We start from the raw sequence: 456,174 nt of genomic DNA, 5'->3' as shown, positions 1-456,174 counted from the left end.
CGCCCTCGTACCAAAACCGCATGGAGGCACATTCAGGATACGCCCCTATGGCATTTTTGAACGCCCGCATTTCTTCCATGGAAGAAAACAGCAAGAGCGCACGCCCCCCGGTTTTTTGCAGCAGCGCGACAGCCAGCTTCATTTTTTCCGCAAACGGCTGCGTACTGGACAGCGGCGGTACAAAAGCTTTCATCTGCTCCGCATAGTCGTACGGGGAGGCAACGGAAAACGACAAGTAGTCGGCAATGCCCAGGCTGTCCGCCATGTAGGCAAACGAATTTTCCACCGACAAAGTAGCCGACGAGAACACAATCGGCATGTTTTGCGAGAAAACGCGCTCCCGCAGCACTTCCTGCACCATCTTGGGCATGACGACCAAGGTCGGGCCTGTCCATTCTTCGCTCATCCAGGAAATGACCTGCTCGGGCTGCTGGAACAGGCCAAGAGCGAGCTGCATCATTTCCAGATGTTCCTCGACAATCCGCAGTTGAAAGTCGTCCAGCGAGTACAGACCGCTCTCCAGCGCCAGCTCTTCCTCAATCGAGCCGATCAGGCTCGTAAAGCGGTGAATCGCCGCAATCAGCTCGGGGTGAAACACGATTTCCTTGCGCGCGGAGCCTGCGACTGGCTTGCTCTCGGCGTTCAAGCGCGAAAACAGCTCCTCGCTCTGCGTGATCGCTTCTTCGATGGCGACAGCCAGCGACTCTCGGATTTCTCCTTGCAAAAGCCGCGTGATGATTTCTTCAAAGACGGCGTGGTTCAGCTTGTAGGTCAACGCCTTTTGCGCGGCAGGCTCCAGCAAATGCCCTTCGTCAAAAATGACCGAGCTGTGGCTTGGCAAAAGCGGCAGTTGTCCTCCCCGCTTTCGCGCCTCGTACGTCCAGACGTGCTCCATGTAAAAATCGTGCGAACAGATGATGAGATCGGCAGACTTGCGGTAGTGGTCACGCGACAGCGTCTGTCCGCACCGATGCTGCCTGTCGCAGACGAAACAGTCCTGGAACGCATCCCAGTTTATCTTGGCCCACTGCTGGTCGTTCAGTGCCGAATAAGCGCTGCGATCCCCGTACGGATAAAACGACTGGAGCGCTTCATGCGTGTGGACAAAGGACGGAAGCTCCTCGTAGATTTGCTGGAAAACGTCATCGCCATCCAGTTGGTGCCGGGCCTCGTCAAGCTTTCGCAAGCAAATGTACTGATCCGGCGATTTCCCCAGCCTGGCGTCAATCGTCAGGTTGAGATGCTTGGCCAGCTTGGCGATGTCCCCTTCCGGCTTCACCAGCTGTTCGATTAGCGATTCGTTGGCACAAGCGATGATCGCCGGCTTTCTCGTATAGCGGGCATAGCAAATCGCGTACAGCAGGTAGGCGAGCGTTTTGCCCGTCCCGACCCCTGCCTCGGCAAAAATGGTTCGCTTTTCCTGAAAGGCCCGTTCGAGCTGAAACGCCATGTAAATTTGCTCATCGCGCACCTCGAAGCCCGCCTCTGGCAAAATATCGTAAAAAACGTCCGCTACCCAGTCGCTCACCTGCGGGATGAACGGCTGGGCCGGATCGTGGGCAAAAGGATACCGTTCCACTTCAGACCTGCCTCCAATATGGGAAAAGAATGATCGTGCAATGATGCCAAAGTGTAATGATGACATGACTTGTGACGAAACACAAGACGTCAGGAGGGAAAACAGCATGATTCGTGGTAAGATGAGAAAGGAGCAACCAAGGAAAATGTAGGAGGGAATGAGACAATGGACAAGATTATGTTTATCGAAATCGGCATGGGAGTTGATCTCCACGGACAAAACGTCACGAAGGCAGCCGTTCGCGCTGTTCAAAACGCCATCCATCACAATTCGATGCCAGGACTGCGCTCCGTGCTGCCCGGCAACGATATTCACAATATGAAAGTCAACGTTCGCCTGGCGGTGCCAGCCGACCGCGACAAGCTCGATCTGGACACCGTTCGCGCCGAGCTGCCGTACGGAGAAGTGTCGTTTGAAGTCGTAGACGGCGGCATGCTGACGTCAAGCGGCGTCGTGATCGCGGAAAAAGAGGACAAAAACGATCTGGCTTACGTCGTCATTGCTTCTGTGGAAGTCGGCTACTAGGCCGAGTCGGGTTGGGTTGCAGCGACCGAAAAGGCAGTCAAGCTAAGCTTCTTACAGCAAATCCGGGTGGTGCTGGTAGCGTTCAAGGTCGATCTCCCCTGTTTCGGAGACGGCTACACCTTCGCCTTCCAGCAGCATTTTTTGCAACAGGATGGAATCGCGGTCGCGAAATCCGATTTTGCCTTTGGCATTGATGACCCTGTGCCACGGAAGTTTGTATTTTTGCGATAGGGAACGGAGAATCCGCACAATTTGTCTGGCTCCGCGCGGACTTCCCGCCAAGGCGGCGATCTGTCCGTACGTCATGACGCTGCCCTCTGGGATGCTGGCGATGATTTTTACGGCTCGCTCGGTAAATTCGGTCATGTCTTCGCTCCTATCTCTTTTCGAAAAAAGATGACGATGAAAAAGGCTTGTGACAGTTTCGCCAGCACAAGCCTTTTTTCCTGTCTGCCGTGTGTTGCTTCTGCACTTCAAAGCGCGTAAGATGCCGCAATCTGTCTGTTTCTGCGCTTTCCAAGGAAATTCTTTGGAAAAATAACCAGTATCTGAGAGCCGCGATGCAGCCTGTCTTGCTTGACAAAAGACATCACCAGCGCGTCGCTTTGTTTGCCAAGTCTCAGAGCGACGCAGTGCCGTGTCACGAACGTACGCTGCGAATGGTCACCCCTGCCGCATTAAGCGCCTGACGAATGCTTTGCGCAAATGCGAGCGAGTGGGCGCCGTCCCCGTGAATGCAGATCGTATCTGCGCGAATCGGCACGTCCACGCCCTGCAGCGACTGCACCTTGCCTTCCGTCACCATGCGTACGACCTGCGCAAGAGATTTGGCTTCCTCTGCGATCAGCGCGTCGGGCTGCGTCCGTGGCGTCAGCGTCCCATCCACCTGATACGTCCGGTCCGCGAATACTTCGTGCGCGGTGCGCAACCCGATTTTTTCCCCGGCCCGCGTCAATTCGCTGCCAGCCAATCCGAACAAAACAAGCTCCGGGTTGACCCGGTAGACCGCCTCGGCAATCGCCTCCGCCAGTGCAGGACGCACAGCAGCCATGTTGTACAAGGCGCCGTGCGGCTTGACGTGCTGCATGACGCCTCCTTCCGCCTGGACGAACGCTTGCAGAGCGCCGATCTGGTAGACGACCAGATCGTAGGCGTCCTGGGCGGAAATGTCCATGTTGCGACGGCCGAACCCGACCAGATCGGGCAGGCCGGGATGCGCCCCGATTGCCACTCGACTTTCCAGGGCCAGCTTCACCGTTTTGCGCATCGTGGAAGGGTCGCCCGCATGAAAGCCGCAGGCAATGTTCGCGGAGCTTATATACTGCAGGATCTCCTGATCGTTGCCCAGCTTATACGCACCAAAGCTCTCCCCCATGTCACAGTTCAAATCGACTACTTTCATACGCTCTGCCTCCATCCCGCGTTGATTTCGATTCCCAGCCTGATTTGTTGCAGCGCAGTTTCTTGCTCGTACAGCGCCTGCTGGGCTTCGCGCAAGGACACCTCCTGAAACTGCACGCGATCACCCGGCCGCAGCTGCGCCAGAATCGGCAAGTCGACCGTTGCTACGTGACCGATTTTCGGATAGCCGCCGACCGTTTGCCTGTCCGCGAGCAAAATGATCGGCTGACCGTTGGGCGGCACCTGAATGGTACCCGTAGAGACGGCAGCGGAAATCAGTTCCAGCGGCGACTCCAGCGCAAGCTCCGGTCCTTCCAGGCGATAGCCCATTCTGTCGGACTGCGCGGCAAGCTGATAAGACTGCGCGAAAAAATGCTGGCGGCTCTCCTTCGTAAAGTGATCGAACTCCGCTCCCCGCATGACCCGGACGACGGCTTCCTTCTGGTACGGAAAAACATGCGGCGGGACAAACCAGTCCATCTCGAAGCATCCGGCATGTTGTGCCATGCTTCTCGCTCTCAACTGCTCAGCGAAAAGCCTCCCCAATTCGCTCGGCTTGCCCGGCTGCAGCCGATCTTTTTCCCGCAGCGTCCTGCCCCAGGCACCGCCGAAGCCTGCCCGGACATTCGTGCTTCGACTTCCCATGACGGGTGGAACGTCCCAGCCGCCTGCGACAGCGAGGTAAGCGCGGCAGCCTTTTTTCGCATGGGCAAATTTCAGCGTGCTGCCTTTTTTTACCCAGACAGGACGGTTGTTGCGGATGCGTTTGCCGTCTACAGAAGGCTGCATGTCCGCCCCGCACACGGCGAGCAGCATATCCTCATGAAACAGCAGCACAGGCCCTTTTAGCGTCAGCTCCAATACAGCGGCGTTCGGATCGTTTCCAACGAGCAGGTTTGCCATGCGCATCGCCAGCGTATCCATCGCCCCGCCGACGATGATGCCGTGCCGCTGATAGCCGTATCGCCCCAAATCCTGGACCGTCGTGTACAAGCCTGGCGAGATGACTTCCATACTCATGGAGCCGTTCGCCCCCTTTTTTCGAATTCTTCCTGCGAAATCGGGCAAAAGCGGACGCGATCACCTGCGCGAAGCAGGCTCGGCGGCTGTTCTTCCGGGCGAAACAAACGCTCCGGTGTCCGACCGATAATGTGCCAGCCACCCGGACTTTCAATCGGGTACACGCCTGTCTGCTCTCCCCCGATGCCGACGCTTCCCGGCGCAATCGCGGTGCGCGGCGACTGCCTGCGCGGAGTGGCAATTCTTTTGTCCAATCCCCCCAAATAAGGAAAGCCCGGAGCAAAGCCGATCATATGCACGAGATACTCCTGTTCGGAGTGAATGCGGATGACTTCTTCCGGGGTGATGCCGTGATATGCAGCCACATCCGGCAGGTCAGGGCCATACACGCCGCCGTAACAAACGGGAATCTCCACCAGCCGCGGCGTCGTCTGTTCATCCGGGCGAATGTGCAGAAGCTTTTCTGCAAGCAGCGCCTTGAACCGTTCGTACGGCATGTCCGCTGCACGCGGATCGTACCACGCCACTGGATCGTAATAGACCGTAACAGTTGTGTAGCCCGGTACGTATTCGACCATTCCCGGCAGCGGATGCTCCTCCAAATAGTCGGCGAGCGCCTTTACTTTTTGCTGTGTCGCCTGGTCAATGGCGTCTCCGAGCTTGATGACAATCCCCGAGTCACCAAGTGGAGAAAAGTCAACGTGCTCCAATTTGCTCCCCCTTTTATTCCGATAATCGGTACAATTATTCCGTATTTTGGAGTAAAGGAAAAGAGGAGTCGCCCTCCTCTTCGTATTAGCTGATTTGTCCGCCACCTTCGACGATGTCTTGCTCATGGTGCAGCGCTGTTTCGATGGCGACTTGCAGTGCCCTGACGATTGTCTCTACCGACATGCTCGGCTGGCCAGGATGCATCGCTGCCTGCTCGGGCAAGTATGGAATGTGGATAAAACCGCCGCGGATCGTTGCCTTCTGCTGCGCGAGCGTATGCATCAATCCGTAAAAAAGGTGGTTGCACACAAACGTTCCTGCTGTTTGCGAAACGGAAGCAGGAATGCCGTTTGCCCTCATTGCCTTGACCATCGCTTTGATCGGCAGTGTGGACCAGTAAGCTGTGGGCCCGCCCTCCACAATCGGGGTGTCGATTGGCTGGTTTCCTTCATTGTCCGGAATCCGCGCATCGTCAACATTGATCGCCACACGTTCGACAGTGATGTCCGGTCGGCCGCCTGCCTGTCCAATGCAGAACACGAGATCAGGTTCCGTCTCGCGAATCGCTTGCTGCAAAAGCGCGATGGACTTGCCAAACACGGTTGGCACTTGTCTTGTCTCGATGCGATATTGTTCCGAACGGACCTCCGCCAGTCGCTTGACCGATTCCCATGCCGGGTTGACCGGCTCACCGCCAAATGGGTCAAAGCCTGTTACCAAAATGGTTTTCAATGTCACTCTCCCCCGTTCCTGCTATCTCTTTTTTTCAGTCAGCTACGCTTCGCTCGTCTCCAGCCGAGCGCCCTGGAAATGCGCTCAGCAGCCTCCGTCAGGTGAGCGATCAGCGCTGGCAGTCGCTCCTCGGTGAACCTCTCCTGCGGTCCAGCGATACTGATGCCTGCATGCAAACGGCCCATGTGGTCGAAAATGGGCACCGCAACCGCGACCGTATCGTTTTCCAACTCCGAATAGCTGATCGTGTACCCTTTTTCCCGCGCATCTGCCACTGCTTTTCGCAACTCGTCCCTGTCTGTGATCGTTCCGCGGCCAATCGGCACAAGCTCCACTTCGCGCAAATACTGCTCTCTTTCCCTTTCTTCCAGAAAAGACAAAATAATTCGCGAACAGGCCCCCGCATACAACGGCGATCTGCGCCCGATCTTCGTATAGAGCCGTACCGGGTGCGGCGTATCGAGCTTTTCGATATAGATCGCTTCTTTTCCGTCCCGGACGATGAGATTGACCGCCTCTTCCACTTTGTCCCGCAAGACGCTCATCTCCGGCAGAGCGATCTGGCGAATATCCAGTCGCTCAGCCACCAACTGGCCGAACTGCAAAAACAACAGCCCGAGTGAAAATTTGCCGTCCTCGCCCCGCTGCAAAAAGCCCATTCCTTCGAGCGAGCCGAGCATGCGATGGATCGACGTTTTTGGCATTTTGGTCAGTTCAACCATCTCGTTCAAGCTCAGTCTTTCGTGATCGATGAACAGATTGAGCAACTCCATCGACTTCACGACCGTTTTGTTCTGGTTTTGTATCATGGACTTCTCTATCCCCGCGATCTCGTTGTTTTTGTCCATTTTATCATTGATGCCTGGAAGAAAAAACAGCCGATGACTTGCCTACAGCGAGATAAAGTATAGAAGGAGAATGTTGAACGCAAGCAAAATCAGCGCTGTCGGGAACTGCACACGGATGACGTGGTTTTTGTCCTTCAAATCGAGCAAGGCGGCAGGTACGATGTTGAAATTCGCTGCCATCGGCGTCATCAGCGTGCCGCAGTAGCCTGCAAACATCCCGATTGCCGCCAGGTGGTTCGCATCGACGCCGAACTGGCCGATCAGCAGTGGAATGGCGATACCGGCTGTCATGACCGGGAAGGCAGCGAACGCATTACCCATAATCATCGTGAACAGCGCCATGCCTATGCAGTAAGCGAAGACGACCCAGAACAAAGAATGCGTCGGAATAATCTGCGCAACCAGATCAGAGACGACCGTTCCGACACCTGCGCTGGTAAAGATCGTTCCGAGCGTAGCCAGCATCTGCGGCAGTACAGCCGCCCAACTGATCGCTTCCAGCAAGCGCCGCGATTCTTTGACAGGTGTCAACGGGCTGCTTTTGGTGAGCGCCATCCCGATGAGCAGCGCGATCAATGTCGCAAGCCCCAAAGAGACGAGTGTAATGTTTTTCTGGTCGAGCACGAACAGCTCGCCGATTTTTACTTCCTTGAAACCGAGACTGCCGACAATGGTCAACAGCGGAATCAGCAGCGCTGGCACGAACAGCCAGTTGCCCAGCCGCTGGCGATTCTGCTGGCGTTCCTCGGCGGTGGCTTCGCCGTAGCTTCCCAGCTTCAGACCGCCCACCCCTGCGATCAGCACCATCACAATGACGATAAGTCCCATCACAAAAGGCGGGATGACACTGCCGAACAGTAAGGAAATTCCATAGAGCGCAAAAAACAGGCCAGAGGTGAAGCGGCGCGGATTTTTCCTGTCCACAAAGGTGTACAAGCTGCCGCCAAGCGCAATCAAACCGAGAAATACATAGATCCATTCCATCGAAATCCACATCGGTTATTCCTCCTTGCCTGTCGCTGTGTGCTTGCTGTTGCTCTGTACCAGCCGTCGGTCCAGCTTGCGGTCGAGCAAAATCAGGCGGATGCTTTGCACGACGAACGCGGCAATCGCGGTCGGAATGGCCCACATTGCCATTTGCAGCGGATCGGCCGGAATGTTGTTCTGGTCGAAAAAGCCTTTCATCAATAAAATTGCGCCAATCGCGATAAAGACGTCCTCGCCGAAAAACAAGCCAATGTTGTCGGCTGCCGCAGAGTGCGCGCGTATATTTTGCCGCACGTCGGCAGGGAGGTCTTTGCCGTACTTCGCCTCCGCCGCTCCTTCTGCCATCGGTGCGACGAGCGGCCGCACCATTTGCGCATGGCCGCCAAGCGAGGTCATGCCACACACGGCAGCGATCTCGCGAATAAACAAGTAGACGTTAATGATGCGGCCTGCCGTGGCGGCCTTGATTTTAGAAACAAGCGCTTCTGCCTGTTCACGCAGCCCGTATCGCTCCAATAGACCGATGACGGGCAAGGTGGCGATAAAAATCGCCATATAGCGGTTCGTCGTAAACGCAGTGCCGAATTGTTCGATGATTTCATAAAGCGGCTGCTTGGCGAGCAGTCCTGTGGCAAGCCCCGCGACCGTCACCACCAGGAGCGGATTGAGCCGCACAATGAACCCGATAATGACAATGGCAACACCGATTAATACCATGTTTGCAGTCTCCTTTCAAATGAGGGCGAATGGAAAGCGAAGCGTTTGGGTTCCACAGCTTGTCCAACCTCACTCGCCTTTCTTTTGTTCCGAATTTCGGAACTATAGTTTCATATTTGGATTAATCAAATCATAAATTCACAATGTCTAAAAAGCAAGAAAATTTCTGAAAACATAATCAGTTGCGTATGGCAGGCATGCAAAAAAAGCAAGCAACTGCTGCTTGCCTGTCCTGTTTGCGCCAGAATGGCCGATCCGGCCTCGCTCGCCGCTAGTGAATATTCTTTTTCTTGAACCGCCCTCCTGATACGTCGTGAATATGGCCGATGGCGAGAAAAGCGTTTGGGTCAATCTCTTCCACGATGGATTTGAGCTTGGCTTCTTCCAGCCGGGTGATGACACAAAAAATGACTTTTTTATCATCCCCGGTGTAGCCGCCCTCTCCACTCAAGTAGGTAATTCCCCGCCCCAGTCTGGCCGCCAGCGCATCCCCGATCTCGTCCGGAGCGTCACTGATAATCCAGACCGAGCGCGATTGATCGAGACCGACCATGGTCAAATCAATCATTTTGTACGCGATATAGTAGGCAATCAAAGAGTACATCGCCCGATCCCAGCCAAAGATGAAGCCTGCGCTGCCCAGGATGAAAATATTGAAAAACATGACGACTTCCCCGACGGAAAACGGACTTTTGCGCGTCAGCAAAATCGCGACGATCTCGGTGCCGTCCAACGAGCCGCCTGCGCGAATGACCAGCCCGACGCCAATCCCGATAATGATACCGCCAAAGACGGCAGACAGCAGCAAATCGTCGGTCAGGCTGGGCACGTGATGCAAATAATTCGTCCCGAGCGACATGACCGCTACCCCAAACAGCGTGGAGATCGCAAACGTTTTCCCGATCTGCTTGTAGCCGATCAACAGAAACGGCAGGTTGAACAGGAAGAGGAAAATCCCCAGCTTGATTCCGGTCAGGTGGGACATCATGATCGACAGACCTGTGACACCGCCGTCGATAATATTGTTTGGCACGAGAAAAATTTCCAGACCGACGGCAACCATAAACGCTCCGATGATAATCGCAAGCGCCCTTGTGATGATTCTGCGCTTTTTGGCCCGCTTGTGGGTAATCGGACCTGCTTTTTCGACATCCATGAAAATCATCCTTACCCATTTTTTTCTTTCCTGCATTCAGCTTTCCCCTCTTGCTCGCAAAATAGCCAGCCTGATTTCAGCTTTAAGCCAGTCCTGCGCCGACTACTGGTTGTGTCGGTGAAGCCCCGCGCCAAAACCGCTGTAGCGAGAGCATCCTCTGCCCTGCCCCCGCGGTCATCTTCCAGCTGTTCCGCGATTTTTTTGCTGGCTGTATATACGCCCGCTTTCTGACATACGTGTTAGCGAAGGAATCTTTTCGCGATCAATCTGTTGGAGAAGAGGTGAGTTGGCATGGCTCCCTACCCTTCGCTCGGAAAAAGCCCGATTGACCAGCTGTTTCTCGCGTACACAGGCTACAGCATCGGCACGGACGGCACTCCGCATTATCAGTTTTGGGAATGCACGGACTTTTTGCCCTTGCTCGTCCATATCGACCCTGCTACCGGGTTGGCAGACGGCAGCATGTTCACCGATTTTCTGTTTTTGGCTCTCGGGATTTTGAATCAGTCGGGGGAAGGACGCTTTCTGGCCCGCAGCGACAAGGCTCCGGCTGGCAGGAACGAATGGCTGCGGTACATGGATGAGCTTTTCCTCGGCGACCGGAATCTCGACGCGCTCTGTCAGGCCGTTCGTTGCTCGCCTTTGTCGCGCACGAACGTCTGGGTGGCCTTGCCATATCCGAATCCGCAACCGTTTGGCGACGATGCTTGCCGTATCCAGGCTGTCGTCGACTGGATGTGCCTGTTTTTGGACAGATGGGCGAAAAAGCCGTGGGGCGATTGCCTTTGCCTGAAAGGCTTTTACTGGCTGCAGGAAAGTCTGTACTTTCAAGGGCCTGCGCACGACGACCGCCAAGTCATCCGGACGGTCAACGATGCGATTCACGCCTGCAGACACGCGGGACAGCCGCTTCAAAGCATCTGGATTCCGTATCAGCAGGCAGCTGGCTGGAACGAGTGGGCACAGCTTGGCTTCGACCTCGCTTTTTTGCAGCCAAACTACTACTTCAACCCGAAAAAAAGCGTGGAAGCTTCCGCTGCCGCAAGCGAAGCAGCCGGAATGGGCGTTGAGATCGAGTTTGACCTTGGCGTCACCTACGATCAGGAAAAGCGCGAGCGGCTGCTTTCGTACTTGCGGGCCGGAGCTTCCGGCGGGACAGACGGGCAAGGAAACACCTTCGGACCTTTTCAGTACGATGCACCGCTCGCCTGGTACACGGGTGGCTGGTTTTTCGGGAAAAACGGACGCAAACAGGCGCTCGTCAGCTTGTACCAGTCCGGGGACCCGCTTTATCACGAGCTTTTCTGCTTTATAAACGGAATCACGCCGCCGTAACCGTGCTTGCTTTTTCCATTCGCCGATTTTTTGCGTTATAATGGAGGGATGATACTTCGTTCGGAGGACCAGAGCACATGTTGCAGAGAGAGTTGACACGGGAACAGGCGATAGCGGCTGGAGAGCAAGTCCTGCAAGGGATGGAGAGTACGATCATCGAACGCGGCTATTCGTACTTTTCGAGTGGAGTTGTTTTCAATACGCGCGTCGAAAACAACCGCTTCCTGTACAGTGATGTGCAAGGGACCCAGGTGTACCACGTCCGCCTCGATCTGGAGAATGTGCAAAACAGCACCTGTACCTGTCCGTATACCCGTCTTTGCAAGCATATCGCCGCCACTTTTTTTCAGATGTACAGCGTCTTTGAAAACCCGCGCCACTTTTTAGCCCGAGCGCAAAAGCCGCGCCGGGTGAACTTCTCTTCTGCCATGCTCATGCCGCGCTATCGTCCGGTAGCAAGCGAAGGGCACGGGAACGAGACGGCCCCTGTTTCCTCCCCGTTGACGGCAACCAGCTCCGTCCACGACTGGTGGACATTTTTCGAAAGCTGGACGCGCAATTTGCTATCCGCGATGGAATCGTACCGCGCTTCCTCCGAGATATTTTCCAGCTATCAAAACGTCCTGTCCGTCGCCTGGGGCTGGCCGCGGGAACGGGCCCAGTTGTTCCACATCCACGCCAATCTGTTTCATCTGCAAAAATTGCAGCAATACGTCAAAAGCTACCGCCAGTCCTGCTGGTATCCCGATTTGGCGAAAACGGCGGAACAACTGCTGGAGCAACTGGAGGGAGCGATCTACTTTGCTGATCGTCAGGCATTGCGGGCCGATCATCGTCCGGCGCTGGCCGAGACGGTGACGATCATGCAGAAATGGAAGGAAAACGACACTTCCTCCCTCTACTGGGTGTACGCCTACCGCATGTTGTGGTGGTCGCTGCTCACCGATCCGGATTGGGTCAAGCAAGAGGTGGAGACACTGGAGCAGGCAATGCAAACACCGAATGCTCCTGCTGCCGAGATTGAAAAATATCGGCTGCTGCGCGCCCACTTTTCTGTCATGGAAAACGAGGACGCGCTCGCCCTGCAAGTGTGGAAGCAGATTGGCTGCCTGCCATTGGCTTTTTACTTGCCGTACCTAAAAGCTTTCGCCCGCAACCAGGAATGGCAGCGCTTTCTCAACTGGACGGAGGCCCTGACCGATTTGATCGGATCGGCGGAAGACCAGCAATATCGCCTGATAATTGCCATCTGGCAAGAAGCGATGAAACAGGTCGGCCGCTCCGACGAGTGTGGACACATGTTAAAAAACTTCCTGCCGGGCAGCTTTTCCGAGTATGCGCTGCATTTGTACGAGGCAAAGCAGTTCAAACCATGGATCGATTTGCACATGTCCTATCAGGTGCCGCTTGCCGATGTTTCCTCCGTGCACCTGAAAGAAATCGAGGAAGCCGCGCCGTCCCTGTTGTATCCGTACTATATCCGCGAAATCAACCGCCTGATCCGCGAGCGCAACCGCACCGCCTATAAAGAGGCGATCAAGCTGTTGAAAAAAGTGCGCGCCATTTTCGCCAAAGCGAAGCAGGAGTCCGACTGGGAGCGCTTCGTGGACAAACTGTCCGCCAAGCACAACCGCCTGCGGGCTTTTCAGGAGGAGCTAAGGAGAGGAAATCTGTACCTATGAACACTGTTACAACCATGGTGCTATCAGCAGAGCTTCGCTCAGACGGTCGATTCCTCATTGCGGGAACGAACCCGAGCGGACATGCAATCGATCCGGAAGAGCTTGCCGCCGTGCTTTTTGCCTGGGATGAAGCCTCCAGCTACGGCACGTTCGTGGAAAAAAACGAGCAAGGATTGCTGCTCGGCCCGACAGAGGCGCTGTCGTTTTTCACCGCGCCGCCATGGCTGTTGCACCGGAATTACTCGGTTGACAGACGTTTTTCCGAATACCGGGACACCGCCGTTTTCCTGCAAAACACGCTGGCCGCAGGTGCGATCATCCCGGACTTTGCCGAGTGGAAGCAAGGGCGGTTTGGCTGGAGGGCGGAGCATGCGCCCGCCTGGTTTTCCCCCTGCGGCAACAAGTGGCTGTCGCACGTGCTGGAGGAAGCCGTCCACGCTCCCGGTGAGATCGGCCGCGCCTGGGATCAGCTCACCGCACAGTTTCCGGCGCTGCACGTCATGGGTGACGAGCTGTCTGTCCATTTGCAGGAGACAGAATGGCTGCAATCGATTGGCTGGCTTCCGGATGTGACGCCGTTTCGCACTTGCTTGCAAATTGTCGAGCCCGTGCACGATGCTGGCGAATGGCAGCTCCAGGTTTATTTGCAGGATCGGGAAGAACCGGATCGGCTGTTTGTAATCGAGCCGCATCAGCTCGGCGCACAAGACGGGCACACCGCGCGAATCCCGGTGGCATGGAAGGAGCACTGGCGACGTTTTCAAAGCGACCTGGCCAAATGCCGCAGCATTTTTCCCTGGCAACAAGCATCCGGCGCTGATGCACCTGGCGCGCTGCGCACCCGGCTGACCAACGAGGAAGCCTGGATTTTTCTTGCGTCCTGCAGCTTGCAGCTCGTTCAGTCGGGCATTCACGTCTTTTTGCCGGCGTGGTGGGAGCAAGTTCGCAAAGTCAGACCAAAGCTCAAGGCGAAGCTCTCCCCTAACGCCGGTGCGAGCAGACAGTCTTTTTTGGGCATCTCGCAGGTCATGGACTTTGAATGGAAGCTCGCGCTCGGCCCTGTCGAGCTCGACGAGAAAGAGTTTGCGGAGCTGGTTCGGCAAAAGCAGCGGCTGCTAAAAATCAGGGGGCATTGGGTACAGCTCACTCCTGCCCTGTTCGCTGAACTGCAGGAAGCGTTGAAAAAGACAAACGCAAAAAATGGCTTGACCTTGCGCGACGTCATGACCATGCACTTGATCGCAAATGTCGAGGGCGAAGAGCAGGATGGCGTCGACGATCCCGATGAGCCTTACCCGCTGACCGTGGAAGTCCAGCTCAACGCGCATTTGCAGGAGTTGATGCACCGCCTGCAGGAAACCAGAAAAATCCCGATTTTGCCGCAGCCGGACAGTTTTTGCGGCACGCTGCGCAAATACCAGCTCGAAGGAAGCTCGTGGCTGCTGTTTTTGCGCCAGTTCGGTCTGGGAGCGTGTCTCGCCGATGACATGGGCCTTGGGAAAACCGTGCAGTTTATCACCTATTTGCTGCATGTCAAAGCAGCGGAAACCGCTCAGCCGCCTTCGCTGCTCATCTGTCCGACCTCAGTCATCGGCAACTGGCAAAAGGAGCTGCAACGGTTCGCGCCTTCCTTGAAGGTGTTCATCCACTACGGAAACGCGCGGCCAAAAAAAGCAGACTTTGCCGCTGCCATCGCGGGCGTGGATCTCGTCATTACGTCCTATGCACTCTCCCACCTCGATGTTCAGGAGCTGTCCTCCATCACCTGGAATACGGTTTGTCTGGACGAGGCACAAAACATTAAAAACGCCTATACAAAGCAGGCGTCTGCCGTCCGGGACTTGAAGGCATGGCACCGGATCGCGCTCACCGGAACACCGATTGAAAACCGTCTGAGCGAGCTTTGGTCGATCTTTGATTTCCTCAACCCCGGCTATTTGGGCAGTCTCGGTGAATTTACCCAGCGCTTTGTCCAGCCGATTGAGCGCGACCGCGACCAGACACTGATCCAGACGGTGCAGCGGCTCATCCAGCCGTTCCTGCTGCGCCGCACCAAGACAGACCCGGCGATTCAACTGGACTTGCCGGAGAAAAACGAAAGCAAGGTGTACGTGCCGTTGACCCCGGAGCAAAGCGCTCTCTATGAAACCGCGATCCAGGACATGTTTGCCCGGATGGAAAACGTCTCCGCCATGGAACGGCGCGGCCTCATTCTGACGACATTGACGCGGCTCAAGCAGCTTTGCGACCATCCGGCGCTGATCCTGAACGAGATCACGACGGCGGATGAAGCAAGCCGCTCCCACAAGCTGGAGCGATTGCTGGAGCTGGTCGAGGAAATTCGGCACAAAAAGGAACGCTGCCTGATCTTTACGCAATACATTGAAATGGGCAACCTGCTCCAGCGCGTGTTGACGCGTGAAGGCTACGGCCCTGTTTACTTTTTGAACGGCGCCACCAAAAAAGAAAAACGGGACGAGATGATCGCCCGTTTTCAGGATGCCTCCCTCCCGGATGAGGAACGCGGCGCTATTTTCATTCTGTCCCTGCGCGCAGGCGGCACAGGCTTGAACCTGACGGAAGCGAACCACGTCATTCACGTCGACCGCTGGTGGAACCCCGCCGTGGAAAACCAGGCAACCGACCGGGCGTACCGCATCGGCCAGCGGCGGAATGTCCAGGTGTACAAATTCATTTCGCTCGGGACCATCGAGGAACGGATTGACGAAATGATGGAGCGCAAACTCTCGCTCAGCCAGCAGATTGTCGGCAGCGGGGAAAGCTGGATCACCGAGTTGTCGACGGCTGAACTTCGCGAGCTGTTCGCCCTGCGCCATGACTGGAACCATACGAAAGGATAGTGTCAGATGGAGTCTGTAAAAGAAACTACCCCCTCTTCTCCCCAAGCCAGAGAACACGAGAGAAAAGACCTGCCCGAAGCGTGGAAACGCTTTTTACAGGCAGTCCAAAGCCAGTTCTCCGGGCAAAAGCCGCCATCTGCCAAATAAACCACGCCAAAAAGTCCGATCCGCCTCGCCAGCCGATCGGACTTTTTGTGTGTTTGCTGCCGCCCCGCCGTACATCGCTACACACGATCTGGCCAAAGTCGTGCTCAGCGCCCTCATTTTCGGATGGCGAATGGCCCGCCTGCACTCCACCTGCTATATGAGTGAAACAGGTGAAAAGGTGTACGTCATTTCTGGGCAACTTTTTTTTGGCACGATGACACATTTTGTCGAGCAATTCGATGTTGCCAACGATCCCGGCCAGGTTGTCATTGATTTTTCCCGCTCGCATGTCTGGGATCTGTCCGCTGTGACCGCCATCTCCAAAGTCGTCGCCAAATACCGCGATGCCAATAAATTCGTACTCATCACAGGCTTGAATGAAGAAAGCAAACAGCTTGTGGATCGGCTTGGCCTCTCGGTTTTTGCCGGACATTGACCGATTAAGCCAGCCCCCTCTTCGCTCGGACAAGAGGGGGGTTTTTGCATGCGTCAGTCTCATTATGTGTACCCGTCAAGTTTTTCCTTATGCTATTTTTGCAATAGAACGATCACATTTCTTTATTAGTCAGCGCCAAAAACCAGTGCTAGAATAATCAATATCAAAATTCCTGCTTGGTAACGGCAAAGGTTGTGACAGAAAGATGGATTTTCCATGGAAGCGTAATTTGTTTGTGTTATGGGTCGGCGTCTTTTTCTGCAGCACAGCCTACTCGATCTCCATACCGTTCTTGCCCATCTTCCTCCACACGTCTTTGGGTGTTCACAATCATTTGGAAGCCTGGTCGGGAATCTCGTTTGGCATCACTTTTTTGGCAAGCGCCCTGATCTCGCCGTACTGGGGCTCGCTCGCGGACAAATACGGGCGGAAACCGATGTTGATCCGCTCCGGTTTTAGCCTGGCTTTGTTGTACTTCCTTACTTACTTTATTACAGACCCTTACCTTTTCCTGGTGCTGCGCGTGTTTCAAGGGCTGCTCGCTGGCTACGTACCAGCCGCGATCGCACTGGTCGCGACGAATACACCGGAAAAAAACGTCGGGTACGCTCTCGGGGTGATGGCAACCGCTGGAGCTACGGGCGGGATTGTCGGGCCGCTCGTCGGCGGAGTAGTCAGTCACCTCTGGGGAAACGCTGAGGCTTTTCTTTTCTCCGGCTGTGTCGTGCTCGTATCCGCGCTGATCGCGACCTTCCTCGTCAAGGAGACGAACATGAACCGTTCCGGCAGCCGCTCCAACGTGCGGGAAGACTTGCGGGCTGCCATCGCCAACCGCTCGCTCATGACGATTCTCGGCCTCAGCCTGATGGTCACGATCTCCGTCATGCTGCTGGAGCCGCTGTTGACCGTCTACGTGCTGCAGCTCGGGGCCTCGCAGCAGGAAGCCTCGCTCAGCGCCGGGATTATTTTCGCTGCCGTCGGGATAGCCACCGTAATCGCCGCCCCGCAATGGGGAAAACTTGGCGGCAAGATCGGCTACACGAAAATTTTGTTCATCGGCTTGCTGGGCGGTGCTGTCGGCAACCTGCTGCAAGTTTTTTTCACCAACCTGTACGGATTCGGGGTTTTGCGCTTCGCGTACGGTCTGTTTTTCGCTGCGGTCTACCCTTCGATCAACGCGCTGATCGTCAAAGTAACCGAACCCGAGTTTCGCGGCAGAGCCTTCAGTCTGAACCAGTCCGCCAACCAGCTCGCGACGATGCTTGGCCCTGTACTCGGTGGCGTGCTCGGTGGCGTCATCCCGATCCGCTACGTGTTCATTATCAACGGAATCGCCCTGCTCGCTACCGCCATCCTGATTCGCGCCAAAAAACAGGGGCTGGCCGGGAAGCACTCCCAAAAACAGTCCTCCGATCCGCAACTGGCCGCGAAATAACGGAATCGCACTACTCCACCAAAAAACTCCCTTTCGCTTCGTCAGACAAACACTTGCCTGACGATGGCAAAAGGGAGTTTTACGCTTGGGCGATAACGCCAAACCACCTTATGTCTGCTCAATCCCAATGTAAATCTTGACTTGGGCCTGATTCGGGTCGGCGCAGCTGACGCTGTCGTACCGTTCAAAATCCGCGACGAACGTCCGTTTGACGCCAGACTCCCTGGACCACGCCCAAATGTGCGCCCACGCCTCCTGAATGACCTCGACGATCGGGCCGACTCTGGTTGTAAAGACCGCATAGGTTGCGGCCGGGATCGTCTTTACGGTCAACTCGGCAGGCAGTTGGGCACCTGCTTCCACCTCAACGCCTACGAGCAAGGAGAACTCTCCCTGTTCATCACTTTCATAATCCGAGTATACGCCATAGACGACTCCCGGCTGTTTTTTCCCTGGTGTTCGCTCCAGATACCCTTGCTCGTAGTAACGGTGCCACAAAGGGCCGATTTTTCCGTTTGCTCCGCGTTCCGCCTCGTTCGTGGTACGAATTTGCAGGCCAGCTACACGCATTTCACCCAATCTGACAATCGTCGGATTCATCTGTATGCACGCTCCTGTTCAAAGAGTGGATTACATGCCTAGTATAGCTTTCCTACCTTGACACCTGTCTGTCAACGTTTCTCGTCTGTCTCGTATTTTGCCAACATGTTTTTCGCCGTATCCGCGATCCGCTTGCGGATAAAATCCGGTGCCAACACCTGTACGTTGTCGCCGTAGCTGAGCAGCATGCTCGTCAGCCACTCATCGTCGACCATTGTCGTGCGGACAGTCATCTCGCCGTTTGGCGCGGTTTCAATCGTTTGCGGATCAAACATGTCTCGCACCCGAACGTGGACACGCGGGGAAAATTGCAGCACGAGCGCGACTTTTTCCCCCTGATCCCACTCGTCCTGCCATTGCAGCGTTTCCACCTCGCAGTCATGGGCGGCGAAATGCTCCGGCAGCAGTTCCAGCTCCGCAATCCGCGACAGGCGGAACAGCCGAAACGCTTCCTTGCTTCGGCAAAAGGCGTACACGTACCAGACATAGCCTTTGATAATCAACCGCACTGGCTCGATGATCCGATTGCTCGCTTCTCCCTGTATTTTCGTGTAGACGATTCTCGTTCGCTGCCTGCTTTTGATCGCCTCGCGCAGCCTCGCTACCTTTTGTTCGATCGCTGGAGAGCTGCCCCACGGATTGAAGTCATAGACGACCGGATGAGCGTCTCCTGCAAGCCCCGGTGGAGCCGTCGCGAGCAATGCCTTGATTTTTTCCAACAACTGCCCGATCTGCTTGTCGTCTGTGGAGGAATGCACGCCTTTCAGCGCGGCAATAACCGCGACCAGTTCATTGGCGGAAAGGTATTGTCGGTCAATCGTAAAGTTTTCCATGATCTCGTAGCCGCCGCTTGTGCCAGGATAGGCGACAATCGGAATCCCCGCCGCGTTGATCGTCTCCAGGTCGCGGTAGACGGTGCGCAGCGATACCTCAAAGTGGTCGGCCAGCTCGCGGGCGCTCATCCGGCGTTTGTTCAACAGCATCATGACAATCGCCAGCAGTCGTTCTACTTTCAACTCTCGTTCCACCACCTTTTCGCTACTCCGCTACCGGAGCTTTTTTACGTGTAAAAAGGAGAATCCGCAGCGAAATCGCTATGCTGCAAATTCTCCTTTGCCCGTTTCTTTTACTTGTCCATTAGACTAGACGCCCATACGTCTGCGCTGGTTGTTCGGCTTTTTGGTCAACTGGCTTTTCATCGTCTGATTTTTCGCCTTCTGGTTCACCGGGTTGTTCGCTTTGGCCTGAGCCTGCTTTTTTTCCGCCAATTTGCGTCTGATCGCTTCCTGCAGGCTGATTTTGGGCTTTTCCGCTTGTGTGTCTAGTTCGTTTTGGTTAGGCTCCGTCATGCGTAGCATCTCCTCATAGAAAATGATTCTCTTCTATGTATTCTAGTGCAAGACAGAAGGTTGTGTCAGCAAAAATCTAGCTGTTTTGGGCGCGCAGCTGCATGTATTTGACCCCACTTGCCTGGTACTTCAAAATGTCCGCAAGAAGTTCTGCGAGATAGGCTCCCGCTTCAATCGGCTGCGTCCCGCCGCGATGAATATTCGAAACAACCGTTCGATCTGATTCTACGGTATTCGCGTCCGGTTTGTAGATCATGTACGCACTGAGACTTTCTGCCGTCGCAAGACCCGGTCTTTCCCCGATCAGGGAGAGGACAACTTTGCAGTTCACGATTTTGGCAACCTGATCCTGAATCCATACCCGTCCTTTGTGGATGAACACCGGCTTGCCCACGCTAATGTTGCGCATCGCAAGTCCTTGCAGCAGGGCGGGCAGCAAATCGGGAATCGTCGCTTCACAGGCAGACGTGCTCAGTCCGTCGGAGATAACGATCTGCACGTCCTTGTCTTTGTCGCCGTACTGTTCCAGCCATCTCACGGACTCATCGGACAAAAGCCGCCCCGATTCGAGGTCCATCAAATATTCCTGCATGCTCGTCGCCCGCGAATGCAACTCCGGAAGCTGCAGCTGCTGAAGCCACTCCGGGCTGATCGTTTTCATGACAGCATCCTGTGCCGCCGCCTGGTCGATGCGAAACTGCAAATAGCTCACCGTCTTCATTCTCGTGCCGGCACGGCCAATCCCGATGCGCGCCGGCGTTCTGGCCATTGCCCGCTCCAACGCTTCCGGGTTGTGCGGATTGTCTACGCCGCACACCTTTTGCTCGGGAAAGTGAATCACTTCCCCCGTCTTTTTGGCAAGCTCAGCCATGACCCGCTGGATCAGGTCATCCATGTTGATCTGCTTCATCATGTGTGCCCTCCCCCCTCGTTAATCGAACACCGATAAATCGCCCGCCCGCTCTGTCAGCCGTCCGTTTTCCATCAGTCCCATCTTTTCCAGCCATTTCTCAAATTCGCGCAGAGGACGCAGGCCCAGAAGCTCGCGGTAGCTGGCATCATCGTGGTAACTCGTATCCTGATAGCTGAGCATGACGTCGTCGCCGCCGGGCACGCCCATGTAAAAATTCGCTCCGGCGAGCACGGTCAGCATCCCGGCAATTTCCTGGTCGTTCTGGTCAGCGTGCATGTGATTGGTGTAGGTCGGGGCAATTCCCATCGGCAGGCCGTGCAGCTTGCCCATGAACAAATCTTCCAGATCGGCACGGATCATTTGTCTGCCGTCATACAGCGTCTCCGGCCCGATAAACCCGGAAACATTATTGACCATAAACGGCTTCCAGTGGCGGCAAAAGCCGTATGTGCGCGCCTCCAGCGTCTGCATGTCCACGCCCTCGTGCGCTTCCAGCGACACCTCCGAGCCTTGCCCGGTTTCAAAATACATCACGTTCGGTCCTGCAGCCGTGCCTTTTCGCAGCATCAGCTCCAGTGCTTCATCCAGCAAATCCTTGGAGACGCCAAACGCGTCATTCGCCCGCTGCGACCCAGCCAGGCTCTGGAACATCAAGGAGATCGGCGCCCCGTTGCGCAGCGCCTGCATCTGGGTAGTGATGTGGGCGAGTACACAGTTTTGCGTCGGGATTTCCCATTCCTTCATGAACTCGTAGGTCATTTTCAGCAGTTTGGTAACGCTTTCAACTGAGTCGTTGTTCGGATTGATCCCGATGACAGCATCGCCAGAGCCGTAGGACAGCCCTTCCTTGATCGAGGCGAGAATGCCCTCCGGATCGTCAGTCGGGTGGTTCGGCTGGCAGCGAAACGCCAGTCTGCCCGGTTCGCCGATAAGCGTGTTGCAGTACGCCTGGTGTCTCATTTTTTGCGAGGCCATCACCAGGTCGATGCTCGACATCAGCTTGGCTGTTGCGGCAATCATTTCACTCGTCAAGCCGCGGCTGATCCGGGTTAGCTCCGGCATGCCTGTCGAAAAGGACAAAATGTACTCGCGCAGCTCCCCGACTGTCCAGTTTTTGATTTCGTTGTAGATGGACAAGTTCAAATCGTCATAAATGACGCGGGTGACTTCGTCTTTTTCGTACGGAATCACCGGATTTTCATAAATGTCCTTTAGCTGCATCTCGCTCAGGACGACTTTGGCCGCCATCCGCTCCAGTGCGGAATTGGCTCCGATTTTACTCATGCGGTCGCCGGACTTCTCTTCGCTCGCTTTCGCCAGTACATCGCGAACGGATGTAAACTGGTAATGCTGTTTCCGGATGACACATGCCAATTTCATCTCGCTTCACTCGCTTTCTTTGGTAGGACTTCTTTCCTCACCGCCTGGCACAATGAGCGCGACATCAAAAAGGCGCTTGAAAAAGGAGACGACACCTCGTCTCATTCAAGCGCCATTGCTTTTGTTGCGATTCACTTTTTTACCGTATTCTGTTTTTCCAATAAAATCGTTTCCACTGCGGGCAGCAGCTCTTCCTCCATGACGGGCTTGACCAGATAGCCGCAGACGCCTTTTGTCTTCGCTTTTTCGATCATGTCTTTTTGGCTGTACGCCGTTAAAAACAAAATCGAGGCATCCGATTGCCCTCTGATAATCCCGGTAGCCGTCAATCCATCCATGACGGGCATTTTCACATCCATGATGATGAGGTGCGGGTCCCAAAGTTGCGTCAGAGAAACGGCTTCTTCGCCGTTTTTCCCGTCAGCCACAACGTTGTAGCCTTCTTCCTGCAACATCTCGACCAGGTCCATTCGCGTGATGGGGTCGTCATCTATAATGATGATTCGAAAACGATGACGCAAAGCTCCACCTCCCATGAAAGAGAATGGAAGTGCCAACTGCTCACCAAAAATGTCAAGCCTGCAACCGACGCCGTTGTCGGCTTTCTTGCAGCTGTTTGAATACTTTTATTATATCCATTATTTTGCGGCTTTTCCAGCCTGAATCCTGTCCGCTGCTTGCTCCGTTATTTTTTCCCGCAAGTCCGTGACCAGCTCGTGCATCGTGATGCTCTGCAAAATCGCTTCCATCGCATGCTGCGCACGATGCAAAACCAGCTCCAGAACGGACTGAATATTCGCTCCGACCGGACAGTCAGGATTCGGCTGCTCGTGAATATGAAAGAGCTGGCCTTCCTCCACGACCTCGACAGCGCGGTATACGTCGAGCAGTGTGATTTGCTCCAGCTCTTTGGCAAGCGTTGCGCCGCCCGCTCCGGCCCGGACGTGCACCAGTCCCGCTTTTTTCAGTTGGCCAAGCACCCGGCGGATAATGACCGGATTCGTGTTTACGCTGCCGGCAATCCATTCCGATGTATGGTGGGCATTGGCATCAATCGAAAGCAGGGATAAAATATGCACCGCAATCGAAAAACGGCTGCTGATTTTCATGGCGTTCACCCTTTCGTTGTGATGATTATAGTTACAACTACTTTGCGAAGTCAAGCTACGTCCCCTCATCTATCGCTGCATGTCCGGCGTTCGGCTGCTGTTTGGCTATTCCCGCAAGCCCCCATGCAAAAACTTCCGTCTCCCAAAAAGGTAAAGCCCGCTTCCATGCCGAAGTAGGCTATATACCTTAGAATGTTTGAGAAAGGATGACAAAACAAATGGACTGCATTTTTTGCAAAATCGTAAACGGGGATATTCCTTCCAAAAAAGTATACGAGGACGAGCATGTGCTGGCTTTTCACGACATTAACCCTGTCGCCCCCGTACATGTCCTGATGATCCCGAAAAAGCATATCCAGTCGGTCATGGCAATCGAGCCTGAGGACAAGGAACTGATCGGCCACCTGCACCTGGCCTTGCAAAAGGTAGCCGAAATCATGGAAGTGAAAGACGAGGGCTTCCGCGTCGTGACCAACATCGGTCAGCACGGGCAGCAAACCGTTTTCCACCTGCACTATCACCTGATTGGCGGCAGACAGTTGGAGTGGAAGTTCTAGCGCCGGAAATAACCTAAACGTTTTCTAGCGAGACGATGTGGCGGGCAATCCTTTCGCCGTGAAATCTGCCGTTTTCGATGAAGATGGCATTGGCGTGGTGGCCCGCCGCAATCACTCCCGCAATGTAGAGGCCGGGAATGTTCGTCTCCATCGTTTCCGGATCATGCACCGGAACCCCCGATTCCTCGTCCGTGTGCACCCCGAGCGAATGCAGGAACGTCCGGTCAGGGCGATAGCCGATCAGGGCGAAGACGTGGTCGTTTTCCAACGTGATCTGCCCCTCCGCTGTGTTGACGTGGATGACGCGCTCTTCAATCGAAGCGACAGTGGCTCCGAAGAACATCTGGATGCGCCCTTTTTTGACCAGGCTCTCGAAGACAGGCCGGGTCCACGCCTTCACCTTATCGGACAGCTCGGTTCTGCGGCAAATAACTGTCACCTGCGCTCCTGCGCGTTCCAGCTCCATTGCCGCATCGACAGCAGAGTTGTTGCCGCCCACGATGGCGACCTTCAAGCCGGCATACGGGTGTGCTTCCTTGTAAAAGGATGAAACTTTCGGCAAATCCTCGCCCGGCACGTTCAAGCGGTTCGGATTGTCAAAGTAGCCGGTGGCAATGACCAGCTTCCGCGTCTGATACAGATGTGTCTGGGAAAAGCGGTCTGTCGTCGCAACCTGAAAGCCTTCCTCTGTCTTTTTCGCTTCGGTGACTGTCTCGTATACATGAACCCGCAGCTTTTCGCGGGAAGCTACCAGCCGATAGTAATTGAGCGCTTCCTGTCGCGTCGGCTTTTCGTTGGCAGTGGCAAAAGGAATGCCGCCAATCTCCAGCAAATCCGGTGTGCTGTGGAACACCATGTACGTCGGATAGCGATAGATCGAATGCACGAGTGATCCTTTTTCGATGATAAGCGGATGGAGCCCTGCTCTTTTGCAGGCAATCGCTGCCGCCAGTCCACAAGGACCTCCGCCGATAATCAGTACGTCTTCCATTTCTCTTCCGCCTCGCTTTTTGTTTCTGTTGCGTTTCAATTTTATCATACCATATCGGAATTCCCCCTAAATCATTTTCCATCGCTCCTCCCCCACGATTACCAAAAAATGAGCAATGAAAGATTGGTTCTGTCTCCTTATACTGGATGTATGATGAAAAAACAAAACATACATATTTGGTTGGTTTCTCTGGCATTTCTGACATACTGCCTGACGCTGGCCGTCGGGGTTCCGGCGTCTACGGCATCCACGAACAGTCTGAAGGATATTGCCAACAGCTACGCCAAAGAGCAAATTCGCTCCTTGCACGAGGCTGGCGTGATCGCAGGGGATGAAAACGGCTACTTCCATCCGACGCGACCAGTCACGCGCGCCGAGTTTGTCGCGATGCTCACGCGGACGCTTGGCATCCAGCCAGTGACAGGCCAAATCGCGGCTTACGCCGATGTCCCGAAACAATCGTGGGCGTACGGGTCGGTCCAGGCGGCTGCTTCGCTGGGCATTGCCAACGGGATCAGTGCTACGGCTTTTGGGCCGCAGCGCACAATTTCCCGCGAGGAAGCCGCCGCGTTTCTGGTGCGCGCCCTGGAGCAAGACGCTTCGGCACAGACGACTGTCGCTGTGACAGATGCCGCTTCCATCTCCAACTGGGCAAAAGCTTCGGTAGCTAAAGCGATCCAGAAAAAATGGCTCGTCGGCTACCAGGGCAGCTTCCGCCCGCAAGCAGCTCTGTCGCGGGAAGAGACGGCTGTCATTTTGCAGCGCATTTTGGATGAGCTGAAAACAAAAAGCGCTGCCGACAAGCCGCTTGTATCGCTCGGCTGGCAATACCAGGCCACGACGGACGAGTTTATCGCGCAGGTCAAGAAAAGCGGTGTCAACACGCTGTCGCCGCGCTGGTACTTCCTGCAAAAAGACGGCACAGTCAGCGACTTTTCCGACGCCGCCCTGATCCACTGGGCGCATGCAAACGGCAAGCAGGTTTGGCCCCTGTTCGGAAACCGCTTCGACTCCGCTGCCACCCATGCCGCGCTCTCGAATGCGGACAAACGGAAGGCCATCGTCGCGAAACTGTCCGACTACGTGGACAAGTATCAGTTGGACGGGATCAACGTCGACTTTGAAGCATTTTCCCCGACAGATCGCAACAACTTCACCCTGTTCATCCAGGAGCTGTCGGCGGCGCTGCAAGCAAAAGGCGCTGTCGTCTCCGTCGATATTCCACCCGATACCAAAACGGATTGGAGTGAACCTTACGACTTTGCCAAACTGGCCAAATCTGCGGACTATTTGGTCGTCATGGCCTATGAGGAACATTGGGTGGGTGGCCCGAATGCAGGTTCAGTAGCCTCGCTGCCATGGCTGAAAAAAGTGATTGCCGACCTTTTGGACAAAATACCGGCACAGAAATTGATTGTCGGCCAGCCGCTCTATACACGCGACTGGTATCAGGCAAAAGGCAGCCTGCAATCGACAGACCTTGCGATTCCTGCCTCCTACCAGTTGCTCTCCCAGTACAGGGCAAGCACCGTCTGGGATGCGAGCATTGGACAATACCGCTCGACCTACCAGAAGCAAGGCGTAACCCATACGATCTGGCTGGAAGAAAGCCGCTCCATGGGCCTCAAGGTTCAGGCGAGTTTGCAGTGGCAGATCGCGGGACTGGCGTATTGGTACGTCGGCTCCGAGTCTACCGACATGTGGACCGCAATCGCCAACGCGATCAAGCTCAAGCAGGTGCGCTCCAAACTGTCCTGAACGATTGCTGCCGGAACGGATACAAAATGGAACGAAACGCCTCCGCTGTCCATAGACGCTGCGGAGGCGTTTTTTTTAGTCTGGCTGTACTCGCGAAAATGACTTCCAAACCGCGCTGCACACCAAATGCAAACGCCAAATCCCCCCTGTCCCTCCGGAAGAAAGTAGGCTTTTGCCTAGCGCAATTTTCGTTCCATATACATAGCGCCGTCGAGCGGATTGAAGATGTACGGCTCGATTTCATAAAAGCCGAAAGCGCGGTACAATGCCTGGGCGCTCGTCATCGTTGCCAGCGTATCGAGCCGCATGTAGTCGTAGGAAAGCTGCTCCGCTTTTTCAATAATCATCTGAACCAGCGTTTTCCCGATCTTCAAGCCGCGGTACTGATCGCGGACGTACAACCGCTTCATTTCGCAAATCCGCTCGGCGCTTTTGCGCACGGCAATGCAACCAGCCGCCTCCCCGTCCACGAGAGCGAGGAGCAGAGCGCCATCGGGGGCTGCGTACTTGCCGGGCAGTGCCTTGCACTCTTCCTCAAAATCCTGAAAGCCAAGGTCGAGGCCGAGCGATTCCGTATATTCGCGAAACAGTTGCTTGACTGCCTCCAGTTCTTCCCTGTTTTCTTCCGTCAAAAAGCGATACTCCACCATGCTTCTTCATCCTTTCCTCTCTGTCTTGTCGTGTCACTCTTTCTTGCTGTTGTGGACGATGTACGTCAGCAAATCGTCGCCTTGCCACATGGAATCCAGTGTTTCGTCGCCCAGCTTGGCGCTCACGACCTTGAGCATCATGTCGTGGCGGATGTATTCCTTTGCCAGCAAAACCAGCATCGGGTCGGTGGTCTGGATGGCCTGTGGCACGCGGCCGTCCATAAAGCTGCCGATCAGCACCTGTTTGTCGTCTGAAATGACGATCGTCAGCCTTTGGCCCATCCGCTGTCGCTCAATCGAGGACGAGTTTTGGCGATGATAGAAGGCGTGTCCAAAAGAACTCGTCTCCTGATCGGCAAAAAGGAGCGAAAACATGGTAACTCCCTGGGCAGCCGCTGCCTCGGCAGCGTCGCGCAAGTCGTCCAGCTCCTCATCCCACGCCGACAGCCACACCTCTTTTTTTGCCGAACGCAGCAAGCTCTGCACGGCCGCCAGGATGTTTGCCCGCTCCTCCATATGCTCGATCACATGAACCTCGACCGGCTTTTCCATGGCCGCAAGCTCTTGCTCCAGGTAGTCAATCGTCTCTTCGTGCTGCTTTTTCAGGTTGGCCATCAGCTCCTTGATCGGCACGGGACGATAAGTCGGTGGCTCTGTCCGCAGCTCGACAATCGCCTGCTTGCTCACCAGCTTGGCGATGACGGCATACACCATCGAGCGCGGCACTGCACTTTTTTTGCTGATCTCGTACCCGTTTAGCAGCGGCTCCTTCAGCAGCGTCACGTACACCTTCGCTTCATTTTTGGAAAAACCGATTTGCTCAAACTTGTCCAGTAACGCTTCCATGGCAACTCCTTTTAGTAGTAATAGATATTACAACTATAAAAGAACACGCGCTGCATTGCAATATCGTTTTGCTGCTGGATGCCCGATACGGCGCCCTTGGTCTTTCCATAAAAAAACCGCCGCTTTGCCTTTTTTCGCAAAGCGACGGTTTTGTCCCGTTATGGATGCTATTCGTTTAGCCGACTTGCTGCAGCAGCTTTCCCCGCAACTTGGTCAGCATGTCTTCGGTCATTTTGTCCAGATCGTACTCGGCTTTGAAGCCCCATTCGTTCATGGCAGCGGTGGCGTCAATCGAGTTTGGCCAGCTATCCGCAATCGCCTGACGCACCGGGTCTACCTCGTAGGAGAGAGTAAACTCCGGAATGTGCTTGCGAATCGCAGCCGCTACATCCTCTGGCTCGATGCTCATTGCGGTTACGTTGAACGCGTTGCGGTGAATCAGCTTGGAAGCGTCCGCTTCCATCAGGGTGATGATCGCGTTCAAGGCGTCAGGCATGTACATCATGTCCATGTACGTGCCTTTGGCAATGTAGGAAGTATAAGCGCCATCCAGAATCGCCTTGTAGTAGATGTCTACCGCATAGTCCGTCGTTCCACCGCCTGGAGGAGCCACGTAGGAAATCAGGCCGGGAAAACGGACGCCACGGGTGTCTACGCCGAATTTGTGGTAGTAGTAATCACACAGCAGCTCACCGGACACCTTGTTTACTCCGTACATGGTTGTAGGGCGTTGAATCGTGTCCTGCGGCGTGTTGTCTTTTGGCGTGGAAGGTCCGAAAGCGCCGATGGAGCTTGGCGTGAAAAACTGGCAGTTCAGCTCGCGCGCCACCTCCAGCGCATTGACCAGTCCGCCCATGTTCAGGTTCCAGGCGAGCAGCGGCTTCGCTTCGGCTGTAGCGGACAGCAGTGCGGCAAGGTGCATGATCGTATCTACATTGTGTGCTTTTGCCAGCTCAAACATGCGCTTGTCGTCTGTGACATCCAAAATTTCAAACGGCCCGGACTGTACCACTGGGTCGTCTTCTTTTTTGCGGATATCGGTCGCGACAACCTGGTCGGCTCCGTATACTTCGCGCAGTTTCATGATGAGCTCGGAACCGATTTGTCCCAATGCTCCCGTTACCAATATCTTTTTCATGACAGGATCCCCATTTCTTTTCCAACTTTTTCATAGATGCCAAGGGCGCGATCCAGCATTTCCTTGGTGTGGGCGGCAGTCGGCATGTTGCGCACGCGACCGGTTCCTTTTGGCACGGTCGGGAATACAATTGCCTTGGCGTACACACCTTCTTCGTAGAGGCGTTTGCTGAATTCCTGCGTCTTTTGCTCGTCACCGATGATGCAAGGCGTGATCGGTGTTTCGCTCTCCCCAATATCGAAGCCAAGCTCCTTCAAGCCTTTTTTCAAGTAGTGGCCGTTTTCCCACAGCTTGTCGTGCAGCTCTGTGCTGTTTTGCAAAATGTCGATGGCGGTAATGCAAGCCGCCACGTCTGCTGGCGTCAGTGCCGTCGAGAACAGGAACGGTCTGCTGCGCACCTTGAGCCAGTCGATCAGCTCCTTGCGTCCTGCTACGTAACCGCCAACTACGCCGATTGCCTTGGAGAGTGTGCCGATCTGGAAGTCGATTTTGTCGGACAAGCCAAAATGCTTGACGGTACCCGCACCTTTTCCAAGCACACCCGAGCCGTGGGCATCGTCGACATAGGTGATGAGGTCAAATTCTTCGGCAACCTCGACGATTTCCGGCAGCTTGGCAATATCGCCGTCCATCGAAAAGACGCCATCGGTGATGACCATCAGCTTTTTATATTTACCGGACTCTTTTGCTTCCTTCGCTTTGGCGCGAAGATCGTCAATATCCGAGTGGTTGAAGCGAATGATTTGCGCACGGGAGAGACGGCAGCCGTCAATAATCGAAGCGTGGTTCAGCTCGTCTGACAAAATCGCATCGTTCTTGTCCATGACAGCAGAGATGGCGGCCATGTTGCAGTTAAAGCCGGACTGATAGGCGATCGCTGCTTCTGTATGTTTGAAGGCAGCAAGTTTTTCTTCCAACTTCACGTGCAGATCGAGCGTACCATTGATGGTGCGAACCGCTCCGGCCCCTACCCCGTATTTTTGAGCTGCAGCAATCGCTGCATCCACCAGACGCTGGTCTGTCGCCAGTCCCAGGTAGTTGTTCGAGGACAGATTAATCAGTTCTTTTCCCGCAATTGTGATGACAGGGCCGTTTGCGCTTTGCAAAGGATCGATGACGTTGTACAAACCTTTGCTCTTCAAATCAGCCAGATTTTCATGTAAAAAGTGCTCCAATGTTTTGCTCGCCAACGAGAATCCCTCCAGCATCCAGCCATCGGGCCTTACACCTGTCCCATCGCGGAAGTAAATTCCACGAAAACAAATGTACACCCTACGCGGACGTATTTTTCTTGTATAAATCCCATGAAATCAACCTTTGTTACTGATAGATTACCACCACTTGCTTAAAATGTCCATACGACAAAGACATAAATGGTGGCGCTTTCAATAAAAAATGCTTACAGTTGCTCTTTCATAAGTTCTCCTTTTGCCGCGATCTTAGACAAAAACAAGCCACGCCCCTTCTGGTGAGAAACGGAGCGCGGCTCTGGTCTACTTTTTGACTTTTTCCGATTTGAGAATACCTGGCTTGCAGCCCGCCGTGCGGACAAGGCCGTTACCTTGGAACCGATGTGTCATCAACGACTCGACCGGCTGGCCCAGGCGAAAATGCTGATCGACCAACAGTTCCGCAGCCTCTGGCGTTACGTTCTGATACCAGATGCCTTCCGGATAGACGATCACGACACAGGCATCCTCACAGCGTCCGTTACAGCGCGTACGGGTTGTATGTACGTAATCGTCCAGCCCAGCCTTCGCAATCGCTTCCCGGATCGCCACAGTGACCTCTTCTCCCCCGCTGCGCATACAGCTTCCGCCATTGCAGAGCAGGACATGGTGGCGTGTCTTGGACAAATCCCATGTAGCCACTCTCCATCCCTCCCAAAAAATCGTAATCGTTACGCTTTATATACCTTCCTACTATACCTGCTCGCTCGCATGACTGTAAATAGCGCAGGCGGCAATTCCCAGATCCATTCCTTTTTGCTAGAATATATGTTCGTACACTACGATTACAAAATGACGGGTGGTAGATCACATGTCCGTAACGAAACAGCGAGATGCCTTGCAACTGCTCCAGACAATCGGATCGTATCCCTGGTATGTAGAAAAATTTATTGACCATAAAAAAACGAAAAAAAGCTCGCCTTCCACCTTGCTTGGCTATTTGCGCGACATCGCCTTTTTCTTTCGCTGGATGATGGCAGAAGGCTTGACTGCGGCGAAAGACATCAAGGACGTGTCCCTCTCCGACCTGAACGAACTGAAAAAGGAGACGGTGGAAAGCTACATCCTATATTTGCAGGAGTCGCACTTATACGAGCGCTCTGCTCTGCTCACCAATCCGACGCGCAGCGCGAAAAAAGAGTACAGCGACCGGACGATCAGCCGAAAAATTTCCAGCTTGAAGTCGTTGTTTCATTATTTGGCTGCGCTGGCCGAGGATGAAAACGGCGACGCGTATTTGCGGCGCAATGTGCTGGCGAAAATCGAGCTGGATGCGACTGAGCTGACGCCGCTGGCCCGCGCTCACGCCATCCGCGCGAAAATTTTGATCGACGAAGAAATTTACCAGTTTGTCGATTTTGTCTACAACGGCTATCTGGCCCACTGTGACACCGAGAAAAAGCGGCAATACCACTTGCAAAACCGCGACCGCGATACCGCCATGATCGCACTGATTCTCTCCGGCGGCTTTCGCGTCTCCGAGATCGTCAGTCTGGACTTGTCCGATATTGTCCTGGAAAAAAACCAGTTAAAAATGGTTCGCAAAGGAAAGAAGGAAGACGCCCCGTTTTTCAGCGACTGGGGGAAAGAGCATCTGAGCCGTTACCTGGCCGTGCGCGACAAATACTGCCCTGCCCCGCAAGAAACAGCGGTTTTCCTCGCCGTATCGCCAACGAAGCCACACGGCCACCGCATTGAGATTCGTTCCGTGCAAAAGCTGGTCAAAAAATACGCGAAAGCGTTCGGGATTCCCGACTTGTCCGTACATAAACTGCGTCACAGCTTCGCCACCCAGTTTTTGCGGCTGAACCCGGACCCGCATCAGCTGCAGGCCCAGCTTGGCCACTCCAAGATCGAAACGACAATGCAGTACGCCCACGTCCTGGAAGACGCGCTGGAAAAAGCGGTCAACCGCACGACCTGACGCCCCTTCAAAAACCGGATAGGACCAATCAGCTCCCGCTTCTTTTGCCAAAGCTGATTGGTCTTTTTGCTTGTGCGAATGTCCATGTTCGCTGGCTCCTACAACCCGGCTGATCTTTGCAGACGGTTGGCAATTTCGATAAAATCTTCGCGCGACACGCCCGGCGCAAACTCTTCCGGCAGCTCATCGAGGTCCGGAACCGGGCCGCCATCGGGAACCCCCTGAATGACTTCGGCCGTCGAGCCATCCGGCAAAGGCCCGCGCCAGATCAAGGCGATATCCTGATAATCCTGATCGCTGAACGTATACAGCTTGCGGTTCAGTCCCATCGCAATATACGGACGGGCAGCGTCGAACTGTTCGTTGTCGAGGTCGGGGATGGGCAGCATTTTCGTCAGGTCTACCCCTGTGGCGATTTCCAGCGCTTTGGCGTAGGCGACAATATGCACGCCGCCCCTGACCAGCAGGTAGCCGATCATCGCTCTCGCCGTCGGGTGATCGGTCATCTGGTACACCCTCATCTTGTGCGTCCGCGCTCCGCATTCGAGAAAAAAGTTGTGCAACAGATCGAGGACGAGATTGCCACTGGTGAAAACGTAATCGCCCATCCACGGTTTCCCCATCGAGTCCCCAGGCAGCGCTGTCTGTGCCGAAACAATAAAATGATAGGTGTTGCGCTTGTTCAGGCCGTTCGCCAGCGGCGTCGTATCGGGATCGCCCGGCCGCGTAATGCCTTTCATGCACAGGTTGATCGCATTGGACACCAGCTCGACATGGCCCACTTCTTCTGCCGTAATGCTGGCGACGAGGTCGTAAAACGGCTTCAGCTTGCGTTTGCCGCGAAAATTGAACGATTGGTACAAGTAGTTGTTCAGTGTCGACATTTCGCCAAAACGACCGCCCAACAGTTCCTGGACGGCCGCAGCGGCGTTGGCGTCTCCGTATTCCGGCTCTGGAAGCTCGATAGCCAATCTGTTGATTCTTGTAAACAACGCGATTCCCTCCCCCGTCATACTCCTACCTTTATTGTTTTATGTCGGGGCAAGGTTGTATCATGCCATCAACCCGGCATGACCCAGACGATTTGCTGGGTGCGCACGAAAAACATCGAGCCGCCCACGCGCAAAGCCACGTGATCCGGCATGACATGGACGACGTTGCCGCGAAGATTTCCCAGGGTCGTTTGAATGACGACATCGCGCTGTACCACGCTGAGCAACGTTTGATACAGAAACGGGTCAATCACCGTCGACATCGAAGGGGTGTTCGCCCCTGGCTGGGGTTGTTGGTAAGGATACGCACTCATGACGCTCTGGACTCCTTCCTGTAGTTCCTCACCTTACCTTATATGCAGCGCGAGACGCCTGGGTGAGTGCACAGGCCGTCTCGAATGGCGTCACTGGCCCGTGACCGTTTCAAGCATTGCCTTGTCCCGCGTCGATGTGGCGACCTGTTCCCGTCCAACCAGCATGATAGCCCGCATCTCCGTGCAACCTGCGGCTGCTTTTCCCACAAACAAAAACTCCCCTGCCAAATCGACAGAAGAGTTCTTCACCAGTTTCGTTTCACGTCTTATTGCTTCAACGCCGTCCGCTGTTCGCTGCTCTCCTTGGCCTTGACCACAACTTGCTGCTGCTTGGCCTGCTTGAGCGTCTCCTGATCGATGACGTGCAGCTCGGCCATTCTGTCCAGCACAACCTGCATGCGCGCCTGGGCTTTTTCCCCATGCTTCACGGGCGAATATGCTTCCGGCGCTTTCGGCAACGAAGCGAGAATCGCAGCTTCGCCCATGGTCAGCGGTGCATGCCCGCTCGACGCTTTGAGCGTTTTGCCAAAGTAAAACTGGGCCGCTTCCTCGATGCCATAGTGCCCATGCCCGAAGTAGATCACGTTCAGGTACATCTCCAACAGCTCTTTTTTGCTGTAGCGCTGCTCCAATTGCAAGGCAATCGCCATTTCCTTGATTTTTCTGCCAATCGTTTTGTCCTGGGTCAAAAACAGGTTGCGGGCCAACTGCATCGTGATCGTGCTGCCGCCCTGCACGTAGGCTCCCTCCTGCACATCTACCCAGATGGCCCGGGCCAGTCCGTACGGATCCACCCCGGAATGCTGCATGTAACGGTGGTCCTCAATCGCGACAAACGCCTTCCACACGTAGTCCGGCACCTCATCCAGCCTGACGTAGACACCTTGTGCCGGATGCTGCACCGCCGACAGCTTCCGCTCATCGATCCACAGGTTGCCTGCCCAGGTGAGAAAAAGCGGTGTCAGAACTGCCGCCACCAGCAAGGCGACGAGCGCGAGGCCGGCTCTTTTTTTCCAGGAAACGCCCCGTTTTTGCGAGCGTTCCCTGGCAATTGCTGCTGTATATGGATTCGCTTTTCCTCCTACCGGAACGGAAAGCTGGTTCATGCTGCATTCCCCCTTGCCTTGCTAGACAACTCTATTGTAGGGAATGCGCCTGTTTTCTCCCATCGAATCTGCTTACAGCAAGCTTACAATTTCGTAAGGCTCCAGGCTCTGGCTTATCAGGAGCGGAGTGTCCCGGCTTCCTGCTGGCGCAGCTCGACTCGTCTGATTTTGCCGGAGGTTGTCTTCGGCAGTTCCTGGACAAATTCGATCTTGCGCGGATATTTGTACGGAGCGGTCAACGTTTTCACGTGATCCTGCAGCTCCGAAACGAGTCCATCGGAAGGCGCATGGCCTTTTTTCAGGACGACAAATGCTTTCACCACATGCCCGCGCTCGGGATCGGGGCTTGCGACGGCCGCACATTCGGCTACGGCCGGATGCTTGACCAGTGCATCCTCCACCTCGAACGGACCGATGGTATACCCGCCGGAAATGATGATGTCATCCGAGCGGCCCTCGAACCAGATGTAGCCGTCCTCATCCATGCGCCCTTGATCGCCCGTCACGTACCAGTCGCCGCGGAATGCTTTTGCCGTGCGCTCGGGATCATCCAGGTAGCCTTTGAACAACGCCACAAGCTTGCGGTCAATCGCGATGTCCCCGACCTTGCCGACAGGCAGCTCGTGGCCCTCTTCGTCAATGATCGCAATGCGCACGACCGGAGATGGCTTGCCCATTGATCCTGGCTTTGGCTCCATGCCTACGAAGGTACCCACCAAAAGGGTGCTTTCCGTCTGTCCGTAACCGTCGCGCACTGTCACCTGGAACTCGCGGCGGAACGTATCGATCACTTCGCGGTTCAGCGGCTCCCCTGCCGAACATGCGGAGCGAAGCGCTTGCAGCTTGTACTGGCCCAGATCGGACACTTTGGCCATCAGTCGGTACTCGGTCGGCGTCGCACAGAGAACGGAAATCGGGTATTTTTGCAAAATCGCCCAATAGTTTTCGGCGACGAACCGTCCTTTGTACACAAACGCCGTCGCTCCCATGCCCAATGTGGAGACGAAGGGACTCCAGATCCATTTGGCCCAGCCAGGACCTGCTGTCGCCCAGACCAGATCGCCCTCGCGCACGTCGAGCCACTGCTTCGCCGCCACCGCCAGATGCGCGAACGGCCAGCCGTGGACGTGCATAACCCCTTTGGGACCGCCTGTCGTCCCGGACGTATAGGACAAAAAGGCCAGTTCATCTGCATCCGTGTCTACTGGCGTAAATTCCTCGGCTTGCCCCTCCATGATGTCCGGCAGAGCAACCCAGCCTTCTTTTCCTGCGCCTGTCGTCATGTAGTGCGTCAGACTTGGGCATTTACCGCGAGTCTGATCGACCTCGTCCATCGCGCCTTCGAAGCTGATGACAGCCTTGACCTTGGCGTGGTTCACCCGGTACTCGATGTCCTTGAAGCGCAGCATTTCCGACCCAGGCAAAATGACCGCGCCCAGCTTCAACAAAGCGAGGTACAGCCCGTACGCGAGTGTCCCGCGGGAGACGAGCACCAGCACCCGGTCCTTCGCCCCAATCCCGACGGAGCCAAGCGCATTCGCGATGCGATTGGAATAGCGACGCAGCTCTTCATAGGTCAGGATCCGTTCGTTCCCTTGCTCGTCCAGCTCCCAGACAGCGCGTCTCTCCGGATTTGTTCTGGCCCATTCATCCACTTGTGCGGCGAAATTGTACTTTGCTGGCATGTTCAATTGCAAGTGAAACACCTCCACGTTTTTTACGTATGTAGAAATAGAAGTTCTGCATTTTCTCAATATTTCCTCTTTATTCTCTATTCTAACAAAAAATGTTCCGCGGAGTATTACAAAAATTGGCAAGGGCAGCACCCGCAACGATTCGCAGCCATCCTGCGTCATACATAACAAAGGCTCTCATGCACAATGCACGAGAGCCGGCAGGAACGGTTTTTCCGTATACGGTTATGGAAAGCTTGCAATCCTACAGGACGCGCTTGATCTTGACGACGCGCTTCTCCCAGTTCGTTCCGTCGAACTTGGAATAGGTCACGCCAGGGCTTCCGTACGTGTGCAAAATTTTGCCGTTTCCGGCGTAGATCGCCACGTGTGTAATCCGGTCGGAGGAACTGTTGACAGAAGCTTTCATGAAGATCAGGTCGCCTTTTTGCAAGTTCTTCTTGGACACAGTCGTCCCTACGGTCGATTGCTGGCGGGAGTCGCGCGGCAACGTGATCCCCGCTTCCTTGAAGACGCGCTGCGTAAACGACGAGCAGTCAAACGTCTTGGTCGTGCTGCTGCTGGAGCCGTACTTGTACTTCGTACCCAAGTATTTCTCGCCGATCTTGATAACCTTGTCGGCCAGGTTGTTTACCGTTTGCTCCTGCTTGCTGCCGGAAGTGTCGGAAGAGCTTGTCTCCTCCAAAATGCGGCGTGCGCCGAGGAACTTCTTGCTGTATTCCGAATAGTTTTTCAGGACGACGGCATCTTCGCTTTGCGAGGAGTAGACAAATTGGTCATTGCCTATGTATATGCCCATAAATGTCGGGCTGCCTTTTCCGTTGGACGAGAAGAACACCAGGTCTCCCGGCTGCACGCTGTTTTTGGAGACACTTTTACCTGCCTTGTATAAGCTCGCAATCGTGCTGCCGATGGAAACCCCGATTTGCTTGTACGTGTACGTAGCCAGTTCTGCGGAGCCGAACTGTGTTGGACCTTTTGCTTTATATTCATAATCTTTCCCAATCAAGGATGTCGCGATCTTTACAACATCAGACTGTTTTGAATCTTGCGTCTTAGCGGCCGCCTGTTCAACTTGACCACCCATTAACAGGGACGTACTCAGCATGACTGCTACTGTTGACTTCAAAACCCAATCTCGTTTCGTCACTTTCTTTTCCTCCTTGTCATGTTGTGGCACCCGTCGTGGGTACATGGACAGATTACCCCAGGAGGAAACGGGAGGATAAGACCGTAAAATTTACCAATCATGGAATTAGTAGCATCGGACTAATCAAAAAACAAGTGTCACAACAGGTCACTCCTGCCTTTTAGTTCCATAGTACCAGACGCTATTGAGAATTGTTTTCAACGATGCTTTTCCAAGCAAAAACCCATCTTCTGCTTAATCCTGTCAGAAGATGGGTCTATTTGCCCGCCGCAACTGCCCGCTTTTATTTCAGTTTGGCCGTAAACTGGCCCCACTCTTCTTCGCCCCATTTGAGGGTCAGCACATCGCCATCTGCGACAGGCCCGACACCCGCAGGAGTCCCCGTGTAGATCACATCGCCCGCACCCAGACCGAAATGCTCGGCAATGTAGGCAATAATCGTCTCCAGATCAAAAATGACATCGCGAATATTTCCCCGCTGCACCTGCTCGCCGTTTTTTAGCAGGGAAAAGTCCGTTTGCTGCATCGCTGCAAGGCCCGGAAACGGGTGAAACGGCGTCAAGATTGCAGAACCGGGAAAGCCCTTGGCAAGCAGCCACGGATGACCTGCGCTCTTCAACTCGCTCTGCACATCGCGCAACGTAAAATCGATGCCAAGGGCGATTTTGTCGACCAGCTCGGCAAGCGTGCAGCCCGATTCATACGGCCGCGCCAGATGCACGACCAGTTCCGCTTCATAATGAAGCTCTCCGCGCGTGCCCGGCAGCTCGACCTCCTGTCCGTTCGTCACAGCCAGGGCGTGTGTCGGCTTGGCAAAAATCATCGGTTTTTTCGGTACGTCGTTTCCCAGTTCGGCCGCATGCAGTCGATAGTTCCGTCCTACACAGTAAATATTGCGGATCTGTTCCATTTTGTCCTCTCCTTATGCAGGCTTTTCGCTCTCACTTACTATATCATGGGAAAGAGGACAAAAGACAGCCGCTCACTTCTCACCAAAGCAGTTGTCATAGCCCGGCCAGAGCCTGGCGTTGCCGCGGGCCTCCACTTCAAACACCGTATCGCAGATCGCTTCCAGTGCGCTCTCCAAATCCGTCTCCGCCTCTGAGATCCACGTGAACCCGTAGCGAAGACGCACGGCCTGCTCGTTTTTTTCACAAAAGACAAACACAAGCTGCGGATGCTGCTCAATGACAGCTCTGCGCGCCTGAACGGTCGCGTCCAGCGAAAACAAGCCGTCCCACTCCGCGATGACATAGGTGGAGGTCACCTCGATCCAAAGGGCAGAGGAATCGTCTCTTCTGCCAAAAACAACGGCATCCTCCCGGTAAAATCCATAGCCCGAAGGAAGGGCGCCCTGCAGTCTGAATGCCATCCCGACAGGCAAATCTTCCGGCTTCAGCGCTGCGACAAGCCTTCCCGGCAGAAAATAATAGCCATCCTTTTGGCAAAAGCCCAGCGGCTCTCCCATGACGACGACGCGCTCATTATGCGGGTCGCCTGTCACCTGTACGTACATCACGGCACCTCCTTTTTCACCCAGTATGGTCAGGCATGCCTACCTCATAACCAATTATCGCTTTGAAACATCCATTATTTTACATTTTTTAAAGACAAAAAAACAGGAGGTACATCCCCATTGGGTGCCCCCCTGCTTTTGCGTTGTTGTCATGATGCGCGGACGATGGCGATGACGACATCGTTTTCGTTGTACGCCTTCGCTTTTATTTTGACGGGAAAATCGTATGGATTCTGGAATTGGAAATCCAGCAAGCCATAAGCTACCGTCGCGTCCTGGCCAGCCGGTACATAGCCCACCGACTTGCTGTGATTGTGCCGCTCCACCATCGTCATTCCCGCTTCTGCGGTCGCATTGTACAACGTGCTGGATACTTGGCAAATCCCGCCGCCGTAGTCATCGACAAGTTGTCCGTTCAAGATTGTGCCTGCCTTTTGCCAGCCGTCCTCTGCGATATTCGAGTTGCCTACTGCTTCATTATAGGAAAAGACCGCTTGCGGATCGATTTTTTGCTTGTTGATCTTTCTCAGCGCCTTCTTGATATTGTGCTTGCGCGCGTCAGAGCTGCCTTCCATCGTCGTATGGTAGAACCCAAGGACCTCGTTTTCCTCGATGTCCATTTTGTCCAAAAACATTTCACGCTGCTCTGCAGGGAAAAGTTCTTCTGTGCCCAAGGCAGATGCAGGAGTGGGAAGGACTGCTGTACACGCTGAAAACAGGAAAGCTGCTGTCATCACACTGACACCTGCGAACCGGAATTTGTTCATGCTCCTCTTCTCCCTCGTTTTTAATCGTGCTGTCTCTCTTCTCGGCTTGCAGAGAAGCTTTCAGTCAACGCCAGCCAGATCGTGTCGACCACAATGCTCGCCACTCTACTGTATCCCACGCATGACGCGGCGAGCAACCTGCAAATGTTGGGCAATTCAGAAAGACCAGGTGCGCAGCCAAACGGCGTCAGTCGTGCAAAATCTCCACATACCCTACTGTCCCGTGTACGCGGATGCGTTGCCCGTCTTTGATGAGCCGCGTGGCATTTTCCACGCCGACAACGGCCGGCAAGCCGTATTCACGCGCAATGACAGCCCCGTGGTCATCAGGCCGCCCACTTCCGTGACCAGACCTTTGATCGCTACAAACAAAGGGGTCCATCCTGGGTCGGTAAAAGTAGTGACCAATATATCCCCTTCTTCCAGATTCGCCTCTTCCATGTGTAAAATGACTCGGGCCCGCCCCTCGATCACTCCGGCAGAAACAGCGAGACCGGCAAGGGCATTGGCTGGCAAGCTTTCCCGCTTGTACTTGCCAGAGATGATTTCACCGTCAGACGTGATGACACGAGGCGGGGTCAGCTTTTCGAATAATCGATAGTCTTCCTTTCGCTTGTGGATGATCTGCTGGTCCAGCTCGTTCGTGCGCACCGCTTCGTGAAACTCTTCAAACGTAAGATAGTACACGTCTTCTTTTTCGTGAAGAACGCCCGCCTGGACGAGTTTTTCGGCTTCTTTCAGCAAAGCTTGCTTGTAGACAAAATAGCGACTCACGATGAAGTATTTGGGATATTCGCGATAACCAGTGAAGTTGCGAATGCGGTCAATCATTTGTTTCGTTTCTCTTGCTTTTTGTTCCCCGTCCGGCAATTGCCTGACTCGCTCGATCATCTCTTGTTCTTTTTTAAGCGCTTCCTGTCGCCCTTGCTCAAATTTCTCCTTGCCGGCATTCGGCGCAAAATTTTTGATGTTGCTCAAAATCATGGGGACGAGCATATACGGGTTTTCACACCAGCGCGTTCTCGTCAGATCAATTTCTCCGGCACTGCGCATACCGTATTTGTCGAGATAGGCCTGGATCGCGTCATGCGCCTTTTGTCCGCCCTCTACCTTTCGCAGTCCATCCATAAAGTGCTCCGCTTGTGCGTGCTGCAAATAGTCAACGACCTTTGGATAAGGGCGAATCACATCGGCAACATCGAGGAGCGCCAGCCCCATTTCCGACGTGATGTTGTTTGGCACAGATTGGGAAAGCGTGTCGGCTGCGTTTTTTTCACCCAGCCACTCGGACATTTTTTCGTTAATCCATGTCGCAGCATTGAGCGCAGTCATAATCACGCCCATGTTTTCGGGGACAAATAGCACCTGCTTTAACTGCCGAATGTCTTCGAGAATAAAGGAAAACAAGTCCGGCCCGGATTTCGTCTGGATGCTTTGCTTTGTCTTTTCCAGCGCCTTTTGATTTCGCGCAATCAACTCAGCCACGATGGCTGGATCGACTTCGCTCGGTGTTTTCAGACTGGCGGTGAGCCTGCCTGGGTTGCTGTTGCCGGGCGCCTGCGCTTTGTCATCTGCTAGTGTCAATGGGATATAATCTCGCTCGATGATCGCAAGCAGCGCGTCTTTGATAAGCGGATCCGATTGTCCCAATGTTTTTAGCAGCGTCTGCCTGCCGTCAGGGGAAGCGAGCATCTTTGTCACATCGACAAACAACCTTCCCCCCGCTTTGTGCATCGGTGCATTCGTCGTCAGCAAAAAAACAGACATGCCCAATGGCTTCAGCGGGTTGGTCATCATTTGTTGGTGGCCCACCGATACGTAGACGTGATCGCCTTGATCGTTCGCTTCCGGGATGGGGTACAAAGTCGTAATCGGGCGGCTCTGGACAATGGAAAACGTATCGTCAACGAGGCACCATTCAATATCTTGCGGACAGCCAAAATGAGCTTCGATCTGCCTTCCGATGCGTGCCAGTTGCAAAATTTGCGGGTCGGTAAGAGTTTGCACCTTTTGTCGCTCAGGTTCGATCTGCTCCGTCTGTGTTCCGCCTTCTTTTCGTCCGTAAATCGCCAGCGTTTTGGTCGCGATTTTCTTGCTGACGATGACTCCGTCTTTTACCTGATAACCATCAGCGGAGACAAGGCCAGAGACGAGTGCTTCGCCAAGTCCAAAGCTGGCGTCGATTGACAGCAGCTTCCGGTTGGCTGTAATCGGGTCGGCGGTAAATAGAATCCCGGAAGCTTGCGGGAACACCATCCTCTGTACGATGACGGATAGAGAAACATCGCGGTGGCCAATTCCGTTCTGCATCCGGTAAATGACCGCGCGATCCGTAAACAGCGAAGCCCAGCATTTGCTGATATGCTGCAAAATGGCTTCGATTCCGATTATGTTCAAATAGGTGTCCTGTTGACCAGCAAAAGAAGCGTGCGGCAAATCTTCCGCAGTCGCGCTTGAGCGCACGGCATAAGCGTGTTTTGCACCATAGCGTGAGAGATAGCGAGTCACGGCTTCTACTACATCGGCGGGAATTTCCGCTTCTCTGATAATTTGCCGAAGCTGCCTGCTGATTTCACGCACTTGCTCCCGGTCTTCTGTGCCAAGCCTTGACAGGCGATCCAGCAAAGCATGGTACGTCTCGTTTTGTGCGATCGCTTTTTGATAGGCCGCGGTTGTCACACAAAATCCTTCCGGGACTTGTATGCCGGGGATTTTCGATAGCTCACCCAGATTGATTCCTTTTCCGCCAACGAGCCACTGCGCCGTTTTTTCCATTTCCTGAAAACCAAGGATCAACGTGCTCATACCGATCTCCCCTAACCATTCCATTGTGAAAAAGCATTTGACAAGTGATTGCGCAGGTGATACAATTAAAGTGTAAGATGAGGTACTACTAACCATAAAAGAAAGCGCAGACTTGTGCTTCGATTATATCATCGTGTCTTTTTAGGCGCAATAAGAAAACCCTGAGTGAAGCTCCGGGTTTTTTTGCGTTAGCGGATATTTGAAAGCTTGTAGTCATAACCGAGCAAGCTGCAAATCTTGGCCGGTTTAAGCCTGCCCTGCCTGCCCATGCACAGGCGGGCGCTCAGAAAGCATCCAATAAGGGTCAGCCATGTCCAGATCATGAAAAGCAAAAAAGCTTTTGTTCTGCCGAAAAAGCAGCCCAAAAGCCTGTCGTCTACTCGTATGGTGCGGTCGAGAGGACTTGAACCTCCACGGTGTTGCCACCACTAGAACCTGAATCTAGCGCGTCTGCCAATTCCGCCACGACCGCATATGAAACACGTGGTGCCGGCGATAGGAATCGAACCCACAACCCCCTGATTACGATTCAGGTGCTCTACCAATTGAGCTACGCCGGCAAGTAATGATATTCGCCATTCGTTTATCAAAAGATGGCGGAGCTGACGGGACTCGAACCCGCGACCTCCGGTGTGACAGACCGGCGTGAACTCCAACTTCACCACAGCTCCATGTGGTTTTTTCCATTTTTTACTCACTATCGTGGGCACTTCTGTAATATAGCATGTTTTCTACCAACTTTGCAATAGTTTTTGAAAATTTTATTCTCCATCATTTTTTCATAGATTTACCATTGAAAATCCGTTAAAATTTTATCCAGATATGCAGAAAATAGTAGATTGGTGGAGACGATGATATGAAACTGACTTCGAAGCTACTCACCTCCCTCGCCCTCTTCACTCTGCTGCCTACTGCTGCTCACGCCTCCTCTGGAGTGTACGTAGTATCAGCAGGGGACACGTTGAGCAAAATTGCCCGTGAGCACCAGACTACGGTCAGCCAGCTCATGCAAGTGAACCAGCTGAAAACCGATCAGCTGTCGATTGGCCAGACTTTGGCTTTGCCTGAGGGAAGCCTGTCGGCAAGCGCTGGAGCCGATCTCCCTCTCGATGTGATAGCCGGCTCCAATCTTTCCGCCCAGAATGAGCCGGAAGAATTGACGGCTGGCGAAAAAGCTCGCGTGACAGCAGATGTGCTGAACGTGCGCAAAAAAGCGTCGACGGATGCGAAAGTGTTAGGCAAGCTGAAGTATGGCGACCTGGTTGAAGTCGTCGAGACTGGCAGCGAGTGGACCAAAATCGAGTTCGAAGATGATGAAGCCTACGTCTTCTCCGCTTACTTGAGTCCAAAGCTCGCCCCTGACCTTGTGTTTACAGGCGAAGTTGATTCCGCAAGCCTGCATCGTCTGGAAGCGATCTTTGAACCATTGCTCAAAACTCCGTATGTGACTGGAGGAACTACCCCGGACGGATTTGATTGCAGCGGCTTTACTTCCTACGTATTTAGCCGACTCGGAGTAACTCTTCCGCGCACATCCGAGGAACAATTCCGCGGTGGAACATCGGTTCCGCTGGAGCAGGCAATGCCGGGCGACCTGCTGTTTTATGATTCCCTTGGAAAAGGACGTGTATCCCACGTAGCGATTTACCTGGGGAACGGCACGATCGTCCATGCAAACGGCGAAGACGTACGCTATGGCAAAGTGGAGTACATGCACAAGCTGTATCCGTTTTACGGCGTGAAGCGCTACGTCGATTTCCAGTAGTTTGATCCCAACAAACAGCCCACACCTGTCTGCAGGTTGTGGGCTGTTTGCATGTGGGACTCGTATCAATGAATTTCCGAATGTTGTCCGGCCTGCGGAGGTGTCTGATTGCCCCCGATTTCGATTTTTCCCAAGGCCTGCTTCATCTTGTCGAGCTGAAGCTGGTAATCGCGTACAACTGTGGTGAGAACGCTGACCGACTCTTTAAAATCGGGTTCGCTACTGACCCTGTCGATGGCTCTATGTAGATGCAGCATTTTGTTCTCTGTTTCCCGCAGTAAGTCGAGTAACTGCAATCCGTTTACCACGTCATCACCTCATTTGCTTTTTTCTTACTGTTTCCCGCTCCGTCCGTTGCTATGCGTCAAAAAACGCCCGACTCGCTTATCGGGCGTTTTTTCCTGCAAGCTTACGCACGTGCTGCGGCAAGCTCTACAAACGTATCAATATCTTTTTCGATCAAGGCAAGCGAGCTGCGCCAGAAGTCAACCGAGCGCACGTCGACGTCCATGATGGCCGCCACATCCGCAATGTTCATTTTGCCTGTGACAGACAAAAGCTCGTCATATTGCTGGACGAACGCTTCGCCGCGCTTCACATACTCGGCGTACAGTCCTTTGGCAAACAGCAGGCCAAAGGCGTACGGGAAGTTGTAGAAGTTGAAGTCGGCACTATAGTAATGCGGCTTGCACACCCACATGTACGGATGCAGCACGGCATGGTTCAGCCCTTCTCCGTAGGCGTCTTTTTGCGCTTGCAGCATCAGCTCCTTCAGCTCGTTGACGGACAGGGAGCCTTCCGCGCGACGGGCAAATACGGCCGTTTCAAACAGGTAGCGGCTGTAAATATCGACGATGACCTGACCGGCGCCCGAGATGTCGTTTTCCAGGATCGAAAACGCTTCTTCGGGTGTCGCCTGGGCCAAAGCCGCCTTGGCGATAATCGTTTCGCACAGAATCGACGCGGTTTCGGCAATCGGCATCGGATAGTCGCTGTTGCAAAACGCTTCCTGGACGAGACATTCGCCATGGTAGCCATGTCCCAACTCATGCGCCAATGTGCTTACGTCACTGTAGCTGCCTGTGTAGTTGGCCATGATCCGGCTTTCCCCGACCATGTGCAGGTTGTAGCAAAACGCTCCGCCGCGTTTGCCTTCGCGAATCTCGGCGTCAATCCACTGGTTGTCAAAAGCGCGGGCAGCATAATTCGCCAGCTTTTCGCTGAAGCTGCCAAAATGCTTGACAATAAAATCGCGCGCTTCCTGATACGTGAAGCGCATGTCGGCTTCGCCCACCGGAGCGAACAGGTCGTAGAACGGCAAGCCGTTCTCGTGTCCGAGCAGCTTGGCTTTTGCCCGGAAGTATTTCGTAAAGGCCGGCAAGCTTTCTTTCATGGCCGTGAGCATCGCGTCGAGTGTCGCCTTGTCCATGCGCGAATCGAGCAATGTTTTTTCCAGGGGCGATTCATAGCCGCGCAGCTTGGCTACGGTGATGACCTCGCCCTTGATGCCGTTCAGGCACGCCGCAGACGATTCCTCGATCTTTTTGTAGGCGGCAAGCTCTGCCTCGTAGGCGGTTTTGCGAAGCGTTGCATCTTTTTCATACGCCATGTTGCGCACGACTGGCAGAGGAAGCTGTTTCGCCTCTCCGTCAACGGTGATGTCCACCAACAAGGTCGAGGTCAGCATTTCCTGCAGCTTCGTCCAGGCGTTGGAGCCTGTGTTTTTCATTTTCGCCAAAATGATCTCTTCTTTTTCGCTGAGCATGTACTTGCTCTTCTCGGACAGTTCGGTCAGCATGAAGCGATGGGTTTCCAGCAGCTCTGACTGGCCAATCAACTCGCTCAGGTTGTCCAGCTGGCCCAGCCATTTCTGGAACTGCACGCCCGGCTCCACCAGCTCGACGGACTGCTCCTGTACTTTCTCGATCAATTGCAGCGCTTTTTCGTTTTTCGCGTCTACGCTTGCCGCAAGCTCGCCAAACGCGTACAAGCGGTACTGCGTCTGCAAAATCGACGTCAGCCGGGTAATGTACGTCTCCATCTTCTGGACAGCGTCTTCGGGCGATTGCAGGCTCATTGCGGTCCAGTTCTTTAGCTCGTCCATTTCCCGACACAGTTTTTCCCAATCTTGCCTGCATTCCGGCGAGTCAAACGACGTGTACAAAACGTCCAAGTTCCAGCGCATGTTCATGAGTTCGGCCTCCTTATGCCTATGTATGCTATGTATCAGACTCTATTGTAAAAAAATTTAGATAGATTAAGCAAGTTTTTATAAAAAACATGCGCAAACAAGACGGCCAGGCAGACAAGGCAGTCGCAAGAGACATCGGGGATCATTTTCCCGGCTCCCCTTCTTCGGCCCTCTCTAGCATGACAGCCACTTCGGCTGGCGGCTTTCTCGTGCGGCGTCTTGCTTTGCGCTTCTTTTTGCGCAGCACAAACAAGGCAGTCAGCATGAAGGCCAGTGTCGCAAGCTGAATCGGTTGGGAGAGCTTTGCCTGGACCCAGCCGCTCATGCCGAGCAGATGGAGTAGGACGGCTAGGTAAAGAAGAATCGATGCGAGATTTTGCGCGTTCACTCTTTTTCACCCCTGTCTGGCCAGATCGGATGGGAGAAGAAAAACTCCCGTGAAGCCAGGCTGGTGAGCTCCACAGGAGTGTCGGTTCGTGCTGTGTACCGTTTTGGGATTAGATCGGCAGAAGCTCTACGCTTTCCTTGCTCTCAAGCTCTGCCACCATGTCCAGCCAAGCTTGCGGCTTTTGCGGCAGGACGGCGTAATAGCGCTTGAGGAAAGTGACGATCAGTTCTGCCTCCAGGCTCGTCTGCTCTTCATTCGTCGGCAGGAAGCCAAGGTCGAGTCCAGCTACTGCTTCACCATCGTTTTGCCAGGATGGATGCACATACGCGATATTCGTGCGCTTGTAGCCCAGATGGGAAAGAACTTCCCGGCGCACGAACGGGTCCATCGGCTTGATGCCGCCAAAGCTGTGCTCCTGCACACGGTACGGATCGTAAATTTCGGCAAACATGCCGTACAGTTCCTTGCCATTTTCCTTCGCCAGCGCGAGCAGGTCTTTTTGCCGCTCTCTCGCCAGAAAACGGCCTACGCCAAGCCCTTCCCGCCCGATAATGGTGAAGTCGGTCATGGCGACGTTCAGATCAGGATAGTAGCGGTATTCCGTAGCGCCGACTACCTCTCCTTCATGTACGGCCACAAATACGCGAATTCCCGGGTCTTCGAGCGGCTCTTTCCACAATTCGTAGGCGAGAACCTCCTCTGGCGGGAAAACTTCCTGCATCAAGCGGTGCATTTTGGCAAACAGCGGATTGTCAATATGTTGAATGCGTACAAATTCCATCGTGATTCATCCTCCTGGTTCTGAAAAATCGGTAATTCGTTCGTCGCCTAGCGTGCCAGAAACGGGTTTTTCCACTCCATCAGCACGGCGTAGTTGCGGGACTCCTCGTCCTCCAAATAGTTCGGCACAATTTGCACAGGCATCCGGCCACAACGCATGAGAAACGTAATGACCGGGTCTTTGACCTCTCCCGCTACCACGCGCTCGACGTATTGCTCCGGCGTCCACTCATCTGCATAACGGCCGTAACCAGGCATTCTTCCGCCGCCCAAAAGCCGTTTCAAGCCTTTTTGGACGACCAGCTCGTACATTGCCTGCATCATCAGTTGTCCGAGTCCGAGCTTGCGGTGGCTCGGCCGGATGCAGATGTCCACGATGTACAGCGTGTCCCCGTCTGGATCGTGGTTGCGGATGTAACCGTTGTCGGTCACATCTGCCCACTTGTGCTCCGGGTGGGCAGGGTCGAATTGCACGAGCAGTCCGGTCATCGAGCCTGCCAGAACACCGTCCACCTCCACGCAAATCGCGCCCTCGGGAAAAAGCGTGATGTGGTTGGTGAGCTGCTCCTGGTTCCACCACAGCTCGGAGGGAAACGGCGGCGGGAAGCTCTCCGCCTGAATCTGGATCAGCTCGAAAAAGTCGGAGCGGTTGTAGTTGCGGATGACAGCCTTGCGCGGCTTGTCCCCTTCAAACACATACAGTTCTTTGCGGTACATTTCCATCCTCCGTCTGTTCGCGAGATGCTAGCTCCAATCGGGATACAGGTCTGTGCGACGGTCGCGCCACGTTGTCACCGAGCCTTTTTCCCGCACTTCGTACAACAGCGACAGGTCGAGGTCGGCAGTCACGAGCATGTCCTGGTTGATTTCGCCCTCGGCAAGCACTCCGCGCGGCGGAAACGGCACATCGTTTGGCGTCAAAATCGCCGCCTGACCGAAGTTGGCGCGCATAAAGTCGACAGTCGGCAGCGAACCTACTGTCCCCGTCAGAACGACGTACACCTGATTTTCGATGGTGCGCGCATGGCTCGTGTAGCGTACGCGATGGAAAGCGTGGCGGTCGTCGGTGCAGGACGGACAGAAAATGACGTCTGCGCCGCGCGCCTTGGCGATGCGCACCCACTCGGGAAACTCGATGTCGTAGCAAATAATCAGCGCGACCTTGCCTTTGTCGGTTTCAAAAATTTGCAGCGAGTCGCCTGCCCCCATGTTCCAGCCTTTGATTTCCCATGGCGTGATGTGGATTTTCTTTTGCTGGCCCACCCGTCCGTCCGGGTAGAACAAAAAGGCGGTGTTGTACAGCTTACCGTTTTCCTCGATAATGTGCGTGCCGCCGATGAGGTGCATGTCGTACTTGGCCGCAAGCGAAGTAAAAAGCTGCACGTACCGCTCTGTAAAGGACGGCAACGCTGTAATCGGCAAAGCGTTTCCTTGTCCGTCGCCGATCGACATGAGCTGGGTGGTGAACAATTCCGGAAACAGCAAAAATTCGCTGTCGTACTCCTGGGCGTTACGAACGTAGTGCTCGACTTGATTGGCAAAATCTTCAAAGCTATGTATCGTATGCAGATGGTACTGCACTGTGGAGACGCGCATTTTCACAGCAATCTTCCTTCCTTTTTCCAGATGTCTAAAATATATCAAAAATGATCGGGAAAGTCTCTCTTTCCAGATAAACAAGTGCAAAGGCTGGACGTTGAGGCGACTGCTCAAGCGAAACAGGCAGTCCGTTCGTTTTTTACGTTACGTTCATCCCTTCGAAAGCTGGTATAATAGCTACGTGAGACATAGGAGGAATCCAGATGGATGAATGGTTGAACAAGCCTGTGAAAACGAAAGAGCGTCCGAAAAAGCGCGGAATCGTTGAATACATCGACGAGCAGTACATCGTCGTCTTTTTTACGGCTCCGCTGAAGGAACGCGTGATTTTTTCCAGCAAGGAGTCGTTTTTGAACAAAGTGGAGTTGCTGGAGGACGCGCCGTCCACACCCTAGCAGCCTGCTTTTTTACCCGCCAAAAAACCCGTATCCGGCACAACGATTGGTGCGCAGGATACGGGTTTTCGCTTTTACGCGTAGTGCTCTTCGCGAAGGCGCTTGATTTCTTCGCTGTCGAGGTACTCGTCGTAGGTCATCATCTTGTCGATCACGCCTTTTGGTGTGAACTCGATGATCCGGTTGGCGATCGTTTGCACGAACTGATGGTCGTGGGAGACGAACAGCACGGTTCCATCGAAGTCGATCAAGCCGTTGTTCAACGCCGTAATCGATTCCAGGTCCAGGTGGTTCGTCGGTTCGTCCATAATCAGCACGTTGGCGCCAGACAGCATCATTTTGGACAGCATGCAGCGAACCTTTTCGCCCCCGGACAGCACGTTCGCTTTTTTCAGCGCTTCGTCGCCCGAGAACAGCATGCGGCCAAGGAATCCGCGGATGAACGTCTCGTCTTGCTCCTTGGAGTATTGACGCAGCCAATCCACGAGGTTCAAATCTGTGTCGAAGTATTGGGCGTTGTCTTTCGGGAAGTACGCGCGGGAAGTGGTGACTCCCCATTCAAAAGAACCGCTGTCCGGCTCAACTTCGCCCATCAAAATCTGGAAGAAGGTCGTCTTTGCCAGCTCATTTGGTCCGACAAACGCTACCTTGTCCCCTTTGTTGATGACCAGATGGAGGTTTTCAAACAGCTTTTCGCCCTCCACTGTCTTGCTCAAGCCTTCAATCGAAAGCAGGTTTTTGCCCGCTTCGCGCTCCGGCTTGAAGTTGATGAACGGATATTTGCGGCTGGATGGACGGATGTCTTCCAGTGTAATTTTCTCCAGCAGCTTTTTGCGCGAGGTCGCTTGCTTCGACTTGGAAGCGTTGGCGGAGAAGCGCGCGATGAACTCCTGGAGCTCCTTCATCTTCTCTTCTTTTTTCTTGTTCTGTTCACGAGCCATCTTCAGCGCGAGCTGGCTGGATTCGTACCAGAAGTCGTAGTTACCCACGTACATTTGAATTTTGCCGAAGTCAATATCCGCGATGTGCGTACACACTTTGTTCAGGAAGTGACGGTCATGGGAAACGACGATGACGGTGTTTTCATAATCGGCCAGGAAGTTTTCCAGCCAGCGAATCGACTCAATATCCAAGTGGTTCGTCGGCTCGTCCAAAAGCAGAATGTGCGGGTTGCCAAACAGCGCTTGTGCGAGCAATACCCGTACTTTTTCCGTACCGGACAGGTCTTTCATCAGTTTGTCGTGCAGTTCGGTCGGGATGCCCAGACCAATCAGCAGGCTTGCTGCATCCGCTTCGGCCATCCAGCCGTTCAATTCTTCGAATTCCGCTTCCAGCTCTGAGGCGCGGTTGCCGTCCTCTTCGTTGAAGTCTTCTTTCATGTAGAGCGCCGTTTTTTCTTCCATGATCTCGTACAGGCGCTTGTGACCCATAATGACGGTTTTCAGAACTTCATACTCGTCAAACTCGAAATGGTTCTGCTTCAACACAGCGATCCGCTCGCCTGGTGTCACCGAAACGTGTCCGCTCGTCGGTTCAATCTCTCCGGAGAGAATCTTGAGAAATGTAGATTTCCCCGCACCGTTCGCACCGATGAGGCCGTAACAGTTACCAGGGGTAAACTTGATCGATACATCTTCAAACAGTGCGCGTTTGCCGTAGCGCAGCGTCACGTTCTGAGTGCTTATCATCGTCGCAATACCTGCCTTTTTTGAATCGTTCAAACACTTATCTTACCAGAGCCAACCTCATATTGCAAAAGAATTGCCGCTGCGACAAATCTCAGCCTGGACACTTTTCCTCATGGATTGTTGCAAAACCGGGAATGCTACCACTGTATTTCCACCCTAACGAAGAAAGAGGTCGTGACGATGTCCAAACACAACGGGGTCAAGAACGAGATGGGCAAAAAAGAAAATCCTTCCCAGACCCGCTCTTCGACAACGGTCGGCAAGGAAGAAACTCGCTCCAAGCAACGGGGCGAATAATCGTCCCCTTCCCGCACGAAAACCGGCCTGCCTTCTTGTGCAGACCGGTTTTGCCTTCGTTTTGTGTGAGCGTTCAAATGCTGATCTGCTGCGGAACGTAGACGCGCGTTGGCTTGATTGCTGGCGCGTTTTCCACAAAAATGGAGACGTTGTGCAGCGTCACGTACACCATACCGCCTTCGACCACGTTCAGTTCCAAAAACCGCTGACGGCTCATTTCCGCTTCAAACACTTCTTTCGTATCCAGCCGCTTCAATTCCAGGCGAACGAACGGGCCGAGTGGTGTAACCCGTTCGATTTGCGCCCGAACGGATGTGGTCGCGGTCGATTTCGGCGGGTGCAGCGACACTTCCACGTCATGCGGACGCATGTAGCCGACAGCCGGCCCTTCAAAATGAGCGTGCTCCGCCTCGAACTCCGCTTCCCCCAGTTTGATCCGTCCGTCCTGAATCCGCCCGTGAAACAGGTTGACGCGGCCAAGGAAACTGTAGACAAACGGGTTGGCAGGCTTGTGGTAAATTTCTTCGGGTGTGCCGACCTGCTCCACCCTGCCTTCATTCATGACGACGACGCGGTCTGCCAGCTCCATCGCTTCTTCCTGGTCGTGCGTCACGAACAAAATCGTCAGGCCGAGCTTTCCGTGCAAATGACGCAGCCAGCGCCGCAACTCCTGCCTGACTTTTGTGTCCAATGCGCCAAAAGGCTCATCCAGGAGCAAAAATTTCGGCTCCACCGCAAGCGCTCTGGCCAGTGCGACACGCTGTCGCTGTCCCCCGGACAATTGCGAAGGATAGCGATGCGCCAGCCCTTCCAGTTGCACCAACCGGAGCAGGGAATGCACTTTTTCGCGAATCTCTGCTTTGCTCGGCCTTGCTTTGCGGGGACGGACGGTCAGACCGAATGCGATGTTGTCAAAAATCGTCATGTGCCGAAACAGGGCGTAATGCTGGAACACAAAGCCAACTTGACGCTCGCGCACATCCCGGTTTGTATTGTCCTCGCCGTTAAACAGGATGCTCCCTTGCTGCGCCTGCTCCAGTCCGGCGATCAGCCGGAGCAGGGTCGTCTTGCCGGAGCCGGACGGGCCTAACAGCGCGACCAGTTCGCCTTCGGGAATGTGCAAATTGACATTTTGCAGCGCGGTAAAGTTTTTGTAAGTCTTCGAAATGTTGACAACCTCAATGCTCATCCTGCCCTCTCTCCTGACACGTCAAAGTGATCTTCCACTTCCACCTCGAACTGTCGCTCTGTTTTCCACTCGATCACGCTTTTTACGACGAGCGTAACCAGTGCCAGCACAGCGAGTAGCGTCGCGACCGAAAAAGCCGCAGCAAACTGGTATTCGTTGTACAAAATCTCCACGTGCAGAGGCAGCGTGTTGGTCATGCCGCGAATATGGCCGGAAACGACCGAGACAGCGCCAAATTCGCCCATCGCCCGGGCATTGCAGAGAATGACGCCATACAGTATGCCCCATTTCACATTCGGCAAGGTGACGCGCCAAAACGTTTTCCAGCCGCTCGCACCGAGCGACACGGCCGCTTCCTCTTCGTCCTTGCCCTGCGCCTCCATCACGGGGATCAGCTCGCGAGCGACAAACGGAAACGTGACAAAGGTCGTTGCCAGCACAATGCCCGGGACGGCGAAAATGATTTTCAGATCAAGCGTAGCCAACAACGGCGCGGCAATTCCCTCGCTGCCAAACAGGAGAACGAAAATCAGCCCGGCGATGACAGGCGACACTGCAAAGGGCAAATCAATCAGCGTCAGCAGCACATTTTTGCCGCGAAACGAAAACTTCGCGATGGCCCACGCAGCGGCGACGCCAAACGTGACGTTCAACGGCACGCTGATGGCGGCGACCAAAAGCGTCAATTTGACCGCCGACAGCGTTTCCGGGTCGGAAATGGCGGCGAAAAACACGTCTGCCCCCTGCTTGAACGCCTCGGTAAAGACGGCAATCAGCGGCAGGATGAGAAACAGTCCGAGAAACAGAAAAGCAACCGCGATCAAGCTCCAGCGCACGTAGGCTGGCTCCGTTACATGCTTCATTGGTCACACCCTCTATCGTGCCGCATCGAATTTGTTCATCCTCCATTGCAAGTAGTTAATCATCAGCAGCATGACAAACGAGGCAACGAGCATGACCGTCGCAATCGCTGTCGCGCCCGCGTAGTCGAACTGCTCCAGCTTTGTCATGATGAGCAGCGGCACAATTTCTGTCTTGAGCGGCATATTGCCGGAAATAAAGACGACAGAACCGTACTCGCCGAGCGCTCGGGCAAAAGCAAGGGCAAAGCCGGTAATGATCGCCGGCAGCAAATGGGGCAAAATGACGCGGGTAAACGTGTGAAAGCGTGTCGCCCCCAACGTCGCAGCCGCTTCCTCCATCTGCAGATCCCAGTCCTGCAAGACAGGCTGCACCGTCCGCACGACAAACGGCAGACCGATAAACGTCAAGGCCACCCAGATGCCGATTGGCGTATACGCGACTTTGATCCCCCACTCCGCCAAATACTGCCCGATCCACCCGTTTTCAGCGTAGATGGAGGTGAGCGCAATCCCGCCTACTGCTGTCGGCAAGGCAAACGGGAGGTCGACGATGCCGTCAATGATGCGTTTGCCGGGAAACTGGTAGCGGGTCAGCACCCAGGCGACCAGGACGCCGAATACGGCATTGACACAGGCGGCAAAAAAAGAAGTGAGAATACTGACGCGAATCGAAGCGAGCACGCGCGTATCGAGAATCGTGCCCACAAATTGTTCCCAGCTTAATGTGGAAGCTTTTAAAAAAAGGACCGACAGGGGGATCAGCACCAGCAGGCTCAAATAAATGATGGTGTAGCCCATCGTCATCCCGAAGCCCGGCAAAAACCCCCTGCGCGAAAATAATTTTTTCATGGAGCTGACTCCTCTGATGACAGGTTATGTTTTCTGGCGTTTACGGTTGGTACAGTTGATCGAAGACGCCCTGGTCGGAGAAATGCGTTTGCTGCGCCTTCGTCCACCCTCCGAACAGTTCGTCGATTGTGAACAGTTCGATTTCAGGGAACGCAGGTGTATGCGCCTTGAGCACTTCCTCAGAGCGAGGACGGTAGTAATTCTTCGCTGCGATTTCCTGTCCTTTCTTTGAATACAGGAACTGCAGGTACGCTTCGGCGACTTCTTTTGTCTTGTGCTTTTCCACGTATTTGTCAACGATGGCAACAGGCGGTTCGGCCAAAATGCTGATGGATGGATTGACAATCTCGAATTTGTCTTTGCCCAGTTCATTCACCGCGAGATACGCTTCGTTTTCCCAGGCGATCAGCACGTCGCCAATCCCCCGCTCGACAAAGGTAGTCGTCGAGCCGCGCGCACCAGAGTCAAGAACCGGAACATTATTGAACAGCGCCGCCACGAACTCCTTTGCCTTGGCTTCATCTCCCCCGTTCTTCTTGAGTGCATAGCCCCAGGCAGCGAGGTAGTTCCATCTGGCTCCCCCGGACGTTTTCGGGTTCGGTGTGATGACCGAGATGCCCGGTTTGACCAGATCGTCCCAATCCTTGATCTGTTTCGGATTACCTTTGCGCACCAGAAAAACGATGGTCGAGGTGTAGGGCGAACTGTTATCCGGCAGTCTTTTTTGCCAGTCGGCCGGAATCAGCTCTCGCTCGGCTAGGGCATCGATGTCATAAGCAAGCGCCAACGTGACGACATCCGCTTCCAGACCGTCGATGACCGAGCGGGATTGCTTGCCGGAGCCTCCGTGAGATTGCTTGACAGTAACCGATTGTCCGGTTTTCGCCTTCCACTCTTGGGCAAATTCCGTGTTAATCTCTTGGTAAAATTCTCTCGTCGGGTCGTAGGAGACATTGAGCAGCTCAACGGCTTGCGCGCTGCCTCCCGCCTCTGTCCCGCCCGTTTCTGTTCCTTGCGACGCAGCGGAGCATCCGCCCAAAGCGATCGCTAACGCGACAATTCCGATGCGTCTCAGACTGGAATGGATCTTGCCCTTTGTGGTGTTCATAGTGGTAACTCTCACTCCCCGTTTTTAATCTATACTATTTTACTCGGAATACTTTGATATTTAGATTATACCTGCCTTCCCCTCGCTGTCAATCCTATTTCCCATCCACTTTATGCCCCATAGGCGGGCGAGGTGAGCGCGAGCGGCAATCCAAATTCTCGGGATCAAGACTTTCCCTTGCGCCGCTGGTTTCTTTTGTGCAGGCTGAGGCCGCCGCGCTCTTGCGGGTCGGCGAACGCCTCGTCCAATCACCCGACGCGGACATCCGTCTCGCGCATTTTTTTGCTTTCGGTTATGATGAAAGGATAAAGGAGTGAAGGAACGTGATTACCGTCTATGTAAAACGTCCGCATGAACAGGCGGAGAAGCTCGACATTGCCGATACCAGCTCCTTGAGCGAACTGGTGGACGGCGACTTTGAAGTGGTGGTCGACGATCATTTGGAAGGAATTTCCTTGATTGTGAATGAAGATGGGCGCGGCGTGCTGGGAAACAATTTTCCAATTACCTTTGACGGCTATCTGGACTGGGTCTACGGTCCGTGCGTGTTCGTCAAAGCGGACGGCCGCTCGCTCACGGAGGAAGATATTAGCCGCATCGACCGCTTCCTTGCGTCCAAAGTGTAATCGCAGCTTGCTCGTAACATGAGCGCACAGCAAAAAGACCCCTGATCTGCCAGCAGATGCGCTGATTGCGCCAGCACACGCTGCTTCTCAGGGGTCTTTTTGTTTTTTGTGGATGGCGCCAGCTTTTGCTTAGCCGTTGATGCCGCTGCTGCCGAAGCCGCCTGTTCCTCTTTCCGTTTCATCCAGTTCGTCGACAACCTCAAATTGGGCAACAGGAACCAGTCCGATCACACCTTGCGCAATCCGGTCGCCTTTCTTGATGAAGTAGCTGTGCGCGTCCACTTCCTCAGCTACCTCCACTTCTTTTTCACTTGCATCCAGACATACTTTGCCGAGCTTGCCAGAAGGAATGCGGATGTTGTCCATCAATACGCACACCTCTCCGCGATAACCCGCATCGACAGTTCCCGGCGCATTCGAAAGGCGCAGCTTTGTCTTTGCGCCAATCCCGGAACGCGGGCGCACTTGCAGCTCATACCCTTCCGGCAAGGCAAAAGCAAGTCCGGTCGGGATTTTGGCAGACTGCCCCGGGGCAATAATCGTATCTTCCACCGCTACCAGATCAAATCCGGCGTCCATGGCACGCGCATATTGCGGGATCACGGCATCCGGATGCAGCTTTTTCAGTTTTACCTGCGCAACCAGGCGCTCATTTGTCAGCTTCATTCCAAGTCTCTCCTCATCTATCGCCTCATTAGCTGATTTCCTTCCATAGTGTACAAGATGTCCGGAAAGCTCGCCACTTTTTTGCCTGTTTTCGGCACGTTTTCATAGAACGCTCACAAATCCCTTTTCTTTTTTCTAGGTTTTTGCCCCCGGATTGTGCTATAATCACCGTTGCACCAAAAACTACAATGGAAAAAGAAAGGTGGAACTGTACCTTGCAAGTACAAAAGCCATATCGTGTGCTGCTTTACTACAAGTATACTCCAGTGGACAACTATGAGGAGTATGCTGCTGAACACTTGCAATTTTGCAAGGAGATTGGTCTGAAAGGACGGATTATCGTCGCCCCTGAGGGCATCAACGGAACGGTATCCGGTACCATTGAGCAGACAGATGCTTACATGGAGTATGTGCGAAAAGACCCGCGTTTTGCCGACATGTGGTTTAAAATAGACGAGGTGGACGGGCACGCGTTCAAAAAGATGTTCGTCCGCGCGAAAAAAGAACTGGTGACCTGGCGTCTGGAAAAAGATGTTGATCCAAACGTCAAAACCGGGAAATATTTGAGCCCAAAAGAATTTTACGAAATGATGCAGCAAGAGGACGTCGTGATCCTCGATGGCCGCAACTACTACGAATACGATCTCGGTCACTTCCGCGGCGCAATCCGTCCGGAAGTCGAGTCCTCCCGCGAGTTTCCTGAGTGGATCGCGAAAAACATGAGCCAATTCAAGGACAAAAAAGTCCTCACCTATTGCACAGGCGGTATTCGCTGCGAAAAGCTGACCGGCGTGCTGTTGGAACAAGGCTTTAAAGATGTGTACCAGCTCCATGGCGGAATCGTCACCTACGGTAAAGACCCGGAAGTAAAAGGCCGCCTGTGGGACGGAAAATGCTACGTGTTCGACGAGCGCATCTCCGTACCGATCAACCACACCGAAGAAGACGTAGTGATTGGCCGCTGCTACTACTGCGGTACTGTCGAAGACCGCTATGTAAACTGTGCGAATCCGTTCTGCAACAAGCAGCACTTCTGCTGCCCTGAGTGCGAGCAAAAATACAAACGTTCCTGCTCCGACGAATGCCGGGAGCATCCGCGCAACCGCTTCGTCGAGGAAGAAAAAGCGAAGCTGCAAGCTGCCGGAGCAAACGCATAACCCATCTAAAACCAGACAAGCTGACAGTCCTTTGTGGAGGTCAGCTTGTTTTTTTGTGCTTTCTCTCCCCTCACCTTGGATCTGTCCATCTTTCTGTTGTCTCTATGGATGCCTGGCGAGCGATGCGCGCAAGCTGAATAGCCGAAAGCGCAATCGCGCACATTTCTGCCAAACCGTCCATGACGGCGTCCGCTTTGGCAAACTTAATAAACAGACATAAAAAAACGCATCGAACCTACAGGTTCATGCGTTTTTTACATGGTCGCCGTTTCCTGCTCCGCTTTGCCAATTCTGTCCTGGAACAGCTTGCCGAGCTGGCCGATGTCCACTTCCCACTTTTCGTCCTTGTAGTAGACAGTCGCCTTCGTCTCTCCTTTTTTGCCCACGATGCGAATGCTGGCCGTCTTGACTTCATAGCTGCCATCCGGTTGAAACGTAATGTCGGCATCCTTCAGTTCGCTGTCCAGCACTGGAGTAATCGTCTTGTCCACCACTTCCTGGGTAGCTACCGCGGCTTGCCGCCCCATCTGAATGACTTCCTCCGGGCTGAACTGGAAGAACAGCACCAGCACCACTCCGAAAATAGCCGCAAGCGAAAGGATGCGGATCAAGCTGCGCACGACCCATTGTGCAGCCAAAATCACCACGATGATACAAACCGCAACGGGCCAGTAATCTTTTACGAGTTGAAGAACCTGCTCCATCCTCACCACTCCTTTACGATCCCATTTTCGCCAAAAACAGGCTGTCGCTAGTCAAAAAACAGGCGAGAAAATGTCGATTGTGCTGGGAAAGCAGAAAAAACCGCCGCAAAACTCGCAGACGGACCTTTTGACTTGGTGCGCCAGGCTCTTACATACAGGATTCGACCTCACGAGTAACGAGTCCTGCCCCCGAACGCAAAAAACGTGCCATCTCCATGCGAAGCTGCCGCACGCCTGCTTTTTGCCCCCCTCCTATTCCGGCTTCTCGCTTTTTCGCAGTTCATCCAGATAGCTGTACATCGTCACCTTGGAAATTTTCAATTCGGATGCCACTTTCTCCAGTGCGCCTTTAATCAAAAACACGCCCTTTTTGTCCATGAACTGGACGATTCGCAGCTTTTCGCTTTTGTCGATTTTCTCCACATCTTTTCCGGAGATCATTTGGGCAATTATTTTTTCCACGATCTCCCACACGTTTTGCACGCCGTCCACTTCTTCCCGCGCCGGCGGCTCCTCGTCCATGCGGATGAAGTCCTCGATGAACGCGCGTGTGTGGACCAGCGGCTGGATGTCGATGTTGATGCAAAAAGCGCCGATGGCCTCTCCTTTGGCATTGCGGATCAAGGCCGTCGTCGACTTGATCGCCCGCCCGTCCTCCGTCTCGGTGCGATAGTTGGCTACGACGTCATTTTGCAACTTTTGGGACAAAAGCACCTGTGTAAGGAGAGGATGGAACGATTCGCCGATGGCGCTGCCTGTTACGTGGTTGTTGGCGGTGTAAATAACCGAAGCTTGTGGCGAGCTCAAATCGTGCAAGACGACCTCGCAGTTTCTGCCGAAAGTCCGCGCTATGGCATCGGCAACCGGAATGTACCGTTTCAATTCCTCCGCATATTTCCCCATGCTTCCCGCTCCTTTCGTCCCTGACGTTAATGCAGATGCCTATAAATCATTAAGGGTATCGTATATTTTTTTCTTGGAAATGAAAAGAGGGATAGAATTTTTTATATATCAAGACTGTAGACAGACCACTACTGGTATTCCTGTTAGCTATACGTTTTCATTTTGCTTATCAGTGCAGATGAACAGAAAAATTTATTCGCAAACCTTATGCATATTTCTTGCTGTGCGCCGAATTTTTCTTCCATTTCCGCAGTCTGCATAAAGTAAAAAGAAACGCCGTCACACTGGGGACTGACCCCGCTCGGGCGACCGCGTTTCTTTTTGCGACTAGATGCTGCTCTGGTCATACTGCAAGCCTTTGGCATAATATTCTTCCTGAATGTGCGCTGGCACCAGGCTGCCCCCGGTCGCCCAGACGATATGGGTCGCGTTTGCCAGCTTGCCAGCAAGGCCATGCTGGTCAATGTAGCGCTGCCCGGCCGCGTGTGCAAGCAGGCGCACAGGTCCCGGCATGCCAGCCAGCGCAGACGGCTCCAGCCGCACAGACTCGCTGTCGCGCAGCGCCCGCAGCAATCGGTACAACTCCTCGTCTGCCACGGTGTAAACACCGCTGAGCAGCGATTCCATCACCTTGCCGACGAAACGGGATGGCCGCCCCACTGCCAGTCCGTCCGCTTCTGTCCTGTTGTCGATACCAAAGTCTTGCACGGCGACCTGGTCATGCAGGCCCGTCATCAGGCCGAGCAGCATACAAGGCGAATGTGTCGGCTCCGCAAAAAAGCAATGGACGTGATCGCCGTACACGAGCTTCAAGCCGTAGGCGACGCCGCCCGGTCCGCCGCCCACCCCGCACGGCAAGTACACGAAGAGCGGATGCTCGCTGTCGACCACAACCTGCTGCTCCTCCAACTGCTTTTGCAAACGTCTTGCGGCCACCGCGTAACCGAGAAACAGCCGTCTGGAATTTTCATCGTCAATAAAATAGCAATTTGGGTCGGCTTCCGCCTGTTTTCTGCCCTCTTCCACCGCTTTTCCGTAGTCGGACTGGTATTCGATCACTTGCACGCCCTTTGCGCGGAGCAGTTCCTTTTTCCAGGCTTTTGCATCTGCGGACATATGTACCGTCACCCGAAAGCCGAGCTTCGCACTGATGATCCCGATACTCAGTCCAAGATTGCCCGTCGACCCTACAGCGATGGAGTAGCGGGAAAACAGCTCGCGATACGAATCAGAGGCAAACACGGCGTAGTCCCTGTCAAGGGGCAATAGACCGTGCTTTCTGGCCAAATCCTCCGCGTGGGCGAGCACCTCGTAGATGCCGCCTCTCGCCTTGATGGAGCCTGCGATTGGCAGGTGGCTATCGCACTTCAGCAGGAGCCGTCCCGGAATTTCCTGTGCGAAGCGGGCCGCCAGCTCGTTTTGCATTTTGCCGATGGATACGAGCGGCGACTCGATCAACCCGCCTGCCTCGGCTGTTTCCGGAAATGCGCGTTGAATGAACGGCGCGAATCGGCGCAATCGTTCCTCCGCCTCGTGTATCTCATCGGCCGTCACCGACAGAGCCGCACGGGCGATGGGAGCATAGCCCGGGTTTGTCCAAAATACTTCCTTCGTCGCCATCATTTCGGACAATAACGGATACTCCCGCTTCCACTGCTCGATTGATTTTCCTGCTACTATCATACGGTTTTCCATCGCAATCGCCTCCATTTTTTGTTCCTGCTGCTCGCCAGGTTGCTTGTTCGCCCGGTGATGCGACCGGTGTGGTATACTTGCTCGGTCGCATCGTGACTGTATATATTTTTACCAGCTCATGCGTATCCGCATCGCAATTGGCACATTTTGCAAACTTTTTTCACGATTGTTATAATAGCACAAATACAAAGCTAGCCAATAGCAAGCAACGGCTGGAAGCTGGCAGGTCTATGCTGCAAAAGCAGACGAAGCCCCAGCCAAAAGGAGAGAAAAAAATGGAAATCAGAAAGCTGGCTCCGCACGAGGAGGCCCCCATGCCGCTGCTGTTGCTTGCAGATCCTTCGCCAAAATTGGTGGAAGACTACCTGCAAAGGGGACAGTGCTATGTCGCCGTCCAGGACGCGGCCGTCGTCGGGGTCTACGTCCTGCTTCCTACCCGCCCGGACACGATTGAGCTGGTCAATATCGCGGTGGATGAAGACCATCAAGGAAAAGGCATCGGCAAACAACTCGTTTTGCACGCCATCGAGGTAGCAAAGGCGTCCGGATACAAAACGATTGAGGTCGGCACAGGCAATTCCAGCCTGAATCAGCTCGCCCTGTACCAGAAATGCGGGTTTCGCATGACCTGGATCGACCGCGACTTTTTTCTCAGACATTACGAAGAATCGATCTATGAAAACGGCATTCTGTTGACGGATATGGTACGCCTCTCCCGAGATATTTGAAGGCTGGCCATATCGCCATCATTGCCCTATCAGAAAGGAATCCCATGTATACATACACGATCTGTTTTCTTAAGCATCAAAACGAGTTTCTGCTGTTGAATCGACGCAAACCGCCATTGATGGGCCGCTGGAACGGCGTCGGCGGCAAGCTCGCGCCAAACGAGTCACCGCTTGCCTGCGTTCTCCGCGAGGTATTCGAAGAAACCGGCATTCCGTTGACCTCCGCCCGCTACAAAGGAGTCGTCTCGTGGAAGCTCGACGGGAAGGTGCTTGGCGGAATGTACGCTTTCGTAGCCGAGCTTCCGGATGCATGGGAGCGTTTTGACACGCCCCGGCGAGTCGAGGAAGGCATTCTGGACTGGGTGACGCTGGACTGGATCTTGCACCCGGACAACGAAGGAATCGCGGAAAATGTCCCGCGTTTTTTACCGTATATGTTGGAAAACGACGAGCCTGTCGAGCACGCATTTACGTATGAAAGCGGCCGGGTGGTTGGCTACGAGCGCGCTTCGCTTCCGGAATTATCTCCATACCTGTTTGGTTGATTCCCTTACTATACACCTGAACTTACGAAAAAGTTATCGATTCCATGATTCGGTCGGTTAAATTCAGCCCTATCCAAGGATGTGATCCACATGGATAACAGTGTAATTTCATCGGTTTGTTTACGGAAAAATTGCCTGACTTTCTTTTTAATTATCTACATAGAATTTTTTATATACGCGTCTTATGATTTTATTCTTGTCTTGAGATAGCACTTAACAGCTACGTTCACTTGAATTAAAATCATCGGTTACTATCATTTGCAAAGAGGCTCTGTCTTGTTTTTAGTATGACGGAACAACGAGGGATACTCGTTCCCTTCTCTTTTGCTGTCCTTGCGCTTCTAGTGGCATAGTTCCATTGCTCCACTCACTTGTCGCAAGGACACACCGACTCAATAGTTTACATAACAATTATTATGTAAATTTAAATGCCGACTTTATTTTGGCCCACCCTCATCGTTTTAGAACTGACCCACCCGACAATTTTTTGGTGGTTAGGTGGTAGAGGAGAGAAAGGAATCACAGGCATCAGATCAGCAGCTTAGTTATTGGAGTAAAAAGGTAAAATAGCCGCACTGCCTGTGATGCGGATGCGGCTATATGCTGCAATGAAGTGTAGTTACATGGATTCTTCAACCGCCTCGCCCCACCCTTCCATTACCAGTTCTACAAATGCGTGAATGGTAATTTCATCAGAACGATCCTTGCGTGCAATTAAAAAGGTATCCAAAGTCTGATTAAAGCGATGCAAAGGAATGAGTTCTTCCTTTCTTATTTCCTCGCTAATGAATTCACCACTGATTATTCCGACACCTGTCCCATTGATAATTGCTTGCTTAATCGCTTCTTCACTGCCACTTTCAATTACAGCTTTCGGCGTTGGTATCTCTTCCATACAACGATCATACAGCCCATCAAGATGATAGCTCTCTTTATAGAGTAAGGGATACTTTTGCAGAATGGCGGAAAGGTCGTTGTTTTGATGGAGGTCTTTTCTAATGACCAATAGCAGCTCTTCTGCATCAAGCGAAACAAATTCCAGTTCTTCATTTCTATTTTGCCCGGCAATAATCCCCACATCTGCTTCACGAGAAGTGACCATTCGAATGACGTCTCCGCTGTTACAAGAGACCAGTTTTAACTTTACTTGCGGATGAAGTTTCACAAAGGTGTGGATAAGAATCGTCAAAAAATGAGTCCAATAGTATTCGGGCGCTGCTATAACCAATGTGCCATAGGGATCATGCAATCGGTTCAATGCTCTGTTCATTTCCTCTACACAGTCCAAGAGTCTATCTGCATGCTGTTTCAATACTTTTCCTGCCGGAGTCAAATACGTTTTCTTCCCAACCCGATGAAACAATGAGTGACCGATCTCCTGTTCCAGATTCCTTATATGCATAGTGATCGTCGGTTGCGTATATCCAAGAATCTCGGCAGCTTTCGTCTGATTCAGATGGGTAGCAACTACCTGGAAGGTTTTCAATGTTCGAAGTTCCATATTTCTCTTCTCCTTGGCCGTCTCTAAAAATTCGTGATAGTGACGATAACATACATCAATTGTTCTTATAATTAGACCCTATGCTAAAGTAAGACCAACAAGATTTCAATGTCTACAAAGGAGGAGCAGAATTGTTTCCATTTCGAATCATGAATCAGCAGAATGTAGAAAAATTATTGGATATGAAACAGGTAATCGAATTGGTTGAGCGTGCTTATTCGTTAAAGGCACAAAAAGAGGCCGCGTTGTTCCCGATGGTATTCCATGAATTTTCCCCAGGAAAAGCAGACATGGACATTAAATCAGGACATCTGATGGGAGCTGATATTTTCGGATTAAAACTCGTGTCATGGTTTGGGGATAATCCTTCCAAACAGTTGCCTCCCCTCACTGGTTTTGTGCTCGTACTCGACAGCCAAACAGGCGTCCCCATTGGGATGATGGGAGGAGAAGCAATCACCTTGATGCGGACAGGAGCAGCTGGTGGGATTGGTGCAAAGTATCTTGCAAGAAAAGAGTCTGAGCATTTACTTATCGTCGGAACAGGTCACTTAGCTCCTTATCAAATTATGTCAACGCTGATGCTCATGGAGCATATCAAGAAGGTGACGGTTTACAATCATCAATCATTGGAAAAAGCAACATCATTCTGCTCTTCACTATCAGCAAAATTAAAAGAAAAGTTTTTGTCTCCGTATAGGGAAAATCAGATGTTATTTGAGGAATACGCTTCTCGAATCGAACAAGTTGAATTTGTGGCAACTGACCAGATTCAGAAGGCAACAGGGGAAGCAGATATTATTATTACCGCAACTCCTTCTCGACAACCGATCATCCAAAAAGAATGGGTTCGGCCCGGAACACACTTTTCTTGCGTAGGGGCAGATATGGCGGGAAAACAGGAAATAGACGAAAGAATTTTCGCTTCTGCAAGAGTATTTGTTGATGATGTTGCCCAAGCTGTTCAGGTAGGAGAAACGGAGATACCGATCAAAAAAGGAATAATAGAAAAAGATAACATTCTTGCGGAAATTGGTAGTGTGATTCTCGGTACAACAACCGGCCGTCTTTCAGATGACGACATTACGATCTTTGATAGCACAGGGATCGCCCTGCAAGACTTGATTACGGCTGATTACATTTTAAAACAAGCGGAAGCAAAAGGAATCGGAATCGTTGCTAACCTGTAAGGGAGGATATGAATCATGAAAATCAAGTCTTTCTCCGTAGAAGAATGGATGAATGCATATGAAAAGAGCGCTACTTTTAATATTGCGGAAACATGTGTGGACTCCCTCACGTTAGAGGAACTCGTTACGTTAGATGGTTCAAACCCTGATGATTTTTTCCGTTCCCTCTATCCTCTTAAGTTAACCTATGGTCATATTGAGGGTTCTCCCGAGTTCAGGCAGCTAGTTGCGAACTTGTACACAACCATTAATCCTCATCAAGTTCTCGTCATGAATGGGGGAATTGGCGCCAACTTTTTAGTTTTTTACTCCCTTGTTCAACCTGGCGATCACGTAATTGCGGTGCATCCGACCTATCAGCAAATTTATGAGGTTCCTCAATCATTCGGTGCAACAGTAGACCTCTTGAAGCTACGCCCTGAAAATCATTTTCTCCCCGATCTGGACGAGTTGAAGTCTCTGATTAGACCGAACACGAAAATGATTTGTATTAATAATCCGAATAACCCTTCTGGTGCTTTATTGGAACGGGATATTCTGGAAAAAATCGTTGAGATTGCACGATCTTGTGGAGCTTATGTCCTTTGTGATGAAGTCTATCGGAACTTACTCCAAGATGATGACGCCGATGTCCCATCAATCGCTGATCTATATGAGAAGGGAATTAGCACATCAAGCGTTTCAAAAGCACTCTCTCTCGCAGGGCTTCGTCTTGGTTGGATTGTTGCTCCACAAGAGGTAATTGCGGAATGTATGAAGCACCGTGATTACACAACGATCAGTTGCGGGATGTTAGACGATATACTCGCTGTCCATGCACTGAAAAACTACGACAAGATTTTAAGGAGAAATCGCAAAATTGTGCGAGACAACCTTGCCCTCCTGGATGAATGGGTGAATAATGAAGAATCCTTCTCCTATGTAAAACCACGTGCGGGAACGACAGCTATGTTGAAATATGATTTTCCAGTCCCTTCTGTTACTTTTTGTACAGGTCTACTGGCGAATACTGGTGCATTTTTGACACCTGGTACGTGCTTTGATATGGATGGTTATGTTCGCATTGGTTATGCTTGCAGTACAGAAGTTTTACAAGCTGGACTTGAGCAGGTATCAGAGTATGTACGGAAAATGAAGTAATTCGTTACTCACTCCCCTCCCCCCACACGCACACCAAACAGCCGATGCTTCATCAGCTCGGCTGTTTCCTTCTCAGTGCGCCCAGGATGGGCGATAGCTCTAGGGTGTAAGTGCCGAACGGGGGTTGGCTGTACCAACTGTTTGCTTAGGTGTGTTTTGAATGTCGCCATCCAGTCCGAGATCGTTTTACCCATCCATGTTCAACATATTGAAACAATGGCGTCAAAAAATTGCACAAAAAGGCATGTTACTGGAAGTTTATACCCATCACATTCCAATGCCAGTTCGGCGTATGCTTCCATTTTATTTTCAAATAAAAGACCCTGTTTTCAGCATCATCATGTCAAATCTCTATCAACTGAACATGAATGGTGTTTGTCTCTTCGAATTTGGATGGTTTTTTGCTGAGGAAAGTACAAAGAGTTTTGCAGTGGATGGTTTAATCGATATAACATTGGATGGTTTGTTTTCATACTTTTTCTTTTATCATAGATAGCAAGTCGAGATTCAGTGAGGAGTGATCGCTCAGGCGAATATTAGCCTCTGAAAGCAAACGAATGGATGCCATGATTGCAGAGCTTTCCCATGATTACTCTGAAAAAATTTAATAATAAGGAGAACTTACTAAAATGAATAGAAGAGCTATATGTGTAGCAGTTGTCCAATCCGCACCTATTCTTTTTAACAAGCAATCATCCTTGGACAAAATTGTAAGGATGACGAAGGAAGCTGCTGGAAAAGGAGCTAATTTAGTTGTCTTTCCTGAAGTTTTCTTGCCGGGTTATCCGAGAGGGTTATACTTTGGTACACGTGTCGGGAGCCGGAATACCGCTGGACGAAGTGACTGGGAACGATACTGGGAAAATTCGATTGACGTACCTGGCGTAGAAACGGAGCTTCTAGGTGAGCTTGCCAGAGAGACCGGAGTCTATCTAGCTATAGGCGTCGTGGAACGGGATCGGGAATTCAGCAGAGGAACTTTATACAATTCCATTGTGTATATAGGCCCGGACGGGAATGTTCTGGGCAAACACAGAAAACTCGTGCCAACAGGTTCTGAGCGACTGTTATGGGGGCAAGGGGATGGAAGCACGCTAACGGTCATCGATACTCCCTTCGGAAGAATTGGCGGTTTGATTTGCTGGGAAAATTACATGCCGCTTGCTCGAACAGCCATGTACGCTCAAGGGATTGACATCTTTATTACTCCTACGGCAGATGCCCGAGACACCTGGCAGGCCACTATACAGCATATTGCCTGTGAAGGGCGTTGCTTTGTTATTTCCTGCAACCAGTTCGTGACTAAAGATACGTATCCGACAGACTTGGCTTGTTACGATGACATTAAGCAGGACCCCGACATTTTATGCAGAGGGGGCAGCGCCATCGTTGGACCACTTGGGGAATATATTGTGGAACCTCTTTATAATCAGGAAGGCATTCTGATTGCAAATCTGGATCTTTCCTTGGTCACGCAAAGCCGATATGACTTCGATGTGGTAGGCCATTACAGTCGTCCTGATGTATTCCAATTAATCGTCAATCGTCAGAAACAGGACATTGTTCGGGTTTCAAAAAAGGATGAGTGACGGCATACTGTTTGGAAAGAATTTTTGGAGATTTCCCCCAAAAAACTTCCTACTGCCTCCCCCCACACGCACACCAAACAGCCGATGCTTTCTCAGCTCGGCTGTTTCCTTCTCTTCCGTCTTCCCTACCGACTTGCCACTTTACGCTTCAAAAAAGGCTCCCGTCCTTCGCGCCCCTGTGTTTTCGCCAAATAGAGCGCGTACTCCAGCGGTCGCCGGATCGCCTGTCTGTACTGCTCAATTGCGCCCATTTCTCGGAAAATTTCCCGTGCAGGCTTCGGATTCACTTCGATCAACCAGGCGCGTCCGTCCACGTCGATCCCGATGTCCAACCCAAACTCGACCATGCGCCCGAAGTGATCCTCCAGCGTCAGCGCTGTCTGATACGCCAATTCCTCGCAGTCGCGGACAATCTGGGCAGTGCGATCCTCGCCGAAGCGCGGGCGCAGGAAATCAGACACCGGAACAGCTTTGCCTCCCCCGTGCAGGTTGGAGGTTGCGCTGCGCTCGCCGCCCACCCGTATGCCGTGCCCGGTGATGCTCCACTCGCCCTGTCCGTTTTTCTGGATCAATAGCCGCATGTCTACGGCGCGTGAAGGCACAAGCTGCAAGTTCAGTCCCTGCTGGACGATAAACTTCTCCTGCCTCGTCCAGCGGTCAGCCCAGCGCAGGACGGCGGATATGTCCGTGAAAAAGCTCTGCACCTTCGCCCGCTTCTTGTCGCGCCCCAGCAGCCGATAGCCGCCCCCGCGCTTCTCGATGGAAAAAAGATTGCGCCCGCCAGTACCATTTAGCGGCTTGACGTACAAAAGCGAATGCCGCCCCAGCATCTGGATGAGATTTTTTCTGTTATATAACAGAGTTTCCGGCAGCCAGCGATGCATGCGCGTATCTCGGTAAAGCACTTCGTGAACCCGCCATTTGTTCGCCAATCGATTGTTTGCGTATAAAAAATCGCTGGTGCGGCGAAAAGCAACGTAGTCTTTAAACGCTTGCGTCGGCGTATAGCGGTAGCGGTCGAATACAGCGTCAGGCCGAGGAAACAGGCGTCCCTGCCATTTGCCTTGCGCATCCAGGACGTATCCTCTCACCTGCTTGCCCGAAGCGAGTACATCCTTGGGCGAAAACAAAAAAACGGTGCAGCCCAGTTCTTGTCCTGCCTTGAGCAGTCGCCGGAAATAGGTCGGCTCTGCGAAGCGTTTGCCCTCCCGCCAAGTCAAGATGCCGATTGTGGGTCGTTTCATTCTTCCACCCTCTCTCGATTCCTCCTTGGCAGTTTATTCAGCAAGAGGGCAAATGGCGCTTATCGCAGCTTCTTTTCCAAGGCGAGCAGATCGAGCGGAAGCGGCGCGTGCACTTCCACGACTTCTCCCCCAAATGGATGCGCGAACGTCAGAACCGCAGCGTGCAGCGCCTGTCTTTTGACCAGATCGCGCTTGCCGCCGTACAGTTCGTCGCCGATGAGCGGATGGCCGATATGGCTCATGTGGACGCGAATCTGGTGCGTGCGTCCCGTCTCCAGCCTGCACTCCACCTTTGTCGCTGTCTTGTAGCGCTCCTTGACCTCGTAATGCGTGATGGCAGGATCGCCGTTTGGGGTCACGCGTCTGCGTGTCGCGTGATACCTGTCCTTGCCGATTGGTTCGTTGATCTTGCCGCTGCCTTTGGCCATTTGCCCCGAGACGAAGGCGATATACGTCCGCTTGATTTTGCGTTCGCGCAGCATTTCGTCCAGCAACGCAGACGCCCAGGCGTGCTTGGCGTACAGCACCACTCCGGAAGTATCCTGATCCAGTCTATGTACGTGGCGCACCTTCGCTTGCAGTCCCGTCCGGAAAAAATGCCCCGACACCAGATGATCCAGCGTCAGGTGATGATGCGGCTCGGTTGGATGCAGCAGCATGCCTGCTGGCTTGTTTACGACCAGCAGATGGTCGTCTTCATACAACACCTGCAGCGGCTCACTGGCAGGCGCAAGCCCCAGCGGCTCCGGCGGGCACATCCGCAGGCGAATCTCCTGTCCCTCTCTTGCCGGCACATGCTGGGCGACGGGTGCGCCGTCTACGAGCACTTCCTTATGTTGAAACAAAAGATGGACCTGCTTGCGCGGCAGCTTCCACACCTCGCGCAGCAGGTTCCCGAGCGGGATGGCGTCGTCGTCCGCCTGCAAGCGGGCAACGAGCCACTCTCCTTCTTTTTTCATTGATCGCATGGTCAATCTCCCTGCCTTATGCTCGTGCTGTTACGCCTCCTGGAGTCCGTTGTGCACCTGGACAGCGCGGTCGAGAAAATGCTCGATCTCCTCGCGGCTTTTTCCAAGCTTGCTGACAAAACGAATCAGTTCCTTGCCCTGGCTGAACGCGATGAAGCTAGGGATTCCGAACACATCGTACTTCTGCGACAGGTCTGGCAGCGTATCGCGATTGACCGCGACCATGTCCAATTGTTCCTTGTATTTTTCTTCGACTTCCGGCATGAACGGATCAATCCGGTGGCAATCCGGGCACCAATCGGTGAAAAACTTCACTACCACCGGCTTGCTGGATGCAATCGCCTGTTCAAATTCTGCTTCTGTCTTGATTTCTCTCATCTCGGAATCTTCCTTCCTACCTAGTATGATTTGGCAATAGTGTAGCACAAAGACTGCGCGTTTGTCGCATGCGCCCGACACTTCTTCCCGCAAGCTACAGGGCGCCGCCCTGCTCCACCAGACAGCGCACAAACGCTTCTGCCGGGCGGGACAATGGCTTGTCCTTGCGATAGGCGACGACAAGCGTCCGGTACGGCCTCGTCTCAAGCCGCACGTAGACAGGCGGCTCCAGCGTACCCGGTGCGAGTGTAATCATTTTCGGCGCAAATGACAACCCCATCCCGGCCGCCACAAGCGACTGGACCGTCTGGATGTTGGAGCTCTCAAACACGATGCGCGGCCGGAAGCCAGCCTGCTCGCACAGCCGCAGAGAAATCGTCCGGAAGCCCTGGCCTTCCTTGAGCAAAATGAACGGCTGATCCGCGAGGCGAGCCAGATCCACTTCCTTTTTGTCCGCCAGTGGATGATTCGGGGGAACGGCGAGAAAAATTTCTTCATTGATGGCTGGAATGATCTCCAGGGAAGGGTCGCTGATCGGCATCGTCAACAGACTGACATCGATTTTTCCCCGCACGAGCAATTGCTCCAGATGACTGGATGTTTCTTCCATCAGTTGCAGTTCGACCCCCGGAAACTGCTTGGTAAACGTGGGCAAAACGCGCGGCAGCACATACGCGCCTGTAATCGGCAGGCTGCCTACCAACAGCCGTCCGCTCTCTCCGACCGCATAAGCGCGCATTTCCCGCTCCAGCGCTTCGGACATGTCCACGAGTGTTTGGGCGACCTGCACGAACCGTTGGCCCGCGTCCGTCAGCTCGACGTGCTGGGGCAAACGATGGAACAGGCTAACCCCGAGTATTTTTTCCAGTTTGGCAATCTGCTGGCTAAGCGACGGCTGAGCCAGATGCAGACGGTTGGCTGCCCGCGAAAAGCTGCGTTCCTCCGCAACCGCGAGCACATAGCGAATCTGTCGTAACTCCATAAAAAACCTCCCGATAGGCAAAAGCTATCCTTCTCATAATTATTATATCTTTGAACTATTTCCTTTGCCATGATACAACCTTGTTAAGAGTTTTCGCACGAAGGAGGAAATCATTGATGAAACCCCGCACGATGTTTGAAAAGATTTGGGACAATCACGTGATTCACGAAGAAGCTGGAAAACCGACCCTTTTGTACATCGACCTGCACCTGGTGCACGAGGTCACTTCCCCGCAGGCGTTTGAAGGACTCCGTCTGGCAGGCCGCAAAGTACGCCGTCCTGATCTGACTTTTGCGACCATGGACCACAATGTGCCGACCGCGGACCGCTTCAATGTCAAAGACCCGATCTCCCGCCAGCAAATGGAGACGCTGACCGAAAACTGCCGCGAGTTCGGCATTACGCTCGCTGACCTGAACAGCCCGGACCAAGGGATCGTCCACGTCATCGGCCCGGAGCTTGGCCTGACTCATCCCGGCAAAACCATCGTCTGCGGCGACAGCCACACCTCCACGCACGGTGCTTTCGGCGCTCTCGCCTTCGGGATCGGGACGAGCGAGGTCGAACACGTCCTGGCGACACAATGCTTGCCGCAGCTGAAACCAAAAACGATGGAAGTCCGCGTGAACGGCGAGTTGCCATTTGGTGTCAGTGCAAAAGACTTAATTTTGGCCATTATCGCAAAATACGGAACTGACTTTGCGACCGGCTATGTCGTGGAATATACGGGCGAAGCCATCCGCAAGCTGACGATGGAAGAGCGCATGACCGTCTGCAACATGACGATCGAGGGCGGTGCACGCGCCGGGCTGATCGCGCCAGACCAGACGACTTTCGACTACCTGAAAGGCAGACGCTACGCTCCGCAAGGCGAAGACTTCCTCGCAGCCGTAGAACAGTGGAAGCAACTGTGCACAGACGAAGGCGCAACCTATGACGCCTGTGTAGAAATCGACGCGAGCACCATTGAGCCGCAAGTGACATGGGGAACAAGCCCTGGCATGGGAACGAACATTTCCGGTACCGTTCCAGACCCTGCGTCTTTTGAAACCGCGGCACAACGCAAAGCAGCGCAAGACGCGCTCGCCTACATGGATCTTGCTCCCGGCACACCGATCAGCGAAATCAAGATCGACCGTGTTTTCATCGGCTCCTGTACAAACGGCCGGATCGAAGACTTGCGCAAAGCAGCGGAAGTGGCAAAAGGACGCAAAGTCGCCCCTAACGTGCACGCCATGGTCGTCCCTGGCTCCCAGGCTGTCAAGCAGTTGGCAGAAGAAGAAGGCTTGCACCTCATCTTCCAGGAAGCGGGCTTTGACTGGCGCGAATCCGGATGCTCGATGTGCCTCGCGATGAACCCGGATGTCCTGTCGGAAGGAGAGCGCTGCGCTTCTACCTCCAACCGTAACTTCGAAGGTCGTCAGGGCCGCGGCGGACGTACGCACCTGGTCAGCCCGGAAATGGCGGCGGCAGCAGCAATTGCCGGCCACTTCGTAGACGTACGTGAATGGAAAAGAGAGAGCGTAAGCAAGGAGGTATTCCAATGAACCCATTTGTCGTCCATACCGGACTGGTCGCACCATTGGACCGTGTGAACGTAGATACAGACGCGATCATCCCGAAACAGTTCCTCAAGCGCATTGAACGCAGCGGCTTTGGCCAGTTTTTGTTCTACGAATGGCGTTTTGCGGCTGATGGCACGCCGATTGACTCGTTCGTTTTGAACCAGCCAGCGTACAAAGACTCGACCGTGCTTCTGGCCCGCAACAACTTCGGCTGCGGCTCGTCCCGCGAACACGCTCCTTGGGCCTTGCTGGACTACGGCTTCCGTTGTGTGATCGCTCCGTCTTTTGCGGACATTTTTTACAACAACTGCTTCAAAAACGGCATCCTGCCGATCAAGCTCAGCGAAGAACAGGTAGAGGAACTGTTCCAACGCGCACAAAGCCGCGAAAATTACGAGCTGACCATCGACCTTGAGCAGCAGGAAGTGCGCGACAGCGAAGGTCTCTCCTACCCGTTCGAGGTCGATCCGTATCGCCGCTACTGCCTGCTGAACGGGCTCGACGATATTGGCATCACGTTGCAGTACGAAGACAAAATCGCCGCTTACGAGGCTAGTCGTCAGGCTCGCTAAGCTGGCTCGCGAAAAAGTCCGTCTCATCACTCCTAAAACGAAGCGAAGGCATGCAAGCTGTTCATGCCTTCGCTTTTTTCATGGATCGCTCTCCTGTCCCTTCTTGTCTCACCAAAGTTGGCGGAGGTGCGAATCCACCTCCCCCACCAACCGAAGAGGGACTCTGTCACGTAAACGGGAGCATGTACCTAACGTGACCGCTTCGCGAGCAGAGCCATCGTCACCCTCCGAAACGATCAGTCGTGCAATAACAAGTACATATGCATCTCGTCGAGGTAGCGCTCCCCTGATTTCAGCGCCCGCTTTTCCAGACCGTACGGCAAAAAGCCCATTTTTTCGTAAAAGCGCACGGCGCTGTGGTTTGTCGTGACGACAGAAAGCTGTACCTGGTCGATGTCACCCCGCTGTCTCAGATAGGCCAGTTCCTCCTGCATCAGTACAGTTGCAACACCTGTTCCGCGATGCGCTTCGCGGACGTACATGGAGACGACGGAAGCCTTGTGTCTCGCTTTCAGTCCGCGTTGCCGGAAAAAGCCGATGATGCCCACCAGTTCGCCCGCGACAAAAGCGCCGAAATAGCCGCTGTCGCCCTCAGGCCCCTGGGAAAGCCGTTCCTGCCATTCGGCCATCGGGCGCCTGATTTCCTCTTCCCAGGTGGCGCCGAACGCATCCGGGTCGGTTTGCAGCCCTTCCAGCCTTACTTTGACGAATGCTTCTGTATCCTCAGGTCCCAATCGTCGTACTTCCATCTTTTGCTTCCCCTCTCCTGGCCCACTCATGATAGGAAAGAGTTGCCAGGCTTGCAAAGATTGCCGCAAGAAAACACCAGAAAATCCTGACGTTCGCTTGCTTACGCCAGCCCGGTCTGGGCAGGGTCTGTGAGGCCAAACGTCGCCATTGCCTGTTCACGCAGCTTGAACTTTTGAATTTTCCCGGACGCTGTCATCGGGTATTCGTCCACAAACTGAATGTAGCGCGGCGTCTTGAAGCGGGCGATTTTTCCTTCGCAGTATGCCAGCACTTCTTCTTCTGTCAATGTCTCTCCCGGCTTGACGCGGATGCAGGCCAGCACCTGCTCGCCGTACTTGGCGTCTGGCACGCCGACGATCTGGACGTCCAATATTTTCGGGTGGGTGTACAAAAACTCTTCGACTTCGCGCGGGTAGATGTTTTCCCCGCCGCGAATAATCATATCCTTCAGCCTGCCTGTAATCCGGTAGTACCCTTCCCCGTCTACAGTCGCCAGGTCGCCGGTATGCAGCCAGCCCTCTTCGTCGATGGCCTTTGCCGTCTGATCCGGCATGTTATAGTAGCCTTTCATCACCAAATACCCGCGTGTGCACAGCTCGCCCTGTACGCCTGGCGGGACAATCTCGCCCGTGGCCGGGTCGATGATTTTCGCCTCGACTCCTTCGTGTAGGCGGCCGACCGTAGACACCTTGCGCTCGATTGAATCCTCCGGCCGCGTCTGGGTGATGACAGGAGAAGCTTCGGTCTGTCCGTAGGCGATGGTAATGTCGCGGATGCCCATTTTGTCCACGACCTTTTTCATCACCTCGATGGGACACAAAGAGCCAGCCATGATGCCTGTACGCAGCGAACTGAGGTTCCGCTGTTCAAAAGTCGGATGGTTCAACTCTGAAATGAACATCGTTGGCACCCCGTAGAGCGCCGTACAGCGCTCGGCTTCGACAATCGACAGCACCAGTCCCGGATCAAAAGCAATCGCCGGAACCATCGTCGCTCCCGTCGCCACACAGGCGAGCGTGCCCATTACGCAGCCGAAGCAATGGAAAAACGGCACGGGGATGCAGACACGGTCTTCTCCCCCGAGTCGCTGGCATTCTGCGACCTTGATCGCGTTGTTGACGATATTGACATGGGACAGCATGACGCCTTTTGGAAAGCCTGTCGTCCCGGACGTGTACTGCATGTTGATGACGTCGTCGGGAGACAGCGACTCCTGGCGCAAACGTCGCTCTTCCTCGCTGACCAGTTCGGCTCGCGCAAGCAAATCTTTCCATAAGAACATGCCGGGCTGCCGTTCTTCGCCCAGGTAGATGACATTTCGCAAGTTCGGCAACCGCTTCGACTTGAGAGCGCCCGGCTCACACGTCGCAAGCTCCGGGCAAATCTCCCGGATCATCTCCAGGTAGTTGACGTCGCGATAGCCGTCGATCAAAATGAGCGTCGTCGACTCCGACTGGCGCAGCAAATATTCCAGCTCGTGGACGCGGTAGCTCGTGTTGACCGTCACCAGCACGCCGCCCATCTTGGCAGTCGCAAACTGCGAAATCACCCATTCGGGTACATTGGTCGCCCAGATGGCGATATGCTCGCCTTTTTGAATGCCGAGCGACATAAAGCCTCTTGCCGCCTGATTGCACACCTCCTGAAACTGGGCAAACGAATAGCGGAGCGACCGCTCATGATAGACCAGCGCTTCCTTTTCCCGATACAGACTGGCTGCCTCATCCAGCAAATCGCCAATCGTAATCATCCGCAGCATAACAGCACCCCCAAAACATTCAGACTATTCTATCTTTATTAACTAGGATTCGTTTTTTGCCATCATATTCCTGCCTGAACGAAAAAAAGAAAAGCGTCCCCCTGATCGGAACGCTTCTTTGTTCACTTCACGACAATTTTTTTCGTAGCTTCCACCTTGTACGGCAGATGGTTGCTGTAATTCAGCTCGACGCGAATCTCATGTTCGCCCTTCGGCAGCTTTTTCAAAATGAACTCCGGATGATAGATCATTCCTTTAGACTCGCCATTGAGGTACAGATGGGCGTGACCTTTGCCATAGACTGGCGTTTGCCCAAGCTCGCCGTTTTCCTGCACAAACTCGAAGTTTTGCGTCAAAAGCGATACTTCCGCTGTCGATCCATTCACCGTTATATCCATATTCAAAGATGGCTTGGCTGTACCGGCAGGCTGGCTGGGCGGCGCACTGGAATTGGTGCTGGCTGTTACACTCGCTTCACCTGGATGATAGGAGTCAGAGACGTGCAACGGATCTTTGACCAACAGCACGATTCCCGCCACCAGAACAACCAGGAAGACGATTCCGCCCAAAATGAGATTGCGCATACTGATAATAAAGACCTTCATGTCTCTACTCTCCCTTTCGCAAGTGCTTGTCACTTATTTGTACATGCATATGCGAGAGGAAAGAGAGTTAGAAGCAAAACTTTGTCAGCCGTCAGCGGTAGTTGATAAATTGCACCTCGATTGGCAAATCCGCCTTGCGAATCGCGCTGATAACCAGCTGCAGTTCATCCTTGCTTTTGCCTGTCACGCGAATTTGATCGTCCTGAATTTGCGTCTTTACTTTCAGCCCTGCCTCTTTAATGATGCTGTTGATCTTTTTGGCGTTGTCCTTGTCGATGCCCTGCACCAGCTTTACCCGCTGGCGCACGGTACCGCCCGCTGCCGGCTCGACTTTTCCGTAATCGAGATTTTTGATCGGCACATTCCGCTTGACCAGCTTGCCCAGCAAAATGTCTTTGACCTGGCTGAGCTTGAAGTCGTCGTCGGAAACGAGGATGAGCTCATCCTTTTCCAGCTTGATGCTGCTCTTGCTCCCCTTGAAATCGAAGCGATTCTCGATCTCCTTTATGGCAGTTTGAATGGCGTTGTTCACTTCGGACAAGTCTACTTTGGACACAATATCAAACGAGTTTTCCTTGCTCATGCGCATTACCTCCTACCCTTTTGCCTGTTCGGCGTTTTTTCGGTCATGCCCCTAAATCGCCCGAACCAATCCCCCGTCCACGAGGAAGGACTGACCCGTGACATAGCTGTTGGCAGGCGATGCCAAAAAAGTCACCATGCGCGCAAACTCATCAGGCTGGCCGTACCTGCCAACCGGAATTTGTTTTTCCCAGTTTTGCCGGACTTCATCAGCACTGACTCCCTGCGCATCCGCGCTCAGCCCATCGAGCTGCTGTACCCGGTCTGTCGCAATCCGTCCCGGACCGATTGTGTTGATGAGGATGCCATCTGGCCCCAGCTCAGCGGCAAGTGTCTTGGCCAGCCCCAGAACTCCCGTGCGAAACGTATTCGACAAAATCAGGTTTTCCAGCGGCTGCTTGAACGAAGAGGAAGCAAAATTGACGATTCGCCCGAACTGTCTGGCGCGCATGTGCGGCAAAACAGCGCGAATGGCGCGAACGTAGCTGAGCAGGTTCAGCTCAAAGGCGGAAATCCACTGCTCGTCAGTCAGCTGATCGAATTTTCCGGTCGCAGGTCCGCCCGAGTTGTTGACGAGAATATCCAGGCTGCCAAAGTGGCGAACCGTTTCCTGCACGACCCGCTCGATGTCTCCCAGTCTGGTGACATCCACCTGGACTGCCAGCGGAGATCGGCCCGTTGCCTGTTCAATTTCGGCGCGCACGGCTTGCAGCGCCTGCTCGTCTCTGCCGCAGATGGTGACATTGGCCCCCTCCTGCGCCAGGCAGAGCGCGGTCGCTTTTCCCAGGCCTTTTGTCGAGGCAAGCACGAGAGCTGTCCTGCCCTGCAATTGCAAATCCATGTGCATAGCTCCTTTCAAAGTACTGTTTTGGTTTTGTATGTATCATCCTTGCTTTATATTCTACAGAACTTTCAGACGAACGAAAAGCAAAGAGAAGGGGCAAAAAGCGCCCTCCCCTTCTCTTTTTCACCGCTACATCTCTTTGTTAGAAATATGGCTGTTATTGGTTTGCTTTGCCATGCGTTTTGCTTCCCGTTTGGCCTGGCGTGCTGCCTTGCGGGCGAGCCGTCTTTCCTTGGCCCCCTCAAACAACGAGTACAACACAGGGACAAGCACCAGCGTCACCAGCGTGTGGAAGATCAAGCCGGAAATAACGGCTGTCGCGAGCGGCGCCTCCAGGTCGGAGCCTTCCGCCATTGCCAGTCCCATCGGCAGCATCCCCAGAATCGCCGTCAGCTTCGTCATGATAACCGGGCGGACGCGGTCCTTCGTGCCTTGTACAATCGCTTCGGCCGTTTCCATTCCGCGGTCGCGCAGCAGGTTGATCCGGTCGATCAGCAAAATCGCATTGGACACGACGATTCCGACCAGCATGATAATCCCGATCATCGCCATTTCGCCAAACGTTCGCTGGGTGAGCACGAAGCCCATCACCACGCCGACGAGCGCCATCGGAATCGTCAGCAAAATAATGAACGGCTGGGAGAGACGGCCAAACTGCGCCACCATGATGACGTAGATCAACGCGATTACGCCGACGAAGACGAATATCCCTTGCGCGAGGTTGGCGCTTTGCTCTTTCAGCTTCCCGGCGATCTCCACCTTGTATCCGGCTGGAACGACCAGGCCAGGCAGTTTCGCATCGATTTCGCGGCCAACCGTTCCCAGGTCGCTTCCTTGCAGCTCCGCAGAGACCGTGACAATCCGTTCGCCTTTTTCACGGAACAGCGTAATCGGAGACTTGCTGTAGTACCAGTCCACGAGGTCAACCAGCGGTACCTGGGAGCCGTCCTTGGCTGTCACCATCATTTGCTTGAGCTGTTCCGGGTGCTTCAGCCAGTCGTCCGGCATTTTGGCGACGACGTCCACCTCGATCCCATCTTTTGTGATCGACGTGATCTGCTGGTTGCCAATCCATACACTCAGTTGCTGGAGCAGGGAGCGGTGATCGACGTTGAGTCTGGCGAGCGCATCCTGCTTCGGAATGAGCGTGATTTTTTCCTTGCCTTCTTTAAAGTCGTTGCGAATATTGGTCACGCCCGGTATGGTGGACAGCATGCCCTCCACATCCGTTGCGATTTTGCGCATCTGCTCCATGTCATCCCCGATGACGTCGAGTTGGATCGGTGCCGAAGCCCCTTGCTGTCCGAACGTCATGGAGATGGATTCAATGCCAGGGATCGAATTGAGGCGGTCGTTAATATCAGCCGTCAGCACTTCCTTGTCGCGCGTGCGCTCCGATTTGGGCACGAGCGAGATGAAAATTTCCGACCCCGAGCTGGAGGAGAAGAAGAACACGTCTTTTACTTCCGGGATGCCGCGCAGCGCTTCCTCCCCGATCAATGCGGCCTTTTGCGAGCGCTCCAGAGTGGAGCCGACTGGCATCTCCAACGTGGCGAAAATGAAGTTTTCATTCGGGTTAATGCCTTGCCCCATCTTCATGAACGGCATGAGCACGCCCGCACCGACAAACATCAGGATCGCAAAGATGACCGTCTTGATTCGGTGGCGCAAGGCCAGATTCAACAGTTTGCTGAACAGGCGGTTGATGGCATGCTCCTTGCCTTCGCCCTCCAACGCAACATTTTTGTCCTTTTGCAAAAATCGATCCGAAAAGACCGGGACGAAAAAGAAAGCGGCGATGGTCGATGCGATAATGGCAGAAGAAACGGTAAAGGCAATCGTCGCCAAAACTGGCTTGAGCCAGTCTTCAAAGTCGGCAAAGACGAGTGGCAAAAAGACGACGATGATTGTGAGCTGCGAGGTGAAAACAGGCGTCAAAACCTCTCGCGTTCCTTTGATAATCGCCTGCTTGAGTTCCTCGCCTTTTTCCCGGAAATGGTAGATGCTCTCCAATACGACAATCGCGGCGTCGACAATCAGGCCGACGGACAAGCTGAGCGAGAGCAGGCTGACCATGTCGATGTTGTAGCCGCCGATTTTCATGGCGATAAACGTCATGAGCGCGGACATCGGCAGTGTCGTCGCAATAACGAGCGTCACCCGCCAGTTGCGCAAAAACACGAACAAAATGATGATCGCCAATGCGCCGCCGAGCAAAACGTCACGGCTGAGGTTGGTCACTGCATGCTCGATGTACGAAACGGCCTCGAACATGACTTTCATCTGGTATTTGCCATTCGCTTCCGCATTGATCCCGCGGACAACTTCCTCGACCTTGCGCTGTGTCGTAATCAGATCGCTGCCATCGGCGCGCGAGACGCTCAAGTGTACGAATACGTTACCGTTGGTCAGCGCTACTGAATCTTTTACTTTTCCGCGCCAATCCTCGACAGTTGCGAGCTGCGCAAGCGTAACCGTGCCGTTTGGCGTCACAATCGGCAACGCATTCAGCTCCTGAACGGAGTTGTACGTGTTGTCAATCATGACGACGGTATCAAAACCCGTGTTTTCCAGTGTGCCAATCGCTTGCTTCCAGTTCGTCTCCTGCAGTTGCGCGATTACCTCGTGGGGAGTAGTCCGATACGCGTTCAGCCTGTCTGGGCGCAACGTGATCGCAATCTTGTTTTCGAAGCTGCGCTCGGATACGGAGACTTCCTTGACTCCCGGCACTTCCTCGATCCGGTCTTTGATCGTCGTTTTCGCCAGGCTGAGCATTGCCTGTGGATCAGCTCCGACCAGCGCGTAGTCGATCATTTGTTCATCCCCGAAGTTCATCTGATTCACGCTGACACTGTCAACGGCTTTCGGGAACCCGTTGCGCAAGCGGTTCACGGCATTTTGCACGTCCTGCTTGACCTTTTCGCCCTGCCCTTCTGCGGCCGTGATCTGGATGTTGACGTAGCCGGTACCTGTCGTGGAAGAATACTCTTTCACATTGGCAATCGATTTCAGTTCCTGCTCTACTTTTTTCGTAATCTTCTCTTCCATCTCTTCCGGAGGCAGCGCCCCGCCTGAAATGTTGACGGAGAGCATCGGGAAGTTCGTTTTCGGAACCAGCTCTACGTTAAAGCTGAACAGGGAGCCAAGTCCTGCGATGACGAGCAAAAAGGTAAACAGATAGACGATCAGGCGCCGTTTCAGCAAAAAGAGAATTATCTTGTTCATGCGCTATTCTCCCTTCGCCTCTACTTTTTGCCCCTCGACATAGAACGTAATACCGCTGCGCAAAAGCTGGTCGCCTTCTTTGACACCGGAGAGAATCTCGATTTGATCCCCGACCATTTGTCCGGTTTTGACTTCCTTTTTCACTGTCAGGCCATTTTCCACTGCCATGACGTAATGCTGGGCAGAACTTACGCCGACGCTTTCCAGCGGCACCAAAAACCCGTTTACCTTGCGCGGAACCTCAATCGTGGCAGCCATTCCGCCACGCCAGTAGCCGTCAGTGTTTGGAATCGTCACTTCGACTCTGTACTTGCCTGTCTCCTTGTTTACGACGGGCGACACAAAGCTGATCGTACCCTGACTCTTTTTGCCGTCATCGGATACCGCCTGCACCTTCGTCTTTTCCTGGAATTGGCTGATGAGATCGCTTGTGACATCGAGTGTGACCTTCACCTCGGTCAAGTCAACCAGATGGATGATTTTCTCGCCGGGAGAAGCCTGTTCACCCGCCTGCTTGTATACTTCTACAACCGTTCCGGCAAACGGCGCTTGAATTTTCGCATCATCCAGACTCTTTTTCGCCCGCTCCACCTGTCCGGCTGCTGCCTTGATCGAAGCGTTCGCCATCGCGATGTCCTCCGGCTGTGCTCCGCGCTGCAATTCGGCGAGCGACAGTTGGGCGTCGCGGGCGGAAATTTCCGCCTGGGTCAGGGCGCGTCTCAAATCATTTATTTCGGTCTGCGAAATAGCCCCGCCAGCAAACAGCTTTTCCCCCGCTGCGAGGTCCTGTTTCGCTTTTTCCAGACGGCTCTGGGCGCTTTGTACTTGCAAACGCTGCTGCTCTATCGCTTCTGCCGTCGCACCTTTCAGCGCCTTCGTCTTGCGTGCAGTCGCCTCTTCTACCTGGCTGGCGGCGGCTTCCACTTCTTTTTGGTAGTAACGCGAATCCAGTGTTGCCAAAAGTTGTCCTTGTGCAATCTTCATCCCTTTCGTCACCTGAATGGCCGAGATCGTTCCGCCTGTGCCGAATGGAAGTTCGGCATCACGCTTCGCCTCCACCATCCCGGTTACTTGCAGCATGACCGGTTGTGCAGCTTTCTGTACTTTCACCACCTCAACGACTTTTGCCTTGGCCTCCACCTGCGCGGGAGGCTCTGCTGCCGGCCCTCCGCAGCCGGCTGCAACCAGCAAAAGAGAGGCCATAATGATTGATGCCCGTTTTTTCACAATGATTCCTCCAAATGTTTGCAATCATTCCCTTGCGTAATTGTGCCAGAAATTGCCTTTGCTGCAAAACAGTCAACGGTTGGAAATTCGTCTCCGCCTTGGGACGGAGAAGACAACCCCGCAAGTTCATAAATATATACGAATAAAACAGCAGACCGTTGCGTTTTTTTGGGCTTTCTACCAATTTTTTCAGAAAGAAAGAAGACAGCCGAGCTTCTGTGCTTGACTGTCTTCTTTCGGCAACGTTTTTATTTTTCTGTGAGAAGCTGTTCCATTTCATCCAGCAAGCCTTTGAACACGCTCAACGCTTCCGCGATCGGAGCCGGAGAAGCCATGTCCACGCCTGCCTTCTTCAAGAGATTGAGCGGATAGTCGGAGCTGCCGCCTTTGAGGAATTGCAGGTAGCGGTCCACAGCCGGCTGTCCTTCCTCCAAAATCTGCTTGGACAACGAGGTCGCAGCAGAGAAGCCGGTAGCGTACTTGTAGACGTAGAAGCTGCGGTAGAAGTGCGGAATACGCGCCCACTCCAGGTCTACTTCGCTGTCCACGACCATGTTCGGTCCGTGGTAGGCGACGTTCAATTCGCGGTAAATCGCACTGAGCGAGTCGGCTGTCAGCGGCTCTCCCTGCTCCTCCTTCTCGTGTACGATCTTTTCGAACTCGGCAAACATCGTTTGACGGAAAACGGTACCGCGGAATTGCTCCAAGTAGTAGTTGATTAAATACATCCGCTGCTTTTTGTCTGTCGTGGTGTGCAACAGGTGGTGCATCAGCAGCGCTTCGTTGAGCGTCGAAGCCACTTCGGCCACAAAAATTTTGTAATCGGCGTACGTGTACGGCTGCGCCTGATTGGAGTAGTAGCTGTGCAGCGCATGGCCCATCTCGTGCGCTAGTGTGAACATGTTGTTCACGTTTTCCTGGTAGTTCATGAGCACGTACGGATGCGTCGTGTACGCGCCCCACGAATACGCCCCGCTCGTTTTGCCCTCGTTTTCGTGCACGTCAATCCAGCCGTTGGAAAAGCCTTCGGCAAGCACGCGGCCGTACTCTTCGCCGAGCGGATGCAGCGCTTCCTTGATCGTGGCTACCGCCTGATCGTACGGAATTTTCATCTCGACCTCGGGCACGATTGGCACATACAGGTCGTACATGTGCAGCTCTTCTACGCCGAGCAGCTTTTTGCGCAGGGCAATGTACCTGTGCATGAGCGGCAAATGCTCACGGATCGTCGCGATCAGATTGTCGTACACGGACACCTCCACGTTGTCCGCAAACAAAGCCGCATACAGTGCGGACGGATACTTGCGCGTCCGGGCGTAAAAGACGTCTTTCTTGATCGCCGAAGTCAGCGATGCCGCAATCGTGTTGCGGAACTTGCCGTACGTGGCGTACAGCGCTTCAAAAGCTTCCTTGCGCACGCGTCTGTCCTTGCTCTCCATGAACTGCGTGTAGCGTCCTTTGGTCAGTTCTACCTCTTCGCCGTTTTCGTCCGTAATCATCGGGAACTTCAGGTCGGCGTTGTTCAGCATGCCAAAAATTTTGGACGGAGCAGCAGCCAGCTCGCTCATGTTCGCAAGAAGCGCCTCTTCCTCTGCGGAAAGCGTATGCGGCTTGTAGCGCGTAATCTCGTCCAGCATAATCCGGTAGTGGTCGAGCCCTTTTGTTTCCTTGATCCACGTCTCCAGCTGTTCGGTCGGGATCGCCAAAATCTCCGGCTGTATGTACGCGATCGCCCCGTATACTTGCGTGCTGAGGCTGGTAGCCCGGTCAGTCAATCCCTGATACGTGCTGTTTGCATTGTCCTCGTCGCGGCGCATGCGCGCGTAAACGTAGACGGTATCGAGCGTTTTCAGCAGCTCATCCTGCAAGGTCAGCGCTGCGAGCAGCTGTTCCCCGGATTGTGCCAGCGTCCCTTTCAAGGCAGCAATCTGCTCGGTCAGTTGCTTCGCCTTTTGCACATCTTTTTCCCAGTCCGCGTCGGTTGCGTAAATATCTTCCAACCGCCACTTGTATTCAGCGGGGACGTCACTTCGTTTTGGCAACGTTTTGCTTTTGTTCACCACGATCACTCCCTCGTCATTTGCACAAGATGGTCAAATCATCCATATGTGACTATCCTACCGTATTATGCCAACTTGTTCAAATCATTAGCACAGTTGGCCAACGTTTTTCGCAGGCAAAAGAAAAAAGCTGAGCTTCTCCATTGGAAAAGTCAGCTTCTCCCTACTCCGCAATACTGAAACCCGGCTTGCTTGACAATCTCGGCCGGCCACGCATTGCGTCCGTCCAGCAACACGGGCTGAGCCATGCCCTGATAGATTTTGGCCCAATCAAGCTGCACGCACTCTTTCCACTCGGTAATCAACAGCGCAGCATGTGCCCCTTGCACGGCTTCATCGGCTGTATTTGTATACGAAACGTTCGGAAACTTCTGCCGCACCGTGTCCGCAGCAATCGGATCGTAGGCAAAAACAGCCGCTCCCTTTTCCTCCAGCGCTTTCAGGATGGAAAGAGACGGCGCCTCGCGGATGTCATCCGTATCCGGTTTGAAAGCCAATCCCAGGACGGCGATCCGCTTGCCGCGACAGTCGGGCACGAATTTTTGCAGTTGCTCCAAAAACCAGACAGGCTGTGTCGCGTTGACCTTGCGCACTTGCTCCAGGATGCTGAGCGAAATGCCGTTTTGAGACGCGAGTTGCAAGAGGGCAATGGTGTCCTTTGGAAAACAGGAGCCGCCATAGCCGACACCCGCCCGCAAAAACTCCGGCCCGATTCTGCTGTCCAGGCCCATCCCGTGCGCAATCGTCACCATATCGGTTCCGAGCGCCGCACTCAGCCTCGACAGTTCGTTCATGAACGAAATGCGCGTCGCCAAAAAGGCGTTAGAGGCGTATTTAATCAGCTCGGCGTTCGCTCGGGTGGTGACAACACGCGGAGCGTTCACCCCTTTGTACAGCTCCTCCATGATCTCTCGCGTTTTTGGCTCGCTTGCTCCAATGACGATCCGCGACGGCGTCAGTGCATCGAACAGTGCGTTCCCCTCTCGCAAAAACTCCGGATTGGACGCGACCGACAGCTCCTTGCAGCCGCCGAGCAGCTCGGCTACCTTGTCGCCTGTCCCTACTGGCACCGTGCTTTTGATGACGATGACTCGGCTTTTCGGCGAGGCTTGGTGTATCTCCTTGATCGCAGCTACGGCACTGTACACATAGCGCAAGTCAGCAGTCCCGTCTTCTGCCTCCGGAGTGCCGACGCAAACAAAGAAAACGTCCGCGTCCCCGGCATCCTGCAGTTTCGTGGAAAAAGCCAGGGCGCCGTTTTCCAGCACCTGCTTCAACGCTTCCTCCAATCCGGGCTCGTAGATCGGGGAAATCCCTTGCCTGAGCTTGACGATTTTTGCTTCGACCAGGTCGATGCCGATCACCTGATGCCCGTTCATGGCCAAGGAGACAGCAGTTGTCAGCCCTACGTAGCCAGTACCGATAACGGCAACTTTCATCACTTCACCTCATCGTTTTTTCATCATTTGCAAGTAAAGCTCCTCCAGCTTGAGACGCTGCTTGTGAATATCGTGGTTTTTCTCCACCTTCATCCTCGCCCGCGCCGTCATTTCCGGCCATTCATGACAAGAGGCCAGCGCGTGGTTTATCATCCTGCCCAGCTTCGTCGGAGCGCGCTCCGGGACGAGATAGCCAGTCTCTCCATGGCTCACCAGTTCGGGAATGCCCGCATGATACGTCGAAATGACAGGTCTGCCGGACGCCATCGCTTCCATCAGCACGTTCGGGATCCCTTCCTGGTCGCCGTTTTTGGCCGTTTTGCACGCGATGACAAACAGGTGGCATCTCGCCAGCTCGCGCTGCACTGCCTGATGCGGCAAAGCGCCCTTGAGGACGACGTGCTTGCCCAGCTTGTATTTTTTAATCATGCTGCGCAGCTTTTTCTTTTGCTCGCCGTCGCCTACGATTATCAGCTTGGCCTTCGGATGTTTTTGATGCACCTGCACGAACGCCTTGATTAACGTGTCCATGCCTTTTTTCTCCGTCAGTCGGCCGACGCTGAGCAGCCTGTATTCGCCATCCTGAACCGGCTGGGGCGACAGCATCGGGAATTTGCGCAGGTCGATGCCCGAACGGATCAGCGTGATCTTGCCACCCGGGCAGCCTAGGCGGATCAGCCGCCTTTTCATGTAGTCGCTGACGACAGTAAACGCCTTGCCCTTGCGGAACAATCGCTTCAACGCACGGCGATAACGCGGGCTTTGCCGCACGCGCTTGGTCGCATCGAAGCCGTGAAAGGAGGTAATCAAAGGCAGGCCCGCTTTTTTGGCGTACGGAAGCAGTTCCAGTCCGGCCGGACCAAACCGCGCATGCAAGCATTTGATTTTTTTTCGTTTCAGCCAGCGGGTCAGACCCGCCATTGTCTTGCGCACGTAGACTGGCGAGTACGGAAACTGTTTTCGGTTGAACGGCCGCTGTCTGGTCAGCACGACAGGTTTGACCCTCTGATGCCCGAGCAATTGCTCGTAGATGAAGGTTTCGCTTCTGGGCAGGAATTTTCTCCGATAGACGAGGACCCGATGCATGCAACCGGCCTCCTGTTCTCGAATTTAGCTTCTAGGATGAAAACGCATATCCGCCAACTGCCGGCGAAGCCCCTCTTCCAGGGAAACTTGCGGACGGTATCCCAAACGCTGCTCGGCCAGCCGAATGTCCGCGCAGGTTCGCAACGAGTCGCCTGCCGGGCCGGGCTGAAAGCTGATTTTCGGCGTGACGTTCATGAGCTTACCCATGATGTGCAACACGTCGATCAACTTGATTTCACGATTTCCACCCACATTGAAAATCTCGCCCGGTGCAGCGTGGCGTCCCGCCAATATGTTTGCTTCCACGGCGTCCGTCACGTACGTAAAGTCACGCGATTGCTGGCCATCCCCGTACACGACCACGGGATCTCCCTTCATCATTTTCCGGAAAAAGCGGTGAAAAGCCATGTCCGGCCGCTGCCTTGGGCCGTACACGGTGAAGTAGCGCAGCATCGTGATCGGCAGGCCGTACGCTTTGACGTAGACGGAGCATACCTGCTCCATCGCTTCCTTCGTGACACCATAAGGCGATACGGGCCGAAGCGGGGCGGATTCGTCCGTCAGCGTCCCTTGCATCGTTCCGTACACGGAGGAGGAAGACGAAACGACGATGACTGGTGGCTTTGGCCTTTGCAGACATGCCTCCAGCAGCAGTTGGGTAGCCAGAATATTGTGATTGACGTACTCCGAGAATGCCTTGCCCCAGCTGTTTCGCACGCCCGGCAGCGCAGCCAGATGATAGACGACATCCACTCCGTCCAGCCAGTCGTTCCACCGCTCTGCCTGCAGCATGGTTGAATGAAAGGTAAAGGCGGGATGGCTCCCAATCTCTGCCAGATTGCGGAGCTTGGCAGCAACGTCGTAGTTATCGACAAACCCGTCGACGCCAATCACTGTCACCCCGTCTTTCAGCAAGCGCTGGGTCAGATGCGACCCGATAAAACCAGCACAACCGGTGACAAGTGCCTTTGTCATCGCTTCCGCCGCCTCACTTTCTTCAACCGTTTAATGATGAGATAGCCATCTTTGTAGCCATAGACCGCTTTGTACTTGTTGCCCCAGCGTTTGAGGTAATATTTGAACGTTTTTTTGCGTAAATGATTCCGTCTCCGCTTCATCTTTTTGTCGGTCAGCTGGCCTTTGTGCTTCGTCCGGTTGTACAGCTTGCGATTGATATACCGGACGCGGAATTTTTCGATGAGCCGCAAAATGATGCGCCGATCCTCCATGATCCGGCCTTCGTATTTGTCGGAGGTATCCCACCCTCCCACCTCGCGAAGCGCCTCGACCCGGTAGCAGCGCGGCGCAACCATCCAGCGGTTGTACTTCAAAAACTGGTATTTGTTGCGAAAATGCTTGTGCTTGACGAGAAACGGGTTGTAATATTTCCCGCGCCGCACTCGCCAGATTTTGACGTTGCCATAGAAAAGCGCCGTACTTTTTTTGCTTTTGCGAATGTACTTTTTGATGATCGCCAGCGTCCGTTTGGGCAGCCAGTCGTCCGAATCCAGTTGCAAAAGGTATGGCGTGTCAACCATGGACAGTGCCTGGTTCATCACTTTTCCGATGCCGGAGTTTTTTTCCATCCGGTAGTACGTGATGTTGGGGTGGTACAAATACTTCTCTACCTTTTTCCTCGTATTGTCGGTTGAGGCATCGTCGATGATTAACATCTTCCAGTCTTTTGACGTCTGCTTCAAAACGCTGTTGATCGCTTTGCGGATGAACTTGGCGCGGTTGTACGTCGGGATGACCACGGTAAAGGTTGGGTTCATGTGTCCTCCCTCTTCACACCTGGAATGCGAATCGATGACTTGTCACTCAAGATGAAGATGCCGCTTGAACTCGCTGACTGCCCTCTCAAATAAGACGATCTTCCGAAAACGCTGTCCGTAACGCTCCAGGCGACGTCCATGAGTGAACTGTTTTCCAACAGGATGCTGTTTTCAATGTGTGCACAGTTTTTCAGATGCACCCCATTTTGAATCGAAACGTATGGACCAAGGCGACAATTTTCAATGTGACAGTCTTCCCCGATCAGCACTGGTCCGACAATCTCGCAGTTCGTGACGACGGACCGATTGCCAATGTGATGAGTCTGGCCCAAATCTTTTGCCAGCATCCAACGGTTTGCTTCCAGCCAACGATCAATCGTTCCCACATCGGAATACTTGCCCTTCGCAAGCGCATGCGCAATATGATAACCGCGATCAATCATCGACTGGATCGCATCCGTGATTTCATATTCACCACGGGCGGATGGCTGCAGTGTAGCAATCGACTCAAAAATGGGAGGGGTAAACAGGTATGCACCTATGACAGCCAGATTACTCTTCGGCTGGCGAGGTTTTTCTTCGACTGAGACCAGACGCCCTTTCTTGACTTCGGCGATCCCGTAATCCTGTGGTCTCTCCACTTCACTTAGCATCACTACACCGTCTGACTTTTCACTGGTAAACGCACGCATTAGCCCGTGCAGCGAATCCATCAACAAGTTGTCACCAAGCAACAAAATAAACGGTTCGTCTTGCAGGAACGGTTGCGCTAATTGGACAGCATGTGCGATTCCAAGCGGCACCTCCTGCTCGATAAAAGTAATGGTAGCCCCAAATTGACTACCATTGCCCACCAAGGGAGGAATCTGCACTTGGGAAGGGTGGATGACGATACCGATGTCATGCACACCCACTTCACACAGTTTGCTGATGCAGTAGTGTAAAACCGGATGATTGGCCACAGGGAGGAGGGTTTTTGGTTGAGAATAGGAAAAGGGGTGCAGTCGCGTACCACGTCCAGCACACAAGATTAACCCTTTCACAAGTATCACTCCCCAGTTGTGCTCTGCGATACTTACAAGGTATGCATGGTGTGGGATCTGGACAGGGCTCGCGTCCACTCAGCACGAAGAAAAGGCAATAACCTAACGGCCGTTCAAGCGGGTCAGCCTGTTTTCAAAAGCGGCTGCTGCTTTTCTGTTGGGCGTTTGCCGATGGCATTTTCAAAAATATTCAAATAGCCTTGGGCGGTCGCGTACCAGGAAAATTGCTTTGCCCGCAGCAATGCCTGTCTGCCCATCTCTGCACGGATCTGCGGATTGCTCCAGAGCAGCTTCCAAATGGCGGGCAATTCTTTTTCCCACTCTTTGGGCGGAAGCAAAAACCCGCTGCTCTGATGAGTGACAACCTCCTTGATCCCGCCTCGCGTCGTGGAAATGACAGGCTTGCTTGCGGCCATCGCCTCCAGGTTGACGCGGCAAAACGCTTCCTTCCAGATGGAAGGGGTCGCCACGATGTCGCCAATCTGGTAATACAGCGGCATCTGCGCACTCGGGACGAATTTGACGAAGCGCACTTTGTCACCGAGCGGCTTCGCCAGCCGTTTCAGCTCGCGCACGTACGGATTCAAGCGATTGCTGCCGTATCCGGTTCCACCGACGATGACAAGCCGCGCACGGGGATCCTGCTTGCTGACTTGGTGAAACGCTTTAATGAGAATATGGACGCCTTTTCCCCGCATGAGCCTTCCTGCATAAAACAGCACGCGGTCATCCGGCGCAAGCCCGATCTGTTTGCGCAGTTTTTTGATTGTGTAATGCAGTTTCGCCACCTGATAGGGCGTCACGTCCACGCCAAGATGTACCGCGTGAATTTTGTGCGGGGGGATTTTGCACGACTTGATAAAATGCTGGCGCAAAAACTCGCTGTTCGTAATAAAGCCGGACGACAGCCGGACGACCCGCTTCATTTTTTCCTTGCCAATCATGGGCGGAGAGCCGTACACGTGAGAATGCATGTTGACGAAAACGGGGATTTTCGGAAAATGCTTTTTGAGCTGCAAGACATAAATCGGCCGATTTTCCACGAGGATGACATCCGGCTTATGCTTGCGAATGTGCCTGATGATCTTGCGCAAATAAGACGCAGGGTTATCGTAGGGAAAGCGAATGAACTCCCGGTTGTCCTCCACGGACGACTTGGGGTATGCCGCGCAGCGCCGGGTGTAAATCGTCACTTTGTGCTCGGGGTCGATCATCTTCGTCACTTCGTCAATGTCGTGCTCCACCGAGCTGCCTTTGACTGGTGGCACCGAAAATGGCCCCGGGCTAATTATGGCGATGTTCATTGCGTTCGCTCTCCCACTCCTTTTTCAAGGAAAGAACCACCTGATACAAATATTGTCTTTCTTTTGCCTGCTCTTCCTCGAATTTTTTCCAACGTTTTTCCCAGGCGGCAAGCGACTCCTTCAGGGCGGCAACCTCCTGCTCCAGCTTCTCCAACTGCTCGGTTGTCACCACGTCGGTTTCTCTCATGATGATCTCAAACTTCGGCTCCGGCACCGGCTCTTTCGTCTCTGCGGGCTGCTCGCAAGCTGTCTTTGCCGTCGCTTTTTCCCCAACAGCCTCCTGCCCTTTTTCACCGACCTTCACAATCGAGACACGCTCCACCGCTTCATCGACCACAAAATGGCCAGAAAAAACGCCTGGCGTGACCCAATGCGACAGATCCCATTTTTTGCGTTTTTCCATATGTCTTCCCTCCTGCAACGTGCTTCTACGTAATATGCTATGTCAGACGCGGAAAATGGGTACGTGTACCAAGGAGACAGACAATGGAAAAACCGCTTTGACGACTGCATCAAAGCGGTTGGCGATAATCTTTGGAATGGTTTTGTCTGTGAAAGTTCAGGCTGTACAGCCGTGCCTGCTCGACCGTGGTAATTTGCTGCTTTTGCCACTCCAAAAGAATTCTGTCGATATAGCGAATGTGGAGCTTGCCTACAGTTGCGGCTTCACGCAATGCTGTTAAAATCAGCTCTTCCTGATACCCGTCCTGCTCTGTCCACATGTGGATGCTTTCCATTTCAAACGGAGACAGCGGTCGCCCAAAAGCCTGCTCAAACCGGGAATAAATCGCCACTGGTTCGGAATCTGCTGTGGCTGCGGTCTCCTGAAACGGCGTCAGCATCCGTGGATCGATCTGCTGCTCGCGCCAGGTCTGGTACAGCTTTTTGTACAAGGGGGTCAAATTGTACTGCTCGTGCCGCAGCCCTGTATGCGGGTCGATAAACTCGTCGATGCTGATCCAGTCTTCCTTCAGCAGCTTTTGCAGCGATTGGATCAATCTCATGCTGGACATGGACATGCGTTCCTCCAGCTCAGTCAAGGTCGGAAAACGATTCCCCTCCTGCTGAAAAGAAAGCAGATGAATGAGCAGCATCATTTCGTCGTCTGCCAGGGACATTCGTTTGTACATCTTCAGAAGAAGGTTGGAGACGGATGTTGCACCTTCTTGCAACAATTGCAAAATGTGGGAATCCATAACGCATGTTCACCTCTGGGTTGGAATAACGAAGGAAGGGCGTAAAACGCGCTGTCTGACAATAGGAACACCCTGCTGCCCTCTCGCAACAGGGTGTATGAAAAAACGAAAAGCCTTACGGGTAGAGACGATACAGCATACGCGGGAACGGAATTGTCTCGCGCACGTGATCCAGTCCACAAATCCAGGCAATCGTCCGCTCCAGCCCCAGACCGAAGCCGGAGTGAGGAACAGTACCGTATTTGCGCAGGTCCATGTACCAGCGGTAAGCTTCCTCGGACAGCTCATGCTCGGCAAAGCGCTTCGCGAGCAGCTCCGGATCGTCGATGCGCTGGCTGCCCCCGATGATCTCACCGTAGCCTTCCGGCGCGATCAGGTCTGCACAAAGCACAACTTCCGGACGGTTTGGATCAGGCTTCATGTAGAACGCCTTGATCTCGGTCGGATAGTGCGTGATGAACACCGGCTTGTCGAAGTGTTCTGCGATCAATGTCTCGTCCGGCGCACCGAAGTCGTCGCCCCACTTGATCTCGCTGCCTTTTTCCTGCAACAGCTTGATCGCATCATCGTACGTGATGCGCGGGAACGGGCCTGTCACGTTTTGCAGTTTGGTTGTATCGCGCTCCAGCGTTTTCAGCTCCTGCTGGCAGTTTTTCAGGACGGATTGTACCACGTGGGACACAAATGCTTCCTGAATGCGCAAGTTTTCCTCATGGTCGACGAACGCCATCTCCGGCTCGATCATCCAAAATTCGATCAGATGACGACGGGTTTTCGATTTTTCCGCACGGAAGGTCGGACCAAACGAGAATACGCGGCCCAATGCCATTGCCGCTGCTTCCATGTACAACTGGCCGGACTGGGACAGATACGCATCTTCATCAAAATACTTGGTATGGAACAGGTTTGTTGTTCCTTCTGCCGAAGTCGGCGTCAGGATTGGCGGGTCTACTTTCACGAACCCATTTTCGTGGAAAAACTCGTAAACAGCGCGAATCACCTCGGAGCGGATGGCCATGACCGCACGCTGACGAGGGGTACGCAGCCACAGGTGGCGGTGATCCATCAGGAAATCTACACCGTGCTCCTTGAGGGAGATCGGGTAATCCTGGGCAATCTGAATAATTTCCACGCCAGTGACCGTCAGCTCAAAGCCGCTTGGAGCACGGTCATCTGCGCGAACGACACCGGTTATGTATAAAGAGCTTTCCTGGGTCAGTTGGGATGCTTTTTCCCATACGTCTTCCGCTACTTCTGCTTTTACTACAACGCCCTGGATGAAGCCGGAGCCATCGCGAAGCTGCAGAAACTGAATCTTGCCGCTGCTGCGCTTGTTGTACAGCCAACATCCAATGCGCACTTCTTGTCCAACATGCTGCCCTACCTGGGCAATCGTCGTCAACATCGAATAATTCCCTCCATTTACCATGCGACACAAGAGACTAAGTCTACCCAACAATTATACTATTGGGGAACCGCAAATTCAATGAGAGACTCCCCTTCATATATTTACCGTAATTTTATTATGTAAACCAATTAGAGGAGGTCGTCTGGTTCGTTCGCCGTTGACCTCCCCTGCTTGTAACTTCTGACCAAACTAGTCGTCCCCGTCGTCTGTGTCGCCAGTTGCTTCGGCATCAAGTTCACTGTCTTCTTCGGCTTCTTCTCCATGTACTTCATCGACTACATCGTCGCCCTCTTCCCACTCGTCCTCCAGGACATCCTCGGGCTGCTCGGCTTGCAGTTCAGCAAATTCGTCGTGCACATGCTCGCCTTTTTCCCCGATCGCAATCCATTGCAGTACCCCGCTGTCTTCCTCCCCTGTCTCGTGCCGGAAAACGGTCAACACGGCAGAGGTGCGCTTCGTATACTTCAAGGACACGGACACCCCTGGCTGGTTGGTCATCGCCACCAGACAGTAGTGCGTATCGGCATAAGGCAGCGGCAGACGCACCGTGACATCTGCTGTCTGGCTGGTTGCCGCGATACGGAATGGGACAAAGCCAAACTGCTGCAGCATCGTCCCCAAGTTGACATGGGTTTCTACTGCTGGAAAGGCGAGCTTCTCCTGCGTAATCGACTTGTCGGAAAGATGGCTCCCCGCAATCGCTCGCGGCGCTATTTTCGCTCCCGTAACCGCATGATCGGCCAGCTTTTCTTCGGTTATGACGTGGTTTTGCAAATGCTGTCCCTCGATGGATTGGGCGGCAAGATGCTCGCCGGACAGCGTTCCCTTCGCGAGATGCCCGCCGTTCAAGCTGCCTTTTTCCACGTGCTTGCCTGTGACGGCATGCAGTTCCAGCTTGCTTCCGTCAACAGCGAAATCGGCCAGCTTCTCACGGGTGACGCTGCCCTCCAGCAATTTTTCCTTCGAAATCGCTTTCGGCTGGATGTGCTCGGGCTGCACGGATTGATTGGCAAGATGCTGGGAGGACACTGCTTTTTCCGCGATTTTCTCGCCCGTGACGGCTCCCTTGCCCAGGTGCCGTGTCTTGATGGCTTCTGTCGCCACTTTGGCGGCTGTGACGGCGGAATCTGCCAGCTTGCTGGCCGTAATGCTCTGATCGTTCACCTTGTCGGTCGAGACAGACTCCGGCGCGAGCTTCGAGGTGGTAATCACGTGATCGTGCAAATGCTGTGTCTGGATGGAATATTCCTGCAGGTGTTGGCTGCCGATGAGGCGATCCGTCAGATGCTGTTCTTCAATCGAGCGCCGCGCAATTTTTTCCGCGCGAATGGCCCCGTCTGCCAGATGCCGCGTGTTCACGCTCTCTTCAATCAACTGCTGATCGCCCACGCTTCTGTTCGCCAATTTATCGTGCGTGACGGCTTTGTCGGCAATTTTCGCTGTCGTGATCTGGTGCTCCGCGATTTTTCGCGCGGTGATCGAACCGTCCTGCAAGTGGTTCGTCTGGATGCTGCCAGCCTGGACGTGCACGCTGCCGATTGATTCTTTGGCCACTTTGTCCGAGGTGACGCTCGCATGGTCGAGATGCTCCGTCAAGACCGCGTACGGGCTGATTTTGTCGCTGGTGACTGCCTCTGGCTGCAAATGCTGGCTGTAAATGCTGTGAAAGGCGAGATGCTGGTCTGTTACACAGCCTGGTGCAATGTTAGCGCCATCCACACTGTTGTCTGCCAGATGATGATGCAAAATGGCTCCTTCGCGAATATGCTGGGACTCGACCGCATCTTCCTCCAGCTTGGTCGAAGTCACCGCCCCGTCGCGAATTTTGTCCGTCGTGACCGCACCGTCCTCCAGCTTCACGGAGTTAATCACATAGTTGGCGAGGTTACTTGTCTGAATGGAGCCCATCTTAATCTTATCCGAGGTGACAGATTGATCCTGAAGCAGCTCGGTCGTAATCGCCTGCTCCTGGATGTGTTTGGTCTGGATGGCAGCCTCGGCGAACTTCATCGAGTCGATCGTCTTGTCAGCCAGCTTCTCGGAGGTAATGCTGTTGTTGACCAGCTTTTGTCCGGATATGGAGTGGTCCTGCACATGGTCGCTCGTGATGATATTGCGCCCCAAATGCTCTCCCAAGATAGCACCGGGAGCGATTTTGCTTGAAGTAATGCTCTTGTCCGCAAGCTTGTTGCTGTCCACGGCGTAATCCTTCAGGAGTACGGTATCAATCGTTCCCGGCTTGATTTTCGAGGAATCGACGGCTCGATTGGCGATTTTCTCTGTGGTGACAGATTGATCCGTCAAGTCGTCGGTGTAGACAAACGATTGAACCCGGCCGTCATTGCGCTCCTTGATAACTTTGGAAAAAGTTGTCTGATTGGAGGACGCGCCTTGCTTGGGCATTTTCGGCAGCGGCTGTTGCACCGGCGTTTTCGCTGTCATTGCGCTTGGCTTCGTCGCACTGTTGTCAGATTCGCCCTCCAAAAGCTCCAACTCCAGATCGGTTATCCAGTCCCGCTCCACCCTGGAAGAAGTTTGCATTAACGGAATTTCATGCAGCGATTGCCGAAATGTTTTTCCCAGACCTCTGTTCATTTTTTTTCGGTTTACATTCGCCATAGAGTCTCCTTGCCTCCTGATGTCATTCCCGTATCATTGTGTAACATATTCAAAGTAGTAGGCTTTTGGCACCGCGCGGCGAAATTTGTTACGATCGTCCCGATAGCCGCGCACGCAAAAAAACCTGTCAAACCAACGGTATTCGTTGGCTGACAGGTTTTCTCGAATAGACCTGGGATTACGAGACAGCGGCTTCCTCTCTCGTCTGCGACAGAAGCGTCCGGAACTCGTCGCCTTGCAGAACTTCCGCCTCCAATAGCGTGCCAAGACCTGTGCGGAATACGTCGTCATACTGTTTGAGCAGGCTGCGCGTATCCTCCAGCAGGCGGGAGAGCAATCGCTCTACTTCGTCGTGAATCCGGTTTTTGTCAACGTACTGCAAATGAACAATCCCAAGGTCGGACATGCCGCTCGTCACGATCTCCTGCGCCATTCCCAGCGCTTGCTCGAAATCGTTTTTCGAGCCGGTGCTGCGTCCACCGTAGTAGATTTCTTCGGCTACCGCTCCGGCGAGGCTGACCATGATCTGCTTTTCCAGCGCCTCTTTGGTGTACAGGTAGCGGTCTTCCATCGGATTTTGCCGGACGTAGCCGAGCGCCTTGCCGCGCGGGCTGAGCGTGACCTGCGAGACAGAGCCGGGACGCACCACTTCGCTTACGATCGCGTGGCCAAGCTCATGCAGGGCAACCCGTTTCTTCTCTTCCTCGGAAGCCTGGCGGTCGACTTTTTCGCCGAGCATGACCTTGTCTACGGCGTAGGCAAAATGCTTCGCCATGATTTTCTCGCTTTTGTCGCGCATGGCGTAGATGGCGGCCTCGTTCGCGACGCTTTCCAGTTGGGCACCGGAGAAGCCAAACGTCTCTTGCGCCACTTTTTCCAGGACAACATCCTCGCCAAGCGGCTTGTTCGCCGTATGGATGGTCAAAATCTGCTCTCGCGCAGGCTTGTCGGGCAAATCGACGGTAATGTGACGGTCAAAACGGCCCGGTCGAAGCAGTGCGGCATCGAGCATGTCTTTGCGGTTCGTCGCAGCCATGACCAAAATGCGCGGCTTGTCGCTCGTCGCCACCCCGTCCATCTCGGTCAAAAGCTGGTTCAAGGTCTGGTCGTACTCCCGCTGCTGCTGACCATCCCGTTTCCCCCCGATGACATCTATCTCATCGATGAAAATAATCGCACTGTCCTGTCCGTTTTTCTCCGCCATCGTTCTCGCTTCTTTAAACAGTTCTCGCACACGCTGCGCCCCGACCCCAACGTACATCTCGACAAACTGGGAGCCGGAAGCGGCCACGAAGGCAGAGTTGGTGTAGTTCGCTGCGGCTTTTGCCATCAGCGTTTTTCCTGTTCCGGGAGGCCCGGTCAACAGTACGCCTTTGATTGGGCGAATGCCGTATTGCTCGATCTTGTCTTTGTACACAAGAAAATCAAGCGATTCCTTCAATTCTTTTTTGGCCCGCTCCTGTCCGCCAATATCGGCAAACTGCACGTCCGACTTCGGAATTTCGTGCTTGTTCTGCTTTCGTTTGCCGCCGAGCGCGACATTGCCTCCCTGACCGTTTTGCTGACGCACGACGAGGAAGTAAATCGCACCGAGAACGGCTGCAAACAGTACAAACGGCGTGATGTTCACTCCGAGAAACACCAGAAAAACCAGGACGGCAGGAACGATGCCAAGCAGCCATTCTTTACCCACGCGCCGTCACCTCTTTTGTCTCGGAACGGGGAATAATGGTGTAGAAATCCTCCGCTCCTTTTTTCAAGTAAACATAGATATTTGCATCATCCATCAAGGCAGATGCTGCATCCAGTTTGTTCGTCTGCTTCCACTCCTCGACCAGAGCCGGGATGCGGCTGTATTGATGCAAGTCCATCGCTTCCGTAAAGACGAACTGCCCGCTTTTCCAAATGTCTGTCATCGCTTCTGACTGGTTCGTGACCACGATTGTCACTTGTTTGCTGCCCGCAACCTTTTCCGTTTTGGCTACGAGATTGCGGTACTCCGCTGGAAATGTCTCCGGATTGGTCACTTTCAAATCTATGTGAATTTTGTCTTTGCTCACAGCAAAATCGCCCAAGGTGGCGGATTGCATCTGACCGATTTCTGCGCGGATCGGCTCCTCGATCTCCATTTTCTGATACAAGAACCATCCTCCGAACAGGAGAGCAAGTGTCGCCAACAAGGATAATCCGATCGCACTCAATTTCAACTGCACGGCTACTCCCCCCATATTGCGTTCTCGTTGTTCTCTTTTATCAACAAAAACAGTATATCACATGGGTATATCAATTTTTTATACAGATGTTGGGTAGTATGCCAAACAGGCCTTTTCCCAATCGGAAAAGACCTGTTATCCGTTCTTTTTATGAAGCGATCATGCAGGCGACAAAACATAAGAGGTGAGCAGGGCCCCACTGAACAAATCGTAATGCAAGTAGTGGTAGCGGCCATTCGCGTCTTTTACCGTGACTTCCCAAAATTTCTTGTCCCCTTCAAGGCCGGGGACGATATGGGTAATCGCTGATTGCGGATACGCCTTTCTCACTGCTTCCTCGACATGTTTGCGCGGCACGGCGAGATCCATCCGGTCAAACACGACTTTTTCCGCCGTCATCCAGGCGACGACAGGCGTGCCGGCCTTGTTTTTGCCGATGACGACAGCGTAGCTCTCCGTCCCGCGGTATTCGTCGATGGACTCGATTTCTGCGATGGTCGTCCGCGTCTGTACCCACTCGCGAACGGTCGCCTCGAATTGATGGCGCTCTCCTGCTACGGAAGCCGTCAGATGATAGGCAAATCCCGCGCCTGTCAACACCAGCACGATGATCGCTCCCACAATGATTCTCACTATCACGTTCCCGTTTAACTCCTTTATGCGGTTGACATTACAAACGGAAGCGCAACTGGTCCTGTTTGACGCCAGCCGCCGTCCTCATTTGCATTTGCAGCTCCAACTGGCGAAGCGTGCCTGTATCCGGCTCATACCATAGCTGATACTCGATGCTGATCCCTCTCGCCAGTTCGGGCGTGATGTCCGCGATGGGAAAAGACGGCCCCAGCCACATCGCGAGAAGCGCCGTCACCTTTTCCGGCGGCACGGCAAGGCGATAGCCGCTCCAGTCACTCCCTGACGGATCCGCGACGGGCTCGGGCGAGATGGATGACAGCACACTTTTCAGCAGTGTCGCATGTTCATACGGTGTAAACAAAGCGTAGGGCAAGGCAGCATGATCCTGCACCTGTCCGTCTATTCGTACGGAAACCGGCTGTTCATGGTTACGGCTGATCGCCAGTTTGTGTCCACCGATTTCCCCGTCGAGGGTGAACTTCTCGTGTACGTAGCGTCCGCTCAACACCTGATCGTGCATGTAAACCAAAAAGGCACGCTCTTCGTCCTGTGTCAACTGCTCCAGTAGCTGCGGCACCGGATACGGCTCCTGCTTGGTAACAGACGCCGAACGACTCCATTCGCCTGCTGAGCCGAGCGCCATCCCCAGACAAAACAGACCGAGAAAAATCGGGAAAAGCCACCACAGCTGTTTGGGCCGGATGTACATTTCCGTTCCCCCTGTCCCATTTTTGTCTCTAGCCTATGCTATACGGGAAGGTTTTAGAACGACACGGAAAAGTTGCTATTCATAGCTCGGGGCCGGGCGGTCATACTACTGGTACACCCGCAAGGAGGTGAGCGCGTGAAGTCACCGCAACAAAACGCATCTCCTGACATCCTTGGGTTTTTGCTACAGGAATACCGCGTCTCCTGGGCTGCATTGTCTTCTCCATTGCGTCAACTGTCACACACACCCACACTGCATTTTCGCCATCATCCCCTGACAGAGTTGTGGCGAAAATGAGCACGGCATGATGTAGTACCCATATTCCCCTACCTACACCTACACTCCCTTACTCCTGTCCCACACCAGACAGGAGCCTTTTACCGTTTCAACTTCTGGAACATGCGGTTCGCTTCGTAGATAGCCCTCTCCTCGTCGATTGTGAGCAGCTTGTGGTTGCGCATCAAAAATTTGCCCGCAACAATCGTGTCTTTGACATCGCGGCCATTGGCTGCATAGACGACATGGGAAATCGGCTCGTGCGCCGGGTGGAAATGGGCTTGATGGCTGTCGAGAACGATCAGGTCAGCCTGTTTGCCTACCTCGATGCTGCCGAGCGTGTCCGACTGGAATACGCCGTCTGCGCCGTGGCGTGTTGCCATACGCAACGCTTCTTCGGCTGGCACCGCCACCGGGTCGTTGTTTACGCCTTTGTGCAAAATCGCCGCGAGCTTCAATTCTTCGAACAGGTTGAGGTTGTTGTTGCTCGCCGAGCTGTCTGTGCCAAGCGAGACGCTCACGCCTTTTGCCAGCATTTTTGGCACAGGAGCTACGCCGCTCGCCAGCTTCAGGTTGCTCACGACGTTATGCGACACTCTCACTTTGTATTTTGCCAAGATGTCAATCTCTTCATCCGTCAAATGTACAGCATGTGCGACCAGTGTCGGGCGGTTGAACATGCCGAGCTTCTCCAGGTGAGCAACCGGGCGCAAACCGTAGTCTTTCTCGTTTTGGCCGACTTCCCAGGCCGTTTCGGACATATGGATGTGCAATGGCAGGGACAGTTCGTCCGCTTTTTCAATAATTTGCGTAATGAACTCCGGCGAGCATGTGTACGGCGCATGCGGTGCCATCATGACGGTAATGCGGCCGTCTGCCTGGTTGTGCCATTCCTTGGCAAAGGCAGTTGCGTCGGCGAGCTTGGTTTGGCGCTCTTCCTCCGAGCACAGTCCGATCATGCCGCGGCACAGGCGGGCACGCATGCCGGAGGCCTCTACCGCCTTGGCTACCTCATCCATGTGATCGTACATATCCACGAATGTCGTGGTACCCGTGCGGATCATTTCGATCAGCGACAACTGGGTTCCCCATTTGACGGAATCAGCGGTAAATTGCGCTTCCAGCGGCCACATTTTTTCTTCCAGCCACTGCTGCAGCGGCAAATCGTCGGCATAGCCGCGCAGAAGCGACATGCCCGCGTGTCCGTGCGTATTAATCAGTCCTGGCAGGATGAAGTCGCCTTTTTGGTCAATGACTTCATCGTAGCCGGCATCCGTAAGATCCTCAGGAGTTGGACCTACATACGTGATCTTGTCGCCCTCGAATGCGACTGCTCCATCGTGGATCACTTCGTTTTTGTCGTTCACTGTAATCACTGTTGCGTGGATGAGGATGGTCTTTTTCATTGTTACACTCCATTCTTACGTTAAGTAATAAGCCAGGCTCTGCAAATTCGATGTCACATCTGCATAGTGAATGCGCACATCTTTATTGGCGCGAATGGTCGTAGGAGCAAAATTCAAAATTCCCTTGATACCCGCTTGCGTCAACAGATCACATACGGATTGCGCAGCCGATGCGGGAACCGTAATGATCGCCAGCTTGATCTGCTTTTCTGGGATCGTCTTTGCCAGTTCATCCATCGGCTGGATCGGGATGCCCGCCACTTCTTTGCCCAGCTTGGCGGGATCGTTGTCAAAAATGGCCGCAATCCGCATGTTATCTTTCAAATAAGCGTTGTAGTTGCTAATCGCATGCCCCAAATGTCCGGCTCCGACCAGGGCGACGCGCACTTCCTCTGTCAGCTTCAAAATCTGCCGTATTTTTTCCACCAGGTAATTGACGTCGTAGCCAATCCCTTTTTTGCCGAAATCCCCGAAAGTAGCCAGGTCTTTTCGGATTTGGGCTGGATTCACATCCAAATTTTTGCCCATTTGCTGGGAGGAAACAGTGGTCACCTCGTTTTGCTGCAAATAGCTGAGGTAACGCAGATAAATCGGCAAACGGCGGACGACCGCTTCCGAAATCTTTTCGTGTTTAGCCACTTTCGGTCTTCCCCCTATTTTTTTGCTTGAATACCCTGTAATCTTTCCCATTGGACAAAATAACAATCGAGCCATCCCTGCCTGTGACAAACGTCTCCGCCCACGATTCGCCCAACCGCTCCAGCACCTCGGACTGGCCGTCCTCGCTGCGTTTCTTGCCTGTCTGGATGACGGCAACCTGCGGATCGACCCGCGTGAGAAACGGCTGGGAAGTGCCTTGATTGCTCCCCTGGCCGCCGACCTTGAGCACTTCCGCCTTGAGCTGGTCCGGATGACGCTCCAGCAGGCGTTCCTCGGCTTTTTCGTTGATCCCGCTGGCAAACAAAAACCGCAATTGGCCGTGCTTGAGCAAAAAGACGAGTGAATTGTTCTGCGGGGACAAAAACAGCGGTTCGCTCGGCAGCAAAGCTTCCAGCGTCACGTCGGTATCCAGAATCAACTCCTGGTTCTCCTCAATCTCTTTTTGCTTGCTGATCTTGTCGAGCGGGACGAACTGGCGGACCGAGGGAGAAATCAGCTTGGGCACAATGACCGAGTCGATGATGATTTGCTGGCTTAAAAAAGGGTATCCTCCTGCATACTCGGGCTGATCGTTCGTGAGCACGAGATAGTCGAGGCGCGTCACCTTGGCGGCAGACAGATGCGTGGACAACGCGCCCCAATCCTCTGCGCTGCCTGTGTCAATCAGCATCGTTTTTCCGCCCGGCAGCCGCACCAGTGTGCTTTCGCCATGCGGAAGCGCCAAAAAGGTAACGACAAGCCCCGTAAACTCCTCCGCACGCTCAGCAGCAAACGGGTCATCTACCTTCACGGCTTCCTGCAGATGGGCGTCAATCGAGCACGAGCACAATAAAGCTACACACGCGGCGAGCAGCAGCCAGACCCACTTTTTTTTCCATAACATTTATTTTATCACCTAAATCCTTGCTAGACTATTGCTTCATTTTATGAATCTGACAAGGATTGCATACGAAGGAACGGCGCAATTCGCTCACGCAGCGTCGGCCAGGAGCCGGTCGCAACCTGAAACGGCGGGAGGGATTGCAAAAACGAACGGCCATAGCGCGATTCGACGACACGCGTATCGAACACGACTACGACGCCGCGGTCCAAATGATGCCGGATCAGGCGGCCAACCCCTTGCTTGAACAAAATGACCGCCTGTGGCAGCGAGAGCGACATAAACGCGTTTTTTCCCTCTGCCTTGAGCGCTTCGGCGCGTCCTTGATAGATGGGATGATTCGGCGGTGTAAACGGCAGCCGCACGATGACCAGACTGCTCAGTTCCTCGCCCTGGATGTCCACGCCTTCCCAAAAACTGCTCGTCCCAAGGAGCACGCTCCGCTCCATCGTCCTGAACAGCCGCACCAGCTTGCTGCGGTTGTTGCTGTCGATCCCGTGCCCGAACAGCGTATACGGCTCTGCTTCCTCGGCCAGCCGTTCCTTCATCGCCTGGTACACCAGCCGCAGCATCGAGTGCGACGTGAACAGAATCAAGGTTCTGCCCTTCGACGCGACGACGACATCGACACAGCCCTGGACAATCGCCTCGAGATACGCCTGGTCGTTTTCTTTGCCCGGTGCCGGGAAATCGGACGGGATGAGCAAAAGTCCCTGTTCCTCGTAATGAAACGGGGACGGCAGCACCAGCGTGCGCACCCGTTCAGCGGGAAGCTTGTCCAAGCCAAAGCGGCTCATCACGTAGGAAAAACTGCCTTTGACCGTCAAGGTGGCGGACGTCATAATCAGGCTGCGCTTTTGCGAAAAAAGCGGATCAGCAAGCGAGTCTGCCACGTTCAGCAAAGCCGCGGACAGATGCACCTGCTTGCGCGCCATGCGGGACTCGACCTCCATCCAGTAGACGTATTCGTCGTCTTGGGCGAGCAAAAAGAAATGCAAAAGCTCCATCACCTGCTGCCATTCCTTGAGCAAACCGTATAAATCGGTCTGAAAGCTACGGATGGAAAACGGTGGCTTCTCTTCCTGGGGAACGCTTTTTAGCATTTGCTCCAGGTGCTGAGCGAAGTCCGTCATGCCTTCCAGCAGCTTTTTTGTCACCTTGCGGATTTTTTCATGCTTCCCCGTGAAGGAAGCTACGCGGTAGCGCACCGTCTCGCGGCCAGCGTCGGTCGTCTCTTCTGCCCGCTGCGAGGCCCATGCGAACAAAAGCTGGTTCAATTGCTGCGCTTTGTCCCGCAAGGAAACAGACAGCTTTTTGCATTGGCTGTGGTGCACGGACAGCTCCTGTGAGAGCGCAGGCTGCCAGCTTGCAAGCTCTGCTGCGAAGCGTGCGATCGCATTCCCGTTTTCCGGGGAAGCCCGGTCGAGCAAAAACAACAGCTGCGTTGTCGTCAACTGTTTGCCCAAATGTTGGGTAGCCGCATCCTCCAGATGATGCGCCTCGTCGATGATCGCGACCTCGTAAGGCGGCAGAATCCGGTTCTCCGCCTGCAAGTCGCTGATGAGCAGGGCGTGGTTGACGATGAGAACATCCGCTTCCTTTGCCCGTTCTTTTGCCTGGAAGTAGTAGCAGCGGCTAAACCACGGGCAGGCGCGGTTCAGGCACGAGCCGGTGTCGCTTTTGACCTGCTGCCACAAAAGCTGTCCGCTCGGCGGCATGCTTAATTCCTCCACATCGCCTGTCTCCGTCTGGGTGAGCCAGGTAAGCAGTTGTCCTTTTGCCAGCCGCATTTCCTGGCTGCTGCCTTCCACCGGCTCATCCAGCGACTGCTCGAACTTGCGCAGGCACAAGTAGTTGCCCCTGCCCTTCAATGTAGCAGCGGTAAAGGAAAATGGCAGCGATTTCTGCAAGGTGGCAATTTCTTTGTGAAGCAGCTGCTCCTGCAACTGGATTGTGTTCGTGCTGACGACCAACTGCTCCCGGTTTTGCTGCGCCCAAATGATGCCTGGCAGTAAGTAGGCCAACGACTTGCCTGTGCCTGTTCCTGCCTCTGCCAGCAGGTGCTCGCCGTCCTGCATCGCGTCAAAAACCGCGTGCATCATCGCTTCCTGCGCTTCCCGCCGCTGAAAGCCGCTCAAGTTCGCCTGCAACTGTCCCTGCTCGTCCATGAGCTTCTCCAACTGCTCCGCAAATGCTTTTGCCAGGCCCCAATCACCCATGGGGCGCTGGAAGCTCGCTTTCAGCTTTTCCTTGCGCTTTTTCAATGCGATCTGACGGTAGATGTCCCACAACTGCGATTTTTCTCCCGCCGGCTCGTCCCCAAGCTCGGGCAACTCCGTAAGCTTTTCCATCTCGATCTGCCGCAGAAGGACGCTGATGTCCGAGCGAAACGACGAAACGAGCATTTGCAACCGCTGAATGGTCACAAGCGGCAATTGCTGCAAAATATCGAGCAAATGCAAAAACAGCCGGGCCGTTGCCAGCGCATCACTGTCAGCCTGATGGGGATTGTCGTGCTTGATGTCAAGCTCTGACGCCAGTTCACCGAGCCTGTAGCTGTTTTGCATCGGCAAAAGCAGACGGGACAGCTCCACCGTGTCGAGCACATAGCCGTCAAATGCATAATAGCCCTGACTCAGCAGGGCTTCTTGTAAAAATTGGAGATCAAAGCTTGCATTATGGGCGACAAACACCCGTCCATCCAATAGTCGCAAGAATTGAGGAAATACCTCTTCCAATGTCGGGGCCTCGGCCACCATCTCATTGGTAATTCCCGTTAGCTGGGTAATAAAAGGGGGGATGTCCTGTCCGGGATGAATCAGGGTCGAGAAGCGTTCTGTGATCCGGCCGTCGTCAATGGCCACAGCGCCGATCTGAATGATGCTGTCTCCCTGCCGCGGATGGCTCCCCGTCGTCTCAAAATCTACTACAAGTAATCGATTCAACCGTTGTCACCTCGTAACCTGGGCGGATACGTCTCATCCGCACTCATTCACATTCGGCAACGATGGAAATATTCCTGCTTGCAGGACGCAATTATCGCTGCACAGGCTCGCCCTGCACCGCTTGCCCACCGAGCTTGCTTGCACACAATTGCAGGTAGATGGGAATTTCGCGGAACTGGTCGACATGAGGGAGCGTGCGCTGGAAATACTGCTCTGCCAGCCGCCAGTTTTCCTCGATCATTGCCAGTCTGCCTAAATGAAAATAACCCAGGGAACGGATGTACGGATCGGAATCGTCCAGAAACTGCTTGGCCAACCGTTTTGCTTCCCGCGTCTCTCCTACTTTTTCAAAAGCGGAGATCATCCCCGACTGACCAAGGCGATTGGCACTGTCTTTTTCCAGCATGTGGCGAAACGCTGCGATTGCACCCGGAATGTTCCCGTCGAACAGTTGCATCCAGCCGTAGCTGAAAACGAAGTCGTCCTCTCCAGGAGCCAGGCTGATTGCTTTTTTCATCAACGTCAGCGCCCGTTTGCTGCCAGCGATCAGCCACGTGTTCCACGCCAGTCCGTGCCACGCCCAGCCTTCATTGGGCAGGCGCTCGGCCAAAAAATGATAGCAGATTTGCGCGCGGTGATAATTGCCCCCCGCTTCGTACAAATGAGCCATTTCCTGCAGCGTCTCGCTGTCCAGCTTGCGATTCGGCAACGTCAGGCTGGAAGGCGGGGCAGGCTCTGCCTTCTCGTCCATCTGAATCAGCAGCTGGGCGGCGCGCAGCCAGAGCAACTGTGCTTCCCAATCGTGCTCATGCTTTTGCAAATAGCCTTCGATCTCATCCAGCGCTTCCTTGGCATCGCCATCCATCAAGTAGCAAAGTGCGAGATTGTACCTCGCTTCCTGCTGCTCAGGCTTTGCCTCAAGCGAGGTTTTGAACGCTTGCGCCGCCTCCAGCCATTGCTTTTCCTCGGCGAGGATGCAGCCGATGGCGTTGTAGCTGATGGCGACGACATTTGGCGAGCTTGCCGACTTGGCGAGCAGGCGAAACTCGCGAAAAGCCGTTTCCAGCTCGCCGCAAAACAGCAGGCTGTAGGCGTAATACAGCCGGCCACTCTCCCAGTCCGGCGACTCCTGCACAAGCTGGGCAAAGCATTTTTTGGCGTCCTGAAACATGCGCAGATGGTAAAACCCTTCTCCCCGGCGAAAAAGCGGCTCATACGCATGCAGCTCTTGCGGCAGCTTGCCTTGCTTCGGCTCACTGTCCGCTTCGTTGACAGTCTCGTTGTCAGCCACTTTCTGCTGGACAAGCGGTTCCTCTTCTGTTGGCATGGCCGATTCAGCCTTTTCCTGTTGCATGGCTTGCGGCAGTTGTCCTTCCATTTGCTTGATATGGCGGATGGCATTGGACAGCTTTTCTTCAAACTGCAACCACAAATCTACAACCGTATCGCTCACCTGGCGCAAGTAAAACAGTTGGTCCGCGAGTTGAAGCCGCTCCTGCTCCGACGCTTCCTTCCACCGCTCTTCTATGCTCTGCGCTTTCGTGCGCAGCTTCTGAAACCAGTCTTCGATTTTCACGGGAAAAGCCACCCCCCTGTGAGGCATGAGTAGTTTCATTGTCTCACAAGGCAGGTGGCTCTATGCGAAAAAAGCGCCTCGCCTACAGGATGGTCGCGTGTATTTCCTCGCCAAGCATTTCCTTGATCCGGTTGTGCTCGTCCATAATCGCCACACGCGGCTTGTACGTGCGCGCCTGTTCATCTGTCATCATGGCGTAGGCGATAATGATGACGATGTCGCCTTTCTGCACGAGCCGGGCGGCTGCGCCGTTCAGGCAAATCACACCGCTGCCTGGCTCCCCTTCAATGACGTACGTTTCCAGACGGGCGCCGTTGTTGTTGTTGACGATCTGCACTTTTTCGTTCGGCAAAATATCCAGTGCATCCAAGATGTTTTTGTCGATGGTAATGCTGCCCACGTAGTTCAGATTCGCTTCCGTTACCGTGGCACGATGGATTTTTGCCTTCATCATAGTGCGAAACACGGGTATTCCTCCCTTGTCATTCTCCAAAATGGTTGTATTGAAAATGTCGTCTCGGTTAGCGGATTTCGGCAATCAGATTGTCAATCAGGCGTGTTTTGCCAAAGCGAACGGCGAGCGCGACGATAATGGTCTGCCCAGATACCTCGTTTTCTACCGGCTGCAGTTCGGGATAGCGCAAAATTTCCACGTAGTCGATTTCTGCGAGCGGTTTCTCCGCAATCATCTGCTTGATACGCTGTTTGATCTCGGCAAGCGGCAGTCCCTCCTTGAGCCATGCCGACGCCTGTTGCAAGCTTTGCGAGAGAACCAGCGCCTGTGCGCGTTCCTCTGCCGACAAATAGACGTTGCGCGAGCTCAACGCCAGTCCGTCCGCTTCCCGCACGATTGGACACGGAATGACTTCAACCGGGATCGACAAGTCTTGGACCATCTGCGTAACGACAGCCACTTGCTGGGCGTCTTTTTGCCCGAAAAAGGCACAGTCAGGCTGAACGATGGAAAACAGCTTCAGCACGACTGTCGATACTCCGTCAAAGTGGCCGGGGCGGGAAGCTCCGCACAAAGGCGTTGTCACATTGGCGACCGACACCGTCGTCAAAATCGGTTTCGGGTACATTTCCTCGACAGACGGCGTGAACAATAGATCGACTCCCGCCTCCGCCGCCATCTTGCTGTCGCGCTCGATGTCGCGTGGATACCGTTCAAAATCTTCGTTCGGGCCAAATTGCAACGGGTTGACGAAAATACTCATGACGACAAGGTCGCACTTTTCCCGTGCCGCTTTGACCAGGCTCAAGTGTCCTTCATGCAAAAAGCCCATGGTCGGCACAAAGCCGATTTTCTTTCCTTGCTGCCGTGCTGCTTTTATGTGAACGCGCAATTCCTCGATGGTCGATAGTTGCAACATCGTTTGAATCATGCCTGGGTCACTCCTTCCCCGTACAGCTCCTTGATTGTTTCTTCCGACGCGTGGAAAACGTGATCGGGTCCCGGAAAACGGCGAAGCTCGACTTCTTTGACGTACGCCGCTACCGCTTCGCGGATGGACGTGCCGATGTCAGCGTAGCGCTTGACGAACTTCGGTGTCAATTGGGAAGCGTAACCAACCAGGTCGTGGAAGACCAGCACCTGACCGTCGCAGCCTGCCCCGGCTCCGATGCCGATGACAGCAATCTCCAGCTTTTCCGCGATCATTTTGGCTACCTCTTCCGGCACGCATTCCAGCACGAGAGCGAACGCCCCTGCGTGCTGAATCGCCAGGGCATCGTCAAGCAATTTTTTCGCCGCCTCCAAATCGCGTCCCTGCACCTTGTAGCCGCCAAGCTGATGCACGGACTGTGGCGTGAGGCCGATATGCCCGACGACGGGAATGCCTGCCTGTACCAGACGGGTAATGAGTGGCGCAAGCTCGCTTCCGCCCTCCAGCTTCACCGCTCTGGCCAGTCCCTCCTGCATGAGTCTGCCCGCGTTTTTCACCGCTTCCTCAATGGTTCCGTGGTAGCTGAGAAACGGCATGTCCGCGACGACAAAAGCGCGCTTGGCCGCGCGCGTGACCGCCTTCGTGTGATGGAGCATGTCGTCCATCGTCACAGGCACGGTGGAGTCATAGCCCAGTACAACCATGCCCAGCGAGTCGCCAACCAGAATCATGTCCGCGCCTGCTTCTTCCACCAGCTTCGCAGATGGAAAGTCATAGGCTGTCACCATGGAAATAGGAATGCCCGCTTCTTTCTTCTTGCGGATGTCGGAAGTCGTGACCTGTTTTGTCATTTGCTTCTTCTCCTCTTTCGCGCCAAGGCTTCGTGGATGGAGAGGAACAAAAAACCTTCTCGCTCGAAATCGGGAGAAGGTTGTCCATGCCATAGAGACATACTTGTCTTGTCATAAACGGATTCCTTCTGTCTCGGTCCACAAAGGCTCTGAGCAGATTTTTGTCCTTGCACTATTGCTTTATTGATACACCAAACTTGCCAAAAATACTCCAAGAGTACCGTTCCTGTCGGATACAGCCTCCATGTCGAGTATAGCAAATCATCTATTCATTTGCACGATAATTGACGTCTGCCGAATACACTTTATGAATCTGTCCCAGGCGGTCCTCGACCATCAGCACGCCTTCTTCATCGAGACCGATTGCCTGTCCCTCCAGCTTTTGCGAGATCGTCTGCACCGTTACCCAGCGGCCAATCGTGTAGGAGTGGGTTTCCCATTCCTTTTTCACTCGCTGGAAGCCCTCCCGCAAGTAGTGGTTGTACTCTTCCTCGAAGTTTTGGCAAAAGCGCTGGATGAACGCGACGCGCTTGACCGGGCTGCCCGACTCGATTCGCAACGACGTAGCGATTGCCAGCAGTTCCTCCGGGAAGTCGGCCTGCACACTGTTGGCGTTCAGTCCGATGCCGATGACCAAATAGTTGACCCGGTCTGCTTCCGCATTCAGCTCGGTCAAAATACCGCACACTTTTTTGTCCCCAATGAAAATATCGTTCGGCCATTTGATTTTGACGGGCAATCCGGTCTCTTCCCGAATTGTCCCCGCCACGCTCACGGCTGTCAGCAGCGTCATCTGCGGCGTCTTCGGCAACGGAATTGCAGGCCGGACAATCAAACTCATCCAGATGCCTGTCCCTTTGGGCGAGTGCCAGGGACGACCCAGACGCCCCTTCCCTCCTGTTTGCTGTTCCGCCAAAACAAGCGTGCCTTCCGCCGCCCCTTTTGCCGCTGCCTCATGCGCGAGCGGCTGCGTGGAGACGACCTCGTCGTACGCGATGACATGTTGTCCGATCCGCTTCGTACCAAGCCCCGCCATAATCTCTGCGGCAGACAGCCGATCTGGTGCCGCAAGCAGGCGATAGCCCGACTTGCGTACTGCCTCGACCTCGTAGCCGTCCCGCCGCAGCTCCTCGATATGCTTCCAGACAGCTGTTCGCGAGCAGCCACACGCCTGACTCAATTCTTCGCCAGAGATAAAGCGGCCTGGCTGGTCACGAAATGCTTGAAGAATCACCTGTTTAATGTTCATACTGCGCTACCTCTTTCCTTGCAGCTTCGATGAGAGCCTCCGGCGTGTTCGGCAAGCCGTGGAGGGCTGTCTGCACCAGCAGCGCCCGCAGCACATGGACGATCCACTCGCCCGCTTTTTTTTGCAGCGCGACTTGCAAATCCAGCCCTGTTACAGCCAGCTCCTTGATCGTTCTCACAGGCATCGCCTGATACGTTTCGACCAGGGTCTGCATCATGCTATGTGTCTGCGCTTGCTGATTCCACCAGCACACCCGTAAAATACCGGCAAGCTTTTCGCATGTGTCCCAGCCTGCATCAAGCAGTAGTTGTCCCCACTCGACTGGCTCGGGAGCGTCCCACCTTGGCTGCAGGCGGTGCAGAAGCTCCACAAACCCGACAATCGCCTCTGTCTCCCGCTTGGACATTTTCAACAGCTGGCAAACCGCTTTCGACTCTTCCGCGGGAAAACGCGCTGCATACAGCAGAAGCGACCATTTTTGCGGCAAGCCCTGTACATGGACGACCCGCCAACTCTCCGCAGCCGCGTCCCGAAACAGTCGCTGCAAGACAGGGGAGTACCCGCACAGCCCTGTCTCGTTGATGATCGCGCAGCCGATGTGTGGCGACTCGCTGGCGAGCATTTTGTTCAGCTCTTCCCTGACGCGCTCCACCGCGATGTGCGCCAGAAGCGGCGCCGTCTTTTGCATCGCCGCAAGCGTATGCGGCTCGATGGAAAAGCCAAGCTGGGCGGCAAACCGCACGCACCGCAGCAGCCGCAGCGCATCCTCGCGAAAACGCTCCAGCGGCTCGCCCACAGCCCGGACCAGCTTTTTCGCAAGATCATCCCGACCGCCAAACGGGTCCTGCAGCTCTTTTTCCCGGTTCATCGCCATCGCATTCATCGTAAAATCTCTGCGCGCAAGGTCCAGTTTCAATTCGCATACGAACTGGACTTCGGCAGGACGACGGTAGTCCTCGTATTTCCCTTCCGTCCGGTACGTCGTCACCTCAAAAAACTGCCCGTCGATTCTCACGGACACCGTTCCATGCTTGAGTCCGGTCGGGACGTGGTCGGGAAACAGGCGGATGACGTCGCCAGGATGGGCATTCGTACATATATCTATATCGTGCACAGGCCGAGACAACAGCCAATCGCGGACGCATCCGCCGACATAATACGCTTCATAGCCGTTCTGCTCCAGCGTTTCCAGAATCCGGCTGGCCAGATGGAGCGTCATGCCGCTTCCCCCTTTCTCGCATGGTCTGCCTGATTACATAAGGAGGCGATCTCCATGAGATTTTTGTATGGGCTCTTTATTTTTGTAGCCAAACTGCATCAACTGGCGAAAAGCAGTCTGTCCCGCCAGTGACCCTCTATGTACTATGTACAAAAGCTTACCCAAGCAATTTTGTATACAGCGCCTCGTACTGGGAAGCAATCGTTTCGTGACAAAACGTTTTGCAGGAACGCTCGATGCTGTTTGCGGAAAAGTCGCGATACAACGCTTCGTCCTGCAACAGGCGAATCGCTGCCTCTGCCATGCCCTCGACATCGCCAATCGGGCGCAAAAAGCCATTGACGCTGTCGAGCACGACTTCGGGAATCCCGCCGGCAACAGTCGCCACTACAGGCACGCCGCAAGCCATCGCTTCCAGCGCGACAAGTCCGAAGCTCTCCTTTTCCGACGGCAACAGCATCAGGTCGGCCATGGACAAAACTTCTGCAACGTCTTCCTGCTTCCCAAGGAAACAGACATCCTCTGTCAGATTTTGCTCGGCAATCTGCTTGCGGACCGCACCCATTTCCGGCCCTTCGCCAATCAGGATCAAGCGGGCGGGCATCGCTTGCTTGACCCGCGCGAAAATGTCAATGACATCAGGGACGCGCTTGACCGGACGGAAATTGGAGATGTGCATGAGGATTTTTTCTCCGTTTGGCGCGAATACCTTTTTCAGCTTCTCTACTTCCTTTGGATAGTAGCGGCGCTTGTCGACGAAATTGTACACGGGCACGATCTCTTTCTCGACGTGCAGCAGTTCCTTTGTCTGTTTGATTAAATCTTTGGAAACAGCCGTCACCAGATCGCTGCGCTCGATGCCAAAGCGGATCATGTCACTCAAGCTGGAGTCGTAGCCCAAAACGGTAATGTCAGTCCCGTGCAGGGTGGTGACGATTTTCAAATGATCCCCGACCATCTGCTTGGCCAAAAACGCGCAAAGCGCATGCGGCACAGCATAATGTACGTGCAATAAGTCCAGATTTTCCGTTTTGGCCACTTGCGCCATCCGGTTTGCCAGCGTCAAGTCGTAGGGCGGATACTTGAATACGTCGTAATGATTCACTTCTACTTCATGGTAAAAAATGTTCGGGTGGAAGGCACCAAGGCGAAAAGGCATCCCGCCTGTAATAAAATGCACCTGATGCCCCCGCTCCGCCAGCAGCTTGCCCAATTCCGTCGCGACAACCCCGGACCCTCCCAGTGATGGATAACACGTAATCCCGATCTTCATTTTCCAGGAGTCACTCCTTTTTACAAGCTGGTCAATACATACGGTGCAGCGCTGACAAATCCTTCCGCATACCGGACGCCTGCCTGCTGCCCAAACAACCGCTCCCGGTACTCGACAGATTCGAGATAGCCGTTCGTGAGCGGTGTTTGCACGCTGCCCTCTTCCAGTTCGAACTGGCTGCGGTAGCAACGAAGAACTTCCATTTTTTGCGGGAAAACCGCCGTAATATCCACCACGACCTGCGGCGTTACCGTTGAATTAATAAAATAGTACAGAAATTGAGCGGGCCGATATGCCGGAAGCTCGGGATCAGGCATGTACTTGCGGATGCCCGCATTGAAAATGGCCTCCCGCACGATGCGGCTTGCGCTCTCATGGTCTGGATGCCGGTCAGAAAAATACGGAGCGAGTACGGTGCGCGGGCGCGTCTCCCGAATCAGCTTGACCACGCGCTCGATTGCCTGCTCCCTGACGGCTTCCAGCCCGCGATCCGGCAATCCGAAGTTGTAGCGTGCCGCAACCCCGAGCAGCTTGTCTGCTGCCGCCGCTTCCTGCTGCCTGCGCTCCACGGTCCCGTTTGACGACAACTCGGCGTAGGTCAAATCGAGAATCCCTACCCGCTTCCCGGAAGCTGCCGCGAGAAGCAGGCTGCCTGCTGCTCCGATCTCCACGTCATCGGGATGGGCGCCAATGGCCAAAATATCGAGTGTATTCATGCTTCGTTCTCCTTGTGCAGCACGGCGCGCCAGGCCAGCTCTCCCCGCTCCAGCGCCTTGAGCATGATCTCCGCGGAGCCAAGGTTGGTGGCAAACGGAATTTTGTGCACATCACACAGTCTCAAGAGCGCGATAATATCCGGTTCGTGTGGCTGGGCCGTAAGCGGATCGCGCAGGAAAATAATCATGTCCATCTCGTTTCTGGCAATCATCGCGCCGATCTGCTGATCGCCGCCCAACGGTCCGGACAAAAATCTGGTGAGTTTCAGCGAAGTGGCATCCATGATTCTCCCGCCCGTCGTTCCTGTTGCGTACAGCTCATGCTCCGCCAGAATCGATTCGTAAGCCATAGCCAGTTGGACAATCTCTTCTTTCATTCGATCATGGGCAATCAGTGCTATTTTCACGAGAAACTCTCCCTTATGCCTCGATAGAAAAGTTTTTTAATCAAACGTTTAATCAATCAAATGTTCCAAACCGTAAATCAAGCCATCCATATTCATGACAGCTTTAATCGCCATATGAACCCCTGGCATAAACGATTCGCGGTTGATCGAATCGTGACGAATGGACAAAGTTTGCCCGGTCGAACCGAACAGCACTTCCTGGTGAGCGACCATTCCCGGCAAACGCACACTGTGGATGCGGAAGCCTTCGTACTCTGCTCCCCGCGCGCCTGGAATCGTCTCCGCCTCATCCGGGTGTCCCTGTTTCAATTCCTGGCGCACCGCCGCGATCATTTCCGCCGTCTTCAAGGCTGTACCGCTTGGCGCATCCAGCTTGCGATCATGATGCAGCTCGATAATTTCCACATGCGGCATATATTTGGCTGCCATCGCGGCAAATTTCATGCACAAAATCGCGCCAATCGCAAAGTTCGGTGCGATGATGGCACCAAGTCCCGCCTCTTTGAAGCGTTCCGTCATTTCCTGCAATTGCTCGGGAGTCAAGCCAGTCGTCCCGACCACTGGCCGCACTCCATGCGCCAGACACAGTTCCATGTTTTTGTAAACGCTGTGCGGTGTCGTAAAATCGACGAGTACATCCGGTTTCATTTCTTCCATCTGTTTGTTAACTTCGTCGATGGCAAGGCGGGTATCCAAATTTCCGGTGAAGATCAGCAGGTCGTCCTGTGCCAGCATTTTCACCACTTCTTGGCCCATCCGGCCATTTGCGCCTGCAACTGCTACGCGAATCTGTTTATCCATGTTGCTTGCTCTCCTCAATTCTTGTCCAGCGATCTTTATCGCGTGTGTTGAATTTGTGCATAATACGATCAAAAGCTTCCTGCAGGTCGATGCCGAGCGAATTCGCGAAGCAAATCACGATAAAGAGCACATCACCCAGCTCTTCCTCGACAGTTTTCTCGGCTTCGTCTTTCTTTTTCGGCTTCTCCCCGTAATAATGATTGATTTCCCGTGCCAGCTCCCCGACTTCTTCTGTCATGCGAGCCAGCATGGACAGCGGCGAGAAATACCCTTCCTTGAATTGCGATATGTATTGATCTACTTCCTGCTGCATTTCCTGCATCGTTTTTTTCCGTTCCATCCGCCCACTCCTTTTGTTTTTCATTCCTCTCTTTCACCTATCGTACACAAAAAGACTGCGTTTGCCAAATCTCAATACTCTCTCTTCCAACATATGGACAATCAAATAAACGTTCCTTTATAATGCTTTCGTATGGCCCTCATTAATTGGCATTTCGCCCGCTCAACTGCACAACCATGTCGGACGCGCCGTTTTCGCTCCGGTAAAACAGGAGGACACTATGAACATACGTGTAAAGAGCATCATCGCTATCATGATCGGATCTGCGATTATGGGATTTGGCATTAACGCCTTCAATATCCCCAACCACCTTGCCGAGGGCGGTATTACGGGGATCAGTATTTTACTCAAGCTGTTGTTTCCCGTTGTGGATCAAGGGATTGTGTTCTTCGTTCTGAACGTGCCGCTGTTTATTTTAGGATGGAAAATACTCGGCCGGACTGCTTTTTTTTATACGATTTTAGGTACTGTTTCCCTCTCTGTCTTCCTATCGCTGTTTGATGGCGTGCTGCCGCTCGTAATGCAGGATCGCCTGCTCGCATCCCTGTACGCGGGCGTGGCTGTCGGCGTCGGTTTGGGAATTATTTTCCGCTACGGTGGAACGACTGGCGGGGTCGACATTATCGCCAGATTGCTGCAAAAGTACATGGGCATCAGCATGGGCAGAACCTTGTTTTTTGGCGACATCCTCGTCATCGGTGCTTCCCTCATCTATCTGAACCTGGAAAGTGCCATGTACACGCTCGTCGTCGTGTTTATTGCCGCCCGCGTCATCGACTTTTTGCAAGACGGCGCCTACGCCGGAAAAGCGTTGACCATCATTTCGAATCATGCAGAGGAAATCTCCCGGCAAATTCTCGATCTGGGCCGTGGGGTAACGATTCTGGCCGGAAAAGGAGCGTACTCCGGCGAAGAAAAGAAAGTCATCTACGTCGTCGTCAGCCGCAATGAAGTCATGCGCTTCAAAACAATCGTGCAAGAGGTTGACCCGTATGCATTCGTCATCGTCAATGATGTACACGAAGTGCTCGGGGAAGGCTTTACGCTGGATGAGAACAAAAAGCCATTGCATGATTGACAGTACAGTCAGCCTGGAAGGACGCCGTTGGCTGTTTTTGCACAAAATGAGAACCTTGCCTGTTTTTCGGCAAGGTTTTTTGCATGCGCTTCTTTTCTTTGGGAAGTGATACCGTTACGCTGAGCGAATGGCCCCATTGTATTTTTTCCAGGCGACGTACGCCAGGGCAGCAACCAGCGCAACTGAAATAGACAGCAGGATAGCCAATGGCGAATCAGGCCGCATCATCAGTCGGGCAAAGGTGTTTTCCTCCTCCCCGACAAACGCAGACTGGATCGAGCCGTTCAAATCACGCAAAGCTTCCCTGACCAACTGCCAATCCATGTGCGTGTTTCGCATCTCCTTGGAGATCATGTCATACGCCGCCGAGATGGAATCGAGCTGATGCTCAGGGAGTTGGATGCTCATTCCCGGTTTGATCGCCAAAAACAGACGGTAGTTTTCATCAAACTGCTCGCGGAACTGATTGAAATTGCGTTCCACTGCTGATTGCTGCAAATTTTGCACCTGTGTCACAAAGGATGGATAATAGCTGCGCCACATCGGCTGATGCTCATGCGTCAAGGCGTCAATGGCGACACGAACCTGCGTGGCGTGCCACAGCAACTGCTGCTCGCTTGCGTTTGCGGAAGCAAAGCTTTTCTTGGCCGCCAAAATGGATTGGGTAACTGCGTTCAAACTTTCAATCCGAATCGGATAGGTCAGTTGCTGGTTGGGAAACTTCTCAGCCAATTGGATAATCCGCTGCTGCGCTCCTTCGAGATCCCCTTTTTTGGCATAGGTAAAAAATTCAGTCGCGATCTGATCCAGTACCACCAATTGCTGCTCTTTGACCGGCTGGTTCAGTTTCGAATACAGGCTGTGGATCGGCCACGACAAAAACAGCCCGATCGCGAGAAAAAACAATAAAAAACGGATGTTTTTTTTCAATACAAAAAACCTCCTTCCCCTAGTACAGCCTATGGAAAGGAGGACAAGATTAGACCTTGTTTATCGTGTGCTTTGTGTTTACCAGCCAGATGACGGAAATGGAAATCAGGCTGAGAAGTACGGTAAACAGTCCTACAAAGCCTTCATACGGGTCAAGCACACTTGGCAACCACGGATGGATGTCCATGACATAATCCAGGAAGTCGTTGTTCAGTGTCCACAAAGCAGCGATTCCCACTGGCAGGATGCTTAATTTGAAAAAGCGTGCATACAATACTGATTCAACCGCCATGCCTGCATGAGAAAAAATTAACATCACATCTGTCCAACGCACTTCATTCCCCATCATCCAACCCGCCAAGATGATGCAGACTGCCCATACACCGTACTTGAAATTGGTGATACCAGCCAACGCTTCCAATACCGGGATATGGCGACCCAACAAATAAGTAAGGAGTACCAGCGTGAATAGTCCACTACCTGTCGGGCTGTCTGGGACAAAAGGAGTCAAGTACGCTGGCGTTTCTGCCAGTTGATTACGATACCAGATGAATCCGTATATTGTTCCCAGCAGGTTTACGATAAACAGCGTCCATAGAAACCATCTTCTTCCCAAAGAATGTGTAAACCACTCCCATATCCAGATCATGTTTATCGTCTCCCGCTGTGTTTGCTACGAAAGAAAAAGCTGACCGCATCGTCAGCCAGCTTTTTCTCTATTCGCTTATTTCAAGGTTGCCATGTATTCAGCCAGCTTAGCGATTTCCGCATCATCCTTGATTAAGCCGCCTGGCATTCCAGGTGCTTTCCCGTTTTTGATGATGTCGGCAATCTGCGTAGCATCGTATTTTTCACCGATTTTCTGAAGGTTAGGCCCCATACCGCCTTCCATGTTTTTCCCGTGGCATCCCATGCAACTTGTTTGCGCTTTCCAAACGGCATCTGCTGTAAAGCTGGAGTCAGCAGGTGCTGGCGCAGCCGCGCTGGAGCCATGACCCGCGCCGCCAGAATCTTTACTGGACGGATGGTTGAGGGAGTGCTCATGATCGGCAGCCCATGTGAGGTAGAAAATCCCTACGAGAGCTGTCATCATCAGGCCTGTAGCAACCGGGCGTTTGGAAGGACGACGCTCTTTGCTTGTATCCAGCCAAGGAGCCAGCAGCAGAGCACCGAACGCGACGCCTGGTACGACAATCGTACCAAAGACGACCCAATCCCCCGCAGCCCAAGGGTATTTCAGCATTTGGTACAGGAACAGGAAGTACCAGTCTGGCAATGGAACGAATGACGTATCATTCGGGTTTGCCTTGTCAGTCAGCGGCGACGGATGGGAAACCGTCAGCACGAGGAAGCCAACCAAGCAAACAGCTGCCACCATCCACTCTTTCAGCAGGAAGTTAGGCCAGAACGGCTCTGTTTTTCCCGGAAAGTCGGAGTAGGATGGAGAAATATTAGGGATACGCTTCGCCGATACTCGGGAATCTCCGACGAAGGTAGCATCTTTGTCTTGTTTTGCCATGCTATTTCCTCCTTTTTATCGAAGACCGATTATAGTGGACCCGAGATACCTTGCGAACGAATCATTACAAAGTGAGCTCCCAAAAGGCCGAGCAGTGCGCCAGGCAGGAAGAACACGTGAATCGCGAAGAAGCGGGAAAGGGTTTGTGCCCCTACGATCTCTCCGCCTGTGAGCAACGTTTTCGCATAAGGACCGATGATTGGAACGGAGTTTGCGATCTCCAGACCTACCTTGGTCGCAAAGTATGCGGTGTTGTCCCATGGCAGCAGATAACCTGTGAAGCCAAGTCCCAGCATGACGAAGAAAATCAGCATACCCACAACCCAGTTCAGCTCGCGAGGCTTTTTGTATGCACCTGTAAAGAAAACACGCAAAGTATGTAGGAACATCATCACGATGACCAAGCTCGCGCCCCAGTGATGCATACCGCGTACAATTACCCCGAACGCTACTTCGTTCTGGAGGTATTTCACAGACTCGTATGCGTTAATGATGTCTGGCACGTAGTACATCGTCAGGAACATACCAGACAAGATTTGAATAACGGTAATAAAGAACGTTAGACCCCCAAAGCAGTAAACGAACGCAGAGAAGTGGTGTGCCGGGTTCACGTGCTCAGGTACCTCATGGTCGGCCAAGTCGCGCCACATTGGCGTGATATTCAGGCGCTCATCGACCCAATCATACATTTTTTGCAACATCTTAGCCGTTCACCCCCGGACGAGGATTTGCCTTTATTTTACCCAAATACAACTTGCCGTCCTTCACTTCTGTCTCATACTCATCAAGAGATGCTGTTGGTGGTGTCCCCAGGATGTTTTCACCGTTAATGGTATAACGGCCCAAGTGGCATGGACAGAAATACTGGTTCGGATGATCGGGACTTTCGTTCCAGTTTACTGTACAGCCCAAGTGCTTACAGATCGGAGACAGAGCGAGGATTTCACCCTTTTCATTCTTCGTAACCCATGCAGATAAAGTCGTTTCAGATTCATACCAACCGTCCTTGGTATGTACCTTGAATTCAACGCGCTTTGGTACAGGACCGAACTCGTCCACAGAACCAACAGCCACTTTATCTCCACCTGCATGTCCCTGCAGCAAAGGATCGACCGCAAAACGAATCATAGGGGTAATCATGCCCGCAGCAAGGAACCCGCCAGTTCCCATAAGTGCGTAGTTCAAAAATGTACGTCTGGAAATTTCGCGTTTGTCGCCCATCTCTTTTTCCCTCCTTATCCTGTAAAATAGCGCTACGATGGCGTTTTCATACATATACACTAGGTCAATCCCAATCATAGCTAACGCCTATTAAGATGTCAAGAATGTCCAATGGACATGTCTGAACCCAACTACCGCCTGCGGAAAGATTGTTGCCATTTTGTCAAAATTTGCTCCTTGTTCCCCCCGTTTCCCTGTAGTATTGCCGGAAAACGCTTTCTCTATTGCCCGCTCTTTTTCTGCCACAAGCGAATAATTTCTTTGCTCAGCACATCGACTGTCACCTCAAAACGCAGGGACGAATCCAAATCTTCCTCGCCTACCGGAAGCATGAGCGTACCTGCCCCTTTTTGATCGCCGAAGCGAATATTGTCTCCGCAAAAATGCAAGGCGACGGTAAAAGCGAAGTCCGGCGGAGTCATTTGCTCCTGCTCTTCTGCGGCAAACCGATAGCTGAGCGGAAACAGCAATATCCTCCCTTTCAAGCGCTGTTCGATGCCCGCTGCCACATTCAGCAGGTAGTTCATGCGCAGTACATGGTCTTTAATATCAATCCCGTCCCTGTACAAATAAAGAGGGAGCAGCGCGGTGTCCACGTAAGGCCGCAGCTCCTCCCAATTTTCAAACTCGCTTACATTCCATTGCATAGAGTCGTCTCCTCTTTTTCTTGTAGATTCCGGAAACTAGCGTACCATGAATCGGCGGAGACTCGCAATATCGCTTCCTGCCAAGGATGTCAGGACTTTTCGTAGGCCATGATTTCTTTCAGTTCATCTGTCAAGCGGATAAACAGCTCTTTGTTTTTGGCAGCCAACGCCTCGTCGATTTCCTCGTACAGCGTCCGCTTGCGGTATTGCCGCATTTGCTCATCGATTACCATCTCGGAAAGCAACCCGGATACCATTTGATTGTTCGTTCCGTACGCGTTGGAATAGAAATTTGGCCACTCCATACCCATCCCTCACTTCAATAAAATAGTCGTTTCCGTAAAGCCGTTGTATTTTCGAAGCCAGGTCTGACTCGCATAGGTGGCGGTGTACAGCCACTGTTCAGGCTCGTCCTGGCCGACTCGAAGCAATCCGAGATGCACCATCATTTTGCAGACGCGATTCACCAAAATATCGGCGGGTGAATCGTAGTAAAACTCCTTGATCCACGCGAGCAGCGTGTTCATCAGCGATTCCTGCCGCACCCAGCCACCTGCTGCAAGCAGTGGAATCAGCTGCACAAGCATCGGCAAATTGGGGATCGCCCGTTTGTACAATCTCATCCAAAAACGGATCACATCGTGGTAAAGCTGATCGGTGTACGGCTGCTCCAGCCGCTCGCGGCCCGCCTCCGTAATCGCCACTCTTCCTTCCGCTTCCTCAATCCACTTGTTGTAGTAGCAAAAATCGTAGAGCAAGGAAAAGCGATCCGGGTACACATCAAAGTGCAGGCCGTAGCCAAAGCGCCATTTTTGCGGCAATAGCGGTTCTTCTTTTACGTACAAAAATTGAAACAACTGCTGCTGATGCCGTTTGTACATGCCTCCTTCAGCCGTTAGCGGAACAGGCTCCCGCTGAAGGAATTGTAAAAATTGCATGATATCGTCGCAAAGGGCGGTTCCTTCATCCCTGTACGCTTCCGGTCCCGGAACAACCAGCTCGTTTTGCTCGCGCCACTGATCCAGCCAGGCTTGTATGTACGGCTCACGGATGTCGAGCGGAATTTGATACTGTCCAATCGTCTTGCTTTTCGCCGGGAAGATCCAGCCTCTCTTCATGGCCATAGCCACGAACTTTCTGGCTTGTTCCTGCTTTTTTTCCTTTGCACTCTCCAGCGCCACTCCGGCTTTGGCCAGCAAATCCTCCAGCGACATGACAGTACGTTTGTCCAGCAGCAGTTGCAGCAAAAAATGGGTTTCTGTCTGCGAAAGCTGCGCGACTTCCTGCGAGATAGTCATCCGGTGGCGCAGACTGGACAAGAGGGTGGTGATTAGCTCGTTTTTGGAATGAAGGTTGCATTCGCATCCGTAGTGGTTGGCAATCTGATGGAGTTGCCGAATATCGGTATACACCAAAATCTCAGCCAAATTCATCTGTGCATCCCTTCTTTGCGATGGCTTTCTTGTCTTGTATCCATCATTCTTGCCAAAAAGCGGAAATATAAACAGGAAGCCACATGCGTGACTTCCTGTTCGTCGATTTTTTATATGCGCGTTTTACTCATCGTCTGCTTCGTGATCCCATTGGTCGTGCAGTTGCTGGTATTCTTTCGCCTCGTCGTACCGTCCCGCCTGCGTCAAGAGCGCAATCAGACGGCGGATCTGATCGAGATCGAAGCCGGACAGCTTCACATATTGTTTCAAGGCGTCGATAGCCTGTTCGGTTTTGCCCAGCGACAGGTAAATGTCTGCTGCCAACGGATACGCAGCGACGTATTCCTCATCAACCGCCTGCAAGGCAGTCACCAGCTCTACCGCTTCTTCCAGACGTCCTACGTGAAAGCCCATCAGAGCCGCCCCATACAATACTTCCGGCGAGCGATCAAGCACCAGCGCCTGGCGGAACACCTGGTACGCCTGCTCAAACTGGCCGCTTTGTGCCAGCGAGCGCCCTTTTGTCAGCAACAGCTCCAGACTCTCGTGTCCTGCCTCTTCCAAAAGCTTCATCGCTACATCGTCTTCGCCAATACGGAAATACAGGTTGCCGAGCGCCACCAAAATGTCCTGGTTGTCCGGCTCTTTTTGCCTTGCCTGCTCCAGATACTTCACCGCCACCTCATCCAGATCTTGCAGCGCGTACAAATCTGCGAGCAACAGGTCAAGCTGAATGCTTTCGTACCCCGATTCCTTGCATTCATAGAGCAAATGCTGCGCGGTTTCAAAATCGCTGGAATCAAGGGCAATTTCTGCGAGCAGCAGTTGGCACTCTCTGCGCAAGGACGGCTCCATGCCCGGATTTTTTTCCAGCACCTCTGACAGCAGATTGCCCGCTACCTCCAAATGTCCCAGCCGGTACCACACCTCGGCCAAATACATCATCACATCCGGAAGATCCGCTCCGTGCTCCTGCACTTTTTGCAGAGCGGTCAAGCCCAGCTCCACCTCGTCGTTTTCAATCCGCTTGATCGCCTCGTCTATCACATACAGCCATTTTTTCGGCATTGTGTTCACCTCGTATGTATTTTGCTTGGGCCGTTTTCTGGTTGAAGAGCCACAAAAGACCGTCCGTGGACGGTCTTTTCATTCCATTTGATTTTATACCATTATGCACGAGTAAGCCAGCTCATTGTCAACACGGTTATCAAAATCCCGAATACGCTGAGCACAATCGGGTAATTGGGCTTGGCTGCATCTGCCGTAACAGGCTTGGCATCCAGCGGAACGATGGAAGCCGTCGCACTCGCAAGCGTGTCTTCCTGGGAGGAGAGTGGCTGCGCTTCTACGACGTATGTACCATCATCTGTTTGCATGGAAGAAGAAATGACTTGCGCCTTTGGCGAATTGATCTCCATGACTTCTCCATTAATGACGAGGGCATTCGCATGCTCCGTCGAACTCGTATTCACATATAGGGTAAACGTAAACAACATCAGCAAAAGTACGGCCACACTTGCTCCCATACGTCGCATTCTGGCTGTTACGCTGAAAATTTTTCTGCCGATCGGGATCGCCCACTTCTCCTCGGACAAAATCCGGGCCATGACCGCATCTACAATGGAACGGGATGGCGTAACGGAATGATACTCTTCCTTGTCCATCGCCATCCACTCGCCGCTGTCCGCCCAAAATTCGTAGTCGGAACGGCAAGCATAGCAGGAAGCCATATGATGGTCAACGCGGCGTTGCGTCACTTCGGGCAGCAGATTTTCGGCGTATTCAGGCAGAATTTCCTGCACTTCTTCACATCTCATCATCGATTCATCCCTTCAGCTTCATCCAATTTCGTGTCCAGGATGTAGGTTTCCAGCTGGCCTTTTATACTTTGCCGTGCCCGAAACAGCAAGGATTTCACGGAGCTGACAGTCAAATCGAGGATCGTGGCGATCTCAGTGTAATCCATTTGTTCGTACTCCCGCAAAATCAGGGCAGAGCGCTGCTTTTCCGGCAGATTGTTGATCGCAAGTCTGACCATGCTCTCCCGTTCGTTGCGCAACAAAACCTGCTCGGGCAAGGTCTTGGGAGAAGCCATCGGCACTTGCAGCGTATCGTCCAGATACACGTCGGAGTTGCGGCTTTTGCGCAATTCGCTGAGTACAGAGTTGCGGGCAATCGTATAGAGCCAGGTGGAGAAGGTTGCTTCTACATCTCGGAAAGAATGAATGCTCTTATACGCCTTGTAAAACGTCTCCTGACAAATGTCCTCAGCGATATGCTCCAGATGGGCCTGGCGCAAAAGGTGAGTGACAAATGAAAGGATCTTTTTTTCATAACGACGAATCAGTTCAGCATAGCATTCCAGATTACCTTCTTTAATCTCTCGGATAAGCTGGGAATCGGTCATAATCAGGATTACCTCCTTGCGATTCCGATCCCTCAGCGGCCTTTGTTATATTAGACTGCTGGGGATGTAAAAAGTTGCGCGACCTTACGATTCTTTTCTCGTCTCACTGCGGGAATCCTTCACGAAAAAACCCCCAATTTTGGGGTTAAATGACATAGGCGTTGGGCTTCGTGTCGAAAAGTCGTCTGCCCATCCCAATTGAAGAGCTAAACTGCGCGTTTCGATACATCCATCTGCCATTCGACATAACAGATGTTGGAAGATGTATTTCGCTAAAATTGAGAATAGTGGAAAGAACATCCTTTGTCAACCAGTTTTCCTTTTTCAGGAAGACAATATCAGCGTCTGCTCCCGGTGTCAAGCTTCCTTTTCGCGGATAAAGGCCGATTGCCTTGGCTACATTTGTCGAAGCAAGTCTGACGAGCAGACAAAGCAGCACCTCTGGCGGGCACCATCTCCGGCGATAATCAATGCGAACATCCTGCAAAGGGGCAGCGACCTGGCAGCTATGATAAAACCTCTGATATATATATCGGACAGCCCGGTCCGTTGTTTCAGCATTCAAACGGAAAATGTGCAAAAACGGGTCGTATTGTTTTTGTTCGAAGGCCGCTTGCGGATCAGAAATGACGGTACGCACCTGCCAGTATCTCGTGGCGTCCAGCCAAAGCTGTCGAATGAGATCGCGTTGTTCTTTTTTGACGGAAGCATCGTTTTGAATGTGCAAATGCAAAACCGTTTGTTTAGACGTATGAAGCTGCAAAAGCGTTTCCCATTTGATCGCGGAAATTTCTTCCGGGCATGTGATCGTGACATGAATGGAAGAAAGGCCAAGCTTGCCGTACTGCGCCACCGTCCCCGCCCGCAGTTGGGTAGCCTCAATCCCTACGTGCCAGGCGTAGTCGAGCGGGCTGTTGAAGTGCCTTGTCTGCTGGTATGCAAGCTGCGGACTGCTCATCCATGACTCCGGGCGCAACACGTCCACGAAACTCGTGCACCCGCTCCTGACCAGTTCACGCATGACGTCTATGTACGTCTTCCGATCTTTTATCTTATACAGCGATCGGGCCGGAAGTGCGACGAAGCCGGGCAAAAGATACATGCCCGACGCGTCCACCTCTTCGAATACGGTCATCGCTGTTTTTTTGGTCAATGTATCCCTGGCGATGCGAACAATTTTTCCGCCTGAAATCCAAATATCTGCTTCTTTGATTCCGTACGCTGTGACTACGGTTCCCCCTCGAATGACCATTGCTTGCTTCGGCATGCTTGTCCCCTCCTGGCTGGCATCGAGCTGCAATTTGTACGAGCATATGCCGGGACAAGGAAAAAATGACAAAAAAAAAGACCGCTGTTGATTGTAAGCGCATTCAAACAGCGGTAGCACACGTGTGCTAATTATATTATTGGATAGGAGTGGAGAGAAACCATACTGTAGTTTTATAATAAACGGAATGAAAGCGCTTGTCAAATCATTTTTACTAAAAAGCGCCAACCCCCTGCAAAGATTTCAGGACAGTTGGCAAACAGGCGAAGGAGCCCGCCGATTTGCGAGCGGCAGGCTCCTTTTCGTCTGTTCTATTGTTGGCAGATGCTGGCAAGCAGTTCCTCGAATCCAGGGAACGATACATTGATCGCTTCCTCGTTTTCGATTCCCGTCTCGCCCGTTGCCGAAAGCCCGGCAATCGCCATCGCCATACCAATGCGGTGGTCGCCCATGCTGTCGATAACCGCACCTGTCAGCGCTGTCTCACCTTCGATAATCATTCCGTCCTCGGTCGGGGTAACACGACCGCCAAACTTGGAAAGCTGGCTTGCGACAGTCGCGATGCGGTCGGTTTCTTTGACCTTCAGCTCTTCCGCGTCGCGGATCACCGTCTTGCCTTTTGCCTGGGTCGCCATGACCGCAATCACCGGAATCTCGTCGATCAGCCGCGGAATCATATCGCCGGCGATCTCGATGCCGTGCAGCTGTGAATGGGTCACGAGCAAATCGGCAACCGGCTCTTCATTTACGACGCGCTCATTAAGCAGCTCCAGACGGCCGCCCATCGCCTTGACCACATCGATAATCCCGGTGCGGCTCGGATTGACTCCGACATTTTCAATCAACAGCGAGCTGCCGGGAACGACCATGACCGCTGCAATCAAAAACGCAGCTGAGGAAATATCCCCTGGCACAGAGATTGCTCGTCCTGTCAGTTTTTGTCCGCCCTCCACGGATACCGTCAGCCCGTCGCGCACGACAGAGACGCCAAATGCTTGCAGCATGCGCTCGGTGTGGTCGCGGGACAGATGCGGCTCCGTGACGCTGGTCACGCCGTTCGCCTGCAAGCCTGCAAGCAAAATCGCCGACTTGACCTGTGCGCTGGCTACCGGAGACTGGTAAGCAATCCCCTCCAGCTTGCCGCCGCGAATGGAAAGCGGCGTAAACTCCCCGTCTTTTCTGCCGTCAATCTTCGCCCCCATCTGACGCAGCGGTCCAATCACGCGCCGCATCGGGCGCTTGGCAATCGATTCATCGCCTTCCAGCACGACGTGAAAAGGCTGTGTCGCCATAATCCCGGACATCAAACGGATCGTCGTCCCGGAGTTGCCCACATCGAGATGCTGCTCAGGCTCCTGCAGGCCGTACCAGCCTTTTCCGTAGACGGTCACTTTGTCGCCTTGCTGCTCAATCTCGATGCCCATGCGCCGGAAGCAACTGATCGTGCTCAGACAATCAGCGCCGGGCAAAAAGCCTTCAATCGTCGTAACACCTTCTGCCAGCGCACCGAACATGACAGCACGGTGCGATATGGATTTATCTCCTGGAACACGCACGGTCCCTGCAATTTTTTTGGCTTGACGAACTCGAAGCACAGTTCCACTCCCCTTTGTCTCTATTCACAATTAGTCATGCTGTGAAGCGTCTTCGTTGTAAAGCGTGTTTGTATAAAAATAACTCATGGACGCCTGTATACATTGTAATCGAAAAAGCGCAGAAGTTCCTCCCCTTTTTCCATTTCCTCCTGGGAGTGGAAGGTGATGCGCAGCGCTCCGTATATGTCTTCTCGCGTCTCCCTGATTTGCAGATTGGTAATGTTGATCTGCTTTGCCCCCAAAAGCGTCGTGATCCGTCCAATCTCTCCCGGATGGTCGGGAATGTCGATGTACAAGTCGTTCAGCGGCGGCAAAGCTCCGGTTTTACGCTCCGGCAAGCCGTCGCGGAAGTCGCGCGCGGTCTGGAAGAACCGTTCAATTCCTTCCGGATCGCCCTCTTCCACAAGCTCGATGACATCCTCCAGCGCCTTTGTCCAGTCTTTGGCGATTTTCAGGAGAGGCTCACGGTTTTGCAAAAGCACGTCACGCCACATTCGCGGATTGCTGGACGCGATGCGCGTAATGTCGCGAAAGCCACCTGCCGCCAGGCGGGAATGCCAGGCGTTTTCCTCGTCGTAGTTAGCCACCAGATTGACCAGCGCAGATGCCAGCACGTGCGGGAAGTGACTGACGGCGCCCACCACCTGATCGTGGGTATCGGCGTCCATCTGCACGACTTTTGCCCGTGTCAGCGACAGCAACTCGGTCAAGCGCTCCACTTTTTCAGGCGGAGTGCCCGGTGCCGGAGTCAATACGTAGTACGCGTTTTCGAGAAGCCTGTCGGAAGCTGCCTCGACCCCTGACTTGTGCGAGCCTGCCATCGGGTGTCCCCCGATAAACGTCACGCGCTCCGACATGACCTCAACAGCGTGTCTCACGATACCGGATTTGGTGCTGCCCACGTCTGTCACGATGACATCCGGCTGCAGCTCCATGTCTTTGAGCAACGGCAAGGTGGCCACGATCTGTTCTACGGGTGAGGCGAGAAAAATGACATTCGCTTCCCGGACGGCCGTCTGCAAATCAGTCGTGCCCGCATGAATGACTCCAAGGGTCAACGCTTTATCCAAAGGTTCCTGTCGTACATCGTAACCGACGACCCGAATGTTGGGGTCCCGTCGCATCGACAAAGCGATCGAACCGCCGATCAATCCGACTCCGATAACAGCGATGGTAATTTTTTTCATCTCCAGTTCCTATCCTTCCTTGTTTGCGTAGACAAAGATGCCGGGGTTCGCCCGGCATCTTTTGACCGTTATTTCAGTGCGCCAGTCACAATTTCTTTCAACACAGACAACAACTTTTCGTTCTGTTCTTTGGTTCCCACAGTGATCCGCTGGTATCCTGGGAAGCCGAGGGCATTTCCCGAGCGCACGATGATGCCTTGTGCCAGCAGCTTTTTGAACACTTCATCCGAATCTTTTTTCAGGTCGACCAGGATGAAGTTGGTCTGCGACGGGAAGTACGAAAGTCCCCACTCGTCAAAAGCGTCTGTCAACTGCTTCAGCCCTTCGCGGTTGCGCTCGCGGCACGCGACAACGAACTCCTGATCGTGCAGAGCCGCGCGAGCTGCTACTTGACCAAGCGCCCCTGTGTTGAACGGCTCGCGCACGTGCTCCAGCGCAGACACCAGCTCTTCGGAAGCGATGCCGTAGCCGACGCGCAGCGATGCCAGACCGTAAATTTTGGAGAACGTCCGCAAAATAATCAGATTCGGATACTGATCGAGTAGCGGAACAGTTTGTGGATATTCCGGATCAACAACATACTCGTAATAGGCTTCATCCAGCACAACGAGAACGCTGCGCGGCACTTTTTCCAGGAACGCTTCCAGCTCTTTCGCAGTCACGATGGTGCCAGACGGGTTGTTTGGATTACATACCCAGACCACTTTCGTCTTTTCGTTGATGGCGGCTGCCATCGCTTCCAGATCGTGAACGCCGTTTTTAAGCGGAACCTCGATCAGCTCTGCCCCTTCGATAATCGCGTTGGAGCGATATTGGGAAAAGGTAGGGGTAGCCATGACCGTATTCGTGCCTTCACTCAAAAAAGCGCGAGCGATCATCAGCAAATTTTCATCGGAACCATTTCCGAAAATGAGTTGACCGGGCTTCACGCCAAGGAATTCAGCCAAATCCCAGCGCAGGCTGAGACTTGCGCCATCCGGGTAAAGAGCGAGACTGTCCAGTTGCTCCGCAATGGCCGCCTTCGCCTTAGGCGAGCAGCCGTAAGGATTCTCGTTGGACGCCAGCTTGATTACTTCTGTCAAACCAAACTCCCGTTTGACATCTTCAATAGGCTTCCCTGGCTGATAAACAGGGGCATTGAGTATGCGTTGTTTCGGTTGCATCCACGTTCACTCCAGTCACGTTTTTCCCACTATTGTAGCGCACTCACCAACTGTTGTACAAACGTTTTTATTTTTTCAACAGCTTCCGGCATGTGAGCTGGATCTTTCAGTTGGTCCTGGTGCTTCTCAATCTCCTGCACAATCGCACTGCCCACGATCACACCATCTGTATGCGACGCTACAGCCCGCACCTGTTCGGGAGTAGAAATGCCAAATCCGACAGCAGTCGGCGCCGTCGTGCTCGCTTTTACCCGCTGCAAAAAGTCCGCCAAGTCTTCGCGCAGTTCTGCCCGCGCTCCCGTCACGCCGAGCGACGAGACACAGTAGAGAAAGCCTGTCGCCTGCTCCCCGATCGTTTTGATCCGCGTATCAGACGTTGGCGCAACCAGCGAAATGACGTGAAGTCCGTTTTGTTTTGCGGCGGCCACAGCAGGGCCGTTTTCTTCAATCGGCAAATCCGGGATGACGACGCCGTCTGCGCCATGCGCGGCCAGGTCGGCGAAAAAGCGTTCGATGCCGTATTGCAGGACGGGGTTGAAGTAAGAAAACAGGACGATACCCGCTTCTACACCCGACTCTCGCAAGCGGGACACCAGTTGCAAGGCGTCTGCTATCGACACGCCGTGTTGCAGAGCCCGCTGCGAAGCGCGCTGAATCGTCGGGCCATCTGCCAAGGGGTCGGAATACGGAACGCCCAGTTCGATGATGTCGGCACCGGCGTCCACCATCGCGCGCACGAGGTGAAACGCCGCTTCCGGCGTCGGATCTCCGACAGTTATAAACGGGATAAACCGCTTGCGGCTGCGGTCCGCAAACAGACGGTCAATTCGGTTCGTTACAGTTGTCGTCATCATGCCTCTCCCCCTTCTGTGCGCTCCGCCAGGGCTTCCTGAATGGTCAGCACGTCTTTATCCCCGCGTCCCGACAGGCAAATGACGATGATCTTCTCCGGCGACATTTGCGGAGCGCGCTTCATGACCTCAGCAATCGCGTGGGCGCTCTCCAGTGCAGGAATGATTCCTTCGGTGCGGCACAAAAGCTCGACGGCCGCGAGTGCCTCGGTATCGGTTACGGACGTATACGTCACTCTTCCCGTATCTTTCAAATAGGCATGCTCCGGACCGACACCCGGATAATCCAGCCCCGCCGAGATGGAGTGCGCCTCCTGCACCTGTCCGTGCTCATCCTGCAGCAAGTAGGTGAGCGAGCCGTGAATCACGCCTGGGCGTCCAAGCGTCAAGGTCGCAGCATGCTTGTCTGTACCGATTCCTTTTCCTGCTGCTTCCACGCCGCGAAGCGCAACTGACTCATCCTGAATGAACGGATAAAACATCCCGATCGCATTGCTGCCGCCGCCTACGCAGGCGACTACCTCGTCAGGCAGCTTGCCGAGCTGCTGCAAAATTTGCTGGCGCGTTTCCTCCCCGATAATTTTCTGGAATTCGCGCACCATGTACGGATACGGATGAGGGCCGACAACCGAACCAATCACGTAAAACGTTTCCTCTACGTGAGAGACCCAATGGCGAATCGCCTCGTTCGTCGCGTCTTTCAATGTCCGCGAGCCGGATACAGCCGGAATGACTTCCGCTCCCAACAGCTTCATGCGAAAGACGTTCAGCGACTGGCGGCGAATGTCTTCTTCGCCCATGAACACTTTGCAGGACAGTCCGAGCTTCGCGGCAACGGTAGCGCTGGCAACGCCGTGCTGCCCCGCTCCCGTCTCCGCGATAATCGCCTTTTTGCCCATGCGCTTTGCCAAAAGCGCTTGTCCGAGTGCGTTGTTCAGCTTGTGCGCCCCGGTATGGTTGAGGTCTTCGCGCTTGAGGTAAATTTGCGCCCCGCCGAGCGCCTCCGTCAGCCGCTCCGCATACGTCAATGGCGTAGGGCGACCCGCGTATTTATTGAGCAGTTCGTTCAGCTCCTCTACGAACTGAGGATCACGTCGCGCTTCCTCAAAAGCGGTCTCCAGCTCGTGCAAAGCATTCATCAGTGTCTCCGGCACGTATTTTCCGCCGAATGCGCCAAACCGTCCGTTCTCGTCAGGCACGACCCGCGTGGTTGTCTGTATATTGCTTGGCATGCGCCTTCACCCTCTCCACCAGTTTTTTTATCTTTTCTCCGTCTTTCTCTCCATCCGTCTCTACTCCGCTGGACACGTCGATCATGGCAGGCTGGTACGTGCCGATCAGTTCGGCTACGTTTTCTGCATGAATCCCGCCTGCGATGATGCAGTCCGCGTCCTTGCACTTCGCTTGCAGCTGCGGAATTTGTTCCCACGAAAACTTTTTTCCGGTACCTCCTGCCTGTGCCGGGTCGTACGTATCGAACAAAAAGGCGCTCACGATTCCCCGATACCCTTCCAGCGCCTTGGCAGCATCCGTATCGCCGCCAACGGCCAATGCTTTCCATACTGACACCGAAAACCGTTCGCGAACTTGCCGGCAAAATTCCGGCGTCTCCTGACCGTGCAGCTGAATGACAGACAGCGGTGCTTCTCGCAGCACTTCATCCAGCTCCTCCATCGTCGGATTGACAAACACGCCGACAGCCGGCGGGTGGCCGGGAACGGCAGCGAGCAGTCTCCCTGCCGTTTTCGCGTCTACCCTCCGCTTGCTTGGGGCAAACACCAGTCCCACATAGTCGACCTTGAGCTCTTTTAACAGCGCAAGCGTCTTTTCGTGCTTGATCCCGCAAATTTTCAGCCGGGTCACAAGCTCACCTCCGCCTTGCCGCCTTGCGCGGCTCCGACCAGATCGAGAACGGCCTGCTTCACATCAGGCTGACGCATGAAATGTTCGCCGACCAAAACCGCGCGTGCCCCAGCCTGTCTGACGTTTTCCACATCCGCCGCAGAAGAAATGCCGCTTTCACTGACTACCGTCAGGGAAGCAGGCAGTTCGGCAAGCAAGTTGTGCGTCACGGCGAGATCAGTCTGGAACGTATGCAGGTTGCGGTTATTGATTCCGAGCAGCTTCGGCTCCATCGCGCGGAAAACAAGCTCGCACTCGCGCTTGTCGTGCACTTCGACGAGGACATCCATCCCAAGCTCTTCTGCCGTCTGGGACAGATGCCGCAGTTGCTCGTGCGTGAGAATCGCTGCGATGAGCAAGATGCAATCCGCTCCGGCTGCCCGCGCTTCCACTACCTGAATCTCTTCGATGAGAAAATCTTTTCGCAACAACGGACGGTCTACGGCTTCGCGAATGCCCTGCAAATACGCAAGACTGCCCTGAAAAAAAGATTCGTCGGTCAAGACGGACAAGCACTCGGCCTCAGCCTCCTGATACGACCTCGCAATCGCGAGCGGATCAAAGTCCGGGCGAATCAGCCCTTTCGACGGCGACGCCTTTTTCACTTCCGCGATCACACTGACGGGGCGCACACTTTGTACCAGCGCCTGGCGAAAGCCGCGTGGAGGCTCTTGCGCTTTGGCTTGCTGCAGCAAGGCAGCTACCGTCGTCTCTTTTTGCAGACGGGCGATTTCCTCACGTTTCTTTTCCACGATTTTATGAAGCATGAATCATCCCTCCTGCAATTTGCTGTATGTGTTCCAGCTTGCGCATGACGAGGCCGTCGTCAATCAGCTCCGCTGCCCGAATCACGCCTGCTTCAATCGAACGGACGCGATCAGCCAGGTAGAGAATCGCCCCTGCATTCAGGAGCACGATGTCGCGCGCTGCACCGCGCTTGCCAGCGAATACCTCGCGAATGATCGCCGCGTTTTCGGCCGCATCTCCGCCGCGCAGCGCCTCTTTTTCGTGGCGGTGCAATCCGAACTGTTCCGGATTGATCTCATACGTGTGAATCTCGCCGTCACGCAGCTCCGCGATCTGGCTTGTTCCCGTCACGGTCAGCTCATCCAGCCCGTCTGAGCCAGCCACGACCAACGCCCGTTCGACATGCAGCTCGCGCAAGACAGCCGCGACAGTTGGCAGCAGCTTTACGTCATAGACGCCCATTAGCTGGTGGCTGGCGTTTGCCGGATTGGTCAATGGGCCGAGCAGGTTGAATACGGTGCGCACGGCCAGCTCCTTGCGCGGGCCTGCCGCATGCTTCATCGCCTGGTGATAGAGCGGCGCGAACAAAAAGCACAGGTTGGTGGCGCGCAGGCAATCAGCGGCATCCTTTGGCGACAGGTTGACCGGAATCCCCAGCTGTTCGAGGACATCTGCACTGCCACTTTTGCTCGACACAGCCCGGTTGCCGTGCTTGGCGATCCGCACGCCATCGCTGGCCGCCACAATTGCGCTTGCTGTCGAGATGTTGAATGTATTGCTGCCGTCCCCGCCTGTGCCGCAAGTATCGACCAGCCCCGGCAGCTCGATTGGAAAACGCATCGCCCGAGCGCGCATCGCCCGAGCAAACCCGATGATTTCCTCAACCTGCTCGCCCTTGAGCCGCATGCTCGCCAAAAAGGCTCCGATCTGGGCAGGCGTTGCCTTGCCGTCCATGATTTCTCCCATCGCTTCCTCCGCGATTCCCCGCGTCAGGTCGTTTCCTCGCAAAATTTGCTCCAATGCATAGGTCAGCATGGCAATACCTCCTTGCGCACAAATAGCTGTTCTGCTTTTTCCAGGGCCGAGATCATCGCGGCCGCCTTGTTCACTGTCTCCTGGTATTCGTTTGCCGGAATCGAGTCGGCAACGATGCCTGCTCCGGCCTGCACGTGTGCGTACCCATCCTGGAAAAACAACGTCCGGATCGTGATACAGCTGTCGAGCGAACCGTCGAAGGAAATGTAGCCGATTGCTCCCGCGTACAGGTGGCGCGCATCCGGTTCCAGCTCGGCGATAATCTCCATCGCCCGCAGCTTTGGCGAACCGGAGACGGTCCCGGCAGGAAAGGCGCTGAGCAGCGCGTCAAAGGCGTGCAGCCCCTCGCGCAGCTTGCCCGTCACATGCGACACCATGTGCATCACATGCGAGTAATTTTCAATGACCAAGGCCTCTTCCACGCGGACGCTGCCGTAAGCCGACACCTTGCCGACGTCGTTGCGGCCGAGATCGAGGAGCATGTAGTGCTCGGCCCGTTCCTTTTTGTCCGCCAAAAGGTCTGCCGCCAGTTCCTCGTCCTCTTGTGGGGTCGCGCCTCTTTTCCGCGTTCCAGCGATCGGGCGCATCTCGACTTTTTCATCCTCCACCCGAACGAGCAACTCGGGAGACGTACCGACCACTGTTTCGCCCTCGTATTCGAGATAGTACATGTACGGCGAAGGATTGAGCGTGCGCAGCAGTCTGTACACGGCAAACGGGTCCACGTCGGTCTTGACGGAAAAGCGTTGCGAGAGCACTACCTGAAAAATATCGCCTGCCGCGATATACTCCTTGGCTTGCTCGACCATTCGCTCAAACTGCTCGCGGCTCATGTTCGGCTCGACGTTGAGCGGAGCGGGGCACCCGGTTTCTACCTGGATGCGGCTGTCTACCTCCAAAGGAGCAGTTACCATTGTTGCGAGCTGCTCCAGCCTTTCGCAGACTAGCCTGTATTTTTCGTCAATTACTTCGGCGGAATCTCCCGGCTCTGCGTGCAGGTTGACGATCAACTGAATTTCCTGCTTCAGGTGATCGAATGCGATCATCTCGTCGACGAAGAGAAACCGCATGTCCGGCACGCGTACTGCCTCCTGGCGGTGCGCCGGCAAATCTTCAAAATAGCGCAGGGTGTTGTAGCCAAAAAAGCCTACGGCCCCGCCGCTCAGCCGGGGAAAGCCGGGAAGCTTTGGGCTTTTGAAGCGGTCTGTCTCCTGGCGCAAAAAGTTGACGGGATTGCCTGTCAAAGTGACGCGCTCTCCGCTTCGCTTGACGACGGAGATGTCTTCGCCTTTTGCTTCCACGACTTGAAAAGGATTCATCCCGATGAACGAATAGCGAGCCCAACGCGCTCCGCCTTCCACGCTTTCCAGCAGAAACGAATCACTCGTACGAATCTTCTGATACAAACGGATGGGTGTCTCCTGGTCAGCCAGCAGCTTCAAGCTCACAGGGATCAGGGAATAGGATGCTGAAAGGTTCTGGACCTCAGCAAGGGAGGGAAAATACATGAACTCTCATCTCCTTTTTAGTGGGAGCAAAAAGGGAGAAAAACCGCCTTTTCACTGCCCGCTTCCTAGAGCGAGAGGTAGGGGGAGAAAAATATACAAAAAAACCCAGTGACAGAACTGGATTGGGTAGACAAATATGTACCCAGCCTGCTCTTCTCTCCTCAACCTGACTCTTCTCAACTCTGCTCTACTCATTCTCAACTCAGCCGGTATAGGCTCTTCCTTTTCGGAAAACGAGGCGCTCTCGTTTCACTTATGGTAAAAGAGAGCGCCCTCTTTGTCAACTGCGATTTGTCAAATCCGGGCGAAGCTTGACTGCTTCCCGCAAAAAAACGTGCTGAATCTCTTTTGCCGACTTCTCCGTGTTGACGTGCATCATGACGCGAATACAGAGGGGCAAGCTGCCCGGCACGGGAATTTCCCGCGCGCACATCAGCGGAACATACTGCCAGGCTTCCCCTGTCAAAAGACGCGCCGCCTGGGCGGGAAAGGCCGCAGACAAATCCTCTGTCGTCGTGATGATGATGCTGCCGATGTCTTCCGGACTGACCTCATTGCGCGTAACCATTTCCTCCAGCAGCCACTTGGTTGAAGAGACAATCTCTTCCCGCGTATCTGCTTCTACCGTAACCGCGCCTCTGATTCCTCGCATTCCCATTACAAAGCCTCCGCTTCTTCACTCATTACTGTCAGGATGAGCTGTTCGTCTACGTTTTTCACAATTTCCGCCTGCCCGATTGCGCGCGGCAATACGAGGGCAAGCTTGCCGCCAACGGTTTTCTTGTCCCGCTTCATCGCATCGAGCACCTCTTGCGGCAACAGTCCTTTTGGCCAGGCCGTCGGCAAGTGGTACAGGCTGAGCAGGTGCTTCGTGCGATCGTACACACCGCTTTTCGCAAAGCCGATTCGCTCCGCTACTTTGGCGGCGATGCACATCCCGATGGAAATGGCTTCGCCGTGATTCAACGTCGAGTAGGCCGACAACGCCTCAAACGCATGACCGAATGTATGTCCCAGGTTCAAGAGCGCACGCTGGCCCTGCTCGGTTTCGTCGGCAGAGACAATCGCAGCCTTGACCGCGCAGCCTCTTTCAATCGCCTTCCCTAACAATGCTGAGTCAAGCTCCCACAGGCGGGCAGCGTTCTCCTCCAGCCAATCGGCGAAGGAGGCGTCCGAAATCAGGGCGTGCTTGATAACTTCGGCAAACCCTGCCGCCACTTCGCGCTTCGGCAAGGTATGCAGTGCTTTCGTGTCATAGATGACGACGCGCGGTTGATGAAAAGCGCCGATCAAGTTTTTCCCCAACGGATGATTGATCGCCACTTTCCCGCCGACCGAGCTGTCGTGGGCAAGCAACGTAGTCGGCAACTGAACAAAGTCAATGCCGCGCATAAACGTCGCCGCCACAAAGCCAGCCAGGTCGCCCACGACACCGCCACCCAGGGCGAGAATCGCGGATTTGCGGTCCAATCCGGCCTGGATCGCTTCCGTCATCAGCCGTTCATAGACAGCCAGACTTTTCGATTGCTCGCCCGCTTCCACAATGCTCGCAGTCGCATCGTATCCGGCAACACGAAGAGCATCACGCAGCGGTTCGAGGTAACGGGCCGCCACATGCTCATCTGTAATAATCATCAGCTTGCTTGTGGAGACAACGCCTGCCTCCGCAAGCAGTTCAGGTACATGCTGCAAGAGAGAATCACCGATTACAATCTCGTAGGAGCGCTCGCCAAGCTCTACTGTCAGTCTGTTCGTATTCATTAGAATTTCTCCGTGTAGGCGCGATATTCACGCACGTTTTCGATCATGTCGTCCATCGAATCGCTCGGGAATTTTTCACACATCGCCTGCGCGATCTCCCATGCGACTACCGCTTCCGCTACGACGCTCGCTGCCGGAACCGCGCAGCTGTCGGAGCGCTCGATGCTGGCGGAAAACGGCTCCCGGGTGTCGATGTCCACGCTCATGAGCGGCTTGTACAGCGTCGGGATCGGCTTCATCACGCCGCGCACGACTACCGGCATTCCGTTTGTCATGCCGCCCTCCAAACCACCTGCGCGGTTCGTTTTGCGGCTGTAGCCAGATTCTTCGTTCCAGATGATTTCGTCATGGACCTGGGAGCCTTTCAAGCCTGCTGCCTCAAACCCGATGCCGATTTCCACTCCCTTGAACGCCTGAATGCTCATGATCGCCTGCGCCAGTCGTCCGTCGAGTTTGCGATCCCATTGTACGTGGCTGCCAAGACCAATCGGCACGCCTTCCACAATGACTTCAACCACTCCGCCAAGGGAATCGCCGTCTTCTTTTGCCTGGTCGATTGCCGCCATCATGAGCGGCTCCGCTTCCTTGTCCAGACAGCGAACGGGCGATTCTTCCGTGCGGGCGATCAGCTCTTCCAGGCTGACGTCCTGGCGCTTCGCAACCACATCGCTGATCTGCAAAACATGTCCGCCGATCCGGATGCCAAAAGCCGCGAGCAACTGGCGAGCGACAGCGCCTACAGCCACACGGATGGTCGTTTCCCGGGCACTGGAACGTTCCAGAATATTTCGCATATCGCGCTGATGGTATTTAATCGCGCCATTCAGGTCAGCGTGGCCTGGACGCGGGCGAGAGACGCGGCGTTTTTCCTCTGCGCCTTCTTCTACCGGCTCGGCACTCATGATCGTTTGCCAGTGCGCCCAGTCCTTATTTTCAACGACCAGTGTAATCGGCGCCCCTGTCGTATAACCGTGGCGCACGCCGGACAAAATTTTCACCTGGTCTTTTTCAATCTGCATTCTGCGGCCACGTCCATGACCTTTTTGGCGACGTGCCAACTGTTCATTGATTGCCTCAACGGAAATCGGCAGGTTGCTTGGAACTCCCTCGATAATCGCCGTAAGCTGCGGACCGTGAGATTCCCCTGCTGTCAAGTAACGCATCTCTTCCTTCCTCCATCCTCCAGGCAGCTCGTATCCCCAATTCGGGTCGCTGTCCTTTATCACTTTTAAGCGCTATAATATCATACCTGTCCCGCTGTGGGAACACAAAAGTGGCAACCTGCTGAAAAACGTTTCGCTTGCAGGAAAAAACGCCCCTCCGTCGGGAGAAGCGCTTCGCTTACAGATGGTGCTGGTTCAAAAAGGATCGACCATCAAAAAAGGATTGGGACTTAGTGGCCTTCTGGAATGATCCACGCGCAGCAAATCATCCAGTTGCGTCTTTTCAGCCCCGAGTATTTGCCCGCATTCTTGCAACGTAATCAAACCGCGTCGGTACGCTTCGATGACCTTGTGCTTATCCATCTGCTGCCTCCCTTGGCTAAGTAAGTATTCCTAGTCTTGGGAAAAAAGGGCAGGGTTATACAGATGGCCGTGGGGATTTATCCCATTTTCCGATAAAAAAACGTATCCTCCGCCTCCAGCTGATACTGCTGCGGCTGGAAAATTTGTTCCGTACTGCCGACAAACAACACGCCGCCCGGTTTGAGCGCCCGGCTGAACTTGTGGTACAGCTCATGCTTGGCCTCTTCCGTGAAATAGATCATCACATTGCGGCAAATGATGAGATCGAACTGCGTGTCGAATGAATCTGCCAGCAGGTTGTGCTTTTTGAACGTGACCCGTCTTTTCACTTCGTCGGTAATCCGGTAACTGAGCGCGTCCTTGACGAAATACTTCGCGACCAGCTCTTTCGGACAATCCTGCAGGGAACGGTCCGTATAGACACCTTGCTTCGCCTTGGCCAATGCTCCCTCGTCGATGTCGGATGCCAGGATCGTTCCGTCCAGGTGCTTGCGCAGCAGGATCAGCGAGAGCGTGTACGGCTCCTCGCCGGTGGAACAAGCGGCACTCCAGCATTTGATGCGCGACGATTGCTTGGCAAGCCGCGGCAGGATCTTGTTTTCGAGAACCTCCCAGCGTCCGGGGTTGCGGAAAAACTCCGAGACGTTGATCGTCATCCGATCGAGAAATTCGTAAAACAGTTCCTTGTCCTTTGCGATCGCATCGAAATATTGGACAAAAGTGTGATAGCCCCGCTTTTGCCGCAACGAAGTCAGGCGCCGCTTCATCTGTGCTTCTTTGTAGAGGGCAAGATCAATTCCGGTCATTTTTTTAACGCTAGCGATAAATTGCAGAAAGTCCTTGTCTTCCATACAGAATTGTACCCCCTTGAAAACTCTTAACTCTTTGTTTTCGCTAATTTTCGCCAAAATCCTATCTCTTCGCGAGCAGATTTTGACGAAAAAAAGAAAAAACCCCATAATTGGGGTTTTTCCAGCCGTTTATCTTAGATCCAACGTTGGATCGTTTTCTCGTAGGAGAGAACTTCGTCAGCGGAGAACCAGAGGCCGATTTCACGCTCAGCGCTTTCTGGGGAGTCGGAACCGTGGATGATGTTCATGCCAACGGAAGTCGCGAAATCGCCGCGGATGGTACCAGCAGCTGCGTCCAATGGGTTAGTTTTGCCCATCATCGCACGAGCAGTAGCAATCACGTTGTTTCCTTGCCATACCATTGCGAATACTGGACCGGAAGTGATGAAGTCAACCAGTTCGCCGAAGAATGGGCGCTCTTTGTGCTCTGCATAGTGTTTTTCAGCCAGTTCGCGGCTTACGTTCATCAGCTTTGCACCAACGAGTTGATAGCCTTTTTTCTCGAAACGGGACACGATTTCGCCGATCAGGTTACGTTGTACGCCGTCAGGTTTTACCATAAGGAACGTTTTTTCCATAGTAAGTATGCCTCCATCAAAGCTATGTATTGGTGTATGCAACACCAACGAAAATTTTATCAAAACTGGGGTGGCCAAGCAACAGGCTGACCGGCAAATTCACATTAAAATTTGCGATCAATGATGTAGTTGGCAATTCCTGTCAAAGACGTTTTCGCCTGTGTGTTGGGCAGGTCGCTGAGAACAGCATGTGCGCGGGCGATATAACGCTCGGCCAGCCGCTGGGAAAAGGCGATGCCTTCGTCCTGGCGCACCAGGCGAATCGCTTCGTCTGTATGCTCCCAAAACGTGTTTTGCCTGATCCATTCCTGGAACTGCCCGCTCGCCTTGCCGTGGTATGCCGTGTAGAGCGCCGGCAGCGTGATGTTGCCGTGGAGAAGATCGCTGCCCGCCGGTTTCCCCAACTGCTTTTCCGTTCCCGTAAAATCGAGAATATCATCGGTAATTTGAAACGCCATTCCGACGTTGTAGCCGTACCAGTACATTTTTCGCACCAGTTCTTCGGTGGCGCCGCTTGCCACGGCCCCGAGCTGACAGCTGATCGCGATCAACAGCGCCGTTTTCCGCTTGATTCTGCGCAAATACGTGCGGAAGCTTTGATCCCAGTTCTTCAAATCCTTTACCTGCTCAATCTCGCCTTTGCACACCTCGACAATGGCGTTGGAGAGAATCTGGTGCAGCTTCGGATTCGGCAACTGGGAAGCAATAGCCAGTGCGCGCGCAAAAATGTAATCGCCCGCGTACATCGCCACCTTGTTGTCCCATTTCATGCGAACCGTGTCTTTGCCCCGCCGCTTGTCCGCATCGTCAATCACATCATCGTGCACCAATGAAGCCATATGAATCAGTTCAAGCGGAACGGCTACATGCTTCAAAACTTTTACATCGTAATGGCCCCACTTGCCGCCGAGCAGCACAAACACCGGACGGATGCGCTTTCCCCCGGCTTTGAGCAAATGCGTCGAGGATTGATACAGCTCGCGAACGTCTGTATCGATCGATTTTTCCAGTTCATCCTCAATGTACTGGACGTCCTTTTTCATTTTGAAGTAAATATCGACCAGGTTCATCCGTTATCCGTTCCACCTATCTCGCAAGCGTAATATTCGTCTTGTGGCCATCCGCCTGCCACAACTCGACGGTCGCGGGTGCCGCCAGAAGCCCCAGCTCCGCCGCGCATCGGTAATAATACTCCAGTCCCACTCGCTGCACTTCGCCAAAATCGTGCTGCAGTCCCGCAAAGTAGTGAGTCCATTCCTCTTTTGTCCCGCCGAAGTGCGCACAAACGTAATCCACTAACGGACCGGGATTGGCTTTCGTCTTTTCTTTGCTCGCCAAAAACGAAGCGTGGACTTCCGCGATCAAGTCATAATACTCGTCAATGACAGCGCGTCTGAGCGCCCAGATGGCAAATGTCATCGAGTAGCCCGTAAACTTGTGCCACAGCTCTCCAAGATCGTACACATGCAAGTCTTTGGCCGTCCGCTTTGCGGCAATCGCATCGTCGCCGATCAGCAGGGCAGCATCAGCTCCTTGCAGCATCTGCGCCAGATTCGGCTCTTGCGTAACGTAAGCGATCTCGTATTCGTAAAACTTGTGGAGAATGATTTTCAGCAGGTTCACCGTCGTCGCTGACGTATTGGTCAGGGCGATTTTCGCCCCGTTCAGCTGCTCAATCGGCTTTTTGCTGAATAGGAAAAGGGAGCCTACCTTCCCTTTTGCACTGACAGACAGGTCCGCCAGTGCCACATAGCGGGAAGCATGCTCAGCATAGCTGAACGAGGAAATCGGTCCCATGTCAATCTCGCCTTTTGCCATCGCCAGATTCAACTGGGCTGGCACCTGGCGGATGAATTCGATCCGATCCTCGAATTTTGCTTGTTCAAAGTAGTAGTAAACAGGCAGTACGTTGGTATACAAGATTTGGCCGATCCGCAAAAACGTTTGCATGCGTCTATTCCCCCCAACGCCGAAACAGCGAATGTGGTACCTCCAGTGCATCCAAAGCTTTTCCAACGACAAAGTTAATCAGGTCATCCATCGTTTGCGGCTTTTGATAATAACCGGGCATGGCCGGCAAAATCCGCACGCCGAGCCTGCTCAGCTTGAGCATGTTTTCCAGGTGAATCGCATTGAGCGGCGTCTCCCGAGGGACGATGACCAGCCGCCTGCCTTCCTTTATCATCACATCAGCGACACGCTCCAGCAAATTGCCGGAGGCACCGTGCGCGATGCCAGAGAGGGTTCCCATCGAACACGGAACCACGATCATGCCGTCGCAGCGATACGAACCGCTCGCGGCGGGACAGTTGAAGTCGCGCAAGCCCCAATAATAAAGCTCTCCGGGAAAATCCTGCTGCAGCTTCTCCCGCAGCAGCCCTTCCCGATCGTCTGCATGCCAGTCCAGCTCGTCGTGAAAAACTTGCCAGCCCGCCTCGGTAATTATCAAATGAACGATATGTCCGGCACGCAATAGCTCGGTTACGACCCGGACGCCGTAAATGGCACCGCTTGCACCTGTTATTCCCACTACCCACTTTTGTCTGTTCATGCTATCACCAGATCAATCATAGTAAACACGAACATGACGACACTCAAAATTCCGTTCATGTTGAAAAACGCCACGTCGACTTTGGACAGGTCTGTCGGTTTGACCAGGGTGTGCTCGTAAATGAGGATCGCCCCGGAGATGAGCACGCCGATCAAAAACCAGATCGACAGGTCCGCTACGACGTACAGCGACATCAAGCCGATAAAGGTCAGGACGTGGCACACTCTCGCCACGAGCAGCGCCCCTGCAATCCCAAAGCGGCTCGGCAAGGAGAACAGCCCTTCCTTGCGGTCAAATTCCGCATCCTGGCAGGCGTAAATAATATCGAAGCCGGCTGTCCAGAACAGCACGGAAGCAAACAGGAGTAAGCCAATCGCGTCTACCTGGCCAGTCGTGGCTACCCAGCCTCCCAACGGTCCGAACCCGATTGCTACTCCCAATACAAAATGGCACAGCCAGGTAAAACGTTTCGTATAGGAATACAACACCAGTACGAAAACAGCAAGAGGCAGCAGCTTGACTGCCAGCTCATTTAACTGGTAGGCAGCGATAAACAATAGCACGAACGAAGCAATGATAAACAGGACGACTTCCATCACGGAGATCAGTCCCGCCGGAATCGCCCGTGTTGCTGTTCGCGGGTTTTTGGCGTCAATGAAACGGTCGATGAGGCGGTTCAGCGACATGGCTGCGCTGCGTGCCCCTACCATCGCAACAGTCACCCAAAAAATTTCCATCCATGTCGGCCATGCCTTCTCAACTACAATACTTCCCAAAACCGCCCCCATAAAAGCAAACGGCAGAGCAAACAGGGAATGCTCGAATTTTATCATTTCCAAGATGATTTTCAATTTGCGTAGAGCCATCCATGACACTTCCTATCTCCTGAAAAATACCGCCCATGCCCGCTCACGCCGGGGCCAGACGCTGAGGCTACGGCTTCGTGCCGATGTGCAGAGCGGAAACCCCACCCATAAACAGCTTGACCTGGACCGGGTCCAGACCAGCCTGCTGAAACATCCTCGCCAGCTCGCGGCTGTCCGGGAAATTCGTCAGGGAGTGCGGGAGCCAAGCGTATTCCTCATACTTGTTCACGGTCATTTTCGCAATCAACGGCAAAATTTTATAGAAGTATAAGTAAAATAGCTTGCGATACGGTATAAAAGGAGGCTTGGACACTTCCAGGGAAACGACTTTTCCTCCCGGCTTCACGACGCGGGTCATCTCGTTCAACACCTGCTGCACATCCGGCACGTTGCGCAAGGCAAAGCCGATCGTAACAAAATCGAACGTATTGTCCTCATATGGAAGGCTCATGGCATCAGCATTCACCAGCTTGACGATATTGCCAACACCTGCATTCGCTACCTTGTACGCTCCTACATCCAGCATGTTCTGGCTGAAGTCCAGCCCGACAACCCGTCCGTCTTTGCCCACGGCCTTTGCCAAGGCAATCGTCCAGTCCGCCGTTCCGCAGGCTACATCAAGCGCGCTGTCCCCAGGCTTGATGTTCATCTGCTTCATGGTGTAATTGCGCCAAGCCTTATGGCTGCCAAAGCTGATGACGTTGTTCATTTTGTCGTAGTCGCTGGCAATGCTCTCAAATACGGAGTGAACGTACTTTGCCTTCTCTTTCATTTGTGTCTGGTCCACTAGGCTACATCTCCTCAATAACTCGTTTCAGGCGATTCACTCGACGGGAGTAGCGAGCCGTTATGGAAGCGAGCACATTGCGTGTTTCCACAGGGTGCAGCGTCCGCACCATTTGCTCGCACAGGCTGAGCATTTCCATCGCCTTCATCTCAACGGCCGACAGCACCTGGGCAAGCGTAGCACCCGGTTTTTGCAGCAAAAAACGAGCAAAACCAAAAGGAACTTGTTCTTGCCACTTGATTTGCTCCCATTCTCCAATGACGCTCTCAACCTTCGCTGTTTCTTTCATCAGATTTACCCAGAACTGGCGGCGCTCATCCGAATCCGCGTACTTCTCGACAAACGCTACATACAAGCCTGTATCAATCGTATTGCGCAACTCCCAGTACTCTTCATCCGACAAGCTTCTGGAATCGCGCCCTGCCACGTACAGCTTCATTTTCGCTTCATTCACGCGCTGAACGGCTCCGGACAACAGTTGGATCGCTTCGATCTCGCCCTTTTCAGCCAGCAGTTGGTAATATCTGCTGCTGTAATAATCTCCGGCGAGCACCGTCAACTGTCTGTTTCGTTCCGCGCTCAATGAATCTTCGTATTGATTTTTCACATGTTCATGCATGTCCAGTCCCAACTGGACGAGTCCCGTCGCTGTGCAGAAAACGGAAGCCCGTTCCTTCGTCATGCCTTGTTCCCGCAAAAACAGGTACAACAGTTCCAGGCGATTTTCCGCCTTGGAAGGAACGTCTACGTAATATTCTACATAGGAATGGGTGGTTCGCTTGTAGATCTGCTCGATGATCGACCGAACCTCTTCTGCATATGGGGTATGTTCTTTGCTCATGCGTCCTCCTCCACAAGCTGCGCAACCTAATGATGTCTGCCTGTTCCGTACACTTCCATCTACCTTTACCATCCGGTCAAAAGGCCGTCCTTACTATCATACCATACTTCATCCATCAGGGACTAATTCTCTCGTAAAAATACGGTTCGATTCGAACGGGGAATGTGTTTGTTACATAGGAATCGACATCATCCAACTCCGCGATCGGTTTGGGATGCGAATGGGTCCCCGTCGCCTGGATCGCCATCAGCAGTTTCGACTCTTTCGGCTGATCGTTTTCTTCCAGCAAACGAAAATAGACGTGCCCGACATTGTCTGTGCGCGTAAACAGCTCGTATGTCAACTGGTAAAAATCATGATAAACATGACTTGTATTCACCTTTTCACCCGGTTTCACCGCAAAATCGACATAAACTGACGGGTTTTCCCATTTTATACGCTTCATTTTATAGTGTGGCGTCAGTAATGTAAACAAATCCAGGACATTTCGCTCACTCAGTTGAATCGGGCGTGACGGCTGGAATGTGGGCACGACCGTCCGCTCCCACCCGGTGCGCGGGACAAGCGACAGCATCAAGGCCAGGAAAGTGGAAACGACAATCGCCACAAGCAGTTGGCGCGGCATAGACATCCCTCCTCCCCACCATTGTACAAACAAAAAAAGCAGGCTATGCCTGCTTTCGCAAATGGGGCTCGTCACTCTGTCGTATCGATAACGCCGTGCTGCGAGTAAATGATCGCTTTTCCACGAACCTTGATCGCGGAAGTATGCTCCGTGAATTGGAAGATCATCACTTCGCCCTTGTCGAGCTTTTCCGTATGATGAAAACGGGTGTCAGAGCCGCGCGTGAGGCCGATGACATGCACTCCGTTTTCCTTGGCTTTGACTACAAAATAGTCCTGGTTAATAGCAGATGGCTGTGACAAGTTGTTTCCTCCTGACCAGTGCATGATGTTCCCTGTCTAGTAGGATGTCCCGTCGGACTCCAGACGGCTCATGATTTTTGCTACATAGCGCTGTGTTTCCTGTGGCAGCTGATTGTACTTCGCTTCCAGTTCCTCATCGCTGTCAATGCCCAGACGACCGATGCGGCCCGGACCTGCATTGTACGCTGCCAGCGCCACTTTGACGTTGCCATCATAGCGGTCGAGAAGCGATTTTAAGTATTTGGTTCCACCCGCGAGATTTTCATCGGGGTCGTAAGCATTGCGGACGTTCATCGCCTGCGCCGTTTTGTCCATAAGCTGCATCAAGCCTTTTGCCCCTGCTCTGGAAACGACGTTTGGATTGAAGTTGGACTCTGCTCTCACGACTTCCCTGACGAGATCAGGATCGACGCCAAACGCTTTGGCCGTCCGTTCGATTTTCTCCAAAATAGCTCCCGGAGCCACCGCTGCTCCTTTTGCGGAAGCCGTATTCAGCTCTGTCCCATATTCTGCGGACAACTTCCACCCTTTGCTGCCATCGAGCTTGGCCAAAATCTCCTGTGAAGAAATGACACGCTGCCCTGACGCCAGCTCTGTCTGCAAAATGTCAGAAAAGAGGTCCTGCTCCCCAAAGAGGGACGAAGCTGCTTGACTGGTCGTATACGATTGCGGCATCGTTTGCAAATATGGTTGAAGCGATACAGGCACCTTCATGGCTCGGAACAACCCTTCCCTTGCTTGTCTTCCTTCTATTATAAAAAAGAAAGATCAGGAAGCCAATAGCAAAAGTGGCAACGCTCAGGAACAAAAAAAGAAGCCTGTCAAAAGGCTTCCTGATTTCTTATTCAGATGGTCGGAATGCAGGGATTTGAACCCTGGACCTCACCCACCCCAAGGGTGCGCGCTACCAGGCTGCGCCACATCCCGACTGTACATCTGTAATTTACAACATTTTACCTGCGATGTCAATAGAAAAATGCCGGCATTTACAGCTACGGCCGCGTTGACAGCAAGCCAGGCTGCAAACTAGGACCGAATGAGGCTGAACACTTCTGCACGGGCAGCCGGATCTTTTTCAAAAATGCCGCGCACAGCCGAGGTGACGGTTTTCGAGCCAGGCTTCTTCACGCCGCGCATCGTCATGCACATGTGCTCTGCCTCTACGACGACGATCACACCGTGCGGATCGAGCTTGCGAACGATCGAGTCGGCAATCGTTGTCGTAATTCTCTCCTGAAGCTGCGGACGCTTTGCCACGGTGTCAACTGCACGCGCCAGCTTGCTCAAGCCTACAACACGGCCTCCACGCGGTATATACGCAACATGCGCCTTGCCGAAAAACGGAACCAGATGGTGTTCGCACATGGAATAGAACGGAATGTCCTTGACCAGGACCATTTCTTCGTGGTCTTCACTAAACACCGTTTCGAAGTATTGTTCTTCGTTAATGTGCATGCCCTCGAATACTTCGGCATACATTTTCGCAACGCGCTTCGGGGTATCCAGCAGTCCTTCCCGATCGGGATCGTCCCCTACCGCCTCCAGAATCATGCGGACAGCCTGTTGAATTTTATCCAAATCAACGTTCATACATTCGTACCTCCTACATAGCGGCCCCTCTTCCTAGAAGCGGCAACTGCTTCTTGGGGTGGCCATATCCTGATCCGTTTGTCCTGCTTTCCGTGCGCACAAACAAGCCAAGGCAATCTTACCATACCCACTTCAAAAAAACAAAAACATCTGACGAGACAACTGTATGTACCGGGCACAAAAGCGTATAAGGCCTGCTCAGGTTCCCAAGCGTTAAAAAAAATCCACATTGCAAACAATGTGGATTTTTTATGTAAGTGCTTCGTTCTCGAAAAAAACAATTACTTGATGGAGTCTTTGAGTTGTTTACCTGGTTTAAACGCAGGTACTTTGCTGGAAGCGATTTCGATCTCTTCACCTGTTTGTGGGTTACGACCTTTACGAGCCGCGCGCTCACGAACTTCGAAGTTACCAAAGCCGATCAGTTGGACTTTATCACCAGTTTTCAATGCCTCAGCAATTGCATCGAGAACGGCATCAACTGCTTTCGTTGCATCTTTCTTGGTGAGTTCAGTGGTTTCCGCTACTTTTGCAATCAATTCTGTTTTGTTCATTTTCTTCACCTCCCCTCAAAGAACACCAAGTCCTAGTTATTATTTTTCTTAACCGAAACGAAGCGTTTTATACACGATTGGCTGTATTTACCGATCTGACAAGCTTATAGTAATACACCGATTTCTTAAATTCAAGCCCCTCCTGTCGAAATTGAACGAAATACAAGAAAAAAGGCATCCCGTCACGTCGGATGCCTCGTTCTGAATTTCCTTTTATAGGTCCATTGCCCTAGTCCTTATAGTATGATCGCAATCAGGCCGCCAGAGCCTTCGTTGATAATCCGTCCCAATGTTTCCTGCAGTTTGTAACGGGCATTGTCCGGCATCATCGTGATTTTGGCCTGGATGCCTTCTCTCACGATGGAATGCAGCGAGCGACCGAAAATGTCCGAGTTCCAGATCGACAGCGGGTCTTTGTCAAAGTCCTGCATCAAGTAACGGACAAGCTCCTCGCTTTGCTTCTCGGTTCCGATAATCGGCGCAAACTCCGATTCGACGTCGACGCGGATCATGTGGATCGACGGCGCGGTCGCTTTCAGTCTGACCCCGAAACGCGGTCCCTGGCGAATCAGCTCAGGTTCGTCCAAGGTCATCTCATGCAGCGACGGAGCAGCGATTCCGTAGCCCGTACTGCGCACCATATGCAAGGCTTCCGCTACCTGGTCGTACTCGCGCTTGGCGTGGGCGAATTCCTGCATGATTTTCAGCAGATGATCCTTGCCGTTGATCTCGACCCCGACGATTTCCATCAGGATTCGGTCGTACAGCTCATCTGGCGCGAACAGGTCAATCTCGGCGATCCCTTGGCCCATGTGCATACCTGCCAGGGACGCCCGCTCCACGAAGTCATAGTCGTTGAAGAAGCCGACAACGCGGTCCACGTCGCGCAACCTGCGAATATCCTGCACGGTTTCACGTACGGCTTCTTCGTAGTTCTGACGGAGCCAGTGACCATTTTCCAGCACCATGACCCAGCTGGGCAGATTCACGTTTACTTCGTGCACAGGGAACTCGAACAGCACTTCTTTCATCAGGAGGAGAATTTCCTGCTCCGTCATATGGTCGACGGACAGGGCCACTACGGGCACGTCGTATTTTTCCTGGAGCTGCAGGCGCAGGTTTTGCGTTTCGTCCGAGCGCGGGCGTGTCGAGTTGACCACGATGACAAACGGTTTGCCCACTTCCTTCAGCTCATTGACTACCCGCTCCTCCGCGTCGATGTATCCTACACGCGGTATTTCCGCGATGCTGCCATCTGTCGTAACGACGATCCCGATGGTCGAGTGCTCCTGGATGACTTTGCGCGTTCCGACCTCGGCTGCTTCCTCGAAGGGAACCGGCTCCTCATACCACGGCGTGTTCACCATTCGCGGGCCGTTCTCATCTTCGAAGCCTTTTGCCCCTTGCACCGTATAGCCAACGCAGTCAACGAGGCGGACGTTAATGCTGAGCCCTTCTGTTACATGTACGTTTACCGCCTGGTTCGGAACAAATTTAGGCTCTGTCGTCATAATTGTTCGGCCGGAAGCGCTCTGCGGCAGTTCATCCGTAGCGCGAATCCGCTCTGCTTCCGACTGGATATTCGGGATGACGACCTGCTCCATAAACCGTTTGATAAAGGTCGACTTCCCCGTACGGACCGGACCTACTATCCCAAGGTAGATGTCTCCGCCCGTCCGTTCGGCAATGTCTTTAAAGATGTCGACTCGTTCCACCATCGATGACCTCCTTCTATTTGTCTATTTTTACACTATGACCGATTTTCCGAATTATCCCTGACCGTCAGTATTTTCGTAGGGAATCTCGTACTAGTTTCGTGGACAGTACAAGTATATGTGCGGCTGAACCAACTAGAACAAAAAAACAACTCCGGCAAGAGTTGTTTTTTTGTGAGGTCCGCTATTTGATTTTGAGCAGTCTCGGTTCGCCGTCTACCAGCTCGTACGGGAACGATTTGGCCGGCACAAACATTGACGACCGCGCCAGGACGTATCTCGGGTCCGTATTCGGTGTGACGGTTGCCTTGTTTTCGCGCAGCATCGTCGCAATATCTGCCGCGTAGTCGATGCCGACCTGGCCATCTGCATTCATGACCAGCGGCAGCAGGTAATCCCCGACAATGGATGGCACCTGCCATGTTTTCACGCCGATTTCGGCATGGTCGATCGAGTAGTAGCCGTTGCCCAGATCAGCCTGCACTGGCAGCTTGTTGAAATAGCCGCGATAGCGATCTACAGCCGCTTGTACGTCTGCGACCGTGCTGACAGCCCCCAGGTGAATCAGCTTGACCGTCGGCTTCGTTTCCACGTCAATCAGGACGTATTTGTAGAGCCCGCCCTTTTCAAAGGCATTCCCGGGAACGTCCGGAATGTACTTCGGAATCATTTTGCGAAAATCAATCTCGTATTTTTCAAAAATGGGAGTATCCAGCGGCTTCGTCACGATGGGCAGCACTGCCGTATCTTTCTGGTATTGCTCAATTCCTTTTTGCGCCGCTTCGAGATAAAACGAGCTGGGCACCTGGTTTTCCGCCTTCCGTTCGTCCGGATACAGGCAGCCGGACAACAGAACAGCAAGGATGCTCAAGCTTATTGTCAGCTTGAAAGTTTTCCGCCATGATTGCCACATCTTATGTATACACCTCTAACCCTCATTCTTCGTTTTCCATGCGTTGCCGCTCCAGCGCGGCAGCTACGACCGACTTCAATCGGCTCTCCGGTATGCGGACCGTACAGTCGCTGTTCGTCGTCTTCGCCTGACAGGCCAGGCGTATCCCCTGCCGCAAGTCCTGCTCCGGCATTTTGCGCAGCTCCAGCGCGGTAGGAGCCGCCAGTTCGCCGCTCTCCACAACGACGCGGCACATCAGGCAGGACGCGTGGCCGCCGCACCTTTGCGGGATCACGACTCGCGCATTCCCCGCCACACGGACGAGTGTTTGGCCTGGTCTGGCCTTCACACTTTTCCCACTGGGAAGAAACGTTACCTTCCCCATGTCGTCACTCCTTTTTAATACGGCCGATGGGCCAGCTTTACATTGCCTTGCTCGACGATCCTGATCTGACAGCCGAGTCGAAATCCTTCTGCCCGCTCAGCCTTGCGCAGGCGCAGCTTTTCTTCGCTCGTGATCTCGTTGAGGAACGAAGCCCCCTCCAAAACTTGCGTGCGGCATTGGGCACATAGACCTCGCTGGCAGGCGTGCCCCCACGTCACCTTGTGCTTTTTGGCAATCGCGACAACCGTTTCATTCAGCTCCACAGGCACGTCGTGAGTTCCCGAACGCGTAATCAGCGTTAACTGCGTCATCCTTTTTCCTCCCTAGACAAAAATCACGATCAGAATCATGACAAACACTGCGATCAGGATCAAGAAAGCGCAAGTCTTCACAAGAAACCTGAAAAACGCATTTGTCATTTTTCTGGCAAAGATCATCATCAAATTGCAGACGAACATTAGCCCGATCGCGATCAGGGAAATGTTCATCTTGGTCATAGGATCAATATACATCTGTCTTGCAGCATCCTTTGCATTTTTTTGCTTCATTATATCATACTTCCCAGCTCCCGTCTGACGTTGTGAACCTCCATCTGGACGTTCGCATAGACTATTCTGATGAATTCGCCCATAGGAGGGATGAATGTTGAGCAGCAAAGTAAATGGACGGAAGTGGCGGAACCCCTACGCTCCGATACCGAGCAAGAAGCTGAGCGATCAAGCGACGGACGTTTCTTTGGCCATCAGCCCGCGAAAAATCATTCCGGCCGTGGACCTGAGATCCTCTGTATCCAAAATGCGCAGCAACATCAAAGGGATCAGCAGCACCATTCGCCAGGTCGAGGAGACAATGGATACCCTGTACGGCGCGATGGAGATCATCGAAAACCTCGGCAAGCGCTCAGCCGAGCCGGAAGCATCAGCAGAAAAGCCTGCATCGGGCAGACGGAAAGGGAATACAGGTGCAGCGAAGGACAGCGCAAAAGGCAAGGATACAGCCAGAGCAGAAGAGGCTCCACAGGAGTCCAGCGCAGCGGCAGGAGGCGGAGGAAGCAATCCGCTCGGCAATATTGACATCGGACAGCTGCTGGGCCTCCTGCAATCGCCATTGGTGCAAAACCTGTTGACACAGACCGTAAGCGGCACGAGCAAGCAACGAAAAAAAGAGGGATGAGATCCCTCTTTTTTTCTTGGTATCTGTAGGTCAGCCATGCCCCTGTAGAGCCATGATTGTTCCTAATTTTACTGTATGACGCATTTGACAGCAGGGAACATGCATAATCGCCCATTTCTGTCATTTGAGCAGCTTGGCCAAGGATGACATGTCATTCAAATTGATTTCCTTGTTGCGAAACATCTCGATGATCTTGTCTTCCTTTTCCGTGTTCAGCTTTTTCCCGCTCATGGTCGCGAGCGTCTGGAGAATTTGCCGAAGCTTCGTCTCATCCTCGAAGTCGCTGCGCTTTACCTGGCTGGCCAGCGAACGCAGTTTCCCCTCGTCAACCTTTTCTGCCGCTTTTCCTTGCAAACGCTCCAAGAGACGCTTCGAAAAATGGCTGTTCATCGTCGATCTCCTCCTGCACATGGGCTTTCACCCTATCGTATGTGCAGGAGCCTACATGTGTGAAAAGATTCGCCTACGTCCCATCCGGGTTCAAGTAGCCCATCTCGAACGTCTTTCCTCTGCCCATCAGTTCTTCTACACCTTGGCGCGGCTCTTTTCCTTCAAACAAAATGCCGTACAGCACAGACGTGATCGGCATCTCGACCTGCTCGCGCTGTGCCAGGGCATGTGCTGCGTGAGTCGTCCGCACGCCTTCGACGACCATCCCCATCTGCGCCAGAACGTCGTCAAGCTTTTTGCCCTGTCCCAGCATGTAGCCTGCCCGCCAGTTGCGGCTATGGCGGCTGGTGCACGTCACGATCAGGTCGCCGACGCCGGCAAGCCCCGAGAAAGTAAGCGGCAAAGCGCCCAGCTTGATGCCAAGACGGCTGATCTCCGCAAGCCCACGTGTCAAAAGCGCTGCCTTGGCGTTGTCGCCAAACCCAAGGCCGTCAGACATGCCGGCACCGAGGGCGATGATATTTTTCAGTGCGCCGGCAATTTCCGCCCCGATCAGATCAGGGTTGGTGTAGACGCGAAAACTGGCGTTCATCAAAAGGTCCTGCGCCCGAAGCATGCTCTCTTCCACTTCTGACGCGACAACCACTGTCGTAGGCTGTCTGTTGACTACCTCTTCCGCGTGGCTCGGTCCGGACAGAACGGCAAGCCTGCCGGAAATCTCACGCGGCACTTCCTCCATGATAACTTCAGACATGCGTTTCAGGCTTTCCAGCTCAAAGCCTTTGGTCGCATGGATCAAAAGTACATCCTTATGTAAAAACGGAGCCAGTTGCCTGCAAATTTGCCGCATCGCGTGCGACGGTACGGCCAGGAGCACGATCGGCTTGCCGCTGACAGCCGCCTGAATGTCCGTCACGGCGACGATGCTTTCGGGCAGTTTGGCCTCAGGCAAATATTTGCTGTTTGTATGTTTGCTGTTCACTTCTTCCGCCAGCTTTGGATCGCGCATCCAGAGTGTAACCTGATGGCCGTTATCCGCCAGGACGGAAGCGAGGGCAGTCCCCCAACTGCCTGCCCCGACAACGGTAATCTCTTTTCTCAATAGATCCCCCTCCATCCTACCAGTCTTTTTCGCCAAAACGATTCAGACCTATCCCAGCTTGCGATTGGACTTATCTCCCAATTTCCGTTCAGTTCCTGCGAGAAGATTGCGGATATTATTATAATGGCGAACATACGCAAACAATGCGATGACCAAACTTGTCCAAAAAAAGGATATTGGCTTATCCAGCAAATAAAGAGAAATGGGGATTGCCGTAACCAGCACAAGCGATCCCAGGGAGACGTAACGGGTAATCGCGATCACCAAAACGGCCAGTACCGCTGCAATCAAAAAGGCAACGGGAGAGAAGCCGAGCACCACACCGAGCGTGGTCGCAATGCCCTTTCCCCCGCGAAATCCAAAGTAGATCGGCCAGTTGTGTCCGGCGATGACAAACAGGCCCGCCACTGCATAGGCAGCAGGATCACCTGTCATCAGGTGTGTGATTCCCATCGCCGCCAGCCCTTTTAGTGCATCAAGAATCAGCACGGCGATGCCAGGACCTTTTCCCAGCACGCGAAGCGTATTGGTCGCCCCGGCGTTCCCGCTGCCATGTGCGCGAATGTCAATTCCTGCAACTTTTTTGGCGATCAGATAGCTGAAGCTGATTGAACCGATCAAATAGCTGAGCACCCAGGCTACTAACACCATGGCGAGTTCCTCTCCCTACGTTTTTTTCCGTGTCCAGATGCGGACAGGCGTTCCTTCGAAGACAAACGCTTCACGGATCTTGTTCTCTATATAACGCTCATAGGAGAAATGCATAAGCTCCGGATCATTTACGAACAAAATGAACGTAGGAGGCTTGACTGACGCTTGTGTCGCGTAGTTGATTTTCAGTCGTTTTCCTCTGTCAGACGGCGGCGGTGTGCGAACGGTCGCATCCGTCACGATGTCGTTGAGGACTGAAGTTGGAATGCGCATGGCATGTGCTTGCGCTACCTCGTTGACTTTCGGCAGGATCGTGTGTACACGCTGCTTCGTCTTCGCCGAAACATACAGGATCGGCGCATAGTCCAGGTATTTGAACTCTTCACGAATCAGTTCCGTGAAGCGCTGCATCGTCTTGTCGTCTTTTTCGACGGCATCCCACTTGTTGACGATGATAATAACGCCGCGACCCGCCTCATGCGCGTAGCCGGCAATTTTTTTGTCCTGCTCGATAATGCCTTCTTCCCCGTTCAGCACGACGAGCACGACGTCACTTTCCTCGATGGAACGCATCGCGCGCATGACGCTGTATTTCTCGGTCGTCTCGTACACTTTTCCGCGCTTGCGCATCCCGGCGGTATCGACGAGCACGTAGCTTTGTCCATCCCGCTCAAACGGCGTGTCGATCGCATCGCGGGTAGTTCCGGCGACGTCGCTCACAATGACACGCTCTTCCCCGAGCAGCGCATTCGTCAGCGACGACTTTCCGACGTTCGGACGGCCAATAATCGAAACGCGGATGACGTCCTCATCTCGGTCTTCGTCTTCTTTGGCAGGAAAATGCTTGGCCACTTCCTCCAGCATGTCGCCCAGGCCAAGGCCGTGACTGCCTGAAACCGGAAATGGCTCGCCCAAGCCAAGCGAGTAAAAGTCGTAAATATCGGCACGCATGTCCGGGTTGTCCGCTTTGTTTACTGCCAGTACGATTGGCTTTCCGGTGCGGTTCAGCATGCGGGCAAGCTCCACATCCGCGTCTGTCACGCCTGTGCGGCTGTCCGCAATCATGAGGATGACATCGGCCTCATCAATGGCAAGTTCCGCCTGGTAACGCATTTGCGTGAGAATTTCATCGGTCTCGCCAAACTCGATTCCGCCCGTATCAATCACGTGGAAGGTGTGGGTCAACCATTCTCCTTTTCCGTACAGACGGTCACGGGTTACACCCGGCATATCCTCCACGATTGCGATGCGCTCGCCAACCAGTCTGTTAAAAATCGTGGACTTGCCCACGTTGGGTCTCCCCACAATGGCTACCACAGGTAATCCCATAATCAACAACACTCTCTCTCATATACGTTTTGACTAGCTAATCATACCATACACTACTTGTGGCGAACAACGATAAGGGTATCAGCGCTCACCTCGTGCACCATGGCGTCGAGAATCTTTTCGAGCGTAAAAGCGGTCTGCTGCATTTTCTCATGAGTCGGCTCGATGAAAATGGGGGCGCCGCCCGCGATTCGTTCCCTGTTCACCGTAATGATGGCCAAGATCGTCCCGGTCATGATCTACAGCTCCTTTTTCACGAGTTTCGTCTTCTGCGGCATCCGGAAAACGCTCTCCAGAATCGGCACCGAATCAATGATAGCTTTGCCCCGCTCCACATCTTTTTCCTGCGGCAAAAGAAATACTCCCAGTCTGCCGGATTGCAGGTCGCGCTTTACCAGCGGGGTCAAGGACGGCTCGCCTGTGTCGGTGTAGACGCCAAGCTGGGTCGCTACGTCATGCAAAATCGCCTGACGCTGGCCGGGATGGGCGATGGTTACCTTCGCGTTTGCATCCTTCGGGGTCAAAATAAAGCCGATGCCGTGCTCGCGAATGATGTTTTGCGCGTCTTCCAAACCGACATTCATGATGTAAATGTCGCCAACGTACAAGTCTTTTCCGTCCACTCTCACTTCTGCCGGACTCGTGTCTGCGATCAGCGACAGCGTCTTCCCCGAGCGCAGCTTGCGCGAAATGACAAGGGCGATCACCCCCGCGATCACCCCGCCCCACCAGTTGAACAGGATCGTAGCAGTCGTGGCGATCAGCGACGTGAAAATCACCATGTAGTTCCGTCCTTCAAACACCATGGCGATACCCTCGATGTACGGCCCGCCGCGCGGCACCAGCTCTTGTTTGTCAATTTCTGTCAAGGTCGTGCGCTCCATATTGCGGACATCGCGGAACTGCTGGGCGGCGACGGTCAAAAACGTCACAGCCGTATAGTTTTCCTTCAGCAGCGCCGGCACAGCCAAAGCCCCCAGGGCAGAGGCGATCACCCCGAGCGACACATGAATAATTTTTCCGTGCGGATAGGTCGGATATTGGCGATAATCCGTCCGCAACAAATGGATTCTGCACATGATCCCGAAGACGAAGCCAATCGTCAAGGGAACGACAAATTCATTGGCCAACAACTCTTTCATCAAGCGCGATCACCTGCCCGTATCGGAATGGGAAGGCTCTGCCTCCCTCCGTCCGAAAAGCCGACGAATGGCAGTCCAGAGCATACTGACAAGCCCCAGCAACGAAATGCCGCTCCATAACAAATCTTGCGCGTAATCCGCACCCAGACTGCATACTCCGGAATCCTGCCAAAAATGGAGCGTGTAGAGAGCATCCGCCATCGGCAGCGCCAGCATGAGCACAAACAACCGGACAGCCATCTGCCTGCTCGTCGCAAGCGCCACCACAACGCCAATCCCCGGCACAATCACCCGCTCGTCCCAAATCAATAAAATCGGGTCCGTAAAAAACAGCCAGCGCAACCAGAAAAGCATGACGGCAATCCCCATTGCCCAAAGCACATACAGTCTTCGTCCCGCTTTGGGAAGCCGTGCATAGAGGATTACGCTTGCGAAAAGGGGCAGCAACGTTCCGCTGAGACTTACTTGAATCGGGGCGAAAAACAATTTCCAACTGACAAAGGAGCTTATCAGAAACAGACAAAGAACCGCGAGCACACGCCTTCGCTCCATGCCCATCTCCCGCAACTGGGAGTCGAAGCTTCCCATCCAGACAAGACAAAGCAACGACCACTGGATGAGAATCGCAATGGTTCCCTCGTTCATGTTCATCCCCTCAAAAAAGTGGTTGTCTCCCCAAAGTATGCCTCAAGCGTCCGCCTTTCATGAATGAGCGGCTCGTCCGATTGTCAACGACGCTGCGCCAATTCCTCCAGTGACCGACCTCGCAACCGGGCGCGTTCCGCTGTTTTGCCCGTTATCAAAAGAGGGGTCTTGATCCCGTCTGCGAGCTGCCCAAGCCCAAGCGCCGTCATCGCGACGCGAATCTGATGATGCCAGCCATCTACTTCTGCCAGGCATTCTTCGATCGTGTGCGCGTGCACAAGGCGCAGCAACGCCCCCGCAACGCCAACAGCCGATGCCCCCAGACAAACTGCCTTGATGGCGTCCAGCCCATGCCGGACTCCTCCCGTCGCCATGATGGATGCCTGTGCGTGTATATCGCTGTCTGCTTCCAGCAGGCTCTCGACAGTCGTCAAGCCCCAATCCTCAAACATGGACAGCGGCTGAGTGCTTCTTCTGTTTTCGACTTTGGCAAAATTCGTACCACCGCGGCCGCCCACGTCGATGCTTGTGATCCCGGCGTCGATCAGCTTGCGCATGGTTTCCTTCGCCATGCCAAAGCCGACCTCTTTGACAATGACCGGGACGTTTACGCTGTCCTGGATTTGCTGTATCCGTTCCAAATAGCCGCTGAAATCAATATCACCTTCGGGCATCAGCAGCTCCTGCATGACATTCAGGTGAATTTGCAGGCCGTCTGCCTCAAGCATGTCCACCGCAGCACGCGCCTGCTCCACATTCGCTTCCGCTCCGACGTTCGCCAGCACAATGCCCCTTGGATTTTCTTTTCGCACAATCTGATAGCTCGCTGCGACTGACGGGTCGCGCAGCGCAGCCATCTGCGAGCCGACTGCCATCGCCAACTGACGCTCTCTGGCTATGATCGCAAGCTTCTGATTAATTTGCGTAGTGGAGTGTGCTCCGCCCGTCATCGCGTTGATAATCAGCGGAGACGGCAGGCGAAAAGAAGCAAACTCCGTATCGAGCCTCGTCTGTTCGTAACCGATATTCGGCAGGCTGTTCGGCACGAAGCTGACGTCATCGAAGCTGTTTGCGCCCGTTTCCACAGTTGCCAGTGCATGGCGGATATGGTCAAGTTTCCGTTGTGAACGCTCCAAGCTTTTCCCCCCGAACCTTGCGTTTTTCTGCTGCCTTGGCCACAAGCCAAGCAAAAAGGGATACGCAAGAGCGTACCCCCCTTATTTTTCCAGCAGTCTCGCTTACTTTAACTTGTCTTTCAGATCGCCGAACAGCTCACCAAGCGTTACACCCATTGGCTGATTGTTCTCTTGCGTGAATTGCTGTTGCTCACGCTTGCTTGCGCGTTCGGCCTGCTCGGCGCGATCTTCTTCTACCGCGCGGATGCTCAGGCTGATGCGTTGCTCCTGTGGAACCACATCGAGAATTTTCACTTGCACTTCCTGACCTTCCTTGAGTACCTCGCCAGGAGTGTTCACGCGGCGATTCGCGATTTGCGAGATGTGCACAAGCCCCTCGATTCCAGGTGCCACTTCGACAAATGCACCGAAGGAAACGAGACGTTTCACTGTACCTGTCGTGATCGAGCCCACTTTGAACTCATCGGCAACCTTCGCCCAAGGACCTGCCTGGGTTTCCTTGATGCTGAGGCCGATGCGCTCGTTTTCGCGGTCGACCTTGAGCACTTTCACTTGTACCTTGTCGCCTTCTTTTACGACGTCAGATGGCTTTTCTACGCGGTTCCAGGCCAGCTCGGATACGTGAACCAGGCCGTCGACTCCGCCGATGTCCACGAATACACCGAAGTCGGTCATGCGCTGCACAGTGCCTTCCAGCACTTGACCCACCTGGATTTTCTCCAGAACAGCCTGTTTTTTCGCCTTTGCTTCCTCTTCCAGAACAGCTTTGTGGGAGAGGATCACTTTGTTTTTCTCTTTGTCCATCTCGACTACTTTCAGTGTCAGGGTCTTGCCTTTGTAATCGGAGAAATCCTCCACGAAGTGACGTTCCACCATGGAAGCAGGGATGAAGCCGCGAACGCCTACATCGACAACCAGACCACCCTTCACAACTTCCTTGACAGTTGCCTCGATGATTTCACCGGACTGCATTTTTTGCTCCAGATCAGCCCAGGCAGCTTCCATCGCAACCGCTTTCTTGGAAACGACAAGCTCTTCTTTTTCATCGTTGAGCTTGATTACCTTTACATCAAACGTGTCGCCAACCGCAACGACGTCAGCTACTTTCTCCACATGCAGCGGAGACAGTTCGCTGATCGGAATCAGGCCATCGTATTTGTAGCCTACATCAACGAGAGCTTGCTTGTCTTCCACTTTGGTTACTGTCGCTTTGACGACATCCCCTACGGAAATGGTTGTTGCATCTGTCAAGCTTACGTTTGTTTCATCCATCATCAAAAAAACCTCCTTGAATACCATCCAGTCCCAGACCATCTATGTACAGGTTGTGTACAACCAGATTACACGAAAGCGGGAGCAAGTATATTTTTTACTGTCGCCCGAAGGCTGGCAGTTAGCACTGACGTAGCCAGTAAGTTCCAGCAAATGTAGTATTTGTCCCTTTGCCAATTCTATACTGGACTCAGGAAAGATGCTGGTTGCGCAATTCCTTGATGCGGGCCATGATTAAATCACTCGTCTCCTTCAGCACATCGGAGCCGGTCTTGGCTTCGCGCATGCTGGTGAGGTCGATCGGCTTGCCGTAGACGATCTTGATCGGACGAAATGCCCGATACGGCCCGACAATCGCTACCGGAATGACCACTGCTTGCGACTTGAGGGCAAACATGGCTACACCCGGCAAAGCCTCTTGCGGTTCCCCCGTTTTGCTGCGGGTTCCCTCCGGAAAAATTCCGAAGATTTTTCCATCTTCAAGCAACTTGAGTGCGGTGCGGATTGCCGCCCGATCACCCGCGCCCCTTTTGACAGGGAAAGCGCCGAATTTTGTAATAAAAAAGGATAATACCGGAATTTTGAACAGCTCTTCCTTGGCCATGAAATGTACCTGGCGCTCGATACCGCAACCGAGAAGCGGCGGGTCCCAGAGCGAAATGTGGTTGGCGCACAAAATTACAGGGCCTTCCTTAGGTATATGTTCACGCCCAATCACTTGCCAACGGAAGACAAGCGAAAAAATGAGGCGGAATATTCTGCGGAAAAAACGGTAATAGGTCACTTGGCCGACTCTCCCGTTCGTTCGCAAATTTGCAGGATGTGGTCCACTACCTGGTCAATGGTCATTCCCGTTGTATCCACCAGCACGGCATCGTCCGCCTGGCGCAAGGGTGCCACCTCGCGTTGTGTGTCCCGACGATCCCGCTCCTCTATTTCTTTTTGCAACTCGGCCAGGTCTGTCTCGGTTCCTTTTTCGCGCAGTTCTCTCCATCTGCGCTCTGCTCGCTCGCGGCTGGAGGCTGTCAGAAAAATTTTCACCTTGGCGTCAGGCAGAACGTGCGTCCCGATGTCTCTGCCATCCATGACCACATTGCCTTGCTTTGCTAGTTCTCTTTGCAGCACCAGCATCTGTTCACGAACAGAGCCGTAGCTTGCGACAATCGAGGCGGATTGACTGACCTCTGGCGAACGGATCTGGTCGGTCACATCGATCTCGTTCCAGAACACACGCTGCTGTCCAGCTTGTCTGACCAAGCCAATCTTGTTGTTTTTCAAAAGCTCGGAAACAAGAGACTCGTCGCTGATCGGAAGCTGCTTTTGCAAAACAGCCCAAGCGAGAGCGCGGTACATGGCGCCGGTGTCGATGTAGACGTATTCCAGCTGCCTTGCTACCCGTTGTGCAACCGTGCTTTTCCCTGCTCCCGCAGGTCCATCAATCGCTATGTTCATTATGTCTCACCTGCTATGTACAGTAGTTCAGAAAGGGAGTAAAACAAGAAAAGCTTCTGCCCGAAGCCCTTTTCCATTCATGTGTGGTGAAAAACACGTGGCGACCGCGCGCGGTCTGCGAAAACGCCCCTGACCGTTTTCTATGTTATCTATAATAATAGTACCATAGTATGGAAGCATGCGCAAACCTTTAGGGCTTATCCGACACGCCTTCCAAGCGTTCTGTCTCGATCAGGACAGCCCGAGCGGGAACGTACTGGATCAGAATCTCCCCGACTGTCAGCGCGATGGCGCAAACCGCAATTCCTATCATGATGCCTTTTTCTACCCGTCTGGAAAATCGGCGAAAACGCTCGTCGTACTGACTGGTCAATGGGGTCACTTCCTTTTGGCAAGCGTCAAACCTCGATGCCTTTTTTGCGAAGCTCCAGTTGTCTTTCGTAACAAGCCCTCACCACTTTTACCCGATCCTGTTCGCTAATATTCGTAAACCTTCCCGATATCCACTGGTGCAACCCCTTCTCTTCCGGGGCCTTTTGTCTGACGATCTCCAGTTCGGCGAAGGCGTGCTGTACCTGTCCGTTTTTGCTCGGCATCGCGATCCACACTTGCAGCACGTCTTTTTCACGCAGGCGATAAGACTCGTCACAAGTGAAAGCCAAGCCGCCACCGCTGATGTCAACGGTTTTCGCCAAAAAATGATAGCGCCGAATCGGGTCCTGATGCTTGACAGCGATGTCCAGCGCGCTGTCGATCCGCAAGTAGTTGCGCCGCTGTGTTCGCACGATCTGTTCTTTTTTCGGCAATTGCAGCAGCAGCACAGGAATATGTCCACTCTCCCTGCCGACGATGATAGAGTGGAATTCATAGCGCGATCCATCTTCGCCTACATACCAGACCAGGCAGCTTGTGCCAGGTCGAAACACGCCCGTCCGCCCAGTATTTTCGCTCGTCGGCAACTCTATGGAAGCCATCTCTTCTGTCATGTCGGTTACGCGGCTTTTAAAATCCTCCAAGCTGTGCTCTTCTTCAGAGGAACCGGCGAACTGAAGGCGTATGGTTTGTCCTACCCGTGGAAACATCATATCAGCAAACGTTCCTCCTTTTTTCTCCTCTCACCCCTTCATTATATACTCTTTTCTTTCCAATCAGCAAATAGGGAAAGCCGTCAAAATCAGCTTTCCCCTTGTTTTTTACATGCCTATTGCTGATTGTCCTGGCCTTCGTCCGTCTCCATTTTCACGACTTCTTCCTCGTCGCCGTTCATCGCGTTGATGTACACCATGTACGAATTTCCTTCGAAGCTGCCGGTCAACTCCCAGGTCAAAACTTCCTTGCCGTCGTTTTTCCCTTCGATGAGAGCGAGTCGTTCGTTTGTCACCTTCACGCTCGGATTGACTTTTTTGCGCGCTTCTTCTTTGGAGATGCGCGGCTTGCCCAGAATGCGTTGTTTATGGTTAAACAAATATTCCGTAGCGTTAAAAGCTGTTACCTCCCCGTTGTCCAGTGCAATCTCGACTGTCACCGAATCCGGGTAAATGCGCACGCCATCCTGCATCGGGACGAACGTAAAGAGCGCGTTGCGGTCATAGCTGTCAATCTCGGAGACGACCATGTTGGCAAAGCCGCGCTCGCGCAAAAATTCTTCGCCCCGCTCCTGCGCCTGCTTCATATCGAGCTTTTCTTCCGCAATCTCGCGCTCGCTCATCATCCAGACGACTTTGCCGCCGCGCTTGGTCACATCGAGGTTAATCGCGGCCTTTTGCCCGTTGGGGATGACGCGGACGCTGTAAGCCGTGTAGGTTTGGCCTTTGCCGTTTTCATCGACTTCAACTTTAGCGTCCTGGGTGTTCAGGCGCAAAAATTTCAGCGCGCTTTTTTTCGCTTCTTCCGCACTGACAGGCTTGCCGTCGATCCCCTTGATTCGCTGCTGCTTTTTCTTGTCCAGGCTCTGGATGCCGACTCCCCAGTCCAGATCGGGAAACTCCTGCACTTTTTTCTCGATTGTCTGAAACCCGTCGATAATCGTGTTGTCCGACTTTTTGTCGTCGGAAGCGAGCGCCGTCTCCACATCCATCCAGCGAAGCTGCTTGTCAATGACGTTGGCCTGGACGTTGCGCAGCTGGTCCTGAATGTCCTTGGCCTGCTTGTGCAAACTCTTCAGCGTGTTGTACTCTTTGTCGGTAAGCGGCTCCTTCTCCAGATCGCGCACGGCAACCCGATATGAAAAGTCAGCGACCCGGGATAGCATCTCCTCCGTATTGCTGAAAGGCATCAAGGTCAGGGGAAGCTGGCCCACGTCCGACTGCGCCGCATAGGCAAGCCGCCATACATTGGTCAAGGTCGGGGTCATTTGCCGTCGGGAATTGACCACCAATGATTTGCCAAGCTCGTCATGCAATTTGTCTATGTGGTAGGTCAGATCGTGGAAAGCGCGCTGATACGAGTTTTCTGCCTTAATCAGAACCGAGTTTTTTTCGTTGTGCTCCTGGTATCCCCACATCCCTGCGCCAACCAAGGCAACCAGGGCGACGGGAAACAGGACGCGTGCCGTTGCTCCGTATACCATCCCTTGTCACTCCTTCTCTGCTTTTTGGTAAAGCCGTTACCTGCAAAAGATGTGCTTCCCGATTTTTTTGACCTGTGGCCTGCTCCAGATCCATTTGGAGGTCGCCGTTGCCGGATTGAAATAGTAGGTGCAGCCTCCCGACGGGTCCCAGCCGTTCAGCGCATTTTTCACTGCCTTGCGCGCGCTTTCATTGGGAGTCAGCCAAATCTGGCCGTCCGCTACAGCCGTAAACGCACGCGGCTCAAAAATGACCGCGGATGGCGTGTCAGGAAAGGATGGGCTTTTCACACGATTTAAAATGACGGCTGCAATCGCCACCTGTCCTTCGAACGGCTCGCCCCTTGCCTCTCCGTACACCGCATTGGCCATCAGTTTCAAGTCGTTTTCCGAGAGGCGCGAAGGATGAAAACTGGCTTTTGCCTTCGACTGGCTCTGTTTTGCCGGTGCAGCGATCTGTACTTCCCGTGCGGCCGCAGCGCTTTTTGGGCTGGAGAAAAGCTCGTACCCGCAAAAGCCTGCCACTATCGACAAGATCAACAAACCTGCGATCCAGATTTTTTGCACGGCGAAAATCCTCCTTGGCATGAATTGAAATCTTTGCATAGTGTTAGTGGAGGAAGAATGGATTATACATGCAAATCCGCCGGGATGAGACTGGCCTTGAGCAGGTTTCCAACACAAAAAAACCGATACGGCTTGGCATCGGCTTTTTTGTACAGCTTGCTATTCGTTTGTTTACGATTCGTCAATGCGAAAATACTGATCGTTGTCGCACAAGCATTGCTTGAATCCCGTTTCCACTTGCCCGCCCGGTTCCCTGCGTCCACGGAGGGTAAATTTTTCTCCACATACATAGCATTGAATGGTCACTTTTGTTCGTTCCGATTTCAGCACGTCTCGTCTCCTCCTTATCGTCTATTGTGGACGCGAAGAAAGATTTTTAGAACCGAAATCATGAGCGCGCTGTACCTTTTTCAAGCCTTGCCACCAGAGCACAAGCATGAACGGCACGATGACCACGAGCCAGTTTTGGATGGAGAGAAAAATCGCATTGTAGAGGGCGTGCAGGCCGATCGGCAGCGTGATGGACAGCCAGAGAAAAAGCTTCTCCTGCTCTTTCTTTTGCGTAAACTTCGCTCGTCCCAGGTAATAGCCCATCCAGACGGCGAACAGCGCATGGCTGGAGACGGGCAAAAGCGCGCGCCAAAAGGCGATATTCAGCCCGTTGATAATCAGGTAAAACAGGTTTTCCAGCGTGGCAAAACCGAGCGACACAGCGACGGCATAAACAATGCCATCGTAAGGCTCATCGAACTCCACATGCTTGTAGGCCGTGAAGAAGATGACCATCCATTTGAAAAACTCTTCGACTACAGCGGACTGGATAATATCCGCGACAACTCCGTTCCGCCAGTTCCATTCTGTCTGCATGATGTACTGGAGCACCATAATCGGAATGACCAGCAGCATCCCAAAGATAAATGACCGGATGACCATAGAGATCGGTTCCGGTTCGAGACTGTCACGCAGGTAAAAATAACTCATGATGGCGATACCGGGGGCTATTGCCGCGCCGATCATTGCAATCATCTATGATTACTCCTTTACACAAGGCTGCTATTCATCGTACCATGAATATTAAATCATGAAAACCCGCTACAGGAGAGAGAACCATGTCGAAAAAAATATTGGTAGTCAACACCGGCGGCACCATCGCCATGTCTGTAGATGATACGGAGGGTGTAAAGCCGCTGGATGACCAAGCTGTGACCAAAAATCTTCCTTTTTTGGAGCGTTATGCGGACGTCACCATGAAAAATTTCCTGAATCTCCCAAGCCCGCACATGACTCCCAAGATTATGAATGATCTGCGCCTGCAAATCGAAGAGGCGTTTCGCCAGGAGCATTACGACGGCGTAGTGATTACACACGGAACCGACACGCTGGAAGAGACTGCGTATTTCCTCGACCTGACACTGTCTGTCGACGTGCCGATTGTCGTTACTGGCGCCATGCGCAGCAGCAATGAGCTGGGTGCGGACGGCCCGGTCAACCTGATTTCCTCCGTGCGCACTGCCGCTGATCCCGCAAGCATGAACAAAGGCGTGCTAGTCGTATTCAACGATGAAATCCATGCAGCGTGCCACGTCACCAAGACGCATACGAGCAATGTCGCGACGTTCCAATCGCCGCAATACGGTCCGATTGGCACCATCGCCAAAAAAAGCGTGCAGTACCACCATGCGCCTTTGGTGCGGGAGCATTACACCATTGCGCATGCCGACGGAAACGTGCCATTGATTAAAGCCGTCGCTGGCATGGACCCGTCCTGGCTGCAGTTTTTGCTCGAGCAGCCGATTGACGGCCTCGTGATTGAAGCATTCGGCCTCGGCAATTTGCCGCCAGCCATTATCCCGACCTTGCAGCAGCTACTCGATCGCGGAACCCCGATTGTTCTCGTGTCCCGCTGCTACAACGGACAAGTACAGGACGTCTACGACTACGAAGGCGGAGGCCGCAAGCTGAAGGAAATGGGCATTATCTTCTCCAACGGACTCAACGGGCAAAAAGCGCGCATCAAGCTGATCGTCGCCCTGCAAAGAACACGCGACTTCGCCGAACTGCAAAAGCTGTTCGCTCAATAAAAAATGTCGGACAAACTCTCCCACCTCATTTCGGGAGGGTTTTCTCATTTCCGCGCAAAAAGGCTTCGCCACATGAGCAGCGAAGCCTTTTTCACATATCTGAAGGGTGGTTTGCTTATACCCAGCCACGGAAGCGGGAAGCTTCTGCCATTTTGCGGACACCGACCATGTAAGCGGCAAGGCGCATGTCCACACGGCGTGTTTGGGACAGGGAGTAAACATTTTCAAACGCGCGCACCAATACTTTTTCCAGTTTCTCTTCTACTTCTTCCTCACTCCAGTAGTAGCCCTGGTTGTTTTGTACCCATTCGAAGTAGGAAACGGTTACACCACCGGAACTTGCCAGTACGTCCGGAACGAGCAGAATGCCACGCTCTGTCAGGATCTTGGTCGCTTCGAGCGTAGTTGGGCCGTTGGCCGCTTCTACGACGATTTTCGCCTTGATGTTATGAGCGTTTGCAGCCGTAATCTGGTTTTCGATTGCTGCCGGAACGAGAATGTCGCAATCCAGCTCAAGCAGTTCTTTGTTCGTGATGGTGTTGTTGAACAGCTTGGTGACAGTACCGAAGGAGTCGCGGCGGTCGAGCAAGTAGTCGATATCCAGGCCGTTTGGATCGTGCAGAGCGCCGTAAGCATCGGAGATACCGATTACTTTCGCGCCTGCGTCGTGCATGAATTTCGCGAGGTAACTACCTGCGTTACCAAAGCCTTGAACGACAACGCGCGCGCCTTTTACGTCAATGTTGCGGCGTTTCGCTGCTTCGCGAATGCAAATCGTAACCCCTTTGGCTGTCGCTGTTTCACGTCCATGCGAACCGCCAAGTGCAATCGGTTTGCCGGTAATGAAACCAGGTGAGTCAAATTCACGAATACGGCTATATTCGTCCATCATCCAAGCCATGATTTGCGAGTTTGTGAAGACGTCCGGAGCCGGAATGTCTTTTGTCGGACCCACAAGCTGGCTGATTGCGCGAACGTAACCACGGCTCAGTCTTTCCAGTTCGCGGAAGGACATTTCGCGCGGGTCGCAAATGATACCGCCTTTACCACCGCCATATGGCAGGTCGACGATACCGGCTTTGAGGCTCATCCAGATAGAAAGCGCTTTAACTTCATCCTCTGTAACTTCCGGGTGGAAACGAATGCCTCCCTTGGTCGGACCAACCGCATCGTTGTGCTGAGCACGATAGCCCGTAAACACCTTTACTTCGCCATTGTCCATGCGAACCGGAATGCGTACGGTCAAAACGCGAAGCGGCTCCTTCAAGAGTTCAAACATCGATTCTTGGTAACCTAGTTTTTCCAGTGCTTCCTTGATCACCGTTTGAGTCGAATGCAGCAAGTTCAGTGTTTCTTGCTTTTCTTTCCCTTCGGTGCTTTCGGTTACCACGTCTTGATTACCCATTACTTACCACCTCAAAAATGTTATCGGTCAATGCAGCCTTTAGTATACACGCTTGTATCAGGTATGAGAAGCAAAAAAAAGTTTTTTTTCCATTTCGAAAACGGTTTCTCTGGCTCTTCTGCATATAAATACAACGATTGACCAGTCGGTCGCGTGAGGGAAACAAATGGCGTCCATACGGGCTTGCACGGCATAAAAACGTACATTCCTTGTTCGTTGTAGTCTTCCCAAAGTGCATTCTTTCATGACGGAGCAAATTCATTTATGTCATAATGGAAACAGTAATTTTGGAAGTTTATTCACGGAGGCGTGTTTATGAAAAAAAACAAGATTTTGTTCGTTTTCGCTCATCCTGACGACGAAACCTTCGCATCTGGCATCACCATTTCCAAATACACCCAGGAAAACAAGGCAGAATGCCACCTGCTCTGCGCCACGAAAGGCCAGGCTGGCAAACCCGGCAATCCGCCGCTTTGCACCATCGAACAGCTGCCCGCATACCGTGAGCAGGAATTGAGAGAGGCGGCGTCCATCCTTGGGCTTGCGAGCGTGGACATATGGGACTATCAGGATAAGCTGCTGAACACCGTGCCCGTTCAGGAACTGGTGGAACGCCTCCATCAGGCGGTCGAAAAAATCGAGCCGGATGTGCTCGTCACGTTTGCCCCGCACGGCATTTCCGGCCATCCCGACCACCAGGCGATTTCGCAGGCGACAACCCAGGCTGTCCAGTTGCTCGGCAAAGCGACGAGCGTTCGCAAGCTGTACTACGCAACCCGCCCTTCCAACGGGCCATTCGGAGCCGTACAGCCGCCGTTTTCCGACCCAATTGAGAGCATTACCACCATCATTGAAGGAGCTGCGTACAAGCCGCAGGTAGCCAGTGCTCTGCGGGCACACCGCACCCAGCATCTGTCCGTAGAGCGTGTGTTTCCCGGCGTCACGGCTGGCGGCTTTGAATCCGTGCCTCCGAGCAATTACTACATCCTGGCCTGGCACAACCTTCCCGGCTACACGATCACCGGCAAGGAAGCCGACTTTTTCACCGGCCTTGACCGCCCATCCTAACGCAAGACAGCAAAAGCACCTAGTTGATAGACTAGGTGCTGTTTATTCTCCCAGGCATTTCATTCTTTTGCTTACGTGAAATGTCTGCATATTTCCTTGACAGCATCGTCGGCAACGACAACCTTTCCATATTCCTCCAGTACATAAATCGTTGTCGGCGTCGCTTCCCCGTACTCAGAGAGAATCGCAATCAACTTGTGGTATCGCTCCTGATCCAACTCCACCTCTTCCAGCACCAGATAGTATTTCCCCTGGTAGAAGTAGGCCGCCCCTCCATTGGTCAGCATGGCATTGATACGGTGGGCAGCTTCAACCATATGCTCAAAGTCACGGAAGGCGTAGATAATCAGATCGCTTTCCTCTAGGGTGACTTCCAATTCGTACACGTCTTCTTCCTCAAATTCTTCTTCTTTTCCGTCCCTTGAGCTTGTTTTGCCGCGAGTTACGATCACGACCATTCCCTGAGCTGGCAAGGCGAACACTTCAACGGCAACAGGCCCTGATACTTCAAATCCCAATTCGTGATAAGCCTGCTCCATCATGTCGTTGAACAGTTCATGAACTTTAGGAATGTCACGCCACATGTCTTCTTTTTCTATCCCGCGCTCTGTTAGGTCGTCAAACGTTAAAAAGATTCGTATTTTGTCTTGACCAAGGCGTTCAACACGCATGACTGTCCCTCCTCGCCATCCAGTCGTACTACAAAATATGTTGCTAAGCCTGTAAGAGTTCTCCGCATTTTCCGACGAATGCCACTGCTGCATCCAACTATTTTTTCGCATTTGGGAAAATCCGGGGTAGTCCTATCATATCACATTTGGTAGCAGGAACATAGTCACCTGACACTCTCCAAGGCTGTTTGTGCAGTTTCGCCCATCTGTGTCGATTCAGATGGGCGAAAAGCAGACTTTGTAGCAACTTGTCACTTCCTGCGCTTTCCCAGGAAAGGCTGCTCATTTAGCGCCATCCAATCATGAGTGCGACGGCGGCCGCCAGGAAGGTGGGAACGGGCATTTTGACAAATTGGATCAGCAGAACAAAAAAGGCGAAGAAGCATAGCGTGGCGTTTATCCAACCTGTTTGCAGCATCCGGCCGTACAAAAATTGGCTGATATGAAAATGCAAAAGGCCGAACAACAGGATGGAAGCTCCGGCGAACAACAGGAGTGACAGCATGACCTCCACGGGCGAAAACAGCAACATCGCCAGCCAGTCTCCGAATCGCAAAAGATCCAGATGATTTGCGGGAAAAACGTGCTGGGCAGCGCTTCCCAACAGCCATGCCAGAAGTCCGACAAACAGGCTTCTTCCCATCACCAGCATGATTCCAGGGCCTCCCGATCATTTTTCCCTTCATGTATATGGATGTTTGCCCGTTCGGGTTCCGCGCCCAGTTGCTGACCCTCTGCACAGATACTATTCCAGAGAAAACGGCCTCTCCCCATCCAGTTCGCAAAGCCGCTTCTGGATCCAGATCGCTGCCTGCGCACCGTCCCCCATGGCGATGGCAACTTGCTGGGAATGAACAGCGATGTCTCCGACTGCCCACAGGTTTCGCTGGTCGGTTTCCTTTGTGCGCGGATCGGTTCGCACGTGTCCTTTTTCATTGATATGTACGGAAAAAGCCCGCAACAAATCTGTCTGGGCCAACGCTCCGGGAAAAGCCAAAAAAGCCCGGTTCAAAGCCAGACTTTCCCCGGAGGAAAGCTGCAACTGCTGCAGCTGGCCGCCTGTTTGGACGAGCTTTTCCACACGCGCAGCATGATAGTCGATGCCAAGCCTGTCCAGCAGCGCCAGCTCCTTCGCATTGATCTCACTGCCTCCATGATTGACGACGACGAGCTTTTTCGTGTAGAAAAACAGCTCCCCTGCCATCTGGACGGCATGTGAGCCATCGCCAATCACCGCCGTTTTTTGCCCGACGCTCTCGTATCCGTCGCAATCCGGGCAGATAAAAATCGAGAGCCCGAGACAGTCACATAGCCCGGAAATCGCCGGAAAAGGGTCCGCCATCCCTGTCGCCATGACGAGCGTTTTCGTCTGCAACAGGTGTGCGCCCGCTCCCTTTGTTCTGACCCGGAAGCCTCCATCCGGATGCACGGCAAGCTCTGTCACTTCATCCGTGATGAACTCGGCACCGTATTTCGCCGCCTGCTTCCGGCCTTCCTGGCGCAAATAATCGCCGCTGACCCCTTCGGAGAATCCGAGAATGTTCCGGTAGTTTTTGGCGACCGCCGACCGTCCTCCCGGCACGTCGATGACGGCCACACGACGCAGGCTTCTGGCCAACTGGATCGCCGTCTGCAGTCCCGCGATTCCCCCATCTACAATGATCGTATCGTACATGATTCGCCCTCCACTGATCCGTCCACTGTCTTTAGCATTTCCGCAGGCGGGCGAAACGATTACGGAGCGAGCGGGACAAACACGACCTTTCCTTCCACTAGCTGCGTTTCCGGGTGAAAACCGTTATATCTGGCAATGCGGGATACATTGGAGTTGTTGCCAAAATATTTGCGGGATAGCATGTACAGTGTCTCTCCCTTTTTCACCACATGCTTGACGACTTTTGGCTTTTGCGCAGGAGGTGTCGGCTTCTGCTTGGGAACTGGGGTTGCAGGAGCGACAGAAGCCCCTTCCGTTTTCGCCTGAACAGGCTTGCTTTGCGTTTTCGGAATTTCCGATGCGCTCGTGCTGGCCGGAGCACTGCTCGCGGAAGCAGGAGCGGCAGAAGCGGGAGCAACAGCAGGCTGCGCCTGTTCGGCTGTCTGCGCAGGCTCAGCAGGAGTCGTATGGAGTACGACCGATTTCGGCTCAGGCGCAGCCGTTTCCGCTCCGGCGGCTGACGGCTTCGCTTCGCTGGTTCCTTGTGTTGCCATGCTCATGCGGACGGCTTCCGCTTTTTCCCGTTCCAGATTTGCCTTGTACAGTTCCAGGCCAATCAGCCCGAAAAAAACGACTCCAAACACCAAGAGTCCCGAGCGAACCCATGTTTTCATGCCCACCGACGCCTTTTTGCGGGTATGACGGGAGCGTCGAGGCGGCAATTGATTTGTCTCCAGATTCACTCTTCCTCCCCCTTCTCTTTTTTCAAAGTTATTTGTAGATAAAAGGCCAACGAAACATCTATCACGATATGCGCGACAATAGGCGGCCATAAGGAAGCGTGTACATCCATCAACAGTCCTAACAGCCAGCTCGTGCCAAACACACTCGCGATTAACAAAGGCTTTTTCAAATAGCGCACGTGTACGAGCGTAAATACGAGGCTCGTCCAAACGTTCCCGGCGAACGGCTGGATCACGCCGCGAAACAGCCATTCCTCGCTAATGCCGACGATTACGCACACCAGCACCGTCAGGGTGGAAGACATCGCGCCAAAAACTTTTTCGTTGATGCTGCCATCGTCCTGCCAGCGTTTTGGCAAATATTTTTCCATGGCAATACAGAGCAAGACAATCCCTGCTGCCACCAGGCACGCAAGCCCGACTCCCTCCCAACCGGAGAAGTGGAACAAGCCAAGCGTGCCCTGCCATCCGTGGACCCAGAAGCTGCTTGCTGCCGCCGCCGCCAAAACCAAACCTTGTGTCAGCCACAGATTAAATCGCAGCGTCGCTTCGTCCAACTCTAGCCCACTTTCTTTCACGTGATCGTTCTCTCCTTTTATTTTTTCGGCAAAAGCATGTCCAATGCCTGCCGCAAACTCCAGCTGTTTTGCACATCCTGCTGTAAAAGCACCGTCCGCTCTCCTTCATAAGCTCCCCGCTGCAACCCGCAGCGCGTACAGCAAAAGCGGTGATAGCTGTCGTCTGCTTCTCCAAAGTATTGATTCAGGTGCTTGCGCAGGCAACTGTCAGCGACCACATACGATACCATTTCGGACAGCTTTTTGCGCTTGACTGCCTTTCGCTTTTCCGTCTCCTGCCAAATATCCTGTGCGAAATTGTCCCCTTCTTTCGTGCTGCTTGCCTGTGCTCTGGCCAGTGCACGCTCTGTATAAAAGGTGAGCATGGCGGCCATTTCCTCGGACATGTCGAGTGTCGCCAATGCTTGCGCATCTATCGACCCACCTGCTCGGTAATGCTGTAAAAATTGCTGAACCTGCAGCGGAGTCGGATACTCCTTGTCCAGCATGTATTGATGAATCTGAACGTCCTCCGGGCCGTACAGGAGCATGGCATAGCCGGGCTGTCCATCCCGTCCGATTCGGCCGATCTCCTGGGAGTAAGCTTCCAGGCTCGCTGGCATCTGGTAGTGAATGACATAGCGAATATCCGGCTTGTCAATGCCCATGCCAAAAGCGTTCGTCGCGATGATGACATCCAGCTCTCCGGCCAGAAACTGCGTCTGGATCAGCATCCGCTCCATGCTGTTCATGCCCCCGTGATAGCCTTCCACGCGCCTTGTCCCTTCGAGCTGATAGGCAGCGACAAGCACATCGACTGCCTGCCGCGTGCTGCAGTACACGATTCCCGGTCCTTTCAGCCTGTCCACCAGTTCAAAAGTCAGTTGACGCCGCTCACTTTCCCCGTTCACTTCCGCCAGATCGTAGGCGATGTTTGCGCGATTGAGCGTCTGCACCACGACGTTCTCTTGGGCAATTCCGAACAGCGTGCAGATTTCGTTGCGCACCGCTGTCGTCGCCGTCGCGGTCACAGCCAAAACAGGCGGATTCCCCAGCCGTTTTACCGTATCGGGCAGGCGCAGGTAATCAGTCCGAAAATCGTGTCCCCACGCAGAGATGCAGTGGGCCTCGTCAATCGCCACAAGCGACACCCGCGCACGGTTCAGCGCGTGCTGCACGTAGGGCTGCTGCAGTTTTTCCGGCGAAATGTACAGAAGCTTGCAGGCGCCAGCCGCGACCTTTTGCAACACTTCCCGCGATTCTGCCGGGTCTTGGGTGCTGTTCAGGTAGGCGGCTTGTATGCGACGTTTCGTGCGCAACTGTTGAACCTGATCGACCATGAGCGAAATCAACGGGGAAACGACCACTGTGATACCCGGCAACAACAGGGCAGGAAGCTGATAAGTGACTGACTTTCCCCCGCCTGTCGCCATCAGGCCAAGAACGCTCTGTCCGCTCAGCACTTGACTGATGATGGCCGCTTGCCCCGGCCGGAACGCCTCGTAGCCAAAATACTCCTGTAGATAAAAATGCAGGTCTTTACCCATTCGTCTCCCCCTGCCTGCGGGCCAAAGCCAGACGGATTTGCAAATAGCTGACACCAGGCCCGACATGGTCCTTGATGAGCCGCAATCTGCTCGTTTGCAGCTTTTCACTTGCGGCGACGATTACGCTTCGCGTCTCTGGCGGCAAATAGGCCGATTCATCCCATTCCGGGCAGCGCAGGGCAATTTCCACGAGATGATCCTCGACGGTACTTTCCTTCATGTTCCGTCTGGTGGCGATCTCTGCCTTGGTCAATCCGCGCTGCACCATCGCATATGTCCGGGCCGCGCTGTTGCTCAGCCGCGGATCGAGCCTGTTCTCTTGGCTGACCAGCTGGGAAAGCAGCGGAAACTTCTGTGCTTCCTTCATGAGCCGCTGAATCGAGGCAGCCAGCCCATAGCGGAACAAAAGCGTAAGATAGACGCGGGCCACCTGTTGTTGCTTCGCCAGTTGTCCCAGCGTTTTTCCTACCTGTGAGATCCCGGATAGTTGCGCGACCAGCAGTTTTTGCACATCAGGCTCCAACGGCTCCCAGAGATGATACAGCTCCTCGCGCAATCCGTTCATCCAAACTATTCTCGCCTCCGGGAACTGCACTTGCTGCTTGACCCAAAGCTGGACCGATTTGTCGGTCACGACAGGCGTAAATCCAAGGTCTTTTCCCAGCATTTGCGACACCGTTTGCACCAGCAGATGAAGTCTCTGCCAAAACGTTTCGATGCGAGCAGCGAGGTCAAACTGTGTAAAAGGCGCAAACCAGATAGCGAGGCGGTATTTCTCATACGCCTCCTGGGCTGCCTGCTTTCCTTTTTCAGTGACCAAAAACGTCGGCTTGGCGCTGGCTCCTTCCCCTTCGCGCTGCTGCACATGTCCATTTTGAAACAAAGTTGCAACAATTTTATCCCAATCCTCTTTTGAAAACCGGGGAAACATCCGATAATACGGATAAAGGCTGTACAAATGCACATCCTGCAGAGTCTGATTGGCTTTTCTGCCGCGCAGTATGTAGTAGGCTGACTGCAGCGTCCGCTCGTTCGCGAGAGGAATCATCGCATTCAGGGCGACAGCGCATAGAAGCTCAAGATCCTCTGCCACACTGTTTTGATTGTTCATTGGTACTCCTTGCTCTTTTTATTATTTTTTGCAGGAACCGTAGCCTGCGTCATTTTCGCTGCACTGGATTTGGAGGATTTCTTTTATGAAAAAACGTTTGAAAAGGTCAGAATTTATGATGGCGTACATGATCATCATAACACTTGCATGCACCGTTGGTGGATTTTTTTTCGGCGCACATTATATGAAGACATCTATTGAAGCCGAGCAAGCGGCAGCGATGGAAGCCAAACAAAAAGAGGCGGAAAAGGAAAAGCTGCTGCGTGAGCAAAAGCTGTACAGCGAGCAGGACTTCATTCGTTTTTACTACGCGGTGTACGCACCGGTGCTGGAGTGGAAGCAAGCTCACTTCGAGGCGATGGGCAAGTGGGGAAGCCTCGATCAAAAAGGACGCACAGAAGCATTGAAGCATCTGGAAAAGCTCGCCCAACAGACGCTGAAGGAGCTGGAAAAAAACGTGCCGCTGCCAACCTCTCCGCTGCTGGCACAGGCACACACTCATTATACGAACAGTGTCCGGGCTTATTTGGATAGTATGGAGCAAATCCAATCCGATCAGAATAGTAATGCCGCAACGCCCGCTGCCATCGCTTCCGGCTTGACGCTTTCCCAGAACAGCTGGTTGACGGCGCAGGAAATGGTCTACCATTCCGCGGCGGCTTGGGAATCGGCCTATGTGGTGAAAAAGCCGATGCCAGAGGCAGTGCCTGCTACCGTTACAACAGCACAATGGAAGCAGTACCCTTTCCACTACAGGACTTATCTGGCCGCCCAGTTCATGTCGGCGAACAAGCGCTGGGACAGCTACAATCCGGAAGACTTGACGGCCCGTCTGGACCTGCTGCTCTCTTCCAGCGAGTCGCAAACTTTGGGAATCAAGGATGTGGCTGCGGCAGTGAAGGTGCTGCATGCAACAGATGCCGTCCACTCCGGGGATTTCAAAAAGTTGAGTGGCAAACTTTATTCTGTTCTGAACACACCTGAAATCCCGCTTTACAAGTAGTCGTATATTTTTAGACTGATTCAATCTTGAAATCTTGGGAGCAAGAGCATACAATTGTCTATGATAGTGGACGTACCACTTGTAACGGGAGGTGAAACCACGATGACTACATGGGTAGATAAAGATACTTGTATTGCTTGCGGTGCCTGTGGCGCCACGGCCCCTGACGTCTTTGACTACGACGACGAGGGTCTTGCATACAACAAGCTGGATGACAACTCCAACAGTGTTGAAATCCCGGATATCCTTCAAGACGACGTTCGCGACGCTGCGGAAGGATGCCCGACCGATTCTATCAAAGTGGAATAGGATTCCAGAAACCAAAACCTCTTACATACTTTGTGTGTAAGAGGTTTTTCTGTTTTATGAACTGAACGGATGCTCGATCTGTAAGCATACAGAAAAACCGAACATTCCGGCTTGTTTTTTCCAGATTTTGTGAGAGTAATATCTTAACGTTCGGTTTTTAGTCTTATTTTCACTCCCTCCTCTTGAAAAATCAGCATTATTCACGAACGATAAGTCTGTTTTTAAAAATATCGTTCATTTTTTCTCGTTTTTTTGCTTGACGGTGTCATTTTGCCGTGGTATCTTAAGTACAAATCTTACGAAACACCACATCACCAACAGCGATGACGAAGACATGCTGTGGGCCGGAAATCCCCAGAGAGCCGATGGTTGCTGCGAATCGGCGGTTTCTTCCACAGATAAGCACTTTCGAGCTGCTGCGTTGAACGGACGATTTTTCTCGTCCCACTAGATGCAAACGGTAGATCCGTTATCTCTACAGGTCATGTACCTGGCAAGGCACCTTTTTGAGAAAAAAGGAGCGAATGAGGGTGGCACCGCGAAGCAAAGCCTCTCGTCCCTCACTGTTCTGTAACAGGAGCAGTGTGAGAACGGGAGGTTTTTTTATTATTGATTCATTTAGGAGGAGAGAGACATGTTCACAGACAAAATGATTTTGCGCATTCCCGGCCCTACCCCGATCCCCCCTCGCGTACAGATGGCGATGAACCAGCCGATGATCGGGCATCGCAGCGGCAAGTTTTCCGCCTTGTTCGCGCGCACGGCGGAAAGACTGAAGCCTTACTTCGGCACGACCCAAGATGTGTACATCCTGGCTGGCAGCGGAACCGCCGCACTGGAAACAGGCGTCGTGAACACCTTGCAGCCTGGAGATGAAGCAGTGATTCTCGTCAGCGGTGCTTTCGGCGAGCGTTTCGCCAAAATTTGCGAGCGCTACGGCGTGGTTGCCCACCGTCTGGAGGTTGCTTGGGGAAAAGCCGTTACACCAGATCTGCTGGAAGCTTTTCTCAAAGAAAAGCCACAAGTGAAAGCGGTATTTGCAACATACTGCGAAACATCTACCGGGGTGCAAAACCCGATTCCCGAACTGGCCAAAACGATCCGTGCCCATTCGGACGCCTTGTTCATCGTGGATGCGGTCAGCTGCCTTGGCGCTGTCGCTTGCGAAATGGACGCCTGGGGTGTCGACATCGTCGTAACCGGTTCGCAAAAAGCGTTCATGCTGCCGACCGGCCTTGCTTTTCTGGCGGCAAGCGAACGCGCCTGGAAAGTCATCGAAGCGAACAAGTCGCTCGCTTTTTATCTCGATCTGAAGGCGTACAAAAAAAGCCTCGCCGACCAGACAACACCTTACACCCCTGCTGTTTCGCTCATCTTCGGCCTGGCAGAAGTGCTCGACATGCTTGACGAGGAAGGCTTGCCAGCAATCATCAAGCGCCATGAGCTGATGCGCGACATGACCCGCGCTGCCATGCGAGCCTTGAACGTCAACCTGATGGCCGATGACGCTTACGCTGCTGCGACCGTCACTTCCTGCGATCCTCAAGGGGCGTTTGATGCAGAAGCACTGCGCAAGGTGCTGACGAAGCAGTACAACGTCACGATTGCCGGCGGCCAACAGCATTTGAAGGGAAAAATTTTCCGTATCGGACACATGGGCTATTGCGAGCCGCTCGATGTCCTGCAAGTGATTTCCGCGATTGAAATGTCGCTCCATCAAATCGGCGCGCCAGTCGAGCTGGGTGCCGGTGTCAAAGCTGCTCAGGAGGTGCTCATTGCACATGTATAAAGTTCTCATTACTGACCCACTTAGCGAATTTGGTATCCAGCAACTGTTGGACGCAGAAGATGTCGAAGTCGTCCGCCAAACCAACCTCTCCCCTGCCGAACTGCTTGAAGTGATCGGCGACTACGACGCCTTGCTCGTCCGCAGCCAAACACAGGTGACAGCCGAAGTGCTTGCTGCCGGGAAAAAACTGAAAGCCGTCGGCCGCGCTGGCGTAGGCGTGGACAACATCGACATCGCCGCAGCGACCCAGGCAGGTATCCCGGTCATCAACGCACCGGACGGCAATACGATCTCCACTGCCGAGCATTCCTTCGCCATGCTGATGGCAGTTGCCCGCAACATTCCGCAGGCGCACAAAAAGCTGGTCGACGGCACTTGGGACCGCAAAAGCTTCCAAGGTGTGGAGCTGAACAAAAAAGTCCTCGGCGTCATCGGCATGGGCCGTATCGGCTCCGAAGTTGCCAAACGGGCCAAGGCGTTTGGCATGACCGTCATGGGCTACGACCCGTTCCTGACGGAAGAACGCGCACAAAAAATGGGTGTCATCCACTCGACTGTCGATGAGATTTGCCGCCAGGCCGATTTCATTACCGTTCACACGCCGCTGACAAAAGAAACTCGTCACATCATCAGCACGCGCGAATTCGCCAAGATGAAAGACGGCGTACGCCTCATCAACTGCGCACGCGGCGGCATCATTGACGAAAAAGCGCTGTACGAAGCGATTACAAGCGGCAAAGTCGCCGGAGCCGCTCTGGACGTGTTCGAGGTAGAGCCGCCTGTGGACAACCCGCTGGTCGGCCTGCCGCAAGTGGTTACAACCCCTCACCTTGGTGCGTCGACAGTGGAAGCGCAGGAAAACGTCGCAGTCGATGTCTCGGAAGAAATTTTGAAGGTACTGCGCGGCGAGCCGTTCAAAAACGCCGTCAACCTGCCGTCCATCCCTGCACATGTGATGGAAAAGGTTCAGCCGTACTTCCAGTTGGGTGAAAAACTGGGCCATTTCCTCGCCCAAGTAACTGTCGGTTCGATCTCCGAGGTAGAAATCAAATACAGCGGCGAGCTGACCGAAGTGGATACGTCGCCACTGACCCGCACTGTACTGAAAGGGGTCTTGTCCTTCCGCCTTGGCGAAGGCGTGAACTACGTCAATGCGCCGTTGCTGGCAAAAGTGCGCGACATCACCGTTACCGAGCAAAAAGCCGCGCAAAACAAAGGCTTTACCAACTTGCTGACGGTTACACTGAAAACGAAACAAGAAACTCGCACCGTTGCGGGTACCCGTCTCAACGGCTACGGCGCGCGGATTGTGAAAATCGACGACTTCGCGATTGACGTGGCACCAGAAGGATATTTGCTCTACATTCACCACAACGACCGCCCGGGTGTCATCGGACGTGTCGGTTCCATCCTTGGCGAAAACAGCGTCAACATCGCAACGATGCAGGTAGGACGCCGCGACGTCGGCGGGGACGCGATCATGATGCTCTCGGTAGACAAACCGTTGACGCCTGAACTGCTCGATACAATGGGCGAGTTGGCAGAAGTAAAAAGCGTGACGCAAATTGAACTGTAGGCCGCTTCCCCTTCTTTTCACATTCCGGAAAAAGACCTGGCTGCTCGCCGGGTCTTTTCCTTTACCCTGCAAAATGTTAGCGCTATAATGGGACAAGATGACCAAACACCAGGAGAGGAGTTTCTTATGACGAACCAGGCATTATTCGCCATTGGCATCTTCTTAGTTACGTATGCCTTTATTATTAGTGAAAAATTGCACAGAACCATCGTTGCGATGAGCGGCGGGATACTGATGGTGCTGTTTGGCATCGTCACGCAGGAGCAGGCGATTCATCACATCGACTTCAACACGCTTGGCCTTCTGATCGGAATGATGATTCTCGTAGCTGTAACAGCGCAAACAGGTGTGTTCAAATACCTGGCCATTCGCGCTGCCAAGCTGGCAAAAGGCAAGCCGATCCGCATTCTCGTCTATTTGAGCATCATCACTGCTTTCGCTTCTGCTTTTCTCGACAACGTAACGACAGTGCTCTTGATCGTCCCGGTTACGTTCAGCATCGCCAAACAGCTCAAGCTGAATCCTATTCCTTTTTTAATCAGCGAAATTATTGCCTCGAATACAGGGGGAACCGCAACCTTGATCGGCGACCCGCCGAACATCATGATTGGCAGCTCTGTACCTGAACTGGATTTCATGGCGTTTTTGCTGAATTTGAGCCCGATCATTGTCATTATCATGGCCCTGACCATTCTGTGCCTTGTGCTCATCTACCGGAAGCAGCTGCAAACTTCTCCGGAGCTAAGCGCCAAGATCATGCAATTAAACGAACGCGATGAAATTACAGATACGACCCTTTTGAAAAAATCATTAACCGTCATGGTTTTGACGATCATCGGATTCATGCTGCACGGCGTCCTGCATCTTGAATCTGCGACAATTGCGCTCACTGGCGCTTTCCTGCTTCTCCTCATCACCGGAGAGCATTACCTGGAAGACGCGATCAGCAAAGTCGAGTGGAATACGATCTTCTTTTTCATCGGCTTGTTTGTCCTCGTATCGGGTCTGGTGGAAACAGGCGTCATCGCTGAGCTGGCGAGCCAGGCGATCAACCTCACTGGTGGTGATTCGCTGAATACGTCCCTGCTCATTTTGTGGCTGAGTGCGATTGCATCGGCGTTTGTTGACAACATTCCGTTCGTTGCCACGATGATCCCGATGATTAAAGAGATGGGAGCACTGGGCATTACCAATCTGGAGCCGCTTTGGTGGAGCCTCGCTCTCGGCGCCTGCCTGGGCGGGAACGGAACACTTATCGGTGCCAGTGCGAATGTCATCGTCGCCGGACTTGCCGCCAAGGAAGGCCATCACATCGGCTTTTTCAGCTTTATGAAAGTGGCGTTTCCGCTGATGATTATGTCGATTGTTATTTCCCATCTGTACATTTACTTGCGTTACTTTGTTTGGTAAACAGGCCTTAAGAGTTTGCCCCTGCGCTTGAGCCAAAACAGACCAAAACAAAAGACTCCGCCGCTTTTCCTAGCGATGGAGTCTTTTTTTCTATGCCGTGCGCTTGCATTACTTCAAGATGTCCAATAGGCCACGCACGTCATCCAAAATGTAGTCAGCTTGCACTTCTTCAAATTTGCTGCGGGCCTCCTGGCCAGACAATCCGGTTAATGTCGCCGCGAATCGGCAACCGATGGAGCGAGCCGCGAGGAAATCGGCCAACGAATCTCCCACAATCAGCAGTTCCTCGCCATTTGTGAGCGGCAGCGGGTATTGGAGCACGTCACGGTCTGGGGTGGACAAGCCGAGCAAGCCTTTTACATAGGAAAAAGGATGCGGCTTGGACAAAGGCACGTAGTCCGGGCAGTTTTCCTCTGCTTCAAGCACATGAGTGGCGGTCACTACCCGCTCGGGATCAAACCATTCCAACAGGCCCATCGCGCGCAAAGGAACGTGTGTCTCGATGCTTGGGCGGCCTGTTCCAATGCCCATTGTGTACCCTCGTTCTTTCAACGTACGGAACAGCTCAATCATGTCCTCTGGCGGCACAATCGGAATTTCGTCTGTCAAAAAGCCCTTTTTGCCTGGCTGCATCGTTTCACGCCCGATGGATGCAGCCACTCGCTCATCACCCAAATACCATTCCTGAAACGTTTCTTGCACCAATTGCCACAGGGCGCAGTTTGGCGAAAACATCGCGGTTTCCACTCCGCACCGCTCGCGGGCAAGTTCGTTCAAATACAACAGCATGTCTGCCTTTTGCGCCGAGCTTTTGGCAAAGTCAGGGAGAAATGCAGCGTAATCGACCTGAAAGTCAGGGGCGTAGGCGTTTGCCCATTCGCGCAGTTGGGCAAGCTGTGGTCGCTCAAGCTGAACGGCAAGCAGGCTTGCCGCTTCCGGCACATGCGGCTTGAGCACTTCGACCAAACGGATCAGCTGATAGGAAAACGCGAGGAAGACCATGTCCCAGTTTGAATTGATGCCGCGAGATTTGATGAAATTCAGCACTTCATCGTGTGCAAACACTTGCTCACGAACACGCCTGATGATCGCTTCACTCGGGGCCGGAGTAAAGGTATCTCCCTGTAACCCGACGTAGCCCGGACTGAACAAAAGCTCCCATACCGTCAAAGCGGACGCATCAAAGTAGCGTTCTTCGCTGAGCAAAACCCCATCCACATCAAACAAGATCGTCTTTATCATGGTCTCTTTTACACTCCTAGTTGTTTTTCGCCTGTTCGGTCATAGCAATCGTAAAGGTCGTACCCTCTCCCAGCTTGCTTTGCACGCCTATGGTACCACCGTGTGCTTCGACAATGTTTCGCGCGATGGCAAGACCAAGTCCGGTTCCTCCTACGCGCCCGCGTGTCCGGGCCTTGTCAGCCTTGTAGAATCGCTCGAACACAAACGGCAAATCTTCTTGCGGAATGCCGCTGCCCGTGTCGCTGATCTCGATCAGCAACGTTTTGTCACCGCGCGCGCGGATGGTCACACTTCCACCGCTCGGCGTGTGCCTGAGCGCGTTGTCGATCAGGTTGGTCAGCACCTGCTCCATTCGATCCGGATCGATATAAACGTCCCTGTGCGACGTCGCCATTTCCAGCAGCAGGGAAATTCCGCGCTCCCGGGCCAGATTCGTGAACTTGCGCTGGATGCGCTCCAAATACGGGCGCAGCTCCACAATCTCCTGAAACAGTTCCACGTGTCCGGCTTCCATCCGCGCCAGGCTGAGCAGCTCATTGACCAGCTTCGTCATGCGCACAGACTCGTCGTAAATAATTTGCGCAAGCTCCTTGTGCTCTTCCGGCGTTGTCGCAATATCGTCGACAATCGCTTCACTGTAGCCTTGCAGCATGGACAGCGGTGTGCGCAGCTCGTGCGAGACATTCGCCACGAAATCGTTGCGCATTTTGTCCAGCTTTCGCTCCTGGGTGATGTCGCGCAGGACGGCTACCGCCCCGCGGATTTGCTCGCGGTCATTGAGCGGCACCATGACAAGCGCCCAGATGCGGCCCTGTACAGGAATGTCCTCCCTGACCTCCTGCCCCGTTTGCACCACCTGCTGGTAAAAGGCAAACAGCGGCACCTGCTCATCCTTATGCTCAAACTCCCAATCGCGCAAAAAGCGTTCTGCGGGCGGGTTCGTGACGGCAATCTTCCCATTGACGTCGATCATGACCACCCCATCGACCATCGAGCGCAAGACGCTTGCAAGCTGCTCCTTTTCCTTGGACAGGGCGTCGACGAGCTGATTGAGCTTGCTCGCCATCGTATTGAACGATGCCGCAAGCTCGCCTGTTTCGTCCGTCGTCCTGATCGGAACCTCCGCGTGAAAATCGCCTTCCGCGATCCGATGGGCCGTCTCCTTCATCTGCCGCAGCGGAATCGTAATTCGCGAAGACAGGAAGAACGCAAAGACAGTGGTAGAAACGAATGCAATAACTCCGACGACAAAAATTAAAAATCGCACTTCATTTACGGTATCATCAAAATCTTCGATAGCCTGATACATCACGACGGCACCCGGATTGCCCGGTGTGACCTCCAACGGCACCGCCACCGCCAGCATTTGCACACTGTTCATGTGGTCGTTCGAGTTGTTCGAAGCGACCGGCAAATAAATACGCTGCGGAGCGGGATGCTTCCCGGCCAATGCGTCTGCCAGATGCAACTCCTGGTCTTTCAGCAGTTGCTCGACAGGAATGTCCGGCAAGCCCACGCCTTCACTTTTTCCAATGACCCGGCTGTCTTTATCCAGCACCACCATTCCGGTATGATGCACAAGACTAAAGGTCGAAGCCATCTCCAATGCTTCCAGCTTGTCTTCGCTCGCTTCCAGTCCTTTGGTCAATCCCTCTGCCAGCTCCTGCAAATTTTTCGTCTGGCGGTTGCTGTAAAAGCTGTCAAACGACTGCACGAGCAACAGACTGAAGATCGTCAAAACGAGCGCAAACAAAGCAATGATCGTCATCCATAGCTTTCCGACTACGCTGCGAAAAATAACGTCCACTTATTTCGGCACCTCAAGCTTGTAGCCGACTCCCCAGACAGTTGCGATCATATTGGCTGCTTGCGGAGAAACCCGGTTCAATTTTTCCCGAAGTCGCTTGATGTGCGTATCCACCGTGCGCAAATCTCCGAAAAACTCGTAATGCCAGACGTCCTTGAGCAGCTCTTCGCGCGTAAACACTTTGTCCGGCGACAGGGCAAGGTAGTGCAGCAACTCGTATTCTTTTGGTGTGAGGCTCACTTCCTGGCCGCTGGCAATGACTTTGTGTGCGTCATGGTCGATCGTCAATTCAGGGAAAACAAGCACAGAGTGGCTGTTAAACGTCTCCGTCTTCAAGTAAGCGGTAGCGGAGGAACGGCGAAGAATCGCCTTCACACGGTACACGACCTCGCGCGGGCTGAACGGCTTGACAACGTAATCATCGACTCCGGCCTCAAAGCCATGCACGCGGTTTGTTTCCTCGCCTTTTGCCGTGAGCATGATGATCGGGGTCGCCTTGAACTCGCGAATGCGCTGGCATACTTCGATCCCGTCCATTCCCGGAAGCATCAGGTCGAGCAAAATAATGTCGTAATCGCTGCCGACAGCCATCTCGACAGCCTGCTCACCGTTGTCTGCTTCGTCGATGAGGAAGTTTTCTCTTTCCAGATACATTTTCAGCAGACGGCGAATGCGCTCCTCATCATCTACTACGAGAATACGTGCCATTTTTTCCATGTTTCACACCTCTTGGCCTCATGATAATGGTAAATCGGTTTGAAGATAGTCCAAAAAGCTGGCAAAATTACCAGCTTTTTGAAAGGCTATGTTACACGCCTGCATAAGAGTGCAAACCGGCAATGACCAGATTGACCACGACCAATGTAATTAAAATGATAACGAATCCGATGACAGACATCCAGGCTGATTTTGCACCAATCCAGCCGCGCGACAGGCGCAGATGCAAATACGCACTGTAAAACAGCCAGACGATGAGTGCCCATACTTCTTTCGGATCCCAGCCCCAGAAGCGTCCCCATGCTTCTTCTGCCCAAATCATGGCAAAGATCAAGGCCCCCAGGGTAAATACCGGATAACCGATACTGATAGCACGGTAGCTGATCTCATCCAGCAGGTCAGGCTCGATGCCTTCCAGGGATGGCTGGATCACAGCGCCGAGACGCTTGCGGAAGATCAGACGCAGTCCGCCATACAGGATCACACCTGTTAAGACCGACCAGAGCATCGTATTCATCTTGCGCGCTGCGTCCTTCCCTTCCATCCATGTCGGGGCTTCGAACCACGGATTCATCGGCCCAGCCTGAACGATTTTCGAATCGGCAGGAGCGACGATCGCTGGCATGGTGTACTCGACCCGTACCTTTTCCATCTGTCCGACCGCGTTCATCTGCTCCTTGTTCATTTCAAAAACCGTCTTTTGGTCCATGCGGGAAAACGTAGATTCCATCAAAATGAACCCGACCAGCATCAGCACGACAGCCAACACGCCCTCCAGCCACTTTGTGCTGCGCGTAGAAATATGCTGCGGCACCGTGCGGATCAGATACATCAGCCCGGCTGCAAATCCGACTGCGAGAATGCCTTCACCGAGCGCCGCTGTCGTCACGTGAATGTGCAGCCAGTAGCTCCGTAAAGACGGAATCAGCGGCGTTACTTCCTTCGGGAACACGTAGGAATACGCCAGCATGATGACCCCGAGCGGCAGGACGAACGCCCCGATTACCGTCAGCTTGTAGATGCGGTAAATAATCAGATAGGCCAGGATAATACAGTAATCCAAAAAGGCCATAAACTCAAACATGTTGCTCGTCGGGCTGTGCCCCCCGCCAATCCAGCGGGCAATCACATACCCTGTCTGTGCCAGAAAGCCAATGACCGCAAGCCAATAGGCAATCCGTCCATAGCGTTCCTCATGTTGCTTCGGATCGCGTCCCGCCCAGTTTTTCCCCGTCATTGCCACGACAAACAAAACCGACGAGATCACGTACAGCAAAAACGCAATATCCAGTAACCAGTCACTCAATTGTATGAGCTGCACGTCGAGAGTACCCCCTTGGAGTTTTTACGCCTTCGTTTTTTCTTCGATGGTTACAGGGAGCTGCAACTGGTCAACCAATCCGTCCACTTCCCTGCGAAGTCCGAACCAGTTTTTGTTCGTATGGGCTGCCAGCAAAACCGTTCTGTCCTGCGTCTGCACCCAGATGCGGCGATGCTGCCAGAAGAAGCCCATCACAACGCCGATCATAAAGATAAACGAGCCGAAGTAGATGAGCGGCACTGCCTTGTCGATCCGTACATTCAAGCCGGAGATGTCGACCAGATCGGGCTTTTGAAACGTCAGATTGAAGCGGGCATCCTCTTTTTGCGTCAAAACGGAGCCTTGCAAATAGACCAGCTTCTCGCTCACTTGCGCGGTTCCATCGACGATCTCCAGTGCCACCATCGGATTTTTGGGCAGGTTGGTTTTCGTAGCTGGCTTGCCGTCACTTCCCATGATGAAATCCGGGAAGTAATCCAGGACCCGCACCTTGATTCCGGCTGCAACCTCTTGCTCTGCTTCCGGATTGTACAGATCGAACTTGAACGCTCCGAGCTCCTTGTTCCCGTTTTTGGCATCAACCAGAACAAAATTGAGAGCGCCAAGCTGCATTTCCTGTACCCCTGACTGGTAAATCGCAATATCTCCTTCGATCATCGGATGGTTGACGACAATCGGGCCTTTTTGCACTTCTACCAGTTCCGGCTTTTTCCCCGGCACATCCGCGTTTTTGTTCAAATACAGGACCGCATCAGTCTGGAAGTTTTTCGGGATTGCGCCCCCGTTTAACTCCAGCTTTTCCGGCATTTCTTCCTCCGACCAGTACGTCGTCTCGTAGTTCTCGCTTTTTATGTAGTAGGGCGTCGATGGAATCGCAACGGTTTGTCCCTCGCGCACCCAGACGTACTCGTCCAGGTAAAAGCCGGGGATGTTGCGCATGAGTACACCGATCAGAAAGAGGATCAAGCCGATATGATTGACGTACGGGCCCCAGCGGCTGAAGCGGCCTTTTTCCGCCATAATCGCCCGCTCTGCCCGGAAAATCCGGTATCCTTTTTTCTTCAGGGCCACTGCCGCACGATCCAACAGCTCTGCCTGATCTGCTTCCGGCGCAAGCTCACCCTCGCCAAACAGCTTCTGTCCCTTCAAAAACGACTTGTGCTGGTTGAGGCGCGGCTTGCTGAGCGCCTTGTAGAGCGGAACAACCCGGTCGAGACTGCAGATGACCAGCGAGGTTCCCAACAGGACAAGCAACGTCACGAACCACCAGGAAGAGTACAGATTGTGAAAGCCCAGCTCGTAGTAAACGGTCCCCAGCGTTCCGTATGTTTCCGTGTAGAAACGTGCTACATCTGCTTCTGTCGGCACTGGAACAGGTATGTATTGCTGCTGTGGAAACACCGTCCCAACGGCAGAAGCAACCAGTATAACGATAATGATACCGATTGCAATTTTGACCGAGGAAAACGCATTCCAAATCCGGTCGATCCACTTTTTCGAATACGTCTGGGAACGCCGTGCCATCCCTTCGTAGCGCATGTCGGGAAACTGTGTCTGTTCGAATACTTCCACATCCAACGGTTTCCCGCACGATTCACAGAGCAGCGTTCCGACGGGATTCGTATGTCCACATTCACATTTTCGCTGATCCATAATGCTCCTCACTTAGGCAAGATTTTGGACAGTTTGTCCGCAATCATCGCTTCATTTAGTTGTCCGATGAAAATTTCCTTGACTTCACCATCAGGCGCAATGAAAAAAGTCGTCGGAATCGGACCAATCCGGTACAGCTTCGTAATTTGCGACTGGCGGTCCAGCAATATCGGAAATTCGACGCCAAATTGCTTCACAAACGGCTCTACCGCAACAGGTGACTCGCCGATGTTCACCCCGAGTACGACCAGCCCTTTGTCCTTGAACTTGTTGTACTGCTCCTGCAAGGCTGGCATTTCTTTTTTACAGGGCTCACACCATGTCCCCCAAAAGTTGAGCACGACACCTTTCCCTTTCAAATCGTCGAGGGCCAATTCCGGTCCATTCAGTTGCTCCAGACTGAAATTCGGGGCTGCTCTGCCTACTTTTACCGCATCCGGGTCCTTCACGAAACTGGAATAGAGAGCAAAGACCAGGGCGACAAGCAGCAGGCCCAATACCGCGATCCTGACATATGTACGATTGCTTTTGTTCATGATGCCCATACTCCCATCTCCTGCAAATCCATTGCAGACATTATCCCTTCCATTATAGCGTTCCTGGATTTTCCGCCAGCGCATAACTTATGAACAGATTTTGAACGAATCACGTTTTGGCCCCTCTACTGCGCCTGTTTTGGATCAGTCCCTGTCTCAGCTTGTCTACCTCCTGCCGCGACAGCGGACGATACTGGCCGGGCCGCAAGCCTTCCAGCGTCAAAAAGCCGAGACGAATGCGCTCCAGTGTCAATACGGGATGGCCGATGGCGTCGCACATCCGGCGAACTTGCCGATTCCGTCCTTCGTGGATGGTCAACTCGATGAGCGCCTTCGCATTGCCTGGCTCTGCCTTCACCAGTCTGGACGCCCCCGGCGCAGTCATGCCATCCTCCAGACGAATCCCGGTCGCGAGCTTTTTCAGCTTGTCCGGGCTTGGCACGCCTTTGACCCAGGCGCGGTACACCTTGTCGATCTCGTAGCTCGGGTGGGCGAGCTTGTTTGCGAGGTCGCCGTCATTCGTCAAGAGCAGCAAGCCTGACGTATCATAGTCGAGACGTCCTACCGGATAGACGCGCTCTTTTACTCCTGTCAGCAAGTCTGTCACAACCCGCCGTCCGCGGGGATCGGAAACACTGGTGATAACGCCTGTCGGCTTGTACAGCAAATAGTAGACATGCTGCTCCAGCACGATTTCCTTGCCTTTTACCGTAATCCGGTCGGTGGCCGGATCGACCTTAACCCCTTGCTCGCGAACGACCTGGCCATTTACCTGCACATGTCCTTGTGCGATCAGTTCCTCACAATGCCGGCGAGAGGCGACTCCAGCATGCGCCAATACTTTTTGCAAACGTTCCATTGTTGGATCACCTCTACAACATCATACCCATTCTTACCAGTGTGGACAAGAAAAAGGGAAAAACTTCCCCATCGTGCGAGGAAGTTTTCTCATCCGGCTTGTTTGTATGCGATTCAGGAGAACACATAGGTGACGACCAGCAAGGAAAAAATGACCCCTGCCAGGTCAGACCACAAACCTACTTTCAAGGCGTAGCTCGAATTGCGAATGCCGACAGCGCCGAAGTAGACGGTCAGTACATACAGCGTCGTGTCCGTACTGCCTTGCATCGTGGCAGCCAATCGGCCGATAAACGAATCTGGCCCGTATTGGGCGATCAGATCGGTCGCAATCGCAAGCGAGCCTGTTCCGGTCAGCGGGCGCAGCAGGGCAAGCGGAACGAGTTCCTCGGGAAAATGCAGCGCATCCAGCACTGGCTTGATGCCGCGCAACAGCAAATCCAGCGCTCCCGACTCGCGAAACATGTTGACTGCGACCATCATCGCAATCAGATGAGGCAGAATGCGGATGGTCGTGGTCAGCCCCCCTTTTGCCCCTTCGACAAATGTTTCGTAAACCGGAACCTCTCTCTTCCACCCATGTAACAGGACAAACGCGATTGTAACGGGAATCGCCCAGAGCGAGAGCAGGGACACCCATTGGTACATACGGTTTCCCCCTAATTGTGACGTCGTAAGTGACGATAGCGATACCAGCGGTCGATGAGCAGCGCCACGATGGTTGCCGCAAAGGAAGAGACCAGGGTCGTGCCGACAATCTCCACCGGATTGACCGAGCCGTACTGCATGCGGATGGCGATCATCGTGGTGGGAATGATCGTGATGCTCGCGGTATTGATCGCAAGCAGTGTACACATGGCCGGGGAGGGGTGCTGCTTGTTGGGGTTCAGCTTTTGCAGTTCCTCCATGGCTTTCAGTCCCATCGGCGTCGCTGCGTTGCCAAGCCCGAGCAGGTTGGCGCTCATGTTCGACAAAATGTAGCCCATGGCAGGGTGCCCTTTTGGCACATCGGGGAACAGCAGCTGGATGATCGGCGACAAAAGCTTCGACAAGAGGGCGAGCAGCCCTGATTTTTCCGCGACCTTCATGATGCCCATCCAGAAAGCGAGCACACTGAGCAGGCCGAAGCATACCGTAACTCCCGTTTTTGCCCCCTCAAAGGCGGCGGCATTGACCGCTTCCATCCGCCCCGTGACGGCTGCCACCGCGATGCTAATGACAATCAGTCCGAGCCATATGACATTAAGCACTCCACAGCCCCCCTGCCACAATGTCCCAGAATTGCTTCCAAAACGAATAGGCGCCCGTCAGCGGCTGGCTGCTCGTCGGGCTATCCACGCGGACGAGCAGCGGAACCTGCCCGATCATTTTTTCCTGCAAATAAAGCTGCAGAAAACCGACGAGTTGCCCATCCATGTCCGCAGTAATCGTCGATTGTCCCATCACCACGCGCTGCTTGATCGCCGCTTCCTCCGCCGTCTGGAGCGGATAGGAAAACGCGTTTTGTGTCACGAGATGAGCCCCTGTCGCCATCGGAAGAGGCATCTTTGGACGGATGTCCTGCCCCGCACCGACTAGCTGTTTCACCGGGAACTGGGCAAATCCGTAGTCCAACAGCTTTGCCGAATCGTTCCAATCGTCCGAAGCGTTCAGCGTAATCGTCGCCAACTGTCTGCCGTCGCGAGTGGCCGATGCAGCAAGACAGCGCTTGGCCAGCTTGGTATACCCGGTTTTCACGCCGTCCGCTCCATCGTACAGGTGCAGCATCTTGTTTTTGTTGATAAGCCTTCTGTCCCACTCTTCGCCTTCCCAGGAGATGTCCTTGACCTTCGTGGACACGATCTGCCGAAAGACGGGATTGCGCAAGGCGTAGGCAGACAGCTTCGCCATATCCTCCGGTGTGGAGTAATGCTGGTTGCTGTCATCCAGCCCGTGCGGATTGGTAAAATTCGTATGCTCCATTCCGATCAAGGCGGCCTTTTCATTCATCAAATACGTAAAGCCCTGGACCGAGCCGCCGATATGGATGGCAATCGCAACCGCCGCGTCATTGCCGGAGCGCAGCATCAGCCCGTAGAGCAGTTCCTCCAGCGTCAGCTTTTCCGAGCGCTTCAGGTAGATGGAAGAGCCTTCCACGCCCACCGCTTCCGGCGGTACAGTCACCACGTCGTCCAGCTTCCCGTTCTCAATCGCGACAATCGCCGTCATCGTCTTTGTCAGACTGGCAATCCGCATTTTTTTGCTGCCGTTTTTCGAGTAGAGAATCCGCCCGCTGGCTACATCAATCAGCGCCGCCCCTTCGGCAGACAGGCTTGGCGGCGCTGCCGCGTCTGCAACAGATACCGGAGCAAGCAACAGCTGTATAAAAAGAAAAACGACGAGTCCGCCGGACAGAAGTTTTCGCACGTTCATAAACGTCCTCCCCATCCCAAAAGTACAGCGATACACAGGTTTGTACATATATATGGGGACGAGTCGGGAGGTAGTACGAAAAACTGTCCGAAGTGACTAGTCGTTTGTCTTTTCTTCCTGCTTGCCGAAGAGAGCGGTTGCTTCCATGCGAACTTCCTCAATATCCAGATTCACAGGCGGCTCGGGCAGGTCGGAAATTTCGCGCAGGCCAAAATGCTCCAGAAACTCTTTGGTCGTGGCATACAAAATCGGCCGTCCGATCCCCTCGGCCCTGCCCGCTTCGCGAATCAGCTGCTTCGACAAAAGTGTATTGAGTGCCTTTTCGCACTTCACACCGCGTATTTCTTCGATTTCAGAGCGCGTCAAAGGCTGCTTGTAGGCAATGATGGCGAGCGTCTCCAATGCGGCCTGGGACAGTGTTGACTGTCCCGGCGAGGTTGCCAGTCGCTCGAAATACGGGACATGTTCGGGCAAGGTGGTCAGTTGATACGCCTTGGCCACTTCCACAATTTGCACGCCGCGTCCTGCCCGGCGAAAGTCCGCTTTCATGTCCTCGATCAAATCGACGACCTCTTCTTCCGACACCTCGACGATTTCACTGATCTGCCTGGCATCGATGCCTTCATCACCCGAGATGAACAGCAAGCCTTCGATCACGCCTTTCAGCTTGTCATAGTCCATCGTTTTGGGCTCCTTCCGCTTCACAAATCATGATGTCCTGAAACAATTGATTTTGTATGCATGTAATGTGCTTTGCCTTCATCAGCTCCAGCAAAGCAAGGAATGTCGTAACGATTTCTGAACGGGTAGCCCCCTTGGAAAAAAGCTGGGAAAAGCGCACCATCCCGCCGCCGACACGCACCAACTGCCGAATTTGCGTCATCCGGTCCTTGATCGAGATTTCGTCACGGGAAACCTTCGTCATCGGCTCCTTGTCCTTTGCTTTTTGCACCAGCTTTTCCAGTGCGTGAATCAGATCGTACAAGGTTACGTTTTTGATCGTATGATCTTCCTCGCGCACGTACGGCGCCAGATTTTCAGCAGGACGGGTAAACACCTTGTTGCGGCCGATTTCCATCTCGCGCAGTTGCTCGGCCAGCAGCTTGTAGCGCTTGTACTCCAACAGTCGCGCCACCAATTCTTCGCGCGGGTCCACTTCCTCGACATCCATATCGAGAAACGGCTGAAACACTTGCTCCTCTTTTCTTGGCAACAGCATCTTGCTCTTGATCGAGAGAAGCGTCGCCGCCATGACGACAAACTCGCTGGCAACATCAAGCTGCAACTCTTGCATTCGATCGATCGTCGCGAGGTATTGCTCGGTAATTTCCGCTATCGGGATGTCGTAGATGTCTACTTCCGCCTTGTCGATCAGGTGCAACAAAAGGTCAAGGGGCCCTTCGAAGGAATCAAGTTTGATGCTGTATGCCAAAAGACGTCCCCTCGTTTCCTTTAAATGAACACACTCACGATGCCCGCTGCAATTTGTCGTACAAATTCCAGCATCATGCCCATGGGAACTCCGAAGATCATAGAGCTAACCCCCGGGATAAAGATCAAGAGCAGCAAAAGCCACGGGCCGTAAATTTCAAAGTTGTAAAAGGCGCTGTCCCAACGGCTCGGCGACAGGAACCGCACGATTTTGTACCCGTCGAGCGGTGGAACTGGCAGCAGATTGAACACAAACAGACCGATATTGATGATAATACAGAAACGAAGCGTCGTGTCCAGCGCAAACGCCGCCTTTTCGCTCATGCCGTCCATCACGCCAAAAAAGCCTACCAGTATGAAAAGGACGTAGAACAGAATCGCCAGCACCAGATTAATCAGTGGCCCCGCCGCTGACACGTACACAATGCCCAGCCGCTTGTTCCCGCGAAAATGAAACGGGTTAATCGGCACAGGCTTGGCCCAGCCGAACGGTCCAAACAGAATGAGGATCAAACCGAACGGATCAATGTGCGGGATTGGATTTATCGTTAAACGGCCCTCATTTTTGGCAGTATTGTCACCCAATTTCCAGGCGACAAAGGCGTGAGCCCATTCGTGCAAACTGAAAGCGATAACGAATGCAATCATGCGAAACGGTACCGTTTTCCAATCAAAGTGAAAAAGATCCATTGGTTCCCCCTTACCAGCCTCTCGGCAAAAAATTGTCTATCCATTAGAATACCAGCAGATGGATAGGCTTACAAGTAAAAAGCACCGGCAAGCGTGGGCCCGCCGGTGCTGCAAAACGCTGATTATTCGGCTTCTACTTTCACGGTTGCCATTTTGTCGCCTTGCTTGATCGCGTCAACATGCTCCATGCCGGAAGTCACGCGGCCAAACACAGTATGTACGCCATCGAGGTGAGGGAAGGAATCGTAGCAGATGAAGAACTGGCTGCCGCCTGTGTCTTTGCCTGCATGGGCCATGGACAGCGAACCGCGCAGATGCTTGTGCGGGTTTCCTTTTGTTTCGCATTTGATGGTATAGCCAGGACCGCCGGTTCCAGTTCCGTATGGGCAGCCGCCTTGGGCTACGAATCCAGGGATGACACGGTGGAAAGTAAGGCCGTTGTAGAAGCCTTCGTTGGCCAGCTTTTCAAAGTTTGCAACGGTACCCGGAGCTTCCTGATCGAACAGCTCCAGCTCGATTTGATTTCCATTTTCCATGGTGATAAGCGCTTTTTTCATGGATGAGCCTCCAGACCTTGTAAAGTTAACGTTCCTATTTTACCACGCGAGAATGTCGCCGTCCAATTCATGCCTCCACGCCTGTCAGCGAAGTACGCCGAAACGAATCGATCTGGCAAGCAATGAGCGGAGGGAAGGCAATAGAAAAACCCTCCCGCAGCATTGTCGGAAGGGTCTCGTCTATTGATTCGCTCAGCGCTGCAGTTGCGCCCGTTTTGGCAAAAGATCGTGGCTGACTACATCGGCGTACGTCTCGCGTTTCACAACCAGCTCGGCCTCGCCGTCTTTTACGAACACGACAGCCGGACGCGCGATGCGATTGTAGTTGTTGGACATGGAATAGCCGTAAGCCCCTGTGCTGGACACAGCCAAAATGTCGCCCGCAACGGCTGGCGGAAGCTTCACATCCCAAATCAGCATGTCGCCAGATTCACAGCATTTTCCTGCGATCGAGACAACCTCGCTGGCAGGCTGGTTCATCTTGTTGGCAATCGCCGCTTCATACTGCGCATTGTACAGGGCAGGACGCAAATTGTCTGTCATGCCTCCGTCCACCGCGACGTATTTGCGGACGTTTGGAATTTCTTTTTGGGAGCCGATTCGGTACAGTGTAGTGCCCGCGTCGCCGACGATGCTGCGGCCCGGCTCGATCCACAGCTCAGGAAGCGGAATCTCGCGCGCGGTCAGCTCCTCGCGAACGACATCGGTAATCGCCTTGATGTACGTCTCGGCTGGCTGAGGCGTATCGCCCTCCACGTAGCGGATTCCGAAGCCTCCGCCGACGTTGAGGACTTCCGGCAAAAAGCCGAACTGCTCCTTCGCTTCGCCCAGCAGCTCCGTCAAGCGCTTAATCGCTACGAGGAAACCGTCTGTTTCAAAAATTTGCGAGCCGATATGGCTATGAATGCCCAACAAGTGCAGATGATCGCATTCGAATGCAAAACGAATCGCCTCAAGTGCCTGGCCGTTTTGCACGTCAAAGCCAAACTTGGAGTCAATTTGGCCCGTAGATATATATTCATGCGTATGAGCTTCCACACCTGGTGTCACACGCAAGAGAACCGCTACCTTTTCGCCGCGCTCCTGGGCGAGATCGGCAAGCACATGCAGCTCGTAAAAATTGTCCACGACAAAACAGCCGATTTTCGCATCCAGCGCCATCCTGATTTCGTCCAATGACTTGTTGTTGCCGTGGAAGTGAATGCGCTTTGCCGGAAAGCCTGCCTGCAGCGCGGTGTACAGCTCCCCGCCCGATACGACATCGAGGGAAAGACCTTCTTCCTCTACCAGCTTGCACATCGCCATCGTGCAAAAAGCTTTGCTCGCATATGCTACCTGAAACGCGAAGCCCGTTTTGCTGAACGCCTCGACAAAGCTGCGGCACTTGGCGCGAATGTGCGCCTCGTCGTACACATACAGCGGCGTGCCGTACGTGGCTGCCAGGATCGTCGTATCACAGCCCCCGATTTCCAAGTGTCCTTGCTCGTTTATTCGACTTGTCCCGTGTAAAAACATATATGGCTCCTCCCAGTCTAAACCCGCCGATTGTAACAGCCCAGATCCTATAGAGAAAGGCAACCGACCCACGAGAGTCAGTTGCCGTACATAACAAGCATCGTAAGGCTTATCATTCAATGTACTACATGGCTGTACTTTTGACAATGGGTGAAGATTTCCGTTTTCTGAATATTATTGACGGGCGGAATTCTGGGAGCGAACGATACTTGGACGCTGGTTTTTGTGCGGAACCGCCAGGCGGACGACGACATCCTTCATCGCCTTGTAGTTGAACGGAATGAACGGCCACAAATAAGGCGTGTTGAGCGAGCGGGTCGTAGCCAGGGCGACGAGGACAACGAGAAGGCCGATCATCAGGCCCGGAGTCGCGAAGAGCCCGACCATCAGGATCAGGAACAGGCGCACCAGCCGATTCGCCAGACTCAGCTCGTAGCTTGGCGTTGCAAACATGCCGATTGCCGCTACAGCGAGATACAAGATGACTTCTGGCGCGAACAACCCGACTTTGATCGCCACATCCCCTACGAGAATGGCCGCCAAAAGACCCATCGCGACCGAAAGGGGAGTAGGGGTATGAATCGCCGCCATCCGCATCAAGTCCAGCCCCAGCTCCGCCATGATAAACTGCGCCAGGAGCGGAATGCTTCCTTTATCCTTGATTCCGATGAAATGAAGCGATTCGGGAATGATGGAAGGATGCATCACCAGGAGCAGCCAGATCGGCAAAACGAACACGGAAACCAGTATCCCGAAGAACCGCACCCAGCGCAGGTATGCTCCGACAACAGGAGTCTGGCGGTATTCCTCTGCGTGCTGGACGTGGTGAAAATAAGTAGCCGGCGTAATCATGACACTCGGCGAGGTGTCCACATAAATCAGCACATGTCCTTCCAACAGGTGTACGGCCGCCACGTCGGGCCGCTCGGTATACCGAACCAGCGGAAACGGGTTCAGCGTCTTCCCGATAATGAATTCCTCAATCGTCTTCTCCGCCATCGGAATCCCGTCGATCTGGATGTTTTGCAGTCGCTCTTTCAGATCGTTCACCAGTTCCGGGTTGGCGACATCTTGCAGGTACGCAATGGCGACATCGGTTTTGGTGCGCTCGCCAATCTGCATGATCTCGAAGCGCAATCGCTCGTCGCGTATCCGCCTGCGAGTCAGTACCGTGTTTGTCACGAGAGCCTCTGTGAAGCCATCGTGCGCCCCGCGAACAATCCGCTCCGTATCCGGCTCCTCCGGCGAGCGGGTAGGCAACACTTTCGCATCCATGATGATGGCATAAGGGAAGCGGTCGATAATTAGCCCGACCTGCCCCACCAGCAACTTGTCCATGAACTCGTCTGTCGTCTCGACTTTGACCAGCTGGAAAAACGGAATGAACTTGTGAAACAGCGTATCAAACAGATTGTCCGCAACATCCCTGCCGCGCAAATCGTTGATCTCGCGCATGATTTGTGTGACGAGTTGGCTCTCCACAAATCCGTTTATGTAGTACATCAACAGCTTCGTGTTGCCCACGAAAAACTCGTGGACCCCGATGTCAAAGCTTTTCCCGACGCCCAGCCTGTCGTTTAAATATTCCTGGTTTTCCTCAAGCCGGTCCGAGATCGGTCGCCTTTTTTCCGTAATTTGTGCCATCCACCCCGCTCCTTTCCATGATCCATTGCACTGCCCTTTTCGTGATCGGACAGCCGTTTTGCAAGCTGTCGCGCCCATCCATTTTGCCGATGTCTCCGATGCCGATGACATTGGGCAGCTTCAAGCTGTTTAAAATGTCCACGGTGTCGCCATAAATATGATGCTGTAGCCTTACGTCAGCATAGCCGTCCTTGTCGACTGCTCCCTCCACGATTTGCCCCTGGTTGTTGATCGAACAGGCAACCGTCACGCCTTGTACCCAGCTCGTATGAGAGGCGACCGCGAGCACGCCAATCACCTCGATATCCGGGTGCCTTGCGACGTATTCAATCGCCCGCTCCCCGCGCCCTTTGCCAAAGTCGCCGTTGTCATCAAACATGACCATGACCGGATCGTGGGGCGTCATTTTAATGAGCTCCACCACCTGCTCACCGGAAACTGGGGTCGGATTGCCGGCCGACAGGGAAATGCATCTGCCCCCGAGCTCTTTTGCGACGCTCTCGATTGCTTTTTGCGCGATATGGTCGCCATCCGTCACCACGATAACCTTGCGTCGCGGTTCCGCCATTGTTTGCTCACCGTCCCTGTACCCGAAAAAGCGTCAGCCTTTCGGTTTGAAAACGAGCGAAGCCAAAAAACCGAACGCAATCGCTGCCGATATTCCTGCGCTGGTGACTTCAAAAATCCCGGTTGCGACACCGATCAGACCATGTTGTTCCGCTTCGCTGATCGCCCCGTGATACAGCGCATGTCCGAAGCTTGTAATCGGCACGGTGGCCCCTGCTCCGGCAAAATCAATGAACTTGTCATACACACCGATAAAATCGAGCACAACCCCTGCCACAACCAATGTACTCATCACATGGGCCGGGGTGAGCTTGCCGACATCAAGCAGCAACTGCCCAATGACGCAAACAAGCCCACCTACGACAAACGCAATCACATATTCCATCATTGTCCTCCTTCGAGCGCAACCGCGTGGGCAACGCACGGAATGGAATTGCCCTGCTGGGTACTGACCGGACTGAGCAGGGCACCCGTCGCGCACACCAGCACTTTTTTCAGCAAACCGCGGTTCAACTGGTCCAAAATGTAGCTATAGGTAACAACAGCGCTGCTGGCACACCCGCTCGCGCCAGCGAATACGCCCTGATCCGGTCTGTAGATCATCAGGCCGCAATCGTTGTACACGCCGTCCATGTCGTAGCCTTCCGCGAGCATCAACTCTTTTACGATGGGATAGCCGACAGACGCCAAATCTCCTGTCACAATCAGATCGTAGTCCTTCGGCTCGCGTCCTGTATCGCGAAAATGGGTCAAAAAAGTCGATACCGCCGCGGGAGCCATCGCTGACCCCATATCAAACGGGTCTTTGATCCCCATGTCCACCACTTTTCCGATCGTCGCATACGTGATGCGCGGTCCCGTGCCCCCGATCCCGATCAGCCCGGCCCCCGCTCCTGTCACCGTCCATTGCGCAGTCGGCGGCTTTTGTCCGCCGTACTCGGTCGGATAGCGATACTGGCGCTCTGCCGTAGCATTGTGGCTGCTGCAGGCAGCAATCGCCTTGTTTGCGTACCCGGCGTTCACCAAAGCCGTTGCCGTCGCGAGTGTCAGCATCGAGGTCGAGCAGGCGCCGTACATGCCAAGCAGCGGGATTTCCAGCTTTTGTGCCGTGAAGTTGGTCGTGATGTTTTGATTCAGCAAGTCACCAGCCAAAATGACATCGACGTCCTGACCGATCACGCCCGCTTTTTGCAGCGCCGCGGAGACTGCGTCCTCCATCAGCTTGCGCTCCGCATTCTCCCACGTATCCTGCCCCGCGTACATGTCGTCGTAAATCACGTCAAACAAAGAGGCCAGCGGACCTTCCCCTTCCTTCGGCCCGACAGCGACCGCCGCGCTTTGCAGGCGGACATCCTGGTCGAAGTGCCAGGTCTGGCGGCTTACGCGTTTTAGATGTGGATCGCTTGACACAGACAGCCCTCCCGTCAAAAGAACATGTGATACAGGCTTTTTATCACGCCTGCAACAAATGCCGCCACCACCCCGAAAACAATGACGGAGCCAGCCAGCTTGAACATGTTGCCACCCACACCGAGAACCAGCCCCTCGCTGCGATGCTCGATGGCGGCTGATGCGATGGAGTTGGCAAATCCAGTTACCGGAACGGCAGAGCCTGCCCCGGCGTACTGGCCGATGTTGTCATAGACGCCGAGCCCTGTCAGCAGCACCGATAAAAAGATCAGCGTAGCCACTGTGGGATTGCTCGCCGTCTTCTCGGTAAAGCCGAAAAAATAAATATACATGTTTTGGATAGCCTGTCCCAAAAGACAGATCGTTCCCCCGACCCAAAACGCCCGCAGCGAGTTCAGGAGGACATTTCGCTTGGGCTGATACTTGGAAGCCTGCTGCTGGTAGAGTTGCTTTGTCATCTGCATGGATGATCCGAGCGATCCGGATTTCGTTTTGGTTGCCATGCCGTTTCCCTCCTTTGCCAATCCAGAAATCGTGCCAGCGTCATCCCCTACCTGTATCTTTCCTTTTTCAAACTTTGTCTATGAATAGCGGTATTTACCAGCTCACAGATGCAAAAGCCATTGCAGAAGCGAGCCTGTGACTTTTCCAAACACAACTGCCATCAGCAAATAGAGCAAACTTCCATCCATGTTGATCCGCTTCGCCAAAATCGGAAAGACGTTCAGCACCTCGGTCAGCCCGGCAGCCAGCGTGCCGATAAATAACCCTGCAAACAGTCCATAGAGGGAAGTGACGACGACAGGCAAGTGAGCATGGATGTGAAAAAAGTCAACCAGCGTAAAAAAAAGTGCCCCCATCACCAAGGCCCATTCCAGAGCGCGAATATGACGGTGAGCATTCGTCAACTGCGTCAGCCGGGGGATGATGTCCAGCACGGTAATAAAGGCAACCAGCCCGCTCCCCACCGCAAGCCCGCCACCCAATCCAATCAGGATCAGCAAGGCGTATACCCATATGCTCATAGCTTCGTTCGCTGGTTCTCTTTGTTCTCGTGCTGGATGTAATACTCGTCGAGACTTTGCTGGTACATGAACAGCTCGACTTCCAGAGGGCTGGGCTCTTCGTTGATTTTTTTCTTGAAAATGTGGTTAAAAAACAGAATCATCCCCATGCCGATCCCGATTGAATACGGAATTTGCAGCCACAACGGCTGCTCGCTCCGCTCACCTGTGATGAGATAAAAAATGCGCTCGTGCACCTCGCGCATGCTGACGTCGGTGTGAAAGTTCATGAGCGCAAGGCCCGAACCGATAAAGAGCAGCAACCAGACAAGCGCTACGAGTACAGGGTTCGCTTTTTTCCTCGGGTTCAACACTTCCACAATTATTTGCGGTGCTCCCTGGATTTCCAGCTCGACCTCCGGATAGATCGAGCGAATTTTTTGGATCACCTGCATGATGTCAATCACGATCAAGTTTCCGTCCTTCGGCTTTACCTGATAGATGGGCATCCGCCTTATCGCAATCTCGCGTTCCCCATCCCAAAAAAGCTGGCAAATATCGCCTAGCGTAATCATCGCTTCCGGCTTGACGGCCAGGCGCTTTCTCAGACGGAGAAACAACGCGTCTTTCATGAAAACTCCCCCCTGCGTGCAGCTGAAGCGTACTCACTCTCCCGTAGTATGTGCCCTCTGCCAAAAGCCATACCCCAAAAGGCTGCGGCTGTCACTTGCAGGCAAAATAAAAAACACCCAAGCGCCCAGGCTTCGGTGTTTTCCATCCTTACTATTGAGCTATCAATGTTCGATCTGATCCTTGATCGTTTGCAATATGCGCTTTTCCAGACGGGACACCTGCACCTGGGAGATTCCGAGCCGCTCTGCTACCTCAGACTGGGTCTGATCTTTGTAGTAGCGCAAATAGACAATGAGCTGCTCGCGTTCGCTCAAACGACTGATCGCATCCTTCAGCGCGACTTTTTCAAACCACTTGTTCACGCCGTCATCGGCGATCTGATCGATCAGCGTGATCGGGTCCCCGTCATTTTCAAAGACCGTCTCATGAATCGAGGAGGGTGCCCGGTTTGCTTCCTGGGCAAAAACCACTTCCTCCGGCGTGATCCCGACGGCTTCTGCCACTTCGGCGATTGTGGGGGCGCGGCCAAATTGCTTGTACAGCTCATCCTTTGCTCGTCGCACCTTGTTTGCAGTCTCCTTGAGGGAACGACTGACCTTGACTGTCCCGTCGTCACGCAGGAACCGCTGGATTTCTCCGATAATCATCGGCACGGCATACGTCGAAAAACGCACGTCATAGGTCAAGTCGAATTTGTCCACTGCTTTCAAGAGGCCAATACAACCAATTTGAAACAAATCATCCGCTTCGTACCCTCGGTTAATAAAACGCTGGACGACGGACCAGACCAAACGGATATTGCTGTTCACAAGAAGCTCGCGCGCATCGGTGTCCCCAGCCTGGCTTTTGGCGATTAGCTCTCTCACTTGGTCATTGGTCAGAAATGGTTGACTTGCATTTTTAATATCGGCACCCATTGGCACTACTCCTAATTTTGCAAGGCTTTGGCAAACGACAGACGTTTGGTCAGACGAACGGTTGTCCCTTTTCCAACAGCGGTCGCAACTTCCAAAGAATCCATGAAGTTCTCCATAATGGTAAAGCCCATTCCCGAGCGTTCCAGCTCAGGCTTGGTCGTATACAGCGGCTGCATGGCCTGCTCCACGTCCTCGATTCCTTTTCCGTTGTCCTCCACAACCAGTTCCACCGCTCCTTCGTCGATGCGTACAGAGATATGTACGACGCCCTCCGGGTTTTCGTCGTAGCCGTGAATGATGGCGTTGGTGACAGCCTCTGATACAACCGTCTTGATCTCTTCCAGCTCATCCATCGTAATGTCGAGCTGCGAGATAAAGGAGGCGACCGCAATGCGGGCGAACGCCTCATTCTGGCTCATGGCTGCAAACGATACGGACATGAAATTGCGCGGTTCCTTCACTTACGCCACCCCCAGGACAAGCAGTGCATCTGCTTCATTTTCGCGGAACTTGATGACTTTAAACAGGCCAGACATTTCAAAGATCCGGTAAATGGTGGGGTTGATCGAGCACACGTACATTTCCCCCGAACGAGCGGATATTTGCTTGTAGCGCCCCAAAATGACACCGATACCGGAGCTGTCCATGAAAGCCAGATCAGCCAGGCTCAGTACGATATGGCGAATATCGGGGGAACGCAAAAGATCATCCACTTTGCTCCGCAGCTCTTCCGCTGTATGATGGTCCAGCTCTCCCTGCAAGCGGATTACCAGCACATCCTGCCGGGTCTCCGTCGTAATCCGTAAACTCATGGCAGACTCACTCCTTCTCCCTTGAATAAAACTCTCTTTCTGCCTTGGGCAAACCAATTCCTGCCAGGCGACAAAAGAACAAAAAAATCGAGCAGCCGCACCATTGCATTCGAGGCAACTCGATTCTTTTCGCACTTCTATGCTGTCTGTCAGTAACCGATCAAAACGCTCTTGGTGGTTCGTTTGAGAATTTCCCACATGCTTGCTTTATTCACTTGTTGCTCCGGATACAGGTCAATCCGGTTGACTTCACGACCATCTTTGGTACGGATAAAAATGTGGCCGACGACCTGATCCTTCGATACCGGAGCGTTGACGGAGCGATTCATGACGATTTCTTTCGTGTACGTGTCAGCCGACTCTCCTTTTTTCATCAGCAGGCTGACCGCTTGCGGCGTCACCACATTGACTTTTGGCGTCTGCCCTTTGTCCACCGTGAGCACTTCAACCTGCTCGCCTTTTTTGTACATCGGCATCACCTGGAAATGGGTAAAGGCGTAGTTGAACATGGTGGATACTTCGCTGTTGCGTGTTTTCACGTCAGGCTCGCCCATGACGACTGCAATGATCCGCATGTTGTCGCGTTTGGCGGTGGCGGTCAGGCAATACTTGGCTTCGCTCGTATATCCGGTTTTCAAGCCGTCCACGCCTTCGTAAAAACGGACGAGCCGATTCGTATTGACCAGCCAGAACGGACTTGCCGAGTCTTTGCGCAAGTAATCCTGGTAAGTCCCTGTGAACTTCGTAATTCCTTCGTGCTTCAACAGCTCGCGGGACATGATCGCAATATCCGCCGCCGAGCTGTAGTGATTTTCGGCAGGCAAGCCGTTGGAGTTGACGAAATGCGTGTTTTTCATCCCGAGCTGCTTCGCCCGCTCGTTCATCCGGTTGACAAAGCTTTCTTCCGTCCCGGCGAGATGCTCAGCCATCGCCACCGAAGCGTCATTGCCCGAGGCGATTGCAATTCCTTTCAACATGTCTTCGACGGTCATTTCCTCGCCCGGCTGCAAAAAGATTTGCGAACCGCCCATCGACGCCGCTCTTTCGCTGGTTCTGACCTTATCGGTAAGTTTAAGCTCTCCCCGCTCCACCGCCTCCATAATCAGGAGCATCGTCATCACCTTGGTGATGCTGGCGGGTGGCATTCTTTCATGGGCATTTTTTTCGTACAGCACCGTTCCCGTGTCTGCTTCCATCATGATCGCAGCCGAGGCATGCGGGGCAAAGTTCATCTCGCTGTTTGGCAGAGCTGCTTTTTCTTTTGCCAGCGCCCCCAGCGGAGAAAAGATGTTCACACACAAGATGAAGCAAGAAGCCAGGTATCCTATCCGTTTCATAGCAGTCTCTTCCCTCCATTCATGGTTTTATTCTCACCAAGGGGTTAGGAAAATATTCACAAAAAAACCCCTTCCGCATTTCGCAGAAGGGATTCGTCCTAGATCACAAACCGGCTGACGCTTTGCGTCAACTCGTCCGCCATCTTTTTCAGTTGCTCTACATTTTCGTTGATGCGCGCAATCGAATTCAGTTGTTCATCAACCGTCTCGACAACCCCGGAGATCGATTCGCTGATTTCATCAGACATGCTGGCCAACCGCTGGATTGAGTTGGTCACAACCTGATTGCCTGCGGCCATTTCCTCGGAGGTCGCCGTCATCGACTCGCTTTGCTCCGCAGCCGCCTGAATCTCCGCCACGATGTTTTGGAACGCCTTGCCGACAGATTCGACAGACTGCAGGCCGCCCCCTACCATCGTGACGATTTCATCCATATGCTTGGTCATATCCATGGCTTCGTCGTTGATCGAGTGAGCAATCATGGCAATACGCTCGGAGAAGGAACTGCTCTCTTCTGCCAGCTTGCGCACCTCGCTCGCTACGACAGAGAAGCCCCGTCCTGCTTCGCCAGCACGTGCCGCTTCAATCGCCGCGTTCAGCGCCAGCAGATTTGTCTGGGAGGCAATGCCTGTAATCATTTCCACGATACTTGTAATCTCGCGGGCACGCTCTCGCAGGCTGTGCATTTGCACGGCAGTCCGCTCGACTTCGCCAGAAGCGCGGCGAACCGTGTCAATGACGTCCTCTACGAGCTGCATACCGCCCTGAGCACGCTCAAACGTCCGCGTCGTTGCGATGGAAGTCGCTTCCGCTGCGATTGCTACCTGCTCGACGCCCTGCGAGATTTCAGAAACCGTCAGCGCTGTCGCCTGTACCTCGTTTGTCTGGGTGGAGACTCGTTGCGCGATCGTTGAGATATTGTCGGTAATGACGTTGATCGCTCCTTTGTTGTCATGGGCAAACTGCGTCAGCTCGTCTGTCGCCACATTAAGCTGGGTTGCTTGTCCTTGCACAAGCGCGATCAGCTTGCGCAGTTCGGCGGCCATTTCATTCATCTTGCGGCCTACCATTGCCAACTCGTCGTTGCCGTTTACCTTGACATGAATGTCAAAGTGCCCGGAGCCGATTCGCTCCATGTCTCTTGCAATCGCAAACAGCGAGAGGCGAATTCGTTTGGCGAACCACCAGATCGCCCAGACAGACAGCGCAATAATCGGCAGGCTGAACAGGACAAAGTACAGCCACATTCCGTTCACTTCGCCGTACACTTCATCGCTGCCAGTCGACAGGACGACATTCCACTTCAACATTTGAATCGGGGCAAAAGCGGCAAACGAATCCTTGCCGTGATCGGAGTACAGCAAGCTGTTGCTGGTTTCATACTTCATCATCTCCAGCATTTCCTCGTAGTCCGACTGCCCGGCGAGCACCAGCTTGTTGTTGTTTTCCGGGTTTTGGTGGGCGACGACGAGGCCGTCTTGACGAACGACAAACGCATATCCGTTTTGCATGAAAGAGATTTCAGGAATTTTTCCGGTTATCTGGTCAATCGAGAATCCGACGACGAGCAGACGGCTTGTATCGTCGTTTTTCTCGCCAATCGGCGCTGCGATATAGAGAATGCCCTTATTTACGCCTTCCACAATTTCCTCATCGGAAATCACTGTTTTCCCGGTACTCATGACCCGTTGAAAATACTGCTTCTGCTTGAAATCAATCTCGTTTTTCCCTGTCAGCGAGTAAAGCGATTTCCCGGTACTGCTGTCCACCAAATAAATTTTCGTAATTTCCTTATGCGCTTGCCGCAACAGCGTGAATTGTTCCTTAATCAGCGGCTCCAGTTCTGTCGTCATGACCCGTTTTGCTGCCGCCGATTCTGTCGACTTCCTGATCGTCTGAAGCCAGTCTTCCATGCTGGCCGCGTGCTGCTCCGCCAGCATCTTCGCTTGCCTGGAAGTAATGGAGAACAAGGTTGATTTGGAAAAAGAAAGCGCTATGTACTGCAGAGAACCTATAATGATTAGAACAAGAATCAGGCCAAAAACAATCATTTTGGTTGCCAGGGAGCCGCGCAGTTTTTCGGTCGCGAGTAAGCTCTTGATGTTTACCTTGCCTGAAAGCGAAAACTTGCCCCCTTTCTTTTTCCATTTTGGCGACAATAACCCGCTCATGATGCTGCCTCCTTTTCATGCCCTCATTTTCCCAGTGATATTCTTGAAAAAAATCCCTTGAAAAGGCTTACATAGATTCCTTCTATCGACTTCTTTTCAAGAGTTTCCCTTGCTTTTATGAAAGGGAAGCGAGTCCCGGCATTCGAGAACTCGCTTTCCTCAAGAAAACTTAATTGTACAGGTGACAAGCAGCGAAGTGTCCTGGCTCGACTTCCTTCCATACTGGCACAGCTGCTGCACATTCCGGCATTGCTTTCGGGCAACGTGTACGGAAATGGCATCCGCTTGGAGGGTTCATCGGGCTAGGTACATCGCCCTGCAGCACAATGCGCTCGCGGTTGCGCTCAACCTCCGGATCCGGGATTGGAATGGCAGACAGCAGAGCTTGCGTGTATGGATGCAGCGGCTTTTCATACAATGCGTCACTTTCAGCCAACTCCACCATTTTCCCCAGGTACATCACCGCTACCCGGTCAGAAATGTATTTCACCATCGACAGGTCATGGGCGATGAACATGTAGGTCAATCCCATTCTTTCCTGGAGCTGTTCAAGCAGGTTCACAACCTGCGCCTGAACGGATACGTCGAGAGCGGAAATCGGCTCGTCGCAAACAATAAACTTCGGTTCTACAGCCAGGGCGCGGGCAATCCCGATACGCTGGCGCTGACCGCCCGAAAACTCGTGCGGGAAACGGTTCATGTGCTCAGGGTTCAGGCTGACCAAAGAAAGCAGCTCCTGGATGCGTTCTTTGCGCTTTTGACCGGTAGCAAGACCGTGAATGTCGAGGGCTTCACCGATGATGTCGCCAACGGTCATACGCGGATTCAAGGAAGCGTACGGGTCCTGGAAGATCATCTGCATGTTGCGGCGCATCGCCTTCATTTCCTGATGGTTCAATTTCATGATGCTTTTGCCTTCGAAGAGGACGTCGCCATCCGTTGCGTCATACAGGCGAAGAATCGTGCGGCCCGCGGTGGACTTTCCACAACCAGACTCCCCTACTACCCCGAGCGTTTCTCCCCGTTTGATTTCAAAAGAAATATCATTTACAGCTTTCAGTGTATTATCGCCAATGGTAAAAAACTTTTTCAAATTGCGTACTTCAATGAGTGTATCACGGTTATCCACTGTTTACCCTCCTCCTACGATCCTGCGCGATTCTGAGCGAGCGGGTGCTGCAGCCAGCATGCTGCTCGTTGGGTTGTGCTGATTTGATTCAACTCAGGATCGATCTCCTGGCAAACGCGCATGGCCGATTCGCAGCGGGCAGTGAAGCCACAGCCCACTGGCGGACGAAGAAGATCCGGCGGCGTTCCGAAAATCGGAGTGAGCGGCTCATCACGGTTCAAGTCGAGACGCGGCACGGAGCGCAGCAGACCTTTCGTGTACGGATGTTGCGGGTTGTAGAAAATATCATCTACGGTTCCCGTTTCAATCACTTTTCCGGCGTACATCACGATTACGCGGTCGCACATCTCCGCGACGACACCAAGGTCATGCGTAATGAGAATAATGGATGTACCTGTTTTCTTTTGCAACTCTTTCATCAAGTCCAAAATCTGCGCCTGAATCGTTACGTCCAAAGCTGTTGTCGGCTCATCGGCAATCAACAGCTTTGGCGAACAAGCCAGAGCGATCGCAATCATCGCCCGTTGGCGCATACCGCCGGAAAACTCGTGTGGATATTGCTCCACACGTTTTTCCGGTTGCGGGATGCCGACCATGGTCAACAGCTCAATCGCACGATCACGAGCAGCTGCACGGCTCATGTTTTGGTGCTTGATGAGTCCTTCGGCAATCTGGTTGCCAACGGTCATCGTCGGGTTCAGCGAAGTCATCGGGTCCTGGAAGATCATCCCGATCTCTTTTCCGCGAATGGATTCCATTTCTTTATTGGATTTTTTGACGATATCCTCTCCGTTAAAGAGGATTTCGCCTTTTTTAATCTCGCCTGGCGGCATCGGGATCAGCTTCATCAAGGTTTGGGCGGTTACGGATTTCCCGCAACCGGACTCCCCTACAATCGCCACTGCCTCCCCGCGATTTACGTGAAAATTGACGCCTCGAACGGCTTTGACTTCACCTGCATAGGTATGGAAGGAAACTTGCAGGTCTTTTACTTCGAGAATGCGTTCCATATCGATGATCCCTCCTATTTACGCAGGCGTGGGTCTACTGCGTCGCGCAGACCGTCACCAAACAAGTTGAATGCCAGAATGGTTACGGAGATGAATACAGCCGGGAACATCAACCGCCACGGATAGTACTTCATGGCCGGCAGTCCTTCAGACGACATCGTGCCCCACGAGGCAACAGGTGCCGCAACCCCCAAACCGATGAAGGACAGGAAAGACTCTGCGAAAATCGCAGTCGGTACAGTCAAGCTCAAGGTAACGATGATTGGACCCAAAGCGTTTGGAATCAGGTGTTTGAAAATCAGACGGCCGCTGTCAGCACCAAGGGAACGCGCTGCCAGCACGAATTCTTGCGACTTGAGCTGCAAAATCTGCCCGCGCACAATCCGGGCCATCCCAATCCACCCCGTTATCGTCAGAGCGATAATGATCGTGCCGACCCCAGGGGATAAAACGACCATCAACAAAATGACAACGAGCAAGTACGGGATTGCGAACAAAATATCTGCGATACGCATCATGATCTCGTCTACTTTTCCGCCATAGAAGCCGGCAATACCGCCCCAGATGACACCGATAATCAAGTCGATGAAGGCAGCAGCCAGACCAACCTCCAAGGAAATGCGAGCGCCGTACCAAATACGGACGAACATGTCGCGTCCCAGGTCATCTGTACCAAACCAGTGCTCAGCGGATGGCTTTTTGTTTTTGCCAGCCAAATCCGTTGTGAAATAGTCGTTGCTAGACACCATCGGAATCACGACCGCACAAACAATCAGCGCGACGATAAAGATCAGGGAAGCCATCGCGACTTTATTCATTTTCAGGCGACGCCATACATCCGCCCAGAAGGAGAGGCTCGGACGTTTGATCTCTTCGGCCTGACGAAGATCAACCGAAATCGGTTCAAAATGCTCTTTTGTCAAATGCTGCATTTTTACATTACTCCCTTCCTGCGTCTGCGAGTTTGATTCGTGGGTCTATCAAGGTGTAAGCGATGTCTACAATCAGGATCATCACTACGAGAATGATGGAGTAGAAGACCGTTGTCCCCATGATAACCGTGTAGTCGCGGTTAGTGATGGACAATACGAATTCACGACCCAGACCAGGAACCCCGAAAATACGCTCGATAACGAATGCACCCGTCAGGATGTTGGCAATCAATGGACCAAGGTAAGTAATGACCGGCAAGAGCGCGTTGCGGATCGCGTGCTTTACCGTAATGGTAAAGGTGTGCAGACCTTTTGCTTTTGCCGTTTTGATGTAGTCTTGTCCAAGCACTTCAATCATATTGGAACGCGTCAAACGGGCGATAAAAGCCATTGGAGACGCGGAGAGTGCGAGAGATGGCAAAATCGTGTATTCGAAGCCTTCCCACTTTGCGATGGGCAAAAGGCCCCATTGAATCGCGAAGAAATATTGATAAAATGATGCCAAGATGAAACCTGGAACGGACAGCCCCAAAACTGCTATCACCATGGCGGAGTAGTCTTGCCACTTGTTATGCTTCAGTGCGGCAATCACACCAAGGATAATGCCTCCGAAGATTGCCAGAAGCAACGCCTGTGCTCCCAAGTGCGCGGATACCGGGAAACCGCGGCTAATCATTTCGTTTACGGTCGAAGATTTCTCAGTGAACGATGGGCCCAAGTCCCAAGTAATGACACCCTTCAAGTATTCAAAGTACTGCTCGTGTAGCGGCAAATCGAGCTTGTATTTGGCCTCTAGTGCCGCTTTAATCTCCTCCGGCACGTTTTTCTCTGATGTAAATGGTCCACCAGGTACTGCTTTCATGATGAAGAAGGTGGCCGTTACGATCAGGAAAAGCGAGATGAGCATGAAAAAGATGCGCTTACCAAGATAACGGATCAACAAACTTACCCCCTTGACAGATTTGATTGCTTTCACGTCCCATCTTTACACTGCGGACGTTACCGACACAGTGCAAAAATCGGCTGTGTAAATAACCCAAATGATTGCTTGTATTTTTCTCTCTGTTTTTTGTTGCCGGATGATTGCCGGCAACGATTTATGGGAAGGGATTGCATAGCAGAGGGTATATGGGTTTCCATATACCCTCTGACGCAATACCTGATTCCTTTGGTTAGATTACTCTACGTATGCCCATTTCCAGTCGACGTCGCCCAGACCGCCAATGACAACGCCTTTGACGTTTTCCTTCTGTACCCAAGAGTTGGTATAGAAATAAATTGGTATGATTGGCATTTCGTCCATCAAAATTTGCTCTGCATCCGCAAGAATTTTCTTGCGTTTTTCCGGATCGGCTTCCAGAGCGGATTGGTTCAGGAGCTCCTTGAACTTCGGATTTTCCCAACGCGTATCGTTGTTTCCACCATATTTGTCCTTGTACAGCTCCAGGAAGTTGATTGGATCGTTAAAGTCGCCGAGCCAGCCCATGCGGCCGATCTGGAAGTTACCCTCATGCATGTCTTCCAGGTACACTTTCCACTCTTTGTTTTCCAGCTTCACTTCTACGCCAAGGTTTTTCTTCCATTGGTCCTGAATCGCTTCTGCGATCTTTTTGTGAGCTTCGGAAGTGTTGTACGACAAGGTAATTGGCGGCAGCTTGGTCAGGCCTTTTTCTTTCATGCCTTCTTCCAGCAGCTTTTTCGCTGTTTCCAGGTCGTTGTCCTTGAAGTAGCCGTTCGGGTTCAGCACCATGGATGGCGGTACTGCGCCTGTTGCCGGGAGTTGTCCGGTCTGCAGGATATTGTCAATCAGGGCTTGACGGTTAATCGAGTACGCGAAAGCTTTCCGAATCTTCACATTATCAAACGGAGGTTTTTCCACGTTGAATTTATACCAGTACGTACCTGCGATTGGCTGAGTCGTAATTTTGCCTTGATCCTTCAGCGCAGGAATCGCGTCTGTCGGCAACGCGCTCATTGGCGCACCCGCCCAATCCAGTTCTCCGTTTTCAAACATGGACAATTCGGTGTTCTCGTCCTCTACCATGGAGAACTCGATGCGATCGAGCTTCACGGCATCCTTGTCCCAATAGTTTTCGTTTTTCACGAGCACGAGCTTGCTTTTGTGCTCCCAGGATTCCATTTTGAACGGTCCGTTGCCCACGTGGGTTTTCGCTTCGCCAGCCCACTTCTCATTGCTTTCGAGCACTTTTTTGTTAACAGGGAAGTAGGTCGGGAAAGCGGTCAGCTCCAGGAAGAATGGAGTTGGATTTTCAAGCTTTACTTCCAAAGTCTTGTCGTCCAGTGCCTTCACACCAACATCATCAAGCTCGGCTTCGTTTTTGTTCGCTTTTTCACCGTTTTTAATATAGTAGAGCTGATAAGCGTAGTTTGCACCGGTTTTCGGATCGAGTGCCCGCTTCCAGGCGAACTCGAAGTCGTGTGCTGTTACCGGATCGCCATTGCTCCATTTTGCGTCGCGAATGGTGAACTTGTAGGTCAGCATGTCCTCCGAGACTTCTACTTTCTCGGCAGCAGCCTCATGCGGCTTTCCGTCTGCTCCGATGCGAGTGAGACCGTCAAAGGTAGCGCGGATAATCGCTGCGGAGGTCGTGTCTTCAGAGAGACCAGGGTCAGCCGTAGGTGGCTCAGAGTGCAGGTTCAATTTCAGAACTTGTGGTTTTTTCTCTGCTTCTGGTGTTGCCGCTGGCTGCTCGCTGGACGTATTGTTCGCTGGTGCCGGTGCAGCTTGCTGGCCGCCGCCGCAACCTGCCAATGCTGTACCCAATACTGCAATCGAGCTTACAAGTGCAAATACATTCTTTTTCAACGCAATAACCCCCCGTACTTTTTCTTTTTTGTCTTTTTTCAGAAAATAAAAGACGATAAAAACGAACATGGCCCGAAGCTTCCTGAATTCGGTTAGAAGGCATCAACCCCTTTCACTGCAGGGTCACTTCGTCATCGTGAACGATAGAGAAGGAATCTTTGTACTGCTTCAGTTCAAGCGAAACATCAGCGGCGACGATCCCTTCAATTTGTGAGAGTCGTTCATTGACGAATGTGATCAGCTCATCATTGCTATGGAAACACGCTTGGATAATCAAGTCGTGCTTACCGCTAAACGCACCCACAAACCGGACGGCAGATAATTTGCTCAATTCTTCTGCCACATTTTGTTGCAAACCCAGTTTTGTGGTTAACCCGATAATCGCCTGTACTTTCAGCCCAAGCTTTGCCGGGTCGGGTTGAATCGCGAATTGAAAGACCCCATCCTGCAGCAGACGGGTAATTCGAGATCGGATGGTTCCCTCGCTCACGCCAAGTTGGTGCGCGATTTCTGTATACGGGATTCGTCCGTCTACCTGGAGAATTTGCAGAATCTGCCTGTCAACATGATCCAGCTTCCTCATAAATACGTTTTTCCGGGGACCTCCATCCATTTTTTGCGAAATTCGAAATAATCTTAAACAATTTGTCTGATACATTAAAAGTAATCTGAAATGTTAGCGGTGTCAACGAAATTTGACAAGTAGAAATATAAAATATTATAAAGTGTAGCCTAACAGTAAAAAATATTTTATATAATCAAACAAGCAATCCCTTCTCCTATTGAAAAGGAAAATGACAATTTAATCAACTATATTTTCTCGAGAAACTGTATTTTTACACAAAAGAAGAGTGTGCACACCCAAAAATAGCACACTCTTCTTTTGGTTTATCCTTCAATCAATCCGTGCGATTTACGCCTCGACGATTTTATAAATCAGCGGCTGTGCAGCCGGAATTTCTGTCGAAATCGTGTAAGCATCTTCCAGTTCTTCCAATGCGCTTTGCAACAGCTTCTCGTCGTTTGCATGGATCGTTACCAGAGTCTCTCCGGCACGAACCTGATCGCCACGTTTTTTATGCAGCACAAAGCCCACAGCCAGATCGATCGGCATTTCCTTGGTCAAACGGCCAGCTCCCAATACGACAGAGGCATGCCCGACCGCTTCTGCGTCAATCGCCTCTACATAGCCATCCTGCTTTGCGACAAACTCATGGATGATGTTCGCCTGCGGCAGACGGGACAGGTCGTACACGTCGGCTTTGTCGCCGCCCTGCGCTTCGACCATTTCGGCCAGCTTGTCCACGGCTTTTCCGCTCGCCATCAGCTCCTCCAGCTTGCCCCGGCCTTCCTCGACGTTCGATACGAGTCCACCCAAAACAAGCATGCGCGAGCCAATCGAGAGCACAAGCTCGGTCAAGTCTTTCGGCCCTCTGCCCGCAAGCGTCTCTACCGCTTCCTTCACTTCCAGCGCATTGCCCACAGCAAAGCCCAGCGGCTGGTTCATGTCGCTGATGACCGCCACTGTTTTGCGTCCGACCTGGCTGCCGATCGCTACCATCGCTTTCGCCAGTGTTTCTGCTTCTTCCAGGTTTTTCATGAACGCGCCTTTGCCTACTTTCACGTCAAGCAGGATTGCGTCGGCGCCTGCCGCAATCTTTTTGGACATGATAGAGCTTGCGATCAGCGGAACCGCTTCTACGGTCGCGGTCACATCGCGCAGCGCGTACAGTTTTTTGTCTGCCGGAGTCAGATTGCCGGACTGCCCGATGACAGACACGCCAATATCACGCACCTGCTGCAAAAACTGCTCGCGTGTGCGCTCTACTTGGAAGCCGCGAAACGACTCCAGCTTGTCGATGGTGCCTCCCGAGTAGCCCAGGCCACGGCCCGACATTTTCGCTACCGGAATGCCTGCTGCCGCCACCAGCGGAGCGACGACAAGTGTCGTCTTATCGCCTACTCCCCCTGTGCTGTGTTTGTCCACCTTGATACCTTCAAGCGAGGACAGGTCGAGCTGCTCGCCCGATCCTGCCATGGCCAGTGTCAAATCTGCTGTCTCGCGCGCGGTCATGCCTCGGAACAAGACCGCCATGGCCCATGCGGACATCTGGTAATCTGGAATGCTTCCGTTTGTATATCCGTCTACGAGGAACTGAATTTCCTCGGTTGTCAGCTCGCCGCCGTCCCGCTTTTTGGCGATAATATCGACCATCCGCATAGAGAATCCCCTCCGCCTTGTTCTTTACAGTTTCGCTACGATGCCGTTGACCAGTGCCAAAAACTGCGTTTTTACCTTTTCGGTCGTTTCCATTACTTCTTCGTGCGAAAGCGGCTGTTCGAGAATGCCCGCAGCCATGTTGCTGATGCAGGAAATGCCAAGTACGTTCACTCTCATGTGACGTGCAACAATCACTTCCGGAACAGTCGACATCCCGACAGCATCGCCGCCGAGCAGACGGAGCATGCGGATTTCTGCCGGTGTCTCATAGCTTGGACCGAGCAGACCCACGTACACGCCTTCGCGAAGCTGGATGCCTTGCTCAGCCGCTACCTGGTGTGCCAATTGGCGCAGCTCTTTGGAGTACGCTTCGGACATGTCAGGGAAGCGTGCGCCAAGCTCGTCGTCGTTTGGCCCGATCAGCGGGTTGCGGAAGGTCATGTTGATATGGTCGGAAATCAGCATCAGATCGCCCGGTTCGTAGCTTTCATTAATGCCGCCTGCCGCATTGGTCACGATGATTGTCTCCACGCCCAAAAGCTTCATCACGCGGATCGGAAAAACGACCGCATCCAGCCCGTGGCCTTCGTAGAAATGAAAGCGCCCTTGCATGGCGACTACTTGTTTGCCTTGCAGCTTGCCGATGACCAGTTGCCCTTTGTGCCCGACTACCGTGGACACGGTAAAGCCAGGAATCTCGTGGTACGGAATGACGACCGGATTTTCGATCTCATCGGCCAGAACACCCAGCCCGGAGCCCAAAACAAGACCGATGGTAGGCTTTTCTGCCAGCTTTTGTTCAATAAACGCTACTGCCTCTTGAAAATTTGCCATGTGAAAACACTCCTCTTCGGTTACGTTTCTTCTATATATAATTGTTAATAATTACTTAACCTTTATAAATGGTTCAGGAAGCTTTTTCCAATCCGTGGAGCGGCTACGCCAAAGTTGTCCGCAATCGTCGCGCCCAGATCGGCAAATGTCTCGCGAATCCCCAGGTTTTCTCCGGCGCTGATCCCTTTGTGGTACACCAACAGCGGAACGTATTCACGCGTATGGTCGGTTCCGTGGTGGACCGGATCATTGCCGTGGTCAGCCGTAATCACGAGCAGGTCGTTTTCTTGCATGGCGGCCAAAATTTCCGGTATGCGCGCATCAAACTCCATCAGTGCCTGACCGTAGCCTTCCGGATCGCGGCGATGTCCGAACTTCGCATCAAAATCGACGAGGTTGACGAACGACAGGCCCGTAAACGACTGCTTCATCGTGGCGATCAGTTGGTCCACGCCATCCATGTTGTCTTTGGTGCGGATCGACTGTGTGATTCCTTCCTCCGCGTAAATGTCGCTGATTTTTCCAATCGCGATGGAAGCCAGTCCGGCATCTTGCAAACGGTTCATCACGGTCGGCTCGAAAGGCTTGACAGAGTAATCATGGCGATTGGCGGTACGGGTGAAATTGCCAGGTTCTCCGACAAAAGGTCTGGCAATAACGCGTGTGACGGCAAACTCATCGCGCAGGGTAAGCTCGCGCGCCACCTGGCAAATGCGATACAGCTCCTCCAGCGGCACGACGTCCTCATGGGCCGCCACCTGGAAAACGCTATCAGCGGACGTGTAGACAATGACAGCCCCTGTTTTCATGTGCTCCTCGCCCAGCTCGTCGAGAATATCCGTGCCGGAAGCGACTTTGTTGCCAAGCACCTTCCGCCCGATCCGCTGTTCGAATTCCGCAATCAGTTCGGCCGGAAAACCGTCCGGATACGTTCGGAACGGTGTAGCCACATGCAAGCCCATGATTTCCCAGTGGCCTGTCGTCGTATCTTTTCCCATCGAAATTTCCTGCATTTTTCCATAGTGGGCAGCTGGCGCTTCAACGGCAGGCACGCCTTTCAGCGGCGCAATATTTCCGAGGCCGAGCTTTTGCAGATTTGGCAAGGAAAAGCCTGCGACGCGCTCCGCGATATGGCCGAGCGTATTGGCTCCTTCATCGCGGAATTTGGGAGAATCCGGCTGTTCGCCGATTCCCACGCTATCCATAACGATCAGAAAAACACGTGAATAACGCAATGTTAACGCCTCCAGTTCAAAAAATGGATAAGGTTGCAAGCCAGGTCGTCAGACGTCTGACCTGATGGAGATAAGCTTGCTCCGCCTCAGACTCGGGCGGAGTCATCTGTCTGTCTTTTTTCCAGCGTTGGCAGGGGTATCTTCATCGTATCCCAACCCGCATCCCCCTTACGCGCGCGGATGCGTTTTGGCATAAACGTCCTTGATCCTCGTCCGGGTTACATGCGTGTAGATTTGTGTCGTGGAAATATCCGCATGCCCGAGCATCTCCTGTACCGAGCGCAAATCCGCCCCGTTTTCCAAAAGGTGGGTGGCAAAGGAATGGCGCAAGGTATGGGGTGTAATCTCTGCCTGGATATTGGCTTTCGCGGCGTAGCGCTTGATAATTTTCCAAAAGCCCTGACGCGTGATCTGCTTGCCCAAATGATTGAGAAACAGAGCCGAATCGCCAGTCCCTTTCACCAGCTTGGGACGTCCTGCCTGCAAATAGTGCCGGACCATCTCAATGGCAACGGAGCCAAGAGGTATAATCCGCTCCTTGGAACCTTTTCCCATACATTTGACAAAGCCCATATCCAGATTGACATCTGCCTTGTCCAGATTGACCAGCTCAGAGACGCGGATGCCTGTCGCATACAACAGCTCCAGCATCGCTTTATCCCGCAGCCCGGCCGGGTGATTGACAGGAGGGCTGTCCAAAAGCCGCTCCACTTCGTCGACCGAGAGCACTTTTGGCAGGCGCTTCTCCAATTTGGGTGTCTCCAGGTGGATCGAAGGATCTTTGTCAATGATTTTGTCCCGAACGAGAAACTGGTAAAAAGCGCGAATCGATGCCATATTGCGCGAAAGCGTCGACGTTGCCCGTCCCTTTTCCCGCAGCACGAGCAAGTAGCCGATGATGTGCGTCCGCGATGAATCCTCGATCCGGGTCACGCCCTGCTCTTGCAAATACGAGGTATAGGCGACCATGTCCCGCTGATACGATTCCAGGGTGTTGCGCGATAGCCCTTTTTCCACAGCAAGGAAATGGATAAATAGATCAATCAGACTGTCCATGAAGCTGTCCCCTTCAGGTGATAAGTATCCTGTATTGCTTTCCACATCGAGTAAAAATCTCCTGCTGCCCCTAGACAAAAAAGTGTAGTTACTCGCCTGTCAAATAAAAAAGCTGTAGGCGTGCCAGATAGCCGTCCAGGTCCTGCGTTTGCGAGGAATTGATGATTTTCACGACTTTCACCGCATTCCCGTGCGGCTCGGGGTAAGGGTCGGCAGGCAACAATTTTTCCGCAAGCAAGGTGATGATTCCGTAAGAGAGCAATGAACACGTCACAAGCAACAGCAAAAAGCGAAGCGCCTCCATCATCCGGCGATACGGGAAACCCATCCATCCACCTCCCTGCTCTTCATATGTATGCACTTGTCTCTTCGCCCATGCCGCCCCACAGCGAAAGCTCTCTCGGCACAGCTCGTCTGGCGGCGTGTACGGCCACGGCAACAGCCCCGCTGTCCGGTGACACTGGCCCCAAGCCCGGTCGCTAGTCTCGTCCCCGTAATTGTACTGTTTTAGGATGCCACAGGAAAACGCCTGCCATTACAAATGCACGAAAAGAGCAAAGAAAAAACTTCTCCGTTCCCAGAGAAGTTGGCTTATTTGAAGTCCTCCACGTTCACTTTGTCAATGCAGCGGCTGCAAATTCCGTAAAAGGTAAGGCGGTGGTCGGTAATGGCAAAGTTGTAAACAGTCTTGACTTTTTCTTCCGCGCTGACAAGCAAGTCTTCAAAAATCTCGTCCACAGTGCCGCAGTTGAGGCAAATCAGGTGATGGTGATGATACGCTGCATTGTCATCGCGCAGGTCGTATCTGGCAACGCCATCGCCAAAGTTCATTTTATGAAGGATTTTCAAGTCGCTCAAAAGCTCAAGCGTTCTGTATACGGTTGCAAGCCCGATTTCCGGTGCTTTCTCTTTTACCAGCAAATAAACATCTTCCGCACTCAAGTGGTCTTCTTCATTTTCCAGCAAGACGCGAACAGTGGCTTCACGCTGTGGTGTCAGCTTGTAGTTTTGTGAATGCAACTGTTGCTTGATTTTCTCTAATTTTTCTTCCAACATTAATGCCCCTCCCCGCTCGCATGAAACCTGTTCCTATTATAGTAGAGGGGCGTCGGGTAAGTCAAATACATGAGTTCTTACCTGATAATTATTCTTAATTAGCCAATTGGAGGACGAGCTGCATCAGCTTCGGCGACACAAACGTTTCAAACAAGGCGGCCAGCGTCAGCACCCCCAGCATGGAAATGACCAGCACCGTATAGCCCATAAAATGCGGCGCAATCACATCGCGCTTGCTCATCAGCCGGGTCTGGATCAGCCGGAGGGAAAAAGAAATGCCGCTCACGCCGATGATGAACAGAGCCGGAACGACCAGCAAATTTTGCGGAAGCACGCCCAGCATGGCGAACGTTACGCCTTTCCACTGCAACTGGCTGACCAGAAAGCCGACGGTAAACCCGACAACGACTCCCTTGAGAAACAGCATGAGCAAAAGCATCGGCAGACCGATGATCGACAAGCCCAATACCCACATGATCGCGACCGTCTTCGCATAGTGTCCGAACGCCTGCTGAAAATGGGCGCTTGTTTCCGGGATGCCGCTCGTGCTCAGGCTGTTAAAAAAATATTGCAGAAAACCGTACAGCTCCTGCTTTTGCGAAAGTGGCAGCGAGTTGACGAGCACGGCACCGAAAATAATCCCCATGGTAAACAGGACAATCGTGAACCAATAGAGCGACTGATGTTCTCTCATATAGGATTGGATAGTTTGTCCGACTCGTGAACGCACGGTTCGTCCCCTCCCGCTTCGCTGATTACTGTACAGCTTATGCGCCGGAGGTGAGCGCTATGACATTTCCGGCAAGATCACCTTTCCGTAAGTTCCCGCGCCGCCTTTTTGCACGTGCAATGAACCTGCTCTGCCTGCGACGATCAGCCTGGCAATTTTTTCGCCGACGACTTGTGCCAGTTCTTCCTCTGTCGCTCGGTGCACGACATTCATCTGCGTGCCAAAGGCGTGATACAGCTTGGCCAGCAGCTTTGGCCCGACGCCCGGAATGAATTCCAGCGGAAACTGCTCGATATACGGCGGACGAAAAGCCGGATGCTCGCCGGCTTTACAGTCTGCCAGCTCGTCAATGCGCGCAGCCACGCCGCGCACGATCCGTTTGTATCCGCACTCCGGGCATCTTCCCTCCGCGTTTGCAGGCAAAAGCGACTGACAGCCCTGGCAAGCTGTCTGATGGTATTTGCCCAACTGCGGATGCAGCCCGTAATTCACCGTTACCCCTCTGCCGCCCTCGCGGCGAATCGCCTTGACCCATTCGGCAAAAGAGCGCTGTTCCATCGCGATGCTTTGATACTCGCGGCCGATTTTGCCGAGTGAGTGCGCATCGGAATTGGTGAGAAACGTTTTGTCGTGCAACTCGTACAGCCGATCCGCCATGTCCGTGTTCGCGCTCAGCCCAAGCTCTACAGCGTAGATGCGGGTCGGATCAAGCACATCTGCCAAACGGTCGGTACAACTGCCGTACAGTCCCTTGTGTGGCGTGAAAATGTGCGCCGGAATGAGGATGCCGCCCATCTGTTCCACCGCATCCTGAAGCTCTTCGAGTCGAGCCGCCACACGCTGGGAGCTGAGCTGGACATTTTTGCAGCGCACAGAAAGCCAGTGTGTCCATTGCTGCATGTCAGCCAGCTTGGGCAGGTAGACGAGGAAGTGTGCCTCTCCCCGTCCCGGCTCCTTGATCTCCAGCTCACAGCCGAGAATCAGCATCGTCCCTTTGTATAAAATTCCTCCGTCGGGATGCTCTGTCGCCACTCCGGACTCCAAAAGCGACAGCAGCTCATCCTGCACCTCCGGCGAATGCGCGTCGATAATCCCGATCACATCCAGCCCCTTTTTTTCCGAAGCTTCCTCCAAAATTTTCGTCAGGGTCATCTGGCGCGACGCAGTAATTTTCACGGGCTTTCCTGTCCACGTGCCGCCGATATGAATGTGCATGTCGCAAAAATAAGTGTGCATTACCGCTTCAACTGCTTTCGAAGCAGCATGTTCTCCCAGGCAAACAGCGCCACGATGGTTTTCGCATCGCGAATCTCCCCGCTTCGATGCAGGGCATGCGCCTCTTCCAGCGTCAGTTCAAGCGTATCGACAAATTCATCCTCGTCCGGCTTGCTCTCGCCTTTTTGCAAACCAGTCGCCACAAACACATGCAGCATCTCGTCGGCAAAGCCTGGCGAGGTGTAAAACGAGCTGAGCGGCTCAAAGTGGCTCGCCATATAGCCAGTTTCTTCCTCCAGCTCACGCATGGCGCAGGTCAATGGCTCTTCTCCCGGCTCCAGCTTGCCCGCAGGAATCTCCACAATTGTTTGCTCCAGCGGCTTGCGGAATTGACGCACCGCCACCAGCTTGTTGTCCTCTGTCAGCGCCATGACGGCAACCGCTCCCGGATGATTGACGATCTCCCGCTTAGCTGTACGTCCGTTTGGCAAAAGCACCTCGTCAACCTTCAGACTGATAATCTTCCCTTGGTAGATCGGCTGGCTGGCAATTGTTTTCTCGTACAAGTGGTCTTGCTTGCTCACATTCATCATCCTTTTTTCAGCTTGATCGTTCTAAATCGAATCTCTGCTCCATAAGTTGGGAGCATGAAGCTTGTCCACACTCATTGTATCGGAGGAGATTGTGAATGAAAACCTATGTCAGCGAAAAGCACCTGCGGATGGTCGGAAAAGCATGGGAGATCAAGGCCGCTCTCCGTTCGTGGTCAAATAAAGAGCTAACGCTGCAAGCGTATTTGACGAAGCGGACAAACGCGACTCGCCGTTAGACATCTGCAGTGAGCCGAGGTACGAAAGGCTTTTCCACAGAAGATCGGCGGCCAAAACCGCTGTCTGAAACGGAACCGGGTCCTCCCGCCAGCTTCTGCCCATCGTCGTAAAGGGCAAGCCGTAGCCTTTTTCCAGCGCATCCAGGCGCGAGACAGACGGCGCAGGCCCAAATACAAGCGTGTGCCCCGCCCGGCTTTCTGTAATACTCACGAGCTGCTCTTCGATGATCGCATCGCGTTCGTCGCCAAGGCGCGGCATTGCCACCAGCACGGGGCAGAGGGCAAAGCGGCCGAGAATCGCAGTCGTATGGTGGCTGATGCCGTAATGACGGCTGCGCTGGTCGGCAAAGCTGATTCGTGGAACAAAAAACGGCGTTCCTCCCAGTGCCGTTACGGCGTGAATCACTTCTGCCAGCTGGACTCCGGAAAAACCGTAGGAAGTGCCCGTCCCAGCGACACCTGGTCCGAGCATGCAGACAATGACATCTGCCCGCTCCACATGGCGCGCAGCCAGCAAGCCGCTATGGATCGTCACCGCCTCGCGATCGCCGCCCCACGCATGTCCTGTCGTAATCGTCGCAGACAAGCTGCCCGTGCCCGTCAACTCCTGGACATGACGGCTAAGGGCGATCGGCAGCGAAGCCGCGTCGGGCATGACATAGACCAGCCGCAGCCTGGGGTCGTTTTCTTTTAACGCAAGGATGGCCGGCGGCAGCAGGCTGTGCAGCTCTCCGATGAGCACGGGCACACCGTCCAGCGACAGGTCCGGCTGCCGAAACAGGTCGTGAAAAGGGCTGGCCTGTTCTTCTACGGCGTCCACGGCGAGCTGCCAGGGCGAATAGCGCATTTTCATAATATGCCCCCATTTGCTCGGCATGACGTCTCGACCTGTGTGTTCGTCTGCCTTGCCGACGACGAGGTGATACCCGCCCGTCCCGAGTTGCAGACGGAGCGCCGTCGTGTTGAGCAGAAGTGTATCGCCAATGCGGTACTCCTCCCGGGAAAACGAAAGCGCCTTCTGCGGGCCCAAAGCCCCATCTGCCAGCTCGACCTCCAGCAGTTGCATTCCCGCGCGCTTTTCCTCTATACGAATGACCGTACCTGTCACCAGATGCAGCATGCTTCTCCCCCTCGTCCCGCTCCTTCCTACAGTCTATGACAGACAACGTTTGTCCCAATCATCCCGGCGAAAAAAAGCAAAAAGCGGAACCCTCATCGGGATTCCGCCAGCTTTGTTTCTATTGTTCCCCTACTTCTGCGATAATGGCGAGTACCAGCTCGGCCGCCTTGTTCAGCTCAGCGATTGGCATGCGCTCGTTTTTCGTATGAATTTCCTCGTAGCCGATGGCAAAGTTCACGCACGGGATGTTGTAGCCGTTGAACACGTTGCCGTCGCTGCCGCCGCCACTTGCAACCAGCTCCGGATTGCGGTCAATGCGCTTGACGGCTGCGATCGCTTTTTTCACGACTGGCGTTTCTTCATTGAATTTGTAGCCGTGGTACATGAAAATGACGTCATTCTCGCACGTAGCGCCCATCTCCGCTGCCGCTTCCTCGAACGCTGTGGTCATTTTCTTCACTTGCGCTTCCAGCTTGTCCATCACGAGACTGCGCGCTTCGGACCAGACTTCCACGTAATCGGTAACGATGTTGTACGCTTTGCCGCCTTCGAAGCGTCCGATATTCGCGGTGGTATCCTCGTCAATGCGTCCCAGCGGCATGCGGGAAATGGCCTTGCTGGCAACTGTGATCGCGCTGATTCCATCCTCCGGATTGACGCCAGCGTGAGCGGCTTTCCCATGGATTTTGGTCACAATCCGGTACTGCCCCGCACCTGCTACGGTAATTTTGCCAACAGGGCCTTCCGAGTCGAGAATGAAGCCCATCTCGGCTTTCAGCAGGCTTGCGTCCAAAGCGCGGGAACCGACCAGACCAGATTCTTCCCCGACTGTCAGAACCACCTGAATGGTTGGGTGAGGCAAGTTTTGTTCCTTCATCGTGCGAATGCCTTCGAAAATAGCCGCAATCCCCGCCTTGTCATCCGCTCCAAGAATGGTAGTGCCATCGGAATAGACGTAGCCATCGCGGATTTGCGGCTTGATGCCGTTGCCAGGCACGACGGTATCCATATGGCTGCTGAACAAAATCGTCGGGCCTTTTCCTGTGCCTTCCAGGGTCGCAATCAGGTTGTTCGCGCCATGGCCGGTCTTGGCCGCCGCGTCATCCTCTTCCACCGTAAAGCCCATCTCGATCAGCTTTTGTTTCAGCACCTTGTTGATTGCTGCCTCGTTTTTCGTTTCGCTGTCAATCTGTACAAGCTCCAGAAATTCGTTTAGCAAACGCTCTTCGTTGATCGCACTCACACTCGTTACCTCCCAATGACTTGCCCGATTTTGGTACATATTCACAGGTTTAAGTATACATCAAAAAAATTTTTTCTACCACGAAATCGCTTTCCATTCTTTTATGCTTTCGGATACTGGCACAGCTCATACAAAACGCCGCCTGCCGCCTTCGGATGCAAAAATCCGATCAAGGCCCCATGTGCCCCGTCTTTTGGCGTTTCGTGAATGAGCGCTACTCCTTGCTCCTTCAACTGCTGCAAGCGGCTGGCCACGTCATCGACATCGAAGGCAATGTGGTGAACCCCTTCCCCCCGCTTCTCGATGAACTTGGCAATCGGGCTATCGGAAGAAAGCGGTTCCAACAGTTCGATCCGGCTTTCCCCAATAGCCAAAAACGCTACGTTTACCTGCTCACTTTCGACTTTCTCCGTCCCGACCAATCTCAAGCCGAGCTGCTCCGTGTAAAAAGGAAGCGACTGCTCCAGGCTTTTCACTGCAATCCCGATATGGGCAATCTTGTTTGGTGCGCTCACATCCATCATCCTTTTCGCAAATGGTTGTCTCTTTGGCTACATTTCGGTACAATCCTGTTGAGGTCACACATGGATGCATGACTGAACATATTCAAGCTTGGTTCCCTTTTCATTCTAGCATAGCCGGAATCGAATTCACCCGATATTTTCCTCTCATTTGGTCATTTCCCGATTGGAAAGGAGGTTTTTCCAGCATGAAATTTCAGTCGCTGTTTGCGAAAATCCTGATCGGTTTGCTGATTCTCTCTCTCATCGTGCCGACGTTTTTTTATTATATGTAAGTATGTTGCAGGTACCAAAAAAGCGCGTTTGCTATTTTTTCAGGCAAAAACCCCCTGCCGCAGCCGTCATGCTGTGCAGGGGGTTTTCCATTCACTGCCGACCTTTTTACTTGTAAACGAATACGCTGGACGTCTTCGCATCCCAGCCTACTTTGTAGCCAAGGTTGTCAGTTACGGTGCGAACCGGGATCATTGGCATGCCATTTTTCAGGGCGACAGCAGCAGGCAAGGTGATTTCCTGAGTGCCCACTTTCGCTTTGTTGGAGCCAACGGTGAACTTCATGACTTTTGTTCCGCTGATAATCGCTACAGTCGAGTTGTTCCATTGGGTGGTCAACGCGAGCGCTTCCTTGAAGAATTGCGCTGGTACCATTGTCGTATTGCCGTTCGCGATGTAAGGCGCAACTTGCAACGGATAGGTTTTGCCGTGCAGGGTAAAGTTTGCTGTATTCACCTTGAACAGCGCTGCATTCGTCGGCACAGTCACTGCCGGCTGCTGCGGTTGTGTTGTCGGCTGCTGAGCCGGTTGAGCCGGAGCTGGCACGCCCACGCCTACTGCCCGCGCAAACAGCAGTCCTTTTTCTTCAGAAGTATAGACGCTGATGCTGTATGTGTTTTTCACAGCAGGGTTCACAATGTTGGCAGCAGCATTGATGCTGATGTTTGCCGCTGTTGCTGCCGGGATGTCCTGCGATGGGTAAACCAGGACGTTTTGGCCGCGCACTGCTACATAGTTGGCTGCCACGCCGTTTACGGTTACGTTTGCCGGAGCGATATAAGCCGGAACCTTGTATCCCGCAGGGAACACCAGCTCAATGAAATCGCGCTGCTTCACGAGTCCGACACCCAGACCTTTGATCGCTACATTGATACCTGTCGGTTTGCCAACTGCTGTCGACGTCAGGGCAATGGTAGCGGTGCTGTTGTTCACCGTGTTGCTCGGTGCTGGTGTCGTCGTAGGTGTTTGCGGCTGAGTCGGTGTCGGATTGACAACAGATCCGCCAATTGTAAACGCCTTGGACTCCAAAGTCTTGCCAGCAGCTGTCGCCTTCAGCGTGTAGCTGCCTGCTGTTTTCGGGTTCGTGATCCAGGCCGAGAAGGAAACGACCACTTTTACTTCGCTGCTGGCAGAGAAGTTGGACGGAGCCGTAATGTACACTTTGTTGCCGGCAGCACTTACGCGTTTCGCCGTTTTTCCGTTCAGCGTAAAATCAGATGCGGACAAAATGCCTGGAACCATGTCTGCGGACGGGAACTCCAGAACGATGTCTTCGTCTGCTTTCAACTGTTTGCTGCCGAAGTCAGCGTCAAATGTGTAGCTGGAGCGCGCTCCCGCAGACGGATCGGACAGGTTGACCGTAAAGCTGTTGGTCGATGTGCTGGTGCTGCTGCTCGAACCGGTGATTTCGAACTGTTCCGATTCGTATGTAACACCATCGTATTTGACTTTGTACGTGTACTTGCTGCCAGCGCTCGGGTTTTCGATGCCAGCAGACTTGCTGAATTCGAGGGTGATAAAATCATCTCCGTTAACGGAGCTTGGGACCTTGATTTCCACCTCGTCGTCTTTTACGTTGACGGTTTTCACAGAGTAGCCGTTCAACTTGACATCGCTTGCGTCGATTTTCGAAGGAAGCATGTCTTCATCCGGGAAAATGACAGTGATGTACTCGTTGGTTTCCAGCTCGTCGCTGCCTTTCAGCGAGATTTTGCCCAGCTTGACGCTTGTCTCCGCACCTGCTTGCTTGCTGCTGAGCGAGACGGAGTAGTCTTTTTTGCTGGAGCTGGAGCTGCTGGAGCTGCTTTTGATCGAGACGTCAGCGACTTCTTCATCCTCGCTGCTGGTTGATACAGCTACGTCATAAGTTCCCTTGTCATCCGGGTTTGTAATGCCGTCTTCAATCGAAATCGTAACCTTATCGCCATCATCGAGATCTTCGTCCAAGGTAATAATGACTTTTTTGCCGCTTACCTTGACGCTTTTCACATCGAAGCTAGCATCTATATCGCTCTTGCTGATACTTTTGCTCACCGTATAATCGGAATCGAACTCTATCGTGATGGTATCTCCCTTGCTCAGATCCTCTTCCAGCGTAAAGCTGATGTCGTAAGAGCTTTCCTTGTCAGCCCCATTGTCGTCCGGCTTCACGGACAATTTTTTCAATGCGTGAGCCTCTTGCGGTACAGCGACAAAAGGTGTAGCGGCCAGCGCTGATGCCAGCACTATTGGCAGTGCTTTTTTACTCTTCTTCATGTTTTTCCTCCCATAATTACCCGTAATCTGGAAATCATTCTCTAGCAGGTCGCTACCAGTCTACCATAAATGATATCTGGAGGGAATCTCTTCTATGGAAGATTCAGAGACTCCTTGGCTACTATTGCTAAGACGCATTCACCCACGAAAAAGTTACAGGCAAAATGCGTTCACAGGAAAATTTTTTTGCTGACTGATGACCATGCTTTTGACGGCCATAAGTGAAAAAACCAGGCCGGATTCGACCTGGTTGGTGTTGCTCACTTTTTGGCACCCATCAGTACAGCTTCGTATCCGGGCCGATGCTCTCCAGCTTTTGCTTCACGCTTTGCAGGAAGCGTCCGCAAATCAGCCCATCGAGCACGCGGTGATCGAGAGACATGCACAGGTTTACCATGGAGCGAACGGCGATCATGTCGTTGATGACGACCGGACGCTTCACAATGGATTCCACGCTGAGAATAGCCGCTTGCGGCGAATTGATGATCGGCTGCGACAAAACGGAGCCAAACGAGCCGGTGTTGTTGACAGTAAACGTACCGCCCGTCATGTCGTCCATCGTCAGCTTGCCGGCGCGTGTGCGCGCAGCCAGATCGTCGACAGCCTTGGCAATGCCGAGGATCGACTTCTGGTCGGCGTCCTTGATGACCGGAACGAAAAGCGCGTCATCTGTTGCAACCGCAATGGAAATGTTGATTTCTTTTTTCACGATGATTTTGTCGTTCGCCCATGTTGAGTTAATCATCGGATATTCTTTCAGCGCTTCGACAACCGCCTTGATAAAGAACGGCAGGAAGGTGAGGTTCAGCCCCTCTTTTTTCGCGAACTCGGCTTTTACCTGGTTGCGGAAGTTGACCAGATTGGTCACATCCACCTCGATCATCGTCCAGGCATGCGGCGCTTCGTGCTTGCTTTGCACCATCCGGTTGGCGATTGTCCGACGGATTGGCGTGACCGGAACAACCTGATCGCCAGTCGCAACCGGGATGTCGACGGAAGGCGCTGGCGTCGCAGCAGGCGCTGTTTGCGCTGGCGCTGCTGTCGGAGCCGGAGCTGCCGCAGGGGCTTGTGCTTCGGCCACTTGTTCAGCCGGCTTTTGGCCGCCTGCGTCAATAATTGCTTGCACGTCTTTGCGCGTAATCCGGCCGCCTGCTCCCGTGCCCACGACGCGGGACAAATCAATGCCATGCTGCTGCGAGAGCATCACGACGGCAGGCGAATAACGTTGCTTCGCTCCATCGTTTCCGGCCGCTTGCCGGGCTGGCGGTGCAGATTGTACAGTTGCTGCTGCGGCTGGAGCAGTCGCTGTGGTGCTCGCCTGTGTCGCCGCTGGAGCTGAGACGGGTGCATCTGCTTGTGCCGGGCTTGCTGATTCGCCCGCTGCACCACTTTCTTCTATATATAGGATCAATGTCCCGACTGCTACCGTTTCTCCTTCGGGAACGACGATCTCCGTGACTCGGCCGGATACGGTAGAAGGAACCTCCGCATTCACCTTGTCAGTCGTCACTTCCGCCAACGGATCGTATTTTTTGACGGTGTCGCCAACATTGACCAACCATTTGCTGATGGTCCCTTCGGTTACACTCTCACCGAGCTGGGGCATAAGTACTTTCGTTGCCATGATCTTTGGTCCTCCTCGCCTCTAAAAGTTGGCCAACTCGCGCATTGCTTCCAATACTTTTTCCGGGTTGAGCATGAAAAATTTCTCCATCGGCGGGCTGTACGGCATCGCCGGTACATCCGGTCCGCACAGACGCTTGATCGGCGCATCCAGATCAAACAGGCAGTGCTCGGCAATGATCGCCGCTACCTCTCCGCCGACGCCGCCTTCCTTGTTGTCTTCATGCACGATCAACACTTTTCCGGTCTTGGATGCCGCTTCGATAATCGCTTCCTTGTCCAACGGATACAGGGTGCGCAAGTCGAGAACGTGTGCGCTGATGCCCTCCTGTGCGAGCTTCTCCGCTGCCTGCAGGCAGAAATGCAGGGTAAGGCCGTAGGAAATGACGGTAATGTCTGTGCCCTCGCGCTTCACATCCGCTTTTCCGATTGGCAGCACGTAGTCATGCTCCGGTACTTCGCCCTTGATGAGACGATAGCAGCGCTTGTGCTCGAAAAACAGCACCGGATCATCATCACGGATGGCAGCCTTGAGCAGACCTTTTGCATCGTATGGCGTGGAAGGGGCCACGACCTTCAAGCCAGGAACGTTGGTGAACATCGCCTCAACCGACTGCGAGTGGTAGAGAGCGCCGTGCACGCCGCCGCCAAACGGAGCGCGAATCGTGATCGGGCAATTCCAGTCATTGTTGGAGCGATAGCGCATTTTCGCCGCTTCGCTGACAATCTGGTTCACAGCCGGCATGATGAAGTCGGCAAACTGGATTTCGGCAATCGGACGCATGCCGTAAGCCGCCGCCCCGATCCCTACGCCGACAATCGCGGATTCTGCGAGCGGTGTATCAATCACGCGCGCCTCGCCGAACTCTTCAATCAATCCGTTGGTCGCACGGAACACGCCGCCGCGCACCCCTACGTCTTCCCCAAGAACAAACACATTCGGATCGCGACGCATCTCTTCGCGCATCGCCATCGTAATCGCATCAATAAACGAAATGACTGCCATGAAAAGATCCCCCCTTAGTTCCCGTAGACGTGTGTCAATGTCGATTCAGGTGTCGGATACGGAGCGTTTTCCGCGTACTCGGTCGCCTCGTCAACTTCGAGCTGCACACGGGCCAGCATATCCGCTTCTGTATTTTCATCGAGCAAGCCGACTTCACGCAAATAGGCGGCAAAAACGATCAGCGGATCTTTTTTCTTCGCCTCTTCCACCTCTTCGCGCGTACGATACACACGGTCGTCATCGTCGCTGGAGTGAGGAACCAGACGATACATCACCGCTTCGATCAGTGTCGGCCCTTCGCCGCGGCGAGCGCGGTCCACGGCTTCCTTCATGACGCGGTACACTTCGATCGGATCGTTGCCGTCTACGCTGACGCCAGGGAACCCGTAGCCAATCGCACGGTCTGCTACGCTTTCGCATGCGAGCTGCTTTTTCAGCGGAACGGAGATTGCGTATTTGTTGTTTTCACAGAAAAAGATCACCGGTAGCTTGTGGACGCCCGCGAAGTTGGCACCCTCGTGGAAATCCCCCTGGTTGCTGGAACCTTCCCCGAAGGAGGCATATACGACAAAGTCTTTGTTTTGCATTTTGCCTGCCAGCGCCATGCCGACTGCATGCGGAACCTGTGTCGTTACCGGGCTGGAGCCTGTCAGGATATTGTATTTTTTGCCGCCGAAGTGTCCCGGCATCTGACGTCCGCCGCTGTTCGGATCTTCTGCCTTGGCAAAAGCAGAGAGCATGCAGTCACGCGCCGTCTGGCCGAATACGAGCACCAGTCCCAGGTCACGGTAGTACGGGCACAGATAATCTCTGTCTTTCTCCAGGGCGAAAGCCGCTCCTACCTGAGCCGCCTCCTGTCCCTGGCAAGAAATGACGAACGGCACTTTGCCCGCTCGATTCAGCAGCCACTGGCGCTCGTCAATTTTCCGCGCAAGCAGCATGTAATAGTACATATCCAGGACTTGTGCATCAGTCAAACCAACTTGTTCATGCCGTTTGGTTGTCATCGTGGATACCTCCCTGCTAATTGTGAATCGCTTTTCCATCTACGGCCAGGGCCGCTTCCATGATTGCCTCCGAGAGCGAAGGATGCGGGTGGATGGTCTGTCCAATCTCCCACGGAGTGGCATCCAGCACCCGGGCAAGACCCGCCTCGGAAATCATATCGGTCACATGCGTGCCGATCATGTGTACGCCTAACAGGTCGTTTGTTTTCGCATCGACGACCAGCTTGACAAAGCCGTCATTTTCGCCGTGGATCACCGCTTTGCCCAATGCCTTGAAGCTGAACTTGCCTACCTTCACTTCAAAGCCCTGCTCGCGCGCCTCTTTTTCCGTCAAGCCGACGTTCGCCACTTCCGGACGGCTGTACGTGCATTTCGGTACCTTCGTGTAATCGAGCGCATGCGGATTCAGGCCAGCCATGTGTTCGACTGCCAAAATTCCTTCGTGGGAGGCCACGTGCGCGAGCTGCAAGCCGCCAATCACATCGCCAATGGCATATATATGCGGTTCCGCTGTCTGGAAATGTTCGTTGACGACGATGACTCCGCGCTCCACCTTGACTTCGGTTGCTTCCAGTCCAATATTATCCACATTGGCCTGACGCCCTACCGACACGAGAATTTTTTCTGCTGTAAAGGTGTCGACCCCATTTTTTGTCTCTGCCGAGATAACGACTTTGCCTTCGCCTTTTTCCAACGTCTCCGGCAATACCTTCGCGCCTGTGACGATGTTGACTTTGCGTTTTTTCAGCAGACGTGCCAGTTCCTTGCTCACTTCTTCGTCTTCAAACGGCAAAATGCGATCTGCGTACTCGACAATTGTGACTTCTACGCCAAAATCGTTGAGCATGGACGCCCACTCGACGCCGATGACTCCGCCGCCGACGATTACGACAGATTCAGGCAGCTTTTCCCATTGCAAAGCTTCGTCGCTTGTCACGACGTAGGACCCGTCGATGGTGAGGCCCGGAAGCGTGCGCGGACGGGAACCGGTCGCGAGCAGCAAAAAGCGCGGCACGATGATTTCCTGATCGCCGTTTTCCTTTTCAATGCGGACAGCGCCAGCCTGCGGGGAAAAGATGGACGGACCCATTACACGCCCGAAGCCTTCAAAGACGGTGATTTTGCCTTTTTTCATCAAATACTGAATGCCTTTGTGAAGCTGGTCGATAATGCCCTGCTTGCGATCCTGGATTTTGCTGAAGTCATAGCCGACATCGCCTGCAGAAATACCGTACTTGTCTGCTTCCTTCAAGGTCGCAAACACTTCTGCACTGCGCAATAGCGCCTTGGACGGGATGCAGCCGCGGTGCAGGCATGTGCCGCCCAGCTTTTCTTTTTCTACAATGGCGACATTCATTCCCAGTTGGGAAGCGCGGATCGCTGCTACATAGCCGCCGGTGCCGCCACCGAGAACGACCAGATCAAATTCTTGGGACATGCTTGATCTCTCCTTTCATGCGAAGCGTCTTCACGCACGGGCGAAGACAGTCGAATAAGCTGGCTGCTGATTTTTCGGAACGCTTGCCTACGTTTTTTAGAGAATAAGAATATTCTAAGAAAAAAGGATATGTACCCCCTGACCGCCATATGGTCGGGACAGTGTGGGGGCAGGGGAATGACTTCGTTTATCGATAACGATTAGCGATGGTAGACCGTTTTGCCGTTTTTCAGGAACGTATTGCGGGATTTGCTCACTCTGGCAATGCGTTCTTCGGCCATGCGGTCCGCTGCCTTGTAGGATGGCACGCCATCGCGCTCGGCAATTTCGTACACTTTCAGGATGGTGTCGTAGATGGTTTCTACTTTTTTCAGGGCGCGCTCGCGGTTGTAGCCTTGCAGTTCGTCCGCCACGTTGATAACGCCGCCCGCGTTGATGACGTAGTCTGGGGCGTAGATCAGACCCATTTCATGGATGAGGTCGCCGTGACGCTCTTCTTTCAGCTGGTTGTTGGCAGCACCCGCGATTACTTTTGCTTTCAGAAGCGGAATGGTGTCGTCGTTGATGATCGCACCCAGCGCGCAAGGAGAGAAGATGTCGCACTCTACGCCGAAAATTTCGTTGACGCCAACCGCTTTTGCTCCGAAATCGTTGACAGCGCGGTTTACGTTTTCTTCATTAATGTCGGTAACGATCAGGTGAGCGCCTTCCTCATGCAGATGGCGGCACAGGTTGTAGGCTACGTTTCCAACGCCTTGTACGGCAACGACACGGCCGGAGAGAGAGTCAGAGCCGAAAGCGAGCTTCGCCGCTGCCTTCATGCCGCGGTATACGCCGTACGCTGTTACAGGAGACGGGTTGCCGCTGGAGCCGAATGCAGGCGAAACGCCTGTCACATAGTCTGTCTCCAGGTGGATCATATCCATGTCCGCAACGGTCGTACCTACGTCCTCTGCTGTGATGTAGCGGCCATTCAGTCCTTGAATGTAACGGCCAAACGCGCGGAACAGCTCTTCGCTCTTGTGCTTGCGCGGATCGCCGATGATAACGGCTTTACCGCCACCGATGTTGAGCCCTGCTGCCGCGTTTTTGTAGGTCATGCCGCGACCGAGGCGCAGTACGTCGATGATCGCTTCTTCTTCTGTTTGGTACGGCCACATGCGCGTGCCACCCAACGCTGGTCCAAGTGTCGTATCATGAATGCAAATGATTGCTTTCAAACCGGAATTTTCATCCTGGCAAAATACCAGTTGCTCGTAATCGTACTTTTGCATGTAGTCAAAGATGTTCAATGAAGAAACCTCCCTAGTATCATTCTTCTGGGTAAACAGTGGGCTCCGTGTGGAGAATTTCCCGCCAAGCAGATTATGCAAAAGCCATGCCAACGCCATCGGTTTTTGAAAGCGCTTTATTTACGGCAGACTGGATGGATTCTCCATTCGTCAAGTGTGCATTTTTTTGCACGAACACGCAGATATTTGCATGCAAAAATTTGCACATTCAATTCTGATCTCCCTGCTCATCCATGATTCCCAATTTTTCCATCTTGTAATACAGACTGCGGATCGCGATTCCCAGCCGCTTGGCCGCCAAGGTCCGATTGCCTTTGGCCGCAGCCAGCTCCCGCATAATATGTTGACGTTCCGCTTCCTCCATCGCTTGCTTCAATGTTTTCCCCGTGGGGCCGGCCACTGTTTCTGCTTCCTTTTGGCTCATGCTGATTTTTCGTTCCAAAGGAGGCAGGTGCTCGGGCATGATGGTGCGTTCGTTGATGCGCATGTGGATCATCGCCCGGCCAAGGACGTTTTCCAGCTCGCGCACATTGCCCGGCCAATGGTAAGACAAAAGCATTTTCAAGGTATCTTCGTGCAGCTCCTCGACGTTTCTGCCGTATTCCAGATTCGCCTTGCGCAGCAGGTACATCGCGATCGGCTCAATGTCTTCCAGCCGCTGGCGGAGCGGAGGAATGTGGATGGGCACGACGTGAAGGCGGTAGTACAGGTCTTCGCGAAAACGCCCCTCGCCAATCGCCGCCTCCAGATTTACGTGGGTAGCGGCAATGACGCGAACGTCGATGTTGATCGGCTTCGTCCCCCCGACGCGGACGACCTCCCGTTCCTGCAGCACGCGCAAAAGCATGACCTGCATCCCCATCGACAGCTCACCGATTTCATCCAAAAATATGGTGCCTCCGCTCGCTTCCTCGAACAGACCGCGTTTGCCCCCTCTGCGCGCTCCCGTAAAGGCGCCTTCCTCGTAGCCAAACAGTTCGCTTTCCAGGAGGCTTTCGGAAATCGCCGCGCAGTTGACCCGGATAAACTGGTTGTACTTGCGCTCGCTCGCGTTGTGAATCGCGTGCGCAAACAGCTCCTTCCCCGTGCCGGACTCGCCGCGAAGCAGCACGGTGGCTGGCGTCAGCGCCGCTATTTTCGCTTGCTCGATGGCGCTTTTCATCTGCTCGCTGTTGCCGATAATGTCCGCGAAGCTGTACTTCGCCTCCAGCGTGCGGATAATGCGTCTTGCTTTTTCCAGTTCTTCCGTCAGCCGCTTGAACTCGGAGACGTCGTGAATGACCCCGACGCTTCCTTTCAGTTCGCCGTCGACGACGACCGGAGCCACGTTTACAACCACGTCCTTGCGCTTGGGCCCGAGCTTCATCGGGACACCCCTGACCGGACGCTTCGTTTTCAACACCTGCATGTGCATGCTGTCGCCTTCGGAAATGTCGACCGTCGCAGGCTTGCCGATAATATCGTCCGGGGTAAACCCCGTCAGTCTCGTGTACGCGGGGTTGATTAAAAGACCGATGCCGTTTTGATCGACGACGGAAATCGCTTCGTCCGAAGATTGAATGATCGCTTGCAGCATGCTCTGCAATTCCTTGAGATTGGTCACTTCTTCTGCCAGCGCCATCACCTCGGTAATGTCGCGGAAGATGGCTACTGCCCCTACCACTTCCCCCTTGTCGTTGCGCACGGGGACGCGGTTGGTGATGATTCGCGTCTGATTTGGCAAAATCTGCTCCTGGTTCAGTTCAGGACAGCCTGTTTCCAGTACAATATGCAGTCTGGTGTTGGGGATACACTCAGCTACTTTTGTATTCAGCACTTCGCTTGCCTCGATGCCCATCAGGCGCTCGGCCGCTTTGTTGAACAGCGTGATGATACCTTGCCGATTGACTCCGATGATGGCATCGTGCGTGGAGTCGAGCATCGTTTCGCGCTCGCGCTGATTTTGCATCATCGCCGCAATCAGCTTATCACGCTCGCGGATAAGCCGCATGACAATGCGCGTAAAGGTGCCGGGAATGAGCACTGTCTTGTCCCGCTTCAACTGCCGCAGCTGCTCGTATACTTTCATGTCCCCTGTCGCTTCCAAAATCACGTCCAGCTCATCGTCCAAAAAAGGACGATAATCCGTGGCGACCTTGATTCCAAGCGACCTTGCCAGCTCGATCCCGGGCGCGTCCGGCCTGCGATCGACCACGGCGACAATTTTTAGCCTGTCCATCTGGTTCAGCGTCCGCAGCAGGGCCGTTCCGCCTCGTCCAGCACCTACGATTAGAAGCTTGTGCATGCGCCAGACCCCTCACTTTTCATCTTACTCGTAACCATTGTACTGCAACAAACTGTTGAAGGACAGGCTCTCTTCCCAAACGTGCGCTCGCTCGTGTGCAGGGGATGGACGGTGGACAAGCAACCTGGCATCCGATATGATGGAAGGATGAGAGAGAGGTGTGAACCACCAGTGGTCGTTCAAAAAATCATTGCGCTCTTAATCATGGTCATTCCGGCTGCGATTGCCATGTACGGAATCAAGCTGATTCGCGACGCCTTTTTTTACTCGATGGCGCCCGATGTCGGTTTTCTGTGGGGAAAGCTCGTTCTCGGCATACTTGCTTTCGCCATCCCGGTCTTGTTTATTGCCGGGTTCATTTTGCATCACGACCGAAAAAAAAATCGGGTACAACCCCGCTTCATGATTCGAGAGCCGGAAGAAGACGAGTAGAACAGGCAGGTGGACATCTGCCTGTTTTTGTTTGCCCTCATCTCCCCCAGTCGTCCAGCCTTCTGAGCCACGCTTTTTTTTCGATGATCTGGGAAAAGGACACGAACTCCGCTGCAACCTGAATGGCGACGAATCCGCACAGGATGGCGGCTTGCCACGAAATCGGCGCGACCGTCACGTATGTATAGCCAATGGCAAAGCCAAGCGTATTGGCCCCGGTATCCCCGAGCATGATCCGGCCGCCTGCGTCATATGGAAAAAACAGCACAGTGGCGACGAGAAGCGGCAAAAGAAACAGCCAGACAGCAAGCGACTGCCCGGCTTTCGCCCCAAAAGCGCTGAGCGCGGCAGCAAGCGAGATGAGCAGCCAAAACACCTTGATCGCGCGGCCTGGTCTTAAGTCAAACAGGTTCAGGATGTTCGGGGATAGCGCCAGCAAGCCGCAGGCGACCAGCCACGGCCAGAAGCCAACGGATACGAACAGCGATACGCCGACAGCCGTCATCCCCCCGCCAAACAGCTTGCACATCCCGCTCGTCACGCGCCCCTCGCGCAACAGCGCGGCAAAGTGGCCGCGAAACCCTTTTGTCATCGCGTCCCCAGCCTTGTCGTCCATCCATCCCCAGCAAGCCATCGCCGCCATTCCACAGACAAGCAGCAGGCCGTGCTGGAGCAGCTCACGGGGAGCGTTCGCCCGTGCAAGCAGAAGCAGCTCAACAAGCACCGTCACGGCCATGCTCGCGACAAGCACCAGCCCACCTGCCGTCAGCACCTGCTCGCCGCGATAATTGGGGCGGCTCATGCCTTTTTGGGCAATCAGTCGTGAGCAGAAGCCAAACAGGGGACGCTGCAGGACGAGCGGCAAACCGAGTGCAACGAGCAGAGCCTGTATTATGGTGTGCGCATCCACGGCTTACCCTCCCACCACTTGGTACACAATGTCCGGCCAATGGCGACAAACTCCTTGCCGCGATGCGAATAGCCTCGCCAGTCATTGCCCGTTTCCCGATGCAAAAACGGCACGGGCACCTCCCGGATGCGGTAGCCGGCACGCAGGGCATCTACGGTAAGCCCCACCTCAATGCCGAAGCCCCTGTCTATTTTCCCCAGTTTTTGCAAGAGATCGCGGCGAATCGCCCTCTGGCCGGACAAAGGCGCGCGGGCTTCAAAGCCTGTCAGCCACTTGATCCCTCGCTGGGCCAGCCCTTTTGCCAGCCCCATTCCGGCTTTTTGCTTAGGGGGTGGCAGGATCGCGATTGCCATATCACACGCATCCGCAAGCACAGGCGCAAGCAGATGCCCGGCTTCCCCCGCACTCTCGCGCAAATCGCCGTCGAGCAGCATAACCACATCCCCGCTCGAACGCTGCCAGCCGATCTGGACGGCAGCTCCCTTGCCCCGGTTGCGCGGCAAGCGAATGACGAGATCAGCCCAGTCTTTTGCCAAATGAGCGGTCGCATCCTCGCTGCCATCGTCGACGACAATCAGCTCGTGGCAAAAAAGGCGTTCCCGAATCGCCCGCAGCGTCGCTCCGATCGCGTCCGCTTCATTGTAGGCAGGAATGATGACGCTAACTTTTTTCACGCCCGACCCTCATTTCTGTCATTTCTTGCTGCACCTTTTCCAGCAAGGCCCACTGCTTGGCCAACGAATCCGGCTCCTGCTCGATCCAAAGCCATTTTCCTGCGTCCGCCCGTTGTTCCAGCCATAGCGGCAGCTGGCCCGCGACCACAAGCAGCAAGCCGTCCTCCCAGGTTCCGCCCCCTTCGTACCGGATGACATGGATGCCCACGGCGTGCATCAGGCGGGTAATTTGCTTCGCTTCCTTGTCTGCATCCTGCCAGACGTACACCTTTTTTCCTGCGAGGTCATTGCCGTAGCGCATCGCCATCATATGGACGACTTCCTGATTGCTCTGCTCCACTTCCCGAAGCAGTCGATTGATCTCTTTTTTCAAATCGTGGTTGCTTTTCAGCGCCCGGTCATATTTGGCCTCCATTTTCGCCAAAATTTCCTGCGCTCCTTTGGAAAACCACGGATGGCCCACCGTCCCGCCCAGCAGGATGCCGACGCCGAGCGCCACAAAGACGGCCGCCAACGTAATCAGGTGATAACGAAACGAAATCATAGCGCCTCCTTAAAAAGCCCAGGTCCGCCATTGCGTCCAGAGCATTTGCGCCGCATAACGGGCGATGGGATGAATCATCAGCACGGCCGTGACAGGCAACAGCATCGCCGCCATGCACCAGCCCCACAGCTTCCAGGAGCCAGTCGGCTGATAGAGCTGGCTGACTCCTTTGGCATCAATCAGTCTGGGCCCGATCTTCGTGCGGACCAGCAACGTACTGGCCATCCCTTTGCGCCCCTTTTCCAGAAAGTCAATCATGTTCGTATGGGCGCCGATTGTCACGATCAGCTCGGCTTTTTTCTCATAGGCAAGCAGCATGGCCACATCTTCGCTCGTGCCGGGCGCAGGCAGGACGTGATGAGCCACCCCTAGCTGCTCGACTCTGGCTTTTCCGGGAGCAGTCCCGTCGACAAAGGCGTGAACGACGATTTCCGCCCCGCACTTCAGCGCCCTGTCCGAGATGCTGTCCATGTCCCCGACGATGAGGTCAGGCTTGTACCCCGCCTGCAAAAGAGCGTCTGCTCCCCCGTCGACCCCGATGAGCACGGGTTGGCATTCGCGTATGTAGGAGGAAAGCGTCTGCAAATCTTCCTTGTAATGTTTGCCGCGGACGACGACGACGACATGCCGTTTTTCGAGTCTGGTTCGCAGCGGCATGGGATAGAGTGGCTTTAAAAACAAGTCTTTCTCTTTATTGGCGTACATGAGCGTGTTATCAATGAATAGGGAGAGCGTCTCATCCAGCCTGCTTTGTGCTTCGGCCCACTTTTCGAGAATCGCCTCCAGCGATACGGGCACAAGCGTCAGGGCAAGCTCCCATTGTGCATTTCGTTTCAGGTACAGGCTGTCATCCCGGACGGCGGCAAACTGCCCGTTCCACGCATCTATTGCGGACGGTTCAGCCAAAGGAGAGGCTGCCTCGTACAAAGCGACGCCCGCTTTCAGCAGGAGCCGCGCCCCTTCAGCCGGATACTGACCGGTCATGAAAGGGGACAGGTTCACAACCACCTTTGCCCCCGCTTCCAGTAAAGACCGGGCCGCCATCTCATCCACATCCGGATGATCGATGATGGCGATATGGTGGGGGTGGAGCCGTTTGCAAAGCTGCTTCGTTTTGCGGTCAGCAGCAATCACTCCCGTATAGGTAAGAAAATCGAGACGTTTTCGCTTGCCCATCTTTTCCACCTCCACGCATAGTATGCTAAAAATTTCCTTGGAGCATGCAAAAAAGAGGCTGTGCAAAAAATCGCACAACCTCTTTTCGGCCGGACGGATCGCCTTGTGAATTAGGCTCCCTTTGTTATGTAGTAAATAATCAAACCGTCAGCAAACAGGAAAACCAGCAACGCAATCAAGCCAAATCCGATCGCAAACTTGTTTTTTGCCTTGAACGAATTAATACAGCCCCAAGCGATGAAAAACGTGAAGACGAACATCAAAATATCAAACAAAACAATCTTCATGTACGACAACTCCTTCACCATGATGACGCTAACCGAAAATACAATGGCAATATTATTATATATCCTCGTGTATTAAGAGACAAGCATATCCAAATTTGTGACAAACAAATTCACATTTACGCTTTCTTTTATTGTGCCTCAAACGTGCCTGCCTATCCATATGCTCCAGCGATCTTGCTCGCTGATCGTTTCCTGTCCGGAAAATTTTTGGCAAATGGTGTCCACCAACTGCTCCAGCTCTTCGTCCGCAAGCTCGTGGAGCAAAGACCGCCCTTTCCGCGAGCGCAGATCATCTGCCAGTTCAGCGAGGTTTCCGTAGACGCGCCTGACCTCCCAGAGCGACAGCAGCCTGATGTCCGCAAGTCCTGCCTGCTGCATCGCTGCCTGAACCATCCGGTCTTCCGGCCTGCGTTTGGCCTCGACGGCCAGCAACCGCGGAAACTGTTCGAAGAAATAGCCGCGCAGATGCGTTTTTGACGCGGGAACAGCGCAGTCGTCGATTGTTCGATCCTGGATGATACAAATGCCGCCAGGTGCAAGGAGCCGTTTTCCTTCGGCAAAAAATCCGTTCAGATCCTCGAGATGGTGAATGAGCGCCCGGGCAAAGATAATATCAGCGCATGCGTCAGGCAGTCCGGTTTGTAAAGCGTCGCCCTGCACGAATGAGATACGCGGCTCATCTGCGCATTGCTTCTGCGCTGTTTTGAGCATCGCACTGGAAAAATCGACTCCGGTTACGCTGGCGGCTCCGAGCTTCGCCCACGCCTTGCTGTAGATACCGCCTCCGCAGCCGATGTCGACCACGCGCTTCCCTCGCGGATCGACGACAGACAGCATGGTGCGCGCCCATGTGTCGTCCGCTTCTCTACCTGTGTAACTTTCTGCGTTTTCGTTGGCGTGAAAATCCATTTTCATGCTACTTCGCCTCCATAAACTCCAGGCGGTTTCCAAACGGATCTTCCGTAAAGAAACGAACGATCCCGGGGATTTCGTCATCGATGCGAATCGGTACACCCGCTTTTTGCAAATGCGCGATCAGCGCCTCGATATTTTGCACGACAAAGGCTGGATGTGCTTTTTTCGCCGGGATGAAGCCCTGTTCGATGCCAAGGTGAATCAGTTGTGCGCCGCAGCGGAACCAAGCGCCGCCGCGCGCCCGCAGCTTTTCCGGCTTGGGCACTTCCGGCATGCCGAGCAAACCCGTGAAAAAGCGCCGTGCCTCTTCCTCTGCTCCTGGCGGTGCGGCCAATTGAACGTGATCCAGTCCTACCCATTCAAATTTTGTGTTCATCGTCATTTCCTCCTTTTTTCTGGCACATAACCATCCACTCATCGATCTGGTGCGCCACGACTCTGCCCTGCTCGATTTTCACGCCCAGATAGCCTTGCTGCTCATCGGTCGCATCCAACAGCAACCGCTCGACAGCCTGCTCCTGCTCCGGCGATTCCGACGTCCGCTGTACCCACGGCAAAAAGGCAAACTGTTTTTTCCGCAGCCGCTCTTGGCGCTCCTGCAAATCATGGGCCGCGTGCAGCTCTCTCCACTCGCTCACCGACAGACAGCGCACATGGCTTGGGTCGCGCCGCTTTTCTACCAGATTCACAAAGTCGGCGAGCTGCTTTTCCTCGGGCGCTACGTTGTCGATAAACAGATACCATCCGCCCGGACGCAGCACGCGGCTTGCCTCACGGACAAACGCAGCAGGATCGGGAAAATGGTGCGCCGCAATTCGGCAAGTGACCAGATCAAACGACTCGGACAAAAACGGCAGTGCTTCTGCGTCCGCCTGGACATACAAAATGTTCGTCTCTTTTTGGTTCGCCTCTGCTGCCGCCGCCAGCATGGGGCGCGTCAGGTCGGTCGCGACGACAAGTGAAACCAGCGGCGCCAATGTACGGGCAACATGTCCACCTCCCGTGGCGATGTCGAGCACCTTCCAGCTTTTTTGCGGCGAAAGCCACTCGACCAACAGCGGCAAATCCGTTCCTTGCGCGTGCGTCTTGCTCTGCACATACTCCTGTGCATTTTTCCCGAATTGCTGCTGCACGGCCTGCTTTACCTCCAGATTTTTGTCCATGCTCCCACCTCCTGCTCGTATTTTATGCCAATTTTTGTTGCCGTTGTTATAGAATACGGATAACGAGTTATCGAGTTTTTGAATAGGAGGGTTCCTTGTGGAAAAAGAGAGCCTGGAAATTTTTTTGACCATCGCCCACCACGGATCAATCAATCGTGCTGCGCAGGCGCTGTTTCTCGCCCAATCTACCCTGACACATCGACTCAAGCAGTTGGAGCGGCAAATAGGCAGTCCTCTGTTTGTGCGGACCGCCTCCGGTGTGAGCCTGACGGGTGAGGGACGCCGACTGCTGCCTGTCGCAGCGAGCATCGTCGAGCAGATGCGTTCGTTTCTGGAGCAAAAGGAACAGGTAAAATCCATGACAATCGTAGCCGGAAAAGCGTTTGTCGCCTATGAGCTGCCTCGCCTGATCGGCGAATATCGCCAGGCGAATCCCGGCTTTACCTGTTACGTCCGCTCGACGTTGTACGAGGAATCGCTCAGCGCCTTGTTAACTGGCACCGCCGATGTCGCCTTTCTCGGCAGTGAGATATACCATCCGCACATCCACCAGGAATTTTTGCCGAGCGACCGAATCTTGCTCGTCATGTCGCCGGAGCATCCATGGGCCAGCCACTTTCCGGGCTTTTCCGGCTGGGGGACGCAGGAAATGATTTTGTTCGGCAATCATACCGCTCCCTACCGCCAGCGCATCGATCGTTTTCTCGCGCGAAACGGTGTGTTTCCCAACGTCATCATGGAGCTGGACAGTTTTAGCGCGGTCAAAAAAATGGTGGAGCGCCAGCTCGGCATCACGATGCTGCCGGAGCGGACGATCTTACGCGAGCTTTCGGAAGGCAGGCTCGTCGCCCACGACATTGCAGCAGGCACGCTGCAGCGACCCACGCTTATCGCCTATTTGCAGCAAAAAAAAGAGGACGACGCGTTCCAGCAATTCGTCCAATGGATCAAGGATCATTATTGATGCAAGGTGAAGACGGTCAATTCTGGTCTGCACAAAAACCGGACAGGCAAAATCGTCGTCCCCAGTCCCCTGTTCACGTAAACCGGCATTTGGCTGTCGCCTGCGTGGTACAAGCCTTTGACGTATTTCGTCGCCAGCTTTGGCGTCAGGACGTGCCCGACAAGCGGCAGCCGCACCTGTCCGCCGTGGCTGTGCCCGGACAATTGCAAATCGACAGGATAGCGAGCAGCTTCCTCGGCAAAATCCGGTTCGTGCGCCAACAGGATGACGCTCGCCCCTTCGGGAATCCCGGCCAGCGCTTTTGGCAGATCAGGCACGCCCATCAGCGCATCGTCGATTCCGGCGATGTACAGACTGTCGCCATTTTTGCCGAGCGCCACATGGCGGTTGTCCAGCACCGCAAAGCCAGCAGCAGCCCAGCCTTGGCGAATCGCATGCTGCTGGCCTGCCCGGTAGTCGTGGTTGCCGAGCACTGCAAATTTTCCAAGCGGCGCTTCCAGCTTTGCCAGCATGGGAATCGCCGCGGAAAACGACTGTGTCTCCAGGTCCACAATATCGCCCGTAAAACAGATCAAATCCGGCTGCTCATTTTGAATCAGGTCGAGAACGCCTTGCAGTTGTTCTGGTTTGAAAAAGTGCCCCAGGTGGACGTCGCTGAACTGTACCAGCTTGCAGTCGGCGAAGCTGTTCGGAAGTCGCGGCAGGGAAAGCGACACCCGCTCAATCTGCAGCGCGGTGCGCTCCCATGCATAGCCGTACGTACACGCCACAACGCCGAGCCCTACCAATCCCCCCACCCACTTCATCGAACGGCGTAAAAAGGCCCGGCGTGAGATTGTGACAAGCTTTGGATCATTCGCTTGCATCCGTTCGCTCGTAGCCGTTTACGACGACGTCCAGGCGTCCTGTTTCGGGATCAATCAGCAGACCGTGAACGTCGACGTAAGAGGGCAACAATGGATGCTTCTTGATCGTCTCCACACTTTTCCGCACACTTTCCTCCACGCAGTCGAAACCATGGAGCCATTTGTTCAGATTGATCCCCGCGTGCTGAAGAATGGTAAAGGTCTCGGCCGAAATGCCTTTTTCCTGCATCTTCACCATGGTCCGTCTGCTGTCGATCGCACTCATCCCGCAGTCGTAATGGCCGACGACCATCACTTCTTCGGCATTCAGTTCATAAATCGCCACGAGAATACTGCGCATGATACTGCCAAAAGGGTGGGATACGATGGCTCCGGCGCTTTTGACGTGCTTGATGTCGCCGTTGCGCATGTTCATCGCCTTGGGCAACAGCTCTTCCAGGCGTGTGTCCATACAGGAGAGAACAACCAGGCGCTTGTCGGGAAACTTGGTTGTTTTGTATTTTTCATATTCGCGATTCGCTACAAATTGACGGTTAAATGCGAGAATTTCATCCAGATTGCGCATGGTGCAACACCTTCTTCGCTTTTTGTTAGGAGTATGTTTTCTATTGTACATACATATTGGCATCGTTCAAGCGAGCGGAGCACTTTGGTGTGGGGGGCTTGCCTGGAAGTCATGAATTATTGAAGATACTCAGTATTTGCCCCCCATATTTTTCTACCTTGGCTTTTCCAAATCCTTTGACGTTTAACAACTCTTCTTCCGTTCGCGGATACTTTGCAATCAAGTCCTCCATTTCATTGTTGTTGAAAATATAATACGCCTTGATCTTCTCCGCTCTCGAAGTCTGCAGTCGATACGCCTTCAATTCTTCACGCAGCTGCTCCTCCGGTTTTTTGGAAAAATCGTCGAGCGAAAGTCTGTACTTCGCCATCAAATCCATTTCAATCGGAGAGTGCAAGGCAACCAGCCTATTTGCAAGATCGTACATGTGCTTTTCAGATAAATCATATGTATTGGTCCTGTCATTCAAGAACCTTTCCAGCGTAGCCTTGATCTGATCGTACTTGATAATTACATTTTCGATCTCGGCTGGACAATTGTATTTGTTGACGATCGTTTTGGCATTTGCCATTACGACGAGCGAGTAGATTGGCAATTTATCAAACTTCATTTCGTTTAACAAACTATGTTTTATAATATCAACATGCCTCATGGTTTGCGTAATAGGACTATAAAATCCTTCCCTATATTCTTTGCCGTCCTTCGTTTTCATGATTCTCACGAAGTTTCCTTCTCGATCAATGGAAATATTTCCACTTAATTTTTTTGTTTCCAACAAACAGATGAATTTATGAGAAATGACGACGAAATCCAACTGCGCAACGTAATCGTTATACGCGATTCGAACGTCATGCAGACATAAAATTGGTAAAAATGAATTTTTTAACTCGAAATAAACATTATTTTCGCCATCCAAGCCATACTTCAAAAGTTTTATATCTCGCTCTATGTTATCCTTCTTTTCTCCATCTACCACTTTTTGCAAAAGTTCTTGCAAAGCAGCGAGTTGACGATTGTCCTTTGAAAACTCCTTAACGAAAATCGGACTCTTTATTGTCCTTTTTTGACCGAATAATTGTTTAAAGAAAGACATAAGCCATTCCCCTTGAAAATTTAGTGCATGCAGGATTTTGGTGAAATATTTACCATCCATGAATAGTCATATTATACCATCTTTCCAGCTTGGTGTTGGCAACCCGGCATCCAGGTTATTGGTATTCCTTGTTGCCTTTTATTTTTTTTGACCGTCCAAATTCTCCCGTATAGGCTCGTACTGCAAGGAAGACGAGGTAAAATGGTCGCTTTCCTGATTCCCCATAAAGATGAGTAAAAGATTTTTCTTGTCTGACTTTTTGTACCGGTAGGTTAACGTTACATTTTTATCAATGGTTAACGAATCGTACTCTTCACCAAATACAGATTCGATCTCTTCTTGCGTGACAGGTTCCATATTTGCAACAATCGTTGTAATTTGCTCCTTCTCCGGGTCTGGTGAGATTGCCTTCGATCCTTTTGAAATTCTGTAAACGAAACCATTATCAAGTTTCAGGTATACATGATTGACAAGATCGGCTTCACTTTTGTTCAGTTTCTTGAACACTTCCTCTTTTCCTGTTCCCAGTGGCAGGCCTCCACCTAAATCCAAGGCATCCAAATTTTCTTTTATTTTTACGAGGTGTTCCACTCCTTTGGATGGGGGTACATTTTCGCTGCTCTTTGAGCAACCTGCGATTTATTCGGTCATAAAAAAATTCCCCCATTTTTCTATCCAATGAGGGAATCGATTAATTATGGATCGCGTAAAAAGAGAGGTTGTCACTTATCGCAATTAGTACAACCCCTTTTCCTGCCTACTCTCAACTAATTTTCGCCTCAATCCGCAACTTGTCCGCGACCATCGCGATGAACTCGGAGTTGGTCGGTTTTGCCTTCGTATTGGAAATGGTGTATCCAAACAGGCTGGAGATGGAATCGAGATTTCCGCGGGACCAGGCGACCTCGATGGCGTGGCGGATGGCCCGCTCTACGCGGCTTGCGGTGGTGTTGAACTTTTTGGCGATGTCCGGGTACAGCACTTTGGTGATCGAGCCGAGCAGTTCGACGTCGTTGTAGACCATTGTGATGGCTTCGCGCAAATACAAATAGCCTTTGATGTGGGCAGGCACACCGATCTCGTGGATGATGCTGGTGATGCTTGCGTCCAGGTTGCGACCACGCACTTGCATGGTCGACTGCGGCTTGACCGTATTGGTGACAAAGGAAGAGGCTGGTTTTGTCGTGATGATTTGCCGGATGCGCTGGGCAAGGATTTCCATGTCAAACGGCTTGAGAATGTAGTAGGCTGCTCCCAGTTCCACCGCTTTTTTCGTAATCTCTTCCTGTCCGAATGCCGTCAGCATAATGATTTTGGGCTGGGGACTAAGGCGCATGGCCTGGATCTGCTCCAGGACGGCGAGTCCATCCAGGTGAGGCATAATGATGTCCAGAATCAGTACATCGGGTACCCGTTCCTGCAGCAATCGCACAACTTCATTGCCGTTGTACGCTACACCGATGACGTTCATGTCATACTGGCTGTTGATATACTCTTCCAACAGGCTCACAAACTCTCTGTTATCATCTGCCAACAACACTTCAATCTTGCTCAAAGTCGTTCCTCCTAACAATGGACGGTCTTTTGGAAAGAAGGTGGCGTTCTTGAGGTTTCCATTTCTACAACCGGGAAGTCCATACCATCTTTTTCTCTGAGAAAAATAATTCGACAAAGCCAAATTCTTTCCTGCCAATGACGAAAGATTGAATGATTTAACCGATATTTCGACAAAGAATTTCCATATCTTTCGTTCATTTCGTCAAAAGCTTCCATGATTTCCCCATGCAAGCTGAGGTTGGTCCGGTGGAAGGTTATGCTTATGGAGACGCATGCAACCTGGTATGTGCACAACACGACATGGAAAAAAGCCGCCTCGCTTCGGCTGCGTGACGGCTCGTCTCTTCGTATTCAGGCAACCTGCCCGGCTTTGGCATTCGACTGTGGCGTACCGCGCACCTGCACGCCAGCATCCTGCAGCATCCATTCAATGTAGCAGCCATAGCCCGATGTCGGGTCGTTGACAAACACATGGGTGACGGCGCCGACAATCTTTCCGTTTTGAATGATGGGGCTCCCGCTCATTCCCTGGACGATGCCGCCTGTCTTTTCCAGAAGGCGTTTGTCCGTCACCTTGATAATCATTCCTTTTGTCGCGGGAAAATGCTGCTTGATGACGTTGGCGATCTCAATATCGAATTCCTCCACCTTTTGTCCTTCGACGACGGTGAGGATTTTCGCCGGGCCTTCCACGACCTGCTCGGCGAGCGCTACGGGTAGCGGCTCACGGTAGTAGCTGCGCTTCGGCTCTTCTTTCATTTTGCCGAAGATGCCAAACGGTGTGTTTTTGGTGATGTTTCCCAGCACTTCGCTTTCGTTGTAAAAGCGGGCGAATTTTTCTCCCGGATTGCCGCTCTGGCCTTTTTCAATCGAGGTCACACTGGCCTGGACGATCTGGCCATCTCCTACCACAATGGCCTGGCCCGTATCGACATCGGAAATGACGTGTCCCAGCGCGCCGTACGCTTTTGAGTGGGGATCGAAAAAGGTCAGGGTGCCTACGCCAGCGGCGGAATCGCGAATGTACAGTCCCATCCGGTATTCCCCGTCTTTTTGGTCCTTGACGGGATGGAGCGTCAGATTCAGCTTCTCTTTCCCGCGCACGACGAGCAGCTGCAACGGGCTATTCTTTTTTCCGGCTTCGTTAACCAGCTTCTTCACATCATTCATGTCATTGATGTACAGATCGTTCATTTTGACAATCATGTCACCAACGTGAATGCCGGCCTGTTCGCCTGGGGAAGCCTTGCTTTTGCCATTGTCCACGAGGTGATGACCGACAACGAGAACACCCGCCGTTTGCAGCTTGACCCCGATTGATTGCCCACCAGGGTACAGGCGCAGGTCCGGCAACACATTTACTTTGACAGCCGTCAGCGGAATGTTTCGCCATTTTACTTGCAGTTCGGCTTCGCCAGCCTTGCGTGGTTCTACCGACATCGGCTGACTCAAATCAACGGATACTTCACGCGCTTCTGTCCCGTTGACGTGCAAAATGTCAGGATTGCTATTGATTAGCGTGCCCATCACCGGCACGGAGACCCGAAGCTGCTCAAGGGACCCTTCCATCAAACGCAATTCACGGGGAAAGGAGGACAGATCGCGAAACGGGGTGGAACTCACGACAAGCGCCGTGATGAGGAGAAGGAGACTTCCCATCCATTTTCTTTTGTTTTGTCGGATCACCAGCAATCACTCCTACCGTTCCCTACCTACACCTACAAAGAGACACCTCCACCTTGTGTACTTTTAATGTTGCCTCCAGCCAAGCGGATTATGTCAGGAAAATCCCTCACCTGCCAGCGTCTTTGCAAACTTTTTTGCTGCAAAAAAAAGACTGCCAACCGTGGTCAGTTGACAGCCTTTCGTTCGCGGCCGAGGATAATCATCTCGCGCGCGTGTTCTTCTGTTTTCGCCGTTACTTCGGCTCCGCTGAGCATGCGGGCGAGTTCTTTTACCCGCTCTTCCTCGGAGAGAATGGTCACGACGGTTTTTGTCTCGTGCTCGCTCATTTCCTTTTTAATGAGAAAATGCGCATCGGCCATGGACGCCACTTGCGGCAAGTGCGTAATGCACAAAACTTGCCGCTTCTGGGCGACACGGGCCAGCTTTTCGGCAATCGCCTGCGCCGCTCTTCCGCTCACCCCGGTATCGACCTCGTCAAAAATCAGCGTTTCCACCTGGTCGGTTCCGGCGAGAATCGTTTTGATCGCAAGCATCACCCGCGACAACTCCCCGCCGGAAGCGATCCTGGCGAGCGGACGCAATGGCTCGCCCGGGTTCGGGGAAATCAAAAACTCGATCTGGTCCATGCCGTTCGCATCAACGTGCCGCTTGATTCCTTCGATTTCTACCCCATCCTCGTCAGGGGTCTGGCGCACGTCAATGGCGAAGCGAGCCCGCTCCATATGCAGCTCTTTTAGCTGCTGCTCGATCTCGCGGGCGAGCTTTGTCGCACACTCCTGGCGAATGACGGACAGCTCCAGCGCCTCCACAGCCAAGTCTGCCGCCAGCTCCTGCAGCCGCTTTTCCACCTGTTGCAGCCGATCCTCGTAATGGTGCATCTCGTCCAACTCGTCGGAAATCGTGGCGGCGTATTCCAGAATGTCATCCACGCTTTTTCCGTACTTGCGCTTCAACGACTGGATTTGATCGAGCCTGCGCTCGACTTCTGCGAGCTGCTCCGGCTCAAAGTCGAGGTGGTAGGAGAGCTGACGCAGCTTATGCACGACGTCTTCCATCTGGTAATACGCCGTCTGCACCGTCTCCAGAAGCGGAGCCAACTGCTCCTCGTACGCAACACCGCGCTCCAGCTCGCTCATCGCATGTCCGAGCCAGTCCATGCCTTTTTGATCGCCGTGCAGCGAGTGGTACGCATCCTGAACGGCCGCGTAAACCTTCTCAATGTTCATCCACTTTTTGCGCTGCTGCATCAGCTTCTCGTCCTCGCCTGGCGAGAGCGCCGCCGCTTCGATTTCGTCCAGCTGGTATTGCAAAAGGTCGATGCGCTGTACCAGCTCACGCTCGTTTTTGGCCATCCGTTCGAGGTCCTGCTTCGTTTTCCGGTACGCAGCGTACAGCTTGCCGTACTCTTCTTTTGCCGCACCAAGCGCAGCTTCTCCGTAGGCGTCCAGCCAGTTGATATGCTTGTCCGCCTGCATCAGCATATGCGTGTCGTGCTGTCCATGTACGGTGACCAGCCACGGCCCCAGCTCGCGCAGCATGGCAAGCGTCACCATCTGCCCGTTCAGACGGATAATGCTTTTGCCCTGGTTGGAAATGTCGCGCCGGACGACGAGCATGCCATCCTGCTCGACCTGTACCCCCACATTGGCACACACCGCAAGCGCAGGATGACCAGGGGGCAATTCGAACAGCCCTTCCACCTCTGCGCGCTGTTCGCCATAGCGGACAAAATCTGCGGAAGCGCGTCCGCCCAGAAGCAGCCCAAGGGCGTCGATGATGATCGATTTACCGGCACCCGTTTCCCCCGTGAGGATATTCAAACCTCGCTGAAAGGAGACTGTGACCGATTTGATAATGGCAAAATTACGGATAGAGAGTTCCACTAGCATCTGTTGCGCCCACCTCTACAGCATTTCCATAAAACGCTTGGTAACTTCTGCTGTATTTTCCTTGGAGCGGCAAATAATCAGGATCGTGTTGTCCCCGCTGATCGTCCCCATGATCTCTTCCCAAGGCAGGTTGTCGATCAGCTCCGCTACAGCATTGGCGTGGCCGGAAAGTGTTTTCAACACGATGAAGTGGTCGGCCTGGTCGATGCTGACAAACGAGTCGACCAGCATCCGTTTGAGCTTTTGTAGTGGATTGAATTTTTGTTCAACAGGCATGGAATATTTATATCGCCCATCAGGGAGTGGCACCTTGACCAGATGCAATTCCTTGATGTCTCGGGATACGGTCGCCTGCGTAACATTAAATCCTGCGGCGCGCAGACGCTCCACCAGTTCATCCTGGGTTTCCACCTCTTGATTGCTGATGATCTCCCGAATACGGATATGTCGTTGCCCCTTGTTCATATGGATTACTCCCATTCCCCTTGTAGTTTCGTGCGAATTGCTTCAAAAAAGCTGCCCTTTTTCCACTTGATGAGCGGCGTGACGTACGGAGACTTTTTGACGTAGATTTGATCGCCGCCCTCCAGCCGATAACCGAACTGGCCGTCGATGGACAATCCCATCTCCTGGTGGATGGCATCGACCTCTACGCGAATCGTCTGATTGCCCGACAACACCATCGGCCGCGCCGTCAGCGAGTGCGGCGCCACCGGAGTCAGTAATAGCATATCCACATTCGGCGCCACAATCGGTCCGCCTGCCGACAGCGAGTAGGCGGTTGATCCGGTCGGACTCGATACGATGACCCCGTCTCCGTTGAAGGTAGCTACATATTCATCATCCGCGTAAACGGCGCATTGAATGATCCGGCAGAACGAGCCTTTGGCGATGCCGATGTCATTCATCGCGGTATATGTACCGAGCGTGCTGCCTTTGCGGACTAATGACGCTTCCAGCATGGTGCGCTCCTCGATATTGTACTTTCCGGAAAGCAGATTATCTACGGCGTGAGGCAAGTGCTCCGGTTCGGCCTCTGACAAAAAGCCGAGCGTGCCCAGATTGATCCCGAAAATGGGGATGGATTGTCCGGCGAGCTTGCGGGCGATGCTGAGCAGCGTGCCGTCGCCGCCGAGCACGCATACCAGATCAGCGTGGCGGCCGATTTCCCCGATGGAAGCGCCAAGTTCCGCGCGTCCCAGATCCAGGGCAATTGTTTCCTCCAGAAAGACATGCGCTCCCCGTGCTTCCAACAGGTAGACAAGCTCCCGCGCCACAATCCGTGCCTCAGGCTTTCCTTTGTTTGCAATAATTCCTATCTTCTTCACATGGTCCACCCCAAACTGGTTGGTTGGAAATCCTTATACAAGTATACAACTTTTCATGCATAAATAAAAAGCCTCGTTTGCAACAAATCGCCCGAGGCTTCTGTTTTTTGTCCTATTTCAGTTTGGCATGGGCCTGCGAGACAACCTCGCCCACGAGCTTCAGCCATGCTTCTGCGTCCAGGCCGCCTTCGCTTTTTGCCACATGCATGACGAACTCAATATTGCCTTCTCCACCGGTAATCGGTGAAAAGTCCAATCCTTTCAGCGCAAATCCAAGGCCGCTCGCGAATTGCCCGATGTCTGTGAGCACCGCTTCATGAATTTCCGGCTCCCGTACAATCCCGTTTTTTCCGACCTTGTCCTTGCCTGCCTCAAACTGCGGCTTGACCAGCGCTACCACGTCGCCGTCTTCCTTCAAGAAGCGGTACAGGACGGGCAAAATCAGGCGCAGCGAGATAAAGGAAACATCAATGGAAGCAGCGTCCGGGCGCTCCCCTGCAAAAGCATCCGGGTCCATATGCCGGAAGTTCGTCCGCTCCATGACGACGACCCGTTCATCCTGGCGCAGACTCCATGCGAGCTGTCCGTAGCCGACGTCAATGGCGTAGACGAGGCGGGCGCCGTTTTGCAGGGCGCAGTCGGTAAAACCGCCTGTCGACGCCCCGATGTCCATCATCACCTTGTCGTGCAAGTCGATGTCAAACACTTTCAACGCTTTTTCCAGCTTCAGTCCGCCGCGGCTGACGTATGGATGAACCTCACCCTTGACCGTAATCGCGACGTCCTCGGCAAACTTGGTGCCTGGCTTGTCGCAGCGCTCGCCCGCCACCTGAACGAGTCCGGCCATGACGGCTGCCTTCGCTTTTTCTCTTGTTTCAAAAAATCCTCGTTCGACGAGCAGTACGTCGATTCGTTCTTTTCTCACACTCATGCTTCCAGTACACCCTTCGACAACGGCATCAAGGCGCGTACCCGGGAAGCGATGTTCTCCGCAGTCAGCCCGACCTCTTGACGCTGTTCTTTTACACTGCCATGCTCGACAAAATAATCCGGAACGGCGACAACCTGTACGTTAATATCGTGGTAGCCCGCGCGGTTGTAAAATTCAAGGACGGCGCTGCCGAATCCGCCCAGCTCACAGCCTTCCTCGACTGTGACGATGTCGTAGCCTTCCTTCGCCAGCCTGAACAACAGTTCCTCATCGAGCGGCTTGCAGAAGCGGGCGTTTACGAGCATCGGCCTGATGCCTTCCGCATTCAGCTGGTTGACTGCCTGCTCTGCGAGTTCAAAGACATGCCCAAAGGAGAGGATCGCCACCTGTTTTCCTTCGCGGACGATTTCCGCCTTGCCGATAGGCAGCACTTGCAACTCCCGATCCAGCGGCACGCCGCGCGCCGGCAAGCGCGGATAGCGGTAGGAGATCGGCCCTTCGTTGTAGGCCATCGCCGTTTTCATCATGTGGCGCAGCTCGTTTTCGTCCTTTGGCGCCATGATGACCATGTTCGGGATGATGCGCATGAACGCGATGTCGTACATACCCTGATGGGTTTCCCCGTCCGCGCCGACGAGCCCTGCCCGGTCGACGGCAAACACGACGTTCAGCTTTTGTCTCGCTACATCGTGAATCAACTGGTCGTACGCCCGCTGCAAAAACGTCGAGTAAATCGCAAGCACCGGCTTCAAGCCTTGTGTCGCAAGGCCAGCCGCAAAGGTACAAGCGTGCTGCTCGGCAATCCCGACGTCAAACAGACGGTCCGGATATTTTTGCCCAAACGGAATCAGGCCGGAGCCCGCCGGCATGGCTGGCGTCACGGCGACCAGCGACTTGTCCTCGGCCGCAAGCTCAATCATCGTTTCCGCAAAGATGGACGTATAGGTCGGAGCCGACTTCGGCGTATCGCCGGATTCGATTTTGTACGTGCCGATCCCGTGCCACTTCACCGAGTCCGCCTCGGCCGGAGGGTAGCCTTTGCCTTTTTTTGTAATGGCGTGAATCAGCACCGGACCTTTTGTCTGCTTCGCCGTTTTGAGCGTATCGATCAACAGCTCCGTGTTGTGTCCGTCAATCGGACCGATGTAGGTGAAGCCCAACTCCTCGAATAGAACGCCGGATACGAGCAAATACTTCATGCTGTCCTTGAAGCGTTCGGCAAACGAGGCCAGCTTGCCGCCTACAGCCGGAATCGCCTTGAGCAGTCCTTCGAGCTCGTCCTTGGCCCACTGGTAGTTTTCCGTCGAACGGATTTTGCCCAGGTAGTTATGCAAAGCGCCCACGTTTGGCGCGATCGACATCTCGTTGTCGTTCAACACGACAATCACGTTTTTGCGTTCGTGACCGATGTGGTTCAACGCTTCCAGCGCCATGCCGCCTGTGAGTGCCCCGTCTCCGATGATCGCCACGACGTGGTTTTTTTCCTTTTTCAGATCGCGGGCAGTCGCCATTCCCATCGCAGCGGACAAAGATGTGCTGCTGTGTCCGGTTTCCCAGACGTCATGCGGGCTCTCGTTCATCTTGGGGAAGCCGCACAGCCCTTTGTACTGGCGCAGCGTAGGGAACATATCCCGGCGTCCTGTCAGCATTTTATGTACGTAAGCCTGGTGTCCGACATCCCAAATCAGCTTGTCCTTTGGGCTTTCAAACACGTAGTGCAATGCAAGCGTCAGCTCGACAACGCCCAAATTCGGCGCCAGATGTCCCCCTGTTTTCGAGAGCGTCTCGACCAGAAACTGCCTGATTTCGGATGCTAGCGTTTGCAGCTCATGCGAATTGCACTTTTTCAGGTCTTGAGGATCATTTATGGTAGTAAGCAGCATTCGTATTCCTCACTTTCCACTGTTCGTTCTCCGGCGATTGTGCATGCTGCAATTCAATCCACCACATGGAAAACTGGGCTTCTTCGTGTGGCTAGAAGCCTATACTCCGCTAATTTCAACTTGATTCATTATAACGGTTTCTTGATAAAAACACCACTTTTGATCCGCACTCGCAATCTTGTACGCAACGACTGCTAACTTCTGGTAAAATAAAATGGATCATTCCATTCTGAAAAAAGAGGTGGAACCTCGTGAAATTCTCGGAAATACCGTACATACGCGTTGACATGACAGACGTCGAGAAGCGGTTCACAAGCTTGTTGGAAGCGTTTCAACAGGCGGCAAGCTTTGAGGAGCAAGACCAGGTGATGGCCCGGTTGAACGAACTGCGGCAAGAGGTGGAATCCGCGCGGGAAGTAGCGCAAATTCGCCACACGATCAATACGGAGGACCCCTTTTACAAGGAAGAGCAAGACTATTGGGACGAGGCCGGCCCAGTGTATCAAGGTATCATCTCCCGCTACTACGAGGCAATCGTCCGCTCTCCTTTCCGTTCCCAGTTGGAGCAAAAATGGGGTCCCCAGCTTTTCCGCATTGCTGAAACAACGCTTCGCACCTTCTCCCCGGAGGTTGTCGCCGATTTGCAGGAAGAAAACCGCCTGACGAGCCAGTACGTCGCCTTGATTGCCTCTGCGAAAATCATGTTCGAAGGCGAAGAGCGCACGCTGCCGCAATTGCTCCCGTTCCAGACTTCAACGGACAGGCACATGCGCAAAAAGGCGAACGAAGCCAAGTACGATTTCCTGCGCCAGCACTCGGAGCAACTGGACAGCATCTACGACAGTCTGGTCAAGGTGCGGACCCGCATCGCGAGGAAGCTCGGCTTCAACAGCTTTGTGGAGCTGGCCTACGCCCGGCTGAACCGCACCGACTACAATGCCGATATGGTCGCCAGCTTCCGCCGCCAGGTCGAGGAGCAGATAGTTCCGGTCGCTACCAGGCTGGTTGAGCGGCAACGCGAGCGGATCGGTGTCGAAACTATGAAGTATTACGATTTGGCTTTTCACTTCGCTACGGGTAATCCGACACCAAAAGGCTCACCGGACTGGATTGTGGAAAACGGCAAGAAAATGTACGCGCAGCTTTCTCCGGAAACCGATGAGTTTTTCCGCTTCATGCTCGAAAACGAATGCCTCGATTTGCTGAGCAAGAAAGGCAAAGCGACAGGCGGCTACTGCACGTATATGAGCAAGTACAAGCTCCCCTACATCTTCGCCAACTTCAACGGAACCTCCGGCGACATCGACGTTTTGACCCACGAGGCGGGGCACGCCTTCCAGGTGTACGTCAGCCGCGACTTTGCCGTGCCGGAGTACCACTTCCCGACCTTCGAAGCATGTGAGATCCACTCGATGAGCATGGAGTTTTTGACCTGGCCGTGGATGGAGCTGTTTTTCCAGGAGGACACAGACAAATACAAGTTCTCGCACTTGAGCGGTGCGATCCTGTTCATCCCGTACGGCGTCGCCGTCGATGAGTTCCAGCATGCGGTCTATGAAAATCCGGACATGACTCCGGCCGAGCGAAAGCGCACCTGGCGCGAGATCGAGCGCAAATATTTGCCATACCGCAATTACGACGAAAACGAGTTTTTGGAACAAGGCGGTTTCTGGCAGCAGCAACCGCACATTTTCCGCGATCCGTTCTACTACATCGACTACACGCTGGCGCAAATTTGCGCCTTCCAGTTCTGGAAGCGAGCCCAGGAAAATCCGGGACAGGCGTGGGCCGACTACCTGACGCTCTGTCGCGAGGGCGGCAGCAAGTCGTTTACCGAGCTGGTCAAAGTCGCGAAGCTGCATTCTCCTTTTGAAGAGGGCAGCATCCAGTCGGTCATCGGTGACATCGAGGCGTGGCTGAACAGCGTGGACGACAAACGTTTGTAAACTGGGCATAGAAGCAAAAAAGCTGGCATCTCCATGCGGATGCCAGCTTTTTGTTACTTGGTCCGGTTTTGCACGTAATCTGCCAGCGGGCTTAATGCGGAATGCTCGATTCCCGCATCTGCCAGGGCAGCTTTCGCTTCTGCGATCAAAGCCGTCAGTCTGTCTTTGGACTCCGAAAGTCCAAGCAGGGACGGGTAAGTCGCCTTTTTCCGGTCCGCATCGCTGCCAACGGCTTTCCCCAGCTCGGCTGCATCCCCTTCCACATTGAGGATGTCGTCCTGGATTTGAAAAGCAAGTCCGATGCAGACCCCGTAGCGGGTCAGCGCGTCCATCTGCGCTTCACTCGCTTCCGCCAAATAGCCGCCGCCGCGCAATGCTGCCACCAGCAGATCGCCTGTCTTGTGACGATGGATGAACTCTAGCTGCCCGAGGTCAAGCTGCTTGCTCTCTCCCTCGATGTCTGCCATCTGTCCGCCGACCATCCCTGTCGCGCCCGCCCGTTTGCCCAGTTCGGCAATCAGCTTGACAGTCGTGGCTGGCGTCACATCGGAGCGCTCCTGGTAAGCCTCCGCGATGTAAGCAAACGCCCGCGTCAAAAGCGCGTCTCCCGCGAGAATCGCCGTCGCCTCCCCGAACACTTTGTGATTCGTCGGCTTGCCGCGCCGCAAATCGTCGTCGTCCATAGCGGGCAGGTCGTCGTGAATCAACGAGTATGTATGAATCATCTCCAGGGCAACCGCGAACGGTACCCCGCGCTCAATCGGCTTGCCCAGTGCTTCGAGCACAGCGAGGACGAGCATGGGACGCAGTCTTTTTCCGCCTGCCATGAGCGAATACTTCATGGATTCGTACAACTGGGCCGGGACGCCTTCTTGCTCCAGCGCAGGCAAAAGATGCTGTTCAATGTAAGATGTTTTTTCCGCCAAATACTGTTGGAATGTAGCCACGATGTCTTTATTCCCCTTCCACGCGAAAAGCCTTCTGCTTCAACTGCCCGTCTTCTTCCACCAGTTGAATGATTTTGGCTTCAATGGCATCGAGCTTCTGTCCGCAAATCCGCGAGAGTGTTACCCCTTCCTGATACAGCGTAATCGCTTCCTCCAGCGGGATGTCTCCTTCTTCGAGTTTGCTTACAACTTCTTCCAGCCGCTTCATCGCTTCTTCGAACTGCATGTCAGTCTCTTGGTCCGTTTTCTTGCGAGCCATTGCGCTTCTCCTCCCGATTCAACTGTTCCACTCGTGCAGTGGCACTGCCATCACTTAATCGTACCACGATCTCATCACCAGGGGCAAATTGTTCCACCGATTTTACAAGCTTGTCACCCGTGTACACAAGCGAAAACCCGCGCTTCATGACCGCAAGCGGACTGAGCGCTTCCAATGTGGCGACACGCGAGGCAAAAGCCAGGCGTTTTTGGTTGAGCTGCGCCAGCATCCGCTCGTCCAGCCGGGAGCGAGTCGTCGCGACTGCTTTACGCCGTTCGCTGACCTGATCCGCCAGCCGATACCGCTTGATCTGCTCGTCCAACCGCGTGTAGCGCTCGCGCCTGCGCTCCATCAGGTGCTTCATCGCCTGGCGCATCCGCAAAAAAGTCCGATCCAGCCGCTCTGCCGCTTCCTCCAGCCGCCGCTGCGGCTGTCGCATCGCATACGAATTGACGAGGCGGTCCAGTCGGGCACGCTCCTCTGCCAACTGATTGCGCACCGCTCTTTGCATGCGAATGTCCAGTTGGCGAACCCGCTCCACCCATTCCAGGTAGTGCGGCACGGCCAGCTCGGCCGCAGCCGTTGGCGTCGCCGCACGGACATCGGCCACAAAATCGGCAATCGTAACGTCTGTCTCATGACCCACCGCCGAAATAACCGGAATCTTCGACGCGGCAATCGCTCGCGCTACGCTTTCGTCGTTGAAGGCCCACAACTCTTCAATCGAGCCGCCGCCCCGACCGACGATCAATACGTCAATGTCAGGCTGCTGGTTGATGATGCGAATCGCCGAGACGATGGAAGCAGGAGCCTCCGTTCCTTGTACGACTGCTGGCGACAGCACAATCTCTGCCTGCGGGTATCGCCTGCGGATCGTCGTGCAAATATCGCGAATGGCCGCTCCGGTCGGAGAGGTCACCACCCCTACCCGCTTTGGGAAACGCGGGAGGACGCGCTTTCGCTCTGCGGCGAACAGACCTTCCCGGGCGAGCTTTTCCTTGAGCTGTTCAAAAGCCAGGTAGAGCGAGCCAAGCCCGTCCGGCTGCATCTCTTTTGCATAGAGCTGATAGGCACCATCGCGTTCGTAGGCCGAAATGGAGCCGCGCACGATTGCCTTCGTCCCGTCCTTGGGCAAAAAGCGCAGGAAACGGTTGTAGCTGGCAAACATCACGACTTTGATCCGCGACGCCTTGTCCTTCAAGGTAAAATACATATGGCCGCTGGAATGGTGCGTAAAGTTGGAGATTTCCCCTCGCACCCAGACGTCCTGCAAATTCGTCTCTCGTTCCAGCACGAGCTTGATGTAACGGTTGAGATCGCTGACAGACAAAATGTTGGGGGCTGCCATCCACGCTTCCTCCTTTCAGTCTCTTGTTTGTTCCGATGCAAAAAGGAATGGATAAAGCACAGGCCCTATCCATTCCTTGCGAAGTTTCTTCTACAGTTGCGCTTGCTTGCGTGCCGCCATGACCGTGTTTTTCAGCAGCATCGTAATCGTCATCGGACCGACACCGCCTGGTACCGGAGTCAAAAAGCTGGCGACTTCTTGCACTTCGTCGAACTTGACGTCTCCGACCAGCTTCCCGCTCTCGATCCGGTTTACCCCGACGTCGATCACTACCGCTCCCGGCTTTACGTGCTCCTTGCCGATCATGTGCGCACGGCCTGCCGCCACCACGAGAATATCTGCCTTTCTCGTGTGCTCTTCCAGGTTTTGCGTCCGCGAGTGACACATGGTCACCGTAGCGTTTTCCTGTTGCAGCAAAAGGGATACAGGCTTGCCGACAATATTGCTGCGCCCGATGACGACAGCGTGCTTGCCTGCGATGTCCGTTCCTGTCCGCTTAATCAGCTCGATGACACCATGCGGAGTGCAAGGCAGCATCGTCTCATTGCCCAGCACCATGTTGCCTACGCTGATCGGATGGAAGCCGTCCACATCCTTTTCCGGATGAATCGCCGCAATGACTGCCTTCTCTGAAATATGTTCCGGCAGAGGAAGTTGAACCAAAATCCCATGAACGTTCGGATTTTCGTTCAATTCGTGGATAATGGCGAGCAGTTCTTCCTCTGTCGTCGAAGCTTCCTTGAGGATCAGTTCGGAGTGGATGCCCACTTCTTCGCAGCCTTTTGATTTTCCACGTACATATGAATGCGATGCGGGATCATCCCCCACAAGCACAACGGTCAAACCAGGAACAATGCCTTGTTTTTTCAGTTCTGCCACTTCGCTCGCGAGCTCTTCGCGAATGCTTTTTGCCACTTCTTTTCCTTGGAGAATGGTTGCAGCCATGGAGAAAAAGCCTCCTTCTTAAACGTCGATACCATTAGTGTACCGATTTCGTCCGCAACTGTAAAGCCGAATCATAAAAAGTTCATTATTCTTTAATGTTCGTCTTTTGTTTCATCCAGCCAAGCATGGCCACTCCGTAGGCGTTGTCACCGGAGTAGACCGGGTCGCAAAAATACAGTCTGGCTTTGACCGCCGGGTGCTCCAACCGCTTTATCAAACGTTCGCGCACGTACTGATTGGCAGCGACTCCCCCTACGATCAGTATGTCCCGCGGATAGCCCTGCTCTACAGCATGGCGCAATGTTTTTTCCAACGTGTTGGCGATACACTGTTCCGTGGCGCGAGCAATATCGGCACGGCTCGTCTCGCCGCGCTCGATGGCCCGCAAGAGCGACGCCTCCGGACCGGAAAAGCTGAAGGTCAAGCCGTCCACTGCCGAGGAAACGCGAAATTCGCCTGTCGACTCCTTTGCCAGCTGTTCCAAATACGGTCCCGCAGGAAAAGCCAGCCCGAGCGCTACTCCGATCCGATCCACCAGTTGTCCTGCGTGCAGGTCGATTGTACCGCCGATTTTTTCAATGGCATACCCGGCCGCATGGCGCTCGCACAACAGCAGCTCGCTCGTCCCGCCGGACAGATGGACAGCCAGAAAACGATCCTGTTCCGGACGTTCTTTTGCCGTGAACTCCCCTGCTGCAATATGGCCTTCCTGATGGGTAGTCAGATGCAGCGGAACACGCAGGTAGGTTGCCAACGATTTGGCCAAACCCTCCCCTACCTTGAACACAGGCATGTACGAATTGTCGACCGGCCTCGGCTTTTCGCTGACACAAATCGCTTCGATCTCGTATTCGCTCCACTTCATTTGCTCGCTTAGTTCCGGCAAGTTCATCACATGCTGAAAGACGGCTTCGGATTGCTGCAAACCGCGTTTTCCCTCCTTCACTTTGAGAAGGCGTTTTGCTTCTGCAACAATTCGGCCGTCTTCCTGAGCCAAGCACAGCGATGTCCGGTAATTGCTCGTATCAATGCCTAACATTACCTTACTCATGCTTGTATCTCCTGCCTGTTTATGCCTTTTGTGCTTCCCGTGTCTGCAAGAAGCTCGCCAGTACCCCGTTGATGTAACGGTGGGAAGCTTCGTCGCTGAACAGCTTTGCAATTTCAATCGCTTCGTTCATGACGACCTTGTCAGGCGTGTCTGCTTCGAACATAATCTCATAAAAAGCGAGACGCAAAATGGCGCGGTCTACGTTGGCAATCCGCTCAAGCTGCCAGCCGCGCAAATACTTTTTGATCTCGGCGTCAATCTCGGTCAGGTTTGACAAAACCCCATCGAGCAAATGCCGCAAATACTGCGAGCTTTCCGTGGACTCTTCCATGACCAGATTCACCGCTTCCTCGACAGGCACATCGGCCATATCGATCTGGAAAAGACATTGGACTGCTTTTTCTCGTGCTGTTCTACGCTTCATTCCATTCACCTACTAGTTAAAGTCAGCTGGGAAGCTGTTTCTTCCCCTCATTTGTGCTACCGAAACTTGCCTGGCAGAATCCGATCCAGTATTTCCCGCAAGTCTTCCTTATGGTCAAGCTTGCGACCGATGTAATAGCCGGTCCCGACAAACACAACAAAGACCAGTGTATTCCAAAAGCCGACAAGAAGGTAGATGATGCCGAAAAAAATTCCGGCCAAAATCCCCAACAGCTTCCCCTTGTGTTCCCACAATAACTCCCACATCATGGACTTCACCTTCTATTCCACTCGCTTGCGAGCCGCGTAGTTTTCTTGCTGAGCCACTTCCGTTACCACAATCGACACTTCGGAAATCACGACGCCAGCAATTCCTTCGACTTGCTCCTTCACGTCCGCTTGCAGCTTGTGCGTCAGTTCCGGCAGCGGGGTTTCACCATCGACGGAAACGCGCAAGGTGATGATGTTTCCGCTCTCCAGCACCTTGACTGCCGTTTTCAGATCGCGCACGCCTTTTACGCGACGGGCAGCACGCTCGGCAATCGTCTGGATCGTCTGGATCGTAATGTTGACTTCCCCAAGCTCACTGCGCTGGCGAATGCCACGATCGGCTTTTGGCTTCGTGGAGCGAAAAGAACTGAAGAAGAAGCGAAGACTCACAACGAGGAAAATGATCGCGACGATGAGATACGTGATGTTCGTTCCCGCCAGCATTTGTTCAACGTAAGGCCGGAAAAACTCGGGTGAAAGCAAACCGCTGGTGGCTGCAATCGCGATGCAGGACAAAATAATCAGCGCAAAGCTGTAAATCGTCAAGATAAAGCGGTCAAACAAATTCACTTGCATCTCTCCTTTTCGCCGTGTTTGAAAGGAGACAAACAGGGCACGGTCAAGGCTTGGAAAACGACTGATTGAATGAGGAAAATGCCCCCTGTCAGTAGGGGGCATCCATCCGGTGCATGTTAGCGCACACGCTGGTAATCTTCGACTACAGGCGTCGCCGGAGCTTTTTCTTCGGCTTTCAGCTCTACATCGACGATATGTACGTTTACTTCCACCACGGAAAGTCCGGTCATTCCTTCGATCGCGTTGCGCACACTATCTTGAATATTACGGGCGACATCTGGAATGCGATGTCCGTACTTGACAATGATGGAGACATCCACTGCCGCTTCGCGGGAGCCAACCTCCACACGAACGCCGCGAGCTATATTTTTACGGCCTAATCGTTCAGCTATTTCCCCTACGAAACCGCCGCTCATATGCGCTACGCCTTCCACCTCGGACGCAGCCATGCCGGCGATCACTTCCAGCACTTCGGGAGCGATCTGGACCTTGCCAAGCTCTGTTCTATCTAAATCTGGAGTAAACTCTTCCACGCTTCGCACCTCCCTCTAGATTTGTAATTCATTATACCAAGCGCACCGTTTTTTTACAAATCAGCCTTGCTTATTCTTCATCCAGGTTCAATTCGTAGTTTTCCAGGAACTTGGTGTCGAAGTGGCCGCTCACGAACACTTCATGCTCCAGCACTTTTTGATGGAACGGAATGGTCGTGGTAATGCCCTCGATGACAAATTCGCCGAGCGCGCGCTTCATCCGTTCAATCGCCTCGCTGCGATCCTTGCCCCATACGATCAGCTTGGCGATCATGGAGTCGTAGTAAGGCGGAATGGAATAGCCCGCGTAGGCTGCGCTGTCTACCCGCACGCCGAAGCCGCCCGGAGGCAGGTATTCGCTGATCCGGCCAGGTGATGGCATGAAGTTTTTCGCCGGGTTTTCCGCGTTGATCCGGCATTCGATTGCCCAGCCATCGAGCTTGATGTCTTCCTGTGTAAAGGACAGCGGCGCTCCGGCTGCTACCGTCAGCTGTTCTTTAATCAGGTCAATCCCTGTCACCAGCTCTGTCACCGGATGCTCTACCTGAATCCGCGTGTTCATTTCCATGAAGTAAAACTTGCCGTGCTTGTCCAGCAAAAATTCAACCGTACCTGCGCCGTGGTAAGAAACCGCCTTGGCTGCCGCGACAGCCGCTTCGCCCATTTGCCTGCGAGTCTCTTCGCTCAAGGCAGGCGACGGCGCTTCTTCGATCAGCTTTTGGTGACGGCGCTGGATGGAGCAGTCGCGCTCGCCCAGGTAGACCGCATTGCCGTGCTTGTCGGCCATGATCTGGATTTCCACGTGGCGCGGACCTTCCACGAATTTTTCCAGGTACACGCCAGGGTTGCCGAAAGCGGTTTTCGCCTCGTTTTGCGCCTGGCGGATCGCCTTTTCCAGATCCTCGTCGTCGACCGCTACGCGCATGCCGCGTCCGCCGCCGCCCGCTGTCGCCTTGACCATCACCGGATAGCCGATTTCGTTGGCGGTCCGGATGGCGCTCTCAATATCTTCGATCAGCCCTTCTGTCCCTGGCACAGTCGGCACTCCCGCCGCCTTCATCGTATCTTTTGCCGTGGACTTGTCGCCCATCTTCACGATCGATTCCGGATCAGGACCGATAAAGGTGATATTGCAAGCCGCGCAAATCTCCGCAAAGTCAGCGTTCTCCGCCAAAAATCCGTAGCCCGGATGAATGGCATCTGCGCCCACCTTGGTCGCTACGCTCATGATGTTCGCTATGTTCAGATAGCTTTCCTTGGATGCTTTTGGACCAATACAGTAAGCTTCGTCGGCCATTTTCACATGAAGCGCTTCACGATCCGCTTCGGAGTAGACAGCGACCGTACGAATGCCCAGCTCGCGGCATGCCCGGATAATCCGCACGGCAATCTCCCCGCGATTGGCAATCAATACTTTTTGAAACATTTCGCTCTCCCCCACCTTATTCTGGCTTCACCAAAAACAGCGGTTGACCGTACTCGACGAGTTGGCCGTCTTCGACCAGTACCTTGACGATCTCGCCGTTTACTTCCGCTTCGATTTCGTTGAACAGCTTCATTGCTTCCACGATGCAGACGACCTTGTTCGGAGTAACCTTGTCGCCAACTTGCACATATGGAGGCTTGCCAGGCTCTGGTGCGCAGTAGAAGGTTCCGACCATCGGCGAGACGATCTTGTGCAGGTTTGCGTCGTCAGCAGCAGGAGCGCTCGGAGCCGCTTTGGGTGCTTCCACCGCAGCAGGAGCTGCTTGCACAGGCGCTGGTGCCGCTGCTACCGGCGCAGCCGCAACAGGAGCTACCGGAGCTTGTACGACTGGTTGAGTCACGACTACTGTCTCCGTACCGCTGGATTTCTTCAGGGTCACTTTTGCCCCTTCCGTCTCCAGATTGAATTCATTAATGGAAGATTGATCGATCAGCTTGATAATTTCTCGGATTTCATGAATTTTCATGACGAAAAAGCACTCCTTCGTTTGTTTCAATAGCGTCAATAGCGGAACAGGGAGTCCCATATGTATCCTTTTGGCAAACCATAAATCCATGGTAGCCTGTTGCCTATACCACGTCAAGAAAGGATTTCCCCGCCTCCTGCCGAGAGGAAGCGAGAAAATCCTTACCAGCATGCCCATTTCAGGGGCAAATTATAACGGGTAGCTCAGCCTGTTTTCATCTGTCAGGAAGCCTTGAACTGGACGTTGATATTCGTCGCAGGCATGTTCAAATGCTGCTTGACCTGGGCGATGATTTCCACCACTTCGCTTGCGCTCAGTTTGTCTTTTTGGACAATCACGGTCGCTTTGTCGTTCTGGACGAGGACGACCGCATCCTTGTAGCCGCTGGCCTTGAGTATTTCCTCTACGTTCATCGTAGCCGTCTCCAGCGTGGACAATTCGTCATACTTGGCCTTGGCCTCTGCTACCGCCTGGGGAGAAGCGTCGGCATTGTTGATAATTTCCATCTGCTCAGCTTTTTGCTGCTGGATTTGCGCTTCCCGGTTCAGCTTGAAGCCCTGGAAAACTTCTGCCGTCGTCTCGGTGAGCGGAACGACCGCATTGCCTGAGGTTTGCTTCGCTTCTTCCTGGGCTTGCGTTTGCCCCACTGGGGTCGTCGCTTCCGGCTTGCCATCCTTGGCATCTTTGGCATCGACCGCAGTTGCCCCCGGAGCCTGTTCGACCTGCTTCGTCTCAACCTCTACACCGGAAATTTGCTCCTGGTACTGGACTGCCTGCTCCTCTCCCAAGGTCGGAACCTGCTCCTGCGGTCCCTTCACCAGATAGTAGCCGGAGAGTACAACCATGACAGCCAGCATCGTCAACAACCAAACAGTTTGCTTGCGCAGAATCATTCGCCATTACCTCCTACCCTTTTTTGGGCAAAATGGATATCTTGTAAGCGGGAACATCCAAAACCTTTTGCACGGCCTCGGTGATCCACGCTTTAACCTGGATGTTGTCGGCCCCTTTGGCCACCACCAGCACCCCCCGGACGCGCGGCTTCAGCGTCTTGACGATGACGGGCTGGTCCTGCTTCCCGCCCTGGACAATGACGACCTGTGAATCGCGCGATTGGTCACTTTGATTCCGGGTTGCCTTTTCCTTGTCCGTCTCCTGGTTGACCGAGGAGCGGACATTCGTGTTTTTTTCGACGACCAGCTCTGGTGTCGATTCCAGATTGACCATGACTTCGACCTCGCCCACGCCGACTACAGTCGCGAGTATATCCTTTAGCTGGGATTCGTAGATGTTTTCGTACTCCGCGATAATGTCCGGCGCGGGTGATCCGCCGAGCACCGGAGTCGTCGCCTCACCGGAAGGCTGCGACGATGTCTCCGCGGTGTTGATCGCGAATCCGAGCGGCTGATCTTTTTCGACGTGCAGAAAATCGGTCAAGATCATGACAGCGATCCCAATGCCAAGTACGACGATCAAGTAGTGCAGCGGCTTGAGCTTTTTGCTGCTGTCGTTTCCTTCCCACAGTTTTTTCAGCTTTTCCAGCATTTTTCTCACCTCGCTTGTGTCGCCAGCGCCATCACTGTCTTTCGCTTTCCCTCGACTCGTCTTTGATGATGACCTGCTCTTTGGAAAGTCCCCATTGCTCGGCCAGATCGCTTGCCATCCGGCTCATCAGTGCATTTTCCTCGCGGGCCGTAACGGCGATTTCCTGTTCTTGCTTTTGCCCTTCGCCAATCGTGATCTCTACCGGAGCGACGGGCTTGATGGGGGTAATCGGCTGAACCTGCTGCGATCCGCTCTCGTCTGGACTGTTGCCCGCTTCGCGAATCAAAAGCTCCATGCGAGACAAGGTCGGCTCCCCCCGCTTCTGATCGACGACAACTGTCACGTCCGCCACCTCCATGCCGTAGTCTGCCTTGACTCTCGCCTTGACAGCCGATGCTACCTGCGCCTGCACATAGGCGGTTATTTGCTCGTTTTGCTGCCCCATCAGCTTGTCGGTCATTTTTTTCCATTCGACGGATGCGGGCTTGTTCAGCTCTTGCTGGTAACGATCCAGCCGGAGAGCGAGGTCATCCTGCGACAGACTGAACAGGGCAAACACCGGGGAGATGATCGTCAGAAGCAGGATCAGCCCCATCACCATTTTCACGTAGCGCTGCAAGGTCGTATTGGGCAGGATCAGATCGAGAAAGGCTGCCAGGAGGACGAGCAGGATGATTTTTTTCAGCCAAAGCGTTAACCATGCCATGTCATCACCTACCGAACCATCATGGAGATGTTGCCTGCCGCAATGATGATGGTAATTGCCAGAAAGAACATCAATCCCACCGTCGCCAGTGCGGCGAAGACGAACAGGAGACTTTTGCCAATCGTGCCGAGCGCACTGATGATCGGGCTATTGCCGAGCGGCTGCAGCACGGCGGATGACAGGTTGTAGATCAGAGCGAGAACCAGTATCTTGAGGGCCGGGAACGCGCACAGGATGATGAGAATGACTACTCCCGCCAGGCCCACTGCGTTTTTGACCAGAAGCGATGCGTTCAAGACTGTATCGGCTGCATCGGAGAACATGCGTCCGACAATCGGGATGAAGTTGCCCGTAATGTATTTGGCAGTTCGCAAGGTGACGCCGTCTGTGACAGCAGAGGTGGCGCCCTGAATCGAGATGACCGCGAGAAAAATGGTCAGGAAGGAGCCGAGCACGCCCATCGCGATATTGCGGAGCAGGGTCGCTAGCTGAGTGACCTTGTAGCGTTCCGAAAACAGGCTGACAATCGACAGCATCGCCGAGAGAAACAGGAGCGGGAACACGACGTACGTAATCATCGTGCCGCTGATGTTAATCATGAAAATAATCAGCGGGTGAAACATGGTCGCTGTCGCGAGGTTCCCCACCGAAGCCAGGAGGGCGATGACGAGCGGAATCATGGCGAGCATGAAATCCGTCATGCTGTTGATCGCGTCCTTGGCATAGGTGATGGCGACGTGAAAGCTGTTGATGGCCAGAACCATCAACACGAGATAGGCAATCGAATAGGCGACGGTGGAAACGGCGTTACGCTCGAACGCATTTTGCATCGTCTCCAGGATCATCGCAAAAACCGTAATGATGATAATCGAGCTGAGCAGCTTGCCGTTTATCAAGATTTCGTGGAAGATGAATTTGCCCATCCCCTGCAGGAAGCTTGCGATCGACAGTTCCTCCTGCTGCAGCAAAATCTGGATGAAGCCCTGGGATTTCAAGTCTGGCAAGTAGCCCTGGTACTCCCGCTGAAGCTTGTGCCAATACTTTTCGACGCGGTCCAGTTGCAGGTGATCGACTTGCTCCTCGACAATCTGGTTGATCGGGCTGGCTGCGGATGCCCCGGCTGCGTAGACCATACCCGGCGACAGACAGAATAAGAGTGCGAACCATAACAGGATCAGTTTGCCAGTGTGCACCAACAGACATCCCACCTCCCTTATGCCGGCAGCAAGTCGATCACGGTTTCGATGATGATCTGGATAATCGGCACCGCCATGACCAGGATCAGCACTTTTCCGGCCAGCTCAATTTTGGAGGCAATCGCCCCTTGTCCAGCATCGCGGGTCATTTGCGCCCCAAATTCTGCGATGTAGGCAATTCCGATAATTTTTAAAATCGTTTCCAGAAACACGAGATTCAAATCTGCCTGGACCGCCAGCCTTTCCAGGATGCGAATGACTTCGGCGATTTTTCCTACCAAAAAGTAGAAAATAATGACGCCGCTTGCAATCGCCAAAAGAAACGCGAACATCGGCTTTTGTTCCTTAATCACCAGGGCAAGTATGGTCGCGACCAGTCCAAGTCCAACGATTTGTACGATTTCCATCGAGAGCCCCTCCTCAGTTGAACAGGAAGACGCGTTTCACCTCAGAAAACAGGTTGCCAAGGTAGTGGGACACCATGTACAGGACGATGATGAATCCGACCAGAGTCGCCCAGTGCGCAATATCTTCCTTTCCCGCCTGTTTGAGTACCGTGTGCAAGATCGCTGTAATGAATCCTACCGCTCCGATCTGGAAAACAGGTGTCAAATCAAAATCCACTGTGAACACCTCGCCTTTAGAACATCAGGATGACGACCAAAAGCCCGCCAAGGAAGCCCAGACTTTTGTACATCCGTTCGTACTTGGCCTGCTCGGCCCGCGCTTCTTCCTCAAGCCCCCGCAGGTGGGTAACAGCAAGACGCAGATGCTTTTGCTGGTCTTCCCTGTCGGATGAACCGAGAACCTGTCCGAGACTCGCAAGCACTTCCCGCTCTTGCCTGCGCAGGGCCGTTTGCGGCCAATGCTTGCCCATCGCCTGCTGCAAGGAATCTTCCGCCGAATGCGCCTTTTCGCTGACCAGAAGCGCTGCGGCGTGCAGAAACAGATTGCCCACTTCCTTGGAGACACGGTGGCCTACTTTGACAAAAGCGCGGTGCAGCGGTGTCATGCCGTAGACGATTTCCGTCTCCAGCATTTGCAGGGCAACCAGAAGCGCTCGTAGCTGAACCGGGCGATAGGCGTAGTACTTGCCGATCTGCCAGCCGACCATGGAAGCGGAAAACAGGATGAGCAGCGCACCAATCAGCTTGACCATGCGATCTTCTCCTTTTCGAGCGGCTTCATGCTCTGGTCGTAGATCGCCTGGATCGTGCCCACGCCTTTCGCCCGGCTAAGCACGATATAGCGGGCAAACACGCCGTGCCGCACCAGGTTGCCTAGCATCGGACGCCGGGCCACCTCCTCGATGTCGGCACCATGCGCGGAGCAAATGACGGCGACCCCGGCATGAATCGCTTCCCAGACGGCATCCCCGTCCTCTGCCCGCCCCACCTCGTCCACGATCAGCACATCGGGCGACATGGAGCGAATCAGCATCATCATCCCTGCGGCTTTCGGGCAAGCGTCCAGCACATCTGTCCTTGGGCCGACGTCTCGTTGCGGGACGCCTTGCAGGCACCCTGCCAGCTCGGAACGCTCGTCCACAATCCCGACCTTGCGGCTGGACGACCATTCGCTCCCGTAGCTTAAGGAGCGGGCCATATCGCGCAAAAGCGTCGTCTTCCCGCATTGCGGCGGAGAGATCACCAGCGTACTCAGCACTTTGCCGCCTTCAAACAAATAGGGCATCACTTTTTGCGCAGCCCCTTTTTTCTCCCGGGCGATCCGGATATTGAAGCTGGTGATATCCCTGATGCCTTTGACATCCCCTTTGTCCAGCACCACCCTGCCTGCGATGCCGATGCGATGGCCGCCTACGACTGTAATGTAGCCCCGCTTCAACTCTTCCTCCAGCGCGTACAAAGAATGCTGGCTGACTTGATTCAACAGCTTGACTGCGTTCTCTGCGGAAAACATCCATCCTTTGCTCGCGGTGGAGGTAAGCTGGCCTGTCGGCGTCACGTAGCTGGATTGCTGGCCAAAGCGCACTTCCAACGGCTGATTTTGCCGAAGTCGTATCTCTTCCAAATGCTCTTTGACCGTGGAGGGAAGAGCAGTCAAAATCGAGCGTATGGCTTCCGGCAAAATCGCCATGATCTCTCTCACATCCGGTACCCTCCTTTTTGTGGTTGACTCTCGTTTGTCCACATTGACTTACCTCCATCCTATGCGGGAATGGACGAGATTTATGCTAAGACTCTTTTGGCAAAATGCGAAAAAGCAGCTGGGCCAATTCGCTCGCCGCTGCAAACAAAAAAGCTTGCCCCGGCACTTTTTTCACGCGCCGGGACAAGCTTTTTTTACGTAGGATTGATCGGCTGGCATTCGCGCTCGTCAAAAGACCGCTCGATGAGGTAGTGCGAGTAGCCTTCCTCATCGCGGCCCTCTCGCAAGCGAATCTCTTTCTGGCAGTGGGGGCAGGAAAATTCGTAGCCGCCCTCCAGATGCGCATCGCCATTGGCTTCGTACAGGTAAGCGTCTTCGTCATCGTCGAGATCGTAGCAGGTGGCGTACTCTATGTCCTCGTCGTCTTCGATCGTTTCGTACAAATCGTCATCCTCTCCAAAAAGATAGAGTTCCACGTCTTCGAGGTCTTCGTCCAGCGCCTCAATATAATCTTCCGCTTCTTCCACACGGGTGTGCAGTTCGCGGAACTGGGCGCATACCTCGTCCATGATCTCGATTATCTCCGCCACGATTTTGCCTTCCGCATTTTTTTCGCTTCCATCCAGACCGTCAACCAGTCCGCGCAAATAGGCGATTCGATTCGCCATTGCCTCGATCATTCCAATTCCCTCCCAGTGCTCTTTTGACACTAGCATTCCCTCGCGCGACGCGGATTACCATTGGAAGGAATTGGTTGCGAAACCGCTACTTGCGAACCCCGATCAGGATACACGAGATGCCGAGCAAAATCCAGGCGATCTTGGCAAAGCTCACCCGATCCGACATGCCGACAAGACCAATCGCGGTCGTCACAATCAAAATGACAGGCCCGACAATCGCCAGCCCGGAATTGATGAGTAGCGCCTTTTCCACCTGATTGACCTTCAAAATGAGCAAGGCAGCCAAAATCTCGATACTGCCTGACAAAACCCGCAGTGCGGCCATGCCCATAATCGCTTTTTCCCACATACCGTCTCGTCCTCCCCTCCGTTCACTCTATGCCTGTACTCCTTCATTTCAGCACTGGAGATGGGTGATCGCCTACCTTCTTTCCCCTTCACTCCTCCTGTTGGGTGGGCATACACTGAACCATACGCCTAGAAGAAATGAGGAAAATGCGATGGTAGATTATGAACATCCGTTTTTGCCCGCCAACTGGGCGAACCCGTCCGGGCGCATGCGCGAAAAGCCCCGCCAGAAAGGGCTGACCATGGTCATTGACAAAGGCCTGGGACTTACTGCTTACTTCGATTTGCTGGATCTGGCTTCTCCCTATATCGATATATACAAACTCGGCTTTGGCACGACTGCCCTCTATCCGCCAAAAGTGCTCCGGCAAAAGCTCGAAGCCGCGAAGGCGCACGGGCTGCACATCATGCCTGGCGGTACGTTATTCGAGATCGCCATCCGGTACAGTACGATCAAGGAGTACATGCAGCAAATCCGCTCGCTCGGATTTTCCGCTGTGGAAATTTCCGACGGCACTTTTCCCCTTTCGTTTGAAAAACGCAAGGAAGCGATTGTGCTGGGGGTGGAAGCCGGGCTTGTCGTCTATACAGAGGTTGGCAAAAAGGCTGCCGGATACCGCGCACAGCGCCAGGAGCTGCTGGAAACACTGGACTTTGACCTGCAAGCCGGTGCCAGCCACGTCATTGTCGAAGCGAGGGAAAGCGGAACGGTCGGCGTCTTCGATGGAAACGGCAAGGTCGATCACGACTTTGTGCAAGACATTGTCTGTCTGGCCCGGGAAAATGCGGAGCGGCTGATTTGGGAAGCCCCGCAAAAAGACCAGCAGGTAGGCTTGATCCATGCGCTTGGCAGCGAGGTCAATCTGGGCAATATCGCGTACACGGATGTCTTGTCCGTAGAAACGCTACGCCGGGGCCTGCGCGGGGATACGGCCGTGATGATGGAAGAGGGGAGGTCTGCCCCGTGCGAATAGAAGTCGTGCCGACGGTCGAGGAAATTCGCTTTGACCAGATCAGCAACCATGTCGTCATCGTCATCGACGTCCTGCGCGCTTCCAGCACGATTGTCACGGCATTGGGAAACGGTTTTGTCTGTGTCATTCCGGTCGAGACGATCGGGCAGGCCAACTCGCTGCGCGCTGCTGACTGCCTGTTGGCTGGCGAGCGGCACTGCCGCAAAATTCCTGATTTTGACTGCAACAACTCGCCAACGGAAATCTCTGCGACCCAGATGTCCGGCAAGCGTCTCGTGCTGACGACGACGAACGGAACGCGCGCGATCCAAAAGGCAGAGCGAGCCTCTGCCCTGCTCATCGGCTGCTTTTTAAACGCGACAGCCTGCATCAGACACGCGCTTAGCTATCATTTGGATATTACGCTGTACTGTGCGGGCACGCGCTCCGAATTCGCGCTGGAGGATGGGCTTGCCGCCGGGCTGATGATCGTGCAGGCGCAAAAAGCGTTGGCCAACATTCAGACGTGCGATCTGGGCGAAGCTTTGAAAGGAAGCTACCTGTATTACGCTGACAAATTGAGCGAGCAATTGCTAAAGACCACGACAGGCAAGCGGCTTGTCTCCCACCATTTTGCCGACGATCTCCGCTTCTGCTCCCAGGTCGACCAGTTCCAGCTCGTCCCCTACGTCAAGGACAAACGCATACTCCCCCACCTTGTCTCATAGAGTGAAAGGAGAATAGGGACAGGGGTTTTGATGCCAATGATGATGTCTGGAGAAGTCATGCTTGTCATCCTGATCGTCATAGGATTAATTGGCCGTTCACCGATTATCGCGACGGCGGCGAGCATCCTGCTGGTGCTCAAGCTGACGGCCCTGGAACGCTTTTTCCCCTCAGTCGAGCGCCGCGGACTGGAGCTTGGTTTGCTTTTTTTGACGATTTCCGTGCTGGTTCCGTTTGCCAGTGAAAAAATATCGTGGAAAGATGTCACGCCGCTGTTTACAACGGTCGTCGGCTTCACAGCACTCGCAGGAGGCGCACTTGCCACGTGGATGAACGGCAAGGGGCTCGACCTCTTGCGCACCGAGCCGCACATGATTATCGGTCTTGTCATCGGGTCGATCATCGGCATTGTGTTTTTTCGCGGCATTCCAGTCGGTCCCCTGATGGCGGCAGGGATTACTGCATTCGTGCTGAAGCTGTGGGAATGGTTCGGCGGGCGCTGGCCTCAATAAAACGGCTCCCCCTCTTTTCATCCGGGAAGAGGGGATTTTCGGTACAAAGAAAAAAAGCCGCACCCGATTGGGCACAGCTTTTTGCATACAGACTGCGGGTTCCGACTTACGCGCGAGAAACGTATGCTTCTGTACGCGTATCGATAATCAGACGGTCGCCTTCTTCTACGAAGAGCGGAACGTTGACGACGAAGCCGGTTTCCAGTGTTGCTTTTTTGGTTACGTTGGAAGCAGTATCGCCTTTTACGCCTGGCTCGCATTCGGTAACAACCAGCTCAACGGTGTTTGGCAGCTGGATACCGATTGTTTCGCCGTTGTACTGCACGATTTGCACGTTCATGTTTTCCTTGAGGAAACGCAGTTCGCGCTCGATTTGGCTGCGCGAGAACGTCAGTTGCTCATACGTTTCGGTGTTCATGAACGTGTACTCGTCACCGCTCGCATACAGATACTGCATGGTGCTGGTTTCGATGCGGGCAGGGTTTACTTTTTCACCGCCGCGGAAAGTCATTTCTGTGGTGTTGCCGTTGCGCAGGTTGCGCAGTTTGGAGCGTACAAACGCCGCGCCTTTACCTGGTTTTACGTGTTGGAATTCCAACACGGTGTAGATGTTGCCATCCACTTCGATCGTCAAACCGGTCCGAAAATCGTTTACAGAGATCATCGTTGTCCTCCCAAATCAATCAATAACGTAGAATAGTATAAATTACACGGGCAAAATGAGCAACTCTTTCGTAGATTTGTTGAGGTTCTCATGCCCGTCTGCCGTAATCAGCACGTCGTCCTCGATGCGCACGCCGCCCACTCCGGTGATGTAAATGCCCGGTTCCATCGTCACGAGCATGCCTGGCTCCAGTACGAACGTGCTTACTGTCGAAAGACCAGGGAGTTCATGCACTTCGATTCCGAGACCGTGACCCGCACTGTGTCCGTACGCTTCGCCGTAGCCTGCCGCCGCGATGACATCTCGCGTTGCGGCGTCCGCTGCTTTTGCCGTGACACCTGGCTTCAAAGCTTCCAGGCCAGCCAGCTGCGCACGCAGCACGATGTCGTAAATCTCTTTCATTTTCGCGCTCGGCTCCCCGACGGCGACTGTACGGGTAATGTCGGAGTTGTAGCCTTTGTAGGCGGCTCCGAAATCGAGCGTGACCATTTCACCCGCCTGGATCACTTTCTCGCTGGCTCGTCCGTGCGGCAGGGCACCGCGCACACCGGACGCCACGATAATGTCAAAGCCTGAACCGGTCGCGCCCTGCTTGCGCATGAAATACTCCAGTTCCAGCGCGACATCCACCTCGCGCACGCCTGGACGGATGTATCCTTGAATATGCGCAAACGCCGCCTCGGCAATTCCTACCGCTTGGCGGATGATAACCATTTCCGACTCGTCCTTGAACATGCGGATTTTTTCCAGCACACCGCTGGTTGGGACAAGCTCTACGCCGTCGAACGCTTTGCTCCACTCCTGATACGTGCCGAAGGAAATGCTGCTTTCAAAAGCCAGCCGCTTGATGCCTTTTTCCTGCAGCAGTCTGGCAATCGCTTCAACTGCTTTGCGCTCGTTGTTGACGACCGTAAAATCTGGCGCCTGCTCTTGCGCCTGCTCCACATAGCGGAAATCTGTAACGAGGAAGGCTTCTTTTTCCGTGACAATGACCCAGCCGGTGGAGCCAGTAAAGCCGCTCAGATAGAAGCGGTTTTCTTGCTTTTCCGTAATGAACGCATTCGCTCCAACCTGTGTCAGCGCTTCACGCAATTTGTTCAGACGTTGTTTCATGGCGACCCGTTTCCCCTTTCATCCTGACGAAGCTGTTATTTTTTCTCGATTTTGCGGACGAGCGCCCGCAGCGCCCATTCATAGCCGTCCATGCCCAAGCCGACAACCTGACCAATCGTGACAGGGGCAATGACCGAGCGGTGGCGAAATTCCTCGCGCGCGTGAATATTGGAAATATGTATTTCAATTGTCGGGAGCGCCACACCAGCGAGTGCATCGCGGATGGCATAGCTGTAATGTGTAAATGCGCCAGGGTTAATCAAAATGCCGTCGTGAACACCTCTGGCCTGGTGAATCGCATCAATCAGGACTCCCTCGTGATTGGACTGGCAATGCGCAAGTTTACCGCCCAGCTCGTCCATGACGGAAGACAGCTTTGCCACCAGATCCTCCAGTGTCTCTCTTCCATATACTTCCGGCTCCCGCGTCCCCAGCAAATTGAGATTGGGACCGTTCAACAGCAGAACGGAAGTCATTGTCATCCCTCCCCATATGATTTTCGGAAAAAGTTTTTTTACTAATGAAACATTTTACCACAAGCCATTCCCGATTTCACAGTCGAATGCAAAAATCAGCCAACATTGCGAATTTTCCCAATCAGCAAAGAGAGGGGATGAGCCGATCCCCTATTGCTTTTCGCCGTTCCACTGCTCCTCGTGCGAGTGCTCCAGCACAATTGTCATGCCGATAAATAACCCGAAAGACAAGTACCAGGCGCCCTCCGTGCTCAAGGTACCTATTTCCCAATTCCCGATGCGGAAGAAGAATCCTGCAATCGCAAGCAAGACCGCGCCGTACAGAAGCCCGGTCCACCATGCGCGCATATTCCCGAACAAGAAAGAAAACAGGAAGCTTGCCAGCACAGTCTCCACAAACAGCACGATCGCCCCCAGCGAAATACCTGTCAGGCTGTCCTCTTCGTACCCGGTGAGCAGCGGTCTGGCAAAAGCCCCCAACCCGTACGGCGTCAGATTCAGGAAGTGCGCAAGCAACCGGACGATCCCCCAGATGATCGTTCCCCAAAACGCAAGCTCCACAATTTTGGCGGCAGATACCCGTTTATTCCCCGCTTTGCCGCGCTCCTTTGGCTTGCCCCACAGCTCCTTTTGTCTTCGTGCAGCTCTGCCTGCTACCATATCCTATCACCTCACACGTAGTATGTGCTGTTTCCATGTTTTTCACTAATTGTTTACATTTCTTGGCGATGCTTGAACTCCCTGTAGCTTCAAGGCCCGCTTTCCGGTAAAATGGAAGGTAAGGAAGGTGATTGTGTTGGCTCAGCAAAAAGTACCCAGCTACGGCGGTCAGGCCGTCATCGAAGGTGTGATGTTCGGCGGCAAGACGATGACTGTCACAGCTGTTCGCAAAAAAAATCATGAAATTGAGTATTTCGAGGCCCCGCGCACGGAATATAAATGGATTACCCCCCTGAAAAAAATTCCGTTTATTCGCGGCCTGGTCGGACTGATCGAAGCCAGCGCCAACGGGGCCAAGCATCTGAACTTCGCCTCTGAACGCTACAGCATGGAGTCTGGCGAAGAAGTGAGCGCGGGCCCTTCGAAACTGACGATGATTCTGGGGGTTGCACTTGTCGGTGTACTCTCCTTTTTGTTCGGTAAATTCGTCTTTACACTCGTTCCCGTTTTCCTCGCTGATTTTCTGTTGGGAAAATGGGTGCCGGATGGGGTTCCCCAAACACTGGCAGAAGGCGGCTTCAAAATCCTGCTGCTGCTCGGCTACATCACCGCCATCGCGCAAGCCCCGCTCATCAAGCGACTTTTTCAATATCACGGAGCGGAGCATAAAGTGATTAACGCCTTTGAAGCCGGGGTAGAATTAACAGTAGAGAACGTACAAAAATTTTCCACCCTGCATTACCGTTGCGGCAGCAGTTTTCTTATTTTCAGCGTGTTCGTCGGAGTCGTAATCTACTCGCTGTTCAGCTACGACTCCCTGACAGAGCGGGTCGTGCAGCGAATTGTGCTCTTGCCGCTCGTCATCGGAGTCTCCTACGAGGTGTTACAGTGGACAAACAAGCTCCGTGACACGCCTGTTTTGCGCTACCTTGGCTATCCGGGTCTCTGGCTGCAAAAAATCACGACACGTGAGCCCGATGACAGTCAGGTCGAAGTAGCCATCGCCTCTTTCCAGAAGATGCGGGAACTGGACCTTCAGCACGTCCAGGAAAAAATGGCTACGACCGGATAACGTGAGGCATTTTATTCCGATTGAGGTGAGCCTATGTTACGTCGCATTCCACCCCTGATTTTGGTTATTGTGCTGCTCGCCATTTACGGATTTTTGTTGACCTTCATCAGTGATCCCATCAATACGCTGATTATCCTTGGTTTGTCAGTGGCCCTGTTTTTGCTCGTACGCAACTATTTGCGCACAGGCTCTTTTTTCCCGAAAAGTGCAGGATCTGGCACCCCGAAGCAACAAAAGGCAAAGCCGAAGCCTCCCGTGATGCGACAAGCACACAAAAAGCAGTCGACGGGCTCCAGAAAAGAGTATCCGTTTCGTGTGATCGACGGCAACAAAGGAAAATCAAAAGAAAAACAGGGCGAGAAATCGCAAAACAACATCTCTCACTGAAAGCAAAAACAGGTTGCCAAAAGCGGCGACCTGTTTTTTTGTACATGTTGGCTAGACCAAATATTTCGGCGACGATTGACGAAACACTTTTACGTATTCGTCGAAATCCCAGCGTTGTAAAAACTGCCTGGCAGCTGCTTCTCCAGACGCATACAGGCGATTCCGCATTTCTTTGGACAGTTGGAATTGCGTGGTTCTCACGCCGAGTGTATGAATGAACACCGTCCGGACCGCCTGCGCCTTGTCAACGTACAGCCTGTCGTGGGCGTCGAGCATCGTAGCCAGCAAGCTGCGGGAGAAAGAAAACAGGCCTGCGATCTTGTTTTGCTCCCGTTTGTCCGGGTCGTCCGAGAGCCGAAATCCGATCGTCGGCCAGTTGGGTATTCCCGGCACATCGAACAGCCAGACCGGATAATTGCTCAAGAGCGCTCCATCGACGATATAGTGCGTGACGTTGCCGCTTTTTAGCTGGGCCGGCTGAAAGAAAAACGGAATCGAGGATGACATCCGGACGGCTTTCGCTACGGAAAAGCTGTCCGGGTCAATGCCGTAGCGCGGAAGATCGTCAGGCAGTACCGCCATTTTTCCTGCCGTCACATCGGAAGCGACGATTTTCAGCTTTCCGGGCGGCAAGTCGCCAAAGGTGCGCACCCCTTTTCGCCGCAGCAGCTCTTCGATGAACAACTCGATGCGGTCGGCGCGAAACACACCTTCCCGCACCATCAGCTCGTAGATCGGCCCGATGAACGGAAGTCTGCCAATCCCAGACCGCTGCAAAAAGTGCAAATAATCCAGTTCGTCAAAAATCGGCTTGAGCTCCTGGCTGTTGTATCCCGCACTGAGCAAGGCGGCTACAATCGAGCCTGCTGACGTTCCAGCCAGCTTTTCCCACGTATACCCGTTTTCCTCCATAACGCGCAAGGCGCCGAGAAAAGCGATTCCTTTTACCCCTCCGCCTTCAAACACTGCGTCCGCTTTCACCCTGCCGCCTCCTTCCGCAAAACGCTCTACTACCAATATAAGGCGACAGCTTATTCGTTAGGATTGAAAAACGGGGTTTCGCCGCGCTTTTTTCTGCGAAGTCTTTCCGTCGCATTCGGTTATTTGGGCAAAAAAAAGCGCAAGCCAGTCAGCTTGCGCAGCGTAGATGCCTATTCTTCTTTTTGCTCATCTTCCAGCCGAATTCGCCGGAGCTCTTCCATCCGGCTCGGGTCTTGCTGGAAGTATTGCACGAGATATTCCAGGCATGTAATCGACTCCCAGCTCAAGTGGTGTTCGATTCCTTCGACATCCTGGTAAATATGTTCTTCGTCAACGCCGATGACGCGCATGAACTCTTCGAGCAGGCTGTGACGATCCACCAAACGTTTGCCAATCTTTTTCCCTTTCGGCGTCAAGACCAGGCCACGGTATTTTTCATACACGAGATATTTGTCTTTATCCAGCTTTTGAACCATTTTCGTGACCGATGAGGGATGTACTTCCAACGCTTCAGCAATATCGGAGACACGAGCATAGCCCTTTTCTTCAATTAAGCTGTAAATTCGTTCCAAATAGTCTTCCATACTCGGCGTCGGCATGTGAACCCCTCATTTCAACCCATATTTCTTCCGTCCAAAAAAGGCACGTAGAAATATAATACCGTTAAATGAGAACGATTAGCAAGAGAAACCTGCCTATTGCAGCTGTTTTTCTGGTTTCGGGTTCATTAATTTGACAAATTCAACCAATTGTTGGCCAAGCGTCTCCATCCGTGCCTGCAAGCGCTCATCTTTCAGCTTGCCTTCCGGCGTAAAGGCGTTGTATGCGCTCGGAACACTTGGACTGGCTGGCAGCGGCCATGCGTGCAGATTGCGCATAATCAGCTGCAGCGTGTTGACTGTATTTGTCGCGCCCATGCTTCCTCCGGCGACACCGACCAGCGCTACCTGCTTGTCGCGCAGATGGCGGGCCTCCAAAAAGTCGAGCGCATTTTTCAATGCCCCCGTCATGGTCCCGTGATATTCAGGCGAACCGATCACAATCCCATCCGCTTCGGTAATTTTTTGCACGAAGCGGTGGACCACTTCCGGATAAGTCGACGCGTCTTCCCGCGCATCGTAAATCGGCAGCTTCCACTCTGCCAAATGAATCATTTCAATATCAGCGCCGGCAGCCTTCGCTGCGTCGAGTACAATCGCAACCGCTTGCTTTGTCGTGGAGTTCGTGTTCATGCTTCCTGCAATTCCTACAATTTTCATCCTGTATTCACCTCATTAGGATTAGCTTGACTGGTATGTATTTCATTATAATCCATTCACTATACATTGTAAACAAAAAAGTATGTTTAATATTCTCAGTTCTGAACAAGCCTTGCCTGGACATACACATGTAGCAAGTTGGGAATAAGGATGATGCCTATGGACAAAGTCGCTTGGCAAATCGCCATTCTTTTTGCGGGAGCCGCACTTGGAGGGCCCTATCTGGGCGGTTATGAGTGGCTCCGTTTCTTTACCTATTTCGGCTCCTGGGGCACAATCGGCATCGTACTCGTCAGTCTTGGGATCGCGTGGCTAAGCTTTCAGCTGCTCGGTTTTTGCCACCGCCAGCAAATCAGCTCGCTCTATGAACTTTACCTGCACCTGTTTGGCGAAGCGTTTGCTTCCAGCCTGTCGGTCATCACTCATCTGTTTTTGCTTGCGTATGTAGGCGTCATGCTCGGTCAGCAGTCCGCTCGTCTGATCGAAGGACTGTCGCCCATCTGGGCCCTGTTATTGTCCCTCATCGTCACGACCGGCTTTCTGTACAAACACTGGAATTGGATCGTTACAGGCACAGGTTTTTGCCTTGTAACAGGGTTGTTGTTTTTCGGCTTGCTTTTTTTGCTCCAACCGCATGTCCCCATTCCCGATCTCGGCTATCAAATGAATGGCAACTGGCTCATTCACGCTGTCTCATTCCTTGCTCTGCACTTTTTGCTCATACTCGCTGTGCTGCTGCCTGTTTCTGGACGCGCAAGCAAGGCTCATTCGCTGCGAATGGGGCTTGGCGTCGGTACGGCGCTCGTCTTGTTCTTTTTGCTGCTCGGTCAAGCTGTCCTGCTCTCCCACTGGCATGATATTCACGCCTCGCCCTTGCCGATGAAACTGATTTCCGTGCAACTGCTGCCAACTGGCGGAGCCGTCTTCGCGCTGCTCGCTCTGATCCAGGAAGGGGTGCTGTCAGCTTTGCTCCTCTATTCACTTGCGCACCCTGTCACAGAACGCCATCAGCTGCAATGGACACCGCTGCTGCTGGTCATGCTGCTCGCAGTCAGCCTGTTTGCCTCCCTGGCGATATGGCTCCCGTGGAGCGTCTCGGTCGTGGCGAGCGGGACTACCTACTGCGGTTTGGTCCTGATCGGCTGGTTTGTCTGGAGGCGCCAGACATGACTTTTCCTTTGCACGCAAAAAGGCTGCAAAACGATGACGGTCGTTCTGCAGCACTTGCTTGATGCGGAACACTCTGCTTTGTTGATTTGCGCTACTGTAAATCCTCTTCTGGCTCGTGTTGTCCGTTCGTCTTCGCTGCCGGGATCGGATAGACTGGAGTTGCTCCGTCTGTTATTTTGCCGATTGCTGAAAAAATCATTTGTGCCGTTTGCGCGAGTTGCTCTTTTTCAATAGAGGCGAGTGCATCCTCTGCCTTGTCTGTCCCATCCGTCGCTGATTGGCTTGTGACGAGTACGGCGTAAATGCCTGCTTCTGCCAATAATTCCAAGACCCTCCGCTGCTCTGTACGCACGTCTTCCCATGCGGACAGCTTCGCCCCCGCTTCGACCAGCAACCCTGCGGCCAAAGTGGTTTCTCCGCGCTCGGTGATGGCTTTTACTTTGCCCGTCCGTCCCACCGCATCGAGGTAGTAGGCAGCGACGATTTTTTGCCTGTCTTTTTCTGTCAACGACTCGCTGAACGCCCGTTGCCCGCGCTGGTCGGCTGTCACCGCGCCAAGGCTGACCAGCTGCACCTCAGCATCCAGTCTGCTTTTTGCCAGTTGGCGGGCAACCTCCAGCATGACGGCCACGCCGGAAGCGTTGTCATTGGCCCCTGGCGACGAAGCAGCTGAGTCGTGGTGCGCGAGAAGGAGCACGCGCTTGTTTGCCCCTGCCCCTGACGATTTTTTCGTGGCAATCAGGTTGTAGGATGTATGTCGGCTGGTAACGGCACCCGCTACCTTCACTGTCGCTTTCAGCGGCTGTTTCAGCAACCGCTGCCGGATCAGCTGTCCTTCCTCCCGCAACAGGCCAATGACCGGAACCGACATGTCCAGCGGCTCGCCCAACGACGGCCGCCATTCACCGTCGCGGTCGTTCCAGACAATGACCGCAACGGCTCCGGCGGCTGCGGCCTGTCTGACCTTTTCGCCAAACGGAATTTCCCCTCGTTTGACCAGCGCAATTTTCCCCCTGGCCTCGCCGCTGGCAAAATCAACGGCCCGACCATAGCCGGCATCGACAATCTCTGCTGTCTGCACGCCATTTTGTCCAAACGTCAATGAATGGACAGCCCAGCTCCGCTCCCAGCCTTCGATGGCAAGCGACACGCTCGCGGGCTTTTTGTACGTATCGTAATAAAAAGGCTGCAATGCGGTCTCATAGCCGTATGAACGCAAAGCATTCTCCACATATACCGCTGCTGCAAATTCCGTCTCGGTCGCCGCTGGCCGCGCTGTTTTCGCCAAATGCTCCACATGGCTGTACAACAGCTCGGCATCCATCCCTGCGTGAGTCTGATTCGCATAAGCCTGCGGCAGCGCGAGAGGCAGCGGCAGCAAGCTTCCCCAAACAAGCAAAGCTCCCAATGCGTAATGACCGACGGATCGCATGGCTTTTCTCCCTTCTTCCTGTGCGGTTTGCCTTTATTATGGTCCGCTGTGCCGAGTAGCGTCTAGTCAGAATAGTTAGTCAAATACCAGCACACGCCGTCAGCGAAGGACAGCTTTCGTTTTCCTTCTGCCCAAATCTGCCCGCCCCCACAGACAGCCTGGACAGAAGACGTCGATTTGTCGAGATGCCTGTACCCAATCATTGTTCGTGGATTTTCCGTTTTCAAATTGACCCCGCGCGGTGTGATTTGCTAATGTTGAATCAAGCCACAAAACGTTTAAAGAAGCGGCTGGAATCACTGGAGGAGGACGTACCATGCTATATGTGGATGGCAAATGGGTGGAAGAGGGGCAAGCGGCCGTTCATCCGGAAGACCGCGGTTACAACTTTGGCGACGGCATTTACGAAGTCGTACGAATCTACAAAGGGCGCCTGTATCAATGGGACGCTCACCTGACGCGACTGTTCCGCAGTGCCCGCGAGATCAAGCTTGCGTTGCCATGGAGCGCTGACGAGCTGACCCATTTGGCCAAAGAACTGCTGGCGAAAAACAATATCACCGCGCAAGACGATGCAACCCTTTATCTGCAAATCTCTCGCGGCACAGCTCCGCGTGTTCACGATATTCCCGGCGGCATCAAGCCTGTCATCATGGTGTTTGTCCGCCCCAAGGCCCGGCCAGTGGAGGATTTGAAAAAAGGCTGGACAGCCCAGCTCGTAGAAGACATTCGCTGGTTGCGCTGTGACATCAAGACGTTGAACCTGCTTGGAGCCGTCCTGGTCAAGCAGTACGCCAAGGACGCGGGGGCGCAAGATTCGATTTTGCACCGCAACGGCATCATTACGGAGTGCAGCTCTTCCAATCTGTTTGCGGTGAAAAACGGCGAACTGTACACGCATCCGGCAGACAACCTGATCCTGCACGGCATTACCCGTCAGGTCGTGATTGATCTGGCGAAGGCAAACGGCATCGGCGTTCACGAGGAAGCTTTTGACATTGCCTTCCTGAAGCAAGCCGACGAGCTGTTCCTCACCAGCACGACAGCGGAAGTCATGCCGCTCGTTTCCGTGGATGGCGAAGCTGTCGGCAATGGACAGCCCGGACCTGTCACCGTCAGGCTGCAAGCATTGTTTGAGCAGCACATTCACGACAGCGTGCTCGTTTAAGCTCTCGAATAAGCTATTCTTGCAAAATGGAAAGCTCTCCTGGCCAGTGCGAACGGTGTCCCAGGAGAGCTTTTTTCAGTAAATGATCCTGCTAGAAAACGATAACGGCCTAGCGGCGCAAATTCCACTCGTCTGTTCCATAGCGCGTTTTTGCCAGTTCCTCCGCCAACGCCAGCTCTTCGTCTGTGAGCGTGGACGGCACCAGCTCCACTTCCAGCCCGGTAGCAAATCCTTTGGAAAACGCCTCGATCGCTTCCTGCAAACTCACAGGCCGCGTGCTTACTTCGTTGATCGTCACCGCTTTTTGGCGGAAGCTGTCCATCATCCGCTGCTTGACGCGATCCGACGGGAAGTGCAACAGCGAGAACAAAAGTTCGACGTCCATATCGAGCAAAATAGAGCCGTGCTGGAGAATCACGCCCTTTTGCCGCGTCTGTGCGCTGCCTGCGACCTTTTTCCCTTCCACGACCAGCTCATACCACGATGGCGAATCGAAGCAAGCGGACGACCCTGGAGAGGAATACTTCTCTTTTTCCTCCTCGCTCGCAAGCGACACCATCTCTGCTTCCAGGCCAAGGTTTTGAAAGCCGTGCAAAAGGCCTAGACTGATGATTTTGTACGCTTCCGTCACACCGGACGGCATCCGCGGATGCTCCTCCGAAACGATCACGCTGTACGTCAGCTCCTGATCGTGCAGAACGGCACGTCCTCCTGTCGCACGGCGGACAAAGCCCAGCCCTTGCCTTTTCACTTCTTCCAGATTGATTTCTTTCATCGCCTTTTGAAAATAGCCAATCGACAGAGTAGCCGGGTCCCACGTGTAAAAACGAACGGTCGGGGGCACCTTGCCCTCGCTGTGCATCTGCAAAATCGCTTCGTCCACAGCCATGTTCATTGCCGGAGACATCGCATCAGTCACAATATAGCGCCACTGTTCCATCGTATGTACCTCCCTGATTCACAACACATTCATTGTACGCTTCTCCCCAATGGGGGGCAAGGTTTGGATCGGCTGCATCAATCGGTAAAGAAAAGCCGCCCTGTAGCAAGGCGACTTTTCCAAAAGAGAGCTATTAGGCTTGCGGTTGATAGCGCAGGATCGGCTTGCGTGCCGCTGTCGCTTCATCCAGACGTTTGACCACGGTTGTGTGCGGCGCTTCCTGTACAAGCTCTGGCGTTTCCTCGCACTCGCGGGCAATTTGCAGCATGACGTCGATGAACTCGTCGAGCGTTTCTTTTGTTTCAGTTTCGGTCGGCTCAATCATCAGGCACTCATCGACAATCAGCGGGAAGTAGATTGTCGGCGGATGGTAGCCGAAGTCGAGCAAACGTTTTGCAATGTCGAGGGTGCGAACGCCCAGCTTTTTCTGGAGCACGCCGGACAGGACAAACTCATGCTTGCAGACACGGTCATACGGCAGGTGGTAAGCCGCAGCCAGGCGGCGCATCATGTAGTTGGCGCTGAGCACGGCATTTTGCGAAACTTGCAGCAAGCCTTCCGGACCCATGCTGCGGATGTAGCTGTGTGCACGTACGAGAATGCCGAAGTTGCCGTTGTAGCCTTTTACGCGGCCGATGGAAGCCGGACGGTTGCTGTCCCAGTAGAAGGTGCCGTCTTCTTTTTTCGCCACGATCGGCGTTGGCAAGAACGGTTCGAGAATCTTTTTCACGCCGACAGGGCCAGCACCTGGTCCGCCCCCGCCGTGAGGTCCGGTAAACGTTTTGTGCAAGTTGAGATGCACCACGTCGAAGCCCATGTCGCCTGGGCGGGCGATGCCGAGAATCGCATTCGCGTTCGCACCATCGTAATACAAGAGGCCGCCTGCTTCGTGGACGATTTTCGCCATTTCCACGATGTCCTCTTCGAACAGACCGAGCGTGTTCGGGTTGGTCAGCATGAGTGCCGCTGTATCAGGGCCTACGGCATCGCGCAGCGCCTGAATGTCTACCAGGCCGCGCTCGTCAGAGGCGATGGTAATGGTTTCCAGTCCTGCTACTGCCGCAGAAGCCGGGTTCGTACCGTGCGCGGAGTTTGGCACGATCACTTTTGTGCGGTGGCCTTCGCCGCGGCTCTCGTGGTAGGCACGAATCATCATCAGACCAGTCCACTCGCCTGCCGCCCCGGCAGCCGGTTGCAGCGTGACCGCGTCCATTCCGGTGATCTCAGCCAGTTCTTCCTGCAGGTTGTACAAAAGCTCCAATGCACCCTGCACCGTTTCTTCCGGCTGGTACGGGTGAGTCAGGGCGAAGCCATCGTAGCGCGCCACGTCCTCGTTGACTTTAGGATTGTATTTCATCGTGCAGGAACCGAGCGGGTAGAAACCGTTGTCTACCCCGTGGTTGCGACGGGACAGTTCGGTGTAGTGACGAACCAGTTGCAGCTCGGATACTTCCGGCAATTCAGCAGGAGTTTCGCGGATGAGGTGCTTCGGCAGCAGGCTTGCCACCTCTACCTCTGGTACATCCAACGCCGGCAGATTGTAGCCCACACGGCCCGGTTTGCTCAATTCAAAAATCAGTGCTTTTTCCTGGTCTTTACGCACGTGTGATCGCCTCCAATTCAGCCGCCAATGTGTCGATTTCTTCCTTGGTCCGCAGCTCGGTTACCGCAAGCAGCGTATGGCCCGCAAATTCCGGATAATCCAGTCCCAGGTCGTAGCCGCCGATGATGCCTGCGTCAAGCAGCTTTTTGTTTACTTCGGCAACCGGTTTGGACAGCTTGACTACGAATTCGTTAAAGAACGGAGAGGTAAAGACGACTTCCAGTCCTTTTGCCTGCAGCGCTTGTTTGGCGTAGTGCGCTTTTTGCAGGTTCAACATCGCGATTTCCTGCACGCCCTGTTTTCCGAGCGCCGACATGGTGATCGATGCAGCCAGTGCCAGCAGTGCCTGGTTGGAGCAGATGTTGGACGTCGCTTTTTCACGGCGAATGTGTTGTTCGCGCGCTTGCAGCGTGAGAACGAAGCCGCGCTTGCCGTTTTCGTCTTTTGTCTGACCGACGATCCGGCCTGGCATTTTGCGCATCAGCTTGGTTGTTGTCGCGAAATATCCGCAGTGCGGTCCGCCAAACGATGCCGGGATGCCGAATGGCTGCATGTCGCCGACCACGATGTCTGCGCCCAGTTTGCCCGGTGCTTCCAGTACGCCAAGGGCAAGCGGGTTGGCGGACGTGACAAACAGTGCGCCTTTGCCATGGGCAATCGGCTCGATTGCTGCCAGGTCCTCGACGTTTCCGAAGAAGTTCGGGTATTGGACGATGACAGCCGCCGTATTTTCGTCCACAGCCGCTTCCAGCGCTGCGAGATCGGTCACTCCGTTGCTGTCGAGCCCAACCTCGACCAGCTCCACGCTTTGTCCGTAGGCGTATGTTTTCAGAACGCCGCGCGCTTCTGGATGAACAGCACGGGAGACGACAACGCGTTTTTTGCCCGTGTGGCCAGCCGCCATCATCGCCGCTTCTGCCAGCGAAGTCGCCCCATCGTACATGGAGGAGTTCGCTACTTCCATTCCGGTCAGTTCACATACCATCGTCTGGAATTCAAAAATCGCTTGCAGCTCACCCTGACTGATCTCAGGCTGATACGGCGTGTACGCTGTAAAAAATTCTCCGCGCAACAGCATGTGGTTCACTGTGCTCGGCATGTAGTGCTGGTAAACACCAGCGCCCAAAAAGTTTACGTGCGTGTTGAAGTTGACGTTTTTATTGGCCAGACGCGAGAAGTATTTCACCAGTTCCGGCTCGGACAGAGCTTCCGGAATGTTCAGCGCACCTTTGAAGCGCACTTCTTCCGGAATGTCTGCAAACAGGTCTTCTACACTGGAAACGCCCAGGGTATCGAGCATTTCGCGCTTGTCCTGATCGGTTTGGGGCAGGTAGCGATATTTCACGAACGTTGTCCTCCTCAAAATAAATGTATAGTGAGCGATTGCCTAGTTTTTCGGACGTTTGTAAAAAGGAGTGGCTACGACCTCGGCTTTGAGGCGCTTTCCGCGAATCTCCACTTCCAGCTGGGTGCCAAGCGCCGCATGCTCGCTTTTGACGAGCGCCAGGCCGACATTTTTCTTCAAGGTTGGGGATTGTGTACCTGTCGTCACTTCGCCCACCAGTTCTTCTCCGGCATAGACCGGGTAGTGCGTGCGCGGAATGCCGCGGTCAATCATCTCGATGCCGACGAGCTTGCGAGGCGCACCGTTTTCCTTTTGCGCCTTGAGCACTTCCTGGCCGATGAACGGCACTTCTTTGTCCACCTTCACCGCGAAGCCGATCCCCGCCTCAATCGGCGTGATGTCTTTGCTCAGCTCCTGACCGTACAGCGGCAGCTTGGCTTCGAAACGCAGCGTGTCGCGTGCGCCAAGTCCGCAAGGCAAAAGTCCGTCTTCCTTGCCGGCTGCAAGCAGCGCGTCCCACAGCTCTGCTGCGCGATCGGCCGCCAGGTAAATCTCAAAGCCGTCCTCGCCAGTATAGCCCGTGCGAGAGACAAGTGCCGGAATGCCAGCGATCTCTACGTCACGCTCGAAGCGGAAGAAGCCGATTTTCGACAGGTCTGTCGCGGTCAGCTTTCGCAAGATCGATTCGGCCAAAGGTCCCTGAATGGCGAGCTGCGCCGTTTGCGGCGAAATGTTTTCAATGGTCACACCTGGAATCAGGTGCTCTTTCAGCCATTCATAGTCTTTGTCAATGTTTCCGGCGTTAATGACGAGCAGGTAATGGTCGTCTGCGTATTTGTAAACGAGCAGATCGTCGACCGTACCGCCGTCCGGGTAGCAGAGCACACTGTACTGCGCTTGCCCGACAGCCAGCTTGGACACGTCGTTGGTGGTGACGCGCTGCAAATATTCGAGCGCACTCTCGCCTTTTACGTCTACCTCGCCCATGTGAGATACGTCAAACAAACCTGCTTTCGTGCGAACGGCTTCGTGCTCCTGGCCAATGCTGGAGAACTGTACAGGCAGCTCCCAACCACCGAAGTCAATCGTTTTGGCGCCGTATTTCGCGTAGGAATCAAATAGTGGCGTTCTTTTCAGATTGGACATGTGTGGCACCTCCTAAAGGCTGTTAGTCGGCATTGCTCCCCATGAAAAAACAGAGGCGAAAAAACGGGTACACCAAAAAGAATGGTGCCCATTTTTCCTCCTCTGTCCTTGGTACCTGAGAGTTACCTTGCCAATCAAGCGCGGCGGGGATCACCGCACCTGCAAGTTTCCCCTTTGGTGGCTCCATGATCGAGCTCTCTCCAGAGTTGCGTCCAGTAGAGGTTCTTTTGCCTGAGAGATTCACCGGTTCCGGCTTGCTCCTTCGGCGCTGCAGTGGTTCGCGCAGTCTCTCCCTGCTACTATCATTCGCTGTGGGTAGATGGTCATACATAAGTTTTTGCTGCGATTTCCATACTAATAAAAGAACTTCCTCTTTATCCTACCATGAGTGTCCGCTGTTGAAAATATGCAAATTAACAGTCAGATCAAGAAACGCTTAACAAAATGATAGATACGGTAACGATTGTTAAGTTTTTTGATAAGGCGTATGAAAGTTATGGCAGAGCTTTGTAAAGGAGTAACCTATATGCCGAATATTCCCGTTTCATTCGACACGAGCTGGATAGCCCCGCTGACGGAGCGCCTGCACGAAGACGGCCCCTGGGACAAATGGGAGCTGTTCAAGCTGGCGCTGGAAGCGGAAGAGGCCATGGCTGTCCGCGAGTTCGATCAGTTGCAATGCCTGAAATACTTGCCGCTTCTCTCCCCGTTTCCCCACCAGTTGCAGACGGCGGAACGGGTGCTCAACGAAATGCGCGGGCGCGCCATTCTCGCTGACGAGGTCGGTCTTGGCAAGACGATTGAAGCCGGGCTGATTATGAAGGAGTACATGGTCAGAGGGCTGGCGAAAAAAATTCTCGTGCTCGTTCCCGCCTCCCTCGTCATCCAGTGGACGAAGGAATTGCAGCAAAAATTCGGCATTCCTGCTGTGGCGCAAAAAAAGGAGTACATGTGGAGACAGCATGAGGTTGTCGTCGCTTCCATCGACACAGCGAAAAGAGACCCGCATCGCCGCCACGTGCTCGACATCGACTACGACATGCTGATTATCGACGAGGCGCACAAGCTCAAGAACAGGCGGACGCGAAACTATCAGTTCGTGAAGGAAATTCGCAAAAAATATTGCCTGCTGCTCACGGCCACCCCGATCCAGAACGAAATGGACGAGCTGTACAACCTGATTAATTTGTTGAAGCCGGGGCACCTCGGGCACTCCGCGTCGTTTGCCTCCAATTACGTCGAAGGGAAGCGCCAGTCGAAAAACAGCGACAAATTGCGCGAAGAAATTGAAAAAGTAATGATTCGCAACAAGCGAAGCGACGGCGGCATCCAGTTCACCAGCCGACGCGTCCAGTCGATTCCCATCGAGCTGTCGCAGGAGGAAATGGAGCTGTACGAGGGCGTCACCCGCTTTGTGCGCGACCAGTACCAGGCAGAGTCAGGGCTGTTCAACTCACTCGCGTTGATTACGCTCCAGCGCGAGGTTTGCTCCAGCAAGGAAGCCGCCTTCATGACGCTGTACAACATGCACCAGCGCACCAGCGAAGATTCTCCCCTGCGCGGCCAAATTTTGCAGCTGGTGGAGATGATTAAGCGGATCGAGACGCATTCCAAGGCGGCAAAAACGGTCGAGCTGCTCCAGGAGATCAACGACAAAGTCATCATTTTCACCGAGTACCGGGCGACGCAAAACTACCTGCAAAAATATTTGCATGACCACGGCATTACCTCTGTGCCGTTTCGCGGCGGATTCAAGCGCAGCAAAAAGGACTGGATGACCGACCTGTTTCAAAACCGCGCGCAGGTGCTCATCGCCACCGAAGCAGGTGGAGAAGGCATCAACCTGCAGTTTTGCAATCAGGTCATCAACTACGACATGCCGTGGAACCCGATGCGCGTCGAACAGCGGATCGGCCGCGTCCACCGTCTCGGCCAGAAGCGGGACGTGCACATTTACAATTTGTCCACCGTCGGCACAATCGAGGAGCACATTCTGAAACTCCTGTATGAAAAAATCGACCTGTTCGAGATGGTGATCGGCGAGCTGGACGACATCGTGGAGCGGCTCAACCTCAGTTCGTCCCTGGAAGAAAATCTGACCCAGATCATCATGGACTCCAAATCGACCCGCGAAATGGCCATCAAGCTCGACAACATGGGCCAGGCGATCCGCGCCAGCCGACAACTGCACGCCTCCCCTGCCCTGTCGGGAGCAGCAGAGCAATAGCCAAAACGCCCAAAAGAAAAGAGGTTTCCCCTGATGCAAGCCAACCAGGTCAGGCAATTTGTAGAACGCTACCTCGCGGCTTTTTCCGCACACATCGTCGAAACCCATCCGGATTACTTGACGGTCAAACTTCCGGTTGAGGTGGACAAGGATATTGGCAACCGCCCGTTTTACTGGAGTTGGGTCGAAAAAATGAATCTGGCTTACCAGCCGCTCGTGCTCACCTTTGCGTTTCATCCGGACCGGATGCCGGACGGACTGCGGGTCGAGCATCTGCATCTGGGTGCGATGCGCATGCAGCAAATTTTTGCCTCCGCGAAAAAGCACGGACGCTTTTTATGCATGTACGAGAAAAATACCGCTTCCCTGCCGGGCGCAGGCAAGCGCCGCTCCACGCCGCTCGTTCCCTGGCTCGGGCTCAACCTGAAAGTATCGCTCATCTGCGACAAGCGTCGCGACATCATGCTCTATCTCGGGATCAACCTGCACCAGCCGCGCCTCGTGCACGATTTTGCCTCATTCTTGTTTCAGCTGCCACTCTCCCCAACCATCCCGGATTACTTTTACACCCTCGACCGGAAGCTGTCTGTGGAAGAGGCGGTGGAGCTGGCAAAGCAGGAGGTCGATGCCGTTATCGCGCAGGAAGATCAGCAGTGGGCCATGGAAGCGCGGGCACGTTTGTCGGAGGAACTGGACATACTGGCTGCCTACTACGAAGAGCTTGCCCGGCGCGAGCCGCCCGCAGAGCAGGACAAGAGCGAATCTGCGGAGGCGGCAGATGCCCCCGCAGAGAAAGCCCCCATCCCGCTGCCTGTAGGTGCGACAGTCCAAGCCCGCGAGCCTGTTGTCGAAGCACAGCAATCACTTGACGAATACCGCTCGTCCGGGGGGCGAATCCTCGACTTTTTGCGTGCCAATAGCATCCAGGAGACACCCCGTGAGGAAATCAATCAGGAGGAATGGAAAAAAAGCACGCCGGAAGAAGAAAAACAGCGCCGGATGGACGAACTGCGCTGGCAGTACGAGCCGCGGATTGAGGTGCATTTTATCAACGGCGGACTGTTTTACTTGCACTCCACTCCGCCTGCCGAAAAAGCGCATCCGGCAAAAACGATGCGCCATCTCCCCGCATCCCGGCGAATGATGTAAAAGATCAGCGAGAAGAAGTGCCGAGACAGTGACAAGTTGCAACAAATCTTTTTGTCATAGCTGGTTACAATAGGAATAAGCTTAGCCTGTACAAAAGGTGGTGCATGTTTGTGACCAGACGATTCCTCCCCCTGCTCGGGGTACTTTTGTCTTTTGCGTTGCTCGCCTGGCCTGTCCAGGCAGAAGAAGAGACGGGCTGGAACCAAAAGTTTCACGCCCAAATCCAGACGTGGATGAACGAGCTTGCCACCCGTGATCCGCAATTCAAGGAGTGGCAACAAGCCGATACAGACGTGCAGACACTTGGTCCCAATCAACGCCAGTGGCTGGTCAGCATCAAAAAAGCGGACAAACAGGTCGGGTACCTGGTCGTAGGAGAAGAACCCGAAACGTTTGCCCAACCAAAATTCGTGCTATTGGAATACGGGGTCGGAGAATACATCTTGTTCGACGACGCTTTTGCCCCGCGGGAAATTGCCGCAGAACCCGTCTACGACGGATTTGCTTCCCACTGGCTGGTCACGCGGCAGTCCTCGTCGCAACTGGTAAATGCCAAGACGGGCGAAGTCTACCCCGCTTCGTTTACCGCAAGCGAGCCGGACTTTCGCAGCCTGTCCGCGCAAAGTCTCGTCCCTACCGGACAGCGGCTGACAGGGACGCGCATCCTGCAGCGGACGCAAAAAGATCCGTTTGACCAGATTGGCTGGGTCAGCCAGTTGCACAGGGACAGCGCGATTACGTGGCCGCAGTTGTGGCAGCAGGAAAACGATGCTTCGGTAACGCTGACCGTTCCCTTGTACCACTCCCAGGTGCTTGCTCCGTTCGTCGTCGGCTCACTCCATTTGTGGAACGATCAATACGCTTACGTGGGGGTATGGGACGAAGGTCTTCGCTTTGTCCCATACACGTATGCGCACAAGGTCGGTACCTTTCACGTAGCGCGTCAGCCGCAAAGCTGAACCGTCGTTTTTTCGCAAAAAAACAAGCTCTCCTGCCTGTCGATGGCGGAGAGCCTGTTTTTTTGCCGGGCTGCGTTCGCATGTCCACGCGAGAACGCAGCCTTGGCTTTTACGATCAACGATGATCGGTCGGGGAAAGGCGCTCGTGTACGGCATGAAAAACCTCATCGGCCGTCATTCCCTCTGCACTGATAATCGGTGCACCTGTAATCGTCTTGTTTTGATCGCCCAAAACGTTTATATCCTGACCCGTAATCACAATCGCATCGACGACCTGTTGCCAGTTTCCCAAATCAACCACATCATAGCCGTTGTCACTCAGCATTTTGCGAATCTGGGAAAGGGATTTTTCTACCGCTACTCTTGCCATACGCACCGCACCCTCCGTCCGCTTATCATGGTAGGTTTACTTGCGCCACAACAGCCGAATCGACATAGGGATCGCCCCGAACCAGCGTGCCGACCAAGGCTCACGCGGAGCCTTCCGCTGACGCCGTTCATCTTTTGGTGTCTCCATGTACTGGACAAACAATTTCGTCAGGTACTTCAAATACTCTTGAAAGGACATCGCACGTGACCTCCTTCGTACTCGCAGATACACGCCGTCTTTGCTTCCGGCAATGGCGCTGTCCTTTTTATTGTTGCCCGTCTTCTGCGCTTTCAACCACCTGCGCCCGAATTTCGTCCACGACTGCCTGCAGGCTTTTTCCGGTCGTATCCACCTGGATCGGGGCAAAATCGTACGCACCTGCGCGTTCCGCCAAGAGCGTTCTCACACGTTCTGCCACCCCTCCGGCAAGCAACGGGCGCGAGGTGTCGTTTTCCAGTCGTCTGATTAATTCTTCCTCGCTGGCATGAAGCGCAATCACTGTTCCTTTTGCCAGCATGACTTCGACGTTTTGCTTGCGCAGCACAGCTCCTCCGCCTGTCGTCAACACTTGCGGGCCATTGTCCAGAAGCTGTTGCAGCAGGCGGGACTCCAGATCGCGAAAATACGCCTCCCCGTGCCGGGCGAACAGCTCCGGGATGGAGCAGCCCGCTTCTTCGATGATGGCATGGTCCAGGTCCTTGTGGGCAATGCCCAGGGAATCAGCAAGCGCAACTCCGACCGTTGTCTTTCCGGTTCCCATAAAGCCGACGAGAATCAGGTTTTTCATTTTATTTCCGCCCCCTTTCCACTCGCTTTTCGCGTTTGAATTTTTACGGTTTTTTCGGCTGGATCGTAGTCAGTTGCCAATTCGAATACGTTTGCGAAAAACGATAGCGGCACCATGGTGCGCTCCTTGATTTCCATCAGCGGATGACCAAGGTCGAGCTTTTGCCCGTCGCGGATGGCGAAGCGCTCCCGCTCCTTCACCAACACTTCCCGGCCATAGCCTTTTACGCGAATCATCTGCTCCTTCTCGTCCCAACTGATGGCAAGCCCCAGTTTTTCCCCGAGTTCGCGCAGCGGCAAATACACCGTACCGCCCGTGGCTCTCGCCGGGATAGACGGATAAAAGCTCATGTTGTTGATGATCGTTGTAATATACGGCTCTAGCTGCACCTTGCTCAGACCGTCGCGATGCGGTTTTTTCGTCGCGTTCACGAAGTATTTCGCTTCGCCACGCAGCGTTTGCCCCAGCGCCTGGTCGAGATGCTCGGCCCCGATCACACTGCCGTGGTAATTTTGCTGTACGCGGTGGAGGAAGCTCTTGTACGCTTCATCGCCGATCTGCCTGCGCAGATGGTCAAACAGCAAGGCTCCTTTGGAATACCACGTCCAATGGAATTCTTCTTCGGTCGCGAATTTTTGCAACGGCTTGTCCAGCCAGCCGTTCGGGTAGCGCTCCTGCAGTCGGCGGACGTCGCGTTTGTACTCGTCGAGCAGCGTGGACGCCGACTGTGCACCGTACCGATTTTGCAAGTAATGGTACACACTCACCTCTACAAGCCCTTCGTCGAGCCAGCCGTGGGCGGCTTCCAGCGTCGCCACGCTGTTGTACCACCACAAATGGGCGATTTCATGCGGCAGCCAGTGATCGATCAGATTGCGCTGGTACATGTCGCGCTTGAAAATGGCGAGATTGGCGTACTCCATTGCATACGTCGTGCCGGGTGCTGTCTCGGCAATCGCGACGTGCGGGTACGGAAGCGGCCCGTACCAGTCGTTGTATGTAGGAAACACCGCTTCGGCAATCGTCTTGATCCGCTGGATGTTGCCTTTGTCCACAGAGGCGATGTCGACAGTCAGGTTCGGCCCGATCTGGATGGTTTCCACATGGTACAGCGGGCTGCCGACCAGGGCGAAATTCAGCAGCTTTTTGCCTTGATAGTGGATGAGCTGCTTGCTGCCCTCGATTGCCTTTGCACTGCCTTTGCCCCACGAACTGACCCAGTTGTAGCCCTTCGGGGAAATAAAGGAGACATCGTAATCCGCGTAGTGGTAAATAAACGGATCGCCAAAATCTACACGCTGCGGCGGGTCGTACCATTTTCCTTGCTGGTTTTGCGCGCCCAGCATCGGATACCACGTCGTCAGCGTCCAGATGTCGTCCTTGACCCCAAAGCGCGTTCCTCTGCGCGGCACCGGATTTTCAAACTCGATCGCGAGCGCCCCGCGCATTTCCGCGCCCAGCGGATTTGCCAGCTTGACCATGGACAGTCCGCGTTCAAACGCGAGCGGCTTGTCCTTGTAGCGGATCGATTTGACCGTCATTTTGTTCCACAGGTAATCATAGACGTACAGGCGCAAATCCGCCGTCTGCGGATTGTCAAATTCAATCGTCATCTTTCCCTTGATTTTTGCCTCGGATGTATGTAATTCGGCCTGGATCCTGTAAACGGGATGGAGATCCTTCACATAGGATGGCAGCGGCGGATCGTATGAAAAAGGATCGGCTCCGGTTTGCTCTGCCACCGTCGTTTGGCCTGTCTGCACGAATTTGATAATCTCTGGCCAGTAGCTGATGATGCCGATGGAGCCAAACAGGACCAGAATGGTTGCACATACCAGTAAACTCGTTTTTTGCAATGTCTTCATGACAGCCCCCAGAAATCGCTCGGCTGCAAGCGTCATTTTTGTTCCATTGTAGCAAATAACAACCGCTTGTGAGTAGAAAATTGTCAATCTGTCCGCCATGTTCGCCGCAAAGAAAAAGCCTCCCACTGCCTGCAGCCTGGGCGAACGGCGCAATTCCTACCATGTTTCATAGATGATTGTTCCTGTCTGGCTCAGATCGTAGCCGCCCACTGCTTCCAGTTCTTTTTGAAAAGCAGCGGATCGCAGGATGTCGAGGACGGCAGTGAGCAATGTCTCATTTTCCTTTGTCTTGAGCATCACGAGATCATACCTCTCCTTGACCATCGGCACGAACTCTACACCGACCAGCCGGGCTGCCTTTTCGATTCCGACGCCCACATCTGCTTCCTTGCGGGCAACCACTCCCGCCAGCGCAAGATGACTCGTCTCCTCGTGCTCGTAGCCGTTCACGTCGCGCCCTGCGATATTCGCCAGCCGAAGCTGCTCCTCAAGCAGCGTGCGTGCTCCCGAGCCTTTTTCGCGGTTGACGATCCGCACCCCCGGCTTGGCCAGGTCCGTCCAGGACAAAATCTGTTTGGGATTGCCTGCCTGCACGTAAAGGCCGGCCCAACGCGCCAGCATGTTGACGACGAGGAAGCGATGCCCGTTCAGGATGCGGCGAACGTATGGCACGTTGTACTCCATCGTCTCTCCGTCAAACAAGTGGGTACTGACAATATCAGCCTTGCCTGCGTACATGGCCACCAGGCTGTTCAGCGAGCCGCTGTAGGAGCGCAACGGCCTAAGCGGCAGTTCGCGTTTTTCCAGATGGCTGGCGAGCAAGTCAAGACTGACATCCTGCCCGCTGATAATGACGTGGCGCAGCGCGGAAGGCATCGTCTGCCCTGTTGTCGGCAAGGCTTGTCCTTGCATGGAATGAGCGGAAGCTTCACCCTGCGCCTGACGATACCCGCCTTTTGCCCGTGCCTTGTACGCCTCCAGATCACTTTCGTCCACACGCATCTGCCTGCCGACACGATACGCAGGCAGCTCGCCTTTTTTAATCAGATCGTAGACGGTCAGCTTCGAGATGCGCAAAATCTTCGCGATCTCTTCCGTTGTATACGATTTTTCGTGTGTCATGTCTGGCCCTCCGCTCGACTCTTTCCTTTCATTTTCTTTCAATTAGCGGAAAATCGCAATTGATTATTCACAGCAAAACACTATAATTCATTATATCCAGATATAACTAATTATAATTAAACATAACGAGTGGAGGGTAATCTGATGAAAAAACGATGGCTGGCTGTATGCGCAGCATTCACCCTGTTGCTCGGAGCATGCTCGACTGCACAGACAACTCCGCAGGCAACTGAATCTGCCCGGACAGAAAAGACTGCGCTGATGGTTTCCGCAGCGGCAAGCTTGACTGATGCCTTGGACGAGCTGAAAGCGTCTTTTGAGGCGGAAAATCCCGGAACGACCCTCACCTTCATCTTCGGCAGCTCGGGAAAGCTGGCTACCCAGATTTCGCAAGGCGCTCCTTCCGACGTCTTCCTGTCTGCCAGCCAAAAGGACATGGACGGGCTGGAAGAGAAGCAGTTGATCGTCAAAGAGACGCGCCAGAATTTCACTGGCAACGCGCTCGTGCTCATCGCAGACAAAGACAGTACGCTCGCCATCCCTTCTTTTGCAGACCTGGACAAACCGGAAATCAAGTACATCGCAGTCGGTGCGCCGGAAACCGTGCCCGCAGGCCGCTATGCAAAAGAAGCACTCGAAACGCTCAAGCTGTGGGATACCTTGTCTGGCCGGATGGTTTTCGCCAGTGACGTTCGCCAGGTGCTGACCTTCGTCGAGTCAGGCAACGCGGATGTCGGTATCGTCTATTCCAGCGACGCCGCGATCTCCAAAGAAGTGAAGGTGCTCGCGACAGCCAGCCCGGAATGGCACAAGCCGATCGTGTATCCGGGTGCGGTCGTCAGCAACTCGAAGCATCCGGATGCGGCAAAAGCTTTCCTTGCCTACTTGACAAGCGACAAAGGAAAGGCGATCTTACAGAAGTACGGATTCCAATAAAAATGGGGAGGTGGCTAGCGTGATGGAAACCAATCTGACACCGTTGATGCTCTCCTTGAAGGTGGCTGCGCTATCCACCTCCTTTGTGTTTGTACTTGGCATGCTCGGCGCACGCTGGATGACGCAAAAGGAGTTTTGGGGCAAAAACGTGCTGGAGTCGTTTTTCCTGCTCCCGCTCGTCCTGCCGCCGACTGTCGTTGGCTTCGGCTTGCTGCTCTTGTTCGGAAAAAACGGCTTTTTGGGCCAACTGCTCGCCCAATGGTTTGACATCCAGGTCGTTTTCACGCTGACGGGCGCTGTCATCGCTTCCATCGTCGTCTCTTTTCCGCTGATGTACCAGAGCGCCGTCGCGGCGTTCAGCGGAGTGGATCGCCGCCTGGAAAATGCCGCACGGACGATGGGGGCTTCCGAGTGGCGGGTGTTCTGGACGGTCGCTTTTCCGCTTGCCTGGCCGGGGCTGTTGGCAGGGCTTGTCCTGTCCTTTGCCCGCGGCTTGGGCGAGTTTGGCGCCACGCTGATGCTCGCCGGCTACATACCAGGAAAAACCGATACCATCCCGGTCGCCATCTACTTTGCCGTAGAGGCCGGGCAAATGGAAAAAGCGCTGTTTTGGGTCGTCATCATCGTGTCGCTCGGAATGGGCACCACGCTCTGGCTCAACTGGTGGACTCGCCGCAATGTACGCAGGTACGCCAATCAAAAGTAAGGGAGGGGAAGTCAGCATGCTCTCGGTTACGATTCAAAAACGTTTGCCCGATTTTTTGCTCGACGTCTCCTTTTCCACCGGGCAGAAGATTGTCGTCCTCTTCGGTCCATCCGGCTCGGGGAAAACGACCATCCTGAACTGTATAGCCGGCCTCGTCCATCCTGACGAAGGGGAAATTGTCCTGAATGACAGAACGTTTTACAGGCAGGGGCAAAAACCGCTCCCCGTGCAAAAGCGCAATGTCGGCTACCTGTTTCAGGACTACGCGCTGTTTCCGCACATGACGGTCGGCCAAAACATCCGCTACGGCTTGAAGGCGGGCAACGCGCTGCATCTGGAGCCGCTGTTGTCCACAGTCGGAATCGTTCACCTGCTGGAAAAGTACCCGCATCAGCTATCCGGCGGGCAAAAGCAGCGGGTCGCCCTCGTCCGCGCCCTGGCCACCGAGCCGGATCTTTTGCTTCTGGACGAACCGCTCTCCGCGCTGGACGCGGATACGCGCAGACAGTGTCAGGATGAGCTGCTCCGGCTCCATGACATGTGGCGCATTCCGTTTCTGCTTGTCACCCACGACCGGGAAGAAGCGGAAAGGCTGGGAGATACGATCCTGCTTCTGGAAAACGGCAATCTTGTCGATGGTGGCAGACCAAAAAGCCATACAGCGACGTCCTCATCCTGACTAACTCGGATTTTGACGTTGCCGTATGGCTTTTTCATGCGGATTTCCCTGTTCTGCGGAGAGCTTAGCGCGCGCTGATCGGCTCGATCTTCACGTCGTTTTGCTTCGCCCACTTGTGCAGTTCACCCAAAAACTGCAAAATATCGTGACTTTCGTGATGAACGCAAAGCGTATCGGCCGCAAGCTCGATGTGCTGGCCGTTCACGGTCTTGACCCGTTGCTTCAGGACGAGCTGGCGCGTCTGCTCCATTTGCTCTTCCTTGCTGATGAGCACACTGCCCTCCAGCTCCCGGGGTGCCAGACGCCCATTCGGCAAGTACGCCCGATCGGCAAACACTTCCTCGGCCACCTGCAGCCCGTGCTCCAGTCCCGCCTCGACCAGCTTGCTGCCGGACAGAGCGTACAGGATCAGCTCTTCGTCGATGTCGGCTACCGCCTGTACCACCGCCTCCGCAAGCTCCGGCCACTCCGCCGCTTCGTTGTACAGCGCTCCGTGCAGCTTGACATGGTGCAGCTCACCGCCGAGCGCCCGCGTCATACCGGACAGCGCCGCCACCTGATACAGCACCAGCTCATACACTTCGTTGACGGACAAGTTCATCGAGCGCCGTCCGAAACCTTGCACATCCGGATAACCGGGGTGCGCTCCGATTTTTACGTTGTGCTTGAGTGCCGCTTCAATCGTTCTGCAGATGAGATGCGGATCACCTGCGTGCATGCCGCAAGCAATGTTGACGGAGGTGATCCATTTCATAATCCCCAAGTCCTCTGATTGTCGTCCTCTGCTGTAGCCCTCGGCCATATCGCAGTTAATGTCCAGATGAATCATGTATGTACGCCCCCACCTTTCCTCTCATGCATCTATGTACACTTGTTGAAAACGCAATCATTGGCATTGTTTCTGGTGTTTTCCTTTCTCTAGCATACCATGTACGGTGGCTGAGCAAAAGGAAAAAAGCTGCCGAAAACTGGCAGCTTGGTGAACAATTTACGTCGAACCTACAGTCGCTGGACTGCTCTCTTCTGCCATCAGTGTTTCTGCCAGCGCCATCACTTGATTTTTTTCCTGCTTGTAGTCGTATTCCTTCGCCTTGTCCGGTCTTGCGTTGTTGTACTCCACCGGAATCTCGTGACGATGGGAACGCTCGATTTTGGTCACGAAATGCAGCTTCTCCATGATGCGGATCGTTTCATCCAACGCGTTCGCATCCACGTACATCGACACGTAATTTAACCGTTTGGAGATGTAATGAATGGTGCCAAATTTGCGTAAATTTTTGGCTGCGCGCGTGTTTTTTACCCATACGGCAACACCCAAACGTCGTTCTCTCATTGTAAGCCGTTTGTCTCCTTTCCCATCATGGTATAATCATCTGTATAAGCCTGTTACAGAAAGGAACCGTGGTCATTTATGCTGGCTACATTTTACCGACGCTTCGAAGATGCTTTGCACCAGGAAGGCATCGTGACAAAAAGCGGTTGGCGCACCCATGCCGGCCAACGCTTCTTTTATGTAAGCAGCACGCTCCCCGCTTCCATCCTGACAAAACGGCTCGTGGAAACGGGAGAGCGGCTGACCACCCATACCAGGCTAAAACCCGAATGCATTTACGTTCGCTCTGTCGACGACCAGCACGTGTACCGCTTTCGCTTTCTGGTCCCCAGTGAGAAGCAGTTTTGCTGCGGCAACCTGTGCGAAGACTGTTTTCTGCTGCGGGAAAAAGCATCGCCGCAAAGCTAGAGCTCGCTTGCGGATCAGGACGACTTTTTCACACTGCAACCGCAGCTTCCGCCCGTGCCGCAGCCGCTTCCCCGCGCTTCGAGAAACGGGTTGTTGCTCGGCACCTTGATCGTGTCGGAGACAGAATGGGCGATCGTTTTGCTGACCTGGTAGAGCAGCTCATCCAGCGCGTCTTCTGCCCGCTTGAAGGCTTGCACGGAATCCCGCAGCTCAATCGTCCGCTTCAGCTCGCGAACTTCTTTTGATATATGGTTGTAATCGGGATGGTACTTCCCGAACCGTTGGACATCCTCGTACTGTTCTTTTTTCTTTTCGAACAGTAGCAGGAGGCGCTGCACTTCCTCGTCTGCCTCCATTCGCCGCTTGGCCTCCAGGTATTCCAAGACCTCGCGCGACTGGTTAATCATCGTGGACAGCTCGTGCGACTCCATAATCAGCTGTGCCATGTCTACAGTCTCTACTGCTTCCATAGAGCGAGACCCCCTTTCACACTAAAGGCATAAAGCTTTTAGTCCTCCCTGATTGTACCACGATCCACACCCTTAGTACAGATAGTCAGGCACGACAATGCGCACTCGGCTGATCTCGTCAAGCCTGTAGGGGCGCTTTCCATGCGGCCCGCTGATGGTGACGAGCCAGTAGCCCATTTCCAGCTTGACGTCGACGGGCAGGCCGCGCAGCTTGTCCTGGTTTGTGAGCTGAACATCCACCTCCAGTTGAAGTTCGGCCGCCCGTTTCAACAAATCGCGCAGTGACTGCGGGTGATACGATTGGAAGTGCTGCGTCCACATCTTCGGGAGCGTCGCCAATTGCGGCATGGCCTCACTCTGTGCAGGAAACGTATTTTCGATCGCGTACCCGTCCCACGGACGCTCGATGACAAGCAGCCCTCTGCCGGACTCGCGCTCGTCCTCGTTCGTTTCCTGCACTTCCGCAGACTCCGTGTGCATGAGCACATGCGGCTCGTAGCCGTAATGCCGGAGCAACTCGATCAGCTGCCTTTTTTGCGCGAGCGGGATGAAAAACTCCGTCGGCGAAAGCGCATGCTGCAAAAAGGGCTGAAAGTCGGGGATTTGTCGCCATTCCTCCACAAATCCGGCATGTGCGGTCCTGACGCGGAAAAACGGCTCCAACTGTATTTGCGTCGCCGTCTTCGCCCAATGCCCGATGATTTCTACAAGGCTCTCCGGCAATGGATGGGCGCAGCCGACGCGCAGCATTTCTACGACCAGCTCTTCACTGCCGCCGGAAGCCAGATACTGTTGCAGCAGCCTCGCCTGCAATTCGCCGCGAATGAGCTCGCCGTCAAAACGAAGCTGGCAAAACCCGCTGATCTCCCACACATCCCGCAACGGGACGAGCGGCGGAATCGTAAGCGCTCCCGTCGGATCCACAAACCAGCCTTCCTCCTGAGTCAGGTGCGGCAAGCTGTTCCACCGCCAGAAAAGGCGTTTTTGCTCATCTGCTCCCAGTTGCACCCACCCAAGCCCGAGCAGCACGTGAAGCCACTGCTCCACAAGCAGCCTGTCCGCTTCTTGCGGCAAGGCAAAGCCCGCTGTCTCTAGCATGCGCAATTGGCTGTCAACACAACACCATTGATCGAGTGGAACCTGTCTCATCATCTGGGCAAACGCATCCCACCAATCACCGTGCGGCAAAAGCTGCTCACAAACGAGCTGATACAGCTCTTCCCACCGCTCAGGCGCTGACTTGTTCAGCCAGCGCTTGATCTGGAAGGAATCAGTCACCATGCTCTTTTCCTCGCGCACCACGAGCCCGAGCCGAAACGCGAGATCGAGAACGATTGTCAGCGCAAGCCCTTCCCTTGGCTCTTTGTCCAGCGGGGAAAGGGTAACGCCCTGCACATGTTCATCTGTAATCGACAGCAAGGGAACCATTTTTTGCATGACGCGGCGGTGAATGCTTCCTTTTTGCGTCACAGGCACCTGATTGTCCCTGATGTACAGCAGAAGCCCAAAAAGATCCAGATCTATCCCCCTGCCGGCTGATATATAATAAGGGAGCGTTTTGGGCAAGGAAACATACGCCGCGGATACGTCCGGCAGCAGTTGCAGCGTCAACTGCTCACGAACTTCCTGCGGCATCACATAGCCGATTTCACTCCACATTTTGCGTACAGTCAAAATCAGTCCCAGTCGGCGCAGCTTTGTCAGTCCGACGGACAAGTGCCTGTGTTCTTTTGCCGTTTCGCGTTCCCAGGAACGCTTGCTGAAAAATCCTCTCGTCGCCTTGGTAATGAACAGCTTGATAACCGTTCGTTCCAGTTCATCCGCCTGTGCCCACACCTGCTGCAAAAAGCGGGAATCCGCCAGCCTGGACGCCAGATCCTGCTCTTCTTGTTCCATGCAAAACCGCTTTTGCTGTTCGTTCAGAATCGCTTGTCGCGTTGCATCGGACAGGTATTCCAGCGAATCCTTCACACGCACTCCTGTCACCTCAGTTTTTATGATCTCATCACGATTACTTTTGCCAAATGGAGGGAGAATGATGATGAATATATTCCCTGGCTTGTTGCTCGCTGCTTCGCTCTGTGTCACTGGCGCTTCTTCCATGTCTCTACCACATCCTACCGCATCTGCGCCTTCAGGAAAAGAGGTGGTCCCGTCCGCTGTGGAGGCCGTACCATACGAGGCTGTCGCCGCTCCATATCCACCTGCCGTCACAGAAGCGCTGAAAAAAGTGCGAAAAAGCGGCGGACATACCGTCGTGCGCGCAAACGGCAAAGCGTATGTGGTGATTGGCGCCGGACAAAAGCCGACCGGCGGCTATCGCATCGTCACCGATCAGGTCAAACGGACAGGCCCGCACGCCTTTTCCGTTCGCGTCCACGTGCAGCCGCCTGCTCCGGGCGCATTGAAAACACAGGCAATCTCGTACCCGACGCTCGTCATCGCCTTGCCGGACCAGCAGGCACAAGTGAGCGTGCAGATGCGCTAGCCGTTTGTGTACACGATAAAAGCCGACATGGCGAGTGCCAGCCAATGGCGCTTCCCTGTCGGCTTTTTCTATGGAATCCAATCGAATTTGGCAACGATCAAGGCTTGACCTCGATGCTGAAGCGCTCGGATACCCCATATGATTCATGGTTATTGTGAGCCAGTTCGACCGTGATCTCGTGCTTGCCACTTGGAATGTCTTTTACGACATAGGTTGGTTCAAACACTTTTGCGATCTTTTTTCCATCCAGGTACAGGTGAACGTGGCCCTCGCCGTGCCTGTTTTCTTTCCCCATGTTTTCCAGGGAAAACTGGAAGTTCGTCACGGCCAGCTTGAGCTGCAGGTCATCCTGCTCAAGCAAGTACGTGACTTTGAGTGTAGGCGCTTCCTGATGCGCCTCTGCCTGTTCGACAGCCACATTCGTCTGCGCATCGTCCTTGGAGTAGACGAACCACTCGACAACCGCAGCAATCGCGATCAACAGGAACAAGCGGAATATCAATCGTTTGGTTTTCACCGGGACGGCTCCTTTCCAAATTCAGTCATCCCACATTGTGCCCGTTTGCTCCCGTTCTCATTCACGCTGCCGCGAGGCTCCCCGCCTGGTGTCCATACATAATCCTTCCTTCCCGCGCAAAAAGTAACCCATATACCACATGGTTTGCGGGAGGTCATTGGTTCGTGATGAGCACACAAAACGGCACGCTCTCCATCTTTGCGCTGGGAGGCGTCTATGAAATCGGCAAAAACATGTACGGCATTCAGTATGGCGACGACATTGTCCTGATCGACTGCGGCTCCAAGTTTCCCGATGAGAGCTTTTTGGGTATTGACTTAATCATCCCCGACATTACCTATTTGCTGGAAAACCATGACAAAGTACGCGGCTTGATCGTCACGCACGGGCATGAGGACCACATCGGAGGCATCCCGTATTTTCTCAAGCAACTGAACGTCCCCGTCTACGGCACGCGCCTGACACTCGGGCTGATTGAAATCAAGCTGAAAGAACACGGCTTGCTGCAGCAGGCAGAGCTTGTGCAAATCGACCGCAACTCCAGGCTCGCCCTGGGCGCGATGACGGCCAGCTTTTTTCAGACGAATCACAGCATTCCTGATTGCCTTGGCGTCGTTTTCGACACACCGGAAGGCAAAGTGGTACATACCGGGGATTTCAAGTTTGATTTGACCCCCGTTCACAAACAGACGCCCGATTTGCACAAAATGGCCGCGATCGGGCAAAGCGGCGTGCTCGTCCTGCTGTCGGAAAGCACGAATGCCGAGCGCCCTGGCTTCACTCCTTCGGAAAAGCTGGTCGGCGACCATTTGCGCGAGGCGTTTGCGCGGGCCAAACGGAAAATTTTCGTCTCCACCTTTGCCTCCAATGTGTATCGGCTGCAACAGGTCATTGATGCCGCCCATCTGAACAACCGCGTCCTGGTGCTGCTTGGACGCAGCATGGTCAATGTCGTTCAGATCGCCCAGGAGCAAGGCTATCTGCACATTCCGGAAGGCATGCTGGTCGATACAGAAGAAGCAAACGAGCTTCCGCCGGAGCGCGTCGCCATTTTGTGCACGGGAAGCCAGGGGGAACCGATGGCCGCTTTGGCCCGGTTATCGACAGGAGGATTTCGCAGCATCAAGGTGGAGGCAGGCGACACGGTTATCCTCAGCGCCTCGCCCATTCCCGGCAACGAGCGAAATGTAGCGCGGATCGTCGACAATTTGTTCATTCTCGGGGCAAACGTGGTCTATGGCTCGGGCACGGGCATGCACGTCTCCGGCCACGGCAGCCAGGAAGAACTGAAGCTGATGCTCACGTTGATGAAGCCGAAATTTTTCATCCCGATACACGGCGAGTACCGGATGCTGCACCAGCACCGTCTGCTTGCCGAACAACTCGGCATGGAGCCGGACGCGATTTTTCTCATCAATAACGGCGACGTGGTGGACTTCAAGGATGGGGCCGTCGTACAGGAACGAACCATTCAGGCCGGAAATACGCTGGTTGACGGCTTTGGCATCGGCGACGTCGGCACGGTCATTTTGCGCGACCGCAAGCATCTGTCTGAGGACGGCATTCTCGTCGTGGTCGTCACGCGCGACAAAACAGACGGCAAAATCATTTCCGGTCCTGACCTCATCTCACGCGGGTTTGTGTACGGCCCCGATTCGGAAGGGCTGATTGACGAGGCGACACAGATCGCAGCAACCGCGCTTGAAGGTTTGCAGGGTGAGAGAATCACCCAGTGGAATCGCATGAAGCAAGCGCTGCGCGAGTCGATCGGACGGTTTTTGTACGCGAAAACAAAGCGCAGGCCGATGATTTTGCCGATCATTATGGATGTGTAACACAAAAAGAGAGCGCCAAGGCTCTCTTTTTGCTTGTAAGGATGGGGCGGCCCGTTAAAAAATCGTCTTGCGGCCCTGATCTTCCTTCAAAATTTCCACCGCTTCCCGGAAGCGCAACGAGTGGACGATTTCCCGCTCGCGCAAAAACTTCAGGCTGTCCTGCAGGTCGACGTCGTCCGTCATGTCGATTAGCCATTGATACGTGGCCCGCGCTTTTTCCTCTGCGGCAATATCCTCATACAGATCAGCAATCGGATCGCCCTTGGCGGCAATATAGGCTGCTGTCCACGGCACCCCTTCCGCATTGTGGTAAAAAAGCGCCCGGTCATGGTTGGCGTAATGCCCGCCAAGTCCCGCTTCCTCCAACTCTTCGACCGTTGCGTCCTTCGTCAGTTTGTAAACCATCGTCGCAATCATTTCCAGATGGGCAAACTCTTCGGTCGCAATGTCTGTCAAAAGCCCAATGACTTTGTTCGGAATCGTGTAACGTTGGTTCATGTAGCGGAGGGCCGCTGACAGCTCGCCATCGGCACCGCCGTATTGCTCAATCAAGTATTTGGCCATTTTCACATCGCACTTGCTTACACGGACCGGGTATTGCAGCTTTTTCTCATAGATCCACATCGTCTACTTCCCCCTCACACTTGCCATGGCCAAGGCTCGTCGTTCCACTGCCACGGGTATCCGGAATAACTCCGCCCGAGATTTTGCAAGGGGCCGTAATGCTTTTCGTACTCATTTGCCAAGGCCCAGCGCTTTTCTGTCAGATCGTTGAATTGCTCAATGGCGTTGCTATCGGTTGGATGCGTATCCAGATACAGATTGAGCTCAACCAGGGCAAAATCAATCGCCTGCAATTGCTCTAACAGTGCGTAATACTCTTTGCCTCGCTGATGTTCAGATGCCATGGGAACCCTCTCTTCCTGTGTAATCTTGCTGCGGGTTGTACGGACCGTACAGGGACGGCCACAATGTGCCTGCCCGCAATGCCTCGGCCGGGGAATACTGAGGCAGGTCGGGACGCTGGAATGTGATAAACAAGTTCGGAGGAACCACGTATGTTTTTACCCGGATCGGCGGACAAGGATCGAATGGGCTGACATAAGGAAACCAGGTACGTGTTTGCGCGTTCAAACAGAAAGCCTCCTCCATGTGCATATTTCTCGTTCGTCATGGATACCATATGCCGCCCACCCGGCAAGCGTGATAAGTGTCCCGCATGAAAAAAAGAAAGCCTCTTTTCATCCAACACGCAGATGAAAAGAGGCCCAGCAGATGCCTGGCGCACGTCTGGACGCGACTTCCCGCCAGACACCCTCTTATCGCTTCGGAGCGCGAAATCCGGCTGCTTGCGCCTCTTCCTCCGTTGCGAACCACATCTCAGCCTTTGTCTGCTCATAGCTGGCCGAGCCGGGGACGTGATAAATTTTCTCGCCTTTGGAGTTAATGTTGCCTTTGATCGCTTTGCCTTCCGGCGGCGTTTCACTGCCCGCAGATTTGGCGGGCTTTGCTTTTGTCTTGTCCGCTTCCTTGTCAGCTTGCTTTTTGCCCGTGTCCTTGCTGTTTGCATCCAGCCCCCACAGCCCGCGATTGGCTTCACGTGCTTCGCGCTCCGCTGCCAGGAATACGTCAGCCATGGCGACATTCGGCGGGATCGTCATGATGCGCGCGTAGCCATCGCGCACTAGCTTTTCATTGACAAACGTCCCGTCTTCCAGATACACATAAGCGAGCAGCCGCTTGTATTTGTCGTACGGCTCCACGTCAAACTTGAGTGTCACTTGTTTTCCTGTCAAAAGCTCTTTGGTGTAGTTGCTCGCTTCCTTGCCGTATGGCTCGACCGGATGGTTAGGCTTGACCGTCTCCGGCGTATCGATTCCAATCATCCTCACCTTTTCGCCGCTCGCAAGCTCAAACGTATCGCCGTCAACCACCCGTTTGACCGTAGCGGTCATTTCCCCGTTTGCCTGGGGCTGTCCCGAAGTGGTGCAGGCAGCCAGCAAAAGCGCCAGAGCGAGCAAGTATGGTGCGAGTGCGATTCGTTTCATGGTTTCTTCTCCTCTTCTTCGTTGCATTGACTTTCAGACTTTCAGGTTAGTAAAAGAAAGAGGGAAGGTCAATAGGCCGACAGTAAGTTCCTTGGGGCGTTTGGCCAAAGCCGAAAAAAACGACCTTCCACGAGGTCGTTTTGTCTATACGTCCAGACTTAGTCACGATCGGCGCTAAACAAGAACAGCAGAACGACCACGACGATGATGATCCACAGCAGCTCCTCGTTATCGCGATCAAAAAAGCCATCGAACAGACCCATAGTGGAGTCCTCCTTTCCTTCTCGCTACAGCCTATGCAAAAGGCTAGGCATAGGTCCATCATCGGAAGAGCCCAAAGTACAGGAATGTTCTTTAATTTAGCCTGGCGACAATCAGATGCGTGTACGTCGTAATCTGTCGCGCCTTCACGGCGAACCCGAGCGCAACCAACTCTCGCAAAAGCCTCGAACGATCGGCGTAAAAACGGTCGGCGATTTGCCTGATTGTCTCTTCCTTGCCATCCCGGACAAGCGCGGCGATATGTGCCTGTCTTGCGACTTCGTCCTCGAACATCAGATCCGCAATCACCAGACGTCCTCCGGGCTTTAGCACCCGGCGGCATTCAGCCAGAGCGAGCAGCTTCTGGTCGTCGTCGAGATGGTGCAGCGCATAGCTCGTCGCTACAAAATCAAAGCGATCCTCCAGAAAGGGAAAGGCAAAAAAGGTGCCCAGCTTCGTCTCCATCCCCGGCAGCTTGCTCCGGCAGCGTTTCAGCATTTGCGGCGACTGGTCGAAGCCGCTCATGTTTGCCCCCTGAGAGACGAGACGGCTCGCGAGGTTGCCCGTGCCAGTGCCTGCGTCCAGCCCGCTTTCGCCTTTCACGGGGCCAAGCGCGGCGACGACTTCATCCAGCACCTGCTCATACGATTGATGCGCGGCATTCGGGCATTCTGACTGCCGCTTTACCCACTCGTCGTAGCCGTCTGCAATCTGGTTGAAATTCCAGCGATCCACCCAGTTGTCGCGGGTCTGCCGCAGCCGTTTGTTCGCTTCCGCCAGCTCGTACAGCTCACCAGGGTCGATCGTCTGGCTGTTGCCGATGCGCTCGATCATCGCCTCCGTCGTCTGGATGACCTTGGCCATCTCCACCCATCTCGTGTACATGAAGGAGCGCTGCAACTCCAGGTAATGCAACAAGGTGTCTTCGTGCTCCTGCATCTGCGCGAGCAACTCACGAATATCGTCGATCGACATACCGACCTCGCGCAGCGTAATAATCGTCTGCAGCCGCCAGACATCTTCTTCCGTAAACTGGCGATACCCGGATTCATCTGCCTTCGCCGGCTTTATCAGCCCCTTTTCTTCATAATAGCGAATGGCTCTCGGCGTAATTTGCAGTCTTTGCGCCATATCCTTAATCAGCATGCGTGTCTCTCCCTGTCAACTTCTTATCGGTATCATATACCTTCCCGTTGCGTCAATGTACAGCGAAAAAAGGAAAAAGCTGCCCGTCGCGCTTTTGGGCAGCTTTTCCTGCGTACTTTTCAGTTGGGCAAGCGTTAGTGGCGAGCTGGCTCGGAAATCTCCTGGAGCGCATCGCTCGCCTCGTCGTGGTGCACCTGGCGGATCGCCATGTCAGCGAGGGCGACAATCCCGACCAGTTTGCCATTTTCCACAACTGGCAGGCGACGGATCTGGTGCTGGGCCATGATCTTCGCCGCTTCATCGACAGTCATGTCCGGTCGACCGAGAATGATGTCTTTTGTCATGACCACTTCGGTTGCCGTAGAACCTTCATGTTTTTCCGCAAGTCCGCGAATGACAATATCCCGGTCGGTGATGATCCCGATCACATCGTTCTTTTCATCGACGACCGGAATGACTCCGACGTTCCAGTCACGCATTTTGCAAGCGACTTCGTAGACGTTATCCTTAAGCGTCACCGTTGCGACATCTTTGGTCATAATCTCGCGCAGGGTGCGATTTTCCACTTTGGCCATTTTCTTTTCCTCCTTTTCCTGATGAACGGTTGTAGTGTGTCCTATCTGCCATGTTTTCATTCGGGAGGAAAGGGCATGATAAGATCGCAAGCGAAATGGAGTTATGCATTGCGCTTCTACCAAAAACAGACTATCATTAATAAGTGAAAATCTCACCAGTTGTAGGAGGAAAAACAATGGTTATCAAGGACACTGGGCTTAGCACGAAAGAGGTCTTTTTCGCCGATCTGGAGCATTACATGAGCGAGCTTGGCTTTGATCGTGGCGCCTGGGATTACAATCACGCTACATACGATTATAAAATCCAAGATAAAGGAAACGTTTTCTACCTTCGCATTCAAGCGAACGTGATCGAAGGCAAGCTGGAAGACTCCCATGCTGTCCTGAAGCTGGAAGATCCGTACATGGGCAAACACCTTTTCCCGCACGGACTGGATTACGACTATCCAATGCCGGAATCCGTTGTGAAAACAGCAAAGCTCAAGCTGCAGATGCTCGGAGAAAAGCTGTCCTCGCACTAATTCCAAATGAGAACGTACTGCGTTACAGAGAGGCATCCCCTCTCTGTTTCACGTAGAAGGGGGTATTACCGTGAAGACTAGGGGCGTACCTGACTTCCTGCTCCTGTTTTTGACCGCCCTGATTGTCGGGTTTGGTATTACCATGGTGCTGAGCGCAAGCTCCATTTTCGCCCTGACCAGCTTCACCAGCAATGGTTGCTCCTATTGCAACGGGGACGAGCTCTATTTCGTGAAGCGGCAAATCCGCTTCCTGCTGATCGGAATCGTCTGCATGCTGGTCGCCATGAATATTCCCTTCTCCTTTTACAAGCGCAATTTTTTGCTGATTGCGTTAGGAAGCTTCATCATGCTTGTACTCGTGTTGATTCCGGGAATCGGCGATTACACGAAAGGAGCGCGTTCGTGGTTCAAAATCGGTTCAGCCAGCCTGCAGCCCGCAGAGTTTGCCAAGCTTGGCCTGATTTTGTACCTGGCAGCGATTATGGCGAAAAAAGGAGAGGGAGTGCGAAAGCTCAAGTCAGGCTTGCTTCCCCCGCTCATGGTTACAGGTTTGTTCTTTCTCCTGATTGTGGTGCAGCCCGATCTTGGGTCAGCCGCCATTCTTCTCGGGAGCGCCTTGATCGTGATGATCTGCGGCGGTGCGAAACTCCGTCACCTGATTGGCCTTGGCGGTCCGGTCGTGACCATCGCTTTCCTCGGCTATATCGCGTTAAAGCCGCATGCCTTGAGCCGAATCGACTCCTACCTCAATCCGTGGAATGATCCGGGCGGATCCGGATACAACATCATTCAGTCGTGGATTGCCATCGCCCACGGAGGATTTTCCGGGACGGGCTTCGGGAAAAGTATTCAAAAGTATTTGTACTTGCCCGAGATGCATACCGACTTTATTTTCGCCATCATTACGGAGGAACTCGGATTTATCGGGGCAAGCCTGTTCCTGCTGGTCTACCTGCTGTTTCTGTTGCGCGGCATCCATATCTGTCTGCGCGTCAAGGACACGTTTGCCAGTCTGGCGGGAATCGGGGTCGTCAGCATGATTGGCCTGCAAGCGATCTTGAACATCGGCGGCGTTACAGGACTGATTCCGCTGACGGGCGTACCGCTTCCGTTCATCAGCTACGGCGGTTCTTCCCTGCTTGTTTGTCTGATCTCCACAGGCTTTTTACTGAGTGTATCGCGCGAGGTCAGCCGTCAAAAGCTGGAGGAGCAACTCAAAAAGCAGCCGTACTCCATGTAATGGATCGCTTCGCACTCACCAGGCAAAAAAACGACCTGCCGATGGCGCAGGTCGTTTTCATTTGCCAAGATCAATTGTCTCTACTCGCACGTTGACCGCTTCTACATACAGTCCGGTCATGTTTTCGACGGCTTCTTTCACCTTTTCCTGCAACAGATGGCACACGCGATGAATTGGCGTTCCGTAGCGCACGGATACACGCATGTCGACGACGACTCTGCCCTCTGTGATCGCTACCGTGATGCCTTTTGCCCCGCCGTTCAGCTTTTTCGCCAAGTCCTGATACAGCCCACCCGAGCGCACCGCAACCTCCGGCACTTCCTCCACAGCTACGGCTGCAATGACCGCAATCACTTGATCGGCCACTCTGATCTCACCAAGTCTTTCCGCCATCAGGGTTCCCTCCTCTTCGACCGTATCCTGTCTGTCCCCCTTTTATCTGAGTTTTCTTTCATTATAAACAACTCATGCTTGGGCTTGGAAGGGAATTTGTTTTTTTCTCTCGATTAATGTCGGAGCGGTACAATGGATGTCTAGCAATGTCAAACGATTGCCCGCGAGTGCTTGCCGCAAAACAGGCTCCAAAGCCGACTCCGCACGCACCACATGGGAATCTGCCCCGCACGCCTTGGCCCACAGCGCAAAATCCGGGTTGTGCAGATGCACGCCAAACGGCTGAAACCCTTCCTGCTTCATTTTCAGCTCTTCCAGCCCCAGCGTCCGGTTGTTTACGACCACAACCGTAATCGCTGCCTGATGTTCGGCTGCCGTCATCAGTTCTGCAAGACTCATTTGCAGGCCGCCGTCACCTGTCACGCAGACAACTTGCCTGTCAGGAAAAGCGAGCTTGGCACTAATCGCGGCTGGCAGGGCGAAGCCCATCGTGCGCCACTTCCCGGAAAAGAGCGGCCATTGCCTGCTTGCGCGAAACACGCGATTGAACCAGATCGTATGCTCGCCGGTATCGAGAACCACGATAGCATCGTCGGCCACGACCTGACCCAATGTGTGCATCAACACTTCCGGCCTCACTGCTTCCGCAAGCGACTGGGACTGACTGCTCCCCGCAGGTTCCGCCAAAAAACGGGCATGCCAGGTCTCTACACTCTTCTCCCAGGCATCGCCTGGCGTCCGCGCTTTTAACCGCTGGCTCCACAACGGCAATACATCCAGCAGATCGGCCGTGACAGGCAAAAGCCGGGCATGGGCATGCATGGACGCGGCAGCATGATCGACCTGAATGATCGGCAACTGCTTCGGAATGAACTCCTGCGGAAACCAGCTCGCGCCCAAAATGACGAGCAAATCGGCCTTCTCCAGCGCTTGCAGGGCTGCTTCGCTGCCACCTTCGCCCAGGCCGCCGAGCACCAGCCGATGCGACTCGTCGATGGCTCCTTTTGCCCCCAGCGACAGCAAAATTCCCGCGCCCAACTGCTCCGCGAGCCGAAGACACATAGCCGCTGCGGGACGCGCTCCCGTGCCCATCAGGATCAGCGGCGCTTTGGCACGCATGATTTGCTCGGCAGCGGATTCGATCTCCATCCGGTCGCCGAGAACGCGCGGGATGCGCGGCATCTGCGGAAGCACCGCCGCTTTTGTTTTTTGGGCAAACACATCCTTGCAAATCGCCAGATGCGCCACTCCTTTTTGCTGGGCAGCCGAAACAAAAGCGCGATGCAAAACCTCTCCCACGGCGTCCGGATGGCTAACCGTTGCCTGGTAGACGCTGATCGGACGAATCATGTCTTCCTGGGCGACAAACTGCTTGTAGGTGCCACCCAGCTTGTGCGTCTCGACCTGTCCCGTAATGGCGATGACGGGGGCGCGGTCTGTATGTGCATCCGCCAGCCCATTCAGCAAATGGACGAAGCCGGGTCCCATCGTCGCTGTGCACACGCCCGGCTTGCCCGTCAGCTTCGCCTCTGCGCTTGCCATCATGGCTGCCGCTGCTTCGTGTCGGCATGATATGTACTGAATCTCCGTCTGTTTCCCCAATGCATCCAACCAGGCAAAAATGCCATCCCCTGCCACGCCATAGATGCGTTTGACACCCCACGCAGCCAGTTGTTTCGTCAAATATTGCGCCACGATCATCTTGTCGTCCTCCCTTTTTTGTCTGTAGACATGAAAAAGTCAATGGTAGTGTGCGCAATCTCCAACATTTTACTAGGACGTTGTGTGGAAAGTTGGAGAACCTAACCATTACCAGCAGCTGATTAGCACTACTTCAAAGGAGGGGAAAAAATGAAACAGCCTGTGAAATGGCTGATCGCACTAACAGCAATCGCGCTCGTTGCCGCGATCGTGATTTCTCCCATGCGCTCCGATGCTTTCAGTCAGCAGATCGTCAAGGTGGGCGCAGAGGGGAGCGACGTCCGTGAAATGCAATACCGCCTGAAACACCTTGGATTTTATACCGGACCCGTTGACGGGGTCTTCGGCTGGCGTTCGTACTGGGCGTTGCGCAACTTCCAGTACGAGTTCGGCCTGCCTGTAGACGGCGTGCTCGGGGCAAAAACGAAAGTGAAGCTGTACAATGCCACGAAAAACTACAAGCCAACTGCCGCAGACCTCGGCGTGTCGCCATCCGCTCCCAGCGCACCCGCGCCGGGCCAAGCGAAAAAGCAAACGTACCACACCGCCAACGTGTCGGCCAACGACATCAAGTTGATGGCAAACGCGGTATACGGGGAAGCCCGTGGCGAGCCGTACATCGGGCAAGTAGCGGTTGCCGCGGTCATTTTGAACCGGACGAAAAACCCTGCCTTCCCAAACACGCCCGCAGGGGTGATCTTCGAGCCGCGTGCTTTTACCGCTGTAGCAGACGGGCAAATTTGGCTGGAGCCAAACGAGCAGTCCAAAAAGGCGGTCAACGACGCCTTGAAAGGCTGGGACCCGACCGGAGGGGCGATCTACTACTTCAACCCGGATACGGCCACATCCGGCTGGATCTGGAGTCGTCCGCAAATCAAAAAGATCGGCCGACATATTTTCTGCCGATAAGCTGGGCAAAAAAGAACAGGCACAACAGTCGAGCGGACTGCGTGCCTGTTTCCGTTTTCCTGTCAGATCGGGCGCTGGGATTGCATAAGCTGCGCCATTTTGACGAACCGTTCTTCCGATTCGGTCGTGCCGCATACCCCGCATTGTATCATGTACGACTCGCCCTTGTACGGCTGGTGAAACACATCCAGTTCGTCGCTTTGCAGCTGCTGGACGACTTCTCCCGTTTGCGGGTCAAGCCGTATGTAGCGCGGAACTTGCTCAATGACGGTAAAACGCATCCGGTTGGACTTGCAGGTGGGACACAACAAAGGCTTGCTCATAAAAGCACCTCCCTGTCTTCTTTCACCGTTTAGTTTTTGCCTGGGGAGGAACTCTATACGTGCGTCCTGGTTTCGCGGCGAGCGCCAACTTTTTGGTACAAAAAGGAAGGGTTTGCTGGTATGATTCAATAGGCTGGTATGATTCAATAGGTAGGTAAGGAATGATTATTTGCCATTTGAGGTGATCGGATGAATTTACGACTCTTTTTTTCTCTCGTCGGGGCGTCTGTGCTCCTGGCGGCTTTCGCGCACTACTTTACCGATAACGAATTCTTCCAATTTGCCACTTCGGCCCTGGCGATCATCTTTCTCGCAGCCTGGCTCGGCAAATCGACGGAAAGCGTGGCCCACTATGCTGGGGACCGGATTGGCGGCTTTTTAAATGCGACCTTCGGCAACGCCGCCGAGCTGATTATCGCCTTTTTTCTCGTCAAGGAAGGGTTGTTCGACATGGTCAAGGCGTCGATCACCGGGGCGATTATCGGCAACATGCTCTTGGTGCTCGGGTTAAGCGTGCTATTGGGCGGACTGAAGTACAAGGAGCAAAACTTCAACAGCAGGCTCGCTGGTCACAATGCCTCGCTGATGACGCTGGCGATTGTCGCGCTGTTTATTCCTGCTGTTTTCATGCGGGAGCTTGCGCCCGTCAAAATTGAGACGCTGAGTATCGTCATCGCGATTTTGCTGATCGTCGCCTACATCCTTTGGCTGATTTTCTCCATGGTTACGCACAGCGACTTTTTGTCCGACATCGAGCCGCATGAAAGCGAAGCGTTCTGGTCCAAAGGCGTGTCGATTGTGATGCTCGCTGTCTCCACCGTGTTTGTGGCGGTCGTCTCGGAATGGCTCGTCCACGGCGTTCAGCATGTGTCGCACTCGCTCGGCTGGTCGGAGCTGTTCGTCGGTGCGTTCGTCATCGCCATCATCGGGAACGCCGCCGAACACAGTGCAGCGCTCCTGCTCGCCATGAAAGGACGCATCGGGGCTGCCGTCGAGATCGCCATCGGCTCAAGCTTGCAGATTGCCCTGTTCGTCGCGCCCACGCTCGTCCTGGTCAGCCTGCTGCTCGGCAATCCGATGGACATCGTGTTCACGCCATTTGAACTGGCAGCGATCGGCGTTGCGACCTTTATTACGATTTCCATTACCAAGGACGGTGCCACCAACTGGTTTGAAGGCGTTCTTTTGCTCACCGTCTACATCATTCTCGGAACCGCCTTCTTCTTCGCCTGAGAGAAGATGTTTTTGGGAAAAAAGCGAAAAGGAGTGCTGCGGCAGCCGTTGCCGATGCACTCCTTTATTGTTGCTACCAGATGCCGAGCATCTGCATGAAGACCAGTATAATCGCCAGAGGCGACACGTATTTGAGCAGCAAGAGCCAGATGACGAACAGACGCTTCCCGAGCGGCGACTGGTTGGCGCGCAGCTCTTCCATCAGCACCTCTTTTTTCATTTTCAGCGGCACAAAAATGGCAATCAGCAAAGCGCCAAGCGGCAACAGAATGTTGCTGACGAGGAAATCGAATGCGTCGAAGATCGACTTCCCAAACACCGTCACATCGCTTAAGACGCCAAACGATAGAGCAGACGGCACGCCGACCAGGAAAATGAGGAGACCGATCATCCAGGACAGACGTTTTCTTTTGCTTTCTTCCCCTTTTGCCAGGGAAGCGACGATGATCTCCAGCATGGAAAAAGCGGAAGTCAACGTGGCAAACAGGAACAAGGCCAGGAAAATGAACAGGAAAAACCCGCCCAGCGCAATTTTTTCAAAGACAGACGGCAGCACGATAAACAGCAGGCCAGGACCAGCCGTAGGCTCCAGGCCGAACGAGAAGACGGCCGGAAAAATCGCCAGTCCGGCGAACAGGGAAACGAGCAGGTTCAGGCTGACAATCGAGCCTGCGGAACGCACCAGGCTTTCGTTTTTCGCCAGATACGAGCTGTACGTGACCATCACCGATACGCCGACACTGAGCGAGAAAAACGACTGGCCCAGCGCGTACAGGATCGCTTCGGCACTCAGCTTGGAAAAGTCAGGACGGAGGAAAAACGAAACGCCTTCCATCGCACCAGGCAATGTCAAAGAGCGAACCATCAGGACGAGAAACAAAATAAACAAGGCTGGCATCATATATTTGTTGGCCGACTCGATCCCGCTCTGCACACCGCGGGCTACCACCCAGGCCGTAATCAGGATGAACACAAACTGCGCAGCGACGGCGCCCACCGGAGCCGAGATGACCTCGCCGAAAAGCTGCTCATACTGGCCCCCCAACAGTTGCCCAGACAAGCCATGCATCAGGTAGGTGAGAATCCAGCCTCCTACTACACTGTAAAAGGACAGGAGCAAAAAGCAAGTCACGACGCCAAGCCGGCCGACCCAATGCCACATCGTCCCCGGTGCAATCGCGCGATAGGCGCTGATCGCTTCCTTTTGCGTGCTGCGGCCAATCGTAAACTCGCCAAGCAGCAGCGGCAGCCCGATGACGAGCGTAAAGATCAGGAACAGGCAAAAAAACGCGCCGCCCCCGCTCGTCCCTACCATATACGGAAATTTCCAGATCGCTCCCAAGCCAATGGCGGAGCCTGCTGCGGCCAAAATAAAGCCCAGTCGGCTCGTCCACTGTTCTGCTTGATTTTTCATCCACATTCACTCCTTAACGATACGTATTGCTTTCAACAAAAAAACTCGCCCCCCAAAAGGGACGAGTTGTTTGTTTCTCGCGGTACCACCCTAGTTAGACATCGCCTTTTTTCGCGGAAGACATGTCTCTCCTCGTCATTGATAACGGGTATGACCCGGACTCTCCTACTTGCGGCGCCTTGCGTTCAGAGGTCAGCTCCAGAGGGAATTCTACGAAGGCTCACCTGCGGCTGCTCTCAGTCTATGGCAGCACTTCCCTGTCAGGCGGCACATTTCGTATACTGGTCTCTATCGTAGCTATTTTCGTATGGGAATGTGGTAGCCGAACATAAAAAAACCCGTCCAAAAAAGGGACGAGTCTGTTCGCGGTACCACCCTGATTAAGCACCAGAAGCCATCATGCTCCCGGCACTTCACTTGCTCATCGTTAACGGAAATGACCCGTTTCCTCCTACTTGGCTTTGCCGTTCAAAGGGCTGCTCCGGAGGGAATTCCACGGTTTGCGCTTCAAAGCTGCTTGCAGTCCGGGGCAGCTTCTCCCTGTCAAGCGGCATGTTCCGCGTACTGGTCTCCGTCATCGCATTTTACTTATATGGAATACTTGACTATTAATTTAATATATACGGTACAAATAGGCAAGACTTTTCTCCAAAAAAACGAAAAGCGAGGATATTCGCTGCTCTCCTCGCCTTACTTTTGATTAAACAGTTCATGGAGGCTCGCCAGTTTGCGTTCCAATGAACCCATGATTTCACGACCAATTTCTTCTCCGATCAGTCCGAGGCGAACCGCATACTCTACTTCCCGAGAAAGCCCGAACATTTGTGTATCAAGCACTTCTTCATACAGCGGGCACTGCGGCATGGTCAGGTTTTCCATCTGTACATCGATGAGCTTGTAAATCTTGTCTGCGTCCGCTTTTAGCAGTGCTAGCGCTTTCTGTTCCAAATCTGGAACTTTCATTTCTGTCAAAACCTATCCCTCCGTTTGCCTCCATCCTTAACATACATAGTACGCGATTCTGGGCTATTTGAAAAGGGGAGAAGCTTTATCAACTGCAAGAAGCTAAAAGATACCAAGATTCCATTCTTTTGCGAGTAACGCAAGCAGTTTGACTCCCGCAACCGAGTTTCCTTTCTCATCCAGAGCAGGACCAAAAACACCGATTCCCATCCGCTGCGGGACTGCGGCCAAGATCCCTCCGGCTACTCCGCTTTTCGCAGGAATCCCGACATCGATGGCAAATTCTCCGGAGGCGTTGTACATGCCGCAAGTCACCATAAACGTTTTGCAGATGCGCGCAACCTCTTGCGGAATTACTCGCTCACCCGTCTGTGGAATCACGCCGTCGGCAGCAAGCACCATGCCTACTCTCGCTACCTCTTTGGCCGTGACTTCAATCGCGCAATGCCGGAAGTACAAATCAAGCGTCTCTTCCACATCTGTCTTAAGAACCCCGCTGTCCTTCAAAAACCAGGCGAGCGCCCGGTTGCGGGCAGCCGTTCGTTTTTCCGAGCCGTACACCGCTTCGTTGATGGACAGACCGGGATTTCCCGTCATCTGGCGCAGCAGGTCGAGCACCGCATTCAGACGCTGCTCTACACTGTTGCCCTGAATCATTCCGGCAACGGCAATCGCCCCGGCATTAATCATCGGATTGAGCGGCTTGTGCGGCTTGATCGTCTCCAGCTTGATAATCGAATTGAAGGGGTCCCCTGTCGGCTCCTTGCCTACCCGCTCAAACACATGCTTCTGTCCGTTCTGGCACAACGCCACGATCAGCGAGCAAATTTTGGAGATGCTTTGCAACGTAAAGGGAACATCGGCGTCTCCCGCCGACAAAATCGTCCCGTCAGGCAGGCACACGGCAGCCCCTAGCAAGTGCGGATCTACTTTTGCCAGTTCGGGTATATACGCCGCCACCTTGCCCTCTCCTGTAAAATCGCTGGCCGCTCTCACTGCCTGGGCCAGTTGAATCGATGCTCGCCCGATATTCATCTGCTATCCCCTCTGTCCATATTCACGATGTATATGAATAAATTGTAGATTTGAATCCGGTGCCTGTCAAATTGTGGGGATCGCTCCCTTAGCCAGCGGCCTACTCCGTAATGGCCCGTTTCAGCCGTTCCATCGCCTCTTCGACGACAGAGCGCGGGCAGGCAAAATTGATCCGCTGAAACCCTTCCCCTTCCTGTCCGAAGGTGACGCCGTCATGAAAGCCAAGCTTTGCCTTTTCGCGAAGCAGACGGTTCAGCTCCAGCTGCTTCAGGCCCAAACGCCGAAAATCGATCCAGCCAAGGTAGGTGGCTTGCGGCACAGGCATTTTGACGTCCGGTACGTGCTCTGCCAGGTAGCGGTGGATGTACGCCGCATTTTTCTGCAAGTACGCAAGCAATTCGTTGAGCCACGGCTCCCCGTGCCGATAGGCTGCGATTGTCGCTTCCATCCCGAACAGATTCAGATTTTCGCAGCCCATTTTAGAAGCGGTCACAGTAAAATCACGCAGCAACTGCCTGTTCTCCGTCAGGATGTATGACGTAAACAGCCCGGCCAGGTTAAACGTTTTCGAAGCCGCCAAAAGCGTCACGCTCTGTCTGGCCAGCTCCGGTGCAAGCGAGTAATAAGGAGTGTGGCTGCCTTTTTCGTAGACGAGATCGGCGTGAATTTCGTCGGATACGACAATGACTCCATGCTCGATGCACAAGGCTCCGAGCCGCTCCAGCTCCTGTCTCGTCCACACTCTGCCGACCGGATTGTGCGGGCTGCACAAAAGCATCAGCTTCACCGCAGGGTCGCTCAATTTTTCCGCCAAGTCGTCCCAGTCCATCTCGTAGTGGCCGTCCCGCTCGCGCAACGAACTGCGCACCACTTGCCGCCCCCGGTTTTCCACGGCATGGAAAAACGGATAATACACCGGTGTCTGAACCAGGACACGCTCCCCTGGAGATGCATATGCCTCAATCGCTACATGGATGCCAGGAATGACCCCGGGGATGCCTGCCATCCAGCTTGTCTCCACCTCGACGCCAAACCGTTTGCGAATCCACTCCTGCAAGCTCTCAAAAAAAGCGGCACTTTTCAGCGGGTAGCCGTAGATCGGATGCGCCGCCCGCTTCACGATCGCTTCCGTCACTTCCGGAGGGCAGGCAAAATCCATGTCGGCTACCCACATGGGCAGCATTCCATCTCCGTTCACCTTCGGATTGTCAATGTCCCACTTCACGCAGTCCGTTCCTTTGCGCTCGATTCTCGTCTCAAAGTCGTACATGGTTTCCCTCCCGCAATCTCGTAAGCTGCCGCCAAACAGTTCGTCCCGTTTCCGCTTGTTTCTGCTGTTCGTTTTCATGTCATGCCAAGCATTTCTTTCTAAGTCCAGCATACCCCCTTCTATCGCGATTGTCCAAGAATTTGCCTGCATTTTTCCCAAAAAAGCCGCGTCGAAGTCAACGACTCGAACATTTCGTTCCTTTGCATTGTTTGCCCGATCACGAGCTGGTATAGTAAAATGCTAGTGCTAGATGATGCTGAAAAATTACGGAGGTATGCTTCATGTCTGATGTTATCGTGTTCAAAGGGGCAGTCACGTACCCGATCACTTTGGACCCGACTGTCTGGGTGTTCGACGAGCGCAAGTTTGATTTGAACACGTATACGGGTGAAGAGGACCCGTCCTCGTCCAGGCAGATGCAATATTTGCAAGGAACAGGGATGCAATGGGACAAGGAACTGAAAGAAGGCGCCCAACTGCCATCCGAGCGCAAAAGCCTGGCAGAAGAGCGCCAAGTGTTGGACGGGGACTACGGGATGCGGCTTGATCCGTTTATCTCGAACGCGGCACCACTGCCAGAAGCGACACACGTCCGGCTGCATCGGGAAAACGCGGACCCGATCGTCCTGCCGATTTCCGAAGCGAGACGGGCGATCCTGCAGTTTGCCAAAGCCGGCAAGCCGATCAAGGAAGACGGGCCGGTGTACTTTTACTTGCCGGAAGCCTTGCTGAAAAAAGAAGCGCCGATTACAGGAATCACTGCGCTGGAGTTTTTCACGGCCTGATTGCGACAGAAAAAGCCATCCTCCAACAGAACAGCCCCTTCGCCTTGTCAGGAGAATCAGACAATCGCGGATGCTGTTCATTGCCAAAGGATGGCTTTTTATCATTTGGTTCTTTCGTGTGTTGTTCTTATGTTTTTAGGCGCTGACCAGTGTGATGCCGATGTTGCGCGTCTGCATCTCTGCGCGAAGCAATTCAATAAAAGCGGGATCTAGTTGAAGGTCGACAGCGCGATGATATACTTCTATCAGCATCTGGTCACTCAAGTATTTCACCCTTGGTCACCCCCATCCTCTCGTATGCGTTCATTGTAGCAGATGAGAGAATGACGAACAACCGTTCTGATTATCCACAAACGCTGTGGAAATGCTGTGAGTAACCTGTGTGTAGTTTGTGTGTAACAAAGAAAAACGTTGCTGTACGTATGTGGATATTTCTTCCACTTTTATCCACAACTGGTCGAATTTTGTCGAACGATTGTCACACACTTTTCACCGCTTCGCAGACATGCAAAAACAGCCCTCCGGGATGGAAGGCTGCTTTGTCTTCATTAGGCGTTTGCTGTTTCGGTAACGTGCAGCACTTGCTTGACGCGCTCAATCGCCCAATCGAGATCCTCTTTGCTGATGACGAGCGGAGGTGCAAAACGGATGGTCGTTTCATGCGTTTCCTTGCACAGAAGACCCAGCTCTTTCAGTTTCTCGCAGTAAGGACGTGCAGCAGTCGTCAGCTCCAGCCCGATGAACAGGCCGCGGCCGCGAATTTCCTTGATGATCGGGTTTTTGATTTCTTTCAATTGATTGATAAAATACGTGCCCAGTTCCTGGGAGCGCTGTACAAGCCCTTCGTCGATGAGAACGTCCATCGCCGCTACGGCTACTGCGCATCCGAGCGGGTTTCCGCCGAAGGTAGAGCCGTGGGAGCCTGGCTCAAACACGCCGAGAATTTCTCTGTCCGCAGCTACTGCGGAGATCGGGAACACCCCGCCGCCGAGCGCTTTCCCCATGATGTACATGTCTGGCTTGACATCTTCCCAGTCGCTGGCGAACAGTTTGCCTGTACGTCCAAATCCGGTCTGGATTTCGTCGCACACGAGCAGGACGTTGTTTGCTTTACATACTTCCTGCGCTTGCTTCAGGAAGCCCTCTTGCGGAATAATGATACCCGCTTCGCCTTGAATCGGTTCGAGCATGAACGCTGCCGTATTTGGCGTGATCGCTTGCTTCAGCGCCTCGATGTCGCCGTAAGGAATGATTTTGAAGCCAGGCGTGAACGGTCCGAATCCGCGTCTGTACTCCTCTGCGGAAGAGAAGGAAGTAACGGTTACGGTGCGGCCGTGGAAATTGCCTTCACAGACGATGATTTCCGCCTGGTTTTCCGGTACTTTTTTCACGTCGTAAGCCCAGCGGCGAACAGCTTTGATAGCGGTTTCCACTGCTTCCGCACCTGTGTTCATCGGCAAGATCATCTCTTTGCCTGTGAGTGCGGACAACTTTTCGTAAAATTCACCAAGCTGATCGTTGTAAAAAGCGCGGGAGGTCAGCGTTACTTTGTCTGCCTGATCTTTCAGCGCCTGGATAATACGCGGATGGCGGTGTCCCTGGTTCAGAGCGGAGTACGCGCTCAGCATATCCAAATATTTGTTGCCTTCCGGGTCTTCTACCCATACGCCTTCTGCCTTGGAGATGACGATTGGTAGTGGATGGTAGTTGTGTGCGCCGTATTTTTCGGTTTGTTCAATGACAACTTTTGTTTTCGTCATGCTGATAGCCTCCTTCGAGTTCACTTGCCAAATATACCTAGCAAGAATGATGCCAATGTAAAAAACAAAGGAAATGTCAGGGAGCGGCCGATCTTAAGCAAAAATATTTTGCAGATGCTTCCAAAAATATTTTGCAGGTGCATAAGTATTTTGCACACCATTCATTGTATGATATGATACTTCACGAAGAAAGGCTGGTGACTCTATAGATGTCATCTTCAAGGCAAAAATACCCGCTCGACACGCTGCTTCGCATCTACGAGCATATCCTGGACAGAATGAACGAGGGCGTCCACGTGATTGACGCTACCGGAACGACGATCGTGTACAACCAGAAGATGACCGAGCTGGAGTCGATGGCAAGACAGGACGTCCTGCACAAGCCGCTGTCAGAGGTGTTCCAGTTCCACAGCGGACAGGAGAGCACGCTGCTCACCTGCCTCAGGACAGGAAACAGCATACGGAATACGCGACAAACGTATTTCAACGACAAGCAAAAAGAAATCACGACCATCAACAATACGTACCCGATCATCGAGAACGGCCAGATCATCGGCGCAATGGAGATTGCCAACGACGTGACCAAAATGGAGCGACTCATCCGGGAAAATCTGCTGACAAAAAACGGGTCCCGCTATACCTTTGAGCAGATCATCGGAAAAAGCGCACCGATCCTCGATGTGATCGAAAACGCCAAACGTGCGGCGCGCACCTCATCCTCTGTTCTTGTCGTCGGCGAGACAGGGGCAGGCAAAGAGCTGTTCGTGCAAAGCATTCACAATGCCAGTCTGCGCTCATCCGGTCCGCTCATCTCGCAAAACTGCGCGGCGCTTCCTGACAGTCTGATTGAAGGCTTGCTGTTTGGCACAGCGCGCGGCGCTTTTACCGGAGCGGTGGAAAGACCGGGCTTGTTTGAGCAGGCAGAGGGCGGTACGCTTTTTCTCGATGAAATCAACTCGCTTAGTATGCCTCTCCAGGCAAAATTGTTGCGTGCCCTGCAGGAGAAGTCGATCAGGCGCATCGGGGATACGAAGGATCGGGCGATTGATGTGCGTATCATCGCGGCCATCAACGAAGACCCAGTCGAAGCCATCGCCAATTCTCACCTGAGAAAAGACTTGTACTACCGCCTTGGCGTCGTCACCCTTTTCCTGCCTCCGCTGCGCGAGCGCAAGGAAGACATCCCGCTGCTCGTCTCGCATTTTATTGAAAAATACAATGAGCTGTTTCAAATGGAAGTGACAGGTGTTGCGAGCGATGTCATGCAATTTTTCCAGGAGCACGACTGGCCAGGCAACGTCAGGGAGTTGCAGCATCTGATCGAAGGGGCGATGAACCTGATGGTGGATGAGACTATGATCCGCTACGAGCATTTGCCGCTGCACTTTTTGCGCCGCTCCCCTGCCAATGTCGAAAGGATCGAGCAAGCGCCTTCCCGCTCTCTCCCGTTTATTGAGGAAGGCAAATCGTTGAAGGAAACGATGCAGGAGTTTGAGACGGCTTACATTCATCACGTCGTAGACCGCTACAACGGCAATATCTCGCGCGCGGCCAAGGAGCTGCAAATCAGTCGGCAAAGCTTGCAGTATCGCCTGCGCAAATTGGGAATCAGGGGCTGAGCAGCTTGTCCTTTTTAGCCAACGCCAAAATTCTTGGCATTTTTTAAAAATTTTTGCACACTTACGCCCAATTTCTTTGCACTCCTTCCCTATCTACTACCTGTCATAGAAGTTTTGCTGGCGCTGACAATATTGGTATCATTCTTGCAAAGCATATTGCACGCCTGAAAACGCATTCATCAAATCAATATTTCTCGCGTGAAGGAGAGGGATTTATGACACCTAGCAGCAATGAACAGAACAATCAACTAAAACGCAGTATGAGCAGTAGGCACCTCTTCATGATTTCTCTTGGAGGCGTGATCGGGACCGGACTGTTTCTCGGCTCCGGGTATACGTTAAGCCAGGCTGGCCCAGTCGGTACGATTCTTTCCTTTCTGGTCGGCGGCTTTATCATGTACCTGACGATGCTTTGCCTTGGCGAGCTGACAGTAGCGATGCCTGTGGCCGGTTCGTTCCAAACCTACATGACCCGTTTCGTTAGCCCTGCCCTTGGCTTCGGAGTCGGCTGGCTGTATTGGCTGGGCTGGGCAGTAACCGTTGCCCTGGAGCTTTTGTCTTCCGGTCTGTTGATGCAGCGCTGGTTCCCGGACTCGCCGGTCTGGATGTGGTGCGCCGTCTTCGGTGTTCTTCTGTTCCTGTTGAATGCGCTTTCTGCCCGTGCGTTCGGTGAATCCGAATTTTGGTTCTCCAGCATCAAGGTAAGCGCTATCATCCTGTTTATCATTTTGGGTGGAGCAGCTATGTTTGGCCTGATTGAAATGAAAGATGGACAACCTGCTCCGATGTTTTCCAACTTCACCAACAGTCCGCTGCTTCCGTTCGGGATTACCGGCCTGTTGATGACAATGATTACAGTGAACTTCTCCTTCCAGGGTACGGAGCTGATCGGGATCGCTGCCGGTGAGAGCAAGGAACCGGAAAAAACGATTCCAAAATCCATTCGCACTACCGTTTGGCGCACACTCGTCTTCTTCATTTTGGCCATTACCGTCGTCGCAGGGATGATCCCTTACCAACAGGCTGGCGTGATCGAAAGTCCATTTGTCGTCGTATTTGACAGCATCGGTATCCCGTTTGCAGCAGACATCATGAACTTCGTCGTATTGACTGCGCTTTTGTCTGTGGCAAACTCCGGCTTGTACGCCGCAACACGGATGCTCTATTCCCTGTCTAACGAGAACATGGCATCCCGCAAGCTTGCAGTCGTCAATCGCAAAGGAATTCCGATGAATGCGCTGATTATTACGTTTGCCATCTCTCTGCTGTCGCTTTTGTCCGGCATTTTCGCCGAAGATACCGTGTTCATGGTGCTTCTATCCATCGCCGGCCTGGGCGCGCAAATTGGCTGGATCTCCATCTCCGCTTCCCAGCTCGCTTTCCGTCGTCACTATCTGAAAAATGGCGGCAAGCTGGAAGACTTGAAGTTCCGTACGCCGCTTTATCCGGTGCTTCCGCTGGTTTCCCTGATTTTGAACCTGACTGTGCTTGTGAGTCTCGCTTTTGATCCGGAGCAGCGAATCGCTCTGTACTGCGGCATTCCGTTCATGCTGGGTGCAATCCTGATCTACCATCTGCGCTTCAAAAACAATCGGGAGCCGCAGGCGGAAAACAATTTGGGCACGTACCCGAAAGCAAACAACATGTAAGAAAAAAAGAAAAGCTTGCTCTCCTGATGAAGGAAGGCAAGCTTTTCTCCTTATGATCGTGATTTTTCGAGAATGCTACAAGGAGATTTGTACAATTTCCGTAATGACTACCATGGCAAAGACGGCAAATCCAAGGGAACTCGTCACCAGCAACATCCGTTTCAGCTTCTTCATATCTTCCATTTCAGATTCCCTCACTTTCATAGCGCCCATGATTATCGTTTCTACCGTTATATACGCACCACCCATGGAAAATGTTTCAATTTGCGCCCAATAACTTTTCGCCTTTTCTCGTCAAAAAGCTCACGACTGTGCGATTTTTGTCAAATCGTTGCCGAGCTTGAATGTATCTTGCTCCATCAGATGGAGCATCCAGGCCACCAGCACGCCTACAGCGAGGCAGATCGTCCACGGCAACCATGCCGCCTGCAGCTGCAATCCGATGTCGTACACCCAGCCGCCTGCAATCTGGCCGAGCGAACCGCCGATGGCAATCGAGTATCCATTGAAGCCGTAATACGCTCCTACCAAATCTTTTGGCGCAAAACGCGGAACGACATCTACCAGGTTCGGCACCGCGATCATCGTGCCCAGCGCAAACAGGAAGACGTCGATGAGCAGCATCCACAGCGAACCGGCAAAGGTAAACAAAAACAGCCCCACGCCCATGACCAGCGTGCCAATGCCGATCAAGGTCAGTCGATGCGGATATCCTTCCAGCCATTGCGTCACCTTCATCTGGAACAGAATGACGAACAAGGACATCGCCGACAGGACAATCCCGACAGAAGTTTTGCTGTGTGTCACATGCTCCACGAGCAATGGTATGGTCAAAAATACTTGCATATTCAAGTAGTAATAGCCCATCAGGATGATCGTAAAGCGGACAAAGCGCCTGTCCCGCATCACAGTGAACATGCTCTCCCACATATTGTGCCTGGTATTCGTGGCACGAATCGGGGACAGAAAAAAGAAGGAGACGAGCGCGTTCAGGCCGAAGATCGCTCCGGCAAACAGCGACAAGTAGGTAAAATCAACGGCCGAAAGTGCGGTGCCGACGATTTGCGAGCCGACTACCGCAATATTGCCGAGCACATTGCGAAAGGCAAACACTTCTTTCCGGATAGAATCCGGCGTCAAAATCGCAAACGCTGCCGAGCCAGCCGGGTCAAACAATGCCCCGCCCAGACCAGACAAAATCGCTGCGATGAAAAAATGCCATGTCTCGGTACAGAAGGCGAACATCGCGAACCCGACAGCCCGTACGGCCATGCCGAGAACCATCGCTCCCTTGTAACCAAAGGCGTCGGCCATGACTCCGCCCAGAAACGCAAAGCCTTGCTGGGAAAACTGCCGCACGCTGAGCACGAGTCCCGCCATCGCCAGCGTCCAGCCAATACTGCCCGTCAAGTACAGGGTCAGATACGGAATCAGGGCATAAAAACCAAGGTTCATCATAAAAGATGTCGCCAAGAGCAGCTTGACGGAAAACGGTGTCTCTTTCCACATTTCCCTCTTCATTTAATTCCCCTCGCTCTCCCGCTATCTCTCACAATTTGGGGGATACCCCCAGCTTAAAGAGCAAGGTATAATTTGGGAAACGAACGTTTTTGTATATAGTTATCAAATATTTAGATAAGAGGGAAACACACGCTATGGACTTTGAACAACTGCGCGCCTTCTACACGTTGGCACAGACAAAAAACTTCACCAAGGCTGCGGAAATGCTCCATCTTGTCCAGTCTACGGTGACGATGCGAATTAAGCAACTGGAAGAAAAAGTAGGGAAGCCGCTTTTCATCCGTGACAAGCGAAGTGTGGAAATTACCCAGGCGGGTTTGACGCTTCTGCCGTATGCCGAAAGAATCCTCAAGCTGTCCCAGGAGGCACTCAACGAAGTCGCTTCTTTGCAGCCTTATGAAGATTACTTGTCCATCGGCAGTCTGAACGCCATCTGGACCTCTACCCTCGAACCGATCTTGAAAGAATATCATTACCGTTATCCGCAAATTGCCATCAGCACCAAAACCGGGCATTCCTCTGCGGTTATCCAATATTTGCTCGACAACGTCATTCAGATCGGGATTGTGTATGTACCGCCTTCTTTGCCGAACTTCGAAGTCATCCCCACCTGGGATGACGAAATCGTCCTGGTCTGCTGTCCACAGAGCAGCATCGCCCAGGCGACTCACGTTGACTCGCGCGAGCTTCGCAACCTGCCGCTGATCTACATGAACTGGGGATCGCCCTTCAACGAATGGATCAGACAGACGCTGCCGCGCAACTACGTGCCCAAGCTGACCGTCGACAAGGCGGAACTGGCCATCGATCTGATTAAGGAGGGGCTGGGCGTCAGCCTGCTGACCCGCTCCACAGTCAAGGCGGAGCTGGCAGCCGGAACGCTCAAGGAACTGCCGATTACAGGCAACAAGCCTCCCAAACGATCGGCCTATATCGTCCTGCCGAAAGACAAAAAAAATAAACCCAGCGTGGAAAAATGGCTGAGTCTGATGAGTGAACTCGGTTATTCGACCAGCTAGGAAATCTGGCGCGTTTGCGGTATGGGGTCGACGATTGTCTCTCGTCTCCCCAGCCTTCTTTCATAGCCCCAGCGAACGAGAAAATACCAGCACATCGACAGGCAAAATCCCGTGAGCACGTCGCTCAAAAAATGCACTCCAAGGTAGATGCGGCTTGCTGCAAGCAATAGGCAGACGACGAGCGCAACAGGCTGCACATACGCCGCCCAGCTTCTCTCCTGATACCAGCGAGCGATGACGAGGGCGAGCATGAGGTAAAAGCACGGAGCGATCATGGCGTGGCCGCTTGGGAACGAAAACGACCCCGGCAGCTCCACCAGATTGATGCCAGCAGGTCGCGGACGGGCAAACATCAGCTTCAACAGCTCGTTTGCGACCTCGCTCACGCCCAATGCCAGCAGGATGACGACCGCTTCCAGTTTGTGCCCTTTGATGAAAAAGGCTGCGATCACAACGATGCCGAGCGGTGCGAGAATCGTTGCGTTGCCCAAAGTCGTGAGTAGCGAAAAAAAGCTCGTAGCGGCATCCGAGCGGAGTTCTGCCACAAACGCAAATGCCGCCTGATCCATCCCCGCTACCTGACCTGCTATGTACCGGCGCATCATCCAGGCACCGAGCACCGCAAAGACGATGCTGAAAACAAGCAATCCCCTGTTTTTATCCTTCATGCGTTTCTCCTCTCTCCAACAGCGAGCGCAGCGCAGCCGCAAAGCGTTGGTCATCTTCGCGCGTACGCGCCGCAGGTCCGCGCGTTCTTCCTCCGCCGCGGCGATAGCGGGCTTTTTCGTTTCGCTCTTCCAGATGAAAGGCAATCCGCTCCGGCTCAAAGACGAAACCGTGCGGCGTCAGCGGCTGTGCCTTTTTGCCTAATATGAGCGCGGCCAGCCCAATATCCTGCGTTACGACCACATCGCCCGGACGGGTTTCGTTGGCGAGCTTCATATCGACCGCCTGCGGCCCGGCATCTACCGTTACGTGATGTTCAGAGCCGATCTGATGATTGTAGCTGGCAAAGGTCTGGCAGAGCCACCCGTATTCCTTGCACAGCTCCTGCGCGATGGCCAGCGCCTGGCGTGGGCAGGCATCGGCATCAATGAGGACACGTCCTTTTTGCATTTGCCACTTCCTTTCGTGCGCTTTTCTCTCCCCGCACTGCTCCATTTTTGGTATGATGGAACAGGAGAGGAGTGAGTTCACCTTTGCGCAATTACTTTGTTTACGATGAACGATTGGGCATTCGCCTTCCTGCATTGGATATGCCGTGGGAGGCGTATTCACATACGGAACGAGCCGACATTTTGATGGAATGGGAAGAAATTCGCGCGACCATCCCGGATCAGATCCAACGGGTGGAAGCCGTCATCATCGAAAAAACAAAACAGATGGCCGAAGAGGAAAATTTCGCGCGTTCTTGTGAACTGAACAGCGAGATTCATGAACTGGCGAGCATCATTAATGATCTTAATATATGGTTTCGCGTCCAGCAAGACCATGACACCAAAGCGCATCAATAATCGTTGCGATGAAGCGCGTACGAAAAAAGCTCCGCGGCTGCCACGCTGCCACGGAGCTTTCTTCGTACGCGCTGACTATTTCTTTTTGTTCCGCTTGCGCCCGATTTCCAGCGCCATCAGACCGGAGACGTGCGGAGCAGCCATCGAGGTGCCGTTCAGCTTTTTAAACTGATTCCCGGGCCAGGTCGATAAAATTTCCACGCCAGGCGCCTTCATGTCTGCCCCTTTGCCGCGTGCGCTAAAAGACGCCAGTCTGCCAGACTGATCGATGGCGCTTACCCCCATGACGTTTTTATACCTGGCCGGATACTCAACCGCTCCCCCGCTGTTTCCTGCCGAAGCGACCATGACGATGCCGCGCTCGTGCGCCTTTTCCACCGCGCGCGCCAACGCCTCGCTGTACGCTGGCATGCCAAAGCTCATATTGATCACATCCATTTGATTGGCAATTGACCATTGCAAAGCCTGCAAAATCGTCGACAGCGATGCTTTGCCTTCGTGGTCAAAGGCGCGGACATCGTACAAATCGGCCTCGGGAGACACACCGACAATCCCGCGCTGGTTCATCTCCGCCACGATGATCCCGGCCACATGCGTGCCGTGCCCGTTTTGCTTGCCGCGCACAAAATGGACGCCCCCTTTGATGCGACCCTGCAATTCAAAATGATCGCGGGAGATTCCCGTGTCAATGACAGCGACCTTCACGCCCTCTCCCTTGCCTTTTCGCCACAGCCGTTCGGCTCCAACATAACGAACGCCCCACGGGATTTCCTCTTCGCCCTCTGGCATTGCCTCTGTCTTTGCGTGTACGCTTACCGTCACATTCTCCTCGACCATCGCCTGATACCTGCGAAAATGCTCGCAGAACTGCTCATATATGTTGTCCTTGATGCACAGGCATGACCATTCATCGTAGCATCGCCAAGGCAGTCTTTCCGTTTTGGTCGTCACTTTTTTCTGCAAATCGCTCAGGATCTCGCGAAGCGGCATCCCCCGCTGAAAGCTGATGATTTTCAACCCATTAGCCTCCTGTCATGCATGGCGTTGCCACATCCTATGTCACATCAGCCTGTGTCTGCGTGGGCATTTGCACAGTGTCCGGCAAAATAGGCGAGTAGCCCGGTCGATCTGTCCAACCGAACAGGAGGCTTCTCCCATATATTTGCAAAGTGCAGACGCAAATGATATTCGTTAGAGGAGTGAATGCTGTATGGCAGCAAAAGGCAAGAAACCAAGCGACCTTCTGAAAAAAATCAACAAAAAGAGCAAGAAAAAGTGGAAAATGGACGATATTAAGTCACTGGCAAAGGGGCTTACGAAAAAAGATTTGAAGGATGACAAAAAGCTTGGCGACCTGATTAAAAAGATCAGCAAGGCTGTAGGGGTCAAACTGTCCGACAAGCAGATCTCAAGCGTCAAAAAGCAGGTTCATGAAAAGCTCGGCTGACTCAGCCGATCCATCATCTACAGCAAAAAGGGAGAGCCGCTACGCTCTCCCTCTTGCTATTGCCAACCTGTACAGACGACTTGTTACCAGATTAGTCGCAAGCGCAACCAACGATTGTCAGCAATACGAACAACACCAAAATCAAAGCAAAATCGTCGAATCCTCCGTTGAACAGACTCATACGCTTTCCCTCCTTTGTCAGCAACTAATCATAATGTATGTGCGAATAGCCAAACGTGATTGGACGTCCGCCCATACCGTGCCCATTTCTTGCTGCACGTGTAGTTGCTGTGAGAAAAACCGGCATCCGCTTCAACTCGCCCGACGCTCGATCGGCTCCAGCAAGCCGTACTGCTTTTTCATAACAGATTGCCAAAATGGAATCGTCCTCTGGATCATCGGCCCTGTCAGCAAGGCAATCAGCACTGTCCCGATGGAGACGGGTCCGCCCAATGCTGCACCTGCAATCAAGACCGTCACTTCAATAATCAACCGAACCTTCTGAATGCTCCAGCCCAGCCGCTCATTCATCGCCAGCATGAAGCTGTCGCGCGGTCCGGCCCCCAGGCGCGGCGACAAATACATCCCGATCCCGATATTCATTACCACAAGGCCCAGCAAAAACATCGCCATTCGCGACCAGAGGGATGCCAGTTCCGGCACGACATCAAGCCACAGAATGAAATCGAGAAAGCTCCCGAAACAGACCATGTTCAAAAACATGCCAAAGGTCGGCTTGATTTTGGCGATCAGGTAGGAGGAGAAAATGACAGCCAAACCGACGATCTGCGACCACATACCAATGGTTAATCCAAACGTTTTTTGCAAGCCGATGTGGAACGTATCCCACGGCGCCACGCCAAGGTTTGCCTTGATCGCGAGCACACAGCCCAACGCCCCGATAAACAGCCCCAGGACAAACATGGCGTAGCGAATGACAATCGACCTGCTGATCCGTCTACCGGACACTGCCTTTCACCTTTCCTCTCCGTTGCGCTCTCTTTTTCCCGATGAATATGCCACTCCGGCCCGAACGCATCCGATGGCTGCACGAGCCGGAAGTCATCATTTTTACATGATAACAGGATTACCCGGTTTCTCCCACCGTTTTTCGCACTCGTTTTACCTCGACACTCCCCAAATCCTCTGCGAGCTGCGTCGCCGGAAATATCGCCTGCGCTTCGGCCAGCAGGTCGGCCATGGAAAAATCGCCATCCTCATCTTCATAGCGCGGGCTGAAGTGCGTCAGACAAAGGGCTTTCACCCCTGCCCGCTTGGCCAGCTCGGCAGCCTCTTTCGCCGTAGAATGCCCGCTGCGTGCAGCAAGCTCCTTGTCATGATCGGCGTATGTCGCCTCATGCACCAACAGATCGGCTCCTGCTGCCAGCTCCTCGACACTTTGGCACGGCTCCGTATCGCCGCTGAAGACTATTTTGCGGCCTGGCTGCGGCGCGCCGACAAACTGTTTACCATCCAGCACGCGCCCGTCAGGCAGCGTAACTTGCTCTCCCCGCTTCAACGCGCCAAACAGCGGCCCCGCCGGCACCCCCGCTTCTTTCGCCCGCTCGACCAGAAACGCTCCCGGCTTGTCTTTTTCCACGACGCTGTAGGCGAACGATGGCACCCGATGCTTCGCCTTGCGACAGGTGACGATCACTTCCTCGTCTTCGTACACAACGCCTTCGCTGACAATGTGCAACTCCAGCGGGTATTGCAAATGTACCGGGCTGACATCCATGATCGCGCGAAAATACCGATCCAGCCCCGGCGGACCGTACAAGGCAAGTGGCGATGCTTCCCCGTTGCGCAGCGATCGGGAGGCAAGCAAGCCGATCAGACCGTACAGGTGATCGCCGTGCAAATGCGTAATGAAAATTTTTTCCAGCTGACTGATTTTCATCGGAGAGCGCAGCAGCTGATGCTGTGTGCCTTCCCCGCAGTCAAACAGCCACCATTTTCCTGCCTGCAAAAAACGAAGCCCAATTCCGCTCACATTGCGGCGGGTAGTGGGCGCTCCTGAACCCGTACCTAAAAATGTCACGATCACGACGATTGCACCTCTCCTTTGACGGAGTATCCCGCAAGCGTGCCTGTCACGGTCTGTAGGCATTCACCCTTTTTTGTCCGGGCGCATAACTTACAACAAACAACAGCCTAGCAAGGAGGGACACCCGATAATGAAACGATATGTAGCGCTGGGGCTGGCTGCGTGTCTCGTTCTGATAGCCGCTTTGACCGGCTGCTCCAGCACTTCTGAAAAAATAACAATTGGCGAAGTAACCCGCTCCCTTTTTTACGCTCCCCAATACGTTGCACTGGAAAAGGGATTTTTCAAGGAAGAAGGCCTGGACGTGGAACTGTCCACCATTCCAGGCGGTGACAAGGTGATGTCCGCTCTCTTGTCCGGCGGGATCGAAGTCGCTCTGGTCGGTTCGGAAACGAGCATTTACGTCTCCCAGCAAGGGGCGGCAGACGTCGTCGTCAACTTCGCGCAGCTGACGCAGACAGACGGTACTTTCCTCGTCGCGCGCAACCAAACAGACCATTTTTCTTTTGACCAGTTAAAAGGCAGTGTCTTCCTTGGCCAGCGCAAGGGCGGCATGCCGCAAATGGTCGGCGAATACGTGCTGAAAAAGCACCAGATCAATCCGCAAAGCGATCTGGAACTGATCCAGAATATCGAGTTTAAAAACATTGCCTCTTCCTTTGCTTCCGGAACCGGAGAATATGTACAGCTGTTCGAGCCGGAAGCGTCCCGCTTTGAACAGGAAGGGATCGGCCATGTCGTCGCCTCCTTCGGCAAGGAAAGCGGCACCGTCCCTTACACGGTCTACATGACGAAGCAAAGCTATATCGACAGCAATGCTTCGACTATCCAAAAGTTTACCAATGCGGTCTACAAAGGGCAACAGTGGGTTGCCAGCCACAGCGCCAGGGAAACGGCTGAAGTCATCGGCAAATACTTCGAACAGATCGACCCGCAAATTTTGGAGAACGCGATCCAGCGCTATCTGGAGCAAGGCTCCTTCGCCACCGATCCGGTGTTGGATGAAGAGGAATGGAACCGGCTGCAGGAAATCATGGATGCGGCTGGTGAGTTGAAGCAACGGGCGGATTACACCAGGCTGGTCAATACCACCTTTGCCAAACAAGCCAAGGAAGGGAAATAATCGCCATGAACCAGATTCCTTCTACGCAGGCCAAGATTGAACTTTCCCACGTAACCCATCTCTACTTATCCACGACCAGGGCGTTCATGGCGGTCCGGGACATCAACCTGCGCGTGGAGGAAGGCGAGTTCATCTGTCTGGTTGGCCCTAGTGGTTGTGGCAAAACGACACTGCTCTCCCTCATCGCAGGACTGGAGACACCCACCGCGGGAAAAGTGCTCATTGACGGAAAACCTGTCCGCGGAACGTCCCGGCAGGTTGGCTACATGCTCCAGCAGGACTATTTGTTCAACTGGCGCTCGATTGAAGACAACGTTTTTCTCGGCCTCGACATCCAGGGAATCCGCACCAGGGAGACGGAGCAATACGCCTTGCATCTGCTCGATGAAATGGAGCTGGCCGACGTGCGCAAAGCTTCTCCCCAGCAGTTGTCCGGCGGAATGAGACAGCGGGTCGCTCTCGTCCGCACCCTTGCCTGTCAACCGGAAGTGCTGCTGCTCGATGAACCGTTCTCCGCCCTGGACTATCAGACGAAGCTGAAGCTGGAAGACCTGGTCTTTTCCACATTGCGCAAGCACAAAAAAACCGCCATCTTGGTCACACACGACCTGTCCGAATCGATTGCCATGGGCGATCGCATTTACATCTTTTCCCGCAATCCGGGGCGAATCAGCTGCGAACTGGTCGTTCCTGCCGCCATTCGCGAATCCCTGCCATTTCACGCCCGCAACCAGGAGGGCTTCCAGGATTTGTTCCACCGTGTCTGGAAGGAGATGGAGGTGGTATCTGGTGCAGCCAAAGGAAATTGAAGCCATCCACCGCGACTACTTGAAGCAGGAGGCGAAAAGCCGCTACTGGGTGTTTTCCACACAATGCCTGTTGTTTCTCGTCTTCCTTGGCTTGTGGGAGCTGCTTGCCCGCACGAACACAATCAATGCGCTCATCTTCAGCTACCCCTCCAAAATCTGGGCGCAATTCTGGTCGCAACTCGTGGACGGCAGCCTGCTTCCCCACGTAGGCATGACGGTGTGGGAAACGATCGTCGGCTTTCTGTTGGGCACGCTGCTCGGAGCGGTCATCGCGACGGTGATCTGGTGGTCGCCGTTTCTCTCCCGCGTGCTGGAACCTTATCTCGTCATTGCCAACAGCATGCCCAAGGTCGCGCTTGGCCCGGTCTTCATCGTCGGCTTCGGACCGGGACTGATGTCCGTCATCGCCATGGGTTGCGCGATCTCGGTTATCATCACCACGATCAACGTTTACTCCGGCTTTCGCGAGGTCAACCAAAACTACGTCAAGGTCGTCCAGACGCTCGGCGGCAACAAACGGCAAATTTTCCGCCTCGTCATTCTCCCGGCGACAATTCCGACCTTGCTTGCCACGTTGAAGGTAAATGTCGGCCTTTCCTGGGTAGGCGTTATCGTCGGCGAGTTTCTCGTTTCCCAGCAAGGATTGGGCTACCTGATTATTTACGGATTCCAAGTGTTTAATTTTACCATGGTCATGATGAGCCTCGCCATCATCGCGGTCGTCGCCACGCTGATGTACCAGGGCGTCGCATTATTGGAGCGGCGGCTCACCAGCCAGTTTAAATAGATGGATGCACCAAACAGCGCGATCATCATCCGGGGATGGTCGCGCTGTTTGGCTGCGGCACATGTCCCGCCAAGCCCGCGCAACTGCCGCCTGCCGTTTTCCCAACTGAAATAGAAAAGCGCCCGACAGCCACGTGTCGGACGCTATTGACGCATTTTCGGCTACTTCCAAAACTTCCACCAGCTCTTTTTCGCCGCCTGATCGCCAGACTGGTTTTCCGTTTCCACTTTTTGCTGCGCCGCCGCTTCCACTTCCTGCGCACCGGGCACTCGGGCAAGGAAGTGATCGACCATCGGCTTGTAGTTGTCCGGCAGATGCTCCTGCATGGTGCGCAGGATGGCAATCGCCTTTTCCTTCTGGTCGGTAGCGAGCAAAGCATTGGCGTAGTTGAAGCCGGCATACGGGTATTGAAATTCCGGCGTCCAATACTTCTCACAAATCTGAATCAGCTGATACACATAGCCTGCCTGTCCCAGCTCGCCCGTTACCGTCATAACCACTTCAAAACGGTCTTTGGCCCCCTCGATGGCAACCGTGTACCATTTCATGGCGTTCAAAAGATCGTTCTCGGTCAAGGCGAGGCGGGCAAGATGAAGCTGCGGTCTCCAGGCTCCTTCCTTGACACTGAGCGCTTCCAGACGGGACCGCAGCTCTTCCCGCTTGCCGGTCTGCAAAAAGGTCTCGACGTACATGTTCAGGCCGTTTTCCTGATTCGGGTCTTTGTGCAGGCCGGTCGTCAAGATTTCGAACGCTTTGTCCTGTTCACCTTCGTACGCGTAAATCTTGGCCAGATTCGTGCAGGCCGTCCCCGATGAAGGGAAGCGCTCCAGGCAATCGGTCAGGATCTTTTTCGCCTGCTCAAATTCTCTCGCCTGCATGTGTACGACCGCGCGAAAAATAAGGGCAGACTCAATGGGCCCGTACAGCTCAAGCAGCCTGTCCGCCGCAATGGCCGCCTGCTCATGAAATTGATCCTTCACCAATCCCATCGCAAAGTCACGAAGCTTTTCTTTTTGGTCCCAATACAGATCCAGCGTGTGCGGAATCACTTTTTTCTGGTAATCCTCCCGGGGCATCTCGATGGTTTGACCAAATTCATTGGTAAATGTCACAAATTCAGACATGAAATAGCCTCGCTTTCATTTCCTTCACAATAGTATCAAGGGACAAGCCCCTCCTGCAAAGAAGAACGATTTTCCCAACAGGAAAACCGCAGATGGTTATATCCAGGCTTTCAAATTTACTTTACGGATAAATTCTTCCACTGATTCCTTCGCTGGTTCGTCATTTGCCTCTTCTGCATCTGACATGCCCATCAGTTGCCTGAAGAGAGCCTCGTTGCGCGTCGCCAAGGCGTAATCAAGCATCGCTTCCTGCGAGACACGCTGTGCTTCCTCCTCCAGCAGTTTTTCTTCCAAGGCGATGTCTGCTTCTACCACTGGAATGTGCTTATCTATTTTGGGTATGCGAATGACCCATGCAAACGCACTGTCCGGGTTGCGGTCGCGTGCGATCAAATACCCGTATTCGCCTATCGGCAAGCCTTGCTCGAAGGAGTCGGCAACAATGACGACGCGTTGTCCAAGTTTGAACATGAGCGTCCACTCCCAATCAAGATTAATTCTAATCATACTAAATTGTATATGTACTTGGGAAGAGAAAACCAACAGGATAGGCAAAAGCACAAAAAGTTTGTTGCCCGGCTGAAAATAAGGTACACTTTACCTGTATGGGCATTTTTATGGATTACGGTTATGAGGTGTACGCACATGAATGAAATGTCTACAGGGTTTTCCCTGTTTATCGTCGGATGGTCGTTTGTGCTTGTCGGGGTGATGGGGATCGGCGGATACTTCATGTTTCGCAAATTCCTCAAGTCCATGCCGAAACAGGACGGGAAGTCCGAACTCGACTGGCAGGACTACTACATCGAGCAGACACGGGCACTGTGGACAGAAGAAGGTCTGACCTTGCTCAACGAGCTGGTGGAGCCTGTGCCGCAGCTGTTTCGCGATGTGGCAAGACGCTCGATTGCAGCGAAAATCGGCCAGCTGGCCCTGGAAGAGAAAGCGGATGCGATTACAACCGAGCTGATTGTCAAAGGATACATCGTCGCAACTCCCAAGCGCGACCACAAATGGCTCATCGCCCATTTGCAGTCCAAGCAAATTGACTATACCCCTTACGAAAAATATTTGAACGCGTAAAAATAACAGAGCACTGCACTCTCGCCCAACGGCTTTTTCTGCCTGAAACTTCCCGTCTGGCTGTCCGTAACAATACTTGTACGGATCACCGGCCTGCACATGCACAAAAGCGCGTTGCCGGACAAAACTCGCTTTCACGACAAACAAGCTGGACAAAAGGAGTAGATGCAGATGTCCGTCATTCTGACGATTTTGGGGATCGGGTTTGTGCTGTTTATTCTCGCCGTCATCCTTGTCGTCGCTTTACTGAAAAAAGGCGTGCGGTTTTTCCGGAAAATGGGCGGGCACGGCTACCGCAAGTACAGCAGCAGCGATTATCGCCATCGCGGCTCGCTGTGGAGTCATGGTCACAAAACGCATGGCCATCACTACTATCGTCACAAGCATTCCAGCCACAGCGGTTTTTTCAGCAGTTAACCTGTAAAAAAGCAGCAGGGCAGCTTCCCGGTTGTACAGCCGGAAGCTGCCCTGCTTTTTGTCTATTTGACACAAAATTAGAGAAAAAGCTGTCTCATGCCTGGATGCCCGATTCGGTTTCCGCTTTGGCGGCCGCTTTTTTGCCCGATACCCCGCCCGAAACGAGAAACGCCATCACCTCGGCACTGTCCATGTCGAGCAGCTGCACCTGTTCGCTTGGAAAAAGCAGCAGATTGCCTGCAAAGTTGTACGACTGCGGCAAGTAAACAGCGACATGGTCGGCAAGCCCGTATGTATCCATGCTTTCTTTTGTAATGAAGCCGATGACTTTGGCGCCCGAGTCCTTGGACAGCGTCACCAGAACAGGCTTGTCGAAGCTTTTTTTGTCCCCGACAAACGCCCCGATCAAGTCTTTGATCGAAGTATAGATCAGCTTGATGAACGGCACTTTTTCAAAAATGCTGTCCACGATCGCCAGCAAACCGCGCGTCAGCACGTTGGAAGCCAAAAACCCGACAACAGTAATCCCCACAATCGTAATCAGCACGCCAACTCCGGGAAAATGGAGATGGAACCGGTTGCTGGCCAGATTGTAAAACCAGCTGTCCACCGTCGTAAAAATCGTATATAGGATGTAAATCGTCACCGCCAATGGAATCACATACAGCAAGCCTTCCAAAAAGTATCGAATTACACGCTTCATCCTGTTGCTCCTCTCTTCCGCCACTTTTTAGAAATATTGTATCTCATCCGTTCATCTTCTGCTATGATGAAGAAAAATCAGAAAGCAGGGGAAACGATGCAAGCACTTGTCACACCACAATGGCTCCACGATCATCTGCACGACGAACGGATCGTCATCGCCGATTGCCGCTTTGCACTGTCCGCTTCTGAACAGGGAGCGCAAGAATACGAAGTCGATCATATTCCAGGTGCGCTCTACTTTCATCTGAATCGCGACCTGTCCGGTCCGAAGGGCGAACACGGCGGACGCCATCCCCTCCCGGATATTGACACGCTCGCAGCGCTTTTTTCACGGGCGGGAATCGACGAACACACGACGGTAATCGCCTACGACGACCAGGAAATGTCGATGGCTGGACGTCTCTGGTGGCTACTGCGCTACCTTGGGCACGACCGCGTGGCCGTACTGGATGGCGGATACGCCGCCTGGAAAAAGGCGGGCTACGAGGTGACTGCTGACGTGCCGACACCGCAGGCGCGCACGTTTGTCCCGCGCCCGCGCCCGGAGATGCTGGTCGGCATCGAGGACGTGCAAAAACGCAAGCCAGATACCGTGCTGCTCGATTCGCGGGCAGGCGAGCGCTATCGCGGCGAGCAGGAGCCGCTCGATCCGAAAGCCGGACACATTCCTGGGGCCCGTCACTTCTTTTATAAAGACAACCTGGCTACGGACATGACCATGCTTCCGCCAGAGCAGCTCAAAGCCCGCATCGCCGACTTCGCGGACCGGGAAATTATCGTCTATTGCGGCTCGGGAGTCACGGCCTGCACCAACTTGCTCGCCTTGCACCAGGCTGGACGGGCTGACGCCAAGCTGTACGCAGGAAGCTGGAGCGACTGGTGCTCCTACGATCTGCCTGTCGCCAAAGGCCCGAATCCTTCCGACAAAATCGAACAATGATCCGCTTCATTCGCCTCTTGCTGTACTTCGGGTACCAGGAGGCCATGTCTTGCCTGTTTCCCGTTTTCATTTTCGCTGCGCTCGCGGTATCCAAATTCGTCGCGATCCCTGGCCTGCCCAGATACGACCTGCTGCTATTGCTTTGTTTGGCTTTTCAGGTGTTCATGGTGAAAAGCGGACTGGAGTCGCGGGACGAGTTGAAGGTAATTACGGTCTTTCACCTGATCGGACTGTGCCTGGAAATATTCAAGGTGCACATGGGCTCCTGGGGCTACCCCGAGGACGGGTACAGCAAGGTGTTTGGCGTCCCGCTTTACAGCGGCTTTATGTACGCGAGTGTCGCCAGCTATTTGTGTCAGGCGTGGCGTCGCCTGGATGTCCGTCTGGCTGGCTGGCCGAAGCCGATCTGGGTGACTTCGCTCGGTGCGGCGATCTATCTCAATTTTTTCACCCATCACTTCTTCTGGGACCTGCGTTGGGTGCTGATGGTGCTCATGTTCGTCGTGTTCTGGCGCTCAAAAGTGTACTTTCGCGTCACCCACGAGCGCTTTTCCATGCCGATCCCGCTTTGCTACTTCTTGATCGGCTTTTTCATCTGGATTGCAGAAAATATCGCCACGTTTTTCGGGGCCTGGGCCTATCCGAACCAGCGCTCCGGGTGGGAACTGGTGCACTTCGGCAAAATCAGCTCGTGGTTTTTGCTCGTCATCGTCAGCTTCATCATCGTTGCGGAGTTGAAGCATGTGAAAGCAAGACGGACAGGCGGCAAGCCGGTTGAACCAAATTAAACGCGTGTACAGGTATATACAAGGCAAAAAGGCAACGATAGCTTCGTTGCCTTTTTGCTGCTTCCAGACCGTAAAAAACCGTCGCCCGCATGCTGCATTATTTCAACACATTGTCCAGCACATCCTCGATCATCTGGCGGTTGGCGATCACGCCTGTGTACAGCCAGCTGGAATCGGTCGTAAAATCGAAGACTTGTCCGTTTTTCACCGCAGGAATATTCGCCCAGACTGGCTCTTTCAACAGCTCGTCCTTGGACACGCCTTTGCTGTTGACGACAAACAGGTAGTCGGCGTCGAGCTCCGCCAGCTTTTCCAGAGACACGGCGTTCCAGTTGGCTTCGCCCGACTTGGAAATTTCTTCAACGACGCCAGGCACCTTGAACCCAAGGTCTTTGTACAGAACGTCTCCGCTGGACAAATCCTTCCGCGCCATGTAGACGGCTTTCGCTGTTACCCACAGGGCCGCTGCCGATTTTTCGCCAATGCCCTGTTTCAGCTTTTCTTTGCTCTCGGCCACGTATGCATCGTAATCAGCCAGTACCTTTTTCGCTTCCTCGCTCTTGTTCAGGACTTCCCCCACGATCAGAAGCTCTTTGCGCCAGTCGCTGTTCTTTTCTTTGCCAATCGTATACGTCGGCGATATTTTGGCGTACTGGCTGTATTTGTCCCCCGCTACCATTTCCGCATTGTCCATGATAATCAAGTCGGGATTGTAGCTCATTACGACTTCGGGCGGCAAGTCGTACGGAATCGCCGGGATTCCTGCCAGATCTTTTTGCAGATAGTCCTGGACGTCGCCATCTCCGATCGACCACTGTGCGACCGGCTTCACGCCCAACGCCACCAGATGGTCTTCCAGATAGGAAGCGATAATGCGCTGTGGCTGAGCGGGTACCGTGACTTTGTTGCCCAACCCGTCTGTCAGTTCGCGCTGGGCAGTTCCGGTCTGCTCCTGTACGCTCTCTCCGGCTTGTGGTGTCGGACTTGCCGTGCCAGAACACGCGCTCACGAGCAATGCGAGACTGACCATGAAGAGAGTTGCCATGTGGCGCGTTGATTTTTTGTTCATGCGAACGATCCCCCCAAAGCTTCGTTGATAACGATTATCGTTAACACTATAGCTTCCACGTTTCTCGTCCACAATAGACAATCCGGACTTTCCATATGGACGATCCGGAACTGCGGGAGCCGTCAGGGCCTGCCCGGAAAAGGCGCTCGGCGTCATGCCTGTATGCTTTTTGAACAGCCGACTGAAGTAAAGCACATCCTGGTACCCGACAAAGGCCGCTATTTCCTGCATCGTCGCATCTGTCCCGGCAAGCAGTTCCTTCGCTTTTTCCATTCGCAGCGAGATGACGTAATCAATCGGACTGTGGCCGGTTTCTTCCTTGACCAGTCGGGTCAAGTAGCGGGCACTGTAGCAAAAATGCTCGGCGAGGCTCTCCAGAGAAATCCTCGTTCGGTAATGCTCCTCAAGGAACCGGACGACCCGCCTGGCGAGCGGCTCCTGTTCCTGCTGGAACCCGTGCCGCATGAGCTGCTGCATGACTTCGTGGACAAATTGCAAAAACGTGCCCTTTGCCCGCAACCGTTCCTGTGCCTCCCATTCGCGGGCCATTGCTACGACCAGATCGTACAATCCGGTCGGCTCAAGCGGCACAAGCGCATAAGGAAGCTGAAACAACGCCTGGCTCCCCCCGTTTTGCAAGGTGCGGTCCGCGGGGCTCGGCAGCATTGTTTTTGCCTTGTACAAGATCAAATAAAACACAAATCGCTCATCGGTCAGCTTCACGTCGAGCACCATGCCTTTGCCACCGTGAAGGAGCAAGAAGCGGTCTGCCGCATATTCGCGCCCATTCAGCCGCACCGTGGCCCGTCCTTTGCACGCGTAAAAAAAGCTGGAGGCCGGAAGCCGGTAGCTGTTCCACGACGCTTGCGACTGCAACACAAAGTGCCGAACGTCGATCACCTGTACAGCCGCGTTCGTCCACTGTGCCAACAAGTCATCGATGTTCTTTTTTTCTTTTTCCTTCACCCGAGCACACCTGCCTGTTTTTGCCTGAGAAGCGTTAATTGGTTTTCGTTATTTGAGAATGATTTTCAGCAAAAATATATCGGTATTATAAGAGAATTTGGGGAACAGATCAACCTGCGGAAAACTCCTGTTTGGGGGGGAGCGTGTTAAAGATCAGCCTTAAATCCGGTATGTATTTTCTCAAAGCTCTCTATGGACATTGCCATCTGGTAGATACTGCTCATAGCTGAAGTTCTCATGTCTACGTAAAAACACGAGAAAAGCCCCCCTTTTCTTCGAATTGCATGCCCAGCATTAGTTTTCGGTAAAAAAAGGGGGGGTGGAATTATTTTACCTTCGTCATACTTGCAAGGAGACGATCTCCCGGATCATCTCTCTGTCTAACGTATCCAAATGCGCTAATTGGTTACGAGCCTCATATAGCATGTGAAAGCAACGCTCATCATCTGAACTCAAAAAGCCATTCGCTTTAAAGTAAAAATACCACATGTGGCGCAGCTCCATGTCTTCCGGTGACTGGAGTAACTTTTCAAAATTGTCCCGTTGCGGCAACACGCCCTGCAACGCGCTACGGTAGCGTTCAATGAAGCGGCGCCGCATTTCTTCTATGATTGGAAACACAAGATGAATCTGCGCCTCCCAAATAATAGAAGTCACTTTTTGCGGATTCTCCACAAGATTTCTCGCTGTCCCATAACGGTCGGCGAGTTTCCGCAGTAAACCAAAGGCATCATCCACCGTCTCCTCAACCGCCAACATGCTGCAAAGTTCCGGATCGGTGTCAGCCATTCTTGAGGCAAGCTGCGTGATATAGTTACGTATCCCTAAGGTAAGCCCAGGTTTTTCCGCAATGCAATACGAGGCAAACAGTTGCATATCATAATGTGCTACATATTCGCCCCACTGCAACAGCTTCATCCCTTTACGGGCGGTAGCCAGCGGACGAGCGGCACTGTACGTCAGAATAAGCAGACCATTTTGCTGCGAACTGAACTTGGCATACTCAATTGCGCAATCAATCCATTCTGTTCGGCGATTCGTTTCTCGTACAATAAGTACCCGACCTGAAAGCAGATTGTTTTTTGCCATATATTCAGGCCGGGTGCCATCCATAGGATGATACTCAACTTGATGGGCGTAATCATTCATTAACGCCTCACCTACATCCAGATCACGCGCCCATTCATCCGCCTGCATTTGTTCGATTTGCTGGCTACTGTCTCTTTGCAGCAGTCTTTCTTTGAGCAGATGAAAAAAGTCCTCCTTGTAAGGCGGCTCCTCAATCAACAGGACCCGATAGTCACTGGTGGCTGCCACGGTATCCTGGAGATACCGTGCAGCACCAGACATATAGTTCCACCAGAGCGAAGGTTTTTCCATGCTAATTCTCTCCCAGTTCGTAAAGCTGATAAAACAGCTCGTCTTCGCTGCTGCCGAGCATTTGGAAGAAACTGTATCGATTAAATACATAGTGATCCGAACCACGGGTCTCCCGCCGGATGATGTTAAGCTCATCCATTTCCTCCAGCAAGGCCTTGACGCTATCTTCCGACAAGTTCACTATCTTGTTGATGTTGAACTCTTTGCAAACCTCGATTATGTCCTGTGCGGAAGAGCTTTGACCAATTCCGACCACGTAATAGCGGTACGCGATCGCTTTGGCCAAAATATCATACAAATTATCAGTATCAAGTTGCAATGTAATGCGGAACTTGTTCTCAATTTCGGTAAGAAGTTCCCTTTGTCCAAGCAAAGTCTTGATATGCTTCTCGTCAAGCAAATAGGGCGGATTGGCGTTTTCATTATAATTGCCGTTGCGATAACTGTCCGTGATCGCTTCGATCAACTTTTGGCAATAAAAATGAATCAGGCCAGGATAATAGTTCGTCTTCGCAAGAATAAGACTGATGATATCCTCTCCATTTTCTTCAATCCGAAATCCGAGATAATGCAATGGGCGAAGCAGCAAGTCGCGAGCATCCAAGTATTCCAATGGCCGAATGGTGATATGACCCAGATGGGCAAGTACGCTGTTGCCACCAAGCAGTCGCTTGTTGAATCGGACAACGTCGCGAAGTCCCGCAAGAACAAATTTGAATTGTCCATTGAACGTATCTTTCAGTTCTTTCAGGATTTCAAGCGGCTTGTTTTGGCAACTCTCGCAGCTTGCGAGAAACGCATCGGCTTCGTCAAGCAACAGCATTAGTTTGTGGATGGGACGATCCTTGTCCAAAAGTCTTGTACGCAGTGCAATTCGCAGCTCGTCCCACGTGTTGCAAGGCTGCGTTAATACCTTCTCAATAACCAGTTCTTCGCTCATAATCCGAAGCGTTGTATCCGTATTTTTCTCCCGCAAATCAACAAAGACTGCATATCGACCTTTTTCGGGATCATGTTCCCTGTTCTTTGCTTCCCGCAGCAATGCCGTTTTACCAAGCTGCCGTCCACCGTATACAAATACCGGGCCGTTCATGCTCCTGATTTTCTCCAGTTCATCGGTTCGACCAATGAACATTTCTGGCGGAATCCCGCCGACAGGGATATATGGTTGAATTTTGCTTGATGGCAAGGCAATTCTAAGGAAGGCATCGGCCCGATCCGTTTGACTGTATCCGGCCAGAAACAGAGCCATAACTCGGTCAATGACAACGATTATTTCCGGAATGGATCGCAACTTGATGGACTTGGCCAGCAGTTTTCTGTCAGCCAGCGGGAGCGCATAATCAAGTACAACGATTGTCGCTGCCCCATTTCCCGAACCACGCTGTGTTACTTCATCCAGCAAGTTATCGGCAGTCCGTACGCCAGCCATAGCCAGCACACGAACTCCTTTTCGCACAGCCTCAGTCCCAAACTCCTTGAATGGATGAGGATACTGACCTAATTGGGCATCACGTGCCGCCGGGAAAACATAAAATTCATTTTCTCGTTCTTTCACCACTTTCTCTACCTTGTGAAACAACAGTTGTTCCATGAACTCGCTTATTTGCTGAGGCTGCAACTTGTACCATTGCCGGATCAACTTTTCCGCACTAGCCGTGTTCCGGTTGTTCTGATTCGGAAACAACTGGCTACGGACAGATTGGTTGTATACACGGTAAAGATCATCGCGTTTATGCGCGTTGCACGCTTGGAAAAGTCCTTGGTATCGCTCAAGAAACACTTTGTACAAATCACTGTCAAACATTTGAAGCGACGGAGTGTCTTTTCGGCCACTGGCAGCAAGCTGTATGTAATCCTCAGCAACTGTCATATTGCGTCTCTCAAGCGCGCGTTCAATTTTATCGAGAATCGGCCACTGTCGCAGCACTTCTTCATCGCTTGCCAGATCGTCGCGATCCGCACTGAGCAGGGTGTCCTCTTTCAACGCATCCAAACGGCTGCGAGTCGCTTCCATTCGCGTGTCAGAGCCTCTCACAATTTGTGCGCGGCAGTGTACAAGCAAGCGCTTGAAAAACCCGACATTGAGCGTTTTCTCCGCATGCTTTTTAGCAGCTTCCGCGAGCTTGATATAGCCATACATTTCGTCATTGCTCGCCATTTGGCCATAATTTTGTGCGAGCTCCACTTCTGCCCTGAAATCATCATTATATTTCATGAGTTGCTGTGGTGCCTTGCGCCGTGTCTCACTCACTGTCGTGTCAGACAGCCGCTCACCAGAACGCTTGGCAATCAAATCGTACATGCCCATGTCGTAGTTACGTAACGCGTGGTCAGCAGCCTCTTCCCACGTTTGAAACTTCTTGCTGTGATGACGCAACAAGCGTTCCCTAAGAGTATAGCCGGCAACAGGTTGAATGGATGGGAGCCACTCTTCATCCATGATCGGCAAATAGTCAGAATCCAGTTCGATTTCTCCAGAAAGCAGCAATGACTCATAAAAGTGCTGCTCGCGTTCATCGTCTGATTCTTCAAAGGCAGCTTGCAAATCGCGAATTGTGGAATGAAGCAGACCATGGCTTACCTTGTCCAGTAAAATTGATTGCTCCTCCAGTTGCTTCATCGCTTCAAAAACAAGCTGTTGTGATTCTTGACGCGCTTTGCTAGCCATCTCAGGCGAAATATATGTTGACCCACTCATGGAAGTTTCAGCGCATCGACATGCATAGTACCGCAATAGCGGATCTGTCGCTTCACGCAACCAATTTCTCATCCGGTTACGAAAAGCCCCGGTAAGCATTGTGCTTTTGTCATTGCTCACCCAGTTGCTCATCCCGACCCAATACTTATCAAGGAATTGCTCCAGTTTTGCATCGGTTGGCTTAAGATCAGGACCGACTGAATCGACGGACAAATCGGTCTCTGTGAACAGTTGGCATACTTCGCGCAATTCGGCTAACCGCATTCCGGGTGCATTTTGCAGATAGCGAGTCATGAGGCCGCTATTACCATACAGTTCAACAACCATCTCCTTGATCTTCGGATGGTTGATTTTAGACATCGTATTGCGAGGGAAAACCGTTTCGATTGTCTCTTCGATGTGCTTCTCTACCTGTTTTATTGCCAATTGAACGTCGAGCTGGTCGCGAACATCAGATGAAACGCAATACTTGATGCCAATATTATTCCGGTCAATAAACGTCCAGAAATGACCAATCAGCTTCTTTATGCTAGGGAAAGTTTCGAGTACGTCGCTCGATATGTCGTTGCTAATTTGCTTCCAGCGATTTTTCAAACGATAATCATTTGGATCTTTGGGATCAAAAAAGATTTTCAGCCACATGGCGGCTTTGACGGAGTCATCCAGCATCTCGAACTCTCCGTACGGAAGGGTAATCGGCATGTCGGCAAGCGTATGCCAGTCCTCTTCACGACAAAGTGGATCATTGAGAATGAATGATATTTTGTCACGCAACACCTCAACGTCTTTTGAAAACCCGGCTACCGTATGCAACAACAACATGCCTTCTGCCCAGTTTCCTTCCGCGAGTCTACTCAGCGCGCTTTCGACAACCTCATTCAGGTCATCGGCGCTTACCAGGGCAGATGATTCAGACTTCTGCTGATCGCTTCGTTGAGTTGGCCCAGTTTCAACTACTTCATCTTGAAAAACAGGATCAATTGTCCGAATTTCCAATTGATCCTGCGGGGCCGAGACCTCTTGAGTCGCAGCCGGCTCTGTCAGTGGCTGTTTGGCACAACTGCTGCCGGTATTCGTTTCGGGCAGTTGGAACAATACGGACAACTGATCCGAGCCTTCCTTGCCTCCGATGATAGGAAGCAAATTTTCGATACACAAATAATAGGCTTGCCGCTCAGTGGAAGACAGCCATTCAACCCAGTAAGTGCCCTCCCTCATCGAATCAACTACGACGAGAGGAATGCAGTTATTTTTGTTATTTGCCATCTCGATGACGAGTGCAAGATCTGTTTGTGGATCTTTAGCATCCAGAATACCGGGAATGAGCAGATAACGGCTCCTTGTTTTCTTATCGGCCACTTCCCGATGTGGAAAAGGCTGCATGATTACCTGCGTCGCCGTCAATTGCTCTGGTACATGTTTACTCAGCGCTTGCAGCGCTACATTGATATGTTGCACGCGAAAGAAATCTGCGACCGCAACGCCTCTGTCGCTGCCAAACATCTGTCGGGCTTCTTCCGTTTCGGCAAAAAGTTTCTTTTGGGAGAGAGTTTGCAACAGCCGTCTGCTGGAGTCTTTTTGAAATGCCACTGCTCCATACATGCTAAGCGTGTAAAAAACTTCGGATTTTTCCGCCAGCTCTACGACATGCTCAGTCACATACCCTTTTTGCACAAGCTTTTTGATCGTGTTCCGCACGATTTCATCTGGATTACCAGATGTACGGCCACTTTCACGCATGGGGTTTGCCCATATGGTTTCAAGCTGACTATCGGCAACAACCCTATCGTTGTACAAACAGCACATAATCAAAGCTGGCAAACGCGGTATGACCGATGCCTGCTTCAACTCTCCCTCAAATTTATTAGACGAAAAATTGTTGATATTTTTCTTTTTGTAAATGCAGTCATACTTGACTGTCGTGAAGTCAAACAAACTTTCTTGGGCTTTGGCAAATGCGTCATTGAACGGTGGGGCAGTTGTCGCTTGTTCAAGCGAACTCATGAGGCAGGACGCCAATGGCTCCCTTTCAGGAATAGAAGAAGCTCCGTCAAATACTTTTGAAGTATCTGGCGTGGGACAATCCACGCGATCGGTGGAAATACCAGGGAGAATCTCTTTGGTTTCATCAGCTATCGTTGTCTCGGCGAAGGCGTTTGAGACGGCTGAACGGTCTTCGAAACCTTTTGACTCTTCCTCTGCTTCAGCAGTATGCCCTGCTATAACAATACCTGCGGCCTCTTTTCTGTCGTCTGAAAAATCATCATCCGGCCAAAAAAGCCAGTTCTGCTCCAGTGCGTACCTGGTGGCTACCCCGATTGATTTTGTAATCTGCTTGTACATGTCTGCATGGTCGTCAGACTCCGCAGGATTACGGATAAACTGTACAACCTTGGCATAGACTTCTCCGGCTTTTGCCAGTTCCTCTTCAGACAACTGTTGCAGCAAGCTTTCTGCTTTGGCTTGTTGTTGCACGAATTCTTGGGCAACTGCATCATCCAGGCATTGGAGTCGAACGAACGCCTCGATAGATCGCTGCGCCCGCTCTACCCTCGCCAAAAGAAGGGATGAGCGTTCCAGATCGTCCACGATTTCTTTTAATTCATCTACGCTAGACGGTCTGTCATAAGTTGATGGGATGGCATTGAATGTCTCGTTCTGGATTTGAAGCACAGAAATTAACGAATTCTTTATGGATTCATACGCTTCCTCTGACAGCATCTCGCCAGATTCCAGTCGGGATAGCATTTCTTTCAATTGATAAGAAGCACTGTCCCGAGCGAGTATGAACCGCTCCATCAGATGCTCCCATTTATGTCGTTGATCTGACACACTTTCCCTCCTAACTATCTTTTCAAGCTCATTTCTAGTCCTTTTTCCAATTTCAACTCCTCCCCGGATTGTTGTAAAAAAACAATTTTTTCCACTATACAGCCAAAGTGATATTTCACTTATAAACTAATTCTCTCTTTTATTATTCCTTCCTTTTCATAAATGAGCATTTTGCAAAAATCTGAGCCCTTAAGACACAAGGATTTCTAGGGATAAAAAAGGGACTTCACCCCGACTTGGAGAAGTTTTCAAGTGACGAAACAAGAAAACCCAAGGGAGGGAAGTCACCTTGTATATTCTCCAAGAAAGTCTGTTTTCCTTCGAGGAACTGCAAAAACTTGAATCCAAAGAACGATTGCCTATCTTTTTCAGCGCTCTTGACCTACGTCCTTACGCCAAAGAACTAAGAAGCCGTTCACCCCGTGGCGCTGACGGTCATTGCAGACAAGGAATTCTTCGAGCTTTGCTTGCAGCTCCGCTTGAGAATATCAGTACGTTCACCGGCCTGCACCGTCGGCTGGATATGGATCTTCGTTTTCGCTATCAATGCGGACTTCGGCTTGATCGGGAGGCTCCTTCCGTGGCAACGTTGAGCCGCGTCTTTGCCGATTTGACGAGTAAAGACCTGGCCAAGCGACTTTTTGAGGATCTGGTCACACGCTGCAAGCAAGAAGGCATCATCGATGGATGTCATGTGGCCATCGATAGTGCCGCGATCCATGCTTATGAGAAGAAACAGCCGAAACGTAAAAGCGAGCTCACGGGCAATGCAAACTGGGGAGCCAAGTTTGACTCCTTCGGCAACAAGATAAAGTGGTTTGGCTACAAGCTCCATCTCGCCGTCGACACCAAAAGCGAACTGCCGATGGCACTGGAAGTCACACCGGCTCATGTCCATGACGGTGATCTAGCACCGAATCTGATGGAACAAGTTGCTGTTAGAACCAAAGTGGAGTTCTTTGTGCTTGATGCCGGGTACGACCAGCTCAAAAACTACGAAACAGCACGGAATTTGAAAGCACAGGCTATCATCCCGATGAACCTTCGTAACGAGAAGGAACCGCCCGCTGGTATGATGTCGAACGGAACGCCATGCTGCTCCATGGGGTTTCCGATGACTTATTGGGGAGCGGTTGGGGATATTTTGAAATTCCGCTGTCCCCATGCTACGGGTAAAGTAGACTGTCCACTCGGAATGGCCGCTTGTTCGTCTTCCAATTATGGGATGGTCGTTAAGGTGGATACAACCAGTGATCTGCGCCGCTACTCCACACCGCACCGGGATAGCAAGCGCTGGAAAGAACTGTACCACGAACGAACTAGCGTGGAACGATGCAATGCCCGCTTGAAAACCTTTTTAACTGCTGACGCGATGCACGTGTGGGGAATCCGGAAAGTCACGACGCACCAGTACCTGAATGCCATTGTACTGCTGGCTTCTGCCCTTGCTATGGCGGGGCATTCAAGCAAAGCCGCAGCTTAAATTTTTCAGCATAAACGAAAATTCTGCAGGTCTGCCCATTTTTCCAAAAAGCCATCACAGCACGACATTGAAACCAACCACGGACCATATAAATCTGTTGTCTTTTTCTCGAAAATGGAATTATGCAAAATGCTCAAATAATAATTTTAATCACATTTTTTTGATTTTCTTTACAACAACGAGAAAAACCCATTCTTTAACAGCAAGTCTTTACAATTCGGCTGTCCTTTCCTTTTCGAATTTCCTCCTTTTTCCTATATTCATAAAAAACGACATCCAGTTTCTCATCTATCACACCATGGGAACTGCAAAAAACTCTCCCTCCCTACCGCGTAACCCCGCTCAGCAACAACCGATGCAATCCGCCGATCAAACACGCCCCTGCCGTCACAAAAAACGAAAGAAAGTACGAGTGATGCCAATTCCCCAACAAGCCCGCGATGACCGGGCTCAGCACCGCCCCGACGGACAGCACCGCCGAGTAGATACTGAACACGCTGCCGTACAGCTCGCGCGGCGAGTGCACCGTCAGGATGGTCGCAAACGTCGGGAACAGCAGGCCGAAGCAGGCGCCGAACAAAAACATCATGAGCTGCATCGGGATTGCCACACCGAGCGCCAGAATGTACAAGAGCACGCTGAGTACGCCGAGTCCTGCGAAACTTCGCGTCTCTACCGGTACTTTGTACAGCCAAAACTGGAAGAGAATCGCGAGCGCCCCCAAGCCTTTCAAACTGAACAAAATTCCGGTCACGGCTGGCGACATCCCTTGCTTTTGCACGAGCAATGGCACTTCGTAGATGATCGTCCCTTGCGCGTACATGATCGCAAACCCGCCCAAAAAAGCCGGATACAACATGCGATTCTCCATAATCGTCAGGAGGCCCCTCCGCCCTTCCACCTTTGGCAATGGCTCGGATGGCATGCCGCCAGCCACTTTGGATGGAAGCGCGAGCCAGGAAAAAACGCCCGCCACAATCATGATGTAGCCGAGAATGACAAACGACTGGCCGTAGCCGAACTGAACGGCAAAAAAACTGCCAACCGCAGGTGACACAATCCCCGCTGTCGTGAGCACCAGTCCTTTTTTGCCCATGATCTCGCCTTGTTCGAGTGCTGTCTTGCCTGTCTCGCCGAGCATCGCCGAGCAGGCCGGAGAAACGAAAGCCATGACAAAGCCGAGCATCAGCCGAAAAGCAAAAAAACTGCCCGTATGCGTCACGACACCTTGCCCAATCAGCATGAACCCGGCGAAAATCAAGCCTCCGGCAATAAACCACTTTTTCGGAAACCGATCGAGAAAAGGTCCCGCGATGAGGTTCCCGGCCAAATTGCTCACCGCATAGCCGCCCAGCACAAAGCCGATCAAGGCAGCGGACACACCTAACAGATTCAAATACGGCGCCAGAAGCGGCGTCTGTGCGTGCATGTCAAAGGCAACGAGAAACAGCACGACCAACAGCAATACCCTCAACGCATTCCCTTCCTCTCATCCCGCCTGTCTTTGTCCCAGTATATGAGGGGAGTCGTCCAGGTAGGATAGGAAAAGCAAAACAGGACCCCGCCACAGCGATGAGGTCCTGTTCTTGTTCTTTTAATCGGTTATGCCTGCGTCGCCTTCAAGCCGAGCGAGCTTTCGTGGAACTTGATGGACGAATACTTTTCCATGGCAACCCGCAGTTGATACTCGCTTTCAAACAGCATCACCGGGCGTCCATAGCGGTCCGTAACCGTCTTGTTTTTCACGGCGTCAAGTGCTGCCTTGTCGCCTTCCAGCCAACGCGCAATCTGGTACGGCATTCTCGTCAGCATGATCTCGACTCCGTACTCGGCCTTCAGGCGGTATTCCAGCACCTCGAACTGCAGGACGCCGACCACGCCCAAAATCAGCTCTTCCATCGGATAGGTGCGGAACAGCTGCACTGTTCCTTCCTCTGTCAGCTGCATGATCCCTTTTTGGAACTGCTTGTGCTTCAACGCGTCTTTCACCATCACCTTGGAGAAAAACTCCGGCGAGAAGTGCGGCATTTCCTCGTATTCGAACTGTCGGCCGACACAGAGTGTATCGCCGATCTGGAAAATGCCCGGATCGAACAAGCCGATGACGTCACCAGCATACGACTCCTCGACAATTTCGCGGTCCTGCGCCATGAACTGCACAGGCTGGGCCAGCTTGATGTCTTTGCCGAGACGCACGTGCTTCACGGTCATGCCCCGCTCGAACTTGCCGGAGCAAATACGCAAAAAGGCGATACGGTCCCGGTGGGCCGGGTTCATGTTGGCCTGGATTTTGAAAATGAAGCCGGAAAACGGATTCGTGTACGGATCGATCAGGCCGATGTTGCTCTTTTTCGCAGAAGGCGCTGGCGCCATTTGCAGGAAGTTGTCCAGGAAGGTCTGCACACCGAAGTTGTTGATCGCACTGCCGAAAAAGACAGGCGTAAGCTGTCCTTTTGCGATCAGCTCGGGATCGTATTCGTCCCCGGCGACATCAAGCAAGGAGATTTCCTCCTGCAACTGCTGCCACAGCTCCTGACCGACGCGCTCACCGATCATCGGATCATCTGCTCCCTCGACCGGGAAAAACGAGATTTCCTCGTGCTGCGTGTCGCTCTGGTACAGCTCGACGCGGGATTTCATCCGATCGTAGACACCGCTGAAGTAGCTGCCCATGCCAATCGGCCAGTTCATTGGGTACGAGCGGATGCCCAGCACACGCTCGATTTCTTCCAATAGCTCAAACGGGTCCTTCCCGTGGCGGTCGAGCTTGTTGACGAAGGTAAAAATCGGGATGCCCCGCATCCGACAGACTTTGAACAGCTTGATCGTCTGCGCCTCCACCCCTTTTGCCACGTCGATAATCATGACAGCGGCATCGGCGGCGGTCAGCGTGCGGTACGTGTCCTCACTGAAGTCCTGGTGACCAGGGGTGTCCAAAATATTGATATGGTGCCCTTTGTATTCAAAGTCCATCGCACTGGACGTCACGGAGATTCCGCGCTTTTTCTCGATCTCCATCCAGTCGGAGGTGGCATGCTTGGAGTTTTTTCGGCCTTTGACCATCCCTGCCTCACGAATGGCTCCGCCGTAGTAAAGCAACTTTTCCGTCATCGTTGTTTTACCCGCATCCGGGTGGGAGATGATGGCAAAGGTGCGGCGTTTTGCTATCTCATTTTCCCATTGGGGATTGGTTTGACTCATCTTCATTCTCCTGTCATCGCAAATAAGGTGCCAGATTGTTTTCCTATTCGATTATACCGACAAATGCGTCCTGCATCCACCTAGTAATTTTTCTTGAAACCAGTATAATAGCAAGTAGCAAAAATTTTTTGACTGCATGACATACATAATCTAAGGCATCATTAAGCACAAACGCACAGGAGGGACTTCATGACAACGAATCTCGAAACACGCGCGGCCGATTTTCGGGCCTATGTGAAAAAAATGACCAGCTACAACCAGGCACTCGCCGTCCTGCACTGGGACAAAGCGACAAAAGCTCCACGCAAAGGCATGGATGCCCGCTCCGAGATCATCGGTGTGCTGGCTGGCGAGCAGTTCAAGCTGGCGACGTCCAAGGAAATGGAAGCATTTCTCGCCGAACTGGGCGAACCGTCCGCCCTGGAAGCACTCGATGAAATCACCCGTCACAGCGTTCTCGAATGCAAAAAAGAATTTGAGCGTAACAAAAAAATTCCGGCTGACAGATACCAGGAATACGTCATCCTCACCTCCCAGGCGGAAACCGTATGGGAAGAAGCGCGGGCGAACAACGATTTTTCCATGTTCCAGCCGTACCTGGAGAAAATCGTCAACTTCCAGCTTGAGTTTATTGAATATTGGGGACACGACGGCAAACACAAGTACAACACCCTGCTCGACCTGTACGAGCCTGGCATGACCGTCGATCAGCTCGATCCGATTTTTGCCACCTTGCGCGAAAAAACCGTCAAGCTGGTCAAAGCGATTGCCGATTCCCCGAACAAGCCGGACACGTCGTTTTTGCACAAAAACTTCCCGGTTGCCGAGCAGGAAGCGTTCAGCCGCTACATCCTGGAGAAGATCGGCTACGACTTCAAGGCGGGCCGTATGGACAAGAGCGCGCATCCGTTCTGCACGACCTTCAATCCGGGAGATGTGCGCATCACAACCCGCTACGATGAAAATGATTTCAACTCCGCTCTGTTCAGTTGCATTCACGAGGCGGGCCACGCGATGTACGAGCAAAACATCAACCCCGAGTTGCTGTTTACCCCGCTGTGTGACGGCACCTCGATGGGCATTCACGAGTCGCAGTCCCGCTTCTGGGAAAACATGATCGGACGCAGCCTGCCGTTCTGGAACCACTTTTTCGCGGATTTGCAAAAGGCATTCCCGACGCAGTTTGCGGGCGTGACTGCCGAAGACCTGTACCGCGCCGTCAACTCCGTGACCCCGTCCTTCATCCGCACCGAAGCTGACGAGCTGACGTACAACCTGCACGTCATGATTCGCTACGAGATCGAAAAAGGGCTCATCAACCAGACGATCCAGGTGGCCGATCTGCCGCAAATCTGGAACGAAAAAATGAAGGAATACCTGGGCATTGAGCCGCCTACCGACGCGTTGGGCGTTCTCCAGGATGTGCACTGGTCCGGCGGCAGCTTCGGCTACTTCCCTACCTACTCGCTCGGAAACGTGTACGCTGCCCAGTTCGCCCATGCAATGAAAAAGGAGCTCGACGGCTTCGAGGAGTTCGTGGCAAACGGCGATTTCGCGCCAATCCGCGCCTGGCTGAAAGAAAAAATTCATCAGTACGGCAAAATGAAAAGCCCTGGCGAACTCGTGCAAGCGATCACCGGAGAAGGCACCAACGCCACATACCTGATGGATTACCTGGAGAAAAAATATACCGACATCTACAAACTGTAACAGGTTGTCCCCACAGCGTTCCCCGTCCGGGAGCGCTTTTTTCCTTTCTCACTTGAAATCGCTTCCTTTTTGTTCACGTTCCGGCCACCATTTCTTCACGCCTTCGTCACAGTTTCCCAGCAAGAAACCGCGAAAACAGGAGTATGATGGAGATGTAAAACATTTCCACCAAGTGAGGGATAATCTTATGATTCAATCATTGTCACGCTGGTTGTGGGGCAAGGAAGAATACGAAGTCGTTCCGTTCGAGACGAAAAAATACGTCCGCAATGAAATGGAACAATTCATCATCAACGAGCCGGAGCAACTGCTGCCGTACGCTCAACTGTAATTTTCACGACGAATCAGAACTTCTTTTACCGATACGCTGCCAGCCATCTGGCAGCTTTTTTTGCGTGTTTCTGCAAGCGTTCTCACATGTGCTACAATGTGGAAAACAACCAGAGTCGGAGGGAATATGCATTGGTCGATTTTACGCAAAAACGGCTTCCTACCTATATCCGCCGCGATCTGGCGGTTTTGTTTTGCGGCATCAATCCTGGGCGCGTCTCGGCAACGGCAGGCTTCCACTACGCGAACCCGGCGAATCTGTTTTGGCGCGGTCTGTTCGAAGGGGGGCTTACTCCCCGACAGCTGCGGCCTGAGGAAACGGCTCTGCTGCTGGAATACGATTACGGCATTACCGATCTCGTCTCCCGCCCGACCCGCTCGTCACAGGACCTGACTCGCGACGACTTCACAACCGGGGCCGAACAGTTCGTCGAGATGGTTCGGACTTATCGCCCGCGTGTCATCTGCTTCAATGGCATTACCGCCTTTCGCCATGCCACCGGCCAGAAAAAAGCGGCTGTCTCTCTCGGCTTGCAGCCGGAAAAAGCGTTTGGCACCGCTGATTGGCCCGGCAGCTACCTGTTCGTGATCCCGTCCACCAGCGGGGCCAACGCGTCGTACACGCGTGCGGAAAGAATCGCCAAATTCGCCGAGCTTAGCGCTTTTTTGCGAAAAAAAAACTGGCACCCGCTGCCTTTGCCGCCCGGCTAACGCGAATTTGTGTCACCTCCGCTCTTCGCCAGGCGTACGATAATGGTACGCTCAATACACAAGGGAGGCGCAACCCGGATGGACGACCTCATCCGCAAGATCGAGAAAAGTTACGGCTTGACTGTCATCCGGCACGAAAAGCTTCGCGAAACGCCCAAGTCGCTCGTCGTTTTTTTCGAAACCTCCATCGGCAGGTTCATCGGCAAAGTATCGTATTTGCCAAAAGAGCGCCATCATTTCATCCTGAACGCAGAAGCGTATCTGCGCAAAAAAGGCATTCTCATCCCCAACATTCAACGGACGAAAAGCAGCAAGCGGTACATCATGTGGAAGGACAATCTGTTCGTCCTGCATCAGTGGCTGTCCTGGCGGAAAGTCGCCTACAATTCGCCAGTGCGGCTGGCGCAGATCGGCGCTTTGCTCGGACAGTTCCACAAAAGCTCGCTCGGCTTTACCTCCCGGCACGGCGAGCTTTACAACGGCGCCAAAAAATGGACGGAGGAATACAAGGCAGACCTGACCAGCCTGGAAAAATGGGAGCTGCGGCACCGCGACAAAAAGCAGCCGAAATTCTCCGCCATCGTCGAGTACCTGCCCTATTTTCGCCAGGCAGCACAGACAGCACACGAGCATCTCAAGTCGTCCGCCTATTTTGCCAAATGGAAAAAAGCGGCGCTCAAACGCCACTTCCTCTGCCACGGCGACTTCAACAACGGCAATTTGCTTACGCGCAACAAACAGATCGCGATCATCGACTGGGAAGATGTCCGCTACGACTTTCCTTCCAAAGACATCAGCCGCGTGCTTTCGCTTGCCATGCGCAAGCACGGAAGCTGGAACGAGCAGTTGTTTGTCTACCTGCTTCGAAGCTATTTGCAAGAAAACCCGCTGTCAGCCGAACAGCTTCATCTGCTGTTTGTCGATCTCGCCTTTCCACATATTTTCGAGCGCTTTTTGCGCATGAAGCAATACGAGCAAATGGATTTGGCGCACATCCAGCAATTTTGCACACGGGAAGCATTGAAGACGGCATACATGCTCGACGAACTAAAAGCCCTCGCGTAAAAGACAGAGGCTGTTGCCTGTCTGTAGCGAGGGCTTGTTGGCATATGGAGGTAAAGTGGGCTTCTTGGACCGTATAACCGCTACGGCTGCGCCAGTTTGACCAGGGCGCTCTGCTGGCGCACGTAGGCGATCAGCTCCACTGTCATTTCGTAGTAGTTGAATGGCGTAATCAGGTAAATCCCGTTGAAATAGCGAATGGCCTCATCGAGCAGCTCTTTTGCCATGGCAATCCCTTCCTGTCTGGCCGCTGCTCCCTGTACCCGTTTCATCCGCTCCAGCGCTTCCGCCGACAGCTTGATGCCCGGCACCTCGTTGTGCAAAAACTCGGCGTTGCGGGAACTGGTCAACGGCATGATGCCGATAAAGACAGGAATCCCGATATGCTTGGTCGCCTCGTATACCTGCCGGATCGATTCGACGTCGTACACGGGCTGCGTCATAATGTAATCGGCCCCGGCTTCGACTTTCTTTTCCAGCCGGGCGACGGCTGCCGCCAGATTGCGGACGTTCGGGTTGAAGGCTGCGCCCACGATGAACTGGGCCTTTTGCTTCAGCGGACGTCCCGAGAACGAAATGCCTTCGTTCAGCTGCTTCACCATGCGAATCAGATCAAACGAGGTGACGTCAAACACCGAGCTTGCCCCCGGCAAGTCGCCGAAGCGCGACGGATCGCCCGTAATGACGAGAATCTGGTCAATGCCGAGCGCGTGCAGTCCCATCAGGTGGGATTGCTGTCCGATCAGATTGCGGTCGCGGCAGGCGAGGTGCAGCAGCGGATCGATGCCGTGCCTGTTTTTCATCAGTGCACCAAGTGCCATGTTGCTCATCCGCACAGTCGCGAGCGAATTGTCTGCCAGCGTGATCGCATCCGCCCCTGCCTTGTGCAGCTCGCAGCATCCTTCCAAAAACTGTTCGGCGTCGAGATCGCGCGGCGGGTCAAATTCAACGATGATCGTCGTGCCTGTTTTGACGCGGTCCACAATGCTCGGCTTTTCCCGCTCACGCAAGCTTTGCACGGAAATGTGCGGGCGCTCTCCCTGGGGAACGGGCGGATTCACGCGGGCTTTCGGCTTTTGCGCGGCGAGTGCGTCCGCCATCGCCTTGACGTGCGCAGGAGTCGTTCCGCAACAGCCCCCGATCAGGCGAACCCCTTGGTCCCTCAGGCGCAAGGCGCTTTCGGCAAAATATTCGGGAGACGACTTGAAGGCGTACTCCCCGTCCGTCATGCCCAGCCGCCCTGCGTTTGGAAACGCGGACAGCAGCGAATCATCCGGGAAAATCGTACTTTCAAAAGAGCGCAAAATTTCAGCCGGGCCCAATCGACAGTTCAACCCGATTATGTCCGCCCCTGCTTTTTTCAACTGCGGAAAAGCGTCCGTCAGCGCGTAGCCGTCGCGCGTCCGTCCGACTTCCAGCGTCGCAAGCTGGGCGATGATCGGCACTTCTGTCAACGGGCGAATGACCTCAATCGCAAGCAGCAGCTCCTCCAGATCGAGGAACGTCTCCAAAATGAGCGCGTCTACGCCTGCATGAAGCAGCGCGATTGCCTGTTCCTCGTACTGGTCGCGGTATTCATCCAGCACCTTTTTCTTGACCCGTCCAGCCAAAATTGAGCCGATGCTGCCCGCTACATACGCATCATCCTGTGCCGCTTCGCGGGCGATTGCCACAGCGAGACGGTTGATCCGCGCCACCTTGTGCTCCAGGCCGTAGCGGCTGAGCGCGTCGCGGTTCGCGGCAAACGTATTTGTCTCCAACAGACGCGCCCCCGCCTGATAGTACGACGCATGGACTTCATGCACCACACGCGGGTTCGATAAACACAATTCTTCAAAGCTGACGCCAACCGGGGCACCCAGCGCATGAAGCTGGGTGGCCATGGCCCCGTCTCCGACCAGCAGATGATCTTGCAAGTATTCCCGTAGGTCTTTCTTGCTCGTCGTCAACTCAATCCCTTCTCTCTCATTTTCATTAGACGTTCTATGCTTCAAACACCGACGGACCCGCGTTGAAGTAACGCGCTTCCGGGTGGGCAAACACCATTGCGGATACAGAAGCTTCCGGCTCCATCATGAAGCCTTCTGTCAGTTGAACGCCGATGTCTTCCGGCCGCAGCAGGCGGAACAGCTGTGCCTGATCTTCCAGGTTCGGGCAAGCCGGATAGCCGAACGACACGCGAATGCCTTGGTAACGGGCACCGAAGCGCTCCAGCATGGTCATCTCCGCCGGGTCCGGAATCCCCCAAGCGTCGCGCATCATGTGGTGAATCCGCTCTGCGAACGCCTCTGCCAGCTCCAGAGCCAGCGCCTGCAGGACGTGCGAGCGCAAGTAGTCGCCGCGATCCTTCAGTTCCGTCGACCGCTCACGGATGCCGCCACCTGTCGTCACGGTCAAAAAGCCGACGTAATCCATTTCCTTGCTCTCGACCGGGCGCAAGAAATCGGACAGACACAGATGCGGATCTTCCGGCTGACGCGGGAACGAGAAGCGTTCCAGCACCTTGCTGTGATCGGCTGGATCGTAGACGAGAATGTCGTTGCCGTCCGCTTGTGCCGGGAAAAACTGGTACATACCGTGCGCGGTAATCGTACCGTGCTGCTTCGCTTCCTTTAACAGCTCCTCGACGATACCGTACAGCTCCAGCACTTTTTCGTCGCCCGCTTCGAGCAGCTTATCGACATTGCCGCGCACGCCCAGATGCTTGCCGAGCAGCATGCGCAAGTTCAAGTACGGCTGCAAGTGGCTGATCGGATATTGACGCAGCACATGGCGGTCGCAATCCGGCGGCAGGTGGATCGGAACGGTTCTGCTGATGGCAGAGCGTGCCGGGAGCGGCGCTTTTTTCTCCTGCACGACAGGCTGTGCGGCAGCAGCCGCTTCGACCAAATCCTGCTGTTCTGCGATCAGCCGCGCACGCTCCTGCGGGTTTTGCAGACGGTTGACGAGATCGAGGCCGTCCATCGCGTCTTTGGCGTACAAGACAATTCCGCGGTATTCCGGGGCGATCCGGTTGGAGGTAAACTTGCGGGTCAACGCCGCTCCCCCGACCATCAGTGGCACGTCGATGCCCGCAGCCCGCAAGTCCTGTGCGGTAATGACCATCTGCTGGGCCGACTTCACCAGCAGCCCGGACAGGCCGATTGCATCCGGCTTCTCTTCCCGGCAGGCAGCAATCAACTGCTCGGGCGGCACCTTGATCCCCAGGTTCACGACTTCGTAGCCGTTGTTGGCCAGAATGATCTCCACGAGATTTTTCCCGATGTCGTGCACGTCGCCTTTGACGGTCGCCAGCAACACTTTGCCTTTGGACGCCGAATCGCTTTTTTCCATGAACGGCTCCAAAAACGAGACGGACGCTTTCATGACTTCCGCACTTTGCAGCACTTCGGCAACGATCAACTGGTTTCCGTTGAACAGGCGGCCAACCTCTTCCATCCCGGCCATCAGCGGCCCGTTGATGATCTCAAGCGGCGTGTACTTTTCCAGAGCCAGCTTCAAATCGTCCACCAGACCGTCCTTCGAGCCTTCCACCACATAGCGGGCCAGCCGCTCTTCCAGCGTCAGCGTGGAAGCTTCCACGCGCACTTCTTTTTTCTTCTGGCGGTAAAACTCGGTGAAGGCTGCGAGCGTCTCGTCATTGGTTTCAAACAGCAGCGCTTCCGCCAGCTTTCGCTCCTCCTCGGGAATGGAAGCGTAGCGCTCCAGCTTCTCCGTATTGACGATGGCAAAATCAAGCCCGGCGAGCGTCGTATGGTACAAAAACACTGCGTTTAGCACTTCCCGTCCCGCTGGCGGCAAGCCGAAGGAAACGTTGCTGATGCCAAGGATCGTCTTGCACTCCGGCATTGCTTCTTTAATAAGGCGAATCCCTTCCACTGTCTCCCGCGCGGAGCCGATATATTGTTCATCTCCGGTCCCTACCGGAAAGACGAGCGGGTCAAAAATAATATCCTGCGGCGGGATGCCGTACTGGTTGACCAAAATGTCGTACGAGCGCTTCGCGACTTCCAGCTTTTTCTCGCGGGTCAGCGCCATCCCGGCTTCCTCGATCGTCCCGACGACGACAGCCGCGCCGTACTTGCGGATCAGCGGGGCCACTTCCTCAAAACGCGCCAGTCCGTCCTCCAGGTTGATCGAGTTGAGAATCGCTTTTCCCTGGGAATAACGCAGGCCCAGCTCCATCACTTTCGCGTCTGTCGAGTCGATCATGAGCGGCGCCTTGACCTTTTTCACGACGAATTGCAAAAACTTTTCCATGTCCGCGTATTCGTCGCGATCCGGGTCTGCCAGACAGATGTCAATGATCTGCGCTCCGCGCTTCACCTGCGCGCGCGCAATATCGGAGGCTTCTTCGTATTGCCCTGCCGCGATCAGGTCGCGGAATTTTTTCGAGCCGATGACGTTTGTGCGCTCTCCGACCAGAAGCGGGCGGTTGTCGTCCTCGACGTAAACCACATCAATCCCGGAGATGGCACTGACAGGCTGCACGGTAGCCTGCCGCGGCTTGCAGTCTTTGAGCGCCTCGGCCATGGCCCGGATATGTTCGGGTGTCGTTCCGCAGCAGCCGCCCGCCACGTTCAGCCAGCCCTGCTCTGCAAACGCGCGCATTTTCGCAGCAAGCCCCTGCGGCGTCTCATGGTAATGTCCGTTTTCATCCGGCAGCCCCGCGTTGGGATAACAGCTGACGCCGCATTGTGCCAAGCCGGACAAGGTGCGCAGATGGTCGCGCATGAATTCCGGCCCCGTCGCACAGTTCAGGCCGATTGTCACGGGCTGAAGGTGCGCAAGCGAGACGTAGAATGCTTCGATGTTTTGCCCCGCCAGAGTCGTGCCCATCGGCTCGATGGTTCCGGACAGCATCACCGGCAGCTCGACCTCAAGCTCATCAAACGCCTTGCGAATGCCGATGCCGCCAGCCTTGACGTTCAGCGTATCCTGCGATGTCTCCAGCAAAAGGACGTCCACTCCGCCGAGAACCAGCCCTTTTGCCTGGCGGTAGTAAGCCTCGACCAGCTCCTCGAAGGTGACGCCGCCTGTCAGCGCGAGCGTTTTCGTCGTCGGTCCCATCGACCCCGCCACGTAGCGCGGCCATTCTGCTGTGGAGTACGCGTCGACTGCTTCCTTCGCCAAACGGGCGGCAGCGATATTCACTTCCAGGTCTTTTTCCGCCACGTCGTACTCGGCCAGCACAACCGAGGTCGCCCCGAACGTGTTCGTCTCCACGATGTCCGCTCCGGCCTCCAAATATTTTTCATGGATGGAGCGAATCAGATCGGGTCTGGTCAAATTCAGCAGTTCGTTGCAGCCGTCGTAGGCTTCGCCGCCAAAATCATCAGCGGTCAGGTTCGCCTGCTGCAGCATGGTGCCCATCGCACCGTCCAGAATCAGAATTTTTCGGGAAAGCTGTTCACGAAATGTGGGTTTCATTGACGTGCTCCTTTTCTCCCTTGCATCGGTTTATTTTCAGCCGTTTTTTTGCATCAAAAAATCCTCTTCCTTGAAAGAAGAGGATTTGTCCGCGAATACACTTGCGCCTGAACCATCCTCTCATCTTTCAAAGCCGTAGCTTTGCTGGAATTGGCACCGGATTTTAACCGGTTGCCGAGGCTTCATCAGGCCAGTCCCTCCGCCTCTCTTGATAAGAGTTGTACCATGCTATTCATTTTTGCCACTCAGGTTTGAGGTTTGAAAGTATCTTAACACCGCAAAAACTCTTCGTCAATTGAGAATTTGTCTATTCTTTTTGCACTTCCCACTCTTTACGCGCCCATTTTTACTCCTACCGGGCATTCGCCCACGCCATTCTGTGCGTTCGTGTATAGACTGTAACATAACGGAAAGGAGGGGGAACAAACGTGAGTACATCTTACTGCGGAAATGGCATTTTTGGAGACAGTTTCGCACTGGTGCTCGTACTGTTTATCCTGCTGGTCATTGTCGGGTGCTCGTGTGACGACTGCTAATCATGCGAATGAGAGGACAGAAAGAGGCTATCCCCTGCCTTGCTTGCGGCATGCAGGGATGGCCTCTTTTTCATGTGTTCTTCCAGCGTTCATTGTCAGCGCGAAACGCTTTTGCTATCATGAGGCTTACCCACACCGATGAAAGGAACGATTGACAATGGACGCTCTGTTCGCGCGTGAAAAGGACGAATTTCTGTCCTGTATAGAGACGGTAAAAGAGCTGGAAAGCTCCGATTTTGAAACCTACTCCATCGTTAAGCATACGGAGACAGGGGAACATTACTTGCGCTACTTTTTGTCACACATCAACCTGTCAGAAGGGGGCCGCAGGGACGACTACGATCATTTCCTGCCGCTTGACTCCGATGACGTCCTGGCGCTGATGTTCGGCGAGCAGCCGTACCGCTTTCCGGAAAACTGGCGCTCTCCCTATCTGCGCAGCGGCAACGACAATCGGCTCATCCCGTTTGATCCATCGGAAAACTACAATCTGGAGAAGGAAGCGGCTGCCGAACTGGCGATGGTGGAACGACTGGAGCTTTACAAGCAGCAGTGGATGAACGCCGAAAACTTGAGTGCGGAAGAAAAGGAAGAGCTGACGAGACAATATTTCGCCGAGCTCGACAAGATTTTGAAAAAAGCCGAAGAGTAAGTTGCATCCTGCCACCTAAAACGGCTATAATGCTAGAGAAACAAGCAAATCGTTGATGAGGAAAGTACTCCTGGAATGAGGCTTTAGCGAGTCGGGGACGGTGGAAGCCCGATGCCAAACCATGTGAGGAAGCGCCCCTCGGAGATGCGGCCTGAACATCCGGCGAAGCAATTGGTGCCTGGATCGCGTAGGGTTTGCCGGGTCTGCCCGTTACAGCAGCACAAAGCGGTTTTTGCCTGACGAACATATGAACGCATGCAGGCAAAAACAACAAGAGTGGCACCGCGGGAGCACAACCTCTCGTCTCTTTGATCCAGGAGACGTGGAGGTTTTTTTATTTTCTTTTGCGTCCCTTATGCTTTTTTCCATTTTGAAAGGAGAATCACAATGAGCTACAAGCACCAAGTAGCGGAAAAAATCGCCGCTGCCCTCACCTCACTCGGTGTGGACACCTTCACTGCAGAAACGGTTTACGGCATGCTGGAAACGCCGCCAAACCCTGCAATGGGAGACATCGCCTTCCCTTGCTTCCAACTGGCGAAAGCGCTCCGCAAAGCGCCGCCGATGATCGCCACAGAGCTTGCCGAAAAAATCGCGGGAACACCACTGCGCTCTGTGCAAGCAGTCGGCCCTTACGTCAACCTGTTTCTCGACCAGGAAAAGGTGGCGGCACAAGTAATCGGAACGATCCTTGAGCAAGGCAGCGCCTACGGCAGCAGCCAGGTTGGACAAGGCCGCAAAGTGCCGATTGACCTGTCCTCGCCGAACATCGCCAAGCCGTTTTCCATGGGCCATCTGCGCTCTACCGTAATCGGCAACGCGATTGCGAACATCATGGAAAAACGCGGCTACCAGCCTGTGCGCATCAACCATCTGGGCGACTGGGGCACGCAGTTCGGCAAACTGATCGTCGCCTACCGCTTGTGGGGAGACGAGGAAAAAGTAAAAGCCGAGCCGATCAAAGAACTGCTCAACCTGTACGTGCGCTTCCACGAAGAGGCGGAAAAAGACCCGACGCTGGAAGAACAAGGCCGCGAATGGTTCAAAAAGCTGGAGGACGGCGATGCAGAAGCACAGCATCTGTGGAAATGGTTCCGTGACGAATCGCTCAAGGAGTTCATGAAAATTTACGAGCTGATGAACGTCTCCTTCGACTCCACGCACGGCGAAGCTTTCTACAACGACAAGATGGATCGCGTCGTCACCCTGTTGGAAGAAAAAGGACTGCTGACCGAATCGGACGGCGCGCTGGTCGTCAACCTCGACGAGTACAACATGCCGCCGTGCCTGATTAAAAAATCGGACGGTGCGACGCTGTACGCGACGCGCGATCTGGCTGCCGCCCTGTACCGCCACGAGACGTACGACTTCGCCAAAGCGCTCTACGTCGTCGGAAACGAGCAGCGTCTGCACTTCCAGCAGCTGTATAAAGTTCTGGAAAAAATGGGCTATCCTTGGTCCGCTGACATGCACCACATTCCGTTCGGCATGATGCTCAAGGACGGCAAGAAAATGTCCACCCGCAAAGGAAAAGTCGTTTTGCTGGAGGAAGTATTGGCACAGGCGATTGCCGACGTGCAAAAAGTGATCGAGGAAAAGAACCCGACGCTCGCGAACAAGGAAGAAGTTGCCCGCCAGGTTGGGGTCGGCGCTGTCATTTTCCACGACCTGAAAAACTACCGCCTGAACGACATCAACTTCTCCTGGGAAGAAATGCTCACCTTCGAGGGCGAAACCGGACCATACGTGCAGTACACACACGCCCGCGCCTGCTCGCTTCTGCGCAAAGGAGGCTACCAGCCGCAAACGGCAGCGAGCCTCGTACCAGGCGCTTTGGACAGCAAGGAAGCATGGGCGGTCATTACCTTGCTGAACGCCCTCCCTGAGGTCATCGAACGGGCCAGCGACAACTTCGACCCGTCGCAAATCGGCAAGTACGTCATCGACCTCGCGCAGTCGTTCAACAAGTTCTACGCCAACGTCCGCATTCTCGCCGAAGAAGAAGACGTGAAAGCGTCCCGCCTCCAGCTCGTGGCAGCAGTGGTAGCCGTGCTGAAAGAAGGCCTGCGTCTGCTCGGACTGGCTGCGCCAGAGGAAATGTAAAAACATAAAAAGCCGGTAAGCCTGCCTTGTCAAAGGCGGCTCCGGCTTTTTTAGATGAAAAATCACGAAAGCCGGCAGCCTTCCTGCTTACAGGAGGCTCCGGCTTTTTTGCTTCCACGAGTTCGGAGTGGCCCTTCGACTGGGTTTTTCCTTTTTTTCAAAATCTTACGAGGACAGCGTCATGTTTTCATAAATGACGGACAGACCCATTCCGCCTGCCATGCAGAGCGTCACCATGCCGTATTTGACACGGCTGCGTATCATTTCATTCATCAGGGTGACGGTCAGCTTCGCACCTGTGGCCCCTACCGGATGTCCAAGCGCGATTGCGCCGCCGTTGACATTCACCTTGGCCGGGTCCAGCTCCAGTCCTTTTATGACAGCCAAGGCTTGTGCGGCAAACGCTTCGTTCAGCTCGATCAGCCCGATGTCGTCGAGCGTAAGCCCGGCCTTCTGCAACGCTTTTTGTGTGGCAGGTACGGGGCCAATCCCCATGATTCCCGGCTCGACTCCCGCGCTGGCAAACGCCTTGATTTTGACCAACGGGGTCAGTCCCGCTTCCTCTGCTTTTTCGCGGGACATCATCAGGACAGCTGCTGCGCCGTCATTCATCGGACAGGCGTTGCCTGCCGTGATTGTCCCGTCCTGTTGGAAGACGCTTTTCAGCTTCGCCAGGTCTTCAAGGTTAATGTCGTGCCGCACAGACTCGTCCTGGTCAAAGACACGCGTTCCTTTGCGCTCCTGAATGGTAATCGGCACGATCTCGCCGGCGAACTTGCCTGCGGCAATGGCGGCGGCCGCCTTTTTGTGGCTCTCGTAGGCGAAGCGATCCTGTTCCTCGCGGGAGATGCCGTACTGCACGGCGAGCCGCTCAGCCGTATTGCCCATATGCTCGCCTTCCAACGAACAGATCAAGCCGTCAGACAAGAGCGCATCTTCCATCGTCAGGTTGCCGAATTTGCTGCCCCAGCGATTTTTCACCAGGTACGGCACATTGCTCATGCTCTCCACGCCGCCTGCGATCACCACGTCCTCCTGCCCGGCCATAATCGCCAAAGCACCGCTGCTGATCGCTTTCAATCCTGAGCCGCACGCCTTGATGATGATATGTCCGTATACGTGGCGGGGAAATCCGGCCAACTGCGAACTGATGCGTGCTGCATTCAGCCCCCCTCCGTGCACGTAACCGTTTCCAAAAATCACTTCTCCCACTTCCTGCTTCGGAAAAGCGGCCTTTTCCATCAAGCCCAACAGCACCTGCCGCCCCAGCTCTGTTGCCGGCACGTCTCGCAAGCTTTTGCCGAATGCGCCGACTGCACTGCGCACGCCGGCGACAATGACTACTTCTCTCATCGTTACACTCCCTTTTCATTTGCCGCGTTACAGGGACCCGGTTCAAAATTCGCGTGTCCACACTTTCTGCGGATAGACGTCTGTTTTTTCTGACAAAACTACCTTCTGCAACAACTGCGACTCTTCCTGCTTCAATTTCTTTCTGTCTGCTTTTTTCCCATCAACGGTGCTTCCATAACCGTCTGTTGCGGGAAAAGAGAAATCGGCGAGAAAAAAGGAGCGCTGTCACTCTAGCGCTCCTTCCCCGTACTTGTACGATTGTCTTACTCCTCGACCTTTTTTGGCGCCTTGCCAAACCACGTCTTCGCCACCAGCTCCACCACTTGCTTCGGCAGCGATTGCGGCGGCTGCACTTCCTGGCCTGACGCGTCGACGCTGCGATACAACAGCGCTGTGTCGTCTGCCGGATCTGACTTCGTCTGCAAGGTCAACTCGCCGATTTGCCCGGCATTGGTCCATTCCTCGATCATGAGCTGGTACTCGCCCGGTGCAAGCTCAATGTAGTCGTCCTCTGTCACGTCAATGACAGCGTAACCGTCGTGCTCGATTGTGGCATCGTATATTTTCCCGTTGGCTGCTTCGTAGAGAGCCAGCTCTTCCGGGTTGTTCAAATTCTCTTTCAGCGAAGCAAAATCGTGAATCGTCACTTTGACCCGTTTTGCCATCGGTACCCCTCCCTCGTTGACAACATCCTTACACACTGTACCACAATCCGGTCAAGCCTGCCAATTGGTCGCCAGATGACGAACGTGCCTGATTTCGTCGCGATGCCCTCCGCTTGACTCTCGCGCTGTCTCCAGCACAATCGGCATGCCTTGAAGCTGCGGCGTGCGCAACAGCTCATAAAAAGCCTCGTCCCCGATCATCCCTTTTCCGATGCGGGCATGCCTGTCCCGAAACGATCCAGTTGGGTAAACCGAATCATTCAGATGCACAGCTGACAAATATGGCAAATAGTCCAGTTCCTCCATGCGCTGTAGGACCGCACTCCAGTTTTTTCCGTCCCACAGCCCGCTGGCAAACGCGTGGCACGTATCGAAACAAAATCCGACCTTCTGCGGCTCGGCAAGCAGCTGCCGGACTTGCGCCAACTCCTCCAGCGTCGTGCCCATCCGGCTGCCCTGCCCGGCGTTGTTTTCGATCAGCAGCTTGGCCTGTCCATTCCAGCCGTCCAGAATTTGATTCGCCAGTTGAATCATCCGCCTGTAGCCGGCAAGCAGATCCGTTCCTTTGTACTGCCCGAAGTGAACGACTACGCCAAGCGCGCCGCACGCCTCGGCAATTTCCAGATCGTTGCGAACCGACTGCACAGTCACCTCTGCCAGTTCGTCGTCCTCTGCGCACAGGTTGACCGGATAGGCCGTATGGGCAATCGACAGCAAGTCATGTTCCTGGCAAAAAGCGCGGCAAGCCGCCGCATCAGCCGGATCAAACTGCTTGACCCCCAGGCTGCGCGGGTTTTTCGGGAAAAACTGATACGACGCTGCTCCTTGCCGCAGGGCGGTTCGCGCCGCCTCCGCATAGCCGTGGCGGATGCTGACGTGACACCCGATTTTCATGCGTTCCTCGCCCCCTCGCTCGCTTTTCCCATTTTGCCCCTGGCCGCCCATCCTCAATCGTCGTGCGAAAACTTTACCGCTAACCGATGCTGAGGGGCTGACGCTGAGGCTGGAAGGCACGCTGGCGTAGTTGTTGTCCACGGGGGAAGCTCCCGCATCGTTCGGAAGTCCCGCTCTGTCTGTGCTGTCAGGTGCAAAAAAGCTGCCCGGTGTAGGACAGCTTGTCTGTTCACAAGTGAACTTACGATTTGACGATCAAAAGCGGTGTTTTGGTGCGGTGGATCATTTTGAAGGTAACACTGCCGAGCAGCGTGCCTGCGATGCCGCCGAGCCCGTGGTGTCCGAGCACGATCAGGCCAGTTTGTTCCTCCTGGGCGGTCTGGCGAATCACGGTCGCCGGATCGCCGATCACAACCTTGCTTTCATATGGGATTTGCGCCGCTTCCAGCACTTCTTCGCAAGTGCGGATGGTTTCTTTTCCCCAGTTCTCCAGTGTCGCTGTATTTTCCCAGCCTACGCCGTACACGCCGGCATAAGCGGCAGGTGGTGTCACGACGCTCAGGAGCAGGTAAGAAACACCTGGAATGCCTTCGCTCAAAGCGATCGCTTTTTGTGCAGCGTTTTTTGCCTGCTCGGAGCCGTCCACGGCAATCAACACTTTTTGCCATGGGAAGCGGCTGGCGTCGGTCTCTTCGGAAATGAGAAACACCGGGAGCTGTGCATCGTGAATCGTCGGGTAGCTGACGCTTTGCAAAAGAAATCCGGTGATTCGGCCGTATCCGTGTGTCCCCATGACAATCGCGGCATACTCTCCTTTTGTCGCGTGCTTCGCAATCACTTCATGCGGCTCTCCGAACTCGATTTCCAATTCGTAAGGAACTTCCGCCTCTTCGACAATCGTGAGAAACTTTTTCAAGTCTTCTCGCGCTTCATCCAATTGAAAATCTTCCACGCTTTTTTGTCCGAGCTTGCGGACGACGTTGCGGGATGGAAACGGAGGAATGGCATGAAGCAGTGTCAGCTCATGCTTATCTTTGGCGTACGCTAGTGCAAAGCGAACCGCCTGAACAGACTGTGCAGAAAAATCTACTGGTACCAGAATACGGGACATAAAAACACGTCCTTCCCTCTTTCATCGTCGCAAAAAGTCGATTTCTGAGACTTTTTGCCTGATTTTATTGTAGACTTGGCACGCTGGGTATGTATGTAGGGGAATTCCCTGATCTTGGCATCGAAAAAACCCTTACCTTTCAGGGGCTATTTGCACTTATTCCAGTACCCCGGTGATAAAAATGGTAGGTTCTGCGCCCAGATCAATATCGCAAATCTCGTGGTCGTCTGCGATCCCCCGATTCGACTGCTGCTCCCGCCGGATGATCCGCACAACCGGGCGGGCTGGCAGGCCGCGGTTTTGATCGATCACGACTCCGACCTCGCCTGTGCTCAGCCTGAGCGACGTGCCAATCGGGTACAGCGCAATCGAGCGCAGGAAGTGGATGACCATTTTATGGTCGAAGCGTTTTTCCGCAAAGCCCATAATCCGCTCGCATGCCTCGTAGGGAGGCAGCGTCTCCTTTTCCTCGGAAAACGGCGAGATCAGATTGTCGTAATAATTGCAGATCGCCACGATTTTGGCGAACTCATGAATCTCGTCGCCGCCCAGTCCGCGGGGGACTCCGGTTCCGTCGACCCATTCGTGGTGCTGGAGCGGCACGTGTGCAGACACGATACTCATCTCGTGCTTTTTGCGCAGGATGTCAAAGCCTTTCCAAGTGTGATGATTCTTCATGCTGTTTTTCTTGTACTCCGGCGCTTCCTTGTCCGCCGACAGCTTGCCGATGTCGTGCAAAAGCGCTCCGATTGCCAGCTCTTTCAGCTGTGTGGTGTTATAGCCAAAACCGACGCCCATGACCGTCGCCATCATGCAGACGTTGAGCGAATGAATGTACAGGGCATTGTCTGCGGTGCGAATTTCCCCCAGATTGAGCAGCACCTTGCGATTGCGCAACGTTTCTTCGACGATGCTTCCCACAGACTTTTGAATGCCGCGAACATCGAACTCCTTGCCGGACTGGACGCACGAAATGGCGGCTGACAGATTGCGAATGGCATCTTTTCGTGTCGTCTCCGTCACGACCTCCTGTTCCTTCACTTCGTCGAAAAAAGGGTCCTTGATACTGAGCATCGTCACCCCAAAGCGCCGCAACTTGTTTATCATGCCGACGGTCAGCTGCACGCCTCTCTGCAAAAGCGTCAAGCCCTCGCTCGTATAAATGCTGCGAGCCAGCACGTCCCCAGGCTCAACTTGCTCTACGCTAACGTATCTCATGAGGCCAATCCTCCTGATTCCTTCTCCCCTGATGCTTTTCCCTATCTTCGCATGAGAAAAACATGTTTTGCAGTGGTTATGATGAACGAGCCTGATAAAAAGGACTTTTGCAGCCAAAATTCCCTGCGGATCACCCTTGCCATCCGCCGCCGCTGTTCCACGGGAGCCATCGGTTTGCTTGCCTTTTCGCCCCAGCAAGAAAAGCCCACCATCAAACAATCCGGGCATTTGCATGCACAAATTGTTTGATGGTGGGCGAATGACCAGGCATCCATTGTTATTCCTCTTCTTTTTTCATGATGCTGTACTCGTCGCGCACCATGGAGACGTCATCGCCTTGCTGGGTCAGCTCCAGCTTGTACAAAATGTCGGAAAGCACCGAGGCGACGATCAAGGTCAGATCGCCCGTATTGACGGGCTGGCGAAAATAGTGCCCGATCATCTCGTATCCTTTTCGCTTGAAAGATTCGGTGTCGTCCTCGTCCAAGGCATCGCACAATTCTGCGATCAAATCGTTCAAGGCGATCCGCGCTCGCTCGTAAACGTCAGGCTGATCGGTTGAAACAGCATCTGCTTCCTTTTTCTGGCCCAATTTGTCTCTCCCCCTTCCCCTATAGGGTGAAGCAGGAACAAATTTTTATGCAGAATCCGGCTGACGGGCTGCCCGCGTCTGCGAAGCCCGGATGCCCGTCAACGCCTGGAGCAGCACGCGATCGTAATGCGCTTCTGCGTCAGGCTTGCGGCGATCCAGCAACGTGCCGAGCACAGCGCCCAGAAATCCTAGCGGAATCGAGATCAAGCCGGGATTGGTCAAAGGAAAAATTGGTTCAGCCAAAATGAATCCGGTCTGTAGATTCATCACGGTCGGTCCGGCCACGACAAGCACAACAGACGAAATCAGCCCTGTCAGTACGCCGCAAATCGCCCCGCGCACCGTAAAGCGGCGCCAGTAAAGCGTGAACAACAAGAGCGGCAAATTGGCCGATGCGGCGATGGCAAAGGTCAGTCCGACGAGTATGGCGACGTTCATTTTTTCCGCGCCGATTGCCAGCCAGATCGAAGCGAAGCCGACGGCAACCGACGAGCATTTGGCCATCGCCACTTGCTCTTTTTCCGAAGCAAGCCCGCGCCGGATCAGATGGCTGTAGACGTCGTGGGCAAAAGCGGACGAGGCGGACAGCACCAGCCCGGTCACAACGGCCAGAATCGTGGCAAAGGCAACAGCGGCGATGTAAGCCATCAAAAATTCACCGCCGAGCGCATCCGCGAGCAGCGTCACCGTCAGATTGCCGCCGAAACCGACATTTTTCAGCGCCTCATACCCGACAAATGCGCTCGCGCCAAAACCGAGAAAAATCGTCAGCAAATAAAACGCGCCAATCACCCACGTCGCCGTGTAGATGGAGGAACGGGTCGTTACCGCATCCTTGACCGTAAACAGGCGGGAGATGATATGCGGCAGCCCGGCGGTTCCGAGAATCAGGGCGAGATGCAGCGAGATCGTCTCCAGCGGATCATTCAGTTGGTTGCCCGGATGCAAAAATTGCTCCTGCAACGGCGTAATCGTGCTGACGCGGGAAAACATCTCCGACAGACTCCAGCCAAATCGGGAAAAGACGATCAGACTGAGGATCAGCGTTCCCGTCAACAACAAAATCGCCTTCACGATCTGCACCCACGAGGTCGCGACCATCCCGCCGAAGACGACGTAAAACGTCATCAGGCTGCCGACAATCATCACCGCCGTATCGTAGTGGACGCCGAGCAAATAGTGAATGAGCGCCCCCGCCCCGACGAGCTGCGCGATCATGTAAAAAATCGTAATCAGCAGCGTCGTACAGGCGACCACTCCGCGCAGCCACAAACTGTCAAAGCGGACGGCAATCGCATCGGCGAGCGTGTAGCGCCCCAGATTGTGCAAGGGCTCCGCGATCAGAAACAAAATAATGAGATAGGAGACAAAAAAACCGATGGCGTACACGAAGCCGTCAAAGCCGTACATGGCAATGGTCCCGGCGATGCCGAGAAACGAAGCTGCGCTCATGTAGTCGCCTGCAATCGCGATGCCGTTTTGCAAGCCTGTCAGGCGGTTGCCGGCCGCGTAAAAATCTCTGGTCGTTCCCGTCTGTTTGGCAGCCGAATACGTAATCGCCATCGTTCCGATTATGACAGCCAAAAAGAAAATGATTGTCGTCACGGACCTGCTCTCCTTTCCCCACGCCAATAGAAAAAGCCCAGGGAATCACCCTGAGCTTTTGCCTGGCAGGAGCTTCCTTGCGTATTTGCTTCTACGCCGACTCCTTTATTCCTGTGTTCGCCCGCACCAAAATTTCATCGTACTTCGCATCGTTGCGCGAACTGGACAAGAGCGTGCCAATCCAGGCGGCCAAAAACCCGAGCGGGATGGAGACGATTCCCGGATTCGGCAGCGGGAACAGCGCCTCTCCGACCAGAATCGCTTTTCCGGCGACCGGATTCCAGACATTCGGGCTCAAAGCCACGAGAAGCAGCGAGCTGAACAGTCCGACCAGCATGCCGCTGATTGCCCCTGTCGTGTTAAACCTTCTCCAGAAAATGGTGAACAAAATAACGGGCAGGTTGGCACTGGCCGCAACAGCGAAGGCAAGCGAGACGAGAAACGCCACGTTCAGCTTCTGCGCAAACAGCGCGAGCACGATGGACACAACCGAAACGCCGATGGAAGCCCATTTTGCCATCTTCATTTGCTCTTTTTCCGTCGCTTTGCCCTGGCGGATGACATGTCCGTAAAAGTCGTGCGCAAACGCCGAGGCTGCGGTCAGCACCAATCCGGCCACGACGGCGAGAATCGTCGCGAAGGCAACGGCGGACACGAATGCAAAGAGGAAGTTGCCGCCGAGTGACTGTGCGAGCAGCGGAGCGCCCATGTTTCCGGCCGCATCCATGTTTTCCGCTCCCACAAACGCCGCTGCGCCAAAGCCAAGGAAGATCGTCATGATGTAAAAAAGACCGATAATCCAGGTGGCGTAGACGACAGACTTGCGGGCAGTCGTCGCGTCTTTTACCGTAAAGAAGCGAATCAGGATGTGCGGCAGTCCGGCAGTTCCCAGCACCAGTGCCAGGTTGAGCGAGATCGTGTCCAGACCGACCTTGAACTTGTTGCCCGGATTCAGGAACTGCTCCCCGAGCGGTGTCGCCGTTTTCATCTTTTCAAACATCGTCAGCAGATTGAAGTCAAACTTGGCAAAGACCATCAGCGAGATGACGAACGTGCCGACCATGAGCAGCACAGCTTTGACAATTTGCACCCACGAGGTTGCCGTCATGCCGCCAAACACGACGTAGACCGTCATCAGCGCCCCTACAATCAAAACAGAGGTCGTGTACTCCAGCCCGAGCAGCAGCTTAATCAACGCCCCCGCCCCGACGAGCTGGGCGATCATGTAAAAAATCGAAATGGCGATGGAGTTCAGCGCGGCCACACCGCGTACTTGCTTATTGTCAAAACGCGCGGCAATCATGTCCGCCATCGTATACTTGCCGAGGTTGCGCAATGGCTCCGCTACCAGATACAGCACGACAAGATAAGCGACGAGAAAGCCAATGCTGTAAAAAAAGCCGTCAAACCCGCTTAACGCAATCATTCCGGCGATCCCAAGGAACGAAGCCGCAGACATGTAGTCGCCGGCAATCGCAAGCCCGTTTTGCCACCCGGTCAGCCCGCCGCCCGCCGTGTAAAACTCGCTTGTCGTATTCGTTCGCTTGGAAGCGTAATACGTTATCACCAGCGTAAGCAGGACGATTGCCAGAAAAAGGATAAATGCCGTCACATTCATTCGCCTCTGCCCCCTGTCTCTTGCTTGATTTTTTCCACCAGCTCGTCAAAGCGCGCGGCCTTCTTCGTGTACAAAATACAGAGGCCCCAGGTCATGATGAATTGGGCAAAGGCGAACACCCACGCCCACGAAATTGCGCCAATCGCCGGCTGATTGAGCACGGTGAAATAGGAGGTCAAGATCGGCAAAGTAAAGTAGAACACAAAGAAAAAAATGGAAGATGGCAGGATGAATGCCCGTTTGCTGCGCAACAATTCCTTGAAGGTGTCTGACTGGATGATCGCTGTGTAATCACTGCTATCCTGCTTCTGACCCTGTGCTTTTCGCACCGAAAGCGGCTTGCTCATCGGAATCTCCCCCTCTTCAAACAAAAATGTAAGCGCTTCCTCTATTGTAAGGAATCCGTTTTTGTTCGTGTGGCTTTTCGCGCAAGATGTCTGGGGGCGTGCGTCAACGGCCGATTTTGCATCGCGATCTGCAACAGGCTCATTCTTCGAGGCGTCTCAGCAAATCTTTGGCGGAGGTACGGGACACCGGAATGCGCGTCTTCGCTTCGCCTTTCAGCAACAGGTTGTAGGCGCCGTTGAACCACGGTTCCAGCTCGCTTACATATTGCAGATTGACCAGGTAGCTTTTGTGCGTGCGAAAAAAATCGTAGCCGGCGAGCTTGTCCATCAGCTGTGTCAGCGTCATCCGCGTGGAATACGCATCGGTCTGGGTAATGATGCGAACGAGCCGTTCTTCGCGCACCGCGTAGACAATCGTAGCCGGGTCAATCACCACCAGCCGGCTGTTGTCCTCCACAATCAGCTTGGAGCGCCTGGTGACAGCAGGCTCCGGCTTCGGCTTGCCCAGCCGCTCGCGGATGCGCTGCATCGTCTCCACCAGCCGCTTTGGCTCCGTCGGCTTCAGCAAATAATCGACAGCGTTCAGCTTGAAGGCGTCTACGGCGAACGTCTCATACGCCGTACAAAAAACGATAAGCGGCTGCGGCTTGCGGGCGGCCAGCATTCTCGCTGCCTGCGCGCCTTCCATTTCCGGCATTTTCATATCGAGAAAAACGACGTCCGGCTCATGCTCGTCGACCATTTCCAGCAGTTCCCGGCCGTTGGTCGCGTAGGGAAGCAGCTCGACATCCCCCTCCTGCTGCAGCAAATAGCTCAGCTCCTCCCGTGCAAGTCGTTCGTCTTCTGCAATCATGATGCGAATCGGCATCAGGCACTCACCTCTTTTTTGATGGGAATGGCAAAAGTAATCGAACTGCCGCCTTCCAGTCTGTTGGCAAAATGCAGTTGGGCATCCGGACCTTGCAGGCTGATGAGCCGCTGGTTGACGTTGTGGACGCCGATCCCGTTTCCGTCCTTGCGCTCCATCGGGACTTTCCCCAAAAGCGGCAGCAGCTCTTCCGGAAAACCTCGGCCGTTGTCCTCAATCGTAAAAACGATGGAAGCGCCTTGCCGCTTTATGTGCAGACGGATTTCCCCGCCTGCTCCCATGTCGCGCAAGCCGTGCTGAATACAGTTTTCAACGAGCGGCTGCAGCGTGCCGGGGGGCATGAGCGCGTCTTCCACACCAGGATCGACAGACATATGGACGGCAAACTGCTCGGCAAACCGGATGCGGATAATTTCCAAATAGGCGTGCAGGTGCTCCAGCTCCTGGCCAACCGTGACCAGCGTACTCGACGTAAGCTTCAGATTAAAGCGCATAAACACCCCCAGCTGGATCGTCATATGGCGGGCGAGTTGCGGGTCGATCCGGATCAAGGTCACGATTGAATTGAGCGTATTGAACAAAAAATGCGGGTGAATTTGCGCTTGCAGCATCCGCAATTCTGCGTCCTTCATCAGCCCTTTCATCTGTTCGGCGAGCGAGAGCGTCAACTGGTTGGAGATGAGGTTGCCCAGCCCTTTTGCCAGTGCCTCCTGGACTTTCCCGATTTGCTGGGGACGGCGAAAATACAGCTTGATTAAGCCGACGACGCTGTCACCTTCCTTGATCGGGACGAGAATGGCGGCTTGCAGCTGGCATTGCTTGCGCTTGCAGCCGAGCACCTCCCTGCCCACGCCCTTGTCGATGGAGCCGCTGGCCAGCACACGCTGCTCCAGATCGCTCTGAATCCTTTCTCCGGGGAAGTGGTGGTCGGTCCCTGCTCCGACGTGGGCGAGCAAACGCTCCCGGTCCGTCACAGCGACCGCAATCGCTTTTACCTCGCGCTGCAACACAAGTGCCGCCGCCTGCGCCGTCTGCGGCGTCAGCCCCATCTTCAGCTGCGGCAAGATGCGCTCTGCAATCGTAAACGCACGCTCCGACTCCAGCGCAGCAGAGCGTTCCTCTTCCTGCAGGGCGACGCGAATCATCGTCGTAAAAATGGCAATCGAAATGCTGTTGGTCAGCACCATCGGGATGCCGATCACATTGACCATCGTGCGAACCAGCTCCGGCGGTCCTGACATAATCAGCACAAGCGACATCTGGATCACAGGAGCGAACATGCCGATAAACAGTGCCTTGGAGGGGGAAATTACCCGCTCCTGCGAAAAAAAACGCGCCACATAGCCAGCCAGAAGCCCTGTGAGCGGAACAGACAAGCCCATGGGAACGGCAGCAAAGCCGCCCAGATGATACAAGTGCAAACCGGCAATAATTCCCGCTCCGAGCCCGACCATCGGACCGCCCAACAGCCCCCCGATCACGACGCCGACCAGCGTGGAATTCGCCACGATCTCCTCTCCTGCAAGCGGAAAAATCCAAAAGCTCGGGATGTAGCCGTCTTCGCGAACCGTCACGCCCGCATACGTGCCCGCGATCCCAAACAGACCAAACATCATGGAAAAGGCGATAGAGGTTCCAAAGTGCAGTTCCCTGTCCAAAAGCTGCCGGAACAGCGGTATCCGCGTCAGAATGAACGCGAGTGTCAAGAGAATGCCCATCCGTTCGATGAGCAGCAGCGTGAGATTGTCCACGGCTTCCTCCTGCTTGTGTTGAAATCTTCTATAAATTCCGCATTTTACCCTCATTTCCCTGCCGGACAGACAATCTGGCTGGGCGTTTTGCATACGCTGAGTGTGCAAAACTTCATCGGAAGGGGGAGGGAAAAGATGTGCGGAATCGTAGGTTGGATTGATTGGGAAAAAGACGTTTCCAAGGAGCGTCCGATCCTGCAAAAAATGACCCAGTGCCTTACCAATCGCGGGCCGGACGCCGAAGGCTTTTGGCTCACTCCACAGGCTGCTCTCGGCCATCGTCGGCTCGTCGTGGTCGACCCGGCGGGCGGGCAGCAGCCGATGACGGCTCTCAAAAGCGAACATGCCTGCACGCTTGCTTACAACGGGGAACTGTACAACACGGAGGACTTGCGGCAGGAGCTTATCGCCTGCGGTCATGCTTTTCAGTCCCATTCCGATACAGAGGTTCTGCTGCATACGTACCTGGAGTGGGGCACGAACTGCCTCTCCAGGCTGAACGGTATTTTCGCTTTTGCGATCTGGGACGAACGGGCGCAGCATTTGTTTGTCGCACGCGACCGACTGGGTGTCAAGCCGCTTTTTTACGCGCAGAGAGGCAGTTCCTTTTTACTCGCCTCCGAATTAAAATCACTGCTCGCCCACCCCGAGGTGCGGCCGGAGTTGTCAAGGGAAGGACTCGCAGAGGTGTTTGGCATCAGTCCGGCACGTACGCCGGGACATGGCGTGTTCCATAACGTGCACGAACTGCGGCCGGGCTGCTTTCTCACCGTCACGCGCGACCGTGTCAAACTGGAACGATACTGGCAACTGGAGAGCCGTCCGCATACGGACGACCTGGACACGACGACAGCGCGCGTCAGGGAACTGGTCGTCGATGCCATCGAGCGTCAGCTGGTAGCAGACGTCCCTGTCGCCACCCTCCTGTCCGGGGGACTGGATTCAAGCATTATTACCGCTGTGGCTGCCGCGTACTTCAAAAAAGAAGGACGCGGGACGCTCCACAGCTACTCCATCGACTATGTAGACAATGACAAACATTTCAAAGCGAGCGCCTTCCAGCCAAACGATGATGCGCCATATGTGCAGCTCGTGTCCAGCTTCCTTGGCACGCAGCACCACACGATCAAATTCGATACGGCTGACCTGGTCGACGCCTTGAAAACCGCCACACTCGCCCGCGACCTGCCGGGAATGGCGGACGTGGACGCCTCGCTCTACCTGTTTTGCCGCGAAATCAAAAAAGAGACGACCGTTGTCCTCTCGGGAGAATGCGCAGATGAAGTATTTGGCGGCTACCCGTGGTTCCACCGGGAGGAACTGCTGCAAGCGGGCACCTTCCCTTGGTCGCGGGCAGTCAAGGAACGGGCCTCGTGGCTGTCGCCCGAGCTGCGCGCCTGGGTCAAGCCGGAGGAATACGTCGCGATGCGCTATGCGGAATCACTCGACGAAGTGCCGCATTTGCCCGGTGAGGACCCGCTGGAAGCACGCCGCCGGGAAATGTTTTATCTCAACATGACGTGGTTCATGAACACGCTGCTCGATCGCAAGGACCGGATGAGCATGGCGGCCAGCCTGGAAGCCCGCGTGCCTTTTTGCGATCACCGGATTGTCGAATACGTCTGGAATATCCCCTGGGAAATGAAAACTTACGGCGGCCGCGAAAAAGGAATTTTGCGCAAAGCGATGGAAGGCATTCTCCCGGACGAAGTGCTGTACCGCCAAAAAAGCCCGTATCCGAAAACGCATAACCCGTCCTACACCGAAGCTGTCCGCACCTGGCTGCTGGATATTTTGAACGACCCCGGCTCGCCGCTGTTGCCACTCGTCGATGTCCCCGTCATCCGCAAAATTGCCGAGTCGGACGCCCAGGCGACCAGCATTCCGTTTTTCGGTCAACTGATGAGCACACCGCAGTTGTTCGCCTATCTTGGCCAGATGGACTACTGGCTGCGCGCCTATCGCGTCTCGATCAGGGCGTAGCGTGATTGCTTGCTTGCCAAAACGAAAGCTCCTCAACCCCATAGTCTCATGGGGTTTTGAGGAGCCGTTTCTTTCCTTTTCCTTTGGATTTTCTGGCCTGCTTTGGCCCTGGTTTCGCCGCAGGATGCAGCATCGGCTTCGGCACCGGCTTCCCGGCGGAATTCGTTGCCAGCATGGACACTGCCTTCGGAGCTTCCACAGACGGACGGTATCGGATGTCACCCTCACGACCGGACCGCTTCATGATTGTAAACGAATCGGTATCTCCCGCGCGGATCAAGCGGTAATCCACTCTCGTCTTCTTTTCTCCACCGACGAGAATGGCTGCCACCAATCGCTGGTTGGGGCGGTTGCCTTTTACCTGAATGGACTGCACGATGCAAGGAAGCGGCGGAATCGACCTATACGGAATACACAGCTTCCCTTTTAGCACCCGCAGACCGAGATTGCGAATCATTGTCTCTGTCAACTGCTTTCCCCAATACCTGCGAAAAATGCGGGAGATTTTCCGCTTCGTATTGTACTTGTCAGGCAAAGGCGTGTAATCGACGCCATTTACCGTGTAGACGACTTTTCCGCGCGGCGACGCGGCGATCTGTGTCCAGACTTGCTCGGCCGAGCTGATAAACTGCTTGAACAAGCGCGATTCATCCAATCATTTCACCTCCTCCATAAACCGTATGGAGAAGGGCTTATGCTAGTACGCCCTTTTTACCTGGCGATTTTGGCAACGGCCACCCGCCCGGAGAAAAAAGTCGCGCCGCCGCCCATATCAGCAAGGCGATCAGGGGTCAGTGCGTTCACGTAATGCTTGGCATGCGGGGCGTCTGCCCACAAGCCCTGGCTTGCAACCACACCGGGCAGGACATTTTCCCCGACCGAGACAACCAGTTCGCATTCTCCCCGATCATTCCAGACGCGCACCGTATCCCCATCCGCAATCCCTGCGGCACGGGCATCTGCGCTGTTCATATGCAGGCGGGGAGCTTTTTCCATTTGGACGTGCTTGTCGTTATTGGAAAACGTCGAGTTCAAAAAGTTATGGTTGGGGCCGGGAACAAATTGATACGGATAGTCGCCGTCCTCCACCAGCGGAGTATACGTCGGCAAGGCCGGATAGCCTCTGTCTGCCATCGCCTGCGAATACAGCTCGATTTTTCCGCTCGGGGTTGCCAGGCGGCCCGCAAAGTACGAATCGACCTTCGCTTTCATGTAATTGTGTTTTGCCAGCGCGTCGAAGTCGATTCCTTCCAGATGCGGATTGCCGTGTCCCGCAAGCGCCTGGCGAATCATCTCCTCGTCGGAATCGCGGAAGGCAGGCTCGTCATAGCCCATGGCAGAAGCGAGCAAGCGAAATACTTCCGTGTTGGACTTGCTCTCGCCATACGGGGCGAGGACTGGCTTTTGCAGTTGAATGTAGTGGTGCCAGTAGCTTGTGTAAAAGTCCATGTTTTCGTACGAGGACGTCGCGGGGAGCACGATGTCGGCATAGCGCGCCGTCTCGGTCAAAAACAGATCGTGGACGACAGTGAACAAGTCTTCCCGCGCAAGCCCTTGTCTGACCTTGTTGCCATCCGGGGCGACAATGGCCGGGTTGCACGTGTACACAAACAGCGACTTCACAGGCGGATTCGCTTCCAGAAGCGCCTTGCCCAGCTCGTTCATGTTGATGACGCGGGTGTTTTTGTTTTTGAGCAGGTCCGGCCGCTGCAACGCGTGTTTGTTGTGCTCCAAAAATCCTTTGTTGCCCTTGATCGCGCCCCCGCCCCGCACGAGCCACTGTCCGGTGAGCGCAGGCAGACAGGCGATCGTCCGCACGCACATGCCGCCGTTGTCGTGATGCTGAATGCCGTTGCCAATGCGAATGAAGGATGGCGAGGTCTTGCCGTACAAACGCGCCAGCTTGTAAATATCGTCTGCCGGGACGCCGGTGATCGCGGACACGGTAGCCGGGTCGTACGCTTTTACGTGCTCTCTCAGTTCCTCGTGTCCGACCGTGTACGTTTGCAAAAAGGCGGAATCGACCAAGTTTTCTGCGAACAGGACGTGCATAAGTCCGAGTGCGAGAGCGGTATCGGTTCCGGGCAAAATCGGGATGAACCAGTCCGCCCAGCGTCCCGTCTGGTTTTTATGGACGTCGATGACGACGATTTTCGCGCCGTTTTTCCGCGCCTGTTCGGCAAGCACGACCTGGTGCATGTTCGTGCTGACCGCGTTGATCCCCCACACGATGAACAGCTTGGCGTGCACGGTGTCCTCCGGGTCCGTGCCGAAAGCGCCGCCCATGGTATAGTTGTAGCCAACCGCTCCTGCGCTGTTGCAGATCGTGCGGTCGAGCATGCTCGCGCCCATGCGGTGGAAAAAGCGCCGATCCATCCCTTCCACGTTGATGCGGCCCATGTTTCCGTAAAAGCTGTACGGCAGGATGGACTCGGGGCCGTCCGTGTCAATCAAGGTGCGCCAGCGCGAAGCGATCGTCTCGATTGCTTCCTCCCAGGTGATGCGGACAAATTCGCCGCTACCCTTTTTCCCGACGCGCTTGAGCGGATGGGTCAGCCGTTTTGGATCGTACAGACGCGCCGCCATGTTGCGCACTTTGTTGCAAATGTTTCCCTTCGTCACCGGGTGGTTCGGATCGCCCTCGATTTTCACCAGCTTGCCATCCTGCTTGTGAAGCAGCAGTCCGCACTGATCCGGGCAATCCAGGGAGCAGACGGCAGGAAATACGCCATTTTCCTCTTGTGTAAAAGTCACGGTAGGTCCCTCTTTCGTCTTTGCTTTTTTCGGTGTATACTGCTGGCTGGCACCTGTTGCAATTCCATGTAACCAGATCGAATAACCTTCTTTTCTATGTATTGTAGCATGAGCGGAGAAACTGCAAATAACTGAATCCCGCAAATTACGAAAAAACATCCCGTTCCGCTATCAAAAGCAGGACGGGATGTTTGTCTTTCGTCTTATTCGATCCAGCAGGAAATGCTATAAGCCAGGTTCTGTCTCTCCCGTGCTGCAAGCGGGACGCATCCCTCGCACCAAGAGCGGTAGCCATCTATCTATGGCATCCGAAGATACCATCCGTCCCTTCCGTTTGATTCCTTCAGGACGGTTCCCCTACCAAATTTGGGTTTCTCGCTCGCAGGGTTTACCGCGTTCCATCTTTTCTGTCGCCAGAAAAGCTACGTTTCTGTGGCACTTTCAGCGTACTCGGGCCTCAGGGAGAGCCCTTTCCACGCCGTCAGCGAGGCGTAAAGCCTCACTGCCCTGGCTTGCGCCAGGTACGAACACTCCAAGCATCTCAGCTTGGGCGAGCCTGGACTTTCCTCTACCGCCAATCGCCGAAACGATTGCGGCAGCGGCTACCCGCATTTCCTGCCTTTCAGAATCAGTATTACACATTCTAACATGTGCCCAAAGTGTGGTCAACCAGCAAAAACTGGGTGGTTCCCATTCGATCCTGTTGCCAACCTGTAGTACAATAAAGAGGCTACAAGGAGGGTTGACCGTGATAACCATTACCCCGCAGGCAGCAGCACGCCTTGCCCTCATGATCGCGGAAGAGCACGACGCAAACGAGCTGGGGATCAGGCTTGTTCCTACAACGACAGGCTGCGGCAGCTTTACCTACAGCATCGCCATTACCGAAGCGGAAAAACACGATCAGGTCCAGTTCATCAACGAAGTCCGCTTTTTTTACAAGCCACAAGATGTAGACAAGCTCGTTGGGACTGTCATCGACTGCAATCCTGTCACGGGACGTTTTTCCATTCGCCACCCCCGGCCGCAAGCGGCTGATTGCTCGCATACTCACTGACCAGGAGGTTATTATGTTACTGCTTTCGTTCGAAAACAGCAAGCCCAAGATTCATCCAACCGTTTTCCTCGCCAAAGGCTCCGTCGTATCGGGCGACGTGGAAATCGGCGAGGATTCATCCATTTGGTACAACACCGTCATTCGCGGCGACATTGCGCCGACTGTCATCGGCAAGCGGGTGAGCGTGCAAGACAACAGCACCCTGCACCAAAGCCCGAACAACCCATTGATTCTCGAAGACGAGGTAACGGTCGGACACAATGCCGTCCTGCATAGCTGCATCGTCCGCCGCGGTGCCTTGATCGGCATGGGCGCGATTGTGCTGGACCGCGCCGAAATCGGCGAAGAAGCGATGGTCGCGGCTGGCGCCCTCGTACCGCCCGGCATGAAGGTGCCGCCCCGCACACTCGTCGTCGGCAACCCGGCGAAGGTCAAGCGGGAGCTTACCGAAGCAGACTTAAAAGAGCTGGTGCGCATCCGCCAGTCTTATGTGGACAAAGGCAAGCTGTACCGCAAGCTGGAAGAAAACCCGCTGGAGCGGTAGCATATAGATACACAAGCAAGGTCGAGGACATCAGTGCCCTCGACCTTTTTAGTCGTGATACCTCCCCATTACAATCGTATTGTAGTAATTGCCGTCGGAAAGACGTCTGTCCTTTTTCAAAACGCCTTCCACCTCAAAACCAAGCCTCTCGTACAACCGGATCGCTTTCTCATTCGTTTCCAGGACGTGCAGCGTCATTTTTTTCACGCCAGTTCGCTCCGCCTGCGACCACCACCAGAAACAGGTTGCGGCTGCTCACAGTGTCCGTGCGAATTAGTTCGATGAACCCGGCTGCAAGCTTGCTTCGTGCCCTGCGCCGCTTCCTGTTTCGATCCATACTAACGTGCCGTTATCCATTGGCCTGCCAACGGACGAGTATGGAGAATTTTTAGCAAAACAAAGAGAATAGGGCAATTGTTTTGAAATTGCTTTTTTCCTGCCTACCCGCTCGTGTTCAGGCGGATCGCTGCCGCTCCACTTCGCGAATATGCTCAAACAGCATGTAGGAGCGAATCGCCGTCTCCAGGTGCAGACGATCCGGCTCTTTTGTCGTGAAATGCTTTTGAAAAAAAGCGGACAGCTTGTAGAGCACCCCGCAATATTTGCGCACGTAGCGATCTCCAAACATCCCGACCAACAGACCACCCACGCCACTGGCAATGCTCCCCGCAAGCGGCAAAAACCAGACCGACAGCAAAAATCCGGTGAAAAACCAGACCACCAGATTTGTCGAGCATCCGGCATTGACAATATCGGCTTTCGCAATTTGCGGCAAGGCAGCAAGCGATTTTCGGCCCGGATAGCTGAAAACTTTATGTTCTGCACCGTGAAATTTTTTCATCATTTTCGGAAACACAAAGTGAAAGCCGCCGACATACACCGCGACCCACATCGGGTCTACAACCGCCCACCCTGGATTGACCAGAGCTGCGGCCACATAACCGGCGAGGAAAAGGTGAAAAAGCTGATAATACCAGGGAAAGGAGAAAAAAATCCGATACCACAGCTTGCCGATCGTCTTGAGCGTCATTTTTTCCGCCCACGTATGGATGACGCCGTCTTTTACTTCCGCACAAGCAAGCACGTTCCGATCATGAAAAAGCACACCGCGTCCAAAAGACATCCCCATAATCATGCCGTTAGCTATTCTCCTTCCGCTCCAATGTCGTTATAATAGGTTGAGTTGTACGCAGAATGAAGGAGGTTTCCACCATTGATCCGCATGGTTCCAACAACACCAATCACACCGCTTCACGATCCATGGGAGCCGTTGTTTAATGCGACACCGCCCGCATACAAGCTCACCAGCGTGGAATTTACGGTAACGAATCTGTGCAATCTCCGCTGCGAGCATTGCGCGGTTGGCGATACATTGCGATACAAGGACGACCCCGCCCTGCCTGTCGATCTGATCCTGCGCCGTCTGGACGAAGCCAAGGATCTGCTTACGCTAAGTATAACAGGCGGAGAACCGATGTACAGCGAGCGAACTGTAAAAGAAGTCATCCTGCCGATCCTGCGCTACGCGGCAGACCGCGGATTGCGCACACAGATCAACTCGAACATGTCCATGCCGTTTTCCCGCTACGAGCTGATTTTGCCTTACATAGATGTGATGCACATTTCCTGGAACTGGTCTTCGCCAGAGGAATTCCATGATATTGTCTACGCAAAAGCAAGGCAAACAGTTTCAAGCAAACAGGCCGAAGCACAGTTTGAGCGGATTATGGAAAATTCCCGCAAGCTCGCTGACGCAGGCGTGTTCGTCTCGGCGGAAACGATGCTCAATCATCGGACGTGGCCCAAGCTCGATACGCTGCACCGGCAAATTCAGGAGATGGGCTGCCGCAGGCACGAGGTGCACCCGATGTACGCCAGCGACTTTGCCCGCGATCTCAACGTGCTGTCGTTGGATGAACTGCGCCAGGCGATTCACCGGATGCTCGACATTCGCAACGAAAACTTGTGGATGCTGTTCGGGACATTGCCGTTTTTCGCGTGCAGCCCCGATCCGGCAGACAGAGAGCTGATCCAACGGCTGCGGACAGCGAAGAACGTGACTACCCGCAACGATCCGGATGGTCGGAATCGCCTGAATATCAACATTTTTACAGGGGATGTGATCGTCACCGACTTCGGCGATGTCGAGCCACTCGGCAATATCCGGAACGATCAGTTGCAGACGATGTTTGACATCTGGCAGCGCCATGCCCTGAACCAGAAAATCAACTGCTACTGTCCGGCGGCCAAATGCGCAGGGCCTAACCTGCTCGTTGCCAACACTTACTACCCGGAGACGAACTTCACCGTGCGCAAGGCCCTCGTCTAGTTGGGCAAGCTAGGACGAGAGGTGATGATGATGAGCAGACGAAAGCGTCCTCTCGTCCCAGGTGCCAGAGAGGGGCTCGATGCCCTGAAGGCACGAGTCGCCCATGTCGCAGACCCGAACCAGGCCAAGTATGAAGTGGCTTCCGAGCTTCACGTCCCGTTGCAGCGCGGCTACAACGGCCAGCTCAGCGCCCATGACGCAGGACGGATCGGCGGCAGACTGGGCGGCAGCATGGTAAAGGAAATGGTGCGGATGGCCGCGCAAGCCTTGAGTCAAAAATTGTAAACACCTTACACCTTGGAACCCCGCCTTTTGCTGCTTGCCAGCGGCGGGGTTCTTTTGCGAGCGATTGACCGTGCTTGTGTCAGCAAGCTCCTTGCCAATTGCCAAACGAAAGCTGAGCCAGCATAAGCGAAAGTTATGTACATAAAAACCGCCCCGAAAAATGGTTGGGAGGCGGTTTTTGGCTGTCTGGCGTCTTGTCTTGTCTTGTCGTCATCTGAGTTTGTCGAGATTTTTCGCACTCGGCTTGCGTTGGCCCAGCATTGACTTGCTGATGGTGTTTACTTTGTGAAAGGAATCGAATACTTGATCGATGACTTCCACCAGCTCACGGATCTGCACCACTTTTCCATAGACGCCCATGAAATGGTGTCTGAGGTTTTTGCCGTTAAACCCTAGCATGGCCGCACCTCCTCGTAATCCTCTAGTACCACCTTATGCAGCTTGGGGCCATGGGGCAATGGCGAAGCGGGAAAATTGTCAGCCCCTTGCAAAAGAAAGGATGGCAGGACGGCACCGTAGCCTAGCGCGGGCGCGGAGTCGTTGTCGGCCGTGGTCGGGGTGTTGGCGTCGGCGTCGGCGCTGGTCCGGGCACGAGCCGCTCCAGCCGGGTTACGCGGGCTTCCAGACGGTTGATGCGCGTTTCCAGGCGATCCACGCGATCGTCTACCTTCGTATAGTCTTCGCGCAGCGCATCCACACGATTTTCCACACGCGTCAGTCTCCGTTCCACATCACTCGTTGGTGCAGGCGTTGCTGTAATCGGGATGTACAGGTTTTGCCCGACGTAAATGTAGTACGGATACGCGATATTATTGACGCGGATCAATTCCTGAACCGGGACGCCAAAGCGGGCGGCGATGCTGTTCAATGTATCTCCCGCACGGACTGTATAGTTCACGAAGCTCACTCCCTCTATCTTTTCTTGTTCGCTTCTAGCCTATGCCCGCCCGGAGAGAGTGGAGCTAAACCAATACCTATTTTTGCAAAGATGGGTGTACACCCAGTATATTCGCCGTTGCAGGCCAAGATGGGCAAGGCACGCAAAAAGCCCCCGGCGCACCAGGTGTCGCCAGAGGCTTTTCGTCAGGAAAACTTGCGAGTCTTATTAAAATACCGGATCGGCAAACTGTGCCAATTTTTCCAGGGACGATTTCTCGACATCGGCATGCAAGCTGTTGCCGTGGGAGTCCATCGTCACGATGGCGGCGAAGCCTTTCACACGCAAATGCCACATCGCTTCCGGAATACCGAATTCCAGGAAGTCCACGCCCTCTACTTTTTCCAGACACTCGGCATAGTACTGAGCCGCACCGCCGATGGCGTTCAGGTAGACAGCGCCATGCTCGTTCAATGCTTTCAACGTTTTTGCGCCCATTCCGCCTTTTCCGATAACAGCACGGATTCCGAATTTCTTGATAATCTCGCCCTGGTATGGCTCCTCGCGGATGGAGGTAGTCGGTCCGGCCGCTTTTACGTGCCACTCCCCGTTTTCATCCTTCAGCATGACCGGGCCGCAGTGGTAAATAATTCCACCATTGAGATCCACAGGGCAGTCGTGATCCATGAGGTAGCTGTGCAGAGCATCGCGTCCTGTGTGCATTTCGCCGTTGATGATGACGACGTCGCCCACTTTCAGGCTGCGAATTTGTTCTTCCGAAATCGGCGCTTCGAGGACAACCTCGCGGCGGCCTTCGGCTTTTTCGCTTGCTGCTGCGGCAGGAGTCACATCCATTTCGACTTTCTCATCCTTGTACAGGTAGCGGATAATTTCGCCTGTTTCTGCATTCAGACGCACACCTTGACGGCGGAACGCCCAGCAGTTGTAGGCAACGGAAACGAAAAAGCTTGCCGGCAGACGATTTTCCACGCCGATTTTGCAACCGAGCAGGGTCGAGTTTCCGCCGAAGCCCATTGTACCGATTCCGAGCTGGTTCGCTGTTTCCATAATGTAATTTTCCAGAGCGGCCAGATCCGGGTTCGGATTGACATCATCCACAGGGCGGAACAATTGATGCTTCGCCAGCGCATAGCCGGAGGTGCGGTCGCCACCGATACCTACGCCGATAAAACCGGCGCTGCAGCCTTGTCCTTGTGCCTGGTAGACGGCATGCAAAATGCATTTGCGCACGCCATCCAGGTTGCGGCCTGCTTTGCCCAGACCTTCCAGCTCACAGGGCAGGGAATACTGGATGTTTTTGTTCTCACAGCCGCCGCCTTTCAGGATCAGCTTGATCTCGATCTCATCCTCTTCCCACTGCTCGAAATGAATGACCGGAGTGCCTGGCCCAATGTTGTCCCCGCTGTTCGCCCCTGTCAGGGAGTCAACGGAGTTGGGACGCAGCTTGCCTGTTTTGGTCGCCTCGACAATCGCTTCCTTGATCGCTTTTTTGATAATGAGCTGGTTGACGCCAACCGGAGTTTTTACCTCAAATGTCGGCATTCCCGTATCCTGGCAAATCGGAGAAACGTTTTCCTCGGCCATCACGACGTTTTGCGCAATCGTAGACAAAGACAGCGCTGCGCGTGTGCCCAAATCTTCTTTCAGTTTGGCTGCATTGACAGCGCGACGCACGTCTGGCGGCAAGTTCGTTGACGTATCCGTGATGAGTTCCAGAATGCTTTGCTTCAAGTTTTCCATCTATGACGCCCCTTTTGACGTAATTGTGAATGGTAGCTTAAACCGCCTACTATTATAGCACACGCTCTCCCCCCTGTCCGTAGATTGCGGGCCAAAGAGTGTGTGAAACGTTAACTGAGCATCCTGCGTCTTATGATTGAACGCACATCCTGCCAAGAATTAGATGCGAGGGGATCGAGATGAAGAAAAAAGCAGCGGGACTTGTCGTGACGGCCTTCGTACTGTGTGCGCTGCCGTTTTTGCTGCCGGCAGGTTCGAGCAAGGAGCCGACTGTCACCGCGGCAGCGCAAGATGAATTGCCTGCCGTCGGTACCTACGAGCAATTCAAGAAACTGCTGAAAAAATCGGTGTCCAACAACACCTATGCAGAACTCGAATTGGGCATACCTACAATGGCTCCCGCCCTGCAAGCGGGGGATGCCGCCAAAAGTACAGCAGCCCCGGATTTTTCGGTGACAAACACGCAGGTAAAAGGCGTCGATGAAGCCGACATCGTCAAGACGGACGGCACCTATTTGTACCAGTCAACGAATCGGGAAGTGCGCATTGTCAAAGCCTATCCGGCCCAAGAGATGCGCGTGACGGGCAGGATCAGCTATGAGGACGGCCAGTTCACCCCACTGGAGATGTTCGTCGACGACAAGAGGCTCATCGTGATCGGCCAGGCGGACAACTACGTCGAGTTGGCTCCCTTGCCAGCTTCCAAGCGCGCCATCCCGTACTATCGCAACAACCAGCTGGTAAAAGCGCTCGTTTACGACATCGCGGACAAAGAAAATCCGCGGCTGATCCGACAACTGGAAGTGGAAGGGCAGTACCTGTCCTCCCGCAAAATCGGTTCCAGCCTGTACTTGACGGCCAACAACTCCATCGACACCTACCGGATTTTGCAGGAAAAAACGGAGCTTCCCGGCCCCGTCTATCGCGACAGTGCCTTCGGCGAACAGTATCAAACTGTTCCGTACAGCGACATCCGTTATTTTCCGGAAAGCTTGCAGCCGAATTACCTGATGGTGGCAGGCGTCAATCTCGACCTGCCCAAGCAAAAGCTGTCGCTTTCCACTTATTTGGGCGCAGGGGAAAACATTTACGCCTCCCCGACCAGTCTGTACGTAGCAGTAACCGAGTATAAAGCGAATCAGCGCAATATGATGCAAAACGAGTCATTTGACCGTTCCTTTGCTCCGCCGCTTGCCGCCGACACGACAATCTACCGCTTCGGCATGAACGACGGAAAAATCGCCTTTTCAGCAAAGGGCCACGTGCCAGGACAAATTCTCAACCAGTTCTCAATGGACGAATACGACGGCTATTTGCGAATCGCGACAACGAGCGGAAACATGTGGCGCACGGATGCGGACACCTCGAAAAACAACATGTACGTCCTTGACAGCAAGCTCGGCATACACGGCAAGCTGGAAGGCATCGCTCCCACCGAGCGTATCTACTCCGTCCGTTTCATGGGAAAACGCGCTTACATGGTGACATTCCGCAACGTGGACCCGCTGTTTGTGCTTGATCTGGAAAAGCCTGACGCCCCCCGCATTTTGGGAGCGCTGAAAATTCCAGGCTACAGCGATTACCTCCATCCGTATGACGAGAATCACATCATCGGATTCGGCAAGGAAACAGAATCAGACAAGGACATGGCGTACTACCAGGGCATGAAAATCGCATTGTTCGACGTAAGCGACGTGAGCAAGCCGAAAGAAAAGTTCAAAACCGTCATCGGCGACCGCGGAACAGACTCCGAACTGTTGCACAACCATAAAGCCTTGCTGTTTTCCAAGGAAAAAGGGCTGCTCGCCTTCCCGGTCAGCGTCTACGAATGGACCGAGGCACAAAAGGCGAAGCAGGACATTCGCGGCTACGGCCACTTTACGTTCCAGGGCGCGTACGTTTACCGGATCGATCTGGAAAAAGGCTTTACCTTGACCGACAAAATTACCCATCTGGAACAAGAAGACATCGCCAAGGCAGGAGAAGGCTGGTACGAGAGCTCCAAAAACATCAGGCGAATCTTGACGATTGACCAGACGCTCTACACCATCTCTGACGACTTCGTCAAAGCCCAGCCATTGCACGGGCAAAAAGCTGTAAAAACTTTGCCCTTGACGAAATAAAGGGAATGGTCTGTAACGTGGGCATATTCTGTGCTAAGATGGGGGAATAGAGGCAGCGCAAAAAGAGAGGGTGTCATTACGTGGAGTATTTGAGTCTTAACTGGACTTCAACACTGGCGGGATTGGCTGCCGTGCTGTTGGTCATGTTCATTCGCCTGCACTGGCCCTTCCGCTTTCAATATATGGCGAATCTGTACAAGCGCCGATTGGATGTACGGCTTAGCTGGCTGGAGGCATCCTACCGAAAAAACCGTTCACGTGCGGTAGCCATGCTCGACAAATCAACACATGAGATCATGATCGGCAATTACGAACTGGCTGAAAAGTACATTGTGTCAGGAATCAACGTCTGCAAGGAACACCCTTCTCTGTTCAACCAGGCCATGATTCACTACCTGTTTTACAACCTGGCGATCGTCTACTACTCGTCTGGGCGCTACAACGAATCGCTGGAAGTCGCCTTTCGCATTTACCAGCGCGACCAGGGGATGACGGATTCGCTGGCGCTCATCGCCTGCTCGCACGCTCGACTGGGTGAAATCGAAAGCGCACTCGAAGCTTATCAGCTAATCGCCAGCAGACGCTCTGCCAAGGAGTGGAAGCTGTTTTGCCTGGCTGAGATCGAAGCGGCCAAAGGCAATTACGAGCACGCCTTGACCCATCTTCGCCAACTGCTGAACAAATCGGCCAGCTCCTTGCACTTCAACCGCTCCGAGCTGGAAAAGCGCCTGGAAGAATGGCAAAAGGCTTCGACCCACGCCAGCTAAATTTCCCCCTGCTTTCCCATGAAGATGACACCGCACATGATTTCTGGTGTGCGGTTTTCTGTTGCTGCCTGCTTCCAGAAACCCGACATTTTTGGCAGAAAAATGTGCGCTACTCTATCCTATTTCACAGATGCAGGCAAGAAAGAGAGGTTCTTCGACATGAAAAAGTTTGACATTTCGATTTTGACAGCCGCCGTGCTCCTGACAGGACTGGCCGTGATCGGCGTATCGCAGGCAAAAGACTCGGCTGCCGCCCATGCAGGCGCTGTAGCTACTGTCGGCAATTCCACGATCTCGCAGACCGCGCTCTATGAACAGATGAAAAAAGAGACAGGCAGCAAAGTCCTGACCGACCTGATTGCCATGGAGCTGTGCAAACAGGAAGCGGCCGCGCAAGGCATCAAAGTGACCGAGCAAGAAATTGACGCAAAGATCAAACCGATCAAGGAGAAATTGAAAACACCGGAGAAGTTCCAGGAATATTTGCAGGAGCGAAATCTGGATGAAAAAGGGCTCCGCGAGCGTTTCGGCATGCTCCTGCTGCGGGACAAGCTGTTTGACAAAGCTTATCCGGTGACAGAGGAGCAAATCAAGGAATATTACGAGAAGAACAAGGATAAGCTCGAACAAACCTTGGAAGAAGCTCGTCCGCAGATTAAAGAGAAGCTGCAGGATCGGAACAGACGCAAGCATGCGGACGAGTGGCTGGAGCAGATGAAGAAAAAATATAACGTCCAGATCATGGACCCGATTCTCGTCGAGAAAGAAGAAAAATAATCGGTTCGCTTCGCTCACCCGCGAAACACCAAAAAAGACTTGTGTCGCCCGTTTTCCGGTGCACAAGTCTTTTTTGCAGATAAACATTTACGAGCGGACAATTCCGATCAGCTCCTGCAAAAATTCGGCGATGTCGCCTTGCAAAACCGGACCGTGTCCCGTTGCCAAAAATTCGATCGGCCACTCCAGCAAAGCTGTAAGCCCCGCCACGTACTCCGGGACGCGATCTGGCTCCTCCATCGCCCAGTTCTTGATCTGCGCCTTGTACGCGGCGCGACATTCGCTTTCCTTGCCGATGATTTGCCCCAGCTCGGCTTTTTCAAAGCAAATGTGATCGCCCACAAAACAAATCTTGCTCTGTGGGTCAAAAAACGCTACCGAGCCTTCCGTATGAAAGGACAGCTGCTGAAACCGCAGCACCGGAAGTTCTCCCCTGCTCCCCGTGAAAGTGTGCCCGAACAGCGTCTGAGAGAAATCGTCCAGCTCGTAGTAGTCGTCGAGATGAATCCAGTTGTTGCGGGATGGAAACATGTCGGCGTTTCCGATGTGGTCCGCGTGCCGATGGGTAAAATAAACGTATTCAATCTGCTCCGGCTTGGCACCGATTCCCTCCAGCGCCTGCTGAAAGTACGCACGTTGCTTGCGCAGGTGGGAGTCGATAACAACAAACGATTCACCCTGTTTGATGACGTAGCTGTTCACATAGCTCTGCCACGCATCCTCGTAGGTGATGATCGCCCAGGTGGAGTCTGTGATTGGTGCAATCACGTTGTTCATGCCTCCATCTCTCCTCTCCTCCCAGTTTTTTTCATAATGATATTATACACAATGATACACGACCTTGCCGACACTTGCCAAAACATCGGCCGTTAAAGTACAGTTGCCTTTTCGCCCAAGCTGACCCAGAAGCGCCCCTGTGAACGGGTGATGTTGACCGGAACCCCAAAAAAGCGGGTCAATCCGTCTGCTGTGAGCACCTCGTCCGTCCTTCCCGCGCGCTCTACCTCCCCCGCCTTCAACAGCAATGTGTGCGTAAAGCATGGCAAAATTTCTTCAATATGATGCGTGACGTAAATCAATGTCGGTCCATCCGGCTGCTCGGCAATCTGCTCGATCATCTGGAGCAGCTGCTCTCTTGCCAGCAAATCCAGCCCTGTACACGGCTCGTCCAAAATAAGCAGCCGGGGAGAGGCCATCAGCGCCCGTGCAATCAGCACCTTTTGCCGCTCTCCTTGCGAAAGCGCTCCGAACGGCCTGTCCCGAAGCTCTGTGCAGCCAAATGTTTCGAGCAGGGCTGACGCTTTTTGCACATCTTCCTCCGCCGGAACCGAATACAGGCCAATCGTCGCTTCTCTTCCGCTCAAAATGACGCGAAAGGCCGTCTCATGCTCGTGGAGCTGCGCGATCAGCGCGGTGCTAACCCATCCGATTGCTTTTCTCACCTCGCGCAAATCGACCGTTCCATACAAATTGCCGAGAACGCTGACCTGCCCTTTTGTCGGCCAGGTATAGCCACAAATAATTTTCAGCAGACTTGTTTTGCCGGAGCCGTTCAAGCCGACCAGGCACCAATGCTCGTTTTCCCGCACCTGCCAGTTCACGTCGCGCAATATAACCGTTTCGTCCCTTTGCCACATGACCTGGTTTACGTCGATTATCATTTGCTCGCTCCACTCCTGTCTTTCTTTGTCTTGTCGGAAAAAAACCGTAATCTTTCTGATTATTAAGAGTATACCTGTCCATTTCAGACCGATCAATGCAAAAAACCTTCATGGCAAACTTCAAGCCGCGAAGGTTTCGACAATGCAGTATGCTTAAAACTTTCCTTGCAGCTTGAACACGATCTCCGCGAACAAGGTTGCGAACAGGAACGTCCCTGTGAAAACGACGAGGGATACGACTACGATCCGCCAGCTCAGCTGCTTGAACAGATGTATGTCTTTTCCGAGCGACAGACCCGCATAAGCGAGAATCGGTGTTGCGAGCGCCAGCAGGTTGATCTTGCCAATCGCTGCTGCCGTGTACTCGCTTCCTGGGAAAAAGGGGGAAGTAGCGAGCATGGCAAACAAGGAAATCCAGACAATAACCGGAGACTTGAACGGCAAAATTTTGGTAAAGCCCATCCCGATCAAGGTGATGACCGCCAAAAGCAAAATGCCCGGCAAAGATTCCAGGAGCGGCACACCATAGCCGATCCAGTTTCCGATAAGCGAAATAAAGCCAATGATGAGAATCGTCAAAATTTGATTCATGCGCTTCTTTTCCCCCCTTCTGTTTTCGAAGAAGCGTTTTTGCGGCCGATGATCGGCTCAAGCCATGCGTACAGGCGCTGCGTCAGCGGCAAGGAGATGAAAATGCAGACGTACGTCCCGATAATGCTCATCATCAGGTTTGCCGCCCCGGAATAGAAGGCGATGTCGTTTTGTGCTTCCGGGAAAATGACGGCGAGCGAGCCAGTTGCAGCCGCCATCATACTGCCTGAGCCAACCGCTGCGCCCATCGCAAGCGAAATCGGATGGAAAATTCCGCTGCTGCCCAGAATACTGGCGAGAATCGACATGAAAATGGCGCCAAACAACGTACCGCAGATGTAAACACCCAAGGCGCCGCGCGCTTCCGGTGAGCTTCCGCCAAACTTGTCGACGATAATCGCCAGGTTTGGCTCGCGATCGAGAGAGTATGTAGCCCCGATCGATTCCCGCTTCAAACCGAGCAAAAGCGCTACAGGCAAGCCCAAAATGATCGTTCCGACGATGTGCCCGACTTCCTGGACGAGCAGGGATACCCCCGCTCCGAACAGCTTGGGCAGCTCGGGTCCAATGTTCGCCCCCAGCTTGCACACGAAAATCAGAAACGACAAGCCCAAAATGTTTCCCGCAACATTCATGTCTTTTTCTTTCAAAAACTTGAAGGAAGGCCAACTGATGACACCGCCGAGCACAAGTGCGTACAGCATTGGGAACAAGGCGATGACACCGATGCCGATATTGATTTTTTGCGTGCCGATAAACTCTGTCAAGGCTACCAGTACAAGCACCAGGACATGTAGCTTGTACACATTCACGCGTCCCTCTGTCACTTTCTCCGTCATAAGAATCCCCCTGTTCGCTCTTGTTTCTGTCTGCTCTTCGACCATTTCACGCGGACATTTTTTTAGTCGAATTCACCTTTAATGTTGTGATATTTAGTTATATTAGAATTTTCTATCATTAACGTCCACGTAAAGTATACAAAGCACGAAAAACAGCTTTAAAACAGCATTTTTTATCGTTTTTCGGCAAAATAATGCCCTGTCTCCGCTTTTACTAATGGACGGCTAGCCATACAAATTTTCCGCCGCTCTGGCCGAACTTTTTGCCGCGCCGTTTGCATCTGTCTTTATCCCCTCCCCATCGCTTTGCCAGGCGAGAGCTGGCGAAGCAGACTGCCGGAAAACGCGGCAAGTTCTTCTGTTCGTTCAACTGGGAACTTTTCTTTCCGAAGCCGCCCCCGTTTTTGGAGATACTACTGGTGACGACGCTCCCAGGGGTGATTTCCTTGATCCGTTTGGGCTATGCCTGTATCAGTGTGAAGCTGAAAAACAATCCCAACAAAAAGACGACCGTTGCGCAACTCAACAAGCTGGAGCCGCAGGAGCGGTTGAGAAAGCTACGGCAAGTGTTGCAGACGAATTTTTTCAACCTGATGGACTTGCTCGCCTACAACGTGGAAAACCGGATTTTTTTGTATCGCCTCCCCTCGGAATTCGTCCCGCTGGCAACGCACCCGGTCGCGGCAGATTGGGACTGGGCCAAAGAATTTTCCTGGGACTTTCAAAAAGCGGGAGAATTCATCCGCAACAATGGCATTCGCCTGACAGCGCATCCCGGCCACTTCAGTATTTTGAACAGCGACAAGCCATCCGTGGTCGAGGCGGCCATCGCTGATTTTTCTTATCACGCCAAAGTGTTTGATCTGCTCGGTCTCGACGATAATTCGGTGCTGGTTACGCACGTCGGCGGCGTGTTCGGGGACAAGGCTTCGTCCCTGGAACGGTTTGCGGTCAACTTTGCGCGATTGCCTGAGCAGGTCAAGCGGCGGCTTGTCGTGGAAAATGACGATACGTCCTTTACCATGCGCGAGGTGCTGGAACTGTGCGAGCGGCTTGGTGTGCCGATGGTGTTCGACCTTCATCACCATCATTGCCATTCGGACGGCGAGGATTGGATCGAATACCTCCCGCGCATCATCAAGACGTGGGGAAACCGCATCCCGAAAATGCACATGTCCTCTCCGAAATCGGCCAAAGAATTTCGCGCACATGCAGACAAGATCGATCCGGACGAATTTATCCCTTTTGTGAGTGCGCTTGCAGATTACCATGTCGATATTGTATTGGAGTGCAAAAACAAAGATGATGCCCTGTTGTCGCTTCGCCATCATCTGAAAAAGCGTGGGGTCGATGTCGAGGTGTTTGCCGCTGTCCCTTGATCGTTGCTGTCAGCCTTACAGTCAAAAGGACGCCCGCGTATCACAGGCGTCCTTTTTCAGGATTCTTCTTAATCGCAGCCGCAGCCGCAATCGCAGCCATGTCCGGAGGATGAGCCTCTGTGTCCCCAAGACGAGGAACTGCCGCGATCACACGAACTGCTGCTCCGATGCTGCCAAATCTGGCAACGATCGTGATAATATTTCATTCTCCGTTGATGGTGCTTGTAATATCTGCGGTATTCGCTGTATTTGCGGCGATGATCCCGGTATTGCTCGCATTTGTGGCGGAAATACTGCATCCGGTCCATATGGAAATGGAACTTGAACAAGTAAAGCTCGATTTTCGAGCCTGGCCGGACGTTTTCCGGCATCGGCGGTCTCATGTTTGGCGAAGCATTTGGTGGACGCCGATTCGGCATGGCGTTCGGCGGCATCGGTTTCGGTGGCATTGGGTTAGGAGGCATCCGGTTTGGCGGCATCTGATTGGATGGCATCCGGTTTGGCGGCATTGGGTTTGCTGGCATGCGATTCGGCGGCATTGGATTTGCCGGCATGCGATTCGGCGGCATCGGGTTGGCCGGCATTGGTTTGGGTGGCATCGGATTCGGCGTCTTCGGCATCATCTGGTTGGGAGATGGTGCAGTCGGCCGTTGCGGTTGCGGCATCGGGCGGGCCGGGATGTTGTGCTGCGGATTTTCCGAGCTTTTTGGCATATTCGGCTTCGCTGGCGATGGTATGTTCGGTGACGGCAATGGCATCATGGAAGAAGGCGGTTTCGGCATTTCTTTGGGACGCCTTTTGGACGATGGAGGCCCAGGCGGCATCTTGCGTCGCTTTTCCACGGAATTGAACACGTCCTTTCTGATGAAATCACACAGTACATGGTATGACATCTATCCCGCTCAAGAAACGACACTCGCCCAGTTTCCCAAAGTGGACTGAGCCCGTTTTTTCTCCTATAGGAAAGGAGCCGTGCCATTCTTGATCTTGACGGCGCGCTCACTTTCGTTACAATAATACTAATAACAACAATTATCTGACAGTTGTGGAGCGAAAGTGAGGACAGACGTATGCAGCCGCCCAGCAGGCTTACACGTTTCATCCAATCACATAGAACCCGGGAGCGAGGGGTTAGGAGCCAGTATCCTAACCCCTCGCTCTTTTCGTTCTCTGCTCTGTTAAAGGAGGAAACTATTCGTGAATCAGCAAGCACATGTCATTCACATGAACGGAAATGATTTGCGCATTGAAGACGTCGTCCTGATCGCCAGAAACGCACACCGCATCGAATTGACCCAACAAGCGCTGGAAAATGTCCGCCGCTCCCGTGCCATGGTGGAAAAAATGGTCGAGGAGCAAAAAGTCGTCTACGGCATCACGACGGGCTTTGGCAAGTTTTCCGATGTCATGATCCAGGGCGAGGATGTCAGCAAGCTGCAGGAAAACCTGATTATGAGCCACGCATGCGGGATGGGGGAGCCATATCCGGAGGAAGTTGTCCGCGCGATGATGGCCCTGCGAATCAATGCTCTGGCAAAAGGCTACTCCGGCATTCGCGAAGAAACGCTGCTTCATCTGGTCGAACTGTGCAACCGCGGCGTCCATCCGGTCATTCCGCAGCAAGGCTCACTTGGTGCCAGCGGCGATTTGGCTCCGCTCGCGCACATGGTTCTCGTCATGCTCGGCAAAGGCGAAGCGATTGTCAATGGACAGCGCCTGAGCGGTGACGAAGCGCTCAAACAGGTCGGACTCTCTGCGATTCGCCTGCAAGCAAAAGAAGGGCTTGCCCTCATCAACGGCACGCAAGCCATGACCGCCCAGCTTTGCCTGGCCCTGTACGATTCCCGCGTCGTGCTGGAAAGCGCGGAGCTGATCGCCGCCATGACAATCGAAGCGCTGCGCGGCATTCCGAAAGCATTTGATCCGCAGCTTCACCTCGTCCGCCCGCATCCGGGACAGCAGGAATCGGCGAGACGTCTGCTCGCGCACTTGTCCGGCAGCGAACGCACTACGGAGCAGGGCGAGCTGCGCGTCCAGGACCCGTACAGCCTGCGCTGCCTGCCGCAAGTCCACGGGGCGACACGCGATACGCTGGAGTACGTCTGGGAGACCGTCACCCGCGAGTGCAACAGCGTGACGGACAACCCGATTCTTTTCACAGAGACAGGCGACGTCATCTCCGGCGGGAATTTTCACGGTCAGCCGATGGCCTTTGCCGCAGACTTTTTGGCGATCGCCATGGCAGAGCTGGCCAACATATCCGAGCGCCGCACAGAACGGCTCGTCAACCCGCAGCTCAGCGGCCTGCCCGGATTTTTGACCGAGAACGGCGGACTGCATTCCGGCTTCATGATTACGCAATATGTAGCCGCTTCCATCGTCTCGGAAAACAAAGTGCTGTGTCACCCTGCCTCCGTCGATTCGATCCCGTCCTCGGCAAACCAGGAGGACCATGTGAGCATGGGAACAACCGCTGCCCGCAAGCTGCGCACAGTCGTCTCCAACGTAACAAAGGTGCTCGCTATCGAATATTTGGCGGCTGCACAAGCAATTGATTTCGGGAGCGGCAAGCTTGGCGCAGGCACGAAAAAAGCTTACGATGAGCTGCGCCGCGCCGTTCCCCGTCTGCACGAGGACCGGGAAATGCACCCCGACCTGGTGAAAGCAGAGAAACTGATCCAAAAAGGAGCGCTTGTCATTCTCTAGTGGTTGATCCCGCTGGGAACGCCCTCCCTTCTCTGCTATGATGAAAGCAAAGGCTGTGCGACAACGCACAATCCGATTCGCAGTAGAGCATGGAGGGCTGCCTGATGAAGCCAGCATCTGAGTCGCTGCAACACCCTGACTATATCTTGTTGTTTGACGGCGTCTGCCACTTGTGCAACAGCGCCGTGCAGTTCATTCTCAAGCGCGATCCGTCCGGCAGCATTCACTTCGCTTCCCTGCAGTCAGACAAGGGGAAGCAGCTTTTGTCCCGCTATTCGTACGATCCCTCTGAGCTGTCGACGGTCGTGTTGATAGCCCATGGACGGTTGTATACCAAGTCAGACGCGATTTTGCACGTGGTCCGCAAGCTGTCTGGAGCCTGGCCGCTGTGCTTTTACCTTGGCCGCCTCTTCCCCCGTCCTTTTCGCGATTTTGCTTACGACTGGGTCGCGAAAAACCGCTACCGCTGGTTTGGAAAACAGGAGCAATGCATGCTGCCTACCGCCGAGATCAAGTCTCGCTTTCTGGACTAATCGGCAAAAGGGCAAGGCGGGCTGCACGTATCGTCCTTCCCATGCAAAAAAAGAGGAGCCGTCGCTTGTGCTGTCGGCTCCTCTTTTTTTCTAGTTGATCCGCGCTTGCGGATGATCGTCGCTTGCGTAGGCAGCGGCTTTGGCGTTTGCTTCCACCTGCTCCGGGCTTTTGCTGCCCGGAATTACCGCCGTGACGGCTGGATGCTTCAAGCACCACGCCAGCGCCCACTGCGCCATGTCCATGCCCTCTGGCACTTCGCTTTCCTTGATTTTGGCCACTTCTTCGAGCAACTGGGCGACGTGCTGCGGATTGTGGCGGTGCCGCACATCATTTCCGGCGAAGACGGCGCCCGGCTTGTATTTTCCGCTCAAATAGCCGCTCGCCAGCGGCACGCGTGCGAGTACGCCCAAATCCTGCTCGATGCACGAGGCGAACACCGCTTCCTCCGGCTTGCGGTCCAATCGGTTGTAGACGACCTGAATCGTCTGCGCGTTGACCCGAGAGGCCCCTGTCACCTGATGCATGTTTCCATTTTTTGCAATCGACAGTCCCAGGTGGCGAATCGTTCCAGCCTGCACCTGCTTGTCGAGGTACGTCCACAGCTTGTCGTTGTCAAACGCTTCGTTTGGCCCGGAATGGAACTGGTACAGGTCGATGTAGTCTGTCTGCAACGCCCGCAGCGACTTTTCCAGTTGCTCCTGCACGGCGGCCGCGCTGTAATCGTCTGTTCGCGAAAACTTGTCGTGAAAATGGTGGCCGAACTTCGTCGCGATGATCCAATCTGTGCGGCGGTTCTTTTTCAGATAGCCTCCGATCAGTTGCTCCGAGAGGTGGTCGCCGTAGCACTCCGCCGTATCGATCAGGTTGATCCCCAGTTCATGCGCCTTGTCCAAAATCTGATCGACTTCGGACTGGGAGAAGTCTTTCCCCCACTCTCCGCCAAATTGCCACGTACCCACGCCAATGACCGAAACCGTCAGTTCCGTTTTCCCAAGTCTGCGGTACTTCATCGTCGATTCCTCCTCGCGACTGTATGTAGAAAAGGCCCTGAGCGAACTGTCGCTCAGGGTGAAATCAACCGAAAATCAGATCGTTTTTTCGATGTTTAACTGGCTGACAAACTCTCGCAGGTTGTCTTTCCGTTCCTTGCGCATTTTTTTGCGCTCCTCTGCCGATTCCATCAGCTTTTTCTCCTCTTCGGTTTCCGGTACAATCGCCGGAACTTCGGTCGGATTGCCCGCTTCATCCAGCGCGACAAATGTCAAAAACGAAGTGGCAGTCAGGACTCGTTCCCCTGTTTGCAGGTTTTCTGAGACAATTTTTACAAACACTTCCATGGAAGTACGCCCCGTCGAGGAAACGAACGCTTCCAGACAAATCGAATGCCCCATTTTCACGGGTGCCAAAAAGTCAATGGAGTCGATGGAAGCAGTTACGACAGGGCGACGCGAATGCCGCATGGCAGCGATTGCCGCTACCTCATCTATATAGGCCATCATCGTCCCGCCGAAGATGGTCCCGTGGTAATTGGTATCAGACGGCTGAACCAAGGATGCCTGGATCGTACGGGATTCTTGAGTAGTCTTGACTTTCATCACTGTTGCTCCTTTGTCAATCAAGTTCATGCTCCCCCATCATATCACAAGGTATCCGCTGTTCCAATTACATACTGGCAGTTGGTGTATGGCTGCTCTTTCGCAGATGGTCGAGAATGCTGTCGGCCTCCTCCTGCAAAAAATAGCGCAGCATCGGCACGTTCCATTCAAAAGCGGGGCGATAGCCGTCCAGCGCGAACCAGTTTTCGTCGAGGTGTGCAGCCAGCTTCCTGCGCTCCGGGTTGGCGCAATAAAACTGCTCCAGATAGTCCGTCCCCCATCTGGAAAAGGACGACGTCTCCCTGGTCACGGCGGTCAGCAAAATTTCCTTGCCGGTATCGATCAAGTCCAGCGGATATAGCTGGCAGCTGAACGGCTTGAGCGGCAAGACATCATGCCCCGTCTCTTCGGCGTAGGCGTGGATCGCACAGCCGAAACGGCCGTTGTTTTCCTGATAAAACAGACAGTTGCCATGCCGCAGGCGAATGGTGCCTGTCGTCTGTTCCGGGTCCCATACGCCGTAGCGCTCCCAGTTGTCCCGCTCGCCTGCTGTCTGCAAACGGGCAGCGATCTCCGGTACTTCTTTTTCCAGCACCGAAATTTGCCATTCCTCGACGGCGTATGGCTGGCCGCCTTCACAGCAAGTCTCGCGGTGAACCGTCCGGCAATTCCAGCAGTCCAGGTGAAACAAAGCGAGCAGAGCGGGTACGTCCACCATGTACCGCCCTGCCTTTCTCATCGCATGCCTGTTTTTTTTCATGTACTTCTCGCAACTGTACGCTTCTTTTTCCGTCATCGGGTCAGGTGTTCCGACGTAGCGATAGGATGACTTCCTGCTCATTTTTCCAGGACGATCTCCGCTTCCGTACCGAAAATGTTCAGTTTTCCGTCAGCATACGAGGCGAGATCCACTTCTTCTCCGGGAATTTCCATCAAAATTTCCACGCTTTCCTCGTCCTCTGCCACAAACAGCAGCCACAGGTCTTTTTCGTCAAATTCGTTGTCGGTGAGCTTCACCTCTGCCAGTTGCCCCTGAAACTGCGTGACTTCTTCATCGTCCTCGCTCTCCGTGTCCCATTGTGTAAACGTGACGGACAGCGGCTGCTTGGCAAACTCGTCCACAAGCAGGCGCAGAAGCTGTTCGTGCTGTTGAATATCCATCGTCAATCCCTCCGAAAAAATATCATTACTGCCCATCATAGCAAAGTGCAGCGAAAAAGCCAAAAGAAAAACCGCTCCCCAAAACGGAAGCGGCTGTTTCCTGCTGCTAGCTTACTTTGCTGATCGTCTGGGCGAGGGCAAAGTCTTTGCCCGTCAGTCCATTTGCCTCGCGGGTCGCGAGCGTAAACGTCACGGTACCGCCCGACAGGTGAATCTCCACATGCTGACTGTCCTGCTCTATCATTTCCGCCACGCGGTTCACAAAGCTCACAGCCGTGGCCAAGTCTCTACAGTGATAGGTGCGAGACAGCGCCATTTTGTCTTCTGCCAGCCGCCAGCCCGGAACCTTGCTCAAATACAGTTTGACCTGTTCCAAAGACAGCTTGCTCACTTACATCGCCCCCTTTTGCCCGATGAATCGGTGGTAACACCATCATATTCAGCAGACAGAAAGGTTAGTCACGCTTATCCGCATCCCTTATCGCTTGATCGCGTAAAAAATCATGCGCGGCGATTGACTGGCGCGATACGGTTCAAATTGATAATTGCCAAACACCTGAAGCTGTCCGAATCCGGCCCGCTCCAGCATGGCCGTCATCTGTTCCACAGAGTAAAGCCGCACCTGCTCCATGTACTCCCTCGGCTGTGCTGCGGAATCGTCGCGAATCAAAATCCGCTTTTTCACGGTTTCGTCCTCGATCCAGCGCTTTTCCTCGATCAGCATCCCGTTGACCTCTTTGGTCGAGTGCGGCACGAGATGATTTTTCACGTAGGCGGGATTCAAATAGTCGATGACGACCTCTCCGCCTGCTTTCAATGCCTGTGCCATATTGCAAATGACCTGCTCGTTTTCCTCATCCGACGAAAAATAGCCAAAACTGGTGAACAGGTTGACTACGATGTCAAATTCGTCCCGATACGGAATATGGCGCATGTCAAAGCGAGCGAAGCTAAGCTGTGGATACGTGTTCTGTTCTTCCGCAAGCTGCAGCAGCACAGGAGACAGGTCGACACCGACGACTTCGTATCCTCTGCGAGCCAGCGCCCGCGAATGCCGCCCGCTCCCGCAGCAAAGGTCAAGGACGCGCCCCGTACTCTTTACCGGCAATCGCTCCAGCAGATTGGCGATCTCGCTGTCGGCCGCCGAATCATCCCGATGCCGATACACCAGTATGTAATCTTCGCGAAAGCTGCGTTCAAACCATTCCTCTCCCATTCCCTAGCTCCTTTAATTTCAAGATGTTCCCATTATACCACAGCGCGGTTGATCCGCAGCCGATTTCCCCCATCCGAAGTGCAGGGACAGCCTGCAAACAACATGAGGTACATGAAAAAACAAAGCCCCCTAGTCTGCTGCTGGCGACAAGCTTTGCCTTGCCAGTTACAGATCGGGGGCTTGTATTCGATTAGGCAGGCTACCGCAGGCGTGCAGCTCGTCCCAGACGAATTTTTTCCGCGGCACGGGCGATAATGCTCTCCACGGATGCCGGGTCATCCACGACGTCGTACTCGTTGATGTTCACCCGCAAAACCGGACAGGAGGTAAACGAGTGAATCCAGCTTTCGTAACGGTCGAACAAATCGCGCCAGTAGTCAATCGGGGTCTGCTGCTCCATCGGACGTCCCCGCTCCTGGACACGCCCGATAATTTCATCGAAGCTGCCTTCCAGATAGATCAAAATATCGGGATGCGGAAAATACGGCGTCATGACCATCGCTTCGAACAGCTCGGTGTACGTGCGGTAGTCTTCTTCCGTCATGTTGCCCTGCTCGTACAGCATGCGGGCGAAAATGCCGGTATCCTCATAAATCGAACGATCCTGCACGAAGCCGCCGCCGTAGTCAAACATGCGCTTTTGCTCCTTGAAACGCTCAGCCAGAAAAAAGATTTGCAGGTGAAAACCCCAACGGGCCAAATCGTTGTAATAACGTCCCAGATAAGGGTTGTTGTCCACTTTTTCCACGGACACGCGAAACCCGAGCTGATCGGCCAGGGCGTGTGTGAACGTCGACTTGCCGACGCCTACCGTGCCGCCGATGGTGATAACCGCATTGCTCGGAATTCCGTATTTTTCACGAAGATGGCTGTTTTGAAACCTAGACATGTACGCAACTCCTTATTCAAATACTTGCCCGTTACAGATGGCAATCAATCGTTATGCCTGTTGCCCCCGCAGCTCCTGGATGCGCGGCACGATAAGGTCGAGCATGTACTGCCGATCCTCTGGCCGATGGACAAAATCCAGCTCGTCACAGTTGAATTTGATGACAGGCGTATCCGGGTGGTGCTTTTCAAACTCGTCCATAAATTCGTTGTAGTCGGCAATGAGATTTTTCATATAGCCCACATCCATTGACCGCTCGACTTCGCGATCGCGCATGGCGATCCGCTTCATGACCGTGTCGATGGACGCCGTCAAGTAAATGACCAGATGGGCCTGTGGCAAATCTTCTGTCAGGATATCATAAATTTTGAGGTACTTTGGAAGATTGTTGTCGGACAACGTTCGTTTGGCAAAAATCGTATTTTTGAAAATATTGTAATCAGATACGACAGAAATGCCCTGATTGAGATAGTGGGCGTGAATATCCTGCAATTGCTTGTAGCGGTTGCACAGGAAAAACATTTCCAGCTGAAAGCTCCACTCTGCGATGTTTTCGTAAAATTTTCCTAAAAAAGGATTTTCATATACAATTTCTTCCAATAATTGCAGGTCGCAGGTACGGTGCAGTTCCCGCGCCAGAGAGGTTTTTCCTATTCCGATCGGTCCCTCAACGGTTATCAATATGGACTTCATATACGCGTCTGTTCCTTTCCCCGAAAATGAGAGCACTCCATATTCTAGCATGCACCCTTCCATTTGTCGAAACTATTCGTTTTCTGTCGCACGACGTTTTTTTCCAGCAAAAAAACTGCTCCTGAAAATCAGAGCAGTTGGAGTTGACGAGGCTTTTTGCCCTACGTAAAATACTCGATTTTGGCCTGCGGAAAAAGTCTGGCAATCTCGCCCTCCAAATGCGCCTGCAACGCTTTTGCCTGCACATCCGGGTAGACGTACTTGCCTTTGCCGTACTTGCCCCACTTGTATTTGCGTTCTTCTTCGTTCATGGTAAGCTTGGTCTTCGGATAACGCTGCAAAATCAAGTTTTTGGCAACCTTGGTAAAGCGGTGCTGGATCAGCTCAAAAGTCAGGTCGCCAAGCGCTTCCGGGACGAGCTGTTTTTGCAGCCGCTCCAGCAAATCGGTGTAGCCTTCCTTCCAGCCGTCAAACCAGTACAAGGGAGCCAAAATGAAGCCGAGCGGATAGCCTGCTTTTGCCACTTTGCCCGCCGCTTCGATTCTTTGCGCGAAGCTGGAGGTGCCCGGCTCGAAATTTTTGATGACGTAATCGGCATTCATGCTGAAGCGAAAACGGGTATGCATATTATGTTTTGCATCCAGCAACGAATCGACATGGTGAAACTTGGTGACGAACCGCAGACGGCCGTACTCCTGCTCCCCCATAAATTCGATTGCTCGCCTGAGGTTGCCTGTCAAATGCTCGATACTGACCGGATCGGATGTACACGCTGCCTCGAAGCGGGTAATCTCTCCCGGCCGTTCCTCGATGTACTTTTTCGCCTGGGCAAAAATTTCATCGGTATTGACGTAGACGCGAATGTACGGCTTGGACCCGATATTCGTATTCAAATAGCAGTAGTGACAATGCGCCGCACAGCCTGTAGCCAGCGGTATCGCGTATTCCGCGGACGGCTTGGACGTTTCGAACTTCAACGTTTTGCGCACCCCAATGACCAAGGTTCGTTTGGCATTACGGTACTTTTCCACCTCTGTCTCGCCGGGAATGCCGCGCACCTGATTGTGGCTGGTCGTCATTTGCAGCGGAATGCCTTGTGCCTTGAAACGCTGGTACAGTTCCTGGCCGAGCGGATAGTTCAGGGCATTGGGCTCGACGAAAACGTAGTCGGGCACAAACAGCCCTGCACTTGTCTGGCTTGCTTTTTCGGATGCTTCCAACAGTGTCGTCACCATATACACAAGCTCCCTCCCCTGTGTAGTATGGCCATACAACCGATCCTGGCTACAAGGAGATCACTGGCTTTGGTGCATGGTTATCGTTCTACAGCGTGCTTTTGAACTCGCGTAGCCACTGCCGCGCTTCCTCCGCCTGACTGGACGGCACCTGCAGCATGTATACGTATCCGCCTTTTTTCGTTTCTCGGGACAACAGCCTGACGCGGATTCCTTTTATCTCCAAATATCGCCGACATTCGCTCGCCACTCTGGGCAGCCCGTACGATTCATGAATCGTTACCCATTTGGTCCACATGCCTTCCTCACCCTCAATTGCTTCTTGCTTTACTGTAAGCAGCGAGCAGGCAGTTGGTTCGCAAAAGAGATGGCGAGTGCCGATTTTCCCAAAACCGTTTTGCCCCCTGCGCCGTCTAATTGGTAGGAGGGGTGAATTTTGAATCTGGAACAACTTGTCTCGCAAGCCAGACAAGGAGACGACGAAGCTTTTTACCAGCTGATTTGCCAGCAGCAACAGCAGCTGTACAGCGTGGCTTACGCCTTTTTGCGCAACGAACTGGACGCGCTGGAGGCGATACAGGAAGCGACCTGCCGCTCCTATCTCCGCTTGTCTCGCCTGAAGCAGCCCGCGCATTTTCGCACCTGGCTGACGCGCATTCTCATCCACGTCTGTCTGGACGAGCTGAAACGAAAAAAACGGTTTGCTCCCGACTTTCCCGATGCTGACGGTCTGACTGATTCGAACCGCAAGCAGTGGGAGCACACGGCAGATAAAATCGACATCGAGGAAGCACTGGCCAAGCTTACGCCTGTGTACCGCAGCATCATCATCCTGAAATATTTTGAAGATCTGACCATTCGTGAAATTGCGTTGCGGCTCGGCCATCCGGAAGGAACGATCAAGACCTGGCTGCACAAGGCACTGGTTTCATTGCGAAAAGAACTCGGGAAAGGCTGGTGAATGAATTTGGATATGGAAAAAACAGAGGGACAGACTGGCACACAAGTACCGCCGCAAATCGAGCATTACATTCGTTCTGGCATTGCCCAAGCCAAAAGCCTTCGGCACAGACAACGTCGTAGCCGACTTGTTCAACTCTCTTCGTGGGTTGCGGCAGGGTGTCTGCTCCTGGCCTTCGTGTTCTCGGTGCGTCTCTCCCCTGCGGTTGCCGCTTACGTCAGCCATATTCCCGGGATGGAAAAGCTCGTGGAACTGATCCGCGAAGACAAAGGGCTGCAGCGGGCTGCCGAGCACGAAATGGTACAGGACGTAAGCACAAGCGGTTCGCTTGAGGGCATCACTTTCAAAATCGACCAGGTGCTGACCGATCAGAAACGCATGCTATTGTTTTACACGCTAAAGCATGAGCGTACCGGTCATAAGGTCGGGTTGCGCAAGCTGGAGCTGTTTGACGCCTCCGGCAAGGAGTACGGAGCAAGCTGGTCCAGCATGGATGTAGAAGCCTCCGCAGAGGAAAAGAACCGTATTGATATTTTTCGCCCGGAATCAAGCGAAGTACCTGACGCACTGACAGCCAAAGTGACGCTCGATCTCGACGGCGCAGAACTTAACCCTCCGCTTGCGATCACGTTTTCCATCGACCATAGCAAATATACGGCGTTTGAGAAAAAAGTGGTTCCTGTCGGCAAGAAAGTGACGGTGGACGGACAGACGTTTACCATCGAGCAAATCACGGTGTTCCCAACGCAAACAGAGGTCAGCATCCGCTTTGATCCAGGCAACTCCAAACATATTTTCGACTTTGACGAGCTGCGGCTGGTAGATGAAAAAGGCCAGACGTACGCCTTCTGGGGGAATGGCGTGTCAACGCGGGAGAACGGAGAAAACGGCAAAGTGTACCATCTGGAAAGCATCTATTTTCTGGATCCGCAAAAGCTGTTTTTGAAAGCAGACGGGATTCGGGCGCTGGACCGCGACAAGCTGCAGGTGGTAATCGACGCGAAGACGCAGAAGCTCGTCAAAGCACCCGATGCCAGGCTCAAGCTGACTGCGCTGCGCCAGGTCGACGATGTGGTCGGCATGGACTGGGAGCTGGAAGTCGAGGAAGCGGACGCGCATCGCTTCATCCATATGGGTAACGACATCACGGACAATCAGGCGAATAAATACGACTACATCCAGGGAAGCTCGTCTTCGCGCGATCCAGCGGAGCGTCTCCAGACGTACAGCCTGCTTTACAAAAGGCTGACGAAGAACGGCGCCCCTGATTTCTACACTTTTACCCTCACGGACTATCCCGCTCGTTTGCAAAGCGGGTTTACCGTGCAAGTCAAATAGCAAAATGGCCTCGCAAAGAATTTGCTCTCCGCGAGGCCATTTTGTTGCCGCTCCCCTTCGCTTACTCCACAACCGCCCAATGATTGGTCGGACCGTGGCCGCCGCCCAATTGCGGAGCAGTTTTGATTGCTGCAAAAATAAAACGGTTCGCTTTTTCGACCGCAGCCACAAGCGGCGTATTTTTCGCCAATTCTGCCGTCAGCGCAGCGGAAAACGTGCAGCCCGTTCCGTGCGTATGCCGGGTATGGATGCGCTCATGCGACAGCTCGAAAAAGTCGCGGCCGTCAAACAAAATGTCGACGACGGTATCACCGTCGAGGTGGCCGCCCTTCATCAAGACGTTGCGCGCTCCGAGCGCATGAATGGCGCGGGCGCCTTCGCGCATTTCGTCCGGAGTGCGAATCGTCATCCCTGTCAGGCACTCGGCCTCCGGCAAATTCGGCGTCACGACTTCCGCGAGCGGCAGCAGCTCTGTTTTCAGCGCGTCAATCGCTTCGTCCAAAAGCAGCTTGGCCCCGCCTTTGGCGATCATCACCGGGTCGACGACCAGCTTTTGCAGACTCGCAGCGCGCACCTCGCTTGCCACTGCGCGGATGATGTCTGCGTCAAACAGCATCCCCGTCTTCGCCGCGTCCGCTCCCAGGTCGCGCAACACTTCGCGCATCTGCTGCGCTACCGCTTCTGTCGGCAGCGGGTACACTCCGGCTACGCCCAGCGTATTTTGCGCCGTAATCGCCGTAATCGCGCTCATCCCGTAGACGCCGAGCTGGTGAAACGTCTTCAAATCAGCCTGGATGCCCGCTCCGCCCCCGCTGTCTGATCCTGCTATCGTCAATGCTCTCGCGATTTTTTGCATGAATACCCCTCCTGCTTTCGCCACCATTTCTCCTACGAGTATATCATCCGCCTGTCCCATTCGGTATACTTAGGAGTGATGACCAACCGTAAAGAAGGGATCTCGATGTCGTATCGCTTGTTTTACTGGCTGACCGTGCTCATTCCCACGATCATCATCGGGGGCTTCGAATTTGTTCGGCACGATTTCTTGCTGCCTTATATGTCCATGGAAACGGGCAACGTCTATATTACTTTGCTGACACTGTTGTTGTCTTTTTTGTTCGCCACCTGGATGTTTCGCACGATCAGGCAGATGAATGCGCGGATCGTCGAGGAGCAAGCCAGACGCGCCGTGTACGAGGAACGCGAACGTCTGGCCAGGGAGTTGCACGACGGCATCGCGCAGTCTTTGTTTTTTCTCAATGTCAAGCTCAAGCAAGGGCATCTGGATGACGCCAGAGTAGCCGTTTCCGCCATCGACAACCACGTGCGCCAGGCGATTTTCAATCTGCGCTCGTTGCCGGAGGAAGGCAGCTTCGACCAGCGGCTGGAAAAATGGCTGGCGCAGTGGAGTGCCTTGTCCGGCGTCGATGTCGCAGCCGATTTGCGCGTGCAGGAAAGCTTTTTTACCCCTGCCGAAGAAGTGCAGCTGTTCGGAATTATCCAGGAAGCTTTTGCCAATATCCGCAAGCATGCGCAGGCCAAGCATTCCTGGATTCGGCTTGCGACAGGCGAGCCGCGTAGCTGGGAGCTTGTCATCGAAGACGACGGCCTGGGAATTGCCCACACCCAGCCAGACACGAAAAAATACGGCCTGTCGATGATGCGCGAGCGGGCGCGTCAGTTGAACGCCGCGATTGACATTCAAAAACGGGCAGAAGGCGGCACGACCATTCGCCTGACCGCCCAAGCTGGAGGTTTTTCGAAATGAACGCATACCGTGTCCTGATCGCAGACGACCACCCGATGGCTCGCATGGCGATTCGCTCGCTTCTCGACCCGGACCCTTCTTTTGAGGTGATCGGGGAGGCTGAAAACGGCGAGGAAGCGTATTTGCTCTGCGGACAACTGCAGCCAGACCTGGTGCTGATGGACATCAACATGCCGAAATGGAGCGGTCTGGAAGCGACCCGCGAAGTGAAAAAAGCGTATCCGCATATCAAGGTCGTCATTCTGAGCGTCTCGGATGACGTCGCAGACCTGATTACGGCAATCCAGTTCGGCGCGCAAGGCTACCTGCTGAAAAACCTGGAGCCTGACGACTGGATCAACTATTTGCACGCGTTGCTTGGCGAAGACAGCGAGCTGACGCGGGAGATGGCAACCAGACTCATGTACAGCTTCAGACAGGAGGAACACGTAGACGAGCTTGTGCCGGATGTGCTGACGCCGCGCGAACGGGAAATCGTCATGTACGTCGGAGCCGGAAAGACGAACCGGGAAATCAGCGAAGCGCTCATTATCGCGGAAAACACGGTGAAAAACCATTTGAAAAACATCCTGGAAAAGCTGCAGCTTAGCAATCGCGTGCAGCTTGCCGCCTACGCGGTGCGCCACCATCTGATTATGAAAAAGTAAGCTCCCATTCGAAAACAGTTGCTTTTCGTGCCAACCACTGTCATTCTTAGATGGACTCGTTTTACGATTCCAGACATGAAGAATGGCAGGTGAACCACATGCTCGAAGTCAGGACCTCCAAGCTGAGCAACGGAGAATTAAACAGAGGCGTTTTCGCCATGCGCGATTTTGCAAAAGGCGAATTGCTCCATGAAGCTCCGGTTCTTCCTTATTTGAATGAGGAACACGAACATATCGAAAAAACGCTTTTGGCAGACTACGCCTTTGAATACGGTGCCAACCATACCGCATTCTTGCTCGGCTACGGCATGCTATTCAACCATTCCTACACGCCAAACGCCACGTACAGTATCAACTTTGACAACCACACGTTCGATTTCTACGCCTATCGCGACATTCACGCAGGCGAAGAGATTTTGATTAACTACAACGGCGAGGAAGACTGCGAAGATCCGCTCTGGTTTGACGAAGAGAAGCAGTCCGGCAAGCAAGGATAAGCGAGGGGCATCTCAAAAGGCGATATTGCCACTTTTGAGATGCTCCTTTTTTCATTCCTCTACCGTGTTGCCACACTTTTTACGATTGAATATCCGCCGCCTCATAGCTGTAATACACATACGGATCTTTCGGCGCCTTCACTGGCTCAATTTTCGCACCCTTCAGCACGAGCATGTCATAGCCGTCGACCTGGCGCAATTCCAGCTTGCCCCGCACTTTGACCCAACTGTCCTTCGCCCACTTGCTGGCGTCCTCGCTCTCCACGAGAATACCGAAGACACTGGCATCGGCCGTGCAGCACGTCACCGAAAAACGCGCCACGACGAACTGTTTGTCGCCAAGCCCAGGCTCTCTGTATACAAAGCCGAGCGTCTCCAACTGTTTTCCCGCAAAGTCTTTGGCGTACAGTTCCAACGTCGTCAGACCGTCCAGAAAAATTTTATCGTGAAGCGAGATCACAGGCTGCTTGTACATGGCAGCAGCAATATCGGTGTAAAAATCGCCAAAGCCCCCGCCAGAAAAGTATCGCTTGAGCTCGTCTTCACTCATGGACGGATTGGCACCGGACGGCTGGGAGGCAGCATTCGGCGCTGTATCCGCTGCTGTCGCCTCTGCGCTCGCTGCCTGCTCTGTCGCTTTCGGCGGCGCGGGTTGCTGTGCTGTCTGCGACTCATTCGTCTGAGCTTCACCTGTTGTTGTTTCCGCCATGCCCTGCGCATTTGCCTGCTGTGGCGGTGCAGCCTGTCCTCCCTGCTCTCCGGCAGGCTGGGATGCTGCTTCCGGCTGCCCGGTTTCTGTCGCCACTGCCGCCAATTTTCTGGCGTCGCTGCCAAGCAGAGTAACCCCGCGGTTTTCCGCTACGGCGCTCCCCAATATTTTGTCCGGCATGAAAAAGCCCATGAGGATCGGCAGCAAAAACAGGCTGTAGATGACAAGCGAGCCCCAGCGCGTGCGCGGCAGCTGATGCGCTTCTTCGCAGTCGCACTCGTACGCCCGGTTTCCCGTGAACACATGTCGCACACTCACTATCGTCAAGATGACGAGAATGCCTAGCGTGACGTAGCTTAGCGCATGCAGCTTCGGCGCGAGGTAGTGCCCCAGCTTTTCCGTCCAGATCAGGTAGGACAACAGCGCGGCGAATCCGGCCAAAATCAGGCTGCGCATCAAATAGTGCCAGGTCCAGTTCGTCTGGTTCATTTTTCCTCCCCCTAGATCGGCATTAGCAGCGTAACCGCCAACACCAGCATTGTTATGGCGACGACCAGCTTGACGACAAATCCGAAGCGGAATGTCAAGAGAAGCATCAGCGTCGTTTTGAAATCAAGCATCGGTCCGAAGACGAGAAAAGCGAGCAGCGAGCTGCTTTGAAACGTGCCCGAAAACGATGCAGCAATAAAGGCATCCGCTTCCGAGCAAAGCGAAAACAAGTAAGCCATGCCCATCATGACCAGATGGGACGTAATCGGTGTTTGTCCGATCTGTACCAAAAAGTCGCGGCTGATGTACACTTGCAGGATGCTGCTGACCAATGCCCCGAACAGCAAAAACTTGCCCATGTCGAAAAATTCGTCAACCGCATGCGCAAAAGTTGCCGACAGCTTGCCCCGCATCGCTTCGCTATGGGCGGCTTCATGGCGAATTTGCGCTTCCGTCCCGAGTCGCAACGGGTTCTTTTTCACAAAGAGCCAGACCAACAAGCCGACAGCCAGCGCGACGAGAAAGCCGACGACTCCCCGGTACAGCGCCATGTCCGGCTGCCGCGCGAAGGCGACATAGGTCGAGGAGAGTACCACCGGATTGACAATCGGTCCGGCGAGCAAGAACACAACGCCGACGGACACAGGCATCCCCTTTTGAATCAGACGGCGGACAACCGGGACGATCGCACACTCGCACACGGGAAACAAAAAGCCGAGCAATCCGGCAATCGGCAACGCGACGAGCGGGTGCTTCGGCATCCAGCGCCTGACCTGCTCTTCCGAGACAAACGTCTGGATGAAGGCGGAAAAAAACACACCTAGCAAGACAAAAGGGATGGCCTCAAGCAATATGCTGAGAAAAAACGTTTTGACATCGAGCCAGCGCGAAGACCACTCGATGCGAAATCCGGAAAACCAACTATAATCCCGGTCTGCCGTAAGCCATACGACACTTAAACCTAGCAGGACGGCCCCTATTATTTCTATGAGGAAGGGCCGAATTTTAGCCAGCACGTCAGAACTCCACTCCTTCACATAAATCGTCATCATTCCTAATTAGACACTCTTTCCGCACTTTCCTTCGGCTTCCCGGCTTTTTTTCCGACTCATTCCGTTTTATAATGAAAAAATCAACTGTGCCGGGGGGAAAAGCATGGGGCTGGAAATTCAACGTGCTGCTGAAGAAGGAGACATGTGCGAGATCCAAACGGTCGATGAGGCGAAGGTAACCAGGCTGCGGCCGAAGATGAGCGAAACAGAAGGTGTCGCTCCCCTGTTCAAAGCGCTGGCTGACGACACGCGTGCGAAAATCATTTACGCCCTGGCGCTGGAGGGCGAGCTGTGCGTGTGCGATGTCGCCGCCACGATCAACACCTCGATTGCCAACGCCTCCCATCATCTGCGTTTGCTGCGCAATATGGGACTGGCCCGGCACCGCAAGGACGGAAAGCTCGTCTACTACGCCCTGGACGACGACCATGTTCGCCATCTGATTATGTGCGGGATCGAGCATGCAGCCGAATTGAAGCAATCGAAAAAGACAGCTCGTTCTTGAGCAGTTCCATTGTGGCCCGTCACATTTGTGGCGGCTTTATTTTTTTGACTCTAATTCAAATAATTACTTGAATATTATAATGAATGTGGTATGATTTAGGTAAATTCCTGGCTGAAAGAAGATCTCTCCATGCACGACTACGAGGTCATCATCGTTGGCGGCGGCCAGTCCGGCCTTGCGTTGGGCCATTTTTTGCCGTCCTCGTCGTCGGATCAGGCAATTCGGGCGCGCAAATCGCTGTAGAGCTTGCCCGACACCGCCCTGTCATTTTTTCCGGCGGACAACCGCGCGTTCATCTGCCTATGTACGTTTTGGGCTAAACTATTTTTGACTACATGCAGCTGTTTGGCTTGCTTTCCGCGCCGCGCTCGTCGTGGGTCGGAAAGCAACTGATAAAACGGCCTGATCCGATTTTTGGCTACTCCAAACAGATAAAACGCTGAGGAAAAGCGGTGCCATGCAGACCGTGCCCAGAACCGTTCGCATTGCGGGCAAGACCGCCTATTTCGCGGACCGCGGGCAGGCGAACTTCCAGAGCGTTTTATGGGCGACCGGATTTCGCCCCCACTACAGCTTGCTGTCCATGGCAGACGTACTCGATCCAAGCGGCTGGCCGCGGCATGAGCGCGGTGTCACCGCTGTGCCGGGGCTGTATTTTCTCGGGCTTCCCTGGCAGCATACACGCGGCTCTGCACTCATGGGCGGCGTGGAAAAAGACGCTTTTTTTCTTGCGGAACATATAATCGCGAAAGCGACCCGACAGAGGAGGTTTACATTATGGGATTCCACCATCACGATCACGAAGATGGACACGACCATCATCACCACGGAAAAGGAGCGAGCAAACAAGCGCTGCTCACCTCTTTTCTCATCATCACGCTTTTTTTGATCGTCGAGACAATCGGCGGCTTTCTCACCAACAGTCTTGCCCTTTTGTCCGATGCCGGCCACATGCTCAGCGATGCCCTGGCGCTGTTGCTCAGCCTCGTTGCCTTGCACTTTGCTGCGCGGCCCCCTTCTGCCAAAAGAACGTTCGGGATGCAGCGCTTTGAAATTCTCGCCGCCTTGACAAATGGCGTCACGCTCGTGCTGATTTCCTTGTTCATTTTCTGGGAAGGCTTCCAACGCCTGCTCCAGCCTCCCGAGGTGGCCAGCGGAAAAATGATCGTCATTGCCGCCATCGGGTTGCTTGCCAATATCGCCGCCGCCTTCGTCCTCATGCGCGGCGACTACAAGGACAACGTGAACGTGCGCAGCGCCTACCTGCACGTCCTGGGCGACATGCTCGGCTCTGTCGGCGCGATTCTTGGCGGCATCCTGATGCTCGCTTTCGGCTGGTACATCGCCGACCCGCTCATCAGCATCATCGTCGCCTTCCTGATTCTCATCAGCGCCTGGCGCGTCACCAAGGAATCGGTCAACATCCTGCTGGAAGGAGCGCCCTCCCGCATCGACACGACAAAGGTGGAAGCACGTCTCGGCCAGCTCGACGGCGTGCGCAAGGTGCACGATCTGCACATCTGGACAGTCACTTCCGGCTTTGACTCGCTGACGTGCCATCTCATCGTGGAGGACGGCTTGCCGAGCTACCCTGTGCTGAATGCGGCACTGGAGCTTTTGCAAAAAGAATTCGGCATCACGCACGCGACGATCCAGATTGAAAACTCTTCGAACTCGCACGGCGAACTGCATTGCCAGGGAGGGGCGCGGGAGCACTCGCATGGACACGAGTATTTGCATGAACACGGACATCCGCATGAACACGGACATTCACATGAACACGGTCACTCTCATCAGCACAGACATTCCCACTAAAACACGCACGCCATTACCACGTGCGCCATCCTCAGATCCCTCCCTCCCCCCACCAAACAATAAAAAGAACCATCTCCCCTGCCAAAGAGAGATGGTTCTTGTCTGTTCTCCTTAGTCTTCCATCGTGGACAGATCGCCTGTCGGCAGCCCCAGTTCCCATGCCTTCAGGACACGGCGCATGATTTTTCCGGAGCGCGTTTTTGGCAGCTTGTCGCGGAACTCGATTTCGCGTGGAGCGGCGTGGGCAGCCAGCCCTTCCTTCACGAACTTGCGGATGTCGTCCATCAAGGCTTCGCTTGGCTCATAGCCTGCACGCAGCGAGATGAACGCCTTGATAATTTCGCCCCGCAAAGGATCAGGCTTGCCGATCACCCCTGCTTCGGCAACAGCCGGATGCTCGACCAGCTTGCTCTCGACCTCAAACGGGCCGACACGCTCGCCCGACGTGTTGATAACATCGTCGATCCGGCCCTGGAACCAGAAGTAGCCTTCCTCATCCTTGTACGCCGAGTCGCCCGATACATACCAGCCTGGAATGCTGAAATATTCCGCATATTTCTCCGGGTTTCTCCAGATTTGACGCATCATCGATGGCCAGCCGACGCGAATCGCGAGGTTGCCCATCCGGTTTGGCGGCAGCTCGTTGCCCTGGTCGTCGATAATGGCCGCATAGACGCCCGGAATCGGCTTGCCCATCGAGCCTGGCTTGATCGCCATGCTGCGGTAGTTGGAAATCAGCTGGGCGCCCGTCTCTGTCATCCACCAGTTGTCGTGGATACGCTGGTTGAACACGCGCAAGCCCCAATACACGACTTCCGGATTGAGTGGCTCCCCGACGCTCAGCACATGGCGCAGGCTGGACAGGTCGAAGCGTTTCACAAGCTCATCGCCTGCTCCCATCAGCATGCGGAATGCCGTAGGCGCACTGTACCAAACGGTTACTTTATATTTTTCAATCGTTTTATACCAGTCTTCCGGCGTAAAGCGGCCACCGCGAACGACGTTTGTGACGCCGTTCAGCCAAGGAGCGAAAATGCCGTACGCTGTACCTGTCACCCAGCCTGGGTCAGCGGTACACCAGTACACATCGTCTTCCCGCAGGTCCAGCACCCATTTTCCTGTCTGATACTGCTGAATCATGGCGTTGTGGACGTGCAGCACGCCCTTTGGTTTTCCTGTCGAACCGGACGTATAGTGCAAAATCATGCCATCCTCGCGATCCACCCACTCGATTTCAAGCTCGGAGGATGCTTTTTCCATCGCTTCTTCATAGCTGACTTGCCCTTCTGCGAGCTCCTCTTTTGCCCCGACAACAATGACGTGTTTGAGGGCAGGCAGCTCGGACACCGGAATGCGCGGCAAAAGAGCCGGAGTCGTAACAATCGCGATCGCTTCGCTGTTTTCCAGGCGGTCACGCACCGCAGCTTCCATGAAAGCCTCGAACAACGGCCCGACAATCGCGCCGAGCTTCAACGTTCCTAAAACGCTTACATAAAGCTCGGGAGTACGCGGCATGAAGACGAACACGCGGTCTCCTTTTTTGATTCCCAGATCACGCAGTACATTTCCGAACTTGTTGGACAACTCACTCAGCTGGGCAAAGGTGTAGGATTCTTCTCGGGTCAGATCGCTGTACAGCAGAGCAACTTTGTCCTTGCGCTCAGTAGAAAGGTGGCGATCAATGGCTTCATAAGCCATGTTCACTTTTCCCGTTTCATACCAGGAAAATTGCTTTTCGACATCTTTCCAGTCAAAATTGGCGTACGTCTCGTCGTAATTCTCCAGGTTGAATCGGCCTTCTGTCGCCGGAATTTTTTCTACGTTCATGCTCTCACTCTCCTAAACCCCTCATAGAATTCATTGCTACACAACATTCATAATATTTCTGCACTTTTCAGCAAATTCCTTCTGCCAGAACCTACTTATTCGAAAAGAGCCGAAATCGATTATAATGACACTACCATTGGAGAGAAAGGAGATGGCCGAAAGAGATGCTATGGTTTTTGCTGATTGTCGCTGTCGCCTTGCTCTTTGTCAAAGCGTATCGCAATACTTTTGATGTCCATACGAACTACGTCACAATCCCGCTGCGGCCGTCGCAGCATGTCGATCATCCGCAAGATTTCGAACCGCTTACGATCCTGCATCTGTCCGACTTGCACATGGAAAATTTGTCGATTGACCCGCTGCGGATCGTTCGCGATTTTTCCGGGCAACCAGTCGACCTGATTGCGATTACCGGCGATTTGCTGGATCGCCATAAAAACATTCCGAAAGCCGTCAGCTACATCGAGCAGCTGATGCAATTGCAGCCTGCGCTCGGTACGTTCGTCGTGTTTGGCAACCACGACTACGTCCTGCCGCCGTCAAAGCTGGCCCAACTGAAATCGGAGCTTGTCCGGATCGGCTGCCGCGTCCTTATCAACGAGCACGAGACACTTACCCATAAAGGCCAGCCGCTGCACATTATCGGCGTCGATGATTACAGCACGCGCCGCAGTCAGCTGGAAAAAGCGTTTCAAGCGGTTCCCGCGTCAGGTGCGCGCCTCGTTCTCACGCACGACCCGAATCTCGTATTGCACATGAAAAATTACGACTACGATTACTTGCTGGCGGGCCATTTTCACGGCGGGCAAATTCACTGGCCGCGTCCCTACCATTTGGCCAAAATGGGGAAGCTGCCAAGGCTGAACATGGTCAAAGGGCTTCATGAGATGGACGGACGCCCTTTTTACATCAGTGAAGGTCTTGGTCAAACCGGGCTGAATGTCCGCCTCCGCTCCCGTCCGGAAATGACGCTGCACACGCTGGGGCGGGCAAACCAGCCTGAAAGCGCCGAGCCAAAAGCAGCACAGCCGTCTGGTATGCAAGAAAGCGCCGCCACTCTTGCACTGGAGTAATGTATAATAGACCTACGTTAGCTGTTTGTAACGGAGGTCTTTGCTGTGGGAAAATGGATGAAAGAAGTCGAGCAAATCAGGCAGGCTACGAATTTGCCGATCGTTTGCCTCAAAGTTTTGGAACAGGAAATCAGCCAGACTCGGCAGGAATGGGAGCAAAAAGGCTGGGAGCTCGTTTCGCTTGCTTCAGAGCACGACGCCGTCTATCTCGTGCTGATTGAAGCGATCCAGTGGCCCGCTTCTGCCCGTTCCTTGCTGAGTCTGTTTTTTTCCCGCTCCGCAGAAAAAGCACCCCCGACACTGCACGAGCAAATCGCGGTGTGGCTGAAGTCTTTCGTCACGGGTCCGCGACAGGCTCCCCCCGAACGTCTGGATGCCCTCTGGCCGTGGAAAGAAGAGCGTCTATCGTTTTTGATCGAGCGCAACCGGACAGAAGGAACAGGCACATGGGAAACGCTGCAAAGCTGCCTGCACCCGTTTTTCCGCGAAACGACTGCGTACATGCCGACAGCTGCAAGCCTCGCCTTTTTCCCGTTGAGTCATGCTTATTCTGTCCTCTTGCTCCCGATTTCAATCCTTGAGGGCGCAAAGGAACGGACCGACTTGCTGGAATGGGCATCCGGTTTGTACGACCTTATCTCTACCGAATGGATGGAGCCCGTCCGCATCATCGTCAGCACACCTGTGGCCGCGCCGTCCTCCCTGGAAAAGACGCTCACCGGGCAGCTGCTGTTATCTCGGGCCCTGCAGCAATACCAGGCACAGGTGATGGTGGCGGGAGACTGGATGTATCCGCTGGAGCGCTGGGCCGTCTCTCTGCCTCAAGAAGTCGCGCAGGCGATTGCCCGTGAACTTGCCGCGCTGATGTCGATGCCGCAACTCAGTGCAGAGCAACTGGAAACATTGGAAACGCTGTTCGTCAAGCAGTTGAATGTCAGCGAGACGGCACGCCAGCTTTTTTTGCACCGCAACACGCTCTTGTATCGACTGGACAAGCTGACTGAACAGACGGGCCTCGATCCCCGCCAGTTCGCTGACGCCGTTCTGCTGCAGCTCTATTTGCTCTTTCGGCAGTCTTAACAAAACATTTTGTATACTTCGCCTATAGCTGAATTGTACAATAATTGTTACTCTTGCAAAAAAACACCTCGGAATCTGCTCCCCGATTATTCAAGGAGGTGCCTCTTGCATGGCAAAAGTGACATTGAACCACATATACAAAATTTATGGCGAAAATGTAACAGCGGTAAATGATTTTCATCTGGACATTCAGGATCGGGAGTTTCTCGTCCTCGTCGGGCCGTCCGGCTGCGGAAAATCGACGACGCTGCGGATGATTGCCGGATTGGAGGAAATCTCCAAGGGCGATTTGTACATTGGCGATCGCCGCGTCAACGACGTCGCTCCCAAAGATCGGGACATCGCGATGGTGTTCCAGAGCTATGCCCTCTACCCGCATATGAATGTGTATGAAAACATGGCATTCGGCTTGAAACTGCGCAAGTTTTCCAAAAGCGAGATCGACAAGCGAATTCAGGAAGCGGCGCGCATCCTCGATATTTCCCACCTGCTGGACCGCAAGCCCAAAGCGCTTTCCGGCGGTCAGCGGCAGCGTGTCGCGCTCGGACGGGCCATCGTGCGGGAGCCGCAAGTCTTTTTGATGGACGAGCCTTTGTCCAACCTCGACGCCAAACTGCGCGTCCAGATGCGTACGGAAATCTTGAAACTGCACCAGCGGCTGAACACGACCATCATCTACGTCACCCATGACCAGACAGAAGCGATGACGATGGGCGACCGGATTGTCGTGATGAAAGACGGCGTGATCCAGCAGGTGGCGACGCCGAGCGAGATTTACAACCATCCCGCCAATCTGTTTGTAGCCAGCTTTATCGGCTCCCCTGCCATGAACTTCGTCAAAGGTCTCATTTCCGAAAAAGACGGTGCCCTGTACTTCGATGCCGACAACATTCACGTCCGCTTCCCGGAAGACAAGGCGAAAATTTTGCGCGCCAAAGGGTATGTGCACAAGCCCGGCATCTTCGGCATTCGCCCTGAGGATATTTACAGCGATACGTCTTTTATCGAAGCCAATCCGTTCGAAAGCGCGATTACGGCACAGATTGAAGTTGTGGAAAACATGGGTTCCGAGTTGTACGTTTACTTCCATAATGTCGGCCAGACACAAATGGTCGCCCGTGTGGATTCCCGCGAGGATCTGAAAGCGAAAATGACAGTCAAGCTCGCCATGGATCTTTCCAAATGTCATCTATTTGACAGCGAGACGGAAGTGGCTGTATTCTAATAGCGGAGTGAAAAGGAATGTCTTTTCCGGCATTCCTTTTTCTATTGCCCTCAAACGTTTCAGTCCGTGGCGCCTTTACAAACGGCAGTTATTTTATTAGGAAACAAAAGAAAGAGTGGAGAGAAAAATGGCGTACAAAATTGTCTTTTTCGACATCGACGGCACGCTCTTGAACACGGAGCACGCGATTCCGCCATCAACCGTGGACGCCGTGCACCAGCTCAGGCAAAACGGTATCCGCGTAGCGATTGCAACGGGCCGCTCGCCGTACCATCTGATGCCGATTGCCCGGCAGCTTGGAATCGATACGTTCGTCGGGTTTAACGGCTCCTATGTCGTGAGCGGGAATCAAGTCATTCATCATACTCCTTTTGCCGCGACGACATTGGCCGAGCTGGAACAGAAGGCAAAAGGCAATGCCCATCCGATGGTGTTTTTAAGCCATGAAGAGTGCTATGCGAACACAGCCGATCACCCGCACATCCTCGACTCGTTCGCGTTCTTGCGTTTGCCTGCTCCGGCCCATCACCATCGCTACTGGGAGGTCGCTCCGATCTACCAGGCGTTTCTGTATTGTACTGCCGAAGAAGAAGCGATCTATACGGAAGCATTCGAGCAGGTGTCGTACGTGCGCTGGCACAAACACGTCCTCGACATTCTCCCGAAAGGCGGCTCGAAGGCGCGCGGCATCGAAGCCATCCTCAAGCACGAAGGCCTGACTCCCGCTGATGCCGTAGCGTTCGGAGATGGACTGAACGACAAGGAGATGCTCTCCTACGTCGGAATGGGCGTCGCCATGGGAAATGCCCATGAACAATTGAAGCCTTTTGCCCGGATGGTCACTCGCCATGTGAACGAGGACGGCATCCGGTACGGCTTGCAGCAGCTTGGGCTTATCAACTAGAAATCAGGAAGGACGTTGAATAATACATGTCTTGGGAATGGTTTAACATCATTGGCACCATCGCGTTTGCCATCAGCGGCGCGATCATTGCCATGGAGGAAGATTACGACATCCTGGGCGTAATCGTTCTCGGATTGGCCACTGCATTTGGCGGCGGGATCATGCGCAATCTGTTGCTTGGAATCCCCTTCACCCAGTTTTGGAATCAGGGAACGCTGTTTACGATCGCCCTTGTTTCGATGCTGATCGTGTTTGTACTCCCCCATCACTACCTTGGCTTATGGAACAAGTGTGGCATGTTTTTTGACGCAGTCGGGCTCTCTGCCTTTGCCATTCAGGGTGCTCTGTACGCTACCCAAATGAACTACCCGCTGAGCGCCACCATCGTTGCCGCGGTTCTGACCGGAATCGGCGGCGGAATCATCCGCGATGTGTTGGCCGGACGCAAACCGCTTGTGTTCCAGGAAGAAATTTATGCCGTCTGGGCGATGCTTGCCGGAGTTGCGGTCGGCCTCCAGTGGGCGACAACGGTTGGCGAGTTGTACACCCTGTTTTCCGCGATCATCGCTTTCCGGATGGTTTCCGTCTATAAAGGGTGGAAGCTCCCGCGCCGTTCGCTTCGTCCCGTCCAGGTTCGTCCTTTTGACAACCGAATGTAAGCTATTTCCTTCATAATCACTCCCTCCCTGTGCACGCTATAAGCATCAGCACTGGAGGGAGTGAGTTTTTTTGCGCGTCTTGCCCCCGATTATCGCCGCTCTTGCCTTGATCGGTCTGGTCGTCATTCCTTATCGTCACCACATTGCCGAGCAGGAAATGCGCGAACCTCATCCCCGCGTCACTTCCATCGGAGCGACCATACCGCGGATCAACTATATCGAGCAGGTCAAGGACATTCGCAGGAACCTGGAAAAAAGCAGTCACGTGCAGACACTGCGCCACAACCCGCGTGACCGAAGCCATTACGTCGAGCATGAAGTCGTCGTCCGTTTCTCCCCTCGTCCAGAGCAGAAAAAAATTGACCAGCTGGTCGCTTCCCTGGATGCGAAAATCAAGCGCGACTTTGAGCATTTTCTCATCATCAAATCCAAAAGCCTGACGACGAAGCAGCTGATGAAAAAGCTGGCCGAGCATCCCGACTCGGTGTTTGCCGAGCCGAACTACCTGCTTTTGCCCAACCGCAAGCCAAACGACACGTACTACTCGGAGTACCAGTGGAACTTGCCGCTGATCGGCATGGAGCAGAGCTGGGATGTGAGCGCAGGCAGCAGTGATGTCATTGTGGCTGTCATCGATACGGGAATTGATCTCGATCACCCCGAATTTGCCGGAAAACTCGTCGAAGGCTACAACGTGCTGGAAGACAACAACCGTCCGGCAGACGACAACGGGCATGGCACACACGTCTCTGGCGTCATTGCCGCAAAAACGAACAACGCAGACGGAATTGCCGGCATGTCGTGGAACAGCAAACTGATGCCGATCAAGGCAATCGGCGCAGACGGCTCCGGCTCGGCCGTCGACATCGCACGTGGCATCTACTGGGCGACCGACCACGGAGCAGACGTCATCAACCTCAGTGTCGGCAACTACACGTCATCCGCCGCCTTAAAGGAAGCCTGCCGCTATGCGTATGAGAAAAACGTCGTGCTCGTCGCAGCATCCGGAAACGACGCCACCGATCAGCCGAGCTATCCCGCTGCCTACGAGGAAGTGCTCGCCGTTGCGGCTGTCGATCACCGCAAGGAACGCGCCGATTTTTCCAACTTTGGGGATTACGTGGATGTCGCCGCTCCCGGTGTCGATATTCCGAGCACGTACATTTACAGCGACTACGCCTCGCTCTCCGGCACTTCCATGGCTTGTCCGCACGTGGCAGCGCTCGCCTCGCTGGTGCGCTCCGTCCAACCCGACATGAAAAACCACGAAGTGATGAAGCTGATCCGGCAATCGGCCAAAGACCTTGGCGCCCCCGGTCACGACCAGTTGTACGGCTACGGGATGATTGACGTCAATCAGACGTTGCGGCAAATCAAGCCGGCAGAACCAGTTGACACGACGAATACACAAAATACGGTCGGCGGGCTGCTGAACAAATTTTTCATGCGCCTGCGCTTTGGCTTCGAATAATCAAACAGACGAAAACAACGGAGGAATGGACAATGAAAGCCTGCATCGTTTTTGCTCACGAAGGAAAAGAGAGCTTCTGTCACGCCATTCTCGACCGCGTCACCCGGGCGCTGCAAAAGCAGCAGATCGCCTGCGAAGTGCGCGACTTGTATCAGATGAAATTCCAGCCTGTCTTCGATGCGGCAGACATGCAAAACGTATCCAGCGGGTCAGCCTCCCGGGATATATTGACAGAACAGCAGCTGATTTCCGAAGCCGATTTGCTGGTGATGATTTACCCTGTCTGGTGGTGGTCGACTCCTGCGATTCTCAAAGGCTATATCGACCGGGTGTTTACAAACAACTTCGCGTTCCGCTACGAATCTGGCGGACCTGTCGGCCTTTTGCAAAACAAGCAGGCCATCGTCCTTACGACGACGCGGGAGTCCGAAGCGGAGATGAAGAAAAGCGGCCTGGACGATGTGGTGAAGAAACAGATTGTGGACGGCACGCTCGCCATGATCGGCTACGATGTCACCTATCGCAATTTCGCAGCCGTTCCTTATGTGGAGAACGCAGCACGCGAGCAAATGCTTGCCGAAGTCGAGAAAATCGCCGGAGGAGTACGCAAGCCGCTCGGCGTATAGCCATAAAAAGCGACAAGCACAGGCCCTTACACCTGTGCTTGTTCTTTATGCCGCCGTTTTTTGGCTATATAGTCATTTTCGTAGTATTGCAATTCATTACGCAGTTGCTCAAACACTTTGGACAAGGACAAAGTCAGTTGTTGCAGTTCGGGCGTTACCTGTTTGCGGAAAATGATGCAGTCTTGTCCCGTGTAGGCATAGCGGCTGTCTTCCTCATAAACCTCGCCTTTGGGATAATAGAAGGAATTGATACAGGTGTGGTACACCTGATACAGTACCTCTTCAGCAAACTCCTCGTTAAATCGTGCCCGGCGCAAGGATACTCCCAGCCTGTCGTACGCATTTTCACAGTAAACCAAAAGGTGACGCAAATCGGAAAGATAGGCACGATAGTAGGTTTCATACTCTTCCGGATCGCCTGATGCAGCTACAAGGCCAGACAAGGTAACTTGATTGAGATAACGTTCCAGTTCCATGCTTACCTTTTTCAATTTGGTGTATGTCTCTTCGCACAATTGCTTCAGATGAGTCGCTGCCATATTGTCCCCCTTGCGTTGAAGAATCTGCCCTTTTTTAGTAAGTATATAAGAAATTTTCTTTACAACACAAGGGTTTCTTTTCTGCAAAACTCGCTAAACCGTTGTCGTTTCGGCAACGACCTCCTTATTTTTCCTTGTCTGCAACAAGTATGTGACGTAGGCCAGGAACAAACCCAAGAGGGTCATGAAGCCCAAAACGCCCAAATCATATGCCACGTAGGACAGCCCATGCCCTTTGCTCAATATCTCCCGCACGCCGTCGAGGAAGTATGTCAACGGCAAAGATTTACCAATCGCGGCAACCGCAGTTGGCATCGAAGCGAGCGGCCAGGTGAAGCCGGAGAGCATAAATGAAGGAACGGCAATCATCATCGCAATCTGCGTAGCCTGCAACTGGTCTTTGGAGAAAAAGGAAATCGCGTAGCCGATGGAAAGCACCGCCAGGTTGAACGCCGTTGCGACGAGCATCAGGTCAAGGGTGCTGCCGTAGTACGGAATTTCAAACCCTTTCAAAAGCAGGGTGAAGCCCAGAAACACATTGAACGTGCCTACCAATAAGTACGGCAGCAGCTTGCTTGCCGTGATCGCGAAAAAGCTGTGCGAGGCAAGCGTCTCCTTCCACGTTCCCTCTTCCTTCTGCTGCGCGACCGACAAGGCAATTCCAAGGAACAGGACCTGTTGCAGCACCGTTCCCGTCAAGCCGAATACCATGAAGGACATGTAGCTGAACGTCGGATTGTACAGCACGCGGTAGCGAAAGTCGATTCCGGTGAACAAGTTTTTCCCTTCCTCGCCCCAGCTGCCCATTGCTTCCATTTTTTTCAGCGTCGCACCTGCGGCCACGGATTTGACCACCGTACTCGCGGCGCGGACAGCCGTGTTCGAGATCATCATGTTGCTGCCGTCAATGACGGTCAAAACTTCTGCGGGCCGTCCGGATTTGACGTTTTTTTCCAGATCAGCCGGAATCAACAGGGCGATGTTCGCCTCGCCCTTGTCAACCAGCCGCATCGCCTCCTCTTCCGTTCCGACGATGGACGTAATCTTAAATGTCTTGTCAGCCTCAAACGCCCGGTACAGTTCGCGGCTCAGCTCAGTCTGGTCCGCGTCGACCATGACGGTCGGGATGTTCATCACTTTCTTTTCGCTGTACAAAAAGCCAAACAGCGTCAGGTATATGATTGGCACGATAAACAGGACATTGCGAATCGTTTTATTGGCAAACAGATTTTTCCATTCATGAAAGAACAGCCGGGAGAAGTTACTCACCTTCAACAGCTCCTTCGAGCTTCCATTCGACCGTCAGGCCTGGCCGCAGTTCTGGATCAGAGACGAGCAGCTTCACCTGGAACGAACGGATGTCGCGGTCGCCCAGCTCCTGTGTTGCCTTTTTGACGGCAAAATCTGCTGCCGGAGCAATCGTGGCAATTTTCGCCTCTACTTCCCGGTTGAGCGCAGGGACGAACAGGTTGACCGTGTCGCCTGTCTTGATCTGGCCAAGGGCATATTCGTTCACGTAAAGCTTCACGTAGTTATCAGCTTTTGCTTGCAGCGTAAGGACCGTAAAGCCTTGCGCGACCAGCTCGCCTTTTTGCACGGCAACGGATTTGACCACTCCGTCCATTGGCGCGACCAGCTTAGTATTGTTCAAATACGCCTCGATTTCCGCGAGAGCGCCTTTTGCTTGCAGCACGCCAGCCTCGGCCGATTTCACGTCCAGCTCCTTCAAGCCTACCTGATCGCGTGCCGCTACCGCTTGCTTGTAGGCTGCCTTGGCCTGATCGAGCTGGGCCTGTGCGGCATCAACCTGCTCGCGGCGAGCGCCGGACTGGGCCATTCTCAACTGTTCGTCAGCAGCCTTCAGTTCTGCTTGGGCTTTTTCCGCCTGCATTTGCGCTTCCTCGACTTTTACCTGTGGAACAGCGCCCTCTGCCAGCAGCTTTTGCATCCGCTCCAGGTTGGTAGAGGCAATCTGGTTCGCTGTTTGCGCAGCCTGCAGCTTCGCTTTCAATTGGGCGATTTCTTCACTGCGCGCCCCGTTTTTGTTCGCCGCAAGCTGAGCCGCCGCCGAGCTGACTACCGCTTGCGCCTGATCGACCTGGGCATTGCTTGTGCTCTCCGTCAGCGATACCCCTTTTTTCGCCTGGTCGAGCTTCACCTGCGCCAGACGGTAGGCTGCTTCCGCCTGTTCCTTTTTCGCCAGCAGCTCTTCGCTGTTCAAGGTGGCGACCACTTGCCCTGCTTTTACTTCATCGCCTTCCTTAAAGGCAATCTGTTCGATGGAGCCGCCCATTTTAAAGGACAAGTCCACCTCCGTCCCTTCGATCACACCTGTCAGCGGCATCGTTTTTTGCCCTGCCAGACTGCTTCCGCCAGATGAGAACAACACTGTTCCCAAGACTGCGATTACGGCCGCAAAACCGGCCACTCCGATCCATGCTCGTTTTTTCATCGTCGATTTCTCCTCTGTGACTTTTCTGTATGGGCTTTACGATTGTTTGGCTTGCAGCATGCCTGCCAAAAAGCAGCGCAGTGTATGCCTGTTTTCCTGCGTGTCCAACGGTTCCTTGCGATATTGCTTGCGGATCGCCGTAAAACCGACCATGCCAAACAATCCCGAAGCAAGCGTCCCGATTTCAATATCCGGGCGTATGTAGCCTTGCTCCTGCATTTGTTTCAGATAGGTTTCCATCATCGTAAAATAACCGGTCAACAGGTTGGCGACGGTCAAATCGCGCTGTTCGTCCCCTGTAAAGACGCTGAGCAAGAGGAAGCACAGCTCGTGATTTTCGGAAAAGAAGCGAAGATGCTCATCCAGCACATTCAGCATGCGTTCATCCAAAGACAGCTCTTCGTTTTGCATCACACTGTCAACATGGTAAATCAGCATCTTCACGCCTTTTTCAATCACGTACAAAAAAAGCTCCTCTTTGGTCGAGAAGTGGTAGTACAGGGTGCCTTTCGCTACCTGTGCCACTTCCGCGATCGCGTCCATCGTCGTTTCGCTGTAGCCTAGCTGGGCAAACGCGGTCAGCGCCCCTTGGGCAATTTGATCTTTTTTGGATGTTGCCATCACTCCCATCCCCCTCGCCTTTATTAAACTGACTGGTCAGTACAAAAATCAGTATAAGGATCCCTCCTGATTTTGTCAACATGAAAAGCAAAAAGACCGCTCGCCCACGGTCTTTCATTCTTCCCTGATTCGGTTGTACGTCTCCACTGTCGCCGGCATCGGCGCGACGCCGAGCTGTTCCTGCAGTTTCGCCACGCATTTTTTGTACCAGCGAATGGCCTGTGTCCGGTTGTTTAGCTCGTAGTAAGCGGTCATCAGCAGCCGATACGCTTCCTCCCAGCAATCGTCCACCTGCAGGATCGCCTCGCACCAGCGAATCGCTTTTTCCAGTTGCCGCTGCTCCAGCCTGATTTTCGCCAGCCTTTCCGCGCCCCGCAAAAACAGCGCCTGCAGTCGCTCCCGTTCTTCTACGCACCATTCCTCGTAGCGGCACTCCGGTATGTACTCGCCCTGGTAGTAGCTGAGCCCTTTTTCCAGCAAAACGCCCGCCTGCCGCTCGTCCTGCTCGGCCAATCCCGATGTGACCAGCTTTTCGAACTCCTCCACATCCAGATGATAGCCGGACGCGAGGTTGAATCCGTAGGAGCTGCCATGGCGTTGAATAAAAAAGGTGTCCGTCCGCGCTGTCCGGTTTGGCTCCAGCGCTTTGTTCAAGGCGTTGAGCGCGACCTTGAAATCGCGGATCGCCGCTTCTTCCAGGCTATCCGGCCAGAGACGGTGCATAATGTCCTCGCGAGCCAGCAGGTGGTGGCGCTTGGTCAACAGCAGCTGGAACAACAGCTTGGCGGTTCCGCGCTGCCACGCCTTCTCGCTCAGTTCGCGCTCGCCCAGCCAGACGCGAAACGCCCCCAACGTCTGGATGCGCAAGGTATAGCCAGGGTGAAACGTGACATTTTGCAAGCCGAGATCGTTTAACAGTTGGGAAACGTAGTCCGGTGATACTTTTCGCTGTTCCGCTTCCAGCAGAATCGGCATCAGCTGCTGCACGTCGTACGGAGTGAGCAGGGTCGGACGCTGCAGCAAAAAGGCGTACTCGCCTGTCTGCATCAGCGACAGCGCCTGCGTTACAGCGGGGACGAACAGCTCCCACTGCTTGCTGCGGTACGCAAGAAAGCTTTGCCACAGCTGGCAAATCGCCACATGATAGCTGTCTCCACAACGACTCAGCCGCTCCGTGCAGTCGCGAAACGTCTCCAGCGCCTCTTCGTCCTTGCCGTATCTGGCATAGGCGATTCCGATTGCCATCCGCACCAGGCTGCCCAACCAGTCGTCGCGCATGGCCTCGGTTTCGTGTATCCCTCGTTTGCCGTACAACAGCGCCTGATCGAGCGCCTTCCCACTGGCGTGAAACAGCGTCAGCCCGAGCAGCGTCTCGGATTTTCCTCGCGTGGACTGCAGTTCCTCCATCATTTGCAAGCCTTTTTCGTAAAGCTGGCGAATCTCTTCGGCGGGCAGTGCCTGGCCGATGAGCGCCGCATGCGCTTTTCTGACGTAGCCATTCGCCTCCACGAACGGGGAATGCGCCGCACGTCCAAGCTGAATGGCTGTCTCCGCCGCCTCCAAGCCGCGCTCCCACTCGCCGTTTAGCGCATAGACGAAAGACAGCAACAGCGACGTTTCCCGATAGGAGCGCGTCAAGGCCGGATGCCTGGTCTGCTCCAGTTGCCATTTGTTCTCCAAAAGCTGGATGGACGACTGCAACCGTCCCGTGCGAAACAAAAGCCGCGACTCCAGCTCGACCTCTGTCTGCTGCTCCAGCTCCTGGCTTTTTTCATACCACGCCGCCGCCAGCCTCGAATCTCCGCGGTTTGTATAAATTTCCGCCAGCAAACGGTACAGTCTTGGGGCCATCTCGCTTTCCTGCTCTTGCGGTGGAAGCAGCTGGATTGCCCGTTTGAGCAGTTCCTCCGCCTTGACGCCCTGCACGCTGTCGAGATGGACTCTCGCCTTGCCTTCCAACCCGCGGCACAGCCCGATCCGGTCGTGCTTTTTCTCGCAAAAGGCGAGAAACTGCTCATAGGAGGCAAACGCCTTGGCGTACAGACAGCGGTAGCGCTCCACCTCTCCCTGGTAAAACCAGAGCCAGTGCTCCTCTGCTTTGATCGAATCCGGCAACAGCGTCAGCCATTTGTACAGCCCGTCCAGCACGCCCGCACTCAAAAAGCGCTCCGCAGCCATGCATACCCATGTACCGAGCACGTCCCACTGTTCAATCAGGCGCAAGCGCTCGAACGCCCGCTCTTCTTCGCCTTTGCGGCGGTACCAGACGGCCGCTCCCTGGTTGACCCGCCGGTAAATGTCCTGGCGCGACGCAAGTTTGCTCGATAACAGCCGCTGAAACAGCGGGTGGAAACCATGCATCCCCCGCTCGTCCACGTGCAAAAACAGATGACTGCGTTTCGCCTCCTCCAGCTTTTCCAGCGCCGCAGCCCCCAAGACCTGCTCGCAGTCTTCGCGGGTAAACGCCTCCAGGGCCGCAGCCTCCATCAAAAACTGCTGCATGTCTTCGGCAAGGCCAATCCACACGTCCGCTTCCAGCAAATGCAGCAGCCGGGACAGCTCGTGCAGACTGTCTGCCAGCCGGAAGCCCCGTGCAATTTTTTCCCCAATCGAGCGCAACGCGATCACCCAGCCACGCGTGACTTCTTCGACCTGCCTCCATTCGTCGTCAGTCAGGGCAATGTCGTATTGATCCGAGTAAAAAGCTTCGCTCTCTTCCAGCGTAAACGCCAAGTCATCCGTCGCAAGCTCCAGACAGTCGCCGCGCGCCGTTAGCAACTCCAACTGTGCCCAGTCGGGACGAACACGGGTCAGGATCGCCAGCTTGACTTTGTGCGGCAGCAGCTCAACCAGCTCGGACACGAAGCTGTCGGCATCACTTCCGCTTGCAATCCGGTGATAGTTGTCCAAAACGATCACAAAATCGTCGGGGAGCCCGGCGCATTCGTGGCCAAACAAATCTGCGAGCCGCCTGGCTTCTGCCGTATGCTCCTGTTGCTTTTCCGCCAAATTAAAAAGCAGTTCGCGCAAAGACGGTGCAAAATCAGGAATGACACGCCGGACACTCTCCAAGAGACACCACAAAAAATCGGGAAGCGCAGTATCTTCTTCCGTGATGAAATACCAGGAAGCAGATCGCGCTTCATCGTGCAAAAACGTGGCAAACGATGTCGTTTTGCCGTACCCCGCCCCGGCGTGGATCAGGCAGAGCCGGGCATGAGCGAGCAGCCGCAGCTTCCGCGCCAGCGCAGGACGCCTGAGCACATACGGCTTTTGCGAAGGAAGCGTGATTTTGGAAATGGGTACCTGGAAATGACTCATCGGTTGCACTCCTTGCCGTTCACCTACTCTTCCAGACTATTTCCCCATTTCTTGCAAAACTCCTGCCGCAAGCCACGCTCAACAAAAAGCCCACCCGGACATCCAGGTGGCTTTTTGTCAATCGACGAGATTGTACCCTTTGACGGTATAGCCAATATCGTTGAGCAGCACCTGGAACTCTTCGTTGCTGACTGCCTCGCCGCGAAGAATACGCTGGTGCAAATCGAAGATGCGGTCGTAAACCGCCCTGTTCGTGGACACGTACATCAAGTTGAAGCGCGACTCGCTCTGCAGCCTGCTTCGCATTCGATCCACCACGCGCTTTTGCAGCGCATCTGTATGTCCGTTGTCGTTGCGCACAATCCTTCCCGGCGTATGCCGGATCGACGGACGCGGATTGATTTCATCGGGCTTGGGCGTATCCAGTGGCAAAACACCGATTAATAGCGTGTCCTTGTACGCCAGCACTTTCAAATCGGCTACGCCAGGCACCTTTTCCGCATGCCGCTCCAGATAGGCGACGAGATGCGGCTCGCGATGATGAACCATTTTCTGGGTAATCATTGCCGCTGGCCCTTTGTCCATTCCGACATTGTCATTGCGAAAGTTGATGCCGTACGCATCGAATTTGGCCTCGTTACCGTTGCGATCCTCGGTGCCTTGTTCCTTGTTTGGCGTGCAGCCCGTCATCAGAGCGACAAGCAAAATCGACGCATATAGGCAATAACCAATTCGCTTCAACAAAAAACACCTCCTTGCGCATAGTGTGGTGCGCGGGAGGTGTTCTTACTCAGGAAGTGGCTGGCTTAGTTTCGAGCAGCAAACTCGCCCTCGAATGTATCCTCTTTGCCATCGACTTCAGCCTTGAGTGTGAAATTTTTAATGCCATCGTAGGTGGTCCGATAAAACTCGAAAGTTCCATCCGCCTTGACTTCTACCTCATACGTCTTTCCTTCCAAAGTGACCGTCACCTCTGCCTTTGGATCAACGGTTCCAAGGATTTCGTAGATGCCCATCGTCCCCAGACGGAAACTTTTTCCAGAAATGCTGTCCTTATCAAAAAAGCTTGCCTGCTCCGGTTTGCTATTGTCTTCTGCAGGCTTGGCCGGCTCTTGGGGCTTTTCTTCCTCAACAACAGCCTGATCCGCAATCAAAACCGTTTGCGTAGCCTGATCCCAATCGACCTTGTAACTCAGCGCCTCGGCAATAAAACGAACAGGCACGACGGTGCGCTGGTTGACGATTTGCGCAGGCACGTCCAGATTGATCGTTTGTCCATTTTTCTTGGCAATTTTTTGTGTGACGACGAGACGGATGTTGTCGTTTCCTTTGTCAATCGTCACTGTTCTCGTTTTCTCGTTCCAATCGACCTTAAAACCCAATGTTTCCGCAATCGGACGAATCGGTACCAGTGTCCGGCTGTCGCGGATCAGCGGCTTTTGATCGGGGAATACAATTTCTTTTTTATTGTACTCCACCTTGACGGCACTCTGCACAGGGGCAGAAGCTGCCGCCGCAGAAAATGTTGCCGTAGGCACCAGAGCAATTGCCAGCACAAAAGATGCGAGTTTTTTCAGCAAGATGTCCACTCCGTTTCCGATAAGATTCACACGATTCTTAATCTACTATAGGCTTGGTGCGGTTTCAAGCCATTCCTTGCCAAGACCGTACTGTCATTGTAAAAGGAATGAACCGGATTGGACAAGCAGGAACCAACTGGTAATCGTCAAAAAATACGCTATTCCTCTATCTTTAGACCTAATTTCAAATTGTTACAAAAATAAAGCCATCATTCTGTCAAAAACCGTTACAATGAATTTAGAAACGACTGTATTTTTCTTCGAAAGAGGCAATGATGATGAAAAAATTTATTCCTTTTCTTATCCTGGCACTGATCTTGACCATGCTTCCCCCCGGAGGCAGCTCTGCGAACACAGCTGCTGTTCAATTGGGAAGCGATGTACTGTTCGACCAATTCCATCATTTGATCGAGGAAAAAAAAGTCGGGCTGATTACCAACCAAACCGGCGTCAATAGTCAAGGAACGAGCACCATCGACCTGTTGCGTCGTGACCGCTCCGTCACGCTCACAGCGTTGTTCGCTCCCGAGTATGGGCTGGATGGCAAGGCACAGGTGGCAAGCCAGCCGGAGAGCTTCATTCACCCGGTCTATGGCATTCCGGTCTACGGCTTGTACGGCTCAACCCGCCAGCCAACACCGGAAATGCTTGGGCATCTTGACACGCTTCTCGTCGATCTGCAAGACATTGGCTCCCGGACGTACACTTACCTATCGACGCTCAAATACGCCATGACGGCCGCAAAGGAGCAAGGAAAGCAGGTTATCGTACTCGACCGCCCCAACCCGCTCGGCGGCACCATCGTGGAAGGGCCCGTGCTGGAAAAGCGGTATGAATCCTTTCTCGGCGTCGACGAGCTGCCGCTGGCCCATGGCATGACGATTGGCGAGCTTGCCCTGTTTTTCAACCGTACCATAGGCGCTGACCTGTACGTCGTTCCCATGCAGGGCTACACCCGCTCCATGCTCTATCAGGAGACGGGGCTGAGCTGGGTTCCGGGCTCCCCACACTTGCCTGACCTGTCTTCGGTCTACGGCTACATGGCGACAGGACTTGGCGAGGGCACCCCCGTTACCCAGGCAGACCATTTTACTTGGGTTGGCGCAGAAGGCATCGATTCCGTGCGATACGCCGATCTCATGAACGGCAGCCTGTTGCCAGGCGTGATTTTTCTCCCGGAGAAAAAGGGGAAAGCAGGCGGCGTCAGGCTGCGCATTTACGATCCGCGCAGCTTCAATCCGGTAAAAACGGGGTTGTACGCGCTTGCCTATGCAAGACAGCTTCAGCCCTTCCCTGTACCGCTTGGCACGGACAAGGAGATTACGTTGTTCGAGCAGGTGATGGGTACAAACAAAATCGGCCAACTGCTTGCGCAAGGGAAAAGCCCGCAAGAAATCGTTGACTCCTACGCGGAAGCGCTTGGCAAATTCAAGGAGCTGCGCAAAAACTTTTTCATTTATGGCGATGTCCCGTTCGTTCCAACCAAGCCAATTCACAGCGGGTCAGTAGCAACGGAAGCAACACCGCCGACTGGTACAACCGCTCCGGCACCCGAACTTGGGACGGTTACGACGGATCTGCCGCCGCAGTCCGGAACGGCTCAACCGCCAGGTGCGACGACGCAAGCTCCGAAGCCTGAAACGCCTCAGGCACCGGGTGCGACTACCCCAGCTCCGAAGCCTGGCACTTCTCAGCCGCCCGGCTCGACGACGCAAGCTCCGAAGCCTGAAACGCCTCAGGCACCGGGTGCGACGGCTCCGGCTGCAAAACCGGGGACTGCCCAGCCGCCAGGCACAACCACCCCGGCCCCCAAGCCGCCCGTGGCACCAGCGCCGAACACTGGGGAAAAAATCGCGTATCTGACATTTGACGACGGCCCGTCACCTGTGACACCGCACATCCTCGATACGCTGAAAAAATACCAGGTGAAAGCTACTTTCTTCGTCGTAGGCAGATACGTCCCTGGCAACGAAGCGATTTTGAAGCGGGCGGTCGCAGAAGGGCACGCCATTGGCGGGCATACGTACTCACACGATTACCAAGTCGTCTACAAAAGCACTGAAGCCTTTTTTGCCGACCTGGAAAAAGGCAATCAGCTCATCGAAAAAGCAATTGGCACCAAGCCTGTCTTGTTCCGCTATCCGGGCGGCAGCACCAACACGGTCAGCCTCAAATACCAGGACCCGAAACGGTACAACAGCCAAAAAACAGTCATGAGCGCCATTAAGGCCGAAGCGAACAAAAAAGGCTACACGTTCATCGACTGGAATGTCACCAACGGCGACGCCCGCAGCAATCAATACACAGCCCAGCAGGCACTCGCCACTATTAAACAGCAAGTAAAATCGCAAAAAGAGATTGTCGTACTCATGCACGACGCAAGTACGAAAACGCCAACGGCGCAATCCCTTCCGGAAGTCATTACCTTTTTAAAGTCAAAAGGCTACCGCTTCGAAGTCATCAGCCCTGATCGGCCGACGGTCTCCCATGTGAAATAGACGCACGAAAAAACCCGCTCGACAAACCGGACCATCCGGCCGTCGGGCGGGTTTTGCGTTCATTTGTCAGCAGGCAACTACGTGGCTGGAAGCGTGTCGTACCGCAGACGCAGCTCGCGCTTCAATATTTTCCCGCTAGGGTTGCGCGGCAGGGTATCTGTGATGAAAACATACTTCGGTGCTTTGAACGAAGCAAGACGCTCCTTGCAAAACGCGAGCAACTCCTCTGCCGTCAACGTCTCGCCCGCCTTCGGCACAACGACCGCCGTCACCGCCTCGATCCAGTACGGATGCGGAACACCGATCACCGCCACCTCGGATACTTTTGGATGCTGGTAAATCAGCTCCTCCACTTCCCTGCTCGCCACGTTCTCGCCACCTGATTTAATCATGTCCTTTTTGCGGTCTACAATCGTGATATATCCTTCCTCATCCATTATCCCCAAGTCACCGCTATGGAACCAGCCTCCCTTGAAGGCCGCCCGCGTCTTCTCCTCGTCGCGAAAATAGCCGATCATCGCATGGCTGGTTCGATGCACAATCTCGCCAATGCAGCCCCTTGGCACCTCGTTCCCTTCCTCATCCACAATTTTCGTCTCCACGTTCAGCGCAGGCTTGCCTGCCGAGCCTGCTTTGCGTATCTGATCCTGCGGCGGCAAGACTGTCGCCAGCGGTGCTACCTCCGTTTGGCCATAAAAGTTGTAAAACTGTGCGTTCGGCAGGCGTGTCCCCAGCTCCTTCAGCACTTCGACCGGCATGATTGCCGCTCCGTAGTAACATTTTTGCAGGGAGGAAAGGTTGCGGGAGGCAAACTCAGGCGAGCGCAGCAGGGCAATCCAGACGGTTGGCGGACAAAACAGCTGTGTCGCCTTGTGCGTCTCGACCATCTCCAGGATCAGTCCGGGCGTTGCCTGCTCCAGGATGATGCCTGTTCCCCCCAGATAAATGTAGGGCCCCAGGAAGCAATGCAGTTGTGCACTATGAAACAGCGGTAGCGCGTGAATCGCCACGTCATCGTGGGCCATGTTCCCGTCAATGATCGTGCTTACGTATTCGGACAAAATGCTGCTGTGCGTCAGCATGACCCCTTTTGGCCGCGACTCCGTACCGCTCGTATACAATATGTGCGCAACATCGTCGTCAAACAGTTCCTGCTCCGGCTCGTTGGTGCTCGCATCCTGAATCAACGTGCGAAACGGCACCCACGCTCCTTCCGGCTTTGCAGGTCTGGAGATGAGCGCGAGCAGCTTGGGCGACAGCTCAGCCTGTACAATCGCCTCTTGGGCCACGGTGAGAAACTCCGGAGCTACAAAGCAGGCGCTCACCTCCGCGTGACCCAAAATAAACGCCACATCACTCGTGTTCAGCATGAAGTTGATCGGCACCATAATCAGTCCCGCTTTGGCAAGCGCAAAGTTGAGAATGGCAAAATCCATCGAGTTTCGAGACAGCACCGCCACTCTCTCGCCCTTTTGCAGACCATTGGCGAGGAATGTATGGGCCGCCTGATTGACCAATTGATCGAGCTCGCTGTATGTAAGAACTTCTTCCTCAAACTGCAAGGCAATTTTGTCCGGGTACCGCATTCGGCTTCTTCGCAGGATGTCACCAAGCGTATTTCTTCTGGTTCGTTGGGTTTCGATCATCATGATACCTCCCTCATCCTCGTTTGCCTTTATTATATTTTTATTTTCTGTTTTGTATTTATTTTCTGATTTTTTATCATAAAAAAAGCGGCAGCTTCCTCTGCATTATTGAAGCTGCCGCAGGCCCCAAGAAACAATCGAGTCCTTGGTTACAGCATATCTCATATCGCGCCAAGCTTCGATATTGGTTCTTCTGGATATTGAGGAAAAAAACGGATAGTCCGCCAATGGACCGTCCTGTGCTTGCTGGACTCGGCAAAGCAGGCTTTTGTTGTCGAAAAAGAAAAAGACCTCTTTTGAAAAAAAGAGATCGCCTCGTCCTGCAAGTTGTAGTTTGTCAGAAAAAAAGATGGCGGAGGGAGCAGGATTCGAACCCGCGTGAGCTTGCACTCTAACGGTTTTCAAGACCGCCCCGTTATGACCACTTCGGTATCCCTCCGCGTTGCTGATTAACTCAAATATAGCACAGCCCCGACCTTGCATGCAAGCGACTCCGACGGGGCTGAATCTGACACCGCCAACCTGCCGCTTTTCTGCGGCTTCCACGGCAAACACCCCGAACGGCCAGCGCGACACACCTGCGTCCGCTTTCGCCTTGGAATCGACACAGGCAGCTCCAGGCGACAGAACTGCCTGCATCGGGTTCGTCTACTTCAATGGACCTTCCGCAACGCCACACCAATCAATGAGCGTCAGCGCAAAAATCTCTGCGCAGCGGAACACGTCATCGAGCACGATGTACTCGTCCCGGTAGTGCGCAACCTGTGTAACGCCCGGCCCCACGACGATGGCAGGCGTATCGGCCAGCGCCGTCAGCAAGCCGCCGTCCGTTCCCCACGGCGAAGCTTCCACGATGGCTCGCTCGCCCGTCACTGCTGCGAACTTGTCCTGCAAAATCTCCATGAGCGGATGATCCTGCGGGACGTCTCCCGGCACCCAGCGCGCACCATACCACTCCAGCTCGACAGGATGCTCGGCAAACCACGGATCGACTTTTGCAAGACGCTTCAACGCTGCTTCCATTTCCGCCTTGGCATCGTCCATCTGCTCGCCCGGCGCTACGCCCATCCGGCCTTCCAGCTTGACGAGATCGGCGACAGACGACGGCCATTTTCCTCCCTCGATCACCCCGATGTTGATCGGAATCGGGATCGGCAGCTTGGCGTACAGCGGATCATCCAGACGATCGTTGCGCTCTTTTTCCAGGCGGCCAATCGCTTGCACGACCAGCATGCTTTTCTCGATGGCGCTCACCCCTTCGTAGCGTGTGCCGCCGTGAGCAGAACGGCCCTTGACAGTCAGGCGGAACCACATCGAGCCTTGCTGTTTCGGAAAAATTTTCATGTTGGTTGGCTCAGGGACGAGTGCGGCATCTGCCTTGTAGCCGCGCAGAATCGTCGCGAGCGTTCCTGCTCCCCCGCTCTCTTCCTCCACGACGCTCTGGTAGATGACGTCTCCCTTGAGCCGGACACCCAGCTTTTGCAGCACGGAGATGGCGAGCAGCGAGGACAGGTTGCCCCCCTTCATGTCCGTTGCGCCCCGTCCGTACAATTTCCCATCCACTACCTTTCCGCTGAACGGATCGTCGCTCCACTGCGCGTAATCGCCTGGGGGAACGACGTCGACGTGTCCGTTCAAAATGAGCGAGCGGCCACCGCCTGCACCCTTCCATACACCGACTACGTTCGGGCTGCCTTCAAACGTTTGGCGGGGCGACACGAAGTAAGGATGAGAAACGAGCTCCTCTCCCTCCATGACCCACAAGTCGACTGCCAGCCCCATTTTCGTCAAAAGCTCGGCAATGCTTTTTTGAATGGCTTCCTCCGCTCCTTGCACGCTCGGACTTTGCACCCATTCCTGCAGCAGCTTGACGGAAGCCTCCCGATCTTTTTCCAACTGCTCTCGTATTAGTGCTTGCCAATTCGCCATGCTCTACCCCCGTTCTTTTGGAATCGTCTTTGCCTAGCGGAATACGCCGACTTCTCCCTCTACTTTCAGTTCGGCTTCGGTCGCTCCAATCACATCGGCCACGCTGTACGGATACATGACCTCGCGCAAATACAGCCCGTCCGGTTTCACTTCCATCACAGCCATATCGGTGATGATCCAGTTCGCCGCCTTGCTTGCTGTCAGCGGAAGCGAGCATTCGCGCACGATTTTGGAGCGGCCGTTTTTGTCGAGGTGCGTGGTCACGACCATGACCTTTTTCGCTTTTTGCGCCAGCTCCATCGCTCCGCCCATACCTGGCACGCGTTTGCCCGGCACGATCCAGTTGGCAATATCCCCGTTTTGGCTCACTTCGAGGACGCCGAGAATCGTCATGTCCAGCAAGCCGCGGCGAATGATCGCAAAGGCCGTGGCGCTGTCAAAAAAGGACGCTCCCGGCACCAGCGTGACCGGAAAGCCGCCCGCATTGCACAGCATGGCGTTTTCCTCTCCTTTGGCCGGGCTCGGTCCGGTACCCAATATACCGTTTTCCGCGTGAAACATGACGCGTTTGTCCGCAGGGATGAAATCGGCCACCAGCGTAGGAATGCCGATCCCCAAATTGATAATCATGCCGTCCTCGACTTCCATCGCCGCCCTGCGCGCGATTCGCTCGCGGTAGCTCTCGGTCTCTTTTACTTCTCCCACGCCCATCGCCAGTTCACCCCTTCACTTTGCACGATGTAGTTGACGAAGACGCCCGGCGTGACGATTTCCTCCGGGTCCAGTTCGCCAACCTCGACAATCTCATCCGCTTCCACAATCGTAATGTCGCCCGCCATCGCCACCAGCGGATTAAAGTTGCGCGCGCTCGTATCGTACACCAGGTTGCCGAAGCGATCCGCCTTTTTCGCATGGACAATCGCCACTTCTGCCGTCAGCGGCGTCTCCAGCAGATACTCTTTGCCGTCCAGCACGACTTTTTGCTTGCCTTTTTCCGCAATCGTGCCAATGCCCACGTCAGACAGAATCCCGCCCAGACCGACCCCACCTGCCCGTACACGCTCGGCGAGAATCCCCTGCGGGCAAAACTCGACCTCCAGCTCGCCTGCCGTCATTTGCGCCCCTGCGTTCGGGTTGGAGCCGATGTGAGAAGCGATTACTTTTTTCACGCGTCGCTCTGTCACCAGCTTGCCGATCCCGATGTGCGGAAACGCCGTGTCGTTGCTAATCAGGATCAAGTCGCGCACACCAAGTTCCAAAATACCCTGGATGAGTGTCGGCGGATTGCCTACTCCGCCAAAACCGCCTGCCAGAAGCGTCATCCCATCGCGAAAATGGGATAACGCTTCTTGTAGAGTCACTACTTTATCAAAACGGTTCGTCATTGCTGTCTCCTCCCTCTAGCCAATCAGCGCCTTGTCTTTTAGCTCCTGCTGGACGCTGACAATCGCCTCTTTCAAGAGGGCGATCAGTTCGTCGATCTGCTCTTTTGTAATCGTCAGTGGCGGAGCGACAATGACCGAGTCGCCTGCCACGCCATCAATGCCACCGATGGCCGGATAGATGAGCAACCCTTTTTCGAATGCCTTCGCGATAATCTTTGCAGCCACTCCCTCTGACAAGGCAAACGGCTCTTTCGTTTCTTTGTTTTTGACAAATTCCAGGCCGCAAAGCATACCCAAACCGCGCGCCTCACCGACTAGCGGCAATTCCTCTGCCAGCTCCTGCAGGCGAGACAGCAAGTAAGCGCCTTGCTCGGCTGCTTTTTCGATCAAGCCGTGTTTCTCGACGTATTGCAAAACCGCAAGCGAAACGGCAGCAGACTGCGGGTTGGCGCTGTACGTGTGTCCTGCCATAATCAGGCCGCTTCCTTTGGTGATCGTCTCGATAATTTCATCAGTCACCATTGTGGCAGCCATCGGCGTATAGCCGGCGCTCATCCCTTTGCCAAGCGTCATCAGGTCAGGCACGACGCCCCAGTGATCGACGCCGAACGCTTTTCCGGTGCGGCCAACCCCTGTCATGACTTCGTCCGCGATAAACAGCACTTCGTACTTGTCGCAAATTTCGCGAATCCGCTGGAAGTAGCCGTCTGGCGGGACGACCGCACCGCCGGAAGCCCCGATGACTGGCTCCGCGATAAAGGCCGCTACCTGCTCGGCTCCGATGCGCAGGATGGCCCGCTCCAGTTCATTCGCGCATTCCAGCGCGTACGCTTCCAGCGACATGCCTGCTGGTCTTCTGTACGGATACGGCCCGGTAATCGTCGGATAGTCCTCCAAAAGCGGAACGAAGCGCTTCCGGCGCAGGACGTGGCCCGACATGGAGAGCGCCCCCATCGTGATCCCGTGGTAGCTCATCCAGCGGGAGATGATCCGGTTTTTCGTCGGTCTGCCTTTTTCCTGCCAGTATTGGATTGCGATTTTTTGCGCGGTCTCGGTCGCTTCGGAGCCGCTGCTCACAAAAAACGTCCAGTTCAGCGAGCCCGGTGCCCACTCGGCCAGCTTCGCTCCCAGTTCCTCCACAGCGTCACTGCTGAAGTGCGAGCGGTACGCAAACGATACTTGTTTGGCCTGTTGGTACATCGCTTCGGCGACTTCTTCCACCCCGTGGCCGATGCTCGCGGTTACAGCACCGCTGCAGCCGTCGATATAGCGGTTGCCTTCTTTATCGTATAAATAAATGCCTTTGCCATGAGAAATGAACGGATACGTCTTGCCCAACTCCGGTTTGATTACATAGCTTCTGCTCATGATCGTCGCCACCTCGCTTATTCTCTCCCTCTATCCTAGCTGACCTGTGCCGTTCATCCATCCGACGCGCTGGCAAAAAAATATGGCAAAGAGACATAATCTTTTGTACATTTTGTATAAAGAACTTTGCGACACGGAGGTGTACCTCGTGACGATTACGATCCGAGAGGCCCTGCAGCTTCCAGACATGGTGCAGACGCGGCTGATCGCCGGAGCGGGCGGACTGGACAATCCGATTCGCTGGGTGACGATAGTCGAGGTGCTCGAAGACGCCAGCCGATTGCAGGAAGGCGAGTTTTTGATTACGACCGGATTCGGCCTCGCTGAAAATGTGGAGCGGCAAAGCTCGTTCATTCCGACTCTGGCGCGGCAAAAGCTGAGCGGAGTCGCCATCCACACCGGATTTTACTTGCGGGAAATTCCCGAAAGCTTTCTTGCGATGGCTGATCGCCACCAGCTCCCGCTTATTGAAATTCCGACCGAAATCAACTTCTCGACGATAACGAAAGCCATTTTGCAGCCGATTGTCAACCGGCAGTTCGAGACGCTCGCCTACTCGCAGGCGATCCACAACCGGATGATCGACGCAGCCCTGTCCAAAGGCGGACTGCCCGCCATCGCCGCCGAGTTGGCAGAGCTGACAGGTGGCGGGGTGACGATTTTGGACGCGTTCGGCTTTGAAGTAACCCAGCACGGCTGCCCGAGAGAGCAGTCCAGTGACGAAGGCGGAAAGCACTTGCATTCCGTGCCGATTCGCGCCAGCCGCGAGCATTTCGGCACGCTCAGTCTGGCCAAGCCACGGGAAGCGTGGAAGGAGCTGGACGATGTGGCACTCCAGCACGCAGCTACCTTGTGTGCGCTGGAATATGTAAAAGAACGCGCCGTTTCCGCGACCGAATGGCGGCTGAAAGGCGACTTCGTCGAGGAGCTGTTAAACGGAAAGCCGATGAGTCCGCAAGAGCTGGAAAGCCGCTGTCGCATGCTGGGGTACCCGCTGTCCGGCAAGCATCTCGTCGTAGCGCTCAAGGTGGACACAGACAAACATGCCAGACGCGGGGAGCTGCACCAAAGCGCCATTACGCTGATGCGCAGGCTGTGCGACCTCCACCAGCGCTCGTATTTGCTGCGGGAACGGCCTCATTGCCTCTTGTTCGTGCTGCCCGACGACCGGACAAGCCTGCTTCTTCTGGAGCAGTTCACAGCGCGCTGGGAGGGGCTGCATCCCTCTGCGACTCTGCAGATCGCCATCAGCAATCCGCGCGAGCAGCTGACAGACGTTTTTGGCGCCTCCGAGGAAGCCATGTTTGCGCTCCAGGCCTATCCCCTGCTCGCCCGTGCCCCCGAAATGCTGCGTTACCGGGACATGCAAGGCTACCAGTTCCTGTTTCCTTACCACCGCGACGAACAGAGCATGCACGGCCTGTGGAAGCCGATCCTGGAACCCTTGATTCGCTACGACAGCAAATACAACCAGCAACTGCTGGAAACGCTGGAGGTGTACCTCGCCCATAACGGGAACGGCCTGCAAACCTCCCAAGCGTTATATATTCACCGCCACACCCTGAAATACCGTCTGACCCAGATCGAAGAAAAAACAGGCTACCGCCTGGAGGATGCCAACCAGCGCTGGCAGCTTCAACTGGCGCTCATGGCCCGCCGTCTGCAGCAGCAGCTGTTTCCTTCCCGCGAGTAGCCCTATTCGTCCCTGGTTTGCCGCAGCGGCTTCACCCAGATGTTCATGTCTTCGAATCCGGAAAAAATCGTGCAGTTGTTGATGAGCCGCCCCCGATATTGATAGCCCATCTTGGCCGCTGTCACGTTCATCCCTGCCGATTGCGCCCGGGTCAAGGTGTAGAGATAGTAAATCCCTGCCTCCTCCATCTTTTTTTCCAGAGCGCAAAACAGCGGCTGGAGGAGGCCTTTTCCCGTGTGATCCGGGTGAGTGGCACAGTCGGTCATTTCCGCCGAACCCATTCGCTTCGACACTTCGGCAGATGCGGCGCAGGCAATCCTGCCAGCATGCTCGACGACGTAGTAGACGGTTCCCTCCTGCATCGTCTTGCGCACGTACTCCGGATCATCCATGGGGGTAGGATACGTCGCGAATACAAGACTGTACAGACGTGCCAGCTCCTCTGCATCCGCCTCTGTTGCCGGACGCATGCTGTACCCTTCCGGCAGCGGCTTTGCTTCCCCAGCTCCCGCCTTTGCCAGACTGAGCGCCAAAATTTCCTCTGCCAGCTCAGACGCTGTCGACGTCGCCCGTTCCTCTGTCACATACGCCGTGAGCATGTAGGCATTTTCTCCTTGAAAAAATCCGTCAATAACCCCTTCCTGCCGATAACCAAGCGCAAGCCACTCCGCTACATCCCGCTTTTTCCCGTAGACGATCAGCTTGGTCGCACCCGACTTTTCTGCCACCTGCCGCAGCATCTGGTCGTATTCCTTTAGCCGCGTCCGGTCGTACAGATGCAGCTTGACCCTGCGGTTTTGCCGATCGTCTACCAAATCGCCCGTCGCGAGCATTTCCTCAATCTGTGCCTGTGTCATGAAACTGCCCCTCTCCTTTGTATCCTTGTGCTTTCATTGTAGCAGACAGAGCTACTGCGTCATCTGCCAATCTGTATAAAAAGTGGGCAGTCAGGCACAAATGCGACCAGGTTGGGCATTCGACGAGCGCCATTTTCCCTATGGGTTCATAAGATGAAGGGAGTTGCTCCATCTGGGAAGGAGGGGGTATTTATGAGCTGCAGCAGAAACAACGATTTTGCCCTTGTTTTGGTTCTGTTCGTTCTCCTCGTCATCGTTCTCGTCTCAATCTCATAGGATCTTTTTTGTGCCCCTCAGGATAGGTAGTATCGAGGGGCCACCTACATATGCATGTAATAGGGATGACACGTCTTGAGAAGGGAGGAAGCCCACGTGTCTACACTTGTGTTTGCGCATCGCGGCGCTTCCGGCCTGTATCCGGAAAACACGATGGAAGCTTTTCACGCTGCTGTCCGCAAGCGGGCGGACGGGATTGAGCTGGACGTCCAGCTAAGCCGCGACAACAAACTGGCCGTCATTCACGATCACCGACTGGAACGGACGACAAACGGCTCCGGGCCTGTGCGCGGCTATACGATGCGCGAGCTGCGCCAGCTGCGTGCCGACAAAGCTTGCTCCACGCGTTTTCCCAAAGCCCGGATTCCCCTTCTGCGTGAGGTATTTCAAGCCTTTTCGGATACATCGTTGCGTTTTATTATCGAGCTGAAAAATTTTTTTCAGAACCAGCCCCACCTCGAAGAAAAAGTCATCGAGCTGATCCGACGCTACCAGTTGACGGAACGAACGGTCATTTCCACGTTTAACTTCGACAGCTTGTTGCGAATCAAGGAATTGGACCCTGCGCAAACGACCGGGCTTCTATACGTCGGCCCGATCACAAAGCCGTGGGCAGTCGCAAGCCAGTACCACTGCGAGCAACTGCACGTCCCGTACGACCAACTGACTCCCGAACTGGTCCAACAGGCCAGACAGCGCCAACTGACTGTCTACAGTTGGACGGTGAACAGCAGTCGGCAAATCCAGCGGGCGGTCGATATGGGCGCAGACGGGATCATTACCAACTATCCGGGACGCGCCAGAAAAATCATCGAAGCCGAATAGCCAAGCAAAAAGGAGCCTGTTGCGGAAGGCTCCTTTTTGTACTCAACTGTTACGGGTGCGGAACGTAAAATTTTCCCTGCCAACTGTTGCGGCGGTTCAGCTCGGCATTGATCCCGTTCAGCACTTCCCATTTTTTGCGGCTCCACATCGGTCCGATCAGCAAGTCCTTTGGCCCATCGCCTGTGATGCGGTGGACAATCATTTCCGGCGGCAAAATTTCGAGTGTATCGACGACGAGCTTGGTATACTCCTCCTGTGAAAGAAATTCCAGCAGGCCCGCCTCGTACTGCTTGACCATCGGCGTCTTGCGCAACAGGTGCAGCAAGTGAATTTTGATTCCTTGCACATCGAGGTGGGCGACTGCTTCTGCCGTCTGCATCATTTCTTCGTGCGATTCTCCCGGCAACCCGTAGATGATGTGCGTACAGACGCGAATGTTGTGCTTGCGCAGCCTCTCCACTGCGTCGACATAGCAGGCGTAGTCGTGCGCCCGGTTAATCAGTTGCGCGGTATGCTCGTGGATCGTTTGCAGGCCCAGTTCCACCCACAGGTACGTCCGCTCGTTCAGCTCCGCCAAATACTCCACCACATCGTCTGGCAGGCAGTCAGGGCGCGTTGCGATCGAGAGGCCGACTACCCCTTCCTGCCGGAGAATGACCTCGTACATCTCGCGCAGTTCGTCTACAGGGGCGTACGTGTTCGTGTACGCCTGGAAAAAGCCAAGGTATTTGGCCTGGGGCCACTTGGCGTGCATCCGTGTTTTCACCTCGTGAAACTGGCGCTCCAGGTCCATTCTCCGGTCGCCAGCGAAATCACCGGAGCCGCGTGCGCTGCAAAAAGTACAGCCGCCCGTCGCGACCGTACCGTCCCGGTTTGGGCAAGTGAAGCCTCCGTCCAGCGGAACCTTGAAAATTTTTTCGTGAAAGGTGGAGCGCAGGTGGTAGTTCCATGTATGGTATCGCTTGTCTCCCCACAGCATGGGAGTGTCGTGATCGCAATGTTGTGGTGCCAGTTTCATCACTGCATACCTCCTCGTAGACCGGCTGTGTGTTCGTATTTTGTCTCACAGCCAACGCTCAGGTGCCTTGCTGCCTGTTGTATCGCTATCGCAGATAGGATCGCGTCATTATACCAGATTACACTGTCCCTAACAAGAAAACCACAGGTGCATATCGCGCCTGTGGTTTTTGCTCCATGGTTTTATTGCTGAATCTCCTCGATGCGTATCGCACGGGTATGGGATGTATGGCTCCACACCTGATTTTTCTTGGTGAAAAACGCGTAAAACAGGATCGGCAGCCAGGTCAGGAAAAAGAACGGCAACAGGAGCAGTCCCAAATACCCCTTGAGCGGCACTTTTTCAAGGTAAAGCGCCAGAAACGGCAACAAATAAAACACAGCTGTGGATCCGTACACCAACCATGCTGGCAGGATGGTCGCAGCCGGCGTCAGAGCCGCAATGTCAAAATATCGGCCCACGAACAGCAAAGACATCATCGTCACCATCAGCACGTACATCGGCTGGAACAGGTAGAAGGCCGCGTCGAGCATTCCCACTCTTCTTGACTTCAGTCCGTTTTTCACTACGCTTCCAATGTAGCGTCCCGCCACATCGTAGTGGCCTTGCATCCAGCGCAATCGTTGGCGCATCGAAGCCTTCAAGTCAATCGGCTTCTCATCCCAAACCTTTGTATCATGGGCCCAAGTCGGATAGATTCCGCGCTCAATACAGCGCGTAGCAAACTCCAGGTCTTCCGTCAAGCTGGTCGCTCCCCAGCCCATCTCCTTGAGCAGTTTGCTCTCAATACACAAGCCCGTACCGCCCAATGTGTTTGGCAGACCAAGGTTGTGACGGGCCAGCTGCCACATGCGGTTTGTAAACCAATATGTAACAGCATAAGACAGGGTAATCCAGGAGTCAAACGGGTTTTTCGAATCCAGATAGCCTTGGATCACGCGCGCCCCTTTGACCAGTCGGTCGTTCATCACTTTCAGGAAGTTCTTTTCCACCAGGTTGTCGGCATCAAACATGACGACGGCATCGTACTGCTTTGGCATTGCCCAAAGGTTCTCCAGCATCCACTCAATCCCGTAGCCTTTTCCGCGCTTGGACGTGTCAAAACGCTCGCACGCAATGGCTCCGTGTGCCCGACTGATCTCGGCTGTGTCGTCTGTACAGTTGTCGCAAATGACGAAGATGTCGTACATTTCGCGTGGGTAGTCCAGCTGTTTCAGGTTTTCAATCAGTGGAGCGATTACGGCACTTTCATTATGCGCCGCAATCAGTACCGCAAATGTTTTTTGTGGCTCGCTTGTCACCTGCTCCTTTTTACGGAACAGGCCCGCACATGAAACCAGTGTTTGGTACGTGCTAATCACACCTACCGTTGAAGTGAATCCGATGAATAATCCCTCAATGATCTCTCTAAATACACTCATGGGTTCTTCTCCTCGACCTGAATCAAATTGGGTCTGATCTGATTCAGGTAGTGTTGTTTTTCCAATATTTCTCTATTTATTTCTCCCAATTGGGAGTGTACATCAAAAGCGGTTCAAGATCAATGACCCAAAAGTGGGAAAAAAGACGACACTCCTATCACCTTTCCCACCTTTTTCTCTTTCTATTCGACAAGCCCTGAACATGAGCAGAAAAAAAAGCCCTTGTCGAAAAGGCTTGATTTATTTCGAAAACACGAGAACCAATCTACGTCCTCGATTGAATACAATGGTGCGGTCGGCGAGACTCGAACTCGCACGGGTCGCCCCGCCACCCCCTCAAGATGGTGTGTCTGCCAATTCCACCACGACCGCCTGTTTTCCTTGAGCTGTTGTGCAGCAAGCCATTCCTAACCTCTCACAGAATCACGTGTCTGAGTATACACAATCCATATATCGAAGTCAATAGCGATTTCCTCCTGCCAAATACCTCAAATATCTTTGGGTTAAATCGTATGTCTTTTCTGACCCTGTCGAAAAAGCGCTTATTTTGTCTGTTTTTCCAGAAAAACAAGGTCGTTTCAGGAGGCGGTTCCCCTTCTTTCGACGCAATTATCTATGGATCGCGTCGCCATATTTTCCGGCTCTCCTACATATTTTATGGCGAATAAGACAAATTATTACCAGTAGTGGAGGACAACCTTTCTCAAAAAAAATTTTTCGTCATTGGGGGAAAACAATGATTCCCGAGGATATTAAACAACTCCTGCACGATATTCGGCTAATTGGTGGCGGCATGAAGCAGTATGAGCATCCGGAAGATTGGCAACTGATTCGCAATCTGGTTGGTGACAAGCTGGAGGTCGATTTGAGCGATACCACTCCCGACTATTGGGAGAAGCTTCGTGCTTCGCTTGAGAGCGAAAAGGCAGTGGCGCTAGAAAAAGCAGAGCGGCGTTACCTGCATGGCCTCTACTACTACAATCCTTTTATTTGACCACGATGTGCTCGTGGTCTTCCTTTCTGGTCTGCGCGGCCAGTGGTTCTGTCTATGGAATTGTTTTGCAACGGATGCGTGTATCGCTTTCGGCTTATCTCCGTCCCCTCTCCACCGGAAAAAGGAAGTCCGAAATCAAATTTGTAGGGAAGCGTATCTTTTTTGCTTTTCATTCGTCATATAGAGTAGCGAGTGGATTTTCAGAGGAATCTACTCATGAAAAATGTGCTCCTGGACGAAAAGCTTCCTTATTATATATGTCATTATTGGTCATTTTCTGTCGATTAAAAAATCTTGTTTTGCCATGGGCTAGATACACTTATTTGCGGTATGCGTCATCTGTCATAAAAAGACCTCCTTCAAACTCAAATGGTAAACTTGAGTCTGTAGGAGGTCTTTTCAATAAGTGGCGTCCCAGGAGAGATTCGAACTCCCGACCGACGGCTTAGAAGGCCGTTGCTCTATCCAGCTGAGCTACTGGGACAGGGTATGGAGGGAGTACCCGGATTTGAACCGGGGATGAGGGTTTTGCAGACCCGTGCCTTACCACTTGGCTATACTCCCATGCATGGGGCGATCGATGGGACTCGAACCCACGAATGCCGGAGCCACAATCCGGTGCGTTAACCCCTTCGCCACGACCGCCATATCAAATTGTTGGTAGCGGTGGAGGGATTCGAACCCCCGACCTTTCGGGTATGAACCGAACGCTCTAAC

458 protein-coding genes, 10 tRNA genes, 1 other RNA gene, 4 pseudogenes, 3 riboswitches and 3 other annotated features (2 of these 479 only partly in view) are annotated in these 456,174 nt (G+C 53.8%); of the genes and pseudogenes, 106 read left to right on the top strand and 367 right to left on the bottom strand.

From position 1 onward, the window contains the following. On the bottom strand, positions 1-1,579 hold the 5' portion of the coding sequence (locus AAFJ72_RS10820) for an ATP-dependent DNA helicase (RefSeq protein WP_432777067.1). It extends 386 nt beyond the left edge of the window; 1,579 of the gene's 1,965 nt are visible here — the first part of the coding sequence; the start codon lies at positions 1,577-1,579; the stop codon falls past the left edge of the window. 165 nt (positions 1,580-1,744) lie between these two features. Between AAFJ72_RS10820 and AAFJ72_RS10815 the strand changes: the two genes are divergently transcribed. After that, a complete protein-coding gene (locus AAFJ72_RS10815) occupies positions 1,745-2,104 on the top strand; it encodes a Lin0512 family protein (protein WP_432777066.1) in 360 nt (119 codons plus the stop codon). Between the two features lie 51 nt (positions 2,105-2,155). Here AAFJ72_RS10815 and AAFJ72_RS10810 read toward each other — a convergent pair whose 3' ends face one another. The 9 genes from AAFJ72_RS10810 to AAFJ72_RS10770 all read right to left on the bottom strand — a co-directional run bounded on the left by AAFJ72_RS10810 (position 2,156) and on the right by AAFJ72_RS10770 (position 9,712). Next, positions 2,156-2,470 carry an MGMT family protein gene (locus AAFJ72_RS10810; RefSeq protein WP_432777065.1) on the bottom strand — a complete coding sequence of 105 codons (315 nt, stop codon included), beginning with the start codon at positions 2,468-2,470 and terminating at the stop codon, positions 2,156-2,158. Positions 2,471-2,744: 274 nt separating this feature from the next. After that, positions 2,745-3,506, bottom strand: a complete 762-nt coding sequence (locus AAFJ72_RS10805) for a LamB/YcsF family protein (protein ID WP_432777064.1) — start codon at positions 3,504-3,506, stop codon at positions 2,745-2,747. Then, entirely contained in the window at positions 3,503-4,525 is a 1,023-nt protein-coding gene (locus tag AAFJ72_RS10800) for a biotin-dependent carboxyltransferase family protein (RefSeq protein ID WP_432777063.1), read from the bottom strand. Before AAFJ72_RS10800 ends, AAFJ72_RS10805 begins: the two co-directional genes overlap by 4 nt. Then, a complete protein-coding gene (pxpB, locus tag AAFJ72_RS10795) occupies positions 4,522-5,235 on the bottom strand; it encodes a 5-oxoprolinase subunit PxpB (RefSeq protein WP_432777062.1) in 714 nt (237 codons plus the stop codon). Before pxpB ends, AAFJ72_RS10800 begins: the two co-directional genes overlap by 4 nt. Before the next feature lie 85 nt (positions 5,236-5,320). Continuing rightward, positions 5,321-5,968, bottom strand: a complete 648-nt coding sequence (gene pcp / locus AAFJ72_RS10790) for a pyroglutamyl-peptidase I (RefSeq protein WP_432777061.1) — start codon at positions 5,966-5,968, stop codon at positions 5,321-5,323. Positions 5,969-6,006: 38 nt separating this feature from the next. Beyond that, the gene (locus AAFJ72_RS10785) at positions 6,007-6,777 is read right to left on the bottom strand and encodes an IclR family transcriptional regulator (protein WP_432777060.1); all 771 of its coding nucleotides are present in this window, start codon (positions 6,775-6,777) and stop codon (positions 6,007-6,009) included. An 81-nt stretch (positions 6,778-6,858) separates the two neighbouring features. Continuing rightward, positions 6,859-7,812 carry a DUF979 domain-containing protein gene (locus AAFJ72_RS10780; protein ID WP_432777059.1) on the bottom strand — a complete coding sequence of 318 codons (954 nt, stop codon included), beginning with the start codon at positions 7,810-7,812 and terminating at the stop codon, positions 6,859-6,861. 3 nt (positions 7,813-7,815) lie between these two features. Beyond that, complete coding sequence (locus tag AAFJ72_RS10775) at positions 7,816-8,520, bottom strand: DUF969 domain-containing protein (protein WP_432777058.1); 705 nt, start codon at positions 8,518-8,520, stop codon at positions 7,816-7,818. Positions 8,521-8,791: 271 nt separating this feature from the next. Next, positions 8,792-9,712 (bottom strand): YitT family protein, encoded by a 921-nt coding sequence (locus tag AAFJ72_RS10770; RefSeq protein ID WP_432777057.1) that lies wholly within the window; start codon positions 9,710-9,712, stop codon positions 8,792-8,794. Between the two features lie 255 nt (positions 9,713-9,967). On the opposite strand from AAFJ72_RS10770, the gene AAFJ72_RS10765 reads away from it, so the two are divergent. The 5 genes from AAFJ72_RS10765 to AAFJ72_RS10745 all read left to right on the top strand — a co-directional run bounded on the left by AAFJ72_RS10765 (position 9,968) and on the right by AAFJ72_RS10745 (position 17,572). Next, entirely contained in the window at positions 9,968-11,011 is a 1,044-nt protein-coding gene (locus tag AAFJ72_RS10765; RefSeq protein WP_432777056.1) for a DUF4855 domain-containing protein, read from the top strand. 77 nt (positions 11,012-11,088) lie between these two features. After that, positions 11,089-12,693, top strand: coding sequence for an SWIM zinc finger family protein (locus AAFJ72_RS10760; RefSeq protein WP_122903901.1), 1,605 nt, complete (start codon positions 11,089-11,091; stop codon positions 12,691-12,693). Next, positions 12,690-15,554, top strand: coding sequence for a DEAD/DEAH box helicase (locus AAFJ72_RS10755; protein ID WP_432777055.1), 2,865 nt, complete (start codon positions 12,690-12,692; stop codon positions 15,552-15,554). Before AAFJ72_RS10760 ends, AAFJ72_RS10755 begins: the two co-directional genes overlap by 4 nt. A 196-nt stretch (positions 15,555-15,750) precedes the next feature. Beyond that, on the top strand, positions 15,751-16,137 hold the full coding sequence (locus tag AAFJ72_RS10750) for an STAS domain-containing protein (RefSeq protein ID WP_432777054.1): 387 nt from the start codon (positions 15,751-15,753) through the stop codon (positions 16,135-16,137). Between the two features lie 205 nt (positions 16,138-16,342). After that, positions 16,343-17,572, top strand: coding sequence for an MFS transporter (locus tag AAFJ72_RS10745; protein ID WP_432777053.1), 1,230 nt, complete (start codon positions 16,343-16,345; stop codon positions 17,570-17,572). Positions 17,573-17,680: 108 nt separating this feature from the next. Here AAFJ72_RS10745 and AAFJ72_RS10740 read toward each other — a convergent pair whose 3' ends face one another. From AAFJ72_RS10740 to AAFJ72_RS10710, 7 genes are all read right to left on the bottom strand, one after another. Then, positions 17,681-18,172 (bottom strand): GyrI-like domain-containing protein, encoded by a 492-nt coding sequence (locus AAFJ72_RS10740; RefSeq protein ID WP_432777052.1) that lies wholly within the window; start codon positions 18,170-18,172, stop codon positions 17,681-17,683. A gap of 71 nt (positions 18,173-18,243) precedes the next feature. After that, a complete protein-coding gene (locus AAFJ72_RS10735) occupies positions 18,244-19,188 on the bottom strand; it encodes a helix-turn-helix transcriptional regulator (RefSeq protein WP_432777051.1) in 945 nt (314 codons plus the stop codon). Positions 19,189-19,314: 126 nt separating this feature from the next. Further along, positions 19,315-19,521: a hypothetical protein gene (locus tag AAFJ72_RS10730; RefSeq protein WP_122903905.1), complete on the bottom strand. Its 207-nt coding sequence runs from the start codon at positions 19,519-19,521 to the stop codon at positions 19,315-19,317. A 76-nt stretch (positions 19,522-19,597) separates the two neighbouring features. After that, positions 19,598-20,431: an ethanolamine ammonia-lyase subunit EutC gene (gene eutC / locus AAFJ72_RS10725; RefSeq protein ID WP_122903906.1), complete on the bottom strand. Its 834-nt coding sequence runs from the start codon at positions 20,429-20,431 to the stop codon at positions 19,598-19,600. A 21-nt stretch (positions 20,432-20,452) separates the two neighbouring features. Beyond that, the gene (locus tag AAFJ72_RS10720) at positions 20,453-21,814 is read right to left on the bottom strand and encodes an ethanolamine ammonia-lyase subunit EutB (protein WP_432777050.1); all 1,362 of its coding nucleotides are present in this window, start codon (positions 21,812-21,814) and stop codon (positions 20,453-20,455) included. 131 nt (positions 21,815-21,945) lie between these two features. Further along, positions 21,946-22,335 carry a response regulator gene (locus AAFJ72_RS10715; RefSeq protein WP_122903908.1) on the bottom strand — a complete coding sequence of 130 codons (390 nt, stop codon included), beginning with the start codon at positions 22,333-22,335 and terminating at the stop codon, positions 21,946-21,948. A gap of 117 nt (positions 22,336-22,452) precedes the next feature. Further along, the gene (locus AAFJ72_RS10710) at positions 22,453-22,923 is read right to left on the bottom strand and encodes an Rrf2 family transcriptional regulator (protein WP_122903909.1); all 471 of its coding nucleotides are present in this window, start codon (positions 22,921-22,923) and stop codon (positions 22,453-22,455) included. Positions 22,924-23,141: 218 nt separating this feature from the next. Here AAFJ72_RS10710 and AAFJ72_RS10705 point away from each other — a divergent pair, with 218 nt between their 5' ends. Next, entirely contained in the window at positions 23,142-23,480 is a 339-nt protein-coding gene (locus AAFJ72_RS10705; RefSeq protein ID WP_432777049.1) for a histidine triad nucleotide-binding protein, read from the top strand. Between the two features lie 13 nt (positions 23,481-23,493). Here AAFJ72_RS10705 and AAFJ72_RS10700 read toward each other — a convergent pair whose 3' ends face one another. Beyond that, positions 23,494-24,471, bottom strand: a complete 978-nt coding sequence (locus tag AAFJ72_RS10700) for a YpdA family putative bacillithiol disulfide reductase (protein ID WP_432777048.1) — start codon at positions 24,469-24,471, stop codon at positions 23,494-23,496. 150 nt (positions 24,472-24,621) lie between these two features. Between AAFJ72_RS10700 and AAFJ72_RS10695 the strand changes: the two genes are divergently transcribed. Further along, the gene (locus tag AAFJ72_RS10695; RefSeq protein WP_432777047.1) at positions 24,622-26,229 is read left to right on the top strand and encodes an S-layer homology domain-containing protein; all 1,608 of its coding nucleotides are present in this window, start codon (positions 24,622-24,624) and stop codon (positions 26,227-26,229) included. 176 nt (positions 26,230-26,405) lie between these two features. On the opposite strand, the gene AAFJ72_RS10690 is transcribed toward AAFJ72_RS10695, so the two are convergent. The 5 genes from AAFJ72_RS10690 to AAFJ72_RS10670 form a co-directional block, all read right to left on the bottom strand. Then, positions 26,406-26,879 (bottom strand): GNAT family N-acetyltransferase, encoded by a 474-nt coding sequence (locus tag AAFJ72_RS10690; RefSeq protein WP_432777046.1) that lies wholly within the window; start codon positions 26,877-26,879, stop codon positions 26,406-26,408. Positions 26,880-26,912: 33 nt separating this feature from the next. Continuing rightward, positions 26,913-27,725 carry a TrmB family transcriptional regulator gene (locus AAFJ72_RS10685; RefSeq protein ID WP_432777045.1) on the bottom strand — a complete coding sequence of 271 codons (813 nt, stop codon included), beginning with the start codon at positions 27,723-27,725 and terminating at the stop codon, positions 26,913-26,915. A gap of 175 nt (positions 27,726-27,900) precedes the next feature. Then, positions 27,901-28,863 (bottom strand): L-threonine 3-dehydrogenase, encoded by a 963-nt coding sequence (locus tag AAFJ72_RS10680; RefSeq protein WP_432777044.1) that lies wholly within the window; start codon positions 28,861-28,863, stop codon positions 27,901-27,903. Beyond that, positions 28,860-30,053, bottom strand: a complete 1,194-nt coding sequence (locus AAFJ72_RS10675) for a glycine C-acetyltransferase (protein ID WP_432777043.1) — start codon at positions 30,051-30,053, stop codon at positions 28,860-28,862. The genes AAFJ72_RS10680 and AAFJ72_RS10675 overlap by 4 nt, the downstream gene beginning before the upstream one ends. A gap of 303 nt (positions 30,054-30,356) precedes the next feature. Continuing rightward, complete coding sequence (locus tag AAFJ72_RS10670; protein WP_432777042.1) at positions 30,357-30,734, bottom strand: (2Fe-2S) ferredoxin domain-containing protein; 378 nt, start codon at positions 30,732-30,734, stop codon at positions 30,357-30,359. A gap of 169 nt (positions 30,735-30,903) precedes the next feature. On the opposite strand from AAFJ72_RS10670, the gene xerS reads away from it, so the two are divergent. After that, positions 30,904-32,016, top strand: a complete 1,113-nt coding sequence (xerS, locus tag AAFJ72_RS10665) for a tyrosine recombinase XerS (protein ID WP_122903917.1) — start codon at positions 30,904-30,906, stop codon at positions 32,014-32,016. A 98-nt stretch (positions 32,017-32,114) separates the two neighbouring features. Here xerS and AAFJ72_RS10660 read toward each other — a convergent pair whose 3' ends face one another. The 13 genes and pseudogenes from AAFJ72_RS10660 to AAFJ72_RS10600 all read right to left on the bottom strand — a co-directional run bounded on the left by AAFJ72_RS10660 (position 32,115) and on the right by AAFJ72_RS10600 (position 43,031). Continuing rightward, positions 32,115-33,008 (bottom strand): manganese catalase family protein, encoded by an 894-nt coding sequence (locus tag AAFJ72_RS10660; protein WP_432777041.1) that lies wholly within the window; start codon positions 33,006-33,008, stop codon positions 32,115-32,117. 68 nt (positions 33,009-33,076) lie between these two features. Then, complete coding sequence (locus AAFJ72_RS10655) at positions 33,077-33,322, bottom strand: DUF2642 domain-containing protein (protein ID WP_432777040.1); 246 nt, start codon at positions 33,320-33,322, stop codon at positions 33,077-33,079. Between the two features lie 90 nt (positions 33,323-33,412). Continuing rightward, entirely contained in the window at positions 33,413-33,571 is a 159-nt protein-coding gene (locus tag AAFJ72_RS10650; RefSeq protein WP_432777039.1) for a hypothetical protein, read from the bottom strand. Between the two features lie 17 nt (positions 33,572-33,588). Next, positions 33,589-34,428, bottom strand: coding sequence for a transglycosylase domain-containing protein (locus AAFJ72_RS10645; protein WP_432777038.1), 840 nt, complete (start codon positions 34,426-34,428; stop codon positions 33,589-33,591). A 116-nt stretch (positions 34,429-34,544) separates the two neighbouring features. Further along, a complete protein-coding gene (locus tag AAFJ72_RS10640; protein WP_432777037.1) occupies positions 34,545-36,125 on the bottom strand; it encodes an acyl-CoA synthetase in 1,581 nt (526 codons plus the stop codon). Between the two features lie 241 nt (positions 36,126-36,366). Further along, positions 36,367-37,272, bottom strand: coding sequence for a C40 family peptidase (locus AAFJ72_RS10635; protein ID WP_432777036.1), 906 nt, complete (start codon positions 37,270-37,272; stop codon positions 36,367-36,369). 283 nt (positions 37,273-37,555) lie between these two features. Continuing rightward, positions 37,556-38,182, bottom strand: a complete 627-nt coding sequence (locus AAFJ72_RS10630; protein ID WP_432777035.1) for a fumarylacetoacetate hydrolase family protein — start codon at positions 38,180-38,182, stop codon at positions 37,556-37,558. A 72-nt stretch (positions 38,183-38,254) separates the two neighbouring features. Next, a complete protein-coding gene (locus AAFJ72_RS10625; RefSeq protein WP_432777034.1) occupies positions 38,255-38,788 on the bottom strand; it encodes a hypothetical protein in 534 nt (177 codons plus the stop codon). A 149-nt stretch (positions 38,789-38,937) separates the two neighbouring features. After that, positions 38,938-39,555: a VanW family protein gene (locus AAFJ72_RS10620; protein ID WP_432777033.1), complete on the bottom strand. Its 618-nt coding sequence runs from the start codon at positions 39,553-39,555 to the stop codon at positions 38,938-38,940. A 187-nt stretch (positions 39,556-39,742) separates the two neighbouring features. After that, positions 39,743-42,360, bottom strand: a pseudogene (gene ppsA / locus AAFJ72_RS10615) (phosphoenolpyruvate synthase). A gap of 385 nt (positions 42,361-42,745) precedes the next feature. Continuing rightward, positions 42,746-42,832: transfer RNA gene (locus tag AAFJ72_RS10610), tRNA-Leu, on the bottom strand. A 12-nt stretch (positions 42,833-42,844) separates the two neighbouring features. Continuing rightward, positions 42,845-42,920 (bottom strand) — tRNA-Thr (locus AAFJ72_RS10605). Between the two features lie 34 nt (positions 42,921-42,954). Beyond that, a tRNA-Asp gene (locus tag AAFJ72_RS10600) sits at positions 42,955-43,031 on the bottom strand. Between the two features lie 185 nt (positions 43,032-43,216). On the opposite strand from AAFJ72_RS10600, the gene AAFJ72_RS10595 reads away from it, so the two are divergent. Beyond that, positions 43,217-44,125, top strand: a complete 909-nt coding sequence (locus tag AAFJ72_RS10595) for an NlpC/P60 family protein (RefSeq protein WP_432777032.1) — start codon at positions 43,217-43,219, stop codon at positions 44,123-44,125. Positions 44,126-44,190: 65 nt separating this feature from the next. Here the strand turns inward: AAFJ72_RS10595 and AAFJ72_RS10590 are convergent, their stop codons facing one another. The 6 genes from AAFJ72_RS10590 to AAFJ72_RS10565 all read right to left on the bottom strand — a co-directional run bounded on the left by AAFJ72_RS10590 (position 44,191) and on the right by AAFJ72_RS10565 (position 49,086). After that, positions 44,191-44,433, bottom strand: coding sequence for a hypothetical protein (locus AAFJ72_RS10590; protein WP_122904318.1), 243 nt, complete (start codon positions 44,431-44,433; stop codon positions 44,191-44,193). Between the two features lie 101 nt (positions 44,434-44,534). After that, positions 44,535-46,316, bottom strand: coding sequence for a M3 family oligoendopeptidase (locus AAFJ72_RS10585; RefSeq protein ID WP_432777031.1), 1,782 nt, complete (start codon positions 46,314-46,316; stop codon positions 44,535-44,537). 142 nt (positions 46,317-46,458) lie between these two features. Then, positions 46,459-46,704 carry a hypothetical protein gene (locus AAFJ72_RS10580; RefSeq protein ID WP_122904316.1) on the bottom strand — a complete coding sequence of 82 codons (246 nt, stop codon included), beginning with the start codon at positions 46,702-46,704 and terminating at the stop codon, positions 46,459-46,461. A 109-nt stretch (positions 46,705-46,813) separates the two neighbouring features. Beyond that, positions 46,814-47,485: a GNAT family N-acetyltransferase gene (locus AAFJ72_RS10575; protein ID WP_122904315.1), complete on the bottom strand. Its 672-nt coding sequence runs from the start codon at positions 47,483-47,485 to the stop codon at positions 46,814-46,816. Positions 47,486-47,532: 47 nt separating this feature from the next. Then, complete coding sequence (locus AAFJ72_RS10570; protein WP_432777030.1) at positions 47,533-48,201, bottom strand: GNAT family N-acetyltransferase; 669 nt, start codon at positions 48,199-48,201, stop codon at positions 47,533-47,535. A 27-nt stretch (positions 48,202-48,228) separates the two neighbouring features. Beyond that, positions 48,229-49,086 carry a carbon-nitrogen hydrolase family protein gene (locus tag AAFJ72_RS10565; RefSeq protein WP_432777029.1) on the bottom strand — a complete coding sequence of 286 codons (858 nt, stop codon included), beginning with the start codon at positions 49,084-49,086 and terminating at the stop codon, positions 48,229-48,231. 200 nt (positions 49,087-49,286) lie between these two features. Between AAFJ72_RS10565 and AAFJ72_RS10560 the strand changes: the two genes are divergently transcribed. Continuing rightward, positions 49,287-49,478 (top strand): hypothetical protein, encoded by a 192-nt coding sequence (locus AAFJ72_RS10560; RefSeq protein WP_432777028.1) that lies wholly within the window; start codon positions 49,287-49,289, stop codon positions 49,476-49,478. Between the two features lie 74 nt (positions 49,479-49,552). Here the strand turns inward: AAFJ72_RS10560 and AAFJ72_RS10555 are convergent, their stop codons facing one another. The 5 genes from AAFJ72_RS10555 to AAFJ72_RS10535 form a co-directional block, all read right to left on the bottom strand. Beyond that, on the bottom strand, positions 49,553-51,166 hold the full coding sequence (locus AAFJ72_RS10555; protein ID WP_122904346.1) for an ABC-F family ATP-binding cassette domain-containing protein: 1,614 nt from the start codon (positions 51,164-51,166) through the stop codon (positions 49,553-49,555). A gap of 370 nt (positions 51,167-51,536) precedes the next feature. Further along, complete coding sequence (locus AAFJ72_RS10550) at positions 51,537-52,652, bottom strand: sulfate/molybdate ABC transporter ATP-binding protein (RefSeq protein ID WP_432777027.1); 1,116 nt, start codon at positions 52,650-52,652, stop codon at positions 51,537-51,539. Beyond that, positions 52,649-53,515: a sulfate ABC transporter permease subunit CysW gene (gene cysW / locus AAFJ72_RS10545; RefSeq protein WP_432777026.1), complete on the bottom strand. Its 867-nt coding sequence runs from the start codon at positions 53,513-53,515 to the stop codon at positions 52,649-52,651. Before cysW ends, AAFJ72_RS10550 begins: the two co-directional genes overlap by 4 nt. Positions 53,516-53,527: 12 nt before the next feature. Next, positions 53,528-54,364 (bottom strand): sulfate ABC transporter permease subunit CysT, encoded by an 837-nt coding sequence (gene cysT / locus AAFJ72_RS10540; RefSeq protein ID WP_432777025.1) that lies wholly within the window; start codon positions 54,362-54,364, stop codon positions 53,528-53,530. A 40-nt stretch (positions 54,365-54,404) separates the two neighbouring features. Next, a complete protein-coding gene (locus AAFJ72_RS10535; protein WP_432777024.1) occupies positions 54,405-55,472 on the bottom strand; it encodes a sulfate ABC transporter substrate-binding protein in 1,068 nt (355 codons plus the stop codon). Between the two features lie 323 nt (positions 55,473-55,795). Here AAFJ72_RS10535 and AAFJ72_RS10530 point away from each other — a divergent pair, with 323 nt between their 5' ends. Next, positions 55,796-56,098, top strand: coding sequence for a DUF3846 domain-containing protein (locus tag AAFJ72_RS10530; protein ID WP_432777023.1), 303 nt, complete (start codon positions 55,796-55,798; stop codon positions 56,096-56,098). Positions 56,099-56,227: 129 nt separating this feature from the next. Here the strand turns inward: AAFJ72_RS10530 and dut are convergent, their stop codons facing one another. Next, positions 56,228-56,764: a dUTP diphosphatase gene (gene dut, locus AAFJ72_RS10525; RefSeq protein WP_122904306.1), complete on the bottom strand. Its 537-nt coding sequence runs from the start codon at positions 56,762-56,764 to the stop codon at positions 56,228-56,230. A gap of 215 nt (positions 56,765-56,979) precedes the next feature. On the opposite strand from dut, the gene AAFJ72_RS10520 reads away from it, so the two are divergent. Then, positions 56,980-57,921: a rhodanese-related sulfurtransferase gene (locus AAFJ72_RS10520; RefSeq protein ID WP_432777022.1), complete on the top strand. Its 942-nt coding sequence runs from the start codon at positions 56,980-56,982 to the stop codon at positions 57,919-57,921. Between the two features lie 254 nt (positions 57,922-58,175). Here AAFJ72_RS10520 and AAFJ72_RS10515 read toward each other — a convergent pair whose 3' ends face one another. The 3 genes from AAFJ72_RS10515 to AAFJ72_RS10505 form a co-directional block, all read right to left on the bottom strand. Then, positions 58,176-58,625, bottom strand: coding sequence for a hypothetical protein (locus AAFJ72_RS10515; protein ID WP_432777021.1), 450 nt, complete (start codon positions 58,623-58,625; stop codon positions 58,176-58,178). Positions 58,626-58,877: 252 nt separating this feature from the next. Next, positions 58,878-59,528, bottom strand: a complete 651-nt coding sequence (locus AAFJ72_RS10510; protein WP_432777020.1) for a helix-turn-helix transcriptional regulator — start codon at positions 59,526-59,528, stop codon at positions 58,878-58,880. A 327-nt stretch (positions 59,529-59,855) separates the two neighbouring features. Continuing rightward, positions 59,856-61,223: a D-serine ammonia-lyase gene (locus AAFJ72_RS10505; RefSeq protein WP_432777019.1), complete on the bottom strand. Its 1,368-nt coding sequence runs from the start codon at positions 61,221-61,223 to the stop codon at positions 59,856-59,858. A 275-nt stretch (positions 61,224-61,498) separates the two neighbouring features. Here AAFJ72_RS10505 and AAFJ72_RS10500 point away from each other — a divergent pair, with 275 nt between their 5' ends. Beyond that, positions 61,499-61,951, top strand: coding sequence for a GNAT family N-acetyltransferase (locus AAFJ72_RS10500; RefSeq protein ID WP_432777018.1), 453 nt, complete (start codon positions 61,499-61,501; stop codon positions 61,949-61,951). A gap of 44 nt (positions 61,952-61,995) precedes the next feature. Next, complete coding sequence (locus AAFJ72_RS10495; protein WP_432777017.1) at positions 61,996-62,496, top strand: NUDIX hydrolase; 501 nt, start codon at positions 61,996-61,998, stop codon at positions 62,494-62,496. A gap of 619 nt (positions 62,497-63,115) precedes the next feature. Here the strand turns inward: AAFJ72_RS10495 and AAFJ72_RS10490 are convergent. Next, a complete protein-coding gene (locus AAFJ72_RS10490) occupies positions 63,116-63,997 on the bottom strand; it encodes a LysR family transcriptional regulator (protein WP_122904301.1) in 882 nt (293 codons plus the stop codon). A 131-nt stretch (positions 63,998-64,128) separates the two neighbouring features. Here AAFJ72_RS10490 and AAFJ72_RS10485 point away from each other — a divergent pair, with 131 nt between their 5' ends. From AAFJ72_RS10485 to AAFJ72_RS10470, 4 genes are all read left to right on the top strand, one after another. After that, positions 64,129-65,187, top strand: a complete 1,059-nt coding sequence (locus tag AAFJ72_RS10485) for an ornithine cyclodeaminase family protein (RefSeq protein ID WP_432777016.1) — start codon at positions 64,129-64,131, stop codon at positions 65,185-65,187. A 15-nt stretch (positions 65,188-65,202) separates the two neighbouring features. After that, the gene (locus AAFJ72_RS10480) at positions 65,203-66,327 is read left to right on the top strand and encodes an aminotransferase (protein ID WP_432777015.1); all 1,125 of its coding nucleotides are present in this window, start codon (positions 65,203-65,205) and stop codon (positions 66,325-66,327) included. Positions 66,328-66,487: 160 nt separating this feature from the next. Next, the gene (locus tag AAFJ72_RS10475) at positions 66,488-66,823 is read left to right on the top strand and encodes a hypothetical protein (RefSeq protein WP_122904298.1); all 336 of its coding nucleotides are present in this window, start codon (positions 66,488-66,490) and stop codon (positions 66,821-66,823) included. Between the two features lie 133 nt (positions 66,824-66,956). Next, on the top strand, positions 66,957-67,916 hold the full coding sequence (locus AAFJ72_RS10470; protein WP_432777014.1) for a carbon-nitrogen hydrolase family protein: 960 nt from the start codon (positions 66,957-66,959) through the stop codon (positions 67,914-67,916). Between the two features lie 125 nt (positions 67,917-68,041). Here AAFJ72_RS10470 and AAFJ72_RS10465 read toward each other — a convergent pair whose 3' ends face one another. The 4 genes from AAFJ72_RS10465 to AAFJ72_RS10450 all read right to left on the bottom strand — a co-directional run bounded on the left by AAFJ72_RS10465 (position 68,042) and on the right by AAFJ72_RS10450 (position 71,488). Then, complete coding sequence (locus AAFJ72_RS10465; protein ID WP_432777013.1) at positions 68,042-69,160, bottom strand: YheC/YheD family protein; 1,119 nt, start codon at positions 69,158-69,160, stop codon at positions 68,042-68,044. 59 nt (positions 69,161-69,219) lie between these two features. Then, entirely contained in the window at positions 69,220-70,128 is a 909-nt protein-coding gene (locus AAFJ72_RS10460) for an RluA family pseudouridine synthase (RefSeq protein ID WP_432777012.1), read from the bottom strand. A 30-nt stretch (positions 70,129-70,158) separates the two neighbouring features. Then, on the bottom strand, positions 70,159-70,506 hold the full coding sequence (locus tag AAFJ72_RS10455) for a thioredoxin family protein (RefSeq protein WP_122904294.1): 348 nt from the start codon (positions 70,504-70,506) through the stop codon (positions 70,159-70,161). Positions 70,507-70,600: 94 nt separating this feature from the next. Continuing rightward, complete coding sequence (locus AAFJ72_RS10450) at positions 70,601-71,488, bottom strand: LysR family transcriptional regulator (protein ID WP_122904293.1); 888 nt, start codon at positions 71,486-71,488, stop codon at positions 70,601-70,603. Positions 71,489-71,604: 116 nt separating this feature from the next. Here AAFJ72_RS10450 and leuC point away from each other — a divergent pair, with 116 nt between their 5' ends. Together leuC and leuD are read left to right on the top strand one after the other, a co-directional pair. Then, complete coding sequence (leuC, locus tag AAFJ72_RS10445; protein ID WP_432777011.1) at positions 71,605-73,035, top strand: 3-isopropylmalate dehydratase large subunit; 1,431 nt, start codon at positions 71,605-71,607, stop codon at positions 73,033-73,035. Further along, positions 73,032-73,625 carry a 3-isopropylmalate dehydratase small subunit gene (gene leuD / locus AAFJ72_RS10440; protein WP_432777010.1) on the top strand — a complete coding sequence of 198 codons (594 nt, stop codon included), beginning with the start codon at positions 73,032-73,034 and terminating at the stop codon, positions 73,623-73,625. Before leuC ends, leuD begins: the two co-directional genes overlap by 4 nt. Positions 73,626-73,861: 236 nt before the next feature. Here leuD and AAFJ72_RS10435 read toward each other — a convergent pair whose 3' ends face one another. From AAFJ72_RS10435 to AAFJ72_RS10255, 37 genes are all read right to left on the bottom strand, one after another. Beyond that, positions 73,862-74,374 (bottom strand): GNAT family N-acetyltransferase, encoded by a 513-nt coding sequence (locus AAFJ72_RS10435; protein ID WP_122904290.1) that lies wholly within the window; start codon positions 74,372-74,374, stop codon positions 73,862-73,864. 101 nt (positions 74,375-74,475) lie between these two features. After that, a complete protein-coding gene (locus AAFJ72_RS10430) occupies positions 74,476-76,134 on the bottom strand; it encodes an AMP-binding protein (protein ID WP_432777009.1) in 1,659 nt (552 codons plus the stop codon). A gap of 122 nt (positions 76,135-76,256) precedes the next feature. Beyond that, complete coding sequence (locus tag AAFJ72_RS10425; protein WP_122904288.1) at positions 76,257-76,739, bottom strand: hypothetical protein; 483 nt, start codon at positions 76,737-76,739, stop codon at positions 76,257-76,259. A 91-nt stretch (positions 76,740-76,830) separates the two neighbouring features. After that, a complete protein-coding gene (locus AAFJ72_RS10420; RefSeq protein WP_122904287.1) occupies positions 76,831-77,322 on the bottom strand; it encodes a YajQ family cyclic di-GMP-binding protein in 492 nt (163 codons plus the stop codon). A 51-nt stretch (positions 77,323-77,373) separates the two neighbouring features. Continuing rightward, complete coding sequence (locus AAFJ72_RS10415; protein WP_122904286.1) at positions 77,374-78,162, bottom strand: SDR family oxidoreductase; 789 nt, start codon at positions 78,160-78,162, stop codon at positions 77,374-77,376. A gap of 132 nt (positions 78,163-78,294) precedes the next feature. Continuing rightward, positions 78,295-81,390: an efflux RND transporter permease subunit gene (locus AAFJ72_RS10410; protein ID WP_432777008.1), complete on the bottom strand. Its 3,096-nt coding sequence runs from the start codon at positions 81,388-81,390 to the stop codon at positions 78,295-78,297. Positions 81,391-81,393: 3 nt separating this feature from the next. Continuing rightward, a complete protein-coding gene (locus AAFJ72_RS10405; RefSeq protein WP_432777007.1) occupies positions 81,394-82,617 on the bottom strand; it encodes an efflux RND transporter periplasmic adaptor subunit in 1,224 nt (407 codons plus the stop codon). A 248-nt stretch (positions 82,618-82,865) separates the two neighbouring features. Beyond that, entirely contained in the window at positions 82,866-84,677 is a 1,812-nt protein-coding gene (pepF, locus tag AAFJ72_RS10400) for an oligoendopeptidase F (protein WP_432777006.1), read from the bottom strand. Positions 84,678-84,829: 152 nt separating this feature from the next. Continuing rightward, positions 84,830-86,116 (bottom strand): UDP-glucose dehydrogenase family protein, encoded by a 1,287-nt coding sequence (locus tag AAFJ72_RS10395; RefSeq protein ID WP_432777005.1) that lies wholly within the window; start codon positions 86,114-86,116, stop codon positions 84,830-84,832. A 9-nt stretch (positions 86,117-86,125) separates the two neighbouring features. After that, entirely contained in the window at positions 86,126-87,202 is a 1,077-nt protein-coding gene (locus tag AAFJ72_RS10390; protein WP_432777004.1) for a glycosyltransferase, read from the bottom strand. 24 nt (positions 87,203-87,226) lie between these two features. Continuing rightward, on the bottom strand, positions 87,227-88,177 hold the full coding sequence (locus AAFJ72_RS10385) for an NAD-dependent epimerase/dehydratase family protein (RefSeq protein ID WP_432777003.1): 951 nt from the start codon (positions 88,175-88,177) through the stop codon (positions 87,227-87,229). Then, on the bottom strand, positions 88,174-88,977 hold the full coding sequence (locus tag AAFJ72_RS10380) for a glycosyltransferase family 2 protein (RefSeq protein ID WP_122904279.1): 804 nt from the start codon (positions 88,975-88,977) through the stop codon (positions 88,174-88,176). Before AAFJ72_RS10380 ends, AAFJ72_RS10385 begins: the two co-directional genes overlap by 4 nt. After that, positions 88,974-90,020 (bottom strand): glucose-1-phosphate thymidylyltransferase, encoded by a 1,047-nt coding sequence (locus AAFJ72_RS10375; RefSeq protein ID WP_122904278.1) that lies wholly within the window; start codon positions 90,018-90,020, stop codon positions 88,974-88,976. Before AAFJ72_RS10375 ends, AAFJ72_RS10380 begins: the two co-directional genes overlap by 4 nt. Before the next feature lie 122 nt (positions 90,021-90,142). Next, positions 90,143-91,324: a glycosyltransferase family 4 protein gene (locus AAFJ72_RS10370; RefSeq protein WP_122904277.1), complete on the bottom strand. Its 1,182-nt coding sequence runs from the start codon at positions 91,322-91,324 to the stop codon at positions 90,143-90,145. Beyond that, positions 91,305-91,727, bottom strand: a complete 423-nt coding sequence (locus tag AAFJ72_RS10365; RefSeq protein WP_122904276.1) for a hypothetical protein — start codon at positions 91,725-91,727, stop codon at positions 91,305-91,307. The genes AAFJ72_RS10370 and AAFJ72_RS10365 overlap by 20 nt, the downstream gene beginning before the upstream one ends. Positions 91,728-91,836: 109 nt before the next feature. Further along, positions 91,837-92,520 carry a DnaD domain-containing protein gene (locus tag AAFJ72_RS10360; protein WP_432777002.1) on the bottom strand — a complete coding sequence of 228 codons (684 nt, stop codon included), beginning with the start codon at positions 92,518-92,520 and terminating at the stop codon, positions 91,837-91,839. Positions 92,521-92,635: 115 nt separating this feature from the next. Beyond that, complete coding sequence (gene asnS, locus AAFJ72_RS10355; protein ID WP_122904274.1) at positions 92,636-93,925, bottom strand: asparagine--tRNA ligase; 1,290 nt, start codon at positions 93,923-93,925, stop codon at positions 92,636-92,638. Positions 93,926-94,117: 192 nt separating this feature from the next. Then, positions 94,118-96,547, bottom strand: a complete 2,430-nt coding sequence (locus AAFJ72_RS10350; RefSeq protein ID WP_432777001.1) for a WIAG-tail domain — start codon at positions 96,545-96,547, stop codon at positions 94,118-94,120. 178 nt (positions 96,548-96,725) lie between these two features. Continuing rightward, the gene (locus AAFJ72_RS10345; RefSeq protein ID WP_432777000.1) at positions 96,726-98,240 is read right to left on the bottom strand and encodes an AAA family ATPase; all 1,515 of its coding nucleotides are present in this window, start codon (positions 98,238-98,240) and stop codon (positions 96,726-96,728) included. After that, complete coding sequence (locus AAFJ72_RS10340) at positions 98,233-98,760, bottom strand: hypothetical protein (protein WP_432776999.1); 528 nt, start codon at positions 98,758-98,760, stop codon at positions 98,233-98,235. Before AAFJ72_RS10340 ends, AAFJ72_RS10345 begins: the two co-directional genes overlap by 8 nt. Positions 98,761-98,919: 159 nt before the next feature. Continuing rightward, a complete protein-coding gene (locus AAFJ72_RS10335) occupies positions 98,920-99,399 on the bottom strand; it encodes a DUF5590 domain-containing protein (protein ID WP_432776998.1) in 480 nt (159 codons plus the stop codon). A 31-nt stretch (positions 99,400-99,430) separates the two neighbouring features. Beyond that, positions 99,431-100,102, bottom strand: a complete 672-nt coding sequence (locus AAFJ72_RS10330) for a hypothetical protein (RefSeq protein WP_432776997.1) — start codon at positions 100,100-100,102, stop codon at positions 99,431-99,433. Between the two features lie 377 nt (positions 100,103-100,479). Further along, positions 100,480-101,784 carry an amidohydrolase gene (locus tag AAFJ72_RS10325; protein ID WP_432776996.1) on the bottom strand — a complete coding sequence of 435 codons (1,305 nt, stop codon included), beginning with the start codon at positions 101,782-101,784 and terminating at the stop codon, positions 100,480-100,482. A gap of 15 nt (positions 101,785-101,799) precedes the next feature. Next, positions 101,800-102,423, bottom strand: coding sequence for a redox-sensing transcriptional repressor Rex (locus AAFJ72_RS10320; protein ID WP_432776995.1), 624 nt, complete (start codon positions 102,421-102,423; stop codon positions 101,800-101,802). Next, complete coding sequence (locus AAFJ72_RS10315; protein WP_432776994.1) at positions 102,416-103,327, bottom strand: ComEC/Rec2 family competence protein; 912 nt, start codon at positions 103,325-103,327, stop codon at positions 102,416-102,418. Before AAFJ72_RS10315 ends, AAFJ72_RS10320 begins: the two co-directional genes overlap by 8 nt. Before the next feature lie 41 nt (positions 103,328-103,368). After that, on the bottom strand, positions 103,369-106,269 hold the full coding sequence (gene dinG, locus AAFJ72_RS10310) for an ATP-dependent DNA helicase DinG (protein ID WP_432776993.1): 2,901 nt from the start codon (positions 106,267-106,269) through the stop codon (positions 103,369-103,371). A gap of 91 nt (positions 106,270-106,360) precedes the next feature. Further along, complete coding sequence (locus AAFJ72_RS10305; protein WP_432776992.1) at positions 106,361-107,845, bottom strand: tetratricopeptide repeat protein; 1,485 nt, start codon at positions 107,843-107,845, stop codon at positions 106,361-106,363. An 82-nt stretch (positions 107,846-107,927) separates the two neighbouring features. After that, positions 107,928-108,311: an aspartate 1-decarboxylase gene (gene panD, locus AAFJ72_RS10300; RefSeq protein ID WP_432776991.1), complete on the bottom strand. Its 384-nt coding sequence runs from the start codon at positions 108,309-108,311 to the stop codon at positions 107,928-107,930. A gap of 55 nt (positions 108,312-108,366) precedes the next feature. Further along, positions 108,367-109,230: a pantoate--beta-alanine ligase gene (panC, locus tag AAFJ72_RS10295; protein WP_432776990.1), complete on the bottom strand. Its 864-nt coding sequence runs from the start codon at positions 109,228-109,230 to the stop codon at positions 108,367-108,369. Further along, positions 109,227-110,081, bottom strand: a complete 855-nt coding sequence (gene panB / locus AAFJ72_RS10290; RefSeq protein WP_432776989.1) for a 3-methyl-2-oxobutanoate hydroxymethyltransferase — start codon at positions 110,079-110,081, stop codon at positions 109,227-109,229. The genes panC and panB overlap by 4 nt, the downstream gene beginning before the upstream one ends. Positions 110,082-110,346: 265 nt before the next feature. Further along, positions 110,347-111,330: a biotin--[acetyl-CoA-carboxylase] ligase gene (locus AAFJ72_RS10285; RefSeq protein ID WP_432776988.1), complete on the bottom strand. Its 984-nt coding sequence runs from the start codon at positions 111,328-111,330 to the stop codon at positions 110,347-110,349. Beyond that, entirely contained in the window at positions 111,320-112,549 is a 1,230-nt protein-coding gene (locus AAFJ72_RS10280) for a CCA tRNA nucleotidyltransferase (RefSeq protein WP_432776987.1), read from the bottom strand. The genes AAFJ72_RS10285 and AAFJ72_RS10280 overlap by 11 nt, the downstream gene beginning before the upstream one ends. A 157-nt stretch (positions 112,550-112,706) precedes the next feature. Beyond that, positions 112,707-113,822 (bottom strand): N-acetyl-alpha-D-glucosaminyl L-malate synthase BshA, encoded by a 1,116-nt coding sequence (gene bshA / locus AAFJ72_RS10275; protein WP_432776986.1) that lies wholly within the window; start codon positions 113,820-113,822, stop codon positions 112,707-112,709. A gap of 20 nt (positions 113,823-113,842) precedes the next feature. Continuing rightward, positions 113,843-114,538, bottom strand: a complete 696-nt coding sequence (gene bshB1 / locus AAFJ72_RS10270; RefSeq protein ID WP_432776985.1) for a bacillithiol biosynthesis deacetylase BshB1 — start codon at positions 114,536-114,538, stop codon at positions 113,843-113,845. After that, on the bottom strand, positions 114,535-114,945 hold the full coding sequence (locus AAFJ72_RS10265; protein ID WP_122904257.1) for a methylglyoxal synthase: 411 nt from the start codon (positions 114,943-114,945) through the stop codon (positions 114,535-114,537). The genes bshB1 and AAFJ72_RS10265 overlap by 4 nt, the downstream gene beginning before the upstream one ends. A gap of 48 nt (positions 114,946-114,993) precedes the next feature. Beyond that, positions 114,994-115,746, bottom strand: coding sequence for a 4-hydroxy-tetrahydrodipicolinate reductase (dapB, locus tag AAFJ72_RS10260; protein ID WP_432776984.1), 753 nt, complete (start codon positions 115,744-115,746; stop codon positions 114,994-114,996). After that, entirely contained in the window at positions 115,739-116,086 is a 348-nt protein-coding gene (locus AAFJ72_RS10255) for a nucleotide pyrophosphohydrolase (RefSeq protein WP_122904255.1), read from the bottom strand. The genes dapB and AAFJ72_RS10255 overlap by 8 nt, the downstream gene beginning before the upstream one ends. Before the next feature lie 220 nt (positions 116,087-116,306). Here AAFJ72_RS10255 and AAFJ72_RS10250 point away from each other — a divergent pair, with 220 nt between their 5' ends. Continuing rightward, on the top strand, positions 116,307-117,164 hold the full coding sequence (locus AAFJ72_RS10250) for a YitT family protein (protein ID WP_432776983.1): 858 nt from the start codon (positions 116,307-116,309) through the stop codon (positions 117,162-117,164). Positions 117,165-117,278: 114 nt separating this feature from the next. Here AAFJ72_RS10250 and AAFJ72_RS10245 read toward each other — a convergent pair whose 3' ends face one another. The 44 genes from AAFJ72_RS10245 to AAFJ72_RS10030 all read right to left on the bottom strand — a co-directional run bounded on the left by AAFJ72_RS10245 (position 117,279) and on the right by AAFJ72_RS10030 (position 152,912). Continuing rightward, positions 117,279-118,094: a sporulation protein YpjB gene (locus AAFJ72_RS10245; protein WP_432776982.1), complete on the bottom strand. Its 816-nt coding sequence runs from the start codon at positions 118,092-118,094 to the stop codon at positions 117,279-117,281. Positions 118,095-118,143: 49 nt separating this feature from the next. Beyond that, positions 118,144-118,743, bottom strand: coding sequence for a DUF1405 domain-containing protein (locus AAFJ72_RS10240; RefSeq protein WP_122904252.1), 600 nt, complete (start codon positions 118,741-118,743; stop codon positions 118,144-118,146). A gap of 75 nt (positions 118,744-118,818) precedes the next feature. Then, positions 118,819-119,613 carry a c-type cytochrome gene (locus tag AAFJ72_RS10235; protein ID WP_432776981.1) on the bottom strand — a complete coding sequence of 265 codons (795 nt, stop codon included), beginning with the start codon at positions 119,611-119,613 and terminating at the stop codon, positions 118,819-118,821. Positions 119,614-119,642: 29 nt separating this feature from the next. Next, the gene (gene qcrB, locus AAFJ72_RS10230; protein ID WP_122904250.1) at positions 119,643-120,314 is read right to left on the bottom strand and encodes a menaquinol-cytochrome c reductase cytochrome b subunit; all 672 of its coding nucleotides are present in this window, start codon (positions 120,312-120,314) and stop codon (positions 119,643-119,645) included. Between the two features lies 1 nt (position 120,315). Next, positions 120,316-120,834, bottom strand: coding sequence for a ubiquinol-cytochrome c reductase iron-sulfur subunit (locus AAFJ72_RS10225; RefSeq protein WP_122904249.1), 519 nt, complete (start codon positions 120,832-120,834; stop codon positions 120,316-120,318). Between the two features lie 221 nt (positions 120,835-121,055). Beyond that, the gene (locus AAFJ72_RS10220) at positions 121,056-121,481 is read right to left on the bottom strand and encodes a DUF2487 family protein (RefSeq protein WP_432776980.1); all 426 of its coding nucleotides are present in this window, start codon (positions 121,479-121,481) and stop codon (positions 121,056-121,058) included. A gap of 89 nt (positions 121,482-121,570) precedes the next feature. Beyond that, a complete protein-coding gene (locus AAFJ72_RS10215; RefSeq protein ID WP_122904247.1) occupies positions 121,571-121,786 on the bottom strand; it encodes an IDEAL domain-containing protein in 216 nt (71 codons plus the stop codon). 9 nt (positions 121,787-121,795) lie between these two features. After that, positions 121,796-122,914, bottom strand: a complete 1,119-nt coding sequence (locus AAFJ72_RS10210; protein ID WP_122904246.1) for a hypothetical protein — start codon at positions 122,912-122,914, stop codon at positions 121,796-121,798. Between the two features lie 123 nt (positions 122,915-123,037). Next, positions 123,038-123,982 carry a tetratricopeptide repeat protein gene (locus AAFJ72_RS10205; protein ID WP_432776979.1) on the bottom strand — a complete coding sequence of 315 codons (945 nt, stop codon included), beginning with the start codon at positions 123,980-123,982 and terminating at the stop codon, positions 123,038-123,040. 101 nt (positions 123,983-124,083) lie between these two features. Next, a complete protein-coding gene (locus tag AAFJ72_RS10200; RefSeq protein WP_122904244.1) occupies positions 124,084-124,734 on the bottom strand; it encodes a zf-HC2 domain-containing protein in 651 nt (216 codons plus the stop codon). After that, positions 124,731-125,321, bottom strand: a complete 591-nt coding sequence (locus AAFJ72_RS10195; RefSeq protein WP_122904243.1) for an RNA polymerase sigma factor — start codon at positions 125,319-125,321, stop codon at positions 124,731-124,733. The genes AAFJ72_RS10200 and AAFJ72_RS10195 overlap by 4 nt, the downstream gene beginning before the upstream one ends. Before the next feature lie 145 nt (positions 125,322-125,466). After that, complete coding sequence (locus AAFJ72_RS10190; RefSeq protein WP_432776978.1) at positions 125,467-126,588, bottom strand: amidohydrolase family protein; 1,122 nt, start codon at positions 126,586-126,588, stop codon at positions 125,467-125,469. A 311-nt stretch (positions 126,589-126,899) separates the two neighbouring features. Next, positions 126,900-128,183, bottom strand: coding sequence for a 3-phosphoshikimate 1-carboxyvinyltransferase (gene aroA / locus AAFJ72_RS10185; protein WP_122904241.1), 1,284 nt, complete (start codon positions 128,181-128,183; stop codon positions 126,900-126,902). Between the two features lie 83 nt (positions 128,184-128,266). After that, on the bottom strand, positions 128,267-129,370 hold the full coding sequence (locus tag AAFJ72_RS10180; protein ID WP_432776977.1) for a prephenate dehydrogenase: 1,104 nt from the start codon (positions 129,368-129,370) through the stop codon (positions 128,267-128,269). A gap of 68 nt (positions 129,371-129,438) precedes the next feature. Then, a complete protein-coding gene (gene hisC, locus AAFJ72_RS10175) occupies positions 129,439-130,533 on the bottom strand; it encodes a histidinol-phosphate transaminase (RefSeq protein ID WP_432776976.1) in 1,095 nt (364 codons plus the stop codon). A 29-nt stretch (positions 130,534-130,562) separates the two neighbouring features. Next, complete coding sequence (gene trpA / locus AAFJ72_RS10170; protein WP_432777174.1) at positions 130,563-131,384, bottom strand: tryptophan synthase subunit alpha; 822 nt, start codon at positions 131,382-131,384, stop codon at positions 130,563-130,565. Then, a complete protein-coding gene (gene trpB / locus AAFJ72_RS10165; RefSeq protein ID WP_432776975.1) occupies positions 131,384-132,616 on the bottom strand; it encodes a tryptophan synthase subunit beta in 1,233 nt (410 codons plus the stop codon). Before trpB ends, trpA begins: the two co-directional genes overlap by 1 nt. After that, the gene (locus AAFJ72_RS10160) at positions 132,576-133,247 is read right to left on the bottom strand and encodes a phosphoribosylanthranilate isomerase (protein ID WP_432776974.1); all 672 of its coding nucleotides are present in this window, start codon (positions 133,245-133,247) and stop codon (positions 132,576-132,578) included. Before AAFJ72_RS10160 ends, trpB begins: the two co-directional genes overlap by 41 nt. Continuing rightward, on the bottom strand, positions 133,244-134,053 hold the full coding sequence (gene trpC / locus AAFJ72_RS10155) for an indole-3-glycerol phosphate synthase TrpC (RefSeq protein ID WP_432776973.1): 810 nt from the start codon (positions 134,051-134,053) through the stop codon (positions 133,244-133,246). Before trpC ends, AAFJ72_RS10160 begins: the two co-directional genes overlap by 4 nt. After that, positions 134,043-135,068 (bottom strand): anthranilate phosphoribosyltransferase, encoded by a 1,026-nt coding sequence (gene trpD / locus AAFJ72_RS10150; protein ID WP_432776972.1) that lies wholly within the window; start codon positions 135,066-135,068, stop codon positions 134,043-134,045. Before trpD ends, trpC begins: the two co-directional genes overlap by 11 nt. Next, positions 135,062-136,576, bottom strand: a complete 1,515-nt coding sequence (gene trpE / locus AAFJ72_RS10145; RefSeq protein WP_432776971.1) for an anthranilate synthase component I — start codon at positions 136,574-136,576, stop codon at positions 135,062-135,064. The genes trpD and trpE overlap by 7 nt, the downstream gene beginning before the upstream one ends. A 280-nt stretch (positions 136,577-136,856) precedes the next feature. Continuing rightward, the gene (gene aroH, locus AAFJ72_RS10140; RefSeq protein WP_432776970.1) at positions 136,857-137,234 is read right to left on the bottom strand and encodes a chorismate mutase; all 378 of its coding nucleotides are present in this window, start codon (positions 137,232-137,234) and stop codon (positions 136,857-136,859) included. Next, a complete protein-coding gene (gene aroB / locus AAFJ72_RS10135; protein WP_432776969.1) occupies positions 137,234-138,337 on the bottom strand; it encodes a 3-dehydroquinate synthase in 1,104 nt (367 codons plus the stop codon). The genes aroH and aroB overlap by 1 nt, the downstream gene beginning before the upstream one ends. Next, positions 138,337-139,500: a chorismate synthase gene (gene aroC / locus AAFJ72_RS10130; protein ID WP_432776968.1), complete on the bottom strand. Its 1,164-nt coding sequence runs from the start codon at positions 139,498-139,500 to the stop codon at positions 138,337-138,339. Before aroC ends, aroB begins: the two co-directional genes overlap by 1 nt. A gap of 195 nt (positions 139,501-139,695) precedes the next feature. Next, entirely contained in the window at positions 139,696-139,863 is a 168-nt protein-coding gene (locus AAFJ72_RS10125) for a hypothetical protein (RefSeq protein WP_170163411.1), read from the bottom strand. 77 nt (positions 139,864-139,940) lie between these two features. Then, complete coding sequence (locus AAFJ72_RS10120) at positions 139,941-140,714, bottom strand: CheR family methyltransferase (protein WP_432776967.1); 774 nt, start codon at positions 140,712-140,714, stop codon at positions 139,941-139,943. Positions 140,715-140,848: 134 nt separating this feature from the next. After that, positions 140,849-141,292 (bottom strand): nucleoside-diphosphate kinase, encoded by a 444-nt coding sequence (gene ndk, locus AAFJ72_RS10115; protein ID WP_122904229.1) that lies wholly within the window; start codon positions 141,290-141,292, stop codon positions 140,849-140,851. A 104-nt stretch (positions 141,293-141,396) separates the two neighbouring features. Continuing rightward, positions 141,397-142,362, bottom strand: a complete 966-nt coding sequence (locus AAFJ72_RS10110) for a polyprenyl synthetase family protein (RefSeq protein WP_432776966.1) — start codon at positions 142,360-142,362, stop codon at positions 141,397-141,399. 16 nt (positions 142,363-142,378) lie between these two features. Then, positions 142,379-143,242: a menaquinone biosynthesis protein gene (locus tag AAFJ72_RS10105; protein WP_432776965.1), complete on the bottom strand. Its 864-nt coding sequence runs from the start codon at positions 143,240-143,242 to the stop codon at positions 142,379-142,381. A 4-nt stretch (positions 143,243-143,246) separates the two neighbouring features. Beyond that, entirely contained in the window at positions 143,247-143,843 is a 597-nt protein-coding gene (locus AAFJ72_RS10100) for a UbiX family flavin prenyltransferase (RefSeq protein WP_432776964.1), read from the bottom strand. Beyond that, positions 143,840-144,709, bottom strand: a complete 870-nt coding sequence (locus AAFJ72_RS10095) for a UbiA-like polyprenyltransferase (protein WP_432776963.1) — start codon at positions 144,707-144,709, stop codon at positions 143,840-143,842. Before AAFJ72_RS10095 ends, AAFJ72_RS10100 begins: the two co-directional genes overlap by 4 nt. A gap of 67 nt (positions 144,710-144,776) precedes the next feature. Beyond that, entirely contained in the window at positions 144,777-145,496 is a 720-nt protein-coding gene (locus tag AAFJ72_RS10090) for a demethylmenaquinone methyltransferase (RefSeq protein ID WP_122904224.1), read from the bottom strand. 4 nt (positions 145,497-145,500) lie between these two features. Next, entirely contained in the window at positions 145,501-146,337 is an 837-nt protein-coding gene (locus tag AAFJ72_RS10085; RefSeq protein ID WP_432776962.1) for a heptaprenyl diphosphate synthase component 1, read from the bottom strand. A gap of 115 nt (positions 146,338-146,452) precedes the next feature. Then, positions 146,453-146,962 carry a hypothetical protein gene (locus AAFJ72_RS10080; protein ID WP_432776961.1) on the bottom strand — a complete coding sequence of 170 codons (510 nt, stop codon included), beginning with the start codon at positions 146,960-146,962 and terminating at the stop codon, positions 146,453-146,455. Positions 146,963-147,033: 71 nt separating this feature from the next. After that, positions 147,034-147,264: a trp RNA-binding attenuation protein MtrB gene (gene mtrB, locus AAFJ72_RS10075; RefSeq protein ID WP_122904221.1), complete on the bottom strand. Its 231-nt coding sequence runs from the start codon at positions 147,262-147,264 to the stop codon at positions 147,034-147,036. 36 nt (positions 147,265-147,300) lie between these two features. Next, positions 147,301-147,978 carry a lytic transglycosylase domain-containing protein gene (locus AAFJ72_RS10070; RefSeq protein ID WP_122904220.1) on the bottom strand — a complete coding sequence of 226 codons (678 nt, stop codon included), beginning with the start codon at positions 147,976-147,978 and terminating at the stop codon, positions 147,301-147,303. Positions 147,979-148,114: 136 nt separating this feature from the next. Further along, positions 148,115-148,191: transfer RNA gene (locus AAFJ72_RS10065), tRNA-Pro, on the bottom strand. Between the two features lie 99 nt (positions 148,192-148,290). Beyond that, positions 148,291-148,854, bottom strand: a complete 564-nt coding sequence (gene folE / locus AAFJ72_RS10060) for a GTP cyclohydrolase I FolE (protein ID WP_432776960.1) — start codon at positions 148,852-148,854, stop codon at positions 148,291-148,293. Between the two features lie 281 nt (positions 148,855-149,135). Then, positions 149,136-149,408 carry an HU family DNA-binding protein gene (locus AAFJ72_RS10055; RefSeq protein WP_122904218.1) on the bottom strand — a complete coding sequence of 91 codons (273 nt, stop codon included), beginning with the start codon at positions 149,406-149,408 and terminating at the stop codon, positions 149,136-149,138. A gap of 236 nt (positions 149,409-149,644) precedes the next feature. After that, on the bottom strand, positions 149,645-151,123 hold the full coding sequence (gene spoIVA / locus AAFJ72_RS10050; protein ID WP_432777173.1) for a stage IV sporulation protein A: 1,479 nt from the start codon (positions 151,121-151,123) through the stop codon (positions 149,645-149,647). A 184-nt stretch (positions 151,124-151,307) separates the two neighbouring features. Beyond that, complete coding sequence (locus AAFJ72_RS10045) at positions 151,308-152,036, bottom strand: hypothetical protein (RefSeq protein ID WP_432776959.1); 729 nt, start codon at positions 152,034-152,036, stop codon at positions 151,308-151,310. Positions 152,037-152,058: 22 nt separating this feature from the next. Beyond that, positions 152,059-152,400 carry a 2Fe-2S iron-sulfur cluster-binding protein gene (locus AAFJ72_RS10040; protein ID WP_432776958.1) on the bottom strand — a complete coding sequence of 114 codons (342 nt, stop codon included), beginning with the start codon at positions 152,398-152,400 and terminating at the stop codon, positions 152,059-152,061. Positions 152,401-152,414: 14 nt separating this feature from the next. Further along, positions 152,415-152,711: a 2Fe-2S iron-sulfur cluster-binding protein gene (locus AAFJ72_RS10035; protein WP_432776957.1), complete on the bottom strand. Its 297-nt coding sequence runs from the start codon at positions 152,709-152,711 to the stop codon at positions 152,415-152,417. A gap of 12 nt (positions 152,712-152,723) precedes the next feature. Then, on the bottom strand, positions 152,724-152,912 hold the full coding sequence (locus AAFJ72_RS10030; RefSeq protein ID WP_122904340.1) for a DUF2768 family protein: 189 nt from the start codon (positions 152,910-152,912) through the stop codon (positions 152,724-152,726). Positions 152,913-153,042: 130 nt separating this feature from the next. Here AAFJ72_RS10030 and AAFJ72_RS10025 point away from each other — a divergent pair, with 130 nt between their 5' ends. After that, positions 153,043-153,573 (top strand): hypothetical protein, encoded by a 531-nt coding sequence (locus AAFJ72_RS10025; RefSeq protein WP_122904214.1) that lies wholly within the window; start codon positions 153,043-153,045, stop codon positions 153,571-153,573. 120 nt (positions 153,574-153,693) lie between these two features. Here the strand turns inward: AAFJ72_RS10025 and AAFJ72_RS10020 are convergent, their stop codons facing one another. The 17 genes and pseudogenes from AAFJ72_RS10020 to prsW form a co-directional block, all read right to left on the bottom strand. Beyond that, positions 153,694-153,963 (bottom strand): stage VI sporulation protein F, encoded by a 270-nt coding sequence (locus tag AAFJ72_RS10020; RefSeq protein WP_122904213.1) that lies wholly within the window; start codon positions 153,961-153,963, stop codon positions 153,694-153,696. A 73-nt stretch (positions 153,964-154,036) separates the two neighbouring features. Continuing rightward, positions 154,037-155,080, bottom strand: coding sequence for an NAD(P)H-dependent glycerol-3-phosphate dehydrogenase (locus AAFJ72_RS10015; RefSeq protein WP_432776956.1), 1,044 nt, complete (start codon positions 155,078-155,080; stop codon positions 154,037-154,039). Positions 155,081-155,113: 33 nt separating this feature from the next. Continuing rightward, entirely contained in the window at positions 155,114-155,716 is a 603-nt protein-coding gene (gene plsY, locus AAFJ72_RS10010) for a glycerol-3-phosphate 1-O-acyltransferase PlsY (RefSeq protein ID WP_432776955.1), read from the bottom strand. Between the two features lie 15 nt (positions 155,717-155,731). After that, the gene (der, locus tag AAFJ72_RS10005) at positions 155,732-157,045 is read right to left on the bottom strand and encodes a ribosome biogenesis GTPase Der (RefSeq protein WP_122904339.1); all 1,314 of its coding nucleotides are present in this window, start codon (positions 157,043-157,045) and stop codon (positions 155,732-155,734) included. Positions 157,046-157,098: 53 nt separating this feature from the next. Then, on the bottom strand, positions 157,099-157,281 hold the full coding sequence (locus AAFJ72_RS10000; protein ID WP_432776954.1) for a capping complex subunit for YIEGIA: 183 nt from the start codon (positions 157,279-157,281) through the stop codon (positions 157,099-157,101). A gap of 3 nt (positions 157,282-157,284) precedes the next feature. Further along, complete coding sequence (locus AAFJ72_RS09995) at positions 157,285-158,190, bottom strand: YIEGIA family protein (protein ID WP_432776953.1); 906 nt, start codon at positions 158,188-158,190, stop codon at positions 157,285-157,287. A gap of 6 nt (positions 158,191-158,196) precedes the next feature. Beyond that, positions 158,197-158,832, bottom strand: coding sequence for a YphA family membrane protein (locus AAFJ72_RS09990; protein ID WP_432776952.1), 636 nt, complete (start codon positions 158,830-158,832; stop codon positions 158,197-158,199). 83 nt (positions 158,833-158,915) lie between these two features. Next, on the bottom strand, positions 158,916-159,968 hold the full coding sequence (fni, locus tag AAFJ72_RS09985) for a type 2 isopentenyl-diphosphate Delta-isomerase (protein ID WP_432776951.1): 1,053 nt from the start codon (positions 159,966-159,968) through the stop codon (positions 158,916-158,918). Positions 159,969-160,070: 102 nt separating this feature from the next. Continuing rightward, positions 160,071-161,243 (bottom strand): 30S ribosomal protein S1, encoded by a 1,173-nt coding sequence (rpsA, locus tag AAFJ72_RS09980; protein WP_122904207.1) that lies wholly within the window; start codon positions 161,241-161,243, stop codon positions 160,071-160,073. A 187-nt stretch (positions 161,244-161,430) separates the two neighbouring features. Next, the gene (locus AAFJ72_RS09975) at positions 161,431-162,024 is read right to left on the bottom strand and encodes a lysophospholipid acyltransferase family protein (RefSeq protein ID WP_432776950.1); all 594 of its coding nucleotides are present in this window, start codon (positions 162,022-162,024) and stop codon (positions 161,431-161,433) included. Beyond that, positions 162,021-162,692, bottom strand: coding sequence for a (d)CMP kinase (gene cmk, locus AAFJ72_RS09970; RefSeq protein WP_432776949.1), 672 nt, complete (start codon positions 162,690-162,692; stop codon positions 162,021-162,023). The genes AAFJ72_RS09975 and cmk overlap by 4 nt, the downstream gene beginning before the upstream one ends. A gap of 190 nt (positions 162,693-162,882) precedes the next feature. Further along, positions 162,883-163,074, bottom strand: coding sequence for a hypothetical protein (locus AAFJ72_RS09965; protein ID WP_432776948.1), 192 nt, complete (start codon positions 163,072-163,074; stop codon positions 162,883-162,885). A gap of 16 nt (positions 163,075-163,090) precedes the next feature. Next, entirely contained in the window at positions 163,091-163,774 is a 684-nt protein-coding gene (locus AAFJ72_RS09960) for a flagellar brake protein (RefSeq protein ID WP_432777172.1), read from the bottom strand. Between the two features lie 119 nt (positions 163,775-163,893). After that, positions 163,894-165,261, bottom strand: a complete 1,368-nt coding sequence (gene ypeB, locus AAFJ72_RS09955; RefSeq protein WP_432776947.1) for a germination protein YpeB — start codon at positions 165,259-165,261, stop codon at positions 163,894-163,896. 36 nt (positions 165,262-165,297) lie between these two features. After that, positions 165,298-165,657, bottom strand: a pseudogene (locus AAFJ72_RS09950) (cell wall hydrolase); the annotation flags it as partial. A gap of 339 nt (positions 165,658-165,996) precedes the next feature. Continuing rightward, positions 165,997-166,155, bottom strand: coding sequence for a hypothetical protein (locus AAFJ72_RS09945; protein WP_432776946.1), 159 nt, complete (start codon positions 166,153-166,155; stop codon positions 165,997-165,999). 21 nt (positions 166,156-166,176) lie between these two features. After that, positions 166,177-166,851, bottom strand: coding sequence for a glutamic-type intramembrane protease PrsW (prsW, locus tag AAFJ72_RS09940; RefSeq protein WP_122904201.1), 675 nt, complete (start codon positions 166,849-166,851; stop codon positions 166,177-166,179). 83 nt (positions 166,852-166,934) lie between these two features. Between prsW and AAFJ72_RS09935 the strand changes: the two genes are divergently transcribed. After that, on the top strand, positions 166,935-167,906 hold the full coding sequence (locus AAFJ72_RS09935) for an asparaginase (protein WP_432776945.1): 972 nt from the start codon (positions 166,935-166,937) through the stop codon (positions 167,904-167,906). A 115-nt stretch (positions 167,907-168,021) separates the two neighbouring features. Here the strand turns inward: AAFJ72_RS09935 and AAFJ72_RS09930 are convergent, their stop codons facing one another. Then, positions 168,022-169,311, bottom strand: coding sequence for a Glu/Leu/Phe/Val family dehydrogenase (locus AAFJ72_RS09930; RefSeq protein WP_432776944.1), 1,290 nt, complete (start codon positions 169,309-169,311; stop codon positions 168,022-168,024). 315 nt (positions 169,312-169,626) lie between these two features. Between AAFJ72_RS09930 and AAFJ72_RS09925 the strand changes: the two genes are divergently transcribed. Next, positions 169,627-170,379, top strand: coding sequence for a PIG-L deacetylase family protein (locus AAFJ72_RS09925; protein ID WP_432776943.1), 753 nt, complete (start codon positions 169,627-169,629; stop codon positions 170,377-170,379). A 71-nt stretch (positions 170,380-170,450) separates the two neighbouring features. On the opposite strand, the gene AAFJ72_RS09920 is transcribed toward AAFJ72_RS09925, so the two are convergent. From AAFJ72_RS09920 to AAFJ72_RS09890, 7 genes are all read right to left on the bottom strand, one after another. Next, a complete protein-coding gene (locus AAFJ72_RS09920; RefSeq protein WP_122904197.1) occupies positions 170,451-171,050 on the bottom strand; it encodes a genetic competence negative regulator in 600 nt (199 codons plus the stop codon). A 286-nt stretch (positions 171,051-171,336) separates the two neighbouring features. After that, entirely contained in the window at positions 171,337-171,702 is a 366-nt protein-coding gene (locus AAFJ72_RS09915; RefSeq protein ID WP_432776942.1) for a hypothetical protein, read from the bottom strand. A 93-nt stretch (positions 171,703-171,795) separates the two neighbouring features. Next, positions 171,796-172,725 carry an NAD(P)/FAD-dependent oxidoreductase gene (locus AAFJ72_RS09910; protein ID WP_432776941.1) on the bottom strand — a complete coding sequence of 310 codons (930 nt, stop codon included), beginning with the start codon at positions 172,723-172,725 and terminating at the stop codon, positions 171,796-171,798. 59 nt (positions 172,726-172,784) lie between these two features. Beyond that, positions 172,785-173,447: a LysM peptidoglycan-binding domain-containing protein gene (locus AAFJ72_RS09905; RefSeq protein WP_432776940.1), complete on the bottom strand. Its 663-nt coding sequence runs from the start codon at positions 173,445-173,447 to the stop codon at positions 172,785-172,787. Next, entirely contained in the window at positions 173,444-174,025 is a 582-nt protein-coding gene (locus AAFJ72_RS09900) for a lysostaphin resistance A-like protein (RefSeq protein ID WP_432776939.1), read from the bottom strand. Before AAFJ72_RS09900 ends, AAFJ72_RS09905 begins: the two co-directional genes overlap by 4 nt. Positions 174,026-174,042: 17 nt before the next feature. After that, complete coding sequence (locus AAFJ72_RS09895) at positions 174,043-175,551, bottom strand: RecQ family ATP-dependent DNA helicase (protein WP_432776938.1); 1,509 nt, start codon at positions 175,549-175,551, stop codon at positions 174,043-174,045. Beyond that, on the bottom strand, positions 175,544-176,662 hold the full coding sequence (locus AAFJ72_RS09890; protein WP_432776937.1) for a helix-turn-helix domain-containing protein: 1,119 nt from the start codon (positions 176,660-176,662) through the stop codon (positions 175,544-175,546). Before AAFJ72_RS09890 ends, AAFJ72_RS09895 begins: the two co-directional genes overlap by 8 nt. 184 nt (positions 176,663-176,846) lie before the next feature. Between AAFJ72_RS09890 and AAFJ72_RS09885 the strand changes: the two genes are divergently transcribed. From AAFJ72_RS09885 to AAFJ72_RS09865, 5 genes are all read left to right on the top strand, one after another. Next, complete coding sequence (locus AAFJ72_RS09885) at positions 176,847-177,665, top strand: hypothetical protein (RefSeq protein ID WP_432776936.1); 819 nt, start codon at positions 176,847-176,849, stop codon at positions 177,663-177,665. 102 nt (positions 177,666-177,767) lie between these two features. After that, complete coding sequence (locus AAFJ72_RS09880) at positions 177,768-177,974, top strand: ferredoxin (RefSeq protein WP_122904189.1); 207 nt, start codon at positions 177,768-177,770, stop codon at positions 177,972-177,974. Positions 177,975-178,608: 634 nt separating this feature from the next. Beyond that, positions 178,609-179,763, top strand: coding sequence for a pyridoxal-phosphate-dependent aminotransferase family protein (locus tag AAFJ72_RS09875; RefSeq protein WP_432776935.1), 1,155 nt, complete (start codon positions 178,609-178,611; stop codon positions 179,761-179,763). Beyond that, complete coding sequence (gene serA / locus AAFJ72_RS09870) at positions 179,756-181,339, top strand: phosphoglycerate dehydrogenase (RefSeq protein ID WP_432776934.1); 1,584 nt, start codon at positions 179,756-179,758, stop codon at positions 181,337-181,339. Before AAFJ72_RS09875 ends, serA begins: the two co-directional genes overlap by 8 nt. A 126-nt stretch (positions 181,340-181,465) precedes the next feature. Next, a complete protein-coding gene (locus tag AAFJ72_RS09865; protein ID WP_432776933.1) occupies positions 181,466-182,749 on the top strand; it encodes an SLC13 family permease in 1,284 nt (427 codons plus the stop codon). Positions 182,750-182,857: 108 nt separating this feature from the next. Here the strand turns inward: AAFJ72_RS09865 and AAFJ72_RS09860 are convergent, their stop codons facing one another. The 42 genes from AAFJ72_RS09860 to AAFJ72_RS09655 all read right to left on the bottom strand — a co-directional run bounded on the left by AAFJ72_RS09860 (position 182,858) and on the right by AAFJ72_RS09655 (position 222,812). Then, positions 182,858-183,991 carry an HAD family hydrolase gene (locus AAFJ72_RS09860; RefSeq protein WP_432776932.1) on the bottom strand — a complete coding sequence of 378 codons (1,134 nt, stop codon included), beginning with the start codon at positions 183,989-183,991 and terminating at the stop codon, positions 182,858-182,860. Positions 183,992-184,007: 16 nt separating this feature from the next. Continuing rightward, positions 184,008-185,798, bottom strand: coding sequence for an ATP-binding protein (locus AAFJ72_RS09855; protein WP_432776931.1), 1,791 nt, complete (start codon positions 185,796-185,798; stop codon positions 184,008-184,010). Beyond that, positions 185,799-186,515, bottom strand: a complete 717-nt coding sequence (locus AAFJ72_RS09850) for a response regulator transcription factor (protein WP_122904183.1) — start codon at positions 186,513-186,515, stop codon at positions 185,799-185,801. A 91-nt stretch (positions 186,516-186,606) separates the two neighbouring features. Beyond that, positions 186,607-187,836 (bottom strand): cytochrome c biogenesis protein CcsA, encoded by a 1,230-nt coding sequence (gene ccsA, locus AAFJ72_RS09845; protein WP_432776930.1) that lies wholly within the window; start codon positions 187,834-187,836, stop codon positions 186,607-186,609. Positions 187,837-187,860: 24 nt separating this feature from the next. Then, a complete protein-coding gene (gene resB, locus AAFJ72_RS09840; RefSeq protein WP_432776929.1) occupies positions 187,861-189,489 on the bottom strand; it encodes a cytochrome c biogenesis protein ResB in 1,629 nt (542 codons plus the stop codon). Positions 189,490-189,497: 8 nt separating this feature from the next. After that, positions 189,498-190,025, bottom strand: a complete 528-nt coding sequence (gene resA / locus AAFJ72_RS09835; protein ID WP_122904336.1) for a thiol-disulfide oxidoreductase ResA — start codon at positions 190,023-190,025, stop codon at positions 189,498-189,500. Positions 190,026-190,134: 109 nt separating this feature from the next. Next, entirely contained in the window at positions 190,135-190,884 is a 750-nt protein-coding gene (locus tag AAFJ72_RS09830) for a pseudouridine synthase (protein ID WP_432776928.1), read from the bottom strand. Between the two features lie 113 nt (positions 190,885-190,997). Next, entirely contained in the window at positions 190,998-191,531 is a 534-nt protein-coding gene (locus AAFJ72_RS09825) for a spore maturation protein (protein ID WP_432776927.1), read from the bottom strand. Positions 191,532-191,542: 11 nt separating this feature from the next. Beyond that, positions 191,543-192,133, bottom strand: coding sequence for a nucleoside recognition domain-containing protein (locus AAFJ72_RS09820; RefSeq protein WP_432776926.1), 591 nt, complete (start codon positions 192,131-192,133; stop codon positions 191,543-191,545). After that, positions 192,126-193,295, bottom strand: a complete 1,170-nt coding sequence (locus tag AAFJ72_RS09815) for a D-alanyl-D-alanine carboxypeptidase family protein (protein WP_432776925.1) — start codon at positions 193,293-193,295, stop codon at positions 192,126-192,128. Before AAFJ72_RS09815 ends, AAFJ72_RS09820 begins: the two co-directional genes overlap by 8 nt. A gap of 96 nt (positions 193,296-193,391) precedes the next feature. Next, positions 193,392-193,976 carry an SMC-Scp complex subunit ScpB gene (gene scpB / locus AAFJ72_RS09810; RefSeq protein WP_432776924.1) on the bottom strand — a complete coding sequence of 195 codons (585 nt, stop codon included), beginning with the start codon at positions 193,974-193,976 and terminating at the stop codon, positions 193,392-193,394. After that, on the bottom strand, positions 193,966-194,727 hold the full coding sequence (locus tag AAFJ72_RS09805) for a segregation and condensation protein A (RefSeq protein WP_432776923.1): 762 nt from the start codon (positions 194,725-194,727) through the stop codon (positions 193,966-193,968). Before AAFJ72_RS09805 ends, scpB begins: the two co-directional genes overlap by 11 nt. A gap of 20 nt (positions 194,728-194,747) precedes the next feature. Continuing rightward, positions 194,748-195,416, bottom strand: a complete 669-nt coding sequence (locus AAFJ72_RS09800) for a site-2 protease family protein (protein ID WP_432776922.1) — start codon at positions 195,414-195,416, stop codon at positions 194,748-194,750. 122 nt (positions 195,417-195,538) lie between these two features. Then, on the bottom strand, positions 195,539-195,973 hold the full coding sequence (locus AAFJ72_RS09795) for a peptidylprolyl isomerase (RefSeq protein ID WP_122904173.1): 435 nt from the start codon (positions 195,971-195,973) through the stop codon (positions 195,539-195,541). Positions 195,974-196,165: 192 nt separating this feature from the next. Continuing rightward, positions 196,166-197,488 carry a diaminopimelate decarboxylase gene (lysA, locus tag AAFJ72_RS09790; RefSeq protein WP_432776921.1) on the bottom strand — a complete coding sequence of 441 codons (1,323 nt, stop codon included), beginning with the start codon at positions 197,486-197,488 and terminating at the stop codon, positions 196,166-196,168. 174 nt (positions 197,489-197,662) lie between these two features. After that, a complete protein-coding gene (locus AAFJ72_RS09785; RefSeq protein ID WP_432776920.1) occupies positions 197,663-199,132 on the bottom strand; it encodes a spore germination protein in 1,470 nt (489 codons plus the stop codon). After that, positions 199,086-199,700, bottom strand: a complete 615-nt coding sequence (locus AAFJ72_RS09780; protein WP_432776919.1) for a stage V sporulation protein AE — start codon at positions 199,698-199,700, stop codon at positions 199,086-199,088. Before AAFJ72_RS09780 ends, AAFJ72_RS09785 begins: the two co-directional genes overlap by 47 nt. Before the next feature lie 33 nt (positions 199,701-199,733). After that, positions 199,734-200,084: a stage V sporulation protein AE gene (gene spoVAE / locus AAFJ72_RS09775; protein ID WP_122904169.1), complete on the bottom strand. Its 351-nt coding sequence runs from the start codon at positions 200,082-200,084 to the stop codon at positions 199,734-199,736. Further along, positions 200,084-201,109, bottom strand: coding sequence for a stage V sporulation protein AD (gene spoVAD, locus AAFJ72_RS09770; protein ID WP_122904168.1), 1,026 nt, complete (start codon positions 201,107-201,109; stop codon positions 200,084-200,086). The genes spoVAE and spoVAD overlap by 1 nt, the downstream gene beginning before the upstream one ends. Positions 201,110-201,123: 14 nt before the next feature. Continuing rightward, positions 201,124-201,612, bottom strand: coding sequence for a stage V sporulation protein AC (gene spoVAC / locus AAFJ72_RS09765; protein ID WP_122904167.1), 489 nt, complete (start codon positions 201,610-201,612; stop codon positions 201,124-201,126). A 102-nt stretch (positions 201,613-201,714) separates the two neighbouring features. Further along, positions 201,715-202,134 (bottom strand): stage V sporulation protein AB, encoded by a 420-nt coding sequence (locus AAFJ72_RS09760; RefSeq protein WP_122904166.1) that lies wholly within the window; start codon positions 202,132-202,134, stop codon positions 201,715-201,717. Then, positions 202,131-202,745 (bottom strand): stage V sporulation protein AA, encoded by a 615-nt coding sequence (locus tag AAFJ72_RS09755; protein ID WP_122904165.1) that lies wholly within the window; start codon positions 202,743-202,745, stop codon positions 202,131-202,133. Before AAFJ72_RS09755 ends, AAFJ72_RS09760 begins: the two co-directional genes overlap by 4 nt. Before the next feature lie 162 nt (positions 202,746-202,907). Continuing rightward, on the bottom strand, positions 202,908-203,663 hold the full coding sequence (gene sigF, locus AAFJ72_RS09750; RefSeq protein WP_122904164.1) for an RNA polymerase sporulation sigma factor SigF: 756 nt from the start codon (positions 203,661-203,663) through the stop codon (positions 202,908-202,910). Between the two features lie 11 nt (positions 203,664-203,674). Continuing rightward, positions 203,675-204,124 carry an anti-sigma F factor gene (gene spoIIAB, locus AAFJ72_RS09745; protein WP_122904163.1) on the bottom strand — a complete coding sequence of 150 codons (450 nt, stop codon included), beginning with the start codon at positions 204,122-204,124 and terminating at the stop codon, positions 203,675-203,677. Next, positions 204,125-204,475 (bottom strand): anti-sigma F factor antagonist, encoded by a 351-nt coding sequence (gene spoIIAA, locus AAFJ72_RS09740; RefSeq protein WP_122904162.1) that lies wholly within the window; start codon positions 204,473-204,475, stop codon positions 204,125-204,127. A 149-nt stretch (positions 204,476-204,624) separates the two neighbouring features. Further along, positions 204,625-205,812: a D-alanyl-D-alanine carboxypeptidase family protein gene (locus AAFJ72_RS09735; RefSeq protein WP_432776918.1), complete on the bottom strand. Its 1,188-nt coding sequence runs from the start codon at positions 205,810-205,812 to the stop codon at positions 204,625-204,627. 98 nt (positions 205,813-205,910) lie between these two features. Beyond that, positions 205,911-207,983 (bottom strand): methyl-accepting chemotaxis protein, encoded by a 2,073-nt coding sequence (locus AAFJ72_RS09730; RefSeq protein ID WP_432776917.1) that lies wholly within the window; start codon positions 207,981-207,983, stop codon positions 205,911-205,913. A 169-nt stretch (positions 207,984-208,152) separates the two neighbouring features. Beyond that, on the bottom strand, positions 208,153-209,112 hold the full coding sequence (locus AAFJ72_RS09725; RefSeq protein ID WP_122904159.1) for an ABC transporter ATP-binding protein: 960 nt from the start codon (positions 209,110-209,112) through the stop codon (positions 208,153-208,155). A gap of 14 nt (positions 209,113-209,126) precedes the next feature. Continuing rightward, on the bottom strand, positions 209,127-210,122 hold the full coding sequence (locus AAFJ72_RS09720) for an ABC transporter ATP-binding protein (RefSeq protein WP_122904158.1): 996 nt from the start codon (positions 210,120-210,122) through the stop codon (positions 209,127-209,129). A 14-nt stretch (positions 210,123-210,136) separates the two neighbouring features. Next, positions 210,137-211,054 carry an ABC transporter permease gene (locus tag AAFJ72_RS09715; RefSeq protein ID WP_122904157.1) on the bottom strand — a complete coding sequence of 306 codons (918 nt, stop codon included), beginning with the start codon at positions 211,052-211,054 and terminating at the stop codon, positions 210,137-210,139. Between the two features lie 7 nt (positions 211,055-211,061). Continuing rightward, a complete protein-coding gene (locus AAFJ72_RS09710) occupies positions 211,062-211,994 on the bottom strand; it encodes an ABC transporter permease (protein ID WP_122904156.1) in 933 nt (310 codons plus the stop codon). A 237-nt stretch (positions 211,995-212,231) separates the two neighbouring features. Then, positions 212,232-213,881: a peptide ABC transporter substrate-binding protein gene (locus tag AAFJ72_RS09705; protein ID WP_432777171.1), complete on the bottom strand. Its 1,650-nt coding sequence runs from the start codon at positions 213,879-213,881 to the stop codon at positions 212,232-212,234. Positions 213,882-213,993: 112 nt separating this feature from the next. Next, the gene (locus AAFJ72_RS09700) at positions 213,994-214,464 is read right to left on the bottom strand and encodes an Lrp/AsnC family transcriptional regulator (protein ID WP_122904155.1); all 471 of its coding nucleotides are present in this window, start codon (positions 214,462-214,464) and stop codon (positions 213,994-213,996) included. Between the two features lie 330 nt (positions 214,465-214,794). Beyond that, positions 214,795-216,102 carry a pyrimidine-nucleoside phosphorylase gene (locus AAFJ72_RS09695; RefSeq protein ID WP_432776916.1) on the bottom strand — a complete coding sequence of 436 codons (1,308 nt, stop codon included), beginning with the start codon at positions 216,100-216,102 and terminating at the stop codon, positions 214,795-214,797. A 24-nt stretch (positions 216,103-216,126) separates the two neighbouring features. After that, positions 216,127-216,936, bottom strand: coding sequence for a purine-nucleoside phosphorylase (locus AAFJ72_RS09690; protein ID WP_432776915.1), 810 nt, complete (start codon positions 216,934-216,936; stop codon positions 216,127-216,129). Between the two features lie 62 nt (positions 216,937-216,998). Then, positions 216,999-218,171: a phosphopentomutase gene (gene deoB, locus AAFJ72_RS09685; RefSeq protein WP_432776914.1), complete on the bottom strand. Its 1,173-nt coding sequence runs from the start codon at positions 218,169-218,171 to the stop codon at positions 216,999-217,001. 168 nt (positions 218,172-218,339) lie between these two features. Then, entirely contained in the window at positions 218,340-219,227 is an 888-nt protein-coding gene (gene xerD / locus AAFJ72_RS09680) for a site-specific tyrosine recombinase XerD (protein ID WP_122904151.1), read from the bottom strand. A gap of 88 nt (positions 219,228-219,315) precedes the next feature. Further along, positions 219,316-219,555 (bottom strand): DUF4227 family protein, encoded by a 240-nt coding sequence (locus AAFJ72_RS09675; RefSeq protein ID WP_122904150.1) that lies wholly within the window; start codon positions 219,553-219,555, stop codon positions 219,316-219,318. 263 nt (positions 219,556-219,818) lie between these two features. Further along, a complete protein-coding gene (locus AAFJ72_RS09670) occupies positions 219,819-220,283 on the bottom strand; it encodes a Fur family transcriptional regulator (protein WP_122904149.1) in 465 nt (154 codons plus the stop codon). A gap of 94 nt (positions 220,284-220,377) precedes the next feature. After that, entirely contained in the window at positions 220,378-221,013 is a 636-nt protein-coding gene (spoIIM, locus tag AAFJ72_RS09665) for a stage II sporulation protein M (protein WP_432776913.1), read from the bottom strand. A gap of 57 nt (positions 221,014-221,070) precedes the next feature. Next, positions 221,071-222,249 carry an endonuclease Q family protein gene (locus AAFJ72_RS09660; protein WP_432776912.1) on the bottom strand — a complete coding sequence of 393 codons (1,179 nt, stop codon included), beginning with the start codon at positions 222,247-222,249 and terminating at the stop codon, positions 221,071-221,073. Further along, on the bottom strand, positions 222,249-222,812 hold the full coding sequence (locus AAFJ72_RS09655; RefSeq protein WP_432776911.1) for an NUDIX domain-containing protein: 564 nt from the start codon (positions 222,810-222,812) through the stop codon (positions 222,249-222,251). Before AAFJ72_RS09655 ends, AAFJ72_RS09660 begins: the two co-directional genes overlap by 1 nt. 104 nt (positions 222,813-222,916) lie before the next feature. On the opposite strand from AAFJ72_RS09655, the pseudogene AAFJ72_RS09650 reads away from it, so the two are divergent. After that, a pseudogene (locus AAFJ72_RS09650) lies at positions 222,917-222,961 on the top strand (hypothetical protein); the annotation flags it as partial. 10 nt (positions 222,962-222,971) lie between these two features. On the opposite strand, the gene AAFJ72_RS09645 reads toward AAFJ72_RS09650, so the two are convergent. From AAFJ72_RS09645 to AAFJ72_RS09600, 10 genes are all read right to left on the bottom strand, one after another. Beyond that, entirely contained in the window at positions 222,972-224,177 is a 1,206-nt protein-coding gene (locus AAFJ72_RS09645; protein WP_432776910.1) for a DUF3866 family protein, read from the bottom strand. A gap of 118 nt (positions 224,178-224,295) precedes the next feature. Further along, on the bottom strand, positions 224,296-225,420 hold the full coding sequence (locus AAFJ72_RS09640; protein WP_122904143.1) for a M20/M25/M40 family metallo-hydrolase: 1,125 nt from the start codon (positions 225,418-225,420) through the stop codon (positions 224,296-224,298). Between the two features lie 101 nt (positions 225,421-225,521). Next, complete coding sequence (gene mce, locus AAFJ72_RS09635; protein WP_432776909.1) at positions 225,522-225,935, bottom strand: methylmalonyl-CoA epimerase; 414 nt, start codon at positions 225,933-225,935, stop codon at positions 225,522-225,524. A gap of 387 nt (positions 225,936-226,322) precedes the next feature. Beyond that, on the bottom strand, positions 226,323-228,470 hold the full coding sequence (locus AAFJ72_RS09630) for a copper amine oxidase N-terminal domain-containing protein (protein WP_432776908.1): 2,148 nt from the start codon (positions 228,468-228,470) through the stop codon (positions 226,323-226,325). Positions 228,471-228,747: 277 nt separating this feature from the next. Then, positions 228,748-230,094 carry a dihydrolipoamide acetyltransferase family protein gene (locus tag AAFJ72_RS09625; protein WP_432776907.1) on the bottom strand — a complete coding sequence of 449 codons (1,347 nt, stop codon included), beginning with the start codon at positions 230,092-230,094 and terminating at the stop codon, positions 228,748-228,750. A gap of 21 nt (positions 230,095-230,115) precedes the next feature. Beyond that, the gene (locus AAFJ72_RS09620; RefSeq protein ID WP_122904139.1) at positions 230,116-231,099 is read right to left on the bottom strand and encodes an alpha-ketoacid dehydrogenase subunit beta; all 984 of its coding nucleotides are present in this window, start codon (positions 231,097-231,099) and stop codon (positions 230,116-230,118) included. A 14-nt stretch (positions 231,100-231,113) separates the two neighbouring features. Beyond that, on the bottom strand, positions 231,114-232,106 hold the full coding sequence (locus AAFJ72_RS09615) for a thiamine pyrophosphate-dependent dehydrogenase E1 component subunit alpha (RefSeq protein WP_432776906.1): 993 nt from the start codon (positions 232,104-232,106) through the stop codon (positions 231,114-231,116). A 16-nt stretch (positions 232,107-232,122) separates the two neighbouring features. After that, positions 232,123-233,544 (bottom strand): dihydrolipoyl dehydrogenase, encoded by a 1,422-nt coding sequence (lpdA, locus tag AAFJ72_RS09610; RefSeq protein WP_432776905.1) that lies wholly within the window; start codon positions 233,542-233,544, stop codon positions 232,123-232,125. Positions 233,545-233,744: 200 nt separating this feature from the next. Beyond that, complete coding sequence (locus AAFJ72_RS09605) at positions 233,745-234,836, bottom strand: Glu/Leu/Phe/Val dehydrogenase dimerization domain-containing protein (protein ID WP_432776904.1); 1,092 nt, start codon at positions 234,834-234,836, stop codon at positions 233,745-233,747. A gap of 208 nt (positions 234,837-235,044) precedes the next feature. Further along, on the bottom strand, positions 235,045-237,120 hold the full coding sequence (locus AAFJ72_RS09600) for a sigma 54-interacting transcriptional regulator (protein ID WP_122904135.1): 2,076 nt from the start codon (positions 237,118-237,120) through the stop codon (positions 235,045-235,047). A 171-nt stretch (positions 237,121-237,291) separates the two neighbouring features. On the opposite strand from AAFJ72_RS09600, the gene AAFJ72_RS09595 reads away from it, so the two are divergent. Then, a complete protein-coding gene (locus AAFJ72_RS09595; protein WP_122904134.1) occupies positions 237,292-237,552 on the top strand; it encodes a DUF2627 domain-containing protein in 261 nt (86 codons plus the stop codon). A gap of 37 nt (positions 237,553-237,589) precedes the next feature. On the opposite strand, the gene AAFJ72_RS09590 is transcribed toward AAFJ72_RS09595, so the two are convergent. From AAFJ72_RS09590 to AAFJ72_RS09555, 8 genes are all read right to left on the bottom strand, one after another. Beyond that, entirely contained in the window at positions 237,590-238,462 is an 873-nt protein-coding gene (locus tag AAFJ72_RS09590) for a UDP-N-acetylmuramyl pentapeptide phosphotransferase (protein WP_432776903.1), read from the bottom strand. Further along, positions 238,444-239,136 carry a glycosyltransferase family 2 protein gene (locus AAFJ72_RS09585; RefSeq protein ID WP_432776902.1) on the bottom strand — a complete coding sequence of 231 codons (693 nt, stop codon included), beginning with the start codon at positions 239,134-239,136 and terminating at the stop codon, positions 238,444-238,446. The genes AAFJ72_RS09590 and AAFJ72_RS09585 overlap by 19 nt, the downstream gene beginning before the upstream one ends. After that, a complete protein-coding gene (locus AAFJ72_RS09580) occupies positions 239,123-239,680 on the bottom strand; it encodes a copper transporter (RefSeq protein ID WP_432776901.1) in 558 nt (185 codons plus the stop codon). Before AAFJ72_RS09580 ends, AAFJ72_RS09585 begins: the two co-directional genes overlap by 14 nt. A 9-nt stretch (positions 239,681-239,689) precedes the next feature. Beyond that, positions 239,690-240,856, bottom strand: coding sequence for a putative cytokinetic ring protein SteA (gene steA / locus AAFJ72_RS09575; protein WP_432776900.1), 1,167 nt, complete (start codon positions 240,854-240,856; stop codon positions 239,690-239,692). A 110-nt stretch (positions 240,857-240,966) separates the two neighbouring features. Then, positions 240,967-241,143 carry a DUF2759 family protein gene (locus AAFJ72_RS09570; RefSeq protein WP_122904129.1) on the bottom strand — a complete coding sequence of 59 codons (177 nt, stop codon included), beginning with the start codon at positions 241,141-241,143 and terminating at the stop codon, positions 240,967-240,969. Positions 241,144-241,281: 138 nt separating this feature from the next. Beyond that, positions 241,282-242,058 carry a class I SAM-dependent methyltransferase gene (locus AAFJ72_RS09565; RefSeq protein ID WP_432776899.1) on the bottom strand — a complete coding sequence of 259 codons (777 nt, stop codon included), beginning with the start codon at positions 242,056-242,058 and terminating at the stop codon, positions 241,282-241,284. Between the two features lies 1 nt (position 242,059). Next, positions 242,060-242,434: a VOC family protein gene (locus AAFJ72_RS09560; RefSeq protein ID WP_122904127.1), complete on the bottom strand. Its 375-nt coding sequence runs from the start codon at positions 242,432-242,434 to the stop codon at positions 242,060-242,062. Then, positions 242,418-243,221, bottom strand: coding sequence for a class I SAM-dependent methyltransferase (locus AAFJ72_RS09555; RefSeq protein WP_432776898.1), 804 nt, complete (start codon positions 243,219-243,221; stop codon positions 242,418-242,420). Before AAFJ72_RS09555 ends, AAFJ72_RS09560 begins: the two co-directional genes overlap by 17 nt. A 97-nt stretch (positions 243,222-243,318) precedes the next feature. Between AAFJ72_RS09555 and AAFJ72_RS09550 the strand changes: the two genes are divergently transcribed. Next, positions 243,319-244,185 (top strand): LysR family transcriptional regulator, encoded by an 867-nt coding sequence (locus tag AAFJ72_RS09550; RefSeq protein WP_432776897.1) that lies wholly within the window; start codon positions 243,319-243,321, stop codon positions 244,183-244,185. Here AAFJ72_RS09550 and AAFJ72_RS09545 read toward each other — a convergent pair. The 11 genes from AAFJ72_RS09545 to dxs all read right to left on the bottom strand — a co-directional run bounded on the left by AAFJ72_RS09545 (position 244,179) and on the right by dxs (position 255,983). After that, positions 244,179-245,051, bottom strand: coding sequence for a metallophosphoesterase (locus tag AAFJ72_RS09545; protein WP_432776896.1), 873 nt, complete (start codon positions 245,049-245,051; stop codon positions 244,179-244,181). The two genes, AAFJ72_RS09550 and AAFJ72_RS09545, sit on opposite strands and share 7 nt — an antisense overlap. After that, positions 245,038-245,616 (bottom strand): beta-class carbonic anhydrase, encoded by a 579-nt coding sequence (locus AAFJ72_RS09540; RefSeq protein WP_122904124.1) that lies wholly within the window; start codon positions 245,614-245,616, stop codon positions 245,038-245,040. Before AAFJ72_RS09540 ends, AAFJ72_RS09545 begins: the two co-directional genes overlap by 14 nt. Before the next feature lie 109 nt (positions 245,617-245,725). Beyond that, positions 245,726-246,709: an HRDC domain-containing protein gene (locus AAFJ72_RS09535; RefSeq protein ID WP_122904123.1), complete on the bottom strand. Its 984-nt coding sequence runs from the start codon at positions 246,707-246,709 to the stop codon at positions 245,726-245,728. Positions 246,710-246,847: 138 nt separating this feature from the next. After that, the gene (locus AAFJ72_RS09530; protein ID WP_432776895.1) at positions 246,848-247,300 is read right to left on the bottom strand and encodes a hypothetical protein; all 453 of its coding nucleotides are present in this window, start codon (positions 247,298-247,300) and stop codon (positions 246,848-246,850) included. 172 nt (positions 247,301-247,472) lie between these two features. After that, complete coding sequence (gene spo0A / locus AAFJ72_RS09525; RefSeq protein WP_122904121.1) at positions 247,473-248,264, bottom strand: sporulation transcription factor Spo0A; 792 nt, start codon at positions 248,262-248,264, stop codon at positions 247,473-247,475. A gap of 353 nt (positions 248,265-248,617) precedes the next feature. Further along, on the bottom strand, positions 248,618-249,952 hold the full coding sequence (gene spoIVB / locus AAFJ72_RS09520) for a SpoIVB peptidase (protein ID WP_432776894.1): 1,335 nt from the start codon (positions 249,950-249,952) through the stop codon (positions 248,618-248,620). 164 nt (positions 249,953-250,116) lie between these two features. Continuing rightward, positions 250,117-251,841 carry a DNA repair protein RecN gene (recN, locus tag AAFJ72_RS09515; RefSeq protein ID WP_432776893.1) on the bottom strand — a complete coding sequence of 575 codons (1,725 nt, stop codon included), beginning with the start codon at positions 251,839-251,841 and terminating at the stop codon, positions 250,117-250,119. Between the two features lie 15 nt (positions 251,842-251,856). Beyond that, positions 251,857-252,306: a transcriptional regulator AhrC/ArgR gene (gene ahrC / locus AAFJ72_RS09510; protein WP_122904118.1), complete on the bottom strand. Its 450-nt coding sequence runs from the start codon at positions 252,304-252,306 to the stop codon at positions 251,857-251,859. A 5-nt stretch (positions 252,307-252,311) separates the two neighbouring features. Continuing rightward, the gene (locus AAFJ72_RS09505) at positions 252,312-253,169 is read right to left on the bottom strand and encodes an NAD(+)/NADH kinase (protein WP_122904117.1); all 858 of its coding nucleotides are present in this window, start codon (positions 253,167-253,169) and stop codon (positions 252,312-252,314) included. Positions 253,170-253,281: 112 nt separating this feature from the next. Then, positions 253,282-254,100, bottom strand: coding sequence for a TlyA family RNA methyltransferase (locus AAFJ72_RS09500; RefSeq protein ID WP_432776892.1), 819 nt, complete (start codon positions 254,098-254,100; stop codon positions 253,282-253,284). After that, positions 254,097-255,983 carry a 1-deoxy-D-xylulose-5-phosphate synthase gene (dxs, locus tag AAFJ72_RS09495; protein WP_122904115.1) on the bottom strand — a complete coding sequence of 629 codons (1,887 nt, stop codon included), beginning with the start codon at positions 255,981-255,983 and terminating at the stop codon, positions 254,097-254,099. Before dxs ends, AAFJ72_RS09500 begins: the two co-directional genes overlap by 4 nt. Positions 255,984-256,234: 251 nt before the next feature. Between dxs and AAFJ72_RS09490 the strand changes: the two genes are divergently transcribed. Continuing rightward, positions 256,235-257,929, top strand: coding sequence for a M3 family oligoendopeptidase (locus AAFJ72_RS09490; protein ID WP_432776891.1), 1,695 nt, complete (start codon positions 256,235-256,237; stop codon positions 257,927-257,929). 53 nt (positions 257,930-257,982) lie between these two features. Here AAFJ72_RS09490 and AAFJ72_RS09485 read toward each other — a convergent pair whose 3' ends face one another. The 21 genes from AAFJ72_RS09485 to AAFJ72_RS09385 all read right to left on the bottom strand — a co-directional run bounded on the left by AAFJ72_RS09485 (position 257,983) and on the right by AAFJ72_RS09385 (position 272,818). After that, a complete protein-coding gene (locus AAFJ72_RS09485; protein WP_432776890.1) occupies positions 257,983-258,876 on the bottom strand; it encodes a polyprenyl synthetase family protein in 894 nt (297 codons plus the stop codon). A gap of 7 nt (positions 258,877-258,883) precedes the next feature. Further along, complete coding sequence (xseB, locus tag AAFJ72_RS09480) at positions 258,884-259,135, bottom strand: exodeoxyribonuclease VII small subunit (protein WP_432776889.1); 252 nt, start codon at positions 259,133-259,135, stop codon at positions 258,884-258,886. After that, positions 259,104-260,483 carry an exodeoxyribonuclease VII large subunit gene (gene xseA, locus AAFJ72_RS09475; RefSeq protein WP_122904112.1) on the bottom strand — a complete coding sequence of 460 codons (1,380 nt, stop codon included), beginning with the start codon at positions 260,481-260,483 and terminating at the stop codon, positions 259,104-259,106. Before xseA ends, xseB begins: the two co-directional genes overlap by 32 nt. A gap of 90 nt (positions 260,484-260,573) precedes the next feature. Continuing rightward, entirely contained in the window at positions 260,574-261,428 is an 855-nt protein-coding gene (gene folD, locus AAFJ72_RS09470; RefSeq protein ID WP_122904111.1) for a bifunctional methylenetetrahydrofolate dehydrogenase/methenyltetrahydrofolate cyclohydrolase FolD, read from the bottom strand. A gap of 85 nt (positions 261,429-261,513) precedes the next feature. Continuing rightward, complete coding sequence (locus AAFJ72_RS09465; protein ID WP_432776888.1) at positions 261,514-262,479, bottom strand: O-sialoglycoprotein endopeptidase; 966 nt, start codon at positions 262,477-262,479, stop codon at positions 261,514-261,516. Between the two features lie 19 nt (positions 262,480-262,498). Continuing rightward, complete coding sequence (gene nusB, locus AAFJ72_RS09460; protein WP_432776887.1) at positions 262,499-262,903, bottom strand: transcription antitermination factor NusB; 405 nt, start codon at positions 262,901-262,903, stop codon at positions 262,499-262,501. A 56-nt stretch (positions 262,904-262,959) separates the two neighbouring features. Next, positions 262,960-263,172 (bottom strand): DUF2273 domain-containing protein, encoded by a 213-nt coding sequence (locus AAFJ72_RS09455; RefSeq protein ID WP_122904108.1) that lies wholly within the window; start codon positions 263,170-263,172, stop codon positions 262,960-262,962. 12 nt (positions 263,173-263,184) lie between these two features. Continuing rightward, a complete protein-coding gene (gene amaP / locus AAFJ72_RS09450) occupies positions 263,185-263,742 on the bottom strand; it encodes an alkaline shock response membrane anchor protein AmaP (protein ID WP_432776886.1) in 558 nt (185 codons plus the stop codon). Positions 263,743-263,864: 122 nt separating this feature from the next. Next, entirely contained in the window at positions 263,865-264,281 is a 417-nt protein-coding gene (locus tag AAFJ72_RS09445; protein ID WP_122904106.1) for an Asp23/Gls24 family envelope stress response protein, read from the bottom strand. Positions 264,282-264,351: 70 nt separating this feature from the next. Continuing rightward, positions 264,352-265,707, bottom strand: coding sequence for an acetyl-CoA carboxylase biotin carboxylase subunit (gene accC / locus AAFJ72_RS09440; protein ID WP_122904105.1), 1,356 nt, complete (start codon positions 265,705-265,707; stop codon positions 264,352-264,354). 16 nt (positions 265,708-265,723) lie between these two features. Beyond that, positions 265,724-266,233 carry an acetyl-CoA carboxylase biotin carboxyl carrier protein gene (accB, locus tag AAFJ72_RS09435; RefSeq protein WP_432776885.1) on the bottom strand — a complete coding sequence of 170 codons (510 nt, stop codon included), beginning with the start codon at positions 266,231-266,233 and terminating at the stop codon, positions 265,724-265,726. A gap of 221 nt (positions 266,234-266,454) precedes the next feature. Then, positions 266,455-267,126 carry a SpoIIIAH-like family protein gene (locus AAFJ72_RS09430; protein ID WP_432776884.1) on the bottom strand — a complete coding sequence of 224 codons (672 nt, stop codon included), beginning with the start codon at positions 267,124-267,126 and terminating at the stop codon, positions 266,455-266,457. Between the two features lie 13 nt (positions 267,127-267,139). Then, complete coding sequence (gene spoIIIAG / locus AAFJ72_RS09425) at positions 267,140-267,778, bottom strand: stage III sporulation protein AG (protein WP_432776883.1); 639 nt, start codon at positions 267,776-267,778, stop codon at positions 267,140-267,142. Between the two features lie 31 nt (positions 267,779-267,809). After that, positions 267,810-268,484 carry a stage III sporulation protein AF gene (gene spoIIIAF / locus AAFJ72_RS09420; protein WP_432776882.1) on the bottom strand — a complete coding sequence of 225 codons (675 nt, stop codon included), beginning with the start codon at positions 268,482-268,484 and terminating at the stop codon, positions 267,810-267,812. Between the two features lie 8 nt (positions 268,485-268,492). Next, positions 268,493-269,680 (bottom strand): stage III sporulation protein AE, encoded by a 1,188-nt coding sequence (gene spoIIIAE / locus AAFJ72_RS09415; protein ID WP_432776881.1) that lies wholly within the window; start codon positions 269,678-269,680, stop codon positions 268,493-268,495. Positions 269,681-269,697: 17 nt separating this feature from the next. Further along, positions 269,698-270,087, bottom strand: a complete 390-nt coding sequence (gene spoIIIAD / locus AAFJ72_RS09410) for a stage III sporulation protein AD (protein WP_005827266.1) — start codon at positions 270,085-270,087, stop codon at positions 269,698-269,700. Positions 270,088-270,100: 13 nt separating this feature from the next. Then, positions 270,101-270,304 (bottom strand): stage III sporulation protein AC, encoded by a 204-nt coding sequence (gene spoIIIAC, locus AAFJ72_RS09405; RefSeq protein ID WP_432776880.1) that lies wholly within the window; start codon positions 270,302-270,304, stop codon positions 270,101-270,103. A gap of 16 nt (positions 270,305-270,320) precedes the next feature. Next, on the bottom strand, positions 270,321-270,839 hold the full coding sequence (gene spoIIIAB, locus AAFJ72_RS09400; protein WP_432776879.1) for a stage III sporulation protein SpoIIIAB: 519 nt from the start codon (positions 270,837-270,839) through the stop codon (positions 270,321-270,323). After that, complete coding sequence (gene spoIIIAA, locus AAFJ72_RS09395; RefSeq protein WP_432776878.1) at positions 270,827-271,789, bottom strand: stage III sporulation protein AA; 963 nt, start codon at positions 271,787-271,789, stop codon at positions 270,827-270,829. Before spoIIIAA ends, spoIIIAB begins: the two co-directional genes overlap by 13 nt. A 194-nt stretch (positions 271,790-271,983) precedes the next feature. Beyond that, positions 271,984-272,469, bottom strand: a complete 486-nt coding sequence (locus AAFJ72_RS09390) for a CD1247 N-terminal domain-containing protein (protein ID WP_432776877.1) — start codon at positions 272,467-272,469, stop codon at positions 271,984-271,986. An 85-nt stretch (positions 272,470-272,554) separates the two neighbouring features. After that, positions 272,555-272,818, bottom strand: coding sequence for a YqhV family protein (locus AAFJ72_RS09385; protein WP_432776876.1), 264 nt, complete (start codon positions 272,816-272,818; stop codon positions 272,555-272,557). A 151-nt stretch (positions 272,819-272,969) separates the two neighbouring features. On the opposite strand from AAFJ72_RS09385, the gene AAFJ72_RS09380 reads away from it, so the two are divergent. From AAFJ72_RS09380 to AAFJ72_RS09370, 3 genes are read left to right on the top strand one after another with little or no spacing between them, the layout of a single operon-like run. Beyond that, complete coding sequence (locus AAFJ72_RS09380) at positions 272,970-273,791, top strand: phosphosulfolactate synthase (protein ID WP_432776875.1); 822 nt, start codon at positions 272,970-272,972, stop codon at positions 273,789-273,791. After that, the gene (locus AAFJ72_RS09375) at positions 273,782-274,498 is read left to right on the top strand and encodes a 2-phosphosulfolactate phosphatase (protein ID WP_432776874.1); all 717 of its coding nucleotides are present in this window, start codon (positions 273,782-273,784) and stop codon (positions 274,496-274,498) included. The genes AAFJ72_RS09380 and AAFJ72_RS09375 overlap by 10 nt, the downstream gene beginning before the upstream one ends. A gap of 39 nt (positions 274,499-274,537) precedes the next feature. Then, positions 274,538-275,008, top strand: coding sequence for a DUF441 domain-containing protein (locus AAFJ72_RS09370; RefSeq protein ID WP_122904332.1), 471 nt, complete (start codon positions 274,538-274,540; stop codon positions 275,006-275,008). Positions 275,009-275,114: 106 nt separating this feature from the next. Here the strand turns inward: AAFJ72_RS09370 and efp are convergent, their stop codons facing one another. The 4 genes from efp to AAFJ72_RS09350 form a co-directional block, all read right to left on the bottom strand. Continuing rightward, positions 275,115-275,672, bottom strand: a complete 558-nt coding sequence (gene efp / locus AAFJ72_RS09365; protein WP_122904094.1) for an elongation factor P — start codon at positions 275,670-275,672, stop codon at positions 275,115-275,117. Positions 275,673-275,714: 42 nt separating this feature from the next. After that, entirely contained in the window at positions 275,715-276,785 is a 1,071-nt protein-coding gene (locus AAFJ72_RS09360) for a M24 family metallopeptidase (RefSeq protein WP_432776873.1), read from the bottom strand. A gap of 35 nt (positions 276,786-276,820) precedes the next feature. Next, on the bottom strand, positions 276,821-277,261 hold the full coding sequence (aroQ, locus tag AAFJ72_RS09355) for a type II 3-dehydroquinate dehydratase (RefSeq protein WP_122904092.1): 441 nt from the start codon (positions 277,259-277,261) through the stop codon (positions 276,821-276,823). A gap of 150 nt (positions 277,262-277,411) precedes the next feature. After that, positions 277,412-277,921 (bottom strand): YqhR family membrane protein, encoded by a 510-nt coding sequence (locus tag AAFJ72_RS09350; protein WP_122904091.1) that lies wholly within the window; start codon positions 277,919-277,921, stop codon positions 277,412-277,414. 136 nt (positions 277,922-278,057) lie between these two features. On the opposite strand from AAFJ72_RS09350, the gene AAFJ72_RS09345 reads away from it, so the two are divergent. Then, complete coding sequence (locus AAFJ72_RS09345; protein ID WP_122904331.1) at positions 278,058-278,993, top strand: DUF1385 domain-containing protein; 936 nt, start codon at positions 278,058-278,060, stop codon at positions 278,991-278,993. Between the two features lie 33 nt (positions 278,994-279,026). Continuing rightward, the gene (locus tag AAFJ72_RS09340) at positions 279,027-279,380 is read left to right on the top strand and encodes a hypothetical protein (protein WP_122904090.1); all 354 of its coding nucleotides are present in this window, start codon (positions 279,027-279,029) and stop codon (positions 279,378-279,380) included. A 51-nt stretch (positions 279,381-279,431) separates the two neighbouring features. Here the strand turns inward: AAFJ72_RS09340 and AAFJ72_RS09335 are convergent, their stop codons facing one another. From AAFJ72_RS09335 to AAFJ72_RS09325, 3 genes are all read right to left on the bottom strand, one after another. Next, positions 279,432-280,361, bottom strand: coding sequence for a patatin-like phospholipase family protein (locus AAFJ72_RS09335; RefSeq protein ID WP_122904089.1), 930 nt, complete (start codon positions 280,359-280,361; stop codon positions 279,432-279,434). 170 nt (positions 280,362-280,531) lie between these two features. Further along, positions 280,532-280,960, bottom strand: a complete 429-nt coding sequence (gene mntR, locus AAFJ72_RS09330; protein ID WP_122904088.1) for a transcriptional regulator MntR — start codon at positions 280,958-280,960, stop codon at positions 280,532-280,534. Positions 280,961-281,056: 96 nt separating this feature from the next. Continuing rightward, complete coding sequence (locus tag AAFJ72_RS09325; RefSeq protein ID WP_122904087.1) at positions 281,057-281,620, bottom strand: NADPH-dependent FMN reductase; 564 nt, start codon at positions 281,618-281,620, stop codon at positions 281,057-281,059. A gap of 159 nt (positions 281,621-281,779) precedes the next feature. On the opposite strand from AAFJ72_RS09325, the gene AAFJ72_RS09320 reads away from it, so the two are divergent. Continuing rightward, complete coding sequence (locus AAFJ72_RS09320) at positions 281,780-282,790, top strand: hypothetical protein (protein WP_432776872.1); 1,011 nt, start codon at positions 281,780-281,782, stop codon at positions 282,788-282,790. Positions 282,791-282,881: 91 nt separating this feature from the next. Here the strand turns inward: AAFJ72_RS09320 and AAFJ72_RS09315 are convergent, their stop codons facing one another. Further along, positions 282,882-284,222: a M28 family peptidase gene (locus AAFJ72_RS09315; RefSeq protein WP_432776871.1), complete on the bottom strand. Its 1,341-nt coding sequence runs from the start codon at positions 284,220-284,222 to the stop codon at positions 282,882-282,884. A 316-nt stretch (positions 284,223-284,538) separates the two neighbouring features. On the opposite strand from AAFJ72_RS09315, the gene dat reads away from it, so the two are divergent. Continuing rightward, a complete protein-coding gene (dat, locus tag AAFJ72_RS09310) occupies positions 284,539-285,390 on the top strand; it encodes a D-amino-acid transaminase (protein WP_432776870.1) in 852 nt (283 codons plus the stop codon). A gap of 109 nt (positions 285,391-285,499) precedes the next feature. Here dat and AAFJ72_RS09305 read toward each other — a convergent pair whose 3' ends face one another. The 4 genes from AAFJ72_RS09305 to gcvT all read right to left on the bottom strand — a co-directional run bounded on the left by AAFJ72_RS09305 (position 285,500) and on the right by gcvT (position 290,424). Then, positions 285,500-286,330: a lipoate--protein ligase family protein gene (locus tag AAFJ72_RS09305; RefSeq protein WP_432776869.1), complete on the bottom strand. Its 831-nt coding sequence runs from the start codon at positions 286,328-286,330 to the stop codon at positions 285,500-285,502. Between the two features lie 133 nt (positions 286,331-286,463). Next, complete coding sequence (gene gcvPB / locus AAFJ72_RS09300; protein WP_122904079.1) at positions 286,464-287,933, bottom strand: aminomethyl-transferring glycine dehydrogenase subunit GcvPB; 1,470 nt, start codon at positions 287,931-287,933, stop codon at positions 286,464-286,466. Continuing rightward, entirely contained in the window at positions 287,926-289,278 is a 1,353-nt protein-coding gene (gene gcvPA / locus AAFJ72_RS09295; protein WP_432776868.1) for an aminomethyl-transferring glycine dehydrogenase subunit GcvPA, read from the bottom strand. The genes gcvPB and gcvPA overlap by 8 nt, the downstream gene beginning before the upstream one ends. A gap of 42 nt (positions 289,279-289,320) precedes the next feature. Then, the gene (gene gcvT, locus AAFJ72_RS09290) at positions 289,321-290,424 is read right to left on the bottom strand and encodes a glycine cleavage system aminomethyltransferase GcvT (protein ID WP_432776867.1); all 1,104 of its coding nucleotides are present in this window, start codon (positions 290,422-290,424) and stop codon (positions 289,321-289,323) included. A gap of 92 nt (positions 290,425-290,516) precedes the next feature. Further along, positions 290,517-290,633, bottom strand: a riboswitch (glycine riboswitch). After that, a riboswitch (glycine riboswitch) is annotated at positions 290,634-290,730 on the bottom strand. A gap of 220 nt (positions 290,731-290,950) precedes the next feature. Here gcvT and AAFJ72_RS09285 point away from each other — a divergent pair. The 3 genes from AAFJ72_RS09285 (at position 290,951) to AAFJ72_RS09275 (ending at position 294,759) form a co-directional block, all read left to right on the top strand. Beyond that, positions 290,951-292,651, top strand: a complete 1,701-nt coding sequence (locus AAFJ72_RS09285) for a DEAD/DEAH box helicase (protein ID WP_432776866.1) — start codon at positions 290,951-290,953, stop codon at positions 292,649-292,651. A 33-nt stretch (positions 292,652-292,684) separates the two neighbouring features. Beyond that, on the top strand, positions 292,685-293,800 hold the full coding sequence (locus AAFJ72_RS09280; RefSeq protein ID WP_432776865.1) for a YqhG family protein: 1,116 nt from the start codon (positions 292,685-292,687) through the stop codon (positions 293,798-293,800). Positions 293,801-293,910: 110 nt separating this feature from the next. Further along, the gene (locus tag AAFJ72_RS09275) at positions 293,911-294,759 is read left to right on the top strand and encodes a hypothetical protein (protein WP_432776864.1); all 849 of its coding nucleotides are present in this window, start codon (positions 293,911-293,913) and stop codon (positions 294,757-294,759) included. Positions 294,760-294,874: 115 nt separating this feature from the next. Here AAFJ72_RS09275 and AAFJ72_RS09270 read toward each other — a convergent pair whose 3' ends face one another. The 5 genes from AAFJ72_RS09270 to AAFJ72_RS09250 all read right to left on the bottom strand — a co-directional run bounded on the left by AAFJ72_RS09270 (position 294,875) and on the right by AAFJ72_RS09250 (position 298,903). Continuing rightward, positions 294,875-295,129 carry a YkuS family protein gene (locus tag AAFJ72_RS09270; RefSeq protein ID WP_432776863.1) on the bottom strand — a complete coding sequence of 85 codons (255 nt, stop codon included), beginning with the start codon at positions 295,127-295,129 and terminating at the stop codon, positions 294,875-294,877. Positions 295,130-295,165: 36 nt separating this feature from the next. Continuing rightward, complete coding sequence (locus AAFJ72_RS09265) at positions 295,166-295,327, bottom strand: YqzE family protein (protein WP_432776862.1); 162 nt, start codon at positions 295,325-295,327, stop codon at positions 295,166-295,168. 67 nt (positions 295,328-295,394) lie between these two features. Further along, a complete protein-coding gene (locus AAFJ72_RS09260) occupies positions 295,395-295,916 on the bottom strand; it encodes a shikimate kinase (protein WP_432776861.1) in 522 nt (173 codons plus the stop codon). Next, positions 295,913-297,781: a stalk domain-containing protein gene (locus AAFJ72_RS09255; RefSeq protein ID WP_432776860.1), complete on the bottom strand. Its 1,869-nt coding sequence runs from the start codon at positions 297,779-297,781 to the stop codon at positions 295,913-295,915. The genes AAFJ72_RS09260 and AAFJ72_RS09255 overlap by 4 nt, the downstream gene beginning before the upstream one ends. Before the next feature lie 156 nt (positions 297,782-297,937). Then, entirely contained in the window at positions 297,938-298,903 is a 966-nt protein-coding gene (locus AAFJ72_RS09250; protein WP_432776859.1) for a substrate-binding domain-containing protein, read from the bottom strand. Between the two features lie 144 nt (positions 298,904-299,047). Here AAFJ72_RS09250 and modA point away from each other — a divergent pair, with 144 nt between their 5' ends. From modA to AAFJ72_RS09235, 3 genes are read left to right on the top strand one after another with little or no spacing between them, the layout of a single operon-like run. After that, positions 299,048-299,839, top strand: coding sequence for a molybdate ABC transporter substrate-binding protein (gene modA, locus AAFJ72_RS09245; RefSeq protein WP_432776858.1), 792 nt, complete (start codon positions 299,048-299,050; stop codon positions 299,837-299,839). Between the two features lie 22 nt (positions 299,840-299,861). Beyond that, positions 299,862-300,545: a molybdate ABC transporter permease subunit gene (gene modB, locus AAFJ72_RS09240; protein ID WP_432777170.1), complete on the top strand. Its 684-nt coding sequence runs from the start codon at positions 299,862-299,864 to the stop codon at positions 300,543-300,545. Between the two features lie 16 nt (positions 300,546-300,561). Beyond that, positions 300,562-301,224, top strand: coding sequence for an ATP-binding cassette domain-containing protein (locus AAFJ72_RS09235; RefSeq protein ID WP_432776857.1), 663 nt, complete (start codon positions 300,562-300,564; stop codon positions 301,222-301,224). 64 nt (positions 301,225-301,288) lie between these two features. On the opposite strand, the gene AAFJ72_RS09230 is transcribed toward AAFJ72_RS09235, so the two are convergent. Together AAFJ72_RS09230 and AAFJ72_RS09225 are read right to left on the bottom strand one after the other, a co-directional pair. Then, positions 301,289-302,053, bottom strand: coding sequence for a 5-oxoprolinase subunit PxpA (locus tag AAFJ72_RS09230; RefSeq protein ID WP_432776856.1), 765 nt, complete (start codon positions 302,051-302,053; stop codon positions 301,289-301,291). 159 nt (positions 302,054-302,212) lie between these two features. Continuing rightward, the gene (locus AAFJ72_RS09225) at positions 302,213-302,557 is read right to left on the bottom strand and encodes a YlbG family protein (protein ID WP_432776855.1); all 345 of its coding nucleotides are present in this window, start codon (positions 302,555-302,557) and stop codon (positions 302,213-302,215) included. A gap of 78 nt (positions 302,558-302,635) precedes the next feature. Here AAFJ72_RS09225 and AAFJ72_RS09220 point away from each other — a divergent pair, with 78 nt between their 5' ends. Beyond that, positions 302,636-302,965: a hypothetical protein gene (locus tag AAFJ72_RS09220; protein WP_432776854.1), complete on the top strand. Its 330-nt coding sequence runs from the start codon at positions 302,636-302,638 to the stop codon at positions 302,963-302,965. 14 nt (positions 302,966-302,979) lie between these two features. Here AAFJ72_RS09220 and AAFJ72_RS09215 read toward each other — a convergent pair whose 3' ends face one another. Together AAFJ72_RS09215 and AAFJ72_RS09210 are read right to left on the bottom strand one after the other, a co-directional pair. Then, entirely contained in the window at positions 302,980-303,435 is a 456-nt protein-coding gene (locus AAFJ72_RS09215; protein ID WP_432776853.1) for a YlbF family regulator, read from the bottom strand. Between the two features lie 72 nt (positions 303,436-303,507). After that, positions 303,508-305,538 (bottom strand): hypothetical protein, encoded by a 2,031-nt coding sequence (locus AAFJ72_RS09210; protein WP_432776852.1) that lies wholly within the window; start codon positions 305,536-305,538, stop codon positions 303,508-303,510. Positions 305,539-305,596: 58 nt separating this feature from the next. On the opposite strand from AAFJ72_RS09210, the gene AAFJ72_RS09205 reads away from it, so the two are divergent. Then, positions 305,597-305,923: a protease complex subunit PrcB family protein gene (locus AAFJ72_RS09205; RefSeq protein ID WP_432776851.1), complete on the top strand. Its 327-nt coding sequence runs from the start codon at positions 305,597-305,599 to the stop codon at positions 305,921-305,923. Positions 305,924-306,020: 97 nt separating this feature from the next. On the opposite strand, the gene AAFJ72_RS09200 is transcribed toward AAFJ72_RS09205, so the two are convergent. Beyond that, complete coding sequence (locus AAFJ72_RS09200; protein WP_432776850.1) at positions 306,021-306,440, bottom strand: hypothetical protein; 420 nt, start codon at positions 306,438-306,440, stop codon at positions 306,021-306,023. A 167-nt stretch (positions 306,441-306,607) separates the two neighbouring features. Between AAFJ72_RS09200 and AAFJ72_RS09195 the strand changes: the two genes are divergently transcribed. Further along, positions 306,608-308,275, top strand: coding sequence for a ribonuclease J (locus tag AAFJ72_RS09195; protein ID WP_432777169.1), 1,668 nt, complete (start codon positions 306,608-306,610; stop codon positions 308,273-308,275). 54 nt (positions 308,276-308,329) lie between these two features. Here the strand turns inward: AAFJ72_RS09195 and AAFJ72_RS09190 are convergent, their stop codons facing one another. From AAFJ72_RS09190 to AAFJ72_RS09165, 6 genes are all read right to left on the bottom strand, one after another. Continuing rightward, positions 308,330-308,899, bottom strand: coding sequence for a manganese catalase family protein (locus tag AAFJ72_RS09190; RefSeq protein WP_122904059.1), 570 nt, complete (start codon positions 308,897-308,899; stop codon positions 308,330-308,332). 14 nt (positions 308,900-308,913) lie between these two features. Further along, the gene (locus AAFJ72_RS09185; protein ID WP_122904058.1) at positions 308,914-309,183 is read right to left on the bottom strand and encodes a spore coat protein CotJB; all 270 of its coding nucleotides are present in this window, start codon (positions 309,181-309,183) and stop codon (positions 308,914-308,916) included. Continuing rightward, positions 309,173-309,409 (bottom strand): spore coat associated protein CotJA, encoded by a 237-nt coding sequence (locus tag AAFJ72_RS09180; RefSeq protein ID WP_122904057.1) that lies wholly within the window; start codon positions 309,407-309,409, stop codon positions 309,173-309,175. The genes AAFJ72_RS09185 and AAFJ72_RS09180 overlap by 11 nt, the downstream gene beginning before the upstream one ends. Positions 309,410-309,594: 185 nt before the next feature. After that, entirely contained in the window at positions 309,595-310,323 is a 729-nt protein-coding gene (locus AAFJ72_RS09175; protein ID WP_432776849.1) for a thermonuclease family protein, read from the bottom strand. Between the two features lie 354 nt (positions 310,324-310,677). Next, positions 310,678-311,730, bottom strand: a complete 1,053-nt coding sequence (locus AAFJ72_RS09170; protein WP_432776848.1) for a MerR family transcriptional regulator — start codon at positions 311,728-311,730, stop codon at positions 310,678-310,680. A 134-nt stretch (positions 311,731-311,864) separates the two neighbouring features. After that, entirely contained in the window at positions 311,865-312,305 is a 441-nt protein-coding gene (locus tag AAFJ72_RS09165) for a CBS domain-containing protein (protein ID WP_432776847.1), read from the bottom strand. A gap of 176 nt (positions 312,306-312,481) precedes the next feature. Here AAFJ72_RS09165 and AAFJ72_RS09160 point away from each other — a divergent pair, with 176 nt between their 5' ends. Next, positions 312,482-312,826, top strand: coding sequence for a YugN family protein (locus tag AAFJ72_RS09160; protein ID WP_122904053.1), 345 nt, complete (start codon positions 312,482-312,484; stop codon positions 312,824-312,826). A 70-nt stretch (positions 312,827-312,896) separates the two neighbouring features. After that, on the top strand, positions 312,897-314,066 hold the full coding sequence (ftsW, locus tag AAFJ72_RS09155) for a putative lipid II flippase FtsW (RefSeq protein ID WP_432776846.1): 1,170 nt from the start codon (positions 312,897-312,899) through the stop codon (positions 314,064-314,066). A 57-nt stretch (positions 314,067-314,123) separates the two neighbouring features. On the opposite strand, the gene AAFJ72_RS09150 is transcribed toward ftsW, so the two are convergent. Next, entirely contained in the window at positions 314,124-314,459 is a 336-nt protein-coding gene (locus AAFJ72_RS09150; RefSeq protein ID WP_122904051.1) for an Asp23/Gls24 family envelope stress response protein, read from the bottom strand. 72 nt (positions 314,460-314,531) lie between these two features. Further along, entirely contained in the window at positions 314,532-316,160 is a 1,629-nt protein-coding gene (locus AAFJ72_RS09145) for a thiamine pyrophosphate-binding protein (protein WP_432776845.1), read from the bottom strand. A 150-nt stretch (positions 316,161-316,310) separates the two neighbouring features. Here AAFJ72_RS09145 and sleB point away from each other — a divergent pair, with 150 nt between their 5' ends. Continuing rightward, entirely contained in the window at positions 316,311-317,069 is a 759-nt protein-coding gene (gene sleB, locus AAFJ72_RS09140; RefSeq protein WP_432776844.1) for a spore cortex-lytic enzyme, read from the top strand. Positions 317,070-317,131: 62 nt separating this feature from the next. On the opposite strand, the gene AAFJ72_RS09135 is transcribed toward sleB, so the two are convergent. Further along, on the bottom strand, positions 317,132-317,392 hold the full coding sequence (locus tag AAFJ72_RS09135) for a hypothetical protein (RefSeq protein WP_432776843.1): 261 nt from the start codon (positions 317,390-317,392) through the stop codon (positions 317,132-317,134). Positions 317,393-317,581: 189 nt separating this feature from the next. On the opposite strand from AAFJ72_RS09135, the gene cax reads away from it, so the two are divergent. Continuing rightward, positions 317,582-318,625: a calcium/proton exchanger gene (gene cax / locus AAFJ72_RS09130; RefSeq protein ID WP_432776842.1), complete on the top strand. Its 1,044-nt coding sequence runs from the start codon at positions 317,582-317,584 to the stop codon at positions 318,623-318,625. Positions 318,626-318,698: 73 nt separating this feature from the next. On the opposite strand, the gene AAFJ72_RS09125 is transcribed toward cax, so the two are convergent. From AAFJ72_RS09125 to AAFJ72_RS09110, 4 genes are all read right to left on the bottom strand, one after another. Continuing rightward, positions 318,699-320,039 carry a sodium-dependent transporter gene (locus AAFJ72_RS09125; protein ID WP_432776841.1) on the bottom strand — a complete coding sequence of 447 codons (1,341 nt, stop codon included), beginning with the start codon at positions 320,037-320,039 and terminating at the stop codon, positions 318,699-318,701. Between the two features lie 54 nt (positions 320,040-320,093). After that, positions 320,094-320,343 (bottom strand) — a binding site (T-box leader). 42 nt (positions 320,344-320,385) lie between these two features. Beyond that, positions 320,386-320,626 (bottom strand) — a binding site (T-box leader). 103 nt (positions 320,627-320,729) lie between these two features. Next, positions 320,730-321,002 carry a YlaN family protein gene (locus AAFJ72_RS09120; RefSeq protein WP_432777168.1) on the bottom strand — a complete coding sequence of 91 codons (273 nt, stop codon included), beginning with the start codon at positions 321,000-321,002 and terminating at the stop codon, positions 320,730-320,732. Positions 321,003-321,104: 102 nt separating this feature from the next. Further along, positions 321,105-322,037 (bottom strand): glutaminase A, encoded by a 933-nt coding sequence (glsA, locus tag AAFJ72_RS09115; protein ID WP_432776840.1) that lies wholly within the window; start codon positions 322,035-322,037, stop codon positions 321,105-321,107. A 100-nt stretch (positions 322,038-322,137) separates the two neighbouring features. Further along, positions 322,138-323,307, bottom strand: coding sequence for a MalY/PatB family protein (locus AAFJ72_RS09110; RefSeq protein WP_432776839.1), 1,170 nt, complete (start codon positions 323,305-323,307; stop codon positions 322,138-322,140). A gap of 281 nt (positions 323,308-323,588) precedes the next feature. Here AAFJ72_RS09110 and AAFJ72_RS09105 point away from each other — a divergent pair, with 281 nt between their 5' ends. After that, positions 323,589-324,092 carry a hypothetical protein gene (locus AAFJ72_RS09105; RefSeq protein ID WP_432776838.1) on the top strand — a complete coding sequence of 168 codons (504 nt, stop codon included), beginning with the start codon at positions 323,589-323,591 and terminating at the stop codon, positions 324,090-324,092. 135 nt (positions 324,093-324,227) lie between these two features. On the opposite strand, the gene AAFJ72_RS09100 is transcribed toward AAFJ72_RS09105, so the two are convergent. Together AAFJ72_RS09100 and AAFJ72_RS09095 are read right to left on the bottom strand one after the other, a co-directional pair. Beyond that, on the bottom strand, positions 324,228-324,365 hold the full coding sequence (locus AAFJ72_RS09100; protein WP_432776837.1) for a sporulation histidine kinase inhibitor Sda: 138 nt from the start codon (positions 324,363-324,365) through the stop codon (positions 324,228-324,230). A gap of 275 nt (positions 324,366-324,640) precedes the next feature. Then, positions 324,641-325,852 (bottom strand): ornithine--oxo-acid transaminase, encoded by a 1,212-nt coding sequence (locus AAFJ72_RS09095; RefSeq protein WP_432776836.1) that lies wholly within the window; start codon positions 325,850-325,852, stop codon positions 324,641-324,643. Positions 325,853-326,061: 209 nt separating this feature from the next. On the opposite strand from AAFJ72_RS09095, the gene AAFJ72_RS09090 reads away from it, so the two are divergent. Then, the gene (locus tag AAFJ72_RS09090) at positions 326,062-327,471 is read left to right on the top strand and encodes a sigma-54 interaction domain-containing protein (RefSeq protein ID WP_432776835.1); all 1,410 of its coding nucleotides are present in this window, start codon (positions 326,062-326,064) and stop codon (positions 327,469-327,471) included. A gap of 215 nt (positions 327,472-327,686) precedes the next feature. Beyond that, the gene (locus AAFJ72_RS09085; RefSeq protein WP_122904038.1) at positions 327,687-329,120 is read left to right on the top strand and encodes an amino acid permease; all 1,434 of its coding nucleotides are present in this window, start codon (positions 327,687-327,689) and stop codon (positions 329,118-329,120) included. A gap of 303 nt (positions 329,121-329,423) precedes the next feature. Here the strand turns inward: AAFJ72_RS09085 and AAFJ72_RS09080 are convergent, their stop codons facing one another. Continuing rightward, positions 329,424-330,641 (bottom strand): MDR family MFS transporter, encoded by a 1,218-nt coding sequence (locus AAFJ72_RS09080; protein WP_432776834.1) that lies wholly within the window; start codon positions 330,639-330,641, stop codon positions 329,424-329,426. A gap of 134 nt (positions 330,642-330,775) precedes the next feature. Between AAFJ72_RS09080 and AAFJ72_RS09075 the strand changes: the two genes are divergently transcribed. Continuing rightward, entirely contained in the window at positions 330,776-331,660 is an 885-nt protein-coding gene (locus tag AAFJ72_RS09075; protein WP_122904036.1) for a LysR family transcriptional regulator, read from the top strand. On the opposite strand, the gene AAFJ72_RS09070 is transcribed toward AAFJ72_RS09075, so the two are convergent. Beyond that, positions 331,657-332,328 (bottom strand): phosphatase PAP2 family protein, encoded by a 672-nt coding sequence (locus tag AAFJ72_RS09070; RefSeq protein WP_432776833.1) that lies wholly within the window; start codon positions 332,326-332,328, stop codon positions 331,657-331,659. The two genes, AAFJ72_RS09075 and AAFJ72_RS09070, sit on opposite strands and share 4 nt — an antisense overlap. Next, on the bottom strand, positions 332,318-332,776 hold the full coding sequence (locus AAFJ72_RS09065) for a YaiI/YqxD family protein (RefSeq protein ID WP_122904034.1): 459 nt from the start codon (positions 332,774-332,776) through the stop codon (positions 332,318-332,320). The genes AAFJ72_RS09070 and AAFJ72_RS09065 overlap by 11 nt, the downstream gene beginning before the upstream one ends. A gap of 83 nt (positions 332,777-332,859) precedes the next feature. Between AAFJ72_RS09065 and AAFJ72_RS09060 the strand changes: the two genes are divergently transcribed. Further along, positions 332,860-333,174 (top strand): hypothetical protein, encoded by a 315-nt coding sequence (locus tag AAFJ72_RS09060; RefSeq protein ID WP_122904033.1) that lies wholly within the window; start codon positions 332,860-332,862, stop codon positions 333,172-333,174. A 75-nt stretch (positions 333,175-333,249) separates the two neighbouring features. Here the strand turns inward: AAFJ72_RS09060 and AAFJ72_RS09055 are convergent, their stop codons facing one another. Further along, positions 333,250-334,191 carry a S8 family peptidase gene (locus AAFJ72_RS09055; protein ID WP_432776832.1) on the bottom strand — a complete coding sequence of 314 codons (942 nt, stop codon included), beginning with the start codon at positions 334,189-334,191 and terminating at the stop codon, positions 333,250-333,252. A gap of 193 nt (positions 334,192-334,384) precedes the next feature. Between AAFJ72_RS09055 and AAFJ72_RS09050 the strand changes: the two genes are divergently transcribed. Next, on the top strand, positions 334,385-334,621 hold the full coding sequence (locus AAFJ72_RS09050; RefSeq protein ID WP_432776831.1) for a stage VI sporulation protein F: 237 nt from the start codon (positions 334,385-334,387) through the stop codon (positions 334,619-334,621). 91 nt (positions 334,622-334,712) lie between these two features. Here AAFJ72_RS09050 and AAFJ72_RS09045 read toward each other — a convergent pair whose 3' ends face one another. The 3 genes from AAFJ72_RS09045 to rnz all read right to left on the bottom strand — a co-directional run bounded on the left by AAFJ72_RS09045 (position 334,713) and on the right by rnz (position 336,668). Then, positions 334,713-334,802 (bottom strand): YjcZ family sporulation protein, encoded by a 90-nt coding sequence (locus AAFJ72_RS09045; protein ID WP_122904030.1) that lies wholly within the window; start codon positions 334,800-334,802, stop codon positions 334,713-334,715. A gap of 131 nt (positions 334,803-334,933) precedes the next feature. Beyond that, positions 334,934-335,590, bottom strand: coding sequence for a YczE/YyaS/YitT family protein (locus tag AAFJ72_RS09040; protein WP_432776830.1), 657 nt, complete (start codon positions 335,588-335,590; stop codon positions 334,934-334,936). Between the two features lie 118 nt (positions 335,591-335,708). Further along, the gene (gene rnz, locus AAFJ72_RS09035) at positions 335,709-336,668 is read right to left on the bottom strand and encodes a ribonuclease Z (protein WP_432776829.1); all 960 of its coding nucleotides are present in this window, start codon (positions 336,666-336,668) and stop codon (positions 335,709-335,711) included. 130 nt (positions 336,669-336,798) lie between these two features. Between rnz and AAFJ72_RS09030 the strand changes: the two genes are divergently transcribed. Genes AAFJ72_RS09030 through AAFJ72_RS09020 form a run of 3 tightly spaced genes read left to right on the top strand, consistent with a single transcriptional unit; the run spans position 336,799 to position 339,387 of the window. Then, complete coding sequence (locus AAFJ72_RS09030; RefSeq protein ID WP_432776828.1) at positions 336,799-337,791, top strand: ABC transporter substrate-binding protein; 993 nt, start codon at positions 336,799-336,801, stop codon at positions 337,789-337,791. A gap of 5 nt (positions 337,792-337,796) precedes the next feature. After that, positions 337,797-338,600, top strand: coding sequence for an ABC transporter ATP-binding protein (locus tag AAFJ72_RS09025; RefSeq protein WP_432776827.1), 804 nt, complete (start codon positions 337,797-337,799; stop codon positions 338,598-338,600). Next, positions 338,581-339,387: an ABC transporter permease gene (locus AAFJ72_RS09020; RefSeq protein ID WP_432776826.1), complete on the top strand. Its 807-nt coding sequence runs from the start codon at positions 338,581-338,583 to the stop codon at positions 339,385-339,387. Before AAFJ72_RS09025 ends, AAFJ72_RS09020 begins: the two co-directional genes overlap by 20 nt. Positions 339,388-339,548: 161 nt before the next feature. Here AAFJ72_RS09020 and AAFJ72_RS09015 read toward each other — a convergent pair whose 3' ends face one another. Both AAFJ72_RS09015 and AAFJ72_RS09010 read right to left on the bottom strand, forming a co-directional pair. After that, positions 339,549-340,511: a tetratricopeptide repeat protein gene (locus AAFJ72_RS09015; RefSeq protein ID WP_432776825.1), complete on the bottom strand. Its 963-nt coding sequence runs from the start codon at positions 340,509-340,511 to the stop codon at positions 339,549-339,551. Between the two features lie 96 nt (positions 340,512-340,607). Further along, positions 340,608-340,982 (bottom strand): ATPase, encoded by a 375-nt coding sequence (locus AAFJ72_RS09010; protein WP_122904024.1) that lies wholly within the window; start codon positions 340,980-340,982, stop codon positions 340,608-340,610. Positions 340,983-341,156: 174 nt separating this feature from the next. On the opposite strand from AAFJ72_RS09010, the gene AAFJ72_RS09005 reads away from it, so the two are divergent. After that, a complete protein-coding gene (locus tag AAFJ72_RS09005; RefSeq protein WP_432776824.1) occupies positions 341,157-341,594 on the top strand; it encodes a DUF2621 domain-containing protein in 438 nt (145 codons plus the stop codon). A gap of 171 nt (positions 341,595-341,765) precedes the next feature. Next, positions 341,766-342,011: a hypothetical protein gene (locus tag AAFJ72_RS09000; RefSeq protein WP_432776823.1), complete on the top strand. Its 246-nt coding sequence runs from the start codon at positions 341,766-341,768 to the stop codon at positions 342,009-342,011. A gap of 94 nt (positions 342,012-342,105) precedes the next feature. Here the strand turns inward: AAFJ72_RS09000 and AAFJ72_RS08995 are convergent, their stop codons facing one another. Next, on the bottom strand, positions 342,106-342,714 hold the full coding sequence (locus AAFJ72_RS08995; RefSeq protein WP_432776822.1) for a DUF502 domain-containing protein: 609 nt from the start codon (positions 342,712-342,714) through the stop codon (positions 342,106-342,108). A 96-nt stretch (positions 342,715-342,810) separates the two neighbouring features. Here AAFJ72_RS08995 and AAFJ72_RS08990 point away from each other — a divergent pair, with 96 nt between their 5' ends. Together AAFJ72_RS08990 and AAFJ72_RS08985 are read left to right on the top strand one after the other, a co-directional pair. Next, positions 342,811-343,656, top strand: coding sequence for a sulfurtransferase (locus tag AAFJ72_RS08990; RefSeq protein WP_432776821.1), 846 nt, complete (start codon positions 342,811-342,813; stop codon positions 343,654-343,656). Beyond that, positions 343,653-344,444 carry a DUF817 domain-containing protein gene (locus AAFJ72_RS08985; protein WP_432776820.1) on the top strand — a complete coding sequence of 264 codons (792 nt, stop codon included), beginning with the start codon at positions 343,653-343,655 and terminating at the stop codon, positions 344,442-344,444. Before AAFJ72_RS08990 ends, AAFJ72_RS08985 begins: the two co-directional genes overlap by 4 nt. Before the next feature lie 97 nt (positions 344,445-344,541). Here AAFJ72_RS08985 and AAFJ72_RS08980 read toward each other — a convergent pair whose 3' ends face one another. The 3 genes from AAFJ72_RS08980 to AAFJ72_RS08970 all read right to left on the bottom strand — a co-directional run bounded on the left by AAFJ72_RS08980 (position 344,542) and on the right by AAFJ72_RS08970 (position 353,392). After that, complete coding sequence (locus tag AAFJ72_RS08980; RefSeq protein WP_432776819.1) at positions 344,542-346,479, bottom strand: AraC family transcriptional regulator; 1,938 nt, start codon at positions 346,477-346,479, stop codon at positions 344,542-344,544. A gap of 339 nt (positions 346,480-346,818) precedes the next feature. Beyond that, complete coding sequence (locus tag AAFJ72_RS08975) at positions 346,819-347,859, bottom strand: hypothetical protein (protein WP_432776818.1); 1,041 nt, start codon at positions 347,857-347,859, stop codon at positions 346,819-346,821. Between the two features lies 1 nt (position 347,860). After that, the gene (locus tag AAFJ72_RS08970; protein WP_432776817.1) at positions 347,861-353,392 is read right to left on the bottom strand and encodes an AAA family ATPase; all 5,532 of its coding nucleotides are present in this window, start codon (positions 353,390-353,392) and stop codon (positions 347,861-347,863) included. 289 nt (positions 353,393-353,681) lie between these two features. On the opposite strand from AAFJ72_RS08970, the gene AAFJ72_RS08965 reads away from it, so the two are divergent. Then, positions 353,682-354,875, top strand: coding sequence for a transposase (locus AAFJ72_RS08965; RefSeq protein WP_432775933.1), 1,194 nt, complete (start codon positions 353,682-353,684; stop codon positions 354,873-354,875). Between the two features lie 325 nt (positions 354,876-355,200). Here the strand turns inward: AAFJ72_RS08965 and AAFJ72_RS08960 are convergent, their stop codons facing one another. After that, on the bottom strand, positions 355,201-356,349 hold the full coding sequence (locus tag AAFJ72_RS08960) for an MFS transporter (protein WP_432776816.1): 1,149 nt from the start codon (positions 356,347-356,349) through the stop codon (positions 355,201-355,203). 128 nt (positions 356,350-356,477) lie between these two features. Then, positions 356,478-358,076 (bottom strand): peptide chain release factor 3, encoded by a 1,599-nt coding sequence (locus tag AAFJ72_RS08955; protein WP_432776815.1) that lies wholly within the window; start codon positions 358,074-358,076, stop codon positions 356,478-356,480. Between the two features lie 189 nt (positions 358,077-358,265). Between AAFJ72_RS08955 and AAFJ72_RS08950 the strand changes: the two genes are divergently transcribed. The 4 genes from AAFJ72_RS08950 (at position 358,266) to AAFJ72_RS08935 (ending at position 361,892) form a co-directional block, all read left to right on the top strand. After that, the gene (locus AAFJ72_RS08950) at positions 358,266-359,786 is read left to right on the top strand and encodes a carboxypeptidase M32 (protein WP_432776814.1); all 1,521 of its coding nucleotides are present in this window, start codon (positions 358,266-358,268) and stop codon (positions 359,784-359,786) included. A gap of 187 nt (positions 359,787-359,973) precedes the next feature. After that, positions 359,974-360,117: a hypothetical protein gene (locus AAFJ72_RS08945; protein WP_170163407.1), complete on the top strand. Its 144-nt coding sequence runs from the start codon at positions 359,974-359,976 to the stop codon at positions 360,115-360,117. Positions 360,118-360,248: 131 nt separating this feature from the next. Further along, a complete protein-coding gene (locus AAFJ72_RS08940) occupies positions 360,249-360,827 on the top strand; it encodes a mismatch-specific DNA-glycosylase (RefSeq protein WP_432776813.1) in 579 nt (192 codons plus the stop codon). Positions 360,828-360,905: 78 nt separating this feature from the next. Beyond that, on the top strand, positions 360,906-361,892 hold the full coding sequence (locus tag AAFJ72_RS08935) for a CotS family spore coat protein (protein ID WP_432776812.1): 987 nt from the start codon (positions 360,906-360,908) through the stop codon (positions 361,890-361,892). A gap of 80 nt (positions 361,893-361,972) precedes the next feature. Here the strand turns inward: AAFJ72_RS08935 and AAFJ72_RS08930 are convergent, their stop codons facing one another. Both AAFJ72_RS08930 and metH read right to left on the bottom strand, forming a co-directional pair. Next, positions 361,973-363,838: a bifunctional homocysteine S-methyltransferase/methylenetetrahydrofolate reductase gene (locus AAFJ72_RS08930; protein WP_432776811.1), complete on the bottom strand. Its 1,866-nt coding sequence runs from the start codon at positions 363,836-363,838 to the stop codon at positions 361,973-361,975. A 34-nt stretch (positions 363,839-363,872) separates the two neighbouring features. Next, positions 363,873-367,319, bottom strand: a complete 3,447-nt coding sequence (metH, locus tag AAFJ72_RS08925) for a methionine synthase (protein ID WP_432776810.1) — start codon at positions 367,317-367,319, stop codon at positions 363,873-363,875. A 117-nt stretch (positions 367,320-367,436) separates the two neighbouring features. Further along, a riboswitch (SAM riboswitch) is annotated at positions 367,437-367,537 on the bottom strand. A 210-nt stretch (positions 367,538-367,747) separates the two neighbouring features. Here metH and AAFJ72_RS08920 point away from each other — a divergent pair. From AAFJ72_RS08920 to argS, 3 genes are all read left to right on the top strand, one after another. Continuing rightward, a complete protein-coding gene (locus AAFJ72_RS08920; protein ID WP_432776809.1) occupies positions 367,748-367,855 on the top strand; it encodes a YjcZ family sporulation protein in 108 nt (35 codons plus the stop codon). 157 nt (positions 367,856-368,012) lie between these two features. Beyond that, entirely contained in the window at positions 368,013-368,507 is a 495-nt protein-coding gene (locus tag AAFJ72_RS08915; RefSeq protein WP_432776808.1) for a hypothetical protein, read from the top strand. A 43-nt stretch (positions 368,508-368,550) separates the two neighbouring features. After that, positions 368,551-368,818, top strand: a binding site (T-box leader). 76 nt (positions 368,819-368,894) lie between these two features. Next, the gene (gene argS / locus AAFJ72_RS08910) at positions 368,895-370,610 is read left to right on the top strand and encodes an arginine--tRNA ligase (protein WP_432776807.1); all 1,716 of its coding nucleotides are present in this window, start codon (positions 368,895-368,897) and stop codon (positions 370,608-370,610) included. A 165-nt stretch (positions 370,611-370,775) separates the two neighbouring features. Here the strand turns inward: argS and AAFJ72_RS08905 are convergent, their stop codons facing one another. The 11 genes from AAFJ72_RS08905 to AAFJ72_RS08855 all read right to left on the bottom strand — a co-directional run bounded on the left by AAFJ72_RS08905 (position 370,776) and on the right by AAFJ72_RS08855 (position 382,632). After that, positions 370,776-371,963 (bottom strand): thiolase family protein, encoded by a 1,188-nt coding sequence (locus tag AAFJ72_RS08905; RefSeq protein WP_432776806.1) that lies wholly within the window; start codon positions 371,961-371,963, stop codon positions 370,776-370,778. Positions 371,964-372,226: 263 nt separating this feature from the next. Then, entirely contained in the window at positions 372,227-372,628 is a 402-nt protein-coding gene (locus tag AAFJ72_RS08900; protein ID WP_432776805.1) for a hypothetical protein, read from the bottom strand. A 51-nt stretch (positions 372,629-372,679) separates the two neighbouring features. Then, positions 372,680-373,522, bottom strand: coding sequence for a deoxyribonuclease IV (locus AAFJ72_RS08895; protein WP_432776804.1), 843 nt, complete (start codon positions 373,520-373,522; stop codon positions 372,680-372,682). 241 nt (positions 373,523-373,763) lie between these two features. Then, the gene (locus AAFJ72_RS08890; RefSeq protein WP_122904003.1) at positions 373,764-374,633 is read right to left on the bottom strand and encodes a universal stress protein; all 870 of its coding nucleotides are present in this window, start codon (positions 374,631-374,633) and stop codon (positions 373,764-373,766) included. Between the two features lie 156 nt (positions 374,634-374,789). Further along, complete coding sequence (locus tag AAFJ72_RS08885; protein ID WP_432776803.1) at positions 374,790-375,851, bottom strand: HD-GYP domain-containing protein; 1,062 nt, start codon at positions 375,849-375,851, stop codon at positions 374,790-374,792. 277 nt (positions 375,852-376,128) lie between these two features. Next, on the bottom strand, positions 376,129-376,443 hold the full coding sequence (locus AAFJ72_RS08880; protein WP_122904001.1) for a hypothetical protein: 315 nt from the start codon (positions 376,441-376,443) through the stop codon (positions 376,129-376,131). Positions 376,444-376,488: 45 nt separating this feature from the next. After that, a complete protein-coding gene (locus AAFJ72_RS08875) occupies positions 376,489-378,006 on the bottom strand; it encodes a solute symporter family protein (RefSeq protein ID WP_432777167.1) in 1,518 nt (505 codons plus the stop codon). Between the two features lie 133 nt (positions 378,007-378,139). After that, complete coding sequence (locus AAFJ72_RS08870) at positions 378,140-379,666, bottom strand: solute symporter family protein (RefSeq protein WP_432776802.1); 1,527 nt, start codon at positions 379,664-379,666, stop codon at positions 378,140-378,142. Continuing rightward, positions 379,663-380,013 (bottom strand): DUF485 domain-containing protein, encoded by a 351-nt coding sequence (locus AAFJ72_RS08865; RefSeq protein ID WP_122904326.1) that lies wholly within the window; start codon positions 380,011-380,013, stop codon positions 379,663-379,665. Before AAFJ72_RS08865 ends, AAFJ72_RS08870 begins: the two co-directional genes overlap by 4 nt. Before the next feature lie 139 nt (positions 380,014-380,152). Beyond that, positions 380,153-380,881 carry a LytR/AlgR family response regulator transcription factor gene (locus AAFJ72_RS08860; RefSeq protein ID WP_432776801.1) on the bottom strand — a complete coding sequence of 243 codons (729 nt, stop codon included), beginning with the start codon at positions 380,879-380,881 and terminating at the stop codon, positions 380,153-380,155. After that, complete coding sequence (locus tag AAFJ72_RS08855; RefSeq protein WP_432776800.1) at positions 380,881-382,632, bottom strand: LytS/YhcK type 5TM receptor domain-containing protein; 1,752 nt, start codon at positions 382,630-382,632, stop codon at positions 380,881-380,883. Before AAFJ72_RS08855 ends, AAFJ72_RS08860 begins: the two co-directional genes overlap by 1 nt. 135 nt (positions 382,633-382,767) lie before the next feature. Here AAFJ72_RS08855 and asnB point away from each other — a divergent pair, with 135 nt between their 5' ends. Continuing rightward, positions 382,768-384,615 carry an asparagine synthase (glutamine-hydrolyzing) gene (gene asnB / locus AAFJ72_RS08850; RefSeq protein WP_432776799.1) on the top strand — a complete coding sequence of 616 codons (1,848 nt, stop codon included), beginning with the start codon at positions 382,768-382,770 and terminating at the stop codon, positions 384,613-384,615. 46 nt (positions 384,616-384,661) lie between these two features. On the opposite strand, the gene AAFJ72_RS08845 is transcribed toward asnB, so the two are convergent. The 3 genes from AAFJ72_RS08845 to rnpB form a co-directional block, all read right to left on the bottom strand. Beyond that, on the bottom strand, positions 384,662-385,270 hold the full coding sequence (locus AAFJ72_RS08845; protein WP_432776798.1) for a hypothetical protein: 609 nt from the start codon (positions 385,268-385,270) through the stop codon (positions 384,662-384,664). Positions 385,271-385,326: 56 nt separating this feature from the next. After that, entirely contained in the window at positions 385,327-387,369 is a 2,043-nt protein-coding gene (locus AAFJ72_RS08840; RefSeq protein ID WP_432776797.1) for a molybdopterin-containing oxidoreductase family protein, read from the bottom strand. A 223-nt stretch (positions 387,370-387,592) separates the two neighbouring features. Beyond that, an RNA gene (rnpB, locus tag AAFJ72_RS08835) (RNase P RNA component class B) lies at positions 387,593-387,983 on the bottom strand. Between the two features lie 134 nt (positions 387,984-388,117). On the opposite strand from rnpB, the gene AAFJ72_RS08830 reads away from it, so the two are divergent. After that, a complete protein-coding gene (locus AAFJ72_RS08830) occupies positions 388,118-388,426 on the top strand; it encodes a HesB/IscA family protein (RefSeq protein ID WP_432776796.1) in 309 nt (102 codons plus the stop codon). A gap of 13 nt (positions 388,427-388,439) precedes the next feature. Beyond that, a complete protein-coding gene (locus AAFJ72_RS08825; RefSeq protein ID WP_432776795.1) occupies positions 388,440-388,970 on the top strand; it encodes a gamma carbonic anhydrase in 531 nt (176 codons plus the stop codon). Between the two features lie 48 nt (positions 388,971-389,018). Here AAFJ72_RS08825 and AAFJ72_RS08820 read toward each other — a convergent pair. Further along, positions 389,019-389,171: pseudogene (locus AAFJ72_RS08820) on the bottom strand (GNAT family N-acetyltransferase); the annotation flags it as partial. A 253-nt stretch (positions 389,172-389,424) separates the two neighbouring features. Next, positions 389,425-390,105: a DUF1385 domain-containing protein gene (locus tag AAFJ72_RS08815; RefSeq protein WP_432776794.1), complete on the bottom strand. Its 681-nt coding sequence runs from the start codon at positions 390,103-390,105 to the stop codon at positions 389,425-389,427. A gap of 78 nt (positions 390,106-390,183) precedes the next feature. On the opposite strand from AAFJ72_RS08815, the gene yfkAB reads away from it, so the two are divergent. Together yfkAB and AAFJ72_RS08805 are read left to right on the top strand one after the other, a co-directional pair. Continuing rightward, a complete protein-coding gene (gene yfkAB / locus AAFJ72_RS08810) occupies positions 390,184-391,299 on the top strand; it encodes a radical SAM/CxCxxxxC motif protein YfkAB (RefSeq protein WP_432776793.1) in 1,116 nt (371 codons plus the stop codon). A gap of 30 nt (positions 391,300-391,329) precedes the next feature. Further along, a complete protein-coding gene (locus tag AAFJ72_RS08805; protein WP_432777166.1) occupies positions 391,330-391,584 on the top strand; it encodes a small, acid-soluble spore protein, alpha/beta type in 255 nt (84 codons plus the stop codon). A 210-nt stretch (positions 391,585-391,794) separates the two neighbouring features. On the opposite strand, the gene AAFJ72_RS08800 is transcribed toward AAFJ72_RS08805, so the two are convergent. From AAFJ72_RS08800 to AAFJ72_RS08790, 3 genes are all read right to left on the bottom strand, one after another. Continuing rightward, positions 391,795-391,983, bottom strand: coding sequence for a hypothetical protein (locus tag AAFJ72_RS08800; RefSeq protein ID WP_122903989.1), 189 nt, complete (start codon positions 391,981-391,983; stop codon positions 391,795-391,797). A gap of 121 nt (positions 391,984-392,104) precedes the next feature. Further along, a complete protein-coding gene (locus tag AAFJ72_RS08795) occupies positions 392,105-392,482 on the bottom strand; it encodes a LysM peptidoglycan-binding domain-containing protein (RefSeq protein WP_432776792.1) in 378 nt (125 codons plus the stop codon). A 207-nt stretch (positions 392,483-392,689) separates the two neighbouring features. Beyond that, positions 392,690-394,222 carry a fumarate hydratase gene (locus tag AAFJ72_RS08790; protein WP_432776791.1) on the bottom strand — a complete coding sequence of 511 codons (1,533 nt, stop codon included), beginning with the start codon at positions 394,220-394,222 and terminating at the stop codon, positions 392,690-392,692. 179 nt (positions 394,223-394,401) lie between these two features. On the opposite strand from AAFJ72_RS08790, the gene AAFJ72_RS08785 reads away from it, so the two are divergent. The 3 genes from AAFJ72_RS08785 (at position 394,402) to AAFJ72_RS08775 (ending at position 397,889) form a co-directional block, all read left to right on the top strand. Continuing rightward, a complete protein-coding gene (locus tag AAFJ72_RS08785; RefSeq protein WP_432776790.1) occupies positions 394,402-396,345 on the top strand; it encodes a beta-propeller domain-containing protein in 1,944 nt (647 codons plus the stop codon). Positions 396,346-396,425: 80 nt separating this feature from the next. Then, positions 396,426-397,112 carry a tetratricopeptide repeat protein gene (locus AAFJ72_RS08780; protein ID WP_432776789.1) on the top strand — a complete coding sequence of 229 codons (687 nt, stop codon included), beginning with the start codon at positions 396,426-396,428 and terminating at the stop codon, positions 397,110-397,112. A 159-nt stretch (positions 397,113-397,271) separates the two neighbouring features. After that, complete coding sequence (locus tag AAFJ72_RS08775; protein WP_432776788.1) at positions 397,272-397,889, top strand: peptidylprolyl isomerase; 618 nt, start codon at positions 397,272-397,274, stop codon at positions 397,887-397,889. 87 nt (positions 397,890-397,976) lie between these two features. On the opposite strand, the gene AAFJ72_RS08770 is transcribed toward AAFJ72_RS08775, so the two are convergent. The 4 genes from AAFJ72_RS08770 to AAFJ72_RS08755 all read right to left on the bottom strand — a co-directional run bounded on the left by AAFJ72_RS08770 (position 397,977) and on the right by AAFJ72_RS08755 (position 400,968). Beyond that, complete coding sequence (locus tag AAFJ72_RS08770) at positions 397,977-398,666, bottom strand: MBL fold metallo-hydrolase (RefSeq protein WP_432776787.1); 690 nt, start codon at positions 398,664-398,666, stop codon at positions 397,977-397,979. Between the two features lie 92 nt (positions 398,667-398,758). Next, the gene (locus tag AAFJ72_RS08765) at positions 398,759-399,550 is read right to left on the bottom strand and encodes an ABC transporter ATP-binding protein (protein ID WP_432776786.1); all 792 of its coding nucleotides are present in this window, start codon (positions 399,548-399,550) and stop codon (positions 398,759-398,761) included. A gap of 153 nt (positions 399,551-399,703) precedes the next feature. Further along, positions 399,704-400,141 carry a hypothetical protein gene (locus tag AAFJ72_RS08760; RefSeq protein WP_432776785.1) on the bottom strand — a complete coding sequence of 146 codons (438 nt, stop codon included), beginning with the start codon at positions 400,139-400,141 and terminating at the stop codon, positions 399,704-399,706. After that, positions 400,138-400,968: a DUF3100 domain-containing protein gene (locus AAFJ72_RS08755; RefSeq protein ID WP_432777165.1), complete on the bottom strand. Its 831-nt coding sequence runs from the start codon at positions 400,966-400,968 to the stop codon at positions 400,138-400,140. Before AAFJ72_RS08755 ends, AAFJ72_RS08760 begins: the two co-directional genes overlap by 4 nt. A 458-nt stretch (positions 400,969-401,426) precedes the next feature. Here AAFJ72_RS08755 and uvsE point away from each other — a divergent pair, with 458 nt between their 5' ends. Next, on the top strand, positions 401,427-402,359 hold the full coding sequence (gene uvsE / locus AAFJ72_RS08750) for a UV DNA damage repair endonuclease UvsE (RefSeq protein ID WP_432777164.1): 933 nt from the start codon (positions 401,427-401,429) through the stop codon (positions 402,357-402,359). 68 nt (positions 402,360-402,427) lie between these two features. Here uvsE and AAFJ72_RS08745 read toward each other — a convergent pair whose 3' ends face one another. Then, complete coding sequence (locus AAFJ72_RS08745) at positions 402,428-402,808, bottom strand: hypothetical protein (protein ID WP_432776784.1); 381 nt, start codon at positions 402,806-402,808, stop codon at positions 402,428-402,430. 34 nt (positions 402,809-402,842) lie between these two features. Here AAFJ72_RS08745 and AAFJ72_RS08740 point away from each other — a divergent pair, with 34 nt between their 5' ends. The 3 genes from AAFJ72_RS08740 to AAFJ72_RS08730 all read left to right on the top strand — a co-directional run bounded on the left by AAFJ72_RS08740 (position 402,843) and on the right by AAFJ72_RS08730 (position 405,598). Continuing rightward, positions 402,843-403,301: a hypothetical protein gene (locus AAFJ72_RS08740; protein WP_432776783.1), complete on the top strand. Its 459-nt coding sequence runs from the start codon at positions 402,843-402,845 to the stop codon at positions 403,299-403,301. 282 nt (positions 403,302-403,583) lie between these two features. Further along, positions 403,584-405,065, top strand: a complete 1,482-nt coding sequence (hutH, locus tag AAFJ72_RS08735; protein WP_432777163.1) for a histidine ammonia-lyase — start codon at positions 403,584-403,586, stop codon at positions 405,063-405,065. Between the two features lie 104 nt (positions 405,066-405,169). Further along, positions 405,170-405,598 (top strand): thiol-disulfide oxidoreductase DCC family protein, encoded by a 429-nt coding sequence (locus AAFJ72_RS08730; RefSeq protein WP_432776782.1) that lies wholly within the window; start codon positions 405,170-405,172, stop codon positions 405,596-405,598. Positions 405,599-405,688: 90 nt separating this feature from the next. Here AAFJ72_RS08730 and AAFJ72_RS08725 read toward each other — a convergent pair whose 3' ends face one another. The 10 genes from AAFJ72_RS08725 to AAFJ72_RS08680 form a co-directional block, all read right to left on the bottom strand. Then, positions 405,689-406,609 carry an aldo/keto reductase gene (locus AAFJ72_RS08725; RefSeq protein ID WP_432776781.1) on the bottom strand — a complete coding sequence of 307 codons (921 nt, stop codon included), beginning with the start codon at positions 406,607-406,609 and terminating at the stop codon, positions 405,689-405,691. A 75-nt stretch (positions 406,610-406,684) separates the two neighbouring features. Beyond that, the gene (locus tag AAFJ72_RS08720; protein WP_122903977.1) at positions 406,685-407,194 is read right to left on the bottom strand and encodes an acyl-CoA thioesterase; all 510 of its coding nucleotides are present in this window, start codon (positions 407,192-407,194) and stop codon (positions 406,685-406,687) included. Between the two features lie 67 nt (positions 407,195-407,261). Next, on the bottom strand, positions 407,262-408,035 hold the full coding sequence (locus AAFJ72_RS08715; protein WP_432776780.1) for a DUF3109 family protein: 774 nt from the start codon (positions 408,033-408,035) through the stop codon (positions 407,262-407,264). Next, a complete protein-coding gene (locus AAFJ72_RS08710; RefSeq protein WP_432776779.1) occupies positions 408,032-408,355 on the bottom strand; it encodes a hypothetical protein in 324 nt (107 codons plus the stop codon). Before AAFJ72_RS08710 ends, AAFJ72_RS08715 begins: the two co-directional genes overlap by 4 nt. 106 nt (positions 408,356-408,461) lie before the next feature. Next, entirely contained in the window at positions 408,462-408,746 is a 285-nt protein-coding gene (locus AAFJ72_RS08705) for a 4a-hydroxytetrahydrobiopterin dehydratase (RefSeq protein WP_432776778.1), read from the bottom strand. A gap of 87 nt (positions 408,747-408,833) precedes the next feature. After that, the gene (locus AAFJ72_RS08700) at positions 408,834-409,571 is read right to left on the bottom strand and encodes a class I SAM-dependent methyltransferase (RefSeq protein WP_432776777.1); all 738 of its coding nucleotides are present in this window, start codon (positions 409,569-409,571) and stop codon (positions 408,834-408,836) included. A gap of 199 nt (positions 409,572-409,770) precedes the next feature. Beyond that, positions 409,771-410,460 (bottom strand): deoxynucleoside kinase, encoded by a 690-nt coding sequence (locus AAFJ72_RS08695; protein WP_432776776.1) that lies wholly within the window; start codon positions 410,458-410,460, stop codon positions 409,771-409,773. A gap of 51 nt (positions 410,461-410,511) precedes the next feature. Beyond that, on the bottom strand, positions 410,512-411,153 hold the full coding sequence (locus AAFJ72_RS08690; protein WP_432776775.1) for a deoxynucleoside kinase: 642 nt from the start codon (positions 411,151-411,153) through the stop codon (positions 410,512-410,514). Positions 411,154-411,314: 161 nt separating this feature from the next. Beyond that, on the bottom strand, positions 411,315-412,388 hold the full coding sequence (splB, locus tag AAFJ72_RS08685; protein ID WP_432776774.1) for a spore photoproduct lyase: 1,074 nt from the start codon (positions 412,386-412,388) through the stop codon (positions 411,315-411,317). Positions 412,389-412,476: 88 nt separating this feature from the next. Further along, positions 412,477-412,686, bottom strand: coding sequence for a hypothetical protein (locus AAFJ72_RS08680; RefSeq protein ID WP_122903969.1), 210 nt, complete (start codon positions 412,684-412,686; stop codon positions 412,477-412,479). Between the two features lie 138 nt (positions 412,687-412,824). Between AAFJ72_RS08680 and AAFJ72_RS08675 the strand changes: the two genes are divergently transcribed. Both AAFJ72_RS08675 and AAFJ72_RS08670 read left to right on the top strand, forming a co-directional pair. Then, on the top strand, positions 412,825-413,349 hold the full coding sequence (locus AAFJ72_RS08675; RefSeq protein WP_327990834.1) for a sigma-70 family RNA polymerase sigma factor: 525 nt from the start codon (positions 412,825-412,827) through the stop codon (positions 413,347-413,349). Next, entirely contained in the window at positions 413,350-414,687 is a 1,338-nt protein-coding gene (locus AAFJ72_RS08670) for a DUF4179 domain-containing protein (protein WP_432776773.1), read from the top strand. A 61-nt stretch (positions 414,688-414,748) separates the two neighbouring features. Here AAFJ72_RS08670 and thiD read toward each other — a convergent pair whose 3' ends face one another. Next, a complete protein-coding gene (thiD, locus tag AAFJ72_RS08665) occupies positions 414,749-415,543 on the bottom strand; it encodes a bifunctional hydroxymethylpyrimidine kinase/phosphomethylpyrimidine kinase (protein ID WP_432776772.1) in 795 nt (264 codons plus the stop codon). A 105-nt stretch (positions 415,544-415,648) separates the two neighbouring features. Between thiD and AAFJ72_RS08660 the strand changes: the two genes are divergently transcribed. From AAFJ72_RS08660 to AAFJ72_RS08650, 3 genes are all read left to right on the top strand, one after another. Further along, positions 415,649-416,455, top strand: coding sequence for a sensor histidine kinase (locus AAFJ72_RS08660; RefSeq protein ID WP_432776771.1), 807 nt, complete (start codon positions 415,649-415,651; stop codon positions 416,453-416,455). After that, the gene (locus tag AAFJ72_RS08655) at positions 416,452-417,102 is read left to right on the top strand and encodes a response regulator (RefSeq protein ID WP_122903965.1); all 651 of its coding nucleotides are present in this window, start codon (positions 416,452-416,454) and stop codon (positions 417,100-417,102) included. The genes AAFJ72_RS08660 and AAFJ72_RS08655 overlap by 4 nt, the downstream gene beginning before the upstream one ends. Positions 417,103-417,200: 98 nt before the next feature. Continuing rightward, entirely contained in the window at positions 417,201-417,599 is a 399-nt protein-coding gene (locus AAFJ72_RS08650) for an SET domain-containing protein (RefSeq protein ID WP_432776770.1), read from the top strand. Positions 417,600-417,678: 79 nt separating this feature from the next. Here AAFJ72_RS08650 and AAFJ72_RS08645 read toward each other — a convergent pair whose 3' ends face one another. After that, positions 417,679-418,797, bottom strand: a complete 1,119-nt coding sequence (locus tag AAFJ72_RS08645) for a TIGR03943 family putative permease subunit (RefSeq protein WP_122903963.1) — start codon at positions 418,795-418,797, stop codon at positions 417,679-417,681. A gap of 11 nt (positions 418,798-418,808) precedes the next feature. Beyond that, entirely contained in the window at positions 418,809-419,849 is a 1,041-nt protein-coding gene (locus tag AAFJ72_RS08640) for a permease (protein ID WP_246005758.1), read from the bottom strand. A 103-nt stretch (positions 419,850-419,952) separates the two neighbouring features. Between AAFJ72_RS08640 and AAFJ72_RS08635 the strand changes: the two genes are divergently transcribed. The 3 genes from AAFJ72_RS08635 to AAFJ72_RS08625 all read left to right on the top strand — a co-directional run bounded on the left by AAFJ72_RS08635 (position 419,953) and on the right by AAFJ72_RS08625 (position 422,169). Beyond that, positions 419,953-420,354, top strand: coding sequence for an ArsR/SmtB family transcription factor (locus AAFJ72_RS08635; protein ID WP_122903962.1), 402 nt, complete (start codon positions 419,953-419,955; stop codon positions 420,352-420,354). Between the two features lie 457 nt (positions 420,355-420,811). Beyond that, positions 420,812-421,243, top strand: a complete 432-nt coding sequence (locus AAFJ72_RS08630) for a hypothetical protein (protein WP_432776769.1) — start codon at positions 420,812-420,814, stop codon at positions 421,241-421,243. Beyond that, positions 421,132-422,169, top strand: coding sequence for a cation diffusion facilitator family transporter (locus AAFJ72_RS08625; protein WP_432776768.1), 1,038 nt, complete (start codon positions 421,132-421,134; stop codon positions 422,167-422,169). The genes AAFJ72_RS08630 and AAFJ72_RS08625 overlap by 112 nt, the downstream gene beginning before the upstream one ends. A gap of 111 nt (positions 422,170-422,280) precedes the next feature. Here the strand turns inward: AAFJ72_RS08625 and acsA are convergent, their stop codons facing one another. Further along, on the bottom strand, positions 422,281-423,996 hold the full coding sequence (acsA, locus tag AAFJ72_RS08620; protein ID WP_432776767.1) for an acetate--CoA ligase: 1,716 nt from the start codon (positions 423,994-423,996) through the stop codon (positions 422,281-422,283). A gap of 164 nt (positions 423,997-424,160) precedes the next feature. Between acsA and AAFJ72_RS08615 the strand changes: the two genes are divergently transcribed. The 7 genes from AAFJ72_RS08615 to AAFJ72_RS08585 all read left to right on the top strand — a co-directional run bounded on the left by AAFJ72_RS08615 (position 424,161) and on the right by AAFJ72_RS08585 (position 431,034). After that, the gene (locus AAFJ72_RS08615; RefSeq protein ID WP_432776766.1) at positions 424,161-425,069 is read left to right on the top strand and encodes a metallophosphoesterase; all 909 of its coding nucleotides are present in this window, start codon (positions 424,161-424,163) and stop codon (positions 425,067-425,069) included. Between the two features lie 45 nt (positions 425,070-425,114). Further along, on the top strand, positions 425,115-426,149 hold the full coding sequence (locus AAFJ72_RS08610) for a PucR family transcriptional regulator (RefSeq protein WP_432776765.1): 1,035 nt from the start codon (positions 425,115-425,117) through the stop codon (positions 426,147-426,149). Positions 426,150-426,258: 109 nt separating this feature from the next. Beyond that, entirely contained in the window at positions 426,259-427,374 is a 1,116-nt protein-coding gene (locus AAFJ72_RS08605) for an ABC transporter ATP-binding protein (RefSeq protein WP_432776764.1), read from the top strand. A gap of 127 nt (positions 427,375-427,501) precedes the next feature. After that, positions 427,502-428,278, top strand: a complete 777-nt coding sequence (locus AAFJ72_RS08600; protein ID WP_432776763.1) for a Cof-type HAD-IIB family hydrolase — start codon at positions 427,502-427,504, stop codon at positions 428,276-428,278. 26 nt (positions 428,279-428,304) lie between these two features. After that, entirely contained in the window at positions 428,305-428,937 is a 633-nt protein-coding gene (locus tag AAFJ72_RS08595) for a trimeric intracellular cation channel family protein (protein WP_432776762.1), read from the top strand. A 70-nt stretch (positions 428,938-429,007) separates the two neighbouring features. After that, complete coding sequence (locus tag AAFJ72_RS08590) at positions 429,008-430,408, top strand: S8 family peptidase (protein ID WP_432776761.1); 1,401 nt, start codon at positions 429,008-429,010, stop codon at positions 430,406-430,408. Positions 430,409-430,440: 32 nt separating this feature from the next. After that, the gene (locus AAFJ72_RS08585) at positions 430,441-431,034 is read left to right on the top strand and encodes an NAD(P)H-dependent oxidoreductase (protein ID WP_432776760.1); all 594 of its coding nucleotides are present in this window, start codon (positions 430,441-430,443) and stop codon (positions 431,032-431,034) included. A 26-nt stretch (positions 431,035-431,060) separates the two neighbouring features. Here the strand turns inward: AAFJ72_RS08585 and AAFJ72_RS08580 are convergent, their stop codons facing one another. The 7 genes from AAFJ72_RS08580 to AAFJ72_RS08550 all read right to left on the bottom strand — a co-directional run bounded on the left by AAFJ72_RS08580 (position 431,061) and on the right by AAFJ72_RS08550 (position 439,556). Further along, on the bottom strand, positions 431,061-431,573 hold the full coding sequence (locus tag AAFJ72_RS08580; RefSeq protein WP_432776759.1) for a DUF3907 family protein: 513 nt from the start codon (positions 431,571-431,573) through the stop codon (positions 431,061-431,063). A gap of 93 nt (positions 431,574-431,666) precedes the next feature. Beyond that, positions 431,667-432,842 carry an ABC transporter permease gene (locus AAFJ72_RS08575; protein WP_432776758.1) on the bottom strand — a complete coding sequence of 392 codons (1,176 nt, stop codon included), beginning with the start codon at positions 432,840-432,842 and terminating at the stop codon, positions 431,667-431,669. Continuing rightward, the gene (locus tag AAFJ72_RS08570) at positions 432,835-434,025 is read right to left on the bottom strand and encodes an HlyD family secretion protein (RefSeq protein ID WP_432776757.1); all 1,191 of its coding nucleotides are present in this window, start codon (positions 434,023-434,025) and stop codon (positions 432,835-432,837) included. The genes AAFJ72_RS08575 and AAFJ72_RS08570 overlap by 8 nt, the downstream gene beginning before the upstream one ends. 36 nt (positions 434,026-434,061) lie before the next feature. Further along, a complete protein-coding gene (locus tag AAFJ72_RS08565) occupies positions 434,062-434,646 on the bottom strand; it encodes a TetR/AcrR family transcriptional regulator (protein ID WP_432776756.1) in 585 nt (194 codons plus the stop codon). A 114-nt stretch (positions 434,647-434,760) separates the two neighbouring features. Next, entirely contained in the window at positions 434,761-437,967 is a 3,207-nt protein-coding gene (locus AAFJ72_RS08560) for a BTAD domain-containing putative transcriptional regulator (RefSeq protein WP_432776755.1), read from the bottom strand. A 117-nt stretch (positions 437,968-438,084) separates the two neighbouring features. Further along, the gene (locus AAFJ72_RS08555; RefSeq protein ID WP_432776754.1) at positions 438,085-438,708 is read right to left on the bottom strand and encodes a sporulation protein; all 624 of its coding nucleotides are present in this window, start codon (positions 438,706-438,708) and stop codon (positions 438,085-438,087) included. A gap of 65 nt (positions 438,709-438,773) precedes the next feature. After that, the gene (locus tag AAFJ72_RS08550; protein ID WP_432777162.1) at positions 438,774-439,556 is read right to left on the bottom strand and encodes a copper amine oxidase N-terminal domain-containing protein; all 783 of its coding nucleotides are present in this window, start codon (positions 439,554-439,556) and stop codon (positions 438,774-438,776) included. A 269-nt stretch (positions 439,557-439,825) separates the two neighbouring features. On the opposite strand from AAFJ72_RS08550, the gene AAFJ72_RS08545 reads away from it, so the two are divergent. After that, positions 439,826-442,045, top strand: coding sequence for an exo-beta-N-acetylmuramidase NamZ domain-containing protein (locus tag AAFJ72_RS08545; RefSeq protein WP_432776753.1), 2,220 nt, complete (start codon positions 439,826-439,828; stop codon positions 442,043-442,045). Positions 442,046-442,122: 77 nt separating this feature from the next. Here AAFJ72_RS08545 and AAFJ72_RS08540 read toward each other — a convergent pair whose 3' ends face one another. The 6 genes from AAFJ72_RS08540 to AAFJ72_RS08515 all read right to left on the bottom strand — a co-directional run bounded on the left by AAFJ72_RS08540 (position 442,123) and on the right by AAFJ72_RS08515 (position 448,373). Then, positions 442,123-443,691 carry an acyl-CoA synthetase gene (locus tag AAFJ72_RS08540; RefSeq protein ID WP_432777161.1) on the bottom strand — a complete coding sequence of 523 codons (1,569 nt, stop codon included), beginning with the start codon at positions 443,689-443,691 and terminating at the stop codon, positions 442,123-442,125. Positions 443,692-444,041: 350 nt separating this feature from the next. Beyond that, positions 444,042-444,130, bottom strand: a tRNA-Ser gene (locus AAFJ72_RS08535). Between the two features lie 209 nt (positions 444,131-444,339). Next, entirely contained in the window at positions 444,340-445,620 is a 1,281-nt protein-coding gene (locus tag AAFJ72_RS08530; protein WP_432776752.1) for a peptidase, read from the bottom strand. Positions 445,621-445,653: 33 nt separating this feature from the next. Further along, a complete protein-coding gene (locus AAFJ72_RS08525; RefSeq protein WP_122906960.1) occupies positions 445,654-446,331 on the bottom strand; it encodes a 3-oxoacid CoA-transferase subunit B in 678 nt (225 codons plus the stop codon). Further along, on the bottom strand, positions 446,313-447,005 hold the full coding sequence (locus AAFJ72_RS08520; protein WP_432776751.1) for a 3-oxoacid CoA-transferase subunit A: 693 nt from the start codon (positions 447,003-447,005) through the stop codon (positions 446,313-446,315). The genes AAFJ72_RS08525 and AAFJ72_RS08520 overlap by 19 nt, the downstream gene beginning before the upstream one ends. A gap of 15 nt (positions 447,006-447,020) precedes the next feature. After that, positions 447,021-448,373: an aspartate aminotransferase family protein gene (locus tag AAFJ72_RS08515; protein WP_122906958.1), complete on the bottom strand. Its 1,353-nt coding sequence runs from the start codon at positions 448,371-448,373 to the stop codon at positions 447,021-447,023. Between the two features lie 148 nt (positions 448,374-448,521). Between AAFJ72_RS08515 and AAFJ72_RS08510 the strand changes: the two genes are divergently transcribed. Further along, on the top strand, positions 448,522-450,066 hold the full coding sequence (locus tag AAFJ72_RS08510; RefSeq protein ID WP_432776750.1) for a PucR family transcriptional regulator: 1,545 nt from the start codon (positions 448,522-448,524) through the stop codon (positions 450,064-450,066). A gap of 2 nt (positions 450,067-450,068) precedes the next feature. Here the strand turns inward: AAFJ72_RS08510 and ablB are convergent, their stop codons facing one another. After that, complete coding sequence (gene ablB / locus AAFJ72_RS08505) at positions 450,069-450,923, bottom strand: putative beta-lysine N-acetyltransferase (RefSeq protein WP_432776749.1); 855 nt, start codon at positions 450,921-450,923, stop codon at positions 450,069-450,071. Positions 450,924-451,295: 372 nt separating this feature from the next. On the opposite strand from ablB, the gene AAFJ72_RS08500 reads away from it, so the two are divergent. Further along, positions 451,296-452,024, top strand: a complete 729-nt coding sequence (locus AAFJ72_RS08500) for a glycerophosphodiester phosphodiesterase (RefSeq protein WP_432776748.1) — start codon at positions 451,296-451,298, stop codon at positions 452,022-452,024. Between the two features lie 49 nt (positions 452,025-452,073). On the opposite strand, the gene AAFJ72_RS08495 is transcribed toward AAFJ72_RS08500, so the two are convergent. The 3 genes from AAFJ72_RS08495 to AAFJ72_RS08485 all read right to left on the bottom strand — a co-directional run bounded on the left by AAFJ72_RS08495 (position 452,074) and on the right by AAFJ72_RS08485 (position 454,835). Further along, complete coding sequence (locus AAFJ72_RS08495; protein ID WP_432776747.1) at positions 452,074-453,042, bottom strand: TIGR01212 family radical SAM protein; 969 nt, start codon at positions 453,040-453,042, stop codon at positions 452,074-452,076. A gap of 182 nt (positions 453,043-453,224) precedes the next feature. Next, complete coding sequence (locus tag AAFJ72_RS08490; RefSeq protein WP_432776746.1) at positions 453,225-454,463, bottom strand: glycosyltransferase family 2 protein; 1,239 nt, start codon at positions 454,461-454,463, stop codon at positions 453,225-453,227. A 287-nt stretch (positions 454,464-454,750) separates the two neighbouring features. After that, positions 454,751-454,835 (bottom strand) — tRNA-Leu (locus AAFJ72_RS08485). A gap of 364 nt (positions 454,836-455,199) precedes the next feature. Between AAFJ72_RS08485 and AAFJ72_RS08480 the strand changes: the two genes are divergently transcribed. Beyond that, complete coding sequence (locus AAFJ72_RS08480) at positions 455,200-455,457, top strand: hypothetical protein (RefSeq protein WP_432776745.1); 258 nt, start codon at positions 455,200-455,202, stop codon at positions 455,455-455,457. Positions 455,458-455,864: 407 nt separating this feature from the next. Here the strand turns inward: AAFJ72_RS08480 and AAFJ72_RS08475 are convergent. The 4 genes from AAFJ72_RS08475 to AAFJ72_RS08460 all read right to left on the bottom strand — a co-directional run. Then, a tRNA-Arg gene (locus tag AAFJ72_RS08475) sits at positions 455,865-455,941 on the bottom strand. A gap of 6 nt (positions 455,942-455,947) precedes the next feature. Continuing rightward, positions 455,948-456,021 (bottom strand) — tRNA-Cys (locus AAFJ72_RS08470). Positions 456,022-456,026: 5 nt separating this feature from the next. Continuing rightward, positions 456,027-456,102, bottom strand: a tRNA-His gene (locus AAFJ72_RS08465). 13 nt (positions 456,103-456,115) lie between these two features. Beyond that, positions 456,116-456,174: transfer RNA gene (locus AAFJ72_RS08460), tRNA-Met, on the bottom strand; it runs 18 nt beyond the window's last position.

The sequence above is a fragment of the Brevibacillus gelatini genome (genome assembly GCF_050920745.1).
Classification (GTDB): domain Bacteria; phylum Bacillota; class Bacilli; order Brevibacillales; family Brevibacillaceae; genus Brevibacillus; species Brevibacillus gelatini.
This window is presented reverse-complemented; position numbering and strand designations above follow the sequence as displayed.

Excerpts from the sequence above, each read along its gene's own strand:
- cysW (WP_432777026.1), bottom strand. The coding sequence starts at position 53,515 with ATGAAGCATGTAACGGAGCCAGCCTACGTGCGCTGGAGCTTGATCGCG.
- AAFJ72_RS09735 (WP_432776918.1), bottom strand. The coding sequence starts at position 205,812 with ATGAAACGGATAGGATACCTGGCTTCTTGCTTCATCTTGTGTGTGAAC.
- AAFJ72_RS09045 (WP_122904030.1), bottom strand. The coding sequence starts at position 334,802 with ATGAGTCTGTTCAACGGAGGATTCGACGATTTTGCTTTGATTTTGGTG.
- AAFJ72_RS08785 (WP_432776790.1), top strand. The coding sequence starts at position 394,402 with ATGAAGAAAAAAGCAGCGGGACTTGTCGTGACGGCCTTCGTACTGTGT.
- AAFJ72_RS10455 (WP_122904294.1), bottom strand. The coding sequence starts at position 70,506 with ATGAGAGAAATCAAGACAGAAGCAGAATTTGAACAGGCGATTGCATCC.
- AAFJ72_RS10120 (WP_432776967.1), bottom strand. The coding sequence starts at position 140,714 with ATGGAAGACAAGGACTTTCTGCAATTTATCGCTAGCGTTAAAAAAATG.
- aroB (WP_432776969.1), bottom strand. The coding sequence starts at position 138,337 with ATGAATACGAACAGACTGACAGTAGAGCTTGGCGAGCGCTCCTACGAG.
- AAFJ72_RS10105 (WP_432776965.1), bottom strand. The coding sequence starts at position 143,242 with ATGCAAACGTTTTTGCGGATCGGCCAAATCTTGTATACCAACGTACTG.
- AAFJ72_RS09700 (WP_122904155.1), bottom strand. The coding sequence starts at position 214,464 with ATGAGGAAGCTGGATCATGTTGACAGGCAGATTCTGCAAATTCTCCAG.
- AAFJ72_RS10745 (WP_432777053.1), top strand. The coding sequence starts at position 16,343 with ATGGATTTTCCATGGAAGCGTAATTTGTTTGTGTTATGGGTCGGCGTC.
- aroQ (WP_122904092.1), bottom strand. The coding sequence starts at position 277,261 with ATGACTTCCGTTCTGCTGTTGAACGGTCCCAATCTCAATTTGCTGGGG.
- AAFJ72_RS09270 (WP_432776863.1), bottom strand. The coding sequence starts at position 295,129 with ATGGCAAGAGTAGCGGTAGAAAAATCCCTTTCCCAGATTCGCAAAATG.
- cax (WP_432776842.1), top strand. The coding sequence starts at position 317,582 with ATGAATTTACGACTCTTTTTTTCTCTCGTCGGGGCGTCTGTGCTCCTG.
- AAFJ72_RS10015 (WP_432776956.1), bottom strand. The coding sequence starts at position 155,080 with ATGGAGGGGGATCTATTGAGAAAAGAGATTACCGTTGTCGGGGCAGGC.
- trpA (WP_432777174.1), bottom strand. The coding sequence starts at position 131,384 with ATGACGACAACTGTAACGAACCGAATTGACCGTCTGTTTGCGGACCGC.
- AAFJ72_RS09230 (WP_432776856.1), bottom strand. The coding sequence starts at position 302,053 with ATGATTCATCTGGACATTAACTGCGATATGGCCGAGGGCTACAGCAGA.
- AAFJ72_RS10040 (WP_432776958.1), bottom strand. The coding sequence starts at position 152,400 with ATGGGGAAGGTAACGTTTCTTCCCAGTGGGAAAAGTGTGAAGGCCAGA.
- AAFJ72_RS10575 (WP_122904315.1), bottom strand. The coding sequence starts at position 47,485 with ATGGAATTTGTACGCATTCAACATATTGACAATCCGCTGTTTGCCAAA.
- hisC (WP_432776976.1), bottom strand. The coding sequence starts at position 130,533 with ATGCAACCGAAACAACGCATACTCAATGCCCCTGTTTATCAGCCAGGG.
- AAFJ72_RS10490 (WP_122904301.1), bottom strand. The coding sequence starts at position 63,997 with ATGGAACTTCGAACATTGAAAACCTTCCAGGTAGTTGCTACCCATCTG.
- AAFJ72_RS09785 (WP_432776920.1), bottom strand. The coding sequence starts at position 199,132 with ATGGCACAAATTACGGAAAAAAGGCGACCGATCTCGGACCGGCTTGAG.
- AAFJ72_RS09195 (WP_432777169.1), top strand. The coding sequence starts at position 306,608 with ATGAGCACACAAAACGGCACGCTCTCCATCTTTGCGCTGGGAGGCGTC.
- AAFJ72_RS09385 (WP_432776876.1), bottom strand. The coding sequence starts at position 272,818 with ATGTGGGAAAAAGCGATTATGGGCATGGCCGCACTGCGGGTTTTGTCA.
- AAFJ72_RS10460 (WP_432777012.1), bottom strand. The coding sequence starts at position 70,128 with ATGCGATCAATGAAAAAAGAAGGAGAGTGGCTCGTTGCCCGCTTGCAG.
- AAFJ72_RS10200 (WP_122904244.1), bottom strand. The coding sequence starts at position 124,734 with ATGATGAGATGTGAAGAAGTGCAGGAAATTCTGCCTGAATACGCCGAA.
- AAFJ72_RS08955 (WP_432776815.1), bottom strand. The coding sequence starts at position 358,076 with ATGAGTCAAACCAATCCCCAATGGGAAAATGAGATAGCAAAACGCCGC.
- eutC (WP_122903906.1), bottom strand. The coding sequence starts at position 20,431 with ATGAAGCAGATCAACATGGATGACCTGATCCAGCGGGTCATGGCTGAG.
- AAFJ72_RS08865 (WP_122904326.1), bottom strand. The coding sequence starts at position 380,013 with ATGAGCAAGCCGCTTTCGGTGCGAAAAGCACAGGGTCAGAAGCAGGAT.
- AAFJ72_RS10000 (WP_432776954.1), bottom strand. The coding sequence starts at position 157,281 with ATGACCGGGACGATCTTGGCCATCATTACGGTGAACAGGGAACGAATC.
- AAFJ72_RS10435 (WP_122904290.1), bottom strand. The coding sequence starts at position 74,374 with ATGGAAGTACGACGATTGGGACCTGAGGATACAGAAGCATTCGTCAAA.
- AAFJ72_RS08580 (WP_432776759.1), bottom strand. The coding sequence starts at position 431,573 with ATGGCAGCGACTCATCTGAAGCAATTGTGCGAAGAGACATACACCAAA.
- AAFJ72_RS10110 (WP_432776966.1), bottom strand. The coding sequence starts at position 142,362 with ATGAACCTGGTCGATATTTACTTCAAAATGAAAAAGGACGTCCAGTAC.
- AAFJ72_RS10330 (WP_432776997.1), bottom strand. The coding sequence starts at position 100,102 with ATGTACATCCGGCCCAAACAGCTGTGGTGGCTTTTCCCGATTTTTCTC.
- AAFJ72_RS10805 (WP_432777064.1), bottom strand. The coding sequence starts at position 3,506 with ATGAAAGTAGTCGATTTGAACTGTGACATGGGGGAGAGCTTTGGTGCG.
- AAFJ72_RS10255 (WP_122904255.1), bottom strand. The coding sequence starts at position 116,086 with ATGGAACGGAAAAAAACGATGCAGGAAATGCAGCAGGAAGTAGATCAA.
- AAFJ72_RS09715 (WP_122904157.1), bottom strand. The coding sequence starts at position 211,054 with ATGCAGCATTTGACAAAAGAGCATTTTGAACCGATTTCGGTTGATCTT.
- AAFJ72_RS09780 (WP_432776919.1), bottom strand. The coding sequence starts at position 199,700 with ATGGCGGAACCGCGACGCAAGGTTATCGTGGTGACGGATGGCGACCAT.
- AAFJ72_RS09930 (WP_432776944.1), bottom strand. The coding sequence starts at position 169,311 with ATGGGTAATCAAGACGTGGTAACCGAAAGCACCGAAGGGAAAGAAAAG.
- AAFJ72_RS09065 (WP_122904034.1), bottom strand. The coding sequence starts at position 332,776 with ATGCAAAAAGGACGTGTCCTCATTGATGCCGATGCCTGCCCACGCCAG.
- AAFJ72_RS10810 (WP_432777065.1), bottom strand. The coding sequence starts at position 2,470 with ATGACCGAATTTACCGAGCGAGCCGTAAAAATCATCGCCAGCATCCCA.
- spoIIAA (WP_122904162.1), bottom strand. The coding sequence starts at position 204,475 with ATGAGTTTACGGATTACGACGGAGACCCGGCAGGATGTGCTGGTAATC.
- AAFJ72_RS09990 (WP_432776952.1), bottom strand. The coding sequence starts at position 158,832 with ATGAACGAGGGAACCATTGCGATTCTCATCCAGTGGTCGTTGCTTTGT.
- AAFJ72_RS10505 (WP_432777019.1), bottom strand. The coding sequence starts at position 61,223 with ATGGAAAACCGTATGATAGTAGCAGGAAAATCAATCGAGCAGTGGAAG.
- cmk (WP_432776949.1), bottom strand. The coding sequence starts at position 162,692 with ATGAACATAGCGATTGATGGACCTGCGGGAGCAGGGAAAAGCACGGTT.
- AAFJ72_RS09170 (WP_432776848.1), bottom strand. The coding sequence starts at position 311,730 with ATGCTGATTAAGGATATGGCGCAAAGACTGCAAATTACGCCGAGAGCC.
- AAFJ72_RS09535 (WP_122904123.1), bottom strand. The coding sequence starts at position 246,709 with ATGTCTTTCTTTAAACAATTATTCGGTCAAAAAAGGACAATAAAGAGT.
- xerS (WP_122903917.1), top strand. The coding sequence starts at position 30,904 with ATGTCCGTAACGAAACAGCGAGATGCCTTGCAACTGCTCCAGACAATC.
- AAFJ72_RS09670 (WP_122904149.1), bottom strand. The coding sequence starts at position 220,283 with ATGTTGGAAGAAAAATTAGAGAAAATCAAGCAACAGTTGCATTCACAA.
- AAFJ72_RS09540 (WP_122904124.1), bottom strand. The coding sequence starts at position 245,616 with ATGCGCAATCTGGATGAAATTCTCGCATTTAACCGTCAATTTGTAGCG.
- AAFJ72_RS08895 (WP_432776804.1), bottom strand. The coding sequence starts at position 373,522 with ATGAAAATCGGGTGTCACGTCAGCATCCGCCACGGCTATGCGGAGGCG.
- AAFJ72_RS10100 (WP_432776964.1), bottom strand. The coding sequence starts at position 143,843 with ATGAACAGACAAAAGTGGGTAGTGGGAATAACAGGTGCAAGCGGTGCC.
- hutH (WP_432777163.1), top strand. The coding sequence starts at position 403,584 with ATGAACGGAAATGATTTGCGCATTGAAGACGTCGTCCTGATCGCCAGA.
- AAFJ72_RS09960 (WP_432777172.1), bottom strand. The coding sequence starts at position 163,774 with ATGTTTCCACGGGTAGGACAAACCATACGCCTTCAGTTCGCCGGTTCC.
- AAFJ72_RS09875 (WP_432776935.1), top strand. The coding sequence starts at position 178,609 with ATGTTCACAGACAAAATGATTTTGCGCATTCCCGGCCCTACCCCGATC.
- AAFJ72_RS08975 (WP_432776818.1), bottom strand. The coding sequence starts at position 347,859 with ATGGAAAAACCTTCGCTCTGGTGGAACTATATGTCTGGTGCTGCACGG.
- AAFJ72_RS09815 (WP_432776925.1), bottom strand. The coding sequence starts at position 193,295 with ATGAACGTGCGAAAACTTCTGTCCGGCGGACTCGTCGTTTTTCTTTTT.
- AAFJ72_RS08560 (WP_432776755.1), bottom strand. The coding sequence starts at position 437,967 with ATGAGTCATTTCCAGGTACCCATTTCCAAAATCACGCTTCCTTCGCAA.
- xseA (WP_122904112.1), bottom strand. The coding sequence starts at position 260,483 with ATGGCAGCCCCCAACATTTTGTCTGTCAGCGATCTCAACCGTTACATC.
- AAFJ72_RS10700 (WP_432777048.1), bottom strand. The coding sequence starts at position 24,471 with ATGGAAGACGTACTGATTATCGGCGGAGGTCCTTGTGGACTGGCGGCA.
- AAFJ72_RS09825 (WP_432776927.1), bottom strand. The coding sequence starts at position 191,531 with ATGTACCAATGGGTGTCCCTGCTCTCGCTCTGGGCGATTCCCGTTACA.
- AAFJ72_RS09075 (WP_122904036.1), top strand. The coding sequence starts at position 330,776 with ATGGACTTTGAACAACTGCGCGCCTTCTACACGTTGGCACAGACAAAA.
- AAFJ72_RS08650 (WP_432776770.1), top strand. The coding sequence starts at position 417,201 with ATGCTCGAAGTCAGGACCTCCAAGCTGAGCAACGGAGAATTAAACAGA.
- AAFJ72_RS09795 (WP_122904173.1), bottom strand. The coding sequence starts at position 195,973 with ATGAAAAAAGCGCTTATCACCATGGAAAATGGAAATCAAATCGAGCTG.
- AAFJ72_RS08710 (WP_432776779.1), bottom strand. The coding sequence starts at position 408,355 with ATGGATATTCAACAGCACGAACAGCTTCTGCGCCTGCTTGTGGACGAG.
- xerD (WP_122904151.1), bottom strand. The coding sequence starts at position 219,227 with ATGGACAGTCTGATTGATCTATTTATCCATTTCCTTGCTGTGGAAAAA.
- AAFJ72_RS09925 (WP_432776943.1), top strand. The coding sequence starts at position 169,627 with ATGAAAAAAAACAAGATTTTGTTCGTTTTCGCTCATCCTGACGACGAA.
- AAFJ72_RS08770 (WP_432776787.1), bottom strand. The coding sequence starts at position 398,666 with ATGAACAACGTGATTGCACCAATCACAGACTCCACCTGGGCGATCATC.
- AAFJ72_RS09390 (WP_432776877.1), bottom strand. The coding sequence starts at position 272,469 with ATGATCGAGGCAATGGCGAATCGAATCGCCTATTTGCGCGGACTGGTT.
- AAFJ72_RS08905 (WP_432776806.1), bottom strand. The coding sequence starts at position 371,963 with ATGAGAGAAGTAGTCATTGTCGCCGGCGTGCGCAGTGCAGTCGGCGCA.
- AAFJ72_RS09370 (WP_122904332.1), top strand. The coding sequence starts at position 274,538 with ATGATGTCTGGAGAAGTCATGCTTGTCATCCTGATCGTCATAGGATTA.
- AAFJ72_RS09620 (WP_122904139.1), bottom strand. The coding sequence starts at position 231,099 with ATGGCAGTCATTTCGTTTATTGATGCGATTACGATGGCGATGCGCGAA.
- trpD (WP_432776972.1), bottom strand. The coding sequence starts at position 135,068 with ATGCTGACCTATGCATTGGAGCAAATTTTGCGAGGAAACGACCTGACG.
- AAFJ72_RS09050 (WP_432776831.1), top strand. The coding sequence starts at position 334,385 with ATGGCAGCAAAAGGCAAGAAACCAAGCGACCTTCTGAAAAAAATCAAC.
- spoVAE (WP_122904169.1), bottom strand. The coding sequence starts at position 200,084 with ATGGAATATGTGATTGCGTTTGTCGTAGGTGGGCTTGTTTGCGTCATT.
- AAFJ72_RS10480 (WP_432777015.1), top strand. The coding sequence starts at position 65,203 with ATGAAAATCAAGTCTTTCTCCGTAGAAGAATGGATGAATGCATATGAA.
- scpB (WP_432776924.1), bottom strand. The coding sequence starts at position 193,976 with ATGGACTATGACAAGCTGAAAGGCGTGATCGAAGGCTTGCTGTTCATC.
- AAFJ72_RS09760 (WP_122904166.1), bottom strand. The coding sequence starts at position 202,134 with ATGAGCATATGGGTATACGCCTTGCTGATCCTGATTGGATTGGGTGGC.
- AAFJ72_RS10560 (WP_432777028.1), top strand. The coding sequence starts at position 49,287 with ATGGATGAATGGTTGAACAAGCCTGTGAAAACGAAAGAGCGTCCGAAA.
- ahrC (WP_122904118.1), bottom strand. The coding sequence starts at position 252,306 with ATGAACAAGGGGCAACGACATATCCGTATTCGGGAGATCATCAGCAAT.
- AAFJ72_RS10800 (WP_432777063.1), bottom strand. The coding sequence starts at position 4,525 with ATGAGTATGGAAGTCATCTCGCCAGGCTTGTACACGACGGTCCAGGAT.
- AAFJ72_RS10385 (WP_432777003.1), bottom strand. The coding sequence starts at position 88,177 with ATGACAAAGGCACTTGTCACCGGTTGTGCTGGTTTTATCGGGTCGCAT.
- AAFJ72_RS08565 (WP_432776756.1), bottom strand. The coding sequence starts at position 434,646 with ATGGCAACATCCAAAAAAGATCAAATTGCCCAAGGGGCGCTGACCGCG.
- AAFJ72_RS10410 (WP_432777008.1), bottom strand. The coding sequence starts at position 81,390 with ATGAACAAGATAATTCTCTTTTTGCTGAAACGGCGCCTGATCGTCTAT.
- AAFJ72_RS10755 (WP_432777055.1), top strand. The coding sequence starts at position 12,690 with ATGAACACTGTTACAACCATGGTGCTATCAGCAGAGCTTCGCTCAGAC.
- AAFJ72_RS08915 (WP_432776808.1), top strand. The coding sequence starts at position 368,013 with ATGGACGCTCTGTTCGCGCGTGAAAAGGACGAATTTCTGTCCTGTATA.
- AAFJ72_RS10515 (WP_432777021.1), bottom strand. The coding sequence starts at position 58,625 with ATGGAGCAGGTTCTTCAACTCGTAAAAGATTACTGGCCCGTTGCGGTT.
- AAFJ72_RS08545 (WP_432776753.1), top strand. The coding sequence starts at position 439,826 with ATGAAAAAATTTATTCCTTTTCTTATCCTGGCACTGATCTTGACCATG.
- spoIIIAG (WP_432776883.1), bottom strand. The coding sequence starts at position 267,778 with ATGCTGGAAAAGCTGAAAAAACTGTGGGAAGGAAACGACAGCAGCAAA.
- asnS (WP_122904274.1), bottom strand. The coding sequence starts at position 93,925 with ATGTTGACGACGATTGCCCAGGTAGGGCAGCATGTTGGACAAGAAGTG.
- AAFJ72_RS09630 (WP_432776908.1), bottom strand. The coding sequence starts at position 228,470 with ATGAAGAAGAGTAAAAAAGCACTGCCAATAGTGCTGGCATCAGCGCTG.
- dxs (WP_122904115.1), bottom strand. The coding sequence starts at position 255,983 with ATGCTGCTTACTACCATAAATGATCCTCAAGACCTGAAAAAGTGCAAT.
- AAFJ72_RS10655 (WP_432777040.1), bottom strand. The coding sequence starts at position 33,322 with ATGAGTGCGTATCCTTACCAACAACCCCAGCCAGGGGCGAACACCCCT.
- AAFJ72_RS08625 (WP_432776768.1), top strand. The coding sequence starts at position 421,132 with ATGGGATTCCACCATCACGATCACGAAGATGGACACGACCATCATCAC.
- sigF (WP_122904164.1), bottom strand. The coding sequence starts at position 203,663 with ATGGGTGCCGATATTAAAAATGCAAGTCAACCATTTCTGACCAATGAC.
- AAFJ72_RS10620 (WP_432777033.1), bottom strand. The coding sequence starts at position 39,555 with ATGAACAAATTCCGGTTCGCAGGTGTCAGTGTGATGACAGCAGCTTTC.
- AAFJ72_RS09015 (WP_432776825.1), bottom strand. The coding sequence starts at position 340,511 with ATGTCTGAATTTGTGACATTTACCAATGAATTTGGTCAAACCATCGAG.
- AAFJ72_RS10325 (WP_432776996.1), bottom strand. The coding sequence starts at position 101,784 with ATGAAAAAGACCATCCTCATCCACGCAACAGTGATTACAGTGAACGAC.
- AAFJ72_RS10680 (WP_432777044.1), bottom strand. The coding sequence starts at position 28,863 with ATGAAAAAGATATTGGTAACGGGAGCATTGGGACAAATCGGTTCCGAG.
- AAFJ72_RS08680 (WP_122903969.1), bottom strand. The coding sequence starts at position 412,686 with ATGTGGACCAAATGGGTAACGATTCATGAATCGTACGGGCTGCCCAGA.
- AAFJ72_RS10695 (WP_432777047.1), top strand. The coding sequence starts at position 24,622 with ATGATGAAAAAACAAAACATACATATTTGGTTGGTTTCTCTGGCATTT.
- AAFJ72_RS10360 (WP_432777002.1), bottom strand. The coding sequence starts at position 92,520 with ATGGATTCCCACATTTTGCAATTGTTGCAAGAAGGTGCAACATCCGTC.
- AAFJ72_RS09565 (WP_432776899.1), bottom strand. The coding sequence starts at position 242,058 with ATGAAAATGGATTTTCACGCCAACGAAAACGCAGAAAGTTACACAGGT.
- metH (WP_432776810.1), bottom strand. The coding sequence starts at position 367,319 with ATGAAACCCACATTTCGTGAACAGCTTTCCCGAAAAATTCTGATTCTG.
- AAFJ72_RS09935 (WP_432776945.1), top strand. The coding sequence starts at position 166,935 with ATGTCGAAAAAAATATTGGTAGTCAACACCGGCGGCACCATCGCCATG.
- AAFJ72_RS10430 (WP_432777009.1), bottom strand. The coding sequence starts at position 76,134 with ATGCTGCGGATGATTACGATTGGCGATTTGCTGGATGAGGCAGCCAGT.
- AAFJ72_RS09465 (WP_432776888.1), bottom strand. The coding sequence starts at position 262,479 with ATGAGTAAGGTAATGTTAGGCATTGATACGAGCAATTACCGGACATCG.
- AAFJ72_RS09285 (WP_432776866.1), top strand. The coding sequence starts at position 290,951 with ATGCCGAATATTCCCGTTTCATTCGACACGAGCTGGATAGCCCCGCTG.
- AAFJ72_RS10380 (WP_122904279.1), bottom strand. The coding sequence starts at position 88,977 with ATGAACCCAACCTTTACCGTGGTCATCCCGACGTACAACCGCGCCAAG.
- AAFJ72_RS10450 (WP_122904293.1), bottom strand. The coding sequence starts at position 71,488 with ATGGAGTTACGACAGATTCGCTATGTGCTCGCGGTTGCGGAGGAACGC.
- AAFJ72_RS09220 (WP_432776854.1), top strand. The coding sequence starts at position 302,636 with ATGCTGGCTACATTTTACCGACGCTTCGAAGATGCTTTGCACCAGGAA.
- AAFJ72_RS09235 (WP_432776857.1), top strand. The coding sequence starts at position 300,562 with ATGCTCTCGGTTACGATTCAAAAACGTTTGCCCGATTTTTTGCTCGAC.
- AAFJ72_RS08595 (WP_432776762.1), top strand. The coding sequence starts at position 428,305 with ATGTCTTGGGAATGGTTTAACATCATTGGCACCATCGCGTTTGCCATC.
- serA (WP_432776934.1), top strand. The coding sequence starts at position 179,756 with ATGTATAAAGTTCTCATTACTGACCCACTTAGCGAATTTGGTATCCAG.
- AAFJ72_RS08600 (WP_432776763.1), top strand. The coding sequence starts at position 427,502 with ATGGCGTACAAAATTGTCTTTTTCGACATCGACGGCACGCTCTTGAAC.
- AAFJ72_RS08720 (WP_122903977.1), bottom strand. The coding sequence starts at position 407,194 with ATGAAAGTCAAGACTACTCAAGAATCCCGTACGATCCAGGCATCCTTG.
- AAFJ72_RS08635 (WP_122903962.1), top strand. The coding sequence starts at position 419,953 with ATGGGGCTGGAAATTCAACGTGCTGCTGAAGAAGGAGACATGTGCGAG.
- AAFJ72_RS09255 (WP_432776860.1), bottom strand. The coding sequence starts at position 297,781 with ATGAAGACATTGCAAAAAACGAGTTTACTGGTATGTGCAACCATTCTG.
- asnB (WP_432776799.1), top strand. The coding sequence starts at position 382,768 with ATGTGCGGAATCGTAGGTTGGATTGATTGGGAAAAAGACGTTTCCAAG.
- AAFJ72_RS09555 (WP_432776898.1), bottom strand. The coding sequence starts at position 243,221 with ATGGACAAAAATCTGGAGGTAAAGCAGGCCGTGCAGCAGCAATTCGGG.
- AAFJ72_RS09910 (WP_432776941.1), bottom strand. The coding sequence starts at position 172,725 with ATGTACGATACGATCATTGTAGATGGGGGAATCGCGGGACTGCAGACG.
- AAFJ72_RS09755 (WP_122904165.1), bottom strand. The coding sequence starts at position 202,745 with ATGAAAGACGCGTTGTTTCTCCGTCTGAGAAAGCGCCTGGCCGTCAAG.
- gcvT (WP_432776867.1), bottom strand. The coding sequence starts at position 290,424 with ATGTCCAATCTGAAAAGAACGCCACTATTTGATTCCTACGCGAAATAC.
- AAFJ72_RS10240 (WP_122904252.1), bottom strand. The coding sequence starts at position 118,743 with ATGATCTGGATATGGGAGTGGTTTACACATTCTTTGGGAAGAAGATGG.
- AAFJ72_RS08585 (WP_432776760.1), top strand. The coding sequence starts at position 430,441 with ATGAAAGCCTGCATCGTTTTTGCTCACGAAGGAAAAGAGAGCTTCTGT.
- AAFJ72_RS08615 (WP_432776766.1), top strand. The coding sequence starts at position 424,161 with ATGCTATGGTTTTTGCTGATTGTCGCTGTCGCCTTGCTCTTTGTCAAA.
- AAFJ72_RS10210 (WP_122904246.1), bottom strand. The coding sequence starts at position 122,914 with ATGAATTTGGCTGAGATTTTGGTGTATACCGATATTCGGCAACTCCAT.
- AAFJ72_RS10710 (WP_122903909.1), bottom strand. The coding sequence starts at position 22,923 with ATGAAAATCAGCAGCCGTTTTTCGATTGCGGTGCATATTTTATCCCTG.
- AAFJ72_RS09580 (WP_432776901.1), bottom strand. The coding sequence starts at position 239,680 with ATGATTTCGTTTCGTTATCACCTGATTACGTTGGCGGCCGTCTTTGTG.
- AAFJ72_RS10235 (WP_432776981.1), bottom strand. The coding sequence starts at position 119,613 with ATGGCAAAACAAGACAAAGATGCTACCTTCGTCGGAGATTCCCGAGTA.
- AAFJ72_RS10690 (WP_432777046.1), bottom strand. The coding sequence starts at position 26,879 with ATGGTGGAGTATCGCTTTTTGACGGAAGAAAACAGGGAAGAACTGGAG.
- mntR (WP_122904088.1), bottom strand. The coding sequence starts at position 280,960 with ATGCCGACGCCGAGTATGGAAGACTATTTGGAACGAATTTACAGCTTA.
- AAFJ72_RS08760 (WP_432776785.1), bottom strand. The coding sequence starts at position 400,141 with ATGAATCAAATTTTGACGATTCTCATCATTGGCTTTATTTCGCTTATC.
- AAFJ72_RS08695 (WP_432776776.1), bottom strand. The coding sequence starts at position 410,460 with ATGTCTAGGTTTCAAAACAGCCATCTTCGTGAAAAATACGGAATTCCG.
- AAFJ72_RS09455 (WP_122904108.1), bottom strand. The coding sequence starts at position 263,172 with ATGATGTGGGAGTTATTGTGGGAACACAAGGGGAAGCTGTTGGGGATT.
- trpC (WP_432776973.1), bottom strand. The coding sequence starts at position 134,053 with ATGCTTCATAAAATCGTGGAAAAGAAACGTGAGGAAATCGCCCGTCTG.
- AAFJ72_RS09260 (WP_432776861.1), bottom strand. The coding sequence starts at position 295,916 with ATGAAAAACCTGATTCTCGTCGGCTTTATGGGAACCGGAAAGACAACG.
- AAFJ72_RS09570 (WP_122904129.1), bottom strand. The coding sequence starts at position 241,143 with ATGAAGATTGTTTTGTTTGATATTTTGATGTTCGTCTTCACGTTTTTC.
- glsA (WP_432776840.1), bottom strand. The coding sequence starts at position 322,037 with ATGAATATCGGGCGAGCATCGATTCAACTGGCCCAGGCAGTGAGAGCG.
- dat (WP_432776870.1), top strand. The coding sequence starts at position 284,539 with ATGCTATATGTGGATGGCAAATGGGTGGAAGAGGGGCAAGCGGCCGTT.
- AAFJ72_RS09165 (WP_432776847.1), bottom strand. The coding sequence starts at position 312,305 with ATGGCCAAAGTGGAAAATCGCACCCTGCGCGAGATTATGACCAAAGAT.
- aroH (WP_432776970.1), bottom strand. The coding sequence starts at position 137,234 with ATGGGAATGCGAGGAATCAGAGGCGCGGTTACGGTAGAAGCAGATACG.
- AAFJ72_RS10285 (WP_432776988.1), bottom strand. The coding sequence starts at position 111,330 with ATGAACATTAAACAGGTGATTCTTCAAGCATTTCGTGACCAGCCAGGC.
- AAFJ72_RS10390 (WP_432777004.1), bottom strand. The coding sequence starts at position 87,202 with ATGCATCGGGTCCTCGTCTATCGGAGAAAATTCCTGCCCAGAAGCGAA.
- trpB (WP_432776975.1), bottom strand. The coding sequence starts at position 132,616 with ATGCCAAGCAATATACAGACAACCACGCGGGTCGTGCCTGACGAGAAC.
- AAFJ72_RS10250 (WP_432776983.1), top strand. The coding sequence starts at position 116,307 with ATGAACATACGTGTAAAGAGCATCATCGCTATCATGATCGGATCTGCG.
- AAFJ72_RS08480 (WP_432776745.1), top strand. The coding sequence starts at position 455,200 with ATGATTCCCGAGGATATTAAACAACTCCTGCACGATATTCGGCTAATT.
- acsA (WP_432776767.1), bottom strand. The coding sequence starts at position 423,996 with ATGAACGTAGAAAAAATTCCGGCGACAGAAGGCCGATTCAACCTGGAG.
- AAFJ72_RS10570 (WP_432777030.1), bottom strand. The coding sequence starts at position 48,201 with ATGTACCGCAAAGAACTGTATGTGTTTGAAGGGGACAAGCCGCGCAAG.
- recN (WP_432776893.1), bottom strand. The coding sequence starts at position 251,841 with ATGCTAGTGGAACTCTCTATCCGTAATTTTGCCATTATCAAATCGGTC.
- AAFJ72_RS10550 (WP_432777027.1), bottom strand. The coding sequence starts at position 52,652 with ATGAGCATTGAGGTTGTCAACATTTCGAAGACTTACAAAAACTTTACC.
- AAFJ72_RS08950 (WP_432776814.1), top strand. The coding sequence starts at position 358,266 with ATGACAACGAATCTCGAAACACGCGCGGCCGATTTTCGGGCCTATGTG.
- AAFJ72_RS08645 (WP_122903963.1), bottom strand. The coding sequence starts at position 418,797 with ATGAACCAGACGAACTGGACCTGGCACTATTTGATGCGCAGCCTGATT.
- AAFJ72_RS10045 (WP_432776959.1), bottom strand. The coding sequence starts at position 152,036 with ATGTGGCAATCATGGCGGAAAACTTTCAAGCTGACAATAAGCTTGAGC.
- efp (WP_122904094.1), bottom strand. The coding sequence starts at position 275,672 with ATGATCTCTGTAAACGATTTTCGGACCGGTTTGACGATCGAAGTGGAT.
- AAFJ72_RS09175 (WP_432776849.1), bottom strand. The coding sequence starts at position 310,323 with ATGAAACGAATCGCACTCGCACCATACTTGCTCGCTCTGGCGCTTTTG.
- AAFJ72_RS08775 (WP_432776788.1), top strand. The coding sequence starts at position 397,272 with ATGAAAAAGTTTGACATTTCGATTTTGACAGCCGCCGTGCTCCTGACA.
- AAFJ72_RS09430 (WP_432776884.1), bottom strand. The coding sequence starts at position 267,126 with ATGATTCTGCGCAAGCAAACTGTTTGGTTGTTGACGATGCTGGCTGTC.
- xseB (WP_432776889.1), bottom strand. The coding sequence starts at position 259,135 with ATGGCTCGCAAGAAAACGGACCAAGAGACTGACATGCAGTTCGAAGAA.
- AAFJ72_RS08490 (WP_432776746.1), bottom strand. The coding sequence starts at position 454,463 with ATGAGTGTATTTAGAGAGATCATTGAGGGATTATTCATCGGATTCACT.
- AAFJ72_RS08885 (WP_432776803.1), bottom strand. The coding sequence starts at position 375,851 with ATGAGATACGTTAGCGTAGAGCAAGTTGAGCCTGGGGACGTGCTGGCT.
- AAFJ72_RS09600 (WP_122904135.1), bottom strand. The coding sequence starts at position 237,120 with ATGCACAAGCTTCTAATCGTAGGTGCTGGACGAGGCGGAACGGCCCTG.
- bshB1 (WP_432776985.1), bottom strand. The coding sequence starts at position 114,538 with ATGAATACACTCGATATTTTGGCCATTGGCGCCCATCCCGATGACGTG.
- AAFJ72_RS08515 (WP_122906958.1), bottom strand. The coding sequence starts at position 448,373 with ATGAGCAGAAGCTATGTAATCAAACCGGAGTTGGGCAAGACGTATCCG.
- lysA (WP_432776921.1), bottom strand. The coding sequence starts at position 197,488 with ATGTTTTTACACGGGACAAGTCGAATAAACGAGCAAGGACACTTGGAA.
- AAFJ72_RS08570 (WP_432776757.1), bottom strand. The coding sequence starts at position 434,025 with ATGAAAAAACGAGCATGGATCGGAGTGGCCGGTTTTGCGGCCGTAATC.
- AAFJ72_RS08805 (WP_432777166.1), top strand. The coding sequence starts at position 391,330 with ATGAGCAGACGAAAGCGTCCTCTCGTCCCAGGTGCCAGAGAGGGGCTC.
- AAFJ72_RS08990 (WP_432776821.1), top strand. The coding sequence starts at position 342,811 with ATGCAAGCACTTGTCACACCACAATGGCTCCACGATCATCTGCACGAC.
- AAFJ72_RS09085 (WP_122904038.1), top strand. The coding sequence starts at position 327,687 with ATGACACCTAGCAGCAATGAACAGAACAATCAACTAAAACGCAGTATG.
- AAFJ72_RS09145 (WP_432776845.1), bottom strand. The coding sequence starts at position 316,160 with ATGATCGTGGCGCAATATTTGACGAAACAACTGGCTGCGTGGGGTGTC.
- panC (WP_432776990.1), bottom strand. The coding sequence starts at position 109,230 with ATGATTCAAACGATGTTGCAACTATCGACCATCGAGGAATTGCGCGTT.
- AAFJ72_RS10020 (WP_122904213.1), bottom strand. The coding sequence starts at position 153,963 with ATGAACAGCCATTTTTCGAAGCGTCTCTTGGAGCGTTTGCAAGGAAAA.
- bshA (WP_432776986.1), bottom strand. The coding sequence starts at position 113,822 with ATGAAGATCGGGATTACGTGTTATCCATCACTGGGAGGGTCCGGGGTT.
- AAFJ72_RS09500 (WP_432776892.1), bottom strand. The coding sequence starts at position 254,100 with ATGAGTGTGAGAAAAGAACGAATCGACGTACTGCTCGTCGAACGAGGA.
- AAFJ72_RS10080 (WP_432776961.1), bottom strand. The coding sequence starts at position 146,962 with ATGCCGCGCCAACTGCTTGTGGCGATTGTCGTTTCCACTTTCCTGGCC.
- ypeB (WP_432776947.1), bottom strand. The coding sequence starts at position 165,261 with ATGGTATACGGAGCAACGGCACGCGTCCTGTTTCCCGTCGCCCTGGTT.
- AAFJ72_RS08800 (WP_122903989.1), bottom strand. The coding sequence starts at position 391,983 with ATGCTAGGGTTTAACGGCAAAAACCTCAGACACCATTTCATGGGCGTC.
- AAFJ72_RS10280 (WP_432776987.1), bottom strand. The coding sequence starts at position 112,549 with ATGACGCTCCATCTGGCCAGCCGGATTCTGGAAACGCTGGAGCAGAAC.
- folE (WP_432776960.1), bottom strand. The coding sequence starts at position 148,854 with ATGAACGTTGATTTGGATAAAATTCAACAGGCTGTCCGCATGATTCTG.
- AAFJ72_RS10085 (WP_432776962.1), bottom strand. The coding sequence starts at position 146,337 with ATGAGCAAAGAACATACCCCATATGCAGAAGAGGTTCGGTCGATCATC.
- AAFJ72_RS08700 (WP_432776777.1), bottom strand. The coding sequence starts at position 409,571 with ATGGGAGAGGAATGGTTTGAACGCAGCTTTCGCGAAGATTACATACTG.
- AAFJ72_RS09350 (WP_122904091.1), bottom strand. The coding sequence starts at position 277,921 with ATGGTAGCAGGCAGAGCTGCACGAAGACAAAAGGAGCTGTGGGGCAAG.
- AAFJ72_RS09110 (WP_432776839.1), bottom strand. The coding sequence starts at position 323,307 with ATGTACGACTTTGAGACGAGAATCGAGCGCAAAGGAACGGACTGCGTG.
- AAFJ72_RS10815 (WP_432777066.1), top strand. The coding sequence starts at position 1,745 with ATGGACAAGATTATGTTTATCGAAATCGGCATGGGAGTTGATCTCCAC.
- AAFJ72_RS10035 (WP_432776957.1), bottom strand. The coding sequence starts at position 152,711 with ATGACGCAGTTAACGCTGATTACGCGTTCGGGAACTCACGACGTGCCT.
- AAFJ72_RS08935 (WP_432776812.1), top strand. The coding sequence starts at position 360,906 with ATGGACGACCTCATCCGCAAGATCGAGAAAAGTTACGGCTTGACTGTC.
- AAFJ72_RS09545 (WP_432776896.1), bottom strand. The coding sequence starts at position 245,051 with ATGCAAGCGAATGATCCAAAGCTTGTCACAATCTCACGCCGGGCCTTT.
- AAFJ72_RS10730 (WP_122903905.1), bottom strand. The coding sequence starts at position 19,521 with ATGACGGAGCCTAACCAAAACGAACTAGACACACAAGCGGAAAAGCCC.
- AAFJ72_RS09660 (WP_432776912.1), bottom strand. The coding sequence starts at position 222,249 with ATGCACACTTATTTTTGCGACATGCACATTCATATCGGCGGCACGTGG.
- AAFJ72_RS09005 (WP_432776824.1), top strand. The coding sequence starts at position 341,157 with ATGAATGAAATGTCTACAGGGTTTTCCCTGTTTATCGTCGGATGGTCG.
- AAFJ72_RS09210 (WP_432776852.1), bottom strand. The coding sequence starts at position 305,538 with ATGGAAGAAGCGCCAGTGACACAGAGCGAAGCAGCGAGCAACAAGCCA.
- AAFJ72_RS10685 (WP_432777045.1), bottom strand. The coding sequence starts at position 27,725 with ATGGAAGCGTTACTGGACAAGTTTGAGCAAATCGGTTTTTCCAAAAAT.
- prsW (WP_122904201.1), bottom strand. The coding sequence starts at position 166,851 with ATGATTGCAATGATCGGCGCGGCAATAGCCCCCGGTATCGCCATCATG.
- rpsA (WP_122904207.1), bottom strand. The coding sequence starts at position 161,243 with ATGATGGATGAAACAAACGTAAGCTTGACAGATGCAACAACCATTTCC.
- lpdA (WP_432776905.1), bottom strand. The coding sequence starts at position 233,544 with ATGTCCCAAGAATTTGATCTGGTCGTTCTCGGTGGCGGCACCGGCGGC.
- AAFJ72_RS09720 (WP_122904158.1), bottom strand. The coding sequence starts at position 210,122 with ATGGAACGCATTCTCGAAGTAAAAGACCTGCAAGTTTCCTTCCATACC.
- steA (WP_432776900.1), bottom strand. The coding sequence starts at position 240,856 with ATGGGCAAGCGAAAACGTCTCGATTTTCTTACCTATACGGGAGTGATT.
- AAFJ72_RS09675 (WP_122904150.1), bottom strand. The coding sequence starts at position 219,555 with ATGGGTTTCCCGTATCGCCGGATGATGGAGGCGCTTCGCTTTTTGCTG.
- AAFJ72_RS08745 (WP_432776784.1), bottom strand. The coding sequence starts at position 402,808 with ATGCCACCGAAACCGATGCCGCCGAACGCCATGCCGAATCGGCGTCCA.
- AAFJ72_RS10765 (WP_432777056.1), top strand. The coding sequence starts at position 9,968 with ATGGCTCCCTACCCTTCGCTCGGAAAAAGCCCGATTGACCAGCTGTTT.
- AAFJ72_RS10495 (WP_432777017.1), top strand. The coding sequence starts at position 61,996 with ATGTATACATACACGATCTGTTTTCTTAAGCATCAAAACGAGTTTCTG.
- AAFJ72_RS10370 (WP_122904277.1), bottom strand. The coding sequence starts at position 91,324 with ATGAACATCGCCATAATTAGCCCGGGGCCATTTTCGGTGCCACCAGTC.
- spoIIIAF (WP_432776882.1), bottom strand. The coding sequence starts at position 268,484 with ATGGCATGGTTAACGCTTTGGCTGAAAAAAATCATCCTGCTCGTCCTC.
- AAFJ72_RS08985 (WP_432776820.1), top strand. The coding sequence starts at position 343,653 with ATGATCCGCTTCATTCGCCTCTTGCTGTACTTCGGGTACCAGGAGGCC.
- AAFJ72_RS10720 (WP_432777050.1), bottom strand. The coding sequence starts at position 21,814 with ATGAAATTGGCATGTGTCATCCGGAAACAGCATTACCAGTTTACATCC.
- der (WP_122904339.1), bottom strand. The coding sequence starts at position 157,045 with ATGGGATTACCTGTGGTAGCCATTGTGGGGAGACCCAACGTGGGCAAG.
- nusB (WP_432776887.1), bottom strand. The coding sequence starts at position 262,903 with ATGAAGCGTAGAACAGCACGAGAAAAAGCAGTCCAATGTCTTTTCCAG.
- ndk (WP_122904229.1), bottom strand. The coding sequence starts at position 141,292 with ATGGAAAAAACGTTCCTTATGGTAAAACCTGACGGCGTACAACGTAAC.
- AAFJ72_RS09025 (WP_432776827.1), top strand. The coding sequence starts at position 337,797 with ATGAACCAGATTCCTTCTACGCAGGCCAAGATTGAACTTTCCCACGTA.
- AAFJ72_RS10585 (WP_432777031.1), bottom strand. The coding sequence starts at position 46,316 with ATGAACATGCGCTGGAACTTGGACGTTTTGTACACGTCGTTTGACTCG.
- AAFJ72_RS10760 (WP_122903901.1), top strand. The coding sequence starts at position 11,089 with ATGTTGCAGAGAGAGTTGACACGGGAACAGGCGATAGCGGCTGGAGAG.
- AAFJ72_RS09850 (WP_122904183.1), bottom strand. The coding sequence starts at position 186,515 with ATGGAAAAAATGGCACGTATTCTCGTAGTAGATGATGAGGAGCGCATT.
- cysT (WP_432777025.1), bottom strand. The coding sequence starts at position 54,364 with ATGAAAAAATTATTTTCGCGCAGGGGGTTTTTGCCGGGCTTCGGGATG.
- AAFJ72_RS09070 (WP_432776833.1), bottom strand. The coding sequence starts at position 332,328 with ATGAAGGATAAAAACAGGGGATTGCTTGTTTTCAGCATCGTCTTTGCG.
- AAFJ72_RS09010 (WP_122904024.1), bottom strand. The coding sequence starts at position 340,982 with ATGTTCAAACTTGGACAACGCGTCGTCATTGTTGCCGACTCCTTCGAG.
- AAFJ72_RS10775 (WP_432777058.1), bottom strand. The coding sequence starts at position 8,520 with ATGGTATTAATCGGTGTTGCCATTGTCATTATCGGGTTCATTGTGCGG.
- spoVAC (WP_122904167.1), bottom strand. The coding sequence starts at position 201,612 with ATGGCAACCAAAACGAAATCCGGATCGCTCGGATCATCCATGCAGATG.
- AAFJ72_RS09800 (WP_432776922.1), bottom strand. The coding sequence starts at position 195,416 with ATGGATCTTTTTCACTTTGATTGGAAAACGGTACCGTTTCGCATGATT.
- AAFJ72_RS10055 (WP_122904218.1), bottom strand. The coding sequence starts at position 149,408 with ATGAACAAAACAGAATTGATTGCAAAAGTAGCGGAAACCACTGAACTC.
- AAFJ72_RS10425 (WP_122904288.1), bottom strand. The coding sequence starts at position 76,739 with ATGAAGGTCTTTATTATCAGTATGCGCAATCTCATTTTGGGCGGAATC.
- AAFJ72_RS08875 (WP_432777167.1), bottom strand. The coding sequence starts at position 378,006 with ATGGCGATTACGTATTCGGCTGCCAAACAGACGGGAACGACCAGAGAT.
- AAFJ72_RS10070 (WP_122904220.1), bottom strand. The coding sequence starts at position 147,978 with ATGAAGGTGCCTGTATCGCTTCAACCATATTTGCAAACGATGCCGCAA.
- AAFJ72_RS08640 (WP_246005758.1), bottom strand. The coding sequence starts at position 419,849 with ATGATGACGATTTATGTGAAGGAGTGGAGTTCTGACGTGCTGGCTAAA.
- AAFJ72_RS09125 (WP_432776841.1), bottom strand. The coding sequence starts at position 320,039 with ATGAAAAATCAAGCAGAACAGTGGACGAGCCGACTGGGCTTTATTTTG.
- AAFJ72_RS08525 (WP_122906960.1), bottom strand. The coding sequence starts at position 446,331 with ATGGGCGTGGGAGAAGTAAAAGAGACCGAGAGCTACCGCGAGCGAATC.
- AAFJ72_RS08870 (WP_432776802.1), bottom strand. The coding sequence starts at position 379,666 with ATGAATGTGACGGCATTTATCCTTTTTCTGGCAATCGTCCTGCTTACG.
- AAFJ72_RS09560 (WP_122904127.1), bottom strand. The coding sequence starts at position 242,434 with ATGAACACAAAATTTGAATGGGTAGGACTGGATCACGTTCAATTGGCC.
- AAFJ72_RS09315 (WP_432776871.1), bottom strand. The coding sequence starts at position 284,222 with ATGCGATCCGTCGGTCATTACGCATTGGGAGCTTTGCTTGTTTGGGGA.
- AAFJ72_RS10555 (WP_122904346.1), bottom strand. The coding sequence starts at position 51,166 with ATGATAAGCACTCAGAACGTGACGCTGCGCTACGGCAAACGCGCACTG.
- folD (WP_122904111.1), bottom strand. The coding sequence starts at position 261,428 with ATGGCTGCAACCATTCTCCAAGGAAAAGAAGTGGCAAAAAGCATTCGC.
- AAFJ72_RS09280 (WP_432776865.1), top strand. The coding sequence starts at position 292,685 with ATGCAAGCCAACCAGGTCAGGCAATTTGTAGAACGCTACCTCGCGGCT.
- thiD (WP_432776772.1), bottom strand. The coding sequence starts at position 415,543 with ATGCAAAAAATCGCGAGAGCATTGACGATAGCAGGATCAGACAGCGGG.
- accB (WP_432776885.1), bottom strand. The coding sequence starts at position 266,233 with ATGAAAATTCATGAAATCCGAGAAATTATCAAGCTGATCGATCAATCT.
- AAFJ72_RS10225 (WP_122904249.1), bottom strand. The coding sequence starts at position 120,834 with ATGGGCGACAAACGCGAAATTTCCAGACGTACATTTTTGAACTACGCA.
- AAFJ72_RS09080 (WP_432776834.1), bottom strand. The coding sequence starts at position 330,641 with ATGAAGAGGGAAATGTGGAAAGAGACACCGTTTTCCGTCAAGCTGCTC.
- AAFJ72_RS10395 (WP_432777005.1), bottom strand. The coding sequence starts at position 86,116 with ATGAAAGTTGCCGTTATCGGTACTGGCTACGTAGGGCTGACAACTGCT.
- AAFJ72_RS10595 (WP_432777032.1), top strand. The coding sequence starts at position 43,217 with ATGAAACTGACTTCGAAGCTACTCACCTCCCTCGCCCTCTTCACTCTG.
- AAFJ72_RS08690 (WP_432776775.1), bottom strand. The coding sequence starts at position 411,153 with ATGAAGTCCATATTGATAACCGTTGAGGGACCGATCGGAATAGGAAAA.
- sleB (WP_432776844.1), top strand. The coding sequence starts at position 316,311 with ATGAAACAGCCTGTGAAATGGCTGATCGCACTAACAGCAATCGCGCTC.
- AAFJ72_RS10645 (WP_432777038.1), bottom strand. The coding sequence starts at position 34,428 with ATGAACCAGCTTTCCGTTCCGGTAGGAGGAAAAGCGAATCCATATACA.
- AAFJ72_RS10315 (WP_432776994.1), bottom strand. The coding sequence starts at position 103,327 with ATGTTATGGAAAAAAAAGTGGGTCTGGCTGCTGCTCGCCGCGTGTGTA.
- AAFJ72_RS10785 (WP_432777060.1), bottom strand. The coding sequence starts at position 6,777 with ATGATACAAAACCAGAACAAAACGGTCGTGAAGTCGATGGAGTTGCTC.
- aroC (WP_432776968.1), bottom strand. The coding sequence starts at position 139,500 with ATGCGTTACTTGACAGCAGGGGAATCTCACGGTCCGCAGCTTACGGCG.
- AAFJ72_RS08815 (WP_432776794.1), bottom strand. The coding sequence starts at position 390,105 with ATGATTATGGGGATGTCTTTTGGACGCGGTGTGCTTTTTCATGATCGG.
- AAFJ72_RS10535 (WP_432777024.1), bottom strand. The coding sequence starts at position 55,472 with ATGAACACCACAAAGGGCAAGATCCATTCCAGTCTGAGACGCATCGGA.
- spoIIIAB (WP_432776879.1), bottom strand. The coding sequence starts at position 270,839 with ATGGTCAAGCTGATTGGTGCGCTGCTCATCCTGTTTTCCGCTTCCATG.
- leuC (WP_432777011.1), top strand. The coding sequence starts at position 71,605 with ATGAAACCCCGCACGATGTTTGAAAAGATTTGGGACAATCACGTGATT.
- AAFJ72_RS08540 (WP_432777161.1), bottom strand. The coding sequence starts at position 443,691 with ATGATCGAAACCCAACGAACCAGAAGAAATACGCTTGGTGACATCCTG.
- AAFJ72_RS10625 (WP_432777034.1), bottom strand. The coding sequence starts at position 38,788 with ATGTACGTACAGGTGACAGGCGACCCGCATAATGAGCGCGTCGTCGTC.
- AAFJ72_RS10350 (WP_432777001.1), bottom strand. The coding sequence starts at position 96,547 with ATGGCGAATGTAAACCGAAAAAAAATGAACAGAGGTCTGGGAAAAACA.
- AAFJ72_RS10195 (WP_122904243.1), bottom strand. The coding sequence starts at position 125,321 with ATGACCGATTCCCAGCTTATCCGAGAGATTAAAGAAGGTAATCTGGAA.
- AAFJ72_RS09730 (WP_432776917.1), bottom strand. The coding sequence starts at position 207,983 with ATGAGCGGGTTATTGTCGCCAAAATGGAAAAAGAAAGGGGGCAAGTTT.
- qcrB (WP_122904250.1), bottom strand. The coding sequence starts at position 120,314 with ATGTTGCAAAAAATGTATGATTGGGTCGATGAGCGCCTGAATATCACG.
- AAFJ72_RS10215 (WP_122904247.1), bottom strand. The coding sequence starts at position 121,786 with ATGGAGTGGCCAAATTTCTATTCCAACGCGTACGGAACGAACAATCAA.
- AAFJ72_RS09885 (WP_432776936.1), top strand. The coding sequence starts at position 176,847 with ATGAAGACATCTATTGAAGCCGAGCAAGCGGCAGCGATGGAAGCCAAA.
- AAFJ72_RS08670 (WP_432776773.1), top strand. The coding sequence starts at position 413,350 with ATGAATTTGGATATGGAAAAAACAGAGGGACAGACTGGCACACAAGTA.
- AAFJ72_RS09625 (WP_432776907.1), bottom strand. The coding sequence starts at position 230,094 with ATGGCAACGAAAGTACTTATGCCCCAGCTCGGTGAGAGTGTAACCGAA.
- AAFJ72_RS08725 (WP_432776781.1), bottom strand. The coding sequence starts at position 406,609 with ATGAAGTACCGCAGACTTGGGAAAACGGAACTGACGGTTTCGGTCATT.
- AAFJ72_RS08730 (WP_432776782.1), top strand. The coding sequence starts at position 405,170 with ATGAAGCCAGCATCTGAGTCGCTGCAACACCCTGACTATATCTTGTTG.
- AAFJ72_RS09305 (WP_432776869.1), bottom strand. The coding sequence starts at position 286,330 with ATGGAACAGTGGCGCTATATTGTGACTGATGCGATGTCTCCGGCAATG.
- AAFJ72_RS10025 (WP_122904214.1), top strand. The coding sequence starts at position 153,043 with ATGTTGAGCAGCAAAGTAAATGGACGGAAGTGGCGGAACCCCTACGCT.
- ablB (WP_432776749.1), bottom strand. The coding sequence starts at position 450,923 with ATGACACAGGCACAGATTGAGGAAATGCTCGCGACGGGCGATTTGGTA.
- AAFJ72_RS09920 (WP_122904197.1), bottom strand. The coding sequence starts at position 171,050 with ATGCGTGTTGAACGCCTTGGTCAAGACAAAATACGAATCTTTTTAACG.
- AAFJ72_RS09095 (WP_432776836.1), bottom strand. The coding sequence starts at position 325,852 with ATGACGAAAACAAAAGTTGTCATTGAACAAACCGAAAAATACGGCGCA.
- resA (WP_122904336.1), bottom strand. The coding sequence starts at position 190,025 with ATGAACAAAAGCAATCGTACATATGTCAGGATCGCGGTATTGGGCCTG.
- AAFJ72_RS08890 (WP_122904003.1), bottom strand. The coding sequence starts at position 374,633 with ATGTCCCGTATTCTGGTACCAGTAGATTTTTCTGCACAGTCTGTTCAG.
- modB (WP_432777170.1), top strand. The coding sequence starts at position 299,862 with ATGGAAACCAATCTGACACCGTTGATGCTCTCCTTGAAGGTGGCTGCG.
- AAFJ72_RS09895 (WP_432776938.1), bottom strand. The coding sequence starts at position 175,551 with ATGGGTAAAGACCTGCATTTTTATCTACAGGAGTATTTTGGCTACGAG.
- accC (WP_122904105.1), bottom strand. The coding sequence starts at position 265,707 with ATGTTTCAAAAAGTATTGATTGCCAATCGCGGGGAGATTGCCGTGCGG.
- AAFJ72_RS10740 (WP_432777052.1), bottom strand. The coding sequence starts at position 18,172 with ATGAATCCGACGATTGTCAGATTGGGTGAAATGCGTGTAGCTGGCCTG.
- AAFJ72_RS10630 (WP_432777035.1), bottom strand. The coding sequence starts at position 38,182 with ATGGAACAGATCCGCAATATTTACTGTGTAGGACGGAACTATCGACTG.
- AAFJ72_RS10780 (WP_432777059.1), bottom strand. The coding sequence starts at position 7,812 with ATGTGGATTTCGATGGAATGGATCTATGTATTTCTCGGTTTGATTGCG.
- AAFJ72_RS10500 (WP_432777018.1), top strand. The coding sequence starts at position 61,499 with ATGGAAATCAGAAAGCTGGCTCCGCACGAGGAGGCCCCCATGCCGCTG.
- AAFJ72_RS10420 (WP_122904287.1), bottom strand. The coding sequence starts at position 77,322 with ATGAGCAAGGAAAACTCGTTTGATATTGTGTCCAAAGTAGACTTGTCC.
- AAFJ72_RS09160 (WP_122904053.1), top strand. The coding sequence starts at position 312,482 with ATGGTTATCAAGGACACTGGGCTTAGCACGAAAGAGGTCTTTTTCGCC.
- AAFJ72_RS08825 (WP_432776795.1), top strand. The coding sequence starts at position 388,440 with ATGTTACTGCTTTCGTTCGAAAACAGCAAGCCCAAGATTCATCCAACC.
- AAFJ72_RS09645 (WP_432776910.1), bottom strand. The coding sequence starts at position 224,177 with ATGCTGCATCTGGTGACAGGTACGGTCATTCGTATAGAGGAAAAGCGC.
- AAFJ72_RS10705 (WP_432777049.1), top strand. The coding sequence starts at position 23,142 with ATGGACTGCATTTTTTGCAAAATCGTAAACGGGGATATTCCTTCCAAA.
- AAFJ72_RS09880 (WP_122904189.1), top strand. The coding sequence starts at position 177,768 with ATGACTACATGGGTAGATAAAGATACTTGTATTGCTTGCGGTGCCTGT.
- dapB (WP_432776984.1), bottom strand. The coding sequence starts at position 115,746 with ATGGATAAACAGATTCGCGTAGCAGTTGCAGGCGCAAATGGCCGGATG.
- AAFJ72_RS09865 (WP_432776933.1), top strand. The coding sequence starts at position 181,466 with ATGACGAACCAGGCATTATTCGCCATTGGCATCTTCTTAGTTACGTAT.
- modA (WP_432776858.1), top strand. The coding sequence starts at position 299,048 with ATGAAAAAACGATGGCTGGCTGTATGCGCAGCATTCACCCTGTTGCTC.
- AAFJ72_RS10125 (WP_170163411.1), bottom strand. The coding sequence starts at position 139,863 with ATGGATAAGCACAAGGTCATCGAAGCGTACCGACGCGGTTTGATTACG.
- AAFJ72_RS09360 (WP_432776873.1), bottom strand. The coding sequence starts at position 276,785 with ATGAAACAACGTCTGAACAAATTGCGTGAAGCGCTGACACAGGTTGGA.
- AAFJ72_RS09695 (WP_432776916.1), bottom strand. The coding sequence starts at position 216,102 with ATGCGGATGGTCGATATTATCGCCAAAAAGCGGGACGGCGGCGAGCTG.
- AAFJ72_RS08655 (WP_122903965.1), top strand. The coding sequence starts at position 416,452 with ATGAACGCATACCGTGTCCTGATCGCAGACGACCACCCGATGGCTCGC.
- AAFJ72_RS08530 (WP_432776752.1), bottom strand. The coding sequence starts at position 445,620 with ATGGCGAATTGGCAAGCACTAATACGAGAGCAGTTGGAAAAAGATCGG.
- AAFJ72_RS09090 (WP_432776835.1), top strand. The coding sequence starts at position 326,062 with ATGTCATCTTCAAGGCAAAAATACCCGCTCGACACGCTGCTTCGCATC.
- AAFJ72_RS09215 (WP_432776853.1), bottom strand. The coding sequence starts at position 303,435 with ATGGAAGCAGTAGAGACTGTAGACATGGCACAGCTGATTATGGAGTCG.
- AAFJ72_RS08660 (WP_432776771.1), top strand. The coding sequence starts at position 415,649 with ATGTCGTATCGCTTGTTTTACTGGCTGACCGTGCTCATTCCCACGATC.
- AAFJ72_RS09250 (WP_432776859.1), bottom strand. The coding sequence starts at position 298,903 with ATGACACACGAAAAATCGTATACAACGGAAGAGATCGCGAAGATTTTG.
- AAFJ72_RS09030 (WP_432776828.1), top strand. The coding sequence starts at position 336,799 with ATGAAACGATATGTAGCGCTGGGGCTGGCTGCGTGTCTCGTTCTGATA.
- AAFJ72_RS09265 (WP_432776862.1), bottom strand. The coding sequence starts at position 295,327 with ATGTCCTTTCAAGAGTATTTGAAGTACCTGACGAAATTGTTTGTCCAG.
- AAFJ72_RS09135 (WP_432776843.1), bottom strand. The coding sequence starts at position 317,392 with ATGAGCAAGCCTTTGTTGTGTCCCACCTGCAAGTCCAACCGGATGCGT.
- AAFJ72_RS09320 (WP_432776872.1), top strand. The coding sequence starts at position 281,780 with ATGGACAAAGTCGCTTGGCAAATCGCCATTCTTTTTGCGGGAGCCGCA.
- AAFJ72_RS08495 (WP_432776747.1), bottom strand. The coding sequence starts at position 453,042 with ATGAAACTGGCACCACAACATTGCGATCACGACACTCCCATGCTGTGG.
- AAFJ72_RS09120 (WP_432777168.1), bottom strand. The coding sequence starts at position 321,002 with ATGAAAGTTCCAGATTTGGAACAGAAAGCGCTAGCACTGCTAAAAGCG.
- AAFJ72_RS10475 (WP_122904298.1), top strand. The coding sequence starts at position 66,488 with ATGTCGCCATCCAGTCCGAGATCGTTTTACCCATCCATGTTCAACATA.
- argS (WP_432776807.1), top strand. The coding sequence starts at position 368,895 with ATGAGCTACAAGCACCAAGTAGCGGAAAAAATCGCCGCTGCCCTCACC.
- AAFJ72_RS09000 (WP_432776823.1), top strand. The coding sequence starts at position 341,766 with ATGTCCGTCATTCTGACGATTTTGGGGATCGGGTTTGTGCTGTTTATT.
- AAFJ72_RS10030 (WP_122904340.1), bottom strand. The coding sequence starts at position 152,912 with ATGTATATTGATCCTATGACCAAGATGAACATTTCCCTGATCGCGATC.
- AAFJ72_RS10220 (WP_432776980.1), bottom strand. The coding sequence starts at position 121,481 with ATGCAATGGAATGTAAGCGAGTTTGAAAATTGGGAGGAGCTGCGGCCT.
- AAFJ72_RS10095 (WP_432776963.1), bottom strand. The coding sequence starts at position 144,709 with ATGGCTCTACGCAAATTGAAAATCATCTTGGAAATGATAAAATTCGAG.
- AAFJ72_RS10180 (WP_432776977.1), bottom strand. The coding sequence starts at position 129,370 with ATGAAAAAAATTACCATCGCTGTTATCGGAGTCGGATTGATCGGCGGT.
- AAFJ72_RS08790 (WP_432776791.1), bottom strand. The coding sequence starts at position 394,222 with ATGGAAAACTTGAAGCAAAGCATTCTGGAACTCATCACGGATACGTCA.
- AAFJ72_RS09325 (WP_122904087.1), bottom strand. The coding sequence starts at position 281,620 with ATGAAAATTGTAGGAATTGCAGGAAGCATGAACACGAACTCCACGACA.
- resB (WP_432776929.1), bottom strand. The coding sequence starts at position 189,489 with ATGGATCAGCGAAAATGTGAATGTGGACATACGAATCCCGTCGGAACG.
- AAFJ72_RS09185 (WP_122904058.1), bottom strand. The coding sequence starts at position 309,183 with ATGGCATCTGAACATCAGCGAGGCAAAGAGTATTACGCACTGTTAGAG.
- AAFJ72_RS09890 (WP_432776937.1), bottom strand. The coding sequence starts at position 176,662 with ATGAACAATCAAAACAGTGTGGCAGAGGATCTTGAGCTTCTATGCGCT.
- AAFJ72_RS09105 (WP_432776838.1), top strand. The coding sequence starts at position 323,589 with ATGTCTGATGTTATCGTGTTCAAAGGGGCAGTCACGTACCCGATCACT.
- spoIIIAD (WP_005827266.1), bottom strand. The coding sequence starts at position 270,087 with ATGGAAATCGTACAAATCGTTGGACTTGGACTGGTCGCGACCATACTT.
- AAFJ72_RS10770 (WP_432777057.1), bottom strand. The coding sequence starts at position 9,712 with ATGCAGGAAAGAAAAAAATGGGTAAGGATGATTTTCATGGATGTCGAA.
- AAFJ72_RS08630 (WP_432776769.1), top strand. The coding sequence starts at position 420,812 with ATGCAGACCGTGCCCAGAACCGTTCGCATTGCGGGCAAGACCGCCTAT.
- AAFJ72_RS10365 (WP_122904276.1), bottom strand. The coding sequence starts at position 91,727 with ATGGAAAAACGCAAAAAATGGGATCTGTCGCATTGGGTCACGCCAGGC.
- AAFJ72_RS09860 (WP_432776932.1), bottom strand. The coding sequence starts at position 183,991 with ATGATAAAGACGATCTTGTTTGATGTGGATGGGGTTTTGCTCAGCGAA.
- leuD (WP_432777010.1), top strand. The coding sequence starts at position 73,032 with ATGAACCCATTTGTCGTCCATACCGGACTGGTCGCACCATTGGACCGT.
- AAFJ72_RS09190 (WP_122904059.1), bottom strand. The coding sequence starts at position 308,899 with ATGTGGATCTATGAGAAAAAGCTGCAATACCCGGTCCGTGTAAGCAAG.
- AAFJ72_RS08995 (WP_432776822.1), bottom strand. The coding sequence starts at position 342,714 with ATGAAGCGTGTAATTCGATACTTTTTGGAAGGCTTGCTGTATGTGATT.
- AAFJ72_RS10470 (WP_432777014.1), top strand. The coding sequence starts at position 66,957 with ATGAATAGAAGAGCTATATGTGTAGCAGTTGTCCAATCCGCACCTATT.
- AAFJ72_RS09830 (WP_432776928.1), bottom strand. The coding sequence starts at position 190,884 with ATGGAACGTTTGCAAAAAGTATTGGCGCATGCTGGAGTCGCCTCTCGC.
- AAFJ72_RS09615 (WP_432776906.1), bottom strand. The coding sequence starts at position 232,106 with ATGACAACCAAACGGCATGAACAAGTTGGTTTGACTGATGCACAAGTC.
- plsY (WP_432776955.1), bottom strand. The coding sequence starts at position 155,716 with ATGGTGTTAGTAGCCTGGGTGCTCAGCTATTTGATCGGTTCAATCAGC.
- AAFJ72_RS09690 (WP_432776915.1), bottom strand. The coding sequence starts at position 216,936 with ATGGCAAATTTTCAAGAGGCAGTAGCGTTTATTGAACAAAAGCTGGCA.
- AAFJ72_RS09380 (WP_432776875.1), top strand. The coding sequence starts at position 272,970 with ATGGTAGATTATGAACATCCGTTTTTGCCCGCCAACTGGGCGAACCCG.
- AAFJ72_RS08765 (WP_432776786.1), bottom strand. The coding sequence starts at position 399,550 with ATGATAATCGACGTAAACCAGGTCATGTGGCAAAGGGACGAAACGGTT.
- AAFJ72_RS08900 (WP_432776805.1), bottom strand. The coding sequence starts at position 372,628 with ATGGCAAAACGGGTCAAAGTGACGATTCACGATTTTGCTTCGCTGAAA.
- AAFJ72_RS09150 (WP_122904051.1), bottom strand. The coding sequence starts at position 314,459 with ATGGCGGAAAGACTTGGTGAGATCAGAGTGGCCGATCAAGTGATTGCG.
- AAFJ72_RS08715 (WP_432776780.1), bottom strand. The coding sequence starts at position 408,035 with ATGAGCAGGAAGTCATCCTATCGCTACGTCGGAACACCTGACCCGATG.
- AAFJ72_RS10465 (WP_432777013.1), bottom strand. The coding sequence starts at position 69,160 with ATGAAACGACCCACAATCGGCATCTTGACTTGGCGGGAGGGCAAACGC.
- AAFJ72_RS08945 (WP_170163407.1), top strand. The coding sequence starts at position 359,974 with ATGATTCAATCATTGTCACGCTGGTTGTGGGGCAAGGAAGAATACGAA.
- AAFJ72_RS10205 (WP_432776979.1), bottom strand. The coding sequence starts at position 123,982 with ATGCCGAAAAAATGGCTGTATGTGATAGACGAGGCGATCAAGCGGATT.
- AAFJ72_RS10190 (WP_432776978.1), bottom strand. The coding sequence starts at position 126,588 with ATGCCGAAGCAAGCAATGGTCATTCGAGGGGGAACCGTAGTCACAGCG.
- panB (WP_432776989.1), bottom strand. The coding sequence starts at position 110,081 with ATGACAAAACAGGTCACGACTTCCGACATCCGCAAGAAGAAAGAAGCG.
- AAFJ72_RS09340 (WP_122904090.1), top strand. The coding sequence starts at position 279,027 with ATGTTACGTCGCATTCCACCCCTGATTTTGGTTATTGTGCTGCTCGCC.
- AAFJ72_RS10415 (WP_122904286.1), bottom strand. The coding sequence starts at position 78,162 with ATGGATTTGCAATTGCAGGGCAGGACAGCTCTCGTGCTTGCCTCGACA.
- AAFJ72_RS08520 (WP_432776751.1), bottom strand. The coding sequence starts at position 447,005 with ATGACGAACCGTTTTGATAAAGTAGTGACTCTACAAGAAGCGTTATCC.
- AAFJ72_RS09915 (WP_432776942.1), bottom strand. The coding sequence starts at position 171,702 with ATGCTGGTGATGGGAAGAAGCCTGTTTGTCGGACTTCTGGCATGGCTG.
- AAFJ72_RS09225 (WP_432776855.1), bottom strand. The coding sequence starts at position 302,557 with ATGAGAGAACGACGTTTGGGTGTTGCCGTATGGGTAAAAAACACGCGC.
- splB (WP_432776774.1), bottom strand. The coding sequence starts at position 412,388 with ATGGTGACGACACTGTTGGAAGCATCCGAAAAAGCAAGCCAGACAAGT.
- dut (WP_122904306.1), bottom strand. The coding sequence starts at position 56,764 with ATGAAGCTGACAAATGAGCGCCTGGTTGCGCAGGTAAAACTGAAAAAG.
- AAFJ72_RS10510 (WP_432777020.1), bottom strand. The coding sequence starts at position 59,528 with ATGGGGAAATATGCGGAGGAATTGAAACGGTACATTCCGGTTGCCGAT.
- trpE (WP_432776971.1), bottom strand. The coding sequence starts at position 136,576 with ATGTATTTTCCCTCCCTTGCTGAGGTCCAGAACCTTTCAGCATCCTAT.
- AAFJ72_RS08605 (WP_432776764.1), top strand. The coding sequence starts at position 426,259 with ATGGCAAAAGTGACATTGAACCACATATACAAAATTTATGGCGAAAAT.
- AAFJ72_RS08860 (WP_432776801.1), bottom strand. The coding sequence starts at position 380,881 with ATGCCGATTCGCATCATGATTGCAGAAGACGAACGACTTGCACGGGAG.